Annotated in this window: 423 protein-coding genes, 2 tRNA genes, 1 pseudogene and 2 riboswitches (2 of these 428 running past the window's edge); of the genes and pseudogenes, 164 read left to right on the plus strand and 262 right to left on the minus strand. The window is 72.1% G+C overall.

What is annotated here, in order from left to right; translation table 11 throughout:
• The 3 genes from HGK68_RS11645 to HGK68_RS11655 form a co-directional block, all read right to left on the minus strand.
• On the minus strand, positions 1–947 hold the 5' portion of the coding sequence (locus tag HGK68_RS11645; protein ID WP_169166109.1) for an acyltransferase family protein. Its footprint begins 142 nt before the window's first position; 947 of the gene's 1,089 nt are visible here — the first part of the coding sequence; its start codon is at positions 945–947; its stop codon lies beyond the left edge, outside the window.
• A gap of 179 nt (positions 948–1,126) precedes the next feature.
• The gene (locus tag HGK68_RS11650) at positions 1,127–1,783 is read right to left on the minus strand and encodes a LuxR C-terminal-related transcriptional regulator (protein WP_169167095.1); all 657 of its coding nucleotides are present in this window, start codon (positions 1,781–1,783) and stop codon (positions 1,127–1,129) included.
• A gap of 5 nt (positions 1,784–1,788) precedes the next feature.
• Positions 1,789–3,144: a sensor histidine kinase gene (locus HGK68_RS11655; protein ID WP_169166110.1), complete on the minus strand. Its 1,356-nt coding sequence runs from the start codon at positions 3,142–3,144 to the stop codon at positions 1,789–1,791.
• 605 nt (positions 3,145–3,749) lie between these two features.
• On the opposite strand from HGK68_RS11655, the gene HGK68_RS11660 reads away from it, so the two are divergent.
• From HGK68_RS11660 to HGK68_RS11670, 3 genes are read left to right on the plus strand one after another with little or no spacing between them, the layout of a single operon-like run.
• Positions 3,750–4,988, plus strand: coding sequence for a quaternary amine ABC transporter ATP-binding protein (locus tag HGK68_RS11660; protein ID WP_169166111.1), 1,239 nt, complete (start codon positions 3,750–3,752; stop codon positions 4,986–4,988).
• The gene (locus HGK68_RS11665) at positions 4,985–5,872 is read left to right on the plus strand and encodes an ABC transporter permease (RefSeq protein ID WP_246260322.1); all 888 of its coding nucleotides are present in this window, start codon (positions 4,985–4,987) and stop codon (positions 5,870–5,872) included. Before HGK68_RS11660 ends, HGK68_RS11665 begins: the two co-directional genes overlap by 4 nt.
• 35 nt (positions 5,873–5,907) lie before the next feature.
• Positions 5,908–6,819 (plus strand): glycine betaine ABC transporter substrate-binding protein, encoded by a 912-nt coding sequence (locus tag HGK68_RS11670; protein WP_169166112.1) that lies wholly within the window; start codon positions 5,908–5,910, stop codon positions 6,817–6,819.
• Positions 6,820–6,887: 68 nt separating this feature from the next.
• Here the strand turns inward: HGK68_RS11670 and HGK68_RS11675 are convergent, their stop codons facing one another.
• The 5 genes from HGK68_RS11675 to HGK68_RS11695 form a co-directional block, all read right to left on the minus strand.
• Positions 6,888–7,817, minus strand: coding sequence for a cation diffusion facilitator family transporter (locus HGK68_RS11675; RefSeq protein WP_169166113.1), 930 nt, complete (start codon positions 7,815–7,817; stop codon positions 6,888–6,890).
• Positions 7,818–7,944: 127 nt separating this feature from the next.
• Positions 7,945–8,142 carry a Trm112 family protein gene (locus tag HGK68_RS11680; protein ID WP_169166114.1) on the minus strand — a complete coding sequence of 66 codons (198 nt, stop codon included), beginning with the start codon at positions 8,140–8,142 and terminating at the stop codon, positions 7,945–7,947.
• A gap of 2 nt (positions 8,143–8,144) precedes the next feature.
• Positions 8,145–9,617: a phosphomannomutase/phosphoglucomutase gene (locus HGK68_RS11685; protein WP_169166115.1), complete on the minus strand. Its 1,473-nt coding sequence runs from the start codon at positions 9,615–9,617 to the stop codon at positions 8,145–8,147.
• Positions 9,618–9,636: 19 nt separating this feature from the next.
• Positions 9,637–9,918 (minus strand): hypothetical protein, encoded by a 282-nt coding sequence (locus HGK68_RS11690; RefSeq protein ID WP_169166116.1) that lies wholly within the window; start codon positions 9,916–9,918, stop codon positions 9,637–9,639.
• A 4-nt stretch (positions 9,919–9,922) separates the two neighbouring features.
• Positions 9,923–10,294 carry a DUF3499 domain-containing protein gene (locus tag HGK68_RS11695; protein ID WP_169166117.1) on the minus strand — a complete coding sequence of 124 codons (372 nt, stop codon included), beginning with the start codon at positions 10,292–10,294 and terminating at the stop codon, positions 9,923–9,925.
• 87 nt (positions 10,295–10,381) lie between these two features.
• Here HGK68_RS11695 and HGK68_RS11700 point away from each other — a divergent pair, with 87 nt between their 5' ends.
• Both HGK68_RS11700 and HGK68_RS11705 read left to right on the plus strand, forming a co-directional pair.
• Positions 10,382–10,846: a metallopeptidase family protein gene (locus HGK68_RS11700; protein WP_169166118.1), complete on the plus strand. Its 465-nt coding sequence runs from the start codon at positions 10,382–10,384 to the stop codon at positions 10,844–10,846.
• 12 nt (positions 10,847–10,858) lie between these two features.
• A complete protein-coding gene (locus tag HGK68_RS11705) occupies positions 10,859–11,725 on the plus strand; it encodes a glycosyltransferase family 2 protein (protein WP_169166119.1) in 867 nt (288 codons plus the stop codon).
• Between the two features lie 47 nt (positions 11,726–11,772).
• Here HGK68_RS11705 and HGK68_RS11710 read toward each other — a convergent pair whose 3' ends face one another.
• Genes HGK68_RS11710 through HGK68_RS11720 form a run of 3 tightly spaced genes read right to left on the minus strand, consistent with a single transcriptional unit; the run spans position 11,773 to position 17,455 of the window.
• A complete protein-coding gene (locus HGK68_RS11710) occupies positions 11,773–13,371 on the minus strand; it encodes a DUF5719 family protein (RefSeq protein ID WP_169166120.1) in 1,599 nt (532 codons plus the stop codon).
• Between the two features lies 1 nt (position 13,372).
• Entirely contained in the window at positions 13,373–17,089 is a 3,717-nt protein-coding gene (locus tag HGK68_RS11715; protein WP_169166121.1) for a glycosyltransferase family 2 protein, read from the minus strand.
• Positions 17,090–17,125: 36 nt separating this feature from the next.
• The gene (locus tag HGK68_RS11720; RefSeq protein ID WP_281358348.1) at positions 17,126–17,455 is read right to left on the minus strand and encodes a WhiB family transcriptional regulator; all 330 of its coding nucleotides are present in this window, start codon (positions 17,453–17,455) and stop codon (positions 17,126–17,128) included.
• Between the two features lie 262 nt (positions 17,456–17,717).
• On the opposite strand from HGK68_RS11720, the gene HGK68_RS11725 reads away from it, so the two are divergent.
• The gene (locus HGK68_RS11725) at positions 17,718–18,407 is read left to right on the plus strand and encodes a TIGR03089 family protein (RefSeq protein WP_169166122.1); all 690 of its coding nucleotides are present in this window, start codon (positions 17,718–17,720) and stop codon (positions 18,405–18,407) included.
• A gap of 12 nt (positions 18,408–18,419) precedes the next feature.
• Here the strand turns inward: HGK68_RS11725 and HGK68_RS11730 are convergent, their stop codons facing one another.
• Genes HGK68_RS11730 through HGK68_RS11740 form a run of 3 tightly spaced genes read right to left on the minus strand, consistent with a single transcriptional unit; the run spans position 18,420 to position 22,395 of the window.
• Positions 18,420–20,441 (minus strand): ArnT family glycosyltransferase, encoded by a 2,022-nt coding sequence (locus HGK68_RS11730; protein WP_169166123.1) that lies wholly within the window; start codon positions 20,439–20,441, stop codon positions 18,420–18,422.
• Between the two features lie 4 nt (positions 20,442–20,445).
• A complete protein-coding gene (gene manA, locus HGK68_RS11735; protein ID WP_169166124.1) occupies positions 20,446–21,642 on the minus strand; it encodes a mannose-6-phosphate isomerase, class I in 1,197 nt (398 codons plus the stop codon).
• 18 nt (positions 21,643–21,660) lie between these two features.
• Positions 21,661–22,395 (minus strand): O-methyltransferase, encoded by a 735-nt coding sequence (locus HGK68_RS11740; RefSeq protein ID WP_169166125.1) that lies wholly within the window; start codon positions 22,393–22,395, stop codon positions 21,661–21,663.
• A 65-nt stretch (positions 22,396–22,460) separates the two neighbouring features.
• On the opposite strand from HGK68_RS11740, the gene HGK68_RS11745 reads away from it, so the two are divergent.
• The 6 genes from HGK68_RS11745 to HGK68_RS11770 all read left to right on the plus strand — a co-directional run bounded on the left by HGK68_RS11745 (position 22,461) and on the right by HGK68_RS11770 (position 34,568).
• A complete protein-coding gene (locus tag HGK68_RS11745) occupies positions 22,461–23,375 on the plus strand; it encodes a lysylphosphatidylglycerol synthase domain-containing protein (protein ID WP_169166126.1) in 915 nt (304 codons plus the stop codon).
• A 56-nt stretch (positions 23,376–23,431) separates the two neighbouring features.
• Positions 23,432–26,245 (plus strand): DUF6044 family protein, encoded by a 2,814-nt coding sequence (locus tag HGK68_RS11750; RefSeq protein ID WP_169166127.1) that lies wholly within the window; start codon positions 23,432–23,434, stop codon positions 26,243–26,245.
• On the plus strand, positions 26,242–27,975 hold the full coding sequence (locus HGK68_RS11755; RefSeq protein WP_169166128.1) for a hypothetical protein: 1,734 nt from the start codon (positions 26,242–26,244) through the stop codon (positions 27,973–27,975). Before HGK68_RS11750 ends, HGK68_RS11755 begins: the two co-directional genes overlap by 4 nt.
• A gap of 8 nt (positions 27,976–27,983) precedes the next feature.
• Complete coding sequence (locus HGK68_RS11760) at positions 27,984–28,883, plus strand: NAD-dependent epimerase/dehydratase family protein (protein ID WP_169166129.1); 900 nt, start codon at positions 27,984–27,986, stop codon at positions 28,881–28,883.
• 27 nt (positions 28,884–28,910) lie between these two features.
• Positions 28,911–33,359, plus strand: a complete 4,449-nt coding sequence (locus HGK68_RS11765; RefSeq protein ID WP_169166130.1) for a rhamnan synthesis F family protein — start codon at positions 28,911–28,913, stop codon at positions 33,357–33,359.
• A 162-nt stretch (positions 33,360–33,521) separates the two neighbouring features.
• Positions 33,522–34,568: a hypothetical protein gene (locus tag HGK68_RS11770; RefSeq protein ID WP_169166131.1), complete on the plus strand. Its 1,047-nt coding sequence runs from the start codon at positions 33,522–33,524 to the stop codon at positions 34,566–34,568.
• A 64-nt stretch (positions 34,569–34,632) separates the two neighbouring features.
• Here HGK68_RS11770 and rfbD read toward each other — a convergent pair whose 3' ends face one another.
• On the minus strand, positions 34,633–35,481 hold the full coding sequence (rfbD, locus tag HGK68_RS11775) for a dTDP-4-dehydrorhamnose reductase (protein ID WP_169166132.1): 849 nt from the start codon (positions 35,479–35,481) through the stop codon (positions 34,633–34,635).
• A 99-nt stretch (positions 35,482–35,580) separates the two neighbouring features.
• Between rfbD and HGK68_RS11780 the strand changes: the two genes are divergently transcribed.
• A complete protein-coding gene (locus HGK68_RS11780; protein WP_169166133.1) occupies positions 35,581–36,198 on the plus strand; it encodes a dTDP-4-dehydrorhamnose 3,5-epimerase family protein in 618 nt (205 codons plus the stop codon).
• Between the two features lie 3 nt (positions 36,199–36,201).
• Here HGK68_RS11780 and HGK68_RS11785 read toward each other — a convergent pair whose 3' ends face one another.
• Entirely contained in the window at positions 36,202–37,515 is a 1,314-nt protein-coding gene (locus HGK68_RS11785) for a lipopolysaccharide biosynthesis protein (RefSeq protein WP_169166134.1), read from the minus strand.
• A gap of 116 nt (positions 37,516–37,631) precedes the next feature.
• Between HGK68_RS11785 and HGK68_RS11790 the strand changes: the two genes are divergently transcribed.
• Complete coding sequence (locus HGK68_RS11790; protein WP_169166135.1) at positions 37,632–39,374, plus strand: DUF2142 domain-containing protein; 1,743 nt, start codon at positions 37,632–37,634, stop codon at positions 39,372–39,374.
• Between the two features lie 34 nt (positions 39,375–39,408).
• Here HGK68_RS11790 and HGK68_RS11795 read toward each other — a convergent pair whose 3' ends face one another.
• The 3 genes from HGK68_RS11795 to HGK68_RS11805 are packed head-to-tail and all read right to left on the minus strand — an operon-like array spanning position 39,409 to position 41,434.
• On the minus strand, positions 39,409–40,293 hold the full coding sequence (locus HGK68_RS11795) for a glycosyltransferase (protein ID WP_246260324.1): 885 nt from the start codon (positions 40,291–40,293) through the stop codon (positions 39,409–39,411).
• Positions 40,290–40,691 (minus strand): DUF2304 domain-containing protein, encoded by a 402-nt coding sequence (locus HGK68_RS11800; RefSeq protein ID WP_169166136.1) that lies wholly within the window; start codon positions 40,689–40,691, stop codon positions 40,290–40,292. The genes HGK68_RS11795 and HGK68_RS11800 overlap by 4 nt, the downstream gene beginning before the upstream one ends.
• Positions 40,688–41,434, minus strand: coding sequence for a glycosyltransferase family 2 protein (locus HGK68_RS11805; RefSeq protein ID WP_169166137.1), 747 nt, complete (start codon positions 41,432–41,434; stop codon positions 40,688–40,690). Before HGK68_RS11805 ends, HGK68_RS11800 begins: the two co-directional genes overlap by 4 nt.
• An 89-nt stretch (positions 41,435–41,523) precedes the next feature.
• Here HGK68_RS11805 and HGK68_RS11810 point away from each other — a divergent pair, with 89 nt between their 5' ends.
• From HGK68_RS11810 to HGK68_RS11850, 9 genes are all read left to right on the plus strand, one after another.
• Positions 41,524–42,645: a glycosyltransferase family 4 protein gene (locus tag HGK68_RS11810; RefSeq protein WP_169166138.1), complete on the plus strand. Its 1,122-nt coding sequence runs from the start codon at positions 41,524–41,526 to the stop codon at positions 42,643–42,645.
• Between the two features lie 222 nt (positions 42,646–42,867).
• A complete protein-coding gene (locus HGK68_RS11815) occupies positions 42,868–45,669 on the plus strand; it encodes an N-acetylmuramoyl-L-alanine amidase (RefSeq protein ID WP_169166139.1) in 2,802 nt (933 codons plus the stop codon).
• A 130-nt stretch (positions 45,670–45,799) separates the two neighbouring features.
• The gene (locus tag HGK68_RS11820) at positions 45,800–46,378 is read left to right on the plus strand and encodes a hypothetical protein (protein ID WP_169166140.1); all 579 of its coding nucleotides are present in this window, start codon (positions 45,800–45,802) and stop codon (positions 46,376–46,378) included.
• On the plus strand, positions 46,375–48,438 hold the full coding sequence (locus HGK68_RS11825; RefSeq protein WP_169166141.1) for a hypothetical protein: 2,064 nt from the start codon (positions 46,375–46,377) through the stop codon (positions 48,436–48,438). Before HGK68_RS11820 ends, HGK68_RS11825 begins: the two co-directional genes overlap by 4 nt.
• Positions 48,439–48,460: 22 nt before the next feature.
• The gene (gene rfbA, locus HGK68_RS11830) at positions 48,461–49,324 is read left to right on the plus strand and encodes a glucose-1-phosphate thymidylyltransferase RfbA (protein ID WP_169166142.1); all 864 of its coding nucleotides are present in this window, start codon (positions 48,461–48,463) and stop codon (positions 49,322–49,324) included.
• Positions 49,325–49,329: 5 nt separating this feature from the next.
• On the plus strand, positions 49,330–50,313 hold the full coding sequence (locus HGK68_RS11835; RefSeq protein WP_169166143.1) for a GDP-mannose 4,6-dehydratase: 984 nt from the start codon (positions 49,330–49,332) through the stop codon (positions 50,311–50,313).
• Positions 50,310–51,260, plus strand: coding sequence for a GDP-mannose 4,6-dehydratase (locus HGK68_RS11840; RefSeq protein WP_169166144.1), 951 nt, complete (start codon positions 50,310–50,312; stop codon positions 51,258–51,260). Before HGK68_RS11835 ends, HGK68_RS11840 begins: the two co-directional genes overlap by 4 nt.
• Positions 51,257–52,363 (plus strand): glycosyltransferase family 4 protein, encoded by a 1,107-nt coding sequence (locus HGK68_RS11845; protein ID WP_169166145.1) that lies wholly within the window; start codon positions 51,257–51,259, stop codon positions 52,361–52,363. The genes HGK68_RS11840 and HGK68_RS11845 overlap by 4 nt, the downstream gene beginning before the upstream one ends.
• Positions 52,360–53,382 carry a glycosyltransferase family 2 protein gene (locus HGK68_RS11850; protein WP_169166146.1) on the plus strand — a complete coding sequence of 341 codons (1,023 nt, stop codon included), beginning with the start codon at positions 52,360–52,362 and terminating at the stop codon, positions 53,380–53,382. Before HGK68_RS11845 ends, HGK68_RS11850 begins: the two co-directional genes overlap by 4 nt.
• Here the strand turns inward: HGK68_RS11850 and HGK68_RS11855 are convergent.
• Complete coding sequence (locus HGK68_RS11855; protein ID WP_169166147.1) at positions 53,379–54,362, minus strand: glycosyltransferase family 2 protein; 984 nt, start codon at positions 54,360–54,362, stop codon at positions 53,379–53,381. The two genes, HGK68_RS11850 and HGK68_RS11855, sit on opposite strands and share 4 nt — an antisense overlap.
• A gap of 7 nt (positions 54,363–54,369) precedes the next feature.
• A complete protein-coding gene (locus tag HGK68_RS11860) occupies positions 54,370–56,865 on the minus strand; it encodes a glycosyltransferase (protein WP_206155743.1) in 2,496 nt (831 codons plus the stop codon).
• 247 nt (positions 56,866–57,112) lie between these two features.
• Here HGK68_RS11860 and HGK68_RS11865 point away from each other — a divergent pair, with 247 nt between their 5' ends.
• The 5 genes from HGK68_RS11865 to HGK68_RS11885 all read left to right on the plus strand — a co-directional run bounded on the left by HGK68_RS11865 (position 57,113) and on the right by HGK68_RS11885 (position 63,444).
• Positions 57,113–57,973 (plus strand): ABC transporter permease, encoded by an 861-nt coding sequence (locus HGK68_RS11865; protein WP_169167100.1) that lies wholly within the window; start codon positions 57,113–57,115, stop codon positions 57,971–57,973.
• The gene (locus tag HGK68_RS11870) at positions 57,974–59,173 is read left to right on the plus strand and encodes an ABC transporter ATP-binding protein (protein WP_169166148.1); all 1,200 of its coding nucleotides are present in this window, start codon (positions 57,974–57,976) and stop codon (positions 59,171–59,173) included.
• Between the two features lie 64 nt (positions 59,174–59,237).
• Complete coding sequence (gene rfbB / locus HGK68_RS11875; RefSeq protein WP_169166149.1) at positions 59,238–60,233, plus strand: dTDP-glucose 4,6-dehydratase; 996 nt, start codon at positions 59,238–59,240, stop codon at positions 60,231–60,233.
• Between the two features lie 155 nt (positions 60,234–60,388).
• Positions 60,389–61,696, plus strand: a complete 1,308-nt coding sequence (locus HGK68_RS11880; RefSeq protein WP_246260326.1) for an LCP family protein — start codon at positions 60,389–60,391, stop codon at positions 61,694–61,696.
• Between the two features lie 767 nt (positions 61,697–62,463).
• Positions 62,464–63,444: an LCP family protein gene (locus HGK68_RS11885; RefSeq protein WP_246260329.1), complete on the plus strand. Its 981-nt coding sequence runs from the start codon at positions 62,464–62,466 to the stop codon at positions 63,442–63,444.
• Between the two features lie 47 nt (positions 63,445–63,491).
• Here HGK68_RS11885 and purE read toward each other — a convergent pair whose 3' ends face one another.
• Entirely contained in the window at positions 63,492–64,040 is a 549-nt protein-coding gene (gene purE, locus HGK68_RS11890; RefSeq protein ID WP_169166152.1) for a 5-(carboxyamino)imidazole ribonucleotide mutase, read from the minus strand.
• Entirely contained in the window at positions 64,037–65,182 is a 1,146-nt protein-coding gene (locus tag HGK68_RS11895; protein WP_169166153.1) for a 5-(carboxyamino)imidazole ribonucleotide synthase, read from the minus strand. The genes purE and HGK68_RS11895 overlap by 4 nt, the downstream gene beginning before the upstream one ends.
• Positions 65,183–65,263: 81 nt before the next feature.
• Here HGK68_RS11895 and HGK68_RS11900 point away from each other — a divergent pair, with 81 nt between their 5' ends.
• Positions 65,264–65,866 (plus strand): GtrA family protein, encoded by a 603-nt coding sequence (locus HGK68_RS11900; RefSeq protein ID WP_169166154.1) that lies wholly within the window; start codon positions 65,264–65,266, stop codon positions 65,864–65,866.
• Positions 65,867–65,913: 47 nt separating this feature from the next.
• Here HGK68_RS11900 and HGK68_RS11905 read toward each other — a convergent pair whose 3' ends face one another.
• Together HGK68_RS11905 and HGK68_RS11910 are read right to left on the minus strand one after the other, a co-directional pair.
• Entirely contained in the window at positions 65,914–67,224 is a 1,311-nt protein-coding gene (locus tag HGK68_RS11905; RefSeq protein WP_169166155.1) for a HAMP domain-containing histidine kinase, read from the minus strand.
• A gap of 3 nt (positions 67,225–67,227) precedes the next feature.
• Entirely contained in the window at positions 67,228–67,920 is a 693-nt protein-coding gene (locus tag HGK68_RS11910) for a response regulator transcription factor (RefSeq protein WP_169166156.1), read from the minus strand.
• Between the two features lie 152 nt (positions 67,921–68,072).
• Here HGK68_RS11910 and HGK68_RS11915 point away from each other — a divergent pair, with 152 nt between their 5' ends.
• From HGK68_RS11915 to HGK68_RS11930, 4 genes are all read left to right on the plus strand, one after another.
• Entirely contained in the window at positions 68,073–69,338 is a 1,266-nt protein-coding gene (locus HGK68_RS11915; RefSeq protein ID WP_169166157.1) for a sensor histidine kinase, read from the plus strand.
• Between the two features lie 10 nt (positions 69,339–69,348).
• Positions 69,349–70,062 carry a response regulator gene (locus HGK68_RS11920; RefSeq protein ID WP_169166158.1) on the plus strand — a complete coding sequence of 238 codons (714 nt, stop codon included), beginning with the start codon at positions 69,349–69,351 and terminating at the stop codon, positions 70,060–70,062.
• Positions 70,063–70,171: 109 nt separating this feature from the next.
• A complete protein-coding gene (locus HGK68_RS11925; protein ID WP_169166159.1) occupies positions 70,172–70,957 on the plus strand; it encodes an ABC transporter ATP-binding protein in 786 nt (261 codons plus the stop codon).
• Complete coding sequence (locus tag HGK68_RS11930) at positions 70,957–73,596, plus strand: ABC transporter permease (RefSeq protein WP_169166160.1); 2,640 nt, start codon at positions 70,957–70,959, stop codon at positions 73,594–73,596. The genes HGK68_RS11925 and HGK68_RS11930 overlap by 1 nt, the downstream gene beginning before the upstream one ends.
• Positions 73,597–73,735: 139 nt before the next feature.
• On the opposite strand, the gene HGK68_RS11935 is transcribed toward HGK68_RS11930, so the two are convergent.
• Positions 73,736–74,134 (minus strand): hypothetical protein, encoded by a 399-nt coding sequence (locus tag HGK68_RS11935; RefSeq protein ID WP_246260331.1) that lies wholly within the window; start codon positions 74,132–74,134, stop codon positions 73,736–73,738.
• Positions 74,135–74,526: 392 nt separating this feature from the next.
• Here HGK68_RS11935 and HGK68_RS11940 point away from each other — a divergent pair, with 392 nt between their 5' ends.
• A complete protein-coding gene (locus tag HGK68_RS11940) occupies positions 74,527–74,775 on the plus strand; it encodes a WhiB family transcriptional regulator (RefSeq protein ID WP_169166161.1) in 249 nt (82 codons plus the stop codon).
• Positions 74,776–75,290: 515 nt separating this feature from the next.
• Here the strand turns inward: HGK68_RS11940 and HGK68_RS11945 are convergent.
• On the minus strand, positions 75,291–76,778 hold the full coding sequence (locus tag HGK68_RS11945) for a sensor histidine kinase (RefSeq protein ID WP_246260333.1): 1,488 nt from the start codon (positions 76,776–76,778) through the stop codon (positions 75,291–75,293).
• Between the two features lie 98 nt (positions 76,779–76,876).
• Here HGK68_RS11945 and HGK68_RS11950 point away from each other — a divergent pair, with 98 nt between their 5' ends.
• The 5 genes from HGK68_RS11950 (at position 76,877) to HGK68_RS11970 (ending at position 82,443) form a co-directional block, all read left to right on the plus strand.
• Positions 76,877–77,380: a DUF2505 domain-containing protein gene (locus HGK68_RS11950; protein ID WP_246260335.1), complete on the plus strand. Its 504-nt coding sequence runs from the start codon at positions 76,877–76,879 to the stop codon at positions 77,378–77,380.
• 557 nt (positions 77,381–77,937) lie between these two features.
• Positions 77,938–79,200, plus strand: coding sequence for an ABC transporter substrate-binding protein (locus HGK68_RS11955; protein WP_169166162.1), 1,263 nt, complete (start codon positions 77,938–77,940; stop codon positions 79,198–79,200).
• A 96-nt stretch (positions 79,201–79,296) separates the two neighbouring features.
• Positions 79,297–80,397: a carbohydrate ABC transporter permease gene (locus HGK68_RS11960; RefSeq protein WP_169166163.1), complete on the plus strand. Its 1,101-nt coding sequence runs from the start codon at positions 79,297–79,299 to the stop codon at positions 80,395–80,397.
• Positions 80,394–81,308 (plus strand): carbohydrate ABC transporter permease, encoded by a 915-nt coding sequence (locus HGK68_RS11965; protein WP_169166164.1) that lies wholly within the window; start codon positions 80,394–80,396, stop codon positions 81,306–81,308. The genes HGK68_RS11960 and HGK68_RS11965 overlap by 4 nt, the downstream gene beginning before the upstream one ends.
• A gap of 121 nt (positions 81,309–81,429) precedes the next feature.
• Positions 81,430–82,443: a LacI family DNA-binding transcriptional regulator gene (locus HGK68_RS11970; protein WP_169167104.1), complete on the plus strand. Its 1,014-nt coding sequence runs from the start codon at positions 81,430–81,432 to the stop codon at positions 82,441–82,443.
• Positions 82,444–82,512: 69 nt separating this feature from the next.
• On the opposite strand, the gene HGK68_RS11975 is transcribed toward HGK68_RS11970, so the two are convergent.
• Entirely contained in the window at positions 82,513–85,788 is a 3,276-nt protein-coding gene (locus HGK68_RS11975; protein ID WP_246260337.1) for a bifunctional proline dehydrogenase/L-glutamate gamma-semialdehyde dehydrogenase, read from the minus strand.
• A gap of 150 nt (positions 85,789–85,938) precedes the next feature.
• Here HGK68_RS11975 and HGK68_RS11980 point away from each other — a divergent pair, with 150 nt between their 5' ends.
• The 6 genes from HGK68_RS11980 (at position 85,939) to HGK68_RS12005 (ending at position 91,415) form a co-directional block, all read left to right on the plus strand.
• The gene (locus tag HGK68_RS11980; RefSeq protein WP_169166166.1) at positions 85,939–86,754 is read left to right on the plus strand and encodes an AraC family transcriptional regulator; all 816 of its coding nucleotides are present in this window, start codon (positions 85,939–85,941) and stop codon (positions 86,752–86,754) included.
• A complete protein-coding gene (locus HGK68_RS11985; protein ID WP_169166167.1) occupies positions 86,751–87,530 on the plus strand; it encodes an aldo/keto reductase in 780 nt (259 codons plus the stop codon). The genes HGK68_RS11980 and HGK68_RS11985 overlap by 4 nt, the downstream gene beginning before the upstream one ends.
• Entirely contained in the window at positions 87,527–88,543 is a 1,017-nt protein-coding gene (locus HGK68_RS11990; protein WP_169166168.1) for a M15 family metallopeptidase, read from the plus strand. Before HGK68_RS11985 ends, HGK68_RS11990 begins: the two co-directional genes overlap by 4 nt.
• Before the next feature lie 124 nt (positions 88,544–88,667).
• On the plus strand, positions 88,668–89,963 hold the full coding sequence (locus HGK68_RS11995; RefSeq protein WP_169166169.1) for a Glu/Leu/Phe/Val family dehydrogenase: 1,296 nt from the start codon (positions 88,668–88,670) through the stop codon (positions 89,961–89,963).
• Between the two features lie 49 nt (positions 89,964–90,012).
• Positions 90,013–91,035, plus strand: coding sequence for an LLM class flavin-dependent oxidoreductase (locus HGK68_RS12000; protein WP_169166170.1), 1,023 nt, complete (start codon positions 90,013–90,015; stop codon positions 91,033–91,035).
• Between the two features lie 29 nt (positions 91,036–91,064).
• Positions 91,065–91,415: an META domain-containing protein gene (locus HGK68_RS12005; protein WP_169166171.1), complete on the plus strand. Its 351-nt coding sequence runs from the start codon at positions 91,065–91,067 to the stop codon at positions 91,413–91,415.
• A 19-nt stretch (positions 91,416–91,434) separates the two neighbouring features.
• Here the strand turns inward: HGK68_RS12005 and hemQ are convergent, their stop codons facing one another.
• The 4 genes from hemQ to HGK68_RS12025 all read right to left on the minus strand — a co-directional run bounded on the left by hemQ (position 91,435) and on the right by HGK68_RS12025 (position 94,615).
• On the minus strand, positions 91,435–92,184 hold the full coding sequence (hemQ, locus tag HGK68_RS12010; protein WP_169166172.1) for a hydrogen peroxide-dependent heme synthase: 750 nt from the start codon (positions 92,182–92,184) through the stop codon (positions 91,435–91,437).
• Positions 92,181–93,413, minus strand: coding sequence for a ferrochelatase (locus HGK68_RS12015; RefSeq protein ID WP_169166173.1), 1,233 nt, complete (start codon positions 93,411–93,413; stop codon positions 92,181–92,183). Before HGK68_RS12015 ends, hemQ begins: the two co-directional genes overlap by 4 nt.
• A 71-nt stretch (positions 93,414–93,484) precedes the next feature.
• Positions 93,485–94,006, minus strand: a complete 522-nt coding sequence (locus HGK68_RS12020) for a flavodoxin domain-containing protein (protein ID WP_169166174.1) — start codon at positions 94,004–94,006, stop codon at positions 93,485–93,487.
• 141 nt (positions 94,007–94,147) lie between these two features.
• Positions 94,148–94,615: a MarR family winged helix-turn-helix transcriptional regulator gene (locus tag HGK68_RS12025; protein ID WP_169166175.1), complete on the minus strand. Its 468-nt coding sequence runs from the start codon at positions 94,613–94,615 to the stop codon at positions 94,148–94,150.
• 63 nt (positions 94,616–94,678) lie between these two features.
• On the opposite strand from HGK68_RS12025, the gene HGK68_RS12030 reads away from it, so the two are divergent.
• Genes HGK68_RS12030 through HGK68_RS12040 form a run of 3 tightly spaced genes read left to right on the plus strand, consistent with a single transcriptional unit; the run spans position 94,679 to position 96,252 of the window.
• On the plus strand, positions 94,679–95,230 hold the full coding sequence (locus HGK68_RS12030; RefSeq protein WP_169166176.1) for an NYN domain-containing protein: 552 nt from the start codon (positions 94,679–94,681) through the stop codon (positions 95,228–95,230).
• A gap of 9 nt (positions 95,231–95,239) precedes the next feature.
• Complete coding sequence (locus HGK68_RS12035) at positions 95,240–95,809, plus strand: DUF1697 domain-containing protein (RefSeq protein WP_169166177.1); 570 nt, start codon at positions 95,240–95,242, stop codon at positions 95,807–95,809.
• A complete protein-coding gene (locus HGK68_RS12040) occupies positions 95,806–96,252 on the plus strand; it encodes an HIT family protein (protein ID WP_169166178.1) in 447 nt (148 codons plus the stop codon). The genes HGK68_RS12035 and HGK68_RS12040 overlap by 4 nt, the downstream gene beginning before the upstream one ends.
• Before the next feature lie 9 nt (positions 96,253–96,261).
• Here HGK68_RS12040 and HGK68_RS12045 read toward each other — a convergent pair whose 3' ends face one another.
• Positions 96,262–97,077 (minus strand): SDR family NAD(P)-dependent oxidoreductase, encoded by an 816-nt coding sequence (locus HGK68_RS12045; RefSeq protein WP_246260340.1) that lies wholly within the window; start codon positions 97,075–97,077, stop codon positions 96,262–96,264.
• A 172-nt stretch (positions 97,078–97,249) separates the two neighbouring features.
• Here HGK68_RS12045 and nhaA point away from each other — a divergent pair, with 172 nt between their 5' ends.
• Complete coding sequence (gene nhaA / locus HGK68_RS12050; protein ID WP_246260342.1) at positions 97,250–98,569, plus strand: Na+/H+ antiporter NhaA; 1,320 nt, start codon at positions 97,250–97,252, stop codon at positions 98,567–98,569.
• 250 nt (positions 98,570–98,819) lie between these two features.
• On the opposite strand, the gene HGK68_RS12055 is transcribed toward nhaA, so the two are convergent.
• Genes HGK68_RS12055 through HGK68_RS12070 form a run of 4 tightly spaced genes read right to left on the minus strand, consistent with a single transcriptional unit; the run spans position 98,820 to position 101,090 of the window.
• Complete coding sequence (locus HGK68_RS12055) at positions 98,820–99,377, minus strand: DsbA family protein (RefSeq protein ID WP_246260344.1); 558 nt, start codon at positions 99,375–99,377, stop codon at positions 98,820–98,822.
• Positions 99,378–99,394: 17 nt separating this feature from the next.
• Entirely contained in the window at positions 99,395–100,423 is a 1,029-nt protein-coding gene (locus HGK68_RS12060) for an NAD-dependent epimerase/dehydratase family protein (protein ID WP_169166181.1), read from the minus strand.
• Entirely contained in the window at positions 100,420–100,926 is a 507-nt protein-coding gene (locus HGK68_RS12065) for a hypothetical protein (protein WP_169166182.1), read from the minus strand. The genes HGK68_RS12060 and HGK68_RS12065 overlap by 4 nt, the downstream gene beginning before the upstream one ends.
• Positions 100,923–101,090 (minus strand): hypothetical protein, encoded by a 168-nt coding sequence (locus HGK68_RS12070; RefSeq protein WP_169166183.1) that lies wholly within the window; start codon positions 101,088–101,090, stop codon positions 100,923–100,925. The genes HGK68_RS12065 and HGK68_RS12070 overlap by 4 nt, the downstream gene beginning before the upstream one ends.
• A gap of 77 nt (positions 101,091–101,167) precedes the next feature.
• On the opposite strand from HGK68_RS12070, the gene HGK68_RS12075 reads away from it, so the two are divergent.
• From HGK68_RS12075 to HGK68_RS12105, 7 genes are all read left to right on the plus strand, one after another.
• Positions 101,168–101,596, plus strand: a complete 429-nt coding sequence (locus tag HGK68_RS12075; RefSeq protein ID WP_169166184.1) for a hypothetical protein — start codon at positions 101,168–101,170, stop codon at positions 101,594–101,596.
• Positions 101,593–102,822: an Nramp family divalent metal transporter gene (locus HGK68_RS12080; RefSeq protein WP_169166185.1), complete on the plus strand. Its 1,230-nt coding sequence runs from the start codon at positions 101,593–101,595 to the stop codon at positions 102,820–102,822. Before HGK68_RS12075 ends, HGK68_RS12080 begins: the two co-directional genes overlap by 4 nt.
• Entirely contained in the window at positions 102,819–103,220 is a 402-nt protein-coding gene (locus HGK68_RS12085; protein ID WP_246260346.1) for a hypothetical protein, read from the plus strand. The genes HGK68_RS12080 and HGK68_RS12085 overlap by 4 nt, the downstream gene beginning before the upstream one ends.
• Positions 103,207–103,572, plus strand: a complete 366-nt coding sequence (locus HGK68_RS12090; RefSeq protein WP_169166186.1) for a PRC-barrel domain containing protein — start codon at positions 103,207–103,209, stop codon at positions 103,570–103,572. The genes HGK68_RS12085 and HGK68_RS12090 overlap by 14 nt, the downstream gene beginning before the upstream one ends.
• 68 nt (positions 103,573–103,640) lie before the next feature.
• Entirely contained in the window at positions 103,641–105,047 is a 1,407-nt protein-coding gene (gene mqo, locus HGK68_RS12095; protein WP_169167107.1) for a malate dehydrogenase (quinone), read from the plus strand.
• A gap of 348 nt (positions 105,048–105,395) precedes the next feature.
• Entirely contained in the window at positions 105,396–106,163 is a 768-nt protein-coding gene (locus tag HGK68_RS12100; RefSeq protein WP_169166187.1) for a histidine phosphatase family protein, read from the plus strand.
• On the plus strand, positions 106,160–107,008 hold the full coding sequence (locus HGK68_RS12105) for an NAD(P)H-hydrate dehydratase (RefSeq protein WP_169166188.1): 849 nt from the start codon (positions 106,160–106,162) through the stop codon (positions 107,006–107,008). The genes HGK68_RS12100 and HGK68_RS12105 overlap by 4 nt, the downstream gene beginning before the upstream one ends.
• Positions 107,009–107,012: 4 nt before the next feature.
• Here the strand turns inward: HGK68_RS12105 and HGK68_RS12110 are convergent, their stop codons facing one another.
• Genes HGK68_RS12110 through HGK68_RS12120 form a run of 3 tightly spaced genes read right to left on the minus strand, consistent with a single transcriptional unit; the run spans position 107,013 to position 109,073 of the window.
• Entirely contained in the window at positions 107,013–108,122 is a 1,110-nt protein-coding gene (locus HGK68_RS12110; protein ID WP_169166189.1) for a CU044_5270 family protein, read from the minus strand.
• Complete coding sequence (locus HGK68_RS12115; RefSeq protein ID WP_169166190.1) at positions 108,119–108,673, minus strand: RNA polymerase sigma factor; 555 nt, start codon at positions 108,671–108,673, stop codon at positions 108,119–108,121. Before HGK68_RS12115 ends, HGK68_RS12110 begins: the two co-directional genes overlap by 4 nt.
• 19 nt (positions 108,674–108,692) lie before the next feature.
• On the minus strand, positions 108,693–109,073 hold the full coding sequence (locus HGK68_RS12120) for a peptidase inhibitor family I36 protein (RefSeq protein WP_169166191.1): 381 nt from the start codon (positions 109,071–109,073) through the stop codon (positions 108,693–108,695).
• A 76-nt stretch (positions 109,074–109,149) separates the two neighbouring features.
• On the opposite strand from HGK68_RS12120, the gene HGK68_RS12125 reads away from it, so the two are divergent.
• Complete coding sequence (locus HGK68_RS12125; RefSeq protein WP_169166192.1) at positions 109,150–109,632, plus strand: NUDIX hydrolase; 483 nt, start codon at positions 109,150–109,152, stop codon at positions 109,630–109,632.
• Between the two features lies 1 nt (position 109,633).
• Here the strand turns inward: HGK68_RS12125 and HGK68_RS12130 are convergent, their stop codons facing one another.
• Entirely contained in the window at positions 109,634–110,020 is a 387-nt protein-coding gene (locus tag HGK68_RS12130) for a DUF1304 domain-containing protein (RefSeq protein WP_169166193.1), read from the minus strand.
• A 65-nt stretch (positions 110,021–110,085) separates the two neighbouring features.
• On the opposite strand from HGK68_RS12130, the gene HGK68_RS12135 reads away from it, so the two are divergent.
• From HGK68_RS12135 to HGK68_RS12155, 5 genes are all read left to right on the plus strand, one after another.
• Entirely contained in the window at positions 110,086–110,574 is a 489-nt protein-coding gene (locus tag HGK68_RS12135; RefSeq protein ID WP_169166194.1) for an SRPBCC family protein, read from the plus strand.
• 94 nt (positions 110,575–110,668) lie between these two features.
• Complete coding sequence (locus tag HGK68_RS12140) at positions 110,669–111,490, plus strand: alpha/beta fold hydrolase (RefSeq protein WP_169166195.1); 822 nt, start codon at positions 110,669–110,671, stop codon at positions 111,488–111,490.
• A 118-nt stretch (positions 111,491–111,608) separates the two neighbouring features.
• Entirely contained in the window at positions 111,609–112,490 is an 882-nt protein-coding gene (locus HGK68_RS12145; protein ID WP_169166196.1) for a manganese catalase, read from the plus strand.
• A gap of 2 nt (positions 112,491–112,492) precedes the next feature.
• The gene (locus HGK68_RS12150) at positions 112,493–112,903 is read left to right on the plus strand and encodes a hypothetical protein (protein WP_169166197.1); all 411 of its coding nucleotides are present in this window, start codon (positions 112,493–112,495) and stop codon (positions 112,901–112,903) included.
• Positions 112,900–114,078, plus strand: a complete 1,179-nt coding sequence (locus tag HGK68_RS12155) for a zinc-dependent alcohol dehydrogenase (protein ID WP_169166198.1) — start codon at positions 112,900–112,902, stop codon at positions 114,076–114,078. The genes HGK68_RS12150 and HGK68_RS12155 overlap by 4 nt, the downstream gene beginning before the upstream one ends.
• 53 nt (positions 114,079–114,131) lie before the next feature.
• Here the strand turns inward: HGK68_RS12155 and HGK68_RS12160 are convergent, their stop codons facing one another.
• Positions 114,132–114,863 (minus strand): GAF and ANTAR domain-containing protein, encoded by a 732-nt coding sequence (locus HGK68_RS12160; protein ID WP_169166199.1) that lies wholly within the window; start codon positions 114,861–114,863, stop codon positions 114,132–114,134.
• 110 nt (positions 114,864–114,973) lie between these two features.
• Here HGK68_RS12160 and HGK68_RS12165 point away from each other — a divergent pair, with 110 nt between their 5' ends.
• Positions 114,974–116,239, plus strand: coding sequence for a cytochrome P450 family protein (locus HGK68_RS12165; RefSeq protein ID WP_169166200.1), 1,266 nt, complete (start codon positions 114,974–114,976; stop codon positions 116,237–116,239).
• An 18-nt stretch (positions 116,240–116,257) separates the two neighbouring features.
• Here HGK68_RS12165 and HGK68_RS12170 read toward each other — a convergent pair whose 3' ends face one another.
• From HGK68_RS12170 to HGK68_RS12185, 4 genes are all read right to left on the minus strand, one after another.
• The gene (locus HGK68_RS12170; RefSeq protein WP_169166201.1) at positions 116,258–116,638 is read right to left on the minus strand and encodes a DUF779 domain-containing protein; all 381 of its coding nucleotides are present in this window, start codon (positions 116,636–116,638) and stop codon (positions 116,258–116,260) included.
• A 52-nt stretch (positions 116,639–116,690) separates the two neighbouring features.
• Positions 116,691–118,214 (minus strand): aldehyde dehydrogenase, encoded by a 1,524-nt coding sequence (gene adh / locus HGK68_RS12175; RefSeq protein ID WP_169166202.1) that lies wholly within the window; start codon positions 118,212–118,214, stop codon positions 116,691–116,693.
• Between the two features lie 100 nt (positions 118,215–118,314).
• The gene (locus HGK68_RS12180) at positions 118,315–119,559 is read right to left on the minus strand and encodes a GAF domain-containing protein (RefSeq protein ID WP_169166203.1); all 1,245 of its coding nucleotides are present in this window, start codon (positions 119,557–119,559) and stop codon (positions 118,315–118,317) included.
• A 27-nt stretch (positions 119,560–119,586) separates the two neighbouring features.
• Positions 119,587–121,197 carry an N-acyl-D-amino-acid deacylase family protein gene (locus HGK68_RS12185; protein WP_169166204.1) on the minus strand — a complete coding sequence of 537 codons (1,611 nt, stop codon included), beginning with the start codon at positions 121,195–121,197 and terminating at the stop codon, positions 119,587–119,589.
• A gap of 98 nt (positions 121,198–121,295) precedes the next feature.
• On the opposite strand from HGK68_RS12185, the gene HGK68_RS12190 reads away from it, so the two are divergent.
• The 3 genes from HGK68_RS12190 to HGK68_RS12200 all read left to right on the plus strand — a co-directional run bounded on the left by HGK68_RS12190 (position 121,296) and on the right by HGK68_RS12200 (position 124,024).
• On the plus strand, positions 121,296–121,703 hold the full coding sequence (locus HGK68_RS12190; protein WP_169166205.1) for a RidA family protein: 408 nt from the start codon (positions 121,296–121,298) through the stop codon (positions 121,701–121,703).
• Positions 121,704–121,779: 76 nt separating this feature from the next.
• The gene (locus HGK68_RS12195) at positions 121,780–122,979 is read left to right on the plus strand and encodes a zinc-dependent alcohol dehydrogenase (protein WP_169166206.1); all 1,200 of its coding nucleotides are present in this window, start codon (positions 121,780–121,782) and stop codon (positions 122,977–122,979) included.
• 88 nt (positions 122,980–123,067) lie between these two features.
• A complete protein-coding gene (locus HGK68_RS12200; RefSeq protein WP_169166207.1) occupies positions 123,068–124,024 on the plus strand; it encodes a type II CAAX endopeptidase family protein in 957 nt (318 codons plus the stop codon).
• A 57-nt stretch (positions 124,025–124,081) separates the two neighbouring features.
• Here the strand turns inward: HGK68_RS12200 and HGK68_RS12205 are convergent, their stop codons facing one another.
• The 5 genes from HGK68_RS12205 to HGK68_RS12225 form a co-directional block, all read right to left on the minus strand.
• Positions 124,082–124,687: a DUF3618 domain-containing protein gene (locus tag HGK68_RS12205; RefSeq protein ID WP_169166208.1), complete on the minus strand. Its 606-nt coding sequence runs from the start codon at positions 124,685–124,687 to the stop codon at positions 124,082–124,084.
• A complete protein-coding gene (locus HGK68_RS12210) occupies positions 124,680–125,027 on the minus strand; it encodes a phage holin family protein (protein WP_343036882.1) in 348 nt (115 codons plus the stop codon). The genes HGK68_RS12205 and HGK68_RS12210 overlap by 8 nt, the downstream gene beginning before the upstream one ends.
• Before the next feature lie 254 nt (positions 125,028–125,281).
• On the minus strand, positions 125,282–126,151 hold the full coding sequence (locus HGK68_RS12215) for a hypothetical protein (protein ID WP_169166209.1): 870 nt from the start codon (positions 126,149–126,151) through the stop codon (positions 125,282–125,284).
• A 344-nt stretch (positions 126,152–126,495) separates the two neighbouring features.
• A tRNA-Met gene (locus HGK68_RS12220) sits at positions 126,496–126,569 on the minus strand.
• Between the two features lie 121 nt (positions 126,570–126,690).
• Positions 126,691–129,729 carry a UPF0182 family membrane protein gene (locus HGK68_RS12225; RefSeq protein WP_169166210.1) on the minus strand — a complete coding sequence of 1,013 codons (3,039 nt, stop codon included), beginning with the start codon at positions 129,727–129,729 and terminating at the stop codon, positions 126,691–126,693.
• A gap of 106 nt (positions 129,730–129,835) precedes the next feature.
• Between HGK68_RS12225 and HGK68_RS12230 the strand changes: the two genes are divergently transcribed.
• On the plus strand, positions 129,836–130,402 hold the full coding sequence (locus HGK68_RS12230) for a PPA1309 family protein (protein WP_169166211.1): 567 nt from the start codon (positions 129,836–129,838) through the stop codon (positions 130,400–130,402).
• Between the two features lie 29 nt (positions 130,403–130,431).
• Here the strand turns inward: HGK68_RS12230 and HGK68_RS12235 are convergent, their stop codons facing one another.
• The gene (locus HGK68_RS12235; protein WP_246260350.1) at positions 130,432–131,556 is read right to left on the minus strand and encodes a YlbL family protein; all 1,125 of its coding nucleotides are present in this window, start codon (positions 131,554–131,556) and stop codon (positions 130,432–130,434) included.
• A 129-nt stretch (positions 131,557–131,685) separates the two neighbouring features.
• Here HGK68_RS12235 and HGK68_RS12240 point away from each other — a divergent pair, with 129 nt between their 5' ends.
• On the plus strand, positions 131,686–133,074 hold the full coding sequence (locus HGK68_RS12240; protein ID WP_169166212.1) for a zinc-dependent metalloprotease: 1,389 nt from the start codon (positions 131,686–131,688) through the stop codon (positions 133,072–133,074).
• 3 nt (positions 133,075–133,077) lie between these two features.
• Here the strand turns inward: HGK68_RS12240 and HGK68_RS12245 are convergent, their stop codons facing one another.
• Positions 133,078–133,617, minus strand: a complete 540-nt coding sequence (locus tag HGK68_RS12245) for a YgjP-like metallopeptidase domain-containing protein (RefSeq protein ID WP_425483679.1) — start codon at positions 133,615–133,617, stop codon at positions 133,078–133,080.
• A gap of 199 nt (positions 133,618–133,816) precedes the next feature.
• Here HGK68_RS12245 and HGK68_RS12250 point away from each other — a divergent pair, with 199 nt between their 5' ends.
• A complete protein-coding gene (locus HGK68_RS12250) occupies positions 133,817–133,975 on the plus strand; it encodes a DUF5679 domain-containing protein (RefSeq protein ID WP_169166213.1) in 159 nt (52 codons plus the stop codon).
• 69 nt (positions 133,976–134,044) lie between these two features.
• Positions 134,045–135,037, plus strand: a complete 993-nt coding sequence (locus HGK68_RS12255; protein WP_169166214.1) for a ThiF family adenylyltransferase — start codon at positions 134,045–134,047, stop codon at positions 135,035–135,037.
• A 42-nt stretch (positions 135,038–135,079) separates the two neighbouring features.
• Here HGK68_RS12255 and HGK68_RS12260 read toward each other — a convergent pair whose 3' ends face one another.
• The 3 genes from HGK68_RS12260 to HGK68_RS12270 all read right to left on the minus strand — a co-directional run bounded on the left by HGK68_RS12260 (position 135,080) and on the right by HGK68_RS12270 (position 137,917).
• The gene (locus tag HGK68_RS12260) at positions 135,080–135,424 is read right to left on the minus strand and encodes a WhiB family transcriptional regulator (protein WP_169166215.1); all 345 of its coding nucleotides are present in this window, start codon (positions 135,422–135,424) and stop codon (positions 135,080–135,082) included.
• A gap of 137 nt (positions 135,425–135,561) precedes the next feature.
• The gene (locus HGK68_RS12265) at positions 135,562–135,795 is read right to left on the minus strand and encodes a hypothetical protein (RefSeq protein WP_169166216.1); all 234 of its coding nucleotides are present in this window, start codon (positions 135,793–135,795) and stop codon (positions 135,562–135,564) included.
• A 106-nt stretch (positions 135,796–135,901) separates the two neighbouring features.
• On the minus strand, positions 135,902–137,917 hold the full coding sequence (locus tag HGK68_RS12270) for an ATP-dependent DNA helicase UvrD2 (RefSeq protein WP_169166217.1): 2,016 nt from the start codon (positions 137,915–137,917) through the stop codon (positions 135,902–135,904).
• 70 nt (positions 137,918–137,987) lie between these two features.
• On the opposite strand from HGK68_RS12270, the gene HGK68_RS12275 reads away from it, so the two are divergent.
• Entirely contained in the window at positions 137,988–138,248 is a 261-nt protein-coding gene (locus HGK68_RS12275; RefSeq protein WP_169166218.1) for a mycoredoxin, read from the plus strand.
• A 67-nt stretch (positions 138,249–138,315) separates the two neighbouring features.
• On the opposite strand, the gene nudC is transcribed toward HGK68_RS12275, so the two are convergent.
• Positions 138,316–139,368 (minus strand): NAD(+) diphosphatase, encoded by a 1,053-nt coding sequence (gene nudC, locus HGK68_RS12280; protein ID WP_246260351.1) that lies wholly within the window; start codon positions 139,366–139,368, stop codon positions 138,316–138,318.
• 150 nt (positions 139,369–139,518) lie between these two features.
• Between nudC and HGK68_RS12285 the strand changes: the two genes are divergently transcribed.
• The gene (locus HGK68_RS12285; protein ID WP_206155745.1) at positions 139,519–140,454 is read left to right on the plus strand and encodes a phosphotransferase; all 936 of its coding nucleotides are present in this window, start codon (positions 139,519–139,521) and stop codon (positions 140,452–140,454) included.
• 10 nt (positions 140,455–140,464) lie between these two features.
• On the opposite strand, the gene HGK68_RS12290 is transcribed toward HGK68_RS12285, so the two are convergent.
• Together HGK68_RS12290 and HGK68_RS12295 are read right to left on the minus strand one after the other, a co-directional pair.
• A complete protein-coding gene (locus HGK68_RS12290) occupies positions 140,465–143,764 on the minus strand; it encodes an ATP-dependent helicase (RefSeq protein WP_206155746.1) in 3,300 nt (1,099 codons plus the stop codon).
• On the minus strand, positions 143,761–147,021 hold the full coding sequence (locus HGK68_RS12295; RefSeq protein WP_246260353.1) for an ATP-dependent helicase: 3,261 nt from the start codon (positions 147,019–147,021) through the stop codon (positions 143,761–143,763). Before HGK68_RS12295 ends, HGK68_RS12290 begins: the two co-directional genes overlap by 4 nt.
• A 74-nt stretch (positions 147,022–147,095) precedes the next feature.
• Here HGK68_RS12295 and HGK68_RS12300 point away from each other — a divergent pair, with 74 nt between their 5' ends.
• Both HGK68_RS12300 and HGK68_RS12305 read left to right on the plus strand, forming a co-directional pair.
• Complete coding sequence (locus HGK68_RS12300) at positions 147,096–147,767, plus strand: TetR/AcrR family transcriptional regulator (RefSeq protein ID WP_169166221.1); 672 nt, start codon at positions 147,096–147,098, stop codon at positions 147,765–147,767.
• Positions 147,768–147,821: 54 nt separating this feature from the next.
• Positions 147,822–148,049, plus strand: a complete 228-nt coding sequence (locus HGK68_RS12305) for a DUF3107 domain-containing protein (RefSeq protein ID WP_169166222.1) — start codon at positions 147,822–147,824, stop codon at positions 148,047–148,049.
• A gap of 60 nt (positions 148,050–148,109) precedes the next feature.
• Here the strand turns inward: HGK68_RS12305 and HGK68_RS12310 are convergent, their stop codons facing one another.
• On the minus strand, positions 148,110–148,817 hold the full coding sequence (locus HGK68_RS12310; protein ID WP_169166223.1) for a ferritin-like fold-containing protein: 708 nt from the start codon (positions 148,815–148,817) through the stop codon (positions 148,110–148,112).
• 106 nt (positions 148,818–148,923) lie between these two features.
• Between HGK68_RS12310 and HGK68_RS12315 the strand changes: the two genes are divergently transcribed.
• Positions 148,924–150,237 carry an MFS transporter gene (locus tag HGK68_RS12315; RefSeq protein WP_169166224.1) on the plus strand — a complete coding sequence of 438 codons (1,314 nt, stop codon included), beginning with the start codon at positions 148,924–148,926 and terminating at the stop codon, positions 150,235–150,237.
• A 262-nt stretch (positions 150,238–150,499) separates the two neighbouring features.
• On the plus strand, positions 150,500–152,173 hold the full coding sequence (locus HGK68_RS12320) for a DEAD/DEAH box helicase (RefSeq protein ID WP_425483650.1): 1,674 nt from the start codon (positions 150,500–150,502) through the stop codon (positions 152,171–152,173).
• Between the two features lie 99 nt (positions 152,174–152,272).
• Here HGK68_RS12320 and HGK68_RS12325 read toward each other — a convergent pair whose 3' ends face one another.
• The 3 genes from HGK68_RS12325 to HGK68_RS12335 form a co-directional block, all read right to left on the minus strand.
• Positions 152,273–153,235 (minus strand): oxygenase MpaB family protein, encoded by a 963-nt coding sequence (locus HGK68_RS12325; RefSeq protein WP_169166226.1) that lies wholly within the window; start codon positions 153,233–153,235, stop codon positions 152,273–152,275.
• A 64-nt stretch (positions 153,236–153,299) separates the two neighbouring features.
• On the minus strand, positions 153,300–153,923 hold the full coding sequence (locus HGK68_RS12330) for a MarC family protein (protein ID WP_169166227.1): 624 nt from the start codon (positions 153,921–153,923) through the stop codon (positions 153,300–153,302).
• Positions 153,920–154,762: a PHP domain-containing protein gene (locus tag HGK68_RS12335; RefSeq protein ID WP_169166228.1), complete on the minus strand. Its 843-nt coding sequence runs from the start codon at positions 154,760–154,762 to the stop codon at positions 153,920–153,922. Before HGK68_RS12335 ends, HGK68_RS12330 begins: the two co-directional genes overlap by 4 nt.
• 37 nt (positions 154,763–154,799) lie before the next feature.
• On the opposite strand from HGK68_RS12335, the gene HGK68_RS12340 reads away from it, so the two are divergent.
• The gene (locus tag HGK68_RS12340; RefSeq protein WP_169166229.1) at positions 154,800–156,323 is read left to right on the plus strand and encodes an aminopeptidase P family protein; all 1,524 of its coding nucleotides are present in this window, start codon (positions 154,800–154,802) and stop codon (positions 156,321–156,323) included.
• An 83-nt stretch (positions 156,324–156,406) separates the two neighbouring features.
• On the opposite strand, the gene HGK68_RS15965 is transcribed toward HGK68_RS12340, so the two are convergent.
• On the minus strand, positions 156,407–157,255 hold the full coding sequence (locus HGK68_RS15965; RefSeq protein WP_206155747.1) for a YflT domain-containing protein: 849 nt from the start codon (positions 157,253–157,255) through the stop codon (positions 156,407–156,409).
• Between the two features lie 126 nt (positions 157,256–157,381).
• Here HGK68_RS15965 and HGK68_RS12350 point away from each other — a divergent pair, with 126 nt between their 5' ends.
• The 10 genes from HGK68_RS12350 to HGK68_RS12395 all read left to right on the plus strand — a co-directional run bounded on the left by HGK68_RS12350 (position 157,382) and on the right by HGK68_RS12395 (position 167,639).
• Positions 157,382–158,677, plus strand: coding sequence for a magnesium transporter MgtE N-terminal domain-containing protein (locus HGK68_RS12350; protein WP_169166230.1), 1,296 nt, complete (start codon positions 157,382–157,384; stop codon positions 158,675–158,677).
• Positions 158,670–159,164, plus strand: a complete 495-nt coding sequence (locus tag HGK68_RS12355) for a DUF1003 domain-containing protein (protein ID WP_169166231.1) — start codon at positions 158,670–158,672, stop codon at positions 159,162–159,164. The genes HGK68_RS12350 and HGK68_RS12355 overlap by 8 nt, the downstream gene beginning before the upstream one ends.
• A gap of 69 nt (positions 159,165–159,233) precedes the next feature.
• Positions 159,234–160,328, plus strand: a complete 1,095-nt coding sequence (locus HGK68_RS12360) for an acyltransferase family protein (RefSeq protein WP_169166232.1) — start codon at positions 159,234–159,236, stop codon at positions 160,326–160,328.
• Positions 160,329–160,360: 32 nt separating this feature from the next.
• Positions 160,361–161,527: an Mrp/NBP35 family ATP-binding protein gene (locus tag HGK68_RS12365; protein WP_206155748.1), complete on the plus strand. Its 1,167-nt coding sequence runs from the start codon at positions 160,361–160,363 to the stop codon at positions 161,525–161,527.
• 482 nt (positions 161,528–162,009) lie between these two features.
• Positions 162,010–162,750 carry a DeoR/GlpR family DNA-binding transcription regulator gene (locus HGK68_RS12370; protein WP_246260355.1) on the plus strand — a complete coding sequence of 247 codons (741 nt, stop codon included), beginning with the start codon at positions 162,010–162,012 and terminating at the stop codon, positions 162,748–162,750.
• 1 nt (position 162,751) lies between these two features.
• Positions 162,752–163,954, plus strand: a complete 1,203-nt coding sequence (galT, locus tag HGK68_RS12375) for a galactose-1-phosphate uridylyltransferase (RefSeq protein ID WP_169166235.1) — start codon at positions 162,752–162,754, stop codon at positions 163,952–163,954.
• Positions 163,951–165,174, plus strand: a complete 1,224-nt coding sequence (gene galK / locus HGK68_RS12380; RefSeq protein WP_169166236.1) for a galactokinase — start codon at positions 163,951–163,953, stop codon at positions 165,172–165,174. The genes galT and galK overlap by 4 nt, the downstream gene beginning before the upstream one ends.
• Positions 165,175–165,394: 220 nt before the next feature.
• On the plus strand, positions 165,395–166,171 hold the full coding sequence (locus HGK68_RS12385; protein ID WP_169166237.1) for a hypothetical protein: 777 nt from the start codon (positions 165,395–165,397) through the stop codon (positions 166,169–166,171).
• Positions 166,168–166,692 carry a hypothetical protein gene (locus HGK68_RS12390; protein WP_169166238.1) on the plus strand — a complete coding sequence of 175 codons (525 nt, stop codon included), beginning with the start codon at positions 166,168–166,170 and terminating at the stop codon, positions 166,690–166,692. Before HGK68_RS12385 ends, HGK68_RS12390 begins: the two co-directional genes overlap by 4 nt.
• A 116-nt stretch (positions 166,693–166,808) precedes the next feature.
• Entirely contained in the window at positions 166,809–167,639 is an 831-nt protein-coding gene (locus tag HGK68_RS12395) for a hypothetical protein (RefSeq protein WP_169166239.1), read from the plus strand.
• Here the strand turns inward: HGK68_RS12395 and HGK68_RS12400 are convergent.
• On the minus strand, positions 167,636–168,154 hold the full coding sequence (locus HGK68_RS12400) for a winged helix-turn-helix domain-containing protein (protein WP_169166240.1): 519 nt from the start codon (positions 168,152–168,154) through the stop codon (positions 167,636–167,638). The two genes, HGK68_RS12395 and HGK68_RS12400, sit on opposite strands and share 4 nt — an antisense overlap.
• A gap of 52 nt (positions 168,155–168,206) precedes the next feature.
• On the opposite strand from HGK68_RS12400, the gene HGK68_RS12405 reads away from it, so the two are divergent.
• Together HGK68_RS12405 and HGK68_RS12410 are read left to right on the plus strand one after the other, a co-directional pair.
• Positions 168,207–169,703: an MFS transporter gene (locus HGK68_RS12405; protein WP_169166241.1), complete on the plus strand. Its 1,497-nt coding sequence runs from the start codon at positions 168,207–168,209 to the stop codon at positions 169,701–169,703.
• A gap of 208 nt (positions 169,704–169,911) precedes the next feature.
• Positions 169,912–171,129 carry a hypothetical protein gene (locus tag HGK68_RS12410; RefSeq protein WP_169166242.1) on the plus strand — a complete coding sequence of 406 codons (1,218 nt, stop codon included), beginning with the start codon at positions 169,912–169,914 and terminating at the stop codon, positions 171,127–171,129.
• Positions 171,130–171,169: 40 nt separating this feature from the next.
• On the opposite strand, the gene HGK68_RS12415 is transcribed toward HGK68_RS12410, so the two are convergent.
• Positions 171,170–171,973 (minus strand): exodeoxyribonuclease III, encoded by an 804-nt coding sequence (locus tag HGK68_RS12415; protein ID WP_169166243.1) that lies wholly within the window; start codon positions 171,971–171,973, stop codon positions 171,170–171,172.
• Between the two features lie 468 nt (positions 171,974–172,441).
• Here HGK68_RS12415 and HGK68_RS12420 point away from each other — a divergent pair.
• Positions 172,442–173,401 (plus strand): annotated as a pseudogene (locus HGK68_RS12420) (MalY/PatB family protein); the annotation flags it as partial.
• Positions 173,402–173,574: 173 nt separating this feature from the next.
• On the opposite strand, the gene HGK68_RS12425 reads toward HGK68_RS12420, so the two are convergent.
• The 3 genes from HGK68_RS12425 to HGK68_RS12435 all read right to left on the minus strand — a co-directional run bounded on the left by HGK68_RS12425 (position 173,575) and on the right by HGK68_RS12435 (position 176,430).
• A complete protein-coding gene (locus HGK68_RS12425; RefSeq protein ID WP_169167113.1) occupies positions 173,575–174,453 on the minus strand; it encodes a bifunctional methylenetetrahydrofolate dehydrogenase/methenyltetrahydrofolate cyclohydrolase in 879 nt (292 codons plus the stop codon).
• A gap of 10 nt (positions 174,454–174,463) precedes the next feature.
• Positions 174,464–175,753, minus strand: a complete 1,290-nt coding sequence (gene glyA / locus HGK68_RS12430; protein ID WP_169166244.1) for a serine hydroxymethyltransferase — start codon at positions 175,751–175,753, stop codon at positions 174,464–174,466.
• Positions 175,754–175,817: 64 nt separating this feature from the next.
• Positions 175,818–175,905: riboswitch (ZMP/ZTP riboswitch) on the minus strand.
• Between the two features lie 15 nt (positions 175,906–175,920).
• On the minus strand, positions 175,921–176,430 hold the full coding sequence (locus HGK68_RS12435; protein WP_169166245.1) for a GNAT family N-acetyltransferase: 510 nt from the start codon (positions 176,428–176,430) through the stop codon (positions 175,921–175,923).
• Positions 176,431–176,530: 100 nt separating this feature from the next.
• On the opposite strand from HGK68_RS12435, the gene purU reads away from it, so the two are divergent.
• Positions 176,531–177,376 (plus strand): formyltetrahydrofolate deformylase, encoded by an 846-nt coding sequence (gene purU / locus HGK68_RS12440; protein WP_246260356.1) that lies wholly within the window; start codon positions 176,531–176,533, stop codon positions 177,374–177,376.
• 3 nt (positions 177,377–177,379) lie between these two features.
• Here purU and HGK68_RS12445 read toward each other — a convergent pair whose 3' ends face one another.
• From HGK68_RS12445 to HGK68_RS12455, 3 genes are all read right to left on the minus strand, one after another.
• Positions 177,380–178,156: an ATP-binding cassette domain-containing protein gene (locus HGK68_RS12445; protein ID WP_246260357.1), complete on the minus strand. Its 777-nt coding sequence runs from the start codon at positions 178,154–178,156 to the stop codon at positions 177,380–177,382.
• Positions 178,157–178,182: 26 nt separating this feature from the next.
• The gene (locus tag HGK68_RS12450) at positions 178,183–179,301 is read right to left on the minus strand and encodes an ROK family transcriptional regulator (RefSeq protein ID WP_246260359.1); all 1,119 of its coding nucleotides are present in this window, start codon (positions 179,299–179,301) and stop codon (positions 178,183–178,185) included.
• A gap of 159 nt (positions 179,302–179,460) precedes the next feature.
• Positions 179,461–180,678, minus strand: a complete 1,218-nt coding sequence (locus HGK68_RS12455; RefSeq protein ID WP_169166249.1) for an NADP-dependent isocitrate dehydrogenase — start codon at positions 180,676–180,678, stop codon at positions 179,461–179,463.
• Positions 180,679–180,782: 104 nt separating this feature from the next.
• Between HGK68_RS12455 and HGK68_RS12460 the strand changes: the two genes are divergently transcribed.
• Positions 180,783–181,892, plus strand: a complete 1,110-nt coding sequence (locus HGK68_RS12460; RefSeq protein WP_246260361.1) for an aquaporin — start codon at positions 180,783–180,785, stop codon at positions 181,890–181,892.
• A gap of 55 nt (positions 181,893–181,947) precedes the next feature.
• Here HGK68_RS12460 and HGK68_RS12465 read toward each other — a convergent pair whose 3' ends face one another.
• Positions 181,948–182,313: a DUF3017 domain-containing protein gene (locus HGK68_RS12465; RefSeq protein WP_169166250.1), complete on the minus strand. Its 366-nt coding sequence runs from the start codon at positions 182,311–182,313 to the stop codon at positions 181,948–181,950.
• A 48-nt stretch (positions 182,314–182,361) separates the two neighbouring features.
• On the opposite strand from HGK68_RS12465, the gene HGK68_RS12470 reads away from it, so the two are divergent.
• Entirely contained in the window at positions 182,362–183,711 is a 1,350-nt protein-coding gene (locus tag HGK68_RS12470; RefSeq protein ID WP_246260363.1) for an NAD(P)/FAD-dependent oxidoreductase, read from the plus strand.
• A gap of 4 nt (positions 183,712–183,715) precedes the next feature.
• Here HGK68_RS12470 and HGK68_RS12475 read toward each other — a convergent pair whose 3' ends face one another.
• The 4 genes from HGK68_RS12475 to purN form a co-directional block, all read right to left on the minus strand.
• Positions 183,716–184,804: a VanZ family protein gene (locus tag HGK68_RS12475; protein WP_169166251.1), complete on the minus strand. Its 1,089-nt coding sequence runs from the start codon at positions 184,802–184,804 to the stop codon at positions 183,716–183,718.
• Between the two features lie 94 nt (positions 184,805–184,898).
• A complete protein-coding gene (locus HGK68_RS12480; protein WP_169166252.1) occupies positions 184,899–185,900 on the minus strand; it encodes a DsbA family protein in 1,002 nt (333 codons plus the stop codon).
• A 90-nt stretch (positions 185,901–185,990) separates the two neighbouring features.
• Positions 185,991–187,607 carry a bifunctional phosphoribosylaminoimidazolecarboxamide formyltransferase/IMP cyclohydrolase gene (purH, locus tag HGK68_RS12485; protein WP_169166253.1) on the minus strand — a complete coding sequence of 539 codons (1,617 nt, stop codon included), beginning with the start codon at positions 187,605–187,607 and terminating at the stop codon, positions 185,991–185,993.
• A gap of 38 nt (positions 187,608–187,645) precedes the next feature.
• A riboswitch (ZMP/ZTP riboswitch) is annotated at positions 187,646–187,737 on the minus strand.
• 4 nt (positions 187,738–187,741) lie between these two features.
• Positions 187,742–188,380, minus strand: coding sequence for a phosphoribosylglycinamide formyltransferase (gene purN, locus HGK68_RS12490; RefSeq protein WP_169166254.1), 639 nt, complete (start codon positions 188,378–188,380; stop codon positions 187,742–187,744).
• Positions 188,381–188,421: 41 nt separating this feature from the next.
• Here purN and HGK68_RS12495 point away from each other — a divergent pair, with 41 nt between their 5' ends.
• Positions 188,422–188,976 (plus strand): hypothetical protein, encoded by a 555-nt coding sequence (locus HGK68_RS12495; RefSeq protein ID WP_169166255.1) that lies wholly within the window; start codon positions 188,422–188,424, stop codon positions 188,974–188,976.
• Here the strand turns inward: HGK68_RS12495 and HGK68_RS12500 are convergent.
• From HGK68_RS12500 to pcrA, 5 genes are all read right to left on the minus strand, one after another.
• On the minus strand, positions 188,973–190,325 hold the full coding sequence (locus HGK68_RS12500; RefSeq protein WP_169166256.1) for a cell division protein PerM: 1,353 nt from the start codon (positions 190,323–190,325) through the stop codon (positions 188,973–188,975). The genes HGK68_RS12495 and HGK68_RS12500 overlap by 4 nt on opposite strands.
• 87 nt (positions 190,326–190,412) lie before the next feature.
• Positions 190,413–191,309, minus strand: coding sequence for a succinate--CoA ligase subunit alpha (gene sucD / locus HGK68_RS12505; RefSeq protein ID WP_169166257.1), 897 nt, complete (start codon positions 191,307–191,309; stop codon positions 190,413–190,415).
• 37 nt (positions 191,310–191,346) lie between these two features.
• The gene (gene sucC / locus HGK68_RS12510; RefSeq protein WP_169166258.1) at positions 191,347–192,531 is read right to left on the minus strand and encodes an ADP-forming succinate--CoA ligase subunit beta; all 1,185 of its coding nucleotides are present in this window, start codon (positions 192,529–192,531) and stop codon (positions 191,347–191,349) included.
• A 118-nt stretch (positions 192,532–192,649) separates the two neighbouring features.
• On the minus strand, positions 192,650–193,315 hold the full coding sequence (locus HGK68_RS12515; protein ID WP_169166259.1) for an AIM24 family protein: 666 nt from the start codon (positions 193,313–193,315) through the stop codon (positions 192,650–192,652).
• Positions 193,316–193,333: 18 nt separating this feature from the next.
• Positions 193,334–195,811 (minus strand): DNA helicase PcrA, encoded by a 2,478-nt coding sequence (gene pcrA / locus HGK68_RS12520; protein WP_169166260.1) that lies wholly within the window; start codon positions 195,809–195,811, stop codon positions 193,334–193,336.
• Positions 195,812–195,922: 111 nt separating this feature from the next.
• Between pcrA and HGK68_RS12525 the strand changes: the two genes are divergently transcribed.
• Positions 195,923–196,429, plus strand: coding sequence for a DUF4190 domain-containing protein (locus HGK68_RS12525; protein ID WP_169166261.1), 507 nt, complete (start codon positions 195,923–195,925; stop codon positions 196,427–196,429).
• A gap of 19 nt (positions 196,430–196,448) precedes the next feature.
• Here HGK68_RS12525 and HGK68_RS12530 read toward each other — a convergent pair whose 3' ends face one another.
• From HGK68_RS12530 to HGK68_RS12540, 3 genes are read right to left on the minus strand one after another with little or no spacing between them, the layout of a single operon-like run.
• A complete protein-coding gene (locus HGK68_RS12530) occupies positions 196,449–196,799 on the minus strand; it encodes a hypothetical protein (RefSeq protein ID WP_169166262.1) in 351 nt (116 codons plus the stop codon).
• A gap of 55 nt (positions 196,800–196,854) precedes the next feature.
• The gene (locus tag HGK68_RS12535; protein WP_169166263.1) at positions 196,855–197,511 is read right to left on the minus strand and encodes a LuxR C-terminal-related transcriptional regulator; all 657 of its coding nucleotides are present in this window, start codon (positions 197,509–197,511) and stop codon (positions 196,855–196,857) included.
• A complete protein-coding gene (locus tag HGK68_RS12540; RefSeq protein WP_169166264.1) occupies positions 197,508–198,851 on the minus strand; it encodes an ATP-binding protein in 1,344 nt (447 codons plus the stop codon). The genes HGK68_RS12535 and HGK68_RS12540 overlap by 4 nt, the downstream gene beginning before the upstream one ends.
• Before the next feature lie 136 nt (positions 198,852–198,987).
• Here HGK68_RS12540 and HGK68_RS12545 point away from each other — a divergent pair, with 136 nt between their 5' ends.
• Both HGK68_RS12545 and HGK68_RS12550 read left to right on the plus strand, forming a co-directional pair.
• The gene (locus HGK68_RS12545; protein ID WP_169166265.1) at positions 198,988–200,517 is read left to right on the plus strand and encodes a PspC domain-containing protein; all 1,530 of its coding nucleotides are present in this window, start codon (positions 198,988–198,990) and stop codon (positions 200,515–200,517) included.
• On the plus strand, positions 200,517–201,344 hold the full coding sequence (locus HGK68_RS12550; protein ID WP_169166266.1) for a hypothetical protein: 828 nt from the start codon (positions 200,517–200,519) through the stop codon (positions 201,342–201,344). The genes HGK68_RS12545 and HGK68_RS12550 overlap by 1 nt, the downstream gene beginning before the upstream one ends.
• A gap of 96 nt (positions 201,345–201,440) precedes the next feature.
• On the opposite strand, the gene HGK68_RS12555 is transcribed toward HGK68_RS12550, so the two are convergent.
• Positions 201,441–201,980 (minus strand): aromatic ring-opening dioxygenase LigA, encoded by a 540-nt coding sequence (locus HGK68_RS12555; RefSeq protein ID WP_169166267.1) that lies wholly within the window; start codon positions 201,978–201,980, stop codon positions 201,441–201,443.
• A gap of 96 nt (positions 201,981–202,076) precedes the next feature.
• The gene (locus HGK68_RS12560) at positions 202,077–202,697 is read right to left on the minus strand and encodes a shikimate kinase (protein WP_169166268.1); all 621 of its coding nucleotides are present in this window, start codon (positions 202,695–202,697) and stop codon (positions 202,077–202,079) included.
• A gap of 124 nt (positions 202,698–202,821) precedes the next feature.
• Here HGK68_RS12560 and HGK68_RS12565 point away from each other — a divergent pair, with 124 nt between their 5' ends.
• Positions 202,822–203,484 (plus strand): TetR/AcrR family transcriptional regulator, encoded by a 663-nt coding sequence (locus tag HGK68_RS12565; protein WP_169166269.1) that lies wholly within the window; start codon positions 202,822–202,824, stop codon positions 203,482–203,484.
• Here the strand turns inward: HGK68_RS12565 and shiA are convergent.
• On the minus strand, positions 203,481–204,773 hold the full coding sequence (gene shiA / locus HGK68_RS12570) for a shikimate transporter (protein WP_169166270.1): 1,293 nt from the start codon (positions 204,771–204,773) through the stop codon (positions 203,481–203,483). The two genes, HGK68_RS12565 and shiA, sit on opposite strands and share 4 nt — an antisense overlap.
• Before the next feature lie 33 nt (positions 204,774–204,806).
• Positions 204,807–206,075: an MFS transporter gene (locus tag HGK68_RS12575; protein ID WP_169166271.1), complete on the minus strand. Its 1,269-nt coding sequence runs from the start codon at positions 206,073–206,075 to the stop codon at positions 204,807–204,809.
• A gap of 305 nt (positions 206,076–206,380) precedes the next feature.
• Here HGK68_RS12575 and HGK68_RS12580 point away from each other — a divergent pair, with 305 nt between their 5' ends.
• The 8 genes from HGK68_RS12580 to HGK68_RS12615 all read left to right on the plus strand — a co-directional run bounded on the left by HGK68_RS12580 (position 206,381) and on the right by HGK68_RS12615 (position 214,964).
• Positions 206,381–207,556, plus strand: coding sequence for an acyl-CoA dehydrogenase family protein (locus tag HGK68_RS12580; protein WP_206155749.1), 1,176 nt, complete (start codon positions 206,381–206,383; stop codon positions 207,554–207,556).
• 70 nt (positions 207,557–207,626) lie between these two features.
• A complete protein-coding gene (locus tag HGK68_RS12585; protein ID WP_169167116.1) occupies positions 207,627–208,859 on the plus strand; it encodes a CaiB/BaiF CoA transferase family protein in 1,233 nt (410 codons plus the stop codon).
• A gap of 3 nt (positions 208,860–208,862) precedes the next feature.
• Positions 208,863–210,008, plus strand: a complete 1,146-nt coding sequence (locus HGK68_RS12590; protein WP_169166277.1) for an acyl-CoA dehydrogenase family protein — start codon at positions 208,863–208,865, stop codon at positions 210,006–210,008.
• Positions 210,008–211,300 (plus strand): FAD-dependent oxidoreductase, encoded by a 1,293-nt coding sequence (locus HGK68_RS12595; RefSeq protein WP_169166278.1) that lies wholly within the window; start codon positions 210,008–210,010, stop codon positions 211,298–211,300. The genes HGK68_RS12590 and HGK68_RS12595 overlap by 1 nt, the downstream gene beginning before the upstream one ends.
• Positions 211,297–211,596 (plus strand): ferredoxin family protein, encoded by a 300-nt coding sequence (locus HGK68_RS12600; RefSeq protein WP_169166279.1) that lies wholly within the window; start codon positions 211,297–211,299, stop codon positions 211,594–211,596. The genes HGK68_RS12595 and HGK68_RS12600 overlap by 4 nt, the downstream gene beginning before the upstream one ends.
• The gene (locus HGK68_RS12605; protein WP_169166280.1) at positions 211,596–213,230 is read left to right on the plus strand and encodes an AMP-binding protein; all 1,635 of its coding nucleotides are present in this window, start codon (positions 211,596–211,598) and stop codon (positions 213,228–213,230) included. Before HGK68_RS12600 ends, HGK68_RS12605 begins: the two co-directional genes overlap by 1 nt.
• Positions 213,227–214,000, plus strand: a complete 774-nt coding sequence (locus HGK68_RS12610; RefSeq protein ID WP_169166281.1) for an electron transfer flavoprotein subunit beta/FixA family protein — start codon at positions 213,227–213,229, stop codon at positions 213,998–214,000. The genes HGK68_RS12605 and HGK68_RS12610 overlap by 4 nt, the downstream gene beginning before the upstream one ends.
• Positions 214,001–214,010: 10 nt before the next feature.
• A complete protein-coding gene (locus HGK68_RS12615; RefSeq protein ID WP_169166282.1) occupies positions 214,011–214,964 on the plus strand; it encodes an electron transfer flavoprotein subunit alpha/FixB family protein in 954 nt (317 codons plus the stop codon).
• A 60-nt stretch (positions 214,965–215,024) separates the two neighbouring features.
• Here HGK68_RS12615 and HGK68_RS12620 read toward each other — a convergent pair whose 3' ends face one another.
• A complete protein-coding gene (locus HGK68_RS12620; protein WP_169166283.1) occupies positions 215,025–216,977 on the minus strand; it encodes an oxidoreductase in 1,953 nt (650 codons plus the stop codon).
• Between the two features lie 275 nt (positions 216,978–217,252).
• Positions 217,253–217,924, minus strand: coding sequence for a TetR/AcrR family transcriptional regulator (locus tag HGK68_RS12625; protein ID WP_169166284.1), 672 nt, complete (start codon positions 217,922–217,924; stop codon positions 217,253–217,255).
• 123 nt (positions 217,925–218,047) lie between these two features.
• On the opposite strand from HGK68_RS12625, the gene HGK68_RS12630 reads away from it, so the two are divergent.
• Both HGK68_RS12630 and aroD read left to right on the plus strand, forming a co-directional pair.
• Positions 218,048–218,941, plus strand: coding sequence for a quinate/shikimate dehydrogenase (locus tag HGK68_RS12630; protein WP_169166285.1), 894 nt, complete (start codon positions 218,048–218,050; stop codon positions 218,939–218,941).
• Position 218,942: 1 nt separating this feature from the next.
• Positions 218,943–219,710, plus strand: a complete 768-nt coding sequence (aroD, locus tag HGK68_RS12635; RefSeq protein ID WP_169166286.1) for a type I 3-dehydroquinate dehydratase — start codon at positions 218,943–218,945, stop codon at positions 219,708–219,710.
• A gap of 68 nt (positions 219,711–219,778) precedes the next feature.
• Here the strand turns inward: aroD and guaA are convergent, their stop codons facing one another.
• Positions 219,779–221,371 (minus strand): glutamine-hydrolyzing GMP synthase, encoded by a 1,593-nt coding sequence (gene guaA, locus HGK68_RS12640; protein ID WP_246260364.1) that lies wholly within the window; start codon positions 221,369–221,371, stop codon positions 219,779–219,781.
• Positions 221,368–221,793, minus strand: coding sequence for a DUF3817 domain-containing protein (locus tag HGK68_RS12645; RefSeq protein WP_169166287.1), 426 nt, complete (start codon positions 221,791–221,793; stop codon positions 221,368–221,370). Before HGK68_RS12645 ends, guaA begins: the two co-directional genes overlap by 4 nt.
• A 102-nt stretch (positions 221,794–221,895) precedes the next feature.
• Here HGK68_RS12645 and HGK68_RS12650 point away from each other — a divergent pair, with 102 nt between their 5' ends.
• Together HGK68_RS12650 and HGK68_RS12655 are read left to right on the plus strand one after the other, a co-directional pair.
• Entirely contained in the window at positions 221,896–223,662 is a 1,767-nt protein-coding gene (locus HGK68_RS12650; protein ID WP_169166288.1) for an ABC transporter ATP-binding protein, read from the plus strand.
• Complete coding sequence (locus HGK68_RS12655) at positions 223,643–225,376, plus strand: ABC transporter ATP-binding protein (protein WP_169166289.1); 1,734 nt, start codon at positions 223,643–223,645, stop codon at positions 225,374–225,376. Before HGK68_RS12650 ends, HGK68_RS12655 begins: the two co-directional genes overlap by 20 nt.
• A 7-nt stretch (positions 225,377–225,383) precedes the next feature.
• Here HGK68_RS12655 and HGK68_RS12660 read toward each other — a convergent pair whose 3' ends face one another.
• Positions 225,384–226,244 carry an SURF1 family protein gene (locus HGK68_RS12660; protein WP_246260365.1) on the minus strand — a complete coding sequence of 287 codons (861 nt, stop codon included), beginning with the start codon at positions 226,242–226,244 and terminating at the stop codon, positions 225,384–225,386.
• Between the two features lie 514 nt (positions 226,245–226,758).
• Here HGK68_RS12660 and HGK68_RS12665 point away from each other — a divergent pair.
• The 4 genes from HGK68_RS12665 (at position 226,759) to HGK68_RS12680 (ending at position 234,535) form a co-directional block, all read left to right on the plus strand.
• Entirely contained in the window at positions 226,759–229,242 is a 2,484-nt protein-coding gene (locus tag HGK68_RS12665; RefSeq protein ID WP_169166291.1) for a phosphoketolase family protein, read from the plus strand.
• Between the two features lie 199 nt (positions 229,243–229,441).
• Positions 229,442–231,523, plus strand: coding sequence for a phosphate acetyltransferase (gene pta, locus HGK68_RS12670; protein ID WP_169166292.1), 2,082 nt, complete (start codon positions 229,442–229,444; stop codon positions 231,521–231,523).
• A complete protein-coding gene (locus tag HGK68_RS12675) occupies positions 231,520–232,704 on the plus strand; it encodes an acetate/propionate family kinase (RefSeq protein ID WP_169166293.1) in 1,185 nt (394 codons plus the stop codon). The genes pta and HGK68_RS12675 overlap by 4 nt, the downstream gene beginning before the upstream one ends.
• Positions 232,705–232,846: 142 nt before the next feature.
• Positions 232,847–234,535: a tetratricopeptide repeat-containing diguanylate cyclase gene (locus HGK68_RS12680; RefSeq protein ID WP_169166294.1), complete on the plus strand. Its 1,689-nt coding sequence runs from the start codon at positions 232,847–232,849 to the stop codon at positions 234,533–234,535.
• Here the strand turns inward: HGK68_RS12680 and HGK68_RS12685 are convergent.
• The 3 genes from HGK68_RS12685 to HGK68_RS12695 are packed head-to-tail and all read right to left on the minus strand — an operon-like array spanning position 234,486 to position 237,868.
• Entirely contained in the window at positions 234,486–236,111 is a 1,626-nt protein-coding gene (locus HGK68_RS12685; protein ID WP_169166295.1) for a succinic semialdehyde dehydrogenase, read from the minus strand. The genes HGK68_RS12680 and HGK68_RS12685 overlap by 50 nt on opposite strands.
• Positions 236,112–236,151: 40 nt before the next feature.
• On the minus strand, positions 236,152–237,276 hold the full coding sequence (locus tag HGK68_RS12690; protein ID WP_169166296.1) for a GuaB3 family IMP dehydrogenase-related protein: 1,125 nt from the start codon (positions 237,274–237,276) through the stop codon (positions 236,152–236,154).
• 34 nt (positions 237,277–237,310) lie between these two features.
• A complete protein-coding gene (locus HGK68_RS12695) occupies positions 237,311–237,868 on the minus strand; it encodes a type 1 glutamine amidotransferase domain-containing protein (protein ID WP_169166297.1) in 558 nt (185 codons plus the stop codon).
• A gap of 139 nt (positions 237,869–238,007) precedes the next feature.
• On the opposite strand from HGK68_RS12695, the gene HGK68_RS12700 reads away from it, so the two are divergent.
• Together HGK68_RS12700 and HGK68_RS12705 are read left to right on the plus strand one after the other, a co-directional pair.
• Positions 238,008–238,853, plus strand: coding sequence for an exonuclease domain-containing protein (locus HGK68_RS12700; protein ID WP_343036895.1), 846 nt, complete (start codon positions 238,008–238,010; stop codon positions 238,851–238,853).
• 74 nt (positions 238,854–238,927) lie between these two features.
• On the plus strand, positions 238,928–240,520 hold the full coding sequence (locus tag HGK68_RS12705; RefSeq protein WP_169166299.1) for a helix-turn-helix domain-containing protein: 1,593 nt from the start codon (positions 238,928–238,930) through the stop codon (positions 240,518–240,520).
• Between the two features lie 54 nt (positions 240,521–240,574).
• On the opposite strand, the gene guaB is transcribed toward HGK68_RS12705, so the two are convergent.
• The 3 genes from guaB to HGK68_RS12720 all read right to left on the minus strand — a co-directional run bounded on the left by guaB (position 240,575) and on the right by HGK68_RS12720 (position 243,910).
• The gene (gene guaB / locus HGK68_RS12710) at positions 240,575–242,104 is read right to left on the minus strand and encodes an IMP dehydrogenase (protein WP_169166300.1); all 1,530 of its coding nucleotides are present in this window, start codon (positions 242,102–242,104) and stop codon (positions 240,575–240,577) included.
• Positions 242,105–242,143: 39 nt separating this feature from the next.
• Complete coding sequence (locus tag HGK68_RS12715; protein ID WP_169166301.1) at positions 242,144–242,833, minus strand: response regulator transcription factor; 690 nt, start codon at positions 242,831–242,833, stop codon at positions 242,144–242,146.
• Positions 242,834–242,926: 93 nt separating this feature from the next.
• Positions 242,927–243,910, minus strand: coding sequence for a MerR family transcriptional regulator (locus HGK68_RS12720; RefSeq protein ID WP_169166302.1), 984 nt, complete (start codon positions 243,908–243,910; stop codon positions 242,927–242,929).
• 260 nt (positions 243,911–244,170) lie between these two features.
• On the opposite strand from HGK68_RS12720, the gene HGK68_RS12725 reads away from it, so the two are divergent.
• Positions 244,171–244,467: a WhiB family transcriptional regulator gene (locus HGK68_RS12725; RefSeq protein ID WP_169166303.1), complete on the plus strand. Its 297-nt coding sequence runs from the start codon at positions 244,171–244,173 to the stop codon at positions 244,465–244,467.
• Between the two features lie 211 nt (positions 244,468–244,678).
• Here the strand turns inward: HGK68_RS12725 and groES are convergent, their stop codons facing one another.
• The gene (groES, locus tag HGK68_RS12730; protein ID WP_169166304.1) at positions 244,679–244,975 is read right to left on the minus strand and encodes a co-chaperone GroES; all 297 of its coding nucleotides are present in this window, start codon (positions 244,973–244,975) and stop codon (positions 244,679–244,681) included.
• Between the two features lie 187 nt (positions 244,976–245,162).
• Here groES and HGK68_RS12735 point away from each other — a divergent pair, with 187 nt between their 5' ends.
• The 4 genes from HGK68_RS12735 (at position 245,163) to HGK68_RS12750 (ending at position 248,405) form a co-directional block, all read left to right on the plus strand.
• Positions 245,163–246,347 carry a class I SAM-dependent methyltransferase gene (locus tag HGK68_RS12735; protein ID WP_169166305.1) on the plus strand — a complete coding sequence of 395 codons (1,185 nt, stop codon included), beginning with the start codon at positions 245,163–245,165 and terminating at the stop codon, positions 246,345–246,347.
• Complete coding sequence (locus HGK68_RS12740; RefSeq protein WP_169166306.1) at positions 246,347–247,483, plus strand: glutamate--cysteine ligase; 1,137 nt, start codon at positions 246,347–246,349, stop codon at positions 247,481–247,483. Before HGK68_RS12735 ends, HGK68_RS12740 begins: the two co-directional genes overlap by 1 nt.
• Positions 247,484–247,548: 65 nt before the next feature.
• Positions 247,549–247,890: a PadR family transcriptional regulator gene (locus HGK68_RS12745; protein WP_169166307.1), complete on the plus strand. Its 342-nt coding sequence runs from the start codon at positions 247,549–247,551 to the stop codon at positions 247,888–247,890.
• Positions 247,887–248,405 (plus strand): hypothetical protein, encoded by a 519-nt coding sequence (locus HGK68_RS12750; protein WP_169166308.1) that lies wholly within the window; start codon positions 247,887–247,889, stop codon positions 248,403–248,405. Before HGK68_RS12745 ends, HGK68_RS12750 begins: the two co-directional genes overlap by 4 nt.
• A gap of 17 nt (positions 248,406–248,422) precedes the next feature.
• On the opposite strand, the gene tsaD is transcribed toward HGK68_RS12750, so the two are convergent.
• Entirely contained in the window at positions 248,423–249,481 is a 1,059-nt protein-coding gene (tsaD, locus tag HGK68_RS12755; RefSeq protein ID WP_169166309.1) for a tRNA (adenosine(37)-N6)-threonylcarbamoyltransferase complex transferase subunit TsaD, read from the minus strand.
• Between the two features lie 88 nt (positions 249,482–249,569).
• Between tsaD and HGK68_RS12760 the strand changes: the two genes are divergently transcribed.
• Entirely contained in the window at positions 249,570–250,205 is a 636-nt protein-coding gene (locus tag HGK68_RS12760) for a malonic semialdehyde reductase (RefSeq protein ID WP_169166310.1), read from the plus strand.
• A 64-nt stretch (positions 250,206–250,269) separates the two neighbouring features.
• On the opposite strand, the gene rimI is transcribed toward HGK68_RS12760, so the two are convergent.
• The 6 genes from rimI to HGK68_RS12790 are packed head-to-tail and all read right to left on the minus strand — an operon-like array spanning position 250,270 to position 255,410.
• Positions 250,270–250,716: a ribosomal protein S18-alanine N-acetyltransferase gene (rimI, locus tag HGK68_RS12765; RefSeq protein ID WP_169166311.1), complete on the minus strand. Its 447-nt coding sequence runs from the start codon at positions 250,714–250,716 to the stop codon at positions 250,270–250,272.
• Positions 250,713–251,417 (minus strand): tRNA (adenosine(37)-N6)-threonylcarbamoyltransferase complex dimerization subunit type 1 TsaB, encoded by a 705-nt coding sequence (tsaB, locus tag HGK68_RS12770; RefSeq protein ID WP_169166312.1) that lies wholly within the window; start codon positions 251,415–251,417, stop codon positions 250,713–250,715. The genes rimI and tsaB overlap by 4 nt, the downstream gene beginning before the upstream one ends.
• Positions 251,418–251,438: 21 nt before the next feature.
• Positions 251,439–251,924 (minus strand): tRNA (adenosine(37)-N6)-threonylcarbamoyltransferase complex ATPase subunit type 1 TsaE, encoded by a 486-nt coding sequence (gene tsaE, locus HGK68_RS12775; RefSeq protein WP_169166313.1) that lies wholly within the window; start codon positions 251,922–251,924, stop codon positions 251,439–251,441.
• On the minus strand, positions 251,921–253,111 hold the full coding sequence (gene alr / locus HGK68_RS12780; protein WP_169166314.1) for an alanine racemase: 1,191 nt from the start codon (positions 253,109–253,111) through the stop codon (positions 251,921–251,923). Before alr ends, tsaE begins: the two co-directional genes overlap by 4 nt.
• Positions 253,112–253,146: 35 nt before the next feature.
• Positions 253,147–253,776 (minus strand): nucleoside/nucleotide kinase family protein, encoded by a 630-nt coding sequence (locus HGK68_RS12785; RefSeq protein ID WP_169166315.1) that lies wholly within the window; start codon positions 253,774–253,776, stop codon positions 253,147–253,149.
• The gene (locus HGK68_RS12790) at positions 253,773–255,410 is read right to left on the minus strand and encodes a bifunctional ADP-dependent NAD(P)H-hydrate dehydratase/NAD(P)H-hydrate epimerase (RefSeq protein ID WP_169166316.1); all 1,638 of its coding nucleotides are present in this window, start codon (positions 255,408–255,410) and stop codon (positions 253,773–253,775) included. The genes HGK68_RS12785 and HGK68_RS12790 overlap by 4 nt, the downstream gene beginning before the upstream one ends.
• 54 nt (positions 255,411–255,464) lie before the next feature.
• Here HGK68_RS12790 and HGK68_RS12795 point away from each other — a divergent pair, with 54 nt between their 5' ends.
• Together HGK68_RS12795 and HGK68_RS12800 are read left to right on the plus strand one after the other, a co-directional pair.
• Entirely contained in the window at positions 255,465–256,451 is a 987-nt protein-coding gene (locus HGK68_RS12795; RefSeq protein ID WP_169166317.1) for an LLM class F420-dependent oxidoreductase, read from the plus strand.
• Between the two features lie 510 nt (positions 256,452–256,961).
• On the plus strand, positions 256,962–257,867 hold the full coding sequence (locus tag HGK68_RS12800; RefSeq protein WP_169166318.1) for a hypothetical protein: 906 nt from the start codon (positions 256,962–256,964) through the stop codon (positions 257,865–257,867).
• 101 nt (positions 257,868–257,968) lie between these two features.
• On the opposite strand, the gene HGK68_RS12805 is transcribed toward HGK68_RS12800, so the two are convergent.
• Positions 257,969–258,322: a holo-ACP synthase gene (locus HGK68_RS12805; RefSeq protein WP_169166319.1), complete on the minus strand. Its 354-nt coding sequence runs from the start codon at positions 258,320–258,322 to the stop codon at positions 257,969–257,971.
• 7 nt (positions 258,323–258,329) lie between these two features.
• Positions 258,330–260,183, minus strand: a complete 1,854-nt coding sequence (gene glmS / locus HGK68_RS12810; protein ID WP_169166320.1) for a glutamine--fructose-6-phosphate transaminase (isomerizing) — start codon at positions 260,181–260,183, stop codon at positions 258,330–258,332.
• 72 nt (positions 260,184–260,255) lie between these two features.
• On the opposite strand from glmS, the gene coaA reads away from it, so the two are divergent.
• Positions 260,256–261,212, plus strand: a complete 957-nt coding sequence (coaA, locus tag HGK68_RS12815; protein WP_169166321.1) for a type I pantothenate kinase — start codon at positions 260,256–260,258, stop codon at positions 261,210–261,212.
• Between the two features lie 3 nt (positions 261,213–261,215).
• Here coaA and HGK68_RS12820 read toward each other — a convergent pair whose 3' ends face one another.
• The 7 genes from HGK68_RS12820 to HGK68_RS12850 all read right to left on the minus strand — a co-directional run bounded on the left by HGK68_RS12820 (position 261,216) and on the right by HGK68_RS12850 (position 268,104).
• The gene (locus tag HGK68_RS12820) at positions 261,216–261,800 is read right to left on the minus strand and encodes a hypothetical protein (RefSeq protein WP_169166322.1); all 585 of its coding nucleotides are present in this window, start codon (positions 261,798–261,800) and stop codon (positions 261,216–261,218) included.
• A gap of 244 nt (positions 261,801–262,044) precedes the next feature.
• Entirely contained in the window at positions 262,045–262,794 is a 750-nt protein-coding gene (locus HGK68_RS12825) for a DedA family protein (protein ID WP_246260369.1), read from the minus strand.
• Between the two features lie 250 nt (positions 262,795–263,044).
• Entirely contained in the window at positions 263,045–263,779 is a 735-nt protein-coding gene (locus HGK68_RS12830) for a peptide deformylase (RefSeq protein WP_343036900.1), read from the minus strand.
• The gene (gene glmM, locus HGK68_RS12835) at positions 263,776–265,128 is read right to left on the minus strand and encodes a phosphoglucosamine mutase (RefSeq protein ID WP_169166323.1); all 1,353 of its coding nucleotides are present in this window, start codon (positions 265,126–265,128) and stop codon (positions 263,776–263,778) included. Before glmM ends, HGK68_RS12830 begins: the two co-directional genes overlap by 4 nt.
• A 105-nt stretch (positions 265,129–265,233) precedes the next feature.
• Entirely contained in the window at positions 265,234–265,719 is a 486-nt protein-coding gene (gene rpsI, locus HGK68_RS12840; RefSeq protein WP_169166324.1) for a 30S ribosomal protein S9, read from the minus strand.
• A 38-nt stretch (positions 265,720–265,757) separates the two neighbouring features.
• Complete coding sequence (gene rplM, locus HGK68_RS12845) at positions 265,758–266,204, minus strand: 50S ribosomal protein L13 (protein ID WP_168630743.1); 447 nt, start codon at positions 266,202–266,204, stop codon at positions 265,758–265,760.
• A gap of 208 nt (positions 266,205–266,412) precedes the next feature.
• Positions 266,413–268,104 carry an ABC-F family ATP-binding cassette domain-containing protein gene (locus HGK68_RS12850; RefSeq protein WP_169166325.1) on the minus strand — a complete coding sequence of 564 codons (1,692 nt, stop codon included), beginning with the start codon at positions 268,102–268,104 and terminating at the stop codon, positions 266,413–266,415.
• 89 nt (positions 268,105–268,193) lie between these two features.
• Between HGK68_RS12850 and HGK68_RS12855 the strand changes: the two genes are divergently transcribed.
• Positions 268,194–268,616 (plus strand): DUF5709 domain-containing protein, encoded by a 423-nt coding sequence (locus HGK68_RS12855; RefSeq protein ID WP_169166326.1) that lies wholly within the window; start codon positions 268,194–268,196, stop codon positions 268,614–268,616.
• Positions 268,617–268,659: 43 nt separating this feature from the next.
• On the opposite strand, the gene truA is transcribed toward HGK68_RS12855, so the two are convergent.
• Together truA and HGK68_RS12865 are read right to left on the minus strand one after the other, a co-directional pair.
• Positions 268,660–269,559 (minus strand): tRNA pseudouridine(38-40) synthase TruA, encoded by a 900-nt coding sequence (gene truA / locus HGK68_RS12860; RefSeq protein ID WP_169166327.1) that lies wholly within the window; start codon positions 269,557–269,559, stop codon positions 268,660–268,662.
• Positions 269,556–270,842, minus strand: a complete 1,287-nt coding sequence (locus HGK68_RS12865) for an ADP-ribosylglycohydrolase family protein (protein ID WP_206155750.1) — start codon at positions 270,840–270,842, stop codon at positions 269,556–269,558. Before HGK68_RS12865 ends, truA begins: the two co-directional genes overlap by 4 nt.
• Before the next feature lie 41 nt (positions 270,843–270,883).
• On the opposite strand from HGK68_RS12865, the gene HGK68_RS12870 reads away from it, so the two are divergent.
• Complete coding sequence (locus tag HGK68_RS12870; protein WP_169166328.1) at positions 270,884–271,654, plus strand: ROK family protein; 771 nt, start codon at positions 270,884–270,886, stop codon at positions 271,652–271,654.
• Here the strand turns inward: HGK68_RS12870 and HGK68_RS12875 are convergent.
• The 33 genes from HGK68_RS12875 to HGK68_RS13035 all read right to left on the minus strand — a co-directional run bounded on the left by HGK68_RS12875 (position 271,614) and on the right by HGK68_RS13035 (position 298,582).
• Entirely contained in the window at positions 271,614–272,348 is a 735-nt protein-coding gene (locus tag HGK68_RS12875; protein WP_169166329.1) for an alpha/beta fold hydrolase, read from the minus strand. The genes HGK68_RS12870 and HGK68_RS12875 overlap by 41 nt on opposite strands.
• Before the next feature lie 76 nt (positions 272,349–272,424).
• Positions 272,425–272,964, minus strand: coding sequence for a 50S ribosomal protein L17 (rplQ, locus tag HGK68_RS12880; RefSeq protein ID WP_169166330.1), 540 nt, complete (start codon positions 272,962–272,964; stop codon positions 272,425–272,427).
• 60 nt (positions 272,965–273,024) lie between these two features.
• Positions 273,025–274,035 (minus strand): DNA-directed RNA polymerase subunit alpha, encoded by a 1,011-nt coding sequence (locus HGK68_RS12885; RefSeq protein WP_169166331.1) that lies wholly within the window; start codon positions 274,033–274,035, stop codon positions 273,025–273,027.
• Positions 274,036–274,171: 136 nt separating this feature from the next.
• Entirely contained in the window at positions 274,172–274,573 is a 402-nt protein-coding gene (rpsK, locus tag HGK68_RS12890; RefSeq protein WP_168630736.1) for a 30S ribosomal protein S11, read from the minus strand.
• Positions 274,574–274,668: 95 nt separating this feature from the next.
• On the minus strand, positions 274,669–275,043 hold the full coding sequence (rpsM, locus tag HGK68_RS12895; RefSeq protein WP_169166332.1) for a 30S ribosomal protein S13: 375 nt from the start codon (positions 275,041–275,043) through the stop codon (positions 274,669–274,671).
• A gap of 194 nt (positions 275,044–275,237) precedes the next feature.
• Positions 275,238–275,351, minus strand: coding sequence for a 50S ribosomal protein L36 (rpmJ, locus tag HGK68_RS12900; RefSeq protein WP_013117849.1), 114 nt, complete (start codon positions 275,349–275,351; stop codon positions 275,238–275,240).
• A gap of 78 nt (positions 275,352–275,429) precedes the next feature.
• Positions 275,430–275,651, minus strand: a complete 222-nt coding sequence (gene infA / locus HGK68_RS12905) for a translation initiation factor IF-1 (RefSeq protein ID WP_013770189.1) — start codon at positions 275,649–275,651, stop codon at positions 275,430–275,432.
• Between the two features lie 262 nt (positions 275,652–275,913).
• A complete protein-coding gene (locus tag HGK68_RS12910) occupies positions 275,914–284,397 on the minus strand; it encodes an SdrD B-like domain-containing protein (RefSeq protein WP_169166333.1) in 8,484 nt (2,827 codons plus the stop codon).
• A 265-nt stretch (positions 284,398–284,662) separates the two neighbouring features.
• Positions 284,663–285,499 (minus strand): type I methionyl aminopeptidase, encoded by an 837-nt coding sequence (gene map, locus HGK68_RS12915; RefSeq protein ID WP_169166334.1) that lies wholly within the window; start codon positions 285,497–285,499, stop codon positions 284,663–284,665.
• A gap of 4 nt (positions 285,500–285,503) precedes the next feature.
• Entirely contained in the window at positions 285,504–286,082 is a 579-nt protein-coding gene (locus HGK68_RS12920) for an adenylate kinase (protein WP_206155751.1), read from the minus strand.
• Positions 286,082–287,380: a preprotein translocase subunit SecY gene (secY, locus tag HGK68_RS12925; RefSeq protein WP_169166335.1), complete on the minus strand. Its 1,299-nt coding sequence runs from the start codon at positions 287,378–287,380 to the stop codon at positions 286,082–286,084. The genes HGK68_RS12920 and secY overlap by 1 nt, the downstream gene beginning before the upstream one ends.
• A gap of 194 nt (positions 287,381–287,574) precedes the next feature.
• On the minus strand, positions 287,575–288,213 hold the full coding sequence (rplO, locus tag HGK68_RS12930) for a 50S ribosomal protein L15 (RefSeq protein WP_169166336.1): 639 nt from the start codon (positions 288,211–288,213) through the stop codon (positions 287,575–287,577).
• 2 nt (positions 288,214–288,215) lie between these two features.
• Positions 288,216–288,398 carry a 50S ribosomal protein L30 gene (gene rpmD, locus HGK68_RS12935; RefSeq protein ID WP_168630730.1) on the minus strand — a complete coding sequence of 61 codons (183 nt, stop codon included), beginning with the start codon at positions 288,396–288,398 and terminating at the stop codon, positions 288,216–288,218.
• Positions 288,398–289,036, minus strand: a complete 639-nt coding sequence (rpsE, locus tag HGK68_RS12940; protein ID WP_169166337.1) for a 30S ribosomal protein S5 — start codon at positions 289,034–289,036, stop codon at positions 288,398–288,400. Before rpsE ends, rpmD begins: the two co-directional genes overlap by 1 nt.
• A gap of 46 nt (positions 289,037–289,082) precedes the next feature.
• Positions 289,083–289,454 carry a 50S ribosomal protein L18 gene (gene rplR, locus HGK68_RS12945; protein WP_169166338.1) on the minus strand — a complete coding sequence of 124 codons (372 nt, stop codon included), beginning with the start codon at positions 289,452–289,454 and terminating at the stop codon, positions 289,083–289,085.
• A 3-nt stretch (positions 289,455–289,457) separates the two neighbouring features.
• Positions 289,458–289,997 (minus strand): 50S ribosomal protein L6, encoded by a 540-nt coding sequence (gene rplF / locus HGK68_RS12950; RefSeq protein WP_169166339.1) that lies wholly within the window; start codon positions 289,995–289,997, stop codon positions 289,458–289,460.
• Positions 289,998–290,023: 26 nt separating this feature from the next.
• Positions 290,024–290,422, minus strand: coding sequence for a 30S ribosomal protein S8 (gene rpsH, locus HGK68_RS12955; protein WP_169166340.1), 399 nt, complete (start codon positions 290,420–290,422; stop codon positions 290,024–290,026).
• A 96-nt stretch (positions 290,423–290,518) separates the two neighbouring features.
• Positions 290,519–290,704 (minus strand): type Z 30S ribosomal protein S14, encoded by a 186-nt coding sequence (locus tag HGK68_RS12960; RefSeq protein ID WP_169166341.1) that lies wholly within the window; start codon positions 290,702–290,704, stop codon positions 290,519–290,521.
• 1 nt (position 290,705) lies between these two features.
• Complete coding sequence (rplE, locus tag HGK68_RS12965; protein ID WP_281358350.1) at positions 290,706–291,272, minus strand: 50S ribosomal protein L5; 567 nt, start codon at positions 291,270–291,272, stop codon at positions 290,706–290,708.
• Positions 291,272–291,619 carry a 50S ribosomal protein L24 gene (gene rplX / locus HGK68_RS12970; RefSeq protein WP_169166342.1) on the minus strand — a complete coding sequence of 116 codons (348 nt, stop codon included), beginning with the start codon at positions 291,617–291,619 and terminating at the stop codon, positions 291,272–291,274. The genes rplE and rplX overlap by 1 nt, the downstream gene beginning before the upstream one ends.
• Positions 291,620–291,621: 2 nt before the next feature.
• Positions 291,622–291,990 carry a 50S ribosomal protein L14 gene (gene rplN / locus HGK68_RS12975; protein ID WP_169166343.1) on the minus strand — a complete coding sequence of 123 codons (369 nt, stop codon included), beginning with the start codon at positions 291,988–291,990 and terminating at the stop codon, positions 291,622–291,624.
• 81 nt (positions 291,991–292,071) lie between these two features.
• Positions 292,072–292,374: a 30S ribosomal protein S17 gene (gene rpsQ, locus HGK68_RS12980; protein ID WP_169166344.1), complete on the minus strand. Its 303-nt coding sequence runs from the start codon at positions 292,372–292,374 to the stop codon at positions 292,072–292,074.
• A 7-nt stretch (positions 292,375–292,381) separates the two neighbouring features.
• Positions 292,382–292,621: a 50S ribosomal protein L29 gene (gene rpmC, locus HGK68_RS12985; RefSeq protein WP_034625876.1), complete on the minus strand. Its 240-nt coding sequence runs from the start codon at positions 292,619–292,621 to the stop codon at positions 292,382–292,384.
• Positions 292,621–293,037 (minus strand): 50S ribosomal protein L16, encoded by a 417-nt coding sequence (rplP, locus tag HGK68_RS12990; RefSeq protein ID WP_169166345.1) that lies wholly within the window; start codon positions 293,035–293,037, stop codon positions 292,621–292,623. Before rplP ends, rpmC begins: the two co-directional genes overlap by 1 nt.
• A gap of 3 nt (positions 293,038–293,040) precedes the next feature.
• The gene (rpsC, locus tag HGK68_RS12995) at positions 293,041–293,874 is read right to left on the minus strand and encodes a 30S ribosomal protein S3 (protein WP_169166346.1); all 834 of its coding nucleotides are present in this window, start codon (positions 293,872–293,874) and stop codon (positions 293,041–293,043) included.
• Between the two features lie 2 nt (positions 293,875–293,876).
• Complete coding sequence (gene rplV, locus HGK68_RS13000) at positions 293,877–294,242, minus strand: 50S ribosomal protein L22 (RefSeq protein WP_169166347.1); 366 nt, start codon at positions 294,240–294,242, stop codon at positions 293,877–293,879.
• A 56-nt stretch (positions 294,243–294,298) separates the two neighbouring features.
• Positions 294,299–294,580 (minus strand): 30S ribosomal protein S19, encoded by a 282-nt coding sequence (gene rpsS / locus HGK68_RS13005; RefSeq protein ID WP_168630716.1) that lies wholly within the window; start codon positions 294,578–294,580, stop codon positions 294,299–294,301.
• Positions 294,581–294,595: 15 nt separating this feature from the next.
• Positions 294,596–295,432 (minus strand): 50S ribosomal protein L2, encoded by an 837-nt coding sequence (rplB, locus tag HGK68_RS13010; protein WP_169166348.1) that lies wholly within the window; start codon positions 295,430–295,432, stop codon positions 294,596–294,598.
• A gap of 33 nt (positions 295,433–295,465) precedes the next feature.
• Positions 295,466–295,768, minus strand: coding sequence for a 50S ribosomal protein L23 (gene rplW / locus HGK68_RS13015; protein WP_168630714.1), 303 nt, complete (start codon positions 295,766–295,768; stop codon positions 295,466–295,468).
• Positions 295,765–296,454 carry a 50S ribosomal protein L4 gene (gene rplD / locus HGK68_RS13020; RefSeq protein ID WP_169167122.1) on the minus strand — a complete coding sequence of 230 codons (690 nt, stop codon included), beginning with the start codon at positions 296,452–296,454 and terminating at the stop codon, positions 295,765–295,767. The genes rplW and rplD overlap by 4 nt, the downstream gene beginning before the upstream one ends.
• A 5-nt stretch (positions 296,455–296,459) precedes the next feature.
• Positions 296,460–297,119 carry a 50S ribosomal protein L3 gene (gene rplC / locus HGK68_RS13025; protein ID WP_169166349.1) on the minus strand — a complete coding sequence of 220 codons (660 nt, stop codon included), beginning with the start codon at positions 297,117–297,119 and terminating at the stop codon, positions 296,460–296,462.
• Between the two features lie 22 nt (positions 297,120–297,141).
• Complete coding sequence (gene rpsJ, locus HGK68_RS13030; protein ID WP_012867945.1) at positions 297,142–297,450, minus strand: 30S ribosomal protein S10; 309 nt, start codon at positions 297,448–297,450, stop codon at positions 297,142–297,144.
• Between the two features lie 328 nt (positions 297,451–297,778).
• Entirely contained in the window at positions 297,779–298,582 is an 804-nt protein-coding gene (locus tag HGK68_RS13035; RefSeq protein WP_169166350.1) for a histidine phosphatase family protein, read from the minus strand.
• Positions 298,583–298,666: 84 nt separating this feature from the next.
• On the opposite strand from HGK68_RS13035, the gene HGK68_RS13040 reads away from it, so the two are divergent.
• Positions 298,667–299,074, plus strand: a complete 408-nt coding sequence (locus HGK68_RS13040; RefSeq protein WP_169166351.1) for a hypothetical protein — start codon at positions 298,667–298,669, stop codon at positions 299,072–299,074.
• A 23-nt stretch (positions 299,075–299,097) separates the two neighbouring features.
• On the opposite strand, the gene HGK68_RS13045 is transcribed toward HGK68_RS13040, so the two are convergent.
• From HGK68_RS13045 to rpoB, 7 genes are all read right to left on the minus strand, one after another.
• On the minus strand, positions 299,098–299,778 hold the full coding sequence (locus tag HGK68_RS13045) for a hypothetical protein (protein ID WP_169166352.1): 681 nt from the start codon (positions 299,776–299,778) through the stop codon (positions 299,098–299,100).
• Between the two features lie 131 nt (positions 299,779–299,909).
• Positions 299,910–301,100 (minus strand): elongation factor Tu, encoded by a 1,191-nt coding sequence (gene tuf, locus HGK68_RS13050; protein ID WP_169166353.1) that lies wholly within the window; start codon positions 301,098–301,100, stop codon positions 299,910–299,912.
• Positions 301,101–301,211: 111 nt separating this feature from the next.
• A complete protein-coding gene (gene fusA, locus HGK68_RS13055; RefSeq protein ID WP_169166354.1) occupies positions 301,212–303,314 on the minus strand; it encodes an elongation factor G in 2,103 nt (700 codons plus the stop codon).
• Positions 303,315–303,356: 42 nt separating this feature from the next.
• Entirely contained in the window at positions 303,357–303,827 is a 471-nt protein-coding gene (rpsG, locus tag HGK68_RS13060; protein ID WP_169166355.1) for a 30S ribosomal protein S7, read from the minus strand.
• A 4-nt stretch (positions 303,828–303,831) separates the two neighbouring features.
• A complete protein-coding gene (gene rpsL, locus HGK68_RS13065; protein ID WP_169166356.1) occupies positions 303,832–304,200 on the minus strand; it encodes a 30S ribosomal protein S12 in 369 nt (122 codons plus the stop codon).
• Positions 304,201–304,554: 354 nt separating this feature from the next.
• A complete protein-coding gene (locus tag HGK68_RS13070) occupies positions 304,555–308,421 on the minus strand; it encodes a DNA-directed RNA polymerase subunit beta' (RefSeq protein WP_169166357.1) in 3,867 nt (1,288 codons plus the stop codon).
• 120 nt (positions 308,422–308,541) lie between these two features.
• On the minus strand, positions 308,542–312,045 hold the full coding sequence (gene rpoB, locus HGK68_RS13075) for a DNA-directed RNA polymerase subunit beta (RefSeq protein ID WP_169166358.1): 3,504 nt from the start codon (positions 312,043–312,045) through the stop codon (positions 308,542–308,544).
• Between the two features lie 268 nt (positions 312,046–312,313).
• Between rpoB and HGK68_RS13080 the strand changes: the two genes are divergently transcribed.
• Positions 312,314–312,967: a DUF2625 family protein gene (locus HGK68_RS13080; RefSeq protein ID WP_169166359.1), complete on the plus strand. Its 654-nt coding sequence runs from the start codon at positions 312,314–312,316 to the stop codon at positions 312,965–312,967.
• Between the two features lie 80 nt (positions 312,968–313,047).
• On the opposite strand, the gene rplL is transcribed toward HGK68_RS13080, so the two are convergent.
• The 7 genes from rplL to HGK68_RS13115 all read right to left on the minus strand — a co-directional run bounded on the left by rplL (position 313,048) and on the right by HGK68_RS13115 (position 321,172).
• Positions 313,048–313,437, minus strand: coding sequence for a 50S ribosomal protein L7/L12 (gene rplL, locus HGK68_RS13085; RefSeq protein ID WP_169166360.1), 390 nt, complete (start codon positions 313,435–313,437; stop codon positions 313,048–313,050).
• Between the two features lie 81 nt (positions 313,438–313,518).
• Positions 313,519–314,049 (minus strand): 50S ribosomal protein L10, encoded by a 531-nt coding sequence (gene rplJ, locus HGK68_RS13090; RefSeq protein ID WP_169166361.1) that lies wholly within the window; start codon positions 314,047–314,049, stop codon positions 313,519–313,521.
• Positions 314,050–314,276: 227 nt separating this feature from the next.
• The gene (locus tag HGK68_RS13095; RefSeq protein WP_169166362.1) at positions 314,277–314,783 is read right to left on the minus strand and encodes a GNAT family N-acetyltransferase; all 507 of its coding nucleotides are present in this window, start codon (positions 314,781–314,783) and stop codon (positions 314,277–314,279) included.
• Positions 314,784–314,838: 55 nt separating this feature from the next.
• Positions 314,839–317,640, minus strand: coding sequence for an FAD-binding and (Fe-S)-binding domain-containing protein (locus tag HGK68_RS13100; RefSeq protein WP_169167123.1), 2,802 nt, complete (start codon positions 317,638–317,640; stop codon positions 314,839–314,841).
• Between the two features lie 260 nt (positions 317,641–317,900).
• Positions 317,901–318,341 carry an OsmC family peroxiredoxin gene (locus HGK68_RS13105; protein WP_169166363.1) on the minus strand — a complete coding sequence of 147 codons (441 nt, stop codon included), beginning with the start codon at positions 318,339–318,341 and terminating at the stop codon, positions 317,901–317,903.
• A gap of 97 nt (positions 318,342–318,438) precedes the next feature.
• Positions 318,439–319,689 (minus strand): D-alanyl-D-alanine carboxypeptidase family protein, encoded by a 1,251-nt coding sequence (locus HGK68_RS13110; protein ID WP_169166364.1) that lies wholly within the window; start codon positions 319,687–319,689, stop codon positions 318,439–318,441.
• Between the two features lie 85 nt (positions 319,690–319,774).
• Complete coding sequence (locus HGK68_RS13115) at positions 319,775–321,172, minus strand: M15 family metallopeptidase (RefSeq protein ID WP_169166365.1); 1,398 nt, start codon at positions 321,170–321,172, stop codon at positions 319,775–319,777.
• A 262-nt stretch (positions 321,173–321,434) separates the two neighbouring features.
• Here HGK68_RS13115 and HGK68_RS13120 point away from each other — a divergent pair, with 262 nt between their 5' ends.
• Complete coding sequence (locus HGK68_RS13120) at positions 321,435–325,577, plus strand: S8 family serine peptidase (protein WP_169166366.1); 4,143 nt, start codon at positions 321,435–321,437, stop codon at positions 325,575–325,577.
• Positions 325,578–325,994: 417 nt separating this feature from the next.
• Here the strand turns inward: HGK68_RS13120 and HGK68_RS13125 are convergent, their stop codons facing one another.
• The 35 genes from HGK68_RS13125 to HGK68_RS13300 all read right to left on the minus strand — a co-directional run bounded on the left by HGK68_RS13125 (position 325,995) and on the right by HGK68_RS13300 (position 358,979).
• Positions 325,995–326,954 carry a 5'-3' exonuclease gene (locus tag HGK68_RS13125; RefSeq protein ID WP_169166367.1) on the minus strand — a complete coding sequence of 320 codons (960 nt, stop codon included), beginning with the start codon at positions 326,952–326,954 and terminating at the stop codon, positions 325,995–325,997.
• Positions 326,955–327,172: 218 nt separating this feature from the next.
• Entirely contained in the window at positions 327,173–328,858 is a 1,686-nt protein-coding gene (locus tag HGK68_RS13130) for a methyl-accepting chemotaxis protein (protein WP_169166368.1), read from the minus strand.
• A 133-nt stretch (positions 328,859–328,991) separates the two neighbouring features.
• On the minus strand, positions 328,992–329,408 hold the full coding sequence (locus HGK68_RS13135) for a chemotaxis protein CheW (protein ID WP_169166369.1): 417 nt from the start codon (positions 329,406–329,408) through the stop codon (positions 328,992–328,994).
• On the minus strand, positions 329,405–331,792 hold the full coding sequence (locus HGK68_RS13140; RefSeq protein WP_281358351.1) for a chemotaxis protein CheA: 2,388 nt from the start codon (positions 331,790–331,792) through the stop codon (positions 329,405–329,407). Before HGK68_RS13140 ends, HGK68_RS13135 begins: the two co-directional genes overlap by 4 nt.
• A gap of 212 nt (positions 331,793–332,004) precedes the next feature.
• A complete protein-coding gene (gene csrA, locus HGK68_RS16275) occupies positions 332,005–332,355 on the minus strand; it encodes a carbon storage regulator CsrA (RefSeq protein WP_169166371.1) in 351 nt (116 codons plus the stop codon).
• A 248-nt stretch (positions 332,356–332,603) separates the two neighbouring features.
• Complete coding sequence (locus HGK68_RS13150) at positions 332,604–333,854, minus strand: hypothetical protein (protein WP_169166372.1); 1,251 nt, start codon at positions 333,852–333,854, stop codon at positions 332,604–332,606.
• Complete coding sequence (locus tag HGK68_RS13155) at positions 333,832–335,904, minus strand: flagellar biosynthesis protein FlhA (protein WP_169166373.1); 2,073 nt, start codon at positions 335,902–335,904, stop codon at positions 333,832–333,834. Before HGK68_RS13155 ends, HGK68_RS13150 begins: the two co-directional genes overlap by 23 nt.
• A gap of 11 nt (positions 335,905–335,915) precedes the next feature.
• A complete protein-coding gene (locus HGK68_RS13160) occupies positions 335,916–337,076 on the minus strand; it encodes an EscU/YscU/HrcU family type III secretion system export apparatus switch protein (protein WP_169166374.1) in 1,161 nt (386 codons plus the stop codon).
• The gene (locus HGK68_RS13165) at positions 337,073–337,831 is read right to left on the minus strand and encodes a flagellar biosynthetic protein FliR (RefSeq protein ID WP_169166375.1); all 759 of its coding nucleotides are present in this window, start codon (positions 337,829–337,831) and stop codon (positions 337,073–337,075) included. The genes HGK68_RS13160 and HGK68_RS13165 overlap by 4 nt, the downstream gene beginning before the upstream one ends.
• Positions 337,831–338,100, minus strand: coding sequence for a flagellar biosynthetic protein FliQ (locus HGK68_RS13170; protein WP_169166376.1), 270 nt, complete (start codon positions 338,098–338,100; stop codon positions 337,831–337,833). The genes HGK68_RS13165 and HGK68_RS13170 overlap by 1 nt, the downstream gene beginning before the upstream one ends.
• Positions 338,100–338,972, minus strand: coding sequence for a flagellar type III secretion system pore protein FliP (gene fliP, locus HGK68_RS13175; protein ID WP_169166377.1), 873 nt, complete (start codon positions 338,970–338,972; stop codon positions 338,100–338,102). The genes HGK68_RS13170 and fliP overlap by 1 nt, the downstream gene beginning before the upstream one ends.
• Entirely contained in the window at positions 338,969–339,715 is a 747-nt protein-coding gene (locus tag HGK68_RS13180) for a flagellar biosynthetic protein FliO (RefSeq protein ID WP_169166378.1), read from the minus strand. The genes fliP and HGK68_RS13180 overlap by 4 nt, the downstream gene beginning before the upstream one ends.
• An 8-nt stretch (positions 339,716–339,723) precedes the next feature.
• Entirely contained in the window at positions 339,724–340,437 is a 714-nt protein-coding gene (gene fliN, locus HGK68_RS13185; protein WP_169166379.1) for a flagellar motor switch protein FliN, read from the minus strand.
• Entirely contained in the window at positions 340,437–341,285 is an 849-nt protein-coding gene (locus HGK68_RS13190) for a FliM/FliN family flagellar motor switch protein (RefSeq protein WP_246260371.1), read from the minus strand. Before HGK68_RS13190 ends, fliN begins: the two co-directional genes overlap by 1 nt.
• Before the next feature lie 256 nt (positions 341,286–341,541).
• Positions 341,542–342,072, minus strand: a complete 531-nt coding sequence (locus HGK68_RS13195) for a flagellar basal body-associated FliL family protein (RefSeq protein WP_169166381.1) — start codon at positions 342,070–342,072, stop codon at positions 341,542–341,544.
• Between the two features lies 1 nt (position 342,073).
• Positions 342,074–342,979, minus strand: coding sequence for an OmpA/MotB family protein (locus HGK68_RS13200; protein ID WP_169166382.1), 906 nt, complete (start codon positions 342,977–342,979; stop codon positions 342,074–342,076).
• Positions 342,976–343,743, minus strand: coding sequence for a motility protein A (locus HGK68_RS13205; protein ID WP_169166383.1), 768 nt, complete (start codon positions 343,741–343,743; stop codon positions 342,976–342,978). Before HGK68_RS13205 ends, HGK68_RS13200 begins: the two co-directional genes overlap by 4 nt.
• The gene (locus tag HGK68_RS13210; protein WP_246260373.1) at positions 343,743–344,051 is read right to left on the minus strand and encodes a flagellar FlbD family protein; all 309 of its coding nucleotides are present in this window, start codon (positions 344,049–344,051) and stop codon (positions 343,743–343,745) included. Before HGK68_RS13210 ends, HGK68_RS13205 begins: the two co-directional genes overlap by 1 nt.
• 376 nt (positions 344,052–344,427) lie before the next feature.
• Positions 344,428–345,618 carry a flagellar hook protein FlgE gene (locus tag HGK68_RS13220; protein ID WP_169166385.1) on the minus strand — a complete coding sequence of 397 codons (1,191 nt, stop codon included), beginning with the start codon at positions 345,616–345,618 and terminating at the stop codon, positions 344,428–344,430.
• A gap of 21 nt (positions 345,619–345,639) precedes the next feature.
• Entirely contained in the window at positions 345,640–346,098 is a 459-nt protein-coding gene (locus tag HGK68_RS13225; RefSeq protein WP_169166386.1) for a flagellar hook capping FlgD N-terminal domain-containing protein, read from the minus strand.
• 12 nt (positions 346,099–346,110) lie between these two features.
• Positions 346,111–347,631 (minus strand): flagellar hook-length control protein FliK, encoded by a 1,521-nt coding sequence (locus HGK68_RS13230; protein ID WP_169166387.1) that lies wholly within the window; start codon positions 347,629–347,631, stop codon positions 346,111–346,113.
• On the minus strand, positions 347,628–348,362 hold the full coding sequence (locus tag HGK68_RS16280) for a C40 family peptidase (protein ID WP_169166388.1): 735 nt from the start codon (positions 348,360–348,362) through the stop codon (positions 347,628–347,630). Before HGK68_RS16280 ends, HGK68_RS13230 begins: the two co-directional genes overlap by 4 nt.
• On the minus strand, positions 348,359–348,799 hold the full coding sequence (locus HGK68_RS13240) for a flagellar export protein FliJ (RefSeq protein WP_169166389.1): 441 nt from the start codon (positions 348,797–348,799) through the stop codon (positions 348,359–348,361). Before HGK68_RS13240 ends, HGK68_RS16280 begins: the two co-directional genes overlap by 4 nt.
• Positions 348,796–350,145: a FliI/YscN family ATPase gene (locus tag HGK68_RS13245; RefSeq protein WP_169167124.1), complete on the minus strand. Its 1,350-nt coding sequence runs from the start codon at positions 350,143–350,145 to the stop codon at positions 348,796–348,798. The genes HGK68_RS13240 and HGK68_RS13245 overlap by 4 nt, the downstream gene beginning before the upstream one ends.
• A gap of 41 nt (positions 350,146–350,186) precedes the next feature.
• Positions 350,187–350,795, minus strand: coding sequence for a FliH/SctL family protein (locus HGK68_RS13250; protein WP_169166390.1), 609 nt, complete (start codon positions 350,793–350,795; stop codon positions 350,187–350,189).
• Complete coding sequence (fliG, locus tag HGK68_RS13255; RefSeq protein WP_169166391.1) at positions 350,788–351,801, minus strand: flagellar motor switch protein FliG; 1,014 nt, start codon at positions 351,799–351,801, stop codon at positions 350,788–350,790. The genes HGK68_RS13250 and fliG overlap by 8 nt, the downstream gene beginning before the upstream one ends.
• Positions 351,801–353,405, minus strand: a complete 1,605-nt coding sequence (fliF, locus tag HGK68_RS13260) for a flagellar basal-body MS-ring/collar protein FliF (RefSeq protein ID WP_169166392.1) — start codon at positions 353,403–353,405, stop codon at positions 351,801–351,803. The genes fliG and fliF overlap by 1 nt, the downstream gene beginning before the upstream one ends.
• The gene (fliE, locus tag HGK68_RS13265; RefSeq protein WP_169166393.1) at positions 353,405–353,710 is read right to left on the minus strand and encodes a flagellar hook-basal body complex protein FliE; all 306 of its coding nucleotides are present in this window, start codon (positions 353,708–353,710) and stop codon (positions 353,405–353,407) included. The genes fliF and fliE overlap by 1 nt, the downstream gene beginning before the upstream one ends.
• The gene (locus HGK68_RS13270) at positions 353,707–354,111 is read right to left on the minus strand and encodes a flagellar basal body rod protein FlgC (RefSeq protein ID WP_169166394.1); all 405 of its coding nucleotides are present in this window, start codon (positions 354,109–354,111) and stop codon (positions 353,707–353,709) included. Before HGK68_RS13270 ends, fliE begins: the two co-directional genes overlap by 4 nt.
• Positions 354,111–354,452: a flagellar basal body rod protein FlgB gene (locus tag HGK68_RS13275; RefSeq protein ID WP_169167125.1), complete on the minus strand. Its 342-nt coding sequence runs from the start codon at positions 354,450–354,452 to the stop codon at positions 354,111–354,113. Before HGK68_RS13275 ends, HGK68_RS13270 begins: the two co-directional genes overlap by 1 nt.
• A 185-nt stretch (positions 354,453–354,637) precedes the next feature.
• Positions 354,638–354,958 (minus strand): hypothetical protein, encoded by a 321-nt coding sequence (locus HGK68_RS13280; protein WP_169166395.1) that lies wholly within the window; start codon positions 354,956–354,958, stop codon positions 354,638–354,640.
• Positions 354,948–355,388, minus strand: coding sequence for a flagellar export chaperone FliS (locus HGK68_RS13285; protein WP_169166396.1), 441 nt, complete (start codon positions 355,386–355,388; stop codon positions 354,948–354,950). Before HGK68_RS13285 ends, HGK68_RS13280 begins: the two co-directional genes overlap by 11 nt.
• A 14-nt stretch (positions 355,389–355,402) precedes the next feature.
• Positions 355,403–356,755 (minus strand): flagellar filament capping protein FliD, encoded by a 1,353-nt coding sequence (fliD, locus tag HGK68_RS13290; protein ID WP_169166397.1) that lies wholly within the window; start codon positions 356,753–356,755, stop codon positions 355,403–355,405.
• Positions 356,756–356,835: 80 nt separating this feature from the next.
• Positions 356,836–358,017 carry a flagellin N-terminal helical domain-containing protein gene (locus HGK68_RS13295; protein WP_169166398.1) on the minus strand — a complete coding sequence of 394 codons (1,182 nt, stop codon included), beginning with the start codon at positions 358,015–358,017 and terminating at the stop codon, positions 356,836–356,838.
• A gap of 104 nt (positions 358,018–358,121) precedes the next feature.
• Complete coding sequence (locus HGK68_RS13300; protein ID WP_169166399.1) at positions 358,122–358,979, minus strand: sigma-70 family RNA polymerase sigma factor; 858 nt, start codon at positions 358,977–358,979, stop codon at positions 358,122–358,124.
• A 301-nt stretch (positions 358,980–359,280) separates the two neighbouring features.
• On the opposite strand from HGK68_RS13300, the gene flgN reads away from it, so the two are divergent.
• Genes flgN through HGK68_RS13330 form a run of 6 tightly spaced genes read left to right on the plus strand, consistent with a single transcriptional unit; the run spans position 359,281 to position 364,002 of the window.
• Positions 359,281–359,763, plus strand: coding sequence for a flagellar export chaperone FlgN (gene flgN / locus HGK68_RS13305; protein ID WP_169166400.1), 483 nt, complete (start codon positions 359,281–359,283; stop codon positions 359,761–359,763).
• Between the two features lie 24 nt (positions 359,764–359,787).
• Entirely contained in the window at positions 359,788–361,224 is a 1,437-nt protein-coding gene (flgK, locus tag HGK68_RS13310) for a flagellar hook-associated protein FlgK (protein ID WP_169166401.1), read from the plus strand.
• Positions 361,221–362,105: a flagellar hook-associated protein FlgL gene (gene flgL / locus HGK68_RS13315; protein WP_169166402.1), complete on the plus strand. Its 885-nt coding sequence runs from the start codon at positions 361,221–361,223 to the stop codon at positions 362,103–362,105. The genes flgK and flgL overlap by 4 nt, the downstream gene beginning before the upstream one ends.
• Positions 362,102–362,512, plus strand: a complete 411-nt coding sequence (locus tag HGK68_RS13320) for a flagellar assembly protein FliW (protein WP_169166403.1) — start codon at positions 362,102–362,104, stop codon at positions 362,510–362,512. The genes flgL and HGK68_RS13320 overlap by 4 nt, the downstream gene beginning before the upstream one ends.
• A gap of 17 nt (positions 362,513–362,529) precedes the next feature.
• On the plus strand, positions 362,530–363,729 hold the full coding sequence (locus tag HGK68_RS13325; protein ID WP_169166404.1) for an EAL and HDOD domain-containing protein: 1,200 nt from the start codon (positions 362,530–362,532) through the stop codon (positions 363,727–363,729).
• Between the two features lie 30 nt (positions 363,730–363,759).
• Positions 363,760–364,002, plus strand: coding sequence for a DUF2530 domain-containing protein (locus HGK68_RS13330; protein WP_169166405.1), 243 nt, complete (start codon positions 363,760–363,762; stop codon positions 364,000–364,002).
• Positions 364,003–364,048: 46 nt separating this feature from the next.
• On the opposite strand, the gene HGK68_RS13335 is transcribed toward HGK68_RS13330, so the two are convergent.
• From HGK68_RS13335 to HGK68_RS13360, 6 genes are all read right to left on the minus strand, one after another.
• Positions 364,049–364,714 (minus strand): hypothetical protein, encoded by a 666-nt coding sequence (locus HGK68_RS13335; RefSeq protein WP_169166406.1) that lies wholly within the window; start codon positions 364,712–364,714, stop codon positions 364,049–364,051.
• 8 nt (positions 364,715–364,722) lie between these two features.
• Positions 364,723–365,388, minus strand: a complete 666-nt coding sequence (locus HGK68_RS13340) for a hypothetical protein (RefSeq protein ID WP_169166407.1) — start codon at positions 365,386–365,388, stop codon at positions 364,723–364,725.
• Positions 365,385–367,661 carry a hypothetical protein gene (locus tag HGK68_RS13345; protein ID WP_169166408.1) on the minus strand — a complete coding sequence of 759 codons (2,277 nt, stop codon included), beginning with the start codon at positions 367,659–367,661 and terminating at the stop codon, positions 365,385–365,387. The genes HGK68_RS13340 and HGK68_RS13345 overlap by 4 nt, the downstream gene beginning before the upstream one ends.
• The gene (locus HGK68_RS13350; RefSeq protein WP_169164733.1) at positions 367,658–367,924 is read right to left on the minus strand and encodes a hypothetical protein; all 267 of its coding nucleotides are present in this window, start codon (positions 367,922–367,924) and stop codon (positions 367,658–367,660) included. Before HGK68_RS13350 ends, HGK68_RS13345 begins: the two co-directional genes overlap by 4 nt.
• A 126-nt stretch (positions 367,925–368,050) precedes the next feature.
• Entirely contained in the window at positions 368,051–369,274 is a 1,224-nt protein-coding gene (locus HGK68_RS13355; RefSeq protein WP_246260375.1) for a glycosyltransferase family 2 protein, read from the minus strand.
• A complete protein-coding gene (locus tag HGK68_RS13360) occupies positions 369,271–370,278 on the minus strand; it encodes a glycosyltransferase (protein ID WP_246260377.1) in 1,008 nt (335 codons plus the stop codon). The genes HGK68_RS13355 and HGK68_RS13360 overlap by 4 nt, the downstream gene beginning before the upstream one ends.
• 122 nt (positions 370,279–370,400) lie before the next feature.
• On the opposite strand from HGK68_RS13360, the gene HGK68_RS13365 reads away from it, so the two are divergent.
• From HGK68_RS13365 to HGK68_RS13380, 4 genes are read left to right on the plus strand one after another with little or no spacing between them, the layout of a single operon-like run.
• Positions 370,401–371,525 (plus strand): glycosyltransferase family protein, encoded by a 1,125-nt coding sequence (locus tag HGK68_RS13365; protein ID WP_246260378.1) that lies wholly within the window; start codon positions 370,401–370,403, stop codon positions 371,523–371,525.
• Entirely contained in the window at positions 371,522–372,616 is a 1,095-nt protein-coding gene (locus HGK68_RS13370) for a glycosyltransferase (RefSeq protein ID WP_169166409.1), read from the plus strand. Before HGK68_RS13365 ends, HGK68_RS13370 begins: the two co-directional genes overlap by 4 nt.
• A complete protein-coding gene (locus tag HGK68_RS13375) occupies positions 372,613–373,620 on the plus strand; it encodes a glycosyltransferase (protein WP_169166410.1) in 1,008 nt (335 codons plus the stop codon). Before HGK68_RS13370 ends, HGK68_RS13375 begins: the two co-directional genes overlap by 4 nt.
• Positions 373,614–374,438, plus strand: a complete 825-nt coding sequence (locus tag HGK68_RS13380) for a glycosyltransferase family 2 protein (RefSeq protein WP_246260379.1) — start codon at positions 373,614–373,616, stop codon at positions 374,436–374,438. The genes HGK68_RS13375 and HGK68_RS13380 overlap by 7 nt, the downstream gene beginning before the upstream one ends.
• Here the strand turns inward: HGK68_RS13380 and HGK68_RS13385 are convergent.
• The 6 genes from HGK68_RS13385 to HGK68_RS13410 all read right to left on the minus strand — a co-directional run bounded on the left by HGK68_RS13385 (position 374,423) and on the right by HGK68_RS13410 (position 380,715).
• On the minus strand, positions 374,423–375,586 hold the full coding sequence (locus tag HGK68_RS13385; RefSeq protein ID WP_169166411.1) for a glycosyltransferase family 4 protein: 1,164 nt from the start codon (positions 375,584–375,586) through the stop codon (positions 374,423–374,425). The genes HGK68_RS13380 and HGK68_RS13385 overlap by 16 nt on opposite strands.
• A 44-nt stretch (positions 375,587–375,630) precedes the next feature.
• A complete protein-coding gene (locus HGK68_RS13390) occupies positions 375,631–376,860 on the minus strand; it encodes an MFS transporter (protein WP_169166412.1) in 1,230 nt (409 codons plus the stop codon).
• Entirely contained in the window at positions 376,857–377,618 is a 762-nt protein-coding gene (locus HGK68_RS13395) for a DUF3027 domain-containing protein (protein WP_169166413.1), read from the minus strand. Before HGK68_RS13395 ends, HGK68_RS13390 begins: the two co-directional genes overlap by 4 nt.
• Positions 377,618–378,001 (minus strand): cold-shock protein, encoded by a 384-nt coding sequence (locus HGK68_RS13400; protein WP_169167130.1) that lies wholly within the window; start codon positions 377,999–378,001, stop codon positions 377,618–377,620. Before HGK68_RS13400 ends, HGK68_RS13395 begins: the two co-directional genes overlap by 1 nt.
• Positions 378,002–378,065: 64 nt before the next feature.
• Positions 378,066–379,379 (minus strand): EAL and HDOD domain-containing protein, encoded by a 1,314-nt coding sequence (locus tag HGK68_RS13405; RefSeq protein ID WP_169166414.1) that lies wholly within the window; start codon positions 379,377–379,379, stop codon positions 378,066–378,068.
• A gap of 118 nt (positions 379,380–379,497) precedes the next feature.
• The gene (locus tag HGK68_RS13410; protein ID WP_169166415.1) at positions 379,498–380,715 is read right to left on the minus strand and encodes a M20 metallopeptidase family protein; all 1,218 of its coding nucleotides are present in this window, start codon (positions 380,713–380,715) and stop codon (positions 379,498–379,500) included.
• 266 nt (positions 380,716–380,981) lie between these two features.
• Between HGK68_RS13410 and HGK68_RS16285 the strand changes: the two genes are divergently transcribed.
• From HGK68_RS16285 to HGK68_RS13435, 5 genes are all read left to right on the plus strand, one after another.
• On the plus strand, positions 380,982–386,537 hold the full coding sequence (locus tag HGK68_RS16285) for a beta strand repeat-containing protein (protein WP_169166416.1): 5,556 nt from the start codon (positions 380,982–380,984) through the stop codon (positions 386,535–386,537).
• Between the two features lie 74 nt (positions 386,538–386,611).
• Positions 386,612–388,846: a helicase-associated domain-containing protein gene (locus tag HGK68_RS13420; protein WP_169166417.1), complete on the plus strand. Its 2,235-nt coding sequence runs from the start codon at positions 386,612–386,614 to the stop codon at positions 388,844–388,846.
• A 93-nt stretch (positions 388,847–388,939) separates the two neighbouring features.
• Positions 388,940–390,628, plus strand: a complete 1,689-nt coding sequence (locus HGK68_RS13425) for a DNA repair helicase XPB (protein WP_169166418.1) — start codon at positions 388,940–388,942, stop codon at positions 390,626–390,628.
• Between the two features lie 82 nt (positions 390,629–390,710).
• Positions 390,711–392,708 (plus strand): TPM domain-containing protein, encoded by a 1,998-nt coding sequence (locus tag HGK68_RS16290; RefSeq protein ID WP_169166419.1) that lies wholly within the window; start codon positions 390,711–390,713, stop codon positions 392,706–392,708.
• A 30-nt stretch (positions 392,709–392,738) separates the two neighbouring features.
• Positions 392,739–393,476, plus strand: coding sequence for a PspA/IM30 family protein (locus tag HGK68_RS13435; protein ID WP_169166420.1), 738 nt, complete (start codon positions 392,739–392,741; stop codon positions 393,474–393,476).
• Positions 393,477–393,581: 105 nt separating this feature from the next.
• Here the strand turns inward: HGK68_RS13435 and HGK68_RS13440 are convergent, their stop codons facing one another.
• Complete coding sequence (locus tag HGK68_RS13440; protein WP_246260380.1) at positions 393,582–394,283, minus strand: type 1 glutamine amidotransferase; 702 nt, start codon at positions 394,281–394,283, stop codon at positions 393,582–393,584.
• A 112-nt stretch (positions 394,284–394,395) separates the two neighbouring features.
• On the opposite strand from HGK68_RS13440, the gene HGK68_RS13445 reads away from it, so the two are divergent.
• From HGK68_RS13445 to HGK68_RS13455, 3 genes are all read left to right on the plus strand, one after another.
• Positions 394,396–395,124 (plus strand): response regulator transcription factor, encoded by a 729-nt coding sequence (locus HGK68_RS13445; RefSeq protein ID WP_169166422.1) that lies wholly within the window; start codon positions 394,396–394,398, stop codon positions 395,122–395,124.
• Positions 395,121–396,629, plus strand: a complete 1,509-nt coding sequence (locus HGK68_RS13450; RefSeq protein ID WP_169166423.1) for a sensor histidine kinase — start codon at positions 395,121–395,123, stop codon at positions 396,627–396,629. Before HGK68_RS13445 ends, HGK68_RS13450 begins: the two co-directional genes overlap by 4 nt.
• A gap of 87 nt (positions 396,630–396,716) precedes the next feature.
• Positions 396,717–397,430: an HD domain-containing protein gene (locus tag HGK68_RS13455; protein ID WP_169166424.1), complete on the plus strand. Its 714-nt coding sequence runs from the start codon at positions 396,717–396,719 to the stop codon at positions 397,428–397,430.
• 242 nt (positions 397,431–397,672) lie between these two features.
• Here the strand turns inward: HGK68_RS13455 and groL are convergent, their stop codons facing one another.
• Positions 397,673–399,298: a chaperonin GroEL gene (groL, locus tag HGK68_RS13460; protein ID WP_169166425.1), complete on the minus strand. Its 1,626-nt coding sequence runs from the start codon at positions 399,296–399,298 to the stop codon at positions 397,673–397,675.
• Positions 399,299–399,539: 241 nt separating this feature from the next.
• On the opposite strand from groL, the gene HGK68_RS13465 reads away from it, so the two are divergent.
• Positions 399,540–400,820, plus strand: coding sequence for a glycoside hydrolase family 15 protein (locus HGK68_RS13465; RefSeq protein WP_169166426.1), 1,281 nt, complete (start codon positions 399,540–399,542; stop codon positions 400,818–400,820).
• Between the two features lie 47 nt (positions 400,821–400,867).
• On the opposite strand, the gene HGK68_RS13470 is transcribed toward HGK68_RS13465, so the two are convergent.
• From HGK68_RS13470 to HGK68_RS13480, 3 genes are all read right to left on the minus strand, one after another.
• Complete coding sequence (locus HGK68_RS13470) at positions 400,868–401,071, minus strand: cold-shock protein (protein WP_169166427.1); 204 nt, start codon at positions 401,069–401,071, stop codon at positions 400,868–400,870.
• A 143-nt stretch (positions 401,072–401,214) separates the two neighbouring features.
• Complete coding sequence (locus HGK68_RS13475) at positions 401,215–401,856, minus strand: LytR C-terminal domain-containing protein (protein ID WP_169166428.1); 642 nt, start codon at positions 401,854–401,856, stop codon at positions 401,215–401,217.
• An 82-nt stretch (positions 401,857–401,938) separates the two neighbouring features.
• Positions 401,939–402,223 carry a DUF3263 domain-containing protein gene (locus tag HGK68_RS13480; RefSeq protein WP_169166429.1) on the minus strand — a complete coding sequence of 95 codons (285 nt, stop codon included), beginning with the start codon at positions 402,221–402,223 and terminating at the stop codon, positions 401,939–401,941.
• Positions 402,224–402,354: 131 nt separating this feature from the next.
• Between HGK68_RS13480 and HGK68_RS13485 the strand changes: the two genes are divergently transcribed.
• Both HGK68_RS13485 and HGK68_RS13490 read left to right on the plus strand, forming a co-directional pair.
• On the plus strand, positions 402,355–403,041 hold the full coding sequence (locus tag HGK68_RS13485) for a uracil-DNA glycosylase (RefSeq protein WP_169166430.1): 687 nt from the start codon (positions 402,355–402,357) through the stop codon (positions 403,039–403,041).
• A gap of 17 nt (positions 403,042–403,058) precedes the next feature.
• Positions 403,059–403,853, plus strand: a complete 795-nt coding sequence (locus HGK68_RS13490; protein ID WP_425483651.1) for an SGNH/GDSL hydrolase family protein — start codon at positions 403,059–403,061, stop codon at positions 403,851–403,853.
• A gap of 1 nt (position 403,854) precedes the next feature.
• On the opposite strand, the gene HGK68_RS13495 is transcribed toward HGK68_RS13490, so the two are convergent.
• From HGK68_RS13495 to HGK68_RS13515, 5 genes are all read right to left on the minus strand, one after another.
• Positions 403,855–404,244, minus strand: coding sequence for a hypothetical protein (locus HGK68_RS13495; RefSeq protein WP_169166432.1), 390 nt, complete (start codon positions 404,242–404,244; stop codon positions 403,855–403,857).
• Positions 404,245–404,469: 225 nt separating this feature from the next.
• The gene (locus HGK68_RS13500; RefSeq protein ID WP_169166433.1) at positions 404,470–405,552 is read right to left on the minus strand and encodes a hypothetical protein; all 1,083 of its coding nucleotides are present in this window, start codon (positions 405,550–405,552) and stop codon (positions 404,470–404,472) included.
• The gene (locus tag HGK68_RS13505) at positions 405,549–406,094 is read right to left on the minus strand and encodes a signal peptidase I (protein ID WP_169166434.1); all 546 of its coding nucleotides are present in this window, start codon (positions 406,092–406,094) and stop codon (positions 405,549–405,551) included. Before HGK68_RS13505 ends, HGK68_RS13500 begins: the two co-directional genes overlap by 4 nt.
• A 43-nt stretch (positions 406,095–406,137) precedes the next feature.
• A complete protein-coding gene (locus HGK68_RS13510) occupies positions 406,138–406,572 on the minus strand; it encodes a hypothetical protein (RefSeq protein ID WP_169166435.1) in 435 nt (144 codons plus the stop codon).
• 288 nt (positions 406,573–406,860) lie between these two features.
• On the minus strand, positions 406,861–408,030 hold the full coding sequence (locus tag HGK68_RS13515) for a sensor histidine kinase (protein ID WP_169166436.1): 1,170 nt from the start codon (positions 408,028–408,030) through the stop codon (positions 406,861–406,863).
• A gap of 83 nt (positions 408,031–408,113) precedes the next feature.
• Here HGK68_RS13515 and HGK68_RS13520 point away from each other — a divergent pair, with 83 nt between their 5' ends.
• Positions 408,114–408,788 carry a response regulator transcription factor gene (locus HGK68_RS13520; RefSeq protein ID WP_169166437.1) on the plus strand — a complete coding sequence of 225 codons (675 nt, stop codon included), beginning with the start codon at positions 408,114–408,116 and terminating at the stop codon, positions 408,786–408,788.
• 125 nt (positions 408,789–408,913) lie between these two features.
• Here HGK68_RS13520 and HGK68_RS13525 read toward each other — a convergent pair whose 3' ends face one another.
• The 6 genes from HGK68_RS13525 to HGK68_RS13550 all read right to left on the minus strand — a co-directional run bounded on the left by HGK68_RS13525 (position 408,914) and on the right by HGK68_RS13550 (position 416,492).
• Positions 408,914–409,450, minus strand: coding sequence for an alpha/beta hydrolase (locus tag HGK68_RS13525; protein WP_169166438.1), 537 nt, complete (start codon positions 409,448–409,450; stop codon positions 408,914–408,916).
• 101 nt (positions 409,451–409,551) lie between these two features.
• Positions 409,552–410,541 (minus strand): glycosyltransferase family 2 protein, encoded by a 990-nt coding sequence (locus HGK68_RS13530; protein ID WP_169166439.1) that lies wholly within the window; start codon positions 410,539–410,541, stop codon positions 409,552–409,554.
• On the minus strand, positions 410,538–411,146 hold the full coding sequence (locus HGK68_RS13535) for a hypothetical protein (protein ID WP_169166440.1): 609 nt from the start codon (positions 411,144–411,146) through the stop codon (positions 410,538–410,540). Before HGK68_RS13535 ends, HGK68_RS13530 begins: the two co-directional genes overlap by 4 nt.
• Before the next feature lie 16 nt (positions 411,147–411,162).
• Positions 411,163–413,550: a glycoside hydrolase family 3 C-terminal domain-containing protein gene (locus tag HGK68_RS13540; RefSeq protein ID WP_169166441.1), complete on the minus strand. Its 2,388-nt coding sequence runs from the start codon at positions 413,548–413,550 to the stop codon at positions 411,163–411,165.
• A gap of 247 nt (positions 413,551–413,797) precedes the next feature.
• Positions 413,798–415,276, minus strand: a complete 1,479-nt coding sequence (locus HGK68_RS13545) for a GMC family oxidoreductase (protein WP_169166442.1) — start codon at positions 415,274–415,276, stop codon at positions 413,798–413,800.
• A gap of 19 nt (positions 415,277–415,295) precedes the next feature.
• Positions 415,296–416,492 (minus strand): MFS transporter, encoded by a 1,197-nt coding sequence (locus tag HGK68_RS13550; RefSeq protein ID WP_169166443.1) that lies wholly within the window; start codon positions 416,490–416,492, stop codon positions 415,296–415,298.
• Between the two features lie 137 nt (positions 416,493–416,629).
• On the opposite strand from HGK68_RS13550, the gene HGK68_RS13555 reads away from it, so the two are divergent.
• Positions 416,630–417,826, plus strand: a complete 1,197-nt coding sequence (locus HGK68_RS13555; protein WP_169166444.1) for an MFS transporter — start codon at positions 416,630–416,632, stop codon at positions 417,824–417,826.
• Position 417,827: 1 nt separating this feature from the next.
• Here HGK68_RS13555 and HGK68_RS13560 read toward each other — a convergent pair whose 3' ends face one another.
• From HGK68_RS13560 to HGK68_RS13600, 9 genes are read right to left on the minus strand one after another with little or no spacing between them, the layout of a single operon-like run.
• Entirely contained in the window at positions 417,828–418,892 is a 1,065-nt protein-coding gene (locus HGK68_RS13560; RefSeq protein WP_169166445.1) for a LacI family DNA-binding transcriptional regulator, read from the minus strand.
• Positions 418,893–418,921: 29 nt separating this feature from the next.
• Positions 418,922–419,695 (minus strand): SDR family NAD(P)-dependent oxidoreductase, encoded by a 774-nt coding sequence (locus HGK68_RS13565; protein WP_281358352.1) that lies wholly within the window; start codon positions 419,693–419,695, stop codon positions 418,922–418,924.
• A 12-nt stretch (positions 419,696–419,707) separates the two neighbouring features.
• The gene (locus HGK68_RS13570) at positions 419,708–420,982 is read right to left on the minus strand and encodes a glycosyltransferase (RefSeq protein WP_343036910.1); all 1,275 of its coding nucleotides are present in this window, start codon (positions 420,980–420,982) and stop codon (positions 419,708–419,710) included.
• Positions 420,979–421,629: an HAD-IA family hydrolase gene (locus tag HGK68_RS13575; RefSeq protein WP_169166448.1), complete on the minus strand. Its 651-nt coding sequence runs from the start codon at positions 421,627–421,629 to the stop codon at positions 420,979–420,981. The genes HGK68_RS13570 and HGK68_RS13575 overlap by 4 nt, the downstream gene beginning before the upstream one ends.
• Positions 421,626–422,429: a sugar phosphate isomerase/epimerase family protein gene (locus HGK68_RS13580; RefSeq protein WP_169166449.1), complete on the minus strand. Its 804-nt coding sequence runs from the start codon at positions 422,427–422,429 to the stop codon at positions 421,626–421,628. Before HGK68_RS13580 ends, HGK68_RS13575 begins: the two co-directional genes overlap by 4 nt.
• Entirely contained in the window at positions 422,426–423,175 is a 750-nt protein-coding gene (locus tag HGK68_RS13585; RefSeq protein WP_169166450.1) for an SDR family NAD(P)-dependent oxidoreductase, read from the minus strand. The genes HGK68_RS13580 and HGK68_RS13585 overlap by 4 nt, the downstream gene beginning before the upstream one ends.
• Positions 423,172–424,257 (minus strand): alcohol dehydrogenase catalytic domain-containing protein, encoded by a 1,086-nt coding sequence (locus HGK68_RS13590; protein WP_169166451.1) that lies wholly within the window; start codon positions 424,255–424,257, stop codon positions 423,172–423,174. Before HGK68_RS13590 ends, HGK68_RS13585 begins: the two co-directional genes overlap by 4 nt.
• The gene (locus HGK68_RS13595) at positions 424,254–425,315 is read right to left on the minus strand and encodes an ROK family protein (RefSeq protein WP_169166452.1); all 1,062 of its coding nucleotides are present in this window, start codon (positions 425,313–425,315) and stop codon (positions 424,254–424,256) included. The genes HGK68_RS13590 and HGK68_RS13595 overlap by 4 nt, the downstream gene beginning before the upstream one ends.
• A complete protein-coding gene (locus HGK68_RS13600) occupies positions 425,308–426,462 on the minus strand; it encodes a sedoheptulose 7-phosphate cyclase (RefSeq protein ID WP_206155752.1) in 1,155 nt (384 codons plus the stop codon). The genes HGK68_RS13595 and HGK68_RS13600 overlap by 8 nt, the downstream gene beginning before the upstream one ends.
• Before the next feature lie 416 nt (positions 426,463–426,878).
• On the opposite strand from HGK68_RS13600, the gene HGK68_RS16295 reads away from it, so the two are divergent.
• Positions 426,879–427,805, plus strand: coding sequence for a cold-shock protein (locus HGK68_RS16295; protein ID WP_169166454.1), 927 nt, complete (start codon positions 426,879–426,881; stop codon positions 427,803–427,805).
• On the opposite strand, the gene HGK68_RS13610 is transcribed toward HGK68_RS16295, so the two are convergent.
• The 6 genes from HGK68_RS13610 to HGK68_RS13635 form a co-directional block, all read right to left on the minus strand.
• Positions 427,805–427,878: transfer RNA gene (locus HGK68_RS13610), tRNA-Thr, on the minus strand. The two genes, HGK68_RS16295 and HGK68_RS13610, sit on opposite strands and share 1 nt — an antisense overlap.
• 31 nt (positions 427,879–427,909) lie before the next feature.
• The gene (locus tag HGK68_RS13615; protein WP_169166455.1) at positions 427,910–428,668 is read right to left on the minus strand and encodes a GTP pyrophosphokinase; all 759 of its coding nucleotides are present in this window, start codon (positions 428,666–428,668) and stop codon (positions 427,910–427,912) included.
• A gap of 25 nt (positions 428,669–428,693) precedes the next feature.
• Positions 428,694–429,983 (minus strand): MFS transporter, encoded by a 1,290-nt coding sequence (locus HGK68_RS13620; protein ID WP_169166456.1) that lies wholly within the window; start codon positions 429,981–429,983, stop codon positions 428,694–428,696.
• A gap of 66 nt (positions 429,984–430,049) precedes the next feature.
• Positions 430,050–430,898 (minus strand): DsbA family protein, encoded by an 849-nt coding sequence (locus tag HGK68_RS13625; protein WP_169166457.1) that lies wholly within the window; start codon positions 430,896–430,898, stop codon positions 430,050–430,052.
• 48 nt (positions 430,899–430,946) lie between these two features.
• A complete protein-coding gene (locus HGK68_RS13630) occupies positions 430,947–431,498 on the minus strand; it encodes a hypothetical protein (RefSeq protein WP_169166458.1) in 552 nt (183 codons plus the stop codon).
• A gap of 41 nt (positions 431,499–431,539) precedes the next feature.
• The gene (locus tag HGK68_RS13635) at positions 431,540–433,303 is read right to left on the minus strand and encodes a serine/threonine-protein kinase (protein ID WP_169166459.1); all 1,764 of its coding nucleotides are present in this window, start codon (positions 433,301–433,303) and stop codon (positions 431,540–431,542) included.
• Between the two features lie 113 nt (positions 433,304–433,416).
• Between HGK68_RS13635 and HGK68_RS13640 the strand changes: the two genes are divergently transcribed.
• The 6 genes from HGK68_RS13640 to HGK68_RS15970 all read left to right on the plus strand — a co-directional run bounded on the left by HGK68_RS13640 (position 433,417) and on the right by HGK68_RS15970 (position 440,811).
• On the plus strand, positions 433,417–434,850 hold the full coding sequence (locus HGK68_RS13640; protein WP_169166460.1) for an alpha,alpha-trehalose-phosphate synthase (UDP-forming): 1,434 nt from the start codon (positions 433,417–433,419) through the stop codon (positions 434,848–434,850).
• Complete coding sequence (gene otsB / locus HGK68_RS13645; RefSeq protein WP_169166461.1) at positions 434,843–435,616, plus strand: trehalose-phosphatase; 774 nt, start codon at positions 434,843–434,845, stop codon at positions 435,614–435,616. Before HGK68_RS13640 ends, otsB begins: the two co-directional genes overlap by 8 nt.
• Before the next feature lie 20 nt (positions 435,617–435,636).
• A complete protein-coding gene (locus HGK68_RS13650; protein WP_169166462.1) occupies positions 435,637–437,031 on the plus strand; it encodes an outer membrane protein assembly factor BamB family protein in 1,395 nt (464 codons plus the stop codon).
• A gap of 152 nt (positions 437,032–437,183) precedes the next feature.
• Positions 437,184–438,308 carry an ABC transporter ATP-binding protein gene (locus HGK68_RS13655; protein WP_169166463.1) on the plus strand — a complete coding sequence of 375 codons (1,125 nt, stop codon included), beginning with the start codon at positions 437,184–437,186 and terminating at the stop codon, positions 438,306–438,308.
• 84 nt (positions 438,309–438,392) lie between these two features.
• Positions 438,393–439,652 (plus strand): DUF4032 domain-containing protein, encoded by a 1,260-nt coding sequence (locus HGK68_RS13660; protein ID WP_169166464.1) that lies wholly within the window; start codon positions 438,393–438,395, stop codon positions 439,650–439,652.
• A gap of 244 nt (positions 439,653–439,896) precedes the next feature.
• On the plus strand, positions 439,897–440,811 hold the full coding sequence (locus HGK68_RS15970; RefSeq protein ID WP_206155753.1) for a hypothetical protein: 915 nt from the start codon (positions 439,897–439,899) through the stop codon (positions 440,809–440,811).
• A gap of 142 nt (positions 440,812–440,953) precedes the next feature.
• On the opposite strand, the gene HGK68_RS13670 is transcribed toward HGK68_RS15970, so the two are convergent.
• Genes HGK68_RS13670 through HGK68_RS13685 form a run of 4 tightly spaced genes read right to left on the minus strand, consistent with a single transcriptional unit; the run spans position 440,954 to position 445,084 of the window.
• Positions 440,954–441,748: an SDR family NAD(P)-dependent oxidoreductase gene (locus HGK68_RS13670; protein ID WP_343036912.1), complete on the minus strand. Its 795-nt coding sequence runs from the start codon at positions 441,746–441,748 to the stop codon at positions 440,954–440,956.
• A 5-nt stretch (positions 441,749–441,753) separates the two neighbouring features.
• Positions 441,754–442,722: a 23S rRNA (guanosine(2251)-2'-O)-methyltransferase RlmB gene (rlmB, locus tag HGK68_RS13675; RefSeq protein WP_169166465.1), complete on the minus strand. Its 969-nt coding sequence runs from the start codon at positions 442,720–442,722 to the stop codon at positions 441,754–441,756.
• The gene (gene cysS / locus HGK68_RS13680; RefSeq protein ID WP_169166466.1) at positions 442,722–444,152 is read right to left on the minus strand and encodes a cysteine--tRNA ligase; all 1,431 of its coding nucleotides are present in this window, start codon (positions 444,150–444,152) and stop codon (positions 442,722–442,724) included. Before cysS ends, rlmB begins: the two co-directional genes overlap by 1 nt.
• 20 nt (positions 444,153–444,172) lie before the next feature.
• A complete protein-coding gene (locus HGK68_RS13685; RefSeq protein ID WP_169166467.1) occupies positions 444,173–445,084 on the minus strand; it encodes a LysR family transcriptional regulator in 912 nt (303 codons plus the stop codon).
• A 72-nt stretch (positions 445,085–445,156) separates the two neighbouring features.
• Between HGK68_RS13685 and HGK68_RS13690 the strand changes: the two genes are divergently transcribed.
• Positions 445,157–446,320: an EamA family transporter gene (locus HGK68_RS13690; protein ID WP_169166468.1), complete on the plus strand. Its 1,164-nt coding sequence runs from the start codon at positions 445,157–445,159 to the stop codon at positions 446,318–446,320.
• On the opposite strand, the gene ispF is transcribed toward HGK68_RS13690, so the two are convergent.
• The 3 genes from ispF to HGK68_RS13705 are packed head-to-tail and all read right to left on the minus strand — an operon-like array spanning position 446,218 to position 447,873.
• Entirely contained in the window at positions 446,218–446,685 is a 468-nt protein-coding gene (gene ispF / locus HGK68_RS13695) for a 2-C-methyl-D-erythritol 2,4-cyclodiphosphate synthase (RefSeq protein ID WP_169167132.1), read from the minus strand. The two genes, HGK68_RS13690 and ispF, sit on opposite strands and share 103 nt — an antisense overlap.
• 14 nt (positions 446,686–446,699) lie before the next feature.
• A complete protein-coding gene (gene ispD / locus HGK68_RS13700) occupies positions 446,700–447,386 on the minus strand; it encodes a 2-C-methyl-D-erythritol 4-phosphate cytidylyltransferase (protein WP_169166469.1) in 687 nt (228 codons plus the stop codon).
• 4 nt (positions 447,387–447,390) lie between these two features.
• Complete coding sequence (locus HGK68_RS13705) at positions 447,391–447,873, minus strand: CarD family transcriptional regulator (RefSeq protein ID WP_013769765.1); 483 nt, start codon at positions 447,871–447,873, stop codon at positions 447,391–447,393.
• A 354-nt stretch (positions 447,874–448,227) separates the two neighbouring features.
• On the opposite strand from HGK68_RS13705, the gene HGK68_RS13710 reads away from it, so the two are divergent.
• The gene (locus tag HGK68_RS13710; RefSeq protein WP_169166470.1) at positions 448,228–448,716 is read left to right on the plus strand and encodes a hypothetical protein; all 489 of its coding nucleotides are present in this window, start codon (positions 448,228–448,230) and stop codon (positions 448,714–448,716) included.
• Between the two features lie 448 nt (positions 448,717–449,164).
• Here the strand turns inward: HGK68_RS13710 and pstB are convergent, their stop codons facing one another.
• From pstB to HGK68_RS13740, 6 genes are all read right to left on the minus strand, one after another.
• On the minus strand, positions 449,165–449,944 hold the full coding sequence (gene pstB / locus HGK68_RS13715) for a phosphate ABC transporter ATP-binding protein PstB (RefSeq protein ID WP_169166471.1): 780 nt from the start codon (positions 449,942–449,944) through the stop codon (positions 449,165–449,167).
• A gap of 38 nt (positions 449,945–449,982) precedes the next feature.
• Positions 449,983–450,939 carry a phosphate ABC transporter permease PstA gene (gene pstA / locus HGK68_RS13720; protein ID WP_169166472.1) on the minus strand — a complete coding sequence of 319 codons (957 nt, stop codon included), beginning with the start codon at positions 450,937–450,939 and terminating at the stop codon, positions 449,983–449,985.
• Between the two features lies 1 nt (position 450,940).
• Positions 450,941–451,951: a phosphate ABC transporter permease subunit PstC gene (gene pstC, locus HGK68_RS13725; protein WP_169166473.1), complete on the minus strand. Its 1,011-nt coding sequence runs from the start codon at positions 451,949–451,951 to the stop codon at positions 450,941–450,943.
• Between the two features lie 88 nt (positions 451,952–452,039).
• Positions 452,040–453,155, minus strand: a complete 1,116-nt coding sequence (pstS, locus tag HGK68_RS13730) for a phosphate ABC transporter substrate-binding protein PstS (protein ID WP_246260384.1) — start codon at positions 453,153–453,155, stop codon at positions 452,040–452,042.
• A gap of 154 nt (positions 453,156–453,309) precedes the next feature.
• On the minus strand, positions 453,310–454,014 hold the full coding sequence (locus HGK68_RS13735; RefSeq protein ID WP_169166474.1) for a response regulator transcription factor: 705 nt from the start codon (positions 454,012–454,014) through the stop codon (positions 453,310–453,312).
• Positions 454,011–455,198: a sensor histidine kinase gene (locus HGK68_RS13740; RefSeq protein ID WP_206155755.1), complete on the minus strand. Its 1,188-nt coding sequence runs from the start codon at positions 455,196–455,198 to the stop codon at positions 454,011–454,013. The genes HGK68_RS13735 and HGK68_RS13740 overlap by 4 nt, the downstream gene beginning before the upstream one ends.
• 192 nt (positions 455,199–455,390) lie before the next feature.
• Here HGK68_RS13740 and phoU point away from each other — a divergent pair, with 192 nt between their 5' ends.
• Complete coding sequence (gene phoU / locus HGK68_RS13745) at positions 455,391–456,053, plus strand: phosphate signaling complex protein PhoU (protein ID WP_169166475.1); 663 nt, start codon at positions 455,391–455,393, stop codon at positions 456,051–456,053.
• 57 nt (positions 456,054–456,110) lie between these two features.
• On the opposite strand, the gene HGK68_RS13750 is transcribed toward phoU, so the two are convergent.
• Positions 456,111–456,851: a phosphoglyceromutase gene (locus tag HGK68_RS13750; RefSeq protein WP_169166476.1), complete on the minus strand. Its 741-nt coding sequence runs from the start codon at positions 456,849–456,851 to the stop codon at positions 456,111–456,113.
• A gap of 88 nt (positions 456,852–456,939) precedes the next feature.
• Between HGK68_RS13750 and HGK68_RS13755 the strand changes: the two genes are divergently transcribed.
• Entirely contained in the window at positions 456,940–457,380 is a 441-nt protein-coding gene (locus HGK68_RS13755) for a nitroreductase family deazaflavin-dependent oxidoreductase (RefSeq protein ID WP_169166477.1), read from the plus strand.
• 100 nt (positions 457,381–457,480) lie between these two features.
• Here HGK68_RS13755 and mshA read toward each other — a convergent pair whose 3' ends face one another.
• The 4 genes in view from mshA to HGK68_RS13775 are tightly spaced (at most 44 nt apart) and all read right to left on the minus strand, a layout consistent with a single transcriptional unit that may run on beyond the window.
• Positions 457,481–458,716, minus strand: coding sequence for a D-inositol-3-phosphate glycosyltransferase (mshA, locus tag HGK68_RS13760; protein WP_169167135.1), 1,236 nt, complete (start codon positions 458,714–458,716; stop codon positions 457,481–457,483).
• A 44-nt stretch (positions 458,717–458,760) separates the two neighbouring features.
• The gene (locus HGK68_RS13765; RefSeq protein WP_169166478.1) at positions 458,761–460,140 is read right to left on the minus strand and encodes a sugar porter family MFS transporter; all 1,380 of its coding nucleotides are present in this window, start codon (positions 460,138–460,140) and stop codon (positions 458,761–458,763) included.
• Positions 460,137–461,168 carry a lactonase family protein gene (locus HGK68_RS13770; protein ID WP_246260385.1) on the minus strand — a complete coding sequence of 344 codons (1,032 nt, stop codon included), beginning with the start codon at positions 461,166–461,168 and terminating at the stop codon, positions 460,137–460,139. Before HGK68_RS13770 ends, HGK68_RS13765 begins: the two co-directional genes overlap by 4 nt.
• Positions 461,169–461,178: 10 nt before the next feature.
• On the minus strand, positions 461,179–461,373 hold the final stretch of the coding sequence (locus HGK68_RS13775) for an ROK family protein (RefSeq protein WP_169166479.1). 1,023 nt of this gene lie beyond the right edge of the window; only the last 195 of its 1,218 coding nucleotides appear in the window; the start codon falls outside the window, past its right edge; the stop codon is at positions 461,179–461,181.

The following is a 461,373-nucleotide window of genomic DNA, read 5'->3' on the forward strand; positions in this document are numbered from 1 at the left end:
GCGAGGTGCAGCCCGAAGATGACCACGCCGGTCAGCAGGAACATCGCGGTCAGGTGCCACAGGTAGAGCCCCATGGCGTGGGTGTTGGTCCAGCGCACCAGCGACGACCGGGCGGCCCGGTCGACCAGCAACGGTCGCAGGGCCACCGCCGCCGCGACCTGGGCCACCGCGAAGGTCAGCACCGGGGCGGTCGGCGGCGCCAGGTTGGACACCGCGTCCCCCGGCATCCCGATCAGCGACACCGGGTACGGCCCGACAGCGATCAGCAGCACGGTGCCCGCCAGGCCCGCGACGGCGAGCAGGGCGGCGATCCGGGTGGACAGCAGGCCACCTCCGCCGGTCAGCCGTCGCCCGGCGTCCAGCAGCCCGATCAGGTACGGCACCGCCCAGACCAGCACCAGGTTCGCGTACCCGACCTCGCCGATCCCCGCACCGAAGCGCACCAGATCGACGGCGAGCGCCGCCACACCGAGGACGACCGGCACCCGCCACCCCCAGCGCTCCCCCGCCCGCACCAGCCGCGGGGTCAGCGCGAGCAGCACTGCCTGCACCCCGAGGAACCACAGCGGCTGCGGGGCGATCCTGGCGACCTGGTGCACCACCGCCTCGGGCACCCCGACCCGGGGCAGCAGCACCACCAGGACGGCCCAGACCAGCGCGAAGCACCCGAGGCCGGGCAGCATCGACCGGATCCGGGTGCTGACGAACCGTCGTTCGTCCCGCAGGCGCTGCCAGCCGTGCCGAGCCGCCACCCCGGCCACGAAGAACAGCACCGGCAGCGGCTGCAGCCAGGTGAGCAGCCACCCCCAGCCGTGTCCGAGGGCGTTCCCGATCGCCAGCTGATGTCCGTCCCAGCTCGCCTCCACCATCAGCCAGTGCAGCGCCACCACCGCGAGGATGCCGACGGCGCGCAGACCGTCGACGTAGTGGTCGCGGGTGTCCCGCACCGGGGACGGAGCCGGCGTCGGATGTGGGGTCGGATGTGGGGTCGGAATCGGAGCCGGTCGGAGCAGCGTCGTGGTCATGGCACCAGCCTTCAGCGCGCTGACCTGGGAGAACATGAAGAAGCCCGCCGGGTGTCCGGCGGGCTTCTGGAACGTTCGAGTAGGGATTTCCCCCGGCTGTGTCAGACCCCGAGCTTCAGGTAGCGCAGCACCGCCAGCACCCGACGGTTGTCCCCGGCGTCCTGGGCCAGGTCGAGCTTGCCGAAGATCGACGTCACATGCTTCTCCACCGCCCCCGCCGACAGGTAGAGCCGCTCGGCGATCGCCGCGTTCGACCGCCCCTCGGCCATCATCTCCAGCACCTCGACCTCCCGGGCGCTGAGCCGGGCCAGTCCGGGGTCGACCCGGGCGGCGCCCATCAACTGCCCGACCACCTCGGGGTCGAGCACCGTCTGACCGGCGGCGATCCGTTCCAGGGCGTCCAGGAAGTCCCGGACCTCGGCGACCCGGTCCTTGAGCAGGTAACCGGTGCCGCGCGCATCACTGCCGAACAGTTCGGTGGCGTAGCTGGTCTCCACGTACTGGGAGAACAGCAGCACCCCGACCCCCGGGTGGTCGCGCCGGATGGCCAGCGCCGCTCGTAGCCCCTCGTCGGTGAACGTCGGCGGCATCCGCACGTCCAGCACCGCCACGTCGGGCCGCGCGGTGAGGGTGGGCAGCTCGGCCAGCAGGGCGTCGGCGTCCGCCCGGGCGCTGAGCACCTGGTGTCCACGTCGGGTCAGCAGGGCGACCAGCCCGTCGCGCAGCACGGCCGAGTCCTCGGCGATCACGACGTTCAGCGGGGTCATCGGGCACTCGTCGGCAGGCTCACGGTGATCACCGTAGGGCCACCGACCGGGCTGTCGATGTCGACGGTGCCGTCCACCGCGGCCGCCCTGTCACCGAGTCCGGCCAGACCGGAGCCGCCGGAGGCACCGGGCAGCCCGGGGGCCGCACCGCCGTGGCCGTTGTCGGTCACCCGCAGCACGACCCGGCGCCGCACGGTGCTGACCTCGACCGCCGCCCGGCTCGCCCCGGAGTGCTTGACCGCATTGCTCAACAGTTCCGCGGCCGCGTAGTAGGCGATGGTCTGGATCTCCGGGTCCGGCTCCCGGCGCAGGTCGGTCTGCACCGCGACGCTCAGCGGGCACCGGGCGGCCAGGGTGGTGAGCGCCACCGCCAGGCCGTCGTCCAGCGCCGGGGGGTGGATGCCGCGGGCGATCTCCCGCAGTTCGGCCAGGGTGTCCTTCAACCCGCTGTGCGCGGCACCCAGCAGCGCCGCCGACTCCGGGTCGGGGCCCTCGGAGAGCCGGTCCTTCACGTCGCCGATCTGCATCGCGACCGCCACCAGGCGCGCCTGGGTACCGTCGTGCAGATCGCGCTCGATCCGGCGCAGCCGGGCGTCGGCGTCCTGCACCGCGACGCTGCGGGTCCGCTCCAGGTGCGCGACCCGCAGGCTGCCCTCGGTCGGTCCGAGCAGCGCGCCGCTGAGGCCCTGGAACAGCCGGCCGAGGCCGCGGGTGAAGTACCACCAGATCACCAGGAACAGCAGCCCGCCGATGATCAGCAGCACCTGTCGCGGCGGAGTGTCGATGAAGTAGCTGTCACCGAAGTTCGCCCCCCGGTGCAGCTGCCCGTCGGTGCCGCGCTGGGCGGGCAGGAACCGGGACCAGCTCCAGTGCGTGATCCCGCCGACCCCGACCGCCAGGAACGTCAGCGACAGGATCGCGCCGAGCAGGGACAGCGGCCACGCCACCAGGCCGAAGAGCAAGGCCCGCCAGCCGGCGGCGTCCCCCCACATCGACACCAGCCGCCGCCAGAACCCGTGCACCTCTCGCCGACGCGGCGGTGCGGGGACCTCGATCCCCAGCGCCGACCGGGCCAGGGACCGGAAGACGTTGCCCCACCCGCGGGCACCGAGCACCAGGGCGCCGGGCACGAACAGTCCGACCACGGTCACCAGGAGTCCGGCGGTCAGGGACACGGTCAGCAGGAGGTAGACCAGGGCGAAGGTGCTGAGCAGCATCATCGCCAGCAGATAGCCGAAGACGCGCCAGGTCCGGCCGAGCGCCGACCAGTGGGCCGCCTCGTCCCACGGACGGACGACGGGACGGGTGCCGGCGGGCTGGGCCTCGGGTGGTGTGTCGGTGGTGCTGGACATCGGGTGCTCCTCGCAGGGGGTGGGTCGCTGCGACCATCGTCCCGTGCGGCGGGTTCGGCATGACACCCGGGGACCCGGTGAGGCAGGGTGGGGTTATCCCCCGTTCGGGTGGAGCAGAGATCCGCGTTCGCGCGGTCGGCTGTGTCGAGCACAGGCGCAGATCGAGCATTCTTTGTGACCCCCGACACGGCCAGGGGCACTGATCGCGTGCGCCCGATGTCACGAAACGGTAACGATCCAAGATTAGGTAAAGTCGCAGGCCAGGCCCACTTTACCTAGGTAAAGTCGCACCACTTCAGCACCGAATCGCCCGGATCGCATTGGCCGTATCGGCCGATCTGGGCAATGGTGGTCAACGACCAGATCAACGAGTTGGTCGGCAGGGAGCACGGATTCACGGCCCTCGCAGCACCCTTCCCGGTGCGCCATGCGAGGGCCGATTCACGTGCTCACGAGAGTCGGTCCCGCCCACGACAACCGGGCGGTGATCACTCCGCGGAGGGTTGCCGACCCGACACGTGGGACACCTGGCGCGGACTCAGCGCGCTCCACCCGGAGCGCCGACTCCCCCGGTGCGCGTGTCACGGACGTGACGAGGTGGATGAGTGACAGGACTGCGCGTCGAAGGCGTGTACAAGGTCTTCGGACGACGCCCCGAGCAAGCGGTACGCCGCCTGCGGGAGGGTGCTGGCCGGGACGAGGTCAAGCAGTGGGGCACCGCTGCGGTGATCGACGCCAATCTGGAGATCGCCTCCGGTGAGACGTTCGTGGTGATGGGGCTGTCCGGCTCCGGCAAGTCGACCCTGATCCGGATGCTGAACGGCCTGTGGAAGCCCACCGCCGGCCGAGTGCTGCTCGGCGACGACGACCTGGGCGCGGTGAGCGCGAGCCAGCTGCGCGACATCCGCCAGCGCAAGGTGTCGATGGTCTTCCAGCACTTCGCCCTGCTGCCCCACCGCACCGTGCTGGACAACGCCGCCTACCCGCTCGCCCTGCAGGGCATCGCGAAGGAGGAGCGGAACGCCAAGGCCCGCGAGGCGCTCGGCATGGTGGGTCTGGACCAGTGGGCCGACCACCTGCCGCACGAACTGTCCGGCGGCATGCGCCAGCGGGTGGGCCTGGCCCGTGCGCTGGCCGCCGACACCGACATCCTGCTGATGGACGAGGCGTTCTCCGCCCTCGACCCGCTGATCCGGCGCGAGATGCAGGACCAGCTGCTCGAACTGCAGCAGACCCTGGGCAAGACCATCGTCTTCATCACCCACGACCTGAACGAGGCGATGTACCTCGGTGACCGGATCGCCGTGATGCGGGACGGCCGGATCGTCCAGGTCGGCACCAGCGAGCAGATCCTCTCCGACCCGGCGGACGACTACGTGGCGCAGTTCGTCGCCGACGTGGACCGGACCCGGGTGCTCACCGCCTCCTCGGTGATGCGCCGCCCGGCGGCCGTCGCCACGCTCCAGGGCGGCCCCCGCTTGGCCCTGCGCACCATGCAGGAGCAGCAGGTCGCCGCCGCCTACGTGGTGGACCGCACCCGGAAGCTCCAGGGCATCATCCGGGACGAGGACGCGGTCCGCGCCACCCGCGAGGGCGCCGAGACGCTGGTCGGCCGGGTGGACACCAGCCTGGGCTCGGTGTCCGTGGACACCCCGCTCTCCGACGTCTTCGCCCCCGCCGCCGAGTCCCCGCTGCCGGTGCCGGTCACCGACGAGCAGGGCCGCCTGGTCGGCGTGATCCCGAGGGTCACCCTGCTGGAGGCGATGGTCCCGCCGGAGACCACGACGCCCCCGGAGGGCACCCCGACCGTTGACGACCGCACCGATGTGGAGGTGACGGCATGAGCTCCGCGACCATCGCCGACTGGATGCCCCGCCTGCCCCTGGGCGAGTGGGTCGACTCCGCGGTCACCTGGATCACGACCACGTTCAGTGGTCTGTTCAAGGTGATCCGCGAGGCATTGACCGGCGCCTACGACGGCCTGGACACCGTGCTCAGCGGTCCGCCGTTCTGGCTCATCATCATCGCCCTGGCCCTGATCGCCCTGTTCGCCAAGGGGTGGAAGCTCGCCGTCGGCACTCTGGTCGGCTTCCTGGTCATCGCCGGGGTCGACCAGTGGGGCAATGCGATGGACTCGCTCGCCCTGGTCATCCTGGCCAGCGCGGTGGCCCTCATCATCGCGATCCCGCTCGGCATCTGGGCGGCCAGGAACGACGCGGTCTCCCGCACCCTGCGCCCGATCCTCGACTTCATGCAGACCATGCCGGCCTTCGTGTACCTGATCCCCACCGTGGTGATCTTCCGGGTCGGCGTGGTGCCGGGCATCGTCGCCACCGTCATCTTCGCGATGGCCCCGGGCGTGCGCTTCACCGAGCTCGGTCTGCGTCAGGTCGACCGCGAGGTGGTCGAGGCCGGACACGCCTTCGGTTCCACCGACGGCCGCATCCTGCGCCAGATCCAGCTGCCGCTGGCGATGCCCACCATCATGGCGGGCGTCAACCAGGTGATCATGCTCGCCCTGTCGATGGTGGTCATCTCCGGCATGGTCGGCGCCGGTGGCCTGGGTGGCGACGTGGTCGCCGCGCTGAACCGGGTCAACATCTCCCTCGGCTTCGAGGCCGGACTCGCCGTGGTCATCCTGGCGATGTTCCTGGACCGGGTCACCTCAGCCTTCGGCACCAAGTCCAAGGTCGCCAAGGCCGTGGCCGCCGCCTCCGCCTCGCACTGATGCACCATCCCCTCACCACCCCTCGAAAGGACGCCATGCGCCTGCGCAACACCCTGATCGTCGCCACCGCCCTGGGCACCTCCGTCGCCCTGGCCGCCTGCTCCTCCGACTCCGGCAGCTCCGACGCCGAGCGGCTGGACAACGGTGACCTGTCGACCGTCTCCATCGGGATCCACTCCGGTTGGGACGAGGGCATCGCCGTCTCGCACCTGTTCGCCGCCATGCTCGAGGACGACGGCTACAGCGTGGACACCGAGGAGGCCGACCCGGGTGTGGTCTATACCGGCATCACCGGTGGCGACTTCGACGTCAACTTCGACATGTGGCTGCCCACCACCCACGCCGACTACTGGGAGCAGTACGGCGACCAGATGGAGGACCTGGGCACCTGGTACGACGACGCCAAGCTCACCATCGCGGTGAACGAGGACGCGCCGATCGACAGCCTGGACGAGCTGGCCGAGAACGCCGACCTGTTCGACAACCGCCTGGTCGGCATCGAGGCGGGTGCCGGCCTGACCCGGATCACCCAGGACGAGGCCATCCCCACCTACGGCCTGGACGACATGGAGTACGTGGTCTCCTCGACCCCGGCCATGCTCGCCGAGCTCAAGGGTGCCACCGACGCCGGCGAGAACATCGCCGTCACCCTGTGGCGTCCGCACTGGGCCTACGACGCGTACCCGATCAAGGACCTCGAGGACCCCGAGGGCGCGATGGGCGACGCCGAGGAGATCCACACCGTCGGCCGCACCGACTTCGCCACGGACTACCCGACGCTGAGCAAGCTGATCGAGAACTTCACCCTCACCGACGAGCAGCTGTTCTCCCTGGAGAACCAGGTGTTCAACGAGGACGGTGGCTCCGACCCGGCCGAGTCCGTGCGGACCTGGCTGGACGCGAACCCCGACTTCGTGACCGACCTGAAGGAGAAGGCCGGGGTCTGACCTCGCCCGACGCCTGACACGACGACGGCCCCGGTGGATCACCACCGGGGCCGTCGTCGCATCTCCGCTCAGGACTGCGCTGCCTGCACCGCCCGCCGCAGGTCCGGCTCCAGGTAGATCACCCGGGCGATCGGCACCGCCGCCCGCACCCGCCCTTCCGCCGCGTCGATGGCGTGCGCGACCTCGGCGGCCGACTCGTCCGCGGTGACCTCGATCTTCGCGGCGACCAGCAGCTCCTCCGGGCCGAGGTGCAGGGTGCGCAGGTGGATCACCGAGGGCACGCCCTCCCCGACCAGCGCCGCCTTGATCGCATCGACGTCCGTGCGGCTGGCGGACTCGCCGAGCAGCAGCGACTTGGTCTCGATCGCCAGCACCACCGCGATGCAGACCAGCAGCAGACCGATCGCCGCCGAGCCCACAGCATCCCAGCGGCCGTCGTGGGTGCCCAGGGTCATCCCGACGCCGAACAGGGCGAACAGCAGGCCCAGCAGTGCCCCGAAGTCCTCCAGCAGCACCACGGGCAGCTCTGGCGCCTTGGCGGTGCGGATGTACTGCCACCAGGACTGGTCGCCCCGGGTGTGGTTGGCCTCCTTGATCGCGGTGCGGAAGGAGGTGCCCTCCATCGCGAGGCTGGCGATCAGCACGACCACGGGCACCCAGTGCCAGGACTCGATCGGGTGCGGGTCGGCGAACTTGTGCCAGGCCTCGTAGAGCGCGAACAGGCCACCGAGGCTGAACAGCACGATGGACACCACGAAGGCGTAGAGGTAGCGCGCCCGGCCGTAGCCGAAGGGGTGTTCCTCGTCGGCGGCCCGACGGGCCCGCTTGCCGCCGATCAGCAGCAGCACCTGGTTGCCGGAGTCGGCCACCGAGTGCACCGACTCGGCCAGCATCGAGCTGGAGTGCGTGAGCAGGTAGGCGATGAACTTGGTCACCGCGATCCCGAGGTTCGCCGAGAGCGCGGCGATGATCGCCTTGTTGCCGCCACCGTGTGCCATCAGCGATCTCCCTGTCGGTTGTCAGCACGAGCCGGGGAGATGCTAGACGACGGATGCCCCGGGCAATCACCCGGGGCATCCGTGTCGCGGCGGCGGGAGCGCCCGCTTCGGCGCCTGGCCGCGACGGTCAGACGGCGCGCGCCTCGGACTCCAGCAGCACCGGGATGCCGTCGCGCACCGGGTAGGCCAGCGGACGGTCGGGGTCGGTGGAGACCAGCTCGGGCTGGCCGCCGGGGCCGACCCCGTCGACCAGGGTGGTGCCGGTGACCGGGCAGCGCAGCAGCTCGCGCAGCCAGGGCGCCAGTCCGGTGGTGTTCTCGCTCATGCTCAGCTCTCCTGCCGGACCAGCGCGAGCACGTCGTCGCGCACCTTCTCCATGATGTCCTCGTCCGCCGCCTCGACGTTCAGGCGCAGCAGCGGCTCGGTGTTCGACGCGCGCAGGTTGAACCACCACTGCGGGTGGCCGTCCCAGTGCGAGACGGTCAGGCCGTCCAGCTCGTCGGTGGTGACCGGCCCGGCACCCTGCTCGGTGACGTAGGCGTGGATCACCCGTTCCCGAGCGGATGCCACGTCGTCCACCCGGGAGTTGATCTCCCCGGAGGCCACGTAGGGCTGGTACTGCTCCGCCAGCGCGGACAGCGGGTGCGGCTGACCACCGAGGGCCGCCAGCACGTGCAGCGCCGCGAGCATCCCGGTGTCCGCGAAGAAGAAGTCCCGGAAGTAATAGTGCGCGGAGTGCTCGCCGCCGAACACCGCCTGGGACTCGGCCATCTGCGCCTTGATGAACGAGTGCCCCACCCGGGTCCGTACCGGGGTGGCACCGGCGGCGGAGACCAGGTCCGGCACCACCTGGGAGGTGATGAGGTTGTGGATGATCACCGGGTTCGGGCGGCCGGCGGCCTGCTCCTTGGCGATCTCGCGCAGGCCGACCAGTGCGGTGATCGCCGACGGGGACACCGGGTCGCCGTTCTCGTCCACCACGAAGCAGCGGTCGGCGTCGCCGTCGAAGGCCAGACCGATGTCGGCGCCGTGCTCGACCACGGCCCGCTGCAGGTCGACCAGGTTCTTCGGCTCCAGCGGGTTCGCCTCGTGGTTGGGGAAGGTGCCGTCCAGCTCGAAGTACAGCGGCACCACCTCCAGCGGCAGCTCCGGCAGCCCGGCCTCGGTGCCCAGCACGGCGGGTGCGGTGTAGCCACCCATCCCGTTCCCGGCGTCGACGACGACCTTGAGCGGGCGGATGCCGGACAGGTCGACCAGGCCGCGCAGGAAGGCCGCGTAGTCGGTGAGCATCTCCTGATCGGTGATCGTGCCCGGCTGCGCCACCGCGGTCGGCAGGCCCTCGCCGAGGAACCGCGACGCGAGGTCGCGCACCGCCGACAGCCCGGAGTCCTGTCCGACCGGACGGGCACCGGCACGGCACAGCTTGATCCCGTTGTACTCGGCCGGGTTGTGCGAGGCGGTGAACATCGCGCCCGGGATGCCGAGCGAGCCGGAGGCGAAGTACAGCCCGTCGGTCGAGCACAGCCCGATCCGGATCACGTCCACCCCGCGGGCCGCCAGACCCTCCGCGAAGGCACCGACCAGCTCGGGGCCGGAGGGGCGCATGTCGTTGCCGATCACGACGCGAGGCGTCTGGTCGGCGGCCTCCGGCAGCACCACCACCTCGGCGAAGGCGGCACCGATCGCGCGGGCGACCTCAGCGTTCAGCTGGTCGGGCACCGTGCCGCGCACGTCGTACGCCTTGATCAGGCCGGTGAGGTCGGGCAGGTCTGCGGGGGTCGTCTCGGGCACGCCCGCCACTCTAGCCGGGCGAGGCGGCTCAGCGCCGGGAGGAACGCTCGACCACCTGGTCCCGGGTCAGCGCTGTGCCGTCCCCGTCCAGCGGGATCCAGGCGCGGTGCTCGCAGGCGTGGCAGGACACGAACGTCACCTCGGTGCCGTCGGCCAGGGTCAGCCGCAGCCGGGTGAGCCGGTCCGACCCGCAGGCGGCGCAGGCCGCGGTGCCCACCGGGTGGTGCTGATCCTGCCGGGCCAGCGACCCGAGGGGCAGCACCGGTTCGGCCGCCCGACGACCCCGTCGTCCCCCGCTCCCCTGCGCCATGCTGTCAGTCCTCGTCGCCGCGCAGCACGCGCAGGTGACCGCGCCGTCGGTCCTCGGTCAGTCGTTGGGCTGGGGGCAGCCCCTCGGGGACCGCGGCCTGGGCCGGGCGGCCTGCCTCACGCACCGCCTCCGCCAGGGCGACCAGGTCGTCGTGACTCGGACCGGTCTCGACGAACTCCGGTGCCAGCCGCACCACGTCCCACCCGCGGGGCGCCGTCAGCCGGGAGGCGTGCTCAGCGCACAGGTCGTAGGAGTGCGGCTCCGCGGTGGTCGCCAACGGGCCGAGCACGGCCGTCGAGTCGGCGTACACATAGGTGAGGGTGGCCACCGCCGGACGACCGCACGCGGTGCGGGAGCACTGGCGGACGGATCTCACGGGGATGACCGTACCCCGCCACACCCGGGACCCGCGGCATGACAGCGCGCACCGGCCGTCGACCGCTGGCGGCGTTAGAGTCGCCGGATGGCCCCCAGCCGCTTCCTGCCGGACTTCTCCGCGCCGCGTCGACTCGATCCCGTGCGCCGACGGGACCGTCGCGGCCGCGGTCTGCGCGGTCCCCTGCTCCCGGCCTCCCTGCCCGCCGCGCGCAGCCGGGGTGAGCGCTTCGACGACCTGGTGCTCGGGTCGGTCGAACGCCTGGAACTGCGCTGGGGCCGACAGCTGGACGGGGTGGAGTTCGCGGTCGAGGACGTGCCCCCCGCCGACCCCGCGCCGTGGGAGCGCGGCGGTGTGCCGCTCGGGCGCTGCTTCCCGAGCGAACCCGGCCTGCCGCCCCGGATCGTGGTCTACCGGCGACCGGTGGAGACCCGCGCGGTGGGCAGCGACGACCTGGGCGAGCTGGTGCACGAGGTCGTGGTCGACCAGGTGGCCCACCTGCTCGGCCGCGCGCCGGAGGAGATCGACCCCCAGCTCGGGGACGGGCGCTAGTCTGACCCGGCCATGACGACCTCCCCCAGCTCCGCCCTGCCCGCCGTGCGCGTGGTGACCATCGTGTTCAATCCGGGACCGGAACTGGACGCCTTCGTGGACAGCCTGGCGTCCGCGACCACCGCCCCGGTGGAGCTGGTGATCGTGGACAACGGCGCCGATCCGGAGCTGACCGACCGGGTCGCTGCGCGCAGCGGTGCCCGGGTGGTGCGCACCGGGGAGAACCTCGGCTACGGCGGCGGCGCGAACGCCGGTGCCGCCGGGGCGACCCAGGACTGGATCGTGGTGGCGAACCCGGACGTCATCTGGCAGCCGGGTTCGCTGGACGTGCTGCTGCGGGCAGCCGGCCGCATCCCCTCCGCCGGGTCGCTCGGCCCCGCGCTGCTGAACGAGGACGGCACCGTCTATCCCTCGGCGCGCGAGCTGCCCTCGCTGACCCAGGGCGCCGGACACGCCGTGCTGGGCAAGGTCTGGCCGGGCAACCCGTGGACCCGGGCGTACCACCGGCGCCAGGAGTCGGTCGGCACCGAGCGCCCCGCCGGCTGGCTGTCGGGTGCCTGCCTGCTGCTGCGCCGCGACGCCTTCGAGGCCCTGGGCGGATTCGACACCAGCTACTTCATGTTCTTCGAGGACGTGGACCTGGGCGAGCGGCTCGGCCGCGCGGGCTGGGCCAACGTCTACGTCCCGGATGCCGCCGTCGTGCACGTCGGTGGCGTGTCCTGGAAGGCGCGCCCGGCCCGGATGATCGCCGCGCACCACGCCAGTGCCCGGCAGTACCTGCACCGCCGCTACCACCGGTGGTGGCAGTGGCCGGTGCGGGTGGCCGTCAGCCTCGGGCTGGGTCTGCGCGAGCGGGTGGAGCTGCGGGCAGCCCGTTAGCCACCCCGCGTCGCCCGATCCCCCGACCAGCTGCGACGGCTACCCGATCAACCGAGGCCGGCGCGGTCGGCGGGCCGCACGCGCACGGTGGACGCTCCGCCCGGATCCGACACCGGGGACACGACCGCGATCAGGTCACCGTCGTCCACCGTGGTCCAGGTGAACAGCGACCAGGCGATCCGCACCCCCTCCGGCGCGACGACCTCCACCGCGGTGGTGTCGGCGTCCAGGTCAGCCAGGTCCACCCGATCGGTGCTGCCGACGCCGACGCTGACCTGGTGCTCGCCCAGCAGCCCGCGCGCCCCGTAGGTCCGCACCGTCACCTCGACGGTGGGGCCGGTGGCCGTCTCGTCGTCGGTCGGCAGCTGTCCCTGGGTGGGGGTCGGCGACGGTGTGTCCGCGGGTGTGCTGACCGCGGCGTCGTCGGCGGCCAGCACCGACAGCATCAGGCGCGCGTCGGCCCCGGCGGGCCGGGCCGCCACACCGCCGCCGGTGCCGGTGGAAGCGGCCCAGGTGCGGTCCATCCGGGGCACCGAGTCCTGCTCGCCGGCCTTGCCCTCCCGGGCCAGCGACGCCCCGGCGACCACCGGGTGATCGGCCTGGACGACGGCGGTGTACGGCCCGGCGGGCAGGCCGCCCAGGGACAGGTCGGTGACGATCCCGGGGTCGAGGGTCAGGTCCTGCGCACCAGCGAGCGGCACCTCCCCGTCCGGTCCGACCAGGGTGACCGAGACGGTCGCGGCGGTGTCCCCCGGCGCGACCAGGCGCAGCTGCGCGGCATCCGGGTCGTCGACCGCGGTCTGCTGCAGCATCAGACCGGGCACGATCTGCTCGTCGGCGGGGGCCGTGCCCGCGGTGACCAGGTCGGTGCCGCGCGGGGTCAGTCCGTCCAGCAGCGAGTCCTGGAGGTAGGCGGAGACCTGTCCACCCGATGCCTGGGCGTGCACGACGATCCGGCGCTGTTCGGCCGCGACGCCGGGCAGGACGACCGTCCGACTGGACTGCGGGGCGACCAGCACGTCGGCGCTGGTCGACAGGTCCACCGCTCCCGCCGGGCCCCACATGGTCAGCGACACCTGCGCGGTGGTGACCCCGGGGTTCACCAGCACCAGGTCGGCGGTGCTCTCCAGCTCGGTGCTGCCACCGACCAGCCACACGTCGGAGGCCGCGGTGGTGCAACTGCCCGCTGCCAGGCCGCGCAGGTCGCCATCGGTGGTGACCGCGCTGGTGGTGCCGACGATCCGTGCCGCCTGACCGTCCTGGGCGGGCGCGCTGAGCACCGCCGGGGCGGACAGGTCGCGCAAGGTGGCCGAACCACCGGAGAGCGCCGAGGCGGCACCACCCAGCGGGGTCAGGGTCGCCGCGCTGCCACCGGAGAGGTCCACCGCGCTGATCCGCTGCACGGGGTCGACCGGCACCCGGCTGAACGCCGAGCCCCCGGCGTCCGACTCCTCCGGCAGGGTGAGCGGCCCCGGGCAGACCAGGGACGTCGTGCCGGCCGGGACGTCCACCTCGGTAGCACCGGTGGCGGCGACATCGGCACGCGGCAGCGCGATCCCCAGGGCGGCGGCGCCACCGGCCAGGGCGAGCACCGCCAGTCCGCTGATCCAGCGGGCGGCACGGCCGCGGGTGTCGGATCCGGTCATCTCATCTCCTCCCGGCACGACGACGGCGCACCGGCACGGCGAGCAGCAGGGCGAGCGCACCCACCAGGCCCTGGGCGAGCAGCCACGGGGTCCGGTCGGCGGGTTGGTACCGCACGACCAGGTCGCCACCGGTGGCACCGACCTCGAAGGTCTGACGCCAGCCCTGGGTGACGCTGCGCAACGGCTCCCCGTCCAGGGTCGCGCGCCATCCGGAGTCGGCCCGTTCGGCCAGGACCAGCAACCGCCCCTCGGCCCCGGCGGCGATGGTGGTGTCGACGGTCAGATCCGCCGCCGGGACCGCGACCGCGTCGGCGCTGCTCAGCCCGGTCGCGGTGGCGGCACCGGAGGCGTCCGGCACCAGCCGGGCCCAGGCGGTGACCACCGGGGCCACCTGGCCGTCCACGGTGCTGGGCTGGACCCGCCAGATCACTCCGGCCGGGACCTCGGTGATGCGTTCCAGACCGGGGGTGGCGTCCAGCCGGCCGACCAGAGCGGTCCGCTGCTGTCCCAGGGCGGTGGTGTCGTCCTCGTCGATGGTCGGCACCAGGACGTCGGCCACCGCCAGCGCCGCCAGCTCGGCCGACACGTCCTCCCCCAAACTGACCGACAGCCGGGCCACCAGATCGACCAGTTCCGCGCTCGCGGGATCGGTGGCGGTGCTGTGCGGCCGGGCCAGGGCACCGGTCAGCGTCCGGGTGCGGACCACCGCCGACTCCTCGACCAGCCGCGGACCGTCCCCGCGCAGCAGCTGCCATCCGGTCACGCCGCCGTCCTGCGGGGTCAGCGCCAGGACGCGCGGCGCGTCCGGCCCCTGTTGGGTCTGACGCCCGATCGCGGGGACCACGGAGTCGTCGACGGTGCGCAGCGTCGGGGTCTGACGGCTCTGCCAGGCCCAGCTCGTGGCCCCGGCGATCGGCAGCAGGACGGCCAGCAGCGTGACCAGCCCGGCGGTGACCTGACGCCACCCGAAGTTCACCTCGGCCAGTGCCGTCTGTACGCCACGGCTGCCGAGCACCGCGGCGGCCAGCAGACCGGCGTAGGCGAAGGACAGCCCCGATCCGGCCCAGCCGACGACCGCTGCCCCTGCCTCCTGACCGACGACGACCCGCTGGGCCAGCACCGCGGCGGCCAGCCCGAGGGCGGCCATCAGCCAGCCGAGCCGCACCCCGCGCGCCACGTCGCGGCCACGGCCGAGGGCGATCAGCGCCGGCACCAGCACCGCCGCACCGGCGAGGGCCGGCCACCAGGCGGCCAGCTCCGAGCCGAGCAGGTCGGCGAGCCAGCCGGGAAGCAGGGCGGAGGAGTCCGCGGGTACGCCGAGCACCTGCTGCAGCGCCTGCGCCGGAGCGGATGCCTGCGGCACCCCCGGGTCTGCCACCAGCAGGCGCCATCCGTCCGCACCGCGGGACACGGCCTCGGCCAGGGTGGGGCCCAGCAGCACCAGCGCGGGCAGCCCGGCGACCAGGAGCCGACGGCGGCGGCCCCGGGGGGCGCAGCAGGCGGCGGCGATCAGCAGCACCAGGCCCGGGACGAGCAGCACGGGTGCCCCGGCGGCGATCAGCGCCAGCGCCAGGGATGCCCCGGCCGCGGCGGCGATCGACCCGGTCGGCGTCGGGTCGTCCGGCGCGAGGGCGTCCCCGGTGGTGTCCGGGTCGCCGGGGTGGTCCAGGTCGGGCAACGAGATGGAGGTGGTCACCGGCGCGGGGTCGGCGGCCGGCACGGTGGCGACGCCCCGGACCGGGGTGGCGGTGTCCGCCTCGTCGACAGCCGAGCGCGGGACGGTCGGGGCGTCGGCGTCGTGATCGACGGATGCGTCATCGGGATCGACGGACTCGGTCTCGACCGCGGTCTCGGTCTCGGTCTCGGTCTCGGTCTCGGTCGCCACAGCTGTCCCGCGGCGTCGGCGCCGACGACCGCCGCGTCGCATCTCCCGGAAGCCGGCGCGCGCCCATGCCTCGGGGTCACCCCATTCCTCCGGCGACAGTTCGGCACGGCCGACCACCGGCTCCCGCGAGGCGGTCTCCAGCCCGGAACGCACCCGGTCCACCTGCTGCGCGCCGACGGCGCGGGCCAGCCCGAGCAGGAACCAGGGCAGCGCCAGATGCACCAGCACCGCGCCGATCCGCCCGTCCCCGGTGGCGAGCAGCAGACTCGGCAACACGGCCCAGGTCACCGCCGCCCACAGTCGCACCGCCACCGAGCGGGTCGCGGCACCGGCGGCGAACCAGGCGCCGAGCCCGGCCAGCAGCACCGATCCGAGCAGCAGGACGCTCAGGGCCAGATCCACGCTGCCACCGGCCAGCAGGGTGAACGGCAGCAGAGCGGTCAGCAGGGCGTCGGCCGGGCCACGGGCACCGAGCTCGCCCGGCACCCAGCCGGAGCTGATCGTCTGCCACAGGTCACCCAGCCCGCTGCCGGAGGGCATCAGGTCACCGGCGTCGAGCCCGGCCCCACCGAGTGCCGCCACCAGCGGCCGGCCCAGCGCCGCCGCCGTGACCACCAGCAGCACCACCGCCAGCACCCCGAGGGTGACCCGGCGGCGACGGGCCAGGGCTGCCAGCTCGCGCAGTTCCAGTTCGGAGGGCGCCCGACGCACCCGGCGAGCCTCGGCGCGGGTCAGTCGCCGGTCGCGCCACTGCCGCCAGATGGTGCGCGGGTCGGCCTGCAACGGACGCAGAGCACGGCGAGGCAGCCGTCGGGTGCGGGCGGCGCGACGCCGTGCGCGCAGTACGGCGCCCGGCCGGCCGAGCGCCCCCGCCGTGGCGGCGAGCTCGGCCCAGGCGAGTCCGGGTTCCTTGCTCGCGATCCGGATCAGCACCCGGAGCAGGGCGGTCAGGCAGGCGATCAGCGCCACGAAGGGGACGGCGATCGCCGGGACGGCGACCAGCCGCTGGTGCAGCAGGGCGACCCGGCGGGCCCGGTAGGAGCGGCGGGGGTCGGCACCGTCCGGCTCGCCGTCGGCGTCGAGGTCGACGAATGCCTCCGGCCCGGTGTCGGGGCCGCGCAGTCCGTGCAGCGATGCCTGGGCGTGGCGCACGACCGCGGTCGGCACCACCACCACCCGGTGACCGGCCAGGCGTGCGCGCCGACACAGGTCGAGCCCGTCGCCGAAGGGTCCGAGCACCGGGTCGGGTCCGCCGAGCTCGATCCACAGGTCCCGGCGCACCAGCATCCCCGCGGTGCCGACCGCCAGCACGTCGTCACGACCGTCGTGCTGGCCCTGATCGACCTCACCGGGTTCGACGTCGCGCGCGCGGTGACCGGCGCGGGAGGTGCGCAGCCCGACCTCCAACAGCCGCACGGGGCGGGTCCAGGTGCGCTGTTTGGTGCCAGCGATCGCCACCGAGGGTGCCGCCTCCACGGCTCGCACCAGCTCGGCCAGCGCCGCGGGGTCCGGGGCACTGTCGTCGTGCAGCAGCCACAGCCAGCCGTCGGTGGCGGATCCGGCGGCGGTGGTCACCGCGGCGCCCAGGGTGGACGCCCGCGGGTCGTGCAGCAGGGTGCCGGCCACTCCGGCGGCGTCCATCGTCTCGGCCACCCGCGGATCGAGGCCCGGGCCGACGTCGACCAGGACGACCCGGTCCGGCGCCCGGTCCTGGGTCGCCAGCGCCCGGAGGGTCGCCGGGAGGAACGGGCTGCGGCCACGGGTGACGACGACCGCCGTCACCACGGAGGTGACGGTCGGTGCCGAGGCGGTGGAGGGGGTCTGTTCGGGCATCCTCACGCCATCATGCGGCCCGGCGGCCGCGATCCGTCAGACCACACGCCGCTTGAGCTTGCGGCGCTCTCGCTCGGACAGCCCGCCCCAGATGCCGAAGCGCTCGTCGTTCTCCAGCGCGTACTCCAGGCACTCGGACTTGACCTCGCAGCTCTGGCAGACCTTCTTGGCCTCGCGGGTGGAGCCGCCCTTCTCCGGGAAGAACGCCTCGGGGTCGGTCTGGGCGCACAGCGCGCGTTCCTGCCAGCCCATCAGCCCGTCGTCCTCGGGGCTGCCGAAGAGCGGCAGCACCGCCGCTCCCTGGGTCGCCGGGGCGGTGAGCGCGTCGGACGGGAAGCCCCCGTCGTCGTCGAGCAGATTCCACATGTGTGCCTCCGCGCTCGATCGTGGTGAAGTGCTGTCGGTGGTGCCCCTGCCACCGATCCGCACCACGGTCGCTGCGGGCAGCGTGGCGGTGTGTCGGTGTTCTCTGGGAGAAATTACACGAGTGTCGTTCCCATCCGTCAAGCCGGGGCGTGCTATTGGCGGCTCATCTGCCGGAATGTCCGCTTCCCCGACCGGGCACCTTCACCGGCCCTTCACCACCGCGTGATCATGGGCAACGCACAGCTCGTCCTAGGCTGACCGGATGACCGAGTCGTCAGCGCCCACGATCGCCGCCCTGCTCACCGGCCTGATCCGCGACCCCGGGCGACCCCGGCTCACCTGGTACGGCCCCGAGGGTGAACGCATCGAGCTGTCCGGCGCGGTGCTGGACAACTGGGTGGCCAAGACCACCAATCTGCTGGTCGAGGAGTTCGACGCCGGGCCGGGCACCCGACTGCGGCTCGACCTGCCGGTGCACTGGCGCACGCTGGTCTGGGCGCTCGCCGCCTGGCGGGCCGGCGCGACGGTGCTGCCGACCGACGCCGGGGCGGACATCGTGGTCACCGACCACCCCGACCGGCATCCGGGCGTCGACCAGCTCGTCGCGGTGGCACTGCCCGGCCTCAGCCTCCGGTGGACGGGTCCGGCGCTGCCCCCGGGGGCGGTGGACGCCGCCCAAGCGGTGATGACCTACGGCGACGTGATCGGCTGGGCGCCGCCGGTGGACAGCACCGCGGAGGCACTGCCCGGTGTGCGCTTCGACCAGCTGATCGCGCCGGAGGACACCGCCGGTGCCCGCACCCTGCTGACCGGCGATCAGGAGGTGACCGAGCTGCTGTTGACCGCGCTGCGGGTCTGGGCGTCCGGCGGCTCGGTGGTCCTGGCACCCGGCGCCGACGCCGAGCGCGCCGACCGGATCGGCGAGACCGAACGCGTCACCATCCGCGGCTGAGACGCACCCGGGTCAGAACGGGGTGACGGTGCCGTCCGGGCGCAGCGTCCCGAGCCAGACCTGCGACCGGACCGAGTCCACGGTGTCCGGCACCCCGCTGAGCGAACGGCCGAGCGTGGTCGAGGTCGTGGCACCCACCGGGTGGATCGGCTCGCTGGTCCAGGTGTAGACCGCCGGGTCGAAGCTGGCCACCGCCACCCGGCCGCCGCCCCAGGCAGCGAGCACCGCGGCGAGCTGACCACGGTCGGGGGCGCCGACGAACTCGACCACCTCCACGTCGCACAGCACCCGGAGGGTCGCCAGGTAGCGGAACGGGCTGGAGTGGGTCCACACCACCCGGTCGACCCCGTGGGCCGACAGCTGCGCGCAGACGGCGTGCGCCTGGGTCGAGCGGCCGGAGAGCTCGGAGACGTACGCCCCCGGCCGCCAGGTGCTGACCGGCACGGCGACCAGCGCCAGGGCGAGCCCGGCCGCGAGCGCCCGCCGGATCGGCCGCGCCACCCGCCCGGGGGTGCGCACCAGCAGGTCCAGCGCCGCCGTCGCGCCGAGCAGCAGCCCGGGGAAGGTCGCGGGGAGCAGCCGCCGCGCCGCCCACACCTGGTCCGGGGTGATGCTGACCCGCACCAGCGGGAAGACCGCCGCCACCCCGATGACCGCGACCACCACTAGCAACCCGGGATCGCGGTCGACGACCGCCCGGCGCAGCAGCAGGGCCAACCCCAGGAAGCCCAGGACCACCGCCGCGATCCCGAGGTACCAGACCACCCAGGTGACCGTCTGCTCGTCGTAGGAGCGCGCCGGGTCCAGCGGCTGGCCGTCGGCCGCCTGCAGGATCTGCACCGCGATCCCGAAGCCCGAATCCGCGTCGGTCCACCGGCCCTGCCACCACAGGGGCCGACTGGCCAGCACCACGGCGAGCAGCAGGACGACGGCCGCGGCCACCCCGCCGAGCGTCCGGCGCCGGATCAGCACCCACCGCCGCACCGACCCGAGCCGGGCGGCGGGTACCGCGAGCACCAGGACGCCCACGACGACCACGACGGCGGTGGCGGTCAGCAGGGAGCTCACCTGGTCCTGGTGCATCCGCAGGTACTCCGGGCTCAGCCGCAGCACGTCCACCAGCCCCAGAGCCGTCATCGCGGTGGCGGCGAGGACGGCGAGCACCGCCCGGCCGCGCGCCGCACCACCGGCCGCGACCCCGGCCACCGCCACCCCGCCGACCAACCCGACCACCGCCACCGCGCCGTCGATCCGTGCGGTGGCGATCCCGCCGATCAGCAGCCCGGTGAGCACCGCCGGTCGCCACCCCTGGTCCCGCCACCCGGCCAGGGCCACGGTCAGGCCCCCGGCCAGGAAGGCCACGGTCAACGGTTCGGTGTAGGCCGCGCGGGTGCTGACCAGGAAGGGCAGGCAACATGCGAGGGCGGCCGTGGGCACCAGGGCGACCACCGGCCCGGCCAGCCGACGGGCGGTGCCGAAGACCGCGAGCAGCGCGACCACGCCGATCAGCAGCCCGCCCAGCCGCACGCCGGACTCCCCCGCGACCCAGCCCGGCATCGCCAGCAGGGCGGGCAGCATCTTGTTGCCCTGGGCGTGGAGCGCGCCGTCCTGCAGGAAGAACGCCTCGGTGCCGGCCCCGGCGCCGGACACCGCCGCGGTGGCAGCGGCCCCCACCGGGATCGGTGCGGCCGGGTGGTCCACCAGCCACAGGGCCTGCAACGTGAGGAAGCCGGGGTCGCGGTTGACCACCACGTACTCGGCGAGGTGCCGTGCGCTCCACCCGACCCAGGCGACACAGCCGAGCAGCACGGCGACCGTGGACCACAGGCCCGCGCGGGTCACCGGCGGCGCGGTCGGCGACCACCGCCACAGCCCGGCGCCGAGCATCCCGGCCAGCGGCAGCACCGTCCACGGGGTGAACACCCCGGCCAGCACGGTGAGCAGTCCGGCCAGGCCGAGCGCGAGCAGCAGCACCGGCGCGCGGTCCGGCACCGCGACCAGGACCCGCGCCACCCGGCCGCCCGGTGTGGTCATCGGATCAGGGGACGTCGGCCTGCACCAGGGTGCCGGCCCCGCGCAGGGTGAGCGCGCCGTCCACCGCCGGGACGAAGGCCGCCTGGCCACGGGTCAGCTCCAGCTCGCCGTCGTCCGCCGTCGCGGCGGTGACGGTGCCGTCCAGGCAGAGCAGGATCCGCGGACCGCGGCCGGGCAGTGGGTGACTGGCTCCGTCGACCACCTCGGTGACCGACAGCTCGAAGTCGTCCACCGGCGCGTAGAACACCTTGGTCGCACCGTGGAAGCGCTCGGGCGCGATCCGGATCGGCGGGGCGGCCACGTAGTCGACGTTGCGGAGCAGTTCCTCCACGTCGACGTGCTTGGGGGTCAGCCCGGCACGCAGCACGTTGTCGCTGCTCGCCATGATCTCCACCCCGGTCCCCGCCAGGTAGGCGTGCACCCCGCCGGCCGGGACGAACAGCGCCTCCCCGGGATGCAGGGTGACCGGGTTGAGCAGCAGCGAGGTGACCACTCCGGGGTCGCCGGGGTAGGCCTCCTGCAACCGGACCACGGTGCGGTCCGCGCGCGGCGACGGCGACCCGTTCGCCAGCCGGGCGGCGCAGGCGGCGGCGAACTCCCCGACGTCACCGGCCGAGGGACGCGAGTCCGGGCGCAGCAACCAGGTGAAGGCGGTCTCGATCCCGCCCACCGACGGCTGCGCGCGCAGGATCCCGCGCAGCTGCTCGGCGATCCGGGTCTCCAGACCGTCCAGCAGCTCGCTCAGTCGCCGGGGTGCGCGGAACCCGCACATCGCCTCGAACCGGGTGAGCGCGTAGAGCAGTTCGGGCTTGTGGTTCCGGTCGCGGAAGCTGCGCTCGGGCGCGTCCAGCGGGATCCCCACGGCGTCCTCACGCACGTAGCCGCCGACGGCGCGCTCCTTCTGCGGATGCACCTGCAAGGACAGCGGGGACTGCGCGGCGATCACCTTGAGCAGGTAGGGCAGCGTCGGCCCGAACCGGCCGGTGACGTCGTCACCGAGCGTGCTGACCGGGTCGTCGGCGAGCGCCCCGGTCAGCGTCCGACCGCCCTCGGGCAGCTGCAGCACGGAGGGCGCGTTCGGGTGGGCACCGAACCAGGCCTCGGCCATCGGCCCGCCGGTGGCGTCCACCCCGAGCCGCTCGGGCAGCTCGGTGGTGGACCCCCAGGCGTAGGTCTGGATCGTCGGAGTGAGACGGTGCACGGGAACCTCGCTCGCGGATCAATGCAGGCGCAGGACCGCGGTCTCCCGCGGGTAGGGCAGCGAGGGCACCCAGCCGTGGATCCGCTGCACGTCCAACCCGCTGCTGTCCATCCCGCTGCGGTACCGCGGGCGCTGCGTGTCGTCGAACAGGATGATCCCGCCGGGGGCAAGGCGGCGGGCGGCTGCCTGCATGCAGGCGACCCGCGCGCGGCCGTCCACCACGATCAGGTCGAAGTCGCCCTCCACCCGGTCGATCGCGTTCACGTAGTCGGCGTAGTCGTTGCCGTCCTCGCCGCGACGGCCCGAGGGCACCAGCGGTTCGTGCGAGCGGGTGGCAGGCACCTCGATCAGCTCGACCTTGTCGGCCAGCCCCGTGTCGGCCAGGACCCGGCGCATCACCTCGGCCCAGCCGCCGTGGTGTTCGACGCTGTGCACCTCACCGGCGCGGCGACCCAGCCACACCGAGCTGGCCCCCGACCCGTACTCGAACACCCGGGCCCGGCCGTCCAGGGCCGCGAGGTGCCGCTCCACCACGTCGATCGCCCCGTAGGTCCACCACGGCTGGTCCAGGGACACCAGGTCCTCGACGTCGTGGATCGCGAACAGCGTCCGCAGATGACCTGCGACGCTGGACGGGTTCGCCCGGTACGCCTTGTCCAGCTTGTCGAGCACCCCGGTCCGCTGGGCGGCGCTGCGCAGCCCGCGCGAGGTCTTGACGTACGCCGAACGCGCCGTCTCTCCGATTCCCGCCACTGATCTGTCCCTCCACACGCCATCGGCAACTTCGACAGCCTAGGGGATGCCCCTATCCTCGTCGGATGCGTTCCAGGCGTGGTGTGGTCGGTGCTGCCTTCTTCGTGGTCGCACTGGCCCTGCTGGTCTGGGCGGTGGCGAGCCGCTGGGACGAGCTCGCCCAGGCCTGGACCCGCCTGGACCTGGTGACGGTGCTGCTGTCGCTGCTGCTGGCCTGCGCCGGTCTGGTCGCGCAGATGCTGTCCTGGCGCTCCCTGCTGGCCGGGACCGGTGGTGCCCCCGACCTGCGCGCCTCCGCCCGGATCTACTACCACGGGCAGCTCGGCAAGTACGTGCCCGGCAGTGTCTGGGCCGTGGTCGCCCAGGCCGAGCTCGGCAAGGCGCACAAGCTGTCCCGGGCGCGCAGCGCCGTGGTCGCCCTCGGTGCGCTGGCGGTGCTCCTGGTGGTCGGCGGTGCGGTGGCGGTGATCGGCCTGGCCGCCGGGTCCCCGCAGTCCCTGTCCACCTACTGGTGGGCGGTGCTGGTGGTGCCGCTGGGTGCGATCGGCCTGGCACCGCCGGTGTTCAACTGGGTGGTCGGCAAGGCACTGGTCGTCCTGCGCCGGGGCGACCAGAGCGTGCGGGTGGACGGCCGCGGGCTCGCCGGGTCGGCGCTGTGGGCCCTGGTGATGTGGGTGCTGTTCGGCCTGCACGCCTTCGTCCTGCTGCACGCCCTGCACCCGGACGACCCGGGCCGTGGCCTGCTGCTCTCCCTCGGGGCGTTCGCCCTGGCCTGGGTGGTCGGCTTCCTGGTGATCATCGCGCCGGCCGGGACCGGACCCCGGGAGGCGGCGCTGGTGCTGGCGCTGGCACCCATGGTGACCAGCTCGGACGCCCTGCTGATCGCCCTGGTCAGCCGGGTGCTGATGGTGGTCGCCGACGCCGGTGCCGCCGGGGTCGCCGCGCTGCTCCGCCGCCGGACGCCGAGCCGGCCCGGCTAACATCGACGCGGTCGCCCCTGCGGCCTCCCCTGATCTCTCCCGTGGAGGAGCCCGGCATGCCGCGCCCGGACCCGACCGTCGACGAGCCGACCCGAGCCGCCTCGGGCCCGACCCGAGTGACGCACGCGGTCCTGCGTCGAGCCCCCGCGATCCTGGCCTGGGCGGCCGTGGTCGCCTACGCCCTGCTGAGCATCGGCGGGCCACTGCTGGGCCACGGGGTCTTCCTGGGCACCGACGTGCTGTACCGCTACGCCCCGTGGTTGGACGGCGGTGTGCCCTCCGGCACCCCGGACAACAACTGGATCGGCGACACGATCGACTTCTACGCGCCGCAGACCATGGTGCTGGCCGACTCGGTGCGCTCGGGCGACATCGCCTGGTGGAACCCGTACATCATCGGCGGCACCCCCTTGGGCGCCCTGCCGGACACCGGGCTGTTCTCCCCGATCACCTGGGTGTGGCTGTTCCTGCCCGCGTCCTACGCCGCCGGGGCGATGAAGCTGGTCGAGATGGCGGTCGCCGTGGTCGGCATGGCGCTGTTCGTCCGGCGACTGGGGATGTCGTCGGCGGCGCAGGCGGTGGCCGGTCTGGTCTACATCTCCGGTGGCTTCATGGTCGCCTGGACCAATTGGCCGCACACCCGGGTCGCCGCGCTGGTGCCGCTGCTGTTCTGGGCCACCGATCGGGTGCTCACCGGCCGCCGGTTCCGGGACGCGGTGCCGGTGGCGCTGATCGTGACCGCGATGTTGCTGACCGGATTCCCCGCGGTGATCGGCTACGCGCTCTACGGCCTGATCCCCTACGCCGTGCTGCGGATGCTGGTGCTGCGCGCCGACCTGCGGGCCTGGCTGCGGGCGGTGGCGATCGGCGCGATCGGCGCCGGGCTCGGGGCGCTGCTGTCGGCCTGGCAGCTGGTGCCCTGGGCGCTGCACGCCACCACCACCATCGACTTCGGGGAACGCGCGCAGGATCCCTCCCGGCACCTGGACTGGACCGCCGCCGCCTCGGCGGTGGCACCGGGGCTGATCGGTGACGTCGGTGACGGCGCGCAGTCGTTCTGGATCTCCGGCGCGAATCCGGTGGAGTCGTTCGCCTACGTCGGGGTGGCGGCACTGATCCTGGTGGCGGCGGCGATCGCGCTGCGCGGCCGGGACCGACTGGATCGCGCGATCGGCTGGTTCGCCCTGGCCGGGGCGGCCCTGTGCACGGTGCTGATCTTCCAGGGCGGATGGCTGCTCGGCCTGTTCCAGGAACTGCCGATCTTCAGCAACAACTCGGTCACCCGGCTGCGGTTCCTGCTCGGCTTCTTCCTGGCGCTGGCGGCGGCGGCCGGACTGGATCGGGTGCTGCGCCGCGCCGACCGGCGCCCGATGCCGGCCGACGAGCGTCCGCGCCGGGTGCCGCCGGTGGTCGCCACGGTGGCGCGCGGTGCGCTGGCGGTCGCCCTGTGCGTGGCTCTGGTCCTGGTCGTCCTGGACGCTTACCGGATCATCCCGGAGGAGGTGACCGCGCAGCAGGGCGCCGTGCTGCGCCACCTGGCGCTGGCGGCGCTGGTGGTCGCGGCGGTGCTGGTGCTCGCGGTGCTGGTGCGCCGGCGGTGGGTGACCATCGGCGCGGTCGCCGCGGTCGCCGTGCTGCTGCTCGCCCAGGGCGTCACCGTCACCCGGTCCTGGTGGCCGGTCTCGGACTCGTTCTACGCCGCCACGCCCACCCACGACTACCTGGCCGAGAACCTCGGCCACGAGCGCTACCTCGGCGTCGACTGGACGATGCTCACCGGCACGAACAACGCCTACCAGCTGCGATCGGTGACCGGCCACGGCTTCCACACCCCGGAGTGGAAGGAACTGCTGCGCAGCATCGACGAGGACGCGATGCTCACCCGCACCTACTCGCAGCTGCCCTGGGAGGCGGCCGGGTCGCCGGTGCTGGACCGGATGGGTGTGCGCTACGTGGTGCAGTCACCGGATGCCGTCCCGCCCGGCGAGCCGGAGTCGGTCGGGGTCCCCGCCACCCTGGACCCGCAGTCGGGGCCGGTCACCAGCACCGCGGTCACCGGGCCGATCCGCGCCGTGCAGGTCGTGCTGACCGAGCAGGTCGACGGCGAGGACGCCAGGATCGTGGTCCGGGTCGTCGACCAGGACGGTGCCACGGTCGCCGAGTCCGGCCGGGTGGCCCCCGAGGCGGGTGTCCCGGTCTGGGTGGCGGTGCCCGCCGAGGACATCGGAGCCACCGAGTCGGTCCGCGTGCGGCTCGACGTCGAGGGCGCCGACGGGTTCACCGTGCCGGTCGACCCGGCGGGCGACTGGGCCACCGCGGTGCTCCGCCCCGCCGACGACGACCTGACGGTGGTGCACGGCGGTGACGCGGTGATCTACCAGCGGGAGAACGCGGCGCCGCGGATCCGCTGGGCCGACGACAACCGGGTGATCGAGGACGAGGCCGAGCGGGTGGCGGCCATCGGCTCCGGGGACATCCCCACCAGCACCGTGATCCTGGAGGACGCCGCCGACGAGCAGGCGCTGACCGGCGACTCGACGGCAGACCTGACGGTCCTGTCGGACGGCGACACGATCCGGACCCGGGTGGAGGCCGACGGCGACGGCTGGCTGGTGCTCGCCGAGTCGGTGCGCGGCGGCTCGGGCTGGTCGGCCACCCTGGACGGCGAGCCGGTGCCGCTGGTCGACGCGGATGAGGCGATGGGGGCGGTGTACGTGCCGGACGGCAGCCACGAGGTGGCCATCAGCTACCACCCGCCGGGGCTGCGCGCCGGGATGGTCGGATCGGCCACCGCCGCGGTCGCGTTGCTCGGGCTCGCGGTGGTGCCGGTGGTGTGGGACCGGCGTCGTCGCCGGGAGGTCGCGGCGTGAGAGAACGCCTGCTGCACTGGCGGCCGTCGCGCAGGACGATCGCGATCACCGTGATCTGCGCACTGGGGATCGCGCTGCGCGCCCTGATCCCGCCGCTGCTGCGCTGGACCAACCGCCACGACGACCTCGCCCAGGTCACCATCGCCGATGCGCTGCTGCGCGGCGAGTGGCTCGGCGCCTGGGGTGACCAGGGGGTGCCGCACATCACCCTGGCGAAGGGCCCTGGGTACCCGCTGTTCCTCGCGGCGCTGGAGCCCACCGGCCTGCCGCCCCAGCTGGCCGCGTACCTGATCTACCTCGCCGGCGTGCTGGTGCTCACCCGGGCGACCACTCGGCGGCTCGGCGGTCGGTGGCAGGTGCTCGCGGTGGGTGTCCTGGCCTTCAACCCGGTCGCCTTCACCACCGGCATGTCCATCGTCTACCGGGACGCCCTGGTGATCGCGCTGGCACCGCTGGCCCTGGGGCTCGCGGTCGACCTGGCGCACCGGGTCACCCGCGCCGGTCGCTGGGGCGCCCGCGGCTGGGTGGCCGTGGTGGCCGAGGCGGCGCTCCTGGCGGCGGTGCTCGGCTGGCTGAGCATCACCCGGGGTGACGTGCTCTGGATCGTGCTGGGCAGCGTCGGCGGTCTGGTGGTGGGGCTCCTCCCCCACCTGCGCGCCCTCGGTCGGCGCGGCTGGCTCACCGTGTCCGGCGGCGCCGTGCTGGTGGCGCTGATCGCGGCCGCCTTCCCGGCCACCGTCGCCGAGCTGAACCAGCGGCACTACGGCGTGCACCTGGTCGACGACTACGGCGACGGCACGTTCGCGGAGGCGATCACGCTCTGGTCCTCGGTGCTGGTCGACGAGCCGGAGACCTACCAGAACGTCTCCCGGGCCCAACGCGAGGCCGTCTACGCGATCAGCCCCACCGCCACCCGCCTGGAGGCGGCCCTGGAGGCCGACGGCACCACCTGGGTGCAGCGGAACTGCACGTGGCACGAGGACGTCGACCTGCCGTGCGCCGACTACGGGTCCTACTTCACCTGGGCCGCCCGCGACGCGGCGGTGGCCACCGGGATGGCGTCGACCGCCGCCGACTTCCAGGCGTTCTTCGGCCGGATCGCCGACGACATCCGGACCGCCTGCGACACCGGCGAGCTGACCTGCGGCCGCCCCGGCCTGTCGCCCGACGTCCCCCCGCTGGACCGGATGCCGGTCCGGTTGGCGATCGCCAACGTGGCGGGCTTCGCCGTCGGATCCTTCAGCTACGACGGGACACGGGCGCAGATCCAGCGCGTCCCACCCCGGGGCGCGGACGTGGACACCTGGGCTGCGGTGGTGAACGGCACGGACGGCGTCCTCGACACCGCCGCCTCCGGCCTGGCGCCGGACGCGGTGGGCCAGCGCGCGATCGGCGACGGACTCAGCCGGCTGTACGGCCTGGCGATGACGATCGCGTTGGTCCCGGCGCTGGCGAGCCTGGTGCTGCGCCGCACCTGGACCACCACCACCGGGCGCACCGCGCTGGTCGTGATCGCGGCCTGGCTGGTGAACCTCGGCATCGTCGCCGTGTTCTACGCCGGAACCAACCGCAGCCCCGGTGCCAAGATGCCGCTGTACACCATGGCCAGCCAGTCCTACCTGCTGCTCGGCCTGGTGCTGGCGTCCGCCGTGACGCTCACCGTCTTCCGCGAGCGACTCGCGGCCTGGGCCGGCAGAGGGCCCACGATCCAGCAGGGGGATACGGCATGATGTTCCGGATGCAACGCACGACGAGTGACCCGATCCGCACGGTGTCCGTGATCGGCGGCCGAGGCTTCCTCGGCGGCCGGATCGCCGACCGGTTGCAGGAGACCGGGCACCGGGTGCACATCCTCGACCGCGACCGGCCGGCCTTCGACGCCGCCGGGCTGGTGCCCGAGGTCGCCGGCTCCGACTGGGTGGTCTGGGCGGCGTCCTCGATCAACCCGATGATCGCCGACAACGACCCGGACCGGGTGGTGCTGGACGCGGAGGCGTTCGAGCAGCTGCTGCGCGGGTTGGACGACCTCGGGCCCACGGCTCCGCGCGTCCTGCTGCTCAGCTCCGGCGGCACCGTCTACGACGAGACGGTCGACCCGCCCTACGCCGAGGACTCGCCGGTCGGCCCCCGGTCCGCCTACGGCCGGGCCAAGCTGGCACTGGAGCAGCGGGTGTTCCGGGAGGCGAACCACCCGGTGGTGCTGCGGGTGTCGAACGCCTACGGGCCGGGGCAGCGGGTCGCGCCCGGGCAGGGCGTCGTGGCGCACTGGCTGTACGCCGCCGCCGCGGGCCAGCCGCTGCACCTGTTCGGTGACCCCACGGTGGCCCGTGACTACGTGCACGTGGCCGACATCGCCGAGGTGGCCCGCCTGGTGATCGAGACCGGCACCACCGAGCCGGTGCTCAACGTCGGTGGCGGCTGCGCGACCAGCCTGGAGGAGCTGCTGGCGGCGATCGCCGCGGCCACCGACCTCCCGCTGGCCGTGGAGCGGCACCCGGCCCGCGCCTTCGACGCGCGTTCCACCTGGCTCGACTGCCGCCGCACCCAGGACGTGCTGGGCTGGCGCACCACCTTCTCCCTGACCGACGGCATCGCCGACACCTGGCGCTGGTTGCGTTCCACCGCCGAGCTGGTCTGACCCCTGACCCTCCGACAGGAGCCACACATGACACTCGACCTCGACGCACACGGCTACCGACGCCAGGGTTCCTCCCGCCTGTGGGTGCGGTCCGAGGCGGCGGATGCCGCCTTCGGGTACAACGACGGCGACGACTTCGAGAACTGGGTCGCCTCCGCCGTGCACAACGCCACGGACGTGAGCAGCCTGAGCCGTGAGGTCGAGGGCAGCATCCGGGACTGGCCCTCGCGCTACCACCTCAGCCACCGCCGGGCGAACCTGATCCGGCCGCTGCTGGACACCCTGACCGGGCCGGTGCTGGAGATCGGCGCCGGGATGGGCGCCGTCACCCGTGGGCTCGGCGAGGCGGGGCTGGAGGTCGTCGCCGTCGAGGGTTCGCCGCGACGCGCCTCGGTGTGCGCCGAGCGGGTGCGCGACCTGGACAACGTGCAGGTGGTCGCCGACACCGTGCAGGGCTTCGGTGTCCCGCGGCGGTTCCCCACCATCGTGATGGTCGGCGTCCTGGAGTACTCCCGGGTGTTCGGCTTCGAGTCCGACGGCCGCGACCCGGTCGACGTGATGCTGGACCACCTGGTCTCGCTGCTGGAACCGGGCGGCACCCTGGTGCTCGCGATCGAGAACCAGCTCGGACTGAAGTACTTCGCCGGGTTCCCGGAGGACCACGTCGGGCGCCGGATGTTCGGCATCGAGGACCACTACACCGAGGACGGTGTGGTGACTTTCGGCCGCGAGGAGCTGGGTCGGCACCTGACCAAGGCCGGTCTGACCCACCACGACTGGTACTACCCGTTCCCGGACTACAAGCTGCCGACCACCGTGCTCTCCGAGGCGGCACTGGACCCGGCGCACGGCTTCGACCCGACCCCGCTGGTCACCGACACCGCGCACGCCGACTTCCAGGAGCCGGCCACCATCGCGATCGACCCCGAGCTGGCGTGGGGCCCGGTGATCCGCAACGGGCTGCTGCGCGACCTGTCGAATTCCTTCCTGGTGCGTGCCTCCGCCGCCGACCTGCGCCCCGCCGAGGGCCTGGCCTGGTACTACGGGTCCGCGTCCCGGCGGCCCGAGTTCGCCAAGGCCACGCACTTCACCGCCGGTCCGGACGGGGTCGTGGTGCACCGCCAGGCGGCCCGCCCCACGCTGCCGCACACGGTGGGCGACATCGCGATGACCCTGGAGGAGGAGGTCTACACCCCCGGTGTCACGGCCGCCGACCGGCTGATCGGGATCCTGCGCCGGGACGCCTGGCGGGTGGAACACGTCACCGAGTGGTTCGGCACCTGGCTGGGCGCCCTCCGCGCCGAGGCGGAGCTGCCCGCGGACGCGACCGGCGACTCCCTGGTGCCCGGACGCCTGCTGGACGCCCTGCCCCGCAACCTGATGCACTCCGCCGACGGTGACCGCTTCTTCGACCTGGAGTGGAGCTCCTCCGAGGACCTGACGCTGTCCTACCTGGTGTTCCGGGCGCTCTACGACTCGCTGGCGTCGCAGAAGAACGTCGCCGCCCCCGCCACCGGCACCTCACTGGTGGTGCGGGACCTGATCGCCGCGGTGGCCGCCGCGCACGGCATCCGGCTGACCGAGGCCGTGCTCGCCGCGCACTGGGCGCGGGAGTGCGACTTCCAGTCCACCGTGCTGGGCGCACCGGTGACCGCGGACGCGCACGAGGTGCTCGGCATCCGGCTCACCGTCCGGGTGGACCTGGACGCCGTGATCGCCGACCACGAGCGGTTGCCGGTGGTCACCGCCCAGATCAACGCGGAGCGGGCTGCCGAGCGGACGGCCTGGCAGGAGAGCGCCGCCGCCCTGGAGGAGGACCGGCTCGCCGCCCACGCCGAGACCGAGAAGGTGCGCGCCGAGTTGGCGGCCGCCCTCGGTTCCATCGACGGGCTCCACCGCGAGCTGGCGGCCCAGCAGGAGACGCTCTCCTGGCAGGTCACCGCCCCGCTGCGCTCCGGCCGCACCCTGGCCGGGCGGGTGAAGCGGCGGGTCGAGCGGCAGTTCGCCAAGCCGACCCCGCCGCCCGCTCCCCCGGCGCCGGAGCCCGAGCCCGTGGTCACCGACCCCAGCCTGAACCTGGCGTACTACCGCGAGCGGTACCCGGACATCGCCGCCCTGAGCGACGCCGATCTCACCTCGCACTGGCAGAAGTTCGGTCGGGACGAGGGCCGCCACGGGCAGCCGCTGCTGGAGAACGCGCACTTCGTCGACAACGGCATCGAGCCGAGTCGGCAGACCGTGATGCTGGTGCTGCACGAGGCCACCCGGACCGGCGCCCCGGTGCTGGGCTGGAACCTGCTGCGGCACCTGAGCCCGACCTACAACGTGGTCGTGGTGCTGCTCAAGGGCGGCGAACTCGCCCCGGTGCTGGAGTCCGAGGCCGCCGCCATGGTGGTCTTCGACGGCGCCGACCGCTGGGAGTTCGACGACTCGATGATGGTGGCCGCCGACCTGGTGGCCCGGTACCGCCCGCTGTACGCGATCGCCAACTCCGGTGCCACCTACCCGATCGCACCGGCGCTGGAGCGCTCCGGCGTCCCGGTGGTGAGCCTGGTGCACGAGTTCGCGTCCAGCATCCGTCCGGCCGGGGTGATGGCCGACACCTTCCACACGGTGTCCGAGGTGGTCTTCTCCGCCCCGATGGTCTCCGAGTCGATGCGTCGGGAGTACGCCGACCTCACCGGCCGCGGCGTCCGCGTGATCCCGCAGGGCCCGTCCGAGCTGCCGGCGGGCGCCCCCGTGCCCCCGCCCGCCCGACCGACCCGACGGGGCACCGACGGCGCCCTGGTGGACCTGCCGGAGCAGAACGCGGCGGACCTGATCGCCGACCTGGGGCCGGACACCGTGCTGGTGCTCGGCGCCGGGACGATCGCACCGCGCAAGGGTGTGGAGTTCTTCCTGCAGGCGGCCGACCAGGCGCGTCGCAGCCACCCGGACGCCCAGGTGGTCTTCGCCTGGGTCGGTGAGCGGGTGCCCGCGCTGCAGTGGTACATCGAGGAGCTGCACGAGCAGGTGCTGCGGACCGGCACCGAGGACCGGGTCGCCTTCCTGGCACCGGTGGCCGACCTCGGCCCGCTGTTCGAGCGCGCGGACCTGTTCCTGCTGTCGTCCCGGCTCGACCCGCTGCCGAACGTGACCATCGACGCTGCCCTCGCCGGGGTTCCGGTGGTGGCCTTCGACGGGGCGAGCGGATTCGCCGAGTGGCTCGCCACCGACGACACGCTGCGCACCCTGGTGGTGCCGCACCTGGACGCCACCGCCGCCGGCGACCTGATCGGCCGGCTGGCCGAGGACAGCGCGCTGCGTCACCGGCTCGGTGACACCATCCGGGCCGCCGCGGGGATCGCCTTCGACCTGGCCGACTACGTCCGGCGCATCGACGAGCTGGGCCATGCCGCCCGCGCCCGCCGGGAGCAGGAGGAGTCCGACGTGACGACGATCCTCGCCGACGGTGACTTCGACCCGGAGCTCTACACCTACGCCGGTCACGAGGACGACTCGCCGGAGGAGCTGGTCCGGGACTACGTGCACCGCTCGGCGCTGGCCGCCCCCCGTGCCCGGGCCCGCGCCGGCATCCTGGTGCGTCGTCCGGCCGCCGGGTTCCACCCCCTGGCGTTCGCCGAGCGGGCGCCGGACTACGACGACACCCGTGACGGCGACCCGTACGCCGTCTGGCTGCGCCGCGGCCGGCCCGCCGGTCCGTGGCACCGCGAGGTGATCCGCCCCGGCGATGCCACCGCCACCGATCCCACGGGCGGGCCGAGCATCCTGGTGCACGGTCACTTCCACTACCCCGAGCTGCTGGACGACCTGCTGCCCCGCCTGGCCGACAACACCCGGCCGTACCACCTGGCGATCACCACCGGCAGCGACGAGGCCAAGGCACAGGCGGAGGCCCTGATCACCGCCGCCGGGGTGGAGTCCTGGGAGGTGCTGGTCACCCAGAACCGGGGGCGCGACCTGGCGCCGCTGCTGACCGGTCTGGGCACCCGGGTGCTGGACTACGACCTGGTGCTGCACGTGCACGGGAAGAAGAGCCCGCACACCGAGGTCGGGATCGGCGACCGCTGGCGCGAGTTCCTGTACGCGAACCTGGTCGGTGGCCGGGCGGCGATGCTGGACGAGATCCACGCCGCCTTCGCCGCCGATCCCGAGCTGGGTCTGGTGTCGCCGGAGGACCCGCACCTGAACGACTGGGACCTGAACCGGGAGTTCGGCGAGCAGCTCGCCGCACGCTTCGGGGTGGACGGCCCGTTGCCGACCCACTTCGACTTCCCGCTCGGCACCATGTTCTGGGCCCGCACCGAGGCGCTGCGCCCGATGCTGGAGGCGGGGCTGGTCTGGGAGGAGTACCCGGCCGAGCCGCTGCCGATCGACGGCACCGCGCTGCACGCCCTGGAGCGGTTGATCCCGTTCGTGGTGGAGAGCCGCGGCTTCCGCTACGCCAAGACCCAGGTGCCCGGCGTCCAGCGCTGAGGCTCCACCACCGAGAGGTTCGCCCGACTGCTCCGGTCGGGCGAACCTCTCGGTCGTTCCGGGACATTTCCCGCACGGCGAGCGAGCGGTGCTCCTAGGGTGACCGCACCGCCTCCCGCACATCTCGTGCCGGACGGCCATCCCTGCCCGGAGAGAGAACTCATGTCGCACAGCACGACCTGGCGTGGCCTCGCGGTCGCGGTCGCCGCAGCCCTCGCCTTCGGCGTCGCCCCCCTCGCGGCCGGCGCCGACGAGCCCGCGCCGGCCGACGACGCCCAGTGGTCGGCCCCGGCCGTCGTCGACGCCCCCGCGACCGAGGAGGGATCCTTCTCCGCGCAGTCGGAGCTGCAGGCCACCGCCGCGGCGTCGCCGAACGCCGTCTGGGACCTGTTCCGGGTGATGAACAGCCGTCGGATCGACCAGGGCGGTAGCCCGTGGGTGCTGAACCCGACGCTGACCACCGTGGCGAACAACTGGCTCGCGCAGAAGGGGGCGAACGCCTACCCGATGCCGGACCCGAACGTCGCCACGAAGGTCCCGGGGTCGTACACCCAGATCTGGCACAACACCGCGTGGTCGATCGCGACCTCACCGGAGCAGGCGGTGCAGCTGCTGGCCGAGCAACTGGCCACCGCCGACCTCACCTGGGCCCCGACCACCGACATCGGGATCGGGATGGTCCAGGAGCCGTACGTCGAGGGCTACTCGTTCTTCAGCTTCTACATCGTCGCCACCGACTACCCGCACAGCGTCGCGCAGGCCGGTGAGATGACCCTGTACCGGTTCTACCGCCCGAACACCGGCACGCACTTCTACTCCACCTCCGCGGCGGAGCGGAACTCGGTGGCCAAGAGCTCCTCCTACCGCTACGAGGGCCAAGTGGCCTACGTGCTCAGCCCGAGCGCCCCGTCGGCCAACACCGCGAACCTGAACCGGTTCTACCAGCCCGCCTCCGGCACGCACTTCTACACGTCGTCGGTGGCCGAGTACAACCGGGTGCTGACGTTCCCGCAGTACGGGCTGGACGGTGTGGCGGGCAAGGTCTACACCGGCCAGGTCAACAGCGGCATCACCCCGATGTACCGGTTCTTCCGCCCCGCGTCGGGCACCCACTTCTACACCGCGAACCCCTCCGAGGTGCAGTCGGTGAAGAACATCCCGGGCTACACCTACGAGGGTGTGGCGTTCTTCCTGCGCACCGCGTACTGATCGCTCTCAGCACGAAGGGCCGGTCCCCAGCGGGGGAACCGGCCCTTCGTCGTCTCAGCGGGTGTCAGCCCGCCAGCACCGAGGCGCCCGCCTGCTGCCACCGCTGGGCCCAGTCACCGATCGGCTCGATCCCGGCTGCGGTCAGCGCGTCGTGGCCGAGCACCGAGTACGCCGGGCGCGGGGCCGGACGGACGTAGACGTCCGAGGTGGTCGGCCTGACGATCTGCGGGTCCAGTCCGGCGGTCGCCACCGCTGCCTGCGCGAAACCGTGCCACGAGGTCTGCCCGGAGGAGGTGCCGTGGTACGTCCCGGACGGGGCGTTCGCCGCGACCAGGCGCTCGACCAGATCCGCGAGATCCACGGTCCAGGTGGGCTGCCCGACCTGGTCGTCGATCACGTCCAGGCCGCCCTTCTCCGCCGCCACCCGGGCGATGGTCTTGGGGAAGCAGCCGCCCTTGGCGCCGTAGAGCCAGGCGGTGCGGACGATCAGGTGGTCCGGGTTCTCGGCCCGCACCGCCCACTCACCGGCCGCCTTGGTGCGCCCGTAGGCCGACCGCGGGGCGATCGGGGCGTCCTCCGCGTACGGGCTGGTCCCGTCACCGGCGAACACGTAGTCGGTGGAGATCTGCACGATCCGCGCCCCGGCCAGCCGGGCCGCACGGGCCAACAGCTGCGGGCCCACCGCGTTCACGGTGAAGGCGGCGTCCTCGTGCTCCTCCGCGGCGTCCACCGCGGTATAGGCGGCGACATTCGCCACCACGTCGTAGCCTGCGACAGCGCCGGTCACCGCCTCCGGGTCGGTGATGTCGAGTTCCGCTCGGTCGACCGCCGTCACCTCATGTCCACGCTCGTTCAGCAGGGCCACCAGGTCCTGTCCGAGCATGCCGTTCGCACCCGTCACCAACCAGCGCACATCTACTCCCTGTCGTCGTCTGACCGCCGCGCAGCCTACCCGCCGGACCCGACGACTACCCTGGGAGCCGATCAGCCCCATCCCGAGAGGACCCTCCGCATGACCTACCGCGAGCTCAGCGTGCCCGGCGCCTGGGAGATCACGCCCGTGCAGCACGGCGACCCCCGAGGCGTGTTCCTGGAGGCGTTCCAGGGCGGCCCGTTCGCGGAGAACGTCGGCCACCGCTTCGACCTCCAGCAGGCCAACCTGTCGGTCTCCGCCGCCGGTGTGCTGCGCGGTATCCACTTCGCCGACGTGCCGCCGGGCCAGGCGAAGTACGTCACCTGCCCCAAGGGCGCGGTGCTGGACATCGTGGTGGACATCCGGGTCGGCTCGCCGACCTTCGGCCAGTGGGACAGCGTGCTGCTGGACGACGTCGACCGCCGCGCGATCTACCTCAGCGAGGGTCTGGGGCACGCGTTCTTCTCGCTGGAGGACGGTTCCACCGTGATGTACCTGTGCTCCACCGGGTACAGCCCGGGTCGTGAGCACGGCGTCCACCCGCTGGACACCTCGATCGGCATCGAGTGGCCGACCACCGACCGGCACGGCAACCCGGTCACCCCGCAGCTGTCCGACAAGGACACCGCCGCGCCGACCCTCGCCGAGGCCGCCGAGCAGGGTCTGCTGCCGCAGTACGACGCCGTGCTGGCCTACACGGACAGCCTGCGCGGTTGAGTCTCAGTCCTGGGCCGCGGCGAGTGTCGCGGCCCAGGACCGCATCGCCAGCAGCAGTGCGCCGGTGAGCACCGCGAGCGCGACCAGGGAGCCGGCCAGCAGCGCCACCGCGGCGACCATGGTGAGCTCACCCGGGAGCACAGCGGCCACCACCAGCGCGACCACCCCGGCCACCCAGCCGACCAGCACCGCGCGCTCACCGGCGAGCGCGAGCAGCGCCTGGGCCGCGAGCTGGGCCAGCATGAACGCCGCCCCGGAGGCCGCCAGCAGGGTGATCACCATCGGGTCCACCCGGTACTCCGGGCCGAAGACCAGGGTGAGCAGCGGCTCACCCCACACCGCGAGCAGCAGGGTGCCGCCGATGCCGATCGCCGCGGTGGCCCCGGTGACCAGCACCAGGCGGCGCCGGAACCCGGCCGCGTCCCGCAAGCCCACCATCGCTGCCAGGCCGGGCAGCAGCACCGCCTGCACCGCGGAGAACACGAACACCGGGATGCGCGCCACGGTGACGGCGGTGACGAACTGCCCGCTCAGGGTGCGGTCCACCTCGTCGGCGCGCAGCTGCACGATCAGCGCCCCGGCGTTCGCGAGCACCTGGGAGGCCAGCGACGCGACGATCAGAGCGATCAGCGCACGCCGGATCGGTGCCGCCGGCTCGGGGTCGGAGGGGGTGACCAGGGCGGCCCGGCGCGGCGTGGTGACCAGCACCGCCAGCAGCGGGGCCACGACCAGCACCAGGGCGTAGGGCCACACCTGCCGCACGTCGGCCAGGGCCAGCGCTCCGGCACCGAGGATCCGCAGCAGCCCGTCGACGACGAACTGCGCGCCGTAGTTGGCGAACCTCCCCTGCCCGGACAGCAGACCGCGCACCACGTAGGCCACGACCAGCCCGAAGAGCGCGCCGATCAGCAACGGCACCAGGGAGGCGTCGTCGTGGAACAGGCGGGCCGTCTGCACCGGCCAGGTGACCAGGCACAGCACGGTGACCCCGGCGAACAGCACCACGGCCACCCGCACGACGACCCGCACCGCGCCCGCGTTGCCCAGCCCGCGCGCCCGGCGGGAGGCGGTGGTCCGGCTGAGCTCCTGCTCGAAGGGGATGAACAGGCCCAGCCCGACGGCGTTCAGCAGCGTCCACAGCACGCCGAAGGGCGCATAGGCCTCCGGGCCGAGCACCCGGGCGACCACGACGGTCAGCGCGTAGGCGGCGACCCCGTAGACCCCCAGGCCCACCGCCACGGACAGGAAGCCCAGCCGCCCGGAGAGCAGGGCCCCGAGACGGGACGGGGCGGGGGTGGGCACGGTGGGGCTCGACACGCCGGACACCCTACCGGCGTGCCACCGGCCGACCTCGCCCTTCGGGCCCACCGCCACCGCTATAGTCGCAGGCGCTCTCCGCCACCACCGGCGCCCCGTTCGTGGAAGGTCCCCGCATGCCCGACCAGATGCCGTCGCGCATCACCTCGACCACCACCACGCGGCGGCGCAGCCGGGATCGTCATGCCGCGGCGGCTGGTCGGGTCCCCGCCTGGCTGCGCTGGACCGGCGTCGGCGCGCTGCTCTTCCTGCTCACCGCGCTGTGGTCCGTCGGGACGCCCCTGATGTCGTCGCCGGACGAGCCGAGCCACGTCAGCCGCGCCGCCGGTGTGGTGCGCGGGCAGGTGTCGCTGGATCTGGTCGAGCCGCAGGGCGAGGGGGCCACCCCGGGCCTGGCCGGCCGGGTCGAGCTGCCGGCCGACTACGGTGCCGCGCTCGGCCTGCCGAACTGCTTCGCCTTCCAGCCGAACGTCTCTGCCGCCTGCCAGGCCGATCTCGCGCCGAGCGGCGGTGCCACCGTGGTGGTGGACACCTTCGCCGGGCAGTACCCGCCGCTGTACTACGCCCTGGTCGGCTGGCCGTCGCTGTTCCTGTCCGCCGAGGCGGGCATCACCGCGATGCGTCTGGTCAGCGCGCTGCTCACCGCCGGTCTGATGACCTGGGGCCTGTTCCGGCTGACCCGGATCGACGGCAACCGGGCCGGGATCTGGGGAGCCGCCGCGGCCCTGACCCCGATGACCTTCTTCCTCGGCGGGACCGTCAACCCGGCCGGCTTCGAGATCGCGGCCGCCTTCACCTTCTGGACCGCCTGCCTGGCACTGGTGCTCGACAGGCGACCGGTCACCACCTCGGCACTGGTGCAGGCGGTGGTCGGTGGTGGGTTGCTGATCACCACCCGCTCCACCGGCCCGGTCTGGGCGGTGGCGATCCTGCTGATCACCCTGATCGCGGCGCCGCGCGGACGCTGGCGCGAGGTGCTGCGCCACCGGCGGATCTGGTGGTTCGTCGGCGTCACCGTGGCCTTCTGCGCGGCGGCGGGCGGCTGGCTGCTGGCCCACCCCTCCGTGGTCACCACCGAGAACGCCTACCCGCAGCTCGCCAGCCTGCGCGCGGCGGTGCTCGGGGTGCTCGGCAATGCCCAGCCGTACCTGTTGAACATGATCGGCGACTACGGCTGGCTGGACTCCCCCTCGCCGCCGGTCACCTTCATCGCCTGGTACGCGATGGTCGGCGCCGTGCTGCTGATCGCCCTGTCGGCCCGCCGTGCCGGACGTCGCCGGATCGCAGTGGCGCTGACCTTCCTCGGCACCGCCGCCTCGCCGCTGATCCTGCAGGTGCCGACCGCCGCCGACACCGGTCTGATCTGGCAGGGCCGGTACGCGCTCCCGGTCGCCATCGGCGTCCCGTTGCTGGCGGCTCTGGTGGTCGGGCTCGGCGACCGGCGGCCCGAGGACGACCTGGTGCGCCGGATCGCCCGCGGCACGCTGCCGGTGATCCTGGTGGCCCAGGTGGCCGCGTTCTACTGGGCGTCCCGCCGCTACGCCGAGGGCCTGACCGGCGAGCTGGTCACCTTCCATCCGCTCTGGCAGTCCCCGATCGGCTACCTGCCGGGGGTGGCGCTGTACGCGGTGGTGGCGGGCCTGTTGGCCCTGTGCGCCTGGGTGTACTACCGCGACCGGGGTGAGGGTGAGCTGACCCGGCACGAGGCCGTGGCGAGCGCTGCGCCGGTGCCGGTGGCGTCCGTCGAGGCCGCGCCGGTGGCCACCGTGACGGTTCCGGCGGCGAGCGCCGCGGAGGCCACGCCGACCGAGATCTACACCGAGCCGACCACGGTGGAGACCACCGAGCCGCGCCCCTGACGTCCGGGTCGGGCCGGGCCCACCGCTCGGCCGACTACGGACGCAGGGTGTGCCGCAGCAGCGTCCTGAGCGCCGCGCGGTCCCCCGCCTTCAGCGCCGTGGGCAGCAGGGTCGCCGCGTAGAGCCGCGAGGTGATGTGCGTGCGCGCGGCCCGGGTCGCCCTGGACCAGCCGCGCCGACGCATCAGCTCCGCCGCCAGATCGAAGTACTCGCGCTCGCCGGCGAACCGGGAACCGTCCAGCAGCTTCACCGAGGACAGGCTCGCGCTGTGCCGCCGGTAGGCGAACACCTCCTGCGGTTCCACCACCAGCTCGGATCCGGCCAGCACCATGTCGAGCACCAGTGCCAGGTCCAGGATGATCGGCAACCCGGGCCGGAAGGGCGTGGCCTGCACCGCCTCGCGCCGGAACACCAGTGACGGCCAGTACAGCCAGTCGCCGTGCAGCAGGCTGGTCGCCAGCCGCTCCCCGGTGAGCACACGAGTGCCCTGGCCGCGCGGCCGGACCACCCGCTGCTTGATGGTGTCCGCCAGCGGGGTGGCCGGGGCACCGTGCTCGTCGATCACCCGGACCCCGGGCTGGATGATGTCGGCGGTCGGGAACCGGCGATGCGCCTCGGTGACCACCCGGACGTAGTCGGGCAGCAGCAGGTCGTCCGAGCCGGGCACCGCGACCAGGTCGGCGGTGGCCAGCTCGATGCACTGCCGGAAGGCGACGGTGATGCCCTGGTTGGTCTCGTTGCGGCGGTAGGTGATCCGCTCGTCGTCGAGGGATGCCAACCACTCCCCGGCCCAGGGGTCGGGGTTCGCGTCGTCCAGCACCGTCAGCCGCCAGTCCGGGCTGGTCTGTGCCAGCACGCTGCGCACGGTGGCCTTGAAGTACTCGGGGTCGCCCCAGTAGGGCACCATCAGGTCGATCACGCCGGACCCGCGTCCTCCGGATCGGTGGTGTGCACCACCTGGTCGACCGCGCCGACCCTGGCGGCGAGCTGCTCCACGTCGTACCGGAGCAGCGCGACCTCCTCGGCGAGGGTGCGGGTCTCCTCCTCCAGCGTGGTGATCTCCGTGCTGAGCTGGATACAGACGATCAGCAGCACGATCAGGGCCAGCGCGAACAGCAGGTTGCTCGGCGTCTCCACCCCGACCAGGTCGGCCATCCACTCCACGGCGGTCGGGAAGGCACCGAAGACGCACACCCCCAGGCCGACGACCAGCCAGGTGATCGCGTACTTCTCCCGCAGGCGCCGGGTGCGCAGCAGCCAGACCAGGAAGACGACCAGCAGCAGACAGGCCGCCAGCGCGAAGATGTAGCCGCTCACCGGTGCACCCCCGCCGGAACCTGGCCCATCGGGCGGGACAGTGCGATCACCAGGGCGATCATCGCGCGACCCAGGAAGATCGCGGCCTTCGCCGGGTTGTGCGACGGCGTGCCGCCCGCCCGGGGTCGCATCTCCACCCCGACCTGCCGCACGGTCAGCCCGGCGCGGCAGGCGATCACCAGCGATTCCACGGTGTCTCCCAGGTATTCGGCCGGGTACTCGTCGGCGAACAGCAGGATCGCCCGACGGTTCGACGCCCGGAAACCGGACGTGGTGTCGGTGAGCTTGGTACCGGCGATCCGGGACAGCACCCCGGACAGCACCCCCATCGCCCACTTGCGCGGTCCGCGCACGGTGTAGTTGCCGACCCCGGCGAAGCGGGCGCCGATCGCGACATCCACCTCGTCGCTCAGGGCGGCGACCACCCGACGGACGTCGGCGGGGTCGTGCTGGCCGTCCGCGTCGACCTGGACGGCCGCGTCGTAGCCCTCCCGCGCGGCGAACCGGTATCCGGCGCGCATCGCGCCCCCGACACCGAGGTTCAGCGGCAGGTCGAGCACCTTGGCCAGCCCGGTCGCCCGGGCGACGTCGGCGGTGCCGTCCGTGGACCCGTCGTTCACCACCAGCACGTCGGCCTCGGGCATCGACGCGGCGAGCTCGGCCAGGACGCCGGGCAGTGCTTCACGCTCGTTCCAGGCCGGGACGATGACGAGCAGACGCTGTGCGTCGGGATCGCGGGTCACGGGCCAGTACCTTAGCCGGAGCGGTGCGCCCCGTGCGCTGGGCTCACCGCCGACACCACTCGATTGCCCGACAGCGAGGAGCTAGCCCCATGCGGGTCCTGATCGACGCCACCGCGGTGCCCGCCGACCGGGGTGGGGTGGGCCGCTACGTCGATGAGCTGGTGCCCGAGCTGGACCGGGCCGGGACCGACCTGGTGCTGGCCGTCCAGTCCCGCGATGTCGCGCACTACCGGTCGTTGGCCCCCTCGGCCCGGGTGGTCGGCGCCCCGGCCCGGATCGCGAGCCGTCCGGTGCGGATGACCTGGGAGCAGACGTTGCTGCCGCGGCTGGCCCGCCGGGTGCGCGCCGACGTGCTGCACAGCCCGCACTACACGATGCCGATGGCCTCCCCGGTGCCGGTCGTGGTGACCCTGCACGACGCCACCTTCTTCTCCACCCCGGAGCTGCACCTGCGCAGCAAGGGCGTGTTCTTCCGCACCTGGACCCGGCTGTCGGTGCGCCGGGCGGCCGCCCTGGTGGTGCCCTCGGTCGCCACCCGGGACGAGGTGGCCGCCGCCACCGGTGCCGACCCAGCCCGGATGACCGTGGCCTACCACGGGGTCGACCGCGGTCTGTTCCATCCGGTGGACGCCGCCGAGCGGGCCCGGGTGCGCGCCACCCTGGACATCGGGGACCGGCCGTACGTCGGATTCCTGGGCACCATCGAGCCGCGCAAGAATGTGCCCGCGCTGATCCGCGCCTGGGTCCGCGCCTGCGAGGGCCTCACCGACCCGCCCGCCCTGGTGCTGGCGGGTGCCCGCGGCTGGGACACGGCCGTGGACGCCGCCCTGGCCGCGGTGCCGGAGCACCTGACCGTCCGCACCCCGGGCTACCTGCCGCTGGCCGATCTGCCGGGCTTCCTGGCCGGGGCCACGGTGCTCGCCTACCCGAGCCTCGGCGAGGGCTTCGGACTGCCGGTGCTGGAGGCGATGGCGTGTGGCGCCACCGTGCTGACCACCCGGATGCTGTCGCTGCCGGAGGTCGGCGGCGAGGCGGTGGCCTACTGCGGCACCGAGCAGGACGCGATCGCCGCCGAGCTGCGTGCCCTCCTGGACGACGGCGACCGTCGTGCCGCCCTGTCGTCCGCCGCCGTCGAGCGGGCCGCCTCCTTCACCTGGGCCCGCGCGGCACAGACCCACCTGGACGCCTACCGCCGCGCGGCTGCCCGCTGACCGGAGCTGCCCACTGACTGGGGTTGCCCCCGGCTCAGGCTGCCCCTGGCTCGGGTTGTGCCCGGCTCGGGCTGCCCACGGACCAGGCCCCCCACCCGACCGGGCGCCGCACTGACCGGCACCCGGAGAACACCCCGACTCCCCCGGTTCCGCGCGGCGCATCGACAGGGGGCCCTCCCCCGTGGTCCGCTTGGCCCCTCAGTCACCTCAGGGGGTCTCCACATGGCACGCCTGCGCCGTCCCACGTCCATGCTCGTCGCCGCCGTGCTGTCCGCCGGCCTGCTGACCACCGTCGCCCCGCTGGCCGGTGCCGCACCGGTCGCCACCGCGCCGACCGCCACCACCGACGCCGCCCGGGCGACCGGTGACGACGACGGGGTACAGGTCGCCGAACTGGACCTGTCCGGGGTGGACCCGGCCGCCGCCGCCGCACTCCCCGCGCCGGAGTCCGTACCCACCGAGGAGGGGGCGACGCCCCCGGCCGACGACTACGCCGGTGCCGCTGCCCAGCTCGCCGCACCCGAGGACGCCGCCGAGCCGAACGCCGAGCCCGCAGCCGAGCCCACCGCCGACCCGACCGCCGACCCGACGGCGCAGCCGACCGCCGAGCCGAACGGTCAGCCCACCGACCAGCCCACCGACCAGCCGAGCGACCAGCCCACCGCCGCACCCACCGACCAGCCGGCACCCGCGGACGGCACCGCGGCCGAGCCGGATGTGCTCACCGTGCCGATGGACACCCAGCCGTTCACCGTCCTGGGCGTGACCTGGGACCGTTCCCCCGACCTGTCCGGGGTGCAGATCCGGTACCGGGTGCACTCCGGCGGCGAGTGGTCCGACTGGGCCGGCGCCGAGGCGGCCGACGTCGCACCGGATGCCGACCGCCAGGACGCCGCGCAGGCCGACGACCGGGACGGCACCGACCCGATCGTGGCCGTCGACTCCGACGGGGTGCAGATCTGGGCGCAGGCCGAGACCGGCACCGTGACCAACCTCAAGGCCGTGCTGGTCGACCCGGGCGCCGACCCGGCCACCCTGGGCCAGACCGCCACCCCGGAGAGCTCCGCCGCGGTGGTCCAGAACACCGGCGGCACCGCGACCAGCGGTGTGGTGCAGAACCTGGGCACCAGCGCCGCCGGCACCGTGCGCACCGCCGCCGTCGCCCAGCCCACCATCGTGAGCCGGGCCGGCTGGGGCGCGGACGAGAGCATGCGCACCTGCGACCCGGACATGTCGAACCAGATGGTCTCCGCAGCGGTGCACCACACCGCCTCGACCAATGACTACGCCGCCTCCCAGGTGCCCGGCATCCTGCGCGGGTTCTACGCGTACCACACCCGTCCCGAGGCGGCCGGTGGCCGTGGCTGGTGCGACATCGGCTACAACTTCCTGGTCGACAAGTTCGGCACCATCTACGAGGGCCGCGCCGGTGGCATCGACACCACCACGGTCGGCGTGCACACCGGTGGGTTCAACAGCCGCACCATCGGGATCGCCGCCATCGGCGACTACTCGACCGTGGCACCGTCCGCCGCGCTGCTGGAGAGCCTGAGCCAGCTGATCGCCTGGAAGTTCACCGTGCACCGCATCCTGGCGAACACCAACGTCCAGATGGTCTCCGGCGGTGGGGCGTCCAAGTACCCGGCCGGCACGGTGGTCACCTTCCCGACCATCTACGCGCACCGGGACGCCCAGCTGACCTCCTGCCCCGGCCAGACGCTCTACGACCGGCTCGGCGACATCCGGAACCGGGTCGCCGTCCTGGCCAACGCCACCGTGCAGGCGTCCCCGATCTCCGGGCTGGAGACCTTCCGCGGCACCCCGAGCGGGATCCAGGTCGCGGGCTGGACCTACGACCCGAACAGCAGCGCCTCCACCCAGGTGCAGGTGCTGGTGAACGGGGTGCCGACCCGGATCGCCGCCGACCGCAGCCGTCCCGACGTGGCCGCCGCCTACGGCGTGGGGCCCAACCACGGCTTCTCCGGCACGATCCCGGCGCCCAACGGCCGCAATCTGGTCTGCGTGTCCTCGGTGAACATCGGCGAGGGCAGGGACGTGGTGCTCGCCTGCGCCTGGCTGACCGTGCAGAACGCGCCGCCGATCGGCGGGTGGGAGACGCTGTCCTCCACCACCACCTCGATCAAGGTGGACGGCTGGGCCCTCGATCCGGACACCACCGACTCGATCGCGGTGCACGTCTACGTGGACGGGAAGTTCGCCCAGCAGGTCGTGGCGAACGCCAACCGCCCGGACATCGACCGGCTGTACGGCAAGGGACCGCTGCACGGCTTCTCGGCGACGGTGCCCACCAGCAGCGGGCCGCACCAGGTCTGCCTGTACCTGATCAACAAGCCCACCGGGCCGAACCCGTCGCTGGGCTGCCGCAACGTCGAGTCCGGCACCCTGCCCTTCGGCTCCCTCGACGCGGTGTCCACCACGCCGAACTCGGTCACCCTGCGCGGCTGGGCCATCGACCGCGACACCCCGGACCCGATCGGCGTCCACCTGTACGTGGACGGGAAGTTCGCCACCGCCACCACCGCGAACGGCAACCGTCCCGACGTGGACCGGGCCTACGGCCAGGGGGCTGCCCGCGGGTTCTCGATCACCGCGCAGGTGGCGGCCGGGCAGCACCAGGTCTGCCTGTGGCTGATCAACGCCCCGAGCGGCCCGAACCCGCAGCTCACCTGCCGCACCGTCACCGTCACCAATGCCACGCCGATCGGCTCGGTGGACTCCGCCACCGGTACCGTCGGCGGGGTGCGGGTGGCCGGGTGGGCCCTGGACCCCGACACCACGGACTCGATCCCGGTGCACGTCTACGTGGACGGCAAGGCGGTGCGCGCCGTGACGGCGAACGGCAACCGGCCGGACGTCGACCGGGCCTACGGCAAGGGCGCGGCGCACGGCTACGACGTCACCGTCCCGGCGGCCGTCGGCAGTCACCAGGTGTGTGTCTACGCGATCAACACCCCGGCCGGTACCAACCCGCAACTCGCCTGCCGCACCGTGACCACGCGCTGATTCGGGGCAAAGCCGACATCTCCCGCGCGTCGGCGCGGTGGCGTCGCCGGACCTCGGTCGGCCTCGGGTTAGCCTGCGTCGCGTTCAGCCGAACGCGTCTCCTACCCCCGATGCCTGCCGAGGTCCTCCCGTGCGCTCCTCCCGCCGCACCGCCGTGATCGTCGCCGTCGTGGTGGCCGTCATCGTCCTGCTCGCCGTCGTCTGGTGGGCGCTGTCCCGCGACGACGGCTCCCCCGCCGCCACGCCGAGTCCGAGCGTGAGCACCGCCGCGCCGTCGTCGTCGCCGAGCCCGACGGCCGACCCGACGCCCACCACCCCGGCCGCGACCAGCGCACCGGAGCAGCCGGGGGCCGAGCCAGAGCCCACGACCGCCCCCGAGCAGCCCGGCACCGAGCCGCAGCAGCCGGCCAAGACCACCGTGGACGTGGTCACCACCTACGCCGGGTGGAACACGCTCAGCAGCGCGTTGGAGGCCGGTGCCTACGCCACCACCGTCCAGTCGGACGGGGTCTGCACCATCACCGCCACCCAGGGCGCCACCACGGTCAGCGCCCAGTCGGCGGCGGTGCCGGACGCCAGCACCACCTCCTGCGGTGGGCTGGCCATCGGCGGCGACCAGCTCGGCTCCGGCTCCTGGCAGGTCGTCGTCAGCTACGCGTCCTCGACCGCCGTCGGCACCGCCGCGCCCATCACCGTGGAGATCCCGTGATCCGCCGACTCGGCCGCCTCGCACTGACCGCGCTGGCCTGTGCCGCGATGGTGCTCGGTCTCGGCCTCGCCCCGCAGTCGACGGTGTCGACCGTCCCGACCGCGCAGGCCGCCGACCTCGGCAACTTCAACCCCGGCCTGATCATCAGCGACGCGATGTTCTACAACACCGGCACCATGTCGGCCGCGCAGATCCAGACCTTCCTGAACACCAAGGGCGCGAACTGCCGCCCCGCCGCCGGGAACACCTGCCTGAAGGACTACGGCCAGGCGACCACCACCCGCGCCGCCGACACCTACTGCGCGGCCTACCAGGGGTCCAGCGGGGAGACCGCGGCCCAGATCATCGCGAAGGTGGCCGTCGCCTGCGGCATCAACCCCCAGGTCCTGATCGTGACGCTGCAGAAGGAGCAGGGTCTGATCACCTCGACCACCGGGAAGTCCGCCGCCACGTACTCCAAGGCGCTCGGCTTCGGCTGCCCGGACGGCGCCCCGTGCAACGAGCTGTACTCCGGCTTCGGCAACCAGGTGTACCTCGCCGCCCGGCAGTTCAAGGTCTACGCGGGCAACCCGACCCGGTACGCCCACCGCGCCGGGATGGTCAACAACGTGCGCTTCCACCCGAACGCCGCCTGCGGCACCTCGCCGGTCCTGATCCAGAACCAGGCGACCGCCAGCCTCTACAACTACACGCCGTACCAGCCGAACGCCGCGGCACTCGCGGCGGGCTACGGCTCCGGCGACTCCTGCTCCTCCTACGGCAACCGGAACTTCTGGAACTACTTCACCGACTGGTTCGGCTCGACGATCAGTCAGCAGATGCCGATCGGCGTGCTGGAGGCCGTGACCTCGCCCTCCCTCGGCACCGTGTCGGTCGCCGGGTGGGCCCGGGACCCGGACACCACGGACCCGATCTCGGTGCACGTCTACATCGACGGCCAGGCGGTCACCGCGATGAAGGCCGACAAGGTGCGGTCCGACGTCGGCCGCTACGGGTTCTCCGGCACCGTCAAGGCGTCCGGCGGCACCCACCAGGTCTGCGTCTGGGCGATCGACGCCACCGGTGGCCCGAACCCCCAGCTCGGCTGCGCCACGGTCACGGTGAACAACAAGGCACCGGTCGGGTCCCTGGACGCCGCCACCTCGGTGCAGGGCAAACTCCGGGTGCAGGGCTGGGCGCTCGACCCGGACACCACCGACTCGATCAAGGTGCACCTCTACGTCGACGGCAAGTACACCCAGCAGGTGGTCGCCAGCGGCACCCGGAACGACGTGGCCGCCGCCTACGGCAAGGGCGCCGCGCACGGCTTCGACGTCACCCTGGCGGTCGGCGCCGGTGCGCACCGGGTGTGCGCCTACGGCATCGACACCTCCGGCGGGGTGAACCCGCAGCTCGGCTGCCGCGACGTCACGGTGGTGAACAACCAGCCGATCGGCGCCCTGGACAGCGCGAAGAGCGGGCTGGAGCAGTTCACGATCCAGGGCTGGGCGCTCGACCCGGACGGCACCGACTCGATCAAGGTGCACGTCTACGTCGACGGCAAGTACACCCGCCAGCTGATCGCCGACCAGACCCGGCAGGACGTCGCCAATGCCTACGGCAAGGGCGCCGCGCACGGGTACTCGGCCACCATCCCGGCGACCATCGGCAAGCACGAGGTCTGCGTCTACGGCATCGACACCTGGGGCGGGATCAACCCGAAGATCGCCTGCCGGACCGTCGACGTCAACGGCACGCCGAAGGGCGCCGTCGACTCCTACACCTCCCCCGCCGCCGGCCAGGTGCGGGTGGAGGGCTGGACCTTCGACCCGAACACGACGGACCCGATCACCGTGCACGTGTACGTCGATGGCCGCGCGGTCAAGGCCGACACCGCCGGGCTGTCCCGACCCGATGTGCACGCCGCCTTCGGGATGGGCGAGTTCCACGGTTTCGACACCCGGATCAGCGGTGTGGCGTCCGGTCAGCACCAGGTCTGCGTCTTCGCGATCGACTCCTGGGGCCCCGACGCGGGCGGCGTGAATCCGCAGCTCGGGTGTGGCACCGTCACCGTGAAGTGACGATCTAGGACACAATGGCCTGATGCGCGGCATCATCCTCGCCGGTGGATCCGGCACCCGACTGCATCCGATCACCCAGGGCGTCAGCAAGCAGCTGGTCCCGGTGTACGACAAGCCGATGATCTACTACCCGTTGTCCACGCTGATCCTGGCGGGCATCCGGGACGTCCTGGTCATCACCACCCCGCACGACGCGGAGCAGTTCCACCGGCTCCTCGGCGACGGGTCGCAGTTCGGGATCAACCTGACCTTCGCCACCCAGCCGGAGCCGAACGGCCTCGCCCAGGCGTTCGTGATCGGCGCCGACTTCGTCGGCAACGACTCCGCCTCGCTGGTGCTCGGCGACAACATCTTCTACGGCCCGGGCCTCGGCTCCCGGCTGCAGCGGTTCGAGGACATCGACGGTGGCGCGGTCTTCGCCTACCGGGTGGCCGACCCGACCGCCTACGGCGTAGTCGAGTTCGACGAGCAGTTCAAGGCGCTCTCCCTGGAGGAGAAGCCGGCCCAGCCGAAGAGCAACTACGCGGTGCCCGGGCTGTACTTCTACGACAACGACGTGATCGAGATCGCCCGCGACCTTAAGCCGTCCGCCCGTGGCGAGTACGAGATCACGGACGTGAACCGTGCCTACCTCGAGCAGGGCCGACTGCAGGTCGAGGTGCTGCCGCGCGGCACCGCCTGGCTGGACACCGGCACCTTCGACTCGCTGCTGGAGGCCTCCGACTACGTCCGCACCATCGAGTCCCGGCAGGGCCTCAAGGTCGGTTCCCCGGAGGAGGTCGCCTGGCGTCGTGGCTTCCTGACCGACGACGAGCTGCGGATCCGCGCGGAGAAGCTGGTCAAGTCCGGTTACGGCCAGTACCTGCTCGACCTCCTGGAGGACTGACCGTCGTGGCACGGGCACTCATCACCGGGATCACCGGTCAGGACGGGCTGTACCTCAGCGAGCTGCTGCTCGCCAAGGGCTACGAGGTCTACGGCCTGGTCCGCGGGCAGAACAACCCCAAGATCGACCTGGTCCGCCGGACGGTCCCCGGGGTGAAGCTGCTCACCGGCGACCTGACCGACATGTCCAGCCTGCTCCGGGCGCTGCACGACGCCCGCCCGGACGAGGTCTACAACCTCGGCGCGATCTCCTTCGTGGCCTACTCCTGGGAGAACGCGCAGGTCACCACGGACGTGACCGGCAAGGGCGTGCTGAACATGCTGGAGGCGGTGCGGCTGTACTCCGGTGACGACGTCACCCGGGTGCGGTTCTACCAGGCGTCCTCCTCGGAGATGTTCGGCAAGGTGCAGGAGGTTCCGCAGCGGGAGTCCACCCTGCTCTGGCCCCGGTCGCCCTACGGCGTCGCCAAGGTGTTCGGCCACTACATGACGATCAACTACCGCGAGTCGTACGGGATGCACGCGTCCTCCGGCATCCTGTTCAACCACGAGTCGCCGCGCCGCGGCCCGGAGTTCGTCACCCGCAAGGTGTCGCAGGCGGTGGCCCGGATCTCCCTCGGCCTGCAGGACACCCTGACCCTCGGGAACCTGGACGCCCGCCGGGACTGGGGCTTCGCCGGGGACTACGTCGAGGCGATGTGGCGGATGCTGCAGCAGGACACCGCCGACGACTACGTGGTGGCCACCGGCGAGACGCACTCGATCCGGGAGCTGCTCGACGTGGCGTTCGCCCGGGTCGGCATCGACGACTGGTCGGGCTACGTCAGCCAGGACCCGCGGTTCATGCGCCCCGCCGAGGTCGAGCTGCTGATCGGTGATCCGGCCAAGGCGCGCGCCACCCTGGGGTGGACGCCGCGGGTCGACTTCACCGAGCTGGTGCAGATGATGGTCGATCACGACCTGGCCGAGCAGCGCGCCCTGGCCCGATGACCGTCGCGCTGGTCACCGGCATCACCGGCCAGGACGGGTCCTACCTCGCCGAGCGGCTGCTGAGCGAGGGCGTCGAGCTGCACGGCATGGTCCGGCCCGGTGACGAGGCGTCGCTGCCCGACGGCGTGCACCCGCACCGGGTGGACCTGGCCGACCAGGCCGGGCTGCGCGATCTGGTGCTGGACGTCGCCCCGGACGAGGTCTACCACCTGGCCGGGGTCAGCTCGGTCGCCCGTTCCTGGCAGGAGCCGGTGCTCACCGCCGCGCTCACCGGGATGGCGAGCGCCGTCCTCCTCGATGCCGCCCTCGCCGTGCAGGAGCGCTCGGGTCACCCGGTGCGGGTGGTGCAGGCGTCCAGCGCGGAGATCTTCGGCGACCCGGACCGGGTGCCGCAGGACGAGGGCACCACCGTGCGGCCGACCAACCCGTACGGCGCCGCGAAGGCCTACGCCCACCACCTGGTCGGGGTGTACCGGGCGCGCGGCCTGCACGCGGTCGGGGCCATCCTGTTCAACCACGAGTCGCCCCGCCGCCCGCCGAGCTTCGTCACCCGGAAGATCACGCAGGGCGCCGCCCGGGTCGCCGTGGACGGCGGTGGCGTGATCACCCTCGGCAACCTGGACGCGCGCCGGGACTGGGGCTGGGCACCGGACTACGTCGACGCCCTGGTCCGCGCCGCCCGGCACCACACCGCCCTGGACGTGGTGGTCGCCACCGGGGCCACCCACTCGGTGCGCGAGTTCGCCGAGGCGGCGCTCGCCCACGCCGGGGTGGGCGACCCTGCCGCGCACCTGGCCACCGACCCCGCCTTCACCCGCCCCACCGACGCCGCACAGCTGGTCGGCGACCCCACCCGCGCCCGGACCGAGCTCGGCTGGTCCCCGACCCGCTCCTTCGAGCAGATCGTGGCGGCGATGGTCGATCACGACCTGGAGCTGCTGCGATGACCGAGCTGCGGGTCGCGCTGACGGTGGAGCAGCTGTTCCAGCCCGCGCCGGGTGGTTCCGGCACCTACATCCGCGAGCTGGTCCCCCCGCTGAGCACGCACGCCCGGCTGGTCGGGGTGGCCGCCCGTGGGCACCACACGGTGCCGGATGAGGACCTCGGCATCCCGGTGCTGACCTCCGCGCTGCCCCGCCCGGCGCTGTACGAGGCGTGGAACCGACTGCGGCGCCCGCGGCTCCCCGGCGCCGCCGACCGCGCCGACGTGGTGCACGCGACCACCTGGGCGGTGCCACCGGCCCGCGGCGGTCTGGTGGTCACCGTGCACGACCTGGCGTTCCTGCGGGCACCGGAGCACTTCACCCCGCGCGGCAACGCCTACTTCCGGCGCGCGCTGGAGGTCACCCGGCGGGAGGCCGATGTGGTGATCGTGCCCTCCCAGGCATCCGCCGACGACTGCCTGCACGAGGGCTTCGACGCCGACCGGATCCGGGTGGTGCCGCACGGCGTCCGGGTGCCGGAGATCGACCCGGCGCAGGCCGCCGCCATCCGCGCCCGCCTCGGTCTGGACCGGCCCTTCGTCTTCTGGTGCGGCACCTTCGAGCCGCGGAAGAACCTGCCCGCCCTGCTGGACGCCTTCGCCCGCATCGCCCCGGACACCGACCTGGATCTGGTGCTCGCGGGTCCATCCGGCTGGGGTGGCGCGGACGCGGACGTGCGTGCCCGCCTGACCGACCGGGTCCGGCTGCTGGGACGGCTGAGCCTGGCCGAACTGCACGTCGCCTACGCGGCGGCGCGCGCGTTCTGCTTCCCCTCCACCTGGGAGGGCTTCGGGATGCCGGTGCTGGAGGCGATGGCACACGGCACCCCGGTGGTGACCTCCGTCGGCACCTCGATGGCCGAGTTCACCGCCGACGCCGGGCTGCTGGTCGACCCGACCGATCCGTCCGCCCTGGCCGAGGCGCTGCTGGCGGCCACCGGTGACGAGCACGACCGGTTCGCGGGGCTGGCACGACGCCGCGCGGCCGACTCCACCTGGTCGCACGCGGCCGAACTGACCGCCGCCGCCTACCGCGACACCGCCGCCGCGCGGAGCACCCGAGCATGACGACGCTGCGGATCCGCGCACTGGTGGTCACGTGGCAGGCGGTGGACCTGCTGCCGCCCTGCCTGGACTCCCTGCTCGCGCAGCACGTCCCCGGCGCGGAACTGGAGGTGGTCGTGGTGGACAACGCGTCCACCGACGGCACCCGGGAGCTGCTGGCCCGGGACTACCCGACCGTGCGGGTGATCGCCTCCGACCGCAACCGAGGCTTCGCCGGGGGTGTGACACTGGGCACCGCCGACTTCGACGGCGACATCGTGCTGCTGCTGAACAACGACGCCGAGTTCGCCCCGGATGCGGCCGCCCATCTGGTCGCCGCGCTGACCGCCCCCGGCGCCGAACGGGTCGCCGCCACCACCGCACGGATCGTGCTGGCCGGGCGCTACCGACGCACCGACACCCTCACCGCGGGGTCACCGGACGGCCGCTCGCTCTGGGCCCCCAGCACCGACCCGGACGCGGTCAGCCTGCTGAACTCCACCGGCAACGTGGTCGGCCGGGACGGTGCCGGCACCGACCGGGACTGGCTCACCCCGGTGGGGCAGGAGCACTCCCCCGCCGAGGTCTTCGGCTTCTGCGGTGGCGCCGCCGCGCTGCGCTGGTCGGCCGCCGGCGCGGTCGGTGGCTTCGACCCGGAGCTGTTCCTCTACTACGAGGACACCGACCTGTCCTGGCGGCTGCGCGCCCACGGCTGGGACACCCGGTACGTGCGCGAGGCGGTGGCGGAACACCGGCACGCGGCGTCCTCCGGTGCGGCCAGCCCGCTGTTCCGGTACTACAACTCCCGCAACTCGCTCACCGTGGTGACCCGGCACGCCCCGGCACCGCTGGTGCTGCGCGCGTGGGTCCGGCAGTCCCTGGGACTCGCCCGCGCGGTGCTCCACGACGGGATCACCCCGCACACCCGCGCCCGGGCACGGGGATGGGGTGCCGCCGTGCGACGGCTGCCCCGCACCCTGGGCGAGCGGCGGCGGCTCTGGACCGACGCCACCCGCACCCGGGCGCAGGCACTGACCGACTAGTCGCGGGCGACGTCCTCCGGCAGCACCCGCACGGCCCGATCGCCGTACTGGATCTGCTTGATCCGCTCCAGCTGGTCCTCCAGCAGCACCCGATTGGTCCGCTGCAGGTCGGAGAGCACGCCGAGCGCAGCCGCCAACAGCGCCGCCACCGCCATCACCGCGGCGAAGATCAGCGACTGGATGTGACCGTCGGTGCTGCTGTTCACGATCCACAGCACCAGGAACCGGATCATCGGGATCAGCGCCGCCAGCCCGAACACCGCCGCCAGGGTCGCGAAGATCATGTACGGCTTGAACATCAGGTAGCTGCGCACGATCGCCGAACCGGACTTGATCATGTGCTGGAACATGTTCGTGAACAGCCGGGACTCGCGGGTCTTGGCGTTCGTGGTCACCGGCACCGAGACGATCCGCAGCCGCTTGTGCCCGGCCTGGATGATCGTCTCCATGCAGTAGGAGAACTCGGTGACGATGTTCAACCGGTACAGCGCGGACCGGGAGTAGGCCCGGAACCCGCTGGCGGCGTCCGGCAGCCGGGTGTCCGCGGCCTTGTTGACCACCGAGCTGCCGACCCGCTGCATCAGCTTCTTGAACGGGGAGAAGTGCGCGATCGTCGCCGTCTGCCGGTCGGCGATCACGATGTCCGCCGCCCCCGCGATCACCGGTGCCACCAGGTCGGGGATCCGCTCCTGCGGGTACTGGTTGTCGCCGTCGGTGTTCACCACGATGTCGGCACCGTGCGCCAGCGCGTAGTCCACCCCGTCGCGGAACGACCGGGCCAGGCCCATGTTCCGCGAGTGCCGCACGATGTGCCGCACCCCGAGCCGCTGGGCCACCTCCACCGTCCGGTCGGAGGAACCGTCGTCGATGACCAGGATCTCCAGCTCGTCGACCCCCTCGATCTGCCGCGGGATCGACGCCAGCACCAGGGGCAGCGTCTCCTCCTCGTTCAGGCAGGGGATCTGCACGAAGACCTTCATCGCCGGGTCACGCCTTCCGGCCGACGATCCGGTTGATCCGGCCGGTCGCGCGCCGCACCACCTCGCCCGGACCACCGGCGGCGAGGTACTCCTTGGCCAGCCGCAGGTCGGAGCGGATGCCGCGCGGGCGCTCGAAGGGCACCGCGACCGTCTGGGCCTTGCCCAGCTCGTACTCCAGGTCGGCGGCCCGGCGCGGGAAACGGCAGAACTCCACCAGCGGGGCCAGCACGTGCGACCAGCGGTAGTCCTCGGCGAACTCGCGGACGTTGGCCTTCGCCTGCGCCACCGCGTCGTCGTCGTAGAGGTAGGTCTCCAGCGCCTGCTCCAGCGCGTCGACGTCCTCCGGCGGCACCGCCGCACCCAGACCGCGCTCGGCGATCAGGGTGCCGAAGGTGTCACCGCCGGTGGCGACGATCGGCAGCGACGCCCACAGGTAGTCGAGGATCCGGGTCCGGAAGCTGAACGCCGTCTCCACGTGGTGGAAGTGGGTGGAGACGCCGAGGTCGGCATCCATCAGGTAGTCGGCGCGCTCGTTGTAGGGCACCCAGCCGTCGTTGAAGAACACGTGGCTGCCGGTCAGTCCGAGCTGGTCGGAGAGCTGACGTAGCTCCCAGGCGATCTTCATGTCCGGCACGCCGGGGTTCGGGTGCTTGAGACCGAGGAAGTACAGCTTGACGTTCGGGTGCCGATCCTTGAGCCGGTCCACCGCGCGCACCAGGGTCAGCGGGTCGAACCAGTTGTAGACGCCGCCGCCCCAGATGATGACCTTGTCGTCGGCGGCGATGCCCGGGACGGTGCCCTTGATCGCGTGCCGACGCTGCACCGGCTCGTCGTTGGCGATGCCGAAGGGCACTACCCCGATCAGCGAATCCAGGCTGTGGTCCTCGTCGTAGACGGCCGGGTTGACCCGGCCCTGACCGGCGAGCTGCCCCAGCCAGAAGTCGCGCTGCTTGTCCGAGGCGCAGAGCACGTAGTCGGCGCGGCGCAGCTGCTCGTTCAGCACCCGGGTGGTCTCCTGCACCGAGTGCAGACGGCCGACGTCACCGAGGTCGCGGGCCTGCTCCAGCTGCTCCAGGTGGATCGGGTCGTAGACGTCGGCGACCAGGATCTTGGTGCTGTCCTTGAGCCAGGGCGCGCCCTCCAGCAGGAAGCCCTGGAAGATGATGACGTCGGCCCAGTCGGTGTGCGCCCGCAGCGGGTGACCGGCGGAGTGCACCACCTCGAACTCGTCCGAGGTCACCTTCACCCCGGCGGTCGACAGCAGGCGGACGTCATGCTCGGGCGCCAGGGCGCGCGCGATCTCCCAGGCCCGGATCGCCGGCCCGGCCATCCGCTCCAGCAGCGGCTCGCCGGTGACCACCAGCACCCGGTGCTTGGACACGAAGTGCTCGGCGATGCCGAAGGCGTCCACCAGGTTGTCGTGCGCCGAGTTGTAGCCCTCGATCGCGTAGGCGGGCTCGATCGCGTGCCGGAACAGCGGGAACAGCTCGCGGTCGCTGCGCCGCCGCCGCGCCTGCAACTCCTGCCGCGACTCGGCCAGACCCGGGAACTGGTCCACCAGGTAGTCGATCGCGAAGAAGCCGGTGAGCGCCATCTTCGGCACTTCGATCGTGCCGATGTCGTCCCCACCCGGCGAACGCTGCAGGTCCAGCGCGCTGGCGTCCACCCCGGCCCGAGCGATCGAGCGACGCACGGCCAGCGCCATCGCGGCGGGCAGCGCCTTGGCCAGCGACTCGTCGTCCAGGTTCTTGTACATCGACAGCAGGGCGTTGCGCTCCAGCAGGTACGCCTCGCGGAAGTTGCCGAACTTCTTCATCGTGACGTGGTGCTTGTGGAAGGCCACCGAGCCCGGCACGTAGCGGACCTTGTAGCCCAGCAGGTTCAGCCGCCAGCCCAGGTCCACGTCCTCGTAGAACATGAAGAAGCGCTCGTCGAAGCCGCCGACCTCACGGTAGAGCGCGGTGGGGACGAACATCGCGGCGCCGGTGCCGAACAGCACGTCCTTCGGGACGTCGTACTCCGGGGAGTCGGGCTTCTCCGCCTCGCGCTTATACCCCGCGCCGTACCAGGTCAGCGAGCCGTCGACGTAGTCGACCAGGTTGCCGTCCCAGTCCAGGACCTTGCTGGCCACCGCACCGATGGTCGGGTCGGACTCCATCGCCTCGACCGCCGCGGCGATCCACTGCGGGCCGGGCCGCGCGTCGTTGTTGAGGAAGGCGACCCACTCACCGCTGGCATGCGCCACACCGAGGTTGCAGCCACCGGCGAAGCCGAGGTTGCCACCCGACTCGATGACCTTCGCGTGCGGGACAGCCGCACGGATCTTCTCCGCGCTGCCGTCGCCGGAGTCGTTGTCGATCACGACCAGCTCGAGGCGGTCGGCGGGCCATTCCACCCGGGCGAACTCCTGCAGACACGTGATCGTGTCATCGGCTCCGCGGTAGTTGACCAGGATGACCGAGACGACCCCCGGTCGGATGTCGGCCGGCTCAGGGGTCAGCACACGTCCTCCAACGTTCGACGAGCAATGAGGACGTCCAGAGCGCGTGCGCGCCGCGTCCGACCAGTCAGCGTACCCGCTCGGCGCGTGCACGATCTGTGTGCGGGGACGGCAGGACCCAAGAAGACACGGGTGGCGCGGGTACTGTATTGCTCCGCATGCCCGGCGACCCCGGGTCGGACGCACCCCCCGAGAGGCCACATTGACGGACACAGCCGAGGCCCGCGCAGTCGCGTTGGCCGCCGAGCCGATGCGCGTCGCGGGTCCGCGACCCGGGTTCGCCCGCGGGACGCTCGCCTCGATCCGCGACATCGTCGCTCACCGTGAACTCCTCGACTCCCTGATCAAGCGGGAGTTGAAGGCCCGGTACAAGGACAGCGCCCTCGGCTTCGTGTGGAGCCTGGCCCGTCCGCTGGCGATGCTGCTGATCTACTACATCGCCCTCGGCAAGTTCCTGGGTGCGGCGCGCCACGTGCCGGACTTCGCGATCTTCATCTACACCGGCCTGACCGCCTGGGGCCTGTTCTCCGAGGCGATCCAGATCGGCACCGGGTCGATCGTGTCCAACTCGGGGCTGATCAAGAAGGTCTACCTCCCCCGGGAGGTGTTCCCGCTCAGCGTGATCGGCTCCGCGCTGTTCAACTTCGGGATCCAGCTGGTCATCCTGCTGTCGGCGACGGTGATCGCCGGCGCCTTCCCGACCGGTGCGCGCTGGGGCTACTTCCCCCTCGCCCTGGCGGTGATCCTGGTCTGGGCGACGGCGCTGGTGCTGTTGCTCTCGGCGGTGAACGTCTACCTGCGCGATGTCCAGTACCTGGTCGAGGTGCTCATCATGATCCTGATGTGGGCGTCGCCGATCGTGTACTCGCTCAAGCAGGTGCAGAGCCAGGTCAGCGGCACCCTGCTCGAGCTGTACCTCGCCAACCCGGTCACCCTCGCGGTGATCGGCTTCCAGCAGACGTTCTGGGTCGGTGGCTCCGAGGCCAAGGAACCGGTGCCGGATCACCTGGCCGAGCGGCTGGGCATCGCGTTCGTCGTCGGCCTGATCCTGCTCTGGCTGTTCCAGCGGGTGTTCGCCCGGCTGCAGAGCAACTTCGCACAGGAGCTGTGAGTGACCACCGTCATCGATATCCAGGACGTGTCCAAGCGGTTCGTCATCCGCAAGGAGAAGTCCCTGAAGGAGCGGCTGGTCAACTTCGGCCGGTCGAACAAGTTCAAGGAAGACTTCTGGGCGCTGCGCGGGGTCAACCTCGAGATCGAGTCCGGCAGCACCGTCGGCCTGATCGGCCCGAACGGGTCCGGCAAGAGCACGCTGCTGAAGACCATCGGCGGGATCATCCAGCCCACCACCGGATCGGTGCACCTGCGGGGCCGGCTGGCGGCGCTGCTGGAGCTGGGCGCGGGCTTCCACCCCGACCTCACCGGCCGGGAGAACGTCTACCTCAACGCGTCGATCCTGGGCCTGTCCCGCAAGGAGACCGACAAGCACTTCGACGCGATCGTGGACTTCTCCGGCATCGAGGCGTTCATCGACACCCAGGTGAAGTTCTACTCCTCGGGCATGTACATCCGGCTGGCCTTCGCGGTGGCCGTGCACGTGGACCCGGACATCCTGCTGGTGGACGAGGTCCTCGCGGTCGGCGACGAGCCCTTCCAGCGCAAGTGCCTGGAGCGCATCCGCTCGTTCCAGCACGACGGCCGCACCATCATCATGGTGACGCACAGCCTGGACCAGGTCGCCGAGTTCTGTGACCGGGCCGTGGTGCTCGAGCACGGCAACATGGTGATCGACGGACCGCCGCGCGACGCGCTCAAGGTGCTGCGTGCCGAGTTCGAGAGCACCCGTCAGGAGGAACTGGAGAAGGCCCAGCAGGCCGAGGGCGCCGTGCCGCTGCCGCGCAGCCGGGTCACCGGCGTCAACCTGCGCACCCCCGCCGGGGTGGCCCCGATGCCGCCGCTGCACCCGGGCGACGGGATGATCGTCGAGGTCGAGGTGCACTCGGAGGAGGTGCTGAACCGCTGGGACGTGGCCATCGGCATCACCTCCCCGCTCGGCACCGTCCTGTCCTCCACCAGCGCCAAGCAGATCGGTGGCACGCTGCCGCCGCTGAAGATCGGCCGGAACAACTTCGCGTTCAAGCTGGACGCCCTGGCACTGAACGAGGGCGAGTACATCGTGCAGGTCCGGGTGGCCGGCCCGGACGGTGCCACCCTGGACAACGTGCCGGACGCGGTGCACTTCACCGTCGAGGCCGACCCGGTCAGCTCCGGCCCGATGTTCGTCTCCGGCAGCTTCCTCGCCGCCGGCTGATCCCCACCCTCGGATCGGGGCGCTCCGCTAGGGTGGAGCGCCCGTACAACAGGAGGACATTCTCGTGCGCATGCTCGTCACCGGCGGAGCCGGTTTCATCGGTTCCAACTTCGTGCACCAGGTCGTGCGCGAGCACCCCGAGGTCGAGGTCACGGTGCTCGACGCCCTGACCTACGCCGGTGACGAGAAGAGCCTGGCACCGGTCTGGGACCGGATCACCTTCGCCAAGGGGTCCATCACCGATCACGACATCGTCGACGACCTGGTGAAGAACTCCGACGTGGTGGTGCACTTCGCCGCCGAGTCGCACAACGACAACTCCCTGCACGACCCGTGGCCGTTCGTGCACACCAACGTGATCGGCACCTACACGCTGCTGGAGGCGGTCCGTCGCCACGACGTGCGGTACCACCACATCTCCACCGACGAGGTCTACGGCGACCTGGAGCTGGACGACCCGGCGAAGTTCACCCCGGACACCCCGTACAACCCGTCCAGCCCGTACTCCTCCACCAAGGCATCGTCCGACCTGCTGGTCCGCGCCTGGGCCCGCTCCTTCGGGGTGCGCGCGACGCTGTCGAACTGCTCGAACAACTACGGGCCGTACCAGCACGTGGAGAAGTTCATCCCGCGCCAGATCACCAACGTCATCGACGGCGTGCGCCCCAAGCTCTACGGCACCGGGGAGAACGTCCGCGACTGGATCCACGTCGAGGACCACAACTCGGCCGTCTGGGACATCATCACCAAGGGCCGCCTGGGTGAGACCTACCTGATCGGTGCCGACGGCGAGGAGAACAACAAGACCGTCATCGAGCTGATCCTCGAGCTCATGGGGCAGGACCCGACGGCCTACGACCTGGTCTCCGACCGCCCGGGCCACGACCTGCGCTATGCGATCGACGCGACCAAGCTCCGCACCGAGCTGGGCTGGGAGCCGCGCTACACCACCTTCCGGGACGGCCTGGCCGCCACGGTCGCCTGGTACCAGGAGAACGAGGCCTGGTGGCGGCCGCAGAAGGACGCCACCGAGGCGAAGTACAGCCAGCTCGGTCGCTGATCGCCGCCGAGGCGCGACATCGGAACGGACTCTCCTGCGGGAGGGTCCGTTCTGTCGTTTTCGCCGGGGTGAAAGCTGCGGTCTGCACAGTCCTTTCACCAGCTTCGCGCCGCTGATCCGTCGCCGCGCCCTCCTGGCCTCCTATGCTCATCCGCGTGACCAACCGCCACGCAGCCTCAGCACGCCCGCGCGCCATCCGCCACGGGCGGCTCCGCCGCAGTCACCGCGTGCTGCGCGGCGTGGCCCTGACCGCCGTCGGGCTGATGGCCTTCGGCATCTCCGGCGCGGCGGCGATCTACCAGACGCTGAACGGCAACATCGCCAGCTCGAACATCGAGGGCCTGGTCGAGACGCTGCCGCAGCCCACCCCCACCGACGACACCCCCGCCGACCCCAACGCCGGTCAGGCGGTGAACATCCTGCTGCTGGGCTCGGACGAGCGGGACGGGGAGAACGAGGCGATCGGCGGTCACGTCGACGGCATGCGCTCCGACACCTCGATCGTGGCGCACATCTCCGCCGACCGGACCCGGGTCGAGCTGGTCTCGATCCCCCGCGACTCCCTGGTGGACATCCCGTCCTGCACGATGACCGACGGCAGCACCACCCGGGCGCAGTCGAACGCGATGTTCAACTCCGCCTTCGCGATCGGCGCGGACAACGGTGGTGACGTCGCCTCCGCCGCCGCCTGCACCTGGAACACCGTGCAGACCAACACCGGGGTGCCGATCAACCACTTCGTGGTGGTGGACTTCGCCGGGTTCACCAACATGATCGACGCCATCGGCGGCGTGAACATGTGCATCCCGAACAAGATGTCCGCCCCCAAGGCCGGCCTGTACCTCGAGCCGGGCAACCAGACCCTGAACGGCACCCAGGCGCTCGCCTTCGCCCGTGCCCGCACCGGGGTCGGGGTCGGCGACGGCTCGGACACCAACCGCCTCGGCCGGCAGCAGGAGCTGCTGGCGGCGGTGATGCGGGAGCTGCTGTCCAAGAACCTGCTGACCGATGTCGGCCAGCTGATCCGCTTCCTGGACCAGGCCACCGCGTCACTCTCGGTGGACAGCGGATTCTCCTCGATCACCGACATGGCCGCGTTGGGTGCCAGCCTCCGGGGCATCAGCAGTGACAACATCTCCTTCATGACCATCCCGTTCAAGACCGCGCCGAGCGACAAGAACCGCGTGGTGTGGACCGACGACGCGGACACCATCTGGGCGAACATCGCCAACGACCGCCCGATGCTCACCGGGGTCGGCGACGACGCCTCCGCCGATGCGGCCGCGGACGCCGCCACCGGTGACACCGGCACCGACACCGGCACCACTGACGCCCCCGCCGTGGACCCGGCAGCCCCCGCCACCGACGCACCGAGCACGGAGAACACCCCGGCCCCGCAGGAGACCCGCCAGGCGGGCAAGGAGACCTTCACTGCCAACGACGTCACCGCGGTCTGCGGCTGATCGTGGCACGCCGCCCCGGGGACGACTCCACGCCGGACCGCTCGGTCCCGCCGAGCTTCTCGCCGTCCGACTCGGGACGACGGCCCGCTGCCGACGGTGCCACCCCGGTCGGCCCCTCGGGGGCTGACCGGCCGCGGGCCGCCGGACGTCCCCAGCGGCCCGCCTCGCCGGTGCGGGCCGGCGCACGTCGGCCCGCCACCCCGGAGAGCGGTGTGCGCCGACCCGTGTCGGCTGACGCGCAGGCGGCGCCACGTGACGGGCGATCCGTCCCGGAGTCGGCCGCCGGCAGGACCGGTCGATCCGGTGCGGACCCCGACCGGGCAGCGTCCCGGAGCGATCGAGCGCCCGCCGGGTCACCCGCCTCGTTCACGCCCCGACGGTCGGACGGTGCCGCGCAGGACCGTCCCGCCGGTGCGCGCACGTCGGCCCGTTCCGGTGGTTCGGCGGTGCCGGTCAGCGGCGATTCCCCCGGCACACCCGGACGTCGATCCGGTGGTGCCCGCGCCGCAGGTGCCGCAGGGGTGGTCGCAGGTTCCGCCGCTGCTGACCCGCCGCGCCGGGTCGCAGGGTCGACACCCCGCTCCGTCAACGCGGCCTCCGAGGTGGCCGATGGCGGCACCCGGGTCATGCCCGCGTCCCCGCGCCGCAACACCCCGGCCGGGCCCGGCCGGTCGGCTCAGGCCCGCCCAGGCTCCGCACGCGTCGGCGCCGGACACCCCGGTGCCGGACGCCCCGGCGGTTCGGCTGACGCCGACGGCCTCGCCCCCGTGCCCCGCCGCCGGAAGCGGCATCTGGGTCGCCGGATCGCCCTGGTGGTCGTCCTGCTGCTGGTGCTGGTGATCGCCTGGCCGGTCGGCCTCGCCTTCTGGGCCAACGGCAAGATCCAGCACGTCGACGCCCTCTCGGGTGCGGCGAACACCCCCGGCGAGACCTATCTGCTCACCGGCTCCGACTCCCGGGCCGACGGTGCCATCGAGGACACCGAGACGGTCGGTGCCCGCACCGACACGATCCTGCTGCTCCAGGTGCCCGACTCCGGCCCGCCCGCCCTGATCTCCCTGCCCCGGGACACCTATGTCGACATCCCCGGCAACTCGCCGGGGAAGCTGAACGCCGCGTTCTCCTGGGGCGGCGCGCCGCTGCTGGTCAAGACGGTCGAGCAGCTCACCGGCCTGACGGTGGACCACTACGTGGAGATCGGCTTCGCCGGTGTCGAGGGCGTGGTCGACGCGGTCGGCGGCGTGCAGCTCTGCCTGGACGACTCGGTGCTGACCTTCCCGGTGCAGGACGCCAACTCCGGCCTGATGTGGGACGCGCCCGGATGCAAGACCGTGGACGGCGTGACGGCGCTGGCCTTTGCCCGGATGCGCTACTCCGACCCGACCGGCGACATCGGCCGTGGCCAGCGACAGCGCCAGCTGATCAGCGCCGTCACCCAGGCCGTCGCCACTCCGGGCACCCTGCTCAACCCGAATCGCCAGATCTCCCTGATCGACGCCGGGACCAGCGCGCTGACCACCAGCGAGGGCACCGACATCGTCGACATGGCCAAGCTCGCCCTCGCATTCCGGGCGGCCGGCGGCGAGGGCGGGATCACCGGCACCCCGCCGATCAAGAGCCTGGACTACCGGCCCGGTGGTGTCGGCTCCACGGTCCTGCTCGACCCGGACCAGACACCGACGTTCTTCGCGCAGATCCGGGACGGCGAGCTCGCCCCGGGTGTGTACGGCGGCCTGCCCGGCTCCTGAGGGGCGCTGGGCGCGCGCCGACCCGCAGCCGCGCCGGCGTGCGACGGTCAGCGGCTGCCGAAGCCGATCGACGGCCCGGTGCTGCCCTGCCCGTGCCGGGCGCGCAGCTTCTCGCCCTTGGCGTCCGCCTGCGCCCGCAGATCGTCCTGGAAGGTCAGCATCGCCGTCCGCACCCGGGCGGCGACCTCGTCCGTGCCGGAGCCGATGATCCGGGCAGCCAGCAGACCCGCGTTCCGCGCTCCGCCGATCGACACCGTGGCCACGGGCACGCCGGCCGGCATCTGCACGATCGAGAGCAGCGAGTCCAGTCCGTCCAGCCGGGCCAGCGGCACCGGGACCCCGACGACGGGCAGCGGGGTCACCGCGGCCAGCATCCCGGGCAGGTGCGCCGCTCCCCCGGCCCCGGCGACGATCACCCGCAGGCCACGCTCGGCGGCGCTCCGGCCGTAGTCGACCATCTTGTCCGGCTGCCGGTGCGCGGAGACCACTTCGACCTCGACCGGGATGTCGAACTCGGCCAGCGCCTCGGCGGCATCGGCCATCACCGGCCAGTCCGAGTCCGAGCCCATCACGATGCCGACCAGGGGCTGCGTCATGCGTCCACTCCCATCACCAGGTTCGCGGCGCGCCGGGCGTCGGCCAGCACGCTGTCCAGATCGTCGCCGCTGACGGTGACGTGACCGAGTTTGCGGCCCGGCCGGACCGCCTTGCCGTACAGGTGGACCTTGACCCGCGGGTCGATCAGCGGCAGCGCGTCGGTCAGCGCCTCGCGGGTGCTGCCCAGCACGTTGACCATCACCGTCCACGGCGACCGGGCGGCGGTGTCACCCAGCGGCAGGTCGAGCACCGCGCGCAGGTGCTGCTCGAACTGGCTGGTCACCGCGCCGTCGATGGTCCAGTGCCCGGAGTTGTGCGGACGCATCGCCAGTTCGTTCACCAGCAGCCCGCCGCCGGGCAGCTCGAAGAGCTCCACCGCCAGCACGCCGGTGACGCCCAGTCCCTCGGCCACCGTGCGGCCGATCCGCTCCGCCGCCGCGGCCGTGGCCGGGTCCAGCCCCGGGGCCGGCGCGATCACCTCGGCGCACACCCCGTCGCGCTGCACCGACTCGACCACCGGCCAGGTGCGCACCTCCCCGGAGGGGGTACGGGCGACGAGCACCGCGAGCTCCCGGGTGAAGGGCACCAGCTCCTCTGCCAGCAGCGGCGCCCCGGTGCCGGCCGATGCGGCGTCGAACCAGTCGTCCACCTCGGCGGCGTCGCGCACCACGCGGACACCCTTGCCGTCGTAGCCCCCGCGGGCGGTCTTCACCACGGCGGCACGCTCACCGGTCGCGGCGTCCAGGAACGCCGACAGGTCGGCGGCGGAGTCTAGCGCCGCCCACCGCGGGCAGGGCACGCCCAGCGCTGTCAGCCGGGTGCGCATCACGATCTTGTCCTGCGCGTGCACCAGGGCGTCCGGCCCGGGCTGCACCGACACCCCGCGGTCGCCCAGCTCGGTCAGCAGGGTGTTCGGCACGTGCTCGTGCTCGAAGGTGAGCACGGCGGCGCCGGACACCAGCCGTTCGACCGCCACCGGATCACCGGCCGCGCCCACCGGGGCGTCGACCACCACCTGCGCCGCCGACGACACCGCGTCCTCGACCAGCACCCGCAGGTGCAGGCCCAACGCCGTCGCCGCGGGTGCCATCATGCGGGCGAGCTGCCCACCACCGACCACTGCCACCACGGGAGCTGTCACGTCGCAGACCCTAGTCGACGCGACCGCCCGGCCGGGACCTTCGCTCAGCCCGCACTCAGCCTGCCGGGATACGGTGAGCGGATGACCTCCGGCTCCCTCCTCGACGGTCCGCGCCCGCAGCGGACGTTCCGGGACCGGTGGAACGACACGCTGCGCGCACGGGTGGTGGAGCTGGCCCGGTTCGGCTCGGTGGGGTCGGTCGCCTTCGTGGTCGACCTCGGGACCTACAACCTGCTCCGCTTCGGGCCGGTGGCCCTGTTCAGCGAACAGCCGATCACCGCCCGGATCGTCGCGGTGATCCTGTCCACCGTGGTGTCGTTCCTGGGCAGCCGGTACTGGACCTTCGCCGACCAGCGCTCGGCGCGGCAGGGCCGTGAGTTCGGGCTGTTCGTCGCGATCAACGTGGTCGGCATCGCGATCACCGTCGGTGCGCTGGCGTTCTCGCACTACGTGCTCGGGCTGTCCGGCCCGTGGTCGGACAACATCGCGAACATCATCGGCATCGTCCTGGGCACGATCGTGCGGTACCTCGGCTACAAGGCGTTCGTGTTCACCGGCACCGCGACCCTGCCGACCCAATTGGCGGAGATCGGCCAGCAGGCAGCCGCCCCGCACGTGATCGACATCATCGGCATCACCCCCGCCCAGGTCACCGACACCATCCACCGCGCCACCGAGGACTGACCGGCCGCCACCACGGACGGTCCCCTCCCCCGCGCGCGGAGAACGGATCAGCGACGGCGGGTGCGGGGTGAGATCACCGAGCCGCGCGGCAGGACCACATCCGGGTCCATCGCCTTGGGCACGCCGGTCAGGAACAGCGCGAACACGGCCGGGCGGCGTTGGGCCAGCTCCAACCGGGCACCGTCGCCCGCCGCGAGGTCACGGGCCAGGGCGAGTCCGAGTCCGGTGCCCTTCCCGCTGGTGACCTCCCGCTCGAAGATCCGGGGTGCCAGATCGTCGTCCACGCCCTCGCCCTGGTCGGCGACCTCCAGCACGACGGCCCGGGACGCCCCCTCGCGGGAACGCACCGTCGTGGTGCCGCCGCCGTGCCGCAACGAGTTCTCGATCAGGGTCGCGAGCACCTGTGCCAGGGCACCGGGGGTGACCAGCACCTGGACCCGCGGGTCGACCTCGATCCTGAGCTCACGACCCTCCGCCTCGAAGGTGGGCCGCCATTCCTCTTCCTGCTGGTGCACCACGTCGAGCAGCCTGACCGCCTCGGTGGTGCCACCCTGCGCCCGGCGGGAGTTGGTCAGCAGGTCGTCGACCACCCGGACCAGGCGCTCCACCTGCTCCAGGGAGATGCGCGCCTCCTCCCGGACCTCCTCGTCGTCGGTGGCGAGCATGATCTCCTCCAGCCGCATGGACAGGGCGGTCAGCGGGGTGCGCAGCTGGTGCGAGGCATCCGAGGCGAACTGCCGCTCGGCGGCCAGCCGACCCGCCATCCGGTCCGCCGACCGGGCCAGTTCGGCGGCGACCAGGTCGATCTCCTCCACGCCGGAGGGCTCCAGCTGCGGCCTGACCTGCCCGGAGCCGAGCTGTTCGGCGGAGGCGGCCAGGTAGACCAGCGGGGCGGCGAGCCGGTTCGCCTGCCAGATCGCCATCGCGATCCCGGCGGCGAAGGCCACCAGTGCCGCGGCGACCACCAGGCCGACCACCCGACCACTGAGCAGGAACAGGTCCCACCACTCGGCGTAGAGGGTCACCCGGGCACCGCTGGCCGAGGTCACCGTCACCGTCTCCGGTCGCGAGGGCACCTCGGGTCCGGCCTGGAACCGGGCACCGTCCTCGGTCACCACGTACAGCGACACCGACGTGCCGTCCCGTTCGACATAGGGCTCCAGCATCGCGTCGGAGAGGGGCGTGCCCTCGGCCAGGCGACCGTCGATCATCCGGGCGACGTCACTCGCCCGGGTCTGCAACTGGGAGACCTCGGTCTCGCGGATGTACTGCGCCCCGATGAACGCCAACGGGAAGCCGAGCAGCACCACCGCCACGGTCACGGCCGCGATGGTGGCCTGGAGGACGCGGCGACGCACGGGTCAGCCCCGCTGGCCCTCTCCGGTCTCGAACCGGAAGCCCATCCCCCGCACCGTGCTGATGTAGCGCGGCGAGCTGGCGTCGTCGCCGAGCTTGCGGCGCAGCCAGGACACGTGCATGTCCAGGGTCTTGGTCGAGCCGGTCGGGTCCGAGCCCCACACCTCGCGCATCAGGGTCTCCCGGGCCACCACGGTGCCCACCGAACCCACCAGCACGCGGAGCAGGTCGAACTCCTTGGCGGTCAGGTGCAGCTCGCGCTCACCCTGGAACGCCCGGTGCGCGGCGACGTCCACCCGGACGTCCTGGCCGCGCAGCTCCTCCTCCTCGGTCGGGTCCTGACCGGTGCGGCGCAGCAGCGCGCGCACCCGGGCCAGCAGCTCGGCCAGCCGGAAGGGCTTGGTCACGTAGTCGTCGGCCCCGGCGTCCAGGCCCACCACCAGGTCGACCTCGTCGGCGCGGGCGGTGAGCACCAGCACCGGGGTGGTCAGCCCCTGGTTCCGGATCGCCCGGGCCACGTCGAGCCCGTCCATGTCCGGCAGCCCGAGGTCGAGCACCACCAGGTCGGCCTCGGAGGCCCGGTCGATGGCACCCTGGCCGGTGCCCTGCACACGCACGTCGTAACCTTCGCGGCCGAGGGCACGCGCCAAAGGCTCGGCAATCGCGGGATCGTCCTCAGCCAACAGCACCTGGGTCATTGCGCCATGTTAGGTCACGAAACGGTCTTGGACACTGCCAGATCGGGCATGGATTCGGTCGAGCCGCGGTGTGCCTCTCCGACCGGGGTCGCGGGGCCGGTCCGACCAGGGGTGCACGCGCCCATCGCGCGAGCCTGCCTACCCTTCTCCGCGTGAGCTGGTGGGAGCGAGTGACGCAGTGGCAGGACCGCCACGGATTCGCCATCGATCTGTTGGTGGTGTTCCTCAGCGCGCCCATCGTGTTGTCGATCGCCTTCGCCATCCAGGGCCGGTGGATCGACGTGGCGCTGGCCGCCGGGTTCTGGCTGCCGCTCGGCTGGCGGCGGCGCACCCCCGTGACCTCGGTGGTGACGGTGTACGCCGCCGGGCTGCTCAGCCTGCCGACCAACGGGCCGATCGTCTTCCCCGGCACGCTCTCCGTGCTGATCGCGCTGTACTCGGTGACCATCTTCGGCCCGGTCTGGGCGCACCGGGCGGCGATCATCGCGGCCGTCGTCGGCTGCGGCGGGCTCGGCCTGGTGTTCGGCTGGCTGGCCGCGCGTGGCGGCGTCGGCGGCATCGAACAGGCGATCGGGATCAGCATCCTGATCGGCGGGTTCGGCATCGCGCTCTGCGTTGCCACCTGGGCCTTCGCCCTGACCCGCCGATCCCGTCGGGAGCTGATCGCCACCCTGCGCGACCGCGCCGAGCGGTTGGAGGTCGAACGCGACCAGCAGGCCACCATCGCCGCCGCCGCCGAGCGCACCCGGATCGCCCGGGAGATGCACGACATCGTGGCGCACTCGCTGTCCGTGGTCGTCGCGCAGGCGGACGGCGGTCGATACGCCGCCGCCGCGGACCCGGAGGCGGCGACGCGCTCGCTCACCACGATCGCCGAGACCGGACGGGCGGCACTGGCCGACATGCGCCGCCTGCTCGGCGTGCTGCGCGAGGACCCGGACCCGCGCACCGGCTCGGTGCCGACAGTGCCGACGGGGCCGACAGTGCCGACGGTGTCCCAGCTGGCTCCCTCCACCCCGCAACCGGCCGAACACGACGTGGAGCAGCTGATCGAGCAGGTGCGGGGCAGCGGGGTGCGCGCCTCGCTGGTCCGGATGGGCACCGCCCGTCGGCTGCCGCCCGGCATGGGCCTGACGGTGTACCGGATCTGCCAGGAGGCGCTGACCAACGTGCTCAAGCACGCCGGGCCGGAGCCGTCGGTCACCGTCTTGGTGCAGTGGGGGGTGCGGTCCCTGGTGGTGGAGATCTCCGACGACGGCCGGGGCGCCTCCGCCGAGTCGGACGGGCTGGGGCACGGGCTGCTCGGCATGCGCGAGCGCGCGGCGATGTTCGGCGGCACCGTCAGCAGCGGCCCGCGACCCGGCGGCGGCTTCCGGGTCCGGGCCGAGCTGCCGCTGCCCACCGGCTCGGCCACCTAGGCTGACCGGCATGAGCGACGTGATTCGGGTCGGCCTGGTCGACGACCAGCAGTTGGTGCGGGCCGGGTTCCGGTTGGTGATCGACTCCCAGCCCGACCTGGACGTGGTGCTGGAGGCCGGCGACGGCGACCAGGCGGTCCGTGCCCTGATGCCCGGTACGCCCCAGTCCCGCAGCCTCGGCCCGGTGGATGTGGTGCTGATGGACGTCCGGATGCCGCAGATGGACGGGTTGACCGCCACCGCCCGGATCATCGACTCCGCCACCCCGGAGCACCCGGCGCCGAAGATCATCGTGCTGACCACCTTCGACCTGGACGAGTACGTGCTGAGCGCGATCCGCGCCGGTGCGAGCGGCTTCCTGCTCAAAGACGCGCCGCCCGAGGACATGTTGCAGGCGATCCGCACCGTGCACGCCGGCGACGCGGTGATCGCACCCTCGTCCACCCGCCGATTGCTCGAACACCTGGTCACCGCGCTGCCCGCCGAACAGCCGGAGGCCGGGGCGGCCCAGGAGGCGCTCGCCAGCCTGACCGACCGTGAGCGTGAGGTGCTGGTGCTGATGGCCCGTGGCCGCTCCAACACCGAGATCGGCGCCGAGCTGTACGTCGCCGAGGCCACCGTGAAGACGCACGTCGGCCGGGTGCTCGCCAAGCTCGGCGCCCGGGACCGGGTGCAGGCGGTGGTGGTCGCCTACGAGACCGGGCTGATCGTCCCCGGCAGCTGATCCACCCGGCCTCCGGCACCGGGCCCTCCGGGGTCCGACCCCGGGATGACATCAGGTCCGGACCCCGGGCTGACGACCGGGTGGCGGTCGGATCCGTAGCGTCCTGGGTATGGACACTTCCGCTTTCAGCACCACCGACGCCCGCCCGGCGGTCCGAGCTCGGGCACTGACCAAGACCTACGGCTCCGGCGCGGCGGAGGTGCATGCGCTGGCCGGAGTGGATGTGGACTTCGCCGCGGGGCAGTTCACCGCGATCATGGGGCCCTCCGGCTCCGGCAAGTCCACCCTGATGCACCTGCTCGCCGGGCTGGACGCCGCGAGCTCCGGTGCCGCCTACCTGGGTGACACCGACGTCACCCAGCTCTCCGACGACGCGCTGACCCGGCTGCGCCGCGACCGGGTGGGCTTCGTCTTCCAGTCGTTCAACCTGCTGCCGATGTTCACCGCCGAGCAGAACATCCTGCTGCCGCTGGAGCTCGCCGGGCAGAAGGCGGACCGCGCCTGGTTCGACACCCTGGTCGGCACGCTCGGACTCGGCGAGCGACTCGGTCACCGCCCCTCCGAGCTGTCCGGCGGTCAGCAGCAGCGGGTGGCCATCGCCCGCGCGCTGATCGCCAAGCCCGAGGTGATCTTCGCCGACGAGCCGACCGGCAACCTGGACTCCCGGTCCGGGGCCGAGGTGCTGTCGTTCCTGCGCCGCTCGGTCCGCGAGCTGGGTCGCACGATCATCATGGTCACCCACGACCCGGCGGCGGCGGCCTATGCCGACCGGGTGGTGCTGCTCGCCGACGGCCGGATCGCCGGCGACATCCAGGACCCGACCCCGGAGGCCGTCCTGACCGGCCTGGACGCGCTGCGCCAGCTGGAGACGACCACGCCGGCGGTGGGTGCCTGATGTTCCGGCTCACCCTGGCGCAGATGCGCCGCAGCATCGGCCGACTGGCCGCGGCCGGGATCGCGGTCCTGATCGGCACCGCCTTCGTCGCCGCCTCCCTGCTGGCCGGCAGCGCGATCGCCTCGATCAGCACCGACTCGATCACCGCCTCCTTCGGCGACGCCGACCTGATCATCCGGGGCGGCGGCGACCTCACCGACGAGGACATCGCCGCCGTGCGTGCCCTGCCCGGGATCGCGGCCGTCGACCCCCAGGTGCAGGCGTCCGGCATCGAGTTCAGCGTGGGCGACTCCGCGATCAGCCAGACGGTCATCCCGGTGCCCAGCTCGCACCGGCTGCAGAGCCAGCGGATCACCGAGGGCGCGTTCCCGGCCGCGGACGGCGAGCTCTCCCTGCCCGCCGACACCGCCGAGCGGCTGGGCGTCGACGTGGGCGACACGCTCACGGTCCGGTACTACGCCTGGGCCGAGCCCACGGACGCCGGAACCGCCGCCACGACCGCGACCGCTGCCGCGACCGGCGACGACCTCATCACCGTGCCCCGGGAGGAGCAGGTCACCCTGGTCGGCCTGACCAACGACCCGAACTCCGCCTGGGCATCGGTGGGCGGGGCCGCCGAGGCCACCCTGCACGACACCCTGGTGTGGGCCACCTCCACCGAGCAAGCGGTCGACGGCGCGCCGGTGCTGTCCGCCAGCGGCACGCGGTGGGCGATGGTGGCCCTGCGCGACGACGCCGACGCCGGTGCCGTCCGTGGCTCGATCGAGTCCGTGATCGGCGCCGACGGCCAGGACGACAGCGCCGCGGGCGTCTACACCCGTCAGGAGGCGGCCGAGAAGTCGCTCGGCGGGAGCGACGGAGCCGGACCGGTGACCGCGGTGGTGCTGTCCTTCGCCGCCATCGCGCTACTGGTCGCCGGACTGGTGATCGCGAACACCTTCCAGGTGCTGGTCGCCCAGCGCACCCGGACCCTGGCGCTGCTGCGCTGCGTCGGAGCCGTCCGCGGACAGATCCGCGGATCGGTGCTGCTCGAAGCGGCGATCCTCGGCCTGGTGTCCTCGGTGGCCGGCCTGGTGGTCGGCACCGGTCTGGTGCAGATCACCCTCTGGGTGCTCGGCCGCGCCAACCTGCCGTTCCCGGTGCCGCAGTCGGCGGACATCACCGCGGTCAGCGTGCTGGTCCCGCTGCTGGTCGGCGTCCTGGTCACCGTGATCGCCGCCCTCACCCCGGCCCGGGTCGCCACCCGGGTCGCACCGATCGCCGCGCTGCGCCCGGTGGACGCACCGGCCGCCCGCAGCCGAGCCGGCCGGGTGCGCCTGGTGTTCAGCCTGCTCCTGATCATCGGTGGCGTCGGCCTGCTGGCAGCCGGCGTGACGATCGTGTCGAAGCTGGGGAACCTCGGCGGCCTGGGCCTGTCCCTGCTCGGCGGGGCGGCGTCCTTCATCGGCCTGCTGGTGAGCGCGACCTTCTGGATGCCGAGGCTGGTCTCGGCCGTCGGTTCGCTGACCGGACGCCTGGGCATGCCGGCGCGGCTCGCCGCGGCGAACACCGGTCGCAACCCGGCCCGCACCGCCGCCACCAGCACCGCCCTGCTGATCGGCGTCACCCTCGTCGCGATGATGAGCACGGGTGCCGTCAGCGCCCGGACCACCCTCGACCACGAGCTGGACAGCCGGTACCCGGTGGACATCGCCGTCGGCGGCGACGCCACGATCGACACCGCCGGGAACGTCGAGTACGCGCCGCTGCCCGCCGGTGCGCTGGAGAAGGTCGCCGACACCCCCGGTGTCGCCGCCGCCCGGACCGTGGTCTCCGAGGACATCACCGTCGGCGGCTCCGCGATCCAGACGATGGTGGTGTCCACCGACGCCGCCGACGAGCTGCTGCGGAACACCGACCTGGCCGCCGGCATCACCGACGACACCATCGTCCTGCCGCTCTCCTTCGCCCGCAGCGTGGGGGTCGACGACGGCGACGCCGTCACCCTGACCCGCGGCGACGAGTCGGTGGACCGCACGGTCCGGATCGAGTCCCTGGACGGTTGGGAGGCCCTGATCACCCCGGGCACCGCCGATGTCCTGGGCTTCGACGCCGAACCCAGCCAGATCTGGGCCACGGTGAGCAGCGTCGACGACTCCGGCACCGTCCTGCAGGAGATCCAGAACCGGTTCCTGACCACCGCGGTGCCGGTGAACGGCGCGGCCGTGGAGCGCGCCAACTACCAGCGGGCGATCGACACGGTGCTCGCCGTGGTGATCGGGCTGCTGGGTGTCGCCGTCGTCATCGCCCTGGTCGGCGTCACGAACACCCTGTCGCTGTCGGTGATCGAACGGCGTCGGGAGTCGGCCACCCTGCGGGCACTGGGTCTGACCCGGCGGCAGTTGCGGGCGTCGCTCGCGATCGAGGGTGTGCTGATCGCCGGTGTCGGGGCGGTGGCGGGCATTCTGCTCGGTCTGCTCTACGGCTGGGCCGGGGTCGCCTCGGTGCTGTCGATGGTGGGGACCGTCTCGCTGTCGGTCCCGTGGTCCGACCTGGGGCTGGTGCTGTTCATCGCCCTGGCCGCCGGGGTGCTGGCCTCGGTGATCCCGGCCCGGTCGGCGGCCCGCACGCCTCCGGTGGCGGCTCTCGCGGAGGCGTGACCGTCGGCAGGTGACGATGCCCCGGCCCGGTGCGGGCCGGGGCATCGTGCTGTGCGGAGCCTGTGGTGCGGCGCGGCGGGACGACCCCCCTGACCGGACTGACGGGCGCCGGGAGACCCGCCTGGGCTGGACTGACCGGTCAGTCGGCCGAGGTGGGGCGCGGCAGCGTCCAGGCGACGACCGGCTTCAACACCAGGGTGACCGCGCAGACCACGGCGAGCAGCAACACCAGCACCGTCCACAGACTGCCGTCGACCCCCATCCAGCCCAGGGACAGCACGATCAGCAGCACCTGCCAGAACATCACCGGGGACCGGGCCCATCGAGCACCGCCCTGCCACAGGCTGCGCGCCGCGGCGACCAGCAGGGCACCGATGCCCAGCGCCATCACCGCCATGAACACCAGCGGACCCGGCAGCTCGCTCCCCCGCAGGATCATCACCACCGACGCGACCGCCGCCGCCACCAGCGCGAGGACCTCGACCAGCAGCAGGGCGCACAGCACGACGACGGGGGTGGGACGTTCGGGTCGGTTCACCCGCCCGACCCTACTGGCGAACCAGGACCGTGGTCCCGGGTGAGACCCCGTTCACCGCGCGGATCCGGCGCCCGAATCGGGACCTGGGTCCCAGCACCCGGGACGACCCGCAGCCGGATTGGTGTCCGCGACCCGGGGCGCGGTAGCGTGCGCACCAGGCGTACCGGACCCACACAGCTGTGACCGACGCCTCAACCGTTACGCGCCAGAAACCTCCGCGTAACCCCTTGTGCGCTGCTCGGTCGCCGTGTGAACCTTGATGCAGCAATGATCCCGAGCGCCGACGCTCACGCCCCCCACGCTTCCCTGTCGTGAGTCGGTCGTGTCCGTTTGCGCCAGCCGTCCCTGCCCCCCTCGGTGGCGGCTCCCCCTGTGTGCAAGGAGTGTTCGAGATGGATTGGCGCCACGAGGCCGCGTGTCTGACCGAGGACCCGGAGCTCTTCTTCCCGATCGGTAACACCGGCCCCGCCCTGTTGCAGATCGAAGAGGCGAAGGCCGTCTGCCGTCGGTGCGATGTGGTCGACACCTGCCTGAAGTGGGCACTGGAGTCCGGCCAGGACGCCGGCGTCTGGGGCGGACTGTCCGAGGACGAGCGTCGCGCACTGAAGCGCCGCACCGCCCGGCAGCGCCGCGCGAGCTGAACTTCCGCCCTCCACGCGGATCCACGATGCCCGTCACCCCCTCGGGGGCGGCGGGCATCGTGCGTGCTGGCGGGCATCTGGCGCCCGACGTCGGCAGTCCGCGCCCCAGGCCGACGGTCCGCGCCCGACATCGGCAGCGCGCGCCCGAGGTCGACGGTCCGCGTCCGACATCGGCAGCGCGCGCCCGAGATCGGCACTTGGCGCCCGAGATCGGCACTCCGCCCGCCCGTGAATGGCCGGAACTGCCGACCTCGGCCCGACGTCGGCAGTCCGCGCCCGAGGTCGACGGTCCGCGTCCGACATCGGCAGCGCGCGCCCGAGATCGGCACTTGGCGCCCGAGATCGGCAGTCCGCCCGCCCGTGAATGGCCGGAACTGCCGACCTCGGCCCGACGTCGGCAGTCCGCCCGCCGGTGGGTGGCCGGAACTGCCGACCTCGGCCTGGCTCGACGCCACGGCACGGGCCGCACCGCCGTGGGGAGCGGGCGGGCGGGGTGCGGGTGGGGCCGCCGCCGGTCAGGCGACGGTGTTTGCCTCGCGGCCGGGGGCGCGCAGTACCGCGCGCAGGAGCACCTGGGTGCCGCCGCCGTCCCGCGCCGACCAGTCGATCGACCCGCGCAGCTCGTTGGTGACCAGCGTCTGCACGATGGTGGTGCCCAGTCCGGTCCCGGCACCGGCGTTCGCGGGGATGCCGCCGCCGTCGTCGGCGACCGTCACGCTGAGCACGTCGTCCTCGCGGTCGGCGCTGATCTCCACCGTGCCGGACTCGCGGCCGGCCAGGCCGTGCTCGACGGCATTGGTGACCAGCTCGGTCAGCACCAGGGCCAACGCCGTCGCGTCCTCGGCCGACACGGCGCCGAAGGAGCCCTGCACCACGGTGCGGACACTCGCCCCGGCGGAGGCCACGTCGGCGGCCAGGCGCAGGCTGCGGCCCACCAAGTCGTCGAACTGGACCGTCTCGTCCAGTGTCTGGGACAGCGTCTCGTGCACCAGCGCGATGGTGGCGACCCGACGCATGGCCTCCTCCAGCGCCGCGCGCGCCTCGGGCACGTCCATCCGCCGAGCCTGCAACCGCAGGAGCGCGGCCACCGTCTGCAGGTTGTTCTTCACCCGGTGGTGGATCTCCCGGATGGTCGCGTCCTTGGTGATCAGCTCACGCTCACGGCGGCGCAACTCGGAGACGTCCCGGCACAGCAGCACCGCGCCGATCCGCTCCTTGCCCTCGGTCAGCGGCACCGCGCGCAGGGACAGGGCGACGCCGTGGGCCTCGATGTCGGTCCGCCACGGGGCACGGCCGGTGAGCACCAGCGGCATCGATTCGTCGACCTGGGAGTGCTGCTGCTCGACCAGGTCCGCGACCACCTCGACCAGGGAGCGCCCGACCAGGTCGTCCATCGCACCGAGGCGGTGGAAGCAGCTCAGGGCGTTCGGGCTGGCGTACAGCACCTCGCCCTCCGAGTTGAGCCGGATCAGCCCGTCGCCCACCCGGGGTGCACCCCGGCGCGGCCCGGTGGCGGCGTCCGGCAGCGGGAACTCGCCGCGCACGATCATGCCCATCAGGTCGTCGGCGGCCTCGACGTAGTTCAGCTCCAACCGGCTCGGCGTGCGGACCCCGCCCAGGTTGGTCTGGCGTGCGATCACCGCGATCGCCCGGCCGTCCCTGACCACCGGCACCGCCTCCTCGCGCACCGCGTAGGAGCCGAACCAGCGCGGTTCACGGGAACGCTGAGCACGCATCTCGGTCAATGACTGGCTCAACTGCCCGCGCTGCCCCTCCGGCGGCATCGACCCGACGACGTCGTCATAGTGGACGGTGGCCCCCGTGCTGGGGCGGCACTGCGCGATCGCCACGAAGTCCCCGTCCCGGGTCGGCAGCCACAGCACCAGGTCCGCGAACGCCAGGTCGGAGATGACCTGCCAGTCACCGACCAGCAGATGCAGCCACTCCAGGTCGGCGGCGTCCAGGTCGCTGTGGCGCTGCACGAGTTCACTCAGGGTCGACACCCCCGCAGCCTAGGCGTCGAAGCTGAACGCCGGGCGATTCGTCCGGGTCGCGGGCTAGAGTCGTCCCCACCCCGCACCGTCCCGAAGGAGCCTTCGCCGTGCACCTCCAGGTCCCGCTCGCCCTCGACACCGACGCGCCGTCCGCCGGCCGGATGCTGGCCGACCCGGTGTACGTCCGCGCGAAGGTCGCGGCCAGCGGCGGCGAGGTGCTGCACGTGGACGTCACCCCCGGCGAGGGCGGCGCGTTCACCGTCACCACGCGACGTGCGCTGCCCACCGATCTGATCCCGCCGCAGGCCCGCGCGTTCATCGGCGACCGGCTCGAGGTGCGCCAGGCGGAGGCGTGGGAGGCGGCCGACCCCGACGGTGCCCGACGCGGCACCGTCGCGGTGGAGATCGCCGGTGCCCCGGTGCGGATGACCGGCACGGTGGCCCTGATCCCCGGCGGCGAGTCCTCCCGTGTGGTCTACGACGGCGAGCTGAAGGCGAACGTCCCGCTGTTCGGCGCGATGGTCGAGGAGACGGCCGCCAAGGCGGTGCGCACAGCACTGGAAGCCGAGGAGGCCGTCGCCCGCGAGTACGTCCGCACCACCGGGGACTGAACTCCGCGCCTCGCTGCCCGGGTCACCGCTGCCGCCGCGCGAGGGTTCGCACCCAGGTCGCCGCTGCACTGTACGAGCGCGCGGGCCAAGGTAGCCGCTGCACTGTGCGACCCCGCGCACCCAGGCCACCGCCGCGCTTCGCGACCCCGCGCAGCCAGATCGCCGCTGCGCCTCGCGGGCTTTCGCGCCCAGGTCGCCGATGCGGCTCGTGAGCGTGAGCGCCCAGGCCACCGCTGCCCCTCGCGCAGAACGAGCCGCGCCACGGTCAGATCGGCCATAACAATTGCGTAACACGCCCGACCACTCCAACGCTCTGACCTGCTACAACGCGCCGTGGGATCGCTTCCATCACCCCGTTGCCGCAGCGGTCGCTTGACACTGTCCCGGAGTTCGGACGAGAGTCGGCGCACGCCGTGGGAACGCTCCCGCACCCCTAGCTGGGAACGCTTCCACGTCCGGGCATCGACGCCCCCCAATCGGGCGTCGTACTTCAACGGCGATGACGCCGTTCGATCGACAAGGGAGTCCCAGTGCGCCGAAGCACGAGAACCACCTGGATGGCCATCGCCGGAGCCACCTCCGTCGCCCTGCTCGCCACCGCCTGCTCCTCCGGCGGCTCCGGCGACGGCGAGAGCAGCGACGGCAAGATCACGCTCACCGTCTCCACCTTCAACGAGTGGGGCTACGACGACCTGCTCGACGAGTACATGGAGCTCAACCCCGACATCACGGTCGTGCACGACAAGGCCGCGACGTCGGACGAGGCCCGGGAGAAGTTCAACACCGGCATGGCCTCCGGCTCCGGTCTGGCCGACGTCGCCGGCGTCGAGGTCGACTGGATGCCCGAGATCATGCAGTACGAGGACCAGTTCACCGACCTGACCTCGGACAGCGTCGAGGGTCGCTGGCAGGACTGGAAGACCGCCCAGGCCACCACGCCGGACGGCAAGCTGCTCGGCTACGGCACCGACATCGGCCCGGAGGCCATCGCCTACCGCGCCGACCTGTTCGAGGCCGCTGGTCTGCCCAGCGACCCGGCGTCGGTCGCCGAGCTCTTCGGTGGCGAGGACTCCAGCTGGGACGACTTCTACGCGGTGGGTGACCAGTTCATGGCCGCCGGCACCGGTGTCCCGTTCTACGACGCCTCGTCGACGATCTACCAGGGCCAGATCAACCAGGTGGAGAAGTCCTACGAGGACCCGGACACCAACGAGATCATCGCGCTGGACAACCCCGAGGTGAAGGACATCTACCAGGGCGTCCTGGACCACGCGGACCTGTCCGCCGGTCTGAGCCAGTGGTCCGAGGACTGGACCGCGGCCTTCCAGAACAACGGCTTCGCCGTGATGCTGGCGCCGTCCTGGATGCTGGGTGTCATCGAGGGCAACGCCGCGGGTGTCGAGGGCTGGGACATCGCCAACGTGTTCCCCGGTGGCGGCGGTAACTGGGGCGGTTCGTTCCTGACCGTCCCGGCGCAGTCGGAGCACCCGGAGGAGGCCAAGGCGCTCGCCGACTGGCTGACCGCCCCGGAGCAGCAGATCAAGGCGTTCCAGACCACGGGTAACTACCCGAGCCAGGTCGAGGCGCAGAAGTCCGACGAGCTCGCCGGTATTACCAACGAGTTCTTCAACAACGCGCCGATCGGCCAGATCTTCGCCGAGCAGGCCGACCGGATCTCGGTGAACCCCTACAAGGGCCCGCAGTACTTCGCGATCAACACCGAGATGGCCGACGCGATCAACCGCGTGACCGTCGACAAGACCGACGACGCCGCGTCGTCGTGGGAGAAGTTCGAGACCGCGGTCAAGGCCCTGGGCTGAGTCTGAAGTCCGACCGGAGTGGCCCGTCGGCTGATCGTCAGCCGGCGGGCCGCTCCCGGCCCCCGCACCGTTCCCACTCGTTCGCGAAGGACCCTCATGGCCACCTCGACAGCCCCAGCTCCGGTCTCACCCGGTAGCGTGGACGACCCCCGCCCGCCGCGGAAGATCGGCTTCCGGCAGCAGCTGGGCAAGTGGGACGTCAAGCTCTCCCCCTACCTGTACATCTCCCCGTTCTTCCTGCTGTTCGCCGTGGTCGGGCTGTTCCCGCTGCTCTACACCGCCTGGGTGTCGGTGCACGAGTGGAGCCTGCTGGGCGGCCAGGGCGACTTCGTGGGGATGGAGAACTTCAGCTTCATCCTCCAGCAGCCGTTCTTCTGGAAGGCGCTGGGCAACACCTTCAGCATCTTCGTGCTGTCGACCATCCCGCAGATGATCGCGGCGCTGATCATCGCGGCGATGCTGGACGCGAACCTCCGGGCCAAGACCTTCTGGCGGATGGGCGTCCTGCTCCCCTACGTGGTGGCCCCGGTGGCCGTCGCGCTGATCTTCTCCAAGCTGTTCGCCGACGGCTCCGGCGTGATCAACACGCTGCTCGGCTACGTCGGCATCGACCCGGTCGGCTGGCACTCCCAGTCGCTGCCCGCGCACGTCGCCATCTCCACGATGGTGAACTTCCGCTGGACCGGCTACAACGCGCTGATCTTCCTGGCCGCGATGCAGGCCATCCCGCGCGACCTGTACGAGGCCGCCACCATCGACGGTGCCGCGCGCTGGCGTCAGTTCCGGTCGATCACGATCCCGATGCTGCGCCCCACGGTGATCTTCGTGGTCATCACCTCCACCATCGGTGGCCTGCAGATCTACGACGAGCCCCGGATGTACGACCAGGCGGGCAAGGGTGGCTCGAGCGGCCAGTGGCTGACGCTGACCCTCTACCTGCGTGACCTCGGGTGGCGGCAGAACAACCTCGGCCGGGCCGCGGCGGTCGCCTGGATGCTGTTCCTGGTGATCATCGTGTTCGCCATCCTGAACTTCCTGCTGACGCGACTGATCGCGTCCAGTGGCGCACGCAAGGCCAAGAAGCAGGACACGAAGCTGGCCGCGATCCCGGCGGCATCCAGCCCGTCCGCGACCCCGGTGACCGACCAGGTGATCGAGCCCGGGACCGACGACACCAGCGGGAGGACCGCGCGATGAGCACCTCGATCCCCATGCTCGAGCAGAGCGCCGGACGTGGCGCCGCCCGGGCGGCAGCACGCAAGCGGAAGCAGACCCAGACCTCCGAGGGTCGTCGCGCCGGGTGGGTGACCTACGCGATCCTGACGATCGTCATCCTGGGCTCGGCCTACCCGCTGTACTACGCGCTCCAGCTGTCCAGCTCCACCGCGAGCGAGATCGCGCAGAACCCGATCCCGGGCCTCGGCCTGGGCGGCAACCTGCTGGACAACCTCCGGCGGGTGATGGACGCGAACATCAACCTGCCGCAGGCGTTCCTGAACTCGGTGATCGTCGCCGTGGTCACCTCGGCCTCGGTGGTGCTGTTCTCCACGCTCGCCGGGTTCTCCTTCGCGAAGCTGCGCTTCCGTGGCCGTGGCCCGCTGCTGGTGTTCGTGATCGCGACGATGGCCGTGCCGACCCAGCTGGGTGTGGTGCCGCTGTTCATCGTGATGCGCGAGCTGGGCCTGGTCGGGAACCTGCTGTCGGTGATCCTGCCCGGCCTGGTCACCGCCTTCGGCGTGTTCTGGATGACCCAGTACCTCGAGTCGGCGCTGCCCTACGAGCTGATCGAGGCGGCCCGGGTCGACGGCGCGTCGATGATCCGCACCTTCTGGCACGTGGCGCTGCCCGCCGCACGCCCGGCGGCCGCGATGCTGGCGCTGTTCACCTTCATCGGGTCGTGGACGAACTTCTTCTGGCCGTCCATCGTGCTCGGCACCCAGAACCCCACCCTGCCGGTGGCGCTGCAGCTGCTGCAGGCGTCCTTCTTCAAGGACATGTCCCTGATCATGGCGGGTGTGGTCATCTCGGTGATCCCGCTGCTGGTGCTGTTCGTGATCGCCGGGCGCCAGCTGGTCGCCGGCATCATGGCCGGCGCGGTCAAGGGCTGACGCTAGGCTGCGCGCGGGGCCGGATCCATGTCCGGCCCCGCGTCTCAGCCGCGAATCCACTGCAACGTCGTCTGACGTGAGCACCACCAGCAGAGGGGGACCCATCGTGGTCGACCAGGCAATGACGCCGCTGCACACCGCCCCCACCCTCGAGCAGGTCGCCGAGCGTGCCGGGGTCTCCCGCTCCACCGCCTCCCGCGCGATCAACGGTGGTGACCGCGTCTCGCCCGAGGCGATGGCCGCCGTCGCCGACGCGGTCTCCGCCCTTGGGTACACCCCGAACCGTGCTGCCCGGTCGCTGGTCACCCGGCGGACCGACTCGGTCGCCCTGGTGGTCCCCGAACCGGATGAGCGCGTGCTCTCCGACCCGTTCTTCGCCGGGGTGCTCAACGGTGTCAGCCTCGCGCTCTCGGACTCCGACCTCCAGCTGTTGCTGCTGATCGCCCGCCCGGACGACGCCGCCCGCACCGTGCGCTACCTGCGGGCCGGCCACGTCGACGGCGCGATCATCGTGTCCCACCACCGCGACGACGCGATCGACCGCGCACTGGAGGACTCCGGGCTGCCCACCGTGTTCATGGGCCGCCCGTTCACCACCCGCAGCTCGTTGTCCCTGATCGACACCGACAACGTGGGCGGGGCGCGGCTGGCCACCGAACACCTGATCTCGATCGGCCGTCGCCGGATCGCGACCATCACCGGCCCCGCCGACATGAGCGCCGGCATCGACCGGCTGGAGGGCTGGCGCCAAGCGTTGCGCGCTGCCGGACTGCCCGATCACGCGGTGGTGACCGGCGACTTCACTCTCGACGGTGGCGCGCAGGCGGCTCGGGAGCTGGTCGAGCGCTTCCCCGAGGTCGACGCCGTGTTCATCGCCTCGGACCTGATGGCGGCCGGTGCGATGCCGGTGCTGTCGGCCGCCGGTCGCAGCATGCCGGAGGACCTGGCGATCATCGGCTACGACAACAGCGGCCTGGCCGTCACCACCAAGCCCGCGCTGACCACGATCACCCAGCCGGTGGTGGCGATGGCCCGCGCGGCCGGAGCGGAGCTGATCGCGCAGCTGCGCGGCGAGCCGCCCCGGACCGCGCCGATGATCTTCGAGCCGGAGCTGGTGGTCCGGGACTCGGCGTAGTCGCCGGGGAACCGGTTCCCGCGTCGCCCCGGATGCCGACTCCTCGGCGAGGCAGCCGGGCGGGGCCGGTCAGCGGGTCGGGTCGATGTGCCCGAAGCGGTGACGTGTGCGGCTGACCGCCTGCTCGCGCAGCACGGTCAGCAGTTCGCGCTCCCCCGCCGCCAGCACCGGGCCGTCCAGCACGGTGACCTCGCCGACCCGATCGGCCGCCGCCGCCCGCAGCTCCGGCGCCGACCCGATCACCCGGACCCGACCGTGCACGCTGCCGTCCGCGATCCGTCGGGCCAGGTCGTCGCCGCGCTCCACGTGCACCGGCACCCCGGCGATCCTGGCCGCCGCCAGGACCCGACGCAGGTCGCGCTCCCGACCGTCGGCGGCCACGTACACGGTCAGCTCCGGCACCGGGCGGTAGCGCAACGTGTTCTCCTCCGCCGCCAGCGCGGTGGGGTCGTGGTCGATGCCGTACTCCTCGGCCCAGCAGCGGGCGTCGTCGGCCACCGCCCAGGCGAGCCAGGCGTCGTCGTCGAGGGCCGCGATCTCCGGGTCGTCCTGCCACCGGCCGAGCTGCGCCACATAGTGCGGCCCACCGGCCTTCGCCCCGGGTCCGACCACCGACGCCTTCCACCCGCCGAACGGCTGACGCTGCACCACCGCGCCGGTGATGTGCCGGTTGACGTAGGCGTTGCCGACCTCGACCCGGTCGAGCCACTGCGCGATCTCGTCCGGGTCGAGCGAGTGCAGGCCACCGGTCAGGCCCAGGGCCACGTCGTTCTGCACCGCGATCGCCTGCTCCAGGGTGTCCACCCGGATGACGCCGAGCACCGGGCCGAAGCACTCGGTGCGGTGGAACCAGGAGCCGGGATGGGTGAGCTTGACGCCGGGCGACCAGAGTCGTCCCTCCGCGTCGAGGCGCCGGGGCTGGACCAGCCAGCTCTCCCCCTCGTCCAGCGTGGTGAGCGCCCGCAACAGCTTGCCCTGCGCCGGTTCGATCAGCGGTCCCATCGTGGTGCCCAGGTCGTCCGCCGGTCCGACCCGCAGCGAGGTGACCGCGTCCGCGAGCTGACGGCGCAGCCGGTCCGACCGGCCGGCCGACCCCACCAGGATCGCCAGGGAGGCCGCCGAGCACTTCTGCCCGGCATGCCCGAAGGCGGAGCGCACCAGATCCGCCACCGCCAGGTCGACATCCGCCGACGGGGTGATGACCAGTGCGTTCTTCCCGGACGTCTCGGCGTACACGTCCAGTTCGGGTCGCCAGCCGGCGAACAGTCGCGCGGTCTCCAGCGCGCCGGTGAGCAGCAGCCGGTCGATGCCGGGGTGGGTGATCAGGTGCCGCCCGGTGTCGCCCTCGTCGGTCAGCACCACCTGCACCGCGTCCTCGGTGATCCCGTGCGCGTCCAGGGCACGCCGCACCGCCGCCATCGCCACCCGGACGCAGCGCGGGGTCTGCGGCGCGGGCTTGATCAGCACCGGGGACCCGGCCGCGAGCGCCGCCAGCACCGATCCGGTCGGGATCGCCACCGGGAAGTTCCAGGGCGGCGTGACCAGGGTGACCCCGTGCGGGTGGAACCGGGCACCGGGCACGGCGCCGTCGGCCAGATCCAGCGTGCGGGCGGCGTAGTAGCGAGCGAAGTCGATCGCCTCGCTCACCTCCGGGTCGGCCTCGGCCACCGTCTTGCCGCCCTCGTGCACCATCGTGGCGACCAGATCACCGCGGGCCGCTTCGAGTTCGGCGGCGATCCGGCGCAGCACCGCCGCGCGCTCGGCCGGGGTGCGTGCCGACCACAGCGGCGCCGCGGTGCGGGCGCGATCGACGGCGGCGTCGACCTGCTGCCGGGTGGTGAGCGGCTGCGCGCCCTCGGGTGCGGGCACGTCGTGCGCGACGAGGGTGGCGGCCCAGTCCCGGGAGGCGGGGACGGCGGGGTCGGTGTCCGCCGTGTTGTGGAACGGCACCGGGTCGTCGGTGGGTCGGGCGGCCGGGCGAGGCCGGCGCCGGGGTGTGGTGCTCACGGTCGCGGAGTCGGCGACGGCGGCCCGGAAGGCTGCCCGTTGGGCGTCCAGCCCGGTCAGCTGCTCCCCGGCGAACAGCGCGTGCAGGAAGTTCTCCGGTGCCGCGTTCTCCTCCAGTCGGCGCACCAGATAGGAGATCGCCACGTCGAAGTCGTCCCGCGCGACCACCGGGGTGTAGAGCAGCACCTGTCCGGCGTCGCGCTGCACCGCCCGCGCCTGGGCCGGGGCCATCCCCTGCAGCATCTCGATGTCGACCCCCGCGCGGACCCCCCGATCCTCGGCGAGCAGATGGGAGTAGGCGACGTGGAACAGGTTGTGACTGGCCACCCCGACCCGCAGCGCCTCGATCCGGTCGGGGTGCAGGGCGGTGTCGACCAGCCGCAGGTAGTGCGCGTCCACCTCCGGCTTGCTGCCGTAGGGCGCCTGCTGCCAGTCGTGCAGTTCGGCCTCGACCCGTTCCATCGCCAGGTTCGCCCCCTTCACCAGGCGCACCTTGATCCCGGCGCCGCCGGTCGCGGTCCGGGCGCGGGCGATGCCGGTGAGCTGGTCCAGGGCGTCCGAGGTGTCCGGCAGATAGGCCTGCAGCACGATCCCTGCCTGGTAGTCGTGCAGCTCCGGGTCGGCGAGCAGATCCTCGAACACCCGCAGGGTCATCTCCAGGTCGCGGTACTCCTCCATGTCCAGGTTCAGGAAGGTGCCGTGCGCGGCGGCGACCCGGTACAACGGGCGCAGCCGGTCGACCACCCGCGCCACCGACCCCGCGGTGTCCCAGGTCGACAGCTGGCTGGCCACCGCCGAGACCTTCACCGACACGTAGTCGACGTCGGGGCGGACCACCAGCTGCTGCACCCGGCGCAGCCGTCGGGCGGCCTCCTCCTCGCCCAGCACCGCTTCACCGAGCAGGTTGAGGTTCAGCCGGAACCCGTCCCGGCGGGCGCGGGCGATGTGTCCGGCCAGCCCGGGACCCGCGTCGGCGACCAGGTGCCCCACCAACTGGCGCAGCCGGATCCTGGCCGCGGGCACCACGACCTGCGGCAGCAGCGGCGCGAGTCGGGAGCCGAGGGAGAGCAGTCCGCGGTCGGCGGCGCCGAGGAAGCCGCGCGCGTCCCCGGCGCGCTCGCCCAGGTCGACCAGCTCGGCCGCCGCGACCCGCACGTCCTCCGGCCTGGCCACCCGGTCCACGAACCGCACCGCCAGCTCCAACCCGGCCGGGTCGGCGACCAGGGCGGCCAGGCGCTCGGTGGCCCGGCGCTCGGCCGGGGTGGCGTCGGCCTCGGTCGCTTCGGTCCAGCGGGTGGCCAGCGCGATGGCGCGGTCGGTGAGTGCGGCGGTCGTCATGGCGTGATCGTCCTCGGTTCTCCGCTGCGCGTCTTGCATCGATTCGCGCGCTCGGCCGGTGGGCATCGCCTAGCTGCGCCCCAGCCGTGCCCGCCGTGCCTCACCGCGCGCAGCCGCGTACAGCTACGGAGCGCCTACGCTGCCCGGATCATGCCGCACCGTCCACCGCTCGCCCCGTCCCCGCTGCTGCGCGCCCTGACCCCTGCGTTGCTCACCCTGGCCGAGGACCTGACCGGCACCATGTTCTGCGTCAAGGACACCGAGGGGCAGTACGTCCTGGTCAACGACGCCTTCGTCCGCCGCACCAACGAACGTTCCCGGCGCGGGGTGGTCGGGCGCACGGCGGTCCAGCTCTTCGACCCGCTGTTGGCGGCCCGGTACGACGCCCAGGACCGCACGGTGCTGACCGAGGGCCGGGAGCTGCGCCGCGAGCTGGAGCTGATCCGCCGCCCCGGTGGCACCCCCGGCTGGTACCTGACCTCCAAGAGCCCGGTCCGCGCGGAGGACGGGACCGTCCTCGGCCTGGTGTCGATCTCCCAGGCACTGCGCGGACAGGACGCCGACCCGGAGACCATCGCCTCGCTGCACCGGGTCGCCGACCTGGTCCGGGAGCGGATCGCCGCGCCGCCCAGCGTCGCCGACCTCGCCACCGCCGCCGGGTGCTCGGCCGCCACCCTGGACCGTCGGCTGCGCCGGGTGTTCGGCCTGTCCCCGCAGCAGTACGTGCTCCGGGCCAGGGTGGATCACGCGGCGGCGTTGCTCGGCGGGACCGATCTCCCGGTGGCCGAGATCGCCGGGGCGGTGGGCTTCTACGATCAGGCGTCCTTCACCCGCACCTTCGGCCGGCTCACCGGCGAGACCCCCGCCCAGTTCCGCCGTGCAGCCCGGGACGCCGATGCCGGTCAGCCGGCCACCGCCGGTCTCCCGTGGCCGACACCGCCGGCTCGGGACACGATGGGGACATGACCGCAGCGAACATTCCCACCATCCAGCTGCCCGGCGGTGCGATGCCCCTGCTCGGGCTCGGCACCTGGCAGTCCGAGGGCGATGACGCCGAACGCGCCGTCATCACCGCCCTGGAACTCGGCTACACCCACATCGACACCGCGACCGGCTACGGCAACCAGGCGCAGGTCGGCCGGGCGCTGGCAGCCGTCGACATCGACCGGGACCACGTCTTCGTCACCACCAAGCTCCCGCCGGACCACGCGGGCCGCGAGCGCCAGACCCTCACCGAGTCGCTGGCCGAGCTGGGCACCGACCACCTGGACCTGTGGCTGATCCACTGGCCGCCGAACAAGCAGGCGACCCCGGAGACCTGGCAGCAGTTCATCGCCGCCCGGGACGAGGGCCTGGTCCGCAGCATCGGTGTCTCGAACTACTCCATCGCGCAGATCGACGAACTGATCGCCGCCACGGGTGAGGCGCCGGCGGTCAACCAGATCCCGTGGAGCCCGACCGACTGGGACGCCGACCTGGTCGCCGCGCACCACGAGCGCGGGGTGGCGATCGAGGGATACAGCCCGTTCAAGCGCACCGACATGTCGGCGCCGGTGCTGACCGAGATCGCCGAGGCGCACGGGGTCAGCCCGCAGCAGGTCGTCCTGCGCTGGCACATCGACCACGGCATCGTGGTGATCCCCAAGTCGGTCCACCGGGAGCGGATCGAGTCCAACCTGGACGTGCTCGGCTTCCAGCTCTCCGCCGACGAGCTCGCCCGGATCGACGCCCTCGGCGCGTGACCTCGCCGTCGGCACCGGACCCGGTGGGAAGCGAGGGAACTCGCCCGCCGGGTCCGGAGCCCGCGAGCCCGGCGGGCGAGTTCCCTCGCCGCGCGCGACGACTCGGCCGCCGCCACCGACGCCGCACCCGACTGGTCGCCGCCGCTGCCGCGCTGCTGCTGGTCGCCAGTGCCGCCGTCGGCGCCGGGTGGGCCCTCACCCGCGCAGCCGGCCCGGCGCCCATCGACGCCGACGCCCTCGCCCTGTCCGCCACACTGACGGCCGCCGAGCAGGACTTCCTCGCGGACCGGACCAGGGCCGCCGACCTGGACGCCGCACGTCGGGGACTGGAACGCCAGGCCGAGCGAACCGCCGCGGCAGCAGCCGCAGCAGCCGAGGCCGAGGCCGCCGCACACGCTGAGGCCCTCGCCGCCGCCCAGGCGGCCGACGCCCAGGCAGCCGCGGACGCCGCAGCGCGGGAGCAGGAGAACGCCCGCGCCTCGGCCGCACCGCCCGGTGCCCCGACCCACCCCCGGATCGCCGGCTGGGTCGACGGCCGCCCGGTCGACTCGGCCGGGAACGTCCTCTGGGTCACCTCCGTGCCCACCGCCGACGGCGACGGTTCCAACGGCCACATGCCCGCCGCCGCGATGTGCGCGATCGGCTGGGGCACCGACCAGCTCGGCTTCACCCAGTACCTGCGCTGCGACGCCGCCGACGCCCTCACCGCGCTGAACGACGCCTACCGCGCCGCCTTCGGTGCCTCCCTCGACCTCGACCTGACCTACCGGTCGTACGCCGACCAGGTCGCGATGAAGGCCGCCCTCGGCGGACTGGCCGCCACGCCGGGCACCTCCAGCCACGGGCTCGGTCTGGCCCTCGACGTCCAGGAGTGGCCCGAGACCTACGGTTTCGGCACCGAGCGCTACCAGTGGCTGGTCACCCACGGGCCGACCTACGGCTGGTACGCGCCGGAGCGGGTGCGGGAGGGGCAGCCGTTCGCGGAGTACTGGCACTTCGAGTACGGCGGCTGACCGGGACGCCACGCTGTGGCCGCGCCCCCGCTGTGGCACAGTGACCGCATCCGGTGGCCACCCGCCACAGGCGGCGCGACGAGGCACCGCCCGGGGGCCGCCAGCTGCCCAGGAGGCACCGCAGATGAGCCCCGTGTCCGTCCCCGATCCGCACACCCCCGCGGCTCCGGCACCGACCCGCACCTCCCCGTTGGACACCGCCCAGGACCAGTTGAGCTCGGCGGTCCGGCTGCTCGGCTACGACGAGGGGTTGCACGCCATGCTGGCCACCCCGCGCCGGGAGCTGCATGTGGCGGTGCCGTTGCGCCGGGACGACGGGAGGATCGAGGTGCTGTCCGGGTACCGGGTGCAGCACAACATCTCCCGGGGGCCGGGCAAGGGTGGTCTGCGGTACGCCCCCGGGGTGGACATCGACGAGGTGCGCGCCCTGGCGATGTGGATGACCTGGAAGTGCGCGGTGGTCGATCTGCCCTACGGCGGCGCCAAGGGTGGCGTGGCCATCGACCCGCGCGGCTACTCGACCGCGGAGCTGGAGCGGGTGACCCGGCGGTACACCTCGGAGCTGATGCCGGTGATCGGCCCGGAGCGGGACATCATGGCCCCGGACATCGGGACCACCGAGCAGACGATGAGCTGGGTGATGGACACCTACTCGGTCAACACCGGCTTCACCACGCCGGGGGTGGTCACCGGCAAGCCGTTGGCGGTGGGCGGTTCGCTGGGCCGGGCCACGGCGACCTCGCGCGGGGTGGTGCATGCGGCCGAGGCGGCGCTGGCCGATGCCGGGACCGGGCTGCCGGAGGTGACGTGCGCGGTGCAGGGCTACGGCAAGGTCGGGTCGCACGCGGCGCGGTTCCTGGCGGACGGCGGTGCCCGGGTGGTGGCGGTCAGCGACGAGAACGGCGGGGTGTACGCCGCCGACGGCCTGGACCTGGCGGCCCTGCAGCGGCACGTGGCCGAGACCGGGTCGGTGGTCGGTTTCCCGCAGGCGGAACCGATCGACAACGACGCGCTGTTGGCCCTCGACGTGGACGTGCTGGTCCCGGCGGCGGTGGAGAACGTGCTGGACGCCGAGTCGGCGGCCCGGGTGAAGGCGCGCTGGGTGGTCGAGGGCGCGAACGGACCGACCACCTCCGAGGGCGACCGGGTGCTGGCCGAGCGCGGGATCACCGTGGTGCCGGACATCCTGGCCAATGCCGGTGGCGTGGTGGTGTCCTACTTCGAGTGGGTGCAGGCGAACCAGGCCTACTGGTGGACCGAGGCGGAGATCGCGGAGAAGCTGGCGCACCGGATGCGGACCGCGTACCAGGCGGTGGCGACCAGGGCTCGGGCGGACGGGATCACCCTGCGGGATGCGGCGCTGGTGATCGGGGTGTCCCGGGTGGCCGAGGCGCACCAGCTGCGGGGGCTGTATCCCTGATCGGGCCGGGGTGGGAAGCAGCGACGGGCGGGGGACGTTGCGACCTGATGTGACCGATCAGCGCAACGTTCCCCTGTCCGTCCTCGATCTGTCCGGTGTCGGCACCGGACGGACCACCGCCGATGCCCTCGCCGACTCGACCCGTCTGGCGCAGGCGGCCGACCGGTTGGGCTTCCACCGGTTCTGGGTCGCCGAGCACCACTCGATGCCGGCCGTGGCCTCCACCTCGCCCGCCGTGCTGATCGCCCATCTGGGCGCGCACACCGAGCGGATCCGGCTCGGGTCCGGTGGTGTGATGCTGCCGAACCACCCGTCGCTGGTGATCGCCGAGCAGTTCGCGATGCTGGAGGCACTGCACCCGGGGCGGATCGACCTGGGGATCGGCCGGGCACCCGGCGCCGACCAGATGACGGCCTCCGCCCTGCGCCGCACCGGTGAGGAGGACTTCCCGGCCGAGCTGGTCGACGTGCTCGCGCTGCTGGGTCAGCCCGCCGCCGGGCTGGCGCCGAGCCCCGCCGCGACCCGATTGATCGCCACCCCGTCGGCCAGCGGCACGCCGCAGGTCTGGCTGCTCGGGTCCAGCCTCTACAGCGCGCAGCTCGCCGCCCGGCTCGGCCTGGCGTTCAGCTACGCGCACCACTTCAACACCGGCCTGACCGAGCAGGCGGCGGCCGCGTACCGCAGTGGCTTCCAGCCGTCCGCCGTGCTGGACCGGCCCCGGTTCATGGTGTCGTCCTCGGTGATCGTCGCCGACTCCGAGGAGCGCGCCGCCTGGCTGTCGGGTCCGAGCCGGGTGATGATGCTGCGGCTGCGCACCCGGGGTCCGTTGGCCCCGGTGGTCACCCCCGAGGAGGCCGAACAGCTGCTGGACACGCTGGAGGCCGACCCGGACGGTCGGGCGATCATGGCCCAGATCCCGGGCACCCAGATCACCACCACCGCCGGACCCGCCGTGGCGGCGCTGCGCGAGCTGGTGGACCGGGTGGACGCCGACGAGCTGATGCTGACCGCGACCACCTATGACGTCGCGGACCGGATCACCACCCTGGAGCAGATCGCCGAACGCTGGTGAGCACCCGCCGCCGATGACATCATCGGCGGATGGACGAGGTGGTCGGTCGCAGCTGGATGGTCGCGGATCTGTCCGGGGCGGTGGTCGGCGACCGGCCGCCGGTGCTGCACTTCGAGCAGGACGGCCAGGTCTACGGCACCGGCGGGGTGAACCGGGTGCGCGGCACCTGGACGCTGACCGACGGCCACCTCACCTTCGGGCCGATCGTCGCGACCCTGATGGCCGGTCCGCCGGAGCGGATGGCGGTGGAGCGGGCGATCCTGGGCCTGCTCACCGCCCCGCTGACCGTCACGGTGGCCGAGGACGAGCTGCTGCTGTCCGCGCAGGACGGGCGCACCGCCCGGCTGGTCCCGGCGCCGCCGGAGTCCGAGCTGCTGTAGCCGGGCTCCGGCGGGACGTTCAGGCGCGCGGCTGGCGCTCGGCCCACTCCGCGAGGTCGACCTTGGGGCCGGTGTAGAACGGGGTCTCCTCGCGCACGTGCAGCCGGGCGCCGGTGGCCCGCAGGTCACGCATCAGGTCGACGATCCGGTGCAGTTCGTCGGCCTCGAAGCCGAGGATCCACTCGTAGTCGCCCAGGGCGAAGGACGACAGGGTGTTCGCCCGGACGTCCGCGTAGTCCTTGGCGGCATGCCCGTGCTCACGCAGCAGCTCGCGGCGCTCGGCCTCGGGCAGCACGTACCACTCGTAGGACCGCACGAAGGGGTACACGCACAGGTAGGCGCGGGGGTCCTCACCGGCGAGGAACGCCGGCACGTGGCCCCGGTTGAACTCGGCCGGACGGTGCATCGCCGCCACCGACCACACCGGGAGCAGGTGGGCGCCCAGGGCGCTGGCGCGCAGCCGGTGGAACGCCTCCTGCACCGACTCGATGCTCGGGCCGTGCCACCACACCATCAGGTCGGCGTCCGCCCGCAGCCCGGCGACGTCGTACCAGCCGCGCACCACCAGGTCCTCCGGCCGGTCGTCGCCGGTCAGCGCGTCCAGCACCTCGACCACCGCCTGCTTGCGGGCGGTCTCGTCGGCGGGCAGCGGGCTGGCGACCTCGAACACTGCGAACATCGCGTACCGGAGGGCGCCGTTGATCTGCTCGGCCATCTCCGGGCTGTGTCCGCCGGGCTCGTGGGTGCCGTGCTCGTGGGTGGTGCTCATCGGGTGGTCGTCTCCTGAGTGTCGTCGCGGCCCGCGTCGTCGCGGCCCACCTGATCCGATCCGGCGGTCGCCGGGATGCCGGTGTCCTGTCCTGCGCGCTGGAAGCAGCAGCCGGCCGCGCACCGGTCCGGCCACGGTCCGAGGTCGCCCACCGTGACCGGCTCGACGTCCTCGCCGCGCTCCCGGGCCGCGCGCTCGACGATCATGTCGACCAGCCCGGAGACGAAGGGCGTCCGGGTGGAGGCCGACCCCGCCCGCACCGCCGTGATGCCGAGATCCCGCGCGGTGGCCATCGCCTCGGTGTCCAGGTCGAAGGCGACCTCCATGTGGTCGGAGACGAAGCCGATCGGCGACATCACCACCGACCGCACCCCGGCACCGGCGCGCTCGGTCAGCACGTCGTTGATGTCCGGCTCCAGCCACGGCTGCTGCGGCGGGCCGGACCGGGAGCAGAAGGCCAGGGTGTGCTCCGGCGCGACCCCGAAGCGCTCGGCGACCAGGGCGGCGACCTCGCGGGCGACCTCCTGGTGCTGGGTGACGTAGGACGGTCGGCGGGCACCGGACCCGGCCTCCATCGCCAGCGGGATGGAGTGGGTGACGAACAGCAGCGGCGCCTCGGACAGCAGGGCGGTCACCGGAGTGCCGGTCTGCTCGGCGAGCGCGACGTACGCCTCAATCACCGCATCCGCATTGGCCCGCACGAAGCCCGGGTTGTTGAAGTAGTGCCGCAGCTTGTCGACCCGCACGCCCGCGGTCCCCTGGTCGCCGGTGGGGTCGGTGTCGGCGGCGCCGAGCTCCCGCAGCGATGCCGCCAGGTGCTCGCGGTACTGGCGGCAGCCGGAGAACGACCCGTAGGCGCTGGTCACCACCGCGAGCACCCGCTGGTGACCGGCATCGCGCAGCGACTGGAGGGCGGCGTCGGTGAACGGCTCCCAGTTCCGGTTGCCCCAGAAGATCGGCACGTCCAGCTCGCGCTCGTCCAGCTCGTCGCGCAGCGCGGCGATCAGGGCACGGTTCTGGTCGTTGATCGGGCTCCTGCCACCGAACAGCGCGTAGTGCTGGCTGACCTCGATCAGGCGTTCCTCGGGGATGCCCTTGCCGCGGGTCACGTTCCGCATGAACGGGAGCACGTCCTCCGGCTTCTCGGGGCCGCCGAAGGACAACAGGAGCACAGCGTCGTACGGGGCGAGCGACGACGTCGTCGTGGGGGCTGAAGTCACGTCCAGCATCATGACATCGCGAACTGACCGAGGATTTCCGAGGACCGGTTCCGCGGCCGTGATCTTGTCCTGACGGGGTGTCAGCTACTCGGGACCGCCGGGGCGGGTTCCGGCATGACAGCCAGCTGACCAGCGATGTCGCCCGCCCACGCGGCGACGGCGACGAAGTCCCGGTGGTCGCCCTCCTTGGCCCGTGCCCCCGCGATCAGGGCACGCTCGGCGAAGGCGAGCTCGCTGCGCTGCAACCGCCCGGCGAAGGACCGGTGGCCCAGCGCGCCGATCCGCTCGCGCAGCGCCAACAGCTCGTGCGGCGAGTTCGCGGAGGCGGCCGGCTGGGTGGCCAGACCCGAGGAGAACAGCCACACCGGTCGGGCGCGCAGCTCGTCCTGCCAGCGCTTGGCGAAATCGCGGGCGGCGGGCAGCCAGTGGGCCGTGTACACGGCGGACCCGAGCACCACCACGTCCACGTCGTCCAGGCTCTCGACGTCCTCGGGCGCACATTCCCGCACCAGATGACCGGCATCGGCCAGCACGCGACCGACCGCGGAGCCGATCTCGGCGGTGGCGCCATGGCGCGAGGCCACGGTGACCAAGACTCGCATGGGGTCCCCCTCTACGGCTGATCCGGGGCGAGGTACGCACCGGTTCCGACCATCGTGCGTGCCGCGGTCCGCCGGGTCGTGGGCCGGAGGTCCCCACTTGCCGCGAATCACCGTGGCGCCGGTCACGATCGGCGCCGCAGGTCAGTCCGCCCGGCGCAGCTCCGGGATCGACGGCTGCGCGTGCCGGAGCCGACCGGTCACCTCCTGCAGCGTCCGCAGACCGGCGTCGTCCAGGGCACCACCGACGTAGTGGGCGATCGCCTCGACATGCCGCCGACCGACCTCGCGCTGCAGAGCGGCACCCTCCTCGGTCAGGGTGACCAGCACACCGCGTCCGTCCTCCGGCGCCCGGTCCCGGCGCACCCACCCGGCCGCCGCGAGCCGTTCCACCATCCGGCTCAGGCTCGGCTGGCTGAGCAGACTGGACTCGGCGAGCTCGCGCAGCCGCAGCCGCTGGTCGGCGGCACCCGAGAGCGTGAACAGGACGTCGTACTCCCGCATCGTGATCCGGTCCCAGATCGGGTCGCGCTGCAATCGGCGCATGATCGCGACCTGGGCGCGGAACAGCTCCTCCCACGCCGCTGCCGCCAGCCGCTTGTCGCCGGTCATCGCCGCTCCCTCACCTGAGTCCACGAGCGCCATCATCGCCGAGGCGGCCGTACGCTGGGCCGCATGACCACCACCTACGTCCTGGTCGACGGCGAGAACATCGACGCCACCCTCGGGTCGTCGATCCTCAACGGTCGACCCACCCCGGAGCAGCGACCCCGGTGGGAGCGGGTGCTGGACTTCGCGGAGCGGGTCTGGGACCAGGACACCAAGGGGTTGTTCTTCCTCAACGCCACCAGCGGCACGATGCCGATGGCCTTCGTCCAGGCCCTGCTCGCGATCGGGTTCCAGCCGATCCCGCTGTCCGGTGAGGGCAAGGTCGTGGACATCGGTATCAAGCGCACCCTGGCGGCGCTGGCCGACCGGGACGGCGACGTGCTGCTCGCCTCGCACGACGGCGACTTCGCGCCGGAGATGGAGACCCTGCTCGAGGACGAGGACCGGCGGGTCGGGCTGCTCGCGTTCCGGGAGTTCACCAGCAGCCAGCTGTCCCACCTGGTGGAGGACGGGCTGGAGACCTTCGACCTGGAGTCGGACGTCAAGGCGTTCAACGTGACGCTGCCCCGGCTGCGGATCATCCCGCTGGACGAGTTCGACCCGCTGCGGTTCCTGTAGGGCCGGCGCGTGGACACCGACGTCCCCGTCGTCGCCCTGCTGCAGGCGGTCAACCTCGGTCGCTACGGCACGGTGCCGATGCCGCGGCTGCGCGAGGTCACCGCCGCGCTCGGGCACCGCGACGTCTCGACCTGGTTGGCGACCGGCAACCTGATGCTGCGTCCGCGACCGGACTTCACCGGGGACCGGGCCGCGCTGGTCGCCGAGCTCACCGACCACCTGCGGGCGGAGCTGGACCTGCCGCTCGGGATGGTGGTACGGACCCTGCCGCAGCTGGAGGCGGTGATCGACGCCAACCCGTATCCGCAGGCGGCGGCCGACCGCCCGTCCAAGCTGCTGGTGATGTTCTACGACGCACCGGTCACCGCCGGAACGCCGGATCTGAGCGCCTACGGCCCGGAGTCGACCACCTTCCACGGCGAGGAGGGCTACATCGACTACGTGGACGGGATCGGCAGGTCCCGGCTGACCGGCGCGGTGCTGGACCGCACCGCCGGTGCGAAGGGCTCCGGGCGGAACTGGAACACCGTGCTCGCGGTCACCCGCAAGCTGCGGGAGCTGGGTACCGTGGCCGGATGAGCACCCTGTTCACCCGCATCATCGCCGGCGAGATCCCGGGCCGGTTCGTCTGGGCGGACGACCTCTGCGTCGCCTTCGGCACGATCGCGCCGATCACCGACGGGCACATGCTGGTGGTGCCCCGCTCGGAGGTACCCCGGTTCACGGACGCCGACGACGACCTGCTCGCGCACCTGAGCCGGGTCGCCAAGCGGATCGGGACCGCCCAGCAGCAGGCATTCGACGCACCGCGGGCCGCGCTGCTGGTCGCCGGGTTCGAGGTGCCGCACCTGCACCTGCACGTGCTGCCCGCCTGGGGCGAGGGCGAGCTCAGCTTCGCCAACGCGCGCCAGGACGTGCCGGGCGATCAGCTGGACGCGTCGGCCGAGCGGGTGCGGACCGCACTGCGTGACGCCGGGCACTCGGCGTTCGTTCCGGCGGCTCTGGGGTCGGCGAGCCGCTGACGGCGGGGCTCAGGCCACCGGGTCGTCATCGCCCCAGGCGGCCAGCCGCAGGGTGCGCGCATCCGCCGCGACGATCCGCTCCGCGTGCGCGAGCAACGACTCCTCGGTGTCGGTCCCCGCACGCACGAACCGGCCGGACAGCGCGTCCAGGCGACCGGAGCCGAAGGCGTCGATCAGATCGACGCTGGCCTCCACCGGGGTCCACTCGGCGCGACCGTCGTGCAGCGGCATCGCCTGGGTCATGTCGGTGACCACGACACCGGGGGCGACGTCCAGCACGCGCACGCCCCGGTCGGCGACCTGGGTGTGCACCATCGTGGTGAGCCGGGCCAGGGCGCCCTTGCTGATCCCGTAGCCGGTGTAGACCGGCGAGGGCCGGTGACCGGAGCCGGAGTTGATGTTGACGATGTGCCCGGCACCGCGGGCGAGCATCCCCGGCAGCGCGGCGTGGGTGACCAGCAGCGGACCGCGGACGTTGACCTCGATCACCCGCCACACGTCCTCGACGTCGTCGGCTGCCAGGTCGACCTCCTGACGTTCGATCACCCCGGCGTTGTTCACCAGCAGACCGATCCCGCCCAGGCCCTGCTCGGCGGCGGCCACCACGGCGGTGACCTGGTCGGCGACCGTGACGTCGGCGGGCAGGGTCAGCACGGTGCGGTCGGGGTGCGCGGCGCGGATCTCGGCGGCGACCGCGTCCAGGTGCTCGGCGGTGCGACCCACCAGGGCCAGCTCCCACCCCGCGGCGGCCAGTCCCCGGGCCAGGCCGCGGCCGATCCCCCGTCCGGCGCCGGTGACGAGTGCGGTACGCGGCTGGTTGCTCATACCGACCATCGTCGCATCGCGCTGGGCATACTGGCCCGACCAGCGACGTTGGCACCGGTCGGACACCAACCGATCAGCAGAGCAGGGAGCCGCCCGTGACGACCGAACCGTGCCCGCACCGATGAGCGGGCCCCTGACGCCGGGGCCGTCACTGCGGGTCCGTCTACCGTCGGTGAACCCCTCGGTGCGGGACTTCCTGGCCACCGAGGCCGGGTCGGCGCTGGCCCTGCTCGCGGCGACCGTGCTCGCCCTGCTGTGGGCGAACAGCCCGTGGTCGGCGGGCTACGACGCGCTGTGGTCCACCTCTGCCGGCTTCCACCTCGGGTCGTGGGGGCTGGACCTGAGCCTGCACCACTGGGTGAACGACGCCGCGATGGCGGTGTTCTTCTGCGTGGTCGGCCTGGAGATCAACCGTGAGGTGACCAGCGGGGAGCTGCGGGACCGGCGCACCATCGCGGTGCCCGCGCTCGGGGCGCTCGGCGGTCTGGCGGTTCCGGCGCTGATCTACCTGGCGTTCAACGGCGGCGGCGAGGCGGCACATGGCTGGGGGGTGGTGATGAGCACCGACACCGCGTTCCTGGTCGGCGTGCTCGCGCTGTTCGGACCCGCCTGCCCGGACCGGCTCCGGCTGTTCCTGCTCACGCTCGCGATCGTGGACGACATCGGGGCGATCACCGTGATGGCGGTGTTCTACACCGACGGGGTGAACTGGGCGGCGCTGGGGATCGCGGCGGTGCTGGTGGCCGGGCTGGTCGCGCTGCGCTGGCTCGGCGTGTGGCGGCTCACCCCGTACGCGCTGCTCGGGATCGCCCTGTGGTTCGCGGTGAACGCCTCCGGCGTGCACGCCACGCTGGCCGGGGTGCTGGTCGGCCTGCTGCTGCCGTCCCGGTCGATGGCCCGCGAGCACGTCGAGGACGTCCCGCAGTGGGCGGACGGGCTGGTCGCGGAGACCACCGCCGACCGTGAGCACCTGACCGAGCTGGCGGCGCGGGCCGCGGTCCCGGCGAGCGAGCGGCTGCAACGTCTGCTGCACCCGTGGAGCGCCTTCGTGATCGTCCCGGTCTTCGGCCTGGCGAACGCCGGGGTGCGACTGGACGGGGACGCACTCCGGGCGGCGGCGACCTCCCCGGTGAGCATCGGCGTGGCGGTCGCGCTGGTGGTCGGGAACACCATCGGGATCACCGGTGCCGCCACGATCGCGATCAGGACCGGGCTGGGTCAGTTGCCGGGCCGCGTGCGCTGGGGACACCTGCTGGGCGGAGCGGTGCTGGCCGGGATCGGCTTCACGATCTCGCTGTTCATCGCCGAGCTGGCATTCGAGGGGGCGATCCAGGAGCAGGCGAAGATCGGCATCCTCGCCGGGTCGCTGATCGCCGCGGTGCTGGGCAGCGTCCTGCTGCGGGTGCTGGGCAACAAGCTGCCGCTGTGCTCCCCGGAGGAGGACCTGCCGCCCCGGCTGCCCACCGGGCCGTGGGCGGTCGGCTCGGTCTAGTCGGGCAGGGCGCGTGTCGCGGGTGGCGGGTGGCGGACGGGCCTCGCGGGGGGGGGCACGACGTCGGCAGTTTCGGACAAGTGCGGCCCGGCGAAGTGCCGACCTCGGGCGCGAAATGCCGACCTCGGGCGCCAAGTGCCGACCTCGGGCGCGAGGTGCCGACCTCGGGCGCGAGGTGCCGACCTCGGGCGCGAGGTGCCGACCTCGGGCGCGAGGTGCCGACCTCGGGGGTGGGGCAGGGGGCGGCGGGCTAGGCGGGTAGGGCGCGGCGCAGGGCGGGCAGGGTGAGGGCACCGCTGTACGGCTCGCCGTCGATGAACAGGGTGGGGGTGCCCGCGACGCCGAGGTCCAGGCCCGCGACGTAATCGGCCTCGACCCGATCGGCGAACCGCTGCGCGGCGGCCCCGGTCACCGACTCCGGGTCCACGCCGACCGTCCTGGCCACCGCGCGCAGGTCGGGCTCGGTGAGGCGGTTCTGCTGGGCGAACAGGGCACGCTGCATCGGCCAGAACAGTCCCTGCTCGGCAGCCGCCTCCACCGCGAGCGCCGCGATCAGCGCGTGCGGGTGCACCTGGAACAGCGGGAAGTGCCGCCACACCAGGCGCACTCCCCCGTCGGACTCCGCGACCAGGCGGCGCAGCGGTTCCTCGACCTGGCGGCAGTACGGGCACTCGAGGTCGCCGAACTCGGTGACGGTCACCGGCGCATCGGCGGCGCCCAGGATCAACCGGGCCGGTCCCTCCGGGTGCACGGCCGCCTCCGGGAGTCCGCCGGGTCCCGCCTCGCACCGTTCCTGATCTGCGCTCACCGCTGCATTGTGCGCGCTCAGGGCTTCAACGGCGGACTGGCGGTGCCCGCGCCGTCGAACAGCCCGGCCAGCAGGTCCCGCATCGCCTGCACCGAGGACCACCGGGGGCGGAAGTCGAGCTCGCGTTCGGCCCGGGAGTAGTCGAGCAGCGGCGCGCCGGCCGCCATGTCGAACCAGCCCGGGCCGATCGGAGCGAGCCGGGCGTGCCACGCGGCCCACAACGCGCGACGCACCGGGGCGTGCGGCACCTCGCGCCAGTTCGCGCGGGAGAGCACCTCGGCGACGTCGGCGGCCCGGATCACCCCGGTTCCAGCCAGGTTGAACGCGCCGGTCGCCTGCCGCACCACCACTTCCCGGATCCCGTCGGCCAGGTCGTCGGCGTGGATGGCCTGGACCCGCAGGCCCTCCGGCCAGGGGAGCACCGGCAGTCGGCCGTTCAAGACCTGCCGGGGCACGAAGGGCCCGAGGAACAGGCCCTTGATCTCCGATCCGGCTGCCCGTTGGAAGACCAGGGCCGGGCGAACCCGGGCGATCCTCAGCTCCGGGTGCCGTCGCTCCGCCTCGTCCAGCAGCCGCTCCTGCGCCGCCTTGTCCTGGCTGTAGTCCGAGGTGCGGAAGCCGTCGGTGACCCAGGACTCGTCCCGCGGGATGTCGTCGTGGACCGGGCTGTACGCCCCCACCGAGGAGATCACCGCCAGATGCGGGACCCCGGCGCGGACGGTGGCCTCGATCACCCGGCGGGTGCCGTCGACATTGACCCGGCGCAACCGGTCCCGGTCGTGGCTGGGCTGGATCGCCCAGGCCAGGTGCACCACGGCGTCCGCCCCGGCGAAGGCCCGGCGCAGATGCTCCACGGTGCGGTCCTCGGGTCCGGTCGCCCCGATGTCGACCGGCCACCACTCGGCCACGTCGTAGGGCGGTGGCGGGGTCGTGTGCGGCACCCGGCGCGCGACCGCCCGCACCGAGGTGATCGACTCGTCGCCCCGCAGGCGGCGCAGCACCGCGGTGCCGACGTTGCCACTGGCCCCCACCACCACGACCCTCATGCCTGTGCTCCCCCTCCGGTTCTGAATGCCTGTTGCCGGGCGCGCTCGCCGAGCCGGGTCAGCGTGGCGATCTGGGCGTCGGCGGCCGCGATCAGCTCCACCGGCTTGGCCGGGTCCAGGCCGAGGTCGGGCGCGTACACCCGCAGGGTCTCCCACAGGCCGCGCTTGGCGGTGACCGCCGCCCGCATCAGGTCGATCTCCAGCACCGCCGTCATCGGCGCGCTGGCGGCGATCCGACCGTTGGGCTTGAGCCGACCGACCCGCTCGACCAGCGAGGTCGCCACCTGCTTCCACCGATGCGGGGTCAGGCCCCACTGCTGCATGGACCGTTCCAGCCAGTCCCGCTCATCCGGGATGTCGCTCGCGAGCTGCGCCAGCTCGGGACCCAGCGGGGTGTCGGCGAAGTCCTGCGCCATCCGCTGGATCCGGGCCGACCCGGCGGACGCACCCGAGAGATGGTCGGCCAGGTAGATCCGCAGCTGCTGCCGATCGACGCCGGTCACGATGTGGATCGCGGGTTCAGGTTGTCCGGGTCGGCGTCGGTGTCGCCGTCCGAACCCTCGTGGTCGCCCTCTGCCTGAGCGCCGGTGCGGGGGTTGAGCATCTCCGGGTCGCTGTCCGGGTCCTGCTCGGGGTCGTAGGGCTGGGTGCTGTCGTCGGTGGTCATGTCCTCACGGTGGCACCGGGTCGGCGGGTCCGCACCCGCAGATGCGGGCCGCCCGGGATGCGCGCACGATGCCGGTCATGGCGTGGCGACGGCTGCTGACGACGGTGCTGGTCGCGCTGCTGTGCGGCTGCGCGGTGGGCGAGCGACATCGTGACCCGGCGGAGGTGACCGCAAGCGTGCAGGACGCCGGCGACCAGGCGGCCTCGGCGGTGGCCACGGTGCGCACGGCGGTGGAGCTGCTGCGCGACGACCGGCTCGCGGTCACGGTGGCCGACACCACCCAGGCCGACTCCATCCGGGTGTTGGAACAGGCGACCCGGACGCTGACCACCCTGGCACCGCCCACCCCCGGCACCCGGCACACCCGCGACGACTTGCTCGCGGCCGTGCAGCAGGCCACCACCGCCGTGGTCGCCGCCGGGGCGTGGATCGCCGGTGACCGCACCGGCAGCCCGGACCAGGTCCTGGCGATGCTCGCGGAGGCCGAGACGGCGGTGTCGGGATGAAGCGCCTGCTCGGGGTCGCCCTCGGGGTGCTGACGGCGATCGGCGGCTTCCTCGACATCGGTGACCTGGTGACGAACGCGGTCGTCGGGTCCCGGTTCGGCCTCTCGCTGGCGTGGGTGGTGGTGGTCGGGGTGATCGGCATCTGCCTGTTCGCCCAGATGTCCGGTCGGGTGGCCGCGGTCAGCGGCCGGGCCACCTTCGAGATCATCCGGGAGCGGCTGGGGCCCCGGACCGCACTGGCGAACCTGTCCGCCAGCTTCGTGATCAATCTGCTCACCCTCACCGCCGAGGTCGGTGGCATCGCCCTCGCGCTGCAACTGGCCAGCAGCGTCGAACCCCGTCTGTGGGTGCCGGTGGCCGCGCTGGCGGTCTGGCTGGTGGTCTGGCGCACGAAGTTCCAGCTGATGGAGAACGTCACCGGGCTGCTCGGGCTGTGTCTGGTGGTGTTCGCAGTGGCCCTGTTCCTGCTCGGACCCGACTGGGGCGATCTCGCCTCGCAGGCGCTGGCCCCGGTGATCCCGGAGGGCGAGACGGCGCCGGTGTACTGGTACTACGCGATCGCCCTGTTCGGTGCCGCGATGACCCCCTACGAGGTGTTCTTCTTCAGCTCGGGCGCGGTCGAGGAGCGGTGGACCAGGAAGGACCTGTCGCAGTCCCGGCTCAATGTGCTGGTCGGGTTCCCGCTCGGCGGCCTGTTGTCGTTGGCGATCGCGGGGTGTGCGGCGGTGCTGCTGTTGCCGCAGTCGATCCAGGTCAGCTCGCTGTCCCAGATCGTGCTGCCGGTGGCCGAGGCGGGCGGCAAACTGGCGCTGACGGTGGTGATCGTCGGGATCGTGGCCGCGACCTTCGGCGCCGCGCTGGAGACGACGCTGTCCGGCGGGTACACCCTGGCGCAGTACTTCGGCTGGTCCTGGGGGAAGTTCCGCCGCCCGGCGCGCGCCGCCCGGTTCCACCTGGCGATGATCGTGGCGTTGGTGGTCGGGGTCGGGGTGCTGATGACCGGGGTCGACCCGGTGCGGATCACCGAGTACTCGGTGGTGTTCTCCGCCGTCGCGCTGCCCCTGACCTACCTGCCCATCCTGGTGGTGGCGAACGACCCGGAGTACATGGGCGACCAGGTGAACGGCCGGGTCACCAATGCCCTGGGGTCGATCTACCTGGTGCTGATCCTGGTCGCGAGCGTGGCGGCGATCCCGCTGCTGATCGTCACGGGGGTGGGGGCATGAGACGGCGACGCATCCGACCGGCGCCGGGGGCGGCGTCCCTGCTGCCGGAACCGGACCAGCCGGGCCGGGTGCTGGACGCCCGGCTGCACCTGCTGGACCGCCTGATCCTCGATCGCACCGGGGAACCGGTGACCACCGTCGCCGATGCGGAGATCGACGGGCAGGAGGTCCCCCGGGTGACGGCCGTGCTGGCCGGCCCGGTGCTGGCCACCCGGATCTTCGGCGGCACGCCCCCGGCGTCCCGGTGGGAGCGGATCCCCTGGTCCGACGTCACCGAGGTCGGCACCACGCTCCGGGTGGGCTCGAACGCCGACGACCTGACGGTGAGCTGGGTCGAACGCTGGGTCCGGGACCGGATCATCGCGCGCATCCCCGGAGGGCGTCATGCTCCTGAGTGACCTGCTGGACCTGCCGGTGTTCGACGAGGGGCGGCAGGTCGGCTACGTGGTGGACGTCCGGCTGGTGCTGGACGGCCCGCCGGTCGGCCCTCTGGCGGCGCCCCGGCTGCACGGGCTGCTGGTCAGCCCGCGCACCGGCGGTTCGTTCCTGGGCTACGAACGCTCCGACGTGTCGGCGCCGTGGCCGATCGCGCACTGGCTGCGCTGGCGGCACCGCGGCACCTTCCTCGCGCACTGGACCGACGTCGAGCGCGCCGACGGTGACGGGGTGCTGCTGCGACCCCGCGCGCCCCGCTACCGGGCGGCGCTGACCGGACCCACGCCCGCCCGACCCGCAGGCACTGAGCGCTGAGAGTCGATTCGGTCGTTACCATCGGTGACGTGTCTGAGGTCGATGTCGCCCTGGTCGGCGGTGGCGTGATGAGCGCCACCCTCGCCACCCTGCTGTCCGAGTTGGAACCCACCTGGTCGGTGGAGGTGATCGAACGCCTCGACGCCGTGGCCCGGGAGAGCTCGGATGCCTGGAACAACGCGGGCACCGGCCACGCAGCCCTGTGCGAGCTGAACTACACCCCGGAGCTGCCCGACGGGTCGATCGACATCGCCAAGGCGGTGCGGATCAACGAGCAGTTCTCGCTGTCCACCGAGCTGTGGGACCACCTGATCGCATCCGGGCGTCTGCCGGGTGACGACTTCCGCACCCCGGTGCCGCACATGACGTTCGTGCAGGGTGAGCGGGACGTCGACTACCTGCGTCGTCGGCACGCGGCGCTCGCCGCGCACCCGCGGTTCGCGGCGATGGAGTTCTCCGACGACCCGGCCGTGATCGCCGAGTGGGCACCGCTGGTCATGGCCGGCCGGGAGCCGGGACCGGTGGCGGCCACCCGAGCACCGGACGGTTACGACGTCGACTTCGGTGCCCTGACCCGGCATCTGCTGGACGACCTGGACGCCCGCGACACCCGGATCGCCACCGGCGAGGAGGTCCGCGACCTGCGGCGGGGCCCGGGTGGCGGCTGGCAACTGCTGATCCAGGACCGCGCCACCGGTCGGGTGCGGGTGCTGAACGCCCGGTTCGTCTTCGTGGGGGCCGGTGGCGGCGCGCTCCGGCTGTTGCAGCGCTCCGGCATCCGCGAGATCCGGGGCTACGGCGGTTTCCCGATCGCCGGGCAGTTCCTGCGCACCCGCAACCCGGCGCTGGTCGCGGCGCACCACGCCAAGGTCTACGGGAAGGCAGCGGTGGGTTCGCCGCCGATGTCCGTCCCGCACCTGGACGCCCGGGCGGTCGGCGGCGGGCACGCCCTGTTGTTCGGCCCCTATGCCGGGTGGAGCATGAAGTTCCTCAAGCACGGTTCCTGGGGCGACCTGCTGCGCACCATCCGGCCGGACAACATCTGGCCGATGCTGTCGGTGGGGCTGAAGAACGTCGGGCTGCTGCGCTACCTGATCACGGAGGTGCTGGCAGGTCGCCAGCAGCGGATCGCCAGCCTGAAGGCGTACCTGCCCACCGCCGTCGACTCCGACTGGGAGCTGATCACCGCCGGTCAGCGCGTGCAGGTGATCAAGCCGGTGCCGGGGGGTGGCGTGCTGGAGTTCGGCACTGAGCTGGTCACCGCGGCGGACGGCAGCATCGCCGGTCTGCTGGGCGCCTCGCCGGGGGCGTCCACGGCGGCGTCGGCGATGGTCGACCTGCTGGAGCGCTGCTTCCCGTCCCGGATGACCGAGTGGGCGCCTCGGTTGCACGCGATGATGCCGTCGCTCGGCGCGGACGGGGTCGCGGACGCCGACGCCCCGGACGAGGACCCGGATCTGGTCGACCAGGCGTGATCGGCTGGTGACACGGGCGCGGCCCGCCAGAGTCGCCCCCTGCAGACTCCGACGGGCCGCCCACGGTGAAGTGCCCTCCACACGAGACCGTGTCATCCCGGTCATCCGGTGGCGCGTCGGATCTGTCACGTGGATCAGATGTGATCTGGGTCACATCAGCCAGGCAGAGGCGAAGGCCCCGGAGCAGGGGGTGATCCGGGACCTTCGCGCCGCGAGCCTAGCCCCACCCGAGCGCGCGTGGGCGACTTTCCACCGAACTCTCACCCGGGTGAGCACACTCCCGGTGGCTCCCCGGGATCGTCACGGCTCGGGATGCGCCCACCCGGCGGGCCTGGAACGGTGGCGTGCATGGTCAGCGAGTTGTGGCTGGTACGACACGGCGAGAGCACCGGCAATGTGGCCGCGACCCGTGCTGAACGCGCGGGCGAGGACGAGGTCGGCGTGCCGACCCGGGACGCCGACACCCCCTTGTCCGACACCGGCCGCGAGCAGGCGTCGGCCCTCGGTGCGCACTGGTCGCGGGCACAGGCACTCCCGGACACCCTCTGGTGCTCGCCCTACCTGCGCGCGCGGGAGACCGCCCGGATCGCCCTGGACGGCGCCGGGCTGCGGCTGCGCACCCGGGTGGACGAACGGCTGCGGGACCGCGAGCTGGGCGTGGTCGACGGCCTGACCAGCCACGGGATGCGCGCACGCTTCCCGCAGGAGGCTGCCCGGCGCGACCATCTCGGCAAGTTCTACTACCGCCCGCCGGGCGGGGAGTCGTGGACCGACGTCGCGCTCCGGCTGCGCTCGGTGCTGCGGGACATCCAGGACGGGCCCGGCGAGCGGGTGCTGATCGTGGCGCACGACGCGGTGATCTGGCTGCTGCGCTACATCCTGGAGGAGCTGGACGAGGAGAGCCTGTTCGCGCTGATCGGCCGGGGCAACGTCCGCAACACCTCGGTCACGGTGCTCAGGCGGCGGGACGACAGCTGGGTGGCGGATGAGGCCAACGACGTCGGGCACCTGGAGCGCTCCGACGCCGAGGTGACCGAGCACGCCGGCACCGAGGAGGCCGGTGCGCCCGCCCATCGGGGCGACCATCGGACCGCACCCGCGGGGCAGCCCCGATGAGCGCCACCCCGCTGACCCCGGCCGAGCTGCGCGGCTGGCCGCTGCCGGAGCGCGCCGGGAGCAAGGACGACCGCGGTGGTGTCCTGGTGATCGGCGGCGCCCGACCGACGCCGGGCGCCGTGCTGCTGGCCGGTGCGGCGGCGCTCCGGATCGGTGCCGGACGCCTCACCCTGGCCGTCGCGTCCTCGGTGGCACCGGCCTGCGCGGCCCAGTTCCCCGAGGCCGGGGTGCTCTCCCTGCCGGAGGACCCGGACGGTTCACCGACCGGTGCCGACGCACCCCGGTTGGCGCAGGAGATCGCCCGCACCGACGCGGTGGTGGTCGGTCCGGGGCTGGACGAACCGGAGGGCGCCGCCGCCCTGCTGTCCACGGTGCTGGCCACCGCCGACGGCGCTGCGGTGCTGATCGACGCCTTCGCCCTCGGCGTGCTGCCGGGGCTGGAGGTCGAGCTGCCCGACCGCACGGTGCTGACCCCGAACCTGACGGAGGCCGCCCGACTGCTGGACCAGGAGCAGGTGGATCCGCAGGACGCCGCGGCCCGGGTCGCCGAACGGTACCGGGCGGTGGTGAGCTGCGCCGGGCAGATCGCCCACCCGGACGGCCGTCGCTGGACCACCGCCTCCGGCCATCCCGGGCTGGGAACCTCGGGCAGCGGCGACGTGCTCTCGGGGGCGATCGGCGGGCTGTTGGCGGGCGGCTGCTCCCCGGAGCAGGCGGCGGCGTGGGGCACCGCGGTGCACGCCACGGCCGGTGACCGGTTGGCGGCGCGGATCGGACCGCTGGGCTTCCTGGCCCGGGAGCTCACCGAGGATATCCCGGGGCTGCTGGTGGAGTTCGGCGCCTGACCGGTCAGCTGTCCTGCGGCCCGGTGACGTCGGTCCAGCCCACCGCGAGGTCGTAGCGGAACTGGGTGACGGTCGGTTCGTCGATCTCCAGCAGCTCGGAGGACAGAGTGACCTCCTCCCGGCCGGCGATCGCGCCGGTGTCGGGGTCGATCAGCAACACACGCACCGTCGGATCCAGGTCCCAGTCGGCGGCCGGGAACGCCAGCGCGACGGCCCCCTCCCCGACCCGGTCGGTGACGGTCCCGGCCAGGCTCAGCCCCGGCTCGTCGGCCAGCACCTGCCACAGGGCGGCGTCCAGGTCGGCGGGCAGCACCAGGCGGTCGGCGAGGTCGGTGATCGCCAGGTAGAGACAGGTGGCGGTGTTCGGCGATCCCGGCTGGTCGCAGCCCAGGGACGACAGGCTGCCCAGCAGCTCGGCCCGCAGGGTGGCCGGGTCCCGGGACAGATCGGCCGCCTGATCCGGGTCGAACGTGCCCGCGGGCAGCACGTCGACGGCGGCGTTCGCCGGGGCGGTGTCGACCGTCTGGTCGAGGACCAGTGCACCGGAGGGCGCCAGCCCGGGTCCGCGCCACTGCACGAAGGTCGCCGACCCGTCCGGCGCGATCCAGGTCTCCCCGACGGTCGGCTCCACCGCCATCGTGGTGCTGTCGTCGCCCACGTTCACCGACAGCAGCCAGCTCTGCGACAGGGTGTGCTGCACGTCGCCGACCGGTTCCGGGTCCACCCGGGCGGCGGCGACGGCCGACAGCGCCGCCAGGCGGTCACCCGCGGGCTCCCCCTCACCCGCCGCCAGCGCCTCGGGGTCGATCGGATACGCCAGCATCGGCGGGGCGGCGGCGTGCGCGACCGGGTCACCGAGGTGCGAGGGCACCAGGCCGATCCCCACCGCGAGCAGCACCGCGGCGGCCGCGCCGGCGGCGACGGTCCACGGCGACCGGCGGCGTCGGCGTAGCGGCACCACGTTGTCCGGCGCCGCGTGCACGAGGGCGTCGACCCGGCGTGCCACCTCGGCGTCGGTCATCGACTCGTCCGTCGCGGGCGCGCCGAGTCCCACCTCGTCCAGCAGCGCCGCCAGCGCGTCGACCTCGGCGGCGGCGCGGCGCTCGTCGCTCATCGCGCTCCCCTCTCCCGGTCGAGTTCGTCCTGCAGTGCCGCCGCCAGTCGGGTGCGCGCCCGGGACAGCCTGCTGGTCACGGCGGTCACGCTGCAGCCGAGCTCCCGGGCAGCCTCGGTCGACGTCAACCCGCCCCAGACGGTCAGGGTCATCGCGTCGGCCTCCGCCTCGGGGAGCAGCGCGACCAACCGGCGTGCCCGGTCGTCGGCGGCCTGCGCGTCGGCCGGGTCGGGCGCGTGCACGAAGGCGTCGGCGGCGACCAGTTCGGTGCCGAGCGCCACCCGGCCCCGCTGGGTGTGCGCCTGGCGGATCTTGTTCCGGGCCACCCCGTAGACCCACGGCCGGACCCGGTCGGGTTCGGGCAGCTCGGCCCACCGGCGCCAGACGACCAGGAACACCTCGGAGAGCACGTCCTCGACCTGCTCGTCCGGCACCTGACGACGGATGAAGCCGCGCAGCGCCGGTGCCAGGTCGCGGTAGAGGTCGCCGAAGGCGGCGACGGCACCCGCCGCCGCGTCCGACTCCCCCGCGTCGCTGCCCCCTGCTGCCACGTCACCTTCAGATCACTCACTAACAGTTCGACGTGGTCATGGTACGGACGGAGCTGCTCGGGATGGACGTGGAGGTGAGCAGACCGCCCGCGTCCACGCACACCCAGCTGCCGGTGCCCCCGGCACCCGAGTAGAGCCGGACCGCCACCCCGGTGCGGTTCCAGACCGTGCGGGCGGTGGCGACCGCCGTGGACTGGGTGCCCGCACTGCCGGTGCTCCAGAACGCCCCGCCGTAGCCGACAGCGCCCCAGATGCAGAACCGGTTCGCGGCACACTGACCGGCGCTGAAGGCGTTCACCGTGTCGTCGTCGGCGTGCGCGAGGCCGGGCAGGGCGAACAGCAGGGAACCGGAGAGGGCGACCGCCGCCAACCGGCGACGCAGCGAGGATCGGGTGCTCATATCCAGGACATCCGATGGCCTCCCCCCCGGGTCACTGTGATGTTGGTCACAGTGAGGCCCCTGCCATACTCGCCGGGTGACCGAGCACTACGCGCATGACGACCACATCGACGGCCGCAGTCTGCTGGTCGCGGCCTCCTACCTGCTGGTGCTGGACGGCGATCGGGTGCTGCTCCAGCTCCGGTCCGGGACCGGCTACCGCGACGGGCACTGGGCGACGCTGGCCGGACACGTCGACCCGGGCGAGTCGGTGCACGAGGCGGCGGTCCGCGAGGCGCGCGAGGAGGCGGGCATCGCGGTCGACCCGGCCGATCTGGTGCCGCTGACCACGCTGCACCGGTTCGAGCGGTCGGGGCCGCAGGTCGAGCAGCGCGCCGACGTGTTCTTCCTGACCCGTGCCTTCACCGGCGAGGCGACGCTGCGGGAGCCGGACAAGGCGGCGCGGATGCAGTGGTTCGACCTGGACGCCCTGCCCGAGCCCCTGGTGCCGCACGAGGCGGCGGTGATCGCCGCCTGGCGGGCCGGTCAGCTGCCCGCCGTGTGGTCGATGCCGGCCTGACTCAGCCGGTGATCGCCACCAGCACGGCGATCACCGCCAGCAACGGGAACAGCCCCTGGGTGGCGGCGGCCCGACGCTTGTCCGGGGACGTCACCGCGAGCACCACGGCCGCTGCCAGCATCGACCCGGTCCCGGCCAGCACCAGCGCCGCGCCCACATCGGAGGATCCTGCCCCGAGGAAGACCACGCCGACCACGGTGATGATCGCCAGGAACAGGTTGTAGAACCCCTGGTTCAGCGCCATCGAGCGGGTGGCGAGCGCCTCCTGCTCGGTGGTGCCGAAGACCCGGCGGGCCCGCGGGCCGGTCCAGAGCACCGATTCCAGCACGAAGATGTAGACATGCAGGAGCGCCGCGAGCGCTGCCGGGATCATCGCCACGATGTACATCCCGCCATTGTGGCGGCTCCGGCAGGTGTGGCGGAATGGGAGCCCACCGACCGAAGGGGATCACCATGACCGTCGTCAGCGCCACCCCCGACACCGACGCCCTGAGCCTGACCGTCGTCACCGAGCTGCACGCCGCGCCGGAGCGGGTCTGGCAGCTCTGGTCCGATCCCCGCCAGCTGGAGCGGTGGTGGGGGCCGCCGACCTGGCCGGCCACGTTCACCGAGCTCGACCTGCGTCCCGGCGGTCGAGCCGCTTACGCGATGACCGGCCCGGACGGCGAGAAGGCCCCGGGGTGGTGGGAGTTCATCACCGTGGACGCCCCCGCATCGCTGAGCTTCATCGACGGCTTCGCGAACGAGGACGGCAGCCCGGACCCGCAGATGCCGGACAGCCGTACCTCCATCACCATCGAGCCGATCGCCGACGGCAGCCGGATGACGATGGTGTCCCGGTTCGCCGATGCCGCGCAGATGCGCCAGCTGGTCGAGATGGGGATGGTCGAGGGCATGACGGCCGCACTCGGGCAGATCGACGGCATCCTCGCCGAGGGCTGAGCCCGGCGGAGCCGACCCCTGGTGGGCCGGGCGATCAGGCCCTAGCGTCCGATCCGGGTGCATTCGCCCACTCGCCCACCAGGGAGGCTCCGCCATGCCGCACTTCACCACGTCGGACGGAACGCAGCTCTTCTACCGCGACTGGGGCTCCGGCCGCCCGGTCGTGCTCAGCCACGGATGGCCGCTGTCCGGTGATGCCTGGGACGTCGAGCTCAAGCTGCTCGCCGACCACGGGTACCGGGCCATCGCCCACGACCGTCGAGGCCACGGCCGCTCCGACCAGCCCTTCGCCGGCAACGACATGGACACCTACGCCAGCGACCTCGCCGAGCTGGTCGACCACCTCGACCTGCACGACCTGGTGGTGGTCGGCCATTCCACCGGCGGCGGCGAGGCGGTGCGCTACGCCGCCCGGCACGGGAAGGGCCGGGTGCGCAAGGTGGTCACCGCCGGGGCCGTCCCGCCGGTGATGGTCCGGTCCGAGGCCAACCCGGAGGGCACGCCGCTGTCCGCCTTCGACGACATCCGTGCCGGGGTGCTCGCCGACGCCTCGCAGTTCTACCGCGACCTCGCCTTCCCGTTCTACGGCGCGAACCGGGACGGCGCCCAGGTGTCCGAGGGTGCCCGGGAGCAGTTCTGGCGCCTCGGGATGCAGGCGGGGCTGCACAACGCCTACGAGTGCGTGCGTGCGTTCTCCGAGACCGACTTCACCGAGGACCTCCGGGCACTCGACGTGCCGATCCTGATCGCCCACGGCGACGACGACCAGATCGTGCCGATCCACGACGCGGCACTCAAGTCGATCGAGCTGGTCCGGGACGGCACCCTGAAGGTCTACCCGGGCGCCCCGCACGGGGTGTACGGCGCCTACCGCGAGGCCTTCGACGCGGATCTCCTGGCGTTCATCGCCGACTGACCGCGCCCGACATGCGCCTGGGCCCGACCCGACCCAGACTGGGTGAAACGCGTCGGGCCTAGGCGCGTGCGGCCGGGTCGCCGCACTCCCTGGGCGACCCCTCCCCGACAGGGGCGCGATGTTCTTCCATCGTCAAGAACTCCAGTTCAAGGCCACTCCGGAGAAGCCGGACGCCGTCTACGCCCGCAAGCTGCAAGAGGTGCTCGGCGGGCAGTACGGCGAGATCACGGTGGCCATGCAGTACGGCTTCCAGTCCTGGAACACCCACCTGCCCGGCAAGTACCGGGACCTGCTCTACGGCATCGGCGCCGAGGAGTTCGGTCACGTGGAGATGCTGGCCACGATGATCGCGCAGCTGCTGGAGAAGGCGCCGATCGGCATCGTGGAGGGCGCGGTCCAGAACGACCCGACCGTCGCGGCGATCATCGGCGGCACCGACCCGCAGCACGCCATCGTCGCCGGGGCGGGCGCCCGTCCGGTGGACTCCAACGGCAACCCGTGGAGCGCCGGGTACGTCACCGCCAGCGGCAACCTGCTGGCCGACTTCACGGCGAACGCCAATGCGGAGATGCAGGGCCGACTCCAGGTGGCCCGGCTCTACCACATGACCGACGACCCGGGTGTGCGGGACATGCTCAGCTTCCTGCTGGCCCGGGACACCATGCACCAGAACCAGTGGATCGCCGCCGCCCGCGAACTGCAGGAGGAGGGGCTGGAGGGGCTGCCGGTGCCGTCGAACTTCCCGCTGTCGGACGAGGCGCGCGAGGTGTCGTACCAGTACATCAACTTCTCCGACGGCACCCAGGCCGATCAGGGCAGCTGGGCCTCCGGTCCGACTCCGGACGGCAAGGGCGAGTTCAGCTACGTCGCCGAGCCGCCGGAGGGCGTCCCGGCACCGCCGCCCACCGTCCCCGACTCCCGGCTGTACGGGACGACCCCGATCCCGAACCCGATCGAGAAGGTGGCCGGCAAGGTCCAGGACGCCTTCCACAAGGAGTGAGCGTGCGTACCCGATCGCTGGTCACCACGGTGGCGGTGCTGTCCGCCGCCGCCGTGGTGGGCGCACGGCTGCGGGCCGGACTGCCGACGTCGCGGCCCGACGCCGACCTCCCGCTCGCGGTCACCGTCGTGTGGTCCGAGGACGAACTGACCGAACGAGCCGCCACGCTGCCGCCGGAACAGGCAGCGCTACTGGCCGCCTGTCATCGGTCCCCCGCGCCGGGCGGACGGGGCACGGAGTTGCGGCTGACCTCCGGTCATCCGGAGAGTCGTCAGGAACTGCGGCTCCTGAAGCAGGTTTTGGAGACCGGGCACCCGCTGCCCCCGGACGACACCAGTGGTCGGCCGCGGACCCCGGGCGGCCGGCTGCTCGACCTGGCGATCGCGAGCTCCGGACGGAGGGGACGACTGTGAGAGCGCTGGTCTGGAACGGTGTGAACGATCTGGCCACCGAGACGGTGCCGGATCCCCGACTGATCAACCCGACGGACGCGATCGTCAAGGTCACCGCGACCGTGACCTGCGGCTCGGACCTGCACCTGCTGGCCGGGTACGTGCCGTTCATGCGACACGGGGACGTGCTGGGGCACGAGTTCGTCGGCGAGATCGTCGAGGTGGGCTCCGAGGTCCGGGACCGCCGGGTCGGCGAGCGGGTGGTGGTCAGCTCCTTCGTCGCCTGCGGCACCTGCTGGCAGTGTCGGCAGGGCAACTTCTCGCTCTGCGACAACGGCAATCCCAATCCCGGCATCACCGAGGCACTGTGGGGATTCGCCCCCGGCGGCTGCTTCGGCTACTCGCATGCGATGGGCGGCTACGGCGGTTCGCACGCCGAGTACATCCGGGTGCCCTACGTGGACGTCGGCGCGTTCCCGATCCCGGTGGAGGTGCCCGAGCTGCGGGCGCTGTTCGCCTCGGATGCGGCGGCGACCGGGTGGATGGGTGCCGATCTGGGCGAGGTCGGCCCGGGTGACACGGTGGCGGTCTGGGGCGCGGGCGGGGTGGGCCTGATGGCCGCCCGGTCGGCGCAGATCCGGGGTGCTGCGCAGGTGGTGATGATCGAACCCCGCCAGGACCGCCGACGGTTCGCCGAGGACTGGTTGGGCGTGACCACCCTGCACCCGCGCGAGATCGGCGAGGGTCTGCTGGAGCTCACCGCCGGACGTGGACCGGACATCGCGATCGAGGCGGTGGGCATGGAGGCCGCCGCCGACACCGGGGTGCAGGCGGCGATGGATCGGGCCGGCCAGGCGCTGCGGATCCAGACCGAACGGGCCACCGGCGTCCGCGAGGCGATCTACCACTGCCGCAAGGGCGGCACGGTGGTGATCCTCGGGGTGTTCGCCGCCTGGGCCAACCGGTTCCCGCTCGGCGCGCTGATGAACAAGGGGCTGACCCTGCGCAGCGCCCAGGTGCACGGCCAGCGCTACGTCCCGACCCTGCTGGACCTGATGGCCCGCGGGGAGTTGGACACCGAGCGGATGGTCACGCACGAGCTGGGTCTGGAACAGGGCGCCGAGGCGTACCGCCTGTTCCAGCACAAGGACGACGGCTGCCTGCGCTCGGTGATCCGCCCGCACGGTCGGGCATGAGGACGGGCCGCGCCGGGCCGGTGGGATGCAGGCCCGGCGCGGTCGACTCTCGCTCAGACCAGCGAGGGAACCTCGTACGGCCGACCGCGGCGGCGCGCGCCCGGACCCATCGGCGGTTCGATGTCGAGCACCACCCGGTCCTGGACCCGGGCGACCTCCGGCTCGATCGGCCGTCCGTCACCGCCCAGCAGCGGGGAGTCCAGCCCGAGGGCCGCCAGCTCACCCCGGGCGGCGGCCTCGACCACCCCGGCCGCCAGCAACCGGACCGGGATGTTGCGATCCATGGACGTGCGGCGCATCAGCAGGAAGCTGTCCTCCACCGACTTGCCGGTCATCGCGGCCAGGATGCCCTTGGCCTGCTCGATGGTGGCGTGGCTGGCCGCCGCCTGCTGGATCTGCCGCGACGCCTCCGCGGCGGCGCGCTCCCGGATCGGGGCCGACATGTCCACCAGGTAGCCGTGCACCAGCCCGCCGGGCCGGTCGATCACCGAACCGACCACCAGCGCCTCGAAGTGCCGACGGCCGGCGTCCACCAGGCCGATCACCGACGCCCAGGTGCTCTCGCTGTGTTCCCAGAACTCCAACGCGTCGCGCCACTTCGCCCGATCGGCGACCTCGGTGTGTGCCCGCACCAGTCCGGTGGTCGGGGCGATCTCGCCCGGCTCGAAGCCGAACAGCTGGAAGCACTCCTCGTTCCACCACCAGCGCTCCTGCTCCACCTCGATGGTGAAGTGGCAACCGGTGGTGGTGGTGGTCGTGGTGCGCGTCGTCGTCTCGTCCGTCATCGTGGATTCCTGCCCGTCCGAAGGCCGCGCCCACTGCTGGGAACCGGCGCTTCACTCACCCCCGACGCTAGAGGGGCCGGGGGTCGTCGTCCACCGCACCAGGGAGCCCCATGCCCACGTCCGTCACCGTCTCGCCCCGTCCCCCGGTCCGCCTGTCGGCGCGGGCATCGGCGGTGCTGACCGCCCGCGTGCTCGCGCCACTGATCGTGCAGGGGCCGATCGTGCGGCGCGCTCCGATGGTGACCGCGGCGCAGCGCCTGGGCTGGGAGGCCGGGGCGGTGCGGCTGCTGGCGGACCTGGCCGAGCGCTACGACCGGCGACCGCTGCTGGTCCGGGTCGGGCCGCGGCGGATGCTGCTCCCGTTGCACGCGGACGACGCCCGCGCCGTGCTGGCCGACAGCCCAGCGCCGTTCACGCCGGCATCGGCGGAGAAACGCGCGGCGCTGCGGCACTTCCAGCCCCGGGCGGTGCTGATCTCCGATACCGACGACCGTCCCGCGCTGCGGGAGTGGAACGAGGCGGCGCTGCAACCCGGCGCGTTGCATCAGGCCGCCGGTCGCCTGATCGAGGTGGTCACCCGGGACGGGGCCGAACTCGCCGACCGGGCCCGGCGCCAGGGCACCCTGCGCTGGGACCAGATCGATGCGGCGCTGTGGGCCACCGTCCGGGAACTGGTGCTCGGCCCCGGCGGGCGATCCGACGCCGCCCTCACCGACGACCTCGACCGGCTGCGCTCCCGGGCCAACCTGGCGTTCCTGCGGCCCGCCGACCGGCGCCGACGTGCCCGGTTCACCCGCAGCCTGCTCGACCACCTGCGCGCGGCACCGGCGGACAGCCTGGCCGGAGCCGGACTCCTGCACGGCGGCTCGCCGGCCCTCGCCGCCACCCAGGTGCCGCACTGGTTGTTCGCCTACGACGCCGCCCGGATCACGCTGTGGCGCGCGCTGGCCGTGCTCGCCGCCCGACCCGACCGCCAGGACACCGTCCGACGGGAGGCAGCCACCCAGCCCGCGCACCGGCAGCAGGCGGCGATGGACGCGATCCGCGACGCGCTGCACCGGTGGCCCACCACCCTGGTCATCCTGCGCGACGCCACCGCACCGACCCGCTGGGGCGGCACCGACCTGCCCGAGGGCACCGGGGTCGCGCTGATCAGCGCCTACCTGCACCGCGACCAGGACGTGGACCTGTCGTTCAGTGCCGGACCGGTGATCTGCCCCGGGCGGGACGTGGTGGTCGACACGATGGCACCGCTGCTGGCGGCGATGGTGCGGGACACCCGGTGGTCGCCGGTCACCCACCCCGAGCTGACCGACGACGCCGGACCGGTGACGCTGCCGCACCACCGGATCGTGCTGGCGGCGACGGGCGTCTGATCGGCTGGCGGTCGGGCCCTACCCGGCCGCCGACCTCTCCTCCGCCGCCCACTCCGCGTCCGTCAGCAACCGCGACCGGATCAGGAACCGCACCCCCTCGGGTGCCTCCAGCGAGAATCCCGCGCCGCGACCCGGCACCAGGTCGATGGTCAGGTGGGTGTGCCGCCAGTACCCGAACTGGCTGCGGCTCATCCACACCGGGACGGTGAATCCCTCGTCGACCCGCAGCTCACCGAGGAGCACGTCCGCGTCGCCGGTCAGGAACTCGCCCGCCGGGTAGCACATCGGCGAGGAGCCGTCGCAGCAGCCGCCGGACTGGTGGAACATCAGGTCGCCGTGCTGGTCGTGCAGTCGCCGGAGCATGTCGGCGGCGGCGGGGGTGTGATCGACCCTGCTCATGGTGTCTCCCTCCCCCGTGGGCCCCGGTCGCCCGAGGCCCACGGGACGCCGGTCAGAAGAAGCCGAGCTTCTGCGCGGAGTAGGAGACCAGCAGGTTCTTGGTCTGCTGGTAGTGGTCGAGCATCATCTTGTGGTTCTCCCGCCCGACGCCGGAGCCCTTGTAGCCGCCGAAGGCCGCCGCCGCCGGGTACGCGTGGTAGCAGTTGGTCCACACCCGGCCCGCCTCGATGTCGCGCCCGGCGCGGTAGGCGATCGCGCCCTCCCGGGACCACACCCCCGCGCCCAGGCCGTAGAGGGTGTCGTTGGCGGTGTGGATCGCGTCCGCGTAGTCGACGAACGAGGTGACCGCGACCACCGGGCCGAAGATCTCCTCCTGGAAGATCCGCATCGAGTTCTTGCCCTCGAAGATGGTCGGCGTCACGTAGTAGCCGCCCGCCAGGTCGCCCTCCAGCTCGGCGCGGTGCCCACCGGTGAGGACCTTGGCACCCTCGGCCTTGCCGATGTCGATGTAGGACAGGATCTTCTCCAGCTGATCGTTGGAGGCCTGCGCACCGATCATCGTGTCGGTGTCCAGCGGGTTGCCCTGCTTGACGGCCTCGGTGCGGGCGATGGCGTCGGTGAGGAAGCCGTCGTAGATCGACTCCTGGATGAGGGCGCGCGACGGGCAGGTGCACACCTCGCCCTGGTTGAGCGCGAACATGGTGAAGCCCTCGAGCGCCTTGTCGTAGAAGTCGTCGCGGGCGCGGGCCACGTCCTCGAAGAAGATGTTCGGGCTCTTGCCGCCGAGTTCCAGCGTGACCGGGATGATGTTCTGGCTGGCGTACTGCATGATCAGCCGCCCGGTGGTGGTCTCGCCGGTGAAGGCGATCTTCCGGATCCGCGGACTGGACGCGAGGGGCTTGCCCGCCTCGACGCCGAAGCCGTTCACCACGTTCACCACCCCCGGCGGCAGCAGGTCGGCGATCAGCTCCATCAGGACCAGGATCGACGTCGGCGTCTGCTCTGCGGGCTTGAGCACCACGGTGTTCCCGGCCGCGAGCGCCGGTGCGAGCTTCCACACCGCCATCAGGATCGGGAAGTTCCACGGGATGATCTGCCCGACCACACCCAGCGGCTCGTGGAAGTGGTAGGCGATGGTGTCCTCGTCGATCTCCGAGATCGACCCCTCCTGCGCCCGGACCGCCCCGGCGAAGTACCGGAAGTGGTCCACCGCCAGCGGCAGGTCGGCGGCCAGGGTCTCCCGCACCGGCTTGCCGTTCTCCCAGGTCTCGGCGACCGCGAGCAGTTCCAGGTTCTGCTCCATCCGGTCGGCGATCTTGTTCAGGATCACCGCGCGATCGGTGGCGGTGGTCCTGCCCCAGGTGCGGGCGGCACCGTGTGCGGCGTCCAGGGCGCGCTCGATGTCGTCGGCATCGCCCCGGGCGACCTCGGTGAAGGTGCGTCCGGTGACCGGGGACGGGTTCTCGAAGTAGCGACCGGCGGCCGGGGCGACGTACTCGCCGCCGATCCAGTGGTCGTAGCGCTCGCGGTAGGTCGCGGGGCTGCCGGGCTGTCCCGGCGCTGCGTAGACGGTCATCTGCATGCCTCCGTGCAGGATCAGCGGGCACCGCGCCGTTGCGATGCACCGTGTCCGCGACGCTAGGCCGGGCAGGGTTGCAACCGCGTTGCACCGCCGGTCAGACCGGTCGCCCCAACCCGAACCGTCGCCGCAGCAGCTCCAGCCGACCGGTGGCCCGGGCGCGGGAGACCGAGCCGGGGGCGCTCAGCCGGGCCAGCTGTTCCCAGGCGGTCCAGTCGTCGACGCCCTCGTCCCGGTCCAGCCACCGTTCCAGCAGCACCGGGTCGGCGGCGTGCAGCACCGCCGCCCGCACGTCGGTCGCCACCGATTCGCGTACCCGGTCCACCCCGGGTGCCCGCGACCGGGGCAGCACCGGCCCGGGGTACTGGTCCAGCGCCGACCTGACGTCCCCGGCGGCCAGCGAGGCGCGCACCGTCGCCACGTCGGTGACCAGTTCCCCGGCGAGACGGTAGGGCCGCGACTGGGCGAGCACCGGCCCGACCACGCGGCGCAGCCGGGACACCTCGGCACGCACCGCCACGTCGGACATCGCGTCCGGGTGCAGCAGCACGGCGAGTTCGTCCGCGTGCAGGCCGCGCGGGTGCTCGGCCAGCAGCAGCAGGAGTTCGGCGTGCCGCAGGGACAGCGCCCGGGCGCCGGGTCCGGGGCCGTGCAGCACACCGGAGTCCGGGCGCAGCACCTCCAGGCCGGCCGCTGCCGGCACCGCCGGATGGTGCAGGGCGTCCCGGGCCCGCAGCTCGGACTCGACGGCGGTCGCGGTGGCCCGGACCAGGGAGAGCATCAGCAGGGACGCGGCGCCGTCCCGCCCGGTGACGTCCAGGGCGCCCAGCACCTGGCCGGCCGGATCGCGCAGCACGGCGGCGGTGCAGCTCCACGGCTGCACGGCCCGGCTGAAGTGCTCGGCGGCTCGCACCTGGACGGTCCCGCCGGTGGCCAATGCGGTGCCCGGAGCGTTGGTCCCGGCGTGGCGTTCGTCCCAGGCGGCCCCCTCGACGAATCCGACCCCCTCCACCGCCCGGCGCACCCGGGCGTCCCCGGCGATCCAGAGCAGGCGACCGTCCGCGTCGGTCAGCGCCACCAGGAACTCCTCGCTGACCGCGGCGTCCAGCAGCAGTCCGCGCACCACCGGCAGCGCGTGCCGCAGGGGGTGCTGCTCCCGATGGGCGTGCAGTTCGACCTCGGTCAGGGCGACCGGCGGCGTGGGGCGTTCGGGATCCACCCCGCCGCTCAGACTGCGCCGCCACGACTCGGCGACCAGCGGCCGGACGTCGGCGACGGTGCCCGTGGTCAGGAAGCGTTCGTGCGCCGCGAGGGTGCGTGCCAGCGTGCGGTCGGTCGGCACTGCTCACCCCCTTCGGTGCGTGAGGGGTCAGTCTGACTCCGCACCCGCGCGAGCACCAGGGTGAAGGTGCCGCAGCGCCCGGCCCGCCCGCACCGGTGTCCGCTCGCCCTCCTCGACCACCGGCACGCCACCGATGAGCACCCAGGGGATGCCCGTCGGCGGCAGCCGCGGCTCCGCGAAGGTCGCCCGGTCGGCCACCGTCGTCGGGTCGAACAGCACCAGGTCGGCGACGTACCCCGCCGCCACCCGGCTCCGGTCGTGCAGCCCCAGCCGTGCCGCCGGGGTGCCGGACAGGTGCCGGACCGCCTCGGCCAGGCCGAGCACTCCCTGGTCGCGCACGTAGTGCCCGAGGTACCGGGCGAAGGTCCCGGCGCCCCGGGGGTGCGGTTTGGCGCCGACCAGGATGCCGTCGCTGCCACCGGTGTGCCGGGGATGGCGCATGACGGCTCGCACATTCGCCTCGTCACCGACGTGCTGCAGGATGCCGGTGCCCAGCCGGTCGGCGATCAGCAGGTCGAGGAACACCTCCCCCGGCGGGGTGCCGCTGCCCCGGGCGAGGGCGGCGACGGTGCTGCCCACCCGGTCGGCGAGCGCGGGATCGCGCACCCCGGCGATCTCGATCGTGTCCCAGTCGACCGGGACGCCGTGGCACCCGTCGCTGCCGACCACCTCGACGTCGTGCAGCACCCGCTCGCGCACCGTGGGGTCGCGCAGCGCTCGCACGGTGGCGGCCGGACCGCCGGTGGCGACCCAACTCGGCAGCAGCGCGGACAGCGTGGTCGCTCCCGGCAGGTAGGGGTAGCTGTCCAGCGTGATGTCCACCCCGTCGGCCAGCGCGCCGTCCACCAGATCGAGCAACGCGCCCGCCCGACCCCGGTTCTCCGGGAAGTTCATCGTGGCGTGGGTCAGGTGCAGGGCGACCGACGATCGGCGGGCCACCTCGATCATCTCCGCATAGGCGGCCAGCGCGCCCGCCCCGTAGGACCGCTGGTGCGGGGCGTAGAACCCGCCGTGCCGGGCCACCACCCGACAGAGCGCGACCAGCTCGGCGGTGTCGGCGAACATCCCCGGCACATAGGTCAGCCCGGAGGACATCCCGAACGCCCCCTCGGCCATCCCCCGGTCGACCTGGGCGGCCATCGCGGCGAGCTCGGCGGCGGTGGCCGGGCGGTCGGCGGTGCCCACCACGTTCATCCGGATGGTGCCCTGAGGCAGCAGGTAGGCGACGTTGGTGGCACTCCCCCGGCGGTCCACCTCGGCCAGGTACTCGGCGACGCTGCGCCAGGTGAGGTCGAGGTCGGGGACGCCGTTCCACCCGGCGATCTGCTCCCGGATCATCGCCATCGTGGCGCCGGTGGTCGGCGCGTAGGACAGCCCGTCCTGGCCGAGCACCTCGGTGGTGACGCCCTGCAGGGTCTTGGCCAGGTGCGATCCGTCGGTCAGCACCGCGAGGTCGGAGTGCGCGTGCATGTCGATGAAGCCGGGTGCCACCACCAGACCGTCGGCGTCGATCACCCGGTGACGGCCGGGGTCCAGGTGGGTGCCGACGGCGAGGATGCGGCGGCCCTCGACCAGCACGTCGGCGGTGCGCGGCGGATCGCCGGTGCCGTCCACCACCAGGCCACCGCGGAGCAACATGCACTCAGTGCAGCGCGCCGGACGGGGACCCGTCCACCTCCGCCGACTCCGGTCCTGCACACTGCTCGTGAGCACCGCCCACCCGAAGGAGAGACCCGATGAGCCCGAAGTCCGCCGTGTCCACCCCGCACGCCCCAGCGCCAGCCCACACCTTCCACCAGGGTGTGCGCACCGGTCCGTTCGTGCAGGTGTCCGGCCAGGGCCCGGTCGACCCCGCCACCGGTGAGTACCTGTTCCCCGGCGACGTGGCGGCGCAGACCACCCGCACCCTGGAGAACGTCCGCGCCATCGTGGAGGCGGCGGGCGCGACCTTCGACGACGTCGTGATGCTCCGGGTCTACCTCACCACCCGGGACGACTTCGCCGCGATGAACGACGCCTACGGGGCCTTCGTCGGCGAGCACTGCCCCGGCGGCGTGCTGCCCAGCCGCACCACCGTCATGGTCGGGCTGCCGCGGGAGGAGATGCTGGTCGAGATCGACGCCTTCGCGATCGTCCAGGACTGACCCGCACCGAGTGGCCGACCCTCCGGAACGCACCTAGCGTCGCAGGACCGCACCGAGCTCGACGGAGAGGCACACCATGCGCGCACTGACCTGGCAGGGACTGGAGAACGTCAGCGTCGAGACCGTCCCGGACCCGACCATCCAGGACCCGACCGACGCGATCATCCGGGTCACCTCCACCGCGATCTGCGGCTCCGACCTGCACCTGTACGGGGTGCTGGGCATGTACCTCGACGCCGGGGACATCCTGGGCCACGAGGCGATGGGCGTGGTCGAGGAGGTGGGGTCGTCCACCGGCGATCTGAAGGTCGGCGACAGGGTGGTGATCCCGTTCGGCATCGCCTGCGGGACCTGCTTCATGTGTCGCCGCGGTCTGCAGTCCCAGTGCGAGACCACCCAGGTACGTGCCGAGGGCAAGGGTGCCGCGCTCTTCGGCTACACCCGGCTGTACGGCAGTGTCCCGGGTGGTCAGGCCCAGTACCTGCGGGTGCCGCAGGCACAGTACGGCCCGGTGGTGATCCCCGACGACGGCACCCCGGACGAGCGCTACCTCTATCTCTCCGACGTGCTGCCGACCGCCTGGCAGGCGGTGGAGTACGCCGCGGTCCCGTCGGGCGGCACCGTCGTGGTGCTCGGGCTCGGACCGATCGGCCAGATGGCGGCCAGGATCGCCCGGCACCGCGGTGCCGGGCGCGTGATCGGGGTGGACCTGGTGCCGGAGCGGCTGGCGATGGCGGCCCGGCACGGGGTCGAGGTCCTCGACACCGCGCACCTCGGCCAGGGCGACGTCGGGTCGGCGATCCGGGACCTCACCGACGGCCGGGGTGCCGATGCGGTGATCGACGCGGTCGGGATGGAGGCGCACGGCTCCCCGATCGCGGAGGCCGCCATGAAGGTGGTCGGCCGGCTGCCGGATCCGCTGGCCGCCGCCGCGACCGAGCGCGCCGGCACCGACCGGTTGGCGGCGCTGCTGACCGGGATCGACGCCGTCCGCCGGGGTGGCACGGTGTCGATCTCCGGGGTCTACGGCGGCGCCAAGGACCCGCTGCCGATGATGCAGCTCTTCGACAAGCAGGTCACGCTCCGGATGGGGCAGGCCAATGTGCGGCACTGGATCGACGACCTGCTGCCGCTGGTCCAGGACGAGTCCGACCCGCTCGGCGTGCTCGACCTGCGCACGCACCGGCTACCGCTGGAACGGGCGGCCGATGCCTACCGGACCTTCCAGCACAAGGAGGACGGCTGCATCAAGGTGGTGCTCGACCCCTCGCTCTGAGGCCGTCTTCCATCCTTCGGATGCATCGACCAGCTGCCACCGTTCGCGTCTGGAGCGGCCGCACCGCCCGTTCCTAGCGTGGTCGCCTATGACCACTTCAGCCACTCTCACCCACCCGCCCGCACGGCGACCCGGTGTCCGGGCCGCCGTGCGGGCGCACCCGTTGATCGCCTTCTTCACGCTGGCGAACCTGCTCAGCTGGGTCGCCTGGCTGCCCTACGTCCTGTCCCAGAACGGCACGGGCGTGTGGAGTTTCCGGTTCCCCGAGGTGCTCGGCACCAGCCAGATCACCGGCATGCTGCCCGGCGCATACCTCGGCCCGATCACCGCCGCGTTCCTGGTCACCGCGCTGGTCGACGGCCCCGACGGTCTGCGGGCCTGGGCGCGACGACTGTGGAAGTGGCGGGTGGCCCCGCGCTGGTACGCCATCACCCTGCTCAGCGTCCCCGCGGCGATGCTGCTGACCGGTCTGGCGTTCTCCGGTGGGCGGATCGCCGCGCCGTCGTCGGCCGCGCTGATCGCCTACGTCCCGATGCTGCTCTTCCAGCTGCTCACCACCGGCCTCGCCGAGGAGCCCGGCTGGCGCGACTTCGCCCTGCCCCGGCTCCAGGACCGGTTCTCCCCGGCCCAGGCCGCCTTCATCCTCGGCCCGCTGTGGGGGCTGTGGCACTTCCCGCTGTTCCTCACCGAGTGGGGTGGCTACCCCGACGCGTCCTGGACCCGCCCGGTGGTGTTCATGGCGTTCTGCATCGCGTTCAACATCGTCATGTCCTGGGTATTCAACCGGACCGGGCAGAGCCTCCCGCTGTCGATGCTGATGCATGTCAGCGCGAACACCTTCGCCTCGGTGCTGTGGGCCGAGGTGTTCCCGAGCCTGGACGGGGAGCTGCCGCTGATCGCGATGGCGACCGGGGCGGTGGTCGCCGCCACCGCGATCGGGATCGCCACCCGCGGGCGGCTCGGGTTGCCGCGGGCCGCAGCAGGGTCGGCGGTGTCCGCGGTGTCGGCGGTGTCGGCGGTGTCGGCCGACGGCTCCCGGGTCTGACCCGCCCGAACCACCTCGGGGGGACGCCGTGATGGGGCGTCCCCCCGAGGTGCCGTCTCAGGACTGGGGAGCCTGCCGCACCTCCTGCGCGGAGTCCTGGGCCTGGTCCTTCAGCTCGCTCGCCGCCTGACCGCCCTGCTCCTTGAGGTCCGATGCCGCCTCGGCCGCCCGGTCCTTGACCGCCGCGACCGCCTGCTGCGCCGGTTCGCGCAGGTCGTCGGCGACCTGCTGAGCCGCGTCCTTGACCTCCGGTGCGAGCGCCTGGGCCTGCTCCTTCACCGCCTGCGCCGCCCGCTGCTCCTGCCGGGTGGCCGGGACCAGCGACGAAGCGAGCCAGCCGACGCCGAAGGCGATCAGTCCGACCGCCAACGGGCTGCCGGTCGCCTTCTCCTGCAGGGTGCTCGGCGACCCCTTGACGCTCTGCGCCGCCGACCCGGCGGCGTCGCCGACACTGTGCGCCGCCGACCCGACCGAGTCACCCACGTCCTGCACGGTGCCCATCACCCGATCCCGCACGGCGCCGAGCCGGCCCCGCACCTTGTCCGCCTGACGGTGCGCCATCTGGCGCGGGTCCAAGGTGTCACCGACGGCATCCACATTCGCCGACAGGTCGGCACGGGTCTGCTCGATCTGGCGACGGATCTCGTCCGGGTTCTCACTCATGGTTCGCCTCCCCGTCGCCCTTCAGGGCGTTCGGAATCTTCTTCACGGTCTCGGCGGTGCGCGGGGCACCCTTCACCCGGCGCAGCTCACCGCGGCCCCGGAGAGCGAGGATCCCGGCCACGACGGCCCAGATCACCGCGACGATCAGCGCCGACCACGCCTTGCCGATCGGCAGCCCCCACCACAGCGCGACGCTCAGGAACAGCAGCACGAACCACCCGGCCACCCCGGCGCCCGCGAGCATCCCGCCGCCGGTGCCGGCCCGCTTCGCGGACTGGGTCAGCTCGGCCTTGGCCAGGTCGACCTCCTGCCGGACCAGCAGCGACAGATCCTGGGTCACCGCACCGATCAGGTCACCCAGCGACGGCCGTTCCCCGTCCTTCGACCCGGCACCGTGTTCGCCGGGCCCGCGTTCGCCAGCCCCGTGCTCACCGGCCCCGTCGTCACCGCCGCTCGGACCTGCCCCGCAGCTCGGCCCCGTGTCCGCCCCGGGCCCACTGCTCACGCCCGGCCCAGCCGTGACCCGCGGGTCCGCCGCCACGCTCGGATCGCCCGGCGACGTCCCACCGGCCGCACGCGGATCGATCGGCCCGGTCACGGCCGGTCCTCCCGCACCTCACCGGTCAGCGGGTCCAGCGACGCTGTGTCGCCGGTCGCCCCACCGCTGGCGGCCCACGCGTCCTCCTCCGCCCGCGTCCCGTCCAGATCGGCACCGGGCGACGTGCTCGGGTGCGTCCCGCCCGGCTCGCCGCCGAACCCGTAGCCGGCGGTCTCCGCGGTCGCGGGCTCCGGGGCGGGGACTCCGGTGTCCGTCCCGTCCGACGCCGCGCCCAGGTCGCCCCCCAGGCCCGGACCTGGCTGCGCCGGAGTCGGCTCGGTGATGGCCCCCGACCCGCTCCCGCTGAGACCCGCCGCACCGGATCCGACGTCGCCGACACCCGACCCACCGCCACCCGACCGGGCGGTGCCCGACGACGACGGTGCGTCCTTCAACCCCCGGGTCAACCGCCCGGCGGCCACCCCGGCGCCCAGGGCCAGCGCGATGAACACCCCCGGCCGACGCCGCGCGAAGTCGGTCACCTCGTGCAGCACGTCCCCCGGCTCGCGGTCCTCCAGCCAGGTCGCCACCGCGGCGGTCTGCTCCCCGGCCTGCCGCACCAGATCGGTGCCCAGCCCACCGTGCTCCGACCCCGCGGCCATCCGGTCCAGCTCGTCGCCGAGCGACCGGAGACTGGCAGCCGCCCGGGTCTGCTGCTCCGAGGCCTGCTCCCGGACTCCGCTGCGCGCCTGGCCCAGCAGGTCCCGCGCCTGATCCTTCACCTCGCCGGCGACCTGACCACCCTGGTCCTTGGCCTCGTGCAACAGATCCTGGCCGCTCTCGGCCGCCGACTGCGCCAGCCCGGCAGCTTCGTCCTTCGCCGTGGACGCGGCAGCTGCCGCCCCACCCGTCTCCTGCGTTGTCATCGTGTCGACCTCATTCGCTCGCGACTGAGTCCCGGAGCGACCCGACGCCAGACACAGGTGCGGAACGACCTGTGCTGCACGGTCCGCTGCGGGGATGCGACAGCGCGGCGCAGCCCGGTCAGGCGCCGCCCAGCACTGCCGGGTTGCGCCGACGGGCTTCTTCCGCCGGTGCGATGCAGGAGGCACGAATGCCTCACGGCTCACGCTAGGGGGTCGGGCCGCAGGTCGCCCGTCGAAGCATCGGGCCCGCCCGGGGAAGGGAGGCGTCGTCGGTCCGCGCGTCACCGAAGCAGCACACCAACGACGAAGGCCCGGACCATCAGGTCCGGGCCTTCGTCTTCTTGTAGCGGGGGCAGGATTTGAACCTGCGACCTCTGGGTTATGAGCCCAGCGAGCTACCGAGCTGCTCCACCCCGCGTCGGTGAATAGAACACTACGCGAGTCCGTCTCCCAGGCCAAATCGGCCCGGCGTGCGCTGCCTCACACCACGATGCCCGGCCCCTCACGCGGAGGGACCGGGCATCGTCAGCCGTGCGTGATCAGCCGCCGGAGGACTCGGAGTCCGCGGCGATCGCGTCCTCCAGGGCCTGCTGCAACCGGGCCTGCGCCTCGCCGTAGGCGGCGAAGTCGTTGTTGGCCAACGCCTCCTGCCCGTCGGTGAGGGCCTGCTCGGCGCGGTTCAGCGCGTCGGTGCGACGGCTGGTGGCGTCGCCGCTCGGCGCGGCGGTAGGGTCCGGCGACGGCGCGGCGGTGGCGTCCGGATCCGGCGTCCCTCCGGCCGAGGAGTCGCCGGTGTCGCCGCCATCCCCGGTGTCGGGATCGACGATCTCGTTCCCGGCGTCACCGGCCTGGGTGCCGGAGTCGCCGCCGAACACCTGGTCGAGCGCCTCGTCCAGGGTGCTGGCGAAGCCGATCTGGTCACCGAAGGCGACCAGGACGCGCTGCAGCAGCGGGACCTGGGTGCCGCTGGACGCCTGGACGTAGACCGGCTGCACGTACAGCAGCCCGCCACCGACCGGCAGGGTGAGCAGGTTGCCGCGGATCACCGAGGACCCACCGCGTTCCAGGATGTTCAGCTCGTTGGAGACCGCGGGGGTCGAGCTGAAGTTGTTGTTCATCTGGTTCGGACCGGGGATCGTCGAGTCACGGGGCAGCTCGAGCAACCTGATCTGGCCATAGGTGTCGGCCGGGTTGCCCGCCTCCGATCCGGCCTCGGCATCGACCGCCACGTAGCCGGTCAGCACGTCCCGGGCACTGCTGCCGGTCGGGATGTAGGTGCTCATCAGGGAGAAGCTCGCCTCGTCCTGACCGGGCATCTGCAGGGTCAGGTAGTACGGCGGCTGGGCCACCCCTGCCTGCTCACCGGCGGTCGGGTCGTTCGGCGTGCGCCAGAAGTCGGACCCGGTGAAGAAGGTGTTCGGGTCGGTGACGTGGTACTGGCCGAGCAGGGTGCGCTGCACCTTGAACAGGTCCTCCGGGTACCGGATGTGGCTCATCAGGTCGGAGCTGATCTCGGAGGCCGGGGTCAGGGTGTTGTCGAAGACCTTGGCCCAGGTCTTGAGCACCGGGTCCTCGGTGTCCCAGGCGTACAGCGTGACGCTGCCGTCGTAGGCGTCGACCGTGGCCTTGACCGAGTTCCGGATGTAGTTCACGGTGCGCGGCTCCAGGGCCTGCACGGTGGACGACGTCTGGGTCAGGGAGTCGGTGGTGGCGTCCTCCAGCGACTGCCGGGCGGCGTAGGGGTACTGGTCGGAGGTGGTGTACCCGTCGACCATCCACACCACGCGACCGTCGACCACGGCCGGGTACACCCGACCGTCGAGGGTCAGGTACGGCGCGACCTTCTGCACTCGCTCGACCGGGTCCCGGTCGTAGAGGATCTGGGACTCGCTGGTCACCCGGTCGGAGAACAGGATCTGCTCGGAACCGAACTTGATCGAGTAGAGGAGCTTGTTCCAGAGGTTGTCGATCTTGGGCCCGGCCGAGACCTTGTCGGTCGGGAAGCTGGTGGTGACCGCGCCGTTCTCGGCGTCGTCGCTCGGGTAGTCGAACTCCCAGCCGTCGGTGCCTTCCGGCGCGCCGACGATCGAGTAGTCCGGGGAGTTCTGCCCGAAGTAGATCCGCGGCTCGTAGTCGCCGAGCTCACCGGTGGACGGGATGCCGGCCTCCCAGAAGTCGGGGGCGCCGGTGCGGGAGGTCACGTTGCCGTAGGCGGCGACCACGCCGTAGCCGTGGGTGTAGATCGTGGCGTCGGAGTTCCAGTTCCGCCGGTTGGCGTCCAGGCCGTCCAGGTCGATCTCACGCACCGCGATCACGGTGTCCCGGCTCTCGCCGCCGATCTCGTAACGGTCGACCGACAGGGTGTCGGCGAAGGAGTAGAACCCGCGGATCTGCTCCAGCTGGCGGAAGGACGGGGAGACCTCCTGCGGGTCGAGCAGCCGGATGGACGCGGTGGTGTCCGCGTCCTCGCGCAGGGCGCCGGGTGTGGCGTCGGTCTTGGCGTCATAGGACTGGGTCTCGACGTCCTCCAGGTTGTACGCCGCCAGCGTGGCGTCGATGTTGCGCTGGATGTACGGCGCCTCGGACTCCTGCTGGTTCGGGTTGACCTGGAACCGCTGCACCACGGCCGGGTAGATGCCGCCGATGGCGACCGCACCGACCACCATCACGCCGATGCCCAGCGCCGGGATCCGCCAGGTGCCACGGACCGCGGTGAAGATGAACATCAGCGCGACCAGGACGGCGATCGCGGCGAGGATCTGCTTGGACGGGATGACGGCGTTGACGTCGGTGTAGGACGCGCCCTCGAACCGGTCGCCCTGGCTGGTGAGCACCGAGTACTGGTCCAGCCAGTAGTTCCCGGCGATGACCAGCATCAGGATCGCCGCGGTGACCGACAGCTGCACCCGGGCGGCCTTGGTGGTGCGCGGGGTGCCGTTGGACGGGCCGATCCGCAGTCCGCCGTACAGGTAGTGCGTGACCAGACCGGCGATCCCGGCCAGGATCACGGTCGCCATCACGTAGGAGACGACGAACCGGATGCCGGGCAGCTGGAACAGGTAGAAGCCCAGGTCGATGCCGTACTGCGGGTCCTTGGTGCCGACCGGGGTGCTGTTCAGCCAGAGCTGGACGGTGCTCCACTGCTGCGAGGCCGCCACACCGGCGAACAGACCGACCACGGCGGGGCCGACGACGACCACCACCTTGCGCAGCGGCTCGATCGCCTCCCGGTACTGGTCGAGGCTGACCTGCTCCCGGTTGGACGGGGCGTAGATCGGCCGACTGCGGTACGCGATGGTCACCGAGGTGAAGATCGCCGCCGCCATCACCAGGAACCCGAGGGCGAACAGCACCGCCCGGGTGCCCCACTCGGTCCACAGCACGGTGGCGAAACCGAGCTGGTCGAACCACATGACCTCGGTCCAGAACTGGGCCATCAGCACGACGGCGAACACGATCACCAGGAGCACCAGGGCGGTGATCACCAGCGGGTTGCGGCGGCGTCGGGCGCCACCTCCGGCGGGCCGTGGGGGTCTGGGCCCCTGCGGTCGAGATGCGGACGGGTTGGCGAAGGCCACGGTGGTTCCTCGTCGTCGGCGAACTGGTCAGGCGCATGGCGCCCTGCACGGGTCAACGTGCCAGGCGATCCACAGGTTCCCACAGCTGACGGTCAGCGGTGCGAGGATGCTGCCCGTGACTGAGACCCCCGCTCCGACCGACCCCACCGCCACCCCGCTCGCCCAGGCAGTGGTGGAGATCGAACGCCACGTCGCCACCGGCGGGTGGGACGGCCCGGTCCGGGTGTTCGCCCTGGTCCGCACCGCGAGCGCCCTGGAGGCCGAACCGGCGCTGGCGCAGCAGCTGCCGCCGGAGGTGCTGGCCGCCGCCCAGGCGGACCCCGGGCATCTGACCTCGGTGGAGCAGGAGGGGTTGCCCGCCTCCGAGGACCTGGAGGGGCTGCTCGGTGCGATCGCCTGGCCGGAGACCGTGGACGGCGCGGCGGTGACCGTGGAACGGGTGGTGCTGCCGCCGGAGGCCGAGGACGCGTTGCCGGACGACCCGGAGGAGGCGGTGGCGGCACTGATGTCCCACCCGGACCGGCAGGACGTGCGGCTGGCCGTCGGGGTGCTGCGGGACGGGTCGTCCTGGTGCGCGATCCGGCAGCGGGCACTGGACGCCGACCAGGCCGTCGGTCAGGGTCCGGACGCGGTCCCCGGGCTGATCGAGGCGCTCAGGGCGACGCTCGCCTAGCGGGTCGCCGCCGCGGCGGCGGGTGGGACCTAACGCGACGCGGCGGCGGTGCAGGTGGGCAGGTCGGCGGTGTCGCCGGACCCGATCGCCTCGACGGCCTCCCGGGCGCCGTGCAGGGTGTCGATCCGCACCACGTGCAGCCCGTCGGGGACGTGACCGACCACCTCGTCGCAGTTGTCGGCGGGTGCCAGGAACCAGGTCGCCCCGTCGCGCACCGATCCGGCCATCTTCTGCCGGATGCCGCCGATCGGGCCGACGTCGCCGTTCAGGTCCATGGTGCCGGTCCCGGCGATGTGCACGCCGTTGGCCTCGTCCTGCGGGGTCAGCCGGTCGATGATCCCGAGCGCGAACATGGTCCCGGCGCTGGAACCGCCGATGTCCTCGATCCTGATCGACACATCCACCGGCAGGTCGAAGGTCGGGTCGATGTACACCCCGAGCTGGCTGCCACCGCCGTCCTTCGCACCGGTGACGATCGGCACCTCGACGCTCTGGCCGTCCCGCTGCACGCCGACCGTGAGGGTGCTGCCCGGGTCCGTCTCCTTGAGCAGGTCGATCAGCTGCGCGTAGGACGCCATCGTGACGCCGTCCACCGCGACCAGGACGTCGTCCTCCTGGAGCTTGCCCTCGGCCGGGCCGCCCTCGACGGTGCCGGCGATGGTCATCGTGGTCGGCACCGTGTAACCCAGCTCCTCCAGCGCGGCCACGGTGGCGTTCTCCTGCGAGGAGGTCATCTGCGCCTGGTTCTGCTCGGCGACCTGCTGCTGGGTGGTGCCCTGCGGGTAGACGTACTCGACCGGGATCACCTGGCTCGATCCGCTCAGCCAGCCGGCGACCACCCCGACCAGGGTCGACCGGAAGCCGGGGCCACCGGTGCTGGACACCGTGGTCAGCCGCAGCTCGCCGGTGGAGTCGTAGGTCTCGGCGCCGGTGATGCTGATCAGCGGTTCGCCGTCGTACTCGCCCAGGGTGTTCAGGGTCGGACCCGGGCTGTTGACCACGTAGGGCACCGGCAGCAGCAGCATCGCCAGCAGCAGCGCCGCCGAACCGAGCATCCCGAAGGTGAGCAGCGCCGCGCGGCGGGTCACCGGTGGGCTGGCGGGTGCTTCCACGTCGAACGGGTCGACGGGGACGGGCTGCAGCGGGTCGGACACCGGACGATCATGCCGCACCGACCTGGGAACCGGCTGCGCTGCGCCGTGAGCGAACCGGACCCCCGCGCCCAGGGTCCGCACAGCCTTCGGTCGTTACCGTGGTCCGACCACGACCCCCGGGAGCTGACGATGGACGACGTGACCCCCACCTCCGGTCAGCCGGACGGATCGGCCTGGGAGCAGATGCTGCGGCAGATGTTCGGGCCCGACGCCGACGAGGCGCTGCGCCAGATGCGCGAGCAGGGCCTGGACCCGGCGCAGATGGCCGCCGCCTCCGGCCTGCCGAACGACCCCGCCGCCCTGCAGCAGATGATCGCCCAGGTGCAGCGGATGCTGGCCTCCAGCGGCGACGGCCCGGTGAACTGGGACGTCGCGCACGACGCCGCCCGGCAGATCGCGGTCACCGGCGGGGACCCGGTGCTGACGGCGCAGCAGGTCCGGGAGGCCACCGAGGCACTGTCGGTCGCCGAGCTGTGGCTGGACGCCGCCACCGACCTGCCCCCGGCCGGCGGCCCGGCGAAGGCCCTGTCCCGCTCGGAGTGGGTGGAGCAGACCCTGCCGACCTGGCGGTTGCTGACCGAGCCGGTCGCCACCTCGATGTCGAAGGCGCTGGCCGACACCCTCGCCGGTCAGCTGCCGGAGTCGCTGGACCTGCCGCCCGGTCTGGCCGGGGCCGGGATGGACCCGGCGCAGATGATGCGTCAGCTCGGTTCCCTGGTCTTCGGCATGCAGGTCGGCCAGGCCGCCGGGTCGTTGGCCCGCGAGGTCTTCGGGCTGACCGACGTCGGGCTGCCGCTGGTGCACTCCCCCGCGACCGCCCTGGTGCCGGGCAACGTCGCCGACTTCGCCGAGGGCCTGGACGTTCCGCTGGAGGAGGTCCGCCTGTTCCTGGCCGCCCGCGAGGCGGCGCACGCCCGACTGTTCACCCACGTCGGCTGGCTGCGCGGTCACCTGCTGTCGGCGGTGGACGCCTACGCACGCGGCATCTCCATCGACCTGGAGAGCCTGGAGGAGTCGGTCCGGTCGATCGACCCCACCGACCCGCAGGCGTTGCAAGGCGCACTGTCCTCCGGCGTGTTCGCCCCGCAGAACACCCCGGAGCAGCAGGCGGTGCTGGAACGCCTGGAGACCGCGCTCGCCCTGGTCGAGGGGTGGGTGGACGAGGTCACCGCGGTCGCGACCCTCCCGCACCTGCCGCACACCATGCAGCTGCGCGAGATGATCCGTCGTCGCCGTGCCGCCGGTGGGCCCGCCGAGCAGACCTTCGCCACCCTGGTCGGCCTGGAGCTGCGGCCCCGTCGCTCCCGGGACGCCGCCGCGCTGTGGGCGCTGATCGCGCGCGAGTCGGGTCCCGAGGGCCGGGACGCGGTGTGGGACCACCCGGACCTGCTGCCGACCGCCGAGGACCTCGACGACCCGACCGGCTACCAGGGTCGGCGGCAGGCGGCGCAGGACGAGCACGCCGACCTGGACCGGGCACTCGCCGAGATCCTGGGCGAGGACGACGAGCAGAGCTGACGGTCAGTCGTCGGATTCCTCGTCGGAGGACTGCGGCCGCCCGCCCTCGCGGTCGGCGTAGGACCAGCCGTCGAGGAATCCGCGCGCCCGTTCGGTGCGGGGGTAGGACTCCAGCTCGGCCCAGAACTCGGGGCCGTGACCGGCGTGCAGCAGGTGGTTCAGCTCGTGCAGCAGCACGTAGTCGGTCACCCAGGACGGCATGCCGCGCAGGCGGTCGCTGATCCGGATGCTGCCGTCCCCCAGGCTGCACGACCCCCAGCGCTGGCCCTGGTTCGACGACCAGCGCACCGACGAGGGCACCGCCCGGCCACCGAGGTACCGCTCGGACAACGCCGCCGCGCGCTGGGCCAACCCGTCGTCGGAGGGTCGGCGTCGCCGCTCCTGGCGGGCGAGGCGCTCGACCATCCTGCCGACCCATTCGCGCTCCTGGGCGCGGGTGAACCGGGCGGGGATCGCGACCACGGTGCGGCCGTTCTCCCGGAAGGCGGTCACGGTCCGGGACCGGCGCCGAGACCTGCGCACCTCCACCGGACCGGGCAGCAGATCGGCGGCGTCCTGGGCGCTCGACCCGGCAGCGGCACCGGTGTCCTCCGGCCCGCCGTTCCCCTCCCGGTGCTGGCGCACGGACGACACCGTAGCGGGTGCCCTGCTCACGGCGTGTGAACTCGACCACGCGAACTGCTGACCCGGACCCCGGCGGGCGTGAATACTGGGCGCTTCGTCCACCAGCCGAGGAGATCCGATGTCCGACACCTACACCGGCCAGTTCTACTGCGTGAAGTGCAAGGAGAAGCGGGAGACGACCGGGGACGTGGTCATCGCCGAGTCCGGTCGCCGGATGGCCAAGGGCGTGTGCCCCGAGTGCGGGACCAAGCTGAACCGGATCCTCGGCAAGGCCTGACCACCCGGCCTGTGGACAACCGGTTCGGCCCGCCCGAACCGTGCCACCGTGCTGCCAGGAGGTGGCGCGATGTTGTTACGACGTGGTGTGCGGGTGCTGCGCATCGACGACGACCAGGTCCAGATCGGCACCGATCCCCGCTGGGCGGTGCGGCTGCACGGACTCACCTCGGCGCAGTGCACGGCGGTGCAGCGCGGAGCTGACCGTTCGCTGCGCGCCGCCCTGCCCGAGTCGGTGCTGACCGAGCTGGATCGGCTGGGGTTGGTCCGCGCCCCGCGGCCGCACACCGGGTCGATGCCGGACCGTCTGGTCCCGGACTGTGTGGCCACCGCGCTGGTCGACGACGGCGATCCGCACCGGGTCCGTCGTCGCCGGGCGGCGGCGAGCGTGGCGATCGTCGGGCTGGGCCGCACCGGGGTGGTGATCGCGTCCGCGCTGGCGGGGGCGGGGATCGGCACCGTGCTGCTCGACGACGAGCGCCCGGTGTCGGCGGCGGAGACCGGGACCGGACTGTCCCCGGGCGATCTCGGCCGGACCCGGCAGACCGCGGTGGCCGACCTGCTGCGCACGATGGCGCCCGGGATCCGGACCGGGTCGATGGCGCGGGCGAACCGGGACCCGGACCTGGTGATCACGGTGTCCGCGGATGTGGTGGACCCGGAGCTGGGCCTGCGGTTGACCTCGACCGGGCTGCCTCAGCTCCCGGTGGTGCTCCGCGAGGCGGATGCCCTGGTCGGTCCGCTGGCACGACCGGGTGTCGGCTGTTGCCAACGCTGCGTCGAGCTGGCGCGTGCCGACCGCGATCCGCACTGGCCCCGGGTCCTGGGACTGTTGGCGGCGGGACGGCGGTCCACCCGGGAGCCGGTGGTGCTCGCCACGGTTGCCGGGGGTCTGGCGGCCGCGGAGGCGGTGACGCTGATGGACAGCGGTCAGCCGGTGACCACCGGACGGCAGTACGAGGTCGCCCTGCCGCGACTGGAACCTCGCCTGCGGGAGTGGGCGGCGCATCCGGACTGCGGATGCGCCGCCCTCCCGGTGACGGAACCGGGGCCGACGCTCTGAGCGACCTGCACGGCGACCAGATGTCGCTGAGTCGAGGTCATCTCAGGCGGCGGGGCTGGCGTCCTTGCGCGGCCGACCCCGGCCACGCTTGACCGCCACGACCTGACCGCCGACGAACGCCTGTCCGCCCCAGACCCCCCACGGTTCCTCTCGTTCCAGCGCCCCGGCCAGGCACCCTTCGAGCAACGGGCACTCCCGGCACAGCGCCTTGGCCTGTTCGACCTCGGCGGTGCGCTCGGCGAACCAGAGCTCCGGGTCGTGGGAGCGGCACGGGATGAGACCCGCGACCAGCGCGTCGAACTGGGTGTGGTCGGTGTCCGACGTGACGGGGGGCCACGGACCGGACCCGCCGAGTCCGACCGTGTCGAGCAGCGAGGTGAGCCGCACGATGTCCTCCTGATGTGGTGCGAAAAAGCTGATGGGGCAGGTGGATTCCGGTGCTTCCACCTCGCCCCGACCATCAGGTGGGACAAAGAGAAAGGCCACGGAATCCGGGGACTCCGTGGCCTGACAGGACTGGCGCTCTAGCTGAGCGCTCCTGAGAGGACGGAGTCGGGGGCGGGGGCATCACCGGTGCCGCGCAGACGGCCGGTGTAGCCGAGGGTGGTGTCGCCGAAAGCGATCTGGCCGAACGCGGCCTCGCCGCCACGGGTGGACTTCCGCACTGCGGACACACCACTCCCCTGGACCCGACCGAAGGTGGACACCTGGATCGGCAGTGCCATCGCACCGGAACCGATCATGTTGAGCTTCTTCATCGCGGGTCCACCTCCTCTCGTCTGCGCCGGACTGTGTCGGACACAGCGCGGTCTCTCATCGGGCAGAAGTCACACTAGAGCGCCCCCGGACGGGGGCACAACCGAATTAACCGACGACTTTTCCGGCGCGGGCCACCAGGTCCAACAGCTCGGTGCCGTAGCGGTCGATCTTGGCCGGTCCGATGCCGTGGATCCGGGCCAGATCGGGCACCGACGCCGGTCGCAGCTCGGCGATGCTGGCCAGGGTGACGTCGCCGATGATCGTGAAGTCCGGCTTGCTGGTCCGGGTCGCCACCTCCCGCCGCCATTCCTTGAGCGCCGCCAGCAGCGCCGGGTCCGGCTCCCCCGTGGTCCGCGGCACCGACTCGACCTCCCGGCGACCGAAGCGGCCTCGTCCGTCGCTGGGCCACAGTCCGTCCAGGAACCGCGAGCGCCGCCGGTTGCCGCGGCCACCCGGGGTGCGCGACCGGGCGTAGGACAGCTCCAGGTGCTCGCGCGCACGGGTCACCCCGACGTACAGCAGCCGTCGCTCCTCGGCGAGGTCGGCCGTCGTGTCCGCGGAGGCCCACGGCACCAGGCCCTCGCTCAGTCCGGTCAGGAAGACCGCGTCCCATTCCAGGCCCTTGGCCGCGTGCAGGGACGCCAGCGTCACGCCCTCCACCGTCGGGGCGTGCTGGGCCGCCGCGCGCTCGTCCAGGTCGGCGACCAGATCCGCCACCGTGGCCCGGCCGCCGGCCTTCTCCGCGGTGCTCGCCAGCTCGTCCGCCAGCGCGACCAGCGCCGAGAGCGAGTCCCAGCGCTCCCGGGACGCACCCCGGGCGGCCGGAGCCTCCTCCGACCAGCCGACCGCGCGCAGCGCGTCCCGGGCGGCCTGGGGCATCGAGTCGTCCGGGTCGGCGGCGACCGCGGCACCGCGCAGCGTGGTGATCGCGTCCCGCACCTCGCGGCGGGCGAAGAACCGTTCGCCACCGCGCAGCACGTAGCCGATCCCGATCGCGGCCAGTGCCTGCTCGAAGGCCTCGGACTGGGAGTTGATCCGGTACAGCACCGCGATCTGGCTCGGCCGGGTGCCCGCGGCGATCAACCGACTGATCCGGGTGGCGACCCCGGCGGCCTCGGCCTCGTCGTCGTCGTAGACCGCGAACCGCACCGGCCCGGCGGACGGTCGCTGGGCGATGAGTTCGAGCGGCTGCCAGCCGTTCTCCTTCGGTGCCCGGCGCAGCACCTCGTTCGCCAGACCGACCACCTGCGGGGTCGACCGGTAGTCGCGGACCAGTTTCACCACCTGCGAGCCCGGGTGGTCGGCGGTGAACCGGGTCAGGTAGTGCGGCGTCGCCCCGGCGAAGGAGTAGATGGTCTGCGCCGGGTCGCCGACCACGCACAGCTCGTCCCGGCCGCCGAGCCACTGGTCGAGCAGGAACTTCTGCAGCGGCGAGATGTCCTGGTACTCGTCCACCACGAACCGGCGGTACTGGCCCCGCACCTCGTCGGCGACCGCCCCGTTGTCCACCAGCATCCCGGCCAGCAGCCAGAGGATGTCCTCCATGTCCATCACGCCGCGGGCGTCCTTGGCGTCCTCGTACGCCGTGATCAGCCGGGCGATCACCTGGTGGTCGTGTCCGGCCGGGGCCGGTCGTCCGGCGGCCGCGGCGGCGGTCTCGTAGTCCTCGGCGGTGATCCGGCTGACCTTCGCCCACTCGATCTCCGAGGCGAGGTCGCGCACCGCAACCCGGTCCACCGACAGGCCGAGCCGGTGGGCGGCGTCCGCGACCACCGGCGCCTTCTGGGCCAGCAGCTCGGGCACCGGGCCACCGACGACCCGGGGCCAGAAGTACCGCAGCTGCCGCAGCGCCGCCGAGTGGAAGGTGCGCGCCTGCACCCCGGCCACCCCGAGGTCGCGCAGTCGGGTGCGCATCTCCCCCGCCGCCCGGGCGGTGAAGGTCACCGCGAGCACGCTGGTCGGGGCGTACACACCGGTGCGCACGCCGTAGGCGATCCGGTGCGTGATCGCCCGGGTCTTGCCGGTTCCGGCCCCCGCGAGCACGCAGACGGGCCCGGTGAGGGCACCGGCCACCGCGCGCTGGTCGGGGTCGAGGGCGTCGAGCAGGTCGTCGGGGGACATCGCTGGCATCCTCGCACCTGCCGCCGACAGCCCGGGAATGCGTCGCACGGGCGTCGGCGTTGGGCCCGACATGACCCAGCAGCTGCCCGCCGAGGGCTCCGTGACGATGTACACCACCACCTGGTGCGGCTACTGCCGTCGGCTGAAGACCCAGCTGGACAGTGCCGGGATCGGCTACACCGAGGTGGACATCGAGCAGCTGCCGGAGGCCGCCGCGTACGTCGAGCAGGTCAACGGCGGCAACCAGACCGTGCCGACCCTGCTGTTCCCGGACGGTTCGGCGATGACCAACCCGTCGCTGGTCCAGGTCAAGCAGGCGCTCGGCGTCTGACCCGCCCTGCGGTCGCCCGGGTCACCGCCCGGTCGACCGCCGGACAGCGCCGTGATCCGGGTGACCGTCAGGCCCCGCCGTCGTCCGCGTGACCGGCGGGGCCGGCGTTGGTCGCCGCCACCGAGTCCCGCCAGGCGTCCGGCTGCGGGCCGGCGGGCAGCTCGCCGCCGAACCAGTCCTCGATCAGGGCCCGGGCGATCGAGGTGTGCGGCGGCAGGATCACCTCGCCCACCGCCACGGCGCGGTGCAGCTCGGCCCGGGTGAACCACTGCGCGTCGGCCAGCTCGTCACCGTCCACGGCGATCTCGGTGCTGGTGGCGTGCGCCCGGAAGCCGAGCATCAGCGACGCGGGGAACGGCCACGGCTGGCTGCCCTGGTACTCGACGTCCCCGACCACGATCGCCGACTCCTCGCGCACCTCGCGCCGGATCGCGTGCTCCACCGACTCCCCCGGCTCCACGAACCCGGCCAGGGTCGAGTACCGCTTGGCCGGCCAGGCGGCGGAGTTCGCCAGCAGCAGCCGGTCGTCCGGGTCGACCACGGCCATGATGACCGCCGGGTCCGTGCGCGGGTAGTGCTCGGAGCCGTCCGCGACGCAGCGACGCACCCATCCCGACTGGACGGTGTAGGTCACCGCCCCGCAGCGGGGGCAGCGCGGGTGGCGGACGTGCCACTCGTAGAGCGCGACCGCGGCGGTGGCCAGACCGGCGTCCCGGGCCGACAGGTCGGCGCCGATCTCGCGCAGCGGCACCCAGCGCGCGTCGGCCGGGAGGGCGGCGACCTCGGGGTCGGGCACCTGGTGCGCGAGATAGGCCGGTGGCGTGCGGTCGGTGGACTCGGTGACGGCCACCCCGGGGATCCGGTCGGCGTCGTCGTAGCCGAGGAACGCCCAGCGCTCGGCCAGCGATCCGGTGGGCGCGCGCAGGGCGGCCTCCGCCGGGGAGAACCAGACCACGGACGGGCGACGGCCGTCGGTGCGGGCCACGACCTTGCCGGAGCTGACCAGCAGCACCCGGCTGTCCTGCTGCTCGATCAGACGGTCCAGCAGGGCGGGGTCGCGACGGAGGTCGGCGGCACGGTCGGTCACCGTGCGCGACAGCGGGAGTTCGGAGTCGAGCACCACGTCACCGTACGCGTCCCGACCGACGGCTGCCGCCAGAGGGGTGCCCGCCGCATCGCACCCGACGGGACGATCCGCCCGACACGCCGGAACGGGACACGCCCGGCCGTGCCGGGCTGCGCTGCCCGCGGACCCGCCTACCCTGTGGGAGTGCGTTCACCCCTTGCTCTCGCCGCCCTCGCGACCGTCGCCGTGCCCGGCTTCGATGCCCGTGCCGTGCGGGCGACCGACTCCGGGGGTGACGACGACACCGCCGTGGTGACGGACGCCCAGAACGCCCGCTGGGTGGTGCGCGCACCACGGTCGTCGGCCGCCGGTGCCGCGTTGGAGGCCGAGCTGGTGCTGCTCGGCGGACTCGCGCAGGCGGTGGACGACGGCAAGCTGCCCTTCGACGTGCCGCGCACCGTCGGCACCGCCCCATTGGACGAGGGCGGGCGCGCGGTGATGTACCGCCAGCTCAAGGGCCGCCCGGTGCCGCTCGACCGCCTGCAGCCGGGGCCCGGCACCGCCGCCGCCCTGGGCCGGGCGATCGGCGCGCTGCACGAACTGCCGCCGACCCTGATCGAGGAGGCGGGGCTGCCGGTGTACGACGCCGCCGCCTACCGCCAGCGCCGCCAGTCCGAGGTGGACGAGGCAGCGCGCACCGGCCGGGTCCCGGCGACCCTGCTGCGCCGGTGGGAGGAGCGGCTGGAGGACATCGCGCTGTGGAAGTTCAGCCCGACCGTCGTGCACGGCGACCTGTCCGCCGATCACGTGCTGACCGCCGACGGAGAGATCACCGGCGTGCTCAGCTGGGGTGAGGCCAAGGTGGCCGACCCGGCGGACGACCTGGCGTGGCTTCTGGTGGCGGCACCGCAGGACGCCGTGGACTCGGTGATGGAGGCGTACCAGCTGCGCCGCACCGAGCTGACCGACCCGTTCATCGCCGACCGCGCACTGCTGGCGGGTGAGCTGGCCCTGGTCCGGTGGCTGCTCTACGGCGTGCGCACCCACGACGACGAGGTGATCGCCGACGCCGTCTCGATGCTGGACGAGCTGGACGAGCAGACCCGCGAGCTGCCCGACCCGGAGCCGGTCGCGGACTGACCCGCGGCGCTCAGCCCTGGGTGACCGCGAGCAGCATCCGCTCGATGTCCTCCGCACCGAGCAGCCGGGCGGGGCGGACCGTCTGACCGGTGCCGACGTAGCAGAACGCCGCACTGACCCGGTCCAGCGGCGTGCCGGTCCACCGCGACCAGGCGAGGCGGTACACCGCCAGCTGCAGCTCGCGGACCTCGGCGGCCTCGCGGCTGGTCGGTGGGGCGCCGGTCTTCCAGTCGACCACCACCACCGCGTCCTGACCGGGTCGGGCCGGGTCGGCGAACACCGCGTCGATCCGGGAGCGCAGCACGTAGCCGCCGATCACGGTCTCGACATCCGCCTCCACCGCGATGGGCGTCAGTGCCGACCATTCGGTGGCGAGGAAGTGCTCGCGCAGGGTGAGCTCGTCGGCGTCGACGGGCACCGAGTCGTCGTCGGCGCCGGGCAGGTCCTCGATGTCCACCAGCGCGGACTCGCCGTAGAACCCCTCCACCCAGGCGTGGAACCGGGTGCCGCGCCGGGCCTGCGGTGACGGCCGCTGCGGCACCGGACGGCGCAGCTCGCGGGCGAACTCCGCCGGGTCCCCGGCCAGCTTGACCACGGCGGAGGCGGACAGGTGCGCGGGCAGCTCGACGTCGGCACCGGGCCGGGACTCGTCAGCGCGCTCGGCCAGCAGCAGCCGGACCGTGCGGTCCCACGGCGTCGGGGTGTCGTCCGCCCCGGCGGCCCTGGCGGTGAGCACCGCCTCCGCGGCCGCCTGCACCGTCGCGCGCCGGGTGCTGCCGGTGCCGAAGGGGTCGGCGGGCCACAGCACGGCGGTGTCGCTCGCCTCGCGCGGGTTGGGCTGGTCGGGATCCGGCTCCTCGGCCCAGTCCTCGACCCGGGCCAGCCCGGCGTCGACGACCTCGGTGAGGAACACCGATGGCAGTCGCGGCTTCAGCGCGTCCGCCCACCAGGCACCGGTGAGCAGCAGGGCCGCCCGGGCGCGGGTGAAGGCGACGTAGGCGAGCCGACGTTCCTCGGCGACCTGATGCTCCCCGGCGTCGCGGCGGAACTGCAGGCGTCGCTCGTTCAGGTCCTTGGGATCGACCGCCCCGGCGTACCCGAACTCGGGCAGGTCGTGCCGGTCGCCGCGCAGCGGGTAGGGCAGCTCGCCCAGGCCGGTCAGCCAGCCCGAGTCGGTCGGCCCCTGCGGCCCCTGGGTGGCGGTGTTCGGCAGCCCGCCGTCGACCAGCCCGGCCACCGCGACCACATCCCACTCCAGGCCCTTCGCCGCGTGCACCGTCATCAGCTGCACGGCATCCGGGTCCGGTTCGGTGACCGGCATGTCCAGGCCCTGCTCGTGGGCGTCCGCGGACTCCAGCCAGGCGAGGAACCCGCCGAGGGTCGGGTCGTCGGTGGACTCGGCGTACTGCACGGCGACATCCCGGAACGCGTCCAGGTGCGCCCGCGCCCGGCCGGGGCTCATCCCGGGACGGGCTGCCACCTCCAGGTCCAGGCCCCAGAGGCGTTCGGCCTGCACCACCAGCTCGGGCAGGGACAGATAGGTCTGACCGCGCAGGGCGCGCAGCACCCCGGCCAGCTCGGCCAACCGGTGCCGCCCGGTCGCGCTGAGCGATCGGCCCCGGGAACTGGTCCAGTCCTCCGGGGGCAGCTGGTCCACCGCGTCGACGATGCTGCGCTCGTCCACCACATCGGCGGCGGCCGGGACCTCGCCCCCCGCCGCTCGGCGGTCCAGACCGTCGGCGACCTGCATCGACCAGTCGGCCAGGGCGTGCAGGTCGGCAGCGCCCACCCGCAGTCGGGCACCGGTGAGCAGCCGCATCAGCGCGTCGCCCCGCGACGGGTCGTGGGTCGCCTGCAACAGGGCCACCACGTCCACCACCTCGGGGGTCGCCAGCAGCCCGCCGAGTCCGACCACCTCCACCGGCAGCCCGGCGTCACGCAGGGCCGCGTGCAGCACCGGGAACTGCGCGCGCTTGCGGCACAGCACCGCCGCCGTCACCCGCCCCGACCCGTCCGGGCCGGCGGCCCGCCACTGCCCGGCCACGAACTCGGTCACCGCGCGCGCCTCGTCCTCGACGGTGGGCAGCATCCGAGCCAGCACCTCACCGGGTCCGGCACCGGGCCGGGCACCGAGCTCGGGCAGCTCGATCCGCGCGCTCTCGGCCCGGCGCAGCGGGGCGGCCACCAGGTTCGCCGCCGCCAGCACCGCCCGGTCGTTCCGCCACGAGGTGGACAGCTGGTGCAGGTCGGCGCGGCGCCGGTCGCCGTCCTCGGCCACGATCGGGAACGTCTCCGGGAACCGTTCGAGGCCGCCCGCGCTCGCGCCCCGCCAGCCGTAGATCGACTGGTGCGGGTCACCGACGGCGGTGACCGGGTGGCCGCCGCCGAACAGTGAGGACAGCAGCACCAGCTGGGCGTAGGACGTGTCCTGGTACTCGTCCAGCAACACCACCCGGAACCGGGAGCGTTCGGTCGCCCCGACCTCCGGCACGTCCCGGGCCAGCCGGGCGGCGATCGCCACCTGATCGCCGAAGTCCAGGGCGTCGGACGCCCGCTTGCGGCGCCGGTACTCGGCGACCAGCTCCAGCACCCGGGCCCGCTCACCGAGGGCGTCCACCAGCTTGATCACGTCCGCGTACGGCCGACGCGGCGGTGTCCCGGGCGGGGTCGCCTGGATCGCCTCGATGATCTGCTCGATGCCGCGCCGGGCGTCCTCGGGTTCCAGCAGGTGTTCGTCCAGGGCGCCGGACAGCGACAGCACCGCGTCGACGACGGTGGACACCGCCGCCCGGGTGTCCAGGTCGGCCGTCCACGACTCGACCACCTGGCTCGCGAGCTGCCACTGGGCCGCCTCACCGAGCAGCCTGGCCGCCGGTTCGATGCCCAACCGCAGGCCGTGGTCGCCCACCAGCGAGGCGGCGTAGGCGTTGTAGGTGGAGACGGTCGGCCGGGCGATGGTGGCGAGCGCGGTGTCGTCGGCGGCGGACAGTCCGGGCAGGGCCATCCCCTCGGCGGCCGCGGCCCGGGCCAGGTGCCGCAGCCGTCGGCGCACCCGTTCCGCCAGCTCCCCGGCCGCCTTGCGGGTGAAGGTCAGGCCGAGCACCTGCTCCGGTGCGACCAGGCCGTTCGCGATCAGCCACACCACCCGGGCGGACATGGTCTCGGTCTTGCCTGATCCGGCACCGGCGACCACCAGAGCGGGTCGCAGCGGCGACTCGATCACCGCCACCTGCTCGTCGGTCGGCGGATCGCGGCGCAGCAGCCCCGCGATGTCCCGCGCCGACAGCCGCGTCCCGGTCTGCGCGCTCACTGGACCACCTGCCCGCCCTCGTCGCGGATCGGGCACGACCGTCGCACCGGGCAGCGGTCGCACATCCCGTTCACCGTGGCGTGGAAGGTGGACGCCGCCATCCGCTCGGCGACCTCCTCGATGTGGGTCCTGGCCCAGGACGTCTCCGGTTCCGGACCCAGACCGTCCTGGGTCCGGATCGCCGCCGCCTTGTTCTGGTCGGTGACGTAGACCAGCTGGGCGCCCACCGCGTGCGCCTCCGGCGGCAGCCCCTCCACGCGACCGGCGTCCACCGCGAGCTGGTACGCGCCGAGCTGCGGATTGGTCGCCGCCTCCTCGGCCTTGGCGATGGTCCGGCCGGTCTTGAGGTCGACCACCCGCACCGCACCGTCCTCCCCCGCCGACTCGACCCGGTCGATGCTGCCCCGGACCAGCGCCCGGTCCAGCGGGAGCTCGAAGCTCGCCTCCACGGCCAACGGGTCGCCGGCCTGGGCCAGGTACCCGGCCAACCGATCGATCATCCCGTCCGCCCGCCGTCGCTCCAGCGTCGCGGGCCACCCGTCGCCGAGGCCCAGCTCCGGCCAGCGGCGGTCCAGCTCCGCCGCCAGTTCGGCACGGGTGCCGCGCGGGAACCGCTGGGCGATCGAGTGCACCAGGGTGCCCAGCGTCTGGCGGGAGGAGTTCGGCGCGGTGCCACCGGCCGCCTCCAGTGCCCAGCGCAGCGCGCAGGTCCCGGCGGTCTCGATCCTGGACGGCGACACCGGCACCCGCTCACCCTCCGGCCACAGCGGCTCGTCGGTGCTCACCGGCGCCAACCCGTGCCACTGCGCCGGGTCGGCACCGGGCACCCCGGCCTCGGCGAGCCGCGCCAGCACCCGGGCGGCCGCGGGGTCGGGGGCACCCAGGCGTGCCGTGTGCTCCAGCCGGGCGCGCAACGACCCGACCAGTCCGCGCAGGTCCAGCGGCGCGGGGGCGCCGACCTTGCGCGGGTCGTCGTCCTCCTCCTGCGGCTCCACCAGGTCGAGGAACGGCGACGGCTGTTCCTCGGCGTCGGCGACCGCCGTCACCAGCAACAGGCTCCGGGCGCGGGACACCGCGACGTAGAACGACCGCAGTTCGTCGGCCAGCACCGCCGCCCGCGCCGCCGCGCCGTGATCCGCCCCGTGGTCGTCGCTGCGGCCCGCCAGCACGTCGACCAGTGCCTGCGCACCGAGCAGCGAGTCGCGCAGCCGCAGGTCCGGCCACACCCCTTCCTGCACCCCGGCGACCGCGACCAGCTCCCACTCCCGGCCCGCGGCACCGGCCGGGGTCAGCACGCTGACCGCGTCCCGACGGGCGCGGGCGGCGATGGTGTCGGCGGGCAGCTCCTGCGACTCCACCCAGGCCAGGAAGGCGGCCGGCGGCGACTGCGGCATCCGGTCGACGTAGGTCTCGGCGGCGCGGAACAGCGCGAGCACGGCGTCCAGGTCCCGGTCCGCCCGTGCGCCACCGGCGCCACCCGCGAGCGCCGCGCGCCGCCAGGGGTCGGCCAGGGCGGCGGTGTCCCACAGCGCCCAGAGCACGGTCTGCGGGTCGGCACCCGGCGCGCGCGCGGCCTCCCGGCCCCGGGCCAGGACGGTCGCGAGCCGTTCCATCGGCCGCCGGGACACCAGCGGCAGCGTGGCCACCCGGAGCGGATCGCCCAGCGCCTCGACCAGCAGTTCGTCCGAGGTCCGGCCCCGCCGCTCGTCCCCGGCTCCGGCGATCTCCTCCGCCCGCAGCGCGCGGCGCACCCGGCGCAGACCCACCGCGTCCAGCCCGCCGAGCGGCGAGCAGCACAACCGGGCTGCCTGCTCGGCGTCCAGGTCGGCACCGCCGAGCTCGTCGCCGAGGACCACCCGGAGCGCGTCCAACAGCGGCCGGACGGCGGGCTCGTCCTTCAACGGCACATCCGACCCGACCACCGCGACCGGCACCGACGCCGACCCCAGCGCCCGGCGGAGCGCCGTCACCTGCCCGCCGGAGCGGGCGATCACGGCCATCTGCTCCCACGGGACGCCGCGCTCGAGGTGCGCGCTGCGCAGGGCGTGGGCCAGGTAGGCGGCCTCCTGCGCGGCACTGGGCAGCACCGCTGCCCGCACCGTGCGGGACGGTGCCGACGCCTCGGCCGGTGCGCCGGTCGAGGACACCTCCGCCGGTGCCCCGGTGGCCCGTCGGTGCTGGGCACCGCCGACCACGGCGATCCGCTCGGCCACCCGGCCGGCGACCGCGCGCAGCTCGCCGTCGTGCCGCCGCACCCGATCCAGCACCAGCCTCGTCGCGCCGAACTCCCCCGCGCCGTCGCCGGCGGCGTCCGCCCGGCCGACCAGTGCCGGGGTCGCACCGCGGAAGGTCTGCACCGCGGCGTCCGGGTCGGCGACCAGCAGCAGCCGTGCGCCGTCGTCGACCAGCACCCGGAGCAGTCGGGCCGTCGCCTCGGTGGCCTCCTGGTAGTCGTCCACCACCACCAGCCGCCAGCGCGGCCGCGGGCGTCCGGGCAGGTCCTCCTCCCAGTGCCGCAGCGTCTGGGCGGCCTCCTCGACCACCACCGCCGGGTCGTAGCGCGCCCCGATGTCCGGCGTCGTGCCGCGCAGCCCGGTCACGTCCAGGTACTCCTGGTACAGCACCGCCGCCGCCACCCAGGCCGGTCGGTCGTGGGTGCGGCCCAACCGCGCCAGGTCCACCGGCTCCAGGCCGCGCTCGGCGGCGCGCATCACCAGGTCGCGCAGCTCGCCGCGGAACGAGCGCAGGCCGATGGTCTCCGGCGGCACGCCCTCCGGCCAGACCAGCTCGACCCCCTCGCCCGCGAGATGCCCGGCCAGCAGCTCGGCGAGCGCCAGATCCTGCTCCGGACCGGAGATCAACGCCGGGGGCGGGTCGCCGAGCAGCACCGCACGCTGCCGCAGCACCGCGAAGGCCGCCGACGCCGCCGTGCGCACCATCGCCTGGCCGGAGGTGCGCCGGACCCGGGACCCGATCCGGTCGCGCAGATCCGCCGCCGCCCGTCGGCTCGCCGCCAGCACCAGCACGTCGTCCGCCCGCAGCCCGGTCGCCCAGCCGTCCTCGGCGGACAACGCGGCCGCGACGGTCTCGACCACCAGCTCGGTCTTGCCCGACCCGGCCGCCCCGGTGACCAGCACCGATCGCGCGCCCGACAACAGCAGGTCGACCGCCGCCCGCTGATCGGCGCCGAGCGCCACCGGCGGGGCCACATCGGCCAGCGCGGGACGCACCAGTCGGGGGGCGGAGAGCAGCTGCACGTGCCCGATCCCATCACATGGGACCGACACGGAACGCCCCGCGCCGCCCGTCACCCGCTGGTTATCATCGCCCGATGGCGACCCCCACCCCCGGTCAGCGACGACCGGCCCGCATGCCGCGCGACCTGCGCCGCGCCCAGGTGCTCCGGGTGGCCCAGGAGCTGTTCACCGCCGAGGGCTACCACCACGTGTCGATGGACGACATCGCCGACCGTGCGGAGGTCAGCAAGCCGGTGCTGTACCGGCACTTCCCGTCCAAGCTCGACCTCTACCTGACCGTGGTCGACGCCCGCGGCACCGATCTGCTGTCCACGGTGGACGCGGCGATCGACCAGGTCCAGGACGCGCGGGACGCGATCACCGGGGTGGTGCTGGCGTATCTGCACTTCGTGGACCGGACCGGGGAGGCCGCCGCCCTGCTGTTCGAGTCGGACGTCACCCACGACCCGGACGTGCGGGCCCGGGTCGAGCGGGCCACCGACCTGGTCACCGAACGACTGACCGATGTGCTGACCGGCGTCCCGGCGCTGTCCCCCGCTCCGGCCGGGGTGCTCGCGCAGTGCCTGGCGGCGATGGCCCAGCAGGTGGCGACCCGTCGGCTGCGCGATCCCGGCTCCCCCGACGCCCGGCAGACCGCGGCCCTCGTCACCCGGCTCGCCTGGGGCGGTGTGCGGGATTTCCTGCCGCCGGAGGACTCGGCCCAGGGCGAACGCAGCGCCGTGCGGCCGAGCTCCGACCTAGGATGACCGGAGCAGGCACCGCCAGGTGCACTCAGCTCTGATGCGAGGAGACGACGAAGCGTGGACATCACGATCGGTGTGCAGAACCTTCCCCGCGAGCTGGTGATCGATTCGGCGCAGAGCGCGGACGAGATCGCCGCCGCCGTCGAGGCCGCCCTGGGCGGCAGCAAGTCGACCCTGGAGCTGACCGACGCGCGCGGTCGCCGGGTGATCGTCCCCTCGGCCTCCATCGGCTACGTGGAGATCGGCACGGAGAACAAGGGCACGGTGGGCTTCGGCGCCCTCTGACCGACCCAGCACGAAGGCCCGCACCCCTTCCCGGGTGCGGGCCTTCGTCATGTCGTCAGCTCAGGCGGTCAGACCCAGCCGGCTCATCCGGCGGGTGTGCTCGGCCGTCAGCTCACCGAACAGCTTCGGGTCGGTGGCCGGGGTCTCCTCGGCCGCGACCGGCTCCGGCGCACCGTCCCGGCGACCGACCAGCCGCGCCAGGCTCGGGTGTCCGGCCATCGCCTGCTGCACCACGCCGAGCGCCTCGCCGACCAGACGGCGGCCCCACAGCGCGAGCCGGGAGACCAGCACCTCGTCCTGCGCACCGGCCGTCTCCAGCTCGGCGACCGCGAGTTCGGCGTGCGCCGCGTCGTCCAGCACCTCGAGCAGCAGCTCGCGGGTCACGTCGTCGACCGCCCCCGCGGCGATCCGGCAGAAGTCGTCGGACACGCCCTCGGCCACGTAGGACCGCAGCAGCCGCTCCCACCAGGTGCTCGGCTGGGTGCGGTTGTCGAAGTCGTCCAGCAGCCGGGTGTACGCGCCCAGGCTGCGCTCCGGGTCGCCGCCGAGCTCGCCGACCCGGGCGAGCACCCGGTCCCGGCGCTGCACGGCCGCGGCGGCCAGTCGGCTCAGCTCCAGCTGCTGCTCGGTGGTCGGTGCCTCCCGCGCGTCCTCGGCCAGGCGCCCGAAGGCGACGTGCTGCAGATGCGCGACCAGACCGAGCAGCTCGACGGTGTCCGAACGGTCGGCGGCTGCCTCGGGGCGGCCATCGTGGGCGGCGGAAGTCATCCGTCGATCGTAGCCCGCCCGGCTATGCTGACCACAGCACAGGGGTAGTCCGCGACCTGGTGGTGGGGAGGCGCGTCCATCCGACGTACCCCCTGAGAGGTCATTCGTGCATGCGCTCTCCGCATACTCACGCCTGTTCAAGCTGACCGGCCCGCTCTACGTCCTGGTCGCGTTCCTCGGCCGCCTGCCGATGGCGATGGCCCAGGTCGGCACCCTGATGCTGGTCTTCCGCGCCACCGGCTCCAACGAGGTCGGTGGCGTCGCCGCCGGTGCGCTGGCGGTCGCCAACGCCGTCGGTGCCCCGATCGCCGGGATGCTCTGCGACCGGCACGGTCAGCGGATCGTGGTCCTGGTCCAGTCGCTGGCCGGGACCGCCGGACTGATCGGTCTGGTGCTGCTCGCGCACGCCGGAGCGCCGAATCCCGCGATGATCGCGATGTCCGCCGCCCTCGGTGCCGTACTGCCCCAGGTCGGCCCGCTGGCCCGGGTGCGCTGGCGACCGCTCGCCGCGCGGTCCGGCGGGGATCAGCGACGGCTGGTGGATGCCGCGTTCTCCTACGAGGGAGCCGCCGACGAGGCGTCCTTCGCGCTGGGCCCGGCGCTGGTCGGCATCGCCGCGGTGCTGGTCTCCCCCGCCGGCGCGCTGATCACCGCCGCCGTGCTGCTCGCGGTCTTCGGGACCGCCTTCGCCCTGCACCCCACGGCCCGACTGACCGGCCCGGCGGTGCACGCCGTCACCACGGTGCCCGCCATGCCCCCGGTGTCTGCTGCGCCCGGTACGCCCGGCGAGGCGCCGACCCACGCCCCGGTGCGGCTGGACGGCCGGTTCCTCACCGTCGGACTCGTGGTGCTGATCCTGGCCCAGTGGTCGGTCGGCGTGCTGTTCGGCGCGACCCAGACCGGCACCAACGCCCTCGCCGACTCGGTGGGCAAGGCCGGTGTGACCGGCCTGGTGCACGCGATGCTGGGGGTCAGCTCCGCGATCGCCGGGATCGCCACCGCGTTCATCCCGGCCCGCGTCCGCCAGGAGCGCCGGATGCTGGTCGCGTCCATCGCGCTGGTCGCGCTGTCCTGGCCGTTGCTGCTGGTCCACTCGCTCGGCCCGCTGGTCGCCGCGGTCGCCGTGCTCGGCTTCGCGATCGCCCCGTTCATGATCTCGGTGTACTCCCAGGCCGAGCACGCGGTGCCGCCCGCCCGCAGCGCCCTGGCGATGACCCTGCTCGCCGGCGCCACCAGCATCGGCTACGCCTGCGGCGCCGGGGTCGCCGGGTCGCTCGCCGACTCGTCCGGTCACACCGCCGCCTTCGGGGTGACGGTGGGCGCGACAGTGCTGGCCCTGCTGCTGGCGCTGAGCCGGCAACGCGGAGTGCGACGCGCAGCGCCCGAGCCCCAGCCGGTCGAGCAGCCCGCCACCGTCTGATCCGTCCGGTCCCGGCGCGCTGATCCACGGCGTTCCGGGACCGGATCCGGGGTACAGGCGTAGGATGCCCGCGTACAGCGGTTGCCCGGTCGTCTCGACGACGGCGTGTCGTGCCGCTCCGGGTGTCACTCGTCCGGGGCCGCCGACAGCACATTTGCACGATCGGCTGCCGGACCAGACCGTGGCGATGCCCGTCGCTGCCCGGGGCCTGCGAGTCCCGCGCGATGTGCGGCCCGCCACCCGCACGAGTGAAGAGTCGTTTGTGACCACCACCGACACCAGCGCGCCGCTCCCCGAGGACGTCGCCATCGAGACCATCGACACCACGGCCGCCTCCGTGCAGGCCGAGAACGTCACCTTCGCGGACTTCGACGTCCGCCCCGAGATCGTCGCCGCCCTGGCCGACGCCGGGATCACCGCCCCGTTCCCGATCCAGGCGATGACCCTGCCGGTCGCGCTCGCCGGGCACGACATCATCGGCCAGGCCAAGACCGGGACCGGCAAGACCCTGGGCTTCGGCGTCCCGCTCCTGCACCGGGTGATCGCCCCCGGCGAGGACGGCTGGGACACCTTCCCGCGCCAGGGCAAGCCGCAGGCCCTGGTGATCGTGCCGACCCGCGAGCTGGCCGTCCAGGTCGCCGGTGACCTGCAGACCGCCTCCAAGCGGCGCAGCGTCCGGGTCGCGCTGCTCTACGGCGGCCGCGCCTACGAGCCGCAGATCGAGATGCTGAACCGTGGCGTCGAGGTCGTCGTCGGCACCCCGGGCCGGATGATCGACCTGATGAACCAGGGTCACCTCGACCTGAGCGCCGTGCGCTGCGTGGTGCTGGACGAGGCGGACGAGATGCTCGACCTCGGCTTCCTGCCCGACGTGGAGAAGCTGCTCGCCCGCACCCCCGCCTCCCGGCACACCATGCTGTTCTCGGCCACCATGCCGGGCGCCGTGGTCGCGATGGCCCGCCGCTACATGACCCAGCCGACCCACATCCGGGCGAACCAGCCCGACGACGAGGGCGCGACGGTCAAGAACATCAAGCAGGTCATCTACCGTGCGCACGCCCTGGACAAGGTCGAGATGCTGGCCCGCATCCTGCAGGCGAAGGACCGAGGCCTGACCATCGTCTTCGCCCGGACCAAGCGCACCGCCGCCAAGGTCGCCGACGAGCTGGTCGACCGTGGGTTCGCGGCCGGCGCACTGCACGGCGACCTCGGCCAGGGAGCCCGCGAGCAGGCGCTGCGCGCGTTCCGCAACGGCAAGGTCGACGTGCTGGTCGCCACCGACGTCGCCGCCCGCGGCATCGACGTGGACGACGTGACCCACGTGGTCAACTACCAGTGCCCCGAGGACGAGAAGACCTACCTGCACCGCACCGGCCGCACCGGCCGTGCCGGGCACAAGGGCACCGCGGTCACCTTCGTCGACTGGGACGACGTGCCGCGCTGGTCGCTGATCGACAAGGCGCTCGGCCTGGGCATCCCGGACCCGGTCGAGACCTACTCCTCCTCGGAGAACCTCTACGCCGACCTGGACATCCCGGTCGGCACCACCGGCCGCCTGCCCCGCGGTCAGCGCACCCGCGCCGGCCTGGACGCCGAGGTGCTCGAGGACCTGGGCGAGACCGGCAAGCGGCACAGCAGCGGCCGTTCCGAGGCTGGCCGTGGCGACCGTGGCGGTCGGTCCGGCGGCGAGCGTGGCGGTCGGTCCGAGGGTGGCCGTGGTGGTCGCTCGGGCGGCGACCGCGAGGGCGCCCGCGAGCAGCGCGCGGATCGTCCCGCCCGGCAGCGGACCCGTCGCTCGGCGGACGCGGACGCCCCGGCGAACGAGGCACCGGCGGCTGCCAGCACCGAGGGCACCGAGGGCGGCGACGCACCCCGTCGCCGTCGCCGCCGTCGCCGCGGTGGCTCCGGCTCCGGTGAGTCCACCACCGAGAGCTGAGCCACCCCGCTCACACCGAGGGCGCCCCGTCGTGGTGACGGGGCGCCCTCGGTGCGTGGTGGGCACCGTCGGCGTCGCGCGGTCACTTCCCGTGGTGATTCAGGCGTGAGGCCGTGCGGGACCTGACTCCTCGTCGGCGGGCTCCGATGCGGCCGGCGGCTGTGGCACCGGCGCTGGGTGCGCCGATGCTGGTGCGCCCGGCTCATCGGGGGTCGGCGGGGGCGGTTGGGCCGCGAGCGCCCAGCGGATGGTCGCGGTCAGGAACTGCCCCAGGGCCGGAGCGATGTCGCGGTCCACCCACACTCGGTCCGGGAGCCCCAACGGCTCACGGCAGGCACGCGGCAGCAGCCCGATCGCCGCGAGCACCAGCCCCCGGTACGGCAACCGAGCAGCCACCGGCAGCGGCGGCTCACGGAGCAGGAATGTCGCCGCGTCCCGGGCCGCCGCACTCCCCCGCAGCTCGGGCACGAAGCCGTCCAACTGGGCGCGCAGCTCCCGCACCGACTCCGGCGGGTCGATCACGCCGAGCTCCCGCGCCGTCCTGGCCGCCTGCGCGACGTACAGGTCGCAGTCCGCCGCCGACAACGGGCGCGCGCCGAACCGCTGGTGGGCGGTCAGGAAGGCGTGCACCTCCGCCACGTGCACCCAGCGGAGCAGATGGGGGTCGGAGGCGGCATACGGTTCGCCGTCCTCGGAGAACCCGCTGATCCCGGCGTGGATCTGCCGCACCGCCCGGGTGGCCTGCCCGGCGTGGTCAGCGGTGCCGAAGGCCGTCACCGCCAGGAAGGCACTGGTGCGCTGCAACCGCCCCCACGGGTCCCCGCGATAACCGGAGTGCGCCGCCACCGCCACCATCGCCCGCGGATGCCACGACTGCAGCAACAGCGCCGCCAGCCCGCCGACGAACATCGAGGCATCACCGTGCACCCGCCGCAGCGGGGCGTCGGGGCCGAACCAGCGGTCGCCGGGCGTGCCGTGGATCCGGTCGCGGATCGAGTGACCGTGCGGGCCGGCGACCCGGTCGAGCAGGGCGCCGGAGAGTCGTTCGCGGAGGGAGAGCACCGGTCGATGCTCACCCGTGGCGGGTGGTTCGGCACCCCGAGACGGCGCCGACCGACGCCTCAGGTCACCCCGCCGCGATGAACGCCCGCACCGCGTCCGCGACCAGCTGCACCGCGATGGCCGCCAGCAGCAGACCCGCGATCCGGGTCACGAGCGTGGTGCCGGAATCGCCCAGCACCCGGTTGATCGCCCCGGCGAACCGCATCGCCAAGTAGAGGCAGATGTGCACGGCGACGATGCCCAGCCCGATCGAGATCCAATCGGCGGCGGTGCCGTCGCTCTGCTGGACGAACACCATGGTGGCGACGATCGCACCGGGTCCGGCCAGCAGCGGGGTGCCCAGCGGCACCAGCGCGACGTTCACCTTGCTGTTGCCGGACGGCTGAGGGTCCTCGGACTTGCCGGTCAGCAGCTCCATCGCGACCAGGAGGAGCAGCAGACCGCCGGACGCCTGCAGCGCCGGCAGCGAGATGTGCATGTAGGACAGCAGCCCCTGGCCGAAGACCGCGAACACCAGGATCACGCCGAAGGCGACCAGGATCGCCTGCCGGGCAGCCTTGGACCGCTGCTGCTTGGTCATGGTCCCGGTGAGCGCCAGGAAGATCGGCACCGTCCCCGGCGGGTCCATGATCACGAACAGGGTGATGAAGACTTCACTGAACAAGCGCCAGTCGAGAACCGCGCTCATGCTCGCACCACCGGTGTCCGTCCCTCCGACTCGATCCGCCCCAGGACATCCGGGGCGGTCAGATTCTCCCCCAGCCGATTGGGTTTCCCGGCACCGTGGTAGTCGCTGGACCCGGTGACGGCCACGCCGAGCCGGTCGGCCAGGGCGGTCAGGCGGGCGCGCTGGGCGTCGTCGTGGTCCCGGTGGCGCACCTCCAGGGCGAACAGACCGCCGTCGACCAGCTCCTCGATCACCCGGTCGGCCACGACCCGGCCGCGTCCGTCCGCACCCGGGTGCGCGAACACCGGCACGCCACCGGCAGCGCGGATCGCCCGGACCACGTCGACGGCGTCGGGTGCGTAGTACGGCACGTAGTACCCGGCCCGCGCCGACAGCAGGGTGTCGAAGGCAGCGGTCCGGTCCGGCACGATCCCGAGCGCGACCAAGGCGTCGGCGATGTGCGGTCGGCCGACCACGGTGCCCGGCTGCTGCACGGCGGCCACATCGGCCCAGCTGATCGGGTAGTCCTCGGCCAGCAGCTCCACGATCGCCCGGCCCCGGTGCTGACGGGCGTCGCGGGTCCGGGCGATCATCCCGGCGAGTTCCGGATGCTCCGGGTCGTGCAGGTAGCTGAGCAGGTGCACGCTCACCCCCCCGACCAGCGCCGACACCTCGGTGCCGCGGACCAGCGCCACGCCGGTCCCCGGCACGGCGGCGGCGGCCTCGGCCCACCCGGCGGTGGTGTCGTGGTCGGTGAGTGCGACCACGTCCAGCCCGGCGGCCGCCGCGGAGGCCATCAGCACGGCCGGTGACTCGGTGCCGTCCGAGACGTTCGAATGGGTGTGGAGGTCGATGCGCACCGACGCAGCCTAGTGAAGCGGTGCCAGACTGATCCCCATGTCTGAGTCGAGCAGCACCGAACAGTCCCTGGCCGATCGCGGCTCCAACCGCAGCCAGCGCCCGCAGTCAGCGGCGTTCATCGACTGGGTCACCTCCGGCTGGGCCGAGCGTCCCGCCAGCACCGCCGAGCGCGGCGCGGCCGCCGACTTCACCGCCGCCCGCCGCGCGCGCCTGTCCGCGCAGTTCCCCGGCCAGCGCCTGGTGATCCCGGCCGGGGCCTTCAAGGTCCGGTCCAACGACACCGACTACCGGTTCCGACCGCACTCGGCCTTCGCGCACCTGACCGGTCTGGGAGCCGAGCAGGAGCCGGACGCGGTGCTCGTGCTCCACCCGGTCGAGGACGGCGCAGGTGACGAGGTGCCGGGCGGCGGTCGTTCCCGCCACCACGCGGTGCTCTACATGCGCCCGCTCGCGTCCCGCGACACCGAGGAGTTCTTCGCCGACGCCCGCTACGGCGAGTTCTGGGTGGGTGCCCGCCCGACGCTGGACGACATGGCGACCGTGACCGGGATCGCCACCGCGCACTCGAACGAGCTGCGCGACGCCCTGGCCAAGGACGTCGGGCCGGACGGCGTGCGGCTGCTGGTCGTGCCGGAGGTGGACGAGGCGGTCGAGGCCGTCGTCGAGGAGATCCGTTCCACCCCGCAGGCGGAGCTGGACGCCCGACTGGTCGAGGCGCTGTCCGAGCTGCGGCTGATCAAGGACGAGCACGAGGTCGCCGAGCTGCGCAGCGCGGTCGCCGCCACCGCCGCCGGCTTCGAGCAGATGGTGCGCCGGCTCCCGGAGGCGGTCGCCCACCGTCGCGGTGAGCGGGTCATCGAGGGCACGTTCCTGGCGAAGGCCCGCGAGGAGGGCAACTACGTCGGCTACGAGACCATCGCCGCCGCGGGCGCTCACGCCACCACGCTGCACTGGACCGACAACGACGGTCAGGTGCGCACCGGCGAGCTGGTGCTGGTGGACGCCGGGGTCGAGGTCGACTCGCTCTACACCGCCGACATCACCCGGACGCTGCCGGTCACCGGCACCTTCACCGCCGACCAGCGCAGGGTCTACCAGGCGGTGCTCGACGCCGCGGACGCCGCCTTCGCGGTGGCGGTGCCGGGCAACCGGTTCCGGGACGTGCACGCCGCCGCGATGGAGGTGATCGCCGCACGGCTCGCCGAGTGGGGCATGCTCCCGGTCAGCGCGGAGGAGTCGCTGTCGCCCGAGGGTCAGCAGCACCGGCGCTGGATGGTGCACGGCACCAGTCACCACCTGGGCCTGGACGTGCACGACTGCGCGCAGGCCCGCCGCGAGATGTACCTGGACGCGGTGATCGAGCCGGGCATGGTGTTCACCATCGAGCCCGGGCTGTACTTCCAGGCCGACGACCTGCGGGTCCCGGCGGAGCTGCGCGGCATCGGCGTCCGGATCGAGGACGATGTGCTGATCACCGCCGACGGCAACGAGAACCTCTCGGCCGCCCTCCCCCGCACCCCGGACGAGGTCGAGCGCTGGATGGCCACTCTGCTGCCCTGACCCCGCTGAACCCCTGAGCACCGCGGACGCCGCCCGCGGACACACGAACGCCCCCGTCGGATGACGGGGGCGTTCGTGGCGTCTCAGCGCTGCTGCTGCTCCGGGTCCTGAGGCGGCTGGGCCGAGGACTCCTGCGGCGGCGGCGCGTACTGGCCGTACTGGGGTGCGGGCCGGTCCGCCGGGGCGGCGGGCTCGGTCGGCGTGCCGGGCTGCGCGGCCGGAGCAGCAGGCTGGGTCGAGGTGCCCGGCTGCGCGGCCGGAGCGGCGGCGTTCGGGTCGGCGTACTGCCCGTAGCGCGGCTGCTGTCCCGGCTGGGCCGCCGGGTTCGGGTCGGCGTACTGGCCGTAGCGGGGTTGCTCACCCGGCTGGACGGGAGCGCCCTGGCCCGCCGCTTGGCCGTAGCGCGGGGCGCCCGTCGGCTGGGCCGGAGCGCTCGGGGTCGCAGAGCCCTGACGCACGGCACCCACCTCGCGCAACAGGTTCCGCGCCTCGTGCGCCTTCTCCACCGCGCACAGCACCGCGTACTGGCTGGCCACGATCTGGCTCTGCGAGGTGAAGTCACGCTTGCCGCCGGTGATCGCGTAGCTGACCACGCCGAACAGCAGACCGAAGCCACCACCGACCACCGCCGCGACCAGCAGGATGCCGAGCGAGTTGGAGGTCAGCATGAACAGCAGCCCGATGAAGATGCCGAACCAGACGCCGGACAGGAAGCCCGACAGCGCGACCCGCGGATAGGTGAGTCGCCCGGTCACCCGCTCGACCATCTTCAGCTCGGTGCCGACGATCGTGACGTGCTGGACCGGGAACTGGCGGTCGGACAGGTGGTCGACCGCGCGCTGCGCCTCCAAGTAAGTGCCGTAGGACGCGACCGTCTCGCCCTGAGGCAGGGTCGGGGTCGCGGGGACGCGGGGACCACCGGTGAACGACATGCCCTCATCCTCACGCAGCAGCGATGACGCCGCCAGGGATCACGGCCGATCGGCAGCGAACTCCTCGGGTACGTCCAGACTCTTCCCAGGTCAGCGACGAGGGCGTGGGGCGGCTACGCTCACCGCGTGAGCGGCGCTGGAACTCGTGTCTTTGTCGCGCGCCTGGCGGGGACCCCCGTCTTCGACCCGATCGGTGATCAGGTCGGCCGGGTGCGCGACGTCGTCGTGCTGCTACGACCGAAGGGCGCTCCCCGCGCCGTCGGCCTGGTGATCGAGGTGCCGGGCAAACGTCGGGTGTTCGTCCCCTTGACCCGGGTGATCGCCATCGACCCCGGTCAGGTGATCTCGACCGGCCTGGTCAACATGCGCCGGTTCGAGCAGCGTGCGTTCGAGACCCTGGTGGTCGGCGAGCTCTTCGACCGGACGGTGCCGCTGACCGACGGTTCGGGCACCGCCACCGTCGAGGACGTCGCCATCGAACGGCAGCGCAACGGCGACTACCTGGTCACCAAGCTGTTCGTCCGTCGGCACCGGCCTGGACGCGGTGGGCTGCTGCGCCGTCGCGGTGAGCCGGAACTGATCGACATCACGGACGTGGCCGGGCTGGCCCGCACCACGGAGAACCAGGGCGCCGCCCTCCTGCTCGCGCAGTACGACGAGCTGAAGCCCGCCGACCTCGCCGACGTCATGCACGACATGGGCACCACCCGCCGGCTGGAGGTCGCCACCGCCCTGGACAACGAGCGACTGGCCGACGTGCTGGAGGAGCTGCCCGAGGACGACCAGGTGGCGATCCTCTCCGGGCTGGAGCGCACCCGCGCGGCCGACGTGCTGGAGGCGATGCAGCCGGACGACGCCGCCGACCTGCTGGGCGAGCTGCCCGACGACGAGCAGGCCGAGCTGCTCGGTCTGATGGAGCCGGAGGAGGCCCGGGACGTCCGACGCCTGCTGGCCTACGAGGACAACACCGCGGGCGGCCTGATGACCACCGAGCCGGTGATCCTCGGCCCCGAGACCCCGATCGCCGCCGCGCTCGCCCACGTCCGCCGCCGCGACCTGACCCCGGCACTGGCGTCGATGGTCTTCGTCGTACGCCAGCCGCTGGAGACCCCCACGGGCCGGTTCATCGGCGTCGTGCACCTGCAACGGATGCTGCGCGAACCCCCGCACGAGCCGCTGGGCTCGATCGTGGACACCGACATCGACCCGGTGCCACCGGAGACCCCGCTGCTGGGCGTCACCCGCCGGATGGCGACCTACGACCTGTTGGCCATCCCGGTGATCGACGACGAACGCCGACTGCTGGGCGCGGTCAGCGTGGACGACGTCCTGGACCATCTCCTGCCCGAGGACTGGCGGGAGACCGACGAGGAGGTGCAGCCCGAGGCACCGGCGACTGTGCAGGGAGGTACCCGTGGCTGAGCGTCTCGACACCCCGAAGGCAGCCCGCCGCTCCTTCCTCCCCCGGTTGCAGGAGGACGCCTTCGGCAAGATCAGCGAGGGCATCGCCCGGTTCATGGGCACCCCGCTCTTCCTGTTCTACCTCACCGTCTTCTGCCTCCTCTGGCTGGCGTGGAACTCCTGGGGACCGGAGAACCTGCGCTTCGACAGCGCCGCGAACGGCTTCACCGCGCTGACCCTGATGCTCTCCCTGCAGGCGTCCTATTCGGCGCCGCTGATCCTGCTCGCGCAGAACCGGCAGACCGACCGGGACCGAGTGCAGGCCGAACAGGACCGCCAGCGCGCCGAGCGGAACCTCGCGGACACCGAGTTCCTGGCCCGGGAGATGGCGGCGCTGCGGATCGCGCTGTCCGAGGTCGCCACCCGCGACTTCGTCCGCTCCGAGATGCGCAACCTGCTGGAGGAGCTGGCCGAGGAGCGCGAGGGCCTGCCGCCCGACCAGCGCTGACCCCGCTAGGATCCCCACTCGGCATCTCGCGCGATGGTCGGGCAGATCCACGAAGGGGGAAGCGCGACCGTGGCATCCAGTTCGCCGGACCTGAGGGTCGAGACCCGGACCCGGCTCTATAGCCTGCAGTGGCTGCGGTTCGCCGCCGCCCTGGCCGTGGTCTTCTACCACGCGGCGACCTACGAATCGATCCTGCGCGGCAGCTCCTGGGCGCTCGGCTACGTGCCGGGCTGGCTCGGCGCGGTCGGTGTCGCGCTGTTCTTCGCCCTCTCCGGCTTCCTGATGGCCTCCGCGATGCAGCGGTACGAGGCGCCGCAGTTCCTGCTGCATCGGTTGGTGCGGATCTACCCGCCGTTCTTCGTGGTGGCAGGTCTGGTGATCGTCGCCGGGATCTGGTCGCCGCTGAAGCCACCGATCGACGTCTTCGCGCTGTCCCTGCTGCCCTACGGCGGTGCCGCGTACCCGCTCGGCGTGGAGTGGACGCTGGTCTTCGAGATCGCGTTCTACGTCTTCGTCGCGGTGCTGATCGCGCTGCGGCGGCAGAAGAGCGCCGCCTCGGTGCTGATCGGGTGGCTGGGCCTGATCCTGATCCACAACGTGCTGCGCCCGGACGACCTGTCACTGAACGTCTTCCCCGCCCACCAGCTGCCCTTCGTCGGCATCACCACGGCCTTCGCCTTCGGCATGCTGCTGCCGCTGATCGTGAAGAAGGCCCCGCACCCCGTGGTCGCCGGGATCGTCGGCACCGCCCTGTGGCTGTTCGGCTCCTCGCAGGGGACCACCGGCGCACGCTGGGGTCTGGGCCTGGGCGCCGCCCTCCTGGTGCTGGCGCTCGCGCGCTACGACGGTTGGCGGCCGGTGTTCGGTGACACCCAGGTCGGGCGCCTCGGCAACCGGCTCGGCAACTACAGCTACATGCTCTACCTCTGTCACCTGCCGGTGATCCGCACCCTGTACGCGCTGCTGCCGGGGGTCGGCGTGGTGCGGATGTTCGTGCTGACGATCACCGCTGCCGTCCTGGTGAGCATCCCGCTGGGCGAGCTGGACATGTGGATGTACCGACGGTTGAAGAAGCGGGTGGACGCGATGAGTCCCACGCTGCGCACCGTCCTGGCCTCGGTGTTCGTCGGCCTGTTCGCCCTCGCGACGATCGTGTTCTTCTAGACCGGTCCGCGGCGCGGCCTACGATGGACGCCATGACCGCCGCCCTGGACCACCGCGATCCCGAGGCGGTCGCCGCCGCCGTCCGTGCCGCCCTCGAGCACGTGATCGACCCGGAGATCCGCCGCCCGATCACCGAGCTGGGCATGGTCCGCTCGGTGGACGTCGACACCAGCGCGGACGCCGGGGCGATCGTCACGGTCGGCATCGACCTGACCACCGCCGGCTGCCCCATGCGCGACACCATCACCAAGGACGTCACGGGTGCCGTGCAGGCGCTGGACGGTGTGCACGAGGTGCGGATGGCGATGGGCGTGATGAGCCCGGAGCAGCGCGCCCAGCTGACCGAACGCCTGCGCGGCGGCGCGGAGCCGGTGATCCCGTTCACCCAGCCCACCTCGCTGACCAAGGTCTATGCCATCGCCTCCGGCAAGGGTGGGGTCGGCAAGTCGTCGGTCACCGCCAACCTGGCGGCGGCGCTGGCGTCCGACGGGCTGCGGGTCGGGGTGGTCGACGCCGACATCTACGGCTTCAGCCTGCCCCGCATGCTCGGTGTCACCCAGCCGCCCACCCGGGTGGACGAGATGCTGCTGCCGCCGATCGCGCACGACGTGAAGGTCATCTCCATCGGCATGTTCGTCCCGCCGGGCCAACCGGTGGTCTGGCGCGGACCGATGCTGCACCGCGCCCTCCAGCAGTTCCTCTCCGACGTGTTCTGGGGCGACCTGGACGTGCTGCTGCTCGATCTGCCCCCCGGCACCGGCGACATCGCGATCTCGGTCGCCCAATTGCTGCCCGGCTCCGAGCTGATCGTGGTCACCACCCCGCAGACCGCCGCCGCCGAGGTCGCCGAGCGCGCGGGCTCCATCGCGGCGCAGACCCGCCAGCAGCTGGTCGGCGTGGTGGAGAACATGGCCTGGCTGGAACAGCAGGACGGCACCCGGTTGGAGCTGTTCGGGTCCGGCGGCGGGCAGCGTGTGGCCGAGAACCTGTCGAAGCTGTCCGGCGCCAACGTCCTGCTGCTGGGGCAGATCCCGCTGGACATCCAGCTGCGTGAGGCCGGTGACGGCGGGACGCCCGTCGTGCTGTCCGACCCTGACTCCCCGGCGGCGGTCGCGTTGCGCGACGTGGCACGCACCCTCGCCTCCCGGACGCGAGGCCTCGCCGGCAAGTCGCTGGGCCTCACCCCGATCCGGCACTGACCGCGGCACGCGGCCGGGTCCCGCGCGGGGCGCTCGGCCCGCATCCCGCGCGCCGCGTCCGGGGTCCCGGGTCTCGCATCCCGGGTCCCGCGTCCGCGCCCTGCGTCCGCGCCCTGCGTCCGCGCCCTGCGTCCGCGCCCAGCGCCCGGATCCCGCGCACCGCGCACCGCGCCGAGACTACGAATTTTGACGCTCCCAACCCTGCGGCAGCGTCGGTTTCCGTAGTTTCGGCAGCTCAGCGCGGCTCGGCGCAGCTCAGCGCGGGTCCGGCGCGGGTCGGCGCGGGTCGGCGCGGGTCCGGCGCGGCTCAGTGCGGGTCGGCGCGGGTCCGGCGCAGCTCAGCGCGGGTCCGGCGCGGGTCGGCGCGGGTCGGATCGGCTCGGCTCGGCGGCTCGCGCAAGGAGGTGTTGGTTTTTGTTCGGTTGTGGTGGATACTGACATTCGTGCTGGCCAGTCAGAGACAGGATCGGATCGTCGCCGAAGTGCGCGATCGCGGGGCGGTGCGGGTCGCCGACCTGGTGGAGCTGTTGGACGTGTCCGAGATGACCGTCCGCCGCGACATCACCGAACTCGATCGCGCGGGTCTGGTGCGCCGGGTACACGGCGGTGCTGTCGCCCCGGACACGCTGGCCCGTCCGACCGACGAGCCGGGCTTCCAGGCCAAGACCAGCTGGGCCGCCGCGGAGAAGGAGTCCATCGCGGCCCTGGCGGCCCAGGAGATCGCGCCCGGGCAGGCCATCGCGCTGTCGGCCGGGACCACGACCCACCTGCTCGCACAGCGGATCGCCGCCGAACCCGAGCTGCGACCGCTCACGGTCGTCACCAACTCCTTGCCGGTCGCCGAGACACTGCACGGCGTCCCGGCGGTGGACGTGATCCTGACCGGCGGGTCCCGCACCCCCTCGGACGGACTGGTCGGCCCGGTCGCCGATGCGGCCCTGGCGACATTGCGGGTGGACCGCCTGTTCCTCGGCGTGCACGGCTTCGACGCCAGCGGGCTGATGACCCCGAACCTGGCCGAGGCCGCCACCGACCGCGCCCTGCTGCACGCGGCCGCCGCGGTCACCGTGCTCGCCGACCACACCAAATGGGGCGTGGTCGGCCTCGCCCACATCGCCCCCCTGGACGCGGTGGACACCGTGATCAGCGACGACGCACTGCCCACCGAAGCCAGGACCGCCCTCACCGATGCCGGATGCGTCCTGCGGACCAAGGAGCACTGAGATGACCGACTCCACCCTGCTCACCCCCGAGGTGCGCCGCACCCGGACCTCGATGGCGGATGGGCGGGATCTGTTCTACTTCGACGACTCCCCCGCCTACGTCAGCGGCGAGCACACCCGGCGACTGGACGACCCCCGGCCGCTGCCCGACCGGTTCGCCCCGGTGGTCGGCGAGGACGGGGTGGCCCGCCCGGTGACCGGGCCGGAACTGCGCCGCGACCCGCTGACCGGTGACTGGATCCCGATGGCCGCTCACCGGATGAACCGCACCTTCCTGCCACCCGCCGACGCGAACCCGCTGGCCCCCGCGCGCCCCGGCGCCGCGTACCAGGACGGTGAGATCCCGGACACCGACTACGACGTCGTGGTGTTCGAGAACCGGTTCCCGTCCCTGATGGCGGTCCCGGGCGTCCCGGACGAGGTGACCCTGCGCGACGGCGAGGAGCTGTGGCCCACCCGCCCGGCCGCCGGTCGCTGCGAGGTGATCTGCTTCAGCTCCGATCCGACGGCATCCCTGCGCACGGTGTCCCCGCGCCGGATGCGGACCATCGTCGAGGCGTGGGCCGACCGCACCGCCGCACTGGGCGAGCTGCCCGGCATCGAGCAGGTCTTCGCCTTCGAGAACCGGGGCAAGGAGATCGGCGTCACCCTGCACCACCCGCACGGCCAGATCTACGCGTTCCCCTACCTGACCCCGCGCACCGAGGCGATGCTGGCCCAGGCCCGGGAGCACCACGACCGCACCGGCCGCCTGCTGGGCAGGGACGTCCTGGACGCCGAGCTGCGCGCCGGTGAGCGGGTCGTCCTGCAGTCCGAGCACTGGATCGCCTACGTGCCCTTCGCAGCGCGCTGGCCGGTCGAGGTGCACCTGGCCCCGCGCCGGGACGTGCCGGACCTGCCCGCGCTGACCGATGCCGAGCGCGACGACCTGGCCGGGGTCTACCTGGAGCTGCTGCGCCGGCTCGACCTGTTCTTCGAGCAGCCGGACGGCACCCCGATCCCGCTGCCCTACATCTCCGGCTGGCACCAGGCTCCGGTCCGCGCCGGCCGGGAGCTGTCCCGCCTGCACCTGCAGCTGTTCTCCGTCCTGCGCGCCCCCGGCAAGCTCAAGTACCTGGCGGGCGTCGAGTCCGGCATGGCCGCCTGGATCAGCGACACCACCCCCGAGCGGATCGCCGCCCGACTGAAGGAGCTGGCCCGATGACCACCTGGATCGACGCCTGGCAGCCCGCCGACGGCGCTGACCGCGCGCGGGCCCTGTTCACCGAGCGTTTCGACGCCGAGCCGAACGGCGTGTGGTCGGCGCCGGGCCGGGTCAACCTGATCGGCGAGCACACCGACTACAACGGCGGTCTCTGCCTGCCGTTCGCCCTGCCGCACCGCACCTACGTCGCCGTGCGCCCGGTCGACTCGGACCGCATCCGCCTGATCTCCGCCCAGGAGGAGGGCATCCGCGAGGTCGACCTGTCGACCGTCGCCCCCGGCACCGTGCAGGGCTGGCCGTCCTACGTCGCCGGGGTCGCCTGGGCCCTGCGGCAGGCGGGCCACGCGGTGCGCGGTTTCGACATCGCCGTGGACTCCTGCGTGCCCTACGGCTCCGGACTGTCGTCGTCGGCGGCGCTGGAGTGCGCGGTCGCCGTCGCTCTGGACGAGCTCTTCGACCTGGGGCTGGCCGCCACCGACCAGGGCCGGACCACCCTGACCGCGGTCTGCGTCCGGGCCGAGAACGAGATCGCCGGCGCCAACACCGGCGGCATGGACCAGGCGGTGTCCCTGCGCGGCCGGGCCGGTCACGCGCTGGAACTCGACTGCCTGGACGACTCGGTGCGGCACGTGCCCTTCGACCTCACCGGCCACGACCTCGCCCTGCTGGTGATCGACACCCGCGCCGAGCACTCGCACGCCGGTGGCGAGTACGCCGCCCGCCGCGCCGAGTGCGAGCAGGCGGCGACGCTGCTCCAGGTCCGGACCCTGCGCGAGATCACCCCGGACGGCCTGGGTGACGCCCTGGCCGGCCTGGCCCGACTCACCGGTCCCGAGGGTGACGGCTCGGCCGCCGCCGAGGTGCTGGTCCGTCGGGTCCGGCACGTGGTGACCGAGATCGCCCGGGTGCAGGAGTTCGTGGAGCTGCTGGCGGCCGACCGCGTGGACGAGGTCGGTCCGGCGATGGACGCCTCGCACGCCTCGCTGCGCGACGACTACCAGGTCTCCTGCCGCGAGCTCGACCTGGCCGTGGACACCGCCCGCGACGCGGGTGCCCTGGGTGCCCGGATGACCGGCGGCGGCTTCGGCGGCTCGGCGATCGCGCTGGTGCGGACCGGGGACGTCGAGTCGGTGGCCGAGGCGGTGGCGGCCGCGTTCGCCGGGGCTGAACTGCGGGCGCCGACATTCCTGGTCGCCACGCCGGAGGGCCCGGCCGCCTAGGCGGCCTCTAGCAGAAACTAGACGACACCGCAGCGATTCGTCGGCACATGAGTGTCCGCGAGGGCGGATTTAGGTGACACCGCCGAAGCCTGAGTAGTACAAACCCGTCTTTTCGCGCCGAAATTTGAGTATCCCTGAAGCTTGCCCTGGCGATCCACGCGGTGGCAACCTAACAACACAACCTTCCTCAGCCGCAAAGCAGAGGGGATATACACTGATCATGCGCGCCAGACTCAGACTGATTGATCGCATCGTTGGGTCAACGATGACCATTGCCTTCACTGTCGCCGCCTTAATTGTCTTCGATCCAGCGGCAGGCGAGGCAGTCGCCTACTCCAGCTCAGTATCCATGCGCATTATCTCGTCAGGATGCTCTTCGAGTACCTGGCGAGGGGCCATCAGCAACTCCTACACAAAGGGATATTGGCCAACATATAAAGCTCAGCAATCATCTGGCTCGGTACGCTACTGCACCACAAAGCTGCGCGCCGCCGACGCCAATGACGAGGCCGACTACTATGTCCTCGATTCGGTCGCCTCATGGTCGAACTCCGCGCGGAGCAACTTTCATCTCGCAGCTCCCTGGAGCCAGAAGGTCAGTTCCTCGGTCGCCGCGAGACGTTCGGAGTACAGCGCGACACCCAGTTTTTTCAGAAGCACCGGAACAGTTAACTTCTCGATTGGCGCCAGCTTCGCGGGCATCTCGCTATCATCACCCCAGTCGTTCCGGCTTGGCACTCAGGTGACCCGAGCAACAAATACGACGCGCGGCGCGAGCTGGAAAGGCGCAGATGCGTCAAAGGTCTCCAGCACCGAGTTGATCTATGCGCAAGCTGTAGCAGAGAATACCGTGCCCAAATACACAGTGACCTATTCCCGGCCCGCGTACTCGTATTCCTGGAGCCGAGTGAAGCAGTGCCGAGCGACGAACTGCTGGACAGGATGGAAGCCCCAGCTCTCCGGGGCCGCACAGAGCCAGATCACCCACACGCGATGACCAGCGGCACAGCACTGAGAAAGACGATCGGCACGCTGCTCGCGTTACACGCCATTGCGATATCAGCTGCAGCATGTACTCCTGGTCAGGCAACACCGACACCAACAGCGAGCAATCCGTGGGTCACGCCACTCGCCGAGAACTATTTGAAGGCCGTCACATCAAATGACCCAGAGGGCTTGCGCGATCTGGTCGCCTATGTGGTCGGCAACCCGCTCCCAGGGTCTGGCAACGTCGTCATCGGCAGCCACATCCCCGACTCGTGTCTCCAAGCGGAGATCGACGGCATCATCCGCGCAGGGGTCAAACCTGACTCGTCGATCGAAATCGTCTCGATCGGTGCATCCGACGTGGAGGTGGAGGGCTCACCAGCGAACGTCTCCTATGCGATCGAAACCATTCAGTTCGGGACTCGAGCTGGCGCGACGATCGGCCGTGGGGTTGTCGAGATGGCCGATGGTGCACTTGTCCAGATGGAACCTAACGAAAGCTGCGATTCATTGATTGAGGCAGAACAATGAGGCTAACAGGCCTTTATGACATAATTTCGACACCGCTAACACTCCTGAGCGCTTCCCTTCTATTTCTTTGTGGGTGCGCAAACGAGAACGGGGAATCCCCGCCGCGACCCACTGCAGTGACGTGGACACCCGGCGAACTCGAAGCGATTGTCAACGAGATCGAATCGAGCACCTCGGAAACCGACCCTGTCGAGGACATGAGCAGCGCCATCGAGGGGCTAGTATCCGTTTGCATGAATGAGGCGGGATTCGATTACACCCCGATCACCACGCTGCCTGTCAACGATCTGTCTAGCGACCTCGATTTCTCTTTGCGAGACCGGGCCAGCGCCGCCACGGAGGGCTACGGCATAGCCAGCGAGGGGTTTGGACCTGGCGAGCGGTCCACCACCGCTTCCAGCAACCCCAACGATGCCTATCGTGAATCCTTGTCAGCAGCTGGATTACAAGAATATGAGGCCGCACTTTACGGCTCTGTCACCGAAACCCAATCGGATGAATATGAATGGCGAAGCGCAGGATGTTATGGTTGGGCGGAGCACGCTGTTGCAGGACGCGCGCCTAGCGTCGACGCGAGTGGTGGTCTTAAGGAGGAGATCGACATATTTTGGCTAAGCCTCGCCGACGATCCTAGGCTTGTCGAGGTCAATGATGCTTGGCGGTCATGCATGGAGCGTTCAGGTTATGTGGGATTAAGCAATCCGAACACCGCGCCGGCTGAACTGTGGCTCGAATATGAAGCGTTAGGGTCAGAGCAGTCGACCACGATGTTGGAAATCGATGAGTTTCGAGAGCGTGAAATTAGGCAGGCCACCGACGACTTCGACTGTCGAGAATCAACTCATTATTCCGCCGAAGTCATGCGGATCGAGCACGAACTGCAATCGGAGTTCGTCGAGATGCATCGAAGCGAGCTGGACGCGTGGCTCGCCGCGACATCAGGCTAGGCGCCTGGTTCCGCTGGCTCAGCGATCCGCCCGGCGTCCAGGTGCATCGCGAACAGCATCGAGTACGGGTCCCCGCCCGGGGTCGGCTCGCGCTCGGCCAGCTCGGCGAAGAAGCCGTCGATCCGGTCCAGCAGCTCCGCGTGTTCCGCGGGCGAGAGCCGGACGCCGAGCCGGGTCATCTGCACCGAGTCGTCGGGTGCCTCGGCCAGCTCCTCCAGGAAGGCGTTGACCATCACCTGCTGCTTGCCGGGGAACGGTGGGATCCGCCAGGACTTGCCGGTCGACCGGTAGGGCACCTCCCGGGACCCACGCGCGCCGCGCCGGACCGGCTCGGCGACCAGGAAGCCGCGGTCGACCAGGGTGCGGACGTGATGCAGGACGGTCGCCGGGTTCTTGCCCAGTCGCTCGGCGATCTCCCGGTTGGTGCGCGCCTCGTCCAGGCACAGTCGCAGGATGCGCAGGCGCAGGGTGGAGGCGAGGGCGCGGGCGTCGGCGTCCGGATCCGGCTCGATCATGCCCCCATGCTACTGATTGACATTTCCCAATCAGTCGCGGGACCCTCGGCGCATGTCCTTGATCCGGCACGCCGACTTCCGCCGACTGTGGGTGGGCGACGCCCTCGGTCAGCTCGGCGCACAGCTGACCGGACTCGCACTGCCGGTGCTCGCCGTGCGGCACCTCGCCGCGACCGAGGCGCAGATGGGGCTGCTCACCGCAGCGGAGACCGCCGCGTTCCTGGTGATCGGTCTGCCGGTCGGCGCCTGGGTGGATCGGATGCGCAAGCGCCGGGTGCTGATCCTGGCCGACCTGGTGCGTGCCCTGACGCTGGCGGTGGTGGTGCTCCTGGCGCTGACCGGCCACGGGTCGATGCCGGTGCTCTACGTCGGCGCCCTGGTGATCAGCGCGGCGTCGGTGTTCTTCGACGTCTCCCACCAGTCGTACGTCCCCGGGCTGGTCGGGCTGGAGCGGATCGGCGAGGGGAACGCGAAGCTGCAGGCGACCCAATCGGTGGCGATGGTGGTCGGGCCCGCGCTCGGCGGCGCGCTGTTGCGGGTGATCAGCGCACCCCTGGTGATCGCGGTGAACGCGGTGACCTACGTGCTCTCGGCACTGGCGGTCGGCCGGATCCGGGCGCGGGAGGAACTGCCCCCAGTGCACACCCGGCGTCCGCTGCGGGTCGAGATCGCCGAGGGACTGTCCTTCGTGCTGCGCCAGCCGCTGCTGCGCCGGATCGTGGCCTGCACCGGGATCGCCAACCTGTTCTCGGCGGTGTCGGGGGCGCTGGTGGTGATCTTCGCGCTGCGCGAGCTGGGGCTGGACGAGGCGGCGTACGGCACCACCCTGTCGGCGTCGGCGGTGGGCGGACTGCTGGGGGCGGCACTGTCGGATCGACTGGCCCGCTGGATCGGTGCGGGGCGGATCGTGCCCCTGTCGGCCGTGGCGTTCGTTCCCGGCACCGTGCTGACGCCGCTGGCGGCGATCCTGCCCGTGCCACCGCAGCTCACGCTGATCGTCGGCGGCTTCGGATTCTCCTTCGCGGTGGTGGTCTACAACGTCGCGCAGGTCAGCTTCCGGCAGCGGCTCTGCCCGCCCGCGTTGCTCGGGCGGATGAACGCGTCGGTGCGGTTCATCGTGTGGGGTGCGATGCCGCTGGGCGGGTTGCTCGGCGGGTGGCTGGGGCACGTGTACGGCGTCCTGCCCACCCTGTGGGTCGCGGCGGTCGGGACGGCGCTGTCGACACTGCCGGTGGTGTGGTCGCCCCTGATCCGGATGCGGGACCTGCCTGGTGCCGAAGAGCCGGTGGCCGCCGCGGCGGGGACCGAGCGGACGGACATCGCGTCACCGGCGGCTGGGGGTGCGGACGTCCCGAGACCGCCCGCCGTCGGGCCGGACGCGCACGTCCCGCCACCACGTGCCGAGGGGCAGGATGCGACCGACCGTCGGCCGTCGGCCGTGGGCTCGGACGCAGACGTCCCGAGACCGCCCGCCACGGGGCCGGGCCCGCACCTGCCGCCGCCGCCCTCCCAGGGACCCGACGCGCACATTCCACCGCCGCTCCCGTGAGACCCGACGCGCACCCGCCGACACCGCCCCCGTGAGCCCGGACGCCACACAGGGCACCGACCCGGTCACCACGCCTGTGACGACCAGCGAGGAAGGTTGACCGCGCCACCCGTCCGGGCGACATATCGCCCGCGCAGCACTCATTCGACCGCCGCACATCCTGACGGTTTTTCGCGTTTCGAGCCCGCGACCAGGCATGATGAGAATCATGCTCCGCCTGATCCTCTCGGCCGTCGTCGGCATGTTCGCCGCCTCCCTCGCACTGTCGATCATCGACGTCGACCGGGGCGCCGGGGCGTGGTTGCCCGCCACCGGCACCCTGATGACGATCCTGTTGGTGCTGGTCAGCATCGGCAAGATGTTCGCCGGGAACTCCAGTGCCGCGGTCAAGGACGTGGAGGCGGCCGACCGGGACGGCCGGGTGTTCTTGGCCAAGATCCTCGATGTGCGCGCGACCGGCAGCACGTTGAACGACAACCCGTTCTGCGAGATCCGGGTGATCGCCCAGCCGCGCAACCGCCCCGCCTACGAGACCACCTTCCGGGCGCTGATCAACCTGGGTCGACTGCCCAGTTACCAGCGCGGCGCGATCGTCGTCGTCGCCCAGCCGGACGCCGACCGGCCCGAGATCGCCCTGCTGGAGAACCCGCCGCTGCACTGGCAACGTCTGGCCGAGACCGACGAGCGCCTGCGGGCACTGGACTCGGCGCCGGAGTGGACCCTGCCGCCCGCCAAGGGCCGGGACCGCAATGGGCTGCTCCGCATCCCCGCCGTGCTGCTGCTGGTGGTGTTCCTGCTCGGCGCCGGCATCCGGATCTGGCCGGTCCGGGAGGAGGCTCTGGCCGCGGTGCAGGGCCGCACGCCGGAGTCGGCGAGCGCCGGCGGCACGATGATCGACGGCTCGGACGGGGACGACGAGGACGACGAGCCCCTGCTGTTCACCCCGGAGCAGGCGCAGCGGGTAGCGAACGACCTGGTCGCCCTGTCCGGGGTCACCCAGTTCACCGACGTCCACCTGATGCCGCACTACGCCGTCGCCGACGGCCTGACGACGCCGGACGCCGTGACCACGGACACCTGGAACTGGCGCGATGGCAAGGCCGAGCACGACGGCGCCGAGCTGATCCAGCCCGACGCCGCCGACCTGCCGAACCTGCTGTTCGACATCACGACGGTGAACTGGTCGCTGGTGCAGGGCATGGTCGACCAGCTGCCCGGTCTCACCGGCATCAAGAACGTCGATCCGAGCGTCTACGTCCGCCGTGCGGTGTCCGACCGAGTGGGGACCCCGGTCGAGTTCTCCCTCAGCACCAGCGACGACTACTACAGCGCGTGGATCACCTTCGACGCCAACGGCCAGGTCGCGGAGATGAGCGGCGGGCACCCGGACTCCCCCGCCGCGCAGTGGGAAGCCGCCAACGGCTGAGCCGGGTGCCCGGGATCCGCGTCAGTGGCGGACCCCACCGTCAGACCTCGTAGTCGACCACCATCGGCGCGTGGTCGCTCCACCGCTCGTCGTAGGTCGCCGCCTTGTCGATCTCCACCGACCGGACCTTCTCGGCCAGCCCCGGTGTCGCCAGCTGGTAGTCGATCCGCCAGCCCGCGTCGTTGTCGAACGCCTGCCCGCGCCAGGTCCACCAGGTGTACGGCCCGGGACCCTCGCCGCCGTGCTCCCGACCCAGGTCACGCCAGCCCAGCTCGTCGAACCAGCGGTCGAGGTAGGCGCGTTCCTCGGGCAGGAACCCGGCGTTCTTCCGGTTGGTCCGCCAATTCTTGAGGTCGACCTCCCGGTGGGCGATGTTCAGGTCACCGGCGACGATCACGTCCTGCCCGGACCCGACCAGCTCGGCCAGCCGCTTGGTCACCACGTCCAGGAAGGCGTACTTCTCGTCCATCTTGGGCGTCCCGGCCTGCCCGGAGTGGATGTAGGCCGACACCACCGTCAGGCTGCCGCCACCCGGCAGCTCCAGGTCGGCCTCCACCCAGCGGCCGGTGTCCACCGGCACCCCGGTGCCCAGGCCGATCCGGATCGCGCTCATCGGCAACCGGGACGCGATCGCCACCCCCGCGCGGCCCTTGATCTCGCAGGCCTCGTGCGCCAGGTCCCAGTCGGCGGTGGCGAGGAAGTCGCTGAGGATCTCGTCCGGGGCGCGGACCTCCTGCAGCAGCATCACGTCCGGGCGGCGCGCGGCCACCCAGTCACCCATCCCCCGCTTGTAGGCGGCTCGGATCCCATTCACGTTCGCAGTCGCTACCAACACACCCACCATCCAACCCCACCCCACCCACACGCCCGTCCGTGCACCGGCCACGCACTCGTCGCGAGGTCGGCAGTTCGGACCGCTAGAGCCCGGCGAACTGCCGACCTCGGGCGCGAGCGCACGAGGTCGGGCGCGAGCGCACGAGGTCGGGCGCGAGCGCACGAGTTCGGGCGGTGGGGCGGGGCGGTGGGACGGAGCGGGACGGCGGGGCGGGCCGGCGGGGCGGGACGGTTGGCAAGGGACGGTGGGGCGGGACGGCGGGGCGGGACGGCGGGGCGGTGGGCAAGGGACGGTGGGGCGGGGCGCGGTGGGCAGGACGGCGGGGCGGAGCGGTGGGTCGGGGCGGGGGGGCGAGAAGAGGGGTGCAGGGTCGACGGGGCGCGGGGGCGGTGGTGTGATGCCGGGGTGACCTTCGCTTCGGACGCCGATTCCCGCACCCCCGACCAGCTCCGCGCCGCCGGGAGCGTGAAGTGGACGATGTTCCCGGACCGGCTCGGGGCGTTCGTCGCGGAGGCCGACTTCGGCACCGCCCCCGCCGTCACCGCTGCCCTGCACCGGGCGATCGACGGTGGCCGGCTCGGCTACCCCTCCCCCGGTGACGCACAGCGGATGGCGGAGGCGTTCGCCGGATTCGCCGAGGCCCATCACGGGTGGTCGGTGCCGGTCGATCGGGTGCGTCCGCTGCCGGACGTCTTCACCGCGTTCCGCGCGGCCATCGAGCTGTTCACCGCCCCCGGCGACGCGGTGATCGTGCCGACCCCGGCGTACATGCCGTTCATCGGGCTGCCGGTCACCCTCGGCCGCCGGACGGTCCAGGTGCCGCTGATCGAGGTCGACGGCCGACTGGAGCACGACCTGGACGGGATCGACCGGGCGTTCGACGACGGTGCCACGCTCCTGCTGCTCTGCAACCCGCACAACCCGACCGGCCGGGTGCTGGACGCCGACGAGCTCACCGGCATCGCCACCGTGGTGGACGCGCACGGCGGACGGGTGTTCGCCGACGAGATCCATGCCCCGCTGGTCTACCCGGACCGCGCGCACCTGCCCTACGCCGCGCTCGGCCCGGTCGCCGCCGGACAGGCGTTCACCGCGACCTCGACCAGCAAGGCGTGGAACATCCCCGGACTCAAAGCCGCCCAGGTGATCCTGAGCAACGACGCGGACGCCGAGCGGTGGCGGGCCGTCGGCGAGGACTACGAGAAGGGCGCCTCGACGCTCGGCATGATCGGTGCGGCCGCCGCGTACACCGACGGCCGGGAGTGGTTGGCCGAGGCGGTGCACTACCTGGACGGCAACCGGCGACTGTTCGCCGAGCTGGTGGCCGAGCGCCTGCCGGGCGTGCGGTTCACCCCGCCGGAGGGCACCTACCTGGGTTGGCTCGACCTGCGGGACACCCAGCTCTCCGGTCGGGAGATTCCCGGTCTGGCGCTCACCGACGGTCGGGCATGCGGTGCGGCGGGCGCAGGGTTCGTGCGGGTCACCCTGGCTACCCCACGGCCGGTGCTGCACGCCATCGTCGACCACATGGCTGCCGCCCGCCGCCGTTCCGCCCGGGCAGACGACGACGCCCGGCCCCGCGCACGGGACCGGGCGTCGTCAGGACGGACTCACACCGACCGTTCGGCGGCCTCCACCACGTTCGCCAGCAGCATCGCCCGGGTCATCGGCCCGACGCCGCCGGGGTTCGGCGAGCGCCACGCGGCGATCTCGGCGACCTCGGGGTCGACGTCCCCGGTGATCCGGCTGTTGCCGGTCTCCGGGTCGGTCACCCGCGAGACCCCGACGTCGATCACCACGGCCCCCGGCTTCACCAGGTCCGCGGTGAGGATGCCCGGCACCCCGGCCGCTGCGACGATCACGTCCGCGTGCCGGGTGTGCTCGGCCAGGTCGGCGGTGCCGGTGTGGGTCAGGGTGACGGTGGCGTTCACCGACCGCCGGGTGAGGAGCAGCCCGATCGAGCGCCCGACCGTGGTGCCGCGGCCGATCACGACCACGTCGGCACCGGCCAGCTCGACCCCGTGCCGTTCCAGCAGCTCGATGATGCCGCGCGGAGTGCAGGGCAGCGGGGAGTCGATCTCCTCGTTGACCCGCAGCACCAGGCGACCGAGGTTGGTCGGGTGCAGCCCGTCGGCGTCCTTCGCCGGGTCGACCAGCTCCAGCACCCGGTTGGTGTCGATCCCGCGCGGCAGCGGCAGCTGGACGATGAACCCGGTGCAGTCCGGGTCGGCGTTCAGCCGGGCCACCGCCGCCTCGATCTCCTCCTGGGAGGCGTCGGCGGGCAGGTCCTCCCGGATCGAGGCGATGCCCACCTCGGCGCAGTCCCGGTGCTTGCCGGCGACGTAGGACACCGAACCCGGGTCCTCCCCCACCAGCAGGGTGCCCAGACCGGGCCGGACACCCTTGGCCGCGAGCGCGGTGACCCGGGTGGCCAGCTCGGCCTTGATCGTGGCGGCGGTCGCCTTGCCGTCGAGGATGCGTGCTGTCATCGCGGCGCTCTCAGTACTGCTTGAGGCCGGGGTACAGCGGGAACGCCTCGGCCAGCTTGGTGACCCGCGCCCGCAGCGCCTCGACGTCGGCCGACTGACCGGCGGTCAGCGCGGTGGCGATCACGTCGGCGACCTCGGTGAACTCGGCGTCGCCGAAGCCACGGGTGGCCAGCGCCGGGGTGCCGATCCGCAGACCGGAGGTGACGCGCGGCGGACGCGGGTCGAAGGGCACCGCGTTCCGGTTCACCGTGATCCCGATCCCGTGCAGCAGGTCCTCGGCCTGCTGGCCGTCCAGCTGGGAGTGCCGCAGGTCCACCAGCACCAGGTGCACGTCGGTGCCGCCGGTGAGCACGGACACGCCGGCCTCCCGCACCGCGGGGGCGGCCAGCCGGTCGGCGATGATCCGCGCGCCGTCGATGGTGCGCTGCTGCCGGTCCTTGAACTCGTCGGAGCCGGCGATCTTGAAGGACACCGCCTTGGCGGCGATCACGTGCATCAGCGGGCCACCCTGCTGACCCGGGAACACGGCGGAGTCGATCTTCTTGGCGTACTCCTCCTTGCTCAGGATGAAGCCCGAGCGCGGACCGCCGATCGTCTTGTGCACCGTGGAGGACACCACGTCGGCGTAGGGCACCGGGGACGGGTGCAGCCCGGCGGCGACCAGCCCGGCGAAGTGCGCCATGTCGACCCAGAGCTTGGCGCCGACCTCGTCGGCGATCTCGCGCATCGCGGCGAAGTCCAGGTGCCGCGGGTAGGCGGACCAGCCGCCGATGATGACGTCCGGCCGGTGCTGGAGGGCCGCCTCGCGGATCGCCTCCGGCTCGATCAAGTAGGTGTCCGGGTTCACGCCGTAGGCGGCGACGTCGTAGAGCTTGCCGGAGAAGTTGATCTTCATGCCGTGGGTCAGGTGCCCACCATGGGACAGCTCCAGACCCAGGATCTTGTCGCCGGCGTTGGCCAGCGCGTGCAGGACCGCCGCGTTCGCGGTGGCACCGGCGTGCGGCTGCACGTTCGCGTGCTCGGCGCCGAACAGCTCCTTCGCGCGGGCGATCGCCAGGTTCTCGGCGATGTCGACCTGCTCGCAGCCGCCGTAGTAACGGCGACCGGGGTAGCCCTCGGCGTACTTGTTGGTCAGCACCGACCCCTGCGCCTGCAACACGGCACGGGGGACGAAGTTCTCACTGGCGATCATCTCCAGCGTGCTCTGCTGGCGGGTCAGCTCACCGTCCAGAACGGCGGCGATCTCGGGGTCGACCTGGTCCAGGCCCTGGTCCAACAGCGGGGTGTGCTCGGCGCTCATGCGTCTCCTCGGCACTCAGCGGGCGCGGTCGTGATGACCGCAGCCTCAGGCGGCGTTGATCCGACCGACGGGCCCAGGCGTCCGACCCGAAGTTCTCCAGCTGTGTCGCTCCCCGGTGGTGGTCCACCTGTGCGCCAGTTGCGACGCTGACACCATAGCAACTGGTGTCAGGGTGCGACCGGCTCGTCCGCGACGTCCGGGTCGCCCATGATCCGCCGCAGGTACGCGTAGGTCAGGTCGCCGACGGTCTGGTCGTGCTCGTGGGTGTAGCCGTGCTTCTCGTACACGGCGAGGTTCTGCACCGAGTCGCGCCCGGTGAACACCCAGACCTCCTCCACGTCCGCGGGCATGTGCGGCAGGATCGACAGCAGCAGCTGGGTGCCGATGCCGTGCCCCTGCTGGTCGGGCGCCACGGCGAACCGCCCCAGGGTGGCCTTCTTGCCCTCGAACACCACGCGGATCGAGCCGACCATCCGGTGACCCGCCCACGCGCCGAGCGTGACCACGCCGTCCTTGGCCAGGTCGGCACGCAGCTCGCTGAGCGTCTGGGTCAGCGGCGGGATGTTCGGGTCGTTGTACTGCTGGGCCTCGGTGACGAACGCGGCCCGGCGCAGCGTGAGCAGTTCGCCCGCCTCGGCGTCGTCGACGGGCCGGATGGTCACCTCGGTCTGGCTCATGGTCCTATCGTCGCAGCCGGGACGCCTTCCCGACCACCCGGAAGTCCTGTGTGTGGACAGCGGGGCATCGTCCCCGACCGCCCCGAGTACCCTCACCGTCGTGTCTACCTCCTGGGTGCTCTCGCTGTCCTGCCCCGACCAGCCCGGCATCGTCGCCGCTGTCGCCGGTCTGCTGGCCGCCCACGGGGGCAACATCACCGAGTCGCAGCAGTTCGGCGACCCGCTGTCCGGCCTGTTCTTCATGCGGGTCGAGGTCGCCGCGACCGCGACCCGGGAGCAGCTGACCGCCGACCTGGAGCCGCTGGCCGACCGGTTCGGCATGACCTGGACCCTGGACGTCGCGGGCCGACCGATGCGCACGCTGATCCTGGGGTCCACCGCCGCGCACTGCGTCAACGACCTGGCGTTCCGGCAGCGGTCCGAGGGTCTGCCGATCGACATCGTGGGCTTGGTGTCCAACCACACCGCACTGACCGACCTGGCGGCGTTCTACGGGATCGACTTCCACCACGTGCCGGTCACCAAGGACACCAAGGCCGAGGCGGAGGCGCGGCTGCTCGCGCTGGTCGAGGACCTGGACGTCGAACTGGTCGTGCTGGCCCGCTACATGCAGATCCTCTCCGACGACCTGTGCCGCAAGCTCGCCGGTCGGGTGATCAACATCCACCACTCGTTCCTGCCGTCGTTCAAGGGCGCCCGGCCCTATGCCCAGGCGCACGAGCGGGGCGTGAAGCTGATCGGCGCCACCGCCCACTACGTCACCGGTGACCTGGACGAGGGTCCGATCATCGAGCAGGACGTGGAGCGGGTCGACCACACCCGGGGCGTGAACGACCTGGTGGCACTGGGTCAGGACGTCGAGCGCCGAGCGCTGGCCCGGGCCGTGCGCTGGCACGCCGAGCACCGGGTGCTGCTCGACGGGCACCGCACGATCGTCTTCCGCTGACGACTAGAGCACGTGCGACGGCCGGATGCTGCGGCCGTCGGGCGTGATCCCGGTGATCGCCGCGATCAGGTCCTCGTAGGAGGCGTGCTCGGCGTCGAAGTCGCCGCTGACCCTGCCCAGGCGCAGCACGACGATCCGGTCGGCGACCGCCTGCACGTCCACCATCGAGTGGCTGATCATCACCACGCCGAGCCCGGCCTCGCGCAGCCGTTCGACCATGTTCAGCACCTCGGCGGTCTGGGAGATGCCCAGCGACGCCAGCGGCTCGTCCAGCACGACGACCTTCGGCTCGCCGACCAGTGCCCGGGCCACCGCCACCGCCTGCCGCTGCCCTCCGGACAACGAGCTGAGCGGGGCCCGCACCGACGGCACCCGGGCCGCCAGCTGGTTCAGCACCTCCCAGGCGCGCTTCTCCATCAGCCGCTCGTCCAGCAGCCCGCCGCGCCGCAGCTCCTGACCGAGGAACAGGTTCTGCACCACGTCCAGGTTCTCCGCCAGCGCCGGGACCTGGAACACCGCGGCGATCCCGCGTTCCCGGGCCTCCCGGGTGTTGTTCAGCACGACCCGCTCGCCGCCGACCTCGATCCAGCCGGAACCGGGCACCAGCGCGCCGGACATCACCCGGGCGAGGGTCGACTTGCCGGCGCCGATGTCACCGACGACGGCGACCACCTCGTGCGGGTGCACGTCCAGGTCGACGTCGACCAGGGCACGCACCGCGCCGTACTGGTAGGACACACCGCGAACCGACAGGGCTGGTGTGCTCGTCCGTGAGGCCACCGGTCCTCCTCCACTGCTGTGGGTGGTCATCCTGCCACCACCAGAGATTCCGCCACACCGGCGTGGTCCATCGCCAGGGCGAGCGCACCGCGCACCTCCGCCTCGGTGCCGAGCGCCGTGGCCACCACCTCGACCGGCCCGACCGTGCTGGGCAGGGTGCGTTGCAGCAGCACCGACCGGAAGGTGTCCAGCAGGATCGGCCCCGCCTCGGCCAGCCGACCACCGACCACCACGACCTCCGGGTCGAGCAGGTTGCAGGTGTCGGCCGCGGCGACCGCGAGCAGTCGACCGGCGTCCGAGATCACCCGGCGGCACCCCGGGTCGCCGTCCTGCGCGCGGGCGATCACGTCCGGCAGCGTCAGGTGTCCGTGGCTGGACTCCAGCATCCGCAGCAGCGCCGGGGCGCCGATCACCGCGTCCAGGCAGCCGCGGTTGCCGCACCGGCAGATCGGACCGTTCTCGTCCACGGTGATGTGGCCGAACTCCCCGGCCGCGCCGGCCCGCCCGTGCACCAGCCGTCCGCCGACGATCAGCCCGGCGCCGACGCCGTGGGACACCTTCAGGTAGACCACGTGCTGGCGTCCGGTCGCGGCGCCCTGGCGCAGTTCGGCCAGCGCGCCGAGGTTCGCGTCGTTGTCCACGTAGACCGGGGCCGCCAGCCGTCGCTCCAGCACCTCGGTCACCGAGACGCCGTCCCAGCCGCGCAGCACCCCGGCGGAGACGATCCGGCCGGTGGTCGGGTCGACCGGCGCCGGGACCCCCACCCCGACCGCCATCAGCTCGGACAGGCTGGTGTCCAGGCTCTCCACCAGCTCGGCGATCAGCAGCGCGGCACGTTCGAGTCCGGCGTCGGCGCGGTGCTCCGGCGGCAGCGGCATCCGCTGCTCGGCCAGGATCTGCTGCCCCGCGTCGGCGATCGCGACCCGCAACGACCGGGAACCGAAGTGCACTCCGGCGACCAGGCCGAGGTTCCGGGCGAGGGTCACCTGCTGGGCACGGCGGCCGCTGCGGATGCTGGAGGAGGTGTTCAGGACCCCGGCGGAGGTCAGCTCCTTGACGATGTTCGACACCGTGGCGGGTGACAGCCCGGTGACACCGGCCAGCTCGACCTGCGTGAGGGAGCCACGCTGCTGGACGGCACTCACGATCCGGGCGCGGTTGGCTTCGCGGAGCGAAGACTGCGAACCCGGGGTCACCCTCTCAGTGCCCACCCCAGGAGGATAGCGGTGCTGGGCTTGGGTTCAGAACCTGACCACAACGGCCCCACCCCGCCACAGCGGAATGGGGCCGTCGGTCACGCGGGATCAGCCCAGGCGCGCGGCGAGGTTCTGGTCCAGGGCGGCGAGGAAGTCCTCGGTGGTGAGCCACTGCTGGTCCGGGCCGACCAGGAGCGCGAGGTCCTTGGTCATCTTGCCGGACTCGACGGTCTTGACCACGACGTCCTCGAGGGTCTCCGCGAAGGTGATGACCTCGGGGGTGCCGTCCAGCTTGCCGCGGTGCTTGAGGCCACCGGTCCAGGCGAAGATCGACGCGATCGGGTTGGTCGAGGTCGGCTTGCCCTGCTGGTGCTGGCGGTAGTGCCGGGTCACGGTGCCGTGTGCGGCCTCCGCCTCCACGGTCTTGCCGTCCGGGGTCATCAGCACCGACGTCATCAGGCCGAGCGAGCCGAAGCCCTGCGCGACGGTGTCGGACTGCACGTCACCGTCGTAGTTCTTGCAGGCCCAGACGTAGCCGCCCTCCCACTTCATCGCGGAGGCGACCATGTCGTCGATCAGCCGGTGCTCGTAGGTGAGGCCCCGCTCGGCGAAGGCGGACGCGAACTCCTGGTCGAACACCTCCTGGAAGATGTCCTTGAAGGCACCGTCGTAGGCCTTGAGGATCGTGTTCTTGGTCGACAGGTACACCGGGTAGTTCCGCTGCAGGCCGTAGGCGAAGGACGCCCGGGCGAAGTCGCGGATCGACTCGTTGAAGTTGTACATGCCCATCGCCACGCCGCCCGCCTCCGGGTAGGTGACGACCTCCTGGTGGATCGGCTCGGAGCCGTCCGCCGGGGTGTAGGTCAGCGTGAGCGTGCCGGCGCCCGGCACCTTGAAGTTGGTCGCCTTGTACTGGTCGCCGTGGGCGTGCCGCCCGATGATGATCGGCTTGTTCCAGCCCGGCACCAGCCGCGGGATGTTGCTGATGATGATCGGCTCGCGGAAGACCACACCGCCGAGGATGTTGCGGATCGTGCCGTTCGGGGAGACCCACATCTTCTTGAGGCCGAACTCCTCGACCCGGGCCTCGTCCGGGGTGATGGTGGCGCACTTGACGCCGACCCCGTGCTCCTTGATGGCGTGCGCCGCGTCGACCGTGACCTGGTCGTCGGTGGCGTCGCGGTTCTGGATCGACAGGTCGTAGTACCGCAGGTCGATGTCCAGATACGGGTGGATCAGGCGGTCCTTGATGAACTGCCAGATGATCCGAGTCATCTCGTCGCCGTCGAGCTCGACGACCGGTCCCTGCACCTTGATCTTGGCCATGTCCGCCAGATTACTTGACGTCGAGATACTTCGGGTCGCAACCCGGACTGCCAGGCGACGCACAGAGTCGGCTGGCATGCTGAGTGGTCGGGTGCGCGCAGCAGGTGCGCCGACCCACCGCCGCGGCACAGACCCGCGGCTCCACCGATCTGACGAATGACGGGATCACCATGTCGCAGGAGAAGCCCGGCGCCCCGGGCGCGCCGGAACCGACGCCGCAGCAGCCCGAGACCACCGCCGCCGACGCCACACCGGTCGAGCCGACCCCGGCCGCCGAGGTCCCGGTCGCGCCGGTCGCCCCCGGCCCGGCAGCCCAGGCGGGCTTCGGCGCCGCGGACGGCTACGGCCTGCCGCGCCCCGGCGTCGAGGTCGAGGTCGACGAGTACGCGGTGCCGCTGCGCCCGGAGGGGGCCTCGCTGGCAGCCCGTCTGGGCGCCGAGGCGTTCGGCACCTTCGTGCTGGTGCTCGCCGGTCTGGGCACGGCCCTCTACGCCTCCTACACCGGTGCCGGAGCCCTCGGCGTCGCGCTGGCCTTCGGGCTGGCGGCCGGTGCCGCGCACCTGGCGATCGGCCGGGTCTCCGGCGGACACCTGAACCCGGCGATCACGCTCGGCTCCGCGCTGGCCGGTCGCACCCGGTTCGCCCACCTGCTGCCGTACTGGGTGGCCCAGGTGATCGGTGCCGCGCTGGCCTCGGCCGTGCTGTACCTGCCGGTGTCCACCTTCCCGGCGCTGCAGACCGCCGAGCGGCAGTTCTTCAGCTCGACCGCGAACGGCTTCGAGGCGCACTCCCCGCTGGCGATGTCCACCGGCAGCACCGAGGGCTTCAGCCTGATCGCCGCGCTGCTGGTCGAGGTCGTGGTCTCCGCGGTCCTGGTCGGCGTGTTCCTCGCGGTGAGCAACCGCACCACCACCGACCGCACCGGCGTGCAGAAGTCCGCCGTCGGCTACGGCGCCGTGCTGGCCCTGGCCGTGCTGATCGCCACCCCGATCACCAACGCCGGCCTGAACCCGGCGCGCAGCCTGGCGGCGGCGATCTTCTCCGAGAGCTGGGCCTGGGGTCAGCTGTGGGTGTTCGCCGTGGCGCCGCTGTTCGGTGCGGTGCTCGCCGCGCTGCTCTACCGCGGCTTCGGCGGCGGTGACGACGACGCCGAGCTGGACGACGAGCTGGCCGACGACGTGCTGATCGAGGAGGAGATCACCGAGGTCCGCTGACCCGGCGCTCTCCGGCAGGGCGGTCCCGTTCCGACGGGGCCGCCCTGTGTCGCGTTCAGGGCAGGATCTGGGCCAGCGCGCCGATGCTGACGCTGAGGAACGCCAGGGTCACCACGTCGACGGCGCGCCTGCGCACCACCAGCACGGCGGGTCCCGGGCCGCGCACGACCGCCCGCACCACGGCACACCCCGCCAGCAGCAGGGCGAACAGCGAGGCACCGAAGCCCGGTCCCCAGACCAGGGCCACCGCGACGCAGGCGAGCACCGCTCCAGCCACGATCCACAGCGACGCGTTGCGCCCTGCCTCCAGCGACGCGCGGGCGATCTCCCGCGGGTCGAGCGGCTGACCGTCGGGGCCGAACCGGGCGTCCGGGTCCTCCAGCGGATCCGCCGCGGACTGACCGGGGGTGGTCGGGGTCACGGGGCTGCTCCCTTCGATCGAGGCCGCCGCCGAGACTACCGTGGCCGGGTGAGCGCAGCCGACGACACCTCTGCCCCGTCCCGGATCCTGGTGGTGGGTGCCGGCCTCGCCGGGGCCCGCACGGTGCTGGAACTGCGCCGTCAGGGCCACACCGGCTGGATCGGACTGATCGGTGCCGAGGACGTGCCGCCCTACGACCGGCCGCCGCTGTCCAAGCACCTGTTCGACCGGCCCGCGCCCGCATGGCTGGCCGATGAATTGGCCGCCGACGCGCTGACCGCCGCCGACGACGTGCTGCTCGGGGTGCGGGCCACCGGACTGCGGGTCGACGCGGACGGGGTGCGGGTGAGCGTGGCTGCCGCCGGGGACCGGCCCGGCGCGCTGCCCGACCTGCCGACCGAGATCGCGGCCGACGCGGTGGTGGTGGCCACCGGCTCCACCCCGATGAACCCGTGGCCCGCCGCTCGGGTGCTGCACACCGCCGCCGACGCGGAGTCCCTGCGACACGCGGTGGCCGACGCGCGGCGCCTGGTGATCGTCGGTGCGGGCTGGATCGGCGCGGAGCTGGCGACGGTCGCCGCGGCCGCCCTGCCGGACCGGCTCGAGGTGACGGTGCTGGAGGCGCTGGCCGGACCGTTGCCGGTGCTGGGCGCCGTCGGTGAGCTGACCCGGGACTGGTGGCAGCGGGCCGGGATCGACCTGCGCACCGGGGTGCGGGTAGCGACCGTGGACGACGGCGGCGTGACACTCGCCGACGGCGAGCGGATCGATGCCGACCTGGTGCTGGCGGCGGTGGGGGCACGACCGGCCACCGACTGGCTGGACGGTGCCCTGCCCCGGGACCCGGACGGCGCGGTGCGGGTGGACGAGTGGGGCGCGCCGCTCGTCGACCCGCTGGACGGCCCGGTCACCCACAGCACTGACAGCACTGACAGCACCGACAGCACCGGTGCGCCCCTGCCCGCCCGGTCCCGGGTGCGGCTGGTCGGTGACGTGACCCGGCGTCGCTCCGCCCGGCACGGCTGGGTCAGCGGCGGGCACTGGGACGCGGCGCTGCGCGCACCGGCCGCCGTCGTGGCGGGTCTGCTCGGGGAGGCAGCCGCCGAGGACCCGGCGCCCTACGTGTTCTCCACCCAGTTCGGACACGAGCTGGCGCTGTACGGCCACCCGGGACACGGTGACGAGGTGGTGCTGCGCGGCGACCCGGACGACGCCAGCGGGTGGGCCGCCCTGTGGTTCGCGCCGGACAGCGACCGGCTGACCGCCGTCTTCACCGTCGACCGGCCCCGGGACGTGGCGGCGGCCCGTCGGCTGTTCGCCGCCGAGCAGCTGCCCGAGCTGGACCGCGTCGCCGCCGCCGACCCGGCCGTGCAGCTCCGCTCGGCGCTGCGGGCCTGAGCGCTCAGCGCGGGGTGCGGGCGTCCACCAGCTCCGCGCCGGTGATCGCGTAGGACAACCCCCGGTGCCCGCGGGTGCCCGGCACCGCCACCACCGTGGCGATCACGAAAGCGACCAGCACCAGGCCCCACCCGTCGATCGAGATCAGCACGCCCCACCCGCCGGCGCCGCACAGCCCGCGCAGCACACGTCGCGCCAGGTCACCGCGCACCAGCTCACCGGTGGCACCGCGCCAGCGCGGTTCGAGCCACATCGCACGCTGACCGAGGGACGCCCCGGAGCCGATCAGCGGCGGAAGCCAGAGCAGCAAGGCCGCCGGGAGCCAGGTGGTCACCAGGTCGGGCGGATTCCAGGTGGTCCCGTCCACCAGATAGCCGGCCAGGATCCAGCCGATCCCGAGCGCCGCGCCCAGGGCGAACACCGCCATGACGTCGATCAGCATGCCCAGCCAGCGGCGCAGCGCACCCACCGGTCGCGGGGTCCCCCGGCCGCGGGCCAGGTCGGCGGGACGCGGCATCCACCGCATGATCACCGGCGCGATCAGCGCACCCAGCAATCCGCCGAGGGTGTTGGTCATCAGGTCGTCGACGTCGCCCAGCCGGTAGGAGCAGCCGATCAGACCGAAGATCCCGGTGAACTGGGTGACCTCGATCAGCAGGGAGCCGAGCGCGGCGGTGACCGTCGCCCGGACCACACCCCAGCCCGCGAACCCCCGGGCGAACACGCCCCAGGGGATGAACAGCAGGACGTTGAACACCACCTGCAGCACCGCGACGCTGCGCAGGGTGGCGACCAGGCTCAGACCGGCGGTGTCCCGGCGGATGTCGGCGATGAACTGGAACGGGTGCAGCTGCGCGCCGCCGACCCCGTGCTCGGCGCACCACAGCGCCAGATCACCGGAGGGCAGGGGCAGCAGGGTGTACGCGACCAGCGCCACGCCGTAGATCGCGAGCGCCGCGGTGCCGAGCAGCCGTCGGGCGCTGAGACGGCCGAACCGTCGGCTCTGCCAGACCACCGCCGGGAGGAACACTCCGGCGAACACCATCAGTCCGCCGATCACGCCCACCCAGGCCGGCCACGTCCACGTTCCCATGCCGACCAGCGTAGAAACCCAGGTCGGTGGCCACATCCACCCCCGATCCGACCCGTGCGTCCCCCTGCGGTCGGACCGGCGCGGGCGGTCCGGCCTACTGCGCGGTGGGGCGGTCGGTCGGGGTCGTGGGAGTCGGGGTCGCGGTCGGGGCCGGGCTGGACTCGGCGGCGAGCTGCTCGCTGACCTCGGTGATGAAGGCGACCAGTGCCTGGTTGTCGTCCAGCGATCCGGTGTACCGCTCCCCCGCGACCATCAGCACCGGTGCGGCATCGGTCGCTCCCACACTGTCGGCTGCTCGGTCGGTGGCGTCCCGCACCCAGGGTTCGAAGCTGTGGTCGCTGAGGCAGTCGGTGACCGTGGTGTTGGTGATCCCGGTGCCGCGCACGAGGTCGGCGAGCTGGTCGTCGGTGAGGCCCGCTGCCCCCAGGTCGGGCTGGGCGCCGATCAGCGCCTGGTGCACGCTCAGCGCGTTGTCCGGCACAGTGTCGGCGACGCAGGCCAGCGCATTGGCGGCGCGCACCGAGTAGTCGCCGGTGGTGTCGATGCTCGCGGACGGTGCGGTGGGTGCGGGCGATGCGGCGGCGGTCGGGGTCGGCGCTGCCACCGCGGCGTCGTCCAGCACCGCGACCGGATGCAGTTCCAGGGTGGCCAGGCCCTGGGTGACCCAGGAATCGATCTGGTCACCGTTCGCCGCCCAGAAGGTCTGCGCCTGCGGCGAGCGGTAGTCCAGGTAGAGCACCAGGTCCAGCGCCCCGGAGCTGCGGTCCACCACGGTCGGGGTCGGCTCGGTGTCCGGATCGAGCGCGCTGGTCCGGGTGGCGGTCACCGTGCTGCCGTCGCCGGTCAGCACCACACCGTCGCTGAGCATGTTCTTCGGCCCCAGGTGCGCCGCCCGCGCCGACGACTGCACCACCAGCACCGCGACCACACCGACGGCGAACACCGCCAATCCGGCACCGGTCCAGCCGAGCCGCCGGTTGCGTCGTCGTCGGGCGAGCTCGCGCTCGCGCTCGATCCGGGCCAGCTCACGGGCCAGCACCCGGCGGTCCTTCTTCGGCAGCTTCTTCAGATCGGACCGGCGAGGGGTCGTGCTCACGGCGTTGCTCCTGGGGTCATTCTCGGCTGACGACGACCCAGGGTGGCGCGCCAACCTGACGGCCGGCTGTGAGGCACGACCCCTCGCGGGTCAGTGCGCGAAGTGCCGGGTGCCGGTCAGGTAGAGGGTGACACCGGCGGCCTGCGCCGCGGCGATGACCTCCTCGTCCCGGACCGACCCGCCGGGCTGGACCACCGCACGGACCCCGGCGTCCAGCAGCACCTGCAGCCCGTCGGCGAACGGGAAGAACGCATCGGAGGCGGCCACCGCTCCCCGCGCCCGCTCGGTGCCGGTGTTGGCCCGCTCGACCGCCAACCGGCAGGAGTCGACCCGGTTGACCTGACCCATCCCGACGCCGACCGAGGCGCCGCCGTCGGCCAGCAGGATCGCGTTCGACTTCACCGCGCGCACGGCACGCCAGGCGAAGGTCAGGTCGGCGAGCGTGGCGGCGTCGGCGGCGTCACCGGCGGCCAGGGTCCAGGTCGCCGGGTCGTCACCGGGGGCGTCGATCCGGTCGGACTCCTGCACCAGCACGCCGCCGCTGATCGGCCGGAGCTCGGTTCCGGCACCGGGCACCCCGTCGACCACCAGCAGGCGGATGTTCTTCTTCCGGGACAGGATCTCCAGCGCCGCCGGCTCGAAGGCGGGGGCGACGACGACCTCGGTGAACACCGGGGCGATCTGCTCGGCCAGGGCGACCGTGACCGGCTGGTTCGCGGCGATCACACCGCCGTAGGCGGAGACCGGATCGCAGGCGTGCGCCTTGGCGTGGGCGTCGGCGATGTCCGAGCCGACCGCGATCCCGCACGGGTTGGCGTGCTTGATGATCGCCACCGCCGGACCGTCGTGGTCGTGTGCCGCCCGCCAGGCGGCGTCGGCGTCCACGTAGTTGTTGTAGCTCATCGCCTTGCCGTGCAGCTGGGTGGCGGTGGCCAGCCCGCTCGCACCCGGTGCGGTGTACACGGCGGCGCGCTGGTGCGGGTTCTCGCCGTAGCGCAGCACGTCCGCCCGCTCCCAGCTCGCCCCCGCGAACGCCGGGAAGCCGGAGCCGTCGTCGGTGGGGGCGCCGATGCCGCCCATCCAGGAGGCCACCGCCACGTCGTAGGCGGCGGTGTGCGCGAACGCCTGCGCCGCCAGCCGACCTCGCTGGCCCAGGGTGAAGCCCCCGGCACCGACGGCGGCGATCACCTGGTCGTACCCGGCGGGGTCCACCACCACGGCGACGCTGGGGTGGTTCTTCGCCGCCGCGCGCACCATCGACGGTCCGCCGATGTCGATCTGCTCGACGCACTCGTCCGGGGTGGCGCCGGAGGCCACGGTCGCGGTGAACGGGTAGAGGTTCACCACGACCAGCTCGAAGGGCGCCACCCCCAGCTCGTCCAGCTGCGCCAGGTGCTCGGGACGCCGGGTGTCGGCCAGGATCCCGGCGTGCACCCGCGGGTGCAGGGTCTTGACCCGTCCGTCCAGGCACTCCGGGAAGCCGGTCAGCTCCTCCACCCGGGTCACCGGCACCCCGGCGGCGGCGATGGTGCCCGCGGTCGACCCGGTGGACACCAGCTCCACCCCGGCGGCGTGCAGGGCGGTCGCCAGCTCGGTCAGGCCGGTCTTGTCGTAGACCGAGATCAGCGCGCGGCGGATCGGTCGACGGGTGTCCTCCGCCTCACGGTCGGCGACGACGGGCAGCGAGGGCAGATCGGCGTGGGACATGGTCTCCTCCGGGACGGCGTGCGGGTGTGCAGCGGTTCCCCGCGCGCCCAGGCGATCGACGCGTCGGTGGAGGTGACTCCGGCCGCTCCCCGGTGGTTGGTTCCACCCTTCGCCAGTCGCGACCGTGGACGAGCCTAACCGACGGTGACCACACGCCCCTCGACCCGCAGACCACCGGCGACGATGCGCCCCACCCACTCGACCAGCATCACCCGCTCGGCGACCTTGATCCGCTCGTGCAGCGCCGACTCGTCCTCCCCCGGCAGGATCTCGACCGCGACCTGGGCGATCACTGGCCCGGTGTCGGTGCCCGCGTCCACCACGTGCAGGGTCGACCCGGTCACCTTCGCCCCGTAGGCCAGCGCGTCCCGCACCGCGTGCGCTCCGGGGAAGGACGGCAGCAGCGCCGGGTGGGTGTTCACCACCCGGTCCGGCCACCGACCCAGCACCGGCTCGCCCAGGATCCGCATGAACCCGGCGGAGACCACCAGATCTGGCCCGAAGACCGCGATCGCCTCCGCCAGGCCGACGTTCCAGGCGTCCCGGTCCGGGAAGTCCCCCGGCGCCACGACGGCGGTCGGCACCCCGGCGGCCCGGGCGATGTCCAGCCCGCCGGCACCGGCCCGGTCACTGATGACGCCGACCACCCGGGCCGGGTACGCCGGGTCCCGCTGGGCGGCGAGCAGCGCTGCCAGGTTGCTGCCGGTGCCGGAGATCAGCACCACCAGGCGACCGGTGCTGCGGGTGGGGTGGCTGGGGGGTGCTGGCTGCATGAGGTCGGACTGTAGCGGGCGACCGGTGCGAGGATGCTCCGGTGAGCAACCCGTACGCACCGCCGCCCGCCGACCGTCCCACCCCGGACCCTCGGCAGCAGCCGCTCACGCCGCCCGGGCCCCAGCAGCTGCGCCCGGCTCCGCAGCGCCCGCCGGTGCCGCCCGAGCACCCTGGGCCCACTGAGCCACCTGAGCCGCCGGACCCCGCGCTGGTGCTGGAGACCGGTCGCCTGGTGCGCCTGTTCGGGATCTGGATGATCGCGGCGGTGCTGGTCAGCATGCTGCCGCTGCCCTGGGGCGCTGCGGCAGTGCTGTTCCTGGTCGGTGCGGTGGTCACCGGCATCCGGGCGCTGCGCACCGCGTCGAGGGGCCGGGTCGGTGGTGCGCTGGCGCCGATGGTGGTGGTCGGATTGGCGCTGGCCGGGCTGCTGGGGCTGATGACCCTCGCCCCGCTGGCCCTGTGGCCCGCGCAGACGGCGTTGCAGGACTGCCTCGGCTCGGCGGTCACCGAATCGGCGCGCACCAGCTGTCAGGTGGAGTACGAGCAGCGGTCCACCGAGCTGATGGAGGGGTGGCTGGGCGGCAGCGGGTCCTAGTCGCCCGCGGCGCGTCCGCCGGGAGCCGAGTCCGTGCCACCAGTGGTCGTGCCACCCGCAGCCGTCGCCGTGGCCCTGACGTCCGCCTGCGCGCCGCCGCGGATCCGCCGCCACCCACCCCGCGCCGCCGAGGCGACCGCGGTGCGGACGTTCCGGTCGGCGGGCAGCAGCACGAGCACCATCGCCACCGCCGTCCCGGCCGCCACGGTGAGTCCGACCAGGAGCGGCGCCGGTCCGAAGTGGGTCATCCTGCCCGGCCCGATGCCACCGGACGCCAGCGCCGCGAGCAACCCGGCACCCACCCCGGCGACCACAGCGGCCACGGCTCCGGCGATCACCGGGTGCCAGGCACTGCGCGAGTCGAGTCGTCGGCGCAGCCAGAGCACGGCGAGCAGCCCGGTCAGCACGGTGAGCACCGGGATGTAGCGCAGCACGCCGCCCGCGATGTCGGGGGCGGGCAGCGCACCGAGGATCGGCACCGCGGGCAGTGCTCCGGTGTCGGCGCCACCGACAGTGAAAGAGGTACCGGTGCCCACCGCGAAGCCGGGGCCGGAGAGCCAGGACATCGCCCAGATCACCAGGGTGGGCAGGTAGGCGAGCTCACCGACCGCGAGCACGACCCCGCCGACCGCGTCCAGGCCCAACCCGGTGACCACGTCACCGATGGTGCTCCGTCCGGCCAGGATCCAGCCGACGGTGAGCAGCGCCGAGACCCCCAGCAGGGCGACGAGGGACACCGCCCCGGCCCCGATCCCCTGCGCGACGGCATCCGGCAGCCGTCGTCGCACCGGCTGCAGCAGCGTGGCGACCCGGGGCGCCTCGGCCCGGCGGAGCAGCCCCGCGCCGAGCCCCAGCCCGGAGACGGTGACGGCGGCGAACACCCCGATCCCGAGGTGCAGCAGCGGCACCCCGGAGAACAACCCGACCAGGACCAGCACCCCGGTGTAGGCCAGCACTCCGGCGCCGTAGGACCGCCAGGTGGCGTAGCCCGAGCGGCGCGCCGACGCCCAGGCACTGAACACGGCCAGGGCGGTCAACCCGAGCGGGGCGAGCGTCACCGACGGAGCGGTCGGGAAGGGCACCCCGTGGGCCAGCAGCCACACCCCGGCGCCGACCTGGAGGGCGCTGGTCCACGGCACCCCGTCGGTGGCCGGGGCCGAGGAGGTCGCCACGAAGGCGGCGATCGCGGGCACGACCACCAGCAGCAGGGACAGCAGTGCCGCCTGCAACCCGGCGAGCATCCCGCCGACCCAGCGCGGAGCCCCGTCCAGGTCGGAGGCGAAGAATCGGTTGGGCGTGCGGTCGTCGAGAACCCGGGACGTGCTGGGTGGCCGGGTTCGGTGACTCATCGCGCCATCTTCCCCCGAGCCGGTGGCCCAGGGAGGTCACCCGACGCGGCGTGCCGTCATGATGATCGACACGCCGCGTCGGTGCGCTCAGGCGAGCAGCTTGCGCGCCAGCTCCGCGGTCTCGGTGGGCGTGGTGCCGACCTGGACGCCGGCGGCCTCCAGCGCCTCCTTCTTGGCGGCTGCGGTGCCCGCCGACCCGGAGACGATCGCCCCGGCGTGCCCCATGGTCTTGCCCTCCGGCGCGGTGAACCCGGCGACGTAGGCGACCACCGGCTTGGTGACGTTGGCCTGGATGAACGCCGCCGCCCGCTCCTCGGCGTCGCCACCGATCTCCCCGATCAGCACGATCAGGTCGGTGTCCGGGTCCTCCTGGAAGGCGGCGAGCGCGTCGATGTGCGTGGTCCCGATGATCGGGTCGCCGCCGATGCCGACCGCCGTGGAGAACCCGAGGTCACGCAGCTCGTACATCATCTGGTAGGTCAGGGTGCCGGACTTGGACACCAGACCGATCCGACCCGGGCCGGTGATGTCGGAGGGGATGATGCCGACGTTGGACTGGGACGGGCTGATCAGGCCGGGGCAGTTCGGGCCGATCAGGCGCACCCCCTTCTCCTGCGCGTAGGCGAAGAACTCGGCGGTGTCGGCGACCGGCACCCCCTCGGTGATGATCACGATCAGCGGAACCCCGGCGTCGACGGCCTCGATCACCGCCGCCTTGGTGAAGGCCGGCGGCACGAAGATCACCGACACGTCGGCACGGGTGGACTCGACCGCCTGCGCCACCGAGCCGAAGACCGGGATCGCGACGGTGAGCCCGGAGCCGTCACCGCGCGGGAACTCGACGCTGGTGCCCGCCTTCCGCGGGTTCACTCCGCCGACGATGGTGGTGCCGGAGGCCAGCATCCGGGTGGTGTGCTTGCTGCCTTCGGAGCCGGTCATGCCTTGGACGATGACCCGGGAGTCCGCGGTCAGGAAGATCGCCATGGGTGGGTTGTCTCTCTTCTTCGCTTCTCGGATGGTCTCAGGCGGTGTGGGCGAGCCGGGCTGCCTCGGCGGCCCCGCCGTCCATCGTCTCGGCCAGGGTGACCAGCGGGTGGTTCGCGTCCCGCAGGATGCGGCGACCGGCGATCACGTTGTTGCCGTCCAGCCGGACCACCAGCGGCTTGGTCGCCTGGTCGCCCAGGATGCCGAGCGCCGCGACGATGCCGTTGGCGACCGCGTCGCAGGCGGTGATGCCACCGAAGACGTTGACGAACACCGACTTCACCTGCGGGTCGGACAGGATGATGTCCAGTCCGGCGGCCATCACCTCGGCCGAGGCGCCACCGCCGATGTCCAGGAAGTTCGCCGGCTTCACGCCGCCGTGCTCCTCGCCCGCGTAGGCGACGACGTCCAGGGTGCTCATCACCAGACCGGCGCCGTTGCCGATCACGCCGACCTCGCCGTCCAGCTTGACGTAGTTGAGGTCCTTCTCCTTGGCCTTCGCCTCCAGCGGGTCGTCCGCGGTCGGGTCGGCCAGCTCGGCGTGGTCGGCGTGCCGGAAGTCGGCGTTGGCGTCCAGGGACACCTTGCCGTCCAGGGCGACGACCCGGCCCTCGGCGGTCAGCACCAGGGGGTTCACCTCGACCAGGGTGGCGTCCTCCTCGCGGTAGACGTCCCAGAGCCGCTGCAGCACCTCGGCCACCTGGTCGGCGACCTCGGGGGCGAAGCCGGCGGTGGCGACGATCTCCGATGCCTTCGCCGCGTCGATGCCGGTGCGCGGGTCGACCGGCACCTTGGCCAGGGCGTCCGGCCGCTCCACCGCGAGCTGCTCGATCTCCATGCCGCCCTCGACGCTGGCCATCGCCAGGTAGCGCCGCTCGGAGCGGTCCAGCAGCAGGGAGAAGTAGAACTCCTGGTCGATGTTCGCGCCGGCCGCGATCATCACCTGGTGGACGGTGTGGCCCTTGATGTCCATGCCGAGGATCTCCTCGGCGCGCTCGGCCGCCTCCTGCGCCGACCGGGCGATCTTCACGCCACCGGCCTTGCCACGGCCGCCGGTCTTGACCTGCGCCTTCACCACGACGACGCCGGTGGCGTCGGGGGCTGCCAGGAGGGTCTGTGCTGCTAGCTGCGCCTCGGCGACGGTCCGGGCGACGATCCCGCCCAGAACGGGAACCCCGTGCCGCTCGAAGAGGTCGCGTGCCTGGTATTCGAACAGGTCCACGTGTTGCGGTCCTTCCCATGTATCCCGGGTCGGGATCGGCTGCTCTGCCGCCGTCGATCGTAACCAGGTCCCGGCCCATTTATCTCCACATCGAGACAACGGGCCGGGACCAACGTCCTTACGCGGTCGGGATCGGGTAACCCTCGGAGGGCTGCACGACGACGAAGCCCGGGCCGTGGAAGCTGTACTGGATCGCCTCACCGGTGCCGCCGCGCACCAGCGAGCGGACGTTCATGCTGTTCACGATGCCCGGAGTCAGGTTCGCCGACCAGCACACCGCGGCATTCGGGTCGACGAAGGTCGGCTGCTGCGAGCAGTCGAGGATCATCGGGGCACCGTGCGAGGTCAGCGCGACCATGCCCTGGCCCTGGATCAGGGTGTTGAACAGCCCGGCGGTCATCATCCCGGCGCCCTTGGTGCGGTGCAGGTCCCACTGGAGCGCGGAGTCGAAGGCCAGCAGCGAGGAGCCGTTCACGCTGATCGCGTCGCCCTCCAGCTGCAGCAGGAAGACGTTCTCCGCCGACCGGGCGAAGAACACCTCGCCCTGGCCGGAGACCCGCATCAGCGGCTGGTTGTCCGAGCTGATCGCGTTCTTGACGAAGCGGGCCACCGAGCCGGAACCCTCGTGATGGAACTGCACCTGCCCCTGGTACGCGACCATCGCGCCCTTGGCGGACAGCACATCGGGGCCGAGGGTGACCTTGAGCATCTTGGAGCTCTGCAGCGCGAAGCGCTCACTGGTCTGGATCTCGGCGTGGACCTGGTCGAAGAGAGGACTACGCATGCGCGCATTGTGCCCTGTTCAGAGCTTGGTGACCGGGGAGAACCTCAGCAGCAACCGCTTGGTGCCCTCGGACTTGAAGTCGACCTTCGCGACGGCGTTCTGCCCCGCCCCCTCCATCGCGACCACGGTGCCCATGCCGTAGCTGTCGTGGGTGACCTTGTCGCCCACCGCCAGATCCGGGATCTGCGCGTCGGCGCGCGGGGTCGCCGACCCGAAGGTCGCCCCGCCGGCCGGTCGCTGGCTGAGGTCCACCCGGCGCCGGTCGCGGGCCCGCTCCCCCGCGCGCTCACCGGAGTTGCCGTAGGAGCCGAAGCCGCCACGGCCGCCCAGGAAGCCACCGGAGCCGCGCAGCCGATCGGTGCTCGACTCGCGCCGCCGCCAGTCGATCAGGTCCTCGGGCACGTCGTCCAGGAACCGGCTGGCGGGGAACTCGTTCGGCACCCCCCAGGCGGTGCGGGTCGCCGCGCGGGAGATGTAGAGCCGCTCCCGCGCCCGGGTGAGCCCGACGTAGGCGAGCCGTCGTTCCTCGGCCAGCTGGTCGGTGTCGGCCAGCGACCGCATGTGCGGGAAGGTGCCGTCCTCCATCCCGGTCAGGAACACCACCGGGAACTCCAGGCCCTTGGCGGTGTGCAGGGTCATCAGGGTGATCACGCCCTGGTCGGTCTTCTGCTCGCCCTCGTCACCACCGTCGTCGCTCGGGATCTGGTCCGAGTCGGCCACCAGGGACACCCGCTCCAGGAAGTCGGCCAGGTCGCCCTCCGGCTCGGACTCCTCGAATTCGGTCGCCACCGCGTGCAGCTCGGCCAGGTTCTCCACCCGGGTCTGGTCCTGCGGGTCCTCGCTGGCACGCAGTTCCGCCAGGTAGCCGCTGCGGTCCAGCACCGCGCCCAGCACCTCGGCGGGCCCGGCGTCGCCGGACTCGGCCAGTGCGCGCAGGTCGGCCATCATCCCGGCGAACACCCGCAGCCCGGAGATGGCGCGGGTGCCCAGTCCGGGCACCTCGTCCAACCGGTCCAGCGCGGCCCCGAACGAGATCCGCTCCCGCTCGGCGAAGGCGGCCACCATCGCCTCGGAGCGCTCGCCGAGCCCGCGCTTGGGCACGTTGAGGATCCGGCGCAGGTTGACGTCGTCGTCGGGGTTGGCGATCGCCCGCAGGTACGCGACGGCGTCCTTGATCTCCTTGCGCTCGTAGAACCGGGTGCCGCCGACCACCTTGTAGGGCAGGCCGACCCGGACCAGGACCTCCTCCAGCGCACGGGACTGGGCGTTGGCGCGGTAGAAGATCGCCACGTCGCCGGGGCGCACGCCGTCGGAGTCGCCGAGCTTGTCGATCTCCTCCGCGACGAACCGGGCCTCCGCGTGCTCGTCGTCCGCCACGTAGCCGACGATCTGCGCGCCCTGGCCGGAGTCGGTCCACAGCCGCTTGGCCTTGCGGCCCGGGTTGCGGCTGATCACCGCGTTCGCCGCGGACAGGATCGTCTGCGTGGAGCGGTAGTTCTGCTCCAGCAGGATCGTGGTGGCGTCCGGGTAGTCGGCCTCGAACTCCATGATGTTGCGGATGTTCGCGCCCCGGAAGGCGTAGATCGACTGGTCCGAGTCGCCGACCACCGTCAGCTCGGCCTGCGGCACCTCGGCGCCGCTGTCGATCCCGGCCCCGGCCAGCTCCCGCACCAGCACGTACTGCGCGTGGTTGGTGTCCTGGTACTCGTCGACCAGGACGTGCCGGAACCGGCGGCGGTAGTGCTCGGCGACCGCCGGGAACGCCTGCAGCAGGTTGACCGTGGTCATGATCAGGTCGTCGAAGTCCAGCGCGTTCGCCTGCCGCAACCGCTGCTGGTACCGGGTGTACACCTGCGCCAGGGTCCGGTCGAAGTCGCTGCCGCCGTCGCCGCCGTCGGTCGCCGCGAAGTCCTCCGGCGCGACCAGCTCGTCCTTGAGCGAGGAGATCTTCGAGCCGAGCGCCTTGGGCGGGTAGCGCTTCGGGTCGAGCTCCAGCTCGCGCGCCACCAGGGTGATCAGGCGCTGGGAGTCCGCGGAGTCGTAGATCGAGAAGCTGGTCCGCAGGCCGAGCGTCTTGGCCTCGGCGCGCAGGATCCGCACGCAGGCCGAGTGGAAGGTCGACACCCACATCGCCCGGGCGGACGGGCCGACCAGCGCGGCGACCCGCTCGCGCATCTCCGCCGCCGCCTTGTTGGTGAAGGTGATCGCCAGGATCTCCCCGGCCCGCGCCCGACCGGTCGCCAGCTGGTACGCGATCCGGTGGGTCAGCACCCGGGTCTTGCCGGACCCGGCGCCCGCGACGATCAGCAGCGGACCCCCGGTGTGCAGCACGGCGGCCCGTTGCTCGGGGTTGAGGCCCTCCAGCAGCGCGCCCGGGTCACCGCGGTGGTGGCTCGGTCGGCGCGGCTCGTCGGCGCCTGCGGTCCGCGGCGGGGCGGCAGGCAGGCGGGCGAGGTCCAGTCCTGGCAGCGGGAGGTTCTCGAAGAGCGACGTCATGGCGGCACCAGCCTAGGCGTCCGCACCGACATCCCGATCCGGGTCCGCCTGACAGGGGACGACGCCGCCTGGCAGGATCGCGTCGCACCATCCCAGATGAGACGAGGACCCATGAGCACGCCCGTGCCCCCGCCCGAGCCGCAGCAGCCGCAGGAGCCGAACCAGCCCACCGGCGGCTTCCCGACCTACCCCGCGCCCGGCGACGGGGCGACGCAGCCCGGTCAGGGACCGACCGCGTCGTCGGCCGCACCGCAGTACCCGTCGGCGCCCGCCTACCCGTCCGCGCCGGCTCACCCGGCGGCACCCGGCTACCAGCCCTACGCCGCGCCGCAGCCCACCGGCTCCAAGACCCTGGCGATCATCGCCCTGGTGCTGTCGGTGCTCGGCTGCACCAGCCTGATCGGCATCGTGCTGGGCATCGTCGCGCTGGTGAAGAAGCGCGGCACCAACGACACCGCCAGCAAGGTGATGGCCTGGATCGCGATCGCGGTCGGCGCGATCTGGCTGATCGTCGGCACCATCATCGGGATCAGCGCCTTCGCGCTGTACGAGACCTGCCAGGACCTCGGCAACGGCACGCACTACGTCGACGGCGTGACCTACACCTGCAACTTCTGAGTGCCGCCGCCGGAGCAGGTCACCGCCACAGGACGGCGATCACCACATTCACGACGGTGAGACCCAGCACCAGGCCGACCCGGCCCTTGGTGACCTGCTCCGGCTTGCGCTGTCCCAGCCAGATCAGCACCGTGATCACCAGCGCGATCACCAGCTTGACGCCGATCTTGGCGTTGTCCGGCTTGTCCAGCCCCGCGACCTCGGCGGACCGCAGCCCGGTCATGATCAGCCCGGTGACCAGTGCGGTCAGCGCACCGTGGAAGGCACCCTTCGGGAACGCGTTCTGCCGGAGGGTCACCAGGCAGCCGCCGAGCACGATGGCCCAGCCGATCAGGTGCAACACGACGAGCAGGCCGTACACAACGTCCATCGGGGCGTCTCCTTGCGTGGGGGGAAACCCCAGCTTCACATGAATCGCCAGGTGGTCAGAGCAACCGGCGCGCCGCCGCCCAGCGGGTCAGCTCGTGCCGGGACGACAGCTGCAGCTTGCGCAGCACCGCCGACACGTGGGTCTCCACCGTCTTGATCGAGATGAACAGCTCGGTGGCGACCTCGCGGTAGGAGTAGCCGCGTGCGATCAGCCGCATCACCTCGCGCTCGCGGGCGGACAGCCGATCCAGTTCGTCGTCCCCGGTGGCCACGTCCCCGGCCGCGGTGCCGAAGGCGTCCAGCACGAACCCGGCCAGGCGCGGGCTGAACACCGCGTCGCCCCCGGCCACCTGCTGCACGGCGGCCGACAGGTCGGGGCCGGAGATCGCCTTGGTGACATAGCCGCGCGCCCCGGCCCGGATCACCGCGACCACGTCCTCCGCCGCGTCGGAGACCGACAGCGCCAGGAACCGGGTCTCGGCCAGCAGGTCCTGGCAGCCACGGATCACCTCCGCACCACCGCCGCCGTCGCCACCCGGCAGGTGCACGTCCAGCAGCACCACCGGCGGATGCAGCTCCCGGACCGCGGCGATCGCCTGCTCGACGGTCTCGGCCTCGCCGACCACCCGCACCCGCTCGTCCAGGGAGGCGCGCACCCCGGCGCGGAACATCAGGTGGTCGTCGACCAGCACCACGTCGATCGGTTCGCTCATGCCTGCATCGTCCTCTCTTCCGCGGCCCCTCCGGCACCGTCGGCACTGACGTCACTGACGTCACTCTCAGCACCGGCGTGTCCCGCGGCCTCCGGCGTGCCGGCCCGGGGCACCTGCAACCGCACCTCGGTGCCGCCGCCGTCCTTGCACACCACCGACGCCCGGCCGCCGCGACGGCGCACCCGGCCCAGGATCGACTCCCGCACCCCGAACCGGTCCGACGGCACCGCGTCCAGATCGAAGCCGGTGCCGCGGTCCCGGACGAATGCCTCCACCTCGGTGGGCCCGACCTCCAGGTAACAGGACACCGGCGGACGGCCGTGCCGCACCGCGTTCAGCAGCGCCTCCCGGGTGGCTTGCAGCAGCGCGTCGGTGTTCGGATCCGGCTCGCAGTCGCCGACCACCACCACGTCGATGGTGACCGCCTCGCCCTCGGAGCCGACCCGGGTGTCCTCGATCTCGGCGACGGTGGCGCGCAGCACCGCCACCACCGAGGTGCCCGGCTCCGGGCGGTCGTCGTACAGCCATGCCCGCAGCTCGCGCTCCTGGGCGCGCGCCAACCGGGCGACCTCGGTGGCGTCGTCGGCACGGGCCCGGATCAGGGCGAGGGTCTGGAGCACCGAGTCGTGCAGGTGGGCCGCGATGTCGGCCCGCTCGGACTCCCGGGCGCGCGCGGTGCGCTCGTCGCCGAGTTCGCGGACCAGCCGCAGCCACCAGGGGGCGAGCACCAGGGCCACCCCGGCCAGCACCGCGAGCGCCGCGACCATCGACTGCACCAGGACGGCGGGGTCGGTCTCCTTGCCGACCAGCAGCAGCACGCCCACCGCGGCGATCACCAGACCGCCGACCAGCCGCAGCAGACTGACCGGTCGACGCCGGTCGACCTTGCGCTCCTTCTGCACCGCGTCCAACTGGCTCCAGGCCAGGGCGACACCGGCGATCAGCAACAGCACCGGCACCAGCCAGCTCGACCCGATCGAACTGCCGGACCGGTTGAGCAGCAGCGCCGCGGCCGCCACCACCAGACCGGCACCGACGGCGATCTGGCCCCACGGCAACCGGCGCAGCTGCTGCACCCGCGCCGGACTCAGCACCGGGGCCAGGCGGCTCTGCGCCGCGGGACGGGACCCGGCCAGGTCGACCGGATCGCCGACCGGCACCGTGACCCACCAGAACACGTAGACCAGCGGCCCGAACAGGCCCACCGGGGTGAGCACCACGAACAGCGCCCGGACCATCCGCACGGACACGCCGAGGTGCAGCGCGAGCCCCGCCGCCACGCCGCCGAGGACGCGACCGCGTTCGGGTCGGCGCAACGGGGGCCGGACGGGGGTCTGCATGCACCGATGGTCACATGTCCCCGCCGCCGCCTGAACCCCTGGCCGCCGAACTCCGGGGTGCCGGGGGTGGGATTCAGGGGTGGCTCAGGGTGGCCCCCGATGTCCTCCGGGTACCGCCGCGGGTCAGGATCGGAGCATGACGAACGACAGCACCGGCTACGGCCCGGGCACCCCGCCCCCGGCCGGTTCCGGACCAGCGACCGGACAGCCCGGCGCACCGAGCGGGGACGGCTTCTTCGGCGCGATCCGCAAGGTCGGCATCACCCGCGGTCAGGACCGCTGGATCGGTGGTGTGGCCTCCGGTCTGGGCGAACGCTTCGGCATGGACCCGCTGCTGGTCCGCGGCCTGCTCGGTCTGAGCGTGCTGCTGGGCTTCGGGCTGGTCCTCTACGGCGTGGCCTGGGCGCTGCTGCCCGAGCCGGACGGCCGGATCCACCTGGAGCAGGCGATCCGCGGCGACTGGGACGGCGGCCTGATCGGCGCCGGTGTCCTGGTGCTGATCGGTCTGACCAACGGCGGTTGGTGGTTCGGCTGGGGTCCGTTCGACAACGGCTGGTTCCCGGCCGTGGCGTGGACCGCCGCCCTGATCGCGCTGATCATCATCGCCGCGAACACCCGCCGGCGACCTCCGATGGAAGGTCAGGCTCCGATGACGGACCCCGCAGCCCCCGCACCGGCGACCGCTCCGCCCCCGCCGCGGCCATCGACCGGCGCACCTGTCAGCTCCGGCCCGACGACGCCCGGCCCGGCCCCGACCTACGGGTCGGCACCGTCCTACGGGTCGGCACAGTCCTACGGGTCGGCACCGTACGGCGTGAACCCGCACGGCACGGCCGCCTACCCCGCTGCCCCCGACGGCGCGACCACACCTGGCGCGACGCCCCCCGGCCCGGCACCCGCCGGCGCCGCCCCGTCCTGGCAGCAGCCCCAGCCGAGCGGCCCGTCGGCGCAGCAGCCACCGCGCCCGCCGAAGCCGCCGAAGCCCGCCAAGGCACCGAAGCGACGCGTCCCCGGACCCGGCTCGGCCGTGACCGGCGCGGTGGTCGGACTGATCCTGATCGGCCTGGCGGCCCTGCTGGTCGCCGACCGCACCGGCCACTACGACGGACCGGTCGCGAGCATGGTCGTGGGCGCCGGGATCGTGCTGGTCGGCCTCGCGATCATCCTGTGCGGAATCCTGGGTCGTCGCTCCGGTGGCCTGACCGCCCTGGCCATCATCGGCTTCGTGATCATCGGTCCGGCCCTCGCCGCCGACCACGACGGGGAATGGCGCCTCGACCGCGACGGGGCCTCGGTGGTGATCGGCGACCGGAGCTACGACGTCACCAGCCGTACCGCGGCCGAGCGTGGCTTCACCCTCGGCTTCGGCAACACGGAGATCGACCTCACCGACGTCCCCCTGGACGACGACGAGACCCTGGTGGTCCCGGTGCGTGCCGGGATGGGCGACGTGACGGTGATCGTCCCCCACGACATCCCGATGAGCGCCGTGGTCCGCTCCGGCGGCGGCACCGTCTACTGGAACGTGGACGACGACCAGCAGGTGCGCAGCGGCTTCGGCAACCAGACCACCTTCAGCAGTGACCAGCTGACCGGTGACACCACCAACCAGCTCGAACTCCGGGTCGACCTCGGCCTGGGCAACGTGACCATCGAGGAGGACTGATGACCGAGCGCGAGCACCCGCAGAACTCCGAGCAGGTCGAGGACGTGACGGAGCCGACGGCGGGCCCGACGACCGAGCAGGGCACGGCCGAGGACACCCAGGTGATCGACGTGGACGCCGACACCACCCGGGTCATCGACGCTGAGCCCGACACCCGGGTGATCGAGACCGCGGCCGGTGACACCGAGCTGATCGAGACCGTGGACGCCTCCGAGCCGGCGGTGGCGGCACCGGTCGCCGCGGACACGACGGTGATCGAGACCGCCGATCCGGGCGACACCCAGGTGATCGAGTCGCCGACGCCCACCGCCGCCTTCGCCGCGGCGCCCACCACGGAGTTCCCGGCGGCCGGCACACCCGCGGAACCGGAACGTCGGTCCGCCCCCGACGACACCGCCGCTCCGACGTCGGACGAGTCGACCCCGGCCGAGCCGCTGCCCACCGCCGGACCGCCCGCGGGGCCACTGCCGGAGACCACCCGCCTCGACGCGACGCCAGCCGGTCCTCCCCCGGGCGCCACCCCCGCCGGGCCTCCCCCCGCCGCGACCCCGGCCGGGCCCCCGCCCGCGGCTCCCCAGCAGCAGGCGCCGTACACCGTCCCCGCGCCGCCGGCCGCCCCAGTGCCGACGGCATCCGGCCCCCGCGCCGGGACCGTGATCTGGGGCCTGATCGTGGTGGCGGTCGGTGCCGCGGTCCTGGCCGGGGCGGTCGGGCTGCACGTCGACTTCCAACTCGCCTTCATCGGCCTGTTGGCGGTCGCCGGGGTCGGGCTGCTGATCAGCTCCCTGGTGAACGCCGCCCGGCGCCGGGACCGCTCGGCCTCCTGAACGTCGGGGGCGGCTGGAGGGGCCGCCCCCGTCCGCACAGCAGCAGGGCCGGAACTCCGCGCTGGAGTCCCGGCCCTGCTGTCGTGCGGTGAAGCGTCAGACCGCGGGAGTCGTTCCCGGAGCGCCCGGCTCGGCGGTCGGCGGGGTGCTGCTGCTCGGGACCACCGGCGTGGTGCGGGCAGCGGAGTCCGGGATGCTGACCCGGCGCTTGCCGCCGAGCGCCCACAGCGCCCAGCCGACCAGCAGGAACAGCACACCCAGGCCCATCACCAGCGCCGCGACGCCGAAGGCCACCACAGAGGTGAACAGCGATGCCCGCAGGAAGGACGCGTTCATCGCCACCTCGCGCAGCGGGTCGTCCTGGTCCAGCTCGGCGTAGGTCTTGCCGTCGGTCGCCTCCAGCGCGTGGTGGGCGATGATGTCCGCCTGCGCGAAGGCCGCCCACGGCGTGGTCACCGGGTCACCGGCGAAGTTGGCCGCGTCGCCGGACACGGTGATGTTCTCGTCCGCGAGGTGACTGGAGACGGCACCCCAGGTCACACCGCCGGCGATCAGCAGCACCAGCCCTGCGACGGCCGAGATGATCGCGATCACACGAGCCGCCTTGGACGGCGTCGTCGTTGCCACGGTGGTCATAGGAGTCCCCTTCAGAGAAAGACCGCTGTCGGGTGACAAGGTGTCAAAGTCACCCGTCCGGCGCAATGCGACGCCCCGGTGACCTGCGACGGGACCTCAGCGGCTGTGCGGTCCCCCGTGGTGCGGCGGGGTCTGGCGGGCGAGCCGCATCCGGCGCTCGACCTCGCGAGCGCCCTCGGCCGGGGTCACCCCGTCGGTCAGCACCCGCATGGTCGACACCGCCTCGTAGACCTCGCGCCGCTCGCGCATGATGTCCAGCCACCGCTGTCGCGGGTTGCCCATCAGCAGCGGACGGGAGTCGTCGAGTCCGACCCGGGGCGCGGCGAACTCGACACTGACATCGAGGAACACCACGGTCCCGCCCTGCGCCGCGTACTGCGCCAGGTGCTCCTGGGTGTCCGGTCGCAGCGGGGCGCCTCCGCCCAGCGCCAGCACCCCCCGGTGGTCCACCAGCGCGGCGGCGACGACCTGGTGCTCCAGATCGCGGAACGCCTGCTCCCCCTGCTCCAGGAAGATGTCGGCGATCGTGCTCCCCGCCTGATCCTCCACGTCGACGTCGGTGTCCCGCATCGGGACGTCCCACCGGCGGGACAAGGCCCGACCGATGGCGGTCTTGCCCGAACCCATCGGCCCGCACAGGACCACCAGCGGCCCTCGTTCCGGTGCCGGTGGCGGTGTGCCGCGGCGAGCGCGCCGCGCGTCGGACGGGGTGGGCATGATCGACTCCTGGGGTCACGTCCGGGCGGATCCGGCACTGTACCAACCGTTCCATAATGGTCCCCGGTCGCGTTCACCTGCTCGAACGCTCACGGACCGGACATCCAGCACCGAGAGGCACCCGATGACCTTGAGCCAGGCCGAGAGCACCTCGCGGGCCCGCCGCGACCCGGAGGGCACCCGTCGGGCGATCCTGGAGGCGGCGGTCGAGGAGTTCTCCGACCACGGCCTGCTCGGCGGCCGGATCGATGCCATCGCCGAGCGGACCTCCACCACCAAGCGGATGATCTACTACTACTTCCGCTCCAAGGAGGACCTCTACACCGCTGCCCTGGTCGAGTCCTACCGGCGCATCCGCGACGCGGAGTCGTCGCTGCACCTGGACGAGCTGGATCCCGAGCAGGCGTTGCGGGTGCTGGTCCGCTCGAACGTCCTGCACCACGAGCAGCAGCCGGCGTTCGTGCGTCTGGTGGTGTTCGAGAACCTGTTGCCGGAGGGCTCGGTGCACCTGATGTCCGAGGAGGCGCGGGAGACCAACCGCCGGGCCGTCGAACTCGTGGACGACATCCTGCGTCGAGGTCGAGCCGCCGGGGTCTTCCGCACCGGGCCGGACGCACCGACGGCCCTGGACGTGCAGCAGGTGATCTCCGGACTGGCGTTCCAGCGGGTGTCCAACCGGTCGACCTTCAACCAGTTGTTCGGCCGGGACATGCTCAGCGAGGTGGAGTCACCCCGGATCCGACGGATGATCGAGGACGTGGTGCTGCGCTTCGTGCTCGCCGACTAGACCCGGGTCCGCACCGCGAACGCCGCGACGGCCGCGGAGATCAGACATCCCACCAGCAGGTAGGTCGCCACCGGCCACCACTGGTCGTCGGTCCACGCCAACATCGCCGTGGCGAGGAACGGGGTGAATCCTCCGGCGATGGCGGAGGCCACCTGATACCCGACCCCGGCACCGGTGTTCTGGTGCTCGGCACCGAACATCTGCGTGATCAGCGGCTGCTGCACCGACACCGCCATGTCGTGCGCGATGTTGATCAGCACCACGGCGACCACCACCACCAGCAGGAAGCTGCCCGACTGCATCGCGAAGAAGAACGGGAACGCCGCGGCGGCACCGATCAGCGCGCCGATCACGTAGATCTTCCGCCATCCGTGCCGGTCCGACAGGTAGGCGAAGGTCGGGATCGAGATCAGCCCGAGCGCCCCGACGATCAGGGCGACGTCGACCATCCGTTCCCGGGCCATCCCCAGGTGCGACACCCCGTAGGCGACCGCGAAGGTGGTCACGATGTACATGGTCAACAGCTCCACCAACCGTAGACCGATGATCTCGAGGAAGGCCCGGGGCGACTGCCTGATCGCCGCGAGCACCGATCCGCGCTTCTCGTCGACCGGCTGCGGGTCCTTGGGCCGCTCGATCACACCCGAGCGGATCCACAGCCCGACGGCGATCAGCACCAGGGAGAACCAGAACGGCACCCGCCAGCCCCAGCTCTCGAAGTGGTCACCGGTGAGGGCGCTCATCCCGTTGATCGCACCCGAGGCGGCCACCAGACCCACCGCGTAGCCGAGCTGCACACCGCAGGAGTACAACGCGCGGCGGTTCGCCGGGGCGTGGCGGACGGCGAGCAGGGCGGCCCCGCCCCACTCACCGCCCACCGCGAATCCCTGCACCGACCTGAGCACCGTCAGGAGGATCGGCGACCACCAGCCTGCCTGCTGGTACGTGGGCAGGCACCCGACCAGACCGGTGCAGACGCCCATCAGGGTCATCGTCACGATCAGGACCTGCTTCTGCCCGACCCGGTCCCCCATCCGGCCGAACACCAGGCCGCCCAGCGGTCGGAACAGGAAGCCGATGCCCAGCGTCGCGAAGGACGCCAGCAGGTTCATCGTCGGGGAGTCGAAGGCGTAGAACTGGGTGTTGAACACCGTCGCTGCCGTCAGCCCGAAGATCAGGAAGTCGTACCACTCGATCACGGCCCCGACGAAGGAGCTGACCGCCGCACGTCGTGCCTGGTGCGGTGTCACGTCGGCGGGCAGGCTGTCCACGACCTCGACAGGGGGCATCGCGGGACTCCTCAGGGCAGGGGGGTGGGGAGCTCAGGCCGAGGCGGCGGCGAGCCGCTCGGCGTCGGCAGCGGCATGGATCCGGACGAACACCTTGCGGTGCCGGGACAGCACGAAGGTGCCGAGCATGACAGATGCCACGCACACCCCGAATCCGACCCAGACGACGTTGGTGTACCCGTCGGCCTTGGTCGCCGCGCTGTCCACCAGCCAGCCGGACACCGACGGCAGCGCGAAGGCGGCCAGACCGGACGCCAGCCCGATCATCGAGGTGACCAGGCCCTTGCGGACCGGGAAGAACTCTGCCAGCACCACGACCGTGAGCTGGAACAGGCCGCCGGCGGCGAAGTACCCGATCACGAACGCCAGGACCGGGTACAGCGTGGCGTTCTGCATCAGCACCATCAGCAGGTACGCGGCCGCGGCCGCCACCGGGTTGACCACCAGGAACGTGACCGGACGGAACTTCTTGGCCACCAACGCGGCGGTGATGAACACGCCGGCGAAGGAGCCGATCGAGTACCAGGAGATCAGCCCGCGGCCGCCGTCCTCGCTCATCCCGGCCAGGTACTGGCCGATCGCGGGCATGGAGTTCTGGGCCAGCCAGAACATCGCGGTGGCGGTGAAACCGAACAGCACCAGGGCCACGCCCTCCAGGCCGATCTTGGCGCCGGTGGCACCGGAGTCGGCCGAGGCGGCGGCGTTGGCCTCGATCACCGCCTTCTGCTCGGCGGCCAGCGCCTTGTAGTCGGGGAACGGCACCTTGAGCATGATCAGGAAGATGATCGCGAGCAGGATCGCGCCGCCGATGAACGGGATCTCCCAGGAGGCACCGGAGTTGGCGAGGGCGTTGATGATCAGCGGCAGGGCGAACTGCCCGGCGGCGATGGCGGCCTTGACCAGCATGTTGGCCGATCCGGCGGTCTTCGGGAACGACTCCATCAGGGTCGGGTAGGTGCCGGTGTCCATCACCGCGTTGGCCAGGCCAAACCAGACCGCGAGCGCGAAGCCGACCTGCCAGGTGGGGCTGATGACGACGCCGAGCATGAACACGATGTACATGGCCAAGGAGGTCAGCACCATGAACCGGCGGCCGACCTTGTCGGACAGGAAGCCGGCGAACGACGGGCCGATGATCTTGCCGATGCCGATGCCGGACAGCGCCATCAGGACGTTGCCTTCGGTGCAGTTCCACTGCTCCTGAAGGTGGCCGGAGTTCTGCGACAGGATGATGACAGCCATGCCGTAGAGGAAGAAGTAGAGGTACACGGAACCTGCGGTCGGCGTGTAGCGGTTCTTCATGACGAACCTTTCGTGCACGTGGACGGAGCTCTGGGGACTGGGGCACCTCACGCACGCAGCGCTCCACTGAGCCGCAGGTACTCACCCGATAGTTACATCCTGGCGCTTGTGAGGGCGTTCACGAGGGGGCCAAGGTCCCGGCCTGCCGACCGACCTGCACCCCGTGATGTCGCGGCATCGGGACGATGGTCCCTCGACCTTCGGGGGCGTCGCTGCAAGCCTGCTGGTGAGTTTGTACGAACTAGTGAGTACGACGACGACGTCGCTCCCGTTGATCGCCGTACACCCCGTCAGGAGGTATGTACGTGCTCGACCACAAACCGGCAACGGACGAGGAGTTCCAGAACTACCTCGCCGAGATCCGCGCCCTCGCCGAGGGCCCCTTCGACGCCATGCAGACCGAGATCGAGAAGACCAACGTCTTCCCGCCCGAGTTCTTCGAGCTGGCCCGCCAGCACAACCTGTACCGCTTCTACCTGCCCGAGCAGTACGGCGGCTGGGGACTGTCCACCAAGCAGATCTTCCAGGTGCAGGAGGAATTCTCCCGCGGCCCCGGCGGGATGCGGATGCACCTGCACCACGCGGCCGGGCTGAACTGGCGGATCATGGACGACTTCGGCCAGGAGGAGCTGAAGACCTGGGCGATGCCCCGGTTCGCCGACAAGACCCTGTACGTCAACTTCGCGCTGACCGAGGCCGAGGCCGGCTCCGGTGCCGACATCAAGACCACCGCCGTGCGCGACGGCGACGACTGGGTGATCAACGGTGAGAAGAACCTGATCTCGCACACCGACTGCTCGGACGGCACCTACCTGATCACGCTCACCACCCCGGAGGCCGACAAGGACCACCGGCTGACCGCGTTCTTCGTCCCGACCGACACCCCCGGGTACGAGATCGTGGAGATGGAACACATGATGGGCTGCCGCGGTGCCGGGCACGCCGGTCTGCGGTTCACCGACTGCCGGGTCCCCGACAAGTACCGGCTCGGCGAGGTCGGCGAGGGCTACCACGTGGCGATGTTCTCGCTCGGACTGTCCCGGGCGCACATCGCCGACTCGAACCTGGGCATGGCCCAGCGGATGCTGGAGATCTCGATCGCCCGGGCCAAGGACCGGGTCACCTTCGGCAAGGTGTTGGCGTCCCGCCAGGAGATCCAGCACATGATCGCCGAGTCGGGCACGCACATCTACGCCCTGCGTCAGGCGGTGCACGACACCGCCGAGCGCTACGACCGGGGCGAGGAGGCCGACACCTTCGCCGCCATGTGCAAGCTGTTCTCGATCAGCACGGTCAAGCTGGTGTCGGACAACATGCTCGAGATCCTCGGCGGCATCGGCTACTTCGAGGGCTGCGAGTACGGGCCGGTGGAGCGTTTGTACCGCGACTGCCGCGCCATGTGGCTGGAAGAGGGACCCCCCACCGTGCAGCGGATCACCGCCGCACGCGGGCTGATCGCCAGCGGCGGCGACACCTTCTGATCCCCCGGCCGGTCCGTCGCCCCCGGTCGGCGGCGGACCGGTCCCCTCCCTCCTCCTGATCGGAGTGACCATGCAGCCCCTCGCCGGACTCAAGGTCGTCGACATGACGGCCTTCCTCGCGGCCCCCACCACCCTGCGCGTGCTCGGCGAATGGGGCGCGGACGTGATCAAGGTCGAACCCCCGCGAGGCGACCCCGGTCGAACCCAGGGCACCGTGTTCGGCACCCCGATCGGTGACGACGAGAACCCCGGCTTCGACATGGCCAATCTCAACAAGCGGTTCGTCACCATCGATCTGCGCACCGCCGGCGGACGCGAGGTGATGGACCGCCTGCTGGCCGACGCCGACGTGTTCGTGACCAGCACCCGGGTGAAGTCGCTGATCAAACTGGGCTACGACTGGGACACCCTGCATCGGCGCTTCCCGCGACTGGTGATGGCCCAGGTGCTCGGCTTCGGCGCGGACGGCCCGTTGAAGGATGCCGCCGGGTTCGACATGACGACCTACATGTCCCGTGGCGGCGTGCTGGCCACCACGATGAACCGCGGCTCGGCCCCGATGCTCCCCCCGTCCGGATTCGGCGACTTCCAGGTCGCCTTCGTGCTGGCGGCCGGGATCCTGGCGGCCGTCCATCAGCGGGTCCGCACCGGGCGCGGCGACTACGTGACCGCGTCGCTGTTCCACTCCGGGGTCTTCATGCTGAACCAGGCGATGGTCGCGGCGCAGTACGGCATCACCTACCCCAAGGATCGCCGCGAGGTGATCAACCCCCTGAACAACACCTACTTCGGCGCGGACGGCGGGCTGATGGCGCTCTGCATCCCGGAGTACGACCGCGACCTGCCCACCGTCTGGCGGCTGCTCGGCCGGGACGATCTGATCGCGGACCCGGTGCTCGGCGACTGCGCGGCGGTCAATGCCGCCGGGCGCAACGGCGAGGTGGTCGACCTGCTCGACGCCGCGTTCGCCACCCGACCGGCGCAGCACTGGCTGGACCTGTTCGGCGAGCACGACCTGCCCATCGCCAGGTGCCAGCTGCCGACCGACCTGTACGACGATCCACAGGCCCTGGCGAACGACGTGTTGCGCACCGTCACCTACCCGAACGGCGAGCGTCGGCTGCTGCCCACCAACCCGGTGCGGTTCGCCGGACAGGGCGCCCCGGAGCTGCGGCTCTCGCACCCGCAGGGCGCGGACACCGACGCGGTCCTGACCGAACTGGGCTTCACCCCCGACCGGATCGCGGAGCTGCGGTCCGAGGGCGCCGTCTCAGGCCCCACCCCCACTGATGAGGAGCACTGACCCGTGGCACTGATCTACACCGAGGAACAGTCCGAACTGATCGCGATGGTGCGCGAGTTCGTGACCAAGGAGATCCAGCCGCAGATCGCCGAGTGCGACCGGGTCGGCGAGTGTCCGCCCGACTTCTTCGACTCCGCGTTCGAGATGGGCCTGCACCTGCTGGAGATCCCGGAGGAGTTCGGCGGCGGCGGCCTGGACTTCGAGACCACCGCGATGGTGTTCGAGGAACTGGGCAAGGTGGACGCCGGGTACGCGATCACCCTGGTGTCGACCTTCGTGGCGCTCCGCAACGTGATCCTGGCCGGGACCCCCGAGCAGGCGAAGCTCTTCGCCGATCTGATCGCGGACGGCGGGCTGGGGGCCTTCGTGCTGTCCGAGCCGGGTGCGGGCTCCGACGCCGCCGCGATCAGGACCTCGGCGGTGCTGGACGGCGACGAGTGGGTGCTGAACGGCACCAAGACCTGGATCACCAACGGCGGGATCTCGAAGGTCTACGCGGTGCTGGCCACCACCGACCCGGACGCCGGGCATCGGGGCATCTCCTGCTTCATCGTGGAGACCGACCGGCCGGGTGTGTCGTGGGGTCACCACGAGGACAAGTGCGGACTGCGCACCTCCAACACCTGCGACGTGGTCTTCGATGAGGTGCGGATCCCCGCCGATCACCTGATCGGCGAACCGGGCACCGGTTTCAAGGTCTGCATGAGCGGCCTGAACCTGTCGCGGGCCTTCATGGCGACCATCTGCGTCGGGATGATGCAGCGCGCCTTGGACGAGGCGGTGCGGTACGCCACCGAGCGGCGGCAGTTCGGCGAACCGATCATCCACTTCCAGCTGGTGCAGAAGCTGCTCGCCGACATGGCGGCCCAGACCGAGGCCGCCCGCTGCCTGGTGAACAACACCATGCGTCTGATGGATGCCGGACAGCCGGTGGTCAAGGAGGGCGCGATCACCAAGATGCTGGTCACCGACATGTTGCAGGACGTGGTCAGCAAGGCGGTCCAGGTGTTCGGCGGCAACGGCTACACCAAGGAGTACCCGGTGGAGAAGCTGTTCCGCGACGCCAAGGTCTTCCAGATCATGGAGGGCACCAACGAGATCCAGGCCCTGGTGATCGGCAAGGCCCTCGAGCGCGAGTACACGGCCTGATGGACGAGGACGTCTTCGACGCGATCGTGGTCGGCGGCGGCTTCGCCGGACTGTCGGCCGCCTACCGCCTCGCCACCGCAGGACGCTCCGTGCTGCTGATCGAACGCGGCTCGACCTGCGGCGCCAAGAACCTCACCGGCGGACGGATCTACTCCTATGCCCTGCGTGCCCTGCTGGGCGAACGGTGGCACGAGGCCCCGGTCCAGCGCGAGGTCAAGCGTGAGGTGCTCGCGTTGCTCACCGAGACCGACGCGGTGAGCGTGGAGTCCACCCTGACCAGCGCCGACCAGGAGTCGTACACCGTGCTGGCCCGACCCCTGCTGGCCTGGCTCGCGGATCAGGCGGAGGAGGCGGGGGCGATGATCGTCACCGGCACCACCGTCGACTCCCTGATCGTCCGGGACGGTCGGGTCCGCGGAGTCCGCGCCGATGGGGACGAGCTCGAGGCCCGGGTGGTGATCGACTGCGAGGGGATCAACCCACTGTTGCTCGAACGCGAAGGGCTGATCCGTCGACTCGATCCGCATGCCGTCGCGGTCGGCGCCAAGTACGTCTACCGCTTCGGGTCCGCGCGGGAGGTCGACCGGATCTTCGGGGTGCGTCCCGGCGAGGGCACCGCGGTGCTCGGCATGGGTGCCGTCACCCACGGGGTGTTCGGCGGTGTCTTCTGCTACGCCAACACCGACTCGGTGTCGCTCGGCCTCGTGCTGGACTCCGCCGAGTGGAAGGCGTCCGGGCGTCCGATCCTCGACACCGCCGAGGCGCTGCGCGAGCATCCGGCGCTCGGCAGGTACGTCGACGGCGGGGAGCTGATCGAGTACGGCGCCCATCTGGTCTACGAGGGCGGCTACGACACGCTCCCGGCGTTCTCCGGTGACGGCTGGCTGGTCTGTGGCGATGCCGCCGGACTGTGCCTGAACCGGGGCTTCACCATTCGGGGGATGGACTACGCCGTGCTGAGCGGGATCGCTGCCGCCGACACCGTGATTGAGGCGACCCAGGCCGGTGACGCCCTCCCCAGCGCCCAGGCCCTGACGGCGTACGGCACGCGGCTGGAGCAGAGCATGCTGCGTGACTTCCGCACCACCCGGGGTGCTCACGACTGGATGAGCTCGACCATCGATCTGTTCACGGTGTACCCGCAGCTGGCGGTGGACGCGATGGCGGCGCTCTACCACGTCGGCCCCGAACCGTTGACCCCGGTCGGCACCACCCTGTGGCGTGCCGCCCGCCAGGTGAAGAAGCCGGTGCGGACAGCCCGCACCCTGCTGAAGGGAGTGCGGACCCTATGAGCGGCATCGATGATCTGCTCGCGGTGACCGGCTTCGAGACCGATGAGCATCACCCGCACATCGTGATCGACCCGGTCGCCTGCCGGACCTGTCCCTCCGACCGGGCCTGCGTGACCAGCTGTCCCGCGCAGCGTTACGTCTGGGACGAGGCGACCCAGCAGATGAGCTTCGACCACGTCGGGTGCCTGGAATGCGGCAACTGTCGGTTGGTCTGCGACCGCCTGTTCACCGGCGCCGACGGCTACTCGTGGAACTACCCGGTCCGCGGTGCCGGGGTCGACTACCGGCAGGGCTGATGTCCGCGCCGCAGTCGTTGGACGACCGGTGGCGGGCCGCCGTCGCCACCGCCCCCGACCATCCGGCCGTCGTCGACTCCCGGGGCGCCCGGCTCAGCTATGCCCAGGTGGACGACGCCGCCGCCAGGATCGCCACCTGGTTGCGTGCGGTCGGGGTCGGCCCTGGGGACGTGGTGTCGGTCCAGCTGCCGAACTGGGCCGAATTCACCTGCGTCACCATCGCCTGCCTGCGGATCGGGGCCGTGATCAACCCGGTGTTGACCGCCTACCGCGAGGCGGAACTGCGCTATGTGCTGACCCGGTGTCGCAGCCGGGCGCTGATCGTGCCGACCAGGTTCCGATGCACCGATTACCAGGGACTCGCGCTGCGACTGACGGCCGAACAGCACCATCCGGTGGCGGTGGCCGTGGTGGAACACGAGGGGGCGTCCGCCGCCGGCGCACCGACCGTGGCGAGCCTGCTGGACCAGCCTCGTCTGCCGGACGAGCTGCGCACCCCGGGCCGGGGCGACGACATCGCCACGGTGCTGTTCACCTCGGGCAGCGAGGCCCGGCCCAAGGGCGCGATGCTGTCGCACACCAACGTGCTCTCCGCCGAGCTGGCCCTGGCGTCCGCCCTGGAGGTCGACCACCGGGACCGGGTGTTCATGCCTGCCCCCCTCGGCCACGCCACCGGCTACCTGCACGGCCTCACCCTGCCGTACCTGGTCGGCGGCACCAGCCTGCTGCTGGACGTGCCGAGCGGGCCGGGGTGCCTCGCGATGATCCGCGCCGAACGTGCCACCTGCGGGATGGCGGCGCCCAGTGTGGTGCGCTGCCTGCTCGACGCCTGCGAGACCGACCCGAGCACCGCCGGGATGCCCGACACCCTCCGCTTCCTCGGCTGCGGCGGTTCGCCGGTCCCCCGCGCCCTGGCCCGTCGGGCACTCGACCACGGCGTCCGCCTGCTCAGCATCTACGGGTCCACCGAGAGCGCTCCGCACACCCTGACCACCCCGCACGACGACCTCGAGCGCGTGCTCACCACCGACGGGCGACCCGTGAGCGGGGTGGAGGTGCGGATCGTCGACCCGGACACCCGCCTCCCCCTGCCGATCGGCGAGGTCGGGGAAGAGGCGTCACGCGGGCAGCAGGTGTTCCGCGGCTACCTGGGCGAGCCCGAGCTGACAGCAGCGGTGCTGGACGACGAGGGCTGGTACTACTCCGGCGACCTGGCCCGACTGGACACCGACGGGTACCTGCGGATCGTCGGTCGCCGCAAGGACGTGATCATCCGGGGCGGGGAGAACGTGTCGGCGGCCGAACTGGAACTGGTGCTGCACGACCTCCCCGGCATCAGCGCCGCCGCGGTGGTCGCCATGCCCGACGCCCGGCTGGGCGAGTGTGCCTGTGCCTTCGTCGTCGTCGATCCCGGAGCCACCGCCCCCGACCCCGCCGCCCTGCGCCGCGAGTTCCTGTCCCGCGGCGTGGCCAAGTACAAGATTCCCGCCCGGGTGGAGGCAGTCGACGCACTGCCCCTGTCACCGGCGGGCAAGGTCCGCAAGGACGTGCTGCGTGCGCGCGCGGTCGCCCTCGCTGACATCCCCGCGTCGCCGGTCGGCGCGCGCTGCCCCTCGGAAGGAGCACCGACATGAACATCGCAGTCCTGGTCAAGCAGGTCCCGGAGGACCTGGGCACCGTCCAGGTCACCGAAGGCCGCACCCTCGACCGGGCGAATGCCCGCGCCGTCACCGATCCGGTGGGCAAGAACGCCCTGGAGGCAGCGGTCCAGCTCGCGGAGGCGACCGGTGGCACCGTCACCGTCATCACTCTCGGCCCCGCCGGCGCCAAGGCCGTCCTCAAGGAGTGCGTGAGTGTCGGCGCGCAGGCCGGGGTACACGTGAGCGACGGGGGCCTGGCGGGGTCCGATGCGCTGACCACCGCCCGCGTCCTGGCAGCGGCCATCGGCCGACTCGGGGCGATCGACCTGGTCATCGCGGGGGCCCGCTCCTTCGACGGCGGTAGCGCTGCGGTGCCCGCGATGGTCGCTGAGCTGCTCGACCTGCCGTCGGTCACCGCCGTCACCGCCATCGACTCCGGCGATGCCCCGGGCGCACTGCTCTGCACCCGTGTCCTGGAGGACGGCCACGAGCGGGTCAGTCTCCCGCTGCCCAGCGTGATCAGCGTCGACGAGTACGTCAACACCCCGCGCTACCCCTCGGTGAAGAGCAAGCTCGCCGCCAACAAGGCGGTGTTCGAGGTGCTCACCGCCGCCGATCTCGGCATCGTGCCCGCCCGGCACGCTGCCGTCATCGACATCACGGTGCCACCCGTCCGCGAACCCGGGGTGATGATCACCGGTGACACCGTCCAGGACACCGCCGACAAGCTGGTCGCCGCGCTCGCCGGCGCCGGCGTGCTGTGAGGAGCAGACAGTGACCGACACCCTGTTCGTGTTGATGGAGGCCCGCGACGGCGCGCCCACCGACTCAGCGCTGGCGCTGATCACCGAGGCCCGCCGACTGTGCGAGGACGTCGCCGCTGTGTTGGTCGCCCCCGAGATCGGGACGGCTGCCGAGTGTGCCGGAGCCGCCGGGGCGAGCACCGTCCACCACGTCCCGGCCGACGGGCGCGCCGCCGATCTGATCGCCGCCGCCCTGACCGCGCTGGTCGCCACGCACTCCCCCACCGCGGTGCTGGTGCCGGCGACCACCCTCGGCAACGAGGCGGCGGCTCGAGTGACCGCCCGGCTCGGCACCGGTCTGCTCGCCGACGTGTCCGCGGTGACGCTCGCCGACGGGGTGGTCACCGCCGTCAAGAGCGAACTCGGCGGCACTCGCCTCGCCCGCTGTCGGGTCGTCGACGGGGTGCCGGTGCTGACCGTGCGGACCGGTGGTCTGCCGCCCGCCGGTTCGGACGGCGGCCCCGCCGCCGTGATCACCGCGGCCGCCGCCGCTCCGGCCAGGACCACGGTGGTCGAGTACCTGCCCACCGGCGGCGAGGGGGTGAGTCTGGAAGACGCCACGATCGTGGTCGCCGGGGGCAGGGCGATGGGCGGCTCGGAGGGCTTCAGCGTGCTGCACGAGTTGGCGGCAGCGCTCGGGCCGACGGCTGCCGTCGGATCGTCCCGCCCGGCGGCCGACGCCGGATGGGTGCCGGTCGAGCTGGAGATCGGCATCTCCGGCAAGAAGGTCGCACCGGACCTATACCTGGCGTGCGGGATCTCCGGTGCCAGCCAGCATCTGGCGGGCATGTCCGGGTCGCGCACGGTGGTGGCGATCAACAAGGACCCGCAGGCACCGATCTTCGCCGTCGCCGACTTCGGTGTGGTCGGTGACCTGTTCGAGATCGTGCCCGCGATCACCGCGGCGGTCAGCGCCCGGGTCTGACACGTGCGTGGCCCCGCACCCGATCACGGGTGCGGGGCCACGCGGTGTCTGCGATGACGGTCAGCGCGGGAGAACGCCCCGCTCGGTGAGGGTGAGCAGGATGTCGCGCCCCTGCCGGGTGGCATCGATGATCTTGCCGCCGCCCGCGGAATCCCCGACGTCCAGCACGTCCACGCCGGTTCCGGCGAAGCCCTCGGACAGTGCCTGGAAGCTGCTGCGGTCGCCCCGCATGCCCAGGCAGACATAGGTCGCGTCCGCGTGCAGCCGCCGCGCGGACCCGTCCGGCCCCACGACGTCCACCCACCCGTCGCCGACCTCGGTCAGCGTCGTGCTGGTGAACACCTCGACGTGGTGCCGCTCGATCAGCTCGTGCATCTGCATCCCGGTGATGATGTCCAGGTCGCCGGCGATCCGGTCCATCCGCTCGACCAGGGTCACCTCCGCGCCGACGGCGACGCATGCCTCGACCACGTCCAGCCCGACGGCGCCGCCACCGACGACCACCACCGGACGGCCCGCGAGTCGCTCGATCTCGCCCACCGTCGCCGTGGCACCCAGGATCGAGAACACCTCGGTGCCGTCGACGTCCACCCGCTCGCGCAGGCCCGGGACCGGGGGCAGCACCGGCTGCGAGCCGGTCGCGTTCACCACCACATCGGGCTCCAACGAGCGCACCAGATCGACGGTGGCGGGCGTCGCCGTGCGCACCTCCACCCCGGCGCGCGCGGCCCGTCGCACCAGGTGGTTCAGGAAGGTGGCGATCCGGCGCTTGGCGGGCAGCCGCACCGCCTCGCCGACCACGCCGCCCACGACGTCCTTGGCCTCCAGCAGCACCACGTCGCAGCCGACCTCGGCCGCGGTGCATGCGGCCTCCAGACCGCCGACCCCGCCACCGACGACGACCACCCGGGTGGGCCGGTCGACCCGGCGCCGCAGGTAGTCCTCGTGCCCGACGATGTCCGGGTTCACCGTGCAGCGGATCGGGCGGTCCAGCCGGATCCGGTGGTCGGCGCAGCCGATGTTGCAGGAGATGCAGTCCAGGATCCGGTCCGCGCAGCCGGTCGCCACCTTGCGCACCCACCACGGGTCGGCGATCAGGCCGCGACCCAGCGCGACCAGATCGCTGTCACCGTCGGCGATGATCCGCTCGGCGACCTGCGGGTCGCGCACGTTGCCGGAGACGATGGTCGGCTTGTCGAACTCCTCGCGGAACCGGCGGGCCATCCCCGAACGCCAGCCGTCGGGCAGGTCCATCCGGTCGATCTGGTACTGGAGATTCCCGGCCAGCGCGGCGGACACGTCGATCAGGTCGACAGCGTCCACCAGGTGTCGCATCAGTTCCACCGAGTCGTCCAGCGTGTTACCCCCGGCGACCAGCTCGTCGGCGCTGATCCGCAGTGCGATCGGGAAGCGGGGACCGACAGCCTCGCGCACGGCGTCCAGCACCTCGCGCACCAGCCGGGCGCGATTCTCCGGGCTGCCGCCGTACTCGTCGGTGCGGTGGTTGTAGAGCGGGGAGAGGAACTGGCAGAGCAGATACGAGTGCCCGCCGTGGATCTCCACCGCGTCGAATCCCGCCCGCTTGGCCCGCAGGGCCGCCGCGGCGTACTGACCAGGAACCTCGGCGATCTGCTCGCGGCTCATTGGGACCGGGGCGACGCCACCCGGCTTGGACGGGACATCGGAGGCCGATAGCGCGGGGGTGCCGGTGCGGGCGGGGTTGGCCGACGCCCCGGCGTGGTTCAGCTGGATCGCGGCCTTGGCGCCGTAGCGGTGCATCCGCTCGGTCAGCTCGTAGAGCCGCGGGACGTACCGGTCGTGGTCGATCCGCAGCTGGGTCGTGCCGTTGGAGGCCACCGGGAAGGCCACGCAGATGTTCTCGACGATGATCAGGCCGGTGCCGCCGCGGGCACGCTGCTCGTAGTAGTCGAGCTGGGTGTCCGACACCGTGCCGTCCGGCAGGGCGAAGTTCGACCCCATCGGGGGCATGACCACCCGGTTGCGCAGCGTCATCGACCCTACGGAGAAGGGCGAGAGCAGGTGCGGCACAGCCGGAGCCGCCTCGCGCTCGGGCGTGCCGACGGTGAGCGGAGCCGGGCGGGTCGCCAAGCTGATGGGACGAGGGGCTGGGGGCGCGACGGTCACGGGGGTCCTCCCGGTGCTGGCAGCGGTCAAGTACCGATCTGGTTAGTTAGTAACATCGCGCCGCTTCCAGACCGAACAGTGGGCCGGAAGTCCTGCAGAGGGGCGTCTGTGCAGGTCAGAAACTCGTGATCGGTGTCACAAGCTCAGGCGCGCACCAGGCGCACCACGGTCTCCTCGATCAGGTCGCGGACGTGCCGCCGGGTCTCGTCACCGAGGAGGTCCCGGCCGAACAGCTCCCGGAACGTGGCGCGGTTGGCCGTGCGGAAGAAGGCCAGGGAACTGATCACCTGGTGCACGTCCAGCGCGCTCGGGGCATCGGGGCCATCCCGGAACACCCCCTCGGCACGACCGCGCGCCAGCACGTCGTCCAGCAGCAGCAGCGCACCTCGGTTGACCTCGCGATCGGCCTCGTCCAACTGCGCGATCGCCGCGCCGCCCAGCAGGTTCTCGAACAGCACCAGCCGGACGAAGGGCTCGTGGGTCGCGTCGTAGCAGAGGGTCGAGCGAACCAGTTCGCGCAGCGCCTGCTCAGGGGCCATCTCCGCCAACCCGAGGTTCTGCTCGCGCTCCCGGGTGCCGCGGTAGGACTCCGCGAGCGCCGCCTGGTACAGCCCCTCCTTGGAGCCGAAGTAGTAGTAGATCATCCGCTTCGTGGTGTGGATCTGCTCCGCGATCGCGTCCACCCGGGCGCCGAGCAGCCCCTTCTCCGAGAACTCGACGATCGCGGCGCCGAGGATCTCCTTGCGGGTCCGGTCGGCATCCCGGGTCCTGGTCGCACCCTCGTCGTCGTGCCCTCGTCCCCGCTGCGCTGCCATGACCCCCTCCTCGGCGCCGACTCTCGGCCCCGAGCATCATGACAGGACCATCGGCCCTGATCCGGGACTCTCGGCTCGCGACAATGAACTACCGAGTACGTCCACTCTCACGAGGAGCACCCGATGCCCGACGGAACGATCCGCGCCATCACCGGCCACACCGAGCTGCTCGGCCTGATCGCCTACCCGATCCGGCACAGCATGTCCCCCCGGATGCACAACCTGGCCCTCGCCGAGCTGGACCTCGACTACGCCTACCTCGCCTTCGAGGTGGACGGCGACCAGCTCGAGGACGCCGTCACCGGACTGCGCGCGATGCGGGTGCGCGGCTGGAACGTCTCGATGCCGAACAAGATGGCGATCCTGCCGCTGCTGGACGACCTGTCCCCCGCCGCACGGATGGTCGGTGCGGTGAACACCGTGGTCAACGACGGCGGCCACCTCACCGGCCACGTCACCGATGGCGTCGGCTACATGACGGCCCTGCGCGAGGCGGGGGTCGACCCGGTCGGCCGACGCATCACCATGATCGGCGCCGGGGGCGCCGGCACCGCGATCGCGATCCAGGCGGCGCTGGACGGCGTCGAACGGATCGATATCTTCAACCGCCGGGACGCGGTCTGGCCGATCGCCGAGCACACCGTCGCGACCATCTCCGAGCAGACCTCCGCCACCGCGGTGCTGCACGACCTGGACGACGTGGACGACTTCCGCGAGTGTGTGGCGGCCTCGAGCGTGCTGGCCAACACCACCAACGTCGGCATGGGCACCCTCAAGGGCCTGTCCCCGCTGCCCACCACCGACGTGCTGCGCCCGGACCTGTTCGTCTCCGACGTCGTCTACGCGCCGCCCCGTACGCTGTTCCTCGAGCAGGCCGAGGCGGCGGGCTGCCGCACCATGAACGGCCTGGGCATGATGCTGCACCAGGGCGCGGCGGCCTTCGAACTGTGGACCGGCAAGCCGATGCCGGTCGACGTGATCCGTGCCGAGCTCTTCGGCCCCCAGCAGGAGGACTGACGTGACCGACCTCGACGCCCCCCGCCCGGTCACGGTGCGCGGGGTCACCCTCGGCACCGGGACGCCCGCGGTGATCGTGCCGTTGACCGCGCGCAGCACCGCCGAGCTCCTGGAACAGGCGGCCCCGGTGGTCGCGGCCGCACCCGACCTGGTCGAGTGGCGGGTCGACCACCTGCTCGCCGGGGGCGCCGACCTGGACGCGGTGGTCGCCGCCGGTCGCGCACTGATGGGCGCCCTGGCGGGGCTGCCGCTGCTGGCCACGATCCGGACCGGCGCGGAGGGCGGCGAGCTGCCGATGCCCGGCGACGAGTACCTGGCGGTCTATCGCGCGCTGCTGGGCGCCGGGGTCGCCGACCTGCTGGACGTCGAGCTGATGCACGCGCTCGCCCCCGAGGTGATCGCCGCGGCGCACGACGCACACGTCCCGGTGGTGGCCTCCAACCACGACTTCGACGGCACCCCGGCCCAGGCCGAGATCGAGCGGCGACTGCTGCTGATGGCCGAGCGGGGCGCCGACGTGCTCAAGATCGCGGTGATGCCGCGTTCCCCGGAGGACGTGCTCACCCTGCTGGCCGCCACGCTCGCCGTGCGGCGGCAGGTCGAGCAGCCGATGATCACCATGTCAATGGCCGGCACGGGTGTGGTGTCCCGGCTTGCCAGCGGGGTGTTCGGATCGGCGGCGACCTTCGGCACCGTGGGGGCGGCCTCCGCGCCCGGACAGGTCGAGGTCGAGGCACTGCGGCGGACCCTGGCGTTGATCCACGGCTGAGCCGGCCCCGGCCCCGCACACACGACGGCCCGGTACCCCCTGCGGGGTACCGGGCCGTTCGCGTCAGCTCACTCCCACTCGATGGTGCCCGGCGGCTTGCTGGTCACGTCCAGCACCACGCGGTTCACCTCGGGCACCTCGTTGGTGATCCGGGTGGAGATGATCGACAGCACGTCGTAGGGCAGCCGGGTCCAGTCGGCGGTCATCGCGTCCTCGCTGGACACCGGGCGGAGCACGATCGGGTGACCGTAGGTGCGGCCGTCGCCCTGGACGCCCACCGAGCGCACGTCGGCGAGCAGCACCACCGGGCACTGCCAGATCTCGCGGTCCAGACCGGCCTTGGTGAGCTCGTCCCGGGCGATCAGGTCGGCGGCGCGGAGCACGTCCAGCCGCTCCTGGGTGACCTCGCCGATGATCCGGATGCCGAGCCCCGGTCCGGGGAACGGCTGACGCCAGACGATGGTCTCCGGCACGCCGAGCTCCAGGCCGACGGCCCGCACCTCGTCCTTGAACAGCGCGCGCAACGGCTCGACCAGCTGGAACTGCAGGTCGTCCGGCAGGCCGCCGACGTTGTGGTGGCTCTTGATGTTCGCAGCGCCCTCGCCGCCGCCGGACTCGACGACGTCCGGGTAGAGGGTGCCCTGCACCAGGAACTTGACCTCGTCCCCGTGCGCACCGGCCTCCGCGACGATCTCCCGCGCGGCGTCCTCGAACACCCGGATGAACTCACGGCCGATGATCTTGCGCTTGGTCTCCGGGTCTGTGTGCCCGGCGAGTGCGGTGAGGAACCGCTCGCGGGCGTCCACGACCTTGAGGTTCACACCGGTGGAGGCGACGAAGTCCTGCTCGACCTGCTCGGCCTCCCCCGACCGCAGCAGCCCGTGGTCGACGAAGACGCAGGTCAGCTGGTCACCGACCGCCTTCTGCACCAACGCCGCGGCGACCGAGGAGTCGACACCGCCGGACAGGCCGCAGATGACGCGGGCGTCGCCGACCTGCTCGCGGATCCGCGCCACCTGGTCGGCGATCACGTTGCCCGGGTTCCACTCCGGCTTCAGCCCGGCGCCCTCGTACAGGAAGTGCTCCAGAGTGCGCTGCCCGAGCGGGGAGTGCTTGACCTCCGGGTGCCACTGCACGCCGAAGAGTCGACGGCTGCGGTCCTCGAAGGCGGCGACCGGCGAACCGGAGGAGGTCGCCAGCACCTCGAAGCCCTCGGGGGCCGCGTGCACCGCGTCGCCGTGGCTCATCCAGACGGTCTGCTCGCTGGGGCTGTCGGCCAGGACGGTGCCCTCGGACACCACCTCGACCGCCGTGCCGCCGTACTCGCGCTGGCCGGTCTGGGCGACCTCGCCGCCGAGCGCCTTGGCCATCGCCTGGAAGCCGTAGCAGATGCCGAGCACCGGGACACCGGCCTCGAACAGGGCCGGGTCGACGAAGGGCGCGCCGTCGGCGTACACCGAGGACGGGCCGCCGGACAGGATGATCGCGGCCGGCTCCTTGGCCAGCATCTGCTCCACCGTCGCGGTGTGCGGCACGATCTCGGAGTACACGCTCGCCTCACGGACGCGACGAGCGATGAGCTGGGCGTACTGGGCGCCGAAGTCGACCACCAGCACCGGGTGATCGGCTGTGCTGGCCTGAGTGGGGGTGGAGTCGGTCACCGGTCCAGGGTAGTCGGCTCCGCGGACCGACCCTCCACCCGGGCGATCCGGGCCAGCGCGTCGGCGTGCACCCGGCGCTCCAACACGAAGCTCATCACCGGCACCACACCGGCGGCCGCCATGGTCACCAGCCGACCGGCGGACCAGCGCATCGCGGACCAGAGCTGGGCGACGGTCACCAGGTAGATGACGTAGATCCACCCGTGCGCGATCGCGACCCAGGTGCCCAGCACCGGCTCCGCGTGCCCCGCGGCGTCCACCCCACCGGCGTGGAAGACGTACTTGAGCAGCATCTCCAGGCAGAGCACCAGCAGCATCGTCCCGGTGATCCAGGCCATCACCCGGTAGCGGGTCAGGCGGCCACGGGCGACGGCGACGGCTCGGGCGGCGGTGTCCTGCGGGGTCGCCGGGGTCTGCGACATGGTGGTCCTCTCGGCCGGATCTGGGGTTCACCGCGATTCTCCCCCACCCGTCGGGTAAATCCCTTTCCTGTGTGTCGGGACTCACCCGTAGCGTTGCCCCTCGTGCGATCTCTTCCGCTGCCCGAACCCGGGCGACCGCCGCTCACCGGACCGTGGGCCTACCTGCGCTGGCTGAGTGTCCGCCAGCTCGGTGTGCTGCTCGGCGCCACGGGTGTGTCCATCGTCGGCAACGTCGCCGGTGCGATGCAGCCGCTCGCGCTCGGGATGGTGGTCGACGACGGGCTGAGCCACGGGCTGACCGCCGGGCTGTGGTCCGGCTGTCTGCTGCTGTTCGCGCTCGGCATGGTGCAGGTCGGCGCGAACGTCTGGGGCCACCGGTTGGAGGTGGAGAACTGGCTGCGCGCCGCCTTCGCCTCCTCCCAGCAGATCGGGCACCACGTGACCCGGACCGGGGACGCGGTGACCGAGACGCTGCCGACCGGTGAGGTGGTCGCCACGGTGGCCTCCGACGCCCTGCGGATGGGTGAGGTCTTCCACATCCTGCCGCGGCTGATCGGTGGCATCGTCGCCTACCTGACCCTCGGCGTCGTCCTGCTGACCATCTCCCCGCCGCTGGGCCTGCTGGTGCTGCTCGGCCTGCCGGTGGTGGTCGCCGTGCTGTCCCTGCTGGTGCCGCCGCTGCAGCGCCGCCAGGCCGCCCAGCGCGAGGCGACCGGCCGATTGACCACCCTGGGTGCCGACACCGTCTCCGGCCTGCGCATCCTGCGCGGCATCGGCGGCGAGGAGGTGTTCAGCGGGCGCTACCGCGAGCAGTCGCAGCAGGTCCGCCGCACCGGGGTCGCCGTCGCGCAGACCCAGTCCTACCTGGACGCGCTGCAGACACTGCTGCCGGGCCTGTTCCTGGCGATCGTGGTCTGGGCCGGCGCCCGGCTGGCCATCGCCGGGGACATCACCCCCGGTCAGCTGGTGTCGTTCTACGGCTTCGCAGCCTTCCTGACCCAGCCGCTGTGGACTGCCAGCGAGGCGATCCGGGTGGTCACCCGAGCGGTGGTCGGCGCCAGGAAGATCCTCACCGTGCTCCGGGTCCCGGTGGCCGGTCACGACGACCCGGCGACCCCCGCCGACTCCCCCGCCGTGGACCAGGAGCTGGTGGACGAGCGCTCGGGCCTGGTGGTGCGACCCGGTCGGTTGCTGGCCGTGGTCGGCGCCGACCCGGACGAGTCCGCGCGGATCGCGCTGCGGCTGGGCCGGCACGGCGGCGAGGACGAGGGCCTGTCCGACGTGCGCTGGGGCCGCACCGTGCTGCGTCAGCTCGGGCTGAGCGAGGTCCGTGGCCGGATCGTGGTCGCGGAGTCCACCCCGCACCTGTTCACCGGGCTGCTGTCCGAGGAGTTGGACGTGCGTGGCGGTGCCTCCCGGGCGGAGCTGCTCACCGCGCTGCAGGTGGCCGATGCCGGGGACGTGCTCGACTCGGTGCCGGACGGTCTGGACGGCGAGGTCGAGGAGAAGGGCCGGTCGTTGTCCGGCGGGCAGCGCCAGCGGGTCGCCCTGGCCCGCGCCCTGCTCACCGACGCCGAGGTGCTGGTGCTGATCGAGCCGACCAGCGCCGTGGACGCGCACACCGAGGCCCGGATCGCCCAGCGACTGGCCGATCACCGGCGCGGGCGCACCACCGTGATTGTCTCCGCCAGTCCCCTCGTGCTGGACACGGTGGACGAGGTCGCCCTGGTCGAAGCCGGTCGGGTCACCGTGACCGGCCCGCACCGCACCCTGATGTCCGAGCACCCCGGCTACCGCCGCGTGGTGTCCCGGGCCGACGACGACGATGCCTCGAAGGAGGTGACCGACCATGCGACTGCCGGTCGCTGATTCCCCGACGCTGCGCCGTCACACCGCCGCGTTGCTGCGCCGCCACCGCCGGTCGCTGTCCGTTGTGGTGATCCTGCACGTGCTGGCGGCGACCGCCGGACTCGCCGGGCCCTGGCTGCTCGGCCGCCTGGTGGACGCGGTGCAGGCCGGTACCACCACGGCCACCGCCGACCGCACGATCCTGATCCTGGTGATCGCGGTGCTGGCCCAGACCGTGCTGATCCGTTACGCCCAGCGTGCGGCGATGGTGCTGGGCGAGACGGTGTTCGCCGACCTGCGCGAGGAGTTCATCACCACCGTCACCCGGCTCCCGCTGTCCACCGTCGAACGGGCGGGCACCGGGGACCTGGTCGCCCGCACCACCACCGACATCGACCGGGTGCAGTACACCGTGCGCTTCGGTGTCCCCCGGCTGCTGGTCACCACGGCCACCACCCTGCTCACCGTCATCGCCGCCCTGCTGACCAACCCGCTGGTCGCCCTGGGCCTGTTCGCCGGTACGCCCCTGCTGATCGCCGTCACCCGCTGGTACCTGCGGCGGGCGGCGAAGGGCTACCTGCGCGAGTCCGCCGCCTACGCGACGATCAACGGCACCATCACCGAGTCGGTGGAAGGCGCCCGCACCGTCGACGCGCTGAGCCTGGGCGCCCGGCGTCGGCGGCGACTGGATCGGGACCTGCGCGAGGCGTTCGAGGCGGAGCGCTACACCCTGAAGCTGCGCACCGTGCTGTTCCCCGGGGTGGACACCTCCTTCGTGCTGCCCACCGTCGCGGTGCTGATCTGGGGCGCGTTCCTGGTCTCCACCGGGCACGCGACCGTGGGCGCGGTCACCACCATCGCCCTGTACGCGATCCAGGTGATCAACCCGGTCGGCGAGCTGATCTTCTGGCTGGACGAGATCCAGGTCGGCGCCACCTCGCTGGCCCGGATCATCGGGGTCGGCGACGTGCGACCCGACCGCACCGAGGGCGCCGCGCGGCCCGAGGGCGAACACGTCAGCGCCACGCAGGTGCGGTACGCCTACCGCGAGGGTCATGACGTCCTGCACGGCATCGACCTGGAGCTGAACGACGGCGAACGCCTGGCCGTGGTCGGCCCCTCCGGTGCCGGGAAGTCGACCCTGGGTCGGATGCTGGCCGGCATCCACCCGCCCACGGGCGGCCGGGTCACCGTCGGTGACGTGCCGCTGGTCGACCTGCCGTTGGACGAGCTGCGCGGCCACGTCGCGCTGGTCACGCAGGAGCACCACGTGTTCGTCGGCCCGCTGGCGGACAACCTGCGCCTGGCCGACCCCGAGGCCGACGACGAGGCGCTGGAACGCGCGTTGCGTGCCGTCGACGCCTGGGACTGGGTGGCGGCGCTGCCCGACGGCCTGACCACCGCGGTCGGGTCCGGCGGCGCTGCCCTCACCCCGGCCCAGGCGCAGCAGATCGCGCTGGCCCGGCTGGTGCTGCTCGACCCGCACACCCTGGTGCTGGACGAGGCGACCTCGCTGATCGACCCGCGGGCTGCGCGGCACCTGGAGCGCTCGCTGTCCTCGGTGCTCGAGGGGCGCACGGTGATCGCCATCGCGCACCGCCTGCACACCGCCCACGACGCGGATCGGGTCGCGGTGGTGGACGGTGGCCGGATCACCGAGATCGGATCGCACGACGACCTGGTCGCGGCCGGCGGCGACTACGCCAGCCTGTGGGAGTCCTGGCAGCGGGAGTGAGCCGGGGTCAGGCCCGTTCGTCCAGTTCGGCGAACGGGTCGGTCCCCGTCGCGCGCTGCCGCTCGTCTCGCACCAGCCGGATCCACAGGAACACCGCGAAGCCGCCGAACACCCACCACTGCGCCGCGTAGCCGAGGTTCTGGATGTTCAGCCCGGTGCCGGAGCGGGTCGGCGGACCGAGGAGCTCCAGGTCGGCGGACTGGGCCGGGTCGGACTCGGACAACACCGCGTACCCGGTCCAGATCGGTCCGCCCCACACCCCGAGCAGTTCGGCGGAGGAGATCGAGTCGGTGGTCCCGGCGGGCAGGGCGTCGGGGGCCTGGCCGGAGTCCTCGGACGCCTGCAGGAAGCCGGTGACGGTGACCTCGCCCTCCGGCACCGCCAGGGTCGGCGAGTCCGGGTCGGCGGCCCAGCCGCGGACCACCGGCAGCACGGCCCCGGAGTCGGTGCGCAGCGGGGTCAGGACCAGCCAGCCGGTCTGACCGTGCAGCACCCGGTCGCCGACCAGCAGCTGCCCGTCGGGCTCATACGTCCCGGTGGCGATCACCCGGCGGCCGACCAGCGCCCCGTCGAAGCTGCTCTGCGGTGCGAGCAGGTCGTCGATCGGCACCGGGGTCGCCGCCTCGGTCTGCTCCAGGGCTGCCTGTGCGGCGGCGGCCCCGCGGATCTCCGCCCGGTCGAGCTGCCAGATGCCCAGTCGCGCGCAGACCGCGGCGGCGGCGAGGAACAGGATCAGCAGCCCGATCATCCGCGGTGTGCGGGCGACCTCCCACAGCGAGCGCCGGGGGCCGAGGTCGTCGGCAGGAGCGCCCGGCTCGGCGGCGTGCGGCCCGGCGTCGGGTCGGTCGTCGGTCTGCGGCTCGGACACCACCTCACGGTACCCGGCCAGACCCATCCCCGACCCCGCCCTCCCCAACCCCGCCCCAGCCGCCCGCCCCCACGCCGACCCCAGCCCGACCCCGCCCCGAGCCCAACCCCGCCGCCGAGTTCGGCACCTCCGCCCCGAGGTCGGCAGCTCAGTTCGCGACCTCGGGGCGGGAGTGCCGAACTCGCGCCCGGAGGCCGCACCTCGCCGCGCGGACGCAACCGGCGCAACCGGCCCGCACGGCGCAACCGGCCCACCCGGACCGCCCGGCGCCGCGGCGCACGCACCCGGCGCGGGCCGCCGCTGCCGCTGCGCGGGCCGCGACCACGCAGGTCACACGGTTCCTCACCCGGACGGGTGCATCCCCTGGTCACATGGGGTTTGATGGCGAGTGACCGCTTGCAGGCGGTCGGGGTCGGCCTGGGTCTGACGTCCCGGCTCGTGACGGATCGCGCCACGATGCTGGGAATGCCCGACCGGGGGCGGCCGGGCCCGAATCCAACTACGGGGAGACAGCATGAGCACGACGACGTCGCCGCTCGAGACCTGGCGGACCGGCTCCGGCCAGCCCGTCTCGGACGAGACACTCCGACGCATCGACGCCTGGTGGCGGACGGCGAACTATCTGTCGGTGGGCCAGATCTACCTGCTGGCGAACCCGCTGCTGCGGGAGCCGCTCACCAAGGACCACGTCAAGCCGCGTCTGCTGGGCCACTGGGGCACCACGCCGGGCCTGAACTTCCTCTACGCGCACCTGAACCGTGTCATCGCGGAGCGCGAGCAGTCCACGCTGTACCTGACCGGGCCGGGTCACGGTGGCCCGGGTCTGGTCGCCTCCGCGTACCTGGACGGCACCTACTCCGAGGTGTACTCGGACATCACCCACGACACCGAGGGCGTGCGCCGCCTGTTCCGGCAGTTCTCCTTCCCGGGCGGCATCCCGAGCCACGTCGCGCCGGAGACCCCCGGGTCGATCCACGAGGGCGGCGAGCTGGGCTACGCACTGTCGCACGCCTACGGCGCCGCCTTCGACAACCCGGACCTGCTGGTCGCGGCGGTGGTCGGTGACGGTGAGGCCGAGACCGGCCCGCTGGCGACCTCCTGGCACTCGAACAAGTTCATCGACCCGGCCAAGGACGGCGTCGTCCTGCCGATCCTGCACCTGAACGGGTACAAGATCGCCAACCCGACGGTGCTCGCCCGCATCCCCGAGGAGGAGCTCCTCGACCTGATGCGCGGCTACGGGCACAAGCCGCACCTGTTCGTCGGCGGGTTCGACGGCGAGGACCACATCGAGGTGCACACCCGGTTCGCGAAGCTGCTGGACGAGGTCCTGGACGAGATCGCGGAGATCAAGGCCCGGGCCGCCGCCGGTGACGAGTCGCGCCCGTCCTGGCCGATGATCATCTTCAAGACCCCGAAGGGCTGGACCTGCCCGCCGGTGATCGACGGCAAGCAGGTCGAGGCGTCCTGGCGTTCGCACCAGGTGCCGCTGGCCAGCGCCCGGGACACCGACGAGCACCTGGAGGTGCTGGAGAGCTGGCTGCAGTCCTACCGCCCGGAGGAGCTGTTCGACGAGAACGGCGCGGTCAAGGAGGAGATCACCTCCCTGGCACCGGGTGGCACGCTGCGGATGAGCGACAACCCGCACGCCAACGGTGGTCTGCTGCTCAAGGACCTGCGGCTGCCGGACTTCCGGGACTTCGCGGTCGAGGTGCCGGTGCCGGGTGGCTCGATCTCCGAGGCCACCCGTGAGCTGGGCAAGTACCTCACCGAGGTGATCCGCCGGAACCCGGACAACTTCCGGATCTTCGGCCCGGACGAGACCGCCTCCAACCGGTTGCAGGCGGTGTTCGACGTCACCGACAAGCAGTGGAACGCCGAGTACCTGCCGACCGACATCGACGACCACCTGGCCCGGTTCGGCCGCGTGGTGGAGATGCTGTCCGAGCACCAGTGCCAGGGCTGGCTGGAGGGCTACCTGCTCACCGGTCGGCACGGCCTGATCACCTCCTACGAGGCGTTCATCCACATCGTCGACTCGATGTTCAACCAGCACGCCAAGTGGCTGAAGGTCACCAACCACATCCCGTGGCGGCGGCCGATCGCGTCGCTGAACTACCTGCTGTCCAGCCACGTCTGGCGTCAGGACCACAACGGCTTCAGCCACCAGGACCCGGGCTTCATCGACCACGTGGTGAACAAGAAGGCCGAGATCGTCCGGGTGTACCTGCCGCCGGACGCGAACACCCTGCTGTCCACCTACGACCACTGCCTGCGCAGCCGGCAGTACGTGAACGTCGTGGTGTCCGGCAAGCAGCCCGCGCCGAACTTCCTCACGATGGACGAGGCCGTCGCGCACTGCACCCGCGGTCTGGGCATCTGGGACTGGGCGGGCACCGAGGTCGAGGGCGAGGACCCGGACGTGGTGCTCGGCTGCGCCGGTGACGTGCCGACCCTGGAGGTGCTGGCAGCCGCCGACATCCTGCGCCGCGAGCTGCCGGACCTGAAGGTCCGTGTGGTGAACGTCGTGGACCTGATGCGGCTGCAGGACGAGCGCGAGCACCCGCACGGCCTGTCGGACCGGGACTTCAACACCCTGTTCACCACGGACAAGCCGATCGTGTTCGCCTACCACGGCTACCCGTGGCTGATCCACCGCCTCACCTACCGCCGCAAGGGGCACAAGAACCTGCACGTGCGCGGGTACAAGGAGGAGGGCACCACGACCACGCCCTTCGACATGGTGATGCTGAACGACCTGGACCGGTTCCACCTGGTGATCGACGTGATCGACCAGACGCCGTCGCTGGGCTCGAAGTACGCCGGGCTGCGGCAGCGGATGGTCGACGCCCGTCTGCACGCCCACGAGTACACCCGGGAGCACGGCGAGGACCTGCCCGAGGTGCGGGACTGGGTCTGGCCGGACGCCGGCGAGACCGGCACCGAGATCGGCGGCCCGCAGCAGAACACCGCGGCCACCGGTGGTGACAACGAGTAAGGCATGAGGCCGATGGCCCGCACCACACCGGTGCGGGCCATCGGCGTCTCAGGACGTAGGTCCCCGCGCCGGCCGTCCTGTGGGCTGCCTCACGCCCGAGGTGACCACCGCCACCACCGTGCGCGTCGCGGTCACCGCCGCCGGTCCGGCAGAATTCATCCCACCACCTAGCGCCCCCGAAGAGGAAGAAGCCATCCCCGTGGCCCGCAGCATCTACGTGACGTCCCCGGAGGGTGACACCGGGAAGTCCACGGTCGCCCTCGGCCTGGTCGACCTGCTCACCCGCACCGTGCAGAGGGTCGGGGTCTTCCGGCCGATCGCCCGGTCCACCGACGAGGGCGACTACGTCCTCGAGCTGCTGCTGGCGCACGACGGCGTCGACCTCAGCTACAACGACTGCATCGGCACCACCTACGAGCAGGTGCACGCCGACCCGGAGGGTGCGCTCGCCACCATCGTGCAGCGCTACCACGCGGTCGCCCGGCAGTGCGACGTGGTCGTGATCGTCGGCTCGGACTACACCGACGTGGTCGGCCCCGCCGAGCTGGGCTTCAACGGCCGGATCGCCGCGAACCTCGGTGCCCCGGTGCTGCTGTGCGTCAAGGGCCAGCACCGCACCCCGGAGGAGGTCCGCCAGGTCGCCGGTGTCGCGCTGACCGAGCTGGAGGCGGCGCACGCCCAGGTCGTCGCCGTGGTCGCCAACCGCTGCGACCCGGAGTCGGTCGAGTCGGTCCGGACCGAGCTGTCCGCGCTGACCCGGGCCTGGGCACTGCCCGAGGACCCGTTCCTGGTCGCCCCGACCGTCGGCCAGCTGATGGAGTCGGTGGACGGCACCCTGGTCGGCGGTGACCCCGAGCTGCTGTCCCGCGAGTCCACCGAGGTGCTGGTCGGCGCGATGTCGATGGAGCACCTGCTGGAGCGGATCGCCGACGGCGTCGTGGTGATCACCCCCGGCGACCGGGCGGACATCCTGCTCGGCCTGCTGACCGCGCACTCGGCCGACGGCTTCCCCTCGCTGTCCGGCATCATTCTCAACGGTGGCTTCACCCCCGCGCCGGTGATCGAGCGCCTGGTCGAGGGCCTCGGCTCCCGGCTGCCGATCATCCGCACCGAGCTGGGCACCTTCCGCTCGGCCAGCGCCGCCGCGAGCACCCGGGGCCGCCTGACCGCCGACTCCCAGCGCAAGGTCGACACCGCGCTCGCCCTGTTCGAGAAGTACACCGACGCCGAGGAGGCGCTGGCCGCCCTGGAGGTGCCGTCCTCCGAGGTCGTCACCCCGCTGATGTTCGAGTACGAGCTGCTCGACCGGGCCCGCTCGGACCGCAAGAACATCGTGCTCCCGGAGGGCAGCGACGACCGGATCCTGCGCGCGGCCTCCACGCTGCTGCAGCGTGAGGTCGCCGACCTGACCATCCTCGGTGACGAGGCGTCGATCCGGGCCCGGGCCACCGAGCTCGGCCTGAACCTGGCGAACGCGACGATCCTGAACCCCAAGTCCGGTGAGCTGCTGGAGCGGTTCGCCGCCGAGTACACCGAGATGCGCAAGCACAAGGGCATGACCGTCGAGCGCGCCCGGGAGATCGTGTCCTCGGTCAGCTATTTCGGCACGATGATGGTGCAGCTCGGCCTGGCCGACGGCATGGTCTCCGGTGCCGCGCACACCACCGCGCACACCATCAAGCCCTCCTTCGAGATCATCAAGACCGTGCCGGGCGTCTCCGTGGTGTCCAGCGTGTTCCTGATGTGCCTGGAGGACCGGGTGCTGGTCTACGGCGACTGCGCCGTGAACCCGGACCCCACCGCCGAGCAGCTGGCCGACATCGCGATCAGCTCCGCCGAGACCGCCGCCCAGTTCGGCATCGAGCCGCGGATCGCCATGCTGTCCTACTCCACCGGTGAGTCCGGCTCGGGCGCCGACGTGGACAAGGTCCGCGCCGCCACCGAGCTGGTCCGCGAGCGCCGCCCCGACCTGTCGGTCGAGGGTCCGATCCAGTACGACGCCGCGGTGGACGCCTCGGTCGCCCAGACCAAGCTGCCGGACTCGGCCGTGGCCGGCCGGGCGACGGTCTTCGTGTTCCCCGACCTGAACACCGGTAACAATACCTACAAGGCCGTGCAGCGGTCCGCGGGTGCCGTGGCGGTCGGCCCGGTGCTCCAGGGTCTGCGCAAGCCGGTCAACGACCTGTCCCGGGGCGCCCTGGTGCAGGACATCGTCAACACCGTCGCCATCACGGCGATCCAGGCCCAGGCAATGGGCACGTCCTCGGAAGGCACGAAGTGAACAACGTCCTGGTCATCAACTCCGGTTCCTCGTCGATCAAGTACCAGCTGGTCGACGTCGAGTCCGGCGACGCGCTCGCCTCCGGCATCATCGAGCGGATCGGCCTGGAGGTCGGCAAGCTCAAGCACGAGGGGCCGAACGGCAAGACCGAGCTGGAGCAGCCGATCCCGGACCACGAGGTCGGCATGCGGCTGGTGCTGGACACCTTCGCCCAGCAGGGCCCGGCGATCCAGGAGTCCGAGCTCGCCGCCGTCGGCCACCGGATCGTGCAGGGTGGCGATGTCTTCGACGGCCCGGCCCTGGTGACCGACGAGGTGCTGGCCCAGATCGAGGAGCTGTCCCCGCTGGCGCCGCTGCACAACCCGGCCAACGCCGCCGGTATCCGGGCGGCGCGCGCCGCCTTCCCGAACACCCCGCACGTCGCGGTCTTCGACACCGCCTTCCACCGCACCATGCCGCCGGCCGCGTACACCTACGCGATGGACCTGGATGTGGCGGCCCAGTACAAGATCCGTCGCTACGGCGCCCACGGCACCTCGCACCTGTTCGTCTCCCGCGAGGTCGCCGGCTGGCTGGGCAAGGATCTGGCCTCGACCAACACGATCGTGCTGCACCTGGGCAACGGTGCCTCCGCCTCCGCCGTGCGCGGCGGGGAGTGCATCGACACCTCGATGGGGCTGACGCCGCTGGCGGGCCTGGTGATGGGCACCCGATCCGGTGACATCGACCCGGCCGTGCTGTTCCACCTGTCCCGGCAGGGCGGCTACACCATCGACCAGCTGGACGACCTGCTGAACCGCAAGTCCGGCATGCTCGGCCTGTCCGGCTACACCGACATGCGGGACGTGCACGACGCGGTGGCCGCCGGTGACGAGCGGGTGCGCACCGCACTCGACGTGTACTACCACCGGATCAAGGGCTACGTCGGCAACTACTACGCCCAGCTCGGCCGGGTGGACGTGATCGCCTTCACCGCCGGGATCGGGGAGAACGACGACATCGTCCGCGCGGGCGCGCTGCAGGGCCTGGAGGGTCTGGGCATCAAGCTCGACCTGGCCCGCAACGAGGGCCGCAAGAAGGAGCCGACGATCATCTCCACCGACGACTCCCCGGTGACCGTCGTGGTCTACCCCACCAACGAGGAGCTGGAGATCGCCCGCCAGGCGGTCGCCACCATCTGAGTCACTGCCTCGGAGCCCGTCGCACCCGCGTGGTGCGGCGGGCTCCGTCGTCGTCCGGAGTGTGAGATTTTCCCGCCAGGTCAGCCCCGCTTCACCCTTTTGATACCTCCACCAGGTTCACCCGGGAACCGATGATGTCGGTATGACGACTGTTCGGGTGGCTCAGGGGGCCGACCCGACGGACTGGCGGCACGAACTGGCGCAGGTGGATGCACTCTGCGACTCCGCGCCCGCCCTGTGCGTGGCACTGGTCCCCAGCCTGCTGGAGCGCGCGCGGGCCGAGGGCGAGACCATGGTGGAGATCGAGCTGGAGTACCTCTCCGGCTGGGCCCGCCACCTGCTCTCCGACGACGCGCTGGCGCTGGGATCGATGGAGCGCGCCCTCGAACTGGCGACCCAGTCCCGGCACCGCGCCTGGGAGGGCCGGGTGCTGCAGGGACTGGCCTCGGTCTACAACGGCTTCGGCGACAACCTCTCGGCGCTGGAGCTGCTGGAGCGCTCGCTGTCCATCCGGCGCGAGCTCGGCGACGTGGAGGGTCTGGCCGCCGCACTGAACAACCTGGCCGACACCTACATCTCGATGGGTCGGTTCCCGGAGAAGGCCTACGAGCTGCTCACCGAGGCCATGTCGCTGTGGCCGCAGGTCGACCGCCCGGACGGGACCTGCGCCACCCTCACCGGTCTGGCCAAGCTGACGACCGACGACGCCGAGGCCCTGTCGCACACCGATCCCACCAGCTCGCGGGCGCTCGCCGAGCGGGCTGTGCAACTCGCCGAACAGGGTGTCGCCGCCGCGATGACCGCGGTCGGGGTCGGCGCCTCCGAGGGCAACGCCCGGCTCGCCGCCGAGGGGCAGGTCCGTCTGGCCCGGGCGCACATGGCCCACGGCGACCTCGCGGCGGCGCGGCGGGTGCTGGACGAGTGCGCGCTGGCCCTGCCGCAGATCTCCGCCCGCTACCTGACCATCCGCTACCACGCGGCGCTCGGCCGCCTGCACCGGCTGCTCGGCGACCTGACCGCCGCCGAGGTGACGCTCACCTCCGCCCTGGTGCTCTCCGAGGGGTCGCGACCGATGGAGCGGGCCGACGTGCTGCACGAGCTGGTGTCGGTGCACGAGGACGCGGACGACCTGCACGCGGCCCTGGACACCTACCGGCAGTACCACGAGGCGGTGATGGAGCAGCGCGACCAGGCAGCCGAACGACGCGGCATCCTGGTGAACGCCCAGCTCGACGTCGACCGGGTGCGCCAGGCGCACGACCAGGCCCGCCAGCACGCGGCGGAGCTGGCGGCGATGAACCGGTCCCTGGCCCACGACGCCGCGCACGACGCGCTCACCGGGCTGCTGAACCGGCGCGGGCTGGACTCGGTGCTGGACGGCAGGTTCGAGGAGCCCGATCTGGCCTACGTGGTCGCCGACCTCGACCTGTTCAAGGCCGTCAACGACCAGCACTCGCACCCGATCGGTGACGAGGTGCTCCGCCGGGTGAGCCAGATCATGACCGCCTGCCTGCGGCTGGGCGACGTGGTGGCCCGGGTCGGTGGCGAGGAGTTCGTGCTGGTGCTGCGGCACTGCCCGCCCGCCGACGCGCTGGCCGCCTGCGAGCGGATCCGGATCATGGTCGCCGCGCACCCGTGGGAGGACCTGTCCCCCGGGCTGCGGGTCACGATGAGCATGGGCGGGGTGGCCGCCGGGCCACAGGACGATGCCACCGTCCTGGCGGCGCGGGCCGATGCCGCGCTCTACGAGGCGAAGCGACGCGGCCGCAACCAGGTCGCCTTCATCCCCCCGCCGGAGACCTCCGTCCAGGAGCTCGCCGCGGCCCACTAGGCCGACCCGCCGCCAACGCGCGCAGCAGCAGCGGCGCCCACCCGGGTGTCGACAGCAGCCGGCCCGGGCCCAGCCCGCGGTGCACCCCGTGCTGCACCGCCACTGTCCGGGACCGGGTCAGCGCCAGCAGTCCCTCCGCCCCGTGCCGCACACCCCAGCCGGAGGCCGCACGCCCACCCTGCGGCGCCGCCCAGGAGCCCCACGACATCTGGTACCCGTCGTTGACGTCCACCGAGCCCACCCGGAGCCGGTCGGCGATCCGTCGGGCGCGTCGGGTGTCTCGGGACCAGACGGCGGCATGCAGGCCGTAGGGCGTGTCGTTCATCGCGGCGACCGCCTCGTCGTCGGACCTGACCTCGTGCACGGTGACCACCGGCCCGAAGGTCTCCTCGGCCAGCACCCGCGCCTGCGGACCCACCGCGGTCAGGACCGTGGGTTCGTAGACGAAGGGGCCGATCTCCGGGCGGTGCACCCCACCGGTCAGCACCCGGGCACCGGCCGACAGCGCGTCCTCGACGTGTGCCACCACCCGGGCCAGCTGTCCGGCGCCGGTCAGCGAGCCGACGTCGTAGCCGTAGTCCAGCCCGGTGCCGAGCCGCAGCGCCCGCACCCGGCGGCGGAACGCGTCCAGGAACTCCCGGCGCAGCTCGTGGTGCAGGTAGATCCGTTCCACGGACATGCACAGCTGCCCGGTCCCGCCGAAGCACGCCCGCACCGCGCCCTCGGCCGCCAGCTCCGGGTCGGCGTCCTCGGCGATGTACAGCGCGTTCTTGCCGCCCAGCTCCAGCGTCGACGGCACCAGCGCCGCACCGGCCCGCGCCGCCACCATCCGGCCGGTCGGGGTGGACCCGGTGAACAGGAGGTGGTCGACGTGGTCGATCAGCCCGTCCCCGACCGTCGGCCCGTCACCCAGCACCACCTGGACCAGATCGGCCGGGAACCCCGCGTCCGCCAGCAGCTCGACAGCCCACAGCGCGGTCAGCGGGGTCTGCGGGTCGGGGCGCAGCAGCACCGCGTTCCCCGCCGCCACCGCCGGCAGGACGTCCCCGAGGGTCAGGCTGAGCGGGTAGTTCCACGGCGCGACGATGCCCACCACCCCGGCCGGATCGTGGGCCACCCGCACCGAGGTCAACGGCCCGGCCAACCCCGGTCGCCGATCCGCCGCCAGCACCCGCCCGGCGTTCCGGGCCAGGAACCGGGCACCCAGCACCACGTCGGCGACCTCCTCGACCGCCGACGCCCGGGCCTTCCCGTTCTCCAGCTGGATCAGGTCCAGCACATCGGACTGCCGGGCCAGCAGGAGGTCCGCCGCCCGGCGCAGCAGCCGGGCCCGGTGCCGGTGATCGGTCGCCGCCCACCGCCGACCCGCGACCCGGGCCGCCCGAGCGGCGGTCGTCAGGTCCGCCGGGGTGGACTGCGGCAGGCTCGCCAGCGGGGCACCTGTCCACGGCGCATGGTGCGTGGCCAGTACGCCGGTCGCCCGGGCGCGGGCGACCAGGTCGGTCAGCAGCTCCGGTTCCAGGACCAGGGTCGCCAGCGGATCGGTCTCGGGGTCGCGCAGGGCTTCCGGCACCATGCCCCCACGCTACGCGCCCCCGCCGGACCGCCGCCGGGTGTCAGCGCGGCTGGTACGGGGAGACCACCAGCTCCACCCGCTGGAACTCCTTGAGGTCGGAGTAGCCGGTGGTGGCCATCGCCCGGCGCAGGGCGCCGATCAGGTTCAGGGTGCCGTCGGCGGTCTTGCCCGGGCCGAACAGCACCTCGTTCAGGTCACCAACCTGGCCGACCTGCACCCGCTCGCCGCGCGGCAGATCGGGGTGGTGCGCCTCGGAGCCCCAGTGCCAGCCGCGCCCGGGGGCGTCGGTGGCGCGGGCCAGGGCGGCGCCGAGCATCACGGCGTCGGCACCGCAGGCGATCGCCCGGACCAGGTCGCCGGAGCGGCCCACGCCGCCGTCGGCGATCACGTGCACGTACCGGCCACCGGACTCGTCCAGGTAGTCGCGGCGGGCGGCGGCGACGTCGGCCAGGGCGGTGGCCATCGGGGCGTGGATGCCCAGCGTGGTGCGGGTGGTGTGCGCGGCCCCACCGCCGAAGCCGACCAGCACGCCCGCGGCGCCGGTGCGCATCAGGTGCAGGGCGGCGGTGTAGGTGGAGGCGCCGCCGACGATCACCGGCACGTCCAGCTCGTAGATGAAGCGCTTGAGGTTCAGCGGCTCGGCGCGGCCCGAGACGTGCTCGGCGGAGACGGTGGTGCCGCGGATGACGAACAGGTCGACCCCGGCGTCGACGACGACCTTCCAGAACTCCTGGGTGCGCTGCGGGGACAGGGCGCCGGCGACGGTCACCCCGGCCTCGCGGACCTGGCCCAGCCGCAGCCGGATCAGCTCGGGGTCGATCGGCGCGGCGTAGATCTCCTGCATCCGCGCGGTCGCGGCGGCGGCGTCCAGGTCGCGGATCTCGGCGAGCAGCGGCTCGGGGTCCTCGTAGCGGGTCCACAGACCCTCCAGGTCGAGGACCCCGAGGCCACCGGCCCGCCCGAGGGCGACGGCGGTGTCCGGGCTCATCACGGAGTCCATCGGCGCGGCGAGCACCGGCAGATCGAAGTGGTAAGCGTCGATCTGCCAGGAGACCGAGACCTCCTCCGGGTCACGGGTGCGCCGCGAGGGCACCACCGCGATGTCGTCGAAGGAGTACGCACGGCGTGCGCGCTTGCCGCGGCCGATCTCGATCTCGTTGCTCACCTGGTCAGGCTACCGGTGACAGTGCCCGTGGTGCTCAGGCTCCGGCAGCGGCCTCGACCACCGCCGCGCTGAACGCGGGGAGGTCGTCCGGGTTCCTGGAGGTGATCAGGCTGGTCGTGCCCACCTCGCTCACCACGACCTCCTGGTCGACCCAGGTGGCACCGGCGTTGCGCAGATCGGTGGCCAGGCTCGGGTAGCTGGTCAGGGTGACGCCGTCGACGACCCCGGCCTCGATCAGGCTCCACGGGCCGTGGCAGATCGCCGCCACCGGGATCCCGGCGGCGAGCACGTCCTTGACCAGGGCCACCGACTCGCTCTGCGTGCGCAGGGTGTCCGCGTTCACGGTGCCACCCGGGATCACCAGCGCCGCCAGGTCGGCGACGTTCACCTGATCGACGGTGCTGTCCACCGGGTAGGTGCCGCCCGGGTCCAGATCGTTGTTCACCGCGCTGACGGTGCCGGACTGCGCGGACACCAGCACCGGGGTGCCGCCGGCGTCCTTCACCGCCTGCCACGGGGTGGTGAGCTCCGGCTCCTCGATGCCGTGCTCGCTGGTCAGGAACGCGACGGTCTTACCGGTCAGGTCAGCCATGTCTCCTCCTCGGATCGGTGTCCCCTCCACCCTGCGTCGCTCACCGGGATCCCGCATCCGCGACCTGCCGGGCGAAATCCGCCGAGGGTGTCGGGGGCCGGTGCGATGCTGGCGCGGTAATCGAGGGATGCTGGGGACGATGACCACCTGGAACAAGGGCCCGCTGCTGGGCTTCGACACCGAGACCACCGGCGTCGACGTGCACCACGACCGGATCGTGACCGCCGCGCTGGTCCGCCGGGACGCGGACGGCGCCACGGTCCGCACCTGGCTGATCGACCCCGGGGTCCCGATCCCGGAGGCCGCCAGCGCGATCCACGGCATCAGCACCGAGCACGCCCGGGAGCACGGGGTGGCCCCGGCCGGTGCCCTGACCGAGATCGCCGAGGCCATCGCGCAGGCGATGCGGGACGGGGTGCCCGTGGTCGCCTACAACGCCTCCTTCGACCTCTGCCTGCTGGAGGCGGAGCTGGAACGGCATCGGCTGCCGACCGTGAGCGACCGGCTCGGTGGTGCGCTGGTCCCGGTGATCGACCCCCTGGTGCTGGACCGCGCCGAGGACCGCTACCGCAAGGGCAAGCGCAAGCTGATCGACCTGTGTGGCGTCTACCAGGTGGTCGACACCGGTCAGCTGCACACCGCCGACGTCGACGTGGTCGCCACCCTGGACGTGCTGGAGCGGATCGTCGACCGGTTCCCGCACCTGGGCGAACTGCCCTTGGCCGAGCTGCACGACTACCAGGTGACCGCGCACCGTGCGTGGGCCGAGGCGTTCAACACCTGGCGGACCCAGCAGGGCTACGACGGCGAGGGGGCCGTCACGGCATGGCCGGTGCCTGCCACACCACAGACGCTCTCGGGCGCACCCGCAGTGTCCACGCCGTCCCCGCGGACCCCGTCCGCTGCCGAGGTCGGGCACCTCGCCGCGCCCGCCCACCCGGCACCGCCCGAGGGTCGGCCGATCCAGGACACCCTGATCGCCTGAAATCTCACCTCTGATATGCGCAAACGCGCCCGACACCGGATCTTCACCTTCCAGGCGTCGCCACTATCTCATCCATGAGTTACGGTCGTCCCGTGACTCAGACGACCACACCTGCCACCGGTTCCATCCCGACCGTGCGCACCCTGCCCGAGCAACTGGCCCACGTCGGCTCGCTCGTCCGCTCCGCACGACGCCACCGCGGCCTCACCCAGGCCCAGCTCGCGGAGCTCCTGAACACCAGCCAATCCGCCGTGCACCGGATCGAACAGGGCACCCAGAACCTCAGCCTGGACATGCTCACCCGGATCGGCGCGGCGCTGGACTCCCCCATCGTCACCGTCGGCGCACCCCAGCGCACCCACCTGCGGGTCACCGGCGGGCACCAGCTGTCCGGCCGGATCGACGTCAACACCTCCAAGAACGGCGCCGTCGCGCTGCTGTGCGCCAGCCTGCTGAACCGCGGCACCACCAAGCTCCGCAACGTCGCCCGGATCGTCGAGGTGGACCGGATCGTCGAGGTGCTGCGCTCCATCGGGGTGCGCGCCACCTGGTCCGCCGACGGCCGCGACCTGGAGATCGTCGTCCCGCGGGATCTGGACCTGGAGTCGATCGACGTGGACGCCGCCGTGCGCACCCGGTCGATCATCATGTTCTTCGGCCCGCTGCTCAGCCAGTTCGACGACTTCAAGCTGCCCTACGCCGGTGGCTGCGACCTCGGCTCGCGCACCGTCGAGCCGCACATGATCGCGCTGCGGCCCTTCGGGCTGACGGTCACCGCCACCAACAGCCGCTACCACGCGACCGTGGCCGACCCGGGCAGCACCGACCTGCAGATCGTGCTCACCGAGCGCGGCGACACCGTCACCGAGAACGCCCTGATGGCGGCCGCCCGGCGCGACGGACTGACGATCATCCGCAACGCCAGCCCGAACTACATGGTCCAGGACCTGTGCTTCTACCTGGAGCTGCTCGGCGTGACGATCGAGGGCATCGGCACCACCACCCTCCGGGTGCACGGCAAGGCCGAGCTGGACGCCGACGTGGAGTACGCGGTGTCCGAGGACCCGGTCGAGGCGATGAGCCTGCTCACCGCGGGCATCGTCACCGGGTCACAGATCACCGTGGGCCGGGTGCCGATCGAGTTCATGGAGATCGAGCTGGCCACCCTCGCGGAGATGGGCCTGCGCTACGAGCTCTCCGGCGAGTACACCGCGCACAACGGGCGCACCCGCCTGGTGGACGTCACCGTCTTCCCCAGTGAGCTGCGCGCCCCGGCCAACACGGTGCACCCGATGCCCTTCCCGGGGCTGAACATCGACAATCTGCCGTTCTTCGTGGCGATCGCCGCCTGCGCGGAGGGCACCACCCTGGTGCACGACTGGGTGTACGACGGTCGCGCCATCCACCTGACCGACCTGACCCGACTCGGTGCGGGGGTGCGCCTGCTGGACGCGCACCGACTGCAGGTCGAGGGCCCGACCCGGTGGTCCGGCGCCGAGATCTCCTGCCCGCCCGCTTTGCGCCCGGCGGTGGTGATCCTGCTCAGCATGCTCGCCGCCAAGGGCACCAGCGTGCTGCGCGACGTGGACATCATCGCCCGCGGCTACGAGCAGCTGCAGGAGCGGCTGGTCGAGCTCGGCGCGCAGATCGAGACCTTCCGGGACTGACGGCACGCACGCGAAGGGCCCCGGCGACCGATCGCCGGGGCCCTTCGCGTGTGCTCAGCGGGCGCTGTAGTTCGGCGCCTCGGCGACCATCTGCACGTCGTGCGGGTGCGACTCCTTGAGCCCGGCCGGGGTGATCCGGACGAACTTGCCGCGCTCCTGCAGCTCCGGCATCGTCCGGGCGCCGACGTAGAACATCGACTGGTGCAGGCCACCGACCAGCTGGTGGGCCACGGCGGCGAGCGGGCCGCGGTAGGGCACCTGACCCTCGATGCCCTCGGTGATGATCTCGTCGTCGTTCAGATCGCCCTGGAAGTAGCGGTCCTTGGAGTACGAGCGCCGGTCGCCACGGGACTGCATCGCGCCGAGCGACGCCATCCCCCGGTAGCGCTTGAACTGCTTGCCGTTGACGAAGACCAGGTCGCCCGGGGACTCGTCGCAGCCGGCGATCAGCCCGCCGATCATCACCGAGTCGGCACCGGCCACCAGTGCCTTGGCGATGTCACCGGAGTACTGCAGACCGCCGTCGGCGATCACCGGGACCCCGGCGGGCTTGGCGGCGAGGGCTGCCTGGTAGACGGCGGTCACCTGGGGCACGCCGACACCGGCGACCACGCGGGTGGTGCAGATGGAGCCGGGTCCGACGCCGACCTTGACCGCGTCCACCCCGGCGTCGACCAGCGCCTGCGCGCCCTCGCGGGTGGCGATGTTGCCGCCGATCACCTGGACGTGCCGGGTCGCGGGGTCCGACTTGATCCGGCGCACCATGTCCAGCATCAGCCGGGCGTGCCCGTTGGCGGTGTCCACCACCAGGACGTCCACCCCGGCGTCGACCAGAGCCGTCACCCGGTCCCAGGCGTCACCGAAGAAACCGACCGCCGCACCCACCGACAGGCGGCCGGACGAGTCCTTGGTCGCCAGCGGGTACTGCTCGGACTTCACGAAGTCCTTGACGGTGATCAGCCCGCGCAGCCGGCCGGCGTCGTCCACCAGCGGCAGCTTCTCCACCTTGTGCTTGGCCAGCAGCGCGGCGGCGTCGGCACGGGCGATGCCGACCGGTCCGGTGATCAGCGGCTGCGCGGTCATCGACTCGCGGACGGTGCGGGTGGTGAACTCCTCGCCCGGCACGAACCGCAGGTCGCGGTTGGTGATGATGCCCAGCAGGGTGTCGTCGCCGTCGACCACCGGCAGACCGGAGACCCGGTACTTGGCGCACAGGTCGTCCAGCTCGGCCAGGGTGGCGTCCGGGGAGATGGTGACCGGGTCGGAGACCATGCCCGACTCGGAGCGCTTCACCAACTCCACCTGGTGCGCCTGGTCGGCGATCGACAGGTTGCGGTGCAGGATGCCGATCCCGCCCTGGCGGGCCAGGGCGATCGCCATCCGGGACTCGGTGACGGTGTCCATCGCCGCCGACACCAGCGGGATGCGCAACTCGATCTCGCGAGTCAGCTTGGTGGTGGTGTCGACCTCACTCGGGATGACGTCGGTCTCGCCGGGGAGCAGCAGGACATCGTCATAGGTGAGACCGATGAAGCCGAAGGGGTCGTGAGTAGGTGCGGAGCCAGGGGTACCCAGGTCGGTCATTCCCCGATGATACGGCCCCGCGGAAGCCCCTCGGACGGCTCAGCGGATCAGGCCGCGCCGCAGTCCGATCGCCACCGCCTGGGCGCGGTCCGCGGCACCCAGCTTCCGGAACAGCCGGCGGGCGTGGGTCTTGATGGTGTCCTCGGACAGGTACAGCTCCTGGCCGATTTGGGCGTTCGAGCGACCGTTGCTCATCCCGACCAGCACCTCGATCTCGCGCTTGGTCAACTGCACCTCGCCCAGTCCGCCGCTGGCCTGCGCCGGGAGCTCCGGGGTGAGCACCGCGGTGGTCGCCGCCGTGGCGGCGGCCGCCAGACCGTCCTGACCCGGGACGCCGTCGGCGCCGCGACCCTCGTGACCACCCGGCCCGGCCAGGATGTGCGCGGCGACGGCGGCCAGCTCGGCGCGACCGACGTCCGGCGACAGGTAGCCCCGAGCACCGAGCGCGATGGCGCGGTCCAGGGCGATCTCGTCACCGGGCACCGCCAGCATCACGACGGTGGCCGGGGCAGGGATGGCGCGCAGGCGACGGATCGCCTCCACCGGACCCGGCGACGGCAGGTGCGCGTCCAGCAGCACGATGGTCGGCGGCATGCGCCGGGCCAGCGTGACCAGTTCGTCGACCGAACCTGCTGCTCGCACCGGTGCCAGGGCGGGTACGCCGAGCGCCGTGAGGACGATGCGCTCCCGCACCGTCGTGGATCCGTGGCACACCACGACGCCCGCCATCAACTTCCGCCTTCCGTCGACCGGACTATCCGGCCGATGGTGTCTGTATCGGCCAGATCTGACCGGACGTTAGTGGCCGGAGGTCCTGGACGCTCACCGAACCGAGCCGGGCGCCCCCTCCGCGACGGCGGCGACCTCGTGCAGCACCCCCGCGAACGAACGCACGCGCTGCACCCGGTGGTCCAGCGGTACCTGCGCCGCGGCGACGTCGGGCACCATCACGAACTGCATCAGATCGGGGTGCTGTGCGGACAGCGCGTCCACGATGTCCAGATCGGGATCGGTGCGCTCGGACATCAGCACCGCCGCCGACGGGCTGGTCATGGTGACGATCTCCCCCAGCCGGGTCTGACCGGCCGGACCCGCCACCACCCGGGCGTCCAGTCCCCGATCGGCCAGCGCGGCGGCGAGGACGTGCAGCTCCAACGGTCGCGGTTCGCCGGGCGGAGTGAACAGCAGCACCACCCGACGCCGGGACGGATGGCGCGGCACCTTGCTGAACCGGTCCCGCAGGGCGGCCAGGGCGGCGGCCACGATCACCTCGTCCGGCTCGTCCCCCGGACGCGCCAGCACGGTGCGGGCCGCGACCCCGGCGCGGGCGGGCACGATCAGGTCGGACCACCAGCGGGACAGATCGTCCCCGGGGGCGAGCAGCGCACGGGCCGCCACCGAGTCCCCGCGCAGCGCGGCGTCGATCACCGCCGTCGGACTGGGTGCCACCGCGGGCGCGGCGCTCGGCTCGTCGCCACGGCCGGATTCCACGTCCTGGGCCTCGCTCGACCGGGCGGGGGCGGGGACCACCGCCAGGTGTCGCCCGTTCGTCCCGTCCCGGGCCAGCCGGGCGGCCTCGGCCGGCGGCACCCCGTCCAGGGTGAGCGAACGCATCTGGGTCAATCGCGCCACATCCGCGGCGGTGTACCGGCGATGCGCCCCCGCCGTGTGCTCGGACGGGCCCAGCCCATACCTACGGTCCCAGGTACGCAGGGTCGCGGCTGCCACACCTAGTCGTCGGGCCACCGCCGCAGGTGTCAGGGTCGCGCCCTCGGGCAGGGCGTCCGGCTCGTCGCCGTTCTGCATGTACTCAGTCCTCGTTCGCGCCAGGGGTTGCGCTGATCGGTCCCCCGAGATTCTGCCGGGGGTCGGTCCCGGCCACCAACCGAGTCGCCCGAATCGCGCCACCGATCGGGTCACCTACCCGCGACCAAGGTCCCTGGGCATAGGTGGTTGAACAACTTTCGAATCGGTTGTACTGTTCCAACCAGCGCGAACCGGACGGGTCCTGAAACGGCGACGAACGGAACGTGAACCCCCTCGAACTTCACCGTCAGGAGTGTGCAATGGCTGAGATCTCTCGCCTTCCCGGACCCGTGATGGAGCTGTGGGAGTGGCAGTACCAGGGTGCTTGCCGCGACGCCGACGAGAACCTGTTCTTTCACCCGGAGGGCGAGCGCGGAGCCGCCCGTCGCCGCCGGGCCGAGGCCGCCAAGGCGATCTGCGCCACCTGCCCGGTGCTGAACGAGTGCCGCGAGCAGTCGCTGGCAGTGCGTGAGCCGTATGGCGTCTGGGGCGGCCTGAGCGAGGACGAGCGGACTGCGGTCCTGGCCGAGCGCGCGGGACGCAGCGCGGCGGTGTAACACCCCCGAGAACTCGATGGCGGCGGTCCGCGGTGCGATACCGCGACAGTCCGCCGTCGTCACCCGACGAGGGCCCTGACGGTGCGAGACCGTCCGGGCCCTCGTCGCATGTCCGGCCGCATCCCGGCCAGGCATGTTCCGGCACCGCGACGCCGCGGTCCGGACACGACGAAGGCCCCCACCGCGATGCGATGGGGGCCTTCTCAGCGGGTCACTTGGTGACGATCGCCAGGATGTCGCGGGCGGAGAGGATCAGGTACTCCTCGCCGTCGTACTTGACCTCGGTGCCGCCGTACTTGCTGTAGATGACCTTGTCACCCACGGCCACGTCCAGCGGGACACGGTTGCCGTTGTCGTCGATACGACCCGGACCGACCGACAGGACCTCGCCCTCCTGGGGCTTCTCCTTGGCACTGTCCGGGATGACCAGACCGGAGGCGGTGGTCTGCTCCGCCTCGAGCGTCTTGACGACGATCCGGTCCTCGAGCGGCTTGATGGAGACCGACACGGCGGACCTCCCCTTCTCGCTTGTGAGTTGCCTGTACAAGAAAACCGAACGACCGGCCGTCGTCGCGGGTGCCGGCAGTCGTACGGGCTGCGCACCCTCCCAGGGAGAGTGCCCACGGTCACTGTAGAAAGCGGTTAGCACTCGGTCAAGGCGAGTGCCAACGATCGTGGCGTGCGAGGATCGCCGGATGGACGCCGCCGGCCTCGCGAAACTGCTCAGCCCCGAGGGATGGGCGCTGCTCTCGGCACTGCCGCCCTACGACGCCGACGCGGCGATGGCGCTGTCCGAACGCCTGCGCCGGGACGGCTTCGACGCCGATCTGGTCGCCGCCGCGCTCACCCAGTCCCGGCTCCGGGCGAAGGCGCACGACAAACTCGGCGAGTTCGCCGACGGCATGCTGTTCACCCCGGCGGGTCTGGAGCAGGCGACCCGGCTGGTGGTCGCCGCCCGGCACGCCCGCCGCTACCGCGCCGCCGGGGTCACCCGGGTCGCGGACATCACCTGCGGCCTCGGCGCCGACGCGATCACGCTGGCCGGGGTCGGTCTCGCGGTCCTGGCGGTCGAGGCGGACGAGACCACCGCCGCCCTGGCCACGGTGAACCTGCGGCACTTCCCGGAGGCCACGGTCCGGCACGGTGACGGCCTGACGGTGGACTTCGCCGCCGAGGGCGTCGACGGGATCTACGCCGACCCCGCTCGGCGGACTGGTTCGGGCGCGCGCCGACACGACCCCGCCGCCTACACCCCGGCGCTGGACCAGGTGCTCGCGCTGCGGGAGCGGGTCCCGGCGCTGGGCATGAAGCTCGGGCCGGGGGTGCCGCACTCGGCGCTGCCGGAGGACGCCGAGGCGCAGTGGGTGTCGGTGGACGGCGATGTCGTCGAGCTGGGGCTGTGGTTCGGTCCGCTCGCCGCCGACGGGCCGGGGCGGTCGGCGTTGTTGCTGGACGCGGCGGGTCGATCGGCGCAGCTGCGCGACTCCGGCGCGGTGGCCGAGACCGGTGGGCTGGGCGGCTACCTCTACGAGCCGGACGGGGCGGTGATCCGGGCCGGTCTGGTGGCCGAGGTCGCCGCCGAGGTGCAGGGTCGTCTGGTGGACCCCACCATCGCCTACGTGACCTCCGATGTGCTGCATCCCACCGCCTTCGCGACCCCGTACCGGGTGCTCGACTCGATGCCCTTCGGGCTGAAGCGGTTGAAGGCGTACCTGCGGGAACGGAACGTGGGCATCGCGACGATCAAGAAGCGCGGCACGGCGGTGGTCCCCGAGCAGCTGCGCCGCCAGCTCGACCTGCGCGGCGACGCCGAGACCACCCTGGTGCTCACCCGGGTCGCCGGTCAGCAGCAGGTCCTGGTCGTGGAGCCGGTCGCCTGATGGCCACCCCGACGCGGTTGGACTTCGCCCGGTCGGAGCGCTCGACGGTCGGCATCGAGTGGGAGCTCGCCCTGGTCGACGCCGACTCCGGTGACCTGCGCCAGGTCGCCCGCACCGTGCTGGACGCGATCGGCGACGACGACCCGGCGATCAAGCAGGAGCTGCTGCTGAACACCGTCGAGGTGGTGTCGGGGGTCTGCCGCACCGTCGGTGAGGCCGGGGCGGACCTCTCGCACGCGATCGACCGGGTGCGCGAGCTGACCGATCCGCTGCGGGTGGAGCTGATGAGCGCCGGCACCCACCCGTTCGCGCGCTGGGCGCAGCAGAAGGTGACCGACAAGCAGCGCTACGCCACGCTGATCGACCGCACCCAGTGGTGGGGACGGCAGATGCTGATCTACGGGGTGCACGTCCACGTCGGCATCGAGGACCGGGACAAGGTGCTGCCGATCTCCCGCGCGCTGCTGACCACCTTCGCCCACCTGCAGTCGTTGTCGGCGTCCAGCCCGTTCTGGGGCGGCAAGGACACCGGCTACGCCTCGAACCGCGCCCTGATGTTTCAGCAGTTGCCCACCGCCGGACTGCCGTTCCAGTTCGAGCGCTGGGACCAGCTGGAGGCCTACGTCGGCGACATGCTGCACACTGGGGTGATCGACGCCTTCGACGAGGTGCGCTGGGATGTCCGCCCCTCGCCCCGGTTCGGCACCATCGAGGCCCGGATCTGCGACGGGGCACCCACCCTGCTGGAGGTCACCGCCCTGGCGGCCCTGACGCACTGCCTGGTCGAGCACTTCTCCACCCTGCTGGACCGGGGCGAGACGCTGCCGACCGTTCCGCCGTGGTTCGCCCAGGAGAACAAGTGGCGCTCGGCCCGCTACGGCATGGACGCGATCATCATCACCAACGCCGCCGGTGACGAGGAGCTGGTCACCGACGCGGTCTCCCGGCTGCTCACCGATCTGGCGCCGGTGGCGGAGCGACTGGGCTGCGCGCAGGAGCTGGACTCGGTGCGGGTGATCCTGCGCAAGGGGGCGTCGTACCAGCGGCAGCGGGCGGTGGCGCGGCGGCACGGTGGCGAGCTGGACGCGGTGGTGGCGTCGCTGGTCGCGGAGATGCGGGCAGGCCGCCCGCTCTGAGCCGGGCGGGCCCTACCAGGTCCAGCTAGTTGGCAATACCCACTAGCTGGCGTTACCGTGGTGCCATGTCCGACAGCCAACTCCTCAAGGGCGTGCTCCCGATGCTGGTCATCGCCGCGCTGACCGAGGCCGAGTCCTACGGCTACCAGCTCGTGGACCGGCTCCGGGCGGCCGGCCTGGCCGAGCTGACCACCGGCACCGTCTACCCGGTGCTGAACCGCCTGGAACGCGAGGGCCGGATCAGCTCCCGACTGGTGCCCTCGCCCAGCGGTCCCGCCCGCAAGTACTACCGCCCCACCGACGACGGAGCCGACGCCCTGCGCCAGGCCGCCGCCTCGTGGTCCGCCCTGGACCACACCGTGCGCGACCTGCTCGCAGCCGCCGACAGCCCGAAGGAGCCAGCATGACCACCCTGCGCGACCGCCTGCACCGCGACCTGGTGCTGACCCGTTTCTCCTGGGCGATCCAGGACCACCCGCACGCCCGCCGACTGACCCGCGAGCTGCGCCGGGAGATCGACGCCACCGCCGCCGAGGTCGGGATGCGCCAGACCCTGGCCGATCTCGGCAGCCCACGCGCACTCGCCGACGGCTACCTCGCCGAACACGACCGCCCGCTCCCCCGCTGGACCGCCGGCGCGGTGTGGGCCGGGATCGCCCTGGCCTTCGCGCTCTACACCGGGATGGCCTACGGCTTCGGCACCATGGACGCACTCGCCGACCTGGCCGGGGACGAGGCACTGTCGGTGCAGCGCGGCGTGCTGGGCGCGACCTTCGTCTACACCGGCGGACCGAGCGAACTGTCCATGGCAGCGTCCCTGAGCTGGGGCTGGTTCGGCCTGCACCTGCTGATCGCCCTGGTCCCGTTCGCCCTGGGTGCCCGGATCTGGCGACTGTGGGCACCCAAGAGCACGACGGCCTGAGCCGAGGTGCGACGGACTCAGACGGTGACGATCTCCAGCGGCATCGCCGAGTCCACCCCGATGTCCAAGGACGACGGGGCGATCCCCCGCCGCACGATCGCCGCACCGAGCGCCGCGATCATCGCGCCGTTGTCCGTGCAGTAGCGGATCGGCGGAATGCGCAGGTCGATCCCAGCCTCGGCACACCGCTCGGCGGCCATCTCCCGCAGCTGGGAGTTGGCGCTGAACCCGCCGCCGATCACCAGAGTGTCCACCCCGTGCGTCCGACAGGCGGCGATGGTCTTCGCGGTGAGCACGTCGGCGACCGCGGCGGCGAAGCTGGCCGAGACGTCGGCGAGCGGGATCTCCTCACCGGCATCCCGACGCGCCTCGACCCACCGGGCCACGGCGGTCTTGAGTCCGGAGAAGGAGAAGTCGTAGGCGTGCTTTTCCTGATCCTTGGCCGCCGTGAGCCCGCGGGGGAACCTGATCGCGGTCGGGTCGCCCTCGCGGGCCAGTCGGTCGATGTGCGGGCCGCCGGGGTACGGCAGTCCCAGCAGTCGACCCACCTTGTCGAAGGCCTCGCCGGCGGCGTCGTCCAGCGTGGAACCCAGCTCGTGCACCCCGGTCACCACGTCGTCGATCAACAGCAGCGACGAGTGCCCGCCGGAGACCACCAGCGCCATCACCCGATCCGGGAACAGCCCCTCGACCAGCTCGTCGACGGCGGCGTGCCCGATCACGTGGTTCACGCCGTACAGCGGCTTGCCGAGGCCGAAGGCCAGCGCCTTCGCGGCGGCCGCCCCGACGGTCAGCGAGCCGACCAGACCGGGGCCGGCGGTGACCGCCACCGCGTCCACATCGGCCAGCGTCACCCCGGCGGTGTCCAGCGAGCGCTGGATCGTCGGGAGCATCGCCTCCAGGTGGGCGCGGGAGGCGATCTCCGGGATGATCCCGCCGAACCGGGCGTGCTCGTCCATCGACGACGCGACGGTGTCGACCAACAGCTCGCTACGGTCGGGGTGGGCGCGGACCAGGGCCACGCCGGTCTCGTCGCAGGAGGTCTCGATCCCCAGGACCAGGGGTGCTTCGGGCATGGGGACAGGATAAGCCGCGAGGCCAGTGTGATGCTGCTCACGGCAATCATCTGGAATGCCGCACATTCCGCGGGGCGTTCACGTGCGCATGACCACTGACACCGCTGCCTCCTCCGCGCTCGTGCCGGACGAGGTCACCGATCTCCTGTTCCGCAACGCGCGGACCGTGAACACCTTCGCCGAGGGCGAGGTCACCGACGAGCAGATCCGTGCCGTCTGGGACGTGGTCCGCTGGGGACCCACCGCGATGAACTCGCTGCCGCTGCGCCTGCTGCTGGTGCGCACCCCGGCCGGTCGTGAGCGACTGGTGTCGCACATGGCGGACGGCAACAAGGTCAAGACCGAGCGTGCGCCGCTGTCGATCGTCGTGGCCGCGGACGTCGACTTCCACGAGAACATGCCCCGGCTCGCGCCGCACATCCCCGGCGTGCGGGACAACCTGCACGGGAACGAGGCGGGCCGCACCGCGATGGCCCGCGACAACTCCTTCCTGCAGCTCGGCTACTTCATCCTCGGGCTGCGCGCCGAGGGCCTGCAGGTCGGCCCGATGACCGGCTTCGACGCCGCCGGGGTGGACGCCGAGTTCTTCGCCGGGACCCCGTGGCGCGCCCTGGCCGTGCTGAACGTCGGCCACGCCCCGGCCGACATCGAGGACCTGGGCATCCCGGCCAGCTGGCCGCGCCAGACCCGGCTCGACTTCGAGGACGTCGCGCAGACGGTCTGAGCACTGCCGGACGGCCCAGGACGGCCCGGGCACCGCGTCACGACGACACGGTGGCCGGGCCGTCCTACGTCAGGTCCTTGCGCATGGTCCAGGCGTCGACGTTCTCCGGCTGGTAGTACCGCTTGCGCAGCCCGATCTGCTCGAAGCCCGCCCGGCGGTACAGCGCGAGCGCCGGGTCGTTGTCCACCCGGACCTCCAGGAACATCGCTCCGGCCCGCAGCTCCCGCGCCCGGTCGAGCAACGCGTCCAGCAGCAATCGGCCCACCCCGCGCCCCTGCGCCTCCGGCCGGGTACCGACCGTCATCACCTGCGCGTCATCGCCGTCGAACCACAGCCCGGCGTAGCCGATCAACGCACCCTCGGACTCGGCGCCGACGTACCAGCGCCCCGGTCCGACGATCTCCTCCGCCAACGACTGCCGGGACCACGCCCCGGGGCCGAACAGCTCCTGCTCCATCGCGACCAGGTCGTCCAGGTCGTCGTCGGTCAGCCCCCGGAGGGTGACGCTCACGCGGTGGCCCGCTTCGCCGCGGCGGAGGGCACCGCATCCGGGCGGCGCAGGTACAGCGGCTCGGTCGACAGCTGGACCGACGCCTCCGGCAGCGGCAGATCGGGGCTGGCGGCGATCCCCTCGGCCAGCCGCGCCTGGGCCACCCGGGCCAGGTCCGCGGGGTCCAGCGCGCCGACCTCGGCACCGGCCGGCAACAGCTCCGGGTACAAGGACGTTCCGGGCCCGACGACCACGACGCCGTCGATCCGCTCGGCCACCGCCTCCGGCGACTCGACCCCCGGGCCGTCCACCAGCTCCACCGAGCCGACCACCGCGCGGTACCGCGCCCAGTAGACCTCCTTGCGCCGCGCGTCCGAGACGACCAGCACCTCGTCCGTCTCCCCGCCACGCACCGCCGCCAGGGCCAACGCGTCCAGCGACGAGACCCCGTGCACCGGGATGCCCAGCGCCATGCCGAGGGTGCGCGCGGTGACCAGCCCGACCCGCAGGCCGGTGAACGGTGCCGGACCGGTCCCGGCGACGATGCCCGTCAGCTCGGAACGATCCACCCCCGCCTCGCCGAGCACCTGCTCGATCAGCGGGGTGAGCAGCTCCGCGTGCCGCCGGGGTTCACCGGAGGAACGGGTGGCCAGGGTGCGACCGTCGTCGGCCACCACGGCGGCGGAGGCGGCGGACGAGGTGTCCAGGGCGAGCAACGGCACGGCGGTTCTCCTCGGAACGGGTCAGACGGTGGGCAGCTGGACGTCGCGCCAGCGCTCGCCCACGGCGGTGATGGTCAACTGTCGGGTGCCGGCTGCGGCGTCCTCGGCGAGCGGGTCGCCGCCGTGCGGACGGCGCAGCGCGATCTCCAGGCGGTCCTGCGCCAACTGCTCGACCAGGCCCTCGCCCCACTCGACCACGGTGACCGACTCCTCCAGCGAGGTGTCCAGGTCCAGGGCGTCGACCTCGTCCAGCGAACCGAGCCGGTAGGCGTCCACGTGCACCAGCGCCGGACCGTCGGCCAGGGACGGGTGCACCCGGGCGATGATGAACGTCGGCGAGGCGACGGTGCCCCGCACGTGCAGCCCGGCCCCGATCCCCTGGGTCAGCGTCGTCTTGCCGGCACCGAGGTCACCGGTGAGCACCAGCAGGTCACCGGGCCGCAGCAGTCCGGCCAGCGCCTCGCCGTAGGCCCGGGTGCTGTCGGCGTCCGGCAGCTCGATGATCATCGGTCGCTCTCCTGTGTCGTCTCGTCGTCCACGTACACCCGAGGGACCCTGCCCCCGAGCCGAGTCACGATCTCATAGCTGATGGTGTCCGCCGCCCGCGCCCAGTCCTCGGCGGAGGGGCCGCCCCGGCCGAAGAGCACCACCCGGTCCCCGGCCACCTCGGTCGCCTCCGGGCCCAGGTCCACCATGAACTGGTCCATGCACACCCGCCCGGCGATCGATCGGCGGCGGCCCGAGATCCCGAGCGGCGCGCCCGGTGCCCCGTCCACCCCGGAGGCGTGGCGCGGGATCCCGTCGCCGTAGCCGAGCGGCACCACCCCGACCGTGGTCGCCGTCGGCGTCACGTACTGGTGTCCGTAGGACATCCCGTGACCGGCGGGCAGCCGCTTCACGGTCGCCAGCTCCGCCTCCAGGGTCATCGCCGGGATCAGACCGAAGTGCTCCGGGCCGCCGATCTGCGGCACCGGGCTCAGGCCGTAGAGCGCCAGCCCCGGTCGCACCAGGTCCAGATGCAGCTCCGGTGCCGTCAGGGTCGCCGCCGACGCCGCGATGTGCCGCAGCTCCGGGTCGATCCCCCGCGAGCGGGCCGCCGCCACCGCGGCGTGCAGCACCTCGAGCTGGTGGTCCAGAGTCGGGTGGCCCGGCGTGTCGGCGAAGGCCAGGTGACTGAACAGCCCCGAGACGGTCAGCACTCCCTCGTCCCGCAGCCGAGCGACCGCGTCGAGCACGGCGGGCAGATCGTCCGGGGTCAGCCCGTTGCGACCCAGTCCGGTGTCCACCTTGAGCTGCACCCGGGCGGTGCGACCGGTGGCCCGGGCCGCCGCGGCGATCTCCGCCACCGCCCACGGGGCCGACACCGCCAGGTCGACCTCCGCCTCCACCGCCAGGTGCAGCGGGGCGCCGGGGGCGTACAGCCAGGTGAGGATCCGAGCGTCGATCCCCGCCGCACGCAGCGCCAGCGCCTCGGTCAGCTGAGCCGCGCCGAGCCAGGTGACCCCGCCCTGCACCGCCGCACGGGCCACCGGGACCAGTCCGTGGCCGTAGGCATCCGCCTTGACCACGGCCATCACCGCGGGCGGGACGGCACCGGCGGTCTGCGCCGCCTCGGCGGTGATCCGGCGGAGGGTCCGGGCGTTGGCGCGGATCGCCCCCAGATCGACCACGGCACGTGCGGGGAACAAGCTCACCGGGACAGTTTCGCACCCTCGGCCGGTGGGCCGCCTCAGCCGACCCGCACCACCCGATCGGCCCGGGCCGCCGTGGCGGCGACCAGCTCCGCATTGGCCTGATCGGGTCCGCGGGTCCACTCCCGGGCAGCGGTCGGCGACTTCCCTGTGGCGACATGTCGCCGTTCCAGCCGGTCCAGCCGCAGGTCCTCGTCCACCTGGACGAACCAACACTCGTCCAGCAGCCCGCGCACCGGCCCAAAGCCGTGCTCGTCCAGCAGGAGATAGTTCCCCTCGGTGATGACCAGCGGTGCCTCCGGCGGCACCGGGATCGCCCCGGCCACCGCGTTGTGCAGATCCCGTCGGTACTCGGGTGCGTACACCGTCTCGGTCGCCGAGCGCAGCCGGCGCAGCAGGGCGACGTAGCCCGCCGCGTCGAAGGTGTCCGGCGCCCCCTTGCGGCCCGCCCGGCCGGTCCGGTCCAGCTCGGACTGGGCCAGGTGGAAGCCGTCCATCGGCACCACGACGCACCGGCCGGGGAAGGCCGCCAGCAGTGCCGCCGCGAGGGTCGACTTGCCCGCCCCCGGGGCACCCGCGATCCCGATCAGGTGGCGACCACCCGCCGCCAACAAGTCCGCCACCCGCGCGCGCAGCGCCTCCGGCAGCGCCGGGTCCGCACCGGTCATCGCTCGGCCGCCGCGAGCAGCTCCGCGACCGTCCCCGGCACCGCCTCGGCCACGTCCAGCGCCACGATCGGTCCGCCGGGATTCGCCCGGCGGGCCGCCCGCCCGTGCACCAGCGCCGCCACCGCCGCCAGGGTCGCGGTGACCGACGGGTCCTCGACCACCTCGGTCGCGCGGCCCGCCAGCAACGCACCGAGCACCCCCGACAGCACGTCACCGGCCCCGGCGGTCGCCAGCCACCCCGGTCCGTCGGCCTGGCTGAGGCACGCCCCCTGCGCGCCGACCACCACCGTCGTCGCCCCCTTGAGCAACACCGTCGCGCCGGTCAGCTCCTGCGCCCGGCGTGCCCAGCGCACCGGCTCACGCTCCACCGCCGCGCGGTCCACCTGCACGCCACGTCCGACCAGCAGCGTCGCCAGCTCCCCGGCGTGCGGGGTCAGGACACACGACGGCGCCAGCCGTTCCGGCAGCAGGCTCAGCGCACCGGCATCGGCCACCACCGGCTGCCCCGCCGCGAGCGCCGCCGCCAACGACTGCCGCACCCCATCCGCCTGCTCGCCGTCCTCCGGGTCCACTCCGGGTCCGACCAGCCACGCCTGCACCCGGCCGGTCCCGTGCACCACCTCCGGCCGAGCCGCCAGCACCGCATCCACCACCCGGTCCGGTCCCTGGAAGCGGATCATCCCGACCCCGGACCGGGCGGCGGCGGTCACCGCGAGCACCGCCGCCCCCGGGTACCGCGCGGTCCCGGCCACCACACCGAGCACACCGCGGGTGTACTTGTGGTCACCGGTGCCCGGCACCGGCCACAGCGCCGCCACATCCGTGGGGTCGAGGCGGATCACCGCCGCACGCTCCGGATCCAGCGGCAGACCCAGGTCGACCGGCCACACCGTGCCGGCCAGCGCGCTCGCCGGGGGAAGCAGCAGCCCCGCCTTCACCCCGCCGAAGGTCACCGTCAGGTCCGCGGGGAGGACGGTGCCGTCGGTGGGCAGCGCCCCATCGTCCACACCGATCCCGCTGGGCAGGTCCACCGCCACCACCAGCGGCCCCCCGGCCGCCGGATCATCCCGGTCGGTCAGCGTCTGCGCGAGCACCGCGGTCAGCACCCCGGCCACACCACGGGGCGCACCGGAACCGCCGATGCCGAGCAGCCCGTCCAACAGCACGTCGGCGGTGGCTGCCTCGGCGGCGGCGTCCCCGGCCCACAGGGTCGGCAGGGCGGCCCCGGCACGGGGACCGTCCGAGGCGCCCGATGCGTCGGTCTCCTGCGACCCCTCGTCCGGGCCCGCGTTCCCGCCCGCCTCGTCCAGCCCGTCCGTGACCAGCACCGCCCGCCCCCCGGCCCGGCGCAGTGCGGCCAGCCCCTCGGCATGCGGCGACCCGGTGCACAGCGCGAGGACCCGCACCCCACGCCGGGCCAGCAGAGCTCCGGCGTGCAGGGTGTCGCCGCCGTTGTTCCCGGCCCCGACCAGCAGCACCGCCGTCGACCCCACCACCCGGCCACGACGTGCTGCCAGCTCCCCCGCCACCGCGCCCGCCAGCGCGAAGGCAGCGTGCTGCATCAGCGGTCGCCCGGCGGTCAGCAAGGGTTCCTCGGCGGCCCGGATCTGTGCGGCGGTGTACCCGTGGATCATGGGCCCATCCTGTCCGAGCCGCCGGGACCGCGCGACGGGGTTAGGTTCGTCACCATGCGCTTCGGACTCTTCATCCCCCAGGGTTGGCGGCAGGATCTCACCGGCATCGCACCGGCCGAGCACTGGGCCGTCATGCACGACCTCGCCCAGCACGCCGACACCGGTGACGTCTGGGACTCGATCTGGGTCTACGACCACTTCCACGCGGTGCCCGAGCCCAACGGCGAGGCGACCCACGAGGCGTGGAGCCTGATCAACGCCTACGCCGCCACCACCCGCCGGGTGAAGCTCGGCCAGATGTGCACCTGCATGTCCTACCGCAACCCCGCCTACCTCGCGAAGGTCGCCGCCACCGCCGACCTGATCAGCGGCGGGCGGGTGCAGATGGGCATCGGCGCCGGGTGGTACGAGCACGAGTGGCGCGCCTACGGCTACGGCTTCCCCTCCGCCGGGGAGCGGATCGCCGCACTGGACGAGGGTGTCCAGATCATGAAGCAGATGTGGACCAACGGCGTGGCCACCCTCAACGGGACGCACTACCAGGTCGACGGCGCCCAGCTCGCCCCGCTGCCGATCCAGGTCGACGGCCCGCCGCTGTGGATCGCCGGAGGCGGCGAGAAGAAGACCCTCCGGATCGCCGCCGAGCACGCGCAGTTCACGAACTTCGACGGCACCCCGGCCGGGTTCGCCCACAAGTCCACCGTGCTCCAGGAGCACTGCGCCGCCATCGGCCGCAACTACGACGAGATCACCCGCTCGGCCAACTACAACGTGGTGATCGGTGCCACTGAGGCCGAGGTGGACGACAAGATCGCCTGGGTCGAGGAGCACTACGCGAACACCGTCCCGGACAAGGCACCCGGCCTGGCCGAGGACTTCCGCAACGGACCGCTGGTCGGCACCCCCGAGCAGATCGTGGAGAAGCTCACCGAGCTGAACGACCTCGGCATGACCTACGCGATCTGCTACTTCCTCGACGCCGCCTACGACCGCAGCAGCATCGAGCTCTTCGAGCGCGAGGTCGCCCCGGCCCTGCGCTGACCCCGCGCCTCATGCGCATGCATGCGCGGGCGGGCGGGTGGGCGCGCGGGGTCCTGCACGCGCGCACCCCCGCACGCGAGCACGCATCCCTGCACCCGCCCCGCCCCCCGCTGCGCGCGCACCCACGCACCCTGCCCTGCCCTGCCCTGCCCTGCCCTGCCCTGCCCTGCCCTGCCCTGCCCTGCCCTGCCCTGCCCTGCCCTGCCCTGCCCTGCCCTGCCGAGGCTACGGAAACCGACGCTCCCCGCCGGAAACTGCGACGGTCTCAGTAGTCTCAGCGTCGATCGCGAGGCGCGGGTCGGCAGACACGCGGGTAGGCAGACACGCGGGTCGGCAGACACGCGGGTCGGCAGACACGCGGGTGGGGCAGGCGCGCAGCCGACCCGGTGTGCGGGCGTGCGCGCGGGCAGGCGCGAGTGGGTGTGCGAGCGCCTGTGGACGGGCCGGGGTCGTCCCCAACCGGGCTGGAGCGGCATGGACTGCCGGGGCACCAGGCGGCAGGTTCGGCGGATGAACCCGCGTCTGACTCCGATGCCCGATGCCGTGGCCCGGCGCACGTTCACCGCGGCCGAGGCACGCAGTGCGGGAGTCAGCGAGCGTCGACTCCGGCACCGGTCGCTGCGAGCACCGCATCACGGCGTCCGTTCGACGATGCCCGCTCCGGACAGTGTCGTCGCGCGGTGTCGCGACGCACTGCTCGTCCTGCCGAGCACCGCGGTGTTCAGCCACGCCACCGCACTCGATCTGCTGCGGGTCGACCGTCCGATCGGGGTCCGGCACCCCGATGCGCTGCACGTCCAGGTCCCGGCGGGGACCAGTTGGCCGCGTCGGCCGGGACTGCGCGGACACTCCCGCGCCGACCCGGACCGTCCCCGTGTGAGTCGCTACGGGCTCCCGGTGTCCACCCCGGAGTGGGTGTGGGTCGAGATGGCCCCCGAGCTCGAGCTCGTCGAACTGGTCGTGCTGGCCGACGCGTTGATGCGGCGACGTCGCCCGCTGACCTCGCCGGAACGTCTGCGGCGGCGGGTCGAGCTGCTGCCTGCGGGCCGCCGCGGCGTTGGTCGGCTGCGGGCCGCCCTCCCGTTGATCCGCCCGCGGACCGACTCGTGCATGGAGACCCGGCTGCGCCTGCACATCGTCGGCTCAGGCCTTCCGGCCCCGGTGGTGAACGGCGAACTGGTCGACCGTTCGGGACGGTTCCTGCTGATGCCGGACCTGGTCTATCCCTCGCAGCGGGTCGCGATCGAGTACGACGGTGACGTCCACCGCACCGACCCTGCCACCTGGCGTCGTGACATCACCCGACGGCGCACCCTCGAATCCGCCGACTGGACCGTCCTCACCTGCGTGGCCGACGACATCCGCGACCCGCGCCCCTTCCTCCGGCACCTGCGCACGGCACTCGCGTCGAGATGACAGAGATCGACGCTTCTCAGTCCTGGTTGCGACGATTTCCGTAGACTCGGCGAGCGCAGGCCGAAGCACAGACTCGGCGAGAGCGCGGGCCGGAGCGGAGGTCAGTCGCGTTCGGCGACGCACATGGCGCTGGCGATGCCGGCGTCGTGGGAGATCGAGAGGTGGAAGCGCGCGACGCCGAGGCGGTCGGCGACCGCGGCGACGGTGCCGGTGACCTCGACCACCGGTTGTTCGCCGACCACCCGGCGCACGGTCGCGTCCTGCCAGTGCATCCCACCCGGCGCGCCGAGTGCCTTGGCGATCGCCTCCTTGGCGGCGAACCGGGCTGCCAGTGACGCATCGGGCAGGTCCCGCTCCTCCGGGGTGAAGAGTCGCTCGCGCAGGGCGGGCACCCGCTCCACCGTGGCGATGAAGCGGGCGACGTCGACCACGTCGATGCCCACCCCGACGATCACGCGCGGCTCACTCGACCGTGACGGACTTCGCCAGGTTGCGCGGCTGGTCGACGTCCAGGCCGCGGGCGGTGGCCAGCTCGCAGGCGAAGATCTGCAACGGCACCACGGACAGCAGCGGCGCGAGCAGCGTCGGCGACTGCGGCACGTAGAACACCTCGTCGGAGTAGGCGCGCACCGCCTCGTCGCCCTCCTCCGCGATCACCAGGGTGCGGGCACCGCGGGCGCGGATCTCCTGGATGTTGGAGACCACCTTGGAGTGCAGCGAGTCCCGGCCACGCGGGCTGGGCACGATGACGAACACCGGCTGCCCCGGCTCGATCAGCGCGATCGGACCGTGCTTGAGCTCGCCGGCCGCGAAACCCTCGGCGTGGATGTAGGCCAGCTCCTTGAGCTTGAGCGCGCCCTCCATCGCCACCGGGAACCCGACGTGCCGGCCGAGGAACAGCACCGAGGAGGTGTCGGCCATCCAGCGCGCGATCTCCCGCACCCGGTCGGAGCGGTCGAGCACCTCCTGGATCTTGCCCGGCATCGCCCGCAGGTCGGTGAGGATCTCGCCGATCTCGTCGGCGTACTTGTTGCCGCGCAGCTGGGCGAGGTACAGCCCGAGCAGGTAGGCGGCGGTGATCTGCGCCAGGAACGCCTTGGTGGACGCCACAGCGACCTCGGGGCCGGCGTGGGTGTAGAGCACCGCGTCCGACTCGCGCGGGATGGTCGACCCGTGGGTGTTGCAGATCGCCAGCACCTTCGCGCCCTGCTCCCGGGCGTGCCGGATCGCCATCAGGGTGTCCATGGTCTCCCCGGACTGGGAGATCGCGACCACCAGGGTGCGGGCGTTGACGATCGGGTCGCGGTAGCGGAACTCGTGCGCGAGCTCCACCTCGACCGGGATCCGGCACCAGTGCTCGATGGCGTACTTCGCGACGTGACCGGCGTAGGCGGCGGTGCCGCAGGCGATCACGATGATCTTGTCCACCGAGCGCAGCACCGACTCGTCGATCCGCAGGTCGTCCAGGATCAGCTTGCCGGAGGTGTCGGTGCGGCCGAGCAGGGTGTCGGCGACGGCCTGCGGCTGGTCGGCGATCTCCTTGTCCATGAAGGAGCGGAATCCGCCCTTCTCGGCGGCGGCGGCGTCCCAGTCGACGGTGTACTCGCGGCCCTCGGCGGCGTTCCCGTGGAAGTCGGTGACCACGACGGCGTCGGGGGTGATCGTGACCACCTGGTCCTGCGCCAGCTCCAGCGCGCGATCGGTGCGGGCGATGAACGCCGCGACATCCGACCCCAGGTAGTTCGCGCCGTCACCGAGGCCGACGACCAGCGGGCTGTCGTGCCGGGCACCGACCACGGTGTCCGGGTGGTCGGCGTGCACGGCGAGCAGGGTGAACGTGCCGTGCAGGCCACGGACCACCGTGCGCATCGCCTCGGCCAGGTCGCCGACCTCGTCGTAGGCGGCGGACAGCAGGTGGGCGACCACCTCGGTGTCGGTCTCGGACAGCAGCGTCACGCCCTCGGCGATCAGAGTGTCCTTCAGCTGCGCGAAGTTCTCGATGATGCCGTTGTGGATGATGGCGATCTTGCCGGCGACGTGCGGGTGCGCGTTCACGTCGGTCGGCCCGCCGTGCGTGGCCCAGCGGGTGTGGCCGATCGCGGCGGTCGACGGCGGCAGCGGGTGGGCCTCCAGCTCGCCGATCAGGTTCGCGAGCTTCCCGGCCTTCTTCGCGGTGGCGAGGCCGTCAGCGGTGACCAGGGCGACACCGGCGGAGTCGTACCCCCGGTACTCCAGTCGACGCAGGCCCTCGAGGGCGACCTCCAACGGCTGTCCATCCGGCTGGTGAGCCCCGACGTATCCGACGATTCCACACATGGCGGCGAGTCTAAACGGTGCAGATCGCCCCGCCGCACCGCAGCATCGCCGCCGGTCAGGCAGAATCATCCGGTGCGATCCGACGCAGCCGTCAGCTCCTCCCCGTTCGTCGACCTGGACCGCGAGGCCTGGGTCCGGCTGTCCGAGTCCACCCCGCTCCCGCTCGGTGACGACGACGTGACCCGACTGCGCGGTCTGGGCGACCCGATCGACCTGGCCGAGGTGGATGCGATCTACCGCCCGCTGTCCCGGCTGCTCGACCTCTACATCACAGCGACCCGTCGACTGCACGCGGCGTCCTCGACCTTCCTGCACGAGGACACCCCGCGCACGCCCTACGTGATCGGCGTCGCCGGGTCGGTGGCGGTGGGCAAGTCGACCACCGCCCGCCTGCTCCGGGAGCTGATCGCCCGCTGGCCCGCGACGCCGAACGTCGCGCTGATGACCACCGACGGCTTCCTGTACCCGAATGCCGAGCTGGAGCGGCGTGGGCTGATGGGGCGCAAGGGCTTCCCGGAGAGCTACGACCGCCGCCGACTGCTGCAGTTCGTCTCCCGGGTCAAGGCCGGTCACAGCGAGGTCCGTGCCCCGGTCTACGACCACCTGACCTACGACATCGTGCCCGGTGCCGAGGTGGTGGTCCGCCGTCCGGACGTGCTGATCGTCGAGGGGCTGAACGTGTTGCAGCCGGCCCGTCCGGCGACCGAGGGCAGCACCAGCAACCTCGCCGTGAGCGACTTCTTCGACTTCTCGATCTACGTCGACGCCCGGACCGAGGACGCCCGGCAGTGGTACGTGGACCGGTTCCTGTCCCTGCGCTCGACCGCGTTCAGCCAGCCGGAGTCGTACTTCCACCGCTACGCGGGGCTGAGCGATGCCGAGGCGGTCGCCAAGGCGGAGAGCATCTGGGACTCGATCAACGCGCCCAACCTGGTGCGGAACATCCTGCCCACCCGCAGCCGGGCCACCCTGGTGCTCACCAAGGGCCGCGACCACGCGGTGCGCCGGGTACGGCTCCGCAAGCTGTAGGGGTCAGCCGGCGGTCTCGCGGGGCGCGACCAGGTGCACCGGCGCGTGCTCCACGTCGACGGCGTCCAGACCGTCCAGCGCCTCGCGCACCGGCGAGGGCAGACGCCCGCACATTGACCCGGGCACCGCCACTCGCAGCGCGTCACCCATCGTGTCCAGCAGCCACAGCTCCGCGCGCTGTCCGCCGGGGGCACAGGTGACCGCGGGGCTCGCCGACTGATCGGTGGCCAGGGCGGCGAGCAGCGCTGCCAGGTCGCCCTCGCGACGCGTGGTGGTGACCGCGGCCCACTCACCGGCGCTGTCGGTCATGGTCTCCCCGGTCGAACACTCGACCGCCAGCACCGGGGCGAAGTCGGCGGGCACCGGCACCGCCTCCGGTGCGTCCGGGTGCACTCCGGCCCGGCTCCGCTCGTCGCGGTCGAAGCCGAGCGCCGTCAGCACCTGGGGTGCGAGACAGTCGGCACCGGTGGTGGACGCCTGTGCGGTGCTGGTCGCGGGGGCGGCGGTGGGGACCGCGTTGACCGTGGGCACGGCGCACCCGGACAGCAGGAGGATCGCCCCCGCCACCAGCCCTCCACCGTGTCGCACGTCATGTCCTCGCCGTCGCCCGTCGACCGCACCCCGGCGGAGTGCGGTGGGGCGACAGCGCTGTGGCCCCGGACGAGGGTAGGCAGCCGTTCGGGTGAACAGGCCGGGCGATGCCGGATCGTGACGCCGACTCGGGGGATCGTTGCCGGGCCGTGACCGGAGGGGTGAGTCAGCTCACCCCAGGGTCGGCCCACCCCGGTGTCGGCGCACCCTGCGTCCGCCCTGGTGTCGGCCCACCCCGACGTCAGCCCGCCGGGCGCGGCGCGTGCGTGCCGACCGGCGTGGCCGACAGCTCGACGGCCTCGACCTGCATGTCCGTCCCGGGTGCGTCGGCGGCGTCGCGCTGATCGTCCGCCACCTCGGGCACCGCGCCGAGCGGCACGTCACTGACCCGGGTGAACCGGCGCAGCACCCAGTCGATCGCCAGGCCGACCACGGTGCCGACCACCACGCCGACCACGACCGCGATCAGCGGATGGTCCTCCAGCCAGACCCCGGCGCCCAGACCGATCAGGGTGCCGTAGCCCGCCCAGGTGGCCCCGGCCAGCGCTGTCAGCGCCATGAACCGCCGTCGCGGGTAGCCCAGCGCACCGGCGGTCATGTTCACCGCCACCCGGCCGATCGGCACGTACCGGGCGGCGAGGATGAAGGAGGAGCCGCGGTGCCGCAGGGCGTGTTCGGCCCAGGCCAACGCCTTGGCGCCGCGTTCACCGCGGAAGAACCGGATCCGGTGCACGTCGACCTTCGAGCCGATCTGGTAGGCGATCTGGTCCCCGACCCAGGCGCCGACGGCCGCGGCGAGCGCGATCAACAGCAGGTTCGGCGACCCGCTGGTCACCGCGACCGAGGCGAGCGCGATCACCACCGACTCCGACGGGATCGGCGGGAAGAACCCGTCGATCATCGCGAACAGGGCCAGCGCGGGATAGGCCCACGGCGACCCGGCCATCGCGGGGATCCACCCCTCGATCGCCGTGATCCAGTCCTGAAGCACCTGTCGCCCGCCTCCCGTGTCGTCGCCCCCTACGCTCGAACGGTAGGTGTCACGGCGCTGGGTCGCCCATGGGGGAAGCCCCCCACCTCTCCCCGGTGTTCCCCCCATCGTGCCTCGGGGTCACCGGCTCCAGCATCGGCCCGACGACTGACATCCGCGCCGGGCGCTCCGCCTCCGGGATGACGGGCGACGGCGTGCCGAACGACGGGACGACGCGCGATCGGAGGGTCCTGCCGCGCGGCGCTCCGGATCAGAATCCGAGGGTGCGGGCGGCGTCCTCGGGCCGCGGCTGTCCGGCCCAGTGCGCACCGAAGTCGTCGACGGCGGACAGCGAGCGGGTCAGCGCTCGGTCCAGGTAGAGCACGCCGTGCAGGTGGTCGGTCTCGTGCTGGACGATGCGGGCGGGCCAGCCCTGGACCACCTCGTCGACGGCGGTGCCGTGTTCGTCGGTGCAGCGCAGCCGCAGTCGGCGCAGCCGGGGCACCACTGCCTGGTAGCCCTCGACGCTGAGGCAGCCCTCGTAGAAGGACACCGGCTCCGGGTCCTCGTCGGGGACCGGGCTGTAGGTCGGGTTGACCAGCACCCGGAACGGCAGCGCCGGGCGCTCGCGCACCGCCTCGACCTCGGGGTCGCCGGCACCGGGGTCGGCGATCACGGCGAGGGCGATCGGCAGCCCGATCTGAGGCGCCGCCAACCCGACCCCGGGGGCCGCGTGCATGGTCCGGCGCATCACCGCGATCAGCTCGGTCAGGGTGGCGGCGTCGAGCTGTCCGGTCAGCGGCACCGCGCGCATCCGCAGCGCCGGGTGCCCGGCCTGCACGATCGGCACGATGCCCTGCGGGTCCTGGGCCGCGGCGGCGATCACGGCCGCCACTTGCTCCTGGACCAGCTCGTCCGGCCAGGTCGCCTGGCGCGCGTGCTCCGACCCCGGGGCGTCGGGCCAGCCGGTCGCCACGGGGTCGGGGTGCACGCGGTCGTCGGTCACAGCGCCAGCCGGTCCTTCACCACGTCGGCGAGCCCACCGGCGACCCGGTCGGCGTGCTCCTGGGTGGCGGCCTCGACCATCACCCGGACCAGCGGCTCGGTGCCGGAGGGGCGCAGCAGCACCCGGCCGGTGTGTCCGAGCTCGGCCGCAGCGGCGGCGACCGCCGCCTGCAGCGGCTCGTCGGCCTGCACCCGGGTGCGGTCCACGCCGGGGACGTTGATCAGCGTCTGCGGCAGGCGGTTCACGACCCCGGCCAGCTCGCTGAGCTTCTGACCGGTCTGCGCCACCCGGGCCGCCAGATGCAGGGCGGTCAGCGTGCCGTCGCCGGTGGTCGCGTGGTCGGCCATGATCACGTGGCCGGACTGCTCGCCACCGAGCGAGTAGCCGTGCGCGCGCATCTCCTCCAGGACGTACCGGTCGCCGACGGCGGTCTCCACCGTGCGCACCCCGGCCGCCTGCATCGCGAGCCGCAGACCCAGGTTGCTCATCACGGTGACGACCAGGGTGTCGTCGGCCAGCGCGCCGCGCTCCCGCAGAGCGAGGGCCAGGACGCCCATGATCTGGTCGCCGTCCACCAGCGCACCGGTGTGGTCCACCGCCAGGCAGCGGTCGGCGTCGCCGTCGAAGGCCACCCCCAGGTCGGCGCCGGAGGCCACGACGGCCGCCTGCAGCTGTTCGGGGTGGGTGGACCCGCAGGCCTCGTTGATGTTGCGGCCGTCCGGCGAGGCGTTGATCACCACGACGTCGGCGCCGGCCTCCCGGAGCGCCGCGGGGCCGACCTCACTGGCGGCGCCGTTCGCGCAGTCCACCGCGATCCGCAGCCCGGCCAGCGAGGTGCCGCCGATGGTCTGCACCAGGTGGGCGATGTACTGCTCACCGGCCTGCCCGGTGTCGGTCCGGATCCGGCCGACGTCGCCGCCGAGCGGCCGCTCCCAGTCCTCGCGCAGCCGGGCCTCGATGGCCAGCTCCAGGTCGTCGTCCAGCTTCAGACCACCGCGGGACAGGAACTTGATCCCGTTGTCCGGCATCGGGTTGTGCGAGGCGGACAGCACCACGCCGAGGTCGACGCCCAGCGCACCGGTCAGGTGTGCGACGGCAGGGGTGGGCAGCACACCGACGTTGATCACGTCGACACCCGCGGAGGCCAGTCCGGCGGCGACCGCCGCCGACAGGAACTCCCCGGATGCGCGCGGATCACGGCCGACCACTGCACGCGGCCGGTGTCCGGCGAACTCCCCACGCGAGCCGAGCACGTGCGCGGCGGCGACCGACAGGTCCAGCGCCACCTCCGCCGTGACATCCCGGTTGGCCAGGCCACGCACCCCATCGGTGCCGAACAGTCGTCCCATCGCGGACCTTCTCTCAACAACACGCCGTCATCGGCGCGAACGACACAAAACGGCCGATGGCCCCGAGGGTCGGACCCTCGGGGCCATCGGCCGCGTGCGCTGGGATCAGCGCTTGGAGTACTGAGGCGCCTTGCGGGCCTTCTTGAGTCCAGCCTTCTTCCGCTCGACGACGCGGGCGTCGCGGGTCAGGAAGCCGGCCTTCTTCAGCGCCGGGCGGTTGCTCTCGGCGTCGATCTCGTTCAGCGCCCGGGAGATGCCCAGACGCAGCGCACCGGCCTGGCCGGAGACGCCGCCACCCGAGATGCGGGCGATGACGTCGAAGCGGCCCTCGACCTCCACCAGCTTCAGCGGGGAGTTGACGAGCTGCTGGTGCACCTTGTTCGGGAAGTACTCCTCGAGCGTGCGCCCGTTGATCTTCCACTGGCCGGTGCCGGGCACCAGGCGCACGCGGGCGATCGCCTCCTTGCGGCGGCCCAGGGCCTGGCCCGGAGCCGTCAGGCTCTGGCCACGACCCGCCGGCGCGGCGGTCTCGGAGGTGTAGCTGCTGGGGGTCTCGCCCTCAAGGTCGTAGTCGACCGTGGTCTCGGCCACTGGTATTCCTCGCGTCCTGTCTTCTCGCGCTGGGGGCGTCAGCCCTGCGCGACCTGGGTGATCTCGAAGGGCTGGGGCTGCTGGGCGGCGTGCGGGTGCTCGGCGCCTGCGTAGACCTTCAGCTTCGACAGCTGCTGGCGAGCGAGCGAGCTCTTCGGGAGCATGCCCCGGACAGCCTTCTCGATCGCGCGCTCCGGGTGCTTCTCGAGCAGCTCGGAGTACGGGGTCGCCCGCAGACCACCCGGGTAACCGGAGTGGCGGTAGGCGAGCTTGGTCTCACGCTTGTTGCCGGTCAGGGCGACCTTCTCCGCGTTGATGACGATGACGAAGTCACCGCCGTCCACGTGGGGAGCAAACGTCGCCTTGTGCTTGCCGCGCAGCAGGGTCGCCACGTGGGTGGCCAGCCGGCCAAGGACAACATCGGTCGCGTCGATGACGTACCAGTTCCGCTGGACGTCGCCGGGCTTCGGGGTGTACGTGCGCACGGTCGTAGCCTTCGTCTCTTCTATCTGACTGTGTCCACGGCAGCCCGTAGAAGCCGGGTCCAGCCGATGAATGGATCGCCGCACGTCAGAGCCGGAAGCGGGCGAGTGGGATCGCACCAAGCTCCACAGGTGAACGCACAACGACTCACCAGGGTAGCCGGAGCCCCCCGTGGCGGTCAAAGCCGGTGGGCGATCGCATGCCGAGCGCTCATCTGACCCGCGACACCCGACCGGCGTCCCAGACGGGTTCCGGCGTCTCGACCACCGCACCGTCCTCCCCGAAGACCAGGAACCGGTCGAACCCCCGGGCGAACCAGCGGTCGTGGGTGACGGCCAGCACCGTGCCCTCGAAGGCCGCCAGCCCGGCCTCCAGCGCCTCCGCCGAGTGCAGGTCCAGGTTGTCGGTCGGCTCGTCCAGCAGGAGCAGGGTCGCGCCGCCGAGTTCGAGCAGCAGGATGTGGAACCGGGCCTGCTGACCGCCGGAGAGCGTCGCGTACCGCTGCTCCGCCGAGTCGACCAGCTCGTAGCGGTCCAGCGCCCGGCTGGCCGCCTCCCGGCCCATCCCCTGCCGCCGACCGTCCCCGGCGTGCAGGATCTCCAGGAGGGTCTTGTCACCGAACTCGGCGTCCTGGGCGTGCTGCCGGTTCTGCGCGAAGAACCCGGGCAGCACCCGCGACCCGAGCGTGACGACCCCGGTGTGGCTGACCGGGTCGATCGGCAGTGAGTCCACCGGCTGGTGCTCCGGACCGGGGTCGGAGCCACCGGCGGCCAGCAGCCGCAGGAAGTGCGACTTGCCGGACCCGTTCGACCCGAGCACCGCCACCCGCTCGCCGAACCACACCTCCAGGTCGAAGGGCTTCATCAGCCCGGTGAGCTCCAGGGTGGTCGCCACCACGGCGCGCTTCGCGGTCCGCCCGCCGCGCAGCCGGACCCGGACGTGCTGTTCCCGGGCCAACTGCTCGGGCGGCCCCGCCTCCTCGAACCGGCGCAGCCGGGTCTGCGCCGACTGGTAGCGGCTGGCCATGTCCGAGTTGTACTTGGCCTTCTGCTTGTACATCAGCACCAGGGCCTTCAACTGGGCGCGCTCCTCCTCCCAGCGGCGCAGCAGCTCCTCCTGCCGGGCCATCCGCTCGGCCCGCGCCTCGGCGTAGCCGGTGAAGGTGCCGCCGTGCAGCCAGATCCCGGCGCCGGAGGGTCGCGGTTCCAGGGTGGCGATCGCGGTGGGCACCCGGCTGAGCAGCTCACGGTCGTGGCTGACCAGCAGGACGGTCTTCTCCGACTCGATCAACCGCTGTTCCAACCAGCGCTTGGTCGGCACGTCCAGGGCGTTGTCCGGCTCGTCCAGCAGCAGCACCTCCTGCGGCCCGCGCAGCAGTGCCTCCAGCACCAGCCGTTTCTGCTCACCGCCGGACAGGGTGCGCACGGTGCGGTGCTGTGCCCGGTCGAAGGGGATGGACAGCACGGCGTCGGTCACCCGGTCCCAATCGGCCTCGACCTCGTAGCCGCCGACGTCCGCCCAGTCGGCGAGCGCCTGGGCGTACCGCATCTGGGCGGGCTCGTCGTCCGCCTCCATCATCGCCAGCTCGGCCGCCGACAGTTCGATCGCCGCCGCACCCACCGCCCCCGGCGTCAGCTCGGCGAGCAGGTCGCGCACCGACCGGTCGTCGGCGATCCTGCCCACGTCCTGCCGCATGACGCCCAGTCCGCCGGACCGGATGACGGTGCCGACCCGGGGGGCGAGCTCGCCGGTGACGATCTTCAGCAGGGTCGACTTCCCGGCGCCGTTCGGCCCGATCAGCGCCGTCCGACTGCCCTCCCCGACCCGCAGGTGCACGTCGTTGAGCAGCGGTCGGCCGTCGGGCAGGACGTGGCCGACACCGTTGATGTCCAGGTGACCCATACCGCCCAGGATGCCTGGTCGCCGGACCGCCCAGCCAGGTGATTTGCGTTCCGCTGGCGACCCGACCCACCCGGTGCCACCGTGGTCCCATGAGCGAGGACACCCCTGCCACCAGCACTGATCCGGCCACCGGGGCCGAGGGCGACGCGAACCAGCTGCCCGAGGAGGACACCCTGGTCGACCGCGGCGTCGACGACCTGTTGGACGAGGGCTACTCCCCGCCCGAGCGGCCGCGTCCCGCCGTCGCCCACTGGGGCGAGACGCCCTGGGAGGAGTCGCGCGGCGAGGACCTGGACCAGCGGGTCGCCCAGGAGGAGCCGGAGGTGTGGGAGTCCGACGAGCCGGTCGACCCCGCCCGCCAGCCGGACCGGGCCGGTCGCCTGGCCGAGGACGACGACGCGGTCGAGGCGGGCGGCAACGACCAGTTCGCCGTCGACGCCGGGGTCGACGGGGGTGCCGCCTCCGCCGAGGAGGCAGCCGTGCACGTCCTCGACGAGGACGATCAGTTCTGACCTGACGCAGCAGGTCCACCGCGCCGCCGCGGCTCGGTCCCGATCAGTCGCCGGGACGGGGCAGCGGCGGCGTGTCCACGTCGTCGGCCGACCGCGGCGCGCGGGTCCGCACGGCCCGTGCCGCGAGCTCCTCGTCCGGCGGGTAGACGACCTCCTCGAGGGTGAGGCCGTGTGCCGCGACCACGGCACTGCCCGGGTCACGCCGTCCGCCGACCAGTAGCTCGGCCGGCCAGTCCAGGGGGCGGCGACCCTCCCCCACCGCGAGGCTGGCACCGACCAGCGCACGGACCATGGAGTGGCAGAACGCGTCCGCCCTGACCGTCGCCACCACCAGCCCGGCATCCGGTCCGTCGGTGAGCCGCTGCCAGCTGAGTTCGTCGAGCGTCCTGATCGTGGTCGCCCCCTCCCGGGGCTTGCAGTAGGCGGCGAAGTCGTGGCGGCCCAGCACCCGCTGGGCGGCGACGTGCATGGCGTCGGCGTCCAGGCGGCGGCGGTGCCACAGCACGTGGCTGCGCCGCAGCGGGTCGCGCAGCGCCGGGTCGTCGCACACCCGGTACACGTACCGCCGGGCCACCGCGGAGAACCGGGCGTCGAAGCCCTCCGCCGCCGGCCGCACCCCGCGCACCACCACATCGGCCGGCAGCACGCCGGTGAGCCGGGTCAGCAGCGCCTCCGCCGGGTCGCGGTCCGAGCGTCCGGGCAGGTCCGCCCACGCGTCGGCCGGGACGTCCACGTGCAGCACCTGACCCCGGGCGTGCACCCCGGCATCGGTGCGACCGGCCACCGTCACCCGGGGCAGCGCGTGACCGCGGTGCGCCGAGCGCAGGACCACGGCCAGGCCGTCCTCGACCACACCCTGCACGGTGCGCAGCGTCGGTTGCCGCGCCCACCCGGCGAAGTCGGTGCCGTCGTAGGCCAGATCGATCCTGACCCGCACGCTCATCGTGTCTCCTCCTGCCGTTGCACCACGATCCCGCCGAACCGGGCCTCCCCGGCCCGCAGCGGTTCACCACCGATCCACACCCGTCCGGCCGCCACCTGCGCGGAGGCCGGGCTGCCGTCCGGGTACCTCGCCAGGTACCCGCCGGAGAAGGACGCGTTGAACAGGTCGACCGGACGACCGTCCTCGTCGGTCACCCACGCGGCGCACCACCCGCAGACGTGATCCGGGTAGCGCGGGTTCGGCGTGCCGGACGTCCCGCACAGTGGGCAGGTCTGCGTCCCGGGAATCCCCGCGCGACCCGGCCCACCCTGGGCGATCACCCGCGCCCGCCCGCCGAGCTCGCGGCCGTCCCAGCCCGGCCAGCCGTGCACCTGGCGCAGCAACGGCATCGGCAGCGCCGCGACCCCCACCAGGGCACCCAGCAGACCGCCGGTGATCGCCGCCACGGTGTCGGTGTCGCCGCCGATCCGGATCGCCGCCGCCAGTCGGGCCAGGGCCTCGTCGGGCCCCGGTCGGCCGTGCACATCGTGCAGATCGTGCAGCACGTGCCACGCCGCCTGGAGCGCGGTCACCGTGAAGCCGTTCCCGGTCAGGTCGGTGTCCGGTGATGTCCGCTCCGCGTCGTCGATCCACCCCGACCAGGCGGCAGCGCGCTCCGGTGCCAGCAGGTCGAGTCCGCCACGCAGGTCGAGCCGCCCCTCGACCACCGCCACCCGCACCGCCTCCGACCACAGGACACAGGACTCGGCCGCCAGCGGGTCGGCGTGGGTCAGCTCCGCCACCGCCCGCGCGGCCACCGCCGTCGCGCGACGATCGTCCAGGGCGAGCAGCCCGACCACCGCGGTGCGCATCAACGCGCCGTTGCCCGCCGCCCGTCCGGTGTCCGCGAACACCTGCCAGGCGGCCGCACGCATCCGCTCGGCGGGGCCGCCGTCACCACCGGCCGCCCGGTCGATCACCGCCGCGGTCTGCACCCCGATGTCGCTCGCCCCGCCGGACCGCCAGGCGACGAAGGCCGCCGCCACCGCGTCCAGCTCGGCCTCGGTGCGCAACCGCCCGCCGCGTGCGGCCACGCGGACCAGGCACGCGGTCATCTGGGTGTCGTCGCTCCACTCCCCCGGTGCATAGGGCCCGAGACCGCCGCCGCGCAGCTCCGGCCACTCCTGCGGCCCCGGCGGTGTGCCGAACTCGTAGGGGACGCCGAGCGCGTCGCCGAGCGCCTGGCCGAGCAGCGCGCCCGTCGCACGATCCAGCACGTCGGGGGCGAGGGGTGGCTCCAGCACCCGATGAGCCTACGGCCAGGGAGCTGCTCTACCGTTGCTCCGTGCCCACACCGTCCAGCAGCCCGTACACCCTCGCCGTCGACTGCGGCGGCGGCGGGATCAAGGCTTCCGTGCTGGACGCCTCCGGCACCCTGCACGCCCCGGCGGTGCGCGTGCCCACCCCGTACCCGCTGCCGCCGGAACGCCTGGTGGACACCATCGCGGACATCGCGGCGCAGCTGCCGCCGTCGGATCGCGCGACGGTCGGGATGCCCGGGATGATCCGGCACGGCGTCGTGGTCGCCACCCCGCACTATGTGACCCGCTCCGGTCCGCACACCCGGGTCGACCCCGAGCTGGTCGAACTGTGGGCGGGATGCGACATCCGGGCCGCCTTCGAGCGGCGGCTCGGCGTGCCGACCCTGGTGCTGAACGACGCCGAGGTGCACGGCGCCGGGGTGGTCTCGGGCTCCGGGGTGGAGCTGGTGCTCACCCTCGGCACCGGCCTGGGCTCGGCGCTGTTCGACGGGGGCCGCCTGGCCCCGCACCTGGAGTGGTCGCACGCGCCGATCCACCGGGGCACCACGTACGACGAGTACATCGGCCAGATCCAGCGTGCCCGGCTGGGGGACGCGATGTGGTCCCGGCGGGTGCGCCGGATGATCGACGGGCTGCGGCCGGTGTTCCGCTGGGACCGGCTCTACCTCGGCGGCGGCAACTCCCGCGCGGTCACCGCGACCTCGCTGGCCCGGCTCGGCGACGACGTGGTGATCGTCCCGAACCAGGCCGGGATCACCGGTGGGGTCCGGGCCTGGCAGCTGCGGACCGACTGAGCTCGTCGACGGCCCCCAGCAGCACCCGGGTGAAGCCGACCGGAGCGCTGAGGCTCACCAGGTGGGTCGCCCGGGGCACGATCACCAGCCGACCGTCCGAGCAGGCGGCGAGGAAGCGGCGCTCCTCCCCCCGGAAGTGGTCGTAGCGACCGTTCACCAGCCAGACCGGTGCGCGCACCCGCCGCAGGTCGGCCACCGGGTCGGCGGACCGCATCGCACCGAGCACGTCGTCCATCACGTCCAGCGCGAAGCCACCCGCCGCGACGTCGATCGCCGCCTGGGCCGGCAGCACCGCGTCCACCGAGCGCTGGTTCAGCGCGGCGCCGGCATCCGGCAACCGGGCGATCCCCCGGGCCAGCACCGTCCACCCGTCCAGCAGCAGCCGCAGCGGCCGGGTGCAGCAGCTCGCGGCGACCAGACCCGCCACCTGCTCGGGATGCCGTGCGGCGTGCCGGATCGCGACGTAACCGCCCAGGGACAACCCGACCACCGCCGCGCGGCCACCGACCGACCGCACCCCGTCGGCCACCGCCTGGACGGCACCGTCCAGCGTGAACCGCTCCCCGCGGCGTTCGCCGTGGCCGGGCAGATCGATCGCCACCGTCGGGCAGCCGTAGCGACCCAACGCCTCCTGCTGGAACCGCCACATGGTCCGCGAGGTGCGCAGACCGTGCACGAACACCACCGGGGTCATGCCCCGACGCTACCGACACGACGAGGCCCGGCCCACCCTCGCGGATGGACCGGGCCTCGTACGCGTGCGGTCGGACTCAGGCCTTGGCGGCGTCGTCCGTGGTGCCCTCGGCGGTCTCCTCGGCCGGAGCCTCGGTCGCCTCGGTGGTCTCCTCGGCGGGAGCCTCGGTGGTGGTCTCGACCGGGGTCTCCTCGGCCTTCGGAGCCGACTTCTCGGCAGCCTTGGTGGCCTCGCGGACCACGGACTGCTTCGGGGACAGCGGCTCGAGCACGAGCTCGATCACGGCCATCGGCGCGTTGTCACCCTTGCGGGGGCCGATCTTGGTGATCCGGGTGTAGCCACCCTGACGCTCGGCCACGGCCGGCGCGATCTCCGCGAACAGGGTGTGCACGACGGACTTGTCGCGGATGGTGGTCATCACGCGACGGCGGGCGTGCAGGTCACCGCGCTTGGCGAAGGTGATCAGGCGCTCGGCCAGCGGACGCAGGCGCTTGGCCTTGGTCTCGGTGGTGGTGATCCGCTTGTGCTCGAACAGCGCAGTGGCCAGGTTGGCCAGGATCAGCCGCTCGTGCGCCGGTCCGCCACCGAGCCGGGGACCCTTGGTGGGCGTAGGCATGTCGTTACTCCTTGGTTCCAATGATGGGCTGGTCCGCGATCATCGCGGACCTCCCCGGCGTCAGTACTGCTCGTCCTCGGTGAAGTCGCCCTCGTCGCCGTCGTAGTACGCGGCGGCGGTCGGGTCGAAGTCGAGCGGGCTGTCCTTCAGGGACAGGTTCAGCTCGGCCAGCTTCTCCTTGACCTCGGTGATCGACTTCGCACCGAAGTTGCGGATGTCGAGCAGGTCAGCCTCGGAACGCGCCACGAGCTCGCCCACCGTGTGGATGCCCTCGCGCTTGAGGCAGTTGTACGACCGGATGGTCAGCTGCAGGTCCTCGATCGGCAGGGCCAGATCGGCGGCCAGCGCCTGGTCGGTCGGCGACGGGCCGATCTCGATGCCCTCGGCCTCGACGTTCAGCTCACGGGCCAGACCGAACAGCTCCACCAGGGTCTTACCGGCCGAGGCCAGTGCGTCCCGCGGGGAGATGGCGGCCTTGGTCTCGACGTCGACGATCAGCTTGTCGAAGTCGGTGCGCTGCTCGACACGGGTCGCCTCGACCTTGTAGGTGACCTTGAGGACCGGCGAGTAGATCGAGTCGACCGGGATGCGGCCGATCTCGGCCTCGAAGGCCTTGTTCTGGTTGGCCGACACGTAGCCACGGCCGCGCTCGACGGTCAGCTCGATCTCGAGCTTGCCCTTCTCGTTCAGCGTGGCCAGGTGCAGGTCGGTGTTGTGCACCTCGACACCGGCCGGCGGCACGATGTCGGCGGCGGTGACGTCACCGGCACCCTGCTTGCGCAGGTACATCACGACCGGCTCGTCGTTCTCCGAGGAGACGACCAGGTTCTTGATGTTGAGGATGATCTCGGTGACATCCTCCTTGACCCCGGGGACGGTGCTGAACTCGTGCAGCACGCCGTCGATCCGGATGCTGGTCACGGCGGCGCCCGGGATGGACGACAGCAGCGTCCGGCGCAGGGAGTTGCCCAGCGTGTAGCCGAAGCCGGGCTCGAGCGGCTCGATGGAGAACCGCGAACGGTTCTCCGAGATGACCTCTTCGGTCAGGGTGGGGCGCTGTGCGATGAGCACTTCGGTGTTCCTCTCAGCGTGCGTCCGCCATATGACGCAGCGCAGGTACGCAAAGGGTCGCGCGGGTCTCGGTCCACCCGGACGACCGGCCGATACGCCGTGCCCTCAGCTGAGGACACGGCGTATCGACGACGGATCAGACGCGGCGACGCTTCGGGGGGCGGCAGCCGTTGTGCGCCTGCGGCGTCACGTCCTGGATGGAGCCCACCTCGAGACCGGCGGCGGTCAGCGACCGGATCGCGGTCTCACGGCCCGAACCCGGGCCCTTGACGAAGACGTCGACCTTCTTCATGCCGTGCTCCTGCGCCTTGCGAGCAGCGGCCTCGGCCGCCATGCCGGCGGCGTACGGGGTCGACTTACGGGAGCCCTTGAAGCCGACGTCGCCGCCGGAGGCCCAGGAGATCACCGCGCCGCTGGGGTCGGTGATCGAGACGATCGTGTTGTTGAAGGTGCTCTTGATGTGAGCCTGGCCGACGGAGATGTTCTTCTTCTCCTTGCGGCGCGGCTTGCGCACACCAGTACGGGTCTTGGGAGGCATTCGCTCGTTCTCTCTACGCGTCTACGTGGTCTGTGGGTCGCGGCGGATCGCTCGACCGGCGGTGCTGGATCAGCAGCCGGGCCGGGGCGATCTGCTCAGCGGGCCTTCTTCTTGCCCGCGACGGTGCGCTTGGGACCCTTGCGGGTACGCGCGTTGGTCTTGGTGCGCTGACCGCGCACCGGGAGGCCGCGACGGTGACGCAGACCCTCGTAGCAACCGATCTCGACCTTGCGGCGGATGTCGGCGGCGACCTCACGGCGGAGGTCACCCTCGAGCTTGAAGTTGCCCTCCAGGTGGTCGCGCAGTGCGACCAGCTGAGCGTCGTCCAGGTCCTTCACCCGGACGTCCGGGCTGATGCCGGTCGCCTCGAGCGTGGCCTTGGCGCGGGTGCGACCCACGCCGTAGATGTAGGTGAGCGCGATCTCCAGCCGCTTCTCGCGGGGGAGGTCGACGCCGATAAGACGTGCCATGTGCCTGGTGGCTCCTGTGACTTCATCCGAAGGTCTTCCACACCGTCCTCCCGCCTGGCTGCGGGCCCCGGCCTCCGGACCGGGGGTTCACCGGCCACCTGGGGTGGCGCGGTGCGGCGATGCGCTGATGGTGACCGCTAGTCGCTAGCGGGTCACCGGGGTTCGTTCAGATCGACGACACGTCCTGGGCTGATTCAGCCCTGACGCTGCTTGTGACGCAGGTTCTCGCAGATCACCTGGACACGACCGTGCCGGCGGATCACCTTGCACTTGTCGCAGATCTTCTTGACGCTGGGCTTGACCTTCATGGCCTGTTCCTCCGCCGTCGATCCGCCGGCTCCCGACGGGAGTCCGAACGCGTCGACGGCGATGCTCGATCGGTCGGTTTACTTGTAGCGGTAGACGATGCGCCCGCGGGACAGGTCGTACGGGCTGAGCTCGACCACCACCCGGTCCTCGGGGAGGATCCGGATGTAGTGCTGGCGCATCTTGCCCGAGATGTGGGCGAGAACCTTGTGACCGTTGGTCAGCTCGACGCGGAACATCGCGTTCGGCAGAGCCTCGACCACGCTGCCCTCGATCTCGATGACACCGTCCTTCTTCGCCATGTCCTCCGCTAACTGTTGTGCTTCACTTCCGACCCGCGCCGGTCCGAGTGGATCGGTGCGGTGTGTGTGCCCGGCCTCGACCGAGACCAGCCCGCGCGCGAACGAGCCGATGTCACGGCTGATTCGCGGACGAGCGTGCGACAGCGCGAGGGCGCACACCCAACGGACAAGCATACGCCATCGGGCCGCGTCGGGGAAACGCGCCCACCGCTGTCGAGTGGACACGCCGGGGCGGGCAGGATCGACTCGCCCCGGCGTGTGCTCAACGACCGTGCCGGGTGCGGTGTTCAGGCCGCCGACGGCGCAGCAGCACCAGCACAAGACCGGCGACGGTGAGGACCAGCGCCCCGCCGATCACACCCGCTGGGGCGGATCCGGTGATCGCCAGCAACCCGGAGGCGGCGTCCGGGACGGCCGGCGCCGACCCGGCGACGGGCGCCCCGGACGGTGCCGGGTCGTCCACCGGCAGCGACACCGGGTCACTCCAGGAGCCGTTGTCGTCCGGGTCGACCGGGAACGGGTACTCGTGGTCACCGGTGATGACCGTCGCCGTGTTCCGCACCGAGGCCCGGCTGTCCGTCAACGCCGTGACGATCCGCACCGTGGCGGTCTCACCGGCCGCGAGCGCCCCCGGGTGGTCGCAGGTGACGACCTGTCCGTCGACCGTGCAGTCGAAGCCGTCCCCGGACGCCGAGGTGTAGCGCAGGCCGGAGGGCAGCGTGTCGACGACGGTGAAACCGGCGTAGGCGTCCTGGGTGCCGACGGAGGCGACCGTCAGCTCCCAGGTCACGCTGTCCAGCGTCCGGCCGGCCACCGACTTGCGCAGCGCCAGCTGCACGTCGTCGGCGAGCACCCAGCCGAAGTCCAGCGTGAGGTCCTGCTGGCCGCCGATCAGCGTCGCCGAGGCCGCGTCGTCGGTGGACGAGTCGGCACCGCGGTCCGACCCGACCTCGGCCAGGGTCGGGCGGTGCCCGGCCAGCGCCTGGCCCGAGGCGACCCGGTCGACGCTGACCACATAGGCACCCGGCAGCAGGTTCCCGAACCGGTAGGTCCCGTCGGCGTCGGTGGTGACCGGGCCGACCGGAGTGCCGTCGGCGTCGTTCACCTCACGGCCGTCCGGGGTGCGCAGCACGAGCACGGCACCGGCGATCCCGGGCTCGTCCGCGTCCTGCACGCCGTCACCGTTCCGGTCGAACCAGACCCGGTCACCGACCGCCACCGGGATCTCGACCAGACCGGCGTCCCAGGTGGAGTCGATCCGGCTGGCCACCACACCGTCGTCGGACCGTGCCAGGCGCATGCCCGGCGCATCGGGACCGACGGTGACCGTGGCCCGGGCCAGCGTCGGGGTGACCGCTGCCGCGTCGGAGTCGTCATCCGCCCGGGCGGCGGCGTGCACGGTGGTCCAGGTGTAGCGCGCGGCATCGGCGGCGGAGAGCTCGAACTCGACGGTGTAGTCGCCCGGCTCCAGCAGATCCGCGTGCCACAATCCGTCGACGTCGGTCACCACGCTGGCGACCTCGGTCCCGTCGTCCGCCAGCACCCGCACGGTGACACCGGCGAACGCGGGCTCTCCCGGGTCCTGCGCACCGTCCCGGTCGGAGTCCAGCCAGACCCGGTCACCGATCGCCCACAACGGCCGGAAGCCGAAGTCCAGCGAGGGGTCGATCTCCCCGCCGCGCAGCACCCGGGAGGTGGCCACGCCGGTCGACGAGTCGGTCTCCGCGGTGCCCTGCCCGTCCTGGGTGGGGACGTAGCCGTCCGGCCCCTGGGTGACGCGGACCTGGTACTGGCCGGGCAGCAGGTTGTCGAACAGGTAACCGCCGTCGGCGTCGGAGACGACCGGCGGGACCGGATCGCCGTCCAGGTCGAGCACCGGGTCACCGGCGGCGTCGGTCAGCTCCAGCCGCACCCCGGCCAGGCCGGGTTCGCCGTCGCCCTGCACCCCGTCGGCGTTCAGGTCCACCCACACCCGGTCGCCCACTCGCACCGGGCGCTCGGCCAGGCCGATGTCCCGGGTCGGGTCGGCGTAGTCGGCGTCGGTGACACCGGACCAGCCGGGCTGGCCGGCCAGGGAGGACACGGTGACCAGCGGCGAACCCGCCGTCAAGGTGAACACCCCGGTGCGTCCCACGGCAGCCGTGACGGCGGTGGCGTCCGAGTCGCCACTGGTCTCGCCGACACCGGTCGCGGTGAAGGTCCATCGCGTGGCGAGCGTCGGGGGCAGTTCGACCTCGACCCGGTAGTCGCCGGGGTCGAGGGCGGTGAACCGGTAGAAGCCGTCCGGGTCGGTGGTGGTGTCGGCCAGCACGTCACCGTCGGCGCTCAGCAGGCGCACGGCGGCGCCGTCGACGCCCTCCTCCCCCGGGCCCTGACGCCCGTCCCGGTTGGTGTCGAACCACACCCGGTCACCGACGGCGAGCAGGCGATGCTGCACCCCCGCGTCCCGGGTCAGATCGACCAGCGCGGCCGTGACGCCGGGATGGGCGGCGCGCCAGGCGGCGGAACCGGCCGAGACGTTCGGGGCACCGTCGGTCAGTTCGACCGACGAGATCAGCGCGGTGTCGCCCTCGCCGTCCGGCACCGCGTCGGAGTCGACGGCATCGTCGGAGCCACGGTCCACGGCGGTGAAGACGTACCGCGCCGCCGCGTCCGCCGGCAGCGTGATCCGCACCTGGTAGCTCCCGGCGGGCAGGCCGTCGATCAGCCACTCGCCGTTCGCGTCGGATGCCGCCTCGGCCGCCCAGGTGGCCCCGGCACCCGACCCGGCGTACAGGTCGACGGTGGCGCCCGGAACGCCCGGCTCCCCCGCGTCCTGGATCCCGTCGCGGTCGATGTCCAGCCACACCCGGTCGCCCACGGCGAAGCTGCTGGCACCCACCTGGTCCGCGGCGACGGCGAAGCGCGCCCCGGCCTTCAGCGGCACCGAGGTGACGTCATTCGGTCGGCCCACCGCCGCGTCCGCGGGCACCCGGAACGCGAAGGAGTTCCAGGTGTCGGTCGCCACGGTCGCGCCGGTCAGCGGGGTCCGCATCGACCAGCCGACCCGCACCGACTCCCCGGAGGAGAACCGGTCGGCGCCGGCGAAGCTGACCACGAACTTGAAGCCGGTCACCCGGGCCGCCTGCGCCGCGGGGACGCTGCCGGTCAACGGGGCGCTGGTCCAGGTGCCCGGCACCGGGTCGAACGCGCTGCTGGCGGCCACGCCACCCGCGCGGTACTGCGCGGTGGTGGTGTAGACCTCGAGCTTCGCACCGGCGGGCAGCCCGGCCATGGACACCAGTGCGGGCAGGTTGCCGTCCCACACCGGTCGCCACTGGCTGTCCCGGGAACCGGCGGAGGCCATCGCCGGGTAGTCACCGACGGCGGGCAGCATGTCGACCAGCTCCAGCTTGTCGGTGGACACGCTGGCCCGGCTGGTGACCTGCACCTGCCAGTCGGTGACCGACCCGGAGCTGCTCACCACCGAGCACGGGTAGCGGAACCAGGTCGCATCCGCTCCGGTGCCGCGCGGAGCACAGGCGCCGCTGGTCCCGGGCTTCGCGGCCGTGGTGCGCACGGCACCGGCGCCGGTGCGGCTGTCCCGCACCCACTCCTCCGAGACGTACACGTTCGCGCCGCCGATGGTCAGCGACCCGGCGGTGACCACGCAGCCCTGGGCGAGGGCGTCGTAGCTCCCCGGCGCGCAGGTGGTCCCGCCGTCGGCCCCGGTCGAGGTGGCCACCACCGGGCGACTGGCCGAGGCGGCGGAGGCGGTGTTGACGATGGTCACCGACGACAGGTCCTGGGCCAGGCGCACCCAGAGCAGGATCTCCACGGTGGCACCGGGTACCAGGCGCTCATCGGCACCGAAGGCGAAGGTGATCGTCGAGTCGTCGGCGGTCACGGTCGGAGCGCCGAGGCCCTGCACGCTCCACGGCTGCTGCCCGGCCGGTGCGTCGCCGAACAGCAGCGAACCGTCCTCGGGCAGCCGGTCGGTGACCACCAGCCCGGTCAGGTCGGCTGCCCCGGACCCGGATGCGGTGTTCGTCACCGCGAGCCGGTACTGCACGAAGTCACCCGGCTTGCGGGCGGCCGGGTTCAGTTCGGCCTTCTGCACCCGCACGGTGGCGGCACCGGCATGCACCGTCACCGCCAGTTCGGCGGAGTCGGTCGCCACCGAGGCGAGGCCGTCCCGGATCGCCTGGGCGGCGATCCGGTTCGTGATCGCACCCCGGACCGTCTCGCCCGGGTTGCTGCTCAGCTCGGCCCGGTCCTGGTAGCGCCAGCCGTTCGCGCCGACGGCGCTCGGCAGTCCACCGGTGCGCAGTTCCTCGCGCAGCGAGCCGGTCATGGTCAGCTCGCCGTAGCCCTGTCCCGGCGCGGTGATCCGCTGGGCGTCGGTGCTGACGAACCGGACCCGCACGCCGATGACCTGCTCCGCGGTGGCACCGTGGCTCGCGGCGATCGCGTCCAGGTCCCAGGCGGTGCCCGGCGTGCCGGTGGCCCAGCTGTGCCACACCTGCTCACCGGCGTAGGCGCCGGTGGTGTCGATGTCGAGGTCGGCACCGGCCAGCAGCACCTCCAGCCGCGCCTCCTCCGCACCGGTGGGCAACCGGTCGACCGTGATCCGGTGCGCCGCCACGGCGTTGAAGAACCGCGGGTCGGCGTCGGTGACGAGCAGTTCGTCCGCCTCGGTGCGACCGAAGTTCTGCACCGACAGCACCGTGGTGATGGTGGGCGTCGTGGCGTCACGCTGGACGTCCACCGTCGGCACCTCCAGCGCGGGCACCGCCAGCACCTCGGGGTCCTGCACGGTGACCGAGGCGGTCCGGGTGGAGCTCACGATCTGCGGCAGGCAGCTGCTGGGCGAGCCGGTCTCCGGAGCGACGCAGACCCGCGCGTCCCAGAGCGTGGTGCGCACGGTGTTGTCGATCCGCAGCCCCGCGACCGTGTCGGCACCGGTCACCCGGTTCTCGGCCAGCAGTCGGGTGTCCAGCACCATGGTGGCGCGCTGCCCGGCGGCGATCCGGCCGGTGTACGTCAGCTGGATGCCGACCACGTCCGTGAGCTGTGCCGCCGTCAACGCCTTGGCGGCGGTGCTGGTGATCGCGGGGTCGGCGCTGATCGTGCCGTCACCCGCCACCCGGTAGAGCACCACGTCCAGCCGGGTGGACCCGGAGATGCTGTCCGAGAGACTGCTGATCTTGGTGATCGAGAACTGCGCGAACGGCGAGTTCGCCGTCAGCGTGGGTGCACTGTCGATCCCGGCCGGCTCGGTCAGCTGGAAGGTGTCGACCCGGGTGGTGGCGGTGCTCGTCCCGGAGACGGTCAGGGTCGCGGTCGGCCACTGATCGGCGGCGGCGGCCTGGCCCTCGACCGGCAGCGCCAGCTGGTCCAGGTCGGTGCTCGGCTTGAGGGGGTCGCCGTTGGAGGAGCGCAGCCAGGTCTTGGCGGCGGTCACGCCCACCGAGGCGGCCGTGACCTGGTAGGTCCATCCGGAGCTGTTCACCGGGCCACCGAGGTCACCGCCGGAGCCGGTCACCCGGCCGGAGTTGGCGATCCTCCCGGGGTTTCCGGTGTTGGTCACGAAGGCGTTGTTGATCGGGGCGTTGTTCGCCCGCGAGGTGTCCCGCAGGGTGAAGGCCAGTTGGATCTGCCGGGTCGGGCCGTCGACCGCGGCCACCGCGTCCGCGCTCGCGCCGGTGGTCAGGTCCGGGATCAGCGCCTGACGCCAATCGTCCGCGGCGACGGCGGTGGTCCGCTCCGCGGCGCTGCGCGGGGCGTAGCTCAGCTGGATGCCGCCGATCCGCGCCTGCACACCGGCCGAGATGCTGGTGATCCCCGGGAACGACCCGACGTACGGGAAGGCACCGTTGACGTTCGTGCCACCGAACCGCAGATCCGTGCGGTTCCCGGAACGCGCCACCCACGCGGAGCCGTTCCACTGCTGGTCCTTGAGCGAGATCCAGTCGGCGCGCACGGTGTCGAACACCCGCACGTCGGTCACCTGGTCGAAGGCGAGGTACGGGTCGTAGGCGGACCCGGTCTCGGCGGCCGGGCCGGAGGTGATCGGCCGCACCGAGGTCAGGTTGAAGCTGTCCCAGAAGCTCTGGCTGCTGCCGGTGCTCGGAGTCGGGTTGGCGGCGGTGAGGCCGTTCGCGTCGGTGACGGTGATCGCGGTGTGCCGCTCGCCGTCCGTGCCCCAGGTCAGCGTGGCCAGGGTGGTCGCGCCGCTGCCCTCGATGCCGGAGGTGGAGCTCAGGCCCTTCACCAGGGCGTGGTGACCGTCGGTCCCGGGGTCGACGGCGGTGACGGTGTCGGTGACCCGGGTGACCGGGCTGGTGACCACGTTGCCCTCGATCGTGGCCGAGGAGGTCACCTCCGCGACGTTGGTGACCGAGGTGGTGGCGTTCCAGGTCTGGCCGTTCAGCACGGCGCCGCGCACCTGGAAGGTGACCAGGACGCGGAACACGGTGCCGTCCGGGAAGGTGTCGTCGGCCGGGGCGTGCGACACCAGCCGCATCCCGCGCCAGGTGTCGCTGCCGCTCAGCGCCGACAGCGACCCGGCGTAGGTCTGCCAGACCGGCGCGCCGGTGGTGTTGGTGTAGAACTCGACCCCGGTGCCGGAGGGCGCCTCGACCGACTGCGGCAGGAAGACGTTCCACCAGGCGGCGCCCGCGTTGGAGTTCAGTCGTGCCGAGTCCTCGATGGTGAGCGTGTCCGGCAGGTGCTCACTGGCGCCGTGCCGGGAGACGGCCTCCAGCACGGCGGTCACGGAGCCGCCGACCGTCGAGACGTAGGGCTCGACGACGGTCTTGGTGCCGTTCACCGCGACGGTGGGCACCGCGACCGCGATCTGCGCGGCGGTGACCGGGCGGTTGCCGCTCTGCGCGGTGCGCGGGGTGACGGCGGAGGTGGACGAGCCGAGGGCGGCGACCGCGGTGGTGTGCGCGGCGTAGGTCGTCGCCGCCGCGGCGGTCGCGGCGCGCAGCAGCACCGGCACCGTGACCGTGGCACCCATCGGCACCGCCGACCCGGTGCCCCGCACGACGGCGGTGTAGCCGGTGACCTGCGACCAGGACCCCAGCCCGAAGGCCGCCGGGTCGGTCGGAGCCACCGGACTCGCGGCGTTCAGGGTCACGGAGCCGCCGACCCCGTCGGCGGTGAGCACCGTGAGCACCAGGTCCGCGGCACCGGTCAGCCCGGTGACCTGCAGTCCGGTGCCGTCGGCGACCGCACCGGAGCGCCCGGCACCGAAGCCGGCGAAGGTCAGCCCGGCACCGAACACCCGGGTGTCCACCGCGGGCAGGTCGGGGTCGAGCAGCGTGTTGGTCGCGGTGACCTGCGCGGCGCTGGACGGGACGGTCAGGGTCAGCTGCTCGACGGCGCGGCGCGACCAGTTGGTGCCGACCGAGGTCAGGCGGACGTAGCCACCGCCGTAGACGGTGCCCGGGTTGACCCCGGCGAGGGCGGTGGTCGACCCGGCGTAGGGCCGCGGGTCGTACACCCGGAAGCCCTTGCTGTCGGAGCTGCTCGCGGTGCCGGTTCCGCGGAGGGCCACGGAGGTCGCGGCACCGGTGACGGTGAGCGTGTTCAGGTCCGAGGCGGTGTCGAAGGCGGCGGCCGGAGCGTTCGTCACGTAGTCCACCGGGGCGCTGTTCCGGGCGACCGGGGTGGAGTTGGTGCTCAGGTGCTCGCGGACGCCGATGCTGAGCGTCGATGCGGCTCCGGTGGCGATCCGGCTGCCGGTGTAGACCACCTGCAACCCGGTGAGGGTGCCGCGCACCTGCGGGGTCAGCCCGGCGAGCAGATCGGTGCCACCGGTGGTGACGGTGCCGAGGTCGACCTTCACCGGTGCGGAGCTGCCGGAACCGTTCCAGGTCCAGCCGGACACGGTCGCGGAGGTCGCACCGGTCGGCCACCCGGTGATGGTCGCCGAGGTGAGGTCGAGCAGCATGCCCGCGGTGCCTGCGGCAGGACGGGTGGACGGGTCGGCGCCGCCCCAGTTCACGGTGAACTGGTCGGCGGGGTCGCCGCTCAGGGTGCTGGTGACGGTCGCGGTGTTGGTCGGCGAGTCGACCTGGTCGTCCACCCCGGACAGGAAGCTGCTGCGGGCCCACGCCACCGCGGTGGTGGTCGCCAGGTTGACCGGGAACTCACCGTTCACCCGGATGCGCGAGGGCTGCCCGGTGCCCGCCGCCGAGGACGGGAGGACCACGGCGGTGCCCTGCTGGCTGCCGCCGCCCAGCGGCGCGATCAGGGTGCTGTCGAACTTGAGCGTGCCGATGGTGCCGGCGGTCAGGCCGACCTCGCCGTCACCGACCGGCAGGGTGAAGGTCACCCGGAACGCCGCGGCCGTGTCGTACCCCGCGGCGGGCTGGGTGGCCTGAGCGTCCGCCCAGTAGGTGATCGTCGGCGGCACGTCCAGGCCGTCCACTACCACCGGCGAGCTGAGCTTCAGCGCCGCCAGGCTCACCGTGACCGCCGCGTCGACGCAGTGCTCGGTGTCGCTGGCGCACCGGTAGGTGAACGACGAACTGACGGTGTTGCTCGCCGGGCTGGCGGCAAATGCCTCGTCGGTCAGATACGTCGGGTCGGCGGCAGGCTGCTGCGCGAGCCGGGTGGCGCCGGAGGTGACCGAGAATCCGGTGGTCTCCAGCGTCGGGTCGGCGGCGACCGCGGGGGTCGCGAGCAGCAGGGTGCCCAGCAGCGCGAGCACAGCGGTGATCGCGGCCGAGCCGCGCAGGTGATGCAGGGGGGTCATGTCCGTCCGAGCAGTCGTACGAGCGCACCGGGGTGCGGGAACGACTGGTTCTCGGCAGCTTCCTGACCGGACATGAATCCGGTATGCGGGTGAATCTCCGGTATGACCGATTTACCCGCTAAGGGGTGGGGTGGTATCACCCAGAGGTGTCACCCGGGCGCCCGATGGTCCCCCAGGTGGCCCAGCCGGAGCTGATACCGGCCGTTCAGACCCCGGCGGGCGGGGCCACGACGTCGCGGCCCGGCCGGCAGGGAGTCAGGCCGGCTCAGTCCAGGCTGGCGAGCGGGACGCCGCGGGCACCCAGCTCGGCGGCTCCCCCGTCGACGGCGGTCAGCACGAACAGCCCGTCCGGCAGCAGCGCGACGCTGTGCTCCCAGTGCGCGGCACGGGAACGGTCGGCGGTGATCACCGTCCACTCGTCGGCGAGCGTCTCGGTGGCGATGGTGCCCCGGGTGATCATCGGTTCGATGGCGAGGCACATGCCGGGCTTGAGCCGGGTCAACCGCTCCCGCACCCGGTAGTTGAGCACGTCCGGGGGCAGGTGCATCTGGCTGCCGATCCCGTGCCCGACGTACTCCTCGACGATGCCGTAACCGACACCGGAACCGTCCACGGCGTCCTCGACCGCCTCCCCGACCACGTTCAGCCGGTCGGCCAGGCCGTCGCCCGCCCACAGCGCGGCGATGCCGTCCCACATCGCCTTCTCGGTGACGGCACTCAGGGCGACATCCGCCGGGTCGGCATCGTCGAGCACCAGGGACAGCGCTGAGTCACCGTGCCACCCCTCGACGATCGCGCCGCAGTCGATCGACACCAGATCCCCGGCCTCCAGCACGCGAGACCCGGGGATGCCGTGCACGACCTCCTCGTTCACCGAGGTGCAGATCGTGGCCGGGTAGTCGTAGTACCCGAGGAACGACGGCGTGGCACCGGCCGCGGCGATCACCTCGGCGGCGGCGGCGTCCAGGTCACCGGTGGTCACCCCCGGCTTCGCCGCCGCGCGCGCGGCGGCGAGGGCATCGGCCACGACGAGTCCGGCCCGCCGCATCAGACGGATCTGATCCAGCGTCCTGAGCTCGATCTTGTCACGGCCGAATGCCATGTCGTCAGCCCAATCGGGGTTCGATCGCGGCCAGCAGCCGCTCGGTCACCTGGTCGACCTCGCCGAGGCCGTCGACCTGCACCAGCAGGCCACGGGCCGCGTAGAGACCGGAGATCGGTGCCGTCTCCTCGGCGTAGACGTCCAGCCGACGGCGGATCACCGGCTCGGTGTCGTCCTCACGGCCCTCGATCTCCGCACGCTTCAGCAGCCGCGGAACCACGACCTCGGGGTCGACCGTGATCTCCAGCGCGACGTCGAGGGTCACCCCGGCCTCGGTCAGCGTGGCGTCCAGCGCCGACACCTGAGCGGTGTTGCGCGGGTAGCCGTCCAGCAGGAAGCCGTTCACGGCATCCGGCTCGGCCAGCCGGTCGCGCACCATCGAGTCGGTGACCTCGTCCGGGACCAGCTCACCGCGGGAGCTGTACTCCTGCGCGAGCTTGCCCAGCTCGGTGCCGCCCTTGATGTTGGCGCGGAAGATGTCGCCGGTGGAGATGGCCGGGACGCGCAGCCGCTCGGCGAGCTTGGCGGCCTGGGTGCCCTTCCCGGCACCCGGCGCACCCAGGAGGATCAGACGTGCACCCATCAGCGGAGGAACCCTTCGTAGTGACGCTGCTGCAGCTGCGACTCGATCTGCTTGACGGTCTCCAGACCGACACCGACGACGATCAGCACCGACGACCCGCCGAACGGGATCGAGGTCCCGACGCCGAGCACGATGAACGCGATGGTCGGGATCAGGGCGACCAGGGCGAGGTAGATCGACCCCGGCGCGGTGATCCGGGTGATCACGTAGTCCAGGTACTCGGCGGTCGGCCGACCGGCGCGAATACCCGGGATGAAGCCGCCGTACTTCTTCATGTTGTCGGCGACCTCGTCCGGGTTGAACGTGATCGCGGTGTAGAAGTAGCAGAAGAAGATGATCAGGAGGACGTACAGCCCGATGTGCAACGGCGCACCCGGGTTCGCCAGGTGGGCGGCGATCCACTGCTTCCAGCCGGCGGTCTGGTCCCCGAACCCGGCGAGCAGCGACGGCACCTGCAGCAGGGACGACGCGAAGATCACCGGGATCACACCGGCCATGTTGATCTTGATCGGGATGTAGGTGCTGGACCCGCCGTAGGTGCGGCGACCCACCATCCGCTTGGCGTACTGCACCGGGACCCGGCGCTGCGACTGCTCGACGAAGACCACCAGGGCGATCACCAGGATGATGATGACCAGGATGATCGCGAAGGCGCCGATGCCACCGGAACCACCGGCGATCGACCACATGGCGCTCGGGAAGGACGCGGCGATCGAGGTGAAGATCAGCAGCGACATGCCGTTGCCGACACCGCGCTCGGTGATCAGCTCACCCAGCCACATGATCAGGCCGGTACCGGCGGTCATGGTGAGGATCATCAGACCGGTGGTCACGATCGACCCGTCCGGGATCACGTCGACCGAACAGCCGGTGAACAGCTGACCGTTGCGCGCGGTGATGATGACGGTGGTCGACTGCAGCACCGCCAGACCGATGGTCAGGTACCGGGTGTACTGGGTCAGCTTCGCGGTGCCGGACTGGCCCTCCTTGTGCAGGGCCTCGAACCGCGGGATGACCACCCGGAGCAGCTGGATGATGATGCTCGCGGTGATGTACGGCATGATCCCCAGCGCGAACACCGACAGCTGGAGCAGTGCACCACCGCTGAACAGGTTCACCAGGCCCAGGACACCGCTGTCCGAGCCCGACTGCTCGATGCAGACCTGCACGTTGGAGTACGAGACCCCCGGGGTGGGCAGGAACGAACCGGCCCGGAACACGACCATGATGCCGATCGTGAACAGCAGCTTGCGCCGCAGATCGGGGGTCCTGAAGGCCCGCACGAATGCGCCTAGCACCTGTCCTCCTGCTTCCGCCGACCGGCGGGTTGTGTGTGGTCCAGCTCTGTTCCGGGCACAGCTCGGCTCAGAGCACTGTGGGGAACCCTAACCGACAACCCACCGCCCACGGGTACACCGCCGCGAATTGAGTGGTCGCTGGGTGGAGACAGCAACAGGGCCGGTGGGTATCCCCACCGGCCCTGTTGTCCGACTCAGTCCTGCTGCGCGACGCTGCCGCCGGCGGCCAGGATCTTGTCCTTGGCCGAACCGGACAGCGCGTCCACCGCCACGGAGAGCTTCACGGTGAGCTCACCGGCACCGAGCACCTTGACCGGCTGGCCCTTGCGGACCGCGCCCTTGGCCACCAGGTCCTCGACGGTGACCTCGCCACCCTCGGGGTACAGCGACGCGAGCTTCTCCAGGTTCACGACCTGGTACTCGACCCGGAACGGGTTCTTGAAGCCGCGGAGCTTGGGCAGCCGCATGTGCAGCGGCATCTGCCCACCCTCGAAGCGCTCCGGCACCTGGTACCGGGCCTTGGTGCCCTTGGTACCACGACCGGCGGTCTTACCCTTCGACGCCTCACCACGACCCACACGGGTCTTGGCGGTCTTGGCGCCCGGGGCGGGACGGAGGTGGTGGACCTTGAGGGTGCCGCCGGCACCTTCGGTGGTCTTGGCCTCGTCCTTGGGCGCAGCGGCCTTGGCGGCCGCCGGCTTCTTGGCAGCCGGCTTCTTGGCGGCGGGCTTCTCGGCAGCAGCCGCAGTGGCCGTCGCCTTCGCCTTGGTCGCCTTCGGAGCCTTGGCCGGGGTCTCCTCCGGAGTGGTCTCGGCAGCCTTCTTCTCAGCCATCGTCACTCCACCTCCTCGACCGCGACCAGGTGCGTCACCGTGTTGACCATGCCGCGGATCTCGGGACGGTCCTCCTTGACGACGACGTCGCCGATCCGCTTCAGGCCCAGGGTGCGCAGCGTGTCGCGCTGGTTCTGCTTACCGCCGATGGCGGACTTGGTCTGGGTCACCTTGAGGCGGGCCATCACGCACCCACCTTCTCGGTCTTCTCCGGACGACCAGCGGCCTGCGACCGCAGGAGCGCCGCCGGAGCGACGTCCTCGAGCGACTTGCCACGGCGCGCGGCCACGGCAGCCGGCTCCTCCAGGCCCTGCAGCGCCGCCACCGTGGCGTGCACGATGTTGATGGCGTTGGAGGAACCCAGGGACTTGGACAGGATGTCGTGCACGCCGGCGCACTCCAGCACCGCACGCACCGGACCACCGGCGATCACGCCGGTACCCGGGGACGCGGGGCGCAGGAAGACGACACCGGCAGCGGCCTCACCCTGGATCGGGTGGGTGATGGTGCCCTGGATGCGGGGGACGCGGAAGAAGTTCTTCTTCGCCTCCTCGACACCCTTGGCGATCGCCGCGGGCACCTCCTTGGCCTTGCCGTAGCCGACACCCACGGTGCCGTCGCCGTCGCCGACGACCACCAGGGCGGTGAAGCTGAAGCGACGACCACCCTTCACGACCTTGGCGACACGGTTGATCGAGACGACGCGCTCCAGGAACGCGCTCTTCTCCTGGGCGTCCCCGCGGCGGTTGTCGCGGCGGCCGCCGTCGCGACGGTCGCCACCACCCTGCGGTGCGCCCGTGTTGCTGCGCTGAGGAGCAGCCATCAGTGGTTCCTCACCTTCGATGCGGGAAATGCCAGCACAGTCGTGGTCACAGGGCCAGCCCACCCTCGCGGGCGGCGTCGGCGACCGCGGCCACCCGACCGTGGTACTTGTTGCCGCCGCGGTCGAAGACCACCGCGTCGATGCCGGCGGCCTTCGCACGCTCGGCGATGAGCTCGCCGACGCGCTTGGCCTTGGCGCTCTTGTCGCCCTCGGCACCGCGCAGGTCGACCTCGAGCGTGGAGGCCGACACCAGGGTGCGGCCCACGCCGTCGTCGACGATCTGGGCGACGATGTTCCGGTTGGACCGGGTCACGACCAGACGCGGACGCGCGGCGGTGCCCGCGATCTTCTTGCGCAGACGCAGGTGGCGGCGCTTACGGGCGATGTACTTGCCCTTGCCCTTAACGATGATCGCCATGGCTCACTTACCAGCCTTTCCGACCTTGCGGCGGACGTTCTCGCCCGCGTACCGCACACCCTTGCCCTTGTAAGGCTCGGGCTTGCGGATCTTCCGGATGTTGGCGGCGACCTCGCCCACCTGCTGCTTGTCGATGCCCGCGACCGAGAACTTGGTCGGGGACTCGACGGCGAAGGTGATGCCCTCGGGGGCGGTCACGATCACCGGGTGGCTGAAGCCGAGGGCGAACTCGAGGTCCGAGCCCTTGGCGGTCACGCGGTAACCGGTGCCGACGATCTCGAGCTTCTTCTCGTATCCGTCCGTCACGCCGACCACGAGGTTGGCGAGCAGGGTCCGGGTGAGACCGTGCAGCGAACGGGACTGGCGCTCGTCGTCGGGGCGGCTGACCACAAGGGCGCCGTCCTCGTCACGAGCGATCTGGATGGGGGAGGCCACGGTGTGGCTCAGGGTCCCCTTGGGGCCCTTGACCGTCACCACGGCGCCGTCGATGTTGACGTCCACACCGGTCGGGACCGGGACGGGGAGTCTGCCGATTCGAGACATTGCTTGACTTCCTTTCCGTCTCGGGCTTACCAGACGTAGGCGAGGACTTCCCCACCCACGCCCTTCTGGGCTGCCTGCTTGTCGGTGAGCAGACCGGAGGACGTGGACAGGATCGCCACGCCCAGGCCGCCGAGCACCTTGGGCAGGTCGGTGGACTTCTTGTAGACCCGGAGACCGGGCTTCGACACGCGCTTGATACCGACGAGCGCACGCTCGCGGTTCGGGCCGTACTTGAGGGAGATCACGAGGTTCTTGCCCACGCGGGCGTCCTCGACGGTCCAGCCGGAGATGTAACCCTCCGCCTGGAGGATCTCCGCGATGTGGGACTTCAGCTTCGAGAACGGAATCGTGACCTCGTCGTGGTGCGCCGAGTTCGCGTTCCGCAGACGGGTCAGGAAGTCTGCGATCGGGTCGGTCATCGTCATGGGGGCGTCTGCCCTTCCTCGCCGTGGTATCCACGGCGGTGCTGCCGGCTCAGTTCACCGAGCGACAGCACCGCCGCGGACCTGCGACGTCGTTGGTTACCAGCTGCTCTTGGTCACACCGGGGAGCTGGCCGGCGTGGGCCATCTCCCGCAGGCAGATCCGGCACAGCCCGAACTTGCGGTACACGGAGTGCGGACGACCGCACCGCTGGCACCGGGTGTAGGACCGCACGGCGAACTTCTGCTTGCCCGCGGCCTTGTTGATCAGGGCGGTCTTCGCCATGTCAGTCCTCCTTGAAGGGGAAGCCCAGGTGCTTCAGCAGCGCCCGGCCCTCCGCGTCGGTGGTCGCGGTGGTGACGACCGTGATGTCCATACCGCGGACACGGTCGATCTTGTCCTGGTCGATCTCGTGGAACATCGACTGCTCCGTGAGACCGAAGGTGTAGTTGCCGTGGCCATCGAACTGCTTGGCCGACAGTCCGCGGAAGTCGCGGATGCGGGGCAGAGCGGTGGACAGCAGGCGGTCCAGGAACTCCCACGCCCGGTCGCCGCGCAGCGTGACGTGCGCGCCGATCGGCATGCCCTCACGCAGCTTGAACTGCGCGATGGACTTGCGAGCCTTGGTCACCTGCGGCTTCTGACCGGTGATCTGCTGGAGGTCGCGGATCGCGCCCTCGATCAGCTTCGAGTCCTTCGCCGCGTCGCCCACGCCCATGTTCACGACAACCTTCACCAGGCGCGCGACCTGGTTGATGTTCTCGTGGTTGAACTCGGAGCGGAGCGTCGAGCGGATCTCCTCGTTGTACCGGGTCTTCAGACGCGGCATCGGGTAGGTGGTCTCGGCGGTCATCAGATGTCCTTACCGGAGCGCTTGGCGACGCGGACCCGCACAGTGCGGGTCCGGCCGTCACGCTCGACCTGCTCGGTGCGGTAGCCGACCCGGGTACCGCGCTTGGTCTCGGGGTCGACCAGCATCACGTTGCTGATGTGGATGGGCGCTTCGACCGTCTCGATGCCACCGGTGCGGGAGCCGCGCTGCGACTGCCCGACCTTGACGTGCTTGGTGACGCGGTGGATGCCCTCGACGAGCACGCGGTCCCGGTCCGTCAGCACCTCGAGCACACGGCCCTGCTTGCCCCGGTCCTTGCGCGAACCCGAGATGACGACCACGAGATCGCCCTTCTTGATCTTCGCCATGATCAGATCACCTCCGGAGCCAGCGAGATGATCTTCATGAACCGCTTGTCACGCAGCTCGCGGCCCACGGGGCCGAAGATGCGGGTGCCTCGCGGCTCGCCGTCGTTCTTGAGGATCACCGCAGCGTTCTCGTCGAACTTGATGTACGAGCCGTCCTGGCGCCGGCGCTCCTTGCGGGTGCGCACGACGACCGCCTTGACGACGTCGCCCTTCTTCACGTTGCCGCCCGGGATCGCATCCTTGACGGTGGCGACGATCACGTCACCGATACCGGCGTAGCGACGGCCGGACCCACCGAGAACACGGATGCAGAGAATCTCCTTGGCACCCGTGTTGTCGGCGACCCGAAGTCGCGACTCCTGCTGAATCATTGACTAACTCCTGTCGTCTGCCGGTTCTCGCACCACGGTGCGAGCCTGGCCGAACGGATAAGGGGGGAGAAAAGGGAAGGCTTACTTCGCCTTCTCGAGGATCTCCACCAGACGCCACCGCTTGGTGGCGGACAGCGGGCGGGTCTCCATGATCACGACCAGGTCACCGATGCCGGCCTGCGAGGCCTCGTCGTGGACCTTGACCTTGCTGGTCCGCCGGATGACCTTGCCGTAGAGCGGGTGCTTGACCCGGTCCTCGACCTCGACCACGACGGTCTTGTCCATCTTGTCGCTGACCACGTAGCCGCGCCGCGTCTTGCGGTACGGACGCGCCTCGGGCGCGAGCTCAGTGGTGGTCGCGGCAGCGTTGTTCTTCTCGCTCATCGAGTCCTCACTCGCTCGCGCTCGGCGCGGTCCGGATGCCGAGCTCGCGCTCGCGCAGGATCGTGTAGATCCGGGCGATGTCGCGACGCACGGCCTTGAGACGCCCGTGGCTCTCGAGCTGACCGGTGGCCGACTGGAAGCGCAGGTTGAACAGCTCCTCCTTGGCCTTCTTCAGCTCGGCCACGAGGCGCTCGTCGTCAAAGGCGTCCAGCTCGCTGGGAGCCAGGTCCTTGGTGCCGATAGCCATCAGTTACCACCCTCGCGAACCACGAAACGGGTCTTCATCGGGAGCTTGTGCTGGGCGCGACGCATGGCCTCGCGCGCCAGCGGCTCCGGGACACCGGCGAGCTCGAACATCACTCGACCCGGCTTGACGTTGGCAATCCACCACTCCGGCGAACCCTTACCGGAACCCATGCGGGTCTCGGCAGGCTTCTTGGTGAGCGGGCGGTCCGGATAGATGTTGATCCAGACCTTTCCGCCACGCTTGATGTGGCGGGTCATTGCGATACGAGCAGCCTCGATCTGCCGGTTGGTGACGTAGGCGGGCTCGAGAGCCTGGATGCCGAAGTCGCCGAACGCGATCGTGGTGCCACCCGTGGCAGCGCCGGAGCGCTTCGGGTGGTGCTGCTTGCGGTGCTTCAGCCGACGCGGGATCAGCACGGCTCAGGCCTCCGTTCCGGTCTCAGGAGCGGCGGTCGCTGCAGGAGCCTCGGACTCGGCCGCACGCGGAGCGTCGGAACGCTCGTTGCGACGGCCACCGCCACGGGGACCACGGTCTCCGCCACGGTCGCCACGCTCGCCGCGGCCACGGCCCTGCGAACGCGGTGCCTGCGACGCCTGCTCACGAGCGAACTCGCGCTCAGTCATGTCGCCCTTGTAGACCCAGACCTTCACGCCGATGCGGCCGAAGGTGGTGCGGGCCTCGTAGAAGCCGTAGTCGATGTTCGCGCGCAGGGTGTGCAGCGGCACGCGCCCCTCGCGGTAGAACTCGGTACGGCTCATCTCCGCGCCACCGAGGCGGCCGGAGACCTGCACCCGGATGCCCTTGGCACCGGCACGCTGCGCGGACTGAATGCCCTTGCGCATCGCACGGCGGAAGGACACACGGGAGGCGAGCTGCTCGGCGATGCCCTGGGCAACCAGCTGAGCCTCGATCTCGGCGTTCTTCACCTCGAGGATGTTCAGCTGCACCTGCTTGCCGGTGAGCTTCTCCAGCTCGCCACGGATGCGGTCCGCCTCGGCGCCACGGCGACCGATGACGATGCCCGGACGCGCGGTGTGGATGTCGACGCGAACCCGGTCACGGGTGCGCTCGATCTCCACCTTGGCGATGCCCGCGCGCTCCAGACCGGTGCTCATGAGCTTCCGGATCTGGACGTCCTCACGGACGTAGTCGCGGTACCGCTGACCCGGCTTGGTCGAGTCGGCGAACCACCGAGAGCGGTGGTCGGTCGTGATGCCCAGGCGGTACCCGAGCGGGTTGACCTTCTGTCCCACTGTCAGGCCCTTCCCTTCGTCTCACGCTCAGCGACGACCACGGTGATGTGGCTCGTCCGCTTGAGGATCTGGCTCGCGCGGCCCTGCGCCCGGGGGCGGAACCGCTTGAGGGTCGGACCCTCGTCGACGAACGCCTCTGCGACGTACAAGGTGCCCTCGTCGAATCGCTCCCCGTCCCGCTTTGCGAGCTCACGGGCGTTAGCGATTGCGGACTCGACGACCTTGAGGACCGTCTCACCCGCGGCCTGCGGTGCGAACTTCAGCACCTGCACGGCCTCGCCGGCCTGCTTGCCACGGATGAGGTCCACGACGCGCCGGGCCTTCTGGGGCGTGACGCGGACGAACCGCGCCTTCGCCTTGGCTTCCATTGCTGTCCTGCCTTCTTGTCTCAGCCGTCAGGGCTGTCGCTTCACTGACCCGGGGGTCAGCGGCGACGGCCCTTCCGGTCGTCCTTCTCGTGGCCGCGGAACGTCCGCGTGGGGGCGAACTCGCCGAGCTTGTGCCCGACCATCGCCTCCGTCACGAACACCGGCGTGTGCTTACGACCGTCGTGCACCGCGAACGTGTGGCCCAGGAAGTCCGGCGTGATGACCGAACGGCGGGACCAGGTCTTGATGACGTTCTTGGAGCCGGCCGCATTCTGCGCGTCGACCTTCTTCTGCAGGTGCCCGTCGACGAAGGGCCCCTTCTTCAAGCTGCGAGGCATGTCTCCCGGCTCCTATCAGCGCTTCTTGCCGGTGCGGCGGCGACGGACGATGAGCTTGTCGCTCGGCTTGTTCGGCCGGCGGGTACGGCCCTCGGGCTGACCCCACGGGCTGACCGGGTGGCGACCACCGGAGGTCTTGCCCTCACCACCACCGTGCGGGTGGTCGATCGGGTTCATCGCCACACCACGGACGGTCGGGCGCTTGCCCTTCCACCGCATGCGGCCGGCCTTGCCCCAGTTGATGTTCGACTGCTCGGCGTTGCCCACCTCGCCGACCGTGGCGCGGCAGCGCAGGTCGACGTTGCGGATCTCGCCGGAGGGCATGCGCAGCTGCGCGTAGGGCCCGTCCTTCGCCACCAGCTGCACGGACACACCGGCCGAGCGGGCGATCTTCGCACCGCCACCGGGCCGCAGCTCGATGGCGTGGATGACCGTACCGGTCGGGATGTTGCGCAGCGGCAGGTTGTTGCCGGGCTTGATGTCGGCGCCGGGACCGGCCTCGACGATGTCACCCTGAGACAGCTTGTTCGGGGCGATGATGTAGCGCTTCTCGCCGTCCGCGTAGTGCAGAAGGGCGATGCGAGCGGTGCGGTTGGGGTCGTACTCGATGTGAGCGACCTTGGCCGGCACGCCGTCCTTGTCATGGCGACGGAAGTCGATGACGCGGTAAGCGCGCTTGTGGCCACCGCCGTGGTGCCGCACGGTGACCCGGCCGGTCGAGTTACGACCACCGGTCTTGTGCAGCGGGCGGACCAGCGACTTCTCCGGCTCCGAGCGCGTGATTTCGACGAAGTCGGCGACGGACGAACCGCGGCGGCCCGGCGTCGTCGGCTTGTACTTACGGATTCCCATGGGGATCTGTCCTCGTTCTGCTCTCAGGCCCGGTCAGCCGACCGGCCCGCCGAAGATGTCGATCGTGCCCTCGCGGAGGGTGACAATGGCGCGCTTGGTGTCCTTACGACGACCGATGCCGAACTTCGTCCGACGCGCCTTGCCCTTCCGGTTGGCGGTGTTCACCGAGGAGACCTTCACGCCGAAGATCTGCTCCACGGCGATCTTGATCTCGGTCTTGTTGGCGCGGGGGTCCACGATGAACGTGTACTTGCCCTCGTCGATCAGGCCGTAGCTCTTCTCGGAGACGACCGGCGCGATCAGGATGTCGCGCGGGTCCTTGGCGACCGTGGTCACTTGGTGTCCTCCTCGACCTCAGCGGACGACGCCACGGCCGTGGCCGACTTGCCCTTGGCGGGGCCGGCCAGGAACGTGTCGAGCGCACCCTGGGTGAACACGACGTCATCGGAGATGAGCACGTCGTAGGTGTTGAGCTGGTCGGCGACGAGCAGGTGGACCCGCTCGACGTTGCGCAGCGACTTCAGGGCGAGCTCGTCCTGACGCTCGACGACCACCAGGATGTGCTTGCGCTCGGACAGCTGTGCGAGCACCGCAAGCGCGGCCTTGGTCGACGGCGCCTGGTCGATACCGAAACCGGTGACGACGTGGACGCGACCCGCACGGGCCCGGTCGGACAGAGCACCGCGGAGCGCCGCGGCCTTCATCTTCTTGGGGGTCCGCTGCGAGTAGTCACGCGGCTGGGGACCGTGAACGGTTCCACCACCGGCGAACTGCGGGGCGCGGGTCGAACCCTGACGGGCGCGGCCGGTGCCCTTCTGCTTGTACGGCTTCTTACCGCCACCGCGGACCTCGCCACGAGTCTTCGTGGAGTGGGTCCCCTGGCGAGCCGCGGCGAGCTGCGCCACGACGACCTGGTGGATCAGCGGGATGTTCGTCTGCGCGTCGAACACCTCGGACGGAAGGTCGGCGGTCCCGGCCTTCTTGCCCGCGGCGTCGAGCACGTCGACAGTCTGGGTGGTCATGAAGGTCATGCCCCCTTCACGGCGGTACGCACGACGACGATGCCGCGCTTCGGGCCGGGAACTGCGCCCTTGAGCAGCAGCAGGCCCTTCTCGGCGTCGACCGCGTGCACGGTCAGGTTCTGAGTGGTCTGCTGGACGTGGCCCATGCGGCCAGCCATGCGCAGACCCTTGAAGACGCGCGACGGGGTGGACGCGCCACCGATCGAACCGGGCTTGCGGTGGTTACGGTGCGCACCGTGGGAAGCACCCACACCGGCGAATCCGTGCCGCTTCATGACACCGGCGGTGCCCTTGCCCTTGGTGGTGCCGATCACGTCGACCAGCTGCCCGGCCTCGAAGACCTCAGCAGTGATCTCCTGACCGAGTGCGAACTCGGCGGCGTTCGTCGTGCGGATCTCGGCCACGTGGCGACGGGGGGTGACCCCGGCCTTCTCGAAGTGGCCCTTGAGCGGCTTGGTGACCTTGCGCGGGTCGATCTGGCCGAAGGCCAGCTGGACCGCGGAGTAGCCATCAGCCTCAGCGGAGCGCACCTGGGTGACGACGTTGGTGCCGACCTGCACGACGGTGACCGGGACGAGACGCCCTTCGGCGTCCCAGACCTGAGTCATGCCGAGCTTCGTGCCGAGCACCGCCGTCACGGGGCGCGCGTTCTGCTGGGTAACCATGAAGATCAGTTCCTTCCCAGCGTCAGAGCTTGATCTCGATGTTCACGTCCGCGGGCAGGTCGAGACGCATGAGCGAGTCGACCGCCTTCGGCGTGGGATCAATGATGTCGATCAGCCGCTTGTGCGTGCGCATCTCAAAGTGCTCGCGGCTGTCCTTGTACTTGTGAGGCGACCGGATGACGCAGAAGACGTTCTTCTCCGTCGGCAGCGGCACCGGGCCCACGACCGTTGCACCAGCGCGAGTCACCGTGTCGACGATCTTGCGCGCCGAGCTGTCGATGACCTCGTGGTCGTAGGACTTGAGCCGGATGCGGATCTTCTGTCCCGCCATGGCGTCGTCTACTTCTCTCTCTTCGAACTGCTTCTGTCCGACCCCCGCACTCGGGCGTGTCGCAATCTGCGACGTACCGTGGCGTGGTCGAAGCGGCACACCCGCGGGTGTCACGCTCCGGTGGGGATCGATGGTGATGTGGGAGTCCGGTACCGGGTGACCCCGGCCCTTCTCGAACCCGCAACGCGTCAGATCCAACACTGCCCGCCGCGGTTGACCGGTCGCTACGCACGCGCAACGACGGTCCCGTCCTCGGGCAACTTGTCCAGTGTGCCAGATCCCCCGTGTTCAAGCCAATCCGGGCCTTGGTCACACTCCGGCGGACGATTCAGTGCGCGCCGGCGACATAGCTCTCGTCGTTCATCGAGACGATGGTCCATGCCCCGTCGTCGTAGCGCAGCTCACTGACCGCGCCGTTGTGGATGCCACCGGAGAGCGAGGTCGGCTCGGCACCGAGCGCGATCAGCGCCATCACGATCGTCAGACCACTCGACACCACCAGCACCTCGCCACCGCCGCCCTGGGACTCGGCGTCCGCGATCGCGTCCAGGGCGGCCATCGCCCGCTCGGCGACCGCCGTGCCGGTCTCGTACAACTCGCCGTCGCCCTGCATCTGCGGTGCCACGGAGTCGAAGACGTCGCGCAGGCTCAGGTGCGGCAGGTCCGCGCTCAGCGCCGCTCGGTCCGGGTAGCCCAGCAGCTCGGCGATCCGGGTCCACATCTCCTGGCTCGTCGATCCCTCCCACCGGCCGAACGCCATCTCGCGCAGACGCTCGTCCGGCACGGGCTCGAGGTCGTCCTCCCCCATCGCCGCCAGGGCGAACTCGGCGGTCTCGGAGTGCCGGACCATATCCGCCGTGTAGGCAGCGTCGACGTCGACCCCGGCCGCCTCGAGACCGTCGCCGAGCGCGGTGGCCTGGTCCTGACCGGCGTCCGTCAACGGTGCGTCGGACCACCCCTGGGCACGATCGACGGCGTTCAGCCACGACTCGCCGTGGCGGGCGAGGTAGATGGTGACCACTCCGTCCTCGGCGCCCGGACCTGGGGCGCAGCCCGCGACCACCGTGCACGCCATCGCTGCGCAGACCGCCACCGCCGTGCGCGCGACCGACCCGATTCGACTCATCGCCATGCCCCCATTGTCCCGTGCGCCCGATGTCGATCCGACCAAGGCGAACCGGTCACGGGACGCGGTCGGACCCCGTAGCGTCCGGGCATGCGCACATCATCGTCCCCGTCCCGTCGGACCCGGCTCGCGGCTGTCCTGGTCATCGGCATCCCGCTGGCTGCCGCCTGCACCGCCAACGGCGGAGCCTCCGCCGACACCACCAGCGCCGACGCGAGCCCGGACGTCGTCAGCTCCTCCGACGCCACGACGGCGCCGTCCGCCGCACCCGCGCCGAGCTCGGTGCCGGAGCCCGCCCCGTCCTTCACCCCCGGCCAGCCGTGTGAGCCCGGGTCCGACCCGAACTGCACCGACGACACCGGAATCCCGGGCGACGCCTATCGCTACGTCGAGGGCTACGCGGACTGCCTGGTGCACCTCGAGACCGGGTACGGCGAGCTGTGCGCCGACCTGGACGGCGACGGCGTCGCGGGCTACCCCGACGAGCAGGAGGGCTGAGCCGCAGGCAGGACCGCCGGTCTTCAGGCGGGCGCGACCGCCGGCGTCTCCTTCACGGCGAGGATGGTGGTCCCGGCGGCGTCGCCGATCACCACGGCGAACGGCGTCTTGCCCTGGCGGGCGCAGGCGAAGACCATCGGCGGCAGTTCGGGCATCAGCTCCCCCACCGGGAATCCGGTCTGGATCTGCCGCCCGACCGCCGCGTCCCAGGCCCGACGCTCCTTCTTGGGCAGAGCCGACACGCGAGCACCGACCCGAGCAGCACTCTCGGCCAACTGCGCGGCCGGCTGGCCCGGCCCGGAGAGCACGACCACCTCGACCTTGGCCCGACCGACCTGGACCTGCAGTCCGGTCGGCACCTGCTCGGCCAACCAACCGTCCTGCAGATAGCGCTGGTAGGTCTTGTCCACCCGACCCTCGTGGGTCAGCAGGTCGACGACCACCAGGACCAGGATGATCGGCAGCAACACCACCGGCCCCCAGACCAGGGCGACCAACACCGGGTTGGTGGCGCCGTTGGTGCCGGTGGTCACCCAGAACAGGTCCCAGAACGAGGCCCACGGGTTCTGGTCCATCGAGTCCCAGGCCGATCGCACGTTGTACAGCAGGAGCAGGAGCAGGATGCTCCCCGCCACCGTGGCGAACCCGGCCACCTTGCGCGGCACCACAGCGATCCGACGGAACTCGTCCAAGGTCATCTTCATCCGCGAAGCGTGGCATAGCCAGCCATCGGAGCGGGCACGCCGCACACCACGTGGACGCATGCAGGAGGGCCCGGACACCTCGTCGGTGTCCGGGCCCTCCCGGTCAAGCGGTGTGCCCTAGGGGCGCAAGATCACTTGATGATCTTGGTGACCCGGCCCGAGCCCACGGTGCGGCCACCCTCACGGATGGCGAAGCCGAGGCCCTCCTCCATGGCGATGGGCTGGATCAGCTGGACGCTGATCTCCGAGTTGTCGCCCGGCATGACCATCTCGGTGCCCTCGGGCAGCGTGATGACACCGGTGACGTCGGTGGTCCGGAAGTAGAACTGCGGACGGTAGTTGGAGAAGAACGGGTTGTGACGCCCACCCTCGTCCTTGGTCAGGATGTAGACCTGGCCCTCGAAGTCGGTGTGCGGGGTGATCGAACCCGGCTTCACGACGACCTGACCGCGCTCGACGTCCTCACGCTTGGTACCGCGGAGCAGGAGGCCACAGTTCTCGCCGGCCCACGCCTCGTCCATCTGCTTGTGGAACATCTCGATACCGGTGACCGTGGTCTTCTGCGCCGGACGGATACCGACGATCTCGACCTCGGAGTTGATCGCGAGCTTGCCGCGGTCGACCTTGCCGGTGACGACGGTGCCACGACCGGTGATGGTGAAGACGTCCTCGATCGGCATCAGGAACGGCTTGTCCATGTCACGGACCGGCTCCGGGACGGACTCGTCCACGGCGTCCAGCAGGTCCTCGACCGACTTGACCCACTCGGCGTCGCCCTCGAGAGCCTTCAGGCCGGAGACGCGCACCACGGGGGCGTTGTCGCCGTCGAAGCCCTGCGAGGACAGCAGCTCACGGACCTCCATCTCGACGAGCTCGAGGATCTCCTCGTCGTCGACCATGTCGGACTTGTTCAGCGCGACCAGCAGGTACGGCACGCCGACCTGACGCGCGAGCAGCACGTGCTCACGGGTCTGGGCCATCGGACCGTCGGTCGCGGCGACCACCAGGATCGCGCCGTCCATCTGGGCGGCACCGGTGATCATGTTCTTGATGTAGTCAGCGTGACCCGGCGCGTCGACGTGCGCGTAGTGGCGCTTCTCGGTCTCGTACTCGACGTGCGCGATGTTGATCGTGATACCGCGCTGCTTCTCCTCCGGCGCCTTGTCGATCTCGTCGAACGGCGTGAAGGGGTTCAGCTCCGGGTACTTGTCGTGCAGCACCTTCGAGATCGCAGCGGTCAGCGTCGTCTTGCCGTGGTCGACGTGACCGATGGTCCCGATGTTGACGTGCGGCTTGGTCCGCTCGAACTTGGCCTTGCCCACTGTGTCCTCCTCAGGACTGGTGTAGAGATTGCCGGTCGACGTGGGGCTGGTGGCCCCACGGACGAACGGTCCTACGGGTCGGGTTGTTGATGGTAATGACGACCTGTGGGACTACTCGCCCCGGGTCTTCTTGATGATCTCTTCGGCAACGTTCCGAGGAACCTCGGCGTAGCTGTCGAACTGCATCGAGTACACGGCACGACCCTGGGTCTTCGACCGCAGGTCACCGACGTATCCGAACATCTCAGAGAGCGGCACCTGAGCGCGAATCACCTTCACGCCCGTCGCGTCCTCCATGGACTGGATCATGCCGCGACGCGAGTTGATGTCGCCGATGACGTCGCCCATGTACTCCTCGGGCGTACGCACCTCGACGGCCATGATCGGCTCCAGGAGCGCGGGGTCCGCCTTGCGGGCCGCCTCCTTCAGGACCATCGAACCCGCGATCTTGAACGCCATCTCCGAGGAGTCGACGTCGTGGTAGGCGCCATCGAGCAGCGTGGCCTTGACCCCGACGAGCGGGAAGCCGGCCAGCACACCCTGCTCCATCGCCGCCTGGATACCGGCGTCGACGGACGGGATGTACTCACGCGGGATGCGACCACCGGTGACGGCGTTCTCGAACTGGTACATCTCGCCCTCGTCCGACACGAGCGGCTCGAAGGACATCTGCACCTTGGCGAACTGACCGGAACCACCGGTCTGCTTCTTGTGCGTGTAGTCGATCTTGTCCACCTTGCGGCGGATGGTCTCGCGGTAGGCCACCTGCGGCTTACCGACGTTGGCCTCGACCTTGAACTCACGACGCATCCGGTCGACCAGCACGTCCAGGTGGAGCTCGCCCATACCGCCGATGACGGTCTGGCCGGTCTCGTCGTCCAGGCGCACCCGGAAGGTCGGGTCCTCCTCGGACAGCTTCTGGATGGCGGTGGAGAGCTTCTCCTGGTCGCCCTTGGTCTTCGGCTCGATGGCCACATCGATCACGGGCTCGGGGAAGGTCATCGACTCGAGCACGATCGGCGCGTCCTGGGCGGCCAGGGTGTCACCGGTGGTGGTGTCCTTCAGACCGATGAACGCGTAGATGTGACCGGCGTGCGCCGACTCGACCGGGTTCTCCTTGTTGGAGTGCATCTGGAAGAGCTTCCCGATGCGCTCCTTCTTGCCCTTGGTCGCGTTGAGGACCATGTCGCCCTGCGAGACCTTGCCGGAGTAGACCCGGACGTAGGTCAGACGACCGAAGAACGGGTGCACGGCGACCTTGAAGGCCAGCGCAGAGAACGGCTCGGAAGCGTCGGGGTGACGCTGCAGGACCTTCTCCTCGTCCTTGGGGTCGTGACCGTCGACGGCCGGGACGTCCAGCGGGGTCGGCAGGTAGTCGATCACGGCGTCGAGCATGGGCTGCACGCCCTTGTTCTTGAACGCCGAGCCGCACAGCACCGGGAAGGCCTCGGTACGGATGACGAGCTGACGGATGCCGGCCTTGATCTCGGCGACCGTGAGCTCCTCACCGCCCAGGTACTTCTCGAGCAGCTCCTCGTCCGCCTCGGCGACGGCCTCGAGCAGCTCAGCGCGGTACTCGGCGGCCTTCTCGACCAGGTCGGCCGGGATCTCCTCGACCTCGTACTTCTCGCCCAGGGCGGTCTCACCGCGCCAGACCAGAGCCTTCTGCTCGATCAGGTCGACAACGCCGATGAAGTCGTTCTCGGCACCGATCGGCAGCTGGATGACCAGCGGCTTGGCCTTGAGGCGGTCCTTGATGGTCTGCACGGTGAAGTAGAAGTCAGCACCGAGCTTGTCCATCTTGTTGACGAAGCAGATGCGCGGGACGTCGTACTTGTCCGCCTGCCGCCACACGGTCTCCGACTGGGGCTCCACGCCCTCCTTGCCGTCGAACACCGCGACCGCACCGTCGAGCACGCGGAGCGACCGCTCCACCTCGACCGTGAAGTCGACGTGGCCCGGGGTGTCGATGATGTTGATCTGGTTGTTCTTCCAGTAACAGGTCGTCGCGGCCGACGTGATCGTGATGCCGCGCTCCTGCTCCTGCTCCATCCAGTCCATCGTCGACGCGCCGTCGTGCGTCTCACCGATCTTGTAGTTGACCCCGGTGTAGAACAGGATCCGCTCGGTGGTGGTGGTCTTGCCAGCATCGATGTGCGCCATGATGCCGATGTTGCGGACCTTGTTGAGGTCCGTCAGCACGTCCAGTGCCACAGGTTCAGCCCCTCGATTATCGAGCTCGTCCAGCCGCTGGGATTACCAGCGGTAGTGGGCGAACGCCTTGTTGGACTCGGCCATCTTGTGCATGTCCTCGCGACGCTTCACCGCGGCACCCAGGCCGTTGGAGGCGTCGAGGATCTCGTTCATCAGGCGCTCGGTCATGGTCTTCTCACGACGGGCGCGGGAGTAGTCGGTCAGCCAGCGCAGCGCCAGAGTGGTCTGGCGGACGGGGCGGACCTCGACCGGAACCTGGTAGGTGGCGCCACCGACGCGGCGGGAGCGGACCTCGAGCGAGGGCCGGACGTTGTCCAGCGCACGCTTCAGCACGACCACCGGGTCGGACTGGGTCTTCTCACGCACGCCCTCGAGGGCGCTGTAGACGATGGCCTCCGCGACGGACTTCTTGCCGTCCAGGAGCACCTTGTTGATGAGCTGCGTCACGACCGGGGACCCGTAGACCGGGTCGACGATCAGCGGCCGACGAGGGGCCGGACCCTTACGAGGCATCGGTTCAGCCCTTCTTCGCGCCGTAGCGGCTACGCGCCTGCTTACGGTTCTTCACGCCCTGAGCGTCCAGGGCACCACGGATGATCTGGTAACGCACACCGGGGAGGTCCTTCACGCCGCCACCGCGCACGAGCACGATGGAGTGCTCCTGCAGGTTGTGGCCCTCGCCGGGAATGTAAGCGGTGACCTCGATGCCGGTCGAGAGGCGCACACGGGCGACCTTCCGGAGGGCAGAGTTCGGCTTACGGGGGGTGGTGGTGTACACGCGGGTGCACACGCCACGACGCTGCGGGGAGCTCTTCAGAGCAGGCGTCTTCGACTTCTTGGTCTTCGCCTGCCGGCCCTTGCGGACCAGCTGCTGGATCGTAGGCACTACGTCTCCGTCTTGTTGATGAGTTGGTCTGACCGGCACCCGTCACCCTGGACGGCCGGCTCGTCCCGGATCGCTGCCCGTCGTGCAGCTACCCCGGAGGTTCTTACGTCCCGCCACCGACCCCCGCACCCGGGCGTGTCGTCCGGGATCCCACAGCCGAACCGTCCACGAGGGACGCTTCGGTCGAGTGAGCGCGCGCGAGAGCCCGACGGCGCGGGCACGGTGTCCTACGTTACCCGCGCAGGTGCGCAGAATCAAAGCAGTTCCGCTGTGAGCCCAGACATGCACGCGAGGCCCCCCACCGTGCAGGTGGGGAGCCTCGCGTCAGCCATCAGGCGGTGAGGTCGTCGACGATCAGCGGAAGTCGCCGAAGTCGATGTCCTCGAGCGGGATCGCCTCGCCCGAGCCGAGGCCCAGGGCGGGGAAGTCGATCTCGTCGTAGCCGAAGGACGGGTACAGCTCGGCCTTCGCCTCCTCCGTGGGCTCGACCACCACGTCGGCGTACCGGGGCAGACCCGTACCGGCGGGGATGAGCTTTCCGAGGATGACGTTCTCCTTCAGGCCCAGCAGCGGGTCGGAGCGACCGGACATCGCGGCCTCGGTGAGGACACGGGTCGTCTCCTGGAAGGACGCCGCCGACAGCCACGAGTCCGTGGCCAGCGACGCCTTCGTGATCCCCATCAGCTCGGGACGGCCGGAGGCCGGCTGGCCACCCTCCGCCACGGCCTTGCGGTTGGCGTCCTCGAACCGGCCACGCTCGGCCAGCTCGCCCGGGAGCAGACCGGTGTCACCGGAGTCCAGCACGGTCACACGACGCAGCATCTGCCGCACGATGACCTCGATGTGCTTGTCGTGGATGTCCACACCCTGGGAGCGGTAGACCTCCTGGACCTCGTCCACCAGGTGCTTCTGGGTGGCACGCGGGCCGAGGATGCGCAGGACCTTCTTCGGGTCGACGGCACCCTGGACCAGCTGGGTACCGACCTCGACGTGGTCGCCGTCGTTCACCAGCAGTCGGGACCGCTTGGTGATCGGGTAGGCGATCTCCTCCGAACCGTCGTCCGGGGTGAGCACGATCTTGCGGATCCGCTCGGAGTCGTCGATGGCGATCCGGCCGGAGAACTCCGCGATCGGGCTCTCACCCTTCGGGGTACGCGCCTCGAAGAGCTCCTGCACACGGGGCAGACCCTGGGTGATGTCCTCCGCGGAGGCGACACCACCGGTGTGGAAGGTACGCATGGTCAGCTGGGTACCCGGCTCACCGATCGACTGGGCCGCGATGATGCCGACGGCCTCGCCGATGTCCACCAGCTTGCCGGTGGCCAGCGAACGGCCGTAGCAGCGGGCGCAGGTACCGACACGCGACTCGCAGGTCAGCACGGAACGGACCTTGAGCTCGGTGACACCGGCCGCCAGCAGGCGGTCCAGCAGCACGTCGCCCACGTCGTCACCCGCGTGCCCGATGACCTCGCCGTCGATCTCGACGTCGGTGGCCAGGGTGCGGGAGAAGACGCTGGTCTCGGCCTTGTCGTGCAGGCGGACGGTGCCGTTGACGTCGACACCGATCGGCATGGTCAGACCACGCTCGGTGCCACAGTCGTCCTCGCGGACGATGACGTCCTGGGAGACGTCCACCAGACGACGGGTCAGGTAGCCCGAGTCGGCGGTCCGCAGTGCGGTGTCCGCCAGACCCTTACGGGCACCGTGCGTCGCGATGAAGTACTCCAGGACCGACAGGCCCTCGCGGTAGTTGGACTTGATCGGACGAGGGATGATCTCGCCCTTCGGGTTGGCCACCAGACCACGCATACCGGCGATCTGACGGACCTGCATCCAGTTACCACGGGCACCGGAACCCACCATGCGGAACACGGTGTTGCGGGCGGAGAAGTTCTCCTGCATGGCCTTGGCGACCTTGTCGGTGGCCTGGGTCCAGATCTCGATGAGCTCCTGACGGCGCTCGTCGTCGGTGATCAGACCCTTGTCGAACTGGCCCTGGACCTTGGCGGCGCGCGCCTCGTGCTCGGTCAGGATCTCCGCCTTGCCGGCCGGGGCCGCCACGTCGGAGATCGCGATCGTCACGCCCGAACGGGTGGCCCAGCGGAAGCCGGCCTCCTTCAGGGCGTCCAGCGAGGCGGCGACCTCGACCTTCGGGTACCGCTCGGCCAGGTCGTTGACGATGACCGAAAGGCGCTTCTTGTCGACGACGCCGTTCTCGTACGGGTAGTCCACCGGCAGCAGCTCGTTGAACAGCGCACGGCCGAGCGAGGTCTCGAACAGGAACGGCTTGTCGGCGACGAAGCCCTCCGGCTCGGCACCCTCGGCGAACACCAGGCCGTCCATCCGGATCTTGACCACGGCGTTCAGGTCCAGGCTGCCCTGGTCGAAGGCCATGATCGCCTCGGCGACCGAACCGAACGCACGGCCCGCGCCCTCCGCGTCCTCCTTGTCGGAGGTCAGGTGGAACAGACCGATGATCATGTCCTGCGAGGGCATGGTCACCGGGCGGCCGTCGGACGGCTTCAGGATGTTGTTCGAGGACAGCATCAGGATGCGGGCCTCGGCCTGGGCCTCCGAGCTCAGCGGCAGGTGCACTGCCATCTGGTCGCCGTCGAAGTCGGCGTTGAAGGCGCCACACACCAGCGGGTGCAGGTGGATGGCCTTGCCCTCGACCAGCTGCGGCTCGAACGCCTGGATACCCAGACGGTGCAGGGTCGGTGCGCGGTTCAGCAGCACCGGGTGCTCGGTGATGACCTCTTCGAGCACGTCCCACACGACCGGGCGCGCACGCTCGACCATCCGCTTGGCGGACTTGATGTTCTGCGCGTGGTTCAGGTCGACCAGGCGCTTCATCACGAACGGCTTGAACAGCTCGAGCGCCATCTGCTTGGGCAGACCGCACTGGTGCAGCTTCAGCTGCGGGCCGACCACGATGACCGAACGGCCCGAGTAGTCGACACGCTTGCCCAGCAGGTTCTGACGGAATCGACCCTGCTTGCCCTTGAGCATGTCGGAGATCGACTTCAGCGGCCGGTTGCCCGGGCCGGTGACCGGACGACCGCGGCGACCGTTGTCGAACAGCGAGTCGACGGCCTCCTGGAGCATCCGCTTCTCGTTGTTGACGATGATCTCCGGCGCGCCCAGGTCGAGCAGCCGCTTGAGGCGGTTGTTCCGGTTGATCACGCGGCGGTACAGGTCGTTCAGGTCGGAGGTCGCGAACCGGCCACCGTCCAGCTGCACCATCGGACGCAGGTCCGGCGGGATGACCGGGACGGCGTCCAGCACCATGCCGGTGGGCGAGTTGGTGGTGGTGAGGAACGCGTTGACGACCTTGAGCCGCTTGAGCGCACGGGTCTTGCGCTGGCCCTTGCCGGTGCGGATGGTCTCCCGCAGCGACTCGGCCTCGGCCTCCAGGTCGAAGTTCTGCAGCCGCTTCTGGATCGCGGCGGCACCCATCGAGCCCTCGAAGTAGTTGCCGTACCGGTCCTGCAGGGCGCGGTAGAGCAGCTCGTCACCCTCGAGGTCGGCGACCTTCAGGTTCTTGAACCGGTCCCAGATGGTGTCCAGGCGGTCGATCTCCGCGTCGGCACGCTTGCGGATCTGCGCCATCTCGCGCTCGGCCGAGTCGCGCACCTTGCGGCGGGCGTCGGCCTTGGCACCCTCGGCCTCCAGCTCGGCCAGGTCGGCCTCGAGCTTGGCGGCGCGGGTGTTGATGTCGTTGTCCCGGCGGTCGGAGATCTCCTTGCGCTCCAGGTCGATCTCGTTCTGGAGGTTCGGCAGGTCCTCCTGACGGCCCTCGGTGTCGACCCAGGTGATCATGTAGGCCGCGAAGTAGATGACCTTCTCCAGGTCCTTCGGGGCCAGGTCCAGCAGGTAGCCGAGGCGGGACGGCACACCCTTGAAGAACCAGATGTGGGTGACCGGCGCGGCGAGCTCGATGTGGCCCATCCGCTCACGACGCACCTTGGAGCGGGTCACCTCGACGCCGCAGCGCTCGCAGATGATGCCCTTGAAGCGCACCCGCTTGTACTTACCGCAGTAGCACTCCCAGTCCCGGGTGGGACCGAAGATCTTCTCGCAGAACAGACCATCCTTCTCCGGCTTCAGGGTCCGGTAGTTGATGGTCTCGGGCTTCTTGACCTCGCCGTGCGACCAGGCACGGATGTCGTCGGCAGTGGCCAGGCCGATACGCAGCTCGTCGAAGACGTTGACGTCGAGCAAGGGGGTCCTACTTCCTTCGCGTTCCGGTGGGGGTGTCCCCGTCCGGAGGAATCTCAAAGTCGGTGTGTCGGCTCCCGACGGGCCGGATCAGCGGGTGATCCGGCCCGTCGGTGCTCGGCGTCAGATCTCGTCGACGGAGCTGGCGGCGTTCGGGCGGCGGGACAGGTCGATGCCCAGTTCCTCCGCGGCCCGGTACACCTCGTCGTCGTTCTCGCGCATGTCGATCGAGACGCCGTCGCTGGACAGCACCTCGACGTTCAGGCACAGGGACTGCATCTCCTTCAGCAGCACCTTGAACGACTCCGGGATACCCGAGTCGGGGATGTTCTCGCCCTTGACGATCGCCTCGTACACCTTGACGCGGCCGGGGATGTCGTCCGACTTGATGGTCAGCAGCTCCTGGAGGGTGTAGGCGGCGCCGTACGCCTCGAGGGCCCACACCTCCATCTCGCCGAATCGCTGGCCACCGAACTGCGCCTTACCACCCAGCGGCTGCTGCGTGATCATCGAGTACGGGCCGGTCGACCGGGCGTGGATCTTGTCGTCCACCAGGTGGTGCAGCTTCAGGATGTACATGTAGCCCACCGACACCGGCTCCGGGAACGGCTCGCCGGAGCGACCGTCGAACAGCCGGGCCTTGCCGTTGGTGCCGACCATCCGCTCGCCGTCACGGTTCGGCAGGGTGGAGCCGAGCAGACCGGTCAGGGTCTCCTCCGGCACACCGTCGAACACCGGGGTCGCGACCGGGTTGCCCGGGGTCGATGCCTTGGCGATCTCCGGCACCTCGCTGATCCAGGACAGGTCGCCCTCGGCCAGGTCGACGTTCCAGCCCTGCTTGGCGATCCACCCGAGGTGGACCTCCAGCACCTGGCCGACGTTCATACGACCGGGCACACCCATCGGGTTCAGGATGATGTCGACCGGGGTGCCGTCCGGCAGGAACGGCATGTCCTCGACCGGGAGGATCTTGGAGATGACGCCCTTGTTGCCGTGACGACCGGCCAGCTTGTCGCCGTCGGTGATCTTGCGTCGCTGGGCGATGTACACCCGGACCAGCTCGTTCACGCCGGCGGGCAGCTCGTCGCCGTCCTCGCGGTTGAAGGTGCGGACCTCGATCACGGTGCCGGACTCGCCGTGCGGCACCTTCAGCGAGGTGTCGCGGACCTCACGGGCCTTCTCACCGAAGATGGCGCGCAGCAGGCGCTCCTCCGGGGTCAGCTCGGTCTCACCCTTCGGGGTGACCTTGCCGACCAGCACGTCACCGGCGGAGACCTCGGCACCGATGCGGATGATGCCGCGCTCGTCCAGGTCGGCCAGCACGTCCTCGGAGACGTTCGGGATGTCCCGAGTGATCTCCTCCGGGCCGAGCTTGGTGTCACGGGCGTCGACCTCGTGCTCCTCGATGTGGATCGAGGACAGCACGTCGTCCTGCACGAGGCGCTGCGACAGGATGATCGCGTCCTCGTAGTTGTGGCCCTCCCACGACATCAGCGCGACCAGCAGGTTGCGACCCAGGGCGAGCTCGCCCTCGTCGGTCGCCGGGCCGTCGGCGAGCACCGAACCGACCTCGACCCGCGCACCCTGGTCGACCAGCACGCGCTGGTTGTACGAGGTGCCCTGGTTCGAGCGGCGGAACTTCGCGACCCGGTAGGTGCTGGTGGTGGCGTCGTCGTTGGCGACGGTGATCAGGTCGGCGGAGACCTCGGTGACCACACCGGGCTTGGTCGCCACGATCACGTCACCGGCGTCCACGGCCGCACGCCACTCCATGCCGGTGCCGACCAGCGGCGCCTCGGAGCGGACCAGCGGCACCGCCTGGCGCTGCATGTTGGCGCCCATGAGCGCGCGGTTCGCGTCGTCGTGCTCCAGGAACGGGATCAGCGCGGTACCCACGGACACCATCTGGCGCGGCGAGACGTCGATGTAGTCGACGATGTCGGCCGGGACGTCCTCGGTGTCGCCACCCTTGACCCGGACCAGCACGGTCTCGTCGGCGAACCGGCCGTCGACGATGGTGGCGTTGGCCTGGGCGATGACGAAGCGGTCCTCGTCGTCGGCGGTCAGGTAGTGCACCTCGTCGGTGATGACGCCGTGCTCGACCTTGCGGTACGGGGTCTCCACGAAGCCGAACGGGTTGATCCGCGCGAAGGTCGCCAGCGAGCCGATCAGACCGATGTTCGGACCCTCAGGGGTCTCGATCGGGCACATCCGGCCGTAGTGCGACGGGTGGACGTCACGGACCTCCATGCCGGCGCGGTCACGGGACAGACCACCCGGGCCCAGCGCGGACAGACGCCGCTTGTGCGTCAGGCCGGCCAGCGGGTTGTTCTGGTCCATGAACTGCGACAGCTGCGAGGTGCCGAAGAACTCCTTGATGGAGGCGACGACCGGGCGGATGTTGATCAGGGTCTGCGGCGTGATCGCCTCGACGTCCTGGGTGGTCATCCGCTCGCGGACCACGCGCTCCATCCGGGACAGGCCGGTGCGGACCTGGTTCTGGATCAGCTCGCCCACGGCGCGGATGCGACGGTTGCCGAAGTGGTCGATGTCGTCGGTCTCGACGCGGACCTCGACGGCCTCACCGTTGCGCTGACCCGGCAGGGTGGTCACGTCGGCGTGCAGCGCGGCCATGTACTTGATCGCGGCGACGATGTCGTCCTTGGACAGCACGGAGTCCGCGAGCGGCACGTCGATGCCGAGCTTCTTGTTCAGCTTGTAGCGGCCGACCTTCGCCAGGTCGTAGCGCTTGGGGTTGAAGTAGAAGTTCTCGATCAGCGCGCGACCGGCCTCGACCGTGGGCGGCTCGCCCGGACGGATCTTGCGGTAGAGGTCGAGCAGCGCCTCGTCCTGGGTCTGGACGTGGTCCTTCTCCAGGGTGTCGATGACGGCCGGGAACTGCGCGAACTCCTCGCGGATCTCCGACTCGGTCATGCCGAGCGCCTTCAGCAGGACGGTGGCGTTCTGCTTGCGCTTGCGGTCGACGCGGACGCCGACGTTGTCGCGCTTGTCGATCTCGAACTCGAGCCAGGCACCGCGGCTCGGGATGACCTTCACCGAGAAGACGTCCTTGTCGGAGGTCTTGTCCGGGGTGCGCTCGAAGTAGACGCCGGGGGAACGGACCAGCTGGGACACCACGACACGCTCGGTGCCGTTGATGATGAACGTGCCGCGGTCGCTCATGAGCGGGAAGTCGCCCATGAAGACGGTCTGCGACTTGATCTCACCGGTGGTGTAGTTCACGAACTCCGCGGTGACGAACAGCGGCGCGGCGTAGGTGAAGTCCTTCTCCTTGCACTCCTCGGCCGTGTACTTCGGCGGCTCGAAGCGGTGCTCACGGAAGGACAGGGACATGGTCCCGCCGAAGTCCTCGATCGGGGAGATCTCCTCGAAGATCTCCTCCAGACCGGCGGTCTCCGGGACGTCCTGGCGTCCGGCCTCGAGGGCGGCGGCGACACGCGCCTGCCACCGCTCGTTGCCGAGCAGCCAGTCGAAGCTCTCGGTCTGCAGGCCGAGGAGGTTGGGGACCTCCAGCGGCTCGTCGATCCGGGCGAAGGAGACACGGCGGGAAGCCGTACGGTTCGCGATGGCTTCGGAGATGGAAGTAGGGGTGCGCGAGGCAGCCAAGAGGGGTCCTTCCCAGCAGATCGAGTTCCCTGCGGTCTGGCCCGGCGTTCCGCGACACCCCGCCTCGGATCCCCACGACCTCGACCATGACGAGGGTGAAGGAGTCCGGGTTATCTGGTGTGGCAGGCACAGGCCAGCGCAAAGCGTTAGCGTAGCCGACCTGTAGGCGGAAGTCCAGAGCAGGATAGACGGGGCGCTCGGGGCTGTCACCTCGGCACGCCGAGCGGGCGCACCGCTCCCCCGCCCTCGGCCCGGCTAGCCTCGCCGGATGACCGATCCGACCCCCGACGTCCAGCACCTGATCGACCCCGACGACGCCTGGACCTTGATCCAGGAGTGGGCAGCCGAGTCGCCCAACCCGGTCACCTTCCTGCCCGCGGACCCCGACCGCGCCGCGCGCACCCTCGCCGGGCTGCGGGTCAGCACCCGGTCGGCGCTGGGTGCGCTCGCCCTGCACTGCGGCGGGGTGGTCGCCGACTCCGGGTGGTTCCGGTTGCTCGGCGGCGGCACGGACGAACTGCCCGACCTGATGACCGCCAGCGCGGAGCGACTGCCCGGCGCGGTGGTGGTCGGGTACGACGCACTGGGCGGGACGTTCGCGGTGGACGGCGGCGGGCTGAGGGTGGCACCGGGTGAGGTCTGCTACTTCGGGCCGGACTCGCTCAGCTGGGGCGGACTGGGCGGCGGCCACGGCGCGTTCGTCCAGGCGGTGCTGACCGGCGCGCTCGGGGCGTCCTTCGACTCACTGCGCTGGCCCGGCTGGCAGGAGGAGGTGGCGGCGCTGTCGCTCGACCAGGGGCTGTCGCTGTGGCCGCCGCCGTTCAGCGACGAGGGACGGGACGTGGCCGCGGCCAGTCGACGGCCGGTGCCCATCGACGAGCTGCTGACCTTCTACGCGCAGGCCGCGGCCCAGCTCGGCTGACACACGACGAGGCCCGCCCCGCGATCAGCGGGACGGGCCTCGTGCGCAGAGTCCGGATCAGCAGGTGATCCGGACGCGGGTCACTTGAGGGTGACGGTGGCGCCGGCGCCCTCGAGGGCAGCCTTGGCCTTCTCCGCGGTCTCCTTGTTGACGGCCTCCAGGACCGGCTTCGGAGCGCCGTCGACGAGGTCCTTGGCCTCCTTCAGACCCAGGGAGGTCAGACCGCGCACCTCCTTGATGACGGCGATCTTGCCGGAACCAGCGGCCTCGAGGATGACGTCGAACTCGTCCTTCTCCTCCTCGGCAGCGGCCTCACCGGCGCCACCGGCCGGGGCGGCCACGGCGACGGCGGCCGGAGCGGCAGCGGTGACCTCGAAGACCTCCTCGAAGGCCTTCACGAAGTCGGAGAGCTCGATCAGGGTCAGACCCTTGAACTGCTCGATGAGCTCCTCGGTGCTGAGCTTCGCCATGATGGCGGTTCCTTCCGTTCGGTTCCCGTCGGTCACGCCGACCGCAGGGAGAGTGATGGGTGTCGCCGAAGCCCTGATGGCTCAGGCAGCGGTGTCGACGGACTCCTGCTTGACGCGGAGCGCCTCGACGGTGCGCACGGCCTGTGCGGCGGGGGCGGTGAACATGTAGGCAGCCTGGAACATCTTGGCCTTCATGGCACCTGCCGCCTTGGCCAGCAGGACCTCACGGGACTCGAGGTCCGCGAGCTTGGTGATCTCCTCGGCGGTCAGGGCGCGTCCGTCGAGGACACCGCCCTTGATGACCAGCGCGGGGTTCGCCTTGGCGAAGTCACGCAGACCCTTGGCGGCCTCGACCGGGTCACCGGAGACGAAGGCGATGGCGGACGGGCCCTTGAGACCGTCAGCAATACCCTCGATACCGGCTTCCTTGGCCGCGATCGCGGTCAGCGTGTTCTTCACCACGGCGTAGGTTGCGTTGCCGCTGAGCGACCGCCGCAGCTGCTTGAGCTGGGCGACGGAGAGCCCGCGGTACTCGGTCAGCACGGCCGCGTTCGCGTCACGGAACTGCTCCGTGAGCTCTGCGACAGCGGCTGCCTTGTCCGGCCTCGCCATGTGGCAATCCTTCCGATGGTGGTGCCGCAGGTCCCCATCGACCCCGCACATGAGAAGAGCCCCGACGCAGGTCGGGGCTCGCATCCCGCACGCCGGAGCGTGCGACCATCGATTCCTCACCTGCGCGGGCCTCCGCCGGAGCGGGACTTCGGGCGGCTCCCGACGAGCGGGAGCCAGCGACCTGCGGTCTTGGGCGCGTCCAGCTTAGACCGGGTATGGTCCGGAGTTCAAATCCGGTCCCGGAGCAGCACCGCCGAGTCGTAGGTCTTGCCCGCCCAGTGCACGGTGTCGACGTGGGCGAAGCCCCAGCGGGCATACATCCCGACCAGGCGATCGGCGCTGATCGCGGTGTCGGCGCCGACGGCGGTGAGGCCCTGCGCCCGCATCCACTCCAGGGCACCGGTCCACAGCGAGCGGGCCAGGCCGCTCCCCCGGTGCTCGGGGGCCACCGCGAGCTGGTTCAACCAGGCGCGCCCGGGCTCGCGGGCCACCGGCGTCAGGTCGCGGATGCCGTGCCCGGGCGGCACCGAGATGGTCAGGGTGGCGATCGGGCCGCCGTCGGCCTCGACCACCCAGCACCGACCGCCCTCGGCCCGGTGCCGCGTGGTCGCCACGTCCTGGGTGGCGGCGGTGTAGTTCAGCCCGGCGGCGGCGAGGTCGGCGTAGGCGCGGTGCAGCATGGCGGTCAGCGGCTCGGCGTCCTCGTCACGGAACAGACGCACGCGCGGACTCATGGCACCCAGGGTGTCACGCCAGGTGGTCGGCCAGCAGCTCGGCGCATCCGGGGTCTCACGCCAGGTGGTCGGCCAGCAGCTCGGCCAGGTGCAGGCCCTTCACGTCGGCGAGCTGTTCCGCCTGGGTGCGGCAGGAGAAGCCGTCCGCGAGGTAGACGTCCCCCGGTTCGGCGGCCCGCAGCGCCGGGAGCAGTCCGTGCTCGGCGACCTGCACCGACACGTCGTAGTGGCCCTTCTCCATGCCGAAGTTCCCGGCCAGGCCACAGCAGCCCGCCAGGGTGGAGAAGGACGCGCCGGCCTCGGTGAGCAGGCTGCGGTCGGCGGTGTAGGTCATCACCGCGTGGTGGTGGCAGTGCGGCTGGACCACGGCGGTCACGTCGGACAGGTCGGGAAGCTGCCAGCGGTCGCCCGGGCCGATCGGTGCCGGGGCGGTGAGCAGCTCGGCCAGGGTGTGCGTGGCCCGGGCGACCGCGGTGGCACGCGGGTCGTCGGGCAGCAGGTCGAGCAGATCGGAGCGCAGGACGGCGGTGCAGGACGGCTCCAGGCCGACGATCGGGATGCCGTTGACCGCATAGGGACCAAGCACGCCGAGCAGGTGGCGCAGCCGGTCGCGCGCGCCGTCGAGCTGACCGGTGGAGATCCAGGTCAGACCGCAGCAGGCGTCGTGGTCCGGGACGATCACCTCATAGCCGGCGGCGCGCAGCACCCTGACCGCGGCGGTCGGCACCGACGGGGCGAGGGTGTCGCTGAACGAGTCGGTCCACAGCAGGACCCGCGGCTTGGTCGAGGTGCCCTGACCGGTGCTGACCTCGACGCTGCCCCGCTTGACCGCGGTGCGGAACGGGGTGGGGGCGAAAGAGACCATCTTCCGGCGGGTGTCCATGCCGCCGAGGGTGAGCACCGCCTTGGCCAGCGGCCGGATGCCGAGCGCCGCGTTGGTCACCCGCGCGAGACCGGGAATCCCGGTGACCAGCCGTGCCCAGCGCGGCAGCCAGCCGAGCACGTAGTGGTTCATCGGGCGCAGCTTCCGGCGGTAGGTGCGGTGCAGCACCTCGGCCTTGTACTGGGCCATGTCGACCCCGGCCGGGCAGTCCGAGGAACACGCCTTGCAGGACAGGCACAGGTCGAGCGCCTCGTGCACCTCCGGCGAGGACCAGCCACGGGAGACCAGGGAACCGTTCGCCATCTCCTGCAGCACCCGGGCACGACCACGGGTGGAGTCCTTCTCGTCCCGGGTGGCCAGGTAGGAGGGGCACATGAAGCCGCCGGTGGCGGTGGAGTCGGCGCGGCACTTGCCCACGCCCACGCAGCGGTGCACGGCGGTGGTGAAGTCGCCCGCGTCGTGCCCGAAGGAGAACCCGGTCGCGGCAGCGATCGGCAGGGCGTGCGGACGGCGCAGGTCGGCGTCCAACGGACGCGGGCGGACCAGCACACCGGGGTTCAGCAGATCGTCCGGGTCCAGCAGGTCCTTGAACGCCTCGAACACCCGGATCGCGCGGTCGGAGTACATCACCGGCAGCAGCTCGGAGCGGGCACGACCGTCGCCGTGCTCACCGGAGAGCGAGCCACCGTGCGCGGCGACCAGGTGCGCGGCATCGGTCATGAAGGCGCGCAGCGGGGCGCCGGAGCGCTCCATCGGCACATCCAGGCGCAGGTGCAGGCAGCCGTCGCCGAAGTGCCCGTACGCCAGGCCGTCGACCTGGTGCTGGGCCATCAGCGCCTCCAGCTCGCGCAGGTAGCCGCCCAGGCGCTCCGGGGGCACCGCGGAGTCCTCGAAGCCGGGCCAGGCCTGCGCGCCGGACGGGGTCCGGCCACCGAGTCCGGCACCGTCCTCGCGGATCCGCCACATCGCCGCCGCCTCCGGTCCGGGCGGGAAGATCCCCACCGCGCCGGTCCCGGCGTCCGCCGCGAGCGCCCCGGCCCGTGCCAGCGCCTCGTCCAGGTCGGCGCCGCCGACCTCGACCATCAGCCACCCGGCGCCCTCCGGCAGGGGCGGCACCGCGGCGGCGCCCTTGACCCGGCGCACCACGTCGACCAGCCGGGCGTCCATCCCCTCGATCGCCAGCGGGGCGTGCGCGAGCAGGGCGGGCACGGCGTCGGCGGCGCTGGGCATGTCCGGGTAGCCGAGGACCACCAGCACGGGCGCGGCGGCGATCGGCACCAGGCGGACGGTCGCGCCGAGCAGGGTGACCACGGTGCCCTCGGTGCCGACGAGGGCCTTGGCCAGATCGGCGCCGCGCTCGGGGAGCAGGTGCTCCAGCGAGTAGCCGGACACCTGGCGACCGAACCGGCCCAGTTCGGTGCGGAGCAGTTCCAGCTCGCCGCGCACCAGGGCGTCCAGACCCGGCACCGGGTCCAGACCCTTCCCGGCGGTGAACCGGCGACCTCGGCCGTCGACCACGTCGAGTTCCAGGACGTTGTCGGCGGTGCGGCCGTACGCCACCGCGCGCGGGCCACAGGCGTTGTTGCCGATCATCCCGCCGAGGGTCGCCCGGGCCTGGGTGGAGGGGTCGGGGCCGAAGCGCAGACCGTGCGGGGCGGCCTCGCGTTGCAGCATCGCCATCACGACGCCGGGGTCGATCCGGGCGGTGCCGGCCTCCGGGTCGATGCTGTGCACCCGGTTGACGTGCCGGGACCAGTCGAGGACCAGGCCGGTGCCGACCGCATTGCCCGCGACCGAGGTGCCGCCGCCCCGGGAGGTGACCGGGATGCCCATGCTCCGCGCCGTCTCCAGGGCCGCGAGCGCGTCGTCCACGTCCCGTGGGAAGGCGACCACCTGCGGGATGACCCGGTAGTTCGACGCATCGGTGGCGTACTCGGCGCGGCGGCGGGTGGAGTCGTCCACGTCCCCGCGCATCACGGCGCGCAGGGCGTGGGTGAGGTCCGTGGCGGCGGTGGTGGAGGCGGGCACGGGGTCAGTGTTCCACCGGTCCGGGCGGTGCGGGCCGGACGGTCCAATGCGCGGGCGAAGCCCCCCGCCTGACCCGCCTGGCCGGCTCGCCCGGCCGGCTCGCGCATGTGGCTCGCGCCGGTGGCGAGGTCGGCAGTCGACGCCCGAGGTCGGCAGTTCGCCGGGCCTGGAGTGGCGCGGACTGCCGACCTCGGGGTCGGAGGCGGTCAGTCGAGCGCGGCGTCCAGGGTGATCTCGGTGCCGGTGAGCGCCTTGGAGACCGGGCAGGTGGCCTTGGCCTGCTGGGCGGCCTGCAGGAAAGCGGACTCGTCGATGCCCTCGACCTCGGCCCGGACGGTCAGGGCGATGCCGCTGATCCGGAAGCCGCCGTCGGACGAGTCGGGGCCCAAGGTGACGTCGGCGGTCACCTGCAGGGCGACCGGGGTGCCACCGGCCTCGCCGATCAGAGCCGAGAGCTGCATGGCGTAGCAGGAGGTGTGCGCGGCAGCGATCAGCTCCTCCGGGCTGGTGGTGCCCTGCGCGTCATCGGCGGCACGCTTGGGGAAGGACACGTCGTAGGTGCCGACGCCGGAGCTGGTCAGCTCGACCTGGCCGGAGCCCTCGTTCAGGCTGCCGTTCCAGGCGGTGCGGGCGGTACGGGTGGGCATGGTGTCTCCTCACACTCGGACGCGGCGGCCGGATCGACCGCCGAGGTCACGCTAGGTCGCGTGCGTCCGGAATGCGCGCCGAGGCGCGGCCGGAAGCTCAGGGGGTGTACTCCCAGTGCCAGGGCTCGGGCTTGGAGCCGGTGGGGTGCGCCCAGGCCGGGAGGTCCCACCCGAACTGCCGGGCGTTCTCCAGCAGCCAGTCGTGCTCGGTGGTGCCGAAGCGGGACAGCGGTCCGGCGAGGTCGACGGCGGTGCCCCACCCGTGGTTCAAGGTCCCCGGGGTGGCGCACAGGTTGCCCTTGTCGGCCACGCAGGTGACCTGCGAGGCGTACGAGCGGTAGGAGTCGGTCAGGCCGATGTCGACACCGAACCGGTCGCGGTACGCCTGGTTCAGGTCGACCAGGGCCTCGGCGGCGTCACAGCGCAGCTTGTGTCCGGGCGCGAAGTCCGGGGCGCACAGGGCGTCGGCCGGGATCTCACCGTTCCGGTAGCCGTCCAGAGAGGCTGCCTGGGCCGCCCGCCGTGCAGCCTCTGCCTCGGCGGCGGCCGCTGCCTCGGCCTGGCGGCGGGCCTCTTCCTCGGCGGCGAGTCGGGCCGCCTCCTCGGCGGCGGCGGTGGCGGCCCGGATGTCGGAGGTCCGGCGCTCGACCTCGGCGGTGGCGGCCTGCACGCGGGCGGCCTCGGGGTCGACGGGGAGATCGGGTGCGGGGGCGGCGTCATCGGGGGTGGCCTGCTCCGGGGCGGTGGCCGTCGGGGTCGAATCGGCGGCAGGGGTCGTCCCTTCGGCGAGACCGGTGGTCGCCGGGTCGGTCGTCGCGGGCTCGGGAGTCGCTGCGTCGCCGTTCGCGGGGTCGGTCGCATCGGAGTGGGGCGCGGCTGGGTCGCCGTTCGCGGGGTCCGTCGTCGCGGGGGCTGTGGAGGCCGGGTCCGTCGCCGTCGGGTCCGTCGTCGCGGGGAGGGGGATGCGGGCCGGGTAGGGGGTGTGGCGCGCCGGGGCGGCGGGGAGGAGTTCGGCGAGGGCGGGCTGCCACATCCGGGTGCGGGCGAGCACCAGGTCCAGCTCGGTGAGGGCGGCGTCCAGGTCGGCGACGCGGATCGCTGAGGCCGCGGCGGCGGCGCGCGCCTGGGCCGCCGCGCGGGTGGCGGCGGTGGCGTCGTCGATCGCCGCCTGGCGCGCCTGTCGGGCCGCGGGGGTGACGACGGGCCGCACCGGGATGTCGGCGCTGTCGACCATGCCCCGCTGCTGCGGCGGGGTGCTGACCGCGGCCGATCCACCGAGGACCACGACCACCGCGAGGGCCAAGGCACCGCGCATCCAGGCGCCGGGATTCCTGGGACGAATAGCCATGTCCCCGACGCTAGGAACGGGTCAGCTGCCGGCGTCCCGGGCGCTCGCGTTTGTCAGGAGCCGCCTCGGTGGAAGCACGCAGGGCTCAGGCGGAGAACTCCCAGTGCCACGGCTCGGGCTTGGAACCGTTGGCCCGCGCCCAGGACGGCAGGGTCCAGCCGTAGTCCTGCGCGTGGGCGAGCAACCAGTCGTGGCCAGTGCTGCCGAAGCCGGACAGGCTGCCGCCGAAGTCGACGGCGGTGCCGTTGCCGTGGTTGGAGGTGCCGGGGGTGGCGCACAGCGAACCCTTGGCCGCCTGGCAGGCGACCTGCGCCGAGTAGGAGCGGTAGGAGTCGGTGATGGACAGGTCGACCCCGAACTCCGCGCGGTAGGCGGCGTTCAGCGACTCCAGCGCCTCGGCGGCGTCGCAGCGCAGTTCGTGCCCGGTCGCGAAGCTCAGACCGCACAGCGCCGAGCTGGGGATCTTGCCGTTGGCGTAGGAGTCCAGGGACGCCGCCTGGGCCGCCTTGCGCTGGGCCTCGGCCGCGGCGGCCGCGAGGGCTGCCGCCTGCTGGGCCTCCTGCTCGGCGGCGGCGCGGGCTGCCTCGGCGGCTGCCACCTGTGCCGCTTGCTCGGTGACGACCCGCATCTGCTCGGTCAGCGTGCTCACGCGCTCGGCGGCGGTGCGCAGCTGGGCGGCTGCCGGGTCGGTGACCATCGCGGTGGTGGACGGGCTCGCCGACGGCTGGGCCTCGGCGGCGGAGCGGGACGACTGCGCGGGGGTGTCGGAGGTGCTCGACGATCCGGCGGTCGCGGCAGCGGAGGCGTCCTCGGCGGGGGATGCGGCGCCGGTCGGGGCGTCGTCGGCGCTCGCCGTCGGGTCGGCGGATGCCGCGGCGGTGCCGGAGGTCGTGCTGACCTGGTCGGCTCCGGCGATCGCGGCGTCGGCGCTCGGGGTGGGCAGTCCTGCGGTGGGATCCAGGGTGTCGGCGGTCGGGGTGATGACCACCGGCGCCGTGCGGTCCAGCGAGACCGGGGCCAGCTGGGTCACGGCGGGCTGAGCCGACTGGGTGGCGGCGAGGATCGTGTCCAGCCGGGCGATCGCCTCGGTCAGCGGGGCCATCTGCTCGGCGCTGACGGTGGTGGCCTGCGCGGCGGCGCGGGCGTCGTCGGCCTGCGCGGAGGTGGTGGCGGCGATCTCGACCGCGGTCTGCCGCTCCTGCACGGCGGCCGGGGTGAGCACGGGATGCGTCGGCGCAGCGTCCACGTCCTGCCGGTTGCCGCGCTCGCTGGCGACGGCGAAGCCACCGACACCGAAGGCGAGTCCGACCGCCACGGCGCCCTTGGCGACCCGGGTGGTCACGACCAGCGGGGAGCCGGAGTCGGCGCGGCGGCGGTTCTTGTGGGCCCGGCGCTCGGCGCGGGAGAGGGTGAGAGCACCGGAATCGCGCAGGGCGCGGCGGCTTCCGGGCTGGGGTGTCGTCGGGGCGGGGGTCTCGGTCATCACGGCGCGCACCACTCCGACGTGCCGGGAGCGGGTCGAGCGCCGCGTTCCGGGCAAGTCGTCAACCACGCAGAGGACCCTAGGCAGACGATGCTCGGCATTCGGCGGATCCCCTGTCACCAGGTTGCGAAGAAATCGTGAAGCCCGATTTGCCCCAGAACCGTGACGAATCGCCCAGACATCTCTACTCTGACGCACAGTCAGCACACATCGTGACTCCCGTCACCGCTGATCACCTGGTCCTGCTGGAGAACGGAGCACGATGTCCCGTCGACCCCTGCGCGCCGCCGTATCGGCCCTCGCGCTGCTCACCCTGACCATCACGTCCGCAGGTGCGAGCGCCGCCGTCGGAACGGTGCCGGCCAGTCCACCCGGAGCTACCGCGGCCGGTGATCCGATCGCCCCGGACGGGCCGCTGGACGCCCTGTCCGACAAGGTGTCGAACGATCTGGCCGACGCCGAGGGCCGGGTGACGGCCTTCGTGCAGCTCGACGCCCCCTCCGGCCTGGACGTGGCCGAGTCCGGTGGTGACCCCGCCGCCGTCCAGCAGGCCACCGCCGAGGTGGAGCAGGTCGCCGAGCAGGTGGTGCCCCAGGCGCAGGCCGGTGCCCGCGCCGCCACCGCCACGCCGCAGCGGATCGCCACGCTGTCGAATCTGGTCTCCGGCACCCTGGTGACCGGCGACGCCGCCCAGGTGCGTGACCTCGCCGCCTCGGACGACGTGGTCGCGGTCTACCGCGTCACCACCAAGACCGCCGACAACTCCAGCACCGACGCCTTCACCCGGGCGCTGCAGGTCTGGCAGGACTCCGGGCAGACCGGCGAGGGCGTGCGGATCGGTGTCATCGACACCGGCCTCGACTACACGCACGCCGACTTCGGCGGCCCCGGCACCGAGGACGCGTATGCCGCCGCCTACGGCGAGGACGGCACCGGGCCGGTGCCGGACGGGCTGTTCGACCCGGAGAAGTACTTGGGCGGCTACGACTTCGCCGGACCGCTGTACGACGCGGACCCGAACTCGGTGCTGCCGGGGGCGACCCTGACCCCGACCCCGGACGACAACCCGATCGACAGCCTCTACACCTCGGACAACTCCGGGCACGGCACCCACGTGGCCGGCACCGCGGCGGGTTACGGCGTCCAGGCGGACGGGACCACCTTCGACGGCGACTACGCGACGCTGACCGACCTGTCCGACTGGGAGGTGGGACCCGGTTCCGCCCCGAAGGCCGGGCTGTACGCGCTGAAGGTCTTCGGTGACATCGGCGGGTCGACCGACCTGACCGGGCTGGCGCTGGACTGGGCCGCCGACCCGAACGGTGACGGCGACTTCTCCGACCACCTGGACGTGATCAACCTGTCGCTGGGCGCGTCGGGCACCCCGTCGGACGACCCGGACAACCTGCTGATCGATCGACTGTCCGACCTGGGCACCCTCGCGGTGCTGTCGGCCGGCAACTCCTCGGACATCACCGACGTCGCCGGTTCGCCCGGCAGCGCGGCCTCCGGTCTGACCGTGGCGAACTCGGTCGGCAGCCCGCAGACCTTCGACGCGGTGGAGACCGCCGACGGCACCAAGTACGCCGCGCAGAACTCGGTCGCCTACACCGGTGGGGACGTGACCGCGCCGGTCAGCTACCCCGGTGACCGGGTGGACGGCTGCTCGCCGCTCGACCCCGCCGTGGCCGGGACGATCGTCTACCTGTGGTGGGACGACGACGACGCGACCCGCGCCTGCGGGTCGGCCGCCCGGTGGAACGCCGCCGAGGCAGCCGGTGCGGTCGGTGTGCTGATCGGCACCGAGAACACCGTCTTCTCCGGCGGGATCGCCGGCAACGCGACCCTGCCGGGCGCGCAGCTGACCGCCGGGTCCACCGACGCGCTGCTGCCGCTGATCCAGGCGGGCGGCGTGGTCGCCCACATCGGCCCGTCGCTGGCAGCCGCGGTGCAGGCCGACGAGGCCGGTGACGCCCTGAACCCCGGTTCCTCGCGGGGCGCCCACGGGTCGCTCGGCATCATCAAGCCGGATGTCGCTGCCCCGGGCACGTTGATCTTCTCCGCCGCCTCCGGCACCGGCGCCGCCGCGCACTCGCTGTCCGGCACCTCGATGTCGTCGCCGCACGTGGCCGGGATCGGCGCCCTGGTCCGGGCCACGCACCCGGACTGGACCCCGGCCCAGGTCAAGGCCGCGATCATGAACACCGCCACCCACGACGTGTGGACCGGCACCCACCAGTCCGGCACCGCCTACGGCCCGCAGCGGGTCGGGTCCGGCCGGGTGGACGCCGTGAACGCGGTCACCGACCCGGTGCTGGCCTACGCCACCGATGACCCGGACCAGGTGTCGGTGACCTTCGGGGTGGTGAACGTCGGCGCGGAGACCGTGACCGACACCCGCACCGTGACGATCACGAACACCGGCTCCGAGGCGGCGTCCTACGACACCTCCTTCGTGGCGGCGACCACCACCGGCGGGGCGACCATCACCACCTCGCCGAGCACGGTGCAGGTCCCGGCGGGCGGGCAGGCCGAGGTCACCCTGACCCTCACCGCCGACCCGGCGACTCTGGAACGGGAGATCGACCCGACCCAGGCGACCAGCCAGGGCGGTGTGCCGCGCGAGTTCGTGGCATCGCTGTCCGGCCGGCTGGTGCTGACCGGTGGGGTGACCGGTGAGCTGCGAGTGCCGGTGCAGGCCGCCCCTCGCCTGGTCAGTGAGCTGACCGCCGCCGACGTGGCCTTCCCGGATGCCGGGTCCACCGAGGCAGCGCTGACCCTCTCCGGCCGTGGGATCGACTCCGGCGGCTGGACCTCCCTGGTCGCACCGCTGGTCCTGGGGGCGAGCAGCGACGAACTGCCGGAGATCCCCGGCTTCGTCACCTCCGACTCGGCGGTCGCCTCCGGTGACATCCGGTGGGTCGGCTGGTCCTCGACCGCCCCGCAGCAGGCGGCGGCGGGCGGCGACCCGGCGGACGGCTACCTGGGGGTCGGCATCGCGGTGAACGGCAACTGGGCCACCCTCGGCCAGGCGGTGCGCCCGGTGATCGACTGGGACATCGACGGCGACGGGAACCCCGACGCCCAGACCGTGGTGCGCAAGCTGTCCGCGGCCACCGATGTGACGGTCGCGACCACCTTCGACGCCGAGGGCAACACCCTGGACATCCAGGCGGTGAACGGGTTCTTCGGCGATGTGGACACCACCGTCTTCGACAATTCGGTGCTGGTCGCGCCGGTGTCGATCGCGGCCCTCGGCCTGGAGCCGGGTGCCACGCCGACGGTGCGGGTCTGGACCGCCTCGGACTACGCCGCCGACGACTCCGGTCAGGTGGACGCGGCCGAGCCGTTCACGGTGAACCCCTTCGACCCGCCGTACTGGTTCGACGCCGGGGTGACCGACGCGCTCTGGTACGTCGGCGCCGACCAGGCATCGGTGACCGTGCACCGCTCGGCGGCCGCGACGGACGGCCAGCTGCTGGTGCTGCACAGCCACAACGCCGACCCGGCCAGCCGGGCCCAGGTGGTGAACGTGACGGTGCCCGCGCCGGTCGCGACCACGACCACCCTGACGGCGTCCGCGAAGCCGAAGGTCGGCGAGGACGTCCGGCTGACCGCGACGGTGGCCCCCGCCGAGGCGACCGGAACCGTCCGGTTCCTGGAGGGTGAGACCGAGCTGGCCACCGCCCCGGTGACCGGTGGGGTCGCCGAGGCGGCGGTGCGACTCGGCGGCGGGGCGCACAGCCTGGTCGCGGAGTTCGTGCCCGACACCGCCGGGTACGCCGGATCGACCAGCGCGGCGGTGACCGTGCAGGTGGCGCAGAGCGGGTCGTCGACCTCGCTGGCGCTGTCGAAGACCTCCGGGCGCTACGGCGACGAGGTGTCGGCGACGGTCACGGTGACCGGCCGGACGGCGGTCCCCGGTGGCACGGTCGAGCTGCGCGAGGGCAAGACCGTGCTCGGCAGCGGGGAACTGGTCGCCGGAACGGGGAACACCGCCACGGTGACGATCCCGCTCCCCCGCGATCTGAAGGCCGGGTCGCACCGGCTCACCGCCGCCTACACCGGCAACGCCGATGTGGCCGGGTCGGAGTCGTCCCGGGCGACCTACAGCGTGCGGGCGGTGGTGCCGCAGATCAGCCTGGACACCGCGTCCTGGACGGTGGCCAAGGGGTCGACCCCGACCGTCACGGTGACGGTCAGCGGGCCGGACGGCGCCCCGGCGGCCGGTGGCAAGGTGACGGTGCTGGTGGGCCTGCGGGCACTGCCCGCGGTCGCGCTGACCGACGGCACCGCGCAGATCACGCTGCCGAAGGTCAACCACAGCACCACGGTGACCGCGATCTACACCGGTGACGGCGGGTACACGCCGACGCTGACGATCGGGGTGCTGCGGGTGCGCTGACCCTCGGCAGCAGGGCTCACGGGGCCGGTCCGGTGCGATACCGGGCCGGCCCCGTGCTGTGCGGGGCCCCCGTCGGACAGGCGGCGGCCCCCGTCGGACGGGCGGCGGCCCGGTCGGACAGGCGGCGGCCCCCGTCGGACAGGCGGCGGCCCCCGTTGGACAGGCGGCGGCCTGTTGACGAAGTCGGCAGTTGAGCACCGATTGGGGTGGGTGAAGTGCCGATCTCGGGGGCGAAGTGCCGATCTCGGCCTCCCCCGGCGGGCGCGGGGCGGGCGGGGTGCCGATCTCGGCCTGCCCGGGCGGGCGGGGTGCCGATCTCGGCCTGCCCGGGCGGGCGGGGTGCCGATCTCGGCCTGCCCGGGCGGGCGCGGGGGGCGGGGTGGGGTGGGGGGGGGCGGGGGTGAGCGGGGGGGTGGGTTAGTGGTGGGCGAGGGCGGTGAGGACGCGGCGGACGGAGGAGTCGAGGCCCCAGCGCTCGGTGAGGTCGACCAGAGCTTCCGGGTCGGCGGGGTCGCGCGGGAGGTCGAGGGTGTCCAGGCCGCCGCGGCGGGGGGCGAGTTCGACGGGGGCGTCGGTGGCGACCCGGACCACGCCCGGGGCGACGGCCAGGTAGGCGGCGGCCTCGGTGAGACGGCGACGCTGGGTGGCGGTCAGACCGGGATCACCGGCGTCGCGGGCGGCGAGCAGGGCGGGCAGATCGCCGTACTTCGCCAGCAGGGCGGCGGCGGTCTTCTCCCCGATCCCGGCGACCCCGGGCAGGCCGTCGGAGGGGTCGCCGCGCAGCACCGCCATGTCGGCGTAGGCGCTGCCGGAGGCGACCGCGTAGCGCTCGGTGAGCCGGGCGGTGTCGATCTGCTCGATGTCCTTGATGCCGCGGATCGTGTAGAGGACCCGGACCCCGGCGTCGTCGTCGATCAGCTGGAACAGGTCACGGTCGCCGGTGACGACCAGGACCGGTCCGCGACCGGACGTGCGCGCGGTCTCCCGGGCGGTGAGGGTGCCGATCACGTCGTCGGCCTCGAAGCCCTGGGCGCCCGCCCGGGCGATGCCGAGCGCCGCCAGCACCTCGGCGATGATCGGGACCTGCGGCGCGAGGGTCTCCGGCACCTCCTCGGCGTCGGTGGACGGGTCCGCGACTCGGTGCGCCTTGTAGGACGGGATCGCCGCCACCCGGAACTCCGGTCGCCAGTCCTCGTCCCAGCAGGCGACCAACCGGGTCGGCCGGTGGTCGGTGACCAGGCGGGCGATCATGTCCAGCAGGCCGCGGACCGCATTGATCGGGGTGCCGTCGGGGGCCTTCACCGAGTCGGGCACGCCGTAGTAGGCGCGGAAGTACAGGGACGCGGTGTCCAGCAGCATCAGCGGGCCGTCGCTCATGGGGGCAACCTACGCGAGCCGGTGCCGTCGGGCGACGGGCAGCGGACGCGACGGGCAGCAGGCAACAGGCGACGGGCAGCAGGCAGCAGGCAGGGAGCCGACGGGCAGCGGGCAGCAGGCAGGAGCCGACGGGCAGCGGGCAGCACATAGTGCGTACGGGCTGCGAGAGGGCTGGGCGGCGGGTGGCGGCCCGCCGCCCGTGCCGGTGTCGATGCCGGTCAGTAGGTGAACCGGGAAACCCGGCCGCGCAGGTCCTCGCTCATCCGGGCCAGCTCGGCGATCGCGTCGCCCATCTGTCCGAGGGTCTGGCTGGAGCTGGAGGCGGCGGAGGCCACCCCGGTGATGTTGGTCGCGATCTCCCCCGAGCCGGTGGCGGCCTCGGCGACGGAGCGGGACATCTCCGTGGTGGTGGCCGTCTGCTCCTCCACCGCCGAGGCGATGGTCAACTGGTAGTCGTTGATGCTGGCGATGATGTGGCCGATCTCCCCGATCGCGGTCACGGCCGCACCGGTGTCGGCCTGGATCGTCTCCACCCGGCGCACGATGTCCTCGGTGGCCTTCGCGGTCTCCTGTGCCAGCTCCTTGACCTCTCCGGCGACGACGGCGAAGCCCTTGCCGGCTTCCCCGGCACGCGCGGCCTCGATGGTGGCGTTCAGGGCGAGCAGGTTGGTCTGCTCGGCGATGGAGGTGATCGCCTTGACCACGTTGCCGATCTCCTGGCTGGACTCCCCCAGCCGGGAGACCTGGTCGTTGGTCGCGGTGGCGACGTCGGTGGCCTGCCCGGCGACCTTGGCCGCCTGCGAGGCGTTCTGCGCGATCTCCCGGATGCTGGCGCCCATCTGCTCGGCGCCCGCTGCGACGGTCTGCACGTTCCGGGACACCTGCTCGGCGGCGGCGGCGACCACCCCGGCCTGTGCGGAGGTCTCGTCCGAACCGGAGATCACCTGGGTGGCGGCGGCCGACAGCTCCTCCGCGGCGGCGGCCACGGTCTGCGCGGTCTCCACCACGCCGGAGATGGTGTCCCGCAGGTTGCGCTGAGCGACGGTCAGGGAGCGGGACATCTGGCCGAGCTCGTCGTCGGTGTCCACCTGCGGGGCGACGGTGAGGTCGCCCTCGGCCATGGCGGTGATCGCGCGCTGCACCTGGTGCACCTGGCGGCGGATCATCCCGGCGATCACCAGGCCGACGGCGGCGACCAGTCCGATGCCGACCACCAGCAGGATCAGCAGGGTCACGGTGGCGTCGGTGGCCGCGTGCGCCGCCTGGTCGGAGACGGTGGCGAGGTAGTCCTGCGCCGAGGTCTCGGCCTGCTCCAGCGCCGTCACCATCCGGTCGATCACCGGCTGGGAGTCCTCGGTGGTGATGCGCTCGAAGGCCGCCTGGTCGGAGTCGAAGGCGGCCGGGACCAATTGGTCGTCCCGGATCTGGGTCCAGTCGGTCCACGCCTGCTGGAAGTCCGACCAGCCGGGCACCACGGTCTGGCCGATACCGACCTCGAAGGCGTCGGCGGCGGCCTTCAGATCCGCGTCCGTGGCGGCGATGTCGGCGAGGGCGTCGTCCTGGGCTGCCTGGGTGGTGGTGTCGATCGCCGCTGCCTGGGCGATCAGCATCCGGGCCTTGATCTCCTCCTGGTGCACCACGGCCAACGGCGCGATCACATCAGCGCTCACCTCGGAGACGGTGGCGGTGGAGGCGGCGAGCGACTGCAACCGGACCGTGGCCACGGTGCCGATCACCACGGAGACGACACCCAGCAGGGCGAGCAGCAGCAGGATCTTGGTGCGCACGCCCCGGTTGGTGAACCAGCCGGAGGCGCGCCGGGTCGGCCGCGGCCCCTGCTCGGCAGCGGGAGCGGTGCGCTGGGTCGGGATGAGCGCGGTGGGAGTCGACGTCGCTGTCGGCATGAGGGGGCCGTCCTTCCTGATCAGGTGCCGGAAGGATCGGCGGCCGAGCCTCGGTCGTGAGCAGTGCGCCGGGTGAGAATGCGCCGAGGGCGGACACCCCGGCTGGGATGTCCGCCCTCGGGCGTGGTGTGGGTCAGGCGGCGGTGGCCTGGTCCACGTCCAGGACCAGCAGCAGCCGGCCGTCCAGCTTGTGCGCGCCGAGGATCAGCGGGCGCAGATCGGCGTCCAGGGTCTCCGGCGGCGCCTCGAAGGACTCCGGGCCGACCTCCATCACGTCGCCGATCTCGTCGACGAGCAGGCTGACCGGCTCACCGTCGACCTGGACCACGACCATCATCGGTTCGGCGTCCTCGCCCAGCGGGGCCAGGCCCAGCTTCGGGCGCAGATCCACCGTGAGCACGACCTGGCCGCGCAGGTTGACCAGCCCCGAGACGCCGGGGGGTGCCAGCGGGACCCGGGTCCGGGTGTGCGAGCGCAGGGCCTCCTGCACCCGGGTGACATTGACCCCGTACAGGCTGCCGCCCAGCGAGAAGGTCACGTACTGGCTCATCGGGTCACTCCCACCAGGTCATCGGCGCTGAACTGGGTCGGCACGATGCCCGCCTCGACCCGCTCGTCGTAGAAGGCGCCGTCCGCCGCCAGGATCGCCCGGCGCACGTCCAGCAGTTCGGTCACCCGGTCGCCGAGCACCGTGGAGCCGACCAGGCCGGCGTCCTCGATGTCGGAGTGCCGGGCGGAGTCGTCGTCGACGATGTCCACGATCTCCCGCACCACCAGGCCGACGCTGCGACCGGCCCGCGAGTAGACCACCAGCAGCAGCTCGGAGGACTCCTCCTCGCCGTAGGCACCGAGGATCCGGTCCAGCCGGGCCAGCGGCAGGATGGTGCCGCGGTACTGGACGACCTCCCGGCCACCGACCCACTCGACCTGGTCCGAACGGACGTGCTCCAGCCGGGCGACGGAGGCGAGCGGCATCGCGACCTGTCGGCCACCACCGATCCCGACCACCAGCACCTGCTGCAGCTCGTGCACCTCGGTGCTGGTCGCGGCGGCGTGCGCCTCCCGGGCGGCCAACTCCAGCTCGCCGGCCAGGGCGCGGCGGGCGATCGCCTGCACGTCCAGGATCAGCGCGACGTGACCGTCACCGAGCACCGTGGCCCCGGCGTAGGCGCCGATGGCCTTCAACCGGGCGGACAGCGGCTTGACCACGATCTCCTCGGTGTTCAGCACCCGGTCGACCAGCAGGCCGAACCGCTGGTGGTCGGACTGCACCACGGCGATCACCTGGGCGGCACTGTGCGCCTCCACCTCCAGCACGCTGGACAGCGACACCAGCGGCAGCAGCTCCCCGCGCAGCCGGTACACCGGCGCCTCGTGGATGTGCTCGATGCCGGACTCCGACCGCTGGGAGTCCAGCGCCACCAGCTCGAGCAGGTTCACCTGCGGGATGGCGTACAGGTCGCCGGCCGACTCGACGGTCAGCGCGGGCATGATCGCCAGGGTCAGCGGGATGCGCAGCCGCCAGGTGGTGCCGCGACCGACCACGGAGTCGACCTCGACCGCGCCACCGATGGCCTCGATCTTGGTCCGCACCACGTCCATGCCGACACCACGGCCGGAGACGTTAGTGACCGCCTCGGCGGTGGAGAAACCGGGCAGGAAGAGCAGCTGCAGCAGGTCGGACGGGCTCATCGCGTCGACCTGCGCCTGGGTGCGCAGGCCGCGCTGGACCGCCTTGGCGCCGATCTTCTCCGGGTCGATGCCCCGACCGTCGTCGGCGACCTCGACCACGACCTGACCGGAGGCGTGGTAGGCGCGCAGGGCCAGCTCACCCTTGCCGGGCTTGCCTGCGGCCACCCGGTCCTCGGCGGACTCGATGCCGTGGTCCACCGCATTGCGCACCAGGTGCGTCAGCGGGTCCTTGACCGCCTCCAGCAGGCTGCGGTCCAGCTCGGTGTCACCACCGGAGAGCTCCAGCTTGACCTCGCGGTGGCAGACCGCCGCCAGGTCGCGCACGATCCGGGGCATCTTCGACCAGACGTGCTCGATCGGCTGCATCCGGGTCTTCATCACGCCCTCTTGCAGCTCACCCGCGATCAGGTTGAGTCGCTGCGCGGAGCGGGCGAGGTCGACGTCCTCGGTGCCGGAGGCGAGACGGCTGATCTGGTTGCGGGCCAGCACCAGCTCGCCGACCTGACGCATCAGGGCGTCCAGCAGGTCGACGTCCACCCGGATCGACGCGTCGGCGGCGCCGGTGCGCAGGGCGCCGACCTCCTCCGGGTGCGCGGCGGGCTCGGCGGGCTTGGCCTGTGCCGCGGGTGCCGGGGTCTGCACCGGAGCTGCCGGGGCCGGCTGGGCCACCGGAGCCGGGGTCGCCGGGGTCGACGCTGCCGGGGCGACGGGCGCCGGAGCTGCCTCCGCCACGGGTCCGGCCTCGGCGACGGGGGCAGGCTCGGGTGCCGGGGCGACGGGTGTCGACTCGGCGGCCGCCTCGATGATCTGCGCGGCGGCGGCCACGACCGGCTCCTCGACCTCCGGCTCGGCGGCTGCCTGCGGGTCGCGCGCCTGCACGGCCTCGATCGCCGCGATCACCGGGTCCACCTGCACGGTGCCCTCGCCACCCTCGGCCTCGATGGCGCGCAGGATGTCGCGGATGGTGTCGACCAGTCGCAGCAGCACATCGGTGGTCGGCTGATCCATCTGTCGACGACCGTCACGCAGCTCGACCAGGAGGTTCTCGCCCGCATGGGCGACCCGCTCCAGATTCGAGAACGCCAGGAACCCGCTGGTGCCCTTGATGGTGTGGATGGTCCGGAACACACTGGCGATGAGGGCCCGGGAACCGGGTTCACTCTCCAGAGCCACCAGGTCCTGGTCCAACTGGTCCAGGTTCTCGTGACTCTCCACCAGGAACTCGCGGACGATCTCGTCCATGTCCTCCACGTCTGCCTCCTCAGGGGACTCCCCGTGCACATCGGCCGGTGGGGGGCGGGCGTGAGGCATTCGCCGTGCATGGGCTGCGCGCGGGCGGGTGAAGGTCCCAGCCCGGGGGCTCGGCCGGGTGGTCGCGGGCCGAGCGCTGAGCGGGCCGAGTGGTCGCGGGCCGAGCGCTGAGCGGGCCGGCTGACGGGGTGGCGTCCGCCGGGTCAGTGCTGGGTGGGGCGCGGACCGGGGCGCGGGGTGCCGGGCGCGGGCCGGTCGGGCCGCGGCTGCTGCCCGGTGCCGTCCTCGGGGGTGGTCTGCTCCGGAGCGGGCGGCTCTGCGTCGGTGCGGGGCGCGAGCAGGCTGCGCAGCGACTCGGCGTCGTCGTCATCGGCGGAGGCGGCGGCCACGTTGGCGGCGGTGACGGCTTCCAGCACCTCGGCGCGGTGCACGGCGACCGAGCGCGGGGCGTCGATGCCGAGCCGGACCCCGTCGCTGCGCACCTCGATCACGGTCACGACGATGTCGTCCCCGATCACGAGGCGCTCCCCGACCCGCCTGCTCAGCACCAGCATGCGCCGACCCTACCTGCCCGACGGGCGCACACCATCGCACCGCACACCCACTGATCGCCGCGTGCAGGGAAATGCGCGCATCTCGGGCCGGGGACGGTGCCTAGGTCGACCCTCGGCGGGGGGACGGCGGGCGCGGGGGCGGGTGCCGGGGTGTGGCTTCCTGGCTGTGGCTTCCTGGGCGCCGGTGCCTGGTCGTGGGTGCCTGGTTGTGGGTGGGTGTGGGTGCCGACGGCCGCGCGCGGGGCGGGTCAGGTCCAGTCGGTGCCGGTGGGCAGGTGCTCGGTGAGGGCCGCGGCCCAGGCCATCCGGGAGGCGGGCACACCGTCGATCCAGGCGACCGGCACCGGGAGGTCGAGCACGGTGCCCGGTTCGCTGGTGTCGAAGAGGCCGGTGACGGCCAGGGCGTCCACCCGGCGGCGGGCCCCGACGGCACCGAGCCAGCGCACGCAGTCGCGGGGCTTGGAGCGCGCGTCCGCGACCGCCCAGAGCTGGGAGGGGTCGAGGGCGGCTATCAGATCGGCGGCGGCCGCCTCACGATCCCGGGACGGGGTGACGCCGACGGCGACGACGGTGAGCTCGGTGTGCCGCTCGAGCCGGCTGCGCCACCGGGTGGCGGCGGCCGGGGTGGTGAGTCGGCGGGAAGGGTCGGTGCCGGGTTCCAGTTCCCCGGCCCGGACGACGGTGCCGCCGGAGGTGTGCCGGAGCACCAGCAGCTCGGCGACCCGGAGCGCGTCCTCGGGCAGTCCGACGACGACCAGCACGGAGCCGGGGTCGCGCGGCAGCGGCGGGGCGGGCGGCACGGCGGCGAGCAGCCGGGACAGCTGCACCGGCCCGTCGCCGACGATGGTCAGCAGGTGCTCGGGCACCCCGAGGTCGGCCAGGTGCGCGCGGGTCACCTGACCCGAGGCCGGCGAGCCGGCGGCCGGGGCCGTGGTGGGCGCAGGGGCCGGGGTCATCGGTGCGAACACCCGGGCGGCGGGGTCACCGGCGTCGGGGATCACCGCGCCGGGGGTCACCGCGTCGGGGGTCACCGCGTCGGCATCCTCCTCCACCGCGACCTCGACCACGCGGTCCTCCGGCGGCAGGCCGGACATCGCGCGCATCTGGTCCAGCAGGTCGGCGAAGGCCGCCTCACCGGTGGACACCCGGGGTGCGTCGTCGGGGCTGGACTGGGTGGGCACCGCGTCCAAGGCGGGTGCTCCGTCGGCGGCGTCGGCGGCCGCCAAGAGCGCGTCCATCCCGGTCAGCCCGGTGGACGCCGCACCGGTCTGGCCCGCGAGCGCCGCGCGCCGGGCGCGCAGACTCGGCGCCGCCGGGGCAGCCGGGCCGTCGGGCACGTCGATGGTCAGCTCGTAGCGCTCCCGGGCGAAGAACCCGGCCAGTCCCCCGGTGCGCACCCGCTCGGCCCGGATGATGCGGGCGGTGGGACCGAACTCCGCCCGCACCTGCCCCATCAGCTCGGACAGGTCCGGACCCTCAAGCAGCAATCGCGTGGGCACCGGTCACCGTCCCGACGGTCTCGATCCGCACGCCACCACCGGTGACCTCGGAGTAGGACAGCACGGGCAGCCGGTCGGTGCCCGGCCCGCCGAGCAGCATCACCTTGTGCAGGGCCGGCCGCAGGGCGGGGGCGCACACCAGGACGACCGTGCGACCGGTCGCCTCCGCCTCGGCGACCGCGAGACGCAGCCGTTCGAGCATGGTCTCCAGGCGGCTGGGGTCGGCGACGATCTGCGTGCCGGTCTCCGAGGGGCGCAGCGCCTCGACCAGCTGCTGCTCCCACACCGGGTCCAGGGTGAGCACCCGCAGCACACCGTCGGCGACGTACTGCGCCGCCAGCGCCGGGCCGAGGGCACCGCGGGCGGCCTCGACCAGTCCTTCGGGGTCGGTGGACACCTTGGCGCGCAGGGTGAGCGCCTCGTAGATCCGGCCCAGGTCGCGGATCGGCACCTCCTCCGCGAGGAGGCCCTGCAGCACGCGCTGCACCTCGCCCAGCGACATCAGGCCGGGGATCAGCTCATCCACCACGGACGGGTTGACCTGCTTGACGCCCTCGGTGAGCACCCGGACGTCCTCGCGGCCGAGCAGCCGGGGCGCATTGCGGCTGATGATCGCGCCCAGGTGGGTGATGAGCACCGACACCCGGTCGACCACGGTGGCACCGGCCATCTCCGCGGCGTGCCGCAGCTCGGCGGGCACCCACTTGCCGGGCAGACCGAACACCGGCTCGACGGTGGACTGCCCGGGCAGGGCGGCCAGGTCGTCGCCGAGGGCCAGCACCTTGCCGGACGGGGTCTCGCCGCGGCCGACCTCGACGCCGGAGATCCGCACCACGTAGGTGGAACGGGGCAGGTCGACCGAGTCCCGGGTCCGCACCGGGGGCACGACGATGCCGAGGTCCATCGCGATCTTGCGGCGCAGGCCCCGCACCCGGTGCAGCAGGTCCTGGTCCGGGCCGTTGCCGACCAGGTCGACCAGGTCGGGGGCCAGCAGGATCTCCAGGGCGTGCACCCGCATCTGCTCGATCAGCGCCTCGGGGGTGTCCGCGTTGGCCGGGGCGGCGGTGGCGGTGATCTGCGCCGACTGCTCGGCGGCGGCCGCCTCCTTCTTCTGGGTGGCCCGCACCCGCTGCGCGGCCACGATCAGCGCGGCGCCGACCAGCACGAACGGCAGCTTCGGCATCGACGGCAACAGGGCCAGCGCGATCGCACCGCAGCCCGCGATCATCAGCGCCGACTGGGACTGCATCAGCTGCTTGGACGCCGCGGTGCCCATGTCGCCCTCGGCGGTGGCCCGGGTGACCACGATGCCGGTGGACACCGACAGCAGCAGCGCCGGGATCTGGGTGACCAGGCCGTCGCCGATGGTCAGCAGGGAGAACTTCTCCAGCGACTCGTTGATCGACAGCCCCATCTGGGCCATACCGATCACGAAGCCACCGATCAGGTTGATCAGGGTGATGACGATGCCGGCGATGGCGTCGCCCTTGACGAACTTCGACCCACCGTCCATCGCACCGTAGAAGTCGGCCTCGGCGGCCACGTCGGCGCGACGCTGCCGGGCGGTGTCCTCGTCGATCAGGCCGGAGTTCAGGTCGGCGTCGATCGCCATCTGCTTGCCGGGCATCGCGTCCAGGGTGAACCGCGCGCCGACCTCGGCGACCCGGCCAGCACCGTTGGTGATCACGACGAACTGGATCACGACCAGGATCAGGAAGATCACCAGGCCGATCACCAGCGAGCCGCCGACCACGAAGTGACCGAAGGCGTCGATCACCTGACCGGCGAAGCCGTCCCGCAGCACCAACCGGGTGGAGGCGACGTTCAGGCCCAGCCGGAACAGGGTGAACACCAGGATCAGCGACGGGAAGACGCTGAAGTCCAGCGGGCGCTTGACGTACATCGCGGTCAGCAGGATCACCAGGGAGGCGGTGATGTTGACCGCGATCAGCACGTCCAGCAGGGCGGCGGGCAACGGCACCACCAGCAGCAGGACGATGCCGACCACGCCCACCGGGACGGCGAGCTGGGAGATCGACCGGTTCTTCATCGCGGATTCCTTCAGGCGGCTGTCGTGGCGTCGCGGAGTGCCTTGCGGGCAGCCGCGGGAGTGGTGGGGACGTCCTCGGGGGCCACGGAGCCACCGGGGATGGTGTGCTTGCCCATCGCCGCACCGCGGCGCTTGAGCTGCATGACGAAGGCGAGCACCCGCGCGACGGCGGTGAACAGATAGGTCGGGATCTCCTGGTCGATCTCGCAGGCGGCGTGCAGGGCACGGGCCAGCGGGATGTCCTCGATCATCGGGACCTGCTGCTCGGTGGCCCGCTCACGGATCTTGGCGGCGACCGCGCCCGCACCCTTGGCGACCAGGCGGGGCGCCCCGGTGCCGGGCTGGTAGCGCAGGGCGACGGCGACGTGGGTCGGGTTGACGATCACGACATCGGCGTCGGCGACGGCGGACATCATCCGGTTGCGGGACATCGCCATCTGCTTGGACCGGATCTGGCCCTTGACCAGGGGGTCGCCCTCGGTGCGCTTGTTCTCCTCCTTCAGCTCCTGCTTGGACATCCGGGTGTGCTGGCGGTTGCGGCGGATCACGACGATCACGTCGATCACCGCGAGCAGCACACCGGCGGCGATGCCGAGCCGGAGCAGCTGGGTCATGCCGTCACCGGCGACGCCCAGGATGTGCGGGAGCGGGATGCTGCCCGAGACCATCAGCTTCGGCAGCAGGCCCTGGACCACGCTGTAGAGCACGACGCCGACCACCAGGGTCTTCATCAGCGTCTTCGCGCCCTCCCACCAGGACTGCTTGCCGAACAGCCGCTTCACCCCGTTGACCGGGTTGAACTGCTGGACCTGCGGCTTGAACTTCTTCACGTGCACGCCGCCCTGGGCGACGGCGGTGATCAGCACGGCCAGCACGACGACGACGAACATCGGGGTCAGGGTGCCGATGATGGTGCCCAGCCCGTCGAAGAGCAGCTGGGTGACGGTCCCCGCGTCCGGGTCGGCGATGGCGTCCGAGACGGCGCTCATCTGCTCCCGGGCAGCCTGCGAGGCGTTGTTGGCGACCATCGGCAGGGTGATCGCGGCGGCGGCGAGGCCGATCCAGGCGGACAGGTCGGTGGACCGGGAGAGCTTGCCCTCCTTGTGCACCTCCTTCATCCGCTGGGCGGATGCCTTCTCGGTCTTCTCCCCCGAGTCCTTGCCGCCGCTCATCCCGCCACTCCGAGCAGGGTCTCGACCGCGTCGTTGGCCAGGCCGTTGATCACGCCCGGCATCGCCAGGTACACGAAGCCGGCGAAGGTGACGGTCATCAAGATCTTCAGCGGGAAACCGAGCGCGAAGGCGTTCAGCGCCGGCGACACCCGGGTCAGCAGGCCGAGGCCGACATCGGTCAGGAACAGCACGGCCAGCAGCGGGCCCGCGATCTGCAGGGCGGCCAGGAACATGTCGCCGATCCCGGTCGTCACCGCGGAGGCCATCTGGGCCAGGTCCAGCGAGGAGCCGAGCGGCAGCGCGTCGAACGAGCGGGCCATCCCGGCGATCAGCACGCCGTAGCCACCGGAGGCGAACAGCAGCGCCAGCGCGGTCCACTGGTAGAGCTTGCCGAACTGCGCGCCGGAGGTCTGGCTCATCGGGTCGAAGGCCTGCGCCAGCTGGAAGCCGCCGAACAGGTCGATCAGCCCACCGGCCGCCTGCACCGCGCTGAACACCATCGACACCAGGAAGCCCAGGCCGCCGCCGATCACCACCTGCATGACCAGCTCCCCGAGGAACTGACCGGTGGTGGCGATCTCGTGCTGCTCCAGCCGGGGCAGCACCGCCAGCGCGAGACCGACCGACAGCATCGCCTTGACCCGGCCGGGGATGCCACGGTGGGCGAACGGCGGGGCGATGACCAGGAACGCGGCGAACCGCACCCCGGCCAGCATGGCGGTCTGCACGGCGGCCAGCGACAGCGTGACGTCCATCAGCCCAGCAGCTCCGGGATCTGGCCGAACAGCTGGCTGGTGAAGGTCACCATCTCCGCGATCATCCAGTGCCCGCAGACCAGCAGGGCCACGGCCGCACCGATCGCCTTGGGCACGAAGGACAGCGTGACCTCCTGGATCTGGGTCACCGACTGCACCAGGGAGACGGCGAACCCGATCACCAGGGCGGTGATCAGCACCGGGGCGGAGAGCTTGGCGGCGACGATCAGGGCGTCCAGGCCGATGTCGAGGACGGCGGAGGTATCCATCAGCCACCACCCGTCGCGGCGCCGATCAGGGCGGTGACGATCAGTCCCCAGCCGTCGACCAGCACGAACAGCAGCAGCTTGAACGGCAGCGACACCATCACCGGCGGCAGCATCATCATGCCCATGCTCATCAGCACCGAGGAGACGACCAGGTCGATCACCAGGAACGGGATGAAGATGACGAAGCCGATGATGAACGCGGACCGCAGCTCGGAGAGCATGAAGGCCGGGATCAGGGTCAGCATCGGCACGGTGTCCGGCGACTCCGGGTTCGCCTGGTCGGCGGCCCGGGTGATCAGCGCCAGGTCCTCCTGGCGGGTGTGCCCCAGCATGTAGTCGCGCAGCGGCGCGGAGCCCGCGTCGATGGCCTGCTGGAAGTCCAGGGTGCCGTCCAGGTAGGGCTGGACACCGAGGTCGTTGACCTGGCTGAGCACCGGCGCCATCACGAACAGGGACAGGAACAGCGCGAGCCCGGCGATCACCTGGTTCGGCGGGACGCCCTGCAGTCCGAGGGCGTTCCGGGTCAGGGACAGCACCACGAAGATCTTGGTGAACGCGGTCATCATCAGCAGCAGCGAGGGCGCGATGGACAACAGCGTGATGCCGATCAGCACCACCACGGAGCTGGACGGCGTGCCGTTCACCCCGTTGACCGACACCGAGACCTGGCCGGTGCCCGGGTCGGTGGGCAGAGCCGGGGCCGCGGGGGCGGCCGGGTCGGCGGGCGGCACCGGGGCGGCGTGACCGGCGGTGGCCGCCAGGGTCAGCAGCAGCAGGGCGACCAGCAGGGCACCGGCGGCGATCAGGACCAGGCGCGGGGCGCGACGACGGGCGGCGATCCGCAGCTCACCGGTCAGGACGGTGGCGCTCATCGCCGCACCGTCCGCTCCCGCAGGGCGGAGACCGCCTGCTTCCAGGTGGACGGCGCCAGGATCGAGCCGTCCAGGGATCCACCGCTGGCGGCGACCGGAGCCGGGGAGCTGTCCAGGTCGACGTCGGCGAGCTGGGAACCGGCCAGACCGGGGATGGCCCGGTGCTCGCCGGCCGAGCGCTGGGCGGGGACCGCGGACGGCATCAGCCGGGCGGCACTGGTCAGCGCGGAGTTCGCCGCCACCAGGGCCACGGCGGCCGCGGTGGTCGGGTCGGTGCCGACGGCGGCGGTCGCCGGAGCATCCGACTCGGCCTGCGCGGCGGCCAACGTCTGCGCGAAGTCGGCCGAGGGCACGGGGGCACCGGCCGGTGCGGCCTCGACGGTCGGTACCGGCCCCGGCTTGCGCCAGGAGAACAGCGGCTTGTCCAGCCGACCCCGCACGGTGACGGGCGCGGTGACGGGCTCGGTGACGGCAGCGGCGTCCTCCGCCTCGACCGAGTCCAGCTCGCTCAGCATGGTGACCTGCTGCTCGCCGAAGCCGACCAGCAGCCGACGCTCGCCGATCGCCAGCACCGCGACGCCGGCGTGCCGGCCCAGGGCCTGACGACCGACCACCTCGATGGCGGGTCCGGCGGCGCGACGGCCGGCCTTGCCCCACCCGGCCTTGCGTGCCACGACCCAGATCAGGCCGAGCACGCAGGCCAGCGCCAGCGCGGTCCGCGCGGCGAGCACCAGTGTGTCCATGAGTGAGCTCAGCCCTGCGTCTCGTCGCCGCGGGCGATCTCGGTGATCCGGATGCCGAACTCCTCGTCGATCACGACGACCTCGCCGCGGGCGATCAGCTTGCCGTTCACCATCACGTCGGCCGGGCTGCCCGCGGCACGGTCCAGCTCCAGCACGGCGCCCGGGGTGAGCTCCAGCACCTGGCGGACCGGCAACTTGGTGCGGCCCAGCTCGGCGGTGAGGGTCATCTCCACGTCGTAGAGCACGTTGAGGCTGGCGCGCTGGGTGGGGACGCCGCCGGCCTGGGCGGTCGGCTCGGCGCGCAGCCGCAGCGCGAACCACGCCTGGGCGCTGCCGTCCTCACCGGTCAGGGCCACCAGGGACGCGTCGGGGGCGAGCGCGGCGGACACCGGCTCGGTCCGGGCGGACTCCAGGACACCGGCACCCAGCTCGGCGACCGCCGCCTCCAGGGCGGGGCGCAGCGCGTCGGCCAGATCCAGCGGCGTGCCGTCCGGCGCACCGGCGATCAGGGCGTCCCGCACCGCCTGGTCCGCGACCAGCAGCACATCGGCGCTGTTCGGCCCGACGAAGCTGGCGACCACGGCGACCGCGTCCGCGGCCGGGGCCTGCCCGGCAGGGGCGGCGGCCGGGGTCAGCGGGGTGGCGGCGGGCAGCAGGCGGGCGGCGGCGGCCGCGGCGGACAGGGCGACCGCTGCGGTGTCGGCGATGGTCTGGGCGTTCATCAGTGCTTCTCCTCGACGGTGACGACCATGCAGGCCAGGCGGGAACCGTTGTTCCCCGCGGCGGCTCGGGCCAGGACCACGCCGTCCACCACCACGTCAAGCGGCTGGGACGACGGGTGGGACAGGGGGATGACCTCGCCGACCGCCAGGTCCACGACCTGACGGGGGCGGACGGTGATCGGGGCGAACCGGACGGCGATCTCCACCGGCACGTCCTCGACGGCGGACTCCAGGTCGGCCACGGCGGTGTCGTGGGCACGCTGGTCCTCGTCGGAGCGGCCGGAGGTGCCGTCACCGGCGCGCACGGCGCCCAGCAGCAGCTCGGCCGGGAACATCACGGTGGCGACGTCCTCGCGCTCGCCGATCCGCAGGGTGAACCCCGCGACCAGCACCGCGTCCGAGGCGGGGACCACCTGGACGAACTGCGGGTTGTACTGCACCGAGCGGAGGTTCACCTCCAGCGGGGTCAGCGCGGCGAACGCGTACCCGAGGTCGCCCAGGGTGGCCTGCATCAGGCCGCGCACCAGGGTGAACTCGATCTCGGTCAGCTCCCGCTCCTCGGCGTCACCGATGCCGGGGCCGCCGAGCAGGAAGTCGATCCAGTTCATCGTGGTGCTGAGCGGCAGTTGGACGACCGCGGTCTGCCGGGCTTGTTCGACGGAGCAGAGCATCATCGTCGTGGTGCCGGGCAACGAGCGGACGTACTCGTCGTAGGACGTCAGGGTCAGCTGGTCGAAGGTGACCTGAGCCATCGCGCGCAGCCGAGCGGTGAGCTGGTTGCCCCACTGCCGGGCGAAGGTCTCGAAGGCCATCTCCAGCACCCGGGCGTGCTCGCGGGCCATCGTCATGGGCCGACGGAAGTCGTAGGGCTCGGGGGCGTGCGTGCGCCGCCTGGAGCGTGCGGGGGTCTGCCCCGGGGTGTGGACCGTCACGCTGTCCCCCATCGGCCCGGGTGCGGGCGTGTTGAGGGGTCGTCGGCATGAGTCCGCAAGGTCGTCCGGTTCATCCGGGAACGTCCTGCCGATCCACGGCTCCCGCCCTCCATGGGTGGGTCGTGCTCCGTGGCGATGTGGCGCCCTCCATGGCGCCGCGACTGCTGTGGTGCTACTGCGTCACGTAGTTGGTGAAGTTCACCTCCAGCACCGTGTCGTGGTACCCGTCGTTGAGCTGGGCCAGGAACTGGTCCTTCAACGCGACCCGGCTGTCGGTGCCGGAGACCTCGGCCACGGTGCGGCCGGAGTACAGCTCGATGGCGGTGTCGATCGCCTTGGAGGTGTCGATCCCGCCCTCGCCCTCACCCTCGCCCGCCGCCGCGTCCGCGGTCATCTGCATGGCGAAGCCCAGACGCAGGTAGTGCCCGTCGGCGAGGTTCAGGCTGATCGGTTCGACCGTCAGCACCTCGCCCGGCTCCGGCTCCGGCTCGGCCGCCGGTTCGCCCGATCCACCGGGCTTGAGCAGGAAGAAGTAGGCAGCCGCGCCACCGACCACGATCACCAGAGCGGCGATGATGATGAGCAGCTTCTTGGACTTCTTCTTCGGCTCCTCGGCGGCCGGCTCCTCCTTGGCGGGGCTCCCGCCGATCTTGCCGCCGCCGATCTTCTGGCCGCCGCCGATCACACGCTGTTCGATGGGCATCTCACCCCTCCGTTCCGTCGGCCGCCACGGTGGGCAGCAGGGCGCGCACCGTCTCCGGCGCCGCGCTGAGGATCACGATGTCGACCCGCCGGTTGGCGGTCATGGCGTCGTCGCCCGTCCCCAGGACCAGGGGGCGGGTGTCGCCGAACCCGGTGGCCTGGCCCCGGGCTCCGGGGAGTCCGTCGTTCTCCACCAGGCGCCGGAGCACCTGGGTGGCACGGTCGGACGAGAGCTCCCAGTTGGTCGGGTAGCGGCCGGACACCGGGATGGTGTTGGCGTGCCCCTCGACCGCGATCTGTTCGTTCAGGCCCACCAGGGTCGGCGCCGCGTTGTCCAGCACCGCCTGCGCCGTGGGCGTCAGCTGGGCGGAGGCCGGGGCGAAGAACACGTCGTCCGCGACCAGGCCGAGCACCAGGCCCCGCTCGTCGATCCGGAACCGCACGGTCCCGTCCAGGCCCTGGGCGGCCAGTGCGGCGGTGATCTTCGCCTTGACCTCCTCCAGGTGCGCGGCCTCGGCCTGGGCCGCTGCCAGGGTCGCGGCGTCCACCTGGGCGGCCGGATCCGGGTTGGTCGCCGGGTCGGCGGCCTGCATGCCCAGCCCCTCGTCGGCGTCCACCACGCCGGCGGTGCCGACATCGGGGGCGTCCGCCGCGGCGGAGGTGCCGTCCATGATCCCCTCGGACCCGTCCAGCACCGACTGGTTCACCGACCCGTCGCCGAAGCCCGCCGCCAGCGATGCCTTCAGCTGGACGTACTTCTCCTGGTCGACTTGGGAGATCGCGAACAACACGATGAACAGCGCCATCAGCACCGTGATCATGTCGGAGTAGGACACCAGCCACCGCTCGTGGTTGACGTGCTCCTCCTCCTCGTGGCCGCGACGGCGACCCTTGGCGGTGGTGCTCATGCCGCTTCCTTCGCGGCGGCCTGCTCGGGCAGCAGGCTGCGCAGCCGTTCACCGACCAGGCGCGGGTTCGCCCCGGCCTGCACGGCGAGCAGGCCCTCGAGGGTGACCTCCATCTGCTGGCACTCCAGGTCGGAGAACCGCTTGATCCGGGCGCCGATCGGCAGCCACACCACGTTCGCCGACAGGATGCCCCACAGGGTCGCGACGAAGGCGGCGGCGATCGAGTGGCCCAGGCTGGACGGGTCGGACAGGTTCTCCAGCACGTGCACCAGGGAGATGACGGTGCCGATGATGCCGATGGTCGGCGCGTAGCCACCCATGTCGGCGAAGTACTTGGACCAGACCTTCTCCCGGGACCGCTTGGTGGCGATCTTGTCCTCCAGGATCAGCCGGAGGTCATCGGGGTCGGTGCCGTCGATCGCCGACTGCAGACCGCCGCGCAGGAACGGGTCGTCGATGTCCTTGGCGGCGTCCTCCAGCGCGAGCAGGCCCTCGCGACGCGCCCGGTCCGCCAGCGAGACCAGGGTGTCCACCGTGGTCGAGGGGTCCGGGATCTTGTTCATGAAGGCGCGCGGCACGGCGGCGAAGGACGCGATGACGTCCTTGATCGTGTGCCCGGCGATCCCCACGCCGATCGTGCCCACCCACACCAGCAGCAGCGGTGCGGGCAGGAAGATCGACATCGGGTCGGCGCCCTCCATGAGCAGCGCGCCGAAGATCGCGCCGAAGGCGACGACCAGACCGATGAAACCTGCGGGGTCCATCAACGACTCCTGGGACGGAGGGGAACAGGGTCGGCGAGCGGGGTCGAATCCTCAGCGTCCTGGGCGTGGGCCGGTGCCGGGGTGTCCCGGACCAGCTCGACGGCAGGGGTCGGATCCGCCTGGATCTCCTGCGCTCGGGCCAGGAGCTGCGCGCGGTGCTCGTTGACCCGCGCGATCACCTCGACCATCGACTCGCGGACGATGTACTTCGTCCCGTCGATGAGGGTGAGGATGGTGTCCGGCGCGCTGTCGACGCGCTGGAGCAGGTCGGGGTTGACCCCGAACTGGGCCCCATTCAAGCGCGTCACGACGATCACGGCCGTATCCCATCCCTGGTCTGTTGCACGAACTCGGCCCATCCGTGGGCCTTCGATACCTCCCCCATCGGCCGCCACGACCCATTCCTGAGCCTCCGGCAGCCGCCGAGACTCTCTTCCGAGCCTTCCGCGGCCGCCGAGACTCGCGTCTGAGCCTCCGGCGGCCCCCCCCCCCCCCCCCCCCCCCCCCCCCCCCCCCCCCCCTCCCCCCCCCCCCCCCCCCCCCCCCCCCCCCCTTCCGAGCCTCCCGCGGCCGCGGAGCCCCGCGTCTGACCCCCCGGCGCCCGCCGAGACTACGGATATCGACGCGTGCAGCGGGGCTGAGCGTCGGTTTCCGTAGTCTCGGCGGGAGAGAGGGGGCGCGGGGTCAGCGCTTGAGGTTGACGAGCTCCTGGAGGACCTCGTCGGAGGTGGTGATGACGCGGGAGTTCGCCTGGAAGCCGCGCTGGGCGATGATCAGCGACGTGAACTCGCTGGACAGGTCCACGTTGGACATCTCCAGTGCGCCACCGGCCAGCGAGCCGCGGCCACCGGCACCGGCGACGCCGACCTGGGCCTCACCGGAGTTGACCGACGAGCCGAACAGCGAGCCGCCGGCCTTCTGCAGACCGGCCGGGTTGGTGAAGTTCGCCAGGGCGATCCGGCCGATGGCCTGCTTCAGACCGTTGGAGAACGACCCGGTGATGGTGCCGTCCGCGCCGAGCTGGAACGACTGCAGCGTCCCGGCGGAGCGACCGTTCTGGGTGCCGGTGGCCACGGTGTCGACCGAGGCGTAGCCGGTGATGGTGGACAGGTCCACGGTCACGCCGCCCAGGGTGAAGGAGCCGGCGGAGGTCAGCTTGCCGGAGGCGTCGAAGGTCATCGCCTCCGGGGTGCCGGTCGCCGGGTAGGTGGCGGTGCCGTCCGTCGCCGACATGCTCCAGCCGGTGGCGCCCTTGGTCAGGGTCAGGGTGATGTCCCGCGCGTTGCCCTGGGCGTCGTAGACCTCCAGGTCGAGCGACTTGGTGGTGCCGGTGGCGGCGTCCGAGGGCAGGTTGCCGAGGAAGGAACCGGTGGTGGTGCCCACCGCGCCCATCACGGTGCCGGCCGGGACCTTGAGGTCGGTGACCGGGGCGTTGGTGTCGATGACGCCGTTGACGGCCATCCAGCCCTGGACCAGCGCGCCGTCACCCGGCAGGGTCATCTGCCCGGTGGAGTCGAAGTCGAAGGACCCGGCGCGGGTGTAGAAGGTCTCCGCGCCCTTGCGGACCACGAAGAAGCCGTCGCCCTGGATCATCATGTCGGTGCTGCGGCCGGTGAGCTGCGAGGCACCCTGGGTGAAGGACGTGGTGATGCCGGCGACCCGGACACCCAGACCGACCTGCGCCGGGTTGGTGCCACCGGTGCCCTGCTGGGCGGCGCCCGCGCCGGTGACCAGCTGGCTGAGGGTGTCCTGGAACTGGGTCTGCGAGGACTTGAAGCCGGTGGTGTTGACGTTGGCGATGTTGTTGCCGGTGACGTCGAGCATGGTCTGGTGCGAACGCAGACCGCTGATGCCGGAGAACAGTGAGCGGAGCATCTTCGGATCCCTTCGGATGGGTCAGGACTGGGTGTCGTCGGTCGTCTCGGGGAGCTCGGTGGGCCCGCCCGGTGTCGCGACGAAGGAGATGGAGTTCAGGCTGATCTGCTTGTCGCCGATCAGGACGACCGGCACCGAGCCGGAGTAGGAGACACCGGAGACGGTGCCGTTCTGGGTCTTCTTGTCCTCGTCGACCCAGGACACCTGCTTGCCGACCAGGTCGGCGGCGGACATCCGCATCTGCAGGGCGAAGGTCTCGCGGGAGGTGGCGGTCATCTCCTCCAGCGACTCCATGGTGGACAGCTGGGTGGTCTGCGCCATCATCGCGGAGGTGTCCATCGGGCTGGACGGGTCCTGGTACTTGAGCTGGGCGACGAACAGGTTCAGGAACGCCTGCCGGTCCAGCTCGTTGGAGGCGGTCTTGGGGGTGGCACCGGTGCTGCCGGTGCCCCCGGTGATGTAGCTGACGTCGACGGACATGGGGCTGCTCCTCTAGACCAGGAGGTCGAGCCCGCCGGCGGCGGACATCGGGCGGACGGTGGGGGTGGACTCGGGCTGTCCGGTCACGGCGGCGGGGACTGCCTGGCCGGAGGTCGGACGGGGCGCACGGGGGTCGGTGCCGCGCTGGTCGGTGCCGCCGGTCTGCGACTCCCCCAGCTGCACATCGGCGGCCAGACCCGGCTGCTGAGCCAGATCGCGGCGCAGGTCCGGCAGTGCGGCCCGCAGGGCGTCCCGACCGGCGTCGGTGGCGCCGACCAGCTCGACCCGCATCGACTCCGGTCCGATGTGCGCCACGACCTGGACCGTGCCGAAGTGCTCCGGCGTGACCGTCATGGTCAGCACGTGCCGACCGGGACCGGCGGCGCGCAGGCCGGGCAGCTGCTCGGCGAGCTTGCCCGCCAGCTGGTCGGCCAGCGGGGCGGCGGTGTCGCGGGTGGCGGTCGCCAGGGTGACGGCACCGACCTGCACCGCGGGGGCCGACGCTGCCTGCGGTGCCACGGCGGCGGTGGGCTGACCGGAGGCGGCAGGGGCCGGGGCAGCGGTGGCGGTGGTCGAGGTGGTCGCCGCGACGGCTGCCTCGGCGGCCCGCGGGCCGACGGCAGCGGCCACCATCTCCGGTGCCAGCCGGGTGTCCGACGACGCCGTGGCCGGGGCCGGGGCGGCCGCCGGGACGGCGACGGTCGGTGCGGCGCCGGAGGCCGTGCCGGCCGGGGCGGTCGCCGCGTCGGACGGAACGGTGACGGCGGGGTCGACCGGGGCGGCGTCGTCAGCCGACTCCTCCGGGTTGGTCGGCTGCGCAGCGGAAGGGGTGGACTCGTCGGACACCGGCTGCGGGGTGGTCGCGTCCTCGGTCGCCACCGCGGCTGTCGGGGCCGCGAGGATCGGGGCGGTGGGGACCTGCGGCTCTGCCGGCGCCGGGGTGGTCGGCAGCGCCGGGGCGGCGTCGACGGGGTTCGGCATCGACTCGACCGCGGGCACCGGTGCCGCGCTCGGCCCGGCGGTGGGGTCGGTCGTGGCCGCAGGGTCGGTGGTGGCGGCCGACCCGGCGGTGGAGTCGGTGGTGGCAGCCGGGTCGGCCGGGGCGGCGTCGGACGCGGTGGTCGCGCCGTCGTGCTGCGCGGCCATCCGGTCGGCGCGGTCGGCGGCGGTCCGGTCGCGCTGCACCGTGCGGGTGTCGGCGGCGTCCTTGTTCCGGGCGGCGGCGGCCCGGCTGCGGTCGGCTCGGTCGGCGGCGGCCTGGTCGCGGAGGTCGGCGGCAGCGCGGCTGCGGTCGGCGGCGGCGGCGCGGTCGGTGGTCGCGCGCTGGCGGTCGGCGGCGGCACGGTCGGCGGTGACGGCGCGGTCGGTCCGGCTGCGGTCCGCCCCGGCCCGGTCGGGGGTGCGGGTGGCGCTCCGGTCGTCGCGGACGGCACCGGCCAGCACGGCGTCGAAGCCGGTGGACCGGGTGCCGGTGCGGGCGGCCTCGGAGACGGCCCCGGTCCGGTTCAGGACGGTGTTCTGCACGATGGTCATGCGGTCGCTCCCCACAGGGCTGACAGGTCGGTGGTGGGCGGGGTGGCGCCGGAGAACAGCCCGGTGGTCGCCCCGTTCCCGGCGAGCAGGGCCAGGGCGGTCTGCCCGGCGGCGGTCGAGGTGTCCGTGGTGGACGTGGTGGCCGGGCCGGCCGTGGTGGCGGCACCCCAGCTCGCGGTCGCCGGGCCGGCGACCTCGGCGGCCGACGGCAGGATGCGGCGGATGGTGGTCGGCTCGGTGTAGACGTCCCGGATCCGGACCTGGTCGCCGGGCTTCGGCGCGTCGATCATCTTGCCGTCGCCGACGTAGATCCCGATGTGCGAGCCACCGCCGAAGACCACCAGGTCGCCCGGCCGTGCCTGGTCCAGCGACGGCACCTCCTGGCCCAGGGTCATCTGCTGCCGGGCGGTGCGCGGGATGTCGGTGACCCCGAGGTCGGCGAGGGCACGCTGCACCAGCCCGGAGCAGTCGAGCCCGCCCTCGGCGAGTGACTCACCGCCCCAGACGTACGGAGTGCCCTGGTACTTCTTCGCGGATTCGACCAGCGCCTCACCGGTGACGGTGGAGCCGGAGGCCGCGGGCGTGGTGGTGGCCTGGGCCGCGGAGAGCGCCTGGGCGAAGACCGGCTCGGTGCTCACGGCGGACGTGCTGACGGTCGGGGTGCTGACGGTCGGGGTGAAGGCCGCCTGCAACTCGGCGATCCGGGCCTGCACCGCGGCGATGCCGGTCATGCGTCCTCCCCCGGCACGGTGGGCCGCGAGCCACCACGGCGACCGGCGATCTCGTCCAGCACGATCTGCTCGGCGCGCTGGTCGGCCTCGGTCTCGGCGGTGACGTGCTTCTCTTCCAGCTTCTCCAGCGTGCGGGTCCGGGTGCGGGCGGCCGACCAGTCGTCGGCGCGCTCGTCCATCACCTGCTGGGCGGCCACGGTCAGCGCCCGCTGCTCGACCAGCAGACCGCTCAGCGCCAGACGGCTGGCGATGATCGCCCGCATCGCAGTCGGGTTGTTGCCGAGCGGGAACTGCGCCGCGCCCAGGGCCTCCTCGGTGGCGACCCGCCGGGCGACCGCCGCGTCCCGGGACCGGGTGGCACCGGCCAGCTCGACGGCCGCCTGCTCCTCGGCCAGGGAACGCAGCCGGAGCAGACCTGCCAGACGGAACGCGCTCATCGGATCTCCCCCATCGCGTCGACCAGGGCGGCCAGCCGGGACCAGGACTGTGCGGCGGGTGCCGCCTCGTCCATCCCCTGGCGCAGGAAGTCGTCGATCGCCGCGGCGTGGGTGACGGCGGCGTCGACCAGCGGATTCGAGCCGGACACGTAGGCACCCACGTCCAGCAGGTCCTGGGCCTGACGGCGGGCGGCCATCACCCGGCGCAGCTGGGTGGCGAGCTGCTTCTGCCCACCGTCGAGCACCCGGGAGGCGACCCGGCTGATCGACCCGAGGGCGTCCACCGACGGGAAGTGCCCGGCCACCGCGAGCTTGCGGTCCAGCACCACGTGACCGTCCAGGATGGAGCGGGCGGCGTCGGCGATCGGCTCGTTGTGGTCGTCACCGTCGACCAGCACGGTGTACAGCCCGGTGACCGAACCGACCGGACCGGTGCCCGCACGCTCCAGGAGCTGGGCGAGCAGGGCGAAGGTGCTCGGCGGGTAGCCCCGGGTGGCCGGCGGCTCGCCGACCGACAGGCCGACCTCGCGCTGGGCCATCGCGACCCGGGTGAGCGAGTCCATCATCAGCACCACGTCGTCGCCGCGGTCCCGGAACCACTCGGAGATCCGGGTCGCGACGAACGCGCTGCGCAGGCGGACCGCGGGCGGCTCGTCGGAGGTGGCGACCACCACCACGGAGCGGGCCAGTCCCTCGGGGCCGAGGTCGTCCTCCAGGAACTCGCGCACCTCACGGCCACGCTCACCGACCAGCGCGATCACCGACACCTGGGCCTCGGTGCCCCGGGCGATCATCGACAGCAGACTCGACTTGCCGACGCCGGACCCGGCGAACAGGCCGAGCCGCTGTCCCCGACCGGCGGAGACCAGGGTGTCCAGCACCCGCACGCCGAGCTCCAGCGGCTGGTCGACCCGGGCGCGGGCCAGCGGGTGCGGCGCGTGTCCGGTGACCTCGACCTGGTCGACGCCGACCAGCGGTCCCTTGCCGTCGATCGGGCGGCCGAGGCCGTCCAGCACCCGACCGAGCAGCCCGGGGCCGACCGGCGCGGACAGCGCCCGACGGTGCGGGCGGACCCGCATCCCGGCACGCAGGCCGTGCGTGGGTCCCAGCGGCATGCAGTGCGCGGAACCGGCACCGGTGGCGACCACCTCGGCCAGGGTCTCGGCGGTGTCGGAGCCGATACCGGTCTCGATGCCGACCAGCTCACCGACAGCGGCGCCGGTGCCGGCGACCTCGACGGTCAGGCCGACCACACCGCGGACGGTGCCGGTGCGCTCCGGGGCGGCGGCGGTCAGTGCCCGGTGCCAGCGCGGGGCGGCGGCGGGCGAGAACGCGTGGGTGGTCACCGGGGCCGACAGCGGCTCGGCGACGCCGCGCTGGGCGGGGATCACCGGGCTGCCAGTTCGGTGCGGGCGCGGTCGAGGGCAGCGCCGATCCGCGCGTCCAGCACGCCCTCGGGGAACTCCCCCACCGCATCGCCCGGGGCGAGCGAGGGGTCGGCGACCAGCTGCACGCCGGTCAGCGACGGGTCGACGTCCACCCCGGCGGCCCGCAGCGTCGCCAGGTCGGCGGGGTGCAGTCGCACGGTGTGCAGCCCGGCGCCGGGGGCGGCCGCGAGCACCCGACCCAACGCCGCGCGGGCGGAGGTGTCGGCGTCGGACAGTTCCCGGCCCAGCACCGCGGCGGCCAGCTCGACCGCCGCCGCGACCAGCGCCTGCTCCGCGTCGACCAGCACCGGCAGGGCACGGTCGGCGGCGGCTCGGGCAGCGGCCGCCAGCGTCGCCAGCGCCGCCTGGTGGTCGGCCTCCCGCCGGGACTCGGCGAGCAGCAACTCGGCGCGGACCCGCTCGGCCTCCAGTTCGGCGGCCCGGGCCGCCTCCCGGGCTCCGGCGGCATAACCGCTGGCGTAGCCCGCGGCGTAGCCGGCGGCCCGCGAGTCGCCGGTCTGCTGCGCCGGCACGGCACCCGCGAAGGCGGGGGTGAAGGTCTCAGGCAACGTACTCGTCCTCGCCCTCGCGGCGGATCACGATCTGCCCGGACTCCTCCAGGCGACGGATCACCTGGACGATGCCGGCGCGGGCCTCCTCGACCTGGGACAGGCGCACCGGGCCGAGCAGCTCGATCTCCTCCTCCAGGTTCTCCCGGGCACGCTCGGAGAGGTTGCGCAGGATCTTCTCCCGCACCTCCGGGGCGGCACCCTTGAGGGCCACGGACAGCTCGTTGGTCTCCACCCCGCGCAGCACCAGCTGCATGGCGCGGTCCTCGAGCAGGACGATGTCCCCGAACACGAACATCCGGCTGCGCACCTCGTCGGCCAGCGACTCGTCCCGGCTGGTCAGCCCCTCCAGGATCAGCTTCTCCGTGGTGGGGTCGGCGCGGTTGATGATCTCGACCAGCGGCTGCACGCCACCGATCGCCGCCATCTCGTTCGGGGTGAGCACGGTGGAGGCCTTGCGCTGCAGGCTCTCCGCGATCACCTGGACCACATCCGGGGATGCCCGCTCCATCAGGGCGATGCGGTGCGCGACCTCGGCCTGACGCTCGCCGGGCAGACCGGCCAGGATCGCCGAGGCGTGCTCCGGGCGCAGGTGGGCCAGCACCAGGGCGACCGCCTGCGGGTGCTCGCCGTTCAGCAACGAGAGCACCTGACGGGCGTCGGCGTGCTGCAGGAACTCGAAGGGCTGACCGGCCATCGAGGTCTGCAGCCGCTCGATCATCCCGGCCGCCTCGTCCCGGCCCAGCGCCCCTTCGAGCAGCTGGGTCGCGGCGCCGAGACCGCCGCCGACCGTGGGGCCGATCGCGGATGCCTGGTAGAACTCCTCGATCACCTCGTCGGCGACCCCCGGGTCGAGCCGCTCCAACCGCATGATCTCCGCGGTCAGCTCCTCGATCTCGGCGGTGTCGAGCTGGGCCATCACCCGGGCTGCCCGCTCGCGGCCGAGCTGCAGCAGCAGCATGGCGGCCTTCTGGGTCCCGCTCAGTCCGATCGTCGTGGTGGACATCAGCGCCGTCCTGCCGGGTTGCTCATCCAGCCGCGGAGCAGGTCGGCGACCTCACCGGGCTGTTCGTCGGCCAGGGCGGAGATCTCGGCCCGCTTGACCGCCAGCGACTCGGCGACGGGGTCGACCTCAGCGGGTCCAGGCAGGGCGGGAGGGATGTCCGCGGGCTCCTCCAGCTCCGGCAGGTCGGCCGGCGGCTCCATCACGGTGGTCAGCTCGCCGATGTCTAGCGCCTCCCGGCGGGCGCGGCGCGAGCGACGGGCCAGCACGATCCCGATGATGATGACCAGCAGGAGCAGCGCCCCGGCGATGGCCGCCTGGCGGATCATCGACTCGCGGGCGGCGGCGGCGCTCTCGGCGTCCGCGGCGGCCAGTGCCTGGGCGGCGGCGTCGGCACCGGTGGTGTCGAAGGCCATCCGCTGCACCGCGATCGTGTCGCCGCGGGCCGCGTCGATCCCGGCCGCCGCCGACAGCATCGCGGTCAGCTGCGCCATGTCGACCCCGGCGGACGCCGTGGTGTCCACCGCGACGGCCAGCGACTGGCGGCGCACCGAACCCGGTGCCTGCTGGGTGACCTCGGTGACCTTGTTGACGGCGTTGTTCACGTCCTCCGAGGTGCTCTTGTACGAGCCGTCCCCGTTGCCGTCACCGTTCGGTACCGCGATGTTGTCCGGGCCGAGCACACCGGTGGCGTTGCCGGAACCGGTGCCGGTGTACTCCTCGGTGGTGGTCGAGGAGGCCAACGGCGGCACGTTCTCCGCGGCGGTGAACTCCTCGGTGGTGCGCTGGGTCTGGTCGTAGTCCAGGTCCGCGGTCATGGTGACCGCCGACTTGCCGGTGCCGAGCACCTGGTCGAGCAGCGCCTGGACGGCGGTGGTGACCCGGGACTCGTAGTCGGTGGTGGTCTGGTTGCCGGAGGCACCCGCGACACCGGTGCCGACCGCGGACAGCACCTGGCCGGAGGCGTCGATCACCGCGACGTCGGTGGCCTTCATGCCCTCGATCCCGGCGGAGACCAGGTGCACGATCGCCTCGACCTGATCGGTGGACAGCGTGGTGCCGGTCTTGGTGCGGATGAACACCGAGGCGGTCGGGTCCTGCTTCTCGGAGACGAACACCGAGTCGGTCGGCAGCGCGAGCTTCACGCTGGCCGAGTCGACACCGGACATCGCGCCGATGGTCTTGGCCAGCTCGCCCTCGATGGCGCGCTGGTAGGTGGTCTGCTGCTGGAACTCGCTGGACGTCATCGACATGCCGTCGAGCAGCGAGTAGCCGTCGCCGTCCTCGTTCGCCGGCAGACCGGCGGCGGCCAGCTTGAGCCGCATCGAGTACAGCTGGTCGTTGGGCACCATCACGGTGGCACCGCCGTCGGTGAGCTGATACTTCACGCCCTCCGAGTTGAGCTGGTCCACCACGGCGGACGCGTCCGACGCCGACAGGCCGGAGAACAGCGGGCTCATCGTGGGCTTGGCGGCCCAGTTCGCCAGCGCGATCCCGCCGAGGACCAGGGCAGCGACCGCGATCAGCGCGAAGGTGCGCTGCGGGAGGCTGAACTGCTTGACCGCACCGGTGAGGCGGCCGAACATCGACTTCACCTGGGCGGGCATCAGGCCTGCATCCTCATGATCTCGGTGAAGGCGTCGACCGCCTTGTTCCGGACGGCGGCGGTCAGCTCGAGCTGGAGCTTCGCCTCGGCGGCGGCCACCGTGTAGTCGTGCACGTCGTCCAGGTCACCGGAGACGGCCTTGATCGCGAGCTCGTTGCTGGTCGACTGCGCCTGGGTGACGTTGGTGATCGCGCCGCTCAGGACGTTCGAGAACCCGTTGTCGCCGACCGCGTTCGTCGTCGTGGCGGGGCTCAGGGCGGGCAGGTAGGAGGTGCCGGTCACGCCGGACACGGGGCTGATGCTCATGCGTTGCGTCCGATCTGGAGAGCTGCCTCGTAGGAGGCCTTGGCCCGGTCGACCACCGCGGCGTTCGCCTGGTAGCCGCGCTGCGCCATGATGAGCTGCCCCATCTGGCTGGCCATGTCGATGTCGGGGTACTTGACGTAGCCGTCGGCGTCCGCCAGCGGGTTCGTGGGCTCGTAGACCATCCGGCCCTCGGCGGACCCCAGGGCGATGCCGCTCACCTGGGCGCCGCCGCCGTTCTGGGCGGAGATCTCCGAGGCGACCACGTACTTCGCCTGGTAGGCGGCCTCGTTGGTGGGCCGCACGGTGTTCAGGTTGGACAGGTTGTCCGACACCGCGTCGATCCACTTGCGGTAGACGGTCATGCCGGTGCTGGCGATGCCGATCGCCCCGAAGGTGGTCATCAGGAGGTCCTCATCGCGGAGCGGATGGACGAGAAGGTGCCGTCGATCGCCTGCGTGGCCAGCTGGTAGCGCAGGTTCGTGTCGACGTTGAGCAGGGTCTCGGTGTCGAGGTTGACGTTGTTGCCGTCCTCGCGGGTGGGCTCCAGGGAGCGCGCCACCGAGGCGGTCGCAGCACCGCTGCCGTTCGAGACGGCGCGGGTCAGGGCGTCCTCGAAGCTGACCCGCTTGGCGTGGTAGCCCGGGGTCTGGATGTTCGCCACGTTCTCGGCGATGGTGCGCTGGCGCAGCGCCAGACCGTCAAGGGCGCTGGAGAGCGCGACGAAGCTCACGGAGTCGAACATGCCCATCGGCCAGTGATCCTCTTCGAGGGTGGTTCCTGGTCGGCCGATCCGTGGCCTGCTGCGCGAGCGATCCGTGCTCGCTGTCCCCATCGGTCACCGCGTCGTCACGATGAGAGGTTTTTTGCGCCGTCTTCGCAGGTCAGGGCATTCTGTCGGGCATTGTCCGAATTGCCGTAAAAGCCGTCTCAACCCTCGGCGTCGAGGTACACCGGCAGGGCGGGTGCCTTGGCGGTGATCTGCTGCACGACGGCGGCCTCGCGGCGACTCATCGCGGCGGCCGCGGCGGTGCGGTGAGCGAGGTCGAGGTGTCGGGCGAGCAGTGCCTCGGCCCGGTCCTTCAGTTCCAGCGGCAACGGACCCAGTCCGTGCGGCGGCGTCCACCGAGGCACCTCGACCAGGGGCAGGTGGGCGGCGGCCAGCAGCCGCTCGGCGTCGTCGGCCGCCAGCTCCAGCTCGTCCAGCGCGGACAGCCAGGCGACCTCCCAGTCCAGCAGGTCAGCCGACACCGAGCACCCCGGTGGGGGCTCCGAGCACTCCGGCCCGCTGGGTCGGCACGTCGGCGGACATGCTCGCCGCCGCCTCGTGCCAGGTGTCCCGCAGCGGGGCGATGACGCCGCGCACCCCGGCCACCCGGTCGGCGTCGCCGGTCAGCCCGGCCTCGATCAGCTCGGAGAGCGCGAAGGTGTAGAGCGCGAGCAGCCCTTCGCCGCCCTCCCAGGCGTCCACGTCCAGGTCGGCGATCAGCTCGGCGACGATCTGCTGGGCGTGGGCCACCTGCTGGACACCCTCCGGTCGGCGACCCTCCCGCAGTGCTGCCTCGCCCCGGTCGAGGTCGAGGACCAGCCGGTCGTACAGCATGGTGAGCAGCTTCGCCGGGCCGGCGGTGGCGACCGCGTCAGCCAGGAAGCGCGAGCGATAGGCGTCGATGCCAGCCATCTTCCGGTCCCCCGTCACTTCGAGTTCGAGTTGAGCTGGGCGATCTGGCCGGAGAGCCAGTCGGACTGCGACTGGAGGTTCGACAACGAGACCTCCAGCGCGGCGTAGGTCTTCACCAGGGCGGCCCGTCGATCGGTCAACCGGGTGTCCCAGCTCGCGATCCGGTCGGTCAGGTCGTCGACCTCGCCCTGCCAGGTGGTGATCTGGCTGGTCAGCGTGCCCTTGGTGGTGTCGGAGGCGGTGGTCGCGACCTTCTCCACGTTGCCCGCGAGCGTGGTGATGACCTTCTGCACCTTGGCGGGGTCGGCGGCCATCGCCGTCGCGAAGACGTCCGCGTCGAAGGTGAAGGTGCCGTCCTTGTTCAGCACGATGCCGACCTGCGCGGCGGAGCTGTCGCCCACCGCGGCCGACCCTGCCCGGGTGACCTCCTGCTGGAGCAGCCGCACCGTGGTGTTGCCCGACAGCAGGCCACCCTTGATCAGCTTGCCGCCGTCGGAGGCGGTGCCGGTGGAGCTGGCGGTGCGCGAGGCGATCTCGGACAGCACGGTGTTCAGGTTGTTCACCAGACCGGACGCCAGCGAGCTGAGCGCCGCGTCGTTGCGGCTGATCGTCACGGTGACCGGGTCGGTGCTGGTCTTGACCGCATTCACCGTGACGCCGGTGGCGAGGTCGGTGAAGGTGTTGGTGCTCGAGGTGACCGCGGACTCGGCGTCGGAGCCCGGCCACAGCGTGATCTTCGCGTCCGAGGCGGCGCGGATCGACTGCGTGGTCAGGCTGGACCCGTCCAGCGGGTTGTCGGCGGTGAGGGTGAAGGCATGTCCGGCACCGGTCTCGGTGGCGGTCAACTGCAGCCGGATCTGCGGGTTGTCGGCGGTGCCGACGTTCAGGGCGGAGGCCTTCACCCCGGTGCCGTCGGCATTGAAGGCCGCCAGCACGTCGGTGATGTTGCTGCTCACGGGAGTGAGGGTCTGCGTCGACCCGTCGGCGGCGGTCAGCGTGAAGCTCGGGGACCCGTCGTAGTACGCGGGCAGGGAGTACATCGTCGACTGGGACGCGGCCACGGCGTCCACCCGGAAGGTCAGGGTGGAGGGGGTGGCGCTCTCACCGATCGAGACGCCGGCGACGGCGGAGTCGGAGGTGGTGGCCTTCACGGCCTGCCAGGAGGTGGCGGTGGCGGCGGTCTTCGCCGAGGTGGCCAGCGAGGCGACCTTGGTGTTCAGCGCCTGCAGTGCCGCGACCAGGGAACTGGTGGAGGACTTCTTGGACTTCAGCAGGGTCTGCTGGTTGGCCTCCACGGCCATCAGCTTGTCGATCACGTCACTGGTCTTCAGACCGCTGACGAGTCCGTCGATGCCCATTCCGGCCATGGCGGGATGTTCCTCTCCGATGATGCGCCACGGGCGGCGAGCCGGATGTGGGTCCGACTCGCCGCCCGTGGACTACAGAATCACTGCAGGAGCTGCAGCACGCTCTGCGGGATCGACTTGGCCTGCGCGAGCATGGCCGTACCGGCCTGGGACAGGATCTGGGCGCGGGTGAACGAGACCATCTCCTTCGCCATGTCGGTGTCGCGGATCCGGCTCTCCGAGGCGGTCAGGTTCTCGACCGCGACGTTGAGGTTGTTGATGGTGTGGTCGAAGCGGTTCTGGACCGCACCCAGCTGGGAACGGGTCTTCGACACGTCGGTGATCGCGGCGTCGATCAGGTCGATCGCCTCGGTCGCCCCGGACTTCTGGGTGAAGGTCGGGGAAGCGGCGGCCACGGCGGAGGCGGACGCGTCCGCTGCCGGGGTGGTGCCGGTGATGACCAGGCCGTCGGTGGCGTCGAACGCCGCCGTCACGCCAGCACCGAAGGTCTTGGTGAGGGCGGTGTTCAGGGTGGCCAGGTCGGCGGTGCCGGCGCCGGTGGCACCGGTGCCCTCGAACTTCACCGAGGCGAGGTCCAGGGACTTGGAGCCGATGGAGATGGTGCCGTTCAGGCCCTTGAGCGAGGTGTCCGCGTCCAGGCTGGCGATGGCGACCGAACCGGCGGTGCCGGCCACGGCGTTGGTGACGGTGGCAGCGGTGGCGTCGGAGGCCACGGCGGTCACGTTGATGCCGTTGACACCCAGACCCTCCGAGGACAGCCCGTTGGCACGGGTCAGGTCCACGGTGATCTTGTCCTGCGCCGAGGTGTTGGCGCCCACCTGGAAGGTGCCGGAGTACTTGCCGTCCAGCAGCTTGGTGCCGTTGAACTGCGTGGTGTCGGAGATCCGGGTCAGCTCGGTCTTGAGCTGGTCCATCTCGTCCTGGATGTTGCCCTTGGCGGTGTCGGACAGACCACCGTCGTTGGAGGCCTGGACGGACAGGGTCCGCATCCGCTGCAGGATGGAGTGGGTCTCGGTCAGGGCGCCTTCAGCGGTCTGCACGACCGAGATGCCGTCCTGAGCGTTACGCACTGCCTGCTGGGTGCCACCGATCTGGGCACGCAGGCCCTCGGAGATGGCCAGGCCGGCTGCGTCGTCCGCCGCGCGGTTGATCCGCAGGCCGGAGGACAGCTTCTCCAGCGAACGGCTCAGGTCGTTCTGCGTGTTGGACAGGTTGCGGTACGAGTTCATCGCCGCGAGGTTCTGGTTGATCGACAGACCCATGATCGTTTCCTCCGTGAGTGGGGTCGTAGGTGGCCCATCCGTGGGCTCACCCGGTCACATCGGCCGGGCGGGAACCCGGCTGAGGGTTTTGGGGGCGGAAGTTCTCAGACCGCGAAGGTCTGGTGCTCCGCGGGGGTGTGCTGCGTCGGCACCGTGTGCGGTGCGGCGGCGGCGGACATGGCGGCCCGGCTGGCCACCGCGGCGAAGTAGGACCGGCGACGGCGCTCGGCCACGCCGTCCGGGCGGGCACCGGTCGGCACCAGCTCCGGGTCGAGGCTCGCGTTCAGCCCGTCCTTCATCAGACCGAGGCCCTCGGTGCGCAGCTGGCTGATCCGGGACTGGGTGACGCCCAGTTCCTCCGCCAGTTCGGCCACCGACCGGTCCTGCAGGAACAGGCCCTCGATCACTAGGCGCAGTCGCTCGGGCAGCGTCTCGACCGCCGCCCGCAGGTAGCGCAGCCGCTCCCCCATCAGGACGTTGTCCTCCGGGCCGGGCGCCTCGTCCCGGACCAGGTCGGCGACCGGGTGCACGGTGGCGTCCATCGACAGCACCCGACGCTCGGCGTCCTGGCGGGCCTGGTCCACCGCTGCCACATCGGTGCCCAGCTCGCTGGCGAGCTCGGTGCGCGACGGGGTGCGGCCCAGGGTCGCGGTCAGTCGGTCGCTGGCGGCACCCAGTTCACGGGCGCGGTGCCGGGCGCCACGGCTGGCCCAGTCCATCGAACGCAGCTCGTCGATCAGCGCGCCCCGGATCCGCAGCGCGGCGTACCGGCTGAACGGCACCCCGGTCTCCGGGTCGTAGGCACGGGAGGCCAACACCAGGGCGAGGTGCCCGGCCGAGACCAGGTCCTCCCGGCTGACGGTGGCGGGCACCCGGGCGAGGACCTCGCTGACGTGGTAGCCCACGAGCGGGAGGTTCGCGACGACCAGGTCGTCGGCGGCGGGGGCGGCTGCGTTGTTCACGATCCGGTTCTCGGCCCCGCGCTGAATGGCCTTGAGCGTTTCCCAGGAACTTCATCGCTTGTCCGATTCCTCCCCGAAATACCGGAATTTCGGACCTATCCGGTCGACGAATCGGACAAGCGACCCCATTCCTCCGGGTGACACCCGGTTGGGTGTGATGCACGTCACAGTGACAGTCGTCCGATCCGTCCGATTCACCTGGGAGGACCCTGGGATTCGCCGGGACTGTTCACATCCCTCACCGGACGACCGATGAGCAGGGGGTAGCACCCACACCACCCCAGCGAAGGAGACCCGCGCGATGGCGCTCAGCGAGCTGTCCGACGTCCTGTGGACCGAGCGACACCTGCTCGAACTCCTGCTCTTCAAGCTGGAGGAGGAGCAGCTGCTGCTGACCAGCGGCCGCACCCGCTGGCTGGCCCACGCCACCCGCGAGGTGGAGACGGTGCTGGACCAGATCCGCGACGCCGAACTCGGCCGCTCGGTCGAATCCGATGCCGTCGCCTTCGAGTTGGAGCTGCCCGCCGGCTCCTCGCTGGCCGCCCTGGCGGAGCACGCCCCCGCCCCCTGGGACGAGCTGCTGCGGGCGCACCGCGACGCCTTCGTCACCCTCACCACGGAGATCGCGCAGCTCGCCGACGGCAACCGCGAGCTGCTCGCGATGAGCCACCGCGCCACCCAGGAGACCTTGCTCTCACTGCAGGACTCCGTGCAGACCTACGACGGCCAGGGCAACTCCGCCGCCTCGGACCGCACCGCCCAGCTGATCGACCGGTCGTTCTGACCGGCAGATGAGGACTAGTAGACGATGAGCACCTTTTCCGGACTCGGCACCGCGCTCTCCTCGCTGATCGCTCAGCGGCAGGGGCTGGAGGTCTCCGGCCAGAACGTCGCCAACGCCAACACCGTGGGGTACACCCGCCAGCGGGCCACGATGTCGTCCCTGCCGGCCTCGTCGGTCCCCTCCATGTTCGCCACTTCCTCCGGGGTCGGCCAGGGGGTCTTCACCAGCGGCTTCGAGCGGATGGGCGACATCTTCGTCGACGCCCGGCTGCGCACCGAGACCTCCGGCGCCGCCTACCTCAAGCAGATCAGCGCCTCCTACACCCAGCTGGAGGACGCGGTCGGCGAGCCCGGGAAGACCGGGCTGTCCAGCCAGCTCACCGAGATGTGGACCGCGTGGTCCGAGGCCGCCAAGTCCAGCAACACCTCCGCCTCCCGGTCGGTGCTCCTGGAGCGCTCGACCGCGGTCACCAACCGGATCGCCACCCTCTACAACGGTGCGCAGACCCAGTGGAACCAGACGCTGACCACGACCCAGTCGCTGGTCACCCAGGTCAACACCACGGCGAACAACCTGGCCGACCTGAACAACCGCATCCTGTCGATCACCAACGCCGGCGGTTCGGCCAACGAGCTGATGGACGCCCGCGACCAGCTGATCACCCAGCTCTCCGGCCTGGTCGGCGCCTCGGTCCGGATCCAGGAGAACGGCACCGTCGACGTGATGGTCGCCGGCAACGCCCTGGTGAACGGCGCCAAGGCGAACGCCCTGGAGGTCACCGGGGCGAAGAACTTCGACCAGGCGATGGCCGGTGAACAGGTGTCGGTGGTCTGGGCCAAGAACCAGGCGAGCGCCGGACTGGACGGCGGCCGGGTCGCCGGGCTGCTGACCGTGCTCGCCCCGCCGAACGCCACCGGCACGGGCGGGATGCTCACCGAGGCCGCCACCGGCTACAACGCATTGGCCACCCAGATCGCCACGCAGGTGAACGCGCTGCACTCCACCGCGTACACCGAGGCCGGTTACGCCACCGCGACCACCGCCGGGGACTTCTTCGCCCTGGAGGCGGGCAAGCCCGCCGCCCTCGGCCTGAAGGTCGCGATCACCGATCCGAAGGACATCGGACTTGCGGCGGCGGGCGCGGGTGCGCTGGACGGGTCGATCGGCGACAAGCTCGCCGCCCTGGCCACCGACACCACCGGCCCGAACGCCACCTGGTCCGCGGCCGTGGTCCAGCTCGGCGTGCGCGCCGCCAGCGCGTCCTCCCGGTCCTCGGTCGCGGAGGCCGCTCGGGCCACCTCCGAGGCACAGCAGCTGGCCCAGACCTCGGTGGACACCGACGAGGAGAGCATCAACATGCTCGCCTACCAGCGCGCCTACGAAGGCGCCGCCCGGGTGCTCACCGCCATCGACGAGATGCTCGACACGCTGATCAACCGCACGGGGGTGGTGGGCCGATGACCGCGATCGGACGGGTGACGCATCTGACGGTGCGCAACTCGACGCTGAACAACCTGCAGGACAATCTGAAGAAGATGGCGGACCTGCAGTCGCAGGCGTCCTCGGGGAAGACCATCAACCGTCCCTCGGACGACCCGGCCGGTGCCTCCGACATGCTCCGCCTGCGCGACGAGCAGCGCATGCTGGACCAGTACGACCGGAACGCCGCCGACGGCAAGGCCTGGCTCACCACGGTCGGCGACGCCCTGACCACCTCGCTGGCCGACGCCCGCCGGGTCCGGGTGCTCACCCTCCAGGGCGGTGACGCGGCCCTGGGCCAGACCTCCCGGATCGCGCTCGCCGAGGAGATCGACGGACTGAAGGCCGACCTGCTGCGCCAGGCGAACACCAGCTACCTCGGTCGCAGCGTCTTCGCCGGGACCACCGCAGGCGGCGCGTTCGCCGACGACGGCACCTTCCGCGGCGTCGCCAGCGGCAGCGTCACCCGCACGGTCGGTGACGGCACCACTGTCCGGGTGGACTCCACCGGCAGCGCCGTCTTCGGCGACGGGCCCGACTCGGTGTTCGCCCTGCTCGACACGATCTCCGCCACGCTGCGCGCCGGAGGCGACCCGACCGACCAGGTCGATGCCTTGGACGGCCACATCACCGCGATGCTCACCGAGGTCGCCTCGGTGGGTGCGCGCACCAACCAGGTCGAGACGGCGCAGAGCCGGATCGTCGACCAGACGCTGAACAGCAAGACGCGTCTGTCGGAGATCGAGGACATCGACCTGGCGCAGATCATCCTGGACCTGCAGACCCAGGAGGTCGCCTACAAGGGCGCCCTCGGGGCCGCCGCCAAGGTCCTCCAGCCGACTCTCCTGGACTACCTGCGATGACCATGACGCTTGAGACCACGCCGCTCGTGCTGCCCACCACGCTGCACCTGACCACGCCCATGCCGGGCCTGGACGAGCACACCGAGTTCGAGGTGTCCGCCCTGGACGAGTCCGGATCGCTGTACGCCCTGCGCTCGGCCCCCGAGGGCGCCCGACCGGTGCGGCTGTTCGTCGTCGACCCGGAGCCGTACTTCCCGGACTACACCCCGCGGATCGGCGCCGACGTCCACGCCCAGCTCGGTGCCGACCAGCTCCGGGTCCTGGTCGTGGTCCGTCCGGCGCAGGGCACGCAGCCGCCCACCGCCAACCTGCTCGCCCCGCTGCTGGTCGACCCGGCCACCGGCGCTGCGATGCAGACCGTCCTCACCGACGACTGGCCGCTGCGCGCGCCGCTCGGCCGCCCGTGACCCTCCCTGGAGAAGCGATGACCACCGTCGGAGTCGGCACCGTCACCGTCCTGCGCCAGCCCGTGGTGCAGCCCGACCGCTCGGTCTACGGCTACGCCGTCCAGGTCCGGGTCACCGGGACCGACGGTCGCCCGCTGCCCGACGAGCTCGCCGAGCAGCACGCCGACGCCGAGTACGCGGCCCTCGACCTCTCCGGTCTGGCCGCCGACCGGCTCGTGCTGCTCCGCGGCACCGTCGGTGTGCTCGCCGGGACCACCTCCATCTGGGGTGACCCGGAACGGCTGATGCTGGAGATCACCCCGACGCTGGCCCGGCACCCCGAGATCGACGCCCTGGTCGCCCTGGCCCAGCAGCGCGGCTCCCGGCTCGCGCTGGCCGACTACGACGGCTCGGCACCGCAGGACCGCCTGCTCGACCGGGTCGCCCTGGTCAAGATCGACCTGGCCCGCTACGACGACCAGCTCGCCCTGCTGGTCGACCGTGCCCACCACGCCGGTGCCGCGGTCATCGCCGAGCGCGCCGACACCACCGAGCGGATCGCCCGGGGCATCGACCTCGGCGCCGACCTGCTCCAGGGCCCGATGTTCCAGCGCGACCAGACACCCGTGCGCCGCGCGTTCAACGCCGGCGAGCTCCAGTGCCTCGAACTGCTGCGCATCCTGTCCGCCGACCAGGTGGACCAGAACGCCGTCGTCACCACCGTGGCCGCCGACCCCGAGCTGTCCATGCGGGTGCTGCACCTGGTGAACTCCTCCGCCTTCGGCCTGCGCACCGAGGTCGACTCCGTCCGCCAGGCGGTCGTCCTGGTCGGCCCCCGGCAGCTGCACGCCCTGGCCATCGCCTCCCTGATCGACGCCCGACCCAACACGGTCGCCGCGCTGTGGACCGTGCTCACCCGCGCCATGACCTGCCGCACCCTCGCCGGTGACGACGCCGGGTACACCGTCGGACTGCTGTCGGCGGTCGCCGCGCAGCAGGCCATCGAGCTCACCGACCTGGTCGAGCGCACCGGCATCTCCGACCAGCTGTCCGCCGCCCTGCTGCGCCACGAGGGTCACCACGGCCACGTGCTCGCCGCGGTGCTCGCCCACGAGGAGAACGACTCCGACGCGGTCGCCGCCACCGGGCTGGAACCGTGGGACGTGGCGCACGCCTACCTCGCGGCGGTGCCGCAGGCGCTGGCGACGGCGACGTCGTTGGCGTTCGGGGGGAACTGAGGCCCCGCACCACCCCCTAGGCTGGCCTCCGTGCCGTCATTCCTGCAGCTCGCGCTGCGCCCCGAACGCCGCCGACCCACCCCCGACCCGGTGCCGGTGAGTCTGCGTCCGGTGTTCCGGTTCGGCATCGTCGCGTGGGCGGTCGCCTTTGTGGTGGCGCTGGTGCTGTGGCTGACCGGCCCGATCGGGCCACACGGGCCGGTGACCTGCGCGGTCGGCGGGCTGCTCGGGGTGGCGGGGCTGTGGTGGGTGCGGCAGCGGCCTGGGCGCTGACGGACAGTACGGCTCGCGCTGCCCACGGCCCGTCGGCTGACGACGACTAGGAGTAGTGCCCGATCGGTGCGTACTCACGCCAGTCGGCGAAGTGCTGCACGGTGGCCGACGAGGGGTCGCAGTCGCCTGTCACAGTCTGGTTGCCACGCACCCACAGGGCGGGCGGGTCGAGACCGAGGTCCGTGAGACGAGCGATCTCAGCCTCCGTCAACGGGCTGAGGGTGGTGTCGACCAAGATTCCTTGGCGCTGATCATTGTCGTAATCGCGTGATTTACCGGTGTCCTTGCTGACCTCGTCGGTGGTGTACCCACACGAGCGAACGACGATCGAGCCATCAGGATTGTCCGTCACCGACTGTACGGTCTGCGGCGCGGGGCCGATCGACACCCACCGGTATTGCGGCGGCGCGGGCCTGAGGTCGGGTTCGCGGGCCGGGTCGAAGTACTGGGTGTATTGCGCGAACTCCCGGGTGTCGGTGAGTTCGGACCAGGCCCAGATCATGTTGGTGGTGCGCATGATCTGGACGGCCAAATGGTCTTCGAACGGGGCCGTAGCATCCAGAGCCGGTTCGAGCGGGGCGATGTCCGCGACCGGGTACGGCGGACCCGTGGGCGAAGGCTCAGCTGTCGTGTCATCGGTGCACGCAGCCAGCACGAGCGCGGCGATCACGGCCACGACGGCGATCGCTCGTCGCCCGGCGCGCAGTGGCATGGGCCGGGTCATGAGTAGTGGCCGATCGGTGCGTACTCACGCCAGTCGGCGAAGTGCTGCACGGTGGCCGACGAGGGGTCGCAGTCGCCTGTCACAGTCTGGTTGCCGCGCACCCACAGGGCGGGCGGGTCGAGACCGAGGTCGGTGAGACGAGCGATCTCCTCGTCAGTGAGCGGGCTGAGGGTGGTATCGACCAGGAGACCTCGCTGCTGGGCACTGACATAGTCGCGTGGTTCACCGGTGTCCTTGCTGACCTCATCGGTGGTGTACCCGCACGAACGCACCACTGTTGAACCGTCGGCGTTGTCGGTCACCGACACAATCACCCGAGGTTTCGGACCGATGGCGATCCAACGGTATTGCGGTGGCGCGGGCCTGAGGTCGGGTTCTCGCGCGGGGTCGAAGTACTGGGTGTATTGCGCGAATTCCCTGGTGCCGATCAGCGTCGACCACGCCCCGATCATGCTGGTCGTGCGCATGATCTGCACCGCCGGGTGGTCCTCGAACGGGGCAGCGGCATCCAGGGCCGGTTCGAGCGGGGCGATGTCCGCAACCGGGTACGGCGGACCGGTGGGCGATGGCTCAGCGGTCGAGTCATCGGTGCACGCAGCCGATACCAGGGCGGCCGCGAGCATGAGCGCGGTCAGGATGCGTCGGCGGGTGCGGGCGGTCATGGCATGTCTCCCCGGTTCACCGAATGGCGGTCGCCGTCCTCGTCGATGGTGGTGACGTCGTACATGTCGTCGGTGGTGGGGCTGTTGAGCGCGGTGGCTTTGTCTCCGTACTCGGTCATCGCCTCATTGACCAGGGTCTGGGCGGTGGTGGGGTAGGCGGGGTCGATCTGCTCCCACGGGCCGACTAGGCCCTGGTCGAGTGCGTTCTGCAGGGTGGCGTGCCCTTGGTCGATCCCGGCCTGCTCGGTGATGTTTCCGGTGGCGGATTCGCGGATGGCGGTGATCTCCTCCGGGGAGAGCATGTCGCCCCAGTGGTCTTGGGCCAGCAGGTCGAGGTTCCCGGCGGCGATGTCGATCAGCCAGTCCACGGCTGCTGAGCCCGTGCTGACCCCGGGGATGATCCCGATGATTCGCATCATGGTGTCCAGGTCCTGACGGGACTGGGCGTCGAGGGCTTCGGCGTGGTGGGCTGCCTCGGCGGTACAGGACGCCTGCGTCAGCCCGTACACACCTCCCAACCCGCGCAGCAGCTTCTCAGCCGTCTCCCGATCCGGGTGACCCGCCCCGGTGACGTGTGCGAACACCTGTTGTCCGTAGTCACCGACGGCAGCACCGATCGTCCCCAGTGCTGCCAGGTCAGTGGTCGCGATCCCCAACACCCGGGACAGGTTCCCCAACGGCACCCCGAACGCCGGGACCTCCACCAACCGGCCATCGATGAGGACCGTTGCCTTGTCCTGCCCATCTTCCGTTTCGGCCACCGTCACCATGCCGCCGAGATCGGCACCGATCTCCGGCACAAAGGTGGCCAGCGCCTGCGCGATGTCGAGTTGCGCGGCACCGGACATGGTCCCGACCTGCAGGTGCTGGTTCCCGCCGAGCCGTTCGGTGGCCAGGGCAGCGAACTGCACGATCCCGGTCCAGGTCGCGCCCAGCGGGTCGTTGCTGTGCGCCTGGAGCCCTTCGGAGCTGTTCACGATCGCGTCGATCAGCGCTGCGGGTCCCTCGAACCCGTCATCACCCCAGTCGTAGCGCCCGAACCAGTAGTCGCTGACCCCGTCCGCGCCCAGCAGGTCCATGGCTTGTGCGGGGATGGCGGTCAGCTGGTCGAAGATCGCGCCCATCAGGGTGGGCACCGACCCGCCGAGGTTCCGGCGCACCTCGGCGTCGTACTCGGCGCGGGTGTACCCGTAGAAGTCGATGGTCGGCAGTGAGGCCCGGGTGATCAGCGCGAACCGCTCGGGGTCACCGGCCCGGATCTGCTCGACCCGGGTGAACGCGCCCACGGCGACCTGGGGGTTCAGTCCGGGGGTCCCCAGCAGGGACGGGACGATCATCGAACGGGCGTAACCGTCCATGGTGTCCACCAGGCCGGTGCCCCAGCCCTGCGCGGTCGGGGCGTCCCAGGTGGTCGACGCGGTGGCCAGCCCCACACCGAGCAGCCCGGAGAGCGTCGCGGCACTGACCCCGCCGCGGAATGCGTGGTGCAGATCGTCGGCGGTGGCGAACTCGGCCATGAAGCCGGTCAGACCCTCGGGTCCCAGCCCGTCGTAGAACCGGGCCATCACCTCATCGTCGGCGGAGTACATCATCAGGAACTGCGCGACCAGGTCGTAATCGGCGCCCGTGCGCTTGTCGGAGCCGATCCGCTCCAGCAGGTCCTCGACCACGTCGTCGACGTTCCTCGGTGTGCCACCGGACCGGTAGGCGATCTGGGTCCACGCGGTGGCACCCGGTCCCGGAGCTGTCTGCAAGGCGGCGATGATCCGCGCGTCCAGCGCCCGGCGCCGCTCCCCGAGCTCCTCCAGCAGTCGTTCCTGGAACCGGACGGCGGTCCGCGCCTCAGCTGTCTCTCGCTCCAGGGACGCCGCCCGGAGGTGACCCGCGGAATCGGCGAGGTCCACCGTCGAGCGAGCCGACGTCAGCTGCGCCTGATACGCGGCCACTTCCTGCTCACCGTTGCTCAACCGCCACCGGATCGCATCACCCTCCTCTTGCAGCAGGAACAACCCGTTGGCGTAATCGATCAGCGCCTGCGACACCCGCGCCCACCCCTGCGCCGTGGCCTCGGCCAGCTGCTCGACCGACACGCACGACGCCACCATCGCCTGCGCGCCCTGCCCGGCCCACACCTGATCGCTCACCCGGCCCCGCGCAGCACCAGCGATCTGACGACGCTCCAGCACCTCGGCCGCGACATCCTCGATCTGCCACCCGGCGCTCCGCACCACCGACACATCACCCCGGTCCGGGAACCGGTCAGCCTCGCTCACGACCCGGCACCCGCCAACGCCGCATCCGCCTGCTGCATCACCGCGACAGCCGCACGCGCCTGAGCACCCAACCCGGTCCAACTCTCAGCCAGGTTCGACTGCTGGTCGTACACCATCGTGAACGCCTGCCCGAACGCCTCCGCGACACCGGCCGACCCGCACGCACCGATCCCGGGACGCAGCACCGACATCCCCATCCCGGCCCGGGACAGCTCACCCGCCACCGCTGTCATCTCGCCCGAGTCCAGCACCAGCTCGCCCACGACACACCCTCCTGCCTGCGCACTGAATCGGCTCAACGCGCGCGAGGAAGCTATCGCCGCACGGTCGGTGATGGGCGCTGAACAGCAGGAATTGAGTGCGGTCTTGTCGGATTTGAGTAGTGCTACTCAGCCCCACCCGCCGAGGTACGCCTCCAGATCCGGCTCCCCGGCCAGCACCCGCACCTGATCGGTGACCACCTCGGCCCGGGGGAACAGATCGGTCCGCCCCCACCGGCGTTCCCGGGCTTCGGCGCGGGTGGCGCGCACCCGGAGCAGTCGGCGGCCCTCGGGGTGGAGCAGCGTGAGCTCACCGAGTTGTTCGGCGTCGAGTCGGCGCACAGCCTCGCGCACCGCGTCCCCGTCGACGCGCAGCGGGTGGTCGAGCTGCACCACGATCCGCACCCGGTCACCGATCCCGCCCGCCACCGCACCGGGCAGCGTCGCGAGCACCGAGTCCAGGCTGACGAACCGCTGCGCCGGGCTCACCCCCGGGGGCGGCAGCACGACGGTGTCGGCGTGTGCGCTGGGCAGCCCACGGCCGCGCGACCCCGGCACCGGGATCAGGTCGGTGAGCAGCAGGGTCTCGGCGTTCTTCGCGGTCAGGCTGGCCGCGTCGCCCCGGTCGGACCACTCCGGACCGTCGTGCCAGGCGACGGCGGTGGGCACATGGGCGAGGACCGCCCCCGCCAGCCAGGCGCGATAGGTCCACTCCCAGTCCTCACCGCCGTAGGAGGTGAACGACTCGTCGAACCCCCCGGCGGCGTCGAACAGGGTGCGGTGGCAGGCGGTGACGGCACCTATCACGTGCCGGTAGGACCGGTCGTCGGCATCGAGCAGGTTGCGCGAACGACGGTAGGCGTCGATCAGCCAGGCGGGCTCGGGCAGCTCGCGGGCCGGTCCGAGCTGTTCCACCGGGTCGTGGATCGGCGTGCCGGACAGCTCGGCGTGCCGTCGGCGACCCACGGTGAGGCAGTCGGGGGCCAACGCCGGGAGCCGGGTGAGCTCGCGCAGGTAGGAGGGCTCGGGAGCGGTGTCGGCGTCCAGGAACACCAGCACGTCACCGGTCGCGGCGGCGGCACCGAGGTTGCGGGCGGCGGCGAGTCGGAAGCCCCGGTCGTCCTGCCGCAGGAGTCGCACGTGTGCCGGGACCACCGGGGTGGTGGGCGACCCGTCGTCCACCACCAGGATCTCGGTGCGCTCCGCCGGGTGGTCCTGGCGGGACAGCGCGTGCAGGGTGCGCGCGAGCTGCTCGGGCTGGTCGTAGTGGGCCACGATGACCGAGACGGTGGGCGGTTCGGCGGGCTGCACGCCGTCCAGCAGGTCCCAACGGTTCCCGGGAAGCGCGGTCACGACTCCGCCCACCAGCGCAGGTATTCAGCCGCCACGTCGGCGAGGGTCGGCCGCAGCGATGTCCCCGGCGGCAGCACCGTCGATCCCGGGTCCCGCACCGCCCGCACCAGCGCCTCGACCAGCCCGTCGTCCGGGTAGGTGACCAGGGTGCCCGGCCGCAGTCCTGCCATCTCGGCCGCGTAGCGCGACTCGGCGACCAGGGGCCGTCGTCCCTGCTCCCCCCAGTCCAGCAGGCTCCGGGACGCCGACAGGTGCCGGTGGGCGGCGACCGGCACGCCGGGACCGCGCAGCGCGGCCGCGTAGTCGGCGTCGTCCAGTCCCCCGGTCACCGTGAACGTGACATCGAGGTCGGCGGCCAGCGCGGTCAGCCGGCGGACATCGTCCTCGTGTCCGGGGGACGGGGCGCCGATCGCCAGCACCGTCCCGGTGGTCGACCCGAGGCGCCGCGCAGCCGCTGCCACCGCCCGCACCACGTCGTCGTGCCCCTTCCCGGGGTAGATCCAGCCCGCGATCAGCGCGGTCACCCCGGCGCCGCTCGGCGGTGGGAGGACCGGGATCGGCAGCGTGCCCGCGCCGAGCGGGATCACCCGCACCGGTCGGTCGGCCACGCCGTGCTCGCCCAGCAGCGCCGCCTCGTGTCGGCTGTTCACCGCGACCCCGTCGGCCGCCGCGCACACCCGGGCGTAGGCGGCACCCCGGCGCACCAGGTTCCGCGCCCCGTCCGACTCCTGGGGCACGTCGTGCAGGGTGACCGTCAGCCGGGTGCGACCGGCGATCGCCTCGACCAGTTCCGCCGCGCCCTCCGGGGAGGACGCCACGAGTCGGTCGGTGAACTGCAGATGCGCCCGGCGGTGACCGGCCACCGCCGCCACCAGCTCGGCCGGGTCCTGCGCCGTGACGACGGGCACCCCGGGCATCTGTGCGACCAGATCGCGGGTGTACCGGGCGACCCCGTGCCGGGGCGGTCCGGTGAGCAGATGGACGGGAACATCAGGGGTGGTCACCAGGGTGATCGTCGTGGAGTCGCGGGGGGTCGGCAACCGCGCGAGACTGCGCAGACCGCCACAGCACGGCGCCGCTCCAGAACCGGGCGGTCCCCGCGGCACGGCACGTTCGAAGGACCCGGATGTCTCTCCTGTCCCAGACCACCAGCGGCGCGATGCGCCCGGTGGTCTCCCCCGCGACGGCGCAGCCGGTGCGGGTGGTCTCGGTTCCTGCCGGGCACCCCTATGTCGCCCGGGTGACCGCGGACCGTGAGGTCATGGTGCTGCCGGACCCCGCGCCGGAGGGGGCAGCGCCCGGGCAGTGGTGGCCGCCGGTGGTGCTCGATCCGGAGTGGATCACCGCTCACGCAGCGGACGCCGACCTGCTGCACCTGCACTTCGGCACCGAGTCCTTCACCCCGGAGCACCTGGCCGCCTGTGTCGACGCCGCCCACGCGGTCGGCTGGCCGGTGGTGCTCACCGTGCACGATCTGGACCACCCGCAGCTGACCGACCAGAGCCGGTACGTCGCCCAGCTGGACCTGCTCGTCCCCCGGGTGGACGCCCTGATCACGCTCACCCCTGGAGCCGCAGCGGAGATCGCCGCACGCTGGGGACGCCGCGCCCTGGTGCTGCCGCATCCCCGGCTGCTGTCCGGCAGCGCACCCCGGGTGCAGCCGACCGGCGGCTGCCGGGTGATCGGCCTGCACCTGAAGGACCTGCGGCCGAACGTCGACCCGATCGGTGCCACCCGCGCCCTGCTGTCGGCGCTGGCCGACCCGGCGCTGGACGGGCTCGGCACCCGGGCCGAGATCCGGATGCACCGCTCGGTCCGCGACCCCCGCGCCCGGGACGCGATCCGTGCGCTGTGCGCGTCCTCCCCGCTGGTCACCCTGATCGAGCACGACCGCCTGGACGACGCCGAGCTGGAGCGCAGCCTGGCCGGGTTGGACGCCTGCGTGCTGCCCTACGCCCACGGCACCCACTCCGGCTGGCTGGAACTGTGCTGGGACCTCGGCGTGCCTGTGGCGGCGCCCGCGGTGGGTCACTACGGCGATCAGCACCCGGACGGCTCGGTGGCGGTCTTCGGCCCCGGCGAGCTGGCCGCCGCCCTGCACCGGCTGCTGACGACCGGGACCCGGGCGGGCACCGGCGACCGGGACGCCGTGGTCCGCGAGCGCCGGGAGCTGCGCGTGGTGGCCGACCTGCGCGTCAGCACCCGGCACCGGGACCTGTACCGCGAGCTGCTCGCCGGATCCGCCCGATGACCCCGCTGCGGATCTGCGTGATCGCCCCCCTGCGGTTCCCGATCCGCCGTCCGCACGCCGGGGGGTTGGAGTCGGCGGTGTGGAACGAGGTCCGGGCTCTGCGGGCCCGTGGGCACCAGGTGTCCCTGATCGGGGTCGAGGGATCGGACTTCCTGGACGACGGCCCGCCGGAGTTCGTGCTGCCGTCCTTGTCCTGGCCGACCGGCACGCGGCCCACCGACTCGACCTATCCGCCCGGGTACCTGACCCGCTCGGTCCCGGCGCTGGACCGTGCGCTGGACCTGGTGCGAGGCCGGTTCGACGTGCTCTCCAACCACTGCCTGCACGGACTGCCGTTGCGGCGGTCGGCGGAGCTCGGCGTCCCGATGGTGTCGACCCTGCACACCCCGCTGGACCCGGAGCTGGTGGACGCGCTGCCCGGTGCCGGGTCGGTGCGGTTCCTGGCGGTCAGCGAGCACACCCGCGAGCAGTGGACCCGGGTCGGGGTGGACGCGACCGTGCTGCCGAACGGGATCGCCGCCGACGACTGGCCGCTGGGGCCCGGTGGCGACGGGTTGGTGTGGTTCGGCCGGATCGTGCCGGAGAAGGCACCGCACGTCGCGATCGCCGTGGCCCGGGCGCTGGGCATGCCGCTCACCCTGGCCGGCCGGATCGGGGACCAGGAGTACGCCGACCGGGAGGTGCTGCCGCATGTCGACGGGACGTCGGTGCGGTACGCGGGCCTGCTGGACCAGTCGGCGCTGGCCGCGCTGATCGGGTCGAGCGCCTGCGCCCTGGGCACCCCGGCGTGGGCAGAGCCGTTCGGTCTCGTCGGGCCGGAGGCGCTGATGTGCGGCACCCCGGTCGCCACCTTCGGGGTGGGCGGCATCGTGGAGATCGCCCGCCGCGCCACCGGGATGATCGCCGCCCCGCCCGGTGACCTGGGTGCGCTGGCCGAGGCCACCCGCCGGTTGACCCGCCGCAGCACTCCGGAGTTCCGGGCCGCGATCCGGGCGACCGCGCGCCGGCACTGGTCGCTGGACGCGCGCACCGACACCCTGGAGCGGGTGTTCGGCGAGCTGGCCGGTCGCCCGGTGGAACTCCTCGCATGAGCCGACCCGTGATCGGCTGGTACGTGCACCACCACGGCTCCGGGCATCTGGGGCGGCTGCGCGCCATCGCCCCGCACCTGGACGCCGACCTGTTCTGCTTCAGCTCGCTGCCAGCGCCCGACGACCTGCCCGCGCACTGCCGGTGGGTGCCGTTGGACCGCGACGACCAGGGCGAGACCCCCGCGCCCACCGCCGACGGCCTGCTGCACTGGGCACCGCTCGGACACCCCGGCCACCGCCGCCGCCTCACCACCATCGCCGACGCCGTGGAGCGGCACGGGATCAGCGCGATGGTGGTCGACGTGTCGGTGGAGGTGACGCTCTTCGCCCGGCTGCTCGGCATCCCCCCGGTGCTGATCGCCCAGCCGGGGCGGCGGGACGACCTGCCGCACACCCTCGGTCTGCGCGCGGCGACCCGGGTGCTCGCCCCGTGGCCCGCCGATCTGGTCCCGGCCGCTCACCTGGACGCGGTGCGGGAGAAGGTGGTGCATGTCGGCGGGATCAGCCGGTTCGAGGGCCGTGCGGTGCCCACCACCGAACGTTCCGGGGTGCTGATGCTCGGCGGCCGGGGTGGCACGACGGTGACCGGCGAGCAGATCGAGTCCGCCGTGGCCGCCACCCCCGACCGCCGCTGGACCCTGCTCGGCACCCCGGCGGCCTCGGTGACCTGGTCCGCCGACCCGTGGTCCGCGCTCACCGCCGCCGACACCGTGGTCTCCTGGGCCGGGCAGAACGCGATCGCCGACCTGGCGGTGGCCCAGGCCCGCGCGGTCGTCGTCCCGCAGCCGCGGCCCTTCGACGAGCAGCACGCCACCGCCGCCGCTCTGGCGGCCGCCGGACTGGCCGTGGTCGCCGACGACTGGCCGGAGCCCGCCGCGTGGCCGGAGTTGCTGGACCGGGCGGCGGCGCTGCGCCCCGACTGGTCCCGGTGGCGGACCGACGGTGCGGCGGCCCGGGCGGCCGAGGTGATCGATCAGGTCGCCCGAGGCGGTGCCGGATGCTGACCCGCGCCGTCGTCACCCTGTGCTCCGCCCCTCGGCTGGACCACCTGCGCCACCAGCTGCACGCCCTGCGCGACGCGCCCCGGACCCGCACCGTGATCGCCTGGGTCGGGGACGACCGACCGCCCGCGCTGGACGTGGACGCCGTGCTGCGGCTGCCGCCCGGTCCGGACGGCCTGCGCCTGGCGGCCGCCCGCAACGCGGCCGCCGATCGGGCTGTCGACCTCGGTGCCGACCTGCTGGTCTTCCTGGACGCCGACTGCGTGCCCGGACCCGAGCTGGTGAACCGCTACCAGGCGGCCGCCGTCCGGCATCCGGATGCCGTGCTCTGCGGTCCGGTGACCTACCTGCCGCCGGGGGTGGACGTGGACGACCCGGCGGTGCTGACCGCCGCCACCCGCCCGCACCCGGCGCGACCCGCGCCGCCGTCCGGGGTGGTCGTCCCGGCCGCGCCGGACGACTATCCGCTGTTCTGGTCGTTGTCCTTCGCCCTCACCGCCGACCGCTGGGCCACCGGGCCACGGTTCGACGAGCGCTACCAGGGCTACGGCGGTGAGGACACCGACTTCGCCTGTGCGCTGCGGGCCGCCGACATCCCGCTCGCCTGGGTCGGCGGGGCGCACGCGTATCACCAGCACCACCCGACCAGCAGCCCACCGTGGCAGCACCTGGACGACATCCTGCGCAACGGCCGGTTGTTCGCCCGCCGCTGGGGCTGGTGGCCGATGACCGGGTGGTTGGAGGCCTTCGCCGAGGCCGGGGCGATCCGCTGGGACGGCACCGACTGGGTGCGGGAGCCGACGGTTCAGCCGAGCAGCTGATCGGCTGCCGCCAGCAGGTCCGCCGCCACCGGGTCGGCGGTGTAGTGATCGGCACCAGCCCGGGCCCGCTCCCCCAGTCGCCGGGCCAGTGCCGGGTCGTCCAGCAGCCGCAGGATCGCGGCCGCCAGGGCCGGAGCCTCACCCGGGGGCACCAGCAGGCTGTCCTCCCCGTCGGTGCAGAAGTCGTCGTAGCCGCTGCCGCTGGTCAGCACGACCGGGCTGCCGACGGCCTTGGCCTCCAGCGCCGCATTGCCGAAACCCTCCCAGCGGGACGGGCAGATCGTCACCGTCGCCGCGGCGACCGCCCGGTGCAGGGCGGGTCCGGCCACGTGACCGAGCCAGGTCACCCGCTCACGGGCCGCCGCTGGCAGCATGCCGAGCAGCGTCGGCCGGTCGGGTTCGAAGCGCCGGTCGCCGCTCGCCCCGGCCAGCACCAGGCGGGCATCCGGTCGGCGTCGACTCAGCTCCGCGAACGCACCGAAGGCCTCGACGATCCCCTTGCGCCGTTCCAGCCGCCCCAGGAAGAGCACCACGGGACCGGCGCCGGTCGGCCACCCCTCCGGCAGCGCTGCAGACCCGGCCGCCGCCCGGACCCCCGCCACGTCGATGCAGTTCCGCACCACCCGGGCCGGAGGCAGGGACCCGAGGGTGCGCCGGTTCCAGGCCAGCATCGCCCGGGAGATCGCGATCAGCCCCGCCGACCGGCGCACCTGCCGGTCCTCCCGGCGCTGCTGCACCCGGATCGCCGTGCCCTGCCGCACACCGAAGCTGCGCGGGGTGAACCCGGCGATCTCGTTGATCAACCGGGTGCTGGTGGCCAGATTGGTCAGCAGCGGCGCCTCCGTCGGCAGCCGCACCCCGAGCGCCGCCCACTCCGGCAGGAAGACCCGGTCGTACCGCCCCGCGCTGAACGCCGCCCGCACCACCCCCGCCCGGTGCCAGGGACCGGTGACCCCCGGTGCCGCCAGCACGCGGACCCCGGCCACCTCCTGCGCGGGCACCGGGTCGCCGCCGAGCAGCAGCAGATCCACCCGGGCACCGGCGCGGACCAGGGCGGGTGCCAGCGCCGCGTAGTGCCGCCCGATGCCGCCGGTGTAGGGGGTCAGCCCGGCGTACTCGGTGGTGGCGATCAACCAGTGCGAGGGCATGCTCCATCGTCGCTGACCTGCGCGGCGATGGCAGGTCGAGCGTCTCAGGGCGCCAGTCGCCGCCGGGCCGCCGCCGCCCGGGTCCGGGCGTTCGCGTGTTCGGACCACCGGGGCACCCACCGGGCCAGCGCCGCAGCGCCGACCAACCCGGCCACCCCCATCGTGACGATGCCCCCGGCCAGACCGATCGCGCCTCCGACCAGCGAGACCACCAGCGGCCCGGCCGCGGTGCCGGAGTCCTGGAACACCCGCCACACCCCGAGGAAGGTGGCCCGTGCCTCCGGCGGCGCCACGTCGGCGCCCAGGGTCATCAACACCCCGGAACTGATCCCGTTGCCGAAGCCCATCGCCATCGCCGCCACCGCCAGGGTGCCCACCGAGCCGGTGAGCGGCAGCAGCGCGATCGCCCCGCCCAGGATCAGCATGGACGGCACCGCCACCCACAACCGGCCGCGGCGGTCCATCAACCGCCCGCCCGGGTAGAACAGCAGCACGTCCACGGCACCGGACAGCCCGAAGATCAGGCTGGTGGTCGCCGGGGCCATGCCCAGGTGCTCGGACCAGATCGGCAGCACCACCTGTCGGGTCGCCCGCACCGCCCCGACCAGCACCACGGCCAGCCCCAGGGTCGCGAACATCCGGCCGTGCCGACGCAGCAGCGCCCACGCCCCCGGCCCCGCGCCGTGCGCCGCTCGGGTGGCACCGTCACGGTCCACATCCGGGGCCAGGGCGACCACCAGGCCGGCCAGCAGCGACATGCCCGCCGCCAGCCAGAACACCGAACGCAGCGGCGCCAGGTGCAGCAGACCGGCACCGAGGAACGGCCCGAGGAACGCCCCGATCCTGCCCACCCCGCCCAGCGTGGACAGCGCCCGGGCGCGCTGGGCCACCGGGATCACCTCGGTGAGGAACGACTGCCTGGCCAGGTGGAAGACCGCGGACACCGCACCCACCACCAGCACGCCGAGCGCCAGCGTGAGCAGCGACGGGGCCAGCGCGCAGCCGGTCAGCGCCACCCCGGCCACCAGCGCCGCGATCAGCATCGCGCGTCGATCGCCGATCCGGGCGGCCAGGGCACCGGCCGGGACGTCACCCAGGATCAGTCCGACCCCGAGCAGCGCCACCACCAGCGCACCCTCACCCAGGCCACCGCCGAGCCGCACCGCGAGCAGCGGGATCACCGGGGTGATCGCCCCCAGCCCGGTCTCGAACAATGCCGCCGGGGCGTAGGCCGAGGCGATCAGCGTCCGGATCGGGGGCGTCGCTGCCGTCATGCGTCGTTCGGGGTCACCTCGACCACCAGCTCGTCGATGATCGGCGCCGGGGCGGGCCAGTCGGAGGGCCGGTCCGGCACGTCGGTCTCCGAGTGCGCGCCACAGCCGTGGTCCAGGGCGACCACCTTGCCGTCGTCCGGCGACCACTCGTTCGCGCACACCCCGAAGACCGCACCGAGCGGGCCCTGCAACGGGATCAGGAACCCGCAGGTCAGGCAGCCCGCGGCAGCGGCCACGGCTCCGGCACTGGTCGGACCCTGGCTGCCCCGGTACCACCGGTCGGCGGCCTCGTGCAGCCCGCGGGGCGAGAGCACCCGCTGCCGGGCCAGGGCCAGCTCCTCGATGGCGACCTCGTCCTGCTCCGGGTCGCCGGTCGGCGTCCACCCCGGCTCCAGGCGCGGGTCGTCCGGCTTGAACGGCAGCACGTCACCGGGCCCGATGTCACCGGGGCGCAGACGCTCGTCCCAGGGCAGCCAGGCGGGCGCCAGGACGGCGTCGTCACCGGGCAGCAGCACCGACTCGCAGACGGTGGCGACCCGGCCCCGCGGCACCCGGGACAGCGTGACGGTCCACACCCACCCCCGGTAGCCGCGCGCGGTGCAGGCGAACCGGTGGGAGACCAGCCGGTCCTCCTCGATGGTGGCACCGAGGTGCTCGCCGACGTGGTCGGGCTGCTCGGCGATCTCCACCGCGGCGGCCCGGGCCAGCTCCACGGCACCGGTCAGCACCGGCTCCTTCACCCGCACGGCGGCTGCCATCACGCCTCCAGGTCGTCGGCGACGGCCCGCAGCAGGGTGGAGACCTGGGTCGCCCGACCCTTCTCCGGGTACCGGCCGCGGCGCAGGTCGTTGCCCACCCGGTCCAGCACCTTGATCAGGTCCTCCACGATCACCGCCATGTCGTCGGCGGGCTTGCGGGTGGCCCGGACCACCGAGGGCACCGGGTCCAGGATCTTGACAGAGAGCGCCTGCGGACCACGACGTCCGTCGGCGACTCCGAACTCGACCCGGGTGCCGGGCTTGGGGGTGCCGATCCCCGCGGGCAGCGCGGAGGCGTGCAGGAAGACCTCACTGCCGTCCTCGGCGGCGATGAAGCCGAACCCGCGGTCGGCGTCGAACCACTTGACCTTGCCGGTGGGCACGAAGTTCCCCTGGGTGTTCGTCGGGGCCGCACCGGATCGCCCGGGCGGCACGTACCGTCCCAGGTTACCGGTCGGTCGCCGCCTGGGGGACCTCGGTGGGCAGCTGAACCCCCTGGGTGGGCAGCGCGGGCCCCGACCGGCGTCCGACGGCGGGCTGGTAGACGGTGGCGAGCAGTGCCCGGGCCTCCCGCAGCGCCGTCAGGTAGACCATCGACACCTGCAGTCCGGTGAAGGGTTCCGGGATCACCGGCGACCGCTCGGACCCCATCGCGTCCAGGTAGTCGTCCAGTACGTCGCAGGCCTCGACCACCGCCACGCTCGGCGCGCGCCGGCGCAGCTGCGGGTCCAGTTCGGTCATCGGCACGGACAGCAGGTCGCTCATCATGCGCACCAGTGCCTCGGTGGAGGCTTCCAGGGCGTCGTGCGGGGCCAGGATCTCGGCCGCCCGGGTGCGCGCCAGCGCCGCGAGCGGGATCTCGTCGTCGTGGTGACCGGCGGTGGCCAGCACCTCCAGCACCAGCATGGCGCGCAGTCGCTCCCGGCCGAGCAGCACCAGCGCCTGGTGCAGGTGCCGCACCGTCCGCCCGGCACCGGAGACCGAGTTCACGATCCGGAACACCTTGAGCGCGATCGCCGGGTCGGCGGCGGTGAGCCGCGCCAGCCGGCGGTAGGACACCTGCGGGTCGCCGAGCTGGACCAGCAGCCGCCCGGCCACCACGGCGTGGTGGGCCAGGGCCGGGCGGGTGAAGATCGTCGGGCGGCGGAAGAAGTAGCCCTGGAACAGCGGGAACCCGGCGTCCTGGGCTGCTTGCAGGTCCTCCTCCGTCTCCACCCGTTCGGCCACCAGGGCCGCCGTGGGTGCCGCCTCGCGGAGCGTGGCGGCGAAGGATGCCAGGTCGTCGCCGAGGTCCGACATGTCGACCTTCACGTAGTCGGCGAAGCGCAGCAGCGGCCAGCGCGGGTCGTCCGGGACCATGTCGTCCAGCGCGATCCCGAAGCCGCGCTCGCGCAGGGAGGCGATGCCCGCCTGCACCTGCTCGTCCGGCGGCACGTGCTCCAGGACCTCCAGCACCACCCGGTGCGGATCCAGCGCGACCGGCAATTCGTCCACCAGGAACGAGCGCGGCACGTTGACGAACAGGTCGCCGTGTCCGGCCAGGTCGTCCACCCCGAAGGCGGTCAGGGTGGCGGCGATCACCGAGGCGGTGGCCCGGTTGTCGTCGATGCTCTCCACCCCGCCGAGGCCGGAGCTCTCCGCGGTGGCCGACGGGCGGAACAGCAGTTCGTGCCCGATCGTGCGACCCAGGACGTCGTGGATGCCCTGGCGCGCGACACAGACCTGGTGGGCCGGGCCTACGGCAAGGCGGCGGTGGGGCATCGAGCTGCGGTCCCTCCGGGCGGGGAATGGTACGACCCCTTCCATCGGCAGCCGACCCCGGTGAGCTGAGCCTCACCCGGCACTTCACCCCCGACCGCCACGGACATCCGCCCTGTTCTCAGCCCTGGGCCAACCGGTCCAGGGCGAGCGCCGCCAGCACCGCGGGACCCACGGCGAGCGCCTCGTCGTCGAACCGGGCCCGCGGCGAGTGGTTGTACGCGGCGGTCGCCGGATCGGTGCCGGCCGGCACCGCGCCCAGCCCCAGGTACGCGCCGGGCACCTGCTGCAGCACGTAGGAGAAGTCCTCCGCTCCGGCGATCGGCTGCGGTGCGTCGTGCCAGGCGTCCTCGCCGAACAGCGAGACGGTCAGCTCCCGTGCCCGGTCGTTCTCCTCCTCCCGGTTCACCGTCACCGGGTACCCGCGCTGGTAGTCGACGGTGACGCTCAGTCCGTGCGCCGACGCCACGCCCTCGCACACCCGGCGCAGCCGCTCCGGCACCCGACCGTGGGTGTCCTCGGAGAACGTGCGGATCGTCGCCTCGATCAGCGCGCTGTCCCCGATCACGTTGTTCACGGTGCCCGCCGAGATCCGCCCGACCGTCACCACCACCGGGTCGAAGACGTCGAACTGGCGGGTCACCATCGCCTGCAGCGCCAGCACGATCTCGGCCGCCACCGGCACCGGGTCCAGCGCCAGGTGCGGGGCGGAGCCGTGACCGCCCCGACCGTGCACCGTCACCCGCACCGAGTCGGCAGCGGCCAGCATCGGCCCCGAACGGCCCATCACCAGGCCGGAGGGCAGCACCGACGACAGCACATGCAGTCCGTAGGCGGCGACCACCCGCTCCCCGGCGGCGTCCAGCACCCCGGCGTCGATCATCGGCTGCGCGCCGCCCGGTCCCTCCTCCCCGGGCTGGAACATGAAGACCACCGACCCGGCGATCTGCTCGCGTCGGGATGCCAGCAGCCGGGCGGCACCCACCAGCCCGGCGGTGTGCAGGTCGTGACCGCAGGCGTGCATCACCCCGGGGTGTTCGCTGGCGAAGGGCTCCGCGGTCTCCTCGGTGACCGGCAGGGCGTCCATGTCCCCGCGCAGCAGCACCGCGGGGCCGGGTCGGTCGCCGCGCAGCACCGCGGTCACCGAGGACATCGACTCCCCCGGTGTCACCTCCAGCCCGAGCGGGGCCAGGGCGTCCAGCACCAGGGCCTGGGTCCGTGGCAGGTCGAGCCCGAGTTCGGGCACCCGGTGCAGGGCGTGCCGCAGGTCGGCGATCTCCGGGAGTTGTGCCTGCGCCTCGGTGCGCAGCTGGGTGAGAACGGCGGGGTCGAGGTGCATGGCGACTCTCCGGGGCATCGACGGCGCGGACCTACTCACCGTAGACAGCAGCAACCCGCACTGCACCTAGGTCGATCCCTGAGTAGTGCGGAGCTCTTCCACCCCCTAGACCCCCATGAATCGCCCTAGACAGCGGCGACTACCACTACGTGACCTCCGGGCGCACCTAGGTGGTGTCGCCGTGCCGCGACGCTGGCAGTCGACGCCGCTGCGCTCCCTCGATCAGGGACCCGACGGCACGACCCCACCCTGGTCCTGGAGATTCGATGCCCGCGCACTGGAAGCCCACCGCCCGCACCCGCCGCACCGGCCGCGCCCGCCCGGCGTGGGCGGTGGTCACCGTCCTCACTCTGCTCGTCGCCCCGTTCCTCGGGCTGATGGCCGCCTCGGCCGCACCCACCGGCACACTCACCGAGCTGGGCATCACCGTCACCGACGACGGATCCGCCTCGCCGACCCTGGACCCGGCAGGCACCAACGGCCTGGTCGCCACCAACTCGGCGGTGACGATGAGCTGGGCGCTGCGGGCCGACAACCTGAGTGACGGGGTGGTCACCCAGACTTTGCCGGAGGGGTGGTCGTGGGTCACGTCCTCACTCGGGAAGCTCAGCTCCGATTCCTCGCTCTACCAGTCGGCCTACGCGGTCAGCGCCGACGGCCGCACCCTCACCGCGACGATCAGCGTGCCCAGTGCGAGCCTGGTGTCGATCAGCGGGTTGCAGGCGATTCCCGGCCCGACAGCGGCCTCCGGCAGCGTCTACACCCCGGAACTGACCGCAACCGACGCCACCCAGACCCTCACCGCGACCGGCACCGCCCTCGCGGTCGTCAGCGTCCCGCAGGTCAAGCTCGGCGTGCTGGCGATCTACCGCTACTCGTACTTCACCTACGACTTCGGTGCCGGTGCCGAGCCGGCCATCCAGATGCAGATGCGGTTGAGCTACCGAGCAGACACGACACTGGTCGGACAGGTCCAGCCGCTGGAGCTGACCCTCCCGCAGCGCCTCTCGGTGGCATACACCGGAGCCGAACCGGACGCCGTGACTGTCTGCGGCACCGACAACGCCTTGACCCTGGTGTCGGCCGCCGACGGCACCGCCGTGGTGGATCTGGGTGCCCAGCCGACCACCCGGGACAGCAATCCCACGCTGTGCTTCTGGTACCGCACCGCCGACCTGCCCGTGGGTGCCGCTCAGGGCGAGACCCTCAGCACGACGCTGACGGTTCCCGAGCTGACCACCACCGACGGGTCGGTCGTGCAGCGATCCGGGAACGACACGGCGTCGACCACCGTGTACGCCGATGACCCGGTCAAGCCGGTCGTGCCGCCGCGTGCGGCGACACTCGCTGCCCAGGCCTACGGCTACAACTGGAGCTCGTCCAAGACCGATCCGACCTATCCGACGTACATCCGGTACGGGCCGTGGCGCGAGGTGGCCGAGTCGGGCAACCCCCTGCTGTCCGAGTCCGCCTATACCCCGTCATACGACTCCGCGAGCGGCACCTCGGTCGGGACCACGGACCTGGTCGGCTACCAGTTCTGGGACCCGAGCACAGCGACCATCCTCGACGACGCCTCGGCGATCTTCGTCGGGCAGTACCGGACGACGATCGACCCGTCGACGTACCGCCTCGAGTTCACCAACACCCGGGTGACCTCCTCACCCGGCACGAGCAACACCTGGTTCGCCTCGATCGCGGAGGCCGGTGGGCCGGGTGCTGTCAGTGGTGTCCGGGTGGTCTACACCGGCGGGGTGTGGGCGCAGGGATCGGCCTCCGGCACCGGCAGTCAGCTCACGCTCTCCGTGCCGCTGACGGCGCGCGCCGACGGCATCCCCACCCAGTTCTCCGCGACCCACGTCTGGACGGCGGCCGAGGAGGCGACTCTGATCCGCTCCGCACAGATCAAGATCACCCCGTTCTCGGTGAGTGCGACCATCACCGGCAGCCCGAGCTCCGTGGTCGGCGGCAGCCCGCTCACCTACACCGTCTATCCCGCTGCCGCGCACTCCGTGGTCGGCTCCCCGACGGCACCTGACTACGCGATCACTGCCCTGACCACCATCACGCTCCCGCCCACCATCACCACGGTGGACGTGTCGGCGGCCGTCGCCGCCGGGTGGACCCTGGTCAGTGAGACTCCGGCGGATCTGGGTCCGGACGGGGTGCCGGGGACCTCGGACGACCGCTCCGGGATCGTCCTGGTGTTCAGCCGGGACGGGGTGGTCCCCGCCCTGGGCAAGGCCGACCTACCGTCATTCACCCTGCCCGTGGTCACGTCGGCGCACGCGCCGACGAGCCAACGGATCACCGCGCAGTCGCTCACGCAGGTCCAGATCACCTCCCCGACCCCGACCTCGCTCAGTGCGAACGATTCGGTCAACACCACCGTGCTGCAGGGCGAGACGCTCTCGATGGAGGGCGACACCACGACCCCCCGGATCGCCGCCACCGACCACACGGCGTCCTGGACCACCCGCTGGTACAACTACGCCACCAGCGGTCACGACGCACCGACCTATGTGATGGACGTCCTGCCCTACGACGGCGACGCCCGCGGCACGCGGACCACCGGCAAGGTCACGCTGACCGGGGTGTCGTTGCTCGGCGGCGCTGAGCCTGCCGGGGCCGTCGTCGAGGTCACCACCGCCGCACCGGACACCATCGGTGCCGCCCCCGGCACCGGCGTCGCCTGGACGACCCTGACCGACGCCACCGACCTCAGTGCCGTCACCGCCGTCAGGATCGCGCTGTCCGGGCTGGCCACCGGGTCGGCCGGCGGCTTCACCCTCGCCACCGACGTCACCGGGCACTCGCTGGACGACGTCCTGGTCAACTCCGCGACCTCGGCCTCCACCGGCAGCACCCTGACCATGGACACCGGCAACGTGTCGGTCACCGTGGTCGGGGCGGCGCTGTCCGGCCGGGTCGTGATCGACACCGACCGGGACGGCCTGGCGACGTCGTCCGGCGACCCGGCAGTCGGCGCGCGGGTGCAGCTGCTGGACGGCGAGTCCGGCACCGAGATGCTCACCACCGTGACCGACGCCGACGGCGGGTACACCTTCCGCGGTGTCGGGGCGGGGTCCTACCGGGTGGCGGTGGTGCCGACCAGCATCGCCGGGGCCTTCGTGACCCCGACCGTCGACCCGGACGACACCGTCGACGGGGCGACCGACCTCACGGTCGGCGTGCTGGACACGATCGATGACCTGGACTTCGCCTTCGCTGTGCGCAACCCCGCGGTGACCGTCAGCACTGTCGGTCGGGCACCGTCCGGGTCGTTGACCCTCGAGGACGCGCTCACCTTCACCTCCACGGTGACCAACGCCGGTGATGCTCCGCTGACCGGGCTGGCGATCACCGACACCCTGCCTGCCACCGGCACCTGGACCTGGCCGGGTGACGACGGTGCGCTGGCACCCGGCGAGGCCGCCACCTACACCGTGAGCTACCCGCTGACCCAGCAGGACCTGGATGCCGGGACCGTCAGCTCCACCGTGCAGGTCACCGGTACCGACGACGCCGCGCACCCGGTCGACGCCACCGGCACCGCGCAGGTCGACGTGGCCGCGGGCGCCGCCCTGTCGATCACCGGCACCGGCACCGCCCCGACCGCGATCGCCGCCGACGGCACCGTGCGCTGGACCATGACGATCGAGAACACCGGTGCCACCACGCTCACCGGCGTGCAGGTCACCGATGCTCTGGCCGGCATCTCCGCCTACACGATTACCTGGCCCGGCACCGAGGGCCGGTTGTCCCCGGGGGAACGGGCGACTGCGACCGCGACCTCCGCCCTGACCCAGGCGCAGGTCGACGCCGGCACCGTCACCTCGACGGCCACCGCCACCGCCCGCACCGTCTCGGACACCGACATCACCGCGACCACCAGCACACCGGTCACCTTCCCGGTGCTCGGCACGGTGGCGCTCCGGGTCGAAGCCGACGGCAGCCACGTCACCGAGGCACCCGGGACGCAGGTCACCGACGGCGACGACGTCGGTTGGACCTACACCGTCACCAACAACGGCCCGACCACCCTGCACGGGGTGACAGTCAGCGACGACCGCGACCCGGCAACGGCGATCACGGCACCGGAGGGCTTCACCGGGGTGCTCGCGCCGGGCGACTCCGTGGTGTTCACCGCCACCTCGGTCGCGGTGCTCGGCGAGCTGTCGGTCACCGGCACCGTGCTGGCCACCGTGGGCGACGGTGACACCGCGGCGACCGCCACCGACACCGTCTGGTACACCGCCGTCGAGGCACGGCTGGGCAGCATCACCGGGCGGGTGCTGATCGACACCGCCCGGGACGGACTCGCCACCACCGACGGCACCCCGGCCACCGGCGTGGGCGTGCGGCTGGTCGACACCAGCGACGACACCACCCTGACCACCGTCACCGACGACCAGGGCGAGTACCGGTTCACCGGGCTGCCGGGCCGCACCTACCGGGTGGAGGTCGACCTGGAGACCGTCACCGGCGACTCGGTGCTGGTCACCGTCGACCCGGACCAGGAACTGGACGGGACCACCCTGGTCACGATCGGCGGTCGGCAGGAGCTCACCGGCGTCGACTTCGCGCTGGCGGTCCGCAACCCGGCGCTCACGCTGTCGGCCGCCGGGCAGTCGCCCAGTGCTGCCCTCGCGGCCGGTGACCAGGTGACCTTCACCTACACCCTGACGAACACCGGGGACGTCACCCTGTCGAACCTCAGCACGCCGGACACCCTGGACCCGACCCGGTCCACCGTCACCGCCGCCTGGCCAGAGGAGGAGGTCAGCCTGGCTCCGGGACAGCAGGTGACGTTCACCGTCGCCCACACCCTGGATCAGGCGGAGGTCGACGCCGGGGTGGTCAGCACCGAGGTGCACGGCGAGGCGACCGACGACCTCGGCACCGCCGTCAGCACCGACCCGGTGACCGTGCAGATCCTGATCCCCAGCGGTGCGGCACTCGGCGTCACCGGTGCCGGGACGCTGCCCGAGCAGATCGTCGCCGGGCAGGACATCACCTGGTCGGTGACCGTGCAGAACACCGGCACCGTCACCCTGGACACCGTCACCCTGGATGACGCCCTCGACGGTGTCTCCGACTACGCGCTGACCTGGCCCGGCGATCCGGGGGTGCTCACACCGGGTGAGTCGGCGACGGCCACCGCGACCTCCACCCTGACCCAGGCGCAGATCGATGCCGGAACCGTCACCGCCCAGCCCGCGGCGACGGGAACCGCTCCGGACGGCGCGCAGGTCACCGGCACCGGATCGGTCCCGGTCGGCTTCCACGTGCCGGGGCGGGTGCGGATCGAGGTGACGCTGAACGGGTCGCACCCCGATGCCGCGCCCGGCACCGAGCTGGCTGTCGGCGACGCCCTCACCTGGAGCTACCTCGTCACCAACACCGGCGCCGCGACCCTGCACGAGGTCACCGTCACCGATGACCTCGGCACCACGGTCACCGCGCCGAAGGGCTTCATCGGTGACCTGGCACCCGGCGAGTCGGTGACCTTGACCGGCAGCGGGTCGGCAGCCGAGGGCACCTGGTCCCCGACCGCCAGCGTCCGCGCCACCATGGGCGACACCGATCAGGTCGCCATCGACTCCGACCGGGTGTGGTTCACCGCGACGGCAGCCTCCACCGTGACCGGCGACCCCGGCACCCCGGACGCCCCGAGCCCGGACCCCACCGACCCGCCGCGATCCACCGGGCAGAAGCTGGCGATGACCGGTGCCGGGATCGCCGGGGTGCTGACCCTGGCGCTGGTCGCTGTCGGCGTCGGCACCGGCTTCCTCACCACCACCCGCCGGACGAAGGACTGACAGCAGCGCGGCATGGAGGTCGGCCTGCGCCGTCAGCTGACCTCCATGCCGCCGCTCGACGTATCGTGGTGCGGATGTCCACCTTCAGCGAGCACCTGCGCGCCCGGTCGGACGAGCAGCTGGTGGACCTGCTGCTGCGCCGGCCCGATCTGGCGCACCCGTCCCCCGCCACCCTGTCGTCCCTGGCCGCCCGCGCCACCAGCCGGCCCAGCCTCGACCGCGCCCTGTCCCAGGTGGACGCCGGGGTGCTGCAGGTGATCGAGGCGGTGGTGGTGCTGGCGGACGACGACGGTGTCCGCGCCCGGGCCGTGGTGACGGCGGTGGGCGGTGGCCGCGGCGATGGTCCGCTGGTCCCCGAGCGCCTGCGCACGGCGACCGAGCTGGCCCTGCTGTACCCGGTCTCCGGCGGGGTGAGCGACCCCGCGCTGCGCCCGGCCCCCGGGGTCGCCGAGGCCCTCGGCCAGGTCGCTGGGTTGTCCGGTCTGACCTCCGGCGCCGACCCCGTCGGGGTCTCCGCTGCGGCGCAGGCGATCCTGGACGCGCTGACCTGGGGTCCGCCGATGGGACAGCGGCCGACCGACGGTGCGGGCGCCGCGGCCGCCGACGAGCTGGTCGCCGCCGGACTGCTGATCGCGGTGGACGGTGGCCGGGTGGTGCTGCCCCGGGACGTGGCCCTGCGGCTGCGCGACGGCCGGACCCATCGGGAGCTGAGCCGTCTCCCGGCGCCCCAGGACCTGCCCCGTCGTCGGCCGGAGGTGGTGACCGCGGAGTCCGCCGCCGCCGCCGAGCGGGCCGTCCGGTTGATCGCCGCGGTGGTGGACCTGTGGGCGGCCACACCGCCACCGGTGCTGCGGGCGGGCGGGGTCGGGGTGCGGGACCTGCGGCGCACCGCCCAGCAGCTCGACGTCACTGAGCCCGAGGCCGCCCTGCTGATCGAACTGGCGGCGGTCGGCGGTCTGATCCGGGACGACGGCGAGGAGCGCCCGCACTACCGCCCGACCGCCACCGCCGACGAGTGGGCGGCCGCGGACCTGCCCGACCGGTGGGCGGCGCTGGTGTCCTGGTGGGCGCGCACCACGCGGTGGCCCGCCCTGGTCGGCACCCGGGACGACCGCACCCAGGTGCGCCCGGCCCTCGGCCCGGAGCTGGCCCGGCCCTGGGCGCCCCGCCTGCGGCACCAGGTGCTCGACGCCCTGGTCGCGTTGGCCGAGGACGCCGCGCCGGACGCCGAGACGGTCCGGGCGGCCCTCGCCTGGCACACTCCGCGCGCGGTGCCGCCGATCGAGGCCGTGCGGGCGGTGCTCGCCGAGGCCGGGACGCTGGGTCTGCTCGGAGCCGGAGCACTGGCGGGCACCGGTCACGCGCTGGCGGCCGACCCCGAGGCTCCGCTGGCCCCCGCCCTGGCCGCCGCCCTGCCGCCCGCGGTGGACGACCTGCTGTTGCAGGGCGATCTGACCGGCATCGTGCCGGGCCGTCCCTCCGCCGAGCTGGACCGACTGATCGACGCCGCCGCGGTGGTGGAATCCCGTGGCGGTGCCGTCACCATCCGCTTCACGCCGGAGTCGGTGCGTCGGGCGCTGGACGCGGGGACCACCGCCGACGACCTGCTGGCGGAGCTGGCCCGGCACACCCGGGGCGGGGTACCGCAGCCCTTGGAGTACCTGGTCCGGGACGCCGCGCGTCGGCACGGACTGCTGCGCGGCGGCTCGGCGATGTCCTATGTGCGCACCGAGGATCCGGCGCTGCTGGCAGGTCTGGCCGAGGACCCGAAGCTGTCCCACCTCGGGCTGATCCGGCTGGCCCCCACCGTCCTCGCCGCGCAGGTGCCGCTGTCCGAGCTGTTGGCGGCGCTGCGTTCCCGGGGCCTGGCACCTGTGGCCGAGACACCGGACGGCCAGGTGCTGCACGCCGCCCCCACGGTGGCGCGCATCCCCGCTGCCCGGCAGCGTCCGCAGGACCGGGTGGACACCGTCGACCCGCGGGTGCGCGCCAGCACGCTGGTCCAGGTGCTGCGCCGCGGTGAGTCGGCGGCGTCGACCGGGCTGCGCCCCGGCCCCCGGCAACCGGGAACAGACGACCCCGGAACGGTGTTGGCCACCCTGCGCGAGGCGGCCGCCGACCACGCCGAGGTGTGGCTGGAGATGGTCGGCCCGCGTGGCGCGCTGGAACGTCGCCGGGTGCGGCCGTTGCGGGTGGACGGTGGCCGGGTCCGGGTGACCGACACCGCCCGGGACGCCGAGATCGTGGTCGCCGCACACCGGGTTGCCGGGGTGACCAGGATCGCCTCGTCGGCACCGACCGACACCTGACCCGGCGCCACCTGACCGCCCACCGCGAGCACCACCACCAGCCACCAGCCAGCCCAGCCCAGCACGTACCGAGCACCGAGAACCAGGAGCCACGTGACCGACGGACCGTTGATCGTCCAGAGCGACAAGACCCTCCTCCTCGAGGTCGACCACGACCAGGCCGAGGCGTGCCGTCGTGCCATCGCCCCGTTCGCCGAGCTGGAGCGCGCACCGGAGCACGTGCACACCTACCGGCTGACCCCGCTCGGTCTGTGGAACGCACGCGCCGCCGGGCACGACGCCGAGCAGGTGGTGGATGTGCTGCTGGAGTACAGCCGCTACCCGGTGCCGCATGCCCTGCTGGTCGACGTGGCGGAGACAATGTCCCGCTACGGCCGCCTGCAGCTGGTGCAGGACCCGGTGCACGGCCTGGTGCTGCACGCCCTGGACGCGGCGGTGCTGGCCGAGGTGCTGCGCTCTAAGCGCACCGCCGGGCTGGTCGGTCAGCGGATCGACGACACCGACGTGGTGGTCCACCCCTCCGAGCGCGGCACCCTCAAGCAGGCGCTGCTCAAGCTGGGCTGGCCCGCCGAGGACCTGGCCGGGTACGTCGACGGCGAGGCGCACGCCATCGACCTGGACGAGTCCGGGGTGAGCAACCCGGGCAAGGACGGCGAGCCGCGCCCCTGGCAGTTGCGGCCCTACCAGCGCGAGGCGGCGGAGGGCTTCTGGCACGGCGGCTCCGGCGTCGTCGTGCTGCCCTGTGGTGCCGGGAAGACCCTGGTGGGTGCGGCGGCGATGGCCAAGTCGCAGACCACCACCCTGATCCTGGTGACCAACACGGTCTCGGCCCGGCAGTGGCGGGACGAACTGATCCGGCGCACCAGCCTGACCGAGGACGAGATCGGCGAATACTCCGGCGCCCGCAAGGAGATCCGGCCGGTCACCATCGCCACCTACCAGGTGCTGACCCTGCGCCGGAAGGGCAGCTACCCGCACCTGGAGCTGCTCGACGCCCGCGACTGGGGCCTGATCCTCTACGACGAGGTGCACCTGCTCCCGGCGCCGATCTTCCGGATGACCGCCGACCTGCAGGCCCGGCGGCGGCTGGGGCTGACGGCGACCCTGGTCCGTGAGGACGGTCGCGAGGACGAGGTCTTCAGCCTGATCGGCCCCAAGCGGTACGACGCGCCGTGGAAGGACATCGAGGCACAGGGCTACATCGCGCCCGCCGACTGCGTCGAGGTCCGGCTCACCCTGCCCGACCGGGACCGGATGACCTACGCCACCGCCGAGCCGGAGGACAAGTACCGGCTGGCCGCCAGCGCCCCGGGCAAGATCCGGGTGGTCGAGCACCTGGTCCGCCAGCACGCCGGGGAACCGACGCTGGTGATCGGGCAGTACATCGACCAGCTGGAGGAGTTGGCCGAGGACATCGGCGCGCCGGTGATCACGGGCGCCACCTCGGTGACCGAGCGGCAGCGGTTGTTCGACGCCTTCCGCTCCGGCGAGCTCAGCACGCTGGTGGTGTCCAAGGTGGCGAACTTCTCGATCGACCTGCCGGAGGCGTCGGTGGCGATCCAGGTCTCCGGCTCCTTCGGCTCCCGGCAGGAGGAGGCGCAGCGGTTGGGTCGACTGCTGCGGCCCAAGGGCGACGGTCGCACGGCGCACTTCTACGCCGTGGTCGCCCGGGACACCGTGGACCAGGAGTTCGCCGCACACCGGCAGCGCTTCCTCGCCGAGCAGGGCTACGCCTACCGGATCGTGGACGCGGAGGATCTGGACCAGGCGACGGCGGAGTGAGGGACCGCTAGATTCGCTCGGGAACCCATGCGGTGGATCTGCACGTTGAGCAGGTGCATCGTCGGCAGAAGGGAACCCTGGCGTGCCCGTCCTCTCCTCCGTCCTCGGTCTCACCGTCGCGGCCTCGGCGTTCTTCGGCGGGACGGTGCTGCCCGCCGCCGATCCGGTGAGCCTGTCCGGTGAGATCACCGACAGCGCCGGGGTGCTCAGCCCGGCCCAGACCGCCGAGGTGCAGGACGCCCTGGACCAGCTCGCCCGGGACACCGACTACCAGCTCTACGTGGTCTACGTCGACGACTTCGGCTCGGTGTCCCGGGACGACTGGGCGCAGCAGACCGCCGACCTGACCGGCCTCGGCCCGCAGGACCTGATGCTCGCCGTCGCCACCGACGCGCGGGTCTACACCCTGGCGCCGCAGAGCGTGGCCGGGCTGTCCTCCTCCGCGCTGGACTCGGTGGCAGCCGACGTCGAGGACGACCTGCGTGGCGACGACTGGTCCGGCGCGGCGATCACCGCCGCCGACGGCATCCGGTCGGCCGCCACGGGTGGGTCGGCCGGGTCGTCCGGGTCGTCGCTGGGCTGGCTCTTCATCGGTGGCCTGCTGGTGATCGGTGTCATCACTCTCGTCGCCTATCTGGCATCCCGACGCCGGGCGGGACAGCGACCGGTGGGTGTGGGCGGTCGAGGCCACCAGCAGATCCCGACCGCCGAGCTGAACCGCCGATCGGCCTCGGCCCTGGTCGGGATCGATGACGCGCTGCGCACCGCCGACCAGGAGTTGGGCTTCGCGCAGGCGCAGTTCGGGCCGGAGGCCACCGGCGAGTTCGAACGGGTGCTGGCCCAGGCGAAGCAGCAGGTCAACGAGGCGTTCCGCCTGCGCCAGACCCTGGACGACGATGTGCCGGACACCGAGCCGCAGATCCGGGAGACCGCCACCCGCATCCTGCAGATCGTCGAGCAGGTCGGTACCGCCCTGGACGCCCAGGAGCAGGCGTTCAGCAAGCTCCGCGAGGTCGAGGAGCGCGCCGCCACCGCCTTGCAGGAGCACAGCCGCTCGGCGGCCGACCAGCGCGCCCGGATCGCCACCGCCCGCACCACCCTGGACACCCTGGCGGCGCGCTACCCCGCCGACGCGCTCGCCTCGGTGCGACAGAACCCGGACCAGGCCGGCGCGCTGCTGGACGAGGTGGACACCGCCCTCGCGCAGGGCACCCAAGCGGTCGAGGGTGGTGACCGCCGCACCGCGAGCCGCTACGCCCGCGCCGCCCAGGAGGCCCTCGGCCAGGTCCGCACCCTGCTGGACGCCGTCGACCACGCCGGGGCGGAGCTCGCCACCATCGGTGCCCGGCTGGACGCCGGGATCGCGTCGATCTCCGCCGACCTGGACGATGCGGCTCGGATGGCCCCGCAGGACCCCACCGTGCAGGCCCGCGCCGCCGACGCCCGGAGCCGGATCGAGGCCGCCCGCACCGCCCGCGCCGGCACCGGCGATCCGCTGGCCGCCCTGCGGGACCTGACCGCCGCCGAGGCGGCCCTGGACAACGCGCTGGCCCCGATGCGCGAGGCGGCGGACCGGGCACGGCGGGCCCAGGGCCTGCTGGACCAGGTGCTCGGCCGGGTCGCCGCCGGCCTGCGCGGCACCGGTGACTACATCGAGACCCGACGCGGCGCGGTGGGCCCCCAGGCCCGCACCCGCCTGGCCGAGGCCGACCGGCTCTACCGGGCGGCCGCCGACCAGCGCGACTCGGACCCGGAGCGGGCGCTGGCCGCCGCCCAGCAGGCCGAGCAGCGGATCGCCGAGGCTCAGCGGCTGGCGCAGCAGGACGTCCAGCAGGCCGAGCGGGACCGCTGGGACGACCGTGGCCCCGGTGGTGGCGGTGGGCTGAACGGTGTCGGCGGCATGGTGCTCGGCGGCATCCTGATCGATTCCATCCTGCGCGGTGGCGGCGGTGGCTTCGGCGGTGGCGGCTTCGGCGGCGGGTCCCGTGGCGGCGGTGGCTTCGGCGGCGGTGGTCGCGGTGGTGGCTTCGGCGGCGGGGGCGGCGGCTTCGGCGGCGGCTCTCGTGGCGGCGGATTCTGACCCTCAGTTCTCCCGACAGGAAGGCATGACATGAGCGAGAAGCAGAGCATCTTCGGCCGGATCACCCAGTTGGCGCGGGCGAACATCAACGCGCTGATCGACCAGGCCGAGGACCCGCAGAAGATGCTGGACCAGCTGGTGCGCGACTACACCGGGTCGATCCAGGACGCGGAGCAGGCCATCGCCCAGACCATCGGGAATCTGCGGTTGGCCGAGCAGGACTACGCGGAGGACGTCGCCGCCGCCCGGGAGTGGGGCAACAAGGCGCTGGCCGCCTCCGCCCGGGCCGACCAGTACCGCTCGTCGGGCGACGCCGCGAACGCCGACAAGTTCGACAACCTGGCCAAGGTCGCGATCAGCAAGCAGATCGCCGCCGAGCAGGAGGTCAAAACCGCCGAGCCGATGATCGCCCAGCAGCGCGAGACGGCGGAGAAGCTCAAGACCGGCCTGGCCCAGATGAAGGACAAGCTCACCGACCTGAAGTCGCGGCGCGACTCCCTGATCGCCCGGCAGAAGTCGGCGCAGGCCCAGCAGCAGGTGCAGCAGGCGATCGGATCGATCAACGTCCTGGACCCCACCAGCGAGATCGCCCGCTTCGAGGAGAAGGTCCGGCGCGAGGAGGCGCTGGCCATGGGTCAGGCCGAGATCGCCGCGTCCTCGCTGGACTCCCAGTTCGCCGAGCTGGAGTCGGCCGGCACCGAGATCGAGGTCGAGGCCCGGCTGGCAGCGCTCAAGGCCGGTCGCCCGGCCCCGCAGATCGAGGGCTGAGCACGACCGCGCGACGGCCCGTCACCTCCCCGGGGTGGCGGGCCGTCGCCGAGTTCGGCGGCTCCGCTCACGACCTCGCGGCGGATGTGCCGACCTGGGTGCCGCTCATCGGTGCCGGACGTGGTCCCGCACCCGGGCCGCGAATGCCTCGGCCAGCGTCCGACCGTCGCGGGCCACCCGCTCGTCGGCCTCCCGTGCGGCGGTCACCATCGCGTCGGCCTCATCGGCGGGCAGCTGGTCGGCCACCGCCCAGCGTCGCAGCAGCTCCGGCGACGCCTCCGGGTGGAACTGCACACCCCAGGCGTTGCCGACCCGGAACGCCTGGTACGGATACATCGGCGATGACGCCAGCCAGGTCCCGGTGCGCGGCAGGTCCACGACCGCATCGGAGTGCATGGTCGGCATCACCACGGTCGGGTCCGCTGCCAGCGCCCCGAGCAGGGGGTCGGACTGCGCCTCCGGCCGCCAGCGCAGCGCGACGGTCCCGGCCTCACGTCCGGGCGGCGCATCGACGTGCACCCGGCCACCGGTGGCGACAGCGAGCAGCTGCGCGCCCAGGCAGATGCCGAGCGTGGGCACCCCGGCGGCGACCGCCTCGGTCAGCGCTGTCCGGGCGGCCGGGATCTGCGGCAGCTGATCGTCGTGCGCGGACATGTTCCCACCGAGCACGATCAGGCCGTCCACGGCGTCGACGGGGCCGATGTCCTCGCCCTGGTCGGCACGCACCAGGCGGAGGGTCACCCCGTCCAGCCACTCGGCGAAGCGATCCAGGGGCACCTCGTCATCCAGCTGGACGACGGTCAACACAGGGGGGAGGCTGACGGTCACGGTGCAGCAGGCTAGTCCCTGACCCGTCGATCCCGGCAATCCGCAGCCGCTTCCCAGGAAACCCTCAGAGATCGGCTGCACACTGAATGGCGTGACCGCCACCACCGGAACCGAAGCCACCCTGCTGGTCGTCGACGACGAGCCGAACATCCGCGAACTGCTGGCGACCTCGCTGCGGTTCGCCGGCTTCGACGTGCACGCCGCCGCCGACGGTGGCACCGCGCTCCGCCTGGCCAAGCAGGTCCAGCCCGACCTGCTGGTGCTGGACGTGATGCTGCCCGACATGGACGGCTTCACCGTGACCCGGCGGCTGCGGGAGAAGGGCCAGCACGTCCCGGTGCTCTTCCTGACCGCCCGGGACGACACCCAGGACAAGATCACCGGCCTGACGGTGGGCGGCGACGACTACGTCACCAAGCCGTTCAGCCTGGAGGAGGTGGTGGCCCGGATCCGCGCCATCCTGCGCCGCACCACCGGGGTCGAGGCCGAGTCCACCAGCGTGCTCAGCTACGAGGACCTGGAGCTGGACGAGGACTCGCACGAGGTGCGCCGGGCCGGACAGGTGATCGACCTGTCCCCCACCGAGTTCAAGCTGCTGCGCTACCTGATGCTGAACCCCGGCCGCGTGCTGTCCAAGGCGCAGATCCTGGACCACGTCTGGCAGTACGACTGGGGCGGCGACGCGAACATCGTCGAGTCCTACATCTCCTACCTGCGCCGCAAGGTCGACCACATCGAGGGCGCCGCGGGGCCGGTCGCACCGCTGATCCAGACCAAGCGCGGTGTCGGGTACATGCTGCGCAAGCCGAGCGGGTCGTGATCGAGCGCGCTCGCACGCTCTGGCGGCGCACCCCGCTCAGCGCCCGACTGGTCGGCATCACCACCGTGCTGCTGGCGATCGGCCTGACCATCGCGGGCACCGCCACCACCACGCTGCTGCGCAGTTACCTGATCGGGCAGGTGGACGAGCAACTGGCCGCCCAGACCCAGTACTACTCCGAGCGGATGGCGGCGATCTACTCGGTCGAACAAAGCCTGGAGTCGGTCAGCCGGGACAGCTGGACCCAGTTCGACTACGCCCTGGACGTGCAGATCCTGGACGAGAGCGTGCAGATCCCGCCCTCTGCTGCCACCGCCTCCGCGTACGGCGCACCGGTGATGCCGGACCTGACCCTGGACACCGTCGCGGACTACACCGGCCATGCCTTCACCGTGCGGTCGTCCAAGGCGGCCTCCGGCTGGCGGGTGATCGTCACGCCGGTCACCACCCGCGGCACCGACACGGTGGTCGGCTGGGTGACGATGGCCAAGCCGATGGGCGAGGCCGGGGACATCGTCCGGTCGGCTGCGGTGGCGATGTGGACCTCCGCCGCGGCGATCATGATCATCGGCGCGGTCGCCGGGACCTGGGCGGTGCGCCGCTCGCTGCGGCCGCTGCGCGAGATCGAGGACACCGCCGCCACCATCGCCGCCGGTGACCTGTCGCGCCGCGTCCCGGAGGCCCCGGAGACCACCGAGGTCGGTCGGCTGTCCGCCTCGCTGAACGGGATGTTGACCCAGATCGAGGCGGCCTTCGACGCGCGCACCGCCTCGGAGGAGCGGATGCGCCGGTTCGTCGCCGACGCCTCCCACGAGCTGCGCACTCCGCTGGCGGCGATCCGCGGCTACGGCGAGCTGTACCGGATGGGTGCCCTGACCGAGAAGGAGCAGGTGGACGACACCATGCGCCGGATCGAGCAGTCGGCGACCCGGATGGGCGGTCTGGTCGAAGACCTGCTCGCCCTGGCCCGGCTGGACGCCGACCGACCCGGCCGCACCGACCCGGTCGACCTGGCGGTGCTGGCCACCGACGCCGCCCACGACCTGCGTGCCCTCGACCCCGGCCGGGAGGTGCGGGTCCGTTCCCTGACCCCGGGCGCGGACGACGAGCTGCCCACCACCGTGGTGCTCGGCGACGAGCCGCGGCTGCGTCAGGTCCTGGCGAACCTGATCGGCAACATCGCCCGGCACACCCCCGCCGGATCACCCGCCGAACTGCTGGTCGGCCGGATCGGGGACCGGGTGGTGCTGGAGGTGCGCGACCACGGACCCGGCATCCCGCCGGAACACGCGGGCCGGGTGTTCGAGCGGTTCTACCGGATCGACGCCAGCCGCACCCGGGAACCCGCAGGCACCGGCGGCGGGGCGGGGCTGGGCATGGCGATCGTCGCCGCGATCATCGACACCCACCTGGGCAGCGTCGCCATCGACCGGACGCCCGGCGGCGGCACCACCGTCCGGGTCGAGCTCCCGGCGCTCGACCGCCCCGACCAGCCCGGGGACTGACCGCCCGCCGGCCGAGGTCACTGTCCCTCCGGGTCCGGGCTACGATGGCGCGCCGTCAGGGTTTCCCGTCTCCGTGAGGCTTGTTCCATGGGCGTCTACGACGCACCGCAGTGGCTGTTGTCCGCCTTCGTCCGCAGCACCCTCGGTGCCGGGGCGACCGCACCGGAGGACGAGATCCGTCGGGTCGGGACCGAGCTGGTGGAGCGGTGGACCGGACCCGGCCGGACCTACCACAACCTGCGGCACCTGACCGATGTCCTGGCCCGGGTGGACGAGCTGGCCGAGGAGACCCACGAGCCGCACCTGGTCCGGCTGGCCGCCTGGTACCACGGTGCGATCTTCGACGCCGACAAGCTGGCCACCTACGCCAACCGCGGCGGTGAGGACGAGGTCGCCTCCGCCGCCCTGGCCCGCGAGCAGCTGACCGCCCTCGGTCTGCCGGAGGCCGCCGTCGCCCGGGTGCACCAGATGGTGATCGCCCTGGTCCGGCACCAGGCCGACCCGACCGACTTCGACTGCGCGGTGCTCTGCGACGCCGACCTGGCGATGCTGGCCGCCGAGCCGCAGCGCTACAAGGCGTACCTGCACGACGTGCGGGAGGAGTACGCGGACATCCCGATGCAGGACTACCTGCGCGCCCGGGTGAAGATCGTGCGCAAGCTGCTGGGCCGGCCCAGCCTGTTCGTCAGCCCGCTCGGTGCCGCCTGGGAGGAACCCGCCCGGCAGAACCTCGCCGCCGAGTTGCACAAGCTGGAGAAGGTCCTGGCCGAGGTCGACGCCCCGGCCCAGCCCCAGCCCTGACGCCGCCCGGCGGACACCCCGCCGTTGCCCCACCCCGGAGTCGTCAGCCCGGGTCCTGCCGAGTTCGTGGGTTCGGCCCCGAGTTCGGCACCCGCGCTGCCGAACTCGGGGCGGAAGTGCCGAACTCGACGCACGGAGCCCGCCGCACTCTCTGCTCGCCGGATCGGCGCGTGGGCGGTGCAACGGAACGGCCGGCCACCCCCGAGGGGGTGACCGACCGCTGCGCTGTCAGTGGGCGGGACTCAGAAGTCCATGCCGCCCATGCCACCGGCGTCCGGGGCGGCCGGGGCGGCCTTCTCCGGCTTGTCGGCGACGACTGCCTCGGTGGTGAGGAACAGCGCGGCGATGGAGGACGCGTTCTGCAGCGCGGAACGGGTCACCTTCACCGGGTCGTTCACACCGGCGGCCAGCAGGTCCTCGTACTCGCCGGTGGCGGCGTTGAGGCCCTGACCGGCGGGCAGGTTGCGGACGCGCTCGGCGACCACGCCACCCTCGAGACCGGCGTTGACGGCGATCTGCTTCAGCGGGGCGTCGATGGCGACCTTGACGATGTTCGCACCGGTCGCCTCGTCACCGACCAGCTCGAGGGTCTCGAACGCGGTCTTGCCGGCCTGGATCAGGGCGACGCCACCGCCGGCGACGATGCCCTCCTCGACGGCTGCCTTCGCGTTGCGGACGGCGTCCTCGATGCGGTGCTTGCGCTCCTTGAGCTCGACCTCGGTCGCGGCACCCGCCTTGATGACGGCGACGCCACCGGCCAGCTTGGCCAGGCGCTCCTGCAGCTTCTCGCGGTCGTAGTCCGAGTCGGAGTTGTCGATCTCGGCGCGGATCTGGTTGACCCGGCCGGCGATCTGCTCCGCGGAGCCGCCACCCTCGACGATGGTGGTCTCGTCCTTGGTCACGACGACCTTGCGGGCGGTGCCGAGCACCTCGAGGCCGACCTGGTCCAGCTTGAGGCCGACGGTCTCGGAGACGACCTGACCACCGGTGAGGATGGCCATGTCCTGCAGCATCGCCTTGCGGCGGTCGCCGAAGCCCGGGGCCTTGACGGCGACGGACTTGAAGATGCCACGGATGCGGTTGACGACCAGGGTCGCCAGCGCCTCGGACTCGACGTCCTCGGCCACGATGATCAGCGGCTTGCCGGTCTGGATGACCTTCTCCAGCAGCGGCAGCAGGTCCTTGACGTTCGAGATCTTCGACTCGACCAGCAGGACGTAGGCGTCCTCGAGGATCGCCTCCTGGCGCTCCGGGTCGGTGACGAAGTACGCCGACAGGAAGCCCTTGTCGAAGCGCATGCCCTCGGTCAGCTCGAGCTCCAGGCCGAGAGCGTTGGACTCCTCGACCGTGATGACGCCTTCCTTGCCGACCTTGTCCAGCGCCTCGGCGATCAGCTCACCGATCGCGGCGTCACCGGCGGAGATCGCGGCGGTGGCGGCGATCTGCTCCTTGGTCTCGATCTCCTTGGCCTGGGCCAGGAGCTGCTCGGTCACGGCGGCGACGGCCTTCTCGATGCCCTTCTTCAGGGCGATCGGGTTGGCGCCGGCGGCCACGTTGCGCAGACCCTCGCGCACCAGCGCCTGGGCCAGCACGGTGGCGGTGGTGGTGCCGTCACCCGCGACGTCGTCGGTCTTCTTGGCGACCTCCTTGACGAGCTCCGCACCGATCTTCTCGTACGGGTCCTCGAGGTCGATCTCCTTGGCGATGGAGACACCGTCGTTGGTGATCGTGGGGGCGCCCCACTTCTTGTCCAGCACGACGTTGCGGCCCTTGGGGCCCAGGGTGACCTTGACGGTGTCGGCGAGGACGTTCAGTCCACGCTCGATACCGCGGCGGGCCTCCTCGTTGAAGGCAATGATCTTGGCCATGGGGCTATCGATCCTTCACTGGTGGCTTGGGCGGCCGGCTGATGCCCGCGACGGACGGTCCGCCGCCCACCGGTCAGGTCCCGGTGCGCGGCTGACCTCATCGGTCGGCCTGATGTTCTCGATTCTGTCACTCTCCACCGGAGAGTGCTAAGTCAATGGTTAGCACTCGACCCCTGCGAGTGCAAGGTCCGGTCCCGGAATCGTCTGAGCGCGAACGACCGGTGGTTTACGGTGTCTGTCCATGTCAGCCGCGCGCGCCGCCACCGCCGTCGTCGCGCTGTCCGCCCTCGCCGTCGGGCTGGTCACCTGGGGGGCGAGCGGCCCGCGCAGCGCCCGGATCGCGCTGTACTCCGAGGGGGTCGTCCTGGAGGCGGACGGCAGCCGCACCCTGGTCCCCGAGGGCGCGGAACCGCTGCTGCACGACGGCACCCGCGTGCTGGACGACCCCACCACCGACACCGACGACGCCCTGGCCGCCGAGCAACGCGCCTGGCTGGCGGCCGGTGACTTGCCCGGCGCCGAGGGCCCCTACGCGGATCTGGTCACCGACGCCCTGCTGGACCTGCACACCCTGGTGCTGGACGACGGTGCCGCGGTGGCCGCCTGGTCGCCGTACTGGCGCTACGTCTGGCCCCGGGACTCGTCCTTCGTGGCGGTCGCCCTGGCTCGCACCGGCCACGTCGAGGACGCGCTGGCGATCCTGGACTTCCTCGCCGGCGTCCAGGAGCCCGACGGGTCGTTCCAAGCCCGCTACCTGCCCGACGGCACCGGCGACACCCCGGACGACCGCGGCGAGCAGACCGACGGCACCGGATGGGTGCTGTGGGCCGCGCACGAGGTGGCGATCGCCGCCGACGACCCGGTGGCCACCGCCACCACGCTGCGCCCGCTGGTGGACATCACGGCACGCCATGCCGAACGCCTGGTCGCCGGGGACGGCCTGCCGGAGGCGTCACCCGACTACTGGGAGGTGCACGAGAGCGAGCTCACCCTGGGCACCGTGGCGCCGGTGCTGGCCGGGCTGGAGGGCGCCTCGGCGTTCTACACCCTGCTCGGCGACGCGACGGCGGCGGCGGCGGCCCGCTCGGCCGCCGACCTGACCCGGACCGCGATCCAGGAGGACTTCGACGAGTTCGGGCGCTACGCGGACGGCGACCTGGCGGATGCGGCGAGCGCCTTCACCCTGCCGCCGTTCCAGCCGACCGCCCTGGACGGCGCGCTGTCCGCCTGGCAGGAGTCGGCCGCCGACATGGCACGTCCGGCCGGTGGACTGGCACCGGGCGCCGGCTGGCGGCAGGACGGCATCTCCTGGACGCCTCAGACCTCGCTGTACGCGCTCACCGCGGCGAGCAACGGCGACCGCGACCAGGCGGTCGCCTGGCTGGACTGGCTGGACGCGCACCGGACCGATCTGGGGGCACTGCCGGAGAAGGTGCTGGACGACGGCTCACCGGCCGCCGTGGCACCCCTCGCCTGGACCGCCGCGTGTGTGGTGCTGGCGGTCGACGCCCTGGACGACTGACGGGGCCGAGCGCACCGGGGCGCGCCTCGACCCCGTCGGTCGTGGTCTCAGAGCGGTCGAACCTGCTCGGCCTGGGGACCCTTGGTGCCCTGACCGACCTCGAACTCGACGTTCTGGCCCTCCTCGAGGCTGCGGTAGCCCTCGGTCTGGATCGCGCTGAAGTGCACGAACAGATCCTGAGTGCCGTCGGCCGGGGTGATGAACCCGTAGCCCTTCTCGGCGTTGAACCACTTGACGGTGCCCTGCGACATGCGGTGCTCCTGCGACTGGGTGTTCGGCTGACACCGCCACAGCGGCCCCGAGCGGGACTGTCTGCGGCGTGGCGCTGAGCGTAGCCGCGCCCGAGTGAGGGCGAAAGGGGTGATTCCGGCGGATCAGCCGTGGCGGTCGCGGCTCAGTTGGCGAAGTCGCGGCGCAGCAGCACCGTCACGCCGCTCCCGGCGTTGTCCGCGGACTCGGTGACCGTCGTGATCCCCAGGCTGTCGGCCACCGCCTGCGCGGTCGGCTGCAGCTCCGGCGAGGCGTAGAACACCGTCGTCACGTCCGCGATCGAGGCGCTGCCGTTGCCGGCGGTGACCGAGGTGAACCCGGCGGTGCCGAGCCGGTCGGCGACGTCCGCCGCCAGGCCCTGGCGGTTCGCCGCGTTGAGCACGTCGATCGCCTGGGCGTAGTCGACGGTGGCCGCCGGGGGCTCCTCGGTGGCCGGGGCCTCCGGCGCCTGCTCACCGTCGGTGCTGCCGTCGGTGGCAGCCGGGTCGCCCGGCTGCTCGGCGTCCGCGGCACCGTCGGTGGGGGTGTCCACCGGGTCATCGGTCAGCTCGACGTTCGCCTGGTCGTTCTTGTTCCCCAGGCCGTCCCAGGACGAGGCCCAGAGCACGGCGCCGATGGTGACGGCGGGCACCAGCACGATCACCGCCACGAAGGGCCACCAGCGCGACCACCAGGTCCGGGGTGCGCGGTGCACACCGACCGGCGTGTCCACGCCCGGTTCGGCGTCGAACTCGTCCTCGGGATACGGGTAGTTGCCCTTCGTCACGCCGGACAGGCTAGCGGCTCAGCTCCGGGGCCAGGGAACCGGCGCGGGCGCACGGCGTGGAGAAGGTGTGCAGGTCGGCGCGTCAGGCGTCGGAGCCGAGACGCCGGGCCGTGCGCTGCCGCTGCCGGGTCGAGCGCATCCGCCGCAGCCGCTTGACCAGCATCGGGTCGTGCGCGAGGGCAGCCGGGTCGTCGATCAGCGCGTTGAGCACCTGGTAGTACCGGGTCGCCGACATGTCGAAGAGCTCGCGGATCGCCTGCTCCTTGGCACCGGCGTACTTCCACCACTGCCGCTCGAAGGCCAGCACCTGCTGATCGCGCTCGGAGAGGCCGCCGTCGACCTGGAACGTCTCGGCCGTCGCGCTCATCCGTGCCTCCCTCGTCCTGCGTGCCCTGCTGGGATCAACCGCGTCATCGTACGACCCGAATCACACGGGTGTCATTCGTGCCGGTCAGCGTTCCGGCCCCACGGCGGGCCGCTGCTGGCTACCCTCGCCGGGTGACCACGCACGCCCCCGCACCCCTGTCCGATCTGATCGCCGCCGACTGGGCGGCGGCCCTGGCGCCGGTGGAGCAGCAGATCCACGCGATGGGGGACTTCCTGCGGTCCGAGGTCGCGGCCGGTCACGGGTATCTGCCGGCCGGGGACGCGATCCTGAACGCCTTCCGCCGACCGCTGGCCGAGGTCCGGGTGCTGGTCGTCGGGCAGGACCCCTATCCGACGCCTGGTCACCCGATGGGCCTGTCGTTCTCCGTGCAGCCGACGGTGCGCCCGCTCCCCCGGTCCCTGACCAACATCTTCACGGAGCTGGAGGCCGACCTCGGCATCCCGCCGCACGGGAACGGGGACCTGTCGACCTGGGCGGACCGTGGGGTCATGCTGCTCAACCGGGTGCTGACGGTGCGCCCCGGCGCGGCGGCCTCGCACCGGGGCAAGGGATGGGAGCAGGTCACCGACCGGGCGATCGAGGCCCTGGTGGAGCGCGGCGGGCCGCTGGTCGCGATCCTCTGGGGCCGGGACGCCCAGTCGCTGCGGCCCCGGCTCGCCGGTGTGCCCACGGTGGAGAGCGCGCACCCGAGTCCGCTGTCGGCCAGCCGGGGGTTCTTCGGCTCCCGACCCTTCTCCCGGGTGAACCAGCTGTTGACCGAACAGGGTGCCGAGCCGATCGACTGGGCGTTGGCCTGAGGGGGAGAATGGCTGCCATGACCACGGATCTGCCGCGCTGGGAGCGCTACGTCGCCGTCGGGGACTCGTTCAGCGAGGGACTCTGGGACGCGCCCCACGGTCAGGACGCGCCGATGCGCGGCTGGGCCGATGTGCTGGCCGGGCACCTGTCCGTCCGTCGGCGCGCGGCCGGGCTCGCCCCGCTGCGGTACGCGAACCTCGCGGTGCGCGGCAAGCTGCTCCGGCCGATCGTGACCGAGCAGGTCCCGGCGGCGCTGCGGATGGAGCCCGACCTGGTCAGCCTGGTCGGCGGCGGCAACGACATCCTGCGCCCGGCGGCCGATGTCGACCGGCTCGCGCGCAACCTGGAGGCGGCGGTGGAGCGGATCCGGGCCACCGGTGCCGATGTCCTGCTGGCCACCGGGATGGACGTGGCCGGTGCCGGGCTGATGACCGCCACCCGGCCGCGGGTCGCGATCTTCAACGCGCACCTGTGGTCGATCGCCCGGCGGCACGGTGCCTACGTGGTCGACCTGTGGGGGATGCGCCACCTCAAGGACCTGCGGATGTGGGCGCCCGACCGGATCCACCTGACCACCGAATCGCACGCCCGGGTCGCCCAGGGCGCCCTGGTCGCCCTCGGTCTCACGCCGGACGACGCCGCCTGGGACGAGCCGCTCGCCCCGGCTCCCCCGGTCTCCCGCGCCGCCCAGGCCCGCGCCGACGCCGAGTGGCTGCGCAGCCACGTCTACCCGTGGGCCACCCACCGACTGCACGGCACCAGCTCCGGTGACGGCCGCCGGGCCAAGCGACCCGAGCTGACCGAGGTCTGACTCAGTCGCCGACCACCGCCACCGAGGCCCCCGCGACCTGCTCGGCGGGCACCGATCCGGTGAGGGACACCGTGGTGGTCGGCGCGGTCACGGCCGTCCGCGACTCGGACAATGCCCGGTCGGCGGTGTCCCGGAGCGTGAGCGCCAGCTCCCGGCCGGAACAGCCCTCGGGCACCCCGGTCAGCTGGGCGGTGGTCACCGCATAGCCGCCGACCGACTGGTCGTAGTCGACGTCGTAGCCGATCCGGATCGAGTCCACCACGCAGGTCCCGGCGGACACCGGCCCGAGCTGCTCCCAGGTCATCGCGCGGGCGGCCGACACCGCCAGTCCCGCGCCGCCGAGCAGCGCCAACGTGACACCCGCAGTCCGGCGGGCACGAGTGAGCCCCATCGGTGTCCCTTCCGTGGACAACAACCCGGCCGATCCATCGTCCGGTATCGCCCCATCGTCCGCCCGCGGTGCCCGGTGAGCATCCTGGGCCGAAGTTCACTCCGGCGGGGGACGTCGCACCGGCCCCGGGCACCCCGTCGCGCCAGCCGGGGCCGGGGCTGGGCTCGGAGCCGGCGGCGCTGTCCGGGGCACCCCGGCGTCGCTGCCCGGGGCACCCCGGTCGACTCAGGGCTGGGCGCAGACCTGGACGCTCTGCGGGGATCCGTCGCGTACGCCCCAGGTGTCCCAGGCGGTGGGCGTGACCCGGTACACGGTGCCGCTCTGCTGGACCAGCGTGTAGTTCCCCGGGGCGGTGAACCGTGGCGCGGTGGTGCCACTGCCCTGGGCGCGCAGGTAGTCGACCAGCGGCCGCAGGTCGATGTCGGCGCGCCACCCGGCGTAGAACTGCGGGGTGCCGGTGACCGCGACGCTGGTGGTCATGCAGGCGTAGTTCGCATCGCCGGTGACGGCTGCCGAGCTCTGGCTGTAGCTGAGCGCCGGGTCGTACTGCGGGGCGGGCAGGTTGTAGTGGCAGACGGTCACGGTGATCGACTGCCCGGCCGCCAGGGTGCTGTTCCCGGCGCGACCGCCGATGGACAGCACGTTGTTGGCCGGAGCGCCGAGCACCTGGCCGTACCAGGGACTGTGCACCTGGAAGCCGTCGGCCGAGGCTACCCCGTTGAACGGTCGCTGATCCAGGTGCAGGTCCACCCGCCAGGTGGTGCCGGCCGCACCGGAGACCTGCACCGAGAAGCAGGCCTGGGTGCCGGAGCTGGCGATCTGGGACCAGGTCAGGTTGGTGAAGGTGCTGCCCGGTCCCGGGGTGACCGGGCCGCCGTCGAAGGCGAGCGGAGCCGTCCAGGTGACCGGCACCGACCAGCCGTTCACCAGCAGGGCGACGCCGGAGACCTGGCCCGCGGTGTAGCTCGGGACGGTGAGGGTCACGGTGCCGGTCGCCGCGGTGCCGGTGCTGTCGGCGGTGGCGGTGGGGGTGCCGTCGGCGGCATAGAGCCGCAGGGCGAGCGCCGCGCCGGAGCAGGCGGCGGGGACGTTGCTCAGCACGACGGTGCTGGATCGTCCGGCGCTGACGGTGCCGGGGGTGGCGGCGAGCGCCGCCCGGGTGCACGGGGTCGCGGAGGTCAGCAGGTGGGCGGCACCGCGCAGGGTCAGCTGCGCGGCGCTGGCGGTGTGCAGACCGAAGACCGCGATCACCACCAGCAGGGCGGTGATCGCGGTGGCGGCGATCCGGCGGCTCATCGAACGGCTCATGCCACCGGCTCCGGCAGCGGCCGCTCGGCGCCGGTGTCGGTCGGGGGCGCGGTGTCCGGCCCGGGCTTCGACGGCCAGAGCAGGACGCCGCCCGCGATCACCAGCAGCGATGCCCAGGCCCACGGGTCGAGCAGGATCGACGCCACCCGGCCCAGGCCCGGGACGTGCAGCACCGCGATGCCGAGCACGTCCTCCTGGGTGGGCCGCCACGGGTCGTAGAAGTCGTTGTTGTCACCACGGATCGCCCACCCGTGGGCGGCATCGCCACCGACCACGCGGTGAATCACCCGGCCGTGGTCCACACCGGGCGGGGTGTAGACCACCACGTCGCCGGTCGCGGGCACGCCGCAGCGGGACACCACCAGGTCACCGGTGTAGTACGTCGGTTCCATGGAGTGGCCGGAGACGATGGTCAGCGTGGTGCAGCCGCCCAGCGTGCTCGGCCAGCCGAACCAGACCAGCACCCCGACCAGCGCCCCGGTCAGCACCCACCCGGCGGCCGACCGGAGGCGCGCCGAACGGGGGTGACGCGTGGGCGTCACCCCCGTCGATGCGGCCGGGCGGCCGTGCCGGGTCATGCCTGGGTCAGCTGGCGATGACGACCGCGACGCCCTTGACGTCGGAGGCCTTGACCGCGCTGGTCACCGGGATGGTGACGGTGCCGCCGCCGGCCGGGACCACGCCGGTCAGGGTGCCGATCGAGGTGGCGGTGGCAGCCGGGTCGTTGTCCAGCAGGTCGATGGTGATGTTCTGACCGGCGCAGGCGGTGGCCACACCGGAGAGGGTCACCCCGGAGACCGCGTAGCCCTTGGCGGCGGAGGAGAAGGTGTCGGCGAACTTCACGGCCACGCCGTCGGTGTCGCAGGAGGCCACCACGGTGGTGCCCGCGCCCAGCGCGCCGGAGGTCAGGTTCAGCTGGGCGGCGGATGCCAGGCCCAGACCGGTGATGCCGAGGGCGGCGATGGTGAAGGCGACCACCTTGCGGCGGGTGGTGCGACGGGGAGCGGCGGCTGCGGACATGAGTGACCTTCCAGGTCGTCAGGGGGACGTCACGGCTGCATGACGACGCCCCGGACGCGGGCGGAGGGCGCGGGCGACCGAGGCGCGGGAAATCTAGAGCCGCCCCTCACCTGCACAGATAGGCCCTTTGGGTGGAAACACCCAACTCCCGGGACGGGTGAGCCACTTTCACCCGGTCGGACCGGGACAAAGCGGACATCCGACCCGGTACCACCAGGTTTCGGGTCACCCGTTTGCCGTAGGACCTAGGTCCCGGCGGGCGGGTGACCGGGCCGTCACCGCATGCGTTCAGCCAGCTGAGGGGGCCGGCGGCACACCCACGCGCAGGGACTCCACCGGCACCCGGGCGATCACCTGCGTGCCGTCCCCCGGCACCGAGGACAGCCGCAGCTCACCTCCGGCCAGCCGCAACCGGTCGGCCAGCCGCGCGGTGCCGGACGCCGGGCCCGGACGATCACCGAAGCCCACCCCGTCGTCCCAGATCGACACCACCACGGCCTCGCCCTCCTGGGAGAGCCGGACGTCGATCACCTCGGCATGTCCGTGCCGCAGGGCGTTGCTCACCGCTTCCTCGACCACCCGCACCGCGAGCAGCCGCTCGCCCTGACTCAGCCGCGAGGCGGCCGGGTCGTCCAGGGCACGGATCTCCGGCTCGACCCCGAGCCGGGTGTTCACCGAGGTCGGGATCCGGCCGAGCAGCGAGCGGATCGCCGGGACCATGCCCACCTCCAGCTGGTCCGGGTACAGCATGCGACTGGTCGCCCGGACGTCCGCCTCGCGCACGGTCTCGATCTCGGCGCGGAGCTCGGCCAGCAGCTCCAGATCGGCCTCGTCCACGGTGCCGCGCTCCAACCGCGCCGCCAGCCTGTCCAGCCGGGCGACCACCAGCACCAGCCGCTGCTGCACGGTGCCGTGCAACCCCTCGGCGACCTCGCGCCGGACCCGGACCTCCTCGTGCTGCAGCGCCGACAGTGCCAGCTCGATTTGCACCTGGCCCCGGGCGGCGTGCTCCATCTGCGCCCGGAGCCGTCGTCGGGAGCGCATCGTGGTGTACCCGATCGCCGCCGCGATCCATGCCACCACGGAGGCGCTGGCCATGTCGGTGGCCAGGGCCGTCACATGCGACGGCTCGTACACGCCGAAGGTCACCTGCAGCACCGCGCGGGTCAGCCCCGCCAGCAGACCGGCGCCGATCACCCCGACGATCAGCCGCCAGGTGCCGCGGGCCGGGAGCTCCGCCCCACGCCAGCCCAGCAGCGCGGTCATCGCCAGCACGGCGCCGGAGTTCGCGGCGATCCGGGCCAGCACCGGCACCCCGTCGCCGTCGGCGACCTGGTTGTTGTAGATGTAGGCGGTCTGCACCGCCGCACCGACGGCGAACACCGACATGACCGACCCGGTGGCGAACAGCAGTGCCCACCGATCGGCGTGATCGGCGTCCCGGGGTCCCAGCCTCATCGTCACCATCCGTGGTCGGCGGCCCCGATGCGTTCCGCGCGTCGCGGCACGTCGCGGGCCGGGAGTGACGATACTGGGCGGCGATGACCGAGAACGCCGCCCGTGCCATCCGTGTGGCCATCGTCGAGGATCAGCCGCTGTTCCGCTCCATGTTGGAGCTGACCCTGGGCTCCGCGCCCGGTGTGCGGGTGGTCGCGTCGGTGGGCACGGTCCGTGAGGCCACCGCCGTGCTGCGCCCGGGTGCCGTCGACGTGGCGGTGCTCGACATCGACCTGCCCGACGGGAACGGCATCGCGCTCGGCGTGACAGTCCGCCGCGGCCAGCCGAACCTCGGCATCCTGCTGCTGTCGGCGCACGACGCGATGGACCTGCTGCTCGATCTGCCGCCGGATGTGGCCAGCGGGTGGAGCTACCTGTCCAAGACCACGTCGACCAGCGCCGACACCCTGGTGCAGGCGATCCGGGCCGCCGCCGCCGGGCGCACGACGCTGGACCCGGTGCTGCTGGACCGGATGTCGCCGCGGGCCGGTTCGGCGGTGGCACGGCTGACCGACCGGCAGTACGCGGTGCTCCGCCTCCTGGCACAGGGACTGTCCAACGCGGGCATCGGCGAGGTGCTGCACATCACCGAGAAGTCGGTGCAGAACCACATCAACGGGATCTACGGCACCCTCGGCATCGACGCCGACCCGGCACGCAACCCGCGGGTCACGGCGGCGCTGCGGCTGCTGGAGGAGACCGGCCGAGCCGCCGGCTGATCCGGGTGGTCAGCGTCACACCGCTTCACCCGGGGCCAATCCCTACCGTCCTGTAGGATGGGTATCGCCCTTGGCCGCCTGCCCCCTGCGCGGTCAAGGGCCTTTTCATGTCCGGGTGCCGGTCGTCAGTCGTGGATCAGGCGGTCCAGGAGCGGGAACTCGTCGAACTCCTGGTTCCAGTCGCCGAAGTGCCCCTCGTCCCGGATCACCAGCGTCCCGCCGACCCGGTCCCGGATCGCCATCCCCTGCCGCCAGTCGCAGCCGTAGGGGTCGGTCATCGAGTTGATCAGCACCAGGTCCTCGGCATGGGCGGCGATCCGGTCCCAGTCGTACGACTCCCGCAGCACCGGCTCGGGGTCACCGCTGGGCGAGGTGCTGTACCCGGCGACCAGCACCGCCTGGGGCACCCGCACCTCGATCGCCTCCAGCACCGCCAGCAGCAGGGCAGCGCCCCCGGAGTGCCCGATCAGCACCGTGTCGGCGTCGACGGCCATCCGCGCCAGCGCACCGGGCAGGAAGTCCGCCACCGGGGTGACGTTCACATCCGGGAAGTGCGGTCGGTCGACCTGCCAGCCGCGGGCCGCCAACCGCTGGGCGAGCCAGGGCAGCCAGACCACATCCGGGCTGCCGCCGGTACCGTGCACGATCACTGCGCGGGTCATGGCCGCATCCTGCCGCGACGCGACCAGCCGCGCCTGCCCACGCCGGCGCGCGGTCGGTCAGGTCGGCGCGTCCCGCGACGGGGTCGGCGAGCCGGGGTGGTTCAGCTGAACCCGATCGCCCGCTGCGCCACCCGGTAGGCCAGCACCGACACCCGGCGCCCGGTCCGGCCCGGGAGGTTGCTCAGCTGCCCGAGCACCGACCAGCGCACCCGGCGGTACAGCCAGCGGTCCTGCGCCCGCAGCTCGGTCCAGAGCTTGTCCTTCTCGGCCAACGACCCGGCCCGGATCAGCAGGATCGAGGACACCGCGCAGATGATCGCCACGTAGTGCAGGCGGTACGCACGCAACCGCCGGTCGGACACCGGCGTCGACGCGACGTGGTCCAGCATCAGCCGGTTCACCCGGAGCTGCTGGTCCAGGCGGCGCAGCATCACCGACTCCTGCACCGACTGGTCGGAGCGTCCGATGAAGTACCGGTACAGGTCGACATCCAGGTAGGTCAGCGTCCGCACCCGGCTCAGCGGCACCAACGCGTAGAGGTTGTCCACGTAGAAGGTGTGCTCCGGCAGCCGCAGCCCGACCTCGCGCAGCACCGCGGTGCGGTAGGTCAGGGCGTGCATCATCAGGTACTGCCGCTTGGCGAACCGGCGGGTGCGCTGCCAGCCGATCGCCTCCCCGGTCGGCAGGGCACCCCGGTAGTGCACCACCGTCTTGTGCTTCTTGCCGACCTTCTCGTAGACGAAGTTCGACACCAGCAGATCGACCTCGGGGCCGGTGCTCAGCCGCTCGACCACCGCTGCCAGCGCCTGCGGGTTCAACCAGTCGTCGGCATCCAGCACCTTGAGGTAGTCGCCGCGGGCGTGCGCCAGGCCGGTGTTGATCGCCGCCCCGTGCCCGCCGTTGGCCTGCCGGATCAACCGGGCCAGACCCCGGTCCACGTACTGCTGGGCCAGAGCCGCGGTGTCATCGGTGGATCCGTCGTCGACGACCAGCACCTCGACCCCGGCCACCCCCACCACCGAGTCCAGCGCCCGGCCCAGGTACCCGGCGGCGTTGTAGGCCGGGACCACGACGGTCAGCACCGGGGTCATGCCACCGGCTCCGGCTTCGGCTCCGGCTCCTGCTTGAAGATCACCTTGAAGATCGGGAAGAACACCCAGAAGGAGATCGCGGCGTTGATGATCATGGTGACGAAGTCGGCCAGCGTCTCGCCGGTGCCGCCCCAGCCCCAGGTATCGATGAACAGGTCGTAGATCGGGGTCTTGTAGAGGCCCTGCGCCGCGGCGGCCAGGATCGTGATGATGACGTAGGCGATCGCGTACCAGAACGCCGCCTTGCCGATCGACGAATTCGACTTGAAGGTGATGCTCCGCTGGGCGAAGAAGTTGATCACCTGGGCGATCAGCAACGTGATCTGCACCGCGAGGAAGTAGGCGAGACCGCCACCGCCCTGGGGCAGCGCACCGGCGGCGTAATCGAAGATGAAGTACTGCGACCCGTCCGGGTTCGACCCGATCGGCCACACCTGGAACGCCGTGTCCACCAGCGAGGTCATGCCGAAGACCCACTTGATCAACGGCATCAACGCCAGCTGCAGCACGGTGATGCCGTTGCTCAGCACCAGGAACACGATGAACTGCGCGAGGCCGGGGCGCTTGACGGCGAAACGACGCCAGGCGGCGGTGAGGCGGGACATGCGAGGGCCTTCCAGATCAGAGCTGTGCGGCGGTGCGCCGGTTGGCGCACCAGTTGCGGACGAATGCGGCCACGGTGCGTCCCGTGCCGGAGAAGAAGTGCCCGTTCACGATCCGGACGATGCCGTCCACCATCTCGGTGCTGACCATGCCGTTGGTCATCTTCCCGATGGCCCGGAACGGCATGTTGAGCAGGAACAGGATGTTCAGGTCGGGCGCGCCCTTGCGATCGGCCGCCGCACGCCGGGAGGCCAGGATCCGATAGGCGAGGCGGGCCAGCGGTGAGGGGGCGTGCTCCATCGCCGACAGCGGGTCGTTCACCCCGAGCGGCCCGGCCCGGCGCGGTTCCGGCAGCGGGCGGCCGAGCAGCGCGGAGAAGTCGGCGTCGGTGACCGCGGCGACCTGACCGGTGCGGTAAGCCTCCGGCAGTGCCTCGGTGCGCGGCTCGACGGTTCCGGTGACCTCGACGTCGGCGGACAGCGGCAGGTCGTCGACGTGCGACCCGGCCAGGATCGTCCAGGTGCCCGACTCCACCTGCCAGGCACCGGTCGCGATGTCCCAGTGCCGGAAGGAGGCCAGCGGGATCGTCACGGTGCGCGACTCCCCCGCCGCCAGCTCCACCCGGGCGAATCCGGCGAGGGTCCGGGTCGGCCGGTGCACACCCGGGGTCCGGCGGCGGGCGTACACCTGCGCGACGTGCGCACCGGCCCGGTCGCCGGTGTTGGTCACGGTCACCGTCGCCGACTCGGGGGTCGCGGTCAGGTCGCTCAGCGCGAAGTCGGTGTAGGACAGCCCGAAGCCGAAGGGGAAGGCCACCGGGACACCCGCGGTCGTGAAGTAGCGGTAGCCGACGTACAGGCCCTCGCGGTACTGCGCGTACTGGCCCTCGGAGGGGAAGTGGTCGGCCATCGGGGTGTCGCCCAGCGTCACGGGCACCGTCTCGGCCAACCGGCCGGAGGGGTTCACCGCGCCGGTCAGCACGTCCAGGACGCCGCCCGCGCCCGCCTGGCCGGAGAGGTAGGCGTGCAGCACCGCCTGCGCCGAGTCCAGCCACGGCATCTCGACCACACCACCGGCCGCGAGCACCACGACCACGCGCGCCCCCGACCCGGCCAGCGCCGTCAGCAGCTCCACCTGGGCGTCCGGCAGCCGCAGATCGGCGCGGTCCATCCCCTCGGACTCCGCGACCTCCGGCAGTCCGAGGAACAGCAGGGTCACATCGGCCCGCCCGGCTGCCGCCAGTGCGGCATCCCGCAGCTCGGTGTCCGGCCGACCGTCCCGGCGGAAGCCCGGCAGCACCGCCACCGGGTCCAGGCCGGAGTCGCCCACCAGCTCGGCCACGCTGTCCACCCGGGTGGGGTTCACCGCCGACGACCCGGCACCCTGGTACCGGGGGGTCAGCGCGAAGTCGCCGATCACCGCGACCCGGGTGCCCGCCGCCAGGGGCAGCACCGCGTCCTGGTTCTTGAGCAGCACCGCCGACCGCGCGGCCGTCTCCCGGGCGAGCCGGTGATGGGCGTCCGGGTCCACCGCCGGTGCGGTGCCCGGCTCGCGCGCGTCGTCGATCAGGCGCAGCACCTCCGCGGCCCGGGCGTCCAGATCCGCCTCGGCCAGCCGGCCGTCACGCACCGCCCGGACGATCTGCCGCGCCGAGTCCAGCCCCGCGGCCGGCATCTCCAGCGTGCCACCGGCCTCGACCGCCGACACGATGTCGTTCGAGCCACCCCAGTCGGAGATCACCGCCCCGTCGAAGCCCCACTCGTCCCGCAGCACGGTGCCCAGCAGGAACGGGTCCTCGTGGGCGTACACCCCGTTGATCAGGTTGTAGGAGGACATGATCGACCGCGGGTGCGCCTCGGTCACCACGATCCCGAAGGCCGACAGGTAGACCTCACGCAGCGTGCGCTCGTCCACGATCGAGTCCGACGCCATCCGGCGCAGCTCCTGGGAGTTCGCCGCGAAGTGCTTCGGGCAGGCCGCCACCCCCTGCGACTGGATGCCGCGCACGTAGCCCGCCGCGAGCTTGCCCGACAGCAGCGGGTCCTCGGAGAAGTACTCGAAGTTGCGGCCACCCACCGGCGACCGCTTGATGTTCAGCCCGGGGCCGAGCAGCACGTCCACGTCCTGCGCCGCCGCCTCGGCGCCCAGCGCCGCACCCACCCGCTCGGCCAGCTCCGGGTCCCACGAGTTCGCCACCGCCGCCGCCGTCGGGAAGCAGGTCGCCTCCTGCGACGCCGCGATCCCCAGGTGGTCGGCCGACCCCAGCTGCTTGCGCACCCCATGCGGCCCGTCCGCCATCAGCAGCGAGCGCACCCCCCGCCGCGGCAGCTCCCGGGTCCCGAACACCGACCCACCGGTCAGCAGCGCCGCCTTCTCCAACAGGGTCAGCGCGTCCACGCCCGTCATGCGTCTCCTCGGCGAGTCGTCCTGGCGGCACCCGGGCGGCGCGGCCATGCGTCGTCGACGGGTGCGGGTCGGCCCTGGTCGGGGCGACGCACCGAGTGAACCTGAGCGGGGGGTGGTGCGGGGGCGCGGATGGATGGTCCGTCGGTTTGGGCGCACAACCTGTCGGTCGGACGGCATTGCACGGCGAGCGGACCGGCTGCTCGTGCCGGCCGGCCGCGCCGTGGGGGTATCGCCCTGCGGTCGTGCCCTACCCGAGCCCTCGGGAGATGAGGTCGGCAACCCGGCCCGCGACCGCGATGGTCGTCAGGTTCGTGTTCGCGCGCGGCACCACGGGGATGAGGGAGGCGTCGCCGATGTGGACGTTCGTCAGGCCGTGCACCTTCCCGTCCGGGCCGGCGACGGCCATCGCATCGCCGTCGGGCCCCATGGCGCAGGTGCCCACGGGGTGCCAGTAGCCGGCCTGCGTCCCACCGACGGCGTCCCTCTGCGCCGACGTCCACGGCTGCAACGTCGCGAGCTCCTTGACCGGCGCCGTCCCCGCGAGGGCGTGCACGACGTCGACGCCGTCGAGCACGACCCGCCGGTCGTACCCCTCGGCGTCGCTGAAGTACCGCGGCTCGATGAGGGGCGTGTCGGACGGGTCGAGCGATCGAGCCCGGACGAAACCCCGCGAGCGCGGCACCAGCCCGAACACATGGATCGACACCTCGAGGGGGCCCACGAACTGCCCCAGGTGATCCTCGGCCCGCCCTGCCGTCGGCACGATGTGCAGGTCCCAGTAGTCGTCCTCGGCCATGCTGGACCGCGCCTTCACCAGGCTCTGCGGGACGTAGACCTCATGGTCCGGCAGGACATGGGCGGCGGTGGGCTCGAGCTTCACCTGGACCTTGGGATGGTCGATCAGGTTGGCGCCGACCCCCTCCAACGGGAGCGCCACCCGAACCCCGAGGTCCCGCAGCACGGAGCGGGGTCCGATACCGCTGCGCATCAGCAGCGGCGGATCCCCGTAGGCGCCCGCCGCCAGCACGACCGTGCCCGCCGCGACCACCTCCCGGCGACCCGCTCGCACGATCTCGACACCGACGCAACGATCACCTTCGATGATCAACCTGCTGGCAGACGCCTGGGCGACCACACGGAGGTTCCGGCGACCCCGCGCCGGGTCGAGGTAGGCGAAGGCCGCATTCCACCGGGTGTGCCCGACCGCGTTGAGCGGGACCCAGCCCGTGCCTTCGGTGGCGTCGATGGCATTGACGTCGTCGAGCACGGGGACGCCGAGCTGGACGGCACCCGCCACGGCGGCTCGATGCCAGTCGCTCTTGTCGCTGTCCGGCACCTGGCGCACCCGCATGGTCGCCAGGGCCTCGGTGAAGTACGGCGCGAGCGTCGCGTAGTCCCACGCACCGCCCGAGTACGGTCGCCATGCGTCGTAGTCGGGCGGCGCACCGACCAGGGTCCAGCAGGCGTTGCTGACCGACGACCCCCCGATCACCCGGGCCCGCGAGTAGTGCGCCGGATAGCCGGGATCCCAGTCGTGGCTGCGCGCCGGCGATCGGCAGTCGAGCAGGTCGTCCGGCCACCGCCCGTCGTCACGAGGGCCGTAGTCCGGGCCTGCTTCGAGCAGCAACACTGTCCGGTCGGCGTCCTCGCTGAGCCGTGCCGCCAGGACGCAGCCCGCGGCACCACCGCCCACCACCACGACATCGGCACGCAGTTCGTCGGTCATCGGTCCTCCCAGCGTGTGGTCACACCACGGCCCGGTACTGGTCGTGGCGTCGAGCTCGTCGGCGGGCGGCCACGCCGCCCCACAGCAGCGCACCGCTGGCCGCGATCAGGACGGGTTCGATGGCGAAGGCCGCGAACAATCCCACTCGGTCGGCAAGGCTTCCCAGAATGAACGGCGACGCCGCGGCGACGAGTCCGACGACCAGCTGCGAGCGGGCGTTCGCCTGATCCTCCTGACCCGGGGCGGCATCGAGGGTCAGGGCCAGTGCCAAGGGGTAGAGGTTGGCGACCCCGATCCCGCACAGGAAGAGCCCCGTCACCGCGAGGACGCTGTTGTCGGTCAACCAGAACAGCGCGAAGCTCGCCGCCGTCGTGGCGAGCGACCCGGCCAGCAACGGCGCGGTGATGCCGGGTCGCCGGGTCAGCGCGGCCCCACCCAGGCGACCGACCAGGATGCCGAGATAGTTGGCACCGAGCGCAGTGCTGGCGGCCGCAGCCGACATTCCGGTCGCGATCAGGACCTGCGGCCCGAAGTACACCAGGCAGAACTCCATCGCCGACCCGAACGCCATCAGCACGGCGAACAGCCAGCACGCGGCGGGCAGCCGACCCGAGCGCCCGCCGGGTGCGTCGGGCTGGGGCACCTGGTAGGTCTGTCGCCGGTAGCGCAGGAACAGCGCGGCCAGGACCAGGACGGGAATGGCGAAGGTGGCCCGCCATCCCAGAGCTGTCGTCGCCAGCGCGCCGAGAACCAGCGGCGCGAAGACGGCGGACGCACCGGCGCCGATGTTCGCCTCCGTGAGTGCCCGGTCACGACGAGGTCCGTGCTGATCGGACAGGATCGCCTGGATGACGGCGAGCAACATCGTGCCGGCGAGCCCGAAGACCACGGCGCCCGCGAGGGTCGCCGACACGCCCCTCGTCAGGGTGAACACCGCGGCGCCCCCAGTGGCTGCCGCAGCTGCCGCCCACAGCAGCGCACCCCGACTCAGTCGGCGGGCCACCCAGGCGAACATCGCCCCCGCGAGAGCGGCCCCGAGGGACCAGAGCACCGAGTACAGACCCAGCAAGGTATAGGAGAAGCCGAGCTCGTCCCGCAGCAACGTGACGGCCGGCCCGAAGGCGTACAACCAGAACGTGTAGCAGCCCAGGACGGCGTACGACAGGACGGTCGGACCGCCGCGGACGAAGGCGGGCGCCGGTGAGGTCGACGCCACGGCAGCCGATGGTCCGCGATCTCCTGACACCTTCGATCCTTCCTGTGTAGCGTTACACGCCCAGCATGCCCCACGATGACAGCTGGCGGCACCCCCAGAGGTCGATCACTTCGGTGGAGTTGTGTATCGTCACACAAATGCACCGCATCGATGCCCGTTCCTGGGCGAGCCTGATCCTCCTGGCCTGCGCGGCGTTCGCCTACAACACGTCGGAGTCGTTCCCGGTCGGTCTGCTGCCGGAGATGGCCCGGGACCTCGGCGTCGCCGAGTCACGGATCGGCTCGCTGCTCACGCTGTACGCCGTCGTGGTCGCGGTGACGGTGCTGCCGTTGGTCGTGGCCGCCTCCGGCGTCGCCCGGCGTCGACTGATCCTGATCACGATCGGCGTCCTCGTGGTGTCCAACCTGGCGATGGCCGTCGCTCCGGGATACGCGTGGGTGCTGGCATCGCGGCTCGTGTCGGCCACCACCCACGGGATCTTCTGGTCGGTCGTCGCGCCGACCGCCGCCATGCTGGTGCCCCGGGGCCGCGAAGGATTCGCGACGTCGGTGGCGTTCATGGGGAGTTCGCTCGCGATGGTGGCGGGAACACCACTGATGACCGCCCTCGGCACGACCTGGGGCTGGCGACCGGCGATCATCGTGCTCGCGGTCGCAGCGGCGCTGGCGTTCGTCGGACTCGCGCTGGTGATGCCGACCCTCGAGGGCCGATCCGACACCGGCGGCCTGCGCAGCTGGTTGCCGCTGCTCGCCTCGACGGTCAGGAACCGATCGTTGCTGCGCGTATGCGCCCTGACGATCGTCCTCGTGGTCGCGTACTTCGCCGCGTACACCTACATCGCGCTGATCCTCGACCGCGCGGCCGGGGTGACCGGTCGAGGGCTCGCGGTGGTGTTGCTGGTCTATGGATTCGCGGGGCTGATCGGGGTCTGGGCGATCGGGAAGGTGACCGATTCCTTCCCGCGCCGCGCGGCAGTCGTCGCCATGGGCGGCCTGGCCCTGGCATTCGCCGGGATCGGGATCTTCTCCTCGTGGGCACCTGCCGGTGTGGTGCTCTCGGTCGTGGTGCTGGGCGCGGCCTTCGCCGCCACCCCGGTGTTCCTCCAGGCGACGGTACTGCGGGTGGCCCCGGAGACCAGCGACGTCGCCTCGTCGCTGTACGTGGTCGCGTTCCAGGTCGGGATCGCCGGGGGATCACTGGCAGGTGGGCTGGCCGTCGACCACGGGCTCCTCGGCCTCATCCCCTGGACCGCCGCCGCCGTAGTGCTGCTCGGCATGCTCGCCCTGCGGGTCCCCGTCCGTGCACCGATCGACGAACGCCGCCCCGTGGCGTGAGTCAGCGGGCGGTCCCGCTCACCCGCGTCGAGCTCCGGGGCACGATCTGCCACTCCGGGTCGGTGCCGGTGACGTCGAGCCCGGCCGCGACAGCGCCACACACCCGGCCCTGGTCGTACAGCGACTGACGCACCGTCGACAGACCCGCCGCCTGGGCCGACGGGCCGTCGTCCCACCCGGTCACCGCGACCCGGTCGGGAATGCTCAGACCGTGATCGCGGAGGGCCTCCACGGCACCCAGCGCGAGCTCGTCACTGGTGCTCAACACCAGGTCGACCGGAGTGCCTGCTGCGAGCACCGAGGTCAACGCGCGTCTCGCCTCGTCCCGGTCGTTGCGCGCGAGCGCCAGGACGAAGGTGGCGTCCCAGTCCAGCCCCGCTTCGGCGATCGCGTCCTGGAAGCCCGCGAGCCGGTCGAAGGTCACGGGCATCCGGGCGGTGTCCGGCGCGATCCCGTACCCGGACCGAGCGACTCGATCGGTGTCGAGGGAGAAGCTGAGCACCACCGGATGGCGCACACCGCCGACAAGTCCCACCCGCGCGATGGCGGCAGCCGCCGCGCGGTCGGGTGTGCCGACCCGGACGAATCCGTCGTGCGTCGGGCCACCCTGGATCGCGCACGGCCGGTGGGTGTTCGCCGCTGCGTCCAGGCAGGGGTCATCCGAGCGGGTCGTCCAGAACACGTATCCGTCGACCGGTGCCGCCGCGACGCGCTGGGCGTCCTCGGTGTCACCCACCGTGGGGATGATCGTCAGGCCCAACCCCTCCTCGGCACAGACCGACGCGACCCCGGCCAGGAAGTCGGTCGCCTGCGGGTCGGTGAAGGCGTAGGTGAGGTGCTCGCTGAACACCACGCCCAGCGCTCCGGCGCGGCCGCGACGCAGCGCCGTGGCCCAGGGGTTCTTGCCCTGGTAACCCAGCTCGGCGGCGGCGGCGAGCACCCGTTCGCGGCGCGCGTCGGACACCCGGTCCGGGTCGTTGAACGCATAGGACACCGTCATCACGGACACCCCTGCTCGCTGCGCGATCTCGCGCAGCGTGGGCCGGCGACCGGCGGGAGTACCCATCCCTGCAGCGTACCGACGCGCCGAGTCGCTCAGCGAGCGGCGCGGACCAGCGCGGCGCCCCCGTCCACGTCGAGGAACTGACCGGTCAACTGTCGGGCGGCAGGGGAAGCCAAGAAGACGACAGCTTCCGCGACGTCGGTCGGCAGTTGTTCCCGGGACACCGTCTCACCCTGGTCGAACTGGGCGAGCGGGACCCGGTCGGCCACGACCGCGTCGAACTCGCCGCGGTCGACTGCGGCCCACTGGCGCGACCACACGAAGCCCGGACGGACGGCGTTCACCCGGATCCCGCGCGGACCCAGCAGGACCGCCAGGGAGGTGGTCCAGTGTTCGAGAGCCGACTTCGCGGCACCGTAGGCGGGCGACACGACCCAGGGCATCGTCGCGGCGATGGAACTGATGTGCGTGATCGAGGCACCCTCGCGGAGACGACCCTCCAGAGACCGCACGATGCGGTACGCCGACCCGGTGTTCAGCGCGACGATGTCATCCCAGACCGCAGGCGGAGGCCATGCCGTGTCGTGCACCGGTTCCACTGGCGGGTTCTCCTCCCCACCCAGCACGCTCACATAGCAGTCGACCCGGGCGGGCAGCTCCTCGACTGCCGCGCGGAGCTGATCGTCGTCGCGCAGGTCGCACACCACCTCGGTCACCGCCGTGAGGTGGTCTCCGACGGGCGCCGAACGGTCGAGGCTCCACACCTGGTCGACGACCCGCCTCTCCAACAGGCCGGTCACAATGGCACGTCCGATGAGACCGCGACCTCCGACAACGATTCCTACGCGGGGGTTCTGTGGGTTCACGAATTCCCTTTCTCAGTGTCGAAGCAGGTCGTAATCAGTGGCGAGTCGATCGATCAGATAGTGACCGCGCACGGAACTCTCGGCCGCTGCCCCGATGTCCATGCGCATCTGCTCGTCGGCGAGCAATTCATTGACGGCGGTGACGAAGGCGCGGTCGTCACCGGGGTGGACGAGCAGCCCGCTCACCCCGTGATCGATCTGGCGGGGAATTCCGCCCGTGTGCGACGCCACGACCGGCCTGCCCTTGAACATCGCCTCGGTGACGGTGAGGCCGAACCCCTCCTCGAGACTGCGCTGGACCACGACGTCGGCCCGCCGTTGCAGGGCGTTGACGCACAGCGCGTTCAGCTCCCGATCGTGGGACGACAGCGCGATGACATGCACGCGACGACGCACCGGTGCCGGCAGCGCGCGCACCTGCTGCAGCGTCGCGCGCAGCTGAGCGATCCCCTCGGGATCGTCGAGCACCTCCGCGGGGTCGGGGCCGGCGAGCACCACGTGGGTGCGGGGCTCGAGCTCCGCCGTCGATCGCAGCACGTCGGCCATCCCTTTGAGCGGATCCCACCGGGAGACCTGCAACACCATCGGAGCGTGCTCCGGGAGCGGCACGTCCTGCCACACCCGGCCGCCCGGCACCACGGCGCCATCGGCGGCCACCGCACCGAAGGGCCGCAGACACCGCGCCACCTCGTCGTCGCTCATCGTGGCGTTCTTGGGCGCCTCGGGATCGATCGCGGGCCGCACGATCCGTACCCGGGCGACCGTTGCCCCGACGAGGTAGCCGGGCTCGGTGACCAGCACGGCATCGACGGCACTCAGATCGTCGGCGAAGAAGTCCCACAGCGCGCCCTTGACCCCGTCGGGATCCTGCAACGATCCGATGTGGCAGTGCCAATACACCCGACGTGCACGGCCTGCGGCCCATCGCGCGAGGCCCAGCGTCTGAGGGTCGTGCAGCACCACGATGTCGTCGGCCCGGATGTCGGCTTCCAGGAGCGCCGGTACCCGGTCGAGAACCTGCCGGTACGTCGCACCTCCTGCGGCGAGCAGGTGCGGGTCGCCGCGGCCGTGGAACAGGTGGTGCAGGCCCTTGGTGAAGGCGAAGAACTCGTCCGGGGCGTCGATCACCGCCCACCCGCTGCGCCGACCGCGTGCGATGTCGTGGCGCGTGACGTTCTCCACGATCTCCGCGACCCCACCGCCGCGCGCACTCGTGTTCACGTGGATGACGCGCGCGCCAGCTCCGTCGGCCGGGCGGCGGATCCACCGGACGTGAGGTGCCGTCATCGCCGACTCACCCCCGCGGCGAGCAGGCCGTCCGAGTCGCGTTGCACCAGTTCCGTGAAATCAGCGATGCGCGGGAGGCCGTGGGTCTCCTCGCCCGTGTACCCGCCGACCACGGTCACCTCCGCACCCGAGCTGCGACCCGCGACGACTCCAGGACCGGCGTCCTCGAAGACTCGGCACGCCGCGGGGTCGAGACCCAGCGACCGAGCCGCCAGCAGGTAGCCCTCGGGCGAGGGCTTGCCGTGCTCGACGTCCTCGGACGTGACCAGCACCTCGGGCAATGGCAGCCCGGCCGCCGTCATGCGGATCTCGGCGACCGCACGGGTGGCCGAGGTGACCACCGCCCACTGGTGTGGCTCCAGGCCACCGAGGTACTCACGCGCACCGGGAAGCGCCGCGATGCCCCAGGTCTCAGCCGCTTCCGCTGCCGCGATCCGCGCGACCTCGGCCTCCACGTCCAGGCCCGGGGGGAGGAACTCCGCGACCGTCGCCCGGGTGGGCCGTCCGTGGGCGAAGGCGAGCACGCGCGCCGGGTCGTGCTGGTGACGCGAGGCGAACTCGGTCCAGATCTGCTCCACGAGTGGCGTGGAGTCCAGGAGGGTGCCGTCCATGTCGAACAGCAGACCTCGGGTGCGATCGTCGGTCATGGCGTACTCCCGTGATGGTGGATCAGGTGGGTGAGCGTGGCGAGGTCGGCCCGGATCTGGTGATCGTCATGGGTGCGGTGATCGGTCTCGACGACGAAGCAGTCGACTGCCCGGGTCTGGACGAGGGCGTCGACCACCCGACCGAGCGGCACGCGGCCCCGCCCCAGGGGGATGTCGCCCGCGGGCCGCGTCAGGTGGTCCTTGATGTGGGCCTCGGTGTGCAGCGCCGGGGCAGCGCCAGCCAGGTAGTCCCGCCAATCGACGCGGTGTTCGTGGAGATTGCCCACGTCGAACAGCAGACGCACACCGGCTCCCCGGGTGGCGTCGCGCAACGTGGCGAGCGCATCCGGCGCCAGGACGTTCTCGTGGACGAGGACGATGCCCGACCCGGCGATGAACTGCGCGGCGCGGACCAGAAACGCGGCCGTAGCCGTCACGTCCGCCGGGGTGTGGATCGCGCTGCGGCGGAATGCCGGGATCACGACTGCCGAGGCGCCGAGCGTGCGGGCCGCGTCGCACGCTCGGCGGATCAGCGATTCCACCGTTCTGCGCACGTCATGATCGGCTGACGTGACGCCCAGGTCATTCAGCGCGTTGACGGCGACGGCGGTCACCGGAACTCCGACCTCGTCGGCGTTCCGCCTGAGGCGTCTCGCCGTGGTGGGGACGAGTTCGTAGGGGCGGTCGAAACCTCCGTAGTCGACCTGGAGCCGCTGCGCTCCGACCCGGGCGGCGAGCAGGGGGCTGTCCTGCGGTGACCCGGGCAGCCGCCACGCCACCAGGCCGGTCGAGGGGGTCACAGCGCTCGGCTCTGCGACGGCGGTGCCGACTGCGACCCGAGGTCGTACCAGGTTCCATCCGCCCGGACGACGAGAGCACGACCGTCCTCGGCCGCGCCCCGGGTACGACCCAGGTGCTCGGAGACGGCGGCGAACGCTGAGGGCCGGGTGTATCCCGAATAGTCGAAGTCATCGGCGCGGCGCGCTCGGATTCCCGGGGAGTCGACCATGCCGTGCGGCAGCACCTCGACCACCCGGAGGTCGGACCTCTCGTACTCCAGGCGGACGGAGGCGAGCATCGCGGAGGCCGCCGCCTTCACCGCCGCATATCCGCTACGACCAGGACCGGCGTTGTGCACGACCTCGGAGGAGACGCCGATGATGAGCCCCGGACCGGCGGCGGTCAGGGCCGGCAGGCAGGTGTGCAACGCCGACCACAGGGCGTCGAGCATCACCTCGACCTGGCTTCGCCACTCCTCGCGGGGGGTGTCGACCAGGATCTTGCGGCTGGTGCCGTAGACGGCGGCGGAGAAGCACAGCACGCTGAGCGGCTCCGCGGCGACAGCATCGAGGGCGTACTGGGTGCTGTCCCGGTCGTTCAGGTCGACGCGCGTCCACCCGGCGTGGGCGACCTGCGGCCGAGTGCGGCTCAGCACCTGCACCGCGTAACCAGCGGTCGTGAGCCCGGTGACGATCCCGCTGCCGATCCCGGTGGAGCCGCCGATGACCAGTGCCCGCGGCGTGGCACCCTGCGTGATGGTGTTCATGGCGTAGTGGCCCCTGTCCTGAAGTCGACGACGAGCTTGAGGATGCGGCGACCCGCGAGATCGCGGGTGCCGGTGGTGGCGAGGTCGTTCAACACGGCGACCGCCTGAGGCGGCGTGACCTCGTGCGTGATCACCGTGCGCAACTCCTCGCCGTGAGCGCGCAGGAGTGCTGCCGCTCGGGAGAGGTGGCCAGGCGCGACTCCTCGGTGGCCGGTGACCCGAACCCGGCGAGGAGTCGCCGGATCACCGAGCTCCAGGTCGAGCATCCGCGGATCTTGCGGGTCTCCGCACACGTTCTGCGCCCGCACCTCGGCAGCGCGCTGCAGGACGGGGTCGGCCCCGGGTTCGAGCCCGCCGACGACGTCGATCACGGAGCCGTCCCCGACGTTCTCCATCGCAGCCAGCACGCACCCCGCGGTGGAATCCCGGGGCGTGGCGACGACGACGCCGCAGCACGTGTTCATCACGCCCATCACCCGGAGCCGCTCGTTCGGGTCGTCCATCTCGGCCCTGCCCGCGATCAGAACGTGGTCCGTGCCCAGGTCGCGCGCGGCGAGCCACGCGACGAGCCGACCGACCGAGCCGTCGCCGAGCACGACCAGCCGTGCCGGGCGCGCCGCCGCCAGTATCGACCAGCTGTAGAGCGCACAGGCGAGCGGCTCGACCAACACGCCGACGATCGGGTCGAGGTCACCCGGGAGCGGGACCACCTGCCCGAGTTCGATCACCGGTCCCGAGACGATCAGCCGGGAAGCCCACACCCCGTCGATCGCGTGCCCCAGCAGGAAGCCCGGATCGGTGCGCGCGGTCGGATTCACCGTGACCCGGTCCCCCACCGCGAACCGGTCGTGCCAGCGCGCCCCGACCTCCAGCACCGTGCACACGGCTTCGTGTCCCAGCACCGACGCGGCCTCGGTGCGCATCCCGCGCACCACCTGGATGTCGGTGCCGCACAGACCCGCCGTCTCGACACCCAGCAGGAGTTCGTCGTGCGCGAGACGCGGTACAGGTCGCGTGACCTGGGAGAACACGTTCTGCGGCGTGCGCTCGATCACCCACGCGGCGGCACGGGTCGCCGTCACGACGAACTCCCCGTCCCCTCGCCGGCGAGCAGCGCGGCACCGACCAACGGAGAGGTCTCCGCGGGCGACTGGGCGAGGACGAGGACCGAGTCCAGCCACGTCGGATGCTGGCGCGCGGTGTGGTGGACCCCGCGTTCCCGCATCCGACGCAGGACGGCCCGCCGGTAGTGCCCACCGATCGCGTCGATCACGCCACCGGTGAGCACGATCCGAGCGGTGTCCGGCTGCGTGGTCAACAGGTAGGTGAAGACGTCGGCGAGGGGGCGGGTCGCCTCCCCGAGCACACGATGGGCGAACGAGTCCCCCGCCTCCAACGCCGCAGCGAAGGTGCGTTCGAACGCCGCGGTGCCGAGGTCGACGGCCGCCGACTCGCGGGCCTCGGCGACCCTCGCCAGGGCAGCGGCGACAGCCCGGAGCCCCGGCCCGCTGGCGAAGGCGGCGACGTGGTCGAGCTGACCGCAGGCGCAGGGAAGATGCAGGTCAGCCGTGATCGCCGGCAAGTGCCCGATCTCGCCCTGGAGCCCGGCGGGGTCGGTCGGCAGGCTCCCGGACACCGGGTCGTCGCACCGCGCGGCGATGCCTGAACTGATCGTGGTCACGACGATCTTGACCGCTGCCAGTTCGGGGTGAGCCGCACGGTAGGCGGCGAGCATCGCCGTCACGTCGTTCAGCACCACCCACTCCACCTCGGGTTCCCGCTCCCGCAGACGCTGCACGAGCGGGACGGGCGCCTGTGCGTCTCCCCAGAGCGGCGCCGAGCCGTAGACGACACCCCGACGGTGGTCCAGGGTGGCACCCAGGCTGATCGCCACCTTCGACGGCGCCCGGTCAGGGGTGAGGTCGACGATCAGATCGATCAGTTGCTCCACCAGGTGTTCCGGCGTCGCTTCGGGTTGGTTGGTGCGGCTGGGTGTGCGCACCGTGACGACCGAGGCGCTGTCCGCGGGGGGCCATCGCGAGGCCCGGGTCCAGGTCCCGCCGACGTCGAGGACGAACTCCGCGGGGTCGTGGTCGGTCGCCGTCGGCTGCCTCGTGCTGGCGGTCGGCGTGTCACCCACGAGCCAGCATCTCCTGCTCGTCGAGAGCGGTCCGTGCCTCCAGCGCCTCGATGGTCTGGCGGGCTGCGCGCGTTCTGGCCACCGCGTCGGCGAGTTCCTGCGGCGTCAGGTCGTGGACGAACGTCGCCCGTCCGAGGCCGGTCAGCAGCGGCACTCGCTGCAGGCCGTCGCGGTGCTTGATCGTGTCCTCCAGCGCCGTGTTCAGCAGATCGGGGGTGAACATCCGATTGGTGAGCGGGAGGCCCAGTCGGTACAGCAGGTTCAGCGCCCGACGCGCCTCGAACTCGGAGAGCAGCCCACGCTGGCTCGACAGCTCGATGCAGAGCGCCATGTCCACGGCGACCGCCTCACCGTGCAGCAGCGGCGGGTCGGCGATCAGCTCCAGCGACGGGCTGAAGGTGTGGCCGAAGTCGACGATGCGTTCGAGGTTCGTCTCGTGCAGGTTCGGTTCCAGCTCGGCGAGCATGCCCCCGATCGCACGCGCCAGGATCTCCTCGTGCGTGTCGATCGCCGTCAGCGTGTAGTCGATGTGCGGGAGCCGGGCCGCGGCGGACTCGAGCAGGCTGACGAGCCCGGGGTCCTTGACCAGGGCGATCTTGGCGATCTCCGCGAGGCCGTTGCGGACGTGTCGCGCGGGCAACGAGGACAGGAACGAGGGATCGACCAGCGTGGCAGTCGGCGCAAAGTACGTCCCCAGGCGATTCTTGTGCGTTCCGCGGTTCACTCCGGTCTTCACGCCCACACCGGCATCGACCAGGCCGATCAGGGTCGTGGGCACCCGCACGTAGGGCACCCCCCGTCGGAACAGGTTGGCGGCGAGCCCCACGACGTCCATCACGACGCCGCCCCCGATCACCACGACCGCCTCCGACCGCCGCAGGAGGCCGGTGTCGGCCATGGCATCGGCGACGGCGAGCACCGAGGCGAGCTCCTTCGCCTCCTCCTCCGCCGGGAGGACGATCACCGCCACCGGGATCGCGTGGTGCTCGAAGTAGGCGCGCACGCGCGGCCCGTACAGGTCCTCGACCGTGTGGTCGACGACGACCAGGGCGCGCGCGCCGCACCGCGATGCCAGCGCGTCGTTTCCGGCGTCCAGAACGTCCACGATCATCTGGACGTCGTACTCGATGCGGTGGTCAGCACTCACGCGCCAGCTCGGCCGGGGCGTCAGCGGTCGATCAGCAATGTCGGAACGGAAGTCGTCGGCCATCAGATCCCCCTAGTGACACGGTGCGCGTCCAGATCGGCGTCCACCGGGTCGCGGCGGAAAGCCACGCGCCCCTGCGTGTGTATCGTCACACACCGTAGGACACCGACCCCCGGACCACAAGGCCCCTTTCACCCGTTCCCCCTACCGCACTCATCAGTTCAGCCGAAAATCGGGAAAACTCGTCGCGCGCATTCAGCCGATTCGCCTGGAAATAAGAGCGCGGAACGTCGATGGTGCCGACCACCGCGGCGCGCCGCCGTGCCGGGGCTACGCCGGACCGCCCCATTGGTGTGCCGACCACCCCGTCGGGGACACTGGACCCAGCAACCACCGTCCTGACAAGGAGTACCACCGTGCAGCAGGGAACCGTCCGCTGGTTCGACACCGAGCGAGGGTTCGGCTTCATCGCCCCCGCCGACGAGTCGGACGACCTGTTCGTCCACGCCTCCGCGATCGTCGGCCAGGACGGCATGGCGGTGCTCCGTGAGGGCCAGTCGGTGGAGTTCGAGGTCGGCGAGGGCGACCGCGGCCCGCAGGCGCGCAACGTCCGGGTCACCGGTGACGTGGCCGCCGACGCCACGCTCGGCGTGCTCGGCACCGTCAACTGGTACGAGCCGGCCAAGGGCTACGGCTTCCTGACCCCGCAGTCGGGTGAGGGCGAGGTCTTCGTGCACAGCTCGGCCATCGTCGGCGGTGGCGTGCTGATCGACGGCCAGCCGGTGGCGTTCCTGGTCGTCGAGGGCGAGAAGGGTCCGCAGGCGGACCACGTGCTGCCGCTCGCGGCGGATGCGGCGGTGGGTGCCGGTCGGAGTGCGGCACAGCACGACGGCGCCGACGGCACCGTGTCCTGGTTCGACGCGGGCAAGGGCTTCGGCTTCATCACCCCCGACTCCGGGGACCAGGACGTGTTCGTGCACGCCCGTGCCCTCTCCGGCGACATCGCCGAGCTGGTCGAGGGCGACCGGGTGAGCTACCGGCTGTCGGAGGGCGAGCGGGGCGCGCAGGCGCAGGGCGTGCGTCTGGTCGGCGGCCCGGTCCGGCGCGGCGGCGGCCACGACCGCTCGGCCCGCGCTCCGCAGCGCGGTGGCCAGGGCGTCGTCGCGCGCTTCGACCCGGAGCGTGGCTTCGGCTTCATCACCCCGGACGACGGCGGCCAGGACCTGTTCGTGCACGTGTCGGTGGTGCGGGACGACGAGGAGCTCTACGCGGGCGACCGGGTGCGGTACCAGGTGCGGCAGAGCGACCGTGGGCCGCAGGCGGACCGGGTCGAGCTGATCTGAGCCCCCTGCCGGATTCGAACCGGCGACCTACTGTTTACAAGACAGTTGCTCTGGCCGACTGAGCTAAGGAGGCGCGCACCCCACGGGGTGTCGTGTGCGGGAGTCTACCGACCGTCGGTGCCCAGCCCGTTGATCTCCGCCCGCAGCCGCGCCATCCGGTCGTCCAGCTCGGCGGAAAGCCGGGCGGTCTCGGTGAGTTCGGCCATCAGGTGGGCGGGCACCTCGCGGCCGAACTTGTAGTAGAGCTTGTGCTCGGTGCTCGCCCAGAAGTCCATCGCGATGGTGCGCAGCTGGATCTCCACGTCCACGTGCTCCGTCCGGTCGGAGAGGAACACCGGCACCCGGACGATCATGTGCAGCGACCGGTAGCCGTTCGGCTTGGGGTGGGCGATGTAGTCCTTGGTCTCCACCACCTCCAGGTCCGGCTGCTGGGCGAGCATGTCGCGCACCCAGTAGGCGTCGGAGACGAAGGAGCAGGTGATCCGGATCCCGGCGATGTCGTGGATGGACGCGCGGATCGCCGGGATGGACAGGTCGGTGCCGGTGCGGATCACCTTCTGCATCAGCGATTCCATCGACTTCAGCCGGTGCCGGACGTGCTCGATCGGGCTGTAGTCGTGCGCCTGCTCGAACTCCTCGCGCAGGATGGTGATCTTGGTGAGCACCTCGTCGATGCCGAACTTGTAGTAGAGCCGGAACCGCACGAACTCCTGCTGCAACGCCCGCAAGGCGCTCAGCACGTCGTCGGTCTCCAGCACGGCACCGTCGGGGAGCAGCTGCACGGCGCTCTCCCGGAGGAGTTCGACCAGACCGCGTTCGTCGTCGCTGAGGTCGCCGGGCAGGGGCAGGTCGAGGCCGGTCATACGCCTATTGTCACCCCGGCGCAGGTCACGGCTGTGGGTCCCGGGCGTCGTAGTGCCAGAACGAGCGTTGCAGCCACATCGCGAGCGCCAGCAGCAGCACGCAGGCCAGGCCGCCGACCAGTGCCGCACCGCCCTCGCCGAGCCGCGTGGACACCGCGCCGAGCAGCAGCTCCCCGAGTCGCGGCCCGCCGGCGACCACCACGGTGAACACGCCCTGCAACCGGCCGCGCATATTGTCCGGCGTCGCGGTCTGCAGGATGGTCTGCCGGAACACCGCGCTCACCGCGTCCGAGGCCCCGGCGATGGCCAGGGTGAGCACCGCGAGCGCCAGCGCGATCCACAGCACGTGGTCCGGGCTGCCCCGGCCGACCACGACCAGCACCAGGCCGAAGGCGGCGATGGACAGTCCCCAGGCGGTGATCGCCCCGACGATGATCCGCCCCTGCCAGCGCACCCGGGCCAGGCCACCGGAGAACAGTCCGGCGACGATCCCGCCCAGCGCGATGGCGGCGGTCAGCACCCCGGTGGTGGTCTCGCCGCCGCCCAGGTAGAGCAGCGCCACGGCCGGGAACAGCACCCGGGGCATCGAGGTGATCATCGCGATCAGGTCGACGACGAAGGTCATCCGCACATTCGGACGGGTACCGAGGTAGCGCAGCCCGTCCAGCACCGACCCCAGCCCGACCCTGGCGCGGCGCGGGGCACTGTCGTCGGCCTCCGGCGGCATCGCGGGCAGCCGGAACAGCGCGACGATCGCGAAGGTGAACAGCACCGCGTCGATGGTGTAGACCGGGCCGTAGTCGGCGACCGCGACCAGGGCGGCGCCGAGCAGCGGTCCGCCGGTGAGGGCGACGTTCCAGCCGATGGTCTGCAACGCGTTGGCGGCGGGCATCAGGCGGGGTTCGAGCAGCCGCGGGATGATCGCCGACCGGGCTGGGCTGTTCACCGCGTTCGCCCCGGACTGCACGGCGGTCAGCAGGTACAGCAGTCCGACGTGGCCGTTGCCCGCCCAGCCCTGGATCGCGAGCACCAGGGTCGCAGCCCAGCTCACCCCAGAGGCGATCAGTGCCACCGTGCGCCGGTCGGCGTGGTCGACGATCGCCCCGCCGTACAGCCCGAAGACCACCAGCGGGAACAGTGCGCACAGTCCGACCAGGCCGACCGAGAACGTCGAACGCGTCAGCTCATAGACCTGCAACCCGACCGCGACCACGGTGAACTGGGTCCCGAGGTTCGCGATGGACAGCCCGAGCCAGAGCCGCCGGAACGCCGGACTGACACGCAACGGGGAGAGGTCGACCAGCACGGAGGGCACCGCGGGAGTCTAGACACCGCAGGCCGCGACCCTGAGCGGTCGCGGCCTGCGGTGTCTGTCGGCGGGTCAGCCCTTGGCCGCCTCGATCGCCTGGGTCAGCGGACCGGTGGAGTACAGGTCGCCCTGGAACTGCTCGCCGTCGATGGCGACGTAGGGGGTGCCGACCTGGCCCATGTCGGTGCGCATCTGGTTCACGTTGGCCTGCAGCCACGGCGAGTAGGTGCGGTAGTCCTGGCCGGAGGCGGTGGCGGTGAACTGGTCGATCACGCTGTCCGGCACGTCGACGCTGCGTGCGATGTCCGCGATCTTGCCGTCCGACAGGCCCTTCGAGCCCTCGGCCGGCTGGTCCTCGAACAGGGCGGACACGAACTGCGGGAACTGCTCCGGTGCCTGGTCGGCGACCACGGCCGCCGCGTTGCCGGACCGGGTGGAGTACTCGGCGCCCCGCGACTGCGCGTCCAGGAACGACAGCAGGTGGTACTCGATCGTCACGCCGCCCTCCTCGCGCAGGGATGCCAGCTCGTCGGCATTGGCCTGCTCGAACTGGCCGCAGTAGGGGCACATGAAGTCGGTGTACACCGAGACCACGACGTTGCCGTCCTCGGCCTCACCGGCGACCCCTTCCTTGCCGACCGGGATCCCGCCGTTGGCGCCGGCGGTCGAGGGTGCCGTGGTGTCGGCGAGGGTGATGGTCTCCACGTCGTCACCGGCATAGGCGATGCTCGGCTGGTTGGACTGCATCCACAGCCAGCCGCCGACGCCGCCGAGGGCGAGGACGGCCACCACGACCGCACCGATCGCGATGAACTTGTTGCGCTGGTCGCGCTTGCGCTGCGCCTCGCGCATCTGACGTGCCTGCTCGCGCGCCTGATCGCGACGCTCGGCCTTGGACGGCCGCGGGGAGTTGCTGGACATGGATCTGCTTCCTGCTCTGCTGAGACGGGGGTCGGTGGGGGGTGGTCGTCAGACCATCGCCACCGGCGGTCCGCGCAACGGGTGCCGCGCCCCCGGGACACCGGAGGGCAGCGGCGGGATCCGGTGTCCGACCAGGATGCGGATCCGCTCCGTGACCCGCACGCCCGCCCGGGTCAGCGCCGCCAGGTCCGGCAGCACGGCCGCCAGCACGTCGAGGGTCACCGCGACGGCACGGCGCAGCACCGCGATCAGACCGAGCCCGAGCGCACCGAGCGCCACCTGGGCGGCGACCACCGGCAGGGCCAGCGCGATCAGCAGCACGGCACTCTGCGGCAGACCGGGGGCGACCGCCAGGGTGCCGACCGGGCAGTCGGGCACCTCGCGCAGCAGGGTCAGCCAGCGACCCAGGTCGGCCAGCGGTCCGTCGATCGCCGCGCACTGGTGCACCAGCACCCGGGCCACCCCGAACCACCCACCGATCAGCAACAGCATCCCGGCGAGGACGCCCACCGCCCCCACGCTGCCGCAGTGCGCACGGTGCGCACGTCGCGCACGGTGCCGCAGGCGCGGCGCACGCAGGGCAGAGCGGTCGGCGGACATGGCCCACAGGGTACGGGTCCTGCCCGGGAGAATGCTGGGATTCAGGACCCGGGGACCGGTGGCGACCCGAACGGGGTGAAGTCGACGGGGTCGCCCCGCGCCGCGGACCACAGCGCGAACGCCGCGACCGCCAGCACCAGCAGCACCAGGACCCCGGCACCCCACCGGCCCGGTGCCACAGCGCCGAGCGCCCAGCGGGCACCCTCCCGCGTGCTGCGGGAACCCGGTCCCCACCACAGGGCGATGAGTCCGATCACGGCGGTCACCGCGAGCAACCCGCCCTCGACCGCGGTGTCCGCGGTTCCGCCGTCGTGCAGCACCCACCAGCCGACCCCGCCGACCACGGTCACCAGGGCGGCGGACACCAGCAGCGACGGCAGCACGGTCACCACGGAGCGCAGCAGGTGCCAGGGCGAGGCGATCACCCCGCGTGCGGTATCCGAGCGGCGCGCGCCGACTCGCTCGCGTCGGCGCAGGGTCGCCGCCACCACTGATCCGACGGTGCGGGCGAGCAGCACCAGCGGCAGCAGGACCAGCAGGGTGATCCCGGGGCGGACGGCGGCACCGGCCACGGTGAGCAGGCCCAGGGCGAGGAGCGACCCGATCCGCCGCGGCGGGGTGGGCGGCGCGGGCGGCAGGGCAGGGACGGGCTCGGGCCAGCCGGGCGCCGGGTCCTGACCCGGCCTGTCCCACACGGCCGGTCGGGTCGCCGGGTAGCCGGCGGTCTGCGGGTACGCCTCCGACTCCGGCACCACCGGCGGGTACGCAGCGGTTTCTGGCCCCGCGGCCGGGTGCCCGGCGGTGTCCGGCGCCACCGCCGGGTACACAGCAGTCTCCGGCGTCGCCGCCGGGTACACAGCGGTCCCGGGAGCCACCGCCGGGTGGACCGCGGTGGCCGAGTCGTCCCCCGTCCCCGCGGCACCGGCCGGGTACACGACCGTCGTCGGCGCCGCCCTGCGCACCGGCTGCTCGGTCGCCTCCGGGTCGAAGACCTCCCCGCGCAGCTCCGCTTCCGCGAGCGCCGCGACCACCTCGGCCGGTGTCGCCCGATCCGCCGGTTCCGGGGCCAGCGCGTCCCACAGCGCACCGGCGGTGATCGGCCCTAGCCCGCGCAAGTCGGCGTCGCCCTCCTGGGTGCGGGCCAGCACCGCCTCCAACGGTCGGACGCCGAAGGGGGCGCGGCCGGTCGCGGCGAACACCAGCAGCGCCGCCCACCCCCACCAGTCGGTGTCCGGCGTCGGCTCGGCGCCCCCGATCAGCTCCGGCGCGAGGTACCCCGGGGTGCCGACCACGAATCCGGCCGATGTCAGCCGGGTCTCGTCCACCGACTGCGCCACCCCGAAGTCGATCAGCACCGGCCCCTGCGGCCCGAGGACCAGGTTGGACGGCTTGAGGTCCCGGTGCACCACCCCCGCCCGGTGCACGGCGTGCAGTGTCTCGGCCGAGCCGGCCGCCACCCGGTGCAGGCCGGTGGCGTCCAGCGGGCCGCGCAGCCGCACGTACTCGGCGAGGTCCTTGCCCGGGATCAGCTCGGTGACCAGGAATGCCTCGGTGGAGTCGGCCTCGGCGTCCAGCACGGCCGCGACCCCGGGGCTGCGCAGCCGTTGCAGCGCGGCCACCTCCCGGCGCAGGCGCTCCCGGGCCGCCGGGTCGGCGCCGATGTGCGGGTGCAGCAGCTTGAGCGCGACGGTGGTCCCGCCGCCGTCCACCGCCCGGTAGACCGTGCCCATGCCACCGGAGCCGAGCGGCGCGAGAATGGTGTACCCGCCGATCTCGACACCCGGTGCCAGCCCTACCCGCTCCATGCCGGAACGGTAGTCGCCGCAGCCCTCCGGACGGGTCAGGGCACGCGGTGTTCCCCCGGCGAAACATCCCAGGTCACGTTAAGGTCAGGCCGAGCCCAAGGAGCTGAGAAATCGTGGTATCTGCTGGTTATGACCTGGTGATCGTGGCGAACCGCCTTCCGGTGGACGTGAGCCTGGACGACAACGGCCAACCGAGCTGGACCCGCTCCCCCGGTGGCCTGGTCACCGCGCTGGAGCCGGTGGTGCAGCAGTCGGACGGCGCCTGGGTCGGCTGGGGCGGCTCCGCCGATCTGGAGCTGGAGCCCTTCGACGCGGACGACATGCGCCTGGTGCCGGTGTCGCTCTCCCAGGACGACCTGGAGCAGTACTACGAGGGCTTCTCCAACGACACCCTGTGGCCGCTCTATCACGACGTGATCCAGCCGCCGACCTTCCACCGGCAGTGGTGGGACGCCTACCAGCGGGTCAACCGCCGGTTCGCCGACGCCGCCGCCGCCCAGGCAGCGCCCGGCGCGACGGTGTGGGTGCACGACTACCAGTTGCAGCTGGTGCCGAAGTACCTGCGCGAGCTGCGGCCGGACATCCGGATCGGCTACTTCCACCACATCCCGTTCCCCCCGCTGGAGATCTTCGTCCAGCTGCCCTGGCGCAAGCAGGTCGTCGAGGGCCTGATGGGCGCCGACCTGATCGGGTTCCAGCGTGCGGGCGACGCCGCCAACTTCGTGCGGGCCGCCCGGCGGCTGACCGAGCACACCACCCGCGGCCAGGTCATCACGCTGACCGACGCCAACGGACGGGTGGAGCGGCACGTGCGGGCGGCGGCCTTCCCGATCTCGATCGACTCGCACGCCTTCGACAACCTGGCCCGCAGCCCGGAGGTACAGCAGCGCGCCCGGGAGATCCGCACCGAGCTGGGCGACCCGAAGGTGCTGCTGCTCGGCGTGGACCGACTGGACTACACCAAGGGCATCCGACACCGGATCAAGGCCTACGGCGAACTGCTGGAGGACGGCCGACTCTCGGTCGAGGACGCCACGCTGGTCCAGGTCGCCTCGCCCAGCCGGGAGAACGTCGGCGCCTACCAGCAGCTCCGGGACGACGTGGAGGTCCTGGTCGGCCGGATCAACGGCGACTACTCCGCGTTCGGCCACCCGGCCGTGCAGTACATGCACCACTCCTACCCGATGGAGGAGATGGCAGCGCTGTACCTGGCGGCCGACGTCATGCTGGTCACCGCCCTGCGCGACGGGATGAACCTGGTCGCCAAGGAGTACATCGCCGCCCGCTCCGACGACCGTGGTGCACTGGTGCTCAGCGAGTTCACCGGTGCCGCGGACGAGCTGGGCGGCGCGGCGATCCTGGTCAACCCGCACGACATCTCCGGCCTGAAGAACGCGATCATGCACGCGGTGAACATCGATCCCCGGGAGGCCCGCAAGCGGATGCGCCGCCTGCGCCGTCGGGTACTGGAGAACGACGTGGCCAACTGGTCGAACACCTTCCTGTCCGTGCTCACCGCCGTCCCGATCCGGCAGCAGCATGTCTGAGCTGCTCACCGCCGCCCTGGACCGGATCGCCGACCGGCCGCCGCTGCTGATCGCCCTGGACTTCGACGGGACGCTCGCGCCGCTGCAGGACGACCCGGAGCAGTCCCGGATGTCCGAGGTCGCCGCCCACGCGCTCGCCGCGCTGGCCGAGCACCCCGACCGGGTGCGGGTCGCCCTGGTCTCCGGCCGCGCGCTGGCCGACCTGCACCGCCTCGCGCAGCCCCCGCTGGGCACGGTGCTGATCGGATCGCACGGCGCCGAGCGCGCGCAGGTCGCCGCCCACGGTCTCGACCGGCAGGACATCCGGCTCACCGACGACCAGGCCGACCGGTTGACCGAGCTCGGCAGCCGGATGCAGGCCGTCGCACGGGGGCGGGACGGGGTCTGGGTGGAGACCAAGCCGGCTGCGGTGGTGGTGCACACCCGTCTGGCCGAGGAGCCGGTGCGCGCCGAGGCCGAGTCCGAGGCGCTGGCGATCGGTGACGAGCTCGGCTCCGCGGTGCTGCACGGGAAGAACGTGGTCGAGGTGTCGGTGCTCACCGCCGACAAGGGTGCCGCCGTCACCGCACTGCGCGCCGAGCTGGGGGCCGGCGCCGTGCTCTACGCGGGCGACGACGTGACCGACGAACACGCCCTCGAGGCGCTGACCGAGGACGACCTGGGCGTGAAGGTCGGTGACGGCGACACGGTCGCCCGCTACCGCCTGCCGGACACCGACGCGGTCAGCGACCTGCTGGCCGATCTCGCGGGCCGGGTCACCGGGTAGCCGTCGTGGCGCGCGGGGGCATGGACGAGGTCGAGCTGGTCGAGGACGACTGGGTCGACACCGCGCCGCCGCGCACCCGCCCCGCCCATCACCCGCCGCGGGGCCCGGTGCCCTGGCGTCGGTACGCCCGCCGCTGGTGGCCGGTGCCGGTGGTCGTGGCCGCCGCCGTGACACTGGCGGACCTCGGCATCGGCACCGTGGAGCAGCGGGCCTACCTGACGGCACAGGAGTTGCCCCAGGTGGCCGTCGCCGTGGGACCCGACGTGCGGGCAGTGGAGCTGGAGAACGGCACACGCGTCGCGTGGGCGGGTCGTGAGGTCGCCGGCGTGTACCTGTCGAGCAGCTGGGACGACTCCGGTGCCGAATCACTTGTCGCCACCGACCCGGACAGCGACGAGCAGCTCTGGGAAGCCCCGGTGGTCAGCGACTTCAGCAACGGCAACGCCTTCACCACCACCGACTGCTGGGCGGAGTCCGGGCAGATCGCCTGCTGGTCCGCGGTGGCCGTCTACGACACCGCCGGGACCACCACCCTGACCCGTGCCCGGCTGTTCCAGCTCGACCCGACCACCGGCGCTCGGCACGACGACACCCCGCTGCCGGCCGAGACCGCGGTCATCGGCACCGGCGACCACCGGATCACCGCCACCGTGCGGGACGACCAGCGCATCGAGGTCACCGCGCGCACCCTGGACGGCACCGTCCGCTGGCAGGCGATCCTCGACCCGTTGCGGGACGCGCGCGACGTCTACAGCCCGATGCGGCTGCAGGTTGTGGGCGACGCGGTCGTGGTGTCCTCCGATCGCGGCGCGTGGGCGCTGGACCTGGTCGACGGGCACACCCTGACCTTCGGCAGCTCGGTGGGCCCCGCCCGACAGGACCGGCTCGCGGTGGAGGGCGCCGCCGGTGCGCAGGTGTCCGGCCCGGACGGCAGGATCACCGCCCTCGGCATCGCACGGCGCCTCCAGCTCAGCGTCGACGACGGCTCGGTGCCGCAGGCGGAGTTCGTCCTGGACCAACCCCACGGCGAGCTGTCCGGCCTGGACACCACGACCGGCGAGCCGCTGTGGAGCACCGACACCGCCTTCCGCGCCGAGACCTCGGTGATCCTGCTCGACGACCTGTTGATCGGCACGGTGCCCCAGGGCGTGCTCGCCCTGGATGCCACCACCGGGGCCGAACGCTGGCGGGCGGACGTGTCCCCGTCCGCCGACTTCTCCCTGCAACCGGTGACCGACGGCCGCCACGTGCTGGTGCTCGGCGACCGGGACGAGGGCACCGAGGTGGTCGCCCTGGACCTGCGCACCGGTACCCGGATGTGGACGGCGCCGATGCCCCCGGACCTCCGCCAGCTCGCCGTGGATCAGCACCGGCTCTTCGCCTTCGGCGACCGGGCCGCCTACCGGCTGTCGTGACAGGGACGCGTGGCCCACATCACACCGTTCCTGTGGCAGGATGACCGGTGGATCGGGCGGCTCACCAGCCGTTCGGCCTGTGTCAGCGAAGACACTCTGACACCTTTCACGACGGATCGTCCGGCACGTACCTGCCGGTGAAGGGATTGACAATGGCTACGGTCACGTACGACAAGGCCACCCGGGTCTACCCGGGCACGGAGCGCCCCGCTGTGGACGCGCTCGACCTGCACATCGAGGACGGCGAGTTCCTCGTCCTCGTCGGCCCCTCCGGCTGCGGTAAGTCCACCTCCCTGCGCATGCTCGCGGGCCTGGAGGACGTCAACGCCGGTCGCATCCTGATCGGCGACCGCGACGTCACCGACGTGCAGCCGAAGGACCGGGACATCGCGATGGTGTTCCAGAACTACGCGCTGTACCCGCACATGACCGTCGCCGACAACATGGGCTTCGCGCTCAAGATCGCCGGCACCCCGAAGGCCGACATCCGGCAGCGCGTCGAGGAGGCTGCCAAGATCCTCGACCTGACCCAGTACCTCGACCGCAAGCCGAAGGCGCTCTCCGGTGGTCAGCGCCAGCGTGTCGCGATGGGCCGTGCGATCGTCCGCCAACCGCAGGTCTTCCTGATGGACGAGCCGCTGTCGAACCTGGACGCGAAGCTGCGTGTGCAGACCCGTACCCAGATCGCCTCGCTGCAGCGCCGCCTGGGCGTCACCACGGTCTACGTCACCCACGACCAGACCGAGGCGCTCACCATGGGCGACCGGATCGCCGTGCTCAAGGACGGTCTGCTCCAGCAGGTCGGCACCCCGCGCGACATGTACGACACCCCGGCGAACGTCTTCGTGGCGGGCTTCATCGGCTCCCCGGCGATGAACATCGGCACCTTCAACGTCCAGGACGGCTTCGCCACCGTCGGGTCCGCGGGCATCGCGGTGCCGCGTGACGCGATCGGCCAGCTCGCCGCGGACGACAACAACCAGATCACCATCGGCTTCCGGCCGGAGTCGCTGGACGTCGTCCCCGAGGGCACCCCGAACGCCCTGCCGGTGGTCGTGAACATCGTCGAGGAGCTCGGCTCGGACGCCTACGTGTACGGCTCGCTGGCCGGGAACGCCGCCGCCGCGGACGTCACCTCCGGCGCCGGCGACTCGCAGGTCATCGTCCGGGTCGGCCCGCGTCAGGTCCCGCTCAAGGGCGAGACCATCTGGGTCACCATCCGCACCGGTGAGCAGCACCTGTTCCACGCCGGTTCCGGTCAGCGCATCACCGCCTGATCCAGCGCTCTCGCGCCCGAAGGGGCGGGGCTCGGCACCTGCCGGACCCCGCCCCTTCGGCCATCGATGGGAGAATCCTTGGTCATGGACCGCCCCCGCCTCCAGATCACCGCCGCCGCCCCCGACCCGGCGCTGCTGGATCTGCCCTGGCACATCCCGCTCGCCGAGTGGCCCGCCGATCAGCTCGCCGCCCTCCCCCGCGGCATCTCCCGGCACACGGTGCGGTTCGCCCGGCTGTCCGGCCGGGTGATCGCGATCAAGGAGATCGGCGAGACGGTGGCGTACCGGGAGTACGAGCTGTTGCGTCAGCTCAGCCGCCTGGACGTGCCCAGTGTCGAGCCGGTGGCGGTCATCTCCGGTCGCACCGATCCGGACGGTGAGCCGCTGGAGCCGGTGCTGATCACCCAGCACCTGCGGTTCTCCCTGCCGTACCGCTCCCTGTTCAGCCAGTCGCTGCGCCCGGACACCGCGACCCGGTTGATCGACGCCCTCGCCGTGCTGCTGGTCCGGCTGCACCTGGTCGGGTTCTACTGGGGCGACGTCTCGCTGTCGAACACCCTGTTCCGGCGGGACGCCGAGACCTTCGCCGCCTACCTGGTCGACGCCGAGACCGGCGACCTCCACGACAGCCTGACCGACGGCCAACGGGGCTACGACCTGGAGGTGGCCCGGGTCAACATCATCGGCGAGCTGATGGACCTGCAGGCGGGCGAGTTCCTGGAGGACGAGGTCGACGCGGTGGCGATCGGCGACGCCCTGGCCGAGCGCTACCAGGAGCTGTGGGGTGCGCTCACCGAGGCAGAGTCCTTCCAGTCCGGTGACCGCTGGCGGGTGCAGGCCCGGATCGACCGGCTGAACGACCTCGGCTTCGACGTCGGCGAGCTGGACATCACCACCGACCTGGACGGCACCACCGTGCGGATCCAGCCCAAGGTGGTCGACGCCGGACACCACTCGCGCCGCCTGATGCGCCTGACCGGACTCGACGTGCAGGAGAACCAGGCCCGTCGGCTGCTCAACGACCTGGACGGCTACGCCGCCGCCACCGACCGGCAGAACGACGACGAGAACTTCGTCGCCCACGATTGGTTGAACGGCGTCTTCGAGCCCGCCGTCCGGGCTGTGCCCCGCGAGCTGCGACCGAAGCTGGAGCCGGCGCAGATCTACCACGAGCTGTTGGACCACCGCTGGTTCCTGTCCGAGCAGCAGGGCCGGGACGTGCCGATGCCGGAGGCGGTGAAGTCCTACGTGAAGAACATCCTGCCCACCCGGCCGGACGAGGAGGCGATCCTCGGGGTGTCGGCGGCGGACCTGCGGGAGGACGCGGACCCGCTGATCGGGTGAGCGGGGGCGTTCGCCCCGGAGATGCGCCGTCGCCGGTGAGTGTCGCCCGCCGTTGGGGGGCCCGAATCTCCTGAGTGGCAGTCGCAGATTTCCCCGTTCAGCACGGGTAGGTAGTGGCGCGTCCACCTACCCGTGCTTTCACGGCACCTAGTCGGGGCGCTCGGGGTGGATCGTCGACGGTTGCTGGGACGCCGAGATCGCGTCCGCAGCCGCTCACCACCCCCGACAGCCCTGGAGAACCCTCGTGGACTGCCTCGCACTCACCGGCAGCAGCCCGGCGCCCCTGCTCATCATCGCCTGCACCATGATCGCCGCCGCCATCCTGCTGCTGTTCGTGGCCCGCCGTGGACGTCGCTCCGGTCGGGCCGGCATCGCCTTGTCGACAGTGCTGGCATTGGTGCTGGGAACCGGTGTCGCTCTGCTCGGCACGCCGACCGCACAGGCAGCGTCCGCCGACGCATGCGCTTCCCGCGGGACCCACGCGTCAGCGGCATCGGGCGGCCGTGGCCCGGCCCCGGCAACGACCGCGGATCCGACCCCCGCCCCGGACTCCGATCCGGCACCCGACCCGACTCCGGTACCGGACCCGACGCCGACACCCGACCCGACACCCGCCCCGGACCCGACGCCGACACCCGACCCGACACCCGCCCCGGACCCGACCCCGACACCTGAGCCGAGCCCGGAGCCGGTGGCGCCGGTCTACTCCGTCGCCTTCCCCGTGCAGAACATCCCCTCCCCGCCCGGGGGGCAGCCCGTGCAGGACTACAGCCAGCGGTACCGGGTCGTGGTCGCCCACACCGACGGGGACGAGGCGAGCGATCCGATCGTGCTCCGGATCGCGGACCAGCCCGACGGCTACTGGACGGCGGTCGGCCTGGTGAACGAGGACGGCAGCGATGCCGCCGACGTCACCGTCACCCGGGCGGACGGTGTCACGTCGTTCACGATCGCCGATCCCCCGACCGCCGACGCGCCGCGCACGTTCCTGATCGAGGTCCGGTACGACAGCACCACGTGGGACTCGACCATGTACGAGCAGCCGGACGAGAGCTGGATGGGCGTCCTGCGGCCGGAGAGTTCGCTCACGGCGGTGCTCGGCGACTCCACCGCCGTTCTGACGATCCCCGGGTACCTGATGATCTACCCGGCGCCGTGACCGGCGTCATGCGGCGCACCTGACCCTGTCCCCCGATGCCTCGGTCCCGCATCGGTGAGCGCCGTACGGGCCGAGGTCGCGCCACGCTGACCGTCCCCACGCTGGACCGTCCTGAACTCCCCCCGCAGACGGGCCGACGCCCTCAGCGCCGCAGCAGCCGCTCACTGCCGGACCAGAGCGCCTCGACCAGGGCCGGGTCCGCCGCCTTCCGGGCGGTGCGGCCCGGCCGGTGGTCGCTGCCGTAGTACTCCCCCGACTGCCAGGCGTCGGAGCGGATGAAGAACTCCAACGTCGACCCGCCCGCCTCCGGAGTGATCAACGACCGGTTCAGCACCGTGGTGTAGAGCCACCGCAGCGGGCTGGTGGTGTCGGAGGCGAAGCTGGTCGCGACATTGCCGGGGTGGAAGGCGACCGACCGGATGCCCCGGGCGTGCAGTCCCTTGGTGAACAGGATGTTCGCCAGCTTGGCATTGCCGTACGCCCGCTCGGGCCGGTAGCGGCGGGAGGTGTCCAGGTCGTCCACCCGGAAGCTGCTGAACAGCCGGGCGGCGACGCTGGAGGTGTTCACCACGGCGGTGTCGGGGGTGAACAGCGGCCGGAGCAGGTCGGTGAGCAGGAAGGCGGCCAGGTGGTTCACCTGGAAGGTCAGCTCCACCCCGTCGACGGTGATCGTCGGGCCGGAGAACAGCCCACCGGCATTGTTCGCCAGCACGTCGATCCGGTCGTAGCGGCCGGTGATCTCTGCCGCGAGGCCGCGCACCTGGTCCAACTGGGCGAAGTCGGCGACGAACACGCCGTCCGCCCCCACGCGCTCGGCCACCGCCCGGGTCTTCTCCGGGTTCCGGCCGACCAGGATCAGTCGGTGGTCGCCGGCCAGCCGCGCGGCAGCGGCCGCCCCGATGCCGTCGCTCGCTCCGGTGATCAGGACGGTGCGCACGCCGATCAGCCCTGCCGCTGCCGGGCGACCTCGTACAGCGCGATGCCCCCGGCGACCCCGGCGTTCAGCGACTCGACGTCGGAGTCGATCGGGATGCCCGCGATCACGTCGCAGTGCTCGCTGACCAGGCGGGACAGCCCCTTGCCCTCGGAGCCGATCACCAGCACCAGCGGGTCGGTGCTGTAGGGCATGTCGGCGACCGTGGTGCTGCCGCCACCGTCCAGGCCGACGATGAAGCAGCCCGCCTCGTGCAACCGCTCCAGGGCGCGCACCAGGTTGGTGGCCCGGGCGACCGGGACCCGGGCGGCGGCACCGGCGGAGACCTTCCAGGCGGAGGCGGTCATCCCGGCCGAGCGGCGTTCCGGCACCAGGACACCGTGCGCGCCGAAGGCCCCGGCCGACCGGAGCACGGCGCCGAGGTTACGGGGGTCGGTGACGCCGTCCAGCGCGACGATCAGCGGTGGGCGGTCGCTGGCGGCGGCGATGTCGAGCAGGTCCTCGACGTCGGAGTACTCGTAGGGCGGCACCTGGATCGCCACGCCCTGGTGCACGGCGCCGTCGGTCATCCGGTCCAGCTCGGGCTTGGTGACCTCGAGCAGCGGGTAGCCCTCGTCGGCGGCGGTGCGCAGGATCTCGCGGGTGCGGTCGTCGGCCTCCAACCGGGCGGCGATGTAGACGGTGGACACCGGGATCCCGGCGCGCATCGCCTCGACCACCGAGTTGCGCCCGGCGACCACCTCGGTGACGGCGCCCCGGCCCTTACCGCTCGGGGTGCGGCGGGTGGTGCCGCGCGAGGTGGTGGCGCGCTTCTCCGCCGCCGCCTTCTTCTTGTGCGCGGAGTGGTAGGTGCGGTCCTCGGCCTTGGGGGTCGGGCCCTTGCCCTCGAGTCCGCGACGGCGCTGCCCGCCGGACCCGACGGTGGCCTTCTTGCCGGTCTTGCGGGTGGCGCCACGGCGCTGGGAGTTGCCGGCCATCAGATGTCCTCGTCAGTCACGTTGCGGGCGGCGAGCGACCAGCGCGCGCCGGTGGGGGAGTCTTCGACCGCGATACCCGCGGCGGTGAGCCGGTCGCGGATCGCGTCGGCGGTGGCCCAGTCCTTGGCGGCCCGGGCGGCGGTGCGGGCGTCGAGTTCGGCGCGCACCAGGGAGTCCAGGGCGGTGGCGGTGCGGTCGTCGCCGGTGGCGGCGCCCCACTGCTCGCCCGCCGGGTCGAGGCCCAGCACGTCCAGCATGGCGCGCACGGCGGCCAGCTCGGTGCGGGTGCTCGGGTCGTCACCCGCGGCCAGGGCGGTGTTCCCGGCCCGCAGGTGCTCGTGCACGACCGCGAGCGCGGCGGGCACGTTGAGGTCGTCGTCCAGCGCCGCGGCGAAGTCGGCCGGGATCTCGGCCTGCGCCGGGTCCACCTCCCCCACCCGCTCGGTCGCCCGGGTGACGAAGCCCGCCAGCCGGTCCCAGGTGGCCTCGGACTCGGCCAGGGTGTCCGCCGTCCACTCCAGCATCGACCGGTACTGCACGGCGGTCAGGGCATAGCGGAGCACCGCGGGACGGACGGTCTCCAGCAGGGTGCTGACCAGCAACCCGTTGCCGAGCGACTTGCTCATCTTCGCGCCGGACTGGGTGACCCAGCCGTTGTGCAGCCAGTACCGGGCGAAGCCGTACCCGGCGGCGCGGGACTGGGCCTGCTCGTTCTCGTGATGGGGGAACCGCAGGTCGAGTCCGCCGCCGTGGATGTCGAAGGTGTCCCCGAGGTACCGGTGCGCCATCGCGGAGCACTCCAGGTGCCACCCGGGGCGGCCGCGGCCGAAGGGGGTGTCCCAGGAGGCGGTCTCCGGCTCACCCGGCTTGGCGGCCTTCCACAGCGCAAAGTCGTGCGGGTCCTTCTTGTCGGTGGCCTCCGCGGCGCTGTCCGCCACCATGTCGTCCACCCGCTGGCTGGTCAGCTCGCCGTAGGACGACCAGGAGCGCACGTCGAAGTACACGTCACCCGGGCCGGCGGTGTAGGCGTGCCCGCGCTCGATCAGCCGCTGCATCAGCTCGACCATCGCCGGGACGTGTCCGGTGGCCCGCGGCTCGTAGGTCGGCGGCAGCACGCCCAGGGCGTCGTAGGCGGAGGTGAAGGCCCGCTCGTTGGCCATCGCCCACGCCCACCACTGCTCACCGGCCTCGGCGGAGCGGTGGAGGATCTTGTCGTCGATGTCCGTGACGTTGCGGACCATGGTGACCCGGTACCCGGTGCGGCGCAGCCAGCGGACCAGGACGTCGAAGGCCACCACCGAGCGGACGTGCCCGATGTGCGGCGGGGCCTGGACGGTGGCACCACAGAGGTAGATGCCGACCTGACCCGGGACGACGGGGACGAAGTCACGCACCTCACGGGTGGCGGTGTCGAACAGGCGCAGGCTCACCGCACCAGGCTACCGGCCAGTCACTTCCCGCGGACACTGCCCGTGACGGCAGCCGCCTCGGCCCGCAGATCCGCCAGCACCAGCTGCACCACGCGCCGGGCAGCACGCTCGGGGGTCATCAGCACATCGGTCCGTCGCGCGGCATCGACCCCGGCCAGCGGCACCAACCGCACCCCCGGCCGGGCACCGGCGGTGTAGCGGGGCAGCAGGCTGATCCCGTGCCCGGCAGCGACCAGCGCCTCGACCACCCCGAAGTCGTTGAACCGCTGCACGACCCGGGGCGGCGCACCGGCCACCGCCGCCACCCGGTCCAGCACCCGGGCGACCGGGAAGCCCTCCCGCACCGCGATCCACGGTTCGCCGACCAGATCCGCCGGCGTGAGGTCGGCGCGCTCCGCCAGCGGGTGACCCTTGGGCAGTGCGACATCCAACGGTTCGCGCAGCAGCGTGGCGACGCGGAGTCCGGTCGGCCAGTCGTCGCCGGTGTCCGGTCGGTGCGCCACCACCAGGTCGTGGTCGGCGGTCAGGCTCGGGAAGTCGTGTTGCGCGACGTCGTGGTCGCCGAGTTCGATCGTGACGCCCTCGTGCGCGGCCACCCGGTGCAGCAGACCGGGTGCCAGCAAGGCGGCGGCAGATTGGAAGAACGCCACCCGGACCCGGCCGGTGGGTGAACCGCGGAACGCCTGCACGGCGCCCCGGGCCTGTTCCAGGGCGACCGCCACGCCGACGGCCGCATCCGCCAGGGCGTGTCCGGCCTCGGTGAGTCGGATGCCCCGCCCCACGCGCTCGACCAGGGGCGTCCCCGCCTGGTCGGTGAGCTGGCGCAGGTGCTGGGACACCGCGGACGGGGTGAGGTGCAGCCGGGCCGCGGCCGCCGTGACTCCCCCGGCCTCCCGGACCGCGCGCAGCGTGGCGAGGTGATGGCTGTCCATGTAGCGACGCTACACGGACAGTGCTAGATCTTTCGCTGGTGCTGGACGGTCATGGCCGGTCACCCTGATCCCGTGCCGACCCGTGACCGCCTCCTCGCCCTGATCGTGGTGCTGTGCTGGGGACTGAACTTCCCGGCGATCCACCTGTCCCTGGAGCAGTTCCCGCCCTTCTTCCTCGTCGCCCTGCGGTTCGCGCTGCTCGCGATCCCGACCGTGCTGTTCGTCCCGCGCCCCCAGGTGCCGTGGCGCTGGCTGCTCGGCTACGGCCTCGGCTTCGGTGTGCTGCAGTTCGCCTTCCTGTACCTGGCGATGGACACCGGGATGCCGACCGGCCTGGCATCGCTGGTGCTGCAGTCCTCGGCGCCGTTCACCGTCCTCATCGCCGGGGTGTGGCTGCGGGAACGGATCACCGGTCGGCAGGCACTCGGGATCGGGATCGCCGTCGCCGGGCTGGCCGGGATCGCCCTGGTGCGCGCGGGAGGCGGTGCGCAGGCGGGGGTGCTGCCGGTGCTGCTCACCCTGTGCGGTGGACTCGGCTGGGCCTTCGGCAACGTGTGCAGCCGTCAGGCCCGGACCACCGAACCGTTGCGCTTCATGCTCTGGATGTCCGTGGTGCCGCCGCTGCCGATGCTCGCGCTGTCCCTGCTGGTCGACGGCCCAGCGGCGATCGGGCGCTCGCTGACCACCCTGACCACCGGCACCGCCGTCTGGGCGCTGGTCGGGCTGGCGTTCACCGTGCTGATCGCCACCGTGGTCGGCTCCGGGATCTGGACCTCGCTGCTCGCCCGGCATCCGTCGAGCGTGGTCGCCCCGTTCAGCCTGCTGGTCCCGGTGGTCGGTTTCGCGTCCAGCTGGTTGGCCTTCGACGAGCGCCCGGCGCCCGCGGAGCTGGTCCTCGGCGCGGTGATCATCGCCGGTGTGCTGATCGCCAGCGCGCCCGGCCGTGCAGCACGGGCGCTGCGCAGCCGGTCCCAGGACCCGGACAGCGCGCCCAGCCATGACCCACGCGTACGGGACAGCCGAACGCAGCACCCCGACAGCGCGCCCGGCGTCCCGACCGAGCCGGTGGCAGCGGACGACCCGCCGGCAGCGCACGAGCCCGAACCCGGCCAGCCCCGCGACACCCGCGCCCCTCAGCCGGTCGGCACCACCAGTGCGGTCGCCAGCGCCGCGATGCCCTCGCCGCGCCCGGTCAGTCCCAGTCCGTCCGTGGTGGTCGCCGACACCGCCACCTGAGCCCCGGCGGCCGCCGACAGGGCGGCCTCCGCCTCGGCCCGGCGCGGTCCGATCCGAGGGCGGTTGCCGACCACCTGGACGACCACGTTGCCGACCTCGAACCCGGCGGCCCGGACCTGGCGTGCCGCCTCGGCCACCAACTCGACCCCGGCCGCCCCCGCCCACTCCGGACGGTCCACCCCGAAGACCGCGCCCAGGTCGCCCAGCCCGGCGGCGGAGAGCAGCGCCTCGGCGGCGGCATGCGCGGCGACGTCGGCGTCCGAGTGCCCGGCCAACGGTCGTTCTCCCGGCCAGACCAGTCCGGCGAGCCGGAGGGCCGCCCCCGGCGCCGGGTCGGGGTCGTAGGCGTGCACGTCGACGCCCATCCCGATCCGGGGGATCACGACTCGGCTCCCAGCAGCAGCTCGGCCAGCGCCAGATCCCGCGCGGTGGTGATCTTCATCGCCGACTCCTCCCCGGGCACCAGCCACACCGGCTCGCCCAGCAACTCGACCAGTCCCGCGTCGTCGGTGACCAGCCCGCCGTCGAGCCGGTGCGCGGCGTGCGCGGCGTCCAGCACGGTGCGATCGAATCCCTGCGGCGTCTGCACGGCGCGCAGCCCGGCACGCGGCACCGTCCCCCGGGCGGCCGTGGCACCCTCCGCCCCCGGGTCGACGGCCGTGATCGTGTCGGTCACCGGCACCCCCGGCACCACCGCCCGATGTCCGGCCCGCACCGCTGCGACCACGCGACGGATCAGCTCCGGCGAGGCGAGCGGCCGCGCCGCGTCGTGCACCAGCACCACGTCCGAGGAGTCCGGCACCCGGGCGAGCCCGGCCGCCACCGACTCCTGCCGGGTGGCACCACCCACGACCACGTCGGCCTCGGGCAGCAGGGCACGACAGATCGACTCGTGGCCGTCCGGAGCGGTGACCACCAGGTGGTCGATCACCCCGGACATGACGAGACGCCGCGCTGCGTGCTGCAGCAACGGCGTCTCGTGCAGTCGGACCAGCGCCTTCGGCTCGGGGTGCCCGAGTCGAAGACCGCTGCCGGCTGCGGTCAGGATCGCGGTGGTGTGGCCCACCGGATCAGGAGGCGAGGACCTCGTCCAGGATGGCCTCGGCCTTCTCCTCCTCGGTGTGCTCGGCGAGTGCGAGCTCCGAGACGAGGATCTGCCGGGCCTTGGCGAGCATCCGCTTCTCCCCGGCCGACAGGCCGCGGTCGGCGTCCCGGCGGGAGAGGTCGCGCACGACCTCGGCCACCTTGATGACGTCGCCGGACGCCAGCTTCTCCAGGTTGGCCTTGTACCGACGCGACCAGTTGGTCGGCTCCTCGGTGTACGGCGCCCGCAGGACCTCGAAGACCCGGTCCAGACCCTCCTGGCCGACGACGTCGCGCACGCCCACGAGGTCGACGTTCTCCGCCGGGACCTCGATGGTCAGATCGCCCTGGGCGACCTTCAGCTTGAGGTAGATCTTGTCCTCGCCGCGGATGGTCCTGGTCTTGATCTCCTCGATCAGCGCTGCCCCGTGGTGCGGGTAGACAACGGTCTCCCCAACAGTGAAAGTCATTTGGAGGTGTCCCCTTTCGCGGATGCCCATCTTACCACGCGAAAACCGGCAGACTTCGTGAAGATTCTCGATGGTCACCAGCGTTTGCCCTGGTCAGAGCGATGACGGTTCCACGCCGTGCGCGACACGCGACCGAACCGGTGCGCGAACCGCGTCGGCGTGGCTAGAGTCCGATCGGGGCCGCCTCGTCCCGAGGAGGCCGACCCGCAACGTCCTGACCTGCGACGACGCAGCCACTCGCGACCCGGTGTGCCGCGCCGGGCGACCGGCGGATGCTGACGCCGGGTCACCTCGATCGCGTCCAGCGCCGTAGGCTCTCCGGAGCCGACGTCGAACCACTCCCAGGGAGCCACCGTGGCCCGCAGCCGCCAGTCCACCCTCCGCCGCGTCTCCGCCGTCGCGGCCGTCGCCCTCGCCGCCGCCCTGTCCGGCTGCTCGGCGACCAACCAGATCACCTCGCAGCTGGAGTACGACGCCTCGGACGGCGTCGGCGCCGCCTTCGGTGACCTCAGCGCGGAGAACCTGGTCCTGATCTCCGCCGCCGCGGGCGAGCCGGGTGCGCTGCAGGGGGCACTGAGCAACAACGGCGACAACGCCGCGCTGGTCGAGCTGAGCACCGGCGACGACTCGGCGACCGTGCGCGTCCCGGCCGGCCAGACCGTCCTGCTCGGCGGCAGCCAGGGCGAGGAGGTGCTGCTGGTCAGCCAGGACCCGCCCGGCGCGACCACCGAGCTGACGCTCTCCAGCGGCTCCTCCGGGCAGGAGACCCTGCCGGTCCCGGTGCTGGACGGCACCCTGCCGGAGTACACCGACCTGGTCCCGGAGGCCACGCCGACCTTCTGAGCCGTCGACGCCCGAACGGCCCGGTCCCCTGCGCGGGGGCCGGGCCGTTCGGCATTCCAAGGACGTTCACCGTTCCAGGCCCACCCGCGTTCCCAAGCCAGCCGCGTTCCCAGGCAAGCCGCGTCGAGGTCGGCAGAACACGCCATCTGCGGGCCGGCGACGTGCCGAACTCAGGCCCGAACTGCCGACTTCGGGGCGCGGTGTGCCGACGTCGGGCGCGTACCGCCGACCTCGGGCCGCGGCGGTCCGGGCAAGCGGCGCGAGCTGCCGGGCGAGGGCGGGCGGGTCGAGGTCGCGGGCCGGGCCACGCCCGAGGTCGGCAGAACACGCCATCTGGGGGCCGGCGAAGTGCCGAACTCGGGCGCTCAGTGCCGACCTGGGGCGCTAGGTTCCGACGCCCGGCCGCCGCAGTGGCGTAGTCGGGCGACCCGTCCGCCGTCGGGTCGGCTCAGCCGAAGCGGCCGGAGATGTAGTCCTCGGTGGCCCGCTCGCGCGGGGAGGAGAACATCGTCGCCGTGTCGTCGATCTCGATCAGCCGACCGGGCTCACCCGTCCCGGCGATGTTGAAGAACGCCGTCTTCTCCGACACCCGCGCAGCCTGCTGCATGTTGTGGGTGACGATCACGATGGTGTAGTCGTTCTTCAGCTCCGCGATCAGGTCCTCGATGGCGAGGGTGGAGATCGGGTCGAGCGCCGAGCACGGCTCGTCCATCAGGAGCACCTGCGGCTTGACCGCGATGGCGCGGGCGATGCAGAGCCGCTGCTGCTGACCACCGGACAGTCCCGAACCGGGGCGGTCGAGCCGGTCCTTGACCTCGTTCCACAGGTTGGCGCCCCGCAGCGACTGCTCCACCAGGTCGGCGGCGTCGGACTTGGAGATCCGACGGTTGTTCAGCCGGATGCCGGCGAGCACGTTCTCCGCGATGGACATGGTCGGGAACGGGTTCGGGCGCTGGAAGACCATCCCGACCTGGCGGCGCACCGCCACCGGGTCGATGTCCGCGCTGTAGAGGTCGACGCCTTCCACCGCGACGGTGCCCTCGACCCGGGCACCGGGGATCACCTCGTGCATCCGGTTCAGGGTGCGCAGGTAGGTGGACTTGCCGCAGCCGGACGGGCCGATGAACGCCGTCACCGAGCGCGGCTCGATGGTCATGTTCACGTCGGCCACGGCTCGGAAGGCGCCGTAGTAGATGTTCAGGTCCTTGACGTCGATGCGCTGTGCCATCGGGATTTCCTTCGGGGAGTCGAGTCGGGGGCGGCGGGTCAGCGGATCTTCGGGGCGAAGAACCGGGTCACCAGCCGGCCGATCAGGTTGAGCAGCATGACGATCAGGAACAGGGTCAGCGCGGCCGCCCAGGCCCGCTGCACCGTGATGTCGGCGACGCAGGCGGTGTCACCCGGGGAACAGGCCACCAATCCTTGCGCGTACTGCCGGTAGACGTACACCGGCAGCGTCATCATCCGACCGTCGAAGAGGTTGAAGTTGATCGAGTCGACGACGCCCACGGTCAGCAGCAGCGGGGCGGTCTCACCGATCACGCGGGCGATGGCGAGCATGACGCCGGTGGTCAGACCGGCGACCGAGGTGCGCAGCACCACCTTGACGATGGTCAGCCAGCGCGGGACGCCCAGCGCCAGCGACGCCTCGCGCAGCTCGTTGGGCACCAGGCGGAGCATCTCCTCCGAGGAGCGGACCACCACCGGGATCATCAGCACCGACAGCGCCACCGAGCCGATCACGCCCATCTTGGCGCCCGGCCCGAGCAGCAGCGCGAACAGGGCGTAGGCGAACAGACCGGCGACCACCGACGGGATACCGGTCATCACGTCGACCAGGAAGGTGATCACCTTGGCCAGCGACCGGCCGCCGCCGTACTCGACCAGGTAGATCGCGGTGAGCAGGCCGATCGGCACCGAGATCAGCGCCGCGAACAGCGTGATCTCCACCGTGCCGACGATGGCGTGGTAGATGCCACCGGCGTCCATGCCGCCGAAGACACCGCGCATCGAGTGCAGCAGGAAGTAGCCGTCCAGCCGCCCGATGCCCTTGGACACCACGGTCCAGGTCAGGGAGATCAACGGGATCATCGTGATGACGAAGGCGCTGGTGATCAGCGTCCGCATCAGCACGTCCTTGCGCCGCCGGGCGGGGTCGGTGGTGCGCAGCAGCTCCTCGAGCGTGGGCTGTGGTGCCTGGGCGTTCTGCGTCGCTGTCGCCATGTCAGTTCGCTCCCGAGAAGTCCTTGCGCCGCGCCACGATCGCGCGGGCGGCCATGTTCACGGCCAGGGTGATGACGAACAGCGCGAGGCCGGTGGCGATCAGGGTCGCGACGCCGGTCTGGTTGGCCTCGGGGAACTGGGCGGCGATGTTCGACGCGATCGTCTGCTGCTTGCCGGCGACCAGCAGCTGGAAGGAGTAGGTGAAGCCGGGCGAGAGGATCATCAGCACCGCCATCGTCTCGCCCAGCGCACGGCCGAGGCCGAGCATGGCGCCGGAGATGATGCCGGAGCGGGAGAACGGCAGCACGGCCATCCGCACCATCTCCCACCGGGTCGCGCCCAGGGCGAGCGCCGCCTCCTCGTGCAGGCGCGGCGTCTGCAGGAAGACCTCCCGGCAGATCGCGGTGATGATCGGCAGGATCATCACGCCGAGCACCAGTGCGACGGTGAGCATCACGCGGCCGGTGGGCGACACGTTGCCGCTGAACAGCGGGATCCAGCCGAGGTACGTCCCGAGGAACTCCCAGATCGGCTGGATGAACGGGCTGAGCACCAGACCGCCCCACAGGCCGTAGACCACCGAGGGGATCGCGGCGAGCAGGTCGACGATGTACCCGAGCGCGTTCGCCAGCCGCCGGGGCGCGTAGTGCGAGATGAACAGCCCGATCCCGATCGCCAGCGGGGTGGCGATCAGCAGGGCCAGACCGGCGGCGAGCAGCGACCCGAAGATCATCGGCCCGACGAAGCCCAACAGCGTGGAGTCCTTCGGGAACCAGCTGATCGTGTCGGCCAGGTAGTCCGGATTGGCGCTGAGCGCCGGCAGGGCCCGGGCCACCAGGAAGACGGTGACCGCCGCCAGGATGACCAGGATCAGGACGCCGGCGCCGGTGGACACCCACCGGAACACGCGGCTGGCGCCACGGTCGGAGCTCTTCTGCCGCAGGCGGCGGGCGGTGCGGCCGGGTGAGGTGGCGTCACCGGTGGTGACGGTCCCGGGCTGAGTGCTGGTCACGCGTTCTCCAGGATGGCAGGGGGCTGATCGCGCCGACGGCCGGTCCGCCTGCGGGTGCAGACGGACCGGCCTGTGGTGACGTGTGACCTCAGGAGGCCAGCTTGATCGCGTCGATCGACGCCTGGACGTCGGTGCGCAGGGTGTCCGAGATCGGGGCGGAACCCGCGGCGGTCTCGGAGGCGGACTGGCCCTCGGCGGAGGCGACGTAGGTCAGGAACGCCTGGACCAGGTCCACGTCGTCCTGGCTGTCGTAGGCCTGGCAGGCGACCAGGTAGGACACCAGGATCATCGGGTAGGCGCCCGACTCGGTGGTCTCGCGGTCGATCTTCACCACGATGTCACCCTCGGCACGGGCGTCGTCGCGCGGGGAGGCGTCCAGCGCGGCGGCGGCACCCTCCTCGGACGGGGCGACCCACTCCTCGCCGACCTTGATCTTCACCACGCCCAGGTCACCGGCCTTCGAGAAGTCGGCGTAACCGATGGTGCCGTTACCGCCGGACACCGCCTGGATCAGGCCGGAGGTCTGCGCACCGGACTCGCCACCGTCCAGCGGCCAGTCGCCCGACGCCTCCTCGGTCCACGCGCCACCGGAGGCCTTCGCCAGGTAGTCGGTGAAGTTCTTGGTGGTGCCCGACTCGTCGGAGCGGTGCACCGGGGTGATCGCGGTGTCCGGCAGCTGCACGTCCGGGTTCTCCGCGGCGATCGCCGGGTCGTTCCAGGTGGTGATGGTGTTGTTGAAGATGTTCGCGATGGTGGCGGCGGACAGGTTGAGGCTGTCCACGCCCTCCAGGTTGAACACGACGGCGATCGGGGAGACGTAGACCGGCAGGTCCACGGCCTCCGCGCCGAAGCAGCGGTCCTGGGCCTGGGCCAGCTCGTCCTCGTCCAGCGCGGAGTCGGTGCCGGCGAACTGCACCGAGCCGTCCAGGAAGGCGGTACGTCCGCCGCCGGAGCCGACCGGGTCGTAGGAGACGGTCACATCAGGGTTCTGGTTCTGGAACCCGGCACGCCAGGCCTCCATCGCGGACTCCTGCGACGAGGCGCCGGAGCCGTTCAGCTCGCCGCTCAGGCTGCTGGCGGTGTCGCCGGAGCCGGAGGTGCCGGTGGAGTCAGAGCCAGTGGCGTTGTCGGAGCCGCACGCCGCCAGGGAGAGGGCAAGCACGCCGGCGAGGGCGAGCGCGCCCGTTCCGCGGTTCAGCTTCACAGTGTTCCGTCCTGTCGTGGTCAGCGCGCACCCTGATGGTGCGCAACCGAGGACGAAGCTAGGAGCGTCAGGTGACCGGTCCCCCGTCGGATGGTGAACCCCGGGTGAACGACGGTGCAACATCTCGCCCGGCCCGCCGTTCACCCGGGATTCATCACGCGTCGTTCAGCTTGTAGCCCAGTCCGCGCACGGTGAGCAGCAGCGTGGGGTTGCCCGGGTCGGACTCGATCTTGGCCCGCACCCGCTTGACGTGGACGTCCAGGGTCTTGGTGTCGCCGACGTAGTCGGTGCCCCACACCCGGTCGATCAGCTGGGCGCGGGTGAGCACCCGGCCGGCGTTGCGCAGCAGGAGTTCCAGCAGCTCGAACTCCTTGAGCGGGAACGCGACCGGCTCGTCGTTCACCGTGACGACATGGCGTTCGACGTCCATCCGCACCGGACCGGAGACCAGGATGTTGTCGTCCTCGTCCTCGTCCTCGGTCGGCGCGGTACCCGACACCCGGCGGCGCAGCACGGCCCGCACCCGCGCCAGCAGTTCCCGGGAGGAGTACGGCTTGGTGACGTAGTCGTCGGCGCCGAGCTCCAGGCCGACCACCTTGTCGATCTCCGAGTCCTTGGCGGTCAGCATGATCACCGGCACGTCCGAGGTCTGCCGGATGTGCCGGCACACCTCGGTGCCGGAGACGCCGGGCAGCATGAGGTCCAGCAGGACCAGGTCGACCGGATCGCCGGTGTCGAAGAGCTCCACCGCCTCGGTGCCGGTCGCGGCGGTCGCCACCTGGTAGCCCTCCCGGGTGAGCAGGTAGGCCAACGGATCGCGGTACGACTCCTCGTCCTCGACGAGCAGGATGCGGTTCACGGAGTGCCTTTCGGTTCGGAGTCGAGGGCACGCTCATGCGCCTCGACCTCTTCGGCTGAGGCCGCCCTGGGCAGCCGGATGGTGAAGGTGGAGCCACGTCCCGGTTGCGACCAGACCTGGACGTCGCCGCCGTGGTCGGCCGCGACATGTTTGACGATGGACAGGCCCAGTCCGGTGCCGCCGGTCTCGCGGCTGCGCGCCGGGTCGACCCGGTAGAACCGCTCGAACACCCGGTCCTGCTCCTCGGCGGGAATGCCGATGCCCTGGTCGACCACCGCGATCTCGATCAGTGACTCGTGGCTGCGCACCCCGACCCCGACGTGGGTGCCGGGCGGTGAGTAGGACACGGCGTTGTCCAGCAGGTTCCGCACCGCCTGGACCAGCATGGTCGGGTCGCCGAAGACCTGGGCGCCGCTGACCCCACCGACGTCGAGGTCGATCTGCTTGGCCAGGGCACCGGTCCGGGCGCGGTCCACCGCCTCGGCGATCACGCTGTCGACGTCGATCACCTGGATCTCCTGCAGCGCACCGGCGACCTGCAGCCGGGACAGCTCCAGGATCTCGTGCACCAGCGCCGACAGCCGCTGGGACTCGTTGATCATCCGCCCGGCGAACCGGCGCACCGCCTCCGCGTCCTCGGCGGCGTCCTGCACCGTCTCGGCCAGCAGCGAGATCGCGCCGACCGGAGTCTTGAGCTCGTGGGACACGTTCACCACGAAGTCCCGGCGGATCGCCTCCAGCCGCCGGGCGGCGGTGCGGTCCTCGGCCAGGACCAGCAACCGGTTCGGCCCGAGCTGGGCGACCCGGACCTGCAGCATGATCGTGCCGGGGCCGAGCGGCCCGCGGGGAAGCTCCAGTTCCTCGTCCCGGATCACCCCGGTCCGCCGCACGTCGGCGATCAGGTCACGCACCGCCGCGTGCACGATCTGCCCGTCCCGGACCACCCCGTAGGCGTAGGCGGGCGGGCTGGCGCGCAGGACGTGGTCCTCGTCGTCCAGCACCACCGCCGCCGACCGCAGCACGGCGAGCACGCGCACCAACCCGTCGTCCAGCTCCGGCTCGGGTCCGGCCGGTACCGTGCGCTGCGCCCGTTCGCTCCACCGGAACGCGAGCGTGGCACCCACACCGACCAGCAACCCCAACCCACCGGCGACGAGCATCATCAGCCCTGTCAGACCCTCCACGCCCGTCAGCGTACGGGGGTGAACAGCCGGGATCGCCAGGTCGCCCGATGATCACGGGCTGACGATGATGAGTGTTCATCGGCGTTCACCGCCCGGCGGTACGGCGTTCACCCACCCGTTCACCTGGGCGTGGAACGGTGTGGCGTCGATCTGCGCACATGTCGTGCGCGCGCACGATGAGAGGACGCACGAATGCGGGAGATCTTCGACGCCGAGCTGAAGCAGCTCGGTGACGACCTGGTGGCCATGAGCGGTCGGGTCGAGCACGCCATCACCGCGGCCGGGGAGGCGCTCGCGCACCAGGACCTGACGCTGGCCGAGTCCGTGATCGCCGACGACCTGGCGATCGACGCGCTGGAGCGGGACCTGGACGAGCGGTGCGTGCTGCTGCTGGCCCAGCAGTCCCCGGTCGCCACCGACCTGCGGGTGGTGGTGTCCGCGCTGCGGATGAGCGCGACCCTGGAGCGGATGGGTGACCTGGCCCGGCACGTGGCACAGGTGGCGCGGCGCAGCTACCCGCACCCGGCCGTGGACCCGGCGCTGGCAGCGGTTTTCGCGGAGATGAACGAGGCGGCGGTGCGGGTGGCGGCCAAGACCACTGAGGTGCTGCAGAGCCACGACCTGGAGGTGGCCGCCGCGATCCTGGCCGCCGACGACAAGCTGGACCACCTGCACGAGGAGACGTTCCGGGTGCTGCTCGGCTCCGGCTGGTCCGGGACGCCGCAGCAGACGGTGGACGTGACGCTGCTCGGCCGGTACTACGAGCGGTTCGGCGACCACGCGGTGTCGATCGCCAAGCGGATCACCTTCCTGGTGACCGGCGAGTTCGCGGGCGGGCCGACCCCGACGCACTGAACCGCCCATGACGAAGGCCCGGTCCCCCGTGCGGGGGACCGGGCCTTCGCGTGAGAGTCAGCGGCCCTGGTTGGCGACTGCCTTGATCGCCTCGGCGGCAGCGTCGGGGTCGAGGTAGGTGCCGCCCGGGTTGGTGGGCTTCAGCGTCTCCTCGTCCAGGTGGTACACCAGCGGGATGCCGGTCGGGATGTTGATCCCGGCGATGGTGTCGTCGTCCACGTCGTCCAGGTACTTGACGATGGCGCGGATCGAGTTGCCGTGCGCGGCGACCAGGACGGTCTTGTTGTCCTTCAGGTCCGGCACGATGTCCGAGTTCCAGTAGGGCAAGGCACGGTCGAGGACCTGCTTGAGCGCCTCGGCACGCGGGATCGGCTCACCGGCGTAGCGCGGGTCGGTGTCCTGGGAGAACTCCGAGCCCAGCTCGATGTCCGGCGGCGGCACGTCGTAGGAACGGCGCCAGAGCATGAACTGCTCCTCACCGAACTCGGCCAGGGTCTGCTTCTTGTCCTTGCCCTGCAGCGCACCGTAGTGACGCTCATTCAGGCGCCAGGACCGCTTGACCGGGATCCAGAGCCGGTCGGCGGAGTCCAGCGCGTAGTTCGCGGTGGTGATCGCGCGGCGCAGCAGGGAGGTGTGCACGACGTCCGGCAGCACGCCGGCGTCGGTCAGCAGGGTGCCGCCGCGCTTGGCCTCGGCGACGCCCTTCTCCGACAGGGGCACGTCCACCCAACCGGTGAACAGGTTCTTGGCGTTCCATTCGCTCTCGCCGTGGCGGAGCAGCACCAGGGTGTAGGTCATGGGTCCCATCCTGCCCCACGTCGGGACGAATCGTCGGGGGACGTTCGGCCCGCGGAACACCGACGACCGGTCCGGCGTTGGCACTCGCATGGCGATCACAGGTGAGTACCAGCCCAGCCCCGAGGCGTGGGTCCGCGATCAGGTCGAGACCATCGAGCGCTCCGGCGGGACGGAGGGCACCGAACTGCGCGGCATGCCGGTGGTCGTGGTGACCATGCTCGGCGCCAAGAGCGGCAAGGTGCGCAAGATCCCGGTGATGCGGGTCGAGCACGACGGGGTGTACGCGGTGGTCGCGTCGCTCGGCGGTGCGCCCAAGAACCCGGGCTGGTACGCCAACCTGGTCGCGCATCCGGAGGTGGACATCCAGGACGCCACGCACAAGGGCTCCTACCGGGTCCGCGAGATCAGCGGCGAGGAGTACGCGCTGTGGTGGGAGCGCGCGGTCGCCGCCTACCCGGACTACGCCGACTACCAGACCAAGACCGACCGGGTGATCCCGGTCTTCCTCGCCGAACCGCTCACCGACTGACCAGGTTCGAGGAGTCGGCGTCGAGATGACACGAACCGACGCTATGACGGCCCGGAAGCGTCGATTCGTGTCATCTCGGTGCGCGGGTCCGTGTGCGCGGTCAGTGCGTGCGGTGCTCCGCCGCCAGGGCGTAGACCTTGAGCACCTGCTCGGCCGTGGCGTCCCAGCCGTAACCGGCGGCGACTCGGCGGGCTGCGCTGCGCCAGGGACCGCGGACGTCGGGGTCGGCGAGCAGCTCGGCGATCGCCGTCGCCCAGCGTGCCGGGTCGTGGCCACGGACAAGTCGGCCGGAGACGCCGTCCACCACCACCGAACGCAGACCGCCCACCGCGGTCGCCACGACCGGGGTGCCTGCCGCCTGCGCCTCGACGGCGACCAGTCCGAATGACTCACTGCGGGACGGCATCGCGACCAGGTCGGCGGAACCCAGCCAGCGGGCGAGCTCGGGTCGGGGCACCGGGGGCCGGAACCAGACCTGGTCGGACACCCCGCAGCTCTCGGCCAGTGCCCGCAGGTCACGCAGTGCGCCGGGTCGACCTGACGGTCCGCCCAGCACCACCAGCAGCGGCACCGGACGACCCTGGGCCCGGAGAACGCCGAGCGCCCGGACCAGGACATCCGGTGCCTTGAGCGGTTGCACCCGCCCGGCGAACAGCAGCACGTCCCGGTCCCCCGGCAGGCCGAGCTCACGGCGCCAGGCCATCCGCTCGGCGTGATCCCGGGCCGGCGCGAAGGTGCGCAGGTCCACCCCGGGGGCGACCACGTGCACCGCCGCGGGGTCGGCGTCGTAGAGCTGGACGAGCTCGTGCGCCTCCTCCGCGGTGTTCGCGATCATCGCGTCCGCGGCGGCGACCACCTGCTCCTCCCCGATCACCCGCCCGGAGGGCTCCGGCGAGTCGTCGGGCGCCAGGGTGGCGTTCTTGACCCGGGCCAGCGTGTGCATGGTGGCGACCAGCGGCACGTCCCAGCGTTCGGCCGCCAGCCAGCCGACCTGACCGGAGAGCCAGTAGTGCGCGTGCACCACGTCGAACCACCCGGCCGGGCGGCGGGCACCGGAGCGCAGTACCCCGGCGGTCATCGCGCACAGCTGACCCGGCAGGTCGTTCTTGTCAAGGCCCTCGTAGGGTCCGGCGAGCACGTGGTGCACCAGGACTCGGTCGTCGTCGCCGTCCAGCGGCACGGTGTCCGGCTGAGCGGAGCTGGTCGCCCGGGTGTAGATCTCCACCGTCGCACCCCGCCGGGCCAGTGCCCGGGAGAGCTCGGCGATGTAGACGTTCATCCCCCCGGCGTCACCGGTGCCCGGCTGGTCCAACGGGGAGGTGTGCACGCTCAGCATGGCGATGTGCACGGACCACTCCCTTCACGACGAACCGACACGACTCAACCAGCGACGCGGAAACTCTGTTCCAGCTCCTCCAGCGACCGATTCCGCGTCTCCGGCAGCACGAACCGCACGAAGCACCAGGCCAGCACGTTGATCGCCGCGAACCCGGCGAAGGTCGCGGTGATCCCGGCGGCGTCCACCACGGAGGGGAAGAAACCGCTGATCAGGGCGTTGGACGTCCAGTTGAAGAAGACGCACAGGCCGATCGCGAAGCCGCGCAGCCGCAGCGGGAACAGCTCGGCCAGCACCACCCAGCACAGCAGCCCGACCGACGCCTGGTTGAAGAACACGAACAGCACCAGGAACACGGTCACCGCGACCGAGCGGCCGGTGCCGTCCGGGATCAGCGCCGAGCAGAGCGCGACCGCCAGGTGGCTGACCACCACCCCGGCCAGGCCGAGCATCATCACGGTGCGCCGGTTCATCCGGTCGATGATCGCCAGCGCGACCGCCATCCCGATCACCGAGAACACGCCGTTGAGCACGTTGGTCATCAGGGCGACGTCGCCGCTGAACCCGGTACGGCGCAGCAGCTGGGTGCCGTAGTACATCACCGCGTTGATCCCACCGGTCTGGTTGATCACCGCGACGCCGACCCCGATCAGCACCAGGCGCCGCACCCAGCCCAAGCGCAGATCGGCCCAGCCGGCCCGGGCGGTGTGCTGCTCGGCGTCCACCAGGGTGCGGATCTCGGCCAGCTCGGTGCGGGCACGGTCGGCGTCCCGCACCTGGCCCAGCACGGCGAGCGCCTCGTCGTCCCGGCCCCGGGTCACCAACCAGCGCGGGGACTCCGGCATCCGCAGCATCCCGAGGAAGAGCACCACCGCAGGCAGCGCCTGGATCGCGAGCATCGCCCGCCACACCCCGGCGTGCTCACCCCACACGGTGCCGATGATCGCGTTGACGGTGAACGCCGCCAGCTGCCCGATCACGATCGCGATCTCGTTCCGGCCGGTGAGGGCGCCGCGGCGTTCGGTGGGGGCGAGCTCGGCCAGGTAGACCGGCACCGTGACCGAGGCGCCGCCGACCGCGAGGCCGAGCAGGAAGCGCATCACCAGCATGAAGGCCAGGTTCGGTGCGATCACCGACCCCACGGCTCCGGCGAAGAACAGCACGGCCAGCACCAGCAGGGTGCGACGTCGACCCAGGGCATCGGCCAGCCGACCGGCCGCCACCGCCCCGAGCGCCGCACCGACCAGCAGGCTGGCGGTGACCACGCCCTCGGCGGAGACGCTGAGGCCGAGGTCGGCCGACATCGGGTCCAGCGCCCCGTTGATGACGCCGGTGTCGTAGCCGAAGAGCAGGCCACCGGCCGTGGCGATCAGCGCGATCTGCCCCAGCCGCCGCCGGGGCGCGGTGCGGGTGTCGGCGCTCATGCTGGCAGCACGCAGGCCGGGGCGGGCAGGGTCGCGCTGTCGGTCGGCACGCCGTCACGCAGGACGGTCAGGCTGTCGGACCGCTGATCGGCGATCACGACCAGACCCTCGACCACGGCGAAGTGTCGCGGCCAGTCGCCCGGCAGCTCGACCTGGCCCGCGGGGGCGAGCAAGCCGTCCGGGCCCGCGGCGAAGGTGGCGAGCCGGTTCGGACCGCGGGTGGCGACCAGGACGCGGTCGCCGACCCGCTCCAGGTGCGAGGGCAGCGAGTCGACCTGCGCCGAGCCGGACTCCTGCGCGGGGACCTGCTGCACGGCGGTGCCGGTGGCCGAAGCGGGGTCCCAGGCGAGCACGGTCACGGTGTCGTCCAGCTCGCAGGCGACGTAGGCGAATCGGCCGTCGGCGGAGAAGTCCAGGTGCCGGGGCCCGGAACCGGGGACGAAGGTGGCGGCGATCCCGTCGTCGGCGAGCAGTCCGGTGTCGGCGCGGCGGTAGCGGCGCAGCTGGTCGGTGCCCAGGTCGCTGACCAGGATGTGCCGACCACCCGGTGCCAGCGCCACGAAGTGCGCGTGCGGGCCCTCCTGACGGTCGGCGACCGGCCCACCACCGCTGTGCCCGAGGATCTGGTCCGGTGTCTCGCCGGTGAAGCCGTCCGGCCCGATCCGGAACACCGCCAGCGTGCCGGAGCTGTAGTTCGCCACGTAGAGCGCGCCGTCGACCACCAGCAGGTGGCAGGGGTCGGCGCCGCCGGAATCGGCGGTCCCCAGCGGTTCCATGCCGGTGTCGGTCAGCCGGAAGGCGCTGACGGTGCCCGCGGTGTCCTCACCGACCGCGTACAGCACGCCGTTCGCCCGGTCGACGGCCAGGAAGGAGGGTGCCGGGGTGCTCAGCACCAGCTCCGGGGTCCCCAGAGTGCCGGACGCGGTGTCGAGTCCGATCCGCCAGATGCCCTCGCCCCGGCCCACCGGGGTCCCGGCGCCGGCGGCGGGGTAGGTGCCGACCCACAGGTCGCGTCGCTGCTCAGTCACGGGGAGGAGACTACGGGGCGGCGGCCTCCACGACCCACGCCGAGGGGTCCTCCACCACGGTCCGCAGCACCGCGAGCGCCGCACCCTGCAGCGCCGCGTGCGGCCCACCCCCGGCGACCTGCACCCGCGCGTCCTCCCAGGCGGCCGCCAGCACCCGGGTGCGCAGCTGCGCGATGACCGGATCGGTGAGCCAGGGCGCGAGCGG

This window comes from Cellulomonas taurus (assembly GCF_012931845.1).
Taxonomy (GTDB): Bacteria; Actinomycetota; Actinomycetes; order Actinomycetales; family Cellulomonadaceae; genus Cellulomonas; species Cellulomonas taurus.

Coding starts and splice junctions, on each gene's coding strand:
- HGK68_RS11655 (WP_169166110.1), bottom strand. CDS start 3,144: ATGTCCAGCACCACCGACACACCACCCGAGGCCCAGCCCGCCGGCACC.
- HGK68_RS11665 (WP_246260322.1), top strand. CDS start 4,985: ATGAGCTCCGCGACCATCGCCGACTGGATGCCCCGCCTGCCCCTGGGC.
- HGK68_RS11670 (WP_169166112.1), top strand. CDS start 5,908: ATGCGCCTGCGCAACACCCTGATCGTCGCCACCGCCCTGGGCACCTCC.
- HGK68_RS11675 (WP_169166113.1), bottom strand. CDS start 7,817: ATGGCACACGGTGGCGGCAACAAGGCGATCATCGCCGCGCTCTCGGCG.
- HGK68_RS11680 (WP_169166114.1), bottom strand. CDS start 8,142: ATGAGCGAGAACACCACCGGACTGGCGCCCTGGCTGCGCGAGCTGCTG.
- HGK68_RS11690 (WP_169166116.1), bottom strand. CDS start 9,918: ATGGCGCAGGGGAGCGGGGGACGACGGGGTCGTCGGGCGGCCGAACCG.
- HGK68_RS11700 (WP_169166118.1), top strand. CDS start 10,382: ATGGCCCCCAGCCGCTTCCTGCCGGACTTCTCCGCGCCGCGTCGACTC.
- HGK68_RS11705 (WP_169166119.1), top strand. CDS start 10,859: ATGACGACCTCCCCCAGCTCCGCCCTGCCCGCCGTGCGCGTGGTGACC.
- HGK68_RS11710 (WP_169166120.1), bottom strand. CDS start 13,371: ATGACCGGATCCGACACCCGCGGCCGTGCCGCCCGCTGGATCAGCGGA.
- HGK68_RS11715 (WP_169166121.1), bottom strand. CDS start 17,089: ATGCCCGAACAGACCCCCTCCACCGCCTCGGCACCGACCGTCACCTCC.
- HGK68_RS11720 (WP_281358348.1), bottom strand. CDS start 17,455: ATGTGGAATCTGCTCGACGACGACGGGGGCTTCCCGTCCGACGCGCTC.
- HGK68_RS11725 (WP_169166122.1), top strand. CDS start 17,718: ATGACCGAGTCGTCAGCGCCCACGATCGCCGCCCTGCTCACCGGCCTG.
- HGK68_RS11730 (WP_169166123.1), bottom strand. CDS start 20,441: ATGACCACACCGGGCGGCCGGGTGGCGCGGGTCCTGGTCGCGGTGCCG.
- HGK68_RS11745 (WP_169166126.1), top strand. CDS start 22,461: ATGCGTTCCAGGCGTGGTGTGGTCGGTGCTGCCTTCTTCGTGGTCGCA.
- HGK68_RS11750 (WP_169166127.1), top strand. CDS start 23,432: ATGCCGCGCCCGGACCCGACCGTCGACGAGCCGACCCGAGCCGCCTCG.
- HGK68_RS11760 (WP_169166129.1), top strand. CDS start 27,984: ATGCAACGCACGACGAGTGACCCGATCCGCACGGTGTCCGTGATCGGC.
- HGK68_RS11765 (WP_169166130.1), top strand. CDS start 28,911: ATGACACTCGACCTCGACGCACACGGCTACCGACGCCAGGGTTCCTCC.
- HGK68_RS11770 (WP_169166131.1), top strand. CDS start 33,522: ATGTCGCACAGCACGACCTGGCGTGGCCTCGCGGTCGCGGTCGCCGCA.
- HGK68_RS11780 (WP_169166133.1), top strand. CDS start 35,581: ATGACCTACCGCGAGCTCAGCGTGCCCGGCGCCTGGGAGATCACGCCC.
- HGK68_RS11790 (WP_169166135.1), top strand. CDS start 37,632: ATGCCCGACCAGATGCCGTCGCGCATCACCTCGACCACCACCACGCGG.
- HGK68_RS11810 (WP_169166138.1), top strand. CDS start 41,524: ATGCGGGTCCTGATCGACGCCACCGCGGTGCCCGCCGACCGGGGTGGG.
- HGK68_RS11815 (WP_169166139.1), top strand. CDS start 42,868: ATGGCACGCCTGCGCCGTCCCACGTCCATGCTCGTCGCCGCCGTGCTG.
- rfbA (WP_169166142.1), top strand. CDS start 48,461: ATGCGCGGCATCATCCTCGCCGGTGGATCCGGCACCCGACTGCATCCG.
- HGK68_RS11840 (WP_169166144.1), top strand. CDS start 50,310: ATGACCGTCGCGCTGGTCACCGGCATCACCGGCCAGGACGGGTCCTAC.
- HGK68_RS11845 (WP_169166145.1), top strand. CDS start 51,257: ATGACCGAGCTGCGGGTCGCGCTGACGGTGGAGCAGCTGTTCCAGCCC.
- HGK68_RS11850 (WP_169166146.1), top strand. CDS start 52,360: ATGACGACGCTGCGGATCCGCGCACTGGTGGTCACGTGGCAGGCGGTG.
- HGK68_RS11855 (WP_169166147.1), bottom strand. CDS start 54,362: ATGAAGGTCTTCGTGCAGATCCCCTGCCTGAACGAGGAGGAGACGCTG.
- HGK68_RS11865 (WP_169167100.1), top strand. CDS start 57,113: ATGCGCGTCGCGGGTCCGCGACCCGGGTTCGCCCGCGGGACGCTCGCC.
- purE (WP_169166152.1), bottom strand. CDS start 64,040: ATGACGCAGCCCCTGGTCGGCATCGTGATGGGCTCGGACTCGGACTGG.
- HGK68_RS11900 (WP_169166154.1), top strand. CDS start 65,264: ATGACCTCCGGCTCCCTCCTCGACGGTCCGCGCCCGCAGCGGACGTTC.
- HGK68_RS11910 (WP_169166156.1), bottom strand. CDS start 67,920: ATGACCCAGGTGCTGTTGGCTGAGGACGATCCCGCGATTGCCGAGCCT.
- HGK68_RS11920 (WP_169166158.1), top strand. CDS start 69,349: ATGAGCGACGTGATTCGGGTCGGCCTGGTCGACGACCAGCAGTTGGTG.
- HGK68_RS11925 (WP_169166159.1), top strand. CDS start 70,172: ATGGACACTTCCGCTTTCAGCACCACCGACGCCCGCCCGGCGGTCCGA.
- HGK68_RS11930 (WP_169166160.1), top strand. CDS start 70,957: ATGTTCCGGCTCACCCTGGCGCAGATGCGCCGCAGCATCGGCCGACTG.
- HGK68_RS11940 (WP_169166161.1), top strand. CDS start 74,527: ATGGATTGGCGCCACGAGGCCGCGTGTCTGACCGAGGACCCGGAGCTC.
- HGK68_RS11955 (WP_169166162.1), top strand. CDS start 77,938: ATGGCCATCGCCGGAGCCACCTCCGTCGCCCTGCTCGCCACCGCCTGC.
- HGK68_RS11960 (WP_169166163.1), top strand. CDS start 79,297: ATGGCCACCTCGACAGCCCCAGCTCCGGTCTCACCCGGTAGCGTGGAC.
- HGK68_RS11965 (WP_169166164.1), top strand. CDS start 80,394: ATGAGCACCTCGATCCCCATGCTCGAGCAGAGCGCCGGACGTGGCGCC.
- HGK68_RS11970 (WP_169167104.1), top strand. CDS start 81,430: ATGACGCCGCTGCACACCGCCCCCACCCTCGAGCAGGTCGCCGAGCGT.
- HGK68_RS11975 (WP_246260337.1), bottom strand. CDS start 85,788: ATGACGACCGCCGCACTCACCGACCGCGCCATCGCGCTGGCCACCCGC.
- HGK68_RS11980 (WP_169166166.1), top strand. CDS start 85,939: ATGCCGCACCGTCCACCGCTCGCCCCGTCCCCGCTGCTGCGCGCCCTG.
- HGK68_RS11985 (WP_169166167.1), top strand. CDS start 86,751: ATGACCGCAGCGAACATTCCCACCATCCAGCTGCCCGGCGGTGCGATG.
- HGK68_RS11995 (WP_169166169.1), top strand. CDS start 88,668: ATGAGCCCCGTGTCCGTCCCCGATCCGCACACCCCCGCGGCTCCGGCA.
- HGK68_RS12005 (WP_169166171.1), top strand. CDS start 91,065: ATGGACGAGGTGGTCGGTCGCAGCTGGATGGTCGCGGATCTGTCCGGG.
- hemQ (WP_169166172.1), bottom strand. CDS start 92,184: ATGAGCACCACCCACGAGCACGGCACCCACGAGCCCGGCGGACACAGC.
- HGK68_RS12015 (WP_169166173.1), bottom strand. CDS start 93,413: ATGCTGGACGTGACTTCAGCCCCCACGACGACGTCGTCGCTCGCCCCG.
- HGK68_RS12020 (WP_169166174.1), bottom strand. CDS start 94,006: ATGCGAGTCTTGGTCACCGTGGCCTCGCGCCATGGCGCCACCGCCGAG.
- HGK68_RS12025 (WP_169166175.1), bottom strand. CDS start 94,615: ATGACCGGCGACAAGCGGCTGGCGGCAGCGGCGTGGGAGGAGCTGTTC.
- HGK68_RS12030 (WP_169166176.1), top strand. CDS start 94,679: ATGACCACCACCTACGTCCTGGTCGACGGCGAGAACATCGACGCCACC.
- HGK68_RS12040 (WP_169166178.1), top strand. CDS start 95,806: ATGAGCACCCTGTTCACCCGCATCATCGCCGGCGAGATCCCGGGCCGG.
- HGK68_RS12045 (WP_246260340.1), bottom strand. CDS start 97,077: ATGAGCAACCAGCCGCGTACCGCACTCGTCACCGGCGCCGGACGGGGG.
- HGK68_RS12060 (WP_169166181.1), bottom strand. CDS start 100,423: ATGAGGGTCGTGGTGGTGGGGGCCAGTGGCAACGTCGGCACCGCGGTG.
- HGK68_RS12070 (WP_169166183.1), bottom strand. CDS start 101,090: ATGACCACCGACGACAGCACCCAGCCCTACGACCCCGAGCAGGACCCG.
- HGK68_RS12075 (WP_169166184.1), top strand. CDS start 101,168: ATGGCGTGGCGACGGCTGCTGACGACGGTGCTGGTCGCGCTGCTGTGC.
- HGK68_RS12080 (WP_169166185.1), top strand. CDS start 101,593: ATGAAGCGCCTGCTCGGGGTCGCCCTCGGGGTGCTGACGGCGATCGGC.
- HGK68_RS12085 (WP_246260346.1), top strand. CDS start 102,819: ATGAGACGGCGACGCATCCGACCGGCGCCGGGGGCGGCGTCCCTGCTG.
- HGK68_RS12090 (WP_169166186.1), top strand. CDS start 103,207: ATGCTCCTGAGTGACCTGCTGGACCTGCCGGTGTTCGACGAGGGGCGG.
- mqo (WP_169167107.1), top strand. CDS start 103,641: ATGAGCGCCACCCTCGCCACCCTGCTGTCCGAGTTGGAACCCACCTGG.
- HGK68_RS12100 (WP_169166187.1), top strand. CDS start 105,396: ATGGTCAGCGAGTTGTGGCTGGTACGACACGGCGAGAGCACCGGCAAT.
- HGK68_RS12105 (WP_169166188.1), top strand. CDS start 106,160: ATGAGCGCCACCCCGCTGACCCCGGCCGAGCTGCGCGGCTGGCCGCTG.
- HGK68_RS12110 (WP_169166189.1), bottom strand. CDS start 108,122: ATGAGCGACGAGCGCCGCGCCGCCGCCGAGGTCGACGCGCTGGCGGCG.
- HGK68_RS12120 (WP_169166191.1), bottom strand. CDS start 109,073: ATGAGCACCCGATCCTCGCTGCGTCGCCGGTTGGCGGCGGTCGCCCTC.
- HGK68_RS12130 (WP_169166193.1), bottom strand. CDS start 110,020: ATGTACATCGTGGCGATGATCCCGGCAGCGCTCGCGGCGCTCCTGCAT.
- HGK68_RS12135 (WP_169166194.1), top strand. CDS start 110,086: ATGACCGTCGTCAGCGCCACCCCCGACACCGACGCCCTGAGCCTGACC.
- HGK68_RS12140 (WP_169166195.1), top strand. CDS start 110,669: ATGCCGCACTTCACCACGTCGGACGGAACGCAGCTCTTCTACCGCGAC.
- HGK68_RS12145 (WP_169166196.1), top strand. CDS start 111,609: ATGTTCTTCCATCGTCAAGAACTCCAGTTCAAGGCCACTCCGGAGAAG.
- HGK68_RS12160 (WP_169166199.1), bottom strand. CDS start 114,863: ATGACGGACGAGACGACGACGCGCACCACGACCACCACCACCACCGGT.
- HGK68_RS12165 (WP_169166200.1), top strand. CDS start 114,974: ATGCCCACGTCCGTCACCGTCTCGCCCCGTCCCCCGGTCCGCCTGTCG.
- HGK68_RS12170 (WP_169166201.1), bottom strand. CDS start 116,638: ATGAGCAGGGTCGATCACACCCCCGCCGCCGCCGACATGCTCCGGCGA.
- adh (WP_169166202.1), bottom strand. CDS start 118,214: ATGACCGTCTACGCAGCGCCGGGACAGCCCGGCAGCCCCGCGACCTAC.
- HGK68_RS12185 (WP_169166204.1), bottom strand. CDS start 121,197: ATGTTGCTCCGCGGTGGCCTGGTGGTGGACGGCACCGGCGATCCGCCG.
- HGK68_RS12190 (WP_169166205.1), top strand. CDS start 121,296: ATGAGCCCGAAGTCCGCCGTGTCCACCCCGCACGCCCCAGCGCCAGCC.
- HGK68_RS12195 (WP_169166206.1), top strand. CDS start 121,780: ATGCGCGCACTGACCTGGCAGGGACTGGAGAACGTCAGCGTCGAGACC.
- HGK68_RS12200 (WP_169166207.1), top strand. CDS start 123,068: ATGACCACTTCAGCCACTCTCACCCACCCGCCCGCACGGCGACCCGGT.
- HGK68_RS12205 (WP_169166208.1), bottom strand. CDS start 124,687: ATGAGTGAGAACCCGGACGAGATCCGTCGCCAGATCGAGCAGACCCGT.
- HGK68_RS12215 (WP_169166209.1), bottom strand. CDS start 126,151: ATGACAACGCAGGAGACGGGTGGGGCGGCAGCTGCCGCGTCCACGGCG.
- HGK68_RS12230 (WP_169166211.1), top strand. CDS start 129,836: ATGCTGCCCGTGACTGAGACCCCCGCTCCGACCGACCCCACCGCCACC.
- HGK68_RS12240 (WP_169166212.1), top strand. CDS start 131,686: ATGGACGACGTGACCCCCACCTCCGGTCAGCCGGACGGATCGGCCTGG.
- HGK68_RS12250 (WP_169166213.1), top strand. CDS start 133,817: ATGTCCGACACCTACACCGGCCAGTTCTACTGCGTGAAGTGCAAGGAG.
- HGK68_RS12255 (WP_169166214.1), top strand. CDS start 134,045: ATGTTGTTACGACGTGGTGTGCGGGTGCTGCGCATCGACGACGACCAG.
- HGK68_RS12265 (WP_169166216.1), bottom strand. CDS start 135,795: ATGAAGAAGCTCAACATGATCGGTTCCGGTGCGATGGCACTGCCGATC.
- HGK68_RS12270 (WP_169166217.1), bottom strand. CDS start 137,917: ATGTCCCCCGACGACCTGCTCGACGCCCTCGACCCCGACCAGCGCGCG.
- HGK68_RS12275 (WP_169166218.1), top strand. CDS start 137,988: ATGACCCAGCAGCTGCCCGCCGAGGGCTCCGTGACGATGTACACCACC.
- HGK68_RS12300 (WP_169166221.1), top strand. CDS start 147,096: ATGGCGACCCCCACCCCCGGTCAGCGACGACCGGCCCGCATGCCGCGC.
- HGK68_RS12310 (WP_169166223.1), bottom strand. CDS start 148,817: ATGACTTCCGCCGCCCACGATGGCCGCCCCGAGGCAGCCGCCGACCGT.
- HGK68_RS12330 (WP_169166227.1), bottom strand. CDS start 153,923: ATGAGCGCGGTTCTCGACTGGCGCTTGTTCAGTGAAGTCTTCATCACC.
- HGK68_RS12340 (WP_169166229.1), top strand. CDS start 154,800: ATGTCTGAGTCGAGCAGCACCGAACAGTCCCTGGCCGATCGCGGCTCC.
- HGK68_RS15965 (WP_206155747.1), bottom strand. CDS start 157,255: ATGTCGTTCACCGGTGGTCCCCGCGTCCCCGCGACCCCGACCCTGCCT.
- HGK68_RS12365 (WP_206155748.1), top strand. CDS start 160,361: ATGACCGCCGCCCTGGACCACCGCGATCCCGAGGCGGTCGCCGCCGCC.
- galT (WP_169166235.1), top strand. CDS start 162,752: ATGACCGACTCCACCCTGCTCACCCCCGAGGTGCGCCGCACCCGGACC.
- galK (WP_169166236.1), top strand. CDS start 163,951: ATGACCACCTGGATCGACGCCTGGCAGCCCGCCGACGGCGCTGACCGC.
- HGK68_RS12385 (WP_169166237.1), top strand. CDS start 165,395: ATGCGCGCCAGACTCAGACTGATTGATCGCATCGTTGGGTCAACGATG.
- HGK68_RS12390 (WP_169166238.1), top strand. CDS start 166,168: ATGACCAGCGGCACAGCACTGAGAAAGACGATCGGCACGCTGCTCGCG.
- HGK68_RS12400 (WP_169166240.1), bottom strand. CDS start 168,154: ATGATCGAGCCGGATCCGGACGCCGACGCCCGCGCCCTCGCCTCCACC.
- HGK68_RS12405 (WP_169166241.1), top strand. CDS start 168,207: ATGTCCTTGATCCGGCACGCCGACTTCCGCCGACTGTGGGTGGGCGAC.
- HGK68_RS12410 (WP_169166242.1), top strand. CDS start 169,912: ATGCTCCGCCTGATCCTCTCGGCCGTCGTCGGCATGTTCGCCGCCTCC.
- HGK68_RS12415 (WP_169166243.1), bottom strand. CDS start 171,973: ATGGTGGGTGTGTTGGTAGCGACTGCGAACGTGAATGGGATCCGAGCC.
- HGK68_RS12425 (WP_169167113.1), bottom strand. CDS start 174,453: ATGACAGCACGCATCCTCGACGGCAAGGCGACCGCCGCCACGATCAAG.
- glyA (WP_169166244.1), bottom strand. CDS start 175,753: ATGAGCGCCGAGCACACCCCGCTGTTGGACCAGGGCCTGGACCAGGTC.
- HGK68_RS12435 (WP_169166245.1), bottom strand. CDS start 176,430: ATGAGCCAGACCGAGGTGACCATCCGGCCCGTCGACGACGCCGAGGCG.
- HGK68_RS12455 (WP_169166249.1), bottom strand. CDS start 180,678: ATGGCCAAGATCAAGGTGCAGGGACCGGTCGTCGAGCTCGACGGCGAC.
- HGK68_RS12475 (WP_169166251.1), bottom strand. CDS start 184,804: ATGGGAACGTGGACGTGGCCGGCCTGGGTGGGCGTGATCGGCGGACTG.
- purH (WP_169166253.1), bottom strand. CDS start 187,607: ATGTCCCACGCCGATCTGCCCTCGCTGCCCGTCGTCGCCGACCGTGAG.
- purN (WP_169166254.1), bottom strand. CDS start 188,380: ATGCAGCCAGCACCCCCCAGCCACCCCACCCGCAGCACCGGTCGCCTG.
- HGK68_RS12500 (WP_169166256.1), bottom strand. CDS start 190,325: ATGAGTCACCGAACCCGGCCACCCAGCACGTCCCGGGTTCTCGACGAC.
- sucD (WP_169166257.1), bottom strand. CDS start 191,309: ATGGCGATCTTCCTGACCGCGGACTCCCGGGTCATCGTCCAAGGCATG.
- HGK68_RS12515 (WP_169166259.1), bottom strand. CDS start 193,315: ATGCGTAGTCCTCTCTTCGACCAGGTCCACGCCGAGATCCAGACCAGT.
- pcrA (WP_169166260.1), bottom strand. CDS start 195,811: ATGACGTCGCTCTTCGAGAACCTCCCGCTGCCAGGACTGGACCTCGCC.
- HGK68_RS12525 (WP_169166261.1), top strand. CDS start 195,923: ATGAGCACGCCCGTGCCCCCGCCCGAGCCGCAGCAGCCGCAGGAGCCG.
- HGK68_RS12530 (WP_169166262.1), bottom strand. CDS start 196,799: ATGGACGTTGTGTACGGCCTGCTCGTCGTGTTGCACCTGATCGGCTGG.
- HGK68_RS12535 (WP_169166263.1), bottom strand. CDS start 197,511: ATGAGCGAACCGATCGACGTGGTGCTGGTCGACGACCACCTGATGTTC.
- HGK68_RS12540 (WP_169166264.1), bottom strand. CDS start 198,851: ATGCAGACCCCCGTCCGGCCCCCGTTGCGCCGACCCGAACGCGGTCGC.
- HGK68_RS12545 (WP_169166265.1), top strand. CDS start 198,988: ATGACGAACGACAGCACCGGCTACGGCCCGGGCACCCCGCCCCCGGCC.
- HGK68_RS12550 (WP_169166266.1), top strand. CDS start 200,517: ATGACCGAGCGCGAGCACCCGCAGAACTCCGAGCAGGTCGAGGACGTG.
- HGK68_RS12555 (WP_169166267.1), bottom strand. CDS start 201,980: ATGACCACCGTGGCAACGACGACGCCGTCCAAGGCGGCTCGTGTGATC.
- HGK68_RS12560 (WP_169166268.1), bottom strand. CDS start 202,697: ATGCCCACCCCGTCCGACGCGCGGCGCGCTCGCCGCGGCACACCGCCA.
- HGK68_RS12565 (WP_169166269.1), top strand. CDS start 202,822: ATGACCTTGAGCCAGGCCGAGAGCACCTCGCGGGCCCGCCGCGACCCG.
- shiA (WP_169166270.1), bottom strand. CDS start 204,773: ATGCCCCCTGTCGAGGTCGTGGACAGCCTGCCCGCCGACGTGACACCG.
- HGK68_RS12575 (WP_169166271.1), bottom strand. CDS start 206,075: ATGAAGAACCGCTACACGCCGACCGCAGGTTCCGTGTACCTCTACTTC.
- HGK68_RS12585 (WP_169167116.1), top strand. CDS start 207,627: ATGCAGCCCCTCGCCGGACTCAAGGTCGTCGACATGACGGCCTTCCTC.
- HGK68_RS12595 (WP_169166278.1), top strand. CDS start 210,008: ATGGACGAGGACGTCTTCGACGCGATCGTGGTCGGCGGCGGCTTCGCC.
- HGK68_RS12600 (WP_169166279.1), top strand. CDS start 211,297: ATGAGCGGCATCGATGATCTGCTCGCGGTGACCGGCTTCGAGACCGAT.
- HGK68_RS12605 (WP_169166280.1), top strand. CDS start 211,596: ATGTCCGCGCCGCAGTCGTTGGACGACCGGTGGCGGGCCGCCGTCGCC.
- HGK68_RS12610 (WP_169166281.1), top strand. CDS start 213,227: ATGAACATCGCAGTCCTGGTCAAGCAGGTCCCGGAGGACCTGGGCACC.
- HGK68_RS12620 (WP_169166283.1), bottom strand. CDS start 216,977: ATGACGCTGCGCAACCGGGTGGTCATGCCCCCGATGGGGTCGAACTTC.
- HGK68_RS12625 (WP_169166284.1), bottom strand. CDS start 217,924: ATGGCAGCGCAGCGGGGACGAGGGCACGACGACGAGGGTGCGACCAGG.
- HGK68_RS12630 (WP_169166285.1), top strand. CDS start 218,048: ATGCCCGACGGAACGATCCGCGCCATCACCGGCCACACCGAGCTGCTC.
- HGK68_RS12645 (WP_169166287.1), bottom strand. CDS start 221,793: ATGTCGCAGACCCCGGCGACCCCGCAGGACACCGCCGCCCGAGCCGTC.
- HGK68_RS12655 (WP_169166289.1), top strand. CDS start 223,643: ATGCGACTGCCGGTCGCTGATTCCCCGACGCTGCGCCGTCACACCGCC.
- HGK68_RS12665 (WP_169166291.1), top strand. CDS start 226,759: ATGAGCACGACGACGTCGCCGCTCGAGACCTGGCGGACCGGCTCCGGC.
- HGK68_RS12680 (WP_169166294.1), top strand. CDS start 232,847: ATGACGACTGTTCGGGTGGCTCAGGGGGCCGACCCGACGGACTGGCGG.
- HGK68_RS12685 (WP_169166295.1), bottom strand. CDS start 236,111: ATGGTGCCGGAAGCCCTGCGCGACCCCGAGACCGATCCGCTGGCGACC.
- HGK68_RS12695 (WP_169166297.1), bottom strand. CDS start 237,868: ATGGCTGACCTGACCGGTAAGACCGTCGCGTTCCTGACCAGCGAGCAC.
- HGK68_RS12700 (WP_343036895.1), top strand. CDS start 238,008: ATGACCACCTGGAACAAGGGCCCGCTGCTGGGCTTCGACACCGAGACC.
- HGK68_RS12705 (WP_169166299.1), top strand. CDS start 238,928: ATGAGTTACGGTCGTCCCGTGACTCAGACGACCACACCTGCCACCGGT.
- guaB (WP_169166300.1), bottom strand. CDS start 242,104: ATGACCGACCTGGGTACCCCTGGCTCCGCACCTACTCACGACCCCTTC.
- HGK68_RS12715 (WP_169166301.1), bottom strand. CDS start 242,833: ATGGCGGGCGTCGTGGTGTGCCACGGATCCACGACGGTGCGGGAGCGC.
- HGK68_RS12720 (WP_169166302.1), bottom strand. CDS start 243,910: ATGCAGAACGGCGACGAGCCGGACGCCCTGCCCGAGGGCGCGACCCTG.
- HGK68_RS12725 (WP_169166303.1), top strand. CDS start 244,171: ATGGCTGAGATCTCTCGCCTTCCCGGACCCGTGATGGAGCTGTGGGAG.
- HGK68_RS12735 (WP_169166305.1), top strand. CDS start 245,163: ATGGACGCCGCCGGCCTCGCGAAACTGCTCAGCCCCGAGGGATGGGCG.
- HGK68_RS12740 (WP_169166306.1), top strand. CDS start 246,347: ATGGCCACCCCGACGCGGTTGGACTTCGCCCGGTCGGAGCGCTCGACG.
- HGK68_RS12745 (WP_169166307.1), top strand. CDS start 247,549: ATGTCCGACAGCCAACTCCTCAAGGGCGTGCTCCCGATGCTGGTCATC.
- HGK68_RS12750 (WP_169166308.1), top strand. CDS start 247,887: ATGACCACCCTGCGCGACCGCCTGCACCGCGACCTGGTGCTGACCCGT.
- tsaD (WP_169166309.1), bottom strand. CDS start 249,481: ATGCCCGAAGCACCCCTGGTCCTGGGGATCGAGACCTCCTGCGACGAG.
- HGK68_RS12760 (WP_169166310.1), top strand. CDS start 249,570: ATGACCACTGACACCGCTGCCTCCTCCGCGCTCGTGCCGGACGAGGTC.
- tsaE (WP_169166313.1), bottom strand. CDS start 251,924: ATGATCATCGAGCTGCCGGACGCCGACAGCACCCGGGCCTACGGCGAG.
- HGK68_RS12785 (WP_169166315.1), bottom strand. CDS start 253,776: ATGACCGGTGCGGACCCGGCGCTGCCGGAGGCGCTGCGCGCGCGGGTG.
- HGK68_RS12790 (WP_169166316.1), bottom strand. CDS start 255,410: ATGATCCACGGGTACACCGCCGCACAGATCCGGGCCGCCGAGGAACCC.
- HGK68_RS12795 (WP_169166317.1), top strand. CDS start 255,465: ATGCGCTTCGGACTCTTCATCCCCCAGGGTTGGCGGCAGGATCTCACC.
- HGK68_RS12800 (WP_169166318.1), top strand. CDS start 256,962: ATGAACCCGCGTCTGACTCCGATGCCCGATGCCGTGGCCCGGCGCACG.
- glmS (WP_169166320.1), bottom strand. CDS start 260,183: ATGTGTGGAATCGTCGGATACGTCGGGGCTCACCAGCCGGATGGACAG.
- glmM (WP_169166323.1), bottom strand. CDS start 265,128: ATGGGACGACTGTTCGGCACCGATGGGGTGCGTGGCCTGGCCAACCGG.
- HGK68_RS12850 (WP_169166325.1), bottom strand. CDS start 268,104: ATGGGTCACCTGGACATCAACGGTGTCGGCCACGTCCTGCCCGACGGC.
- HGK68_RS12855 (WP_169166326.1), top strand. CDS start 268,194: ATGAGCGAGGACACCCCTGCCACCAGCACTGATCCGGCCACCGGGGCC.
- truA (WP_169166327.1), bottom strand. CDS start 269,559: ATGAGCGTGCGGGTCAGGATCGATCTGGCCTACGACGGCACCGACTTC.
- HGK68_RS12875 (WP_169166329.1), bottom strand. CDS start 272,348: ATGACCCCGGTGGTGTTCGTGCACGGTCTGCGCACCTCGCGGACCATG.
- rplQ (WP_169166330.1), bottom strand. CDS start 272,964: ATGCCTACGCCCACCAAGGGTCCCCGGCTCGGTGGCGGACCGGCGCAC.
- rpsK (WP_168630736.1), bottom strand. CDS start 274,573: ATGCCTCCCAAGACCCGTACTGGTGTGCGCAAGCCGCGCCGCAAGGAG.
- rpsM (WP_169166332.1), bottom strand. CDS start 275,043: ATGGCACGTCTTATCGGCGTCGACCTCCCCCGCGAGAAGCGGCTGGAG.
- rpmJ (WP_013117849.1), bottom strand. CDS start 275,351: ATGAAGGTCAAGCCCAGCGTCAAGAAGATCTGCGACAAGTGCAAGGTG.
- infA (WP_013770189.1), bottom strand. CDS start 275,651: ATGGCGAAGAAGGACGGTGTCATCGAGATCGAGGGCAGCGTGGTCGAG.
- HGK68_RS12910 (WP_169166333.1), bottom strand. CDS start 284,397: ATGACCCCCCTGCATCACCTGCGCGGCTCGGCCGCGATCACCGCTGTG.
- map (WP_169166334.1), bottom strand. CDS start 285,499: ATGGCATTCGGCCGTGACAAGATCGAGCTCAGGACGCTGGATCAGATC.
- HGK68_RS12920 (WP_206155751.1), bottom strand. CDS start 286,082: ATGGGTGCACGTCTGATCCTCCTGGGTGCGCCGGGTGCCGGGAAGGGC.
- rplO (WP_169166336.1), bottom strand. CDS start 288,213: ATGGCTGAGAAGAAGGCTGCCGAGACCACTCCGGAGGAGACCCCGGCC.
- rpmD (WP_168630730.1), bottom strand. CDS start 288,398: ATGGCCCGCCTCAAGGTGACCCAGACCAAGTCCGCCATCGGCGGTAAG.
- rpsE (WP_169166337.1), bottom strand. CDS start 289,036: ATGGCTGCTCCTCAGCGCAGCAACACGGGCGCACCGCAGGGTGGTGGC.
- rplR (WP_169166338.1), bottom strand. CDS start 289,454: ATGGCGATCATCGTTAAGGGCAAGGGCAAGTACATCGCCCGTAAGCGC.
- rplF (WP_169166339.1), bottom strand. CDS start 289,997: ATGTCTCGAATCGGCAGACTCCCCGTCCCGGTCCCGACCGGTGTGGAC.
- rpsH (WP_169166340.1), bottom strand. CDS start 290,422: ATGACGATGACCGACCCGATCGCAGACTTCCTGACCCGTCTGCGGAAC.
- HGK68_RS12960 (WP_169166341.1), bottom strand. CDS start 290,704: ATGGCGAAGACCGCCCTGATCAACAAGGCCGCGGGCAAGCAGAAGTTC.
- rplE (WP_281358350.1), bottom strand. CDS start 291,272: ATGACCGCCGAGACCACCTACCCGATGCCGCGTCTGAAGACCCGGTAC.
- rplX (WP_169166342.1), bottom strand. CDS start 291,619: ATGGCGAAGATCAAGAAGGGCGATCTCGTGGTCGTCATCTCGGGTTCG.
- rplN (WP_169166343.1), bottom strand. CDS start 291,990: ATGATTCAGCAGGAGTCGCGACTTCGGGTCGCCGACAACACGGGTGCC.
- rpsQ (WP_169166344.1), bottom strand. CDS start 292,374: ATGAGCGAGAAGAACAACGCTGCCGCGACCACCACTGAGCTCGCGCCC.
- rpmC (WP_034625876.1), bottom strand. CDS start 292,621: ATGGCTATCGGCACCAAGGACCTGGCTCCCAGCGAGCTGGACGCCTTT.
- rplV (WP_169166347.1), bottom strand. CDS start 294,242: ATGGAAGCCAAGGCGAAGGCGCGGTTCGTCCGCGTCACGCCCCAGAAG.
- rpsS (WP_168630716.1), bottom strand. CDS start 294,580: ATGCCTCGCAGCTTGAAGAAGGGGCCCTTCGTCGACGGGCACCTGCAG.
- rplB (WP_169166348.1), bottom strand. CDS start 295,432: ATGGGAATCCGTAAGTACAAGCCGACGACGCCGGGCCGCCGCGGTTCG.
- rplD (WP_169167122.1), bottom strand. CDS start 296,454: ATGACCACCCAGACTGTCGACGTGCTCGACGCCGCGGGCAAGAAGGCC.
- rplC (WP_169166349.1), bottom strand. CDS start 297,119: ATGGTTACCCAGCAGAACGCGCGCCCCGTGACGGCGGTGCTCGGCACG.
- rpsJ (WP_012867945.1), bottom strand. CDS start 297,450: ATGGCGGGACAGAAGATCCGCATCCGGCTCAAGTCCTACGACCACGAG.
- HGK68_RS13035 (WP_169166350.1), bottom strand. CDS start 298,582: ATGGCGATGAGTCGAATCGGGTCGGTCGCGCGCACGGCGGTGGCGGTC.
- HGK68_RS13040 (WP_169166351.1), top strand. CDS start 298,667: ATGCGCACATCATCGTCCCCGTCCCGTCGGACCCGGCTCGCGGCTGTC.
- HGK68_RS13045 (WP_169166352.1), bottom strand. CDS start 299,778: ATGAAGATGACCTTGGACGAGTTCCGTCGGATCGCTGTGGTGCCGCGC.
- rpsG (WP_169166355.1), bottom strand. CDS start 303,827: ATGCCTCGTAAGGGTCCGGCCCCTCGTCGGCCGCTGATCGTCGACCCG.
- HGK68_RS13080 (WP_169166359.1), top strand. CDS start 312,314: ATGACCGATCCGACCCCCGACGTCCAGCACCTGATCGACCCCGACGAC.
- rplL (WP_169166360.1), bottom strand. CDS start 313,437: ATGGCGAAGCTCAGCACCGAGGAGCTCATCGAGCAGTTCAAGGGTCTG.
- rplJ (WP_169166361.1), bottom strand. CDS start 314,049: ATGGCGAGGCCGGACAAGGCAGCCGCTGTCGCAGAGCTCACGGAGCAG.
- HGK68_RS13095 (WP_169166362.1), bottom strand. CDS start 314,783: ATGAGTCCGCGCGTGCGTCTGTTCCGTGACGAGGACGCCGAGCCGCTG.
- HGK68_RS13100 (WP_169167123.1), bottom strand. CDS start 317,640: ATGCGCGGGGACGTGGACGACTCCACCCGCCGCCGCGCCGAGTACGCC.
- HGK68_RS13105 (WP_169166363.1), bottom strand. CDS start 318,341: ATGCCCACCCGTACCGCCCGCACCGCCTGGAACGGCAGCCTGAACGAG.
- HGK68_RS13110 (WP_169166364.1), bottom strand. CDS start 319,689: ATGGCTATTCGTCCCAGGAATCCCGGCGCCTGGATGCGCGGTGCCTTG.
- HGK68_RS13115 (WP_169166365.1), bottom strand. CDS start 321,172: ATGACCGAGACCCCCGCCCCGACGACACCCCAGCCCGGAAGCCGCCGC.
- HGK68_RS13120 (WP_169166366.1), top strand. CDS start 321,435: ATGTCCCGTCGACCCCTGCGCGCCGCCGTATCGGCCCTCGCGCTGCTC.
- HGK68_RS13125 (WP_169166367.1), bottom strand. CDS start 326,954: ATGAGCGACGGCCCGCTGATGCTGCTGGACACCGCGTCCCTGTACTTC.
- HGK68_RS13130 (WP_169166368.1), bottom strand. CDS start 328,858: ATGCCGACAGCGACGTCGACTCCCACCGCGCTCATCCCGACCCAGCGC.
- HGK68_RS13135 (WP_169166369.1), bottom strand. CDS start 329,408: ATGAGCCAGTACGTGACCTTCTCGCTGGGCGGCAGCCTGTACGGGGTC.
- HGK68_RS13140 (WP_281358351.1), bottom strand. CDS start 331,792: ATGGACGAGATCGTCCGCGAGTTCCTGGTGGAGAGTCACGAGAACCTG.
- csrA (WP_169166371.1), bottom strand. CDS start 332,355: ATGCTGGTGCTGAGCAGGCGGGTCGGGGAGCGCCTCGTGATCGGGGAC.
- HGK68_RS13155 (WP_169166373.1), bottom strand. CDS start 335,904: ATGAAGAACCGGTCGATCTCCCAGCTCGCCGTCCCGGTGGGCGTGGTC.
- HGK68_RS13160 (WP_169166374.1), bottom strand. CDS start 337,076: ATGAGCGGCGGCAAGGACTCGGGGGAGAAGACCGAGAAGGCATCCGCC.
- HGK68_RS13165 (WP_169166375.1), bottom strand. CDS start 337,831: ATGGACGTCACGCTGTCGCTGGCCGCCGTGCAGACCGCCATGCTGGCC.
- HGK68_RS13170 (WP_169166376.1), bottom strand. CDS start 338,100: ATGGATACCTCCGCCGTCCTCGACATCGGCCTGGACGCCCTGATCGTC.
- fliP (WP_169166377.1), bottom strand. CDS start 338,972: ATGAGCGCCACCGTCCTGACCGGTGAGCTGCGGATCGCCGCCCGTCGT.
- HGK68_RS13180 (WP_169166378.1), bottom strand. CDS start 339,715: ATGGACACACTGGTGCTCGCCGCGCGGACCGCGCTGGCGCTGGCCTGC.
- fliN (WP_169166379.1), bottom strand. CDS start 340,437: ATGAACGCCCAGACCATCGCCGACACCGCAGCGGTCGCCCTGTCCGCC.
- HGK68_RS13190 (WP_246260371.1), bottom strand. CDS start 341,285: ATGACGATGGCCCGCGAGCACGCCCGGGTGCTGGAGATGGCCTTCGAG.
- HGK68_RS13195 (WP_169166381.1), bottom strand. CDS start 342,072: ATGCCCATCGAACAGCGTGTGATCGGCGGCGGCCAGAAGATCGGCGGC.
- HGK68_RS13200 (WP_169166382.1), bottom strand. CDS start 342,979: ATGAGCACCACCGCCAAGGGTCGCCGTCGCGGCCACGAGGAGGAGGAG.
- HGK68_RS13205 (WP_169166383.1), bottom strand. CDS start 343,743: ATGGACCCCGCAGGTTTCATCGGTCTGGTCGTCGCCTTCGGCGCGATC.
- HGK68_RS13220 (WP_169166385.1), bottom strand. CDS start 345,618: ATGCTCCGCTCACTGTTCTCCGGCATCAGCGGTCTGCGTTCGCACCAG.
- HGK68_RS13225 (WP_169166386.1), bottom strand. CDS start 346,098: ATGTCCGTCGACGTCAGCTACATCACCGGGGGCACCGGCAGCACCGGT.
- HGK68_RS13230 (WP_169166387.1), bottom strand. CDS start 347,631: ATGACCATCGTGCAGAACACCGTCCTGAACCGGACCGGGGCCGTCTCC.
- HGK68_RS16280 (WP_169166388.1), bottom strand. CDS start 348,362: ATGACCGGCATCGCCGCGGTGCAGGCCCGGATCGCCGAGTTGCAGGCG.
- HGK68_RS13240 (WP_169166389.1), bottom strand. CDS start 348,799: ATGAGCGCGTTCCGTCTGGCAGGTCTGCTCCGGCTGCGTTCCCTGGCC.
- fliG (WP_169166391.1), bottom strand. CDS start 351,801: ATGTCCACCACGACGATCGGACTGAGCGGGACCCAGAAGGCCGCCATG.
- fliF (WP_169166392.1), bottom strand. CDS start 353,405: ATGCCCGCCCAGGTGAAGTCGATGTTCGGCCGCCTCACCGGTGCGGTC.
- fliE (WP_169166393.1), bottom strand. CDS start 353,710: ATGAGCATCAGCCCCGTGTCCGGCGTGACCGGCACCTCCTACCTGCCC.
- HGK68_RS13270 (WP_169166394.1), bottom strand. CDS start 354,111: ATGACCACCTTCGGGGCGATCGGCATCGCCAGCACCGGCATGACCGTC.
- HGK68_RS13275 (WP_169167125.1), bottom strand. CDS start 354,452: ATGTTCGACTCCGTGAGCTTCGTCGCGCTCTCCAGCGCCCTTGACGGT.
- HGK68_RS13285 (WP_169166396.1), bottom strand. CDS start 355,388: ATGGCTGGCATCGACGCCTATCGCTCGCGCTTCCTGGCTGACGCGGTC.
- fliD (WP_169166397.1), bottom strand. CDS start 356,755: ATGGCCGGAATGGGCATCGACGGACTCGTCAGCGGTCTGAAGACCAGT.
- HGK68_RS13295 (WP_169166398.1), bottom strand. CDS start 358,017: ATGGGTCTGTCGATCAACCAGAACCTCGCGGCGATGAACTCGTACCGC.
- flgN (WP_169166400.1), top strand. CDS start 359,281: ATGGCGCTCAGCGAGCTGTCCGACGTCCTGTGGACCGAGCGACACCTG.
- flgK (WP_169166401.1), top strand. CDS start 359,788: ATGAGCACCTTTTCCGGACTCGGCACCGCGCTCTCCTCGCTGATCGCT.
- flgL (WP_169166402.1), top strand. CDS start 361,221: ATGACCGCGATCGGACGGGTGACGCATCTGACGGTGCGCAACTCGACG.
- HGK68_RS13320 (WP_169166403.1), top strand. CDS start 362,102: ATGACCATGACGCTTGAGACCACGCCGCTCGTGCTGCCCACCACGCTG.
- HGK68_RS13325 (WP_169166404.1), top strand. CDS start 362,530: ATGACCACCGTCGGAGTCGGCACCGTCACCGTCCTGCGCCAGCCCGTG.
- HGK68_RS13335 (WP_169166406.1), bottom strand. CDS start 364,714: ATGCCACTGCGCGCCGGGCGACGAGCGATCGCCGTCGTGGCCGTGATC.
- HGK68_RS13340 (WP_169166407.1), bottom strand. CDS start 365,388: ATGACCGCCCGCACCCGCCGACGCATCCTGACCGCGCTCATGCTCGCG.
- HGK68_RS13365 (WP_246260378.1), top strand. CDS start 370,401: ATGTCTCTCCTGTCCCAGACCACCAGCGGCGCGATGCGCCCGGTGGTC.
- HGK68_RS13370 (WP_169166409.1), top strand. CDS start 371,522: ATGACCCCGCTGCGGATCTGCGTGATCGCCCCCCTGCGGTTCCCGATC.
- HGK68_RS13375 (WP_169166410.1), top strand. CDS start 372,613: ATGAGCCGACCCGTGATCGGCTGGTACGTGCACCACCACGGCTCCGGG.
- HGK68_RS13380 (WP_246260379.1), top strand. CDS start 373,614: ATGCTGACCCGCGCCGTCGTCACCCTGTGCTCCGCCCCTCGGCTGGAC.
- HGK68_RS13385 (WP_169166411.1), bottom strand. CDS start 375,586: ATGCCCTCGCACTGGTTGATCGCCACCACCGAGTACGCCGGGCTGACC.
- HGK68_RS13390 (WP_169166412.1), bottom strand. CDS start 376,860: ATGACGGCAGCGACGCCCCCGATCCGGACGCTGATCGCCTCGGCCTAC.
- HGK68_RS13395 (WP_169166413.1), bottom strand. CDS start 377,618: ATGGCAGCCGCCGTGCGGGTGAAGGAGCCGGTGCTGACCGGTGCCGTG.
- HGK68_RS13405 (WP_169166414.1), bottom strand. CDS start 379,379: ATGCCCCACCGCCGCCTTGCCGTAGGCCCGGCCCACCAGGTCTGTGTC.
- HGK68_RS13410 (WP_169166415.1), bottom strand. CDS start 380,715: ATGCACCTCGACCCCGCCGTTCTCACCCAGCTGCGCACCGAGGCGCAG.
- HGK68_RS16285 (WP_169166416.1), top strand. CDS start 380,982: ATGCCCGCGCACTGGAAGCCCACCGCCCGCACCCGCCGCACCGGCCGC.
- HGK68_RS13420 (WP_169166417.1), top strand. CDS start 386,612: ATGTCCACCTTCAGCGAGCACCTGCGCGCCCGGTCGGACGAGCAGCTG.
- HGK68_RS13435 (WP_169166420.1), top strand. CDS start 392,739: ATGAGCGAGAAGCAGAGCATCTTCGGCCGGATCACCCAGTTGGCGCGG.
- HGK68_RS13455 (WP_169166424.1), top strand. CDS start 396,717: ATGGGCGTCTACGACGCACCGCAGTGGCTGTTGTCCGCCTTCGTCCGC.
- groL (WP_169166425.1), bottom strand. CDS start 399,298: ATGGCCAAGATCATTGCCTTCAACGAGGAGGCCCGCCGCGGTATCGAG.
- HGK68_RS13465 (WP_169166426.1), top strand. CDS start 399,540: ATGTCAGCCGCGCGCGCCGCCACCGCCGTCGTCGCGCTGTCCGCCCTC.
- HGK68_RS13470 (WP_169166427.1), bottom strand. CDS start 401,071: ATGTCGCAGGGCACCGTCAAGTGGTTCAACGCCGAGAAGGGCTACGGG.
- HGK68_RS13480 (WP_169166429.1), bottom strand. CDS start 402,223: ATGAGCGCGACGGCCGAGACGTTCCAGGTCGACGGCGGCCTCTCCGAG.
- HGK68_RS13490 (WP_425483651.1), top strand. CDS start 403,059: ATGACCACGGATCTGCCGCGCTGGGAGCGCTACGTCGCCGTCGGGGAC.
- HGK68_RS13495 (WP_169166432.1), bottom strand. CDS start 404,244: ATGGGGCTCACTCGTGCCCGCCGGACTGCGGGTGTCACGTTGGCGCTG.
- HGK68_RS13500 (WP_169166433.1), bottom strand. CDS start 405,552: ATGAGCCGTTCGATGAGCCGCCGGATCGCCGCCACCGCGATCACCGCC.
- HGK68_RS13510 (WP_169166435.1), bottom strand. CDS start 406,572: ATGTCCGCAGCCGCCGCTCCCCGTCGCACCACCCGCCGCAAGGTGGTC.
- HGK68_RS13515 (WP_169166436.1), bottom strand. CDS start 408,030: ATGAGGCTGGGACCCCGGGACGCCGATCACGCCGATCGGTGGGCACTG.
- HGK68_RS13520 (WP_169166437.1), top strand. CDS start 408,114: ATGACCGAGAACGCCGCCCGTGCCATCCGTGTGGCCATCGTCGAGGAT.
- HGK68_RS13525 (WP_169166438.1), bottom strand. CDS start 409,450: ATGACCCGCGCAGTGATCGTGCACGGTACCGGCGGCAGCCCGGATGTG.
- HGK68_RS13530 (WP_169166439.1), bottom strand. CDS start 410,541: ATGACCCCGGTGCTGACCGTCGTGGTCCCGGCCTACAACGCCGCCGGG.
- HGK68_RS13535 (WP_169166440.1), bottom strand. CDS start 411,146: ATGTCCCGCCTCACCGCCGCCTGGCGTCGTTTCGCCGTCAAGCGCCCC.
- HGK68_RS13540 (WP_169166441.1), bottom strand. CDS start 413,550: ATGACGGGCGTGGACGCGCTGACCCTGTTGGAGAAGGCGGCGCTGCTG.
- HGK68_RS13545 (WP_169166442.1), bottom strand. CDS start 415,276: ATGACCGACGAACTGCGTGCCGATGTCGTGGTGGTGGGCGGTGGTGCC.
- HGK68_RS13555 (WP_169166444.1), top strand. CDS start 416,630: ATGCACCGCATCGATGCCCGTTCCTGGGCGAGCCTGATCCTCCTGGCC.
- HGK68_RS13560 (WP_169166445.1), bottom strand. CDS start 418,892: ATGGGTACTCCCGCCGGTCGCCGGCCCACGCTGCGCGAGATCGCGCAG.
- HGK68_RS13570 (WP_343036910.1), bottom strand. CDS start 420,982: ATGACGGCACCTCACGTCCGGTGGATCCGCCGCCCGGCCGACGGAGCT.
- HGK68_RS13575 (WP_169166448.1), bottom strand. CDS start 421,629: ATGACCGACGATCGCACCCGAGGTCTGCTGTTCGACATGGACGGCACC.
- HGK68_RS13585 (WP_169166450.1), bottom strand. CDS start 423,175: ATGAACACCATCACGCAGGGTGCCACGCCGCGGGCACTGGTCATCGGC.
- HGK68_RS13615 (WP_169166455.1), bottom strand. CDS start 428,668: ATGACCGGCCTCGACCTGCCCCTGCCCGGCGACCTCAGCGACGACGAA.
- HGK68_RS13625 (WP_169166457.1), bottom strand. CDS start 430,898: ATGTCCAGCAACTCCCCGCGGCCGTCCAAGGCCGAGCGTCGCGATCAG.
- HGK68_RS13630 (WP_169166458.1), bottom strand. CDS start 431,498: ATGTCCGCCGACCGCTCTGCCCTGCGTGCGCCGCGCCTGCGGCACCGT.
- HGK68_RS13635 (WP_169166459.1), bottom strand. CDS start 433,303: ATGGAGCGGGTAGGGCTGGCACCGGGTGTCGAGATCGGCGGGTACACC.
- otsB (WP_169166461.1), top strand. CDS start 434,843: ATGTCTGAGCTGCTCACCGCCGCCCTGGACCGGATCGCCGACCGGCCG.
- HGK68_RS13650 (WP_169166462.1), top strand. CDS start 435,637: ATGGACGAGGTCGAGCTGGTCGAGGACGACTGGGTCGACACCGCGCCG.
- HGK68_RS13655 (WP_169166463.1), top strand. CDS start 437,184: ATGGCTACGGTCACGTACGACAAGGCCACCCGGGTCTACCCGGGCACG.
- HGK68_RS13660 (WP_169166464.1), top strand. CDS start 438,393: ATGGACCGCCCCCGCCTCCAGATCACCGCCGCCGCCCCCGACCCGGCG.
- rlmB (WP_169166465.1), bottom strand. CDS start 442,722: ATGGCCGGCAACTCCCAGCGCCGTGGCGCCACCCGCAAGACCGGCAAG.
- HGK68_RS13685 (WP_169166467.1), bottom strand. CDS start 445,084: ATGGACAGCCATCACCTCGCCACGCTGCGCGCGGTCCGGGAGGCCGGG.
- ispF (WP_169167132.1), bottom strand. CDS start 446,685: ATGGGCGTCGACGTGCACGCCTACGACCCCGACCCGGCGCCGGGGGCG.
- HGK68_RS13705 (WP_013769765.1), bottom strand. CDS start 447,873: ATGACTTTCACTGTTGGGGAGACCGTTGTCTACCCGCACCACGGGGCA.
- pstB (WP_169166471.1), bottom strand. CDS start 449,944: ATGGCACAGCGCATCGACGTCAAGGACCTGAACATCTACTACGGCGCC.
- pstA (WP_169166472.1), bottom strand. CDS start 450,939: ATGGCGACAGCGACGCAGAACGCCCAGGCACCACAGCCCACGCTCGAG.
- phoU (WP_169166475.1), top strand. CDS start 455,391: ATGCGGGAGATCTTCGACGCCGAGCTGAAGCAGCTCGGTGACGACCTG.
- HGK68_RS13750 (WP_169166476.1), bottom strand. CDS start 456,851: ATGACCTACACCCTGGTGCTGCTCCGCCACGGCGAGAGCGAATGGAAC.
- HGK68_RS13755 (WP_169166477.1), top strand. CDS start 456,940: ATGGCGATCACAGGTGAGTACCAGCCCAGCCCCGAGGCGTGGGTCCGC.
- mshA (WP_169167135.1), bottom strand. CDS start 458,716: ATGCTGAGCGTGCACACCTCCCCGTTGGACCAGCCGGGCACCGGTGAC.
- HGK68_RS13765 (WP_169166478.1), bottom strand. CDS start 460,140: ATGAGCGCCGACACCCGCACCGCGCCCCGGCGGCGGCTGGGGCAGATC.